The 442,708-nt window shown below is 61.0% G+C and carries 431 protein-coding genes, 8 tRNA genes, 1 other RNA gene, 13 pseudogenes and 1 riboswitch (2 of these 454 running past the window's edge); of the genes and pseudogenes, 232 read left to right on the forward strand and 221 right to left on the reverse strand.

The features are described 5' to 3' along the window. Positions 1-750, forward strand: partial view of a SpoIID/LytB domain-containing protein gene (locus SynBMKMC1_RS00300; RefSeq protein ID WP_186472284.1) — the 3' end only. Its footprint begins 828 nt before the window's first position; only the last 750 of its 1,578 coding nucleotides appear in the window; the start codon falls outside the window, past its left edge; its stop codon occupies positions 748-750. A 30-nt stretch (positions 751-780) separates the two neighbouring features. Further along, positions 781-2,115, forward strand: coding sequence for a glycosyltransferase family 2 protein (locus SynBMKMC1_RS00305; protein WP_186472285.1), 1,335 nt, complete (start codon positions 781-783; stop codon positions 2,113-2,115). Between the two features lie 15 nt (positions 2,116-2,130). Here the strand turns inward: SynBMKMC1_RS00305 and SynBMKMC1_RS00310 are convergent, their stop codons facing one another. The 5 genes from SynBMKMC1_RS00310 to tig all read right to left on the reverse strand — a co-directional run bounded on the left by SynBMKMC1_RS00310 (position 2,131) and on the right by tig (position 8,286). Continuing rightward, positions 2,131-3,978, reverse strand: coding sequence for a DNA polymerase III subunit gamma/tau (locus SynBMKMC1_RS00310; protein ID WP_186472286.1), 1,848 nt, complete (start codon positions 3,976-3,978; stop codon positions 2,131-2,133). 27 nt (positions 3,979-4,005) lie between these two features. After that, the gene (locus SynBMKMC1_RS00315; RefSeq protein WP_186472287.1) at positions 4,006-4,680 is read right to left on the reverse strand and encodes a lecithin retinol acyltransferase family protein; all 675 of its coding nucleotides are present in this window, start codon (positions 4,678-4,680) and stop codon (positions 4,006-4,008) included. 4 nt (positions 4,681-4,684) lie between these two features. Continuing rightward, positions 4,685-6,040, reverse strand: a complete 1,356-nt coding sequence (clpX, locus tag SynBMKMC1_RS00320; protein ID WP_186472288.1) for an ATP-dependent protease ATP-binding subunit ClpX — start codon at positions 6,038-6,040, stop codon at positions 4,685-4,687. An 88-nt stretch (positions 6,041-6,128) separates the two neighbouring features. After that, on the reverse strand, positions 6,129-6,818 hold the full coding sequence (gene clpP / locus SynBMKMC1_RS00325) for an ATP-dependent Clp endopeptidase proteolytic subunit ClpP (protein ID WP_186472289.1): 690 nt from the start codon (positions 6,816-6,818) through the stop codon (positions 6,129-6,131). Positions 6,819-6,864: 46 nt separating this feature from the next. Then, complete coding sequence (gene tig, locus SynBMKMC1_RS00330; RefSeq protein WP_186472290.1) at positions 6,865-8,286, reverse strand: trigger factor; 1,422 nt, start codon at positions 8,284-8,286, stop codon at positions 6,865-6,867. Positions 8,287-8,451: 165 nt separating this feature from the next. Here tig and SynBMKMC1_RS00335 point away from each other — a divergent pair, with 165 nt between their 5' ends. From SynBMKMC1_RS00335 to SynBMKMC1_RS00345, 3 genes are all read left to right on the forward strand, one after another. Continuing rightward, positions 8,452-9,480 carry an aspartate-semialdehyde dehydrogenase gene (locus SynBMKMC1_RS00335; protein WP_186472291.1) on the forward strand — a complete coding sequence of 343 codons (1,029 nt, stop codon included), beginning with the start codon at positions 8,452-8,454 and terminating at the stop codon, positions 9,478-9,480. A 6-nt stretch (positions 9,481-9,486) separates the two neighbouring features. Beyond that, on the forward strand, positions 9,487-10,395 hold the full coding sequence (dapA, locus tag SynBMKMC1_RS00340) for a 4-hydroxy-tetrahydrodipicolinate synthase (protein ID WP_186472292.1): 909 nt from the start codon (positions 9,487-9,489) through the stop codon (positions 10,393-10,395). Between the two features lie 66 nt (positions 10,396-10,461). Beyond that, complete coding sequence (locus SynBMKMC1_RS00345; protein ID WP_186472293.1) at positions 10,462-12,486, forward strand: ribonuclease J; 2,025 nt, start codon at positions 10,462-10,464, stop codon at positions 12,484-12,486. A 2-nt stretch (positions 12,487-12,488) separates the two neighbouring features. Here the strand turns inward: SynBMKMC1_RS00345 and SynBMKMC1_RS00350 are convergent, their stop codons facing one another. After that, positions 12,489-13,154, reverse strand: coding sequence for a hypothetical protein (locus tag SynBMKMC1_RS00350; RefSeq protein WP_186472294.1), 666 nt, complete (start codon positions 13,152-13,154; stop codon positions 12,489-12,491). Positions 13,155-13,159: 5 nt separating this feature from the next. After that, the gene (gene tilS, locus SynBMKMC1_RS00355) at positions 13,160-14,176 is read right to left on the reverse strand and encodes a tRNA lysidine(34) synthetase TilS (RefSeq protein WP_186472295.1); all 1,017 of its coding nucleotides are present in this window, start codon (positions 14,174-14,176) and stop codon (positions 13,160-13,162) included. Positions 14,177-14,251: 75 nt separating this feature from the next. Here tilS and SynBMKMC1_RS00360 point away from each other — a divergent pair. Further along, positions 14,252-14,537, forward strand: a pseudogene (locus SynBMKMC1_RS00360) (DUF561 domain-containing protein); the annotation flags it as partial. Here the strand turns inward: SynBMKMC1_RS00360 and SynBMKMC1_RS14795 are convergent. The 4 genes and pseudogenes from SynBMKMC1_RS14795 to SynBMKMC1_RS00380 form a co-directional block, all read right to left on the reverse strand. Further along, positions 14,529-14,630, reverse strand: a pseudogene (locus SynBMKMC1_RS14795) (hypothetical protein); the annotation flags it as partial. The pseudogenes SynBMKMC1_RS00360 and SynBMKMC1_RS14795 overlap by 9 nt on opposite strands. Further along, positions 14,594-14,761, reverse strand: a complete 168-nt coding sequence (locus SynBMKMC1_RS00370; RefSeq protein ID WP_186472296.1) for a hypothetical protein — start codon at positions 14,759-14,761, stop codon at positions 14,594-14,596. The gene SynBMKMC1_RS00370 and the pseudogene SynBMKMC1_RS14795, both read right to left, overlap by 37 nt. A gap of 234 nt (positions 14,762-14,995) precedes the next feature. Next, positions 14,996-15,433 (reverse strand): TA system VapC family ribonuclease toxin, encoded by a 438-nt coding sequence (locus SynBMKMC1_RS00375; protein ID WP_186472297.1) that lies wholly within the window; start codon positions 15,431-15,433, stop codon positions 14,996-14,998. Continuing rightward, on the reverse strand, positions 15,433-15,675 hold the full coding sequence (locus SynBMKMC1_RS00380) for a CopG family transcriptional regulator (protein WP_186472298.1): 243 nt from the start codon (positions 15,673-15,675) through the stop codon (positions 15,433-15,435). The genes SynBMKMC1_RS00375 and SynBMKMC1_RS00380 overlap by 1 nt, the downstream gene beginning before the upstream one ends. 94 nt (positions 15,676-15,769) lie before the next feature. On the opposite strand from SynBMKMC1_RS00380, the gene SynBMKMC1_RS00385 reads away from it, so the two are divergent. The 4 genes and pseudogenes from SynBMKMC1_RS00385 to SynBMKMC1_RS00400 all read left to right on the forward strand — a co-directional run. Continuing rightward, positions 15,770-16,168, forward strand: a complete 399-nt coding sequence (locus SynBMKMC1_RS00385) for a Uma2 family endonuclease (protein ID WP_255486236.1) — start codon at positions 15,770-15,772, stop codon at positions 16,166-16,168. Further along, on the forward strand, positions 16,159-16,485 hold the full coding sequence (locus SynBMKMC1_RS00390; RefSeq protein WP_186472299.1) for a hypothetical protein: 327 nt from the start codon (positions 16,159-16,161) through the stop codon (positions 16,483-16,485). Before SynBMKMC1_RS00385 ends, SynBMKMC1_RS00390 begins: the two co-directional genes overlap by 10 nt. Further along, positions 16,469-16,915 carry a hypothetical protein gene (locus tag SynBMKMC1_RS00395; RefSeq protein WP_186472300.1) on the forward strand — a complete coding sequence of 149 codons (447 nt, stop codon included), beginning with the start codon at positions 16,469-16,471 and terminating at the stop codon, positions 16,913-16,915. The genes SynBMKMC1_RS00390 and SynBMKMC1_RS00395 overlap by 17 nt, the downstream gene beginning before the upstream one ends. Before the next feature lie 55 nt (positions 16,916-16,970). Then, a pseudogene (locus tag SynBMKMC1_RS00400) lies at positions 16,971-17,243 on the forward strand (integrase core domain-containing protein); the annotation flags it as partial. A gap of 666 nt (positions 17,244-17,909) precedes the next feature. On the opposite strand, the gene SynBMKMC1_RS00405 reads toward SynBMKMC1_RS00400, so the two are convergent. The 3 genes and pseudogenes from SynBMKMC1_RS00405 to SynBMKMC1_RS14565 form a co-directional block, all read right to left on the reverse strand. Then, positions 17,910-18,653, reverse strand: coding sequence for a SapC family protein (locus tag SynBMKMC1_RS00405; RefSeq protein ID WP_186472302.1), 744 nt, complete (start codon positions 18,651-18,653; stop codon positions 17,910-17,912). A gap of 82 nt (positions 18,654-18,735) precedes the next feature. Beyond that, a complete protein-coding gene (locus SynBMKMC1_RS00410) occupies positions 18,736-21,627 on the reverse strand; it encodes a hypothetical protein (protein ID WP_186472303.1) in 2,892 nt (963 codons plus the stop codon). A gap of 377 nt (positions 21,628-22,004) precedes the next feature. Continuing rightward, positions 22,005-22,133, reverse strand: a pseudogene (locus SynBMKMC1_RS14565) (tRNA(Ile)-lysidine synthetase); the annotation flags it as partial. 50 nt (positions 22,134-22,183) lie between these two features. On the opposite strand from SynBMKMC1_RS14565, the gene SynBMKMC1_RS00420 reads away from it, so the two are divergent. After that, positions 22,184-22,957: a DUF561 domain-containing protein gene (locus SynBMKMC1_RS00420; protein ID WP_186472304.1), complete on the forward strand. Its 774-nt coding sequence runs from the start codon at positions 22,184-22,186 to the stop codon at positions 22,955-22,957. 59 nt (positions 22,958-23,016) lie between these two features. After that, positions 23,017-23,442, forward strand: a complete 426-nt coding sequence (locus SynBMKMC1_RS00425; protein WP_186472305.1) for a phage holin family protein — start codon at positions 23,017-23,019, stop codon at positions 23,440-23,442. Here SynBMKMC1_RS00425 and SynBMKMC1_RS00430 read toward each other — a convergent pair. The 3 genes and pseudogenes from SynBMKMC1_RS00430 to SynBMKMC1_RS00440 all read right to left on the reverse strand — a co-directional run bounded on the left by SynBMKMC1_RS00430 (position 23,427) and on the right by SynBMKMC1_RS00440 (position 26,691). Beyond that, positions 23,427-25,953: pseudogene (locus SynBMKMC1_RS00430) on the reverse strand (DNA mismatch repair protein MutS). The gene SynBMKMC1_RS00425 and the pseudogene SynBMKMC1_RS00430 sit on opposite strands and share 16 nt — an antisense overlap. Before the next feature lie 52 nt (positions 25,954-26,005). Then, positions 26,006-26,422 (reverse strand): PIN domain-containing protein, encoded by a 417-nt coding sequence (locus SynBMKMC1_RS00435; protein WP_186472306.1) that lies wholly within the window; start codon positions 26,420-26,422, stop codon positions 26,006-26,008. Continuing rightward, on the reverse strand, positions 26,422-26,691 hold the full coding sequence (locus SynBMKMC1_RS00440; RefSeq protein WP_186472307.1) for a hypothetical protein: 270 nt from the start codon (positions 26,689-26,691) through the stop codon (positions 26,422-26,424). The genes SynBMKMC1_RS00435 and SynBMKMC1_RS00440 overlap by 1 nt, the downstream gene beginning before the upstream one ends. Positions 26,692-26,759: 68 nt before the next feature. Here SynBMKMC1_RS00440 and uvrB point away from each other — a divergent pair, with 68 nt between their 5' ends. Continuing rightward, a complete protein-coding gene (gene uvrB / locus SynBMKMC1_RS00445; RefSeq protein WP_186472308.1) occupies positions 26,760-28,796 on the forward strand; it encodes an excinuclease ABC subunit UvrB in 2,037 nt (678 codons plus the stop codon). 17 nt (positions 28,797-28,813) lie between these two features. On the opposite strand, the gene SynBMKMC1_RS00450 is transcribed toward uvrB, so the two are convergent. Together SynBMKMC1_RS00450 and holA are read right to left on the reverse strand one after the other, a co-directional pair. After that, positions 28,814-30,616 (reverse strand): aspartate kinase, encoded by a 1,803-nt coding sequence (locus SynBMKMC1_RS00450; protein WP_186472309.1) that lies wholly within the window; start codon positions 30,614-30,616, stop codon positions 28,814-28,816. 55 nt (positions 30,617-30,671) lie between these two features. After that, positions 30,672-31,652 carry a DNA polymerase III subunit delta gene (gene holA / locus SynBMKMC1_RS00455; RefSeq protein WP_186472310.1) on the reverse strand — a complete coding sequence of 327 codons (981 nt, stop codon included), beginning with the start codon at positions 31,650-31,652 and terminating at the stop codon, positions 30,672-30,674. Positions 31,653-31,720: 68 nt separating this feature from the next. On the opposite strand from holA, the gene SynBMKMC1_RS00460 reads away from it, so the two are divergent. Further along, a complete protein-coding gene (locus SynBMKMC1_RS00460) occupies positions 31,721-32,356 on the forward strand; it encodes a precorrin-8X methylmutase (protein ID WP_186472311.1) in 636 nt (211 codons plus the stop codon). Here the strand turns inward: SynBMKMC1_RS00460 and mutS are convergent. Continuing rightward, positions 32,341-35,070: a DNA mismatch repair protein MutS gene (gene mutS / locus SynBMKMC1_RS00465; RefSeq protein WP_186472312.1), complete on the reverse strand. Its 2,730-nt coding sequence runs from the start codon at positions 35,068-35,070 to the stop codon at positions 32,341-32,343. The genes SynBMKMC1_RS00460 and mutS overlap by 16 nt on opposite strands. 157 nt (positions 35,071-35,227) lie before the next feature. Here mutS and psbZ point away from each other — a divergent pair, with 157 nt between their 5' ends. The 3 genes from psbZ (at position 35,228) to SynBMKMC1_RS00480 (ending at position 36,098) form a co-directional block, all read left to right on the forward strand. Beyond that, on the forward strand, positions 35,228-35,416 hold the full coding sequence (gene psbZ, locus SynBMKMC1_RS00470; RefSeq protein ID WP_011932021.1) for a photosystem II reaction center protein PsbZ: 189 nt from the start codon (positions 35,228-35,230) through the stop codon (positions 35,414-35,416). A gap of 51 nt (positions 35,417-35,467) precedes the next feature. Further along, complete coding sequence (gene ribH, locus SynBMKMC1_RS00475; RefSeq protein WP_186472313.1) at positions 35,468-35,962, forward strand: 6,7-dimethyl-8-ribityllumazine synthase; 495 nt, start codon at positions 35,468-35,470, stop codon at positions 35,960-35,962. A 64-nt stretch (positions 35,963-36,026) separates the two neighbouring features. After that, positions 36,027-36,098: transfer RNA gene (locus SynBMKMC1_RS00480), tRNA-Gly, on the forward strand. Positions 36,099-36,107: 9 nt separating this feature from the next. On the opposite strand, the gene SynBMKMC1_RS00485 is transcribed toward SynBMKMC1_RS00480, so the two are convergent. Beyond that, entirely contained in the window at positions 36,108-36,563 is a 456-nt protein-coding gene (locus tag SynBMKMC1_RS00485; RefSeq protein WP_186472314.1) for a GNAT family N-acetyltransferase, read from the reverse strand. Positions 36,564-36,706: 143 nt separating this feature from the next. Here SynBMKMC1_RS00485 and rfbA point away from each other — a divergent pair, with 143 nt between their 5' ends. The 9 genes from rfbA (at position 36,707) to secA (ending at position 47,460) form a co-directional block, all read left to right on the forward strand. Continuing rightward, a complete protein-coding gene (gene rfbA, locus SynBMKMC1_RS00490; RefSeq protein WP_186472315.1) occupies positions 36,707-37,648 on the forward strand; it encodes a glucose-1-phosphate thymidylyltransferase RfbA in 942 nt (313 codons plus the stop codon). Further along, positions 37,638-38,255, forward strand: a complete 618-nt coding sequence (gene rfbC, locus SynBMKMC1_RS00495) for a dTDP-4-dehydrorhamnose 3,5-epimerase (RefSeq protein WP_186472316.1) — start codon at positions 37,638-37,640, stop codon at positions 38,253-38,255. Before rfbA ends, rfbC begins: the two co-directional genes overlap by 11 nt. Continuing rightward, positions 38,252-39,184, forward strand: coding sequence for a dTDP-4-dehydrorhamnose reductase (rfbD, locus tag SynBMKMC1_RS00500; RefSeq protein ID WP_186472317.1), 933 nt, complete (start codon positions 38,252-38,254; stop codon positions 39,182-39,184). Before rfbC ends, rfbD begins: the two co-directional genes overlap by 4 nt. Beyond that, positions 39,171-40,526 (forward strand): sugar transferase, encoded by a 1,356-nt coding sequence (locus SynBMKMC1_RS00505; protein ID WP_186472318.1) that lies wholly within the window; start codon positions 39,171-39,173, stop codon positions 40,524-40,526. Before rfbD ends, SynBMKMC1_RS00505 begins: the two co-directional genes overlap by 14 nt. A 10-nt stretch (positions 40,527-40,536) precedes the next feature. Further along, positions 40,537-41,610, forward strand: coding sequence for a dTDP-glucose 4,6-dehydratase (gene rfbB, locus SynBMKMC1_RS00510; protein ID WP_186472319.1), 1,074 nt, complete (start codon positions 40,537-40,539; stop codon positions 41,608-41,610). Between the two features lie 58 nt (positions 41,611-41,668). Then, positions 41,669-42,784 carry a glycosyltransferase family 4 protein gene (locus SynBMKMC1_RS00515; protein WP_186472320.1) on the forward strand — a complete coding sequence of 372 codons (1,116 nt, stop codon included), beginning with the start codon at positions 41,669-41,671 and terminating at the stop codon, positions 42,782-42,784. Positions 42,785-42,872: 88 nt separating this feature from the next. Further along, positions 42,873-43,598, forward strand: coding sequence for an ABC transporter ATP-binding protein (locus SynBMKMC1_RS00520; RefSeq protein ID WP_370593964.1), 726 nt, complete (start codon positions 42,873-42,875; stop codon positions 43,596-43,598). Beyond that, positions 43,595-44,419, forward strand: a complete 825-nt coding sequence (locus SynBMKMC1_RS00525; protein ID WP_186472322.1) for an ABC transporter permease — start codon at positions 43,595-43,597, stop codon at positions 44,417-44,419. Before SynBMKMC1_RS00520 ends, SynBMKMC1_RS00525 begins: the two co-directional genes overlap by 4 nt. 185 nt (positions 44,420-44,604) lie before the next feature. Further along, positions 44,605-47,460 carry a preprotein translocase subunit SecA gene (gene secA, locus SynBMKMC1_RS00530; protein ID WP_186472323.1) on the forward strand — a complete coding sequence of 952 codons (2,856 nt, stop codon included), beginning with the start codon at positions 44,605-44,607 and terminating at the stop codon, positions 47,458-47,460. 9 nt (positions 47,461-47,469) lie between these two features. On the opposite strand, the gene SynBMKMC1_RS00535 is transcribed toward secA, so the two are convergent. Genes SynBMKMC1_RS00535 through SynBMKMC1_RS00545 form a run of 3 tightly spaced genes read right to left on the reverse strand, consistent with a single transcriptional unit; the run spans position 47,470 to position 50,526 of the window. Next, positions 47,470-48,327, reverse strand: coding sequence for a class I SAM-dependent methyltransferase (locus SynBMKMC1_RS00535; RefSeq protein ID WP_186472324.1), 858 nt, complete (start codon positions 48,325-48,327; stop codon positions 47,470-47,472). Beyond that, positions 48,324-49,712: an ABC transporter ATP-binding protein gene (locus SynBMKMC1_RS00540; protein WP_255486238.1), complete on the reverse strand. Its 1,389-nt coding sequence runs from the start codon at positions 49,710-49,712 to the stop codon at positions 48,324-48,326. Before SynBMKMC1_RS00540 ends, SynBMKMC1_RS00535 begins: the two co-directional genes overlap by 4 nt. Before the next feature lie 10 nt (positions 49,713-49,722). Then, positions 49,723-50,526 (reverse strand): ABC transporter permease, encoded by an 804-nt coding sequence (locus SynBMKMC1_RS00545; RefSeq protein ID WP_186472325.1) that lies wholly within the window; start codon positions 50,524-50,526, stop codon positions 49,723-49,725. 316 nt (positions 50,527-50,842) lie between these two features. Here SynBMKMC1_RS00545 and SynBMKMC1_RS14570 point away from each other — a divergent pair, with 316 nt between their 5' ends. Further along, positions 50,843-52,114, forward strand: coding sequence for a glycosyltransferase family 2 protein (locus SynBMKMC1_RS14570; protein ID WP_255486239.1), 1,272 nt, complete (start codon positions 50,843-50,845; stop codon positions 52,112-52,114). Here the strand turns inward: SynBMKMC1_RS14570 and SynBMKMC1_RS00555 are convergent. Together SynBMKMC1_RS00555 and SynBMKMC1_RS00560 are read right to left on the reverse strand one after the other, a co-directional pair. Further along, positions 52,111-54,342, reverse strand: coding sequence for a glycosyltransferase (locus SynBMKMC1_RS00555; protein ID WP_186472326.1), 2,232 nt, complete (start codon positions 54,340-54,342; stop codon positions 52,111-52,113). The genes SynBMKMC1_RS14570 and SynBMKMC1_RS00555 overlap by 4 nt on opposite strands. Before the next feature lie 73 nt (positions 54,343-54,415). Further along, on the reverse strand, positions 54,416-57,613 hold the full coding sequence (locus SynBMKMC1_RS00560; protein WP_186472327.1) for a rhamnan synthesis F family protein: 3,198 nt from the start codon (positions 57,611-57,613) through the stop codon (positions 54,416-54,418). Positions 57,614-57,637: 24 nt separating this feature from the next. Between SynBMKMC1_RS00560 and SynBMKMC1_RS00565 the strand changes: the two genes are divergently transcribed. Continuing rightward, complete coding sequence (locus SynBMKMC1_RS00565) at positions 57,638-58,822, forward strand: acyltransferase (protein ID WP_186472328.1); 1,185 nt, start codon at positions 57,638-57,640, stop codon at positions 58,820-58,822. A gap of 9 nt (positions 58,823-58,831) precedes the next feature. Here the strand turns inward: SynBMKMC1_RS00565 and SynBMKMC1_RS00570 are convergent, their stop codons facing one another. Genes SynBMKMC1_RS00570 through SynBMKMC1_RS00580 form a run of 3 tightly spaced genes read right to left on the reverse strand, consistent with a single transcriptional unit; the run spans position 58,832 to position 63,672 of the window. After that, complete coding sequence (locus tag SynBMKMC1_RS00570) at positions 58,832-59,998, reverse strand: HlyD family secretion protein (protein ID WP_186472329.1); 1,167 nt, start codon at positions 59,996-59,998, stop codon at positions 58,832-58,834. After that, positions 59,998-62,943, reverse strand: a complete 2,946-nt coding sequence (locus SynBMKMC1_RS00575) for an ABC transporter transmembrane domain-containing protein (RefSeq protein WP_186472330.1) — start codon at positions 62,941-62,943, stop codon at positions 59,998-60,000. The genes SynBMKMC1_RS00570 and SynBMKMC1_RS00575 overlap by 1 nt, the downstream gene beginning before the upstream one ends. Before the next feature lie 33 nt (positions 62,944-62,976). Then, on the reverse strand, positions 62,977-63,672 hold the full coding sequence (locus tag SynBMKMC1_RS00580) for a peptidylprolyl isomerase (protein ID WP_186472331.1): 696 nt from the start codon (positions 63,670-63,672) through the stop codon (positions 62,977-62,979). A gap of 76 nt (positions 63,673-63,748) precedes the next feature. On the opposite strand from SynBMKMC1_RS00580, the gene SynBMKMC1_RS00585 reads away from it, so the two are divergent. Further along, positions 63,749-64,702, forward strand: a complete 954-nt coding sequence (locus SynBMKMC1_RS00585; RefSeq protein ID WP_186472332.1) for an NAD-dependent epimerase/dehydratase family protein — start codon at positions 63,749-63,751, stop codon at positions 64,700-64,702. A gap of 293 nt (positions 64,703-64,995) precedes the next feature. Here SynBMKMC1_RS00585 and SynBMKMC1_RS00590 read toward each other — a convergent pair. The 3 genes and pseudogenes from SynBMKMC1_RS00590 to SynBMKMC1_RS00600 all read right to left on the reverse strand — a co-directional run bounded on the left by SynBMKMC1_RS00590 (position 64,996) and on the right by SynBMKMC1_RS00600 (position 68,682). Beyond that, positions 64,996-66,603: pseudogene (locus SynBMKMC1_RS00590) on the reverse strand (IS5 family transposase). A 269-nt stretch (positions 66,604-66,872) separates the two neighbouring features. Next, positions 66,873-67,637 (reverse strand): serine O-acetyltransferase, encoded by a 765-nt coding sequence (cysE, locus tag SynBMKMC1_RS00595; RefSeq protein ID WP_186472333.1) that lies wholly within the window; start codon positions 67,635-67,637, stop codon positions 66,873-66,875. A gap of 55 nt (positions 67,638-67,692) precedes the next feature. After that, positions 67,693-68,682 (reverse strand): GntR family transcriptional regulator, encoded by a 990-nt coding sequence (locus tag SynBMKMC1_RS00600; RefSeq protein ID WP_186472334.1) that lies wholly within the window; start codon positions 68,680-68,682, stop codon positions 67,693-67,695. A gap of 79 nt (positions 68,683-68,761) precedes the next feature. On the opposite strand from SynBMKMC1_RS00600, the gene SynBMKMC1_RS00605 reads away from it, so the two are divergent. Then, positions 68,762-69,568, forward strand: coding sequence for a dienelactone hydrolase family protein (locus SynBMKMC1_RS00605; RefSeq protein ID WP_186472335.1), 807 nt, complete (start codon positions 68,762-68,764; stop codon positions 69,566-69,568). Here the strand turns inward: SynBMKMC1_RS00605 and infC are convergent. Then, positions 69,565-70,227: a translation initiation factor IF-3 gene (infC, locus tag SynBMKMC1_RS00610; RefSeq protein WP_011932079.1), complete on the reverse strand. Its 663-nt coding sequence runs from the start codon at positions 70,225-70,227 to the stop codon at positions 69,565-69,567. The genes SynBMKMC1_RS00605 and infC overlap by 4 nt on opposite strands. A 57-nt stretch (positions 70,228-70,284) precedes the next feature. Further along, the gene (gene miaA, locus SynBMKMC1_RS00615; protein ID WP_186472336.1) at positions 70,285-71,217 is read right to left on the reverse strand and encodes a tRNA (adenosine(37)-N6)-dimethylallyltransferase MiaA; all 933 of its coding nucleotides are present in this window, start codon (positions 71,215-71,217) and stop codon (positions 70,285-70,287) included. A gap of 118 nt (positions 71,218-71,335) precedes the next feature. Here miaA and gyrB point away from each other — a divergent pair, with 118 nt between their 5' ends. The 4 genes from gyrB to SynBMKMC1_RS00635 are packed head-to-tail and all read left to right on the forward strand — an operon-like array spanning position 71,336 to position 74,444. Then, a complete protein-coding gene (gene gyrB / locus SynBMKMC1_RS00620; protein WP_186472337.1) occupies positions 71,336-73,303 on the forward strand; it encodes a DNA topoisomerase (ATP-hydrolyzing) subunit B in 1,968 nt (655 codons plus the stop codon). Beyond that, positions 73,303-73,641 (forward strand): hypothetical protein, encoded by a 339-nt coding sequence (locus tag SynBMKMC1_RS00625; RefSeq protein WP_011932082.1) that lies wholly within the window; start codon positions 73,303-73,305, stop codon positions 73,639-73,641. The genes gyrB and SynBMKMC1_RS00625 overlap by 1 nt, the downstream gene beginning before the upstream one ends. Next, positions 73,634-74,035 carry a CrcB family protein gene (locus tag SynBMKMC1_RS00630; RefSeq protein ID WP_186472338.1) on the forward strand — a complete coding sequence of 134 codons (402 nt, stop codon included), beginning with the start codon at positions 73,634-73,636 and terminating at the stop codon, positions 74,033-74,035. The genes SynBMKMC1_RS00625 and SynBMKMC1_RS00630 overlap by 8 nt, the downstream gene beginning before the upstream one ends. Next, the gene (locus SynBMKMC1_RS00635; protein WP_186472339.1) at positions 74,028-74,444 is read left to right on the forward strand and encodes a CrcB family protein; all 417 of its coding nucleotides are present in this window, start codon (positions 74,028-74,030) and stop codon (positions 74,442-74,444) included. The genes SynBMKMC1_RS00630 and SynBMKMC1_RS00635 overlap by 8 nt, the downstream gene beginning before the upstream one ends. Here SynBMKMC1_RS00635 and SynBMKMC1_RS00640 read toward each other — a convergent pair. Next, positions 74,410-74,889: a glutathione peroxidase gene (locus SynBMKMC1_RS00640; protein WP_186472340.1), complete on the reverse strand. Its 480-nt coding sequence runs from the start codon at positions 74,887-74,889 to the stop codon at positions 74,410-74,412. The genes SynBMKMC1_RS00635 and SynBMKMC1_RS00640 overlap by 35 nt on opposite strands. Positions 74,890-74,963: 74 nt before the next feature. Between SynBMKMC1_RS00640 and mgtE the strand changes: the two genes are divergently transcribed. Beyond that, a complete protein-coding gene (gene mgtE / locus SynBMKMC1_RS00645; RefSeq protein ID WP_186472341.1) occupies positions 74,964-76,388 on the forward strand; it encodes a magnesium transporter in 1,425 nt (474 codons plus the stop codon). A 154-nt stretch (positions 76,389-76,542) separates the two neighbouring features. Continuing rightward, positions 76,543-77,508 (forward strand): RpoD/SigA family RNA polymerase sigma factor, encoded by a 966-nt coding sequence (locus SynBMKMC1_RS00650; RefSeq protein WP_186473261.1) that lies wholly within the window; start codon positions 76,543-76,545, stop codon positions 77,506-77,508. 15 nt (positions 77,509-77,523) lie between these two features. On the opposite strand, the gene SynBMKMC1_RS00655 is transcribed toward SynBMKMC1_RS00650, so the two are convergent. Genes SynBMKMC1_RS00655 through SynBMKMC1_RS00670 form a run of 4 tightly spaced genes read right to left on the reverse strand, consistent with a single transcriptional unit; the run spans position 77,524 to position 83,860 of the window. Beyond that, the gene (locus SynBMKMC1_RS00655; protein ID WP_186472342.1) at positions 77,524-78,507 is read right to left on the reverse strand and encodes a hypothetical protein; all 984 of its coding nucleotides are present in this window, start codon (positions 78,505-78,507) and stop codon (positions 77,524-77,526) included. After that, positions 78,504-79,454, reverse strand: a complete 951-nt coding sequence (locus SynBMKMC1_RS00660) for an alpha/beta fold hydrolase (protein WP_186472343.1) — start codon at positions 79,452-79,454, stop codon at positions 78,504-78,506. Before SynBMKMC1_RS00660 ends, SynBMKMC1_RS00655 begins: the two co-directional genes overlap by 4 nt. Then, the gene (locus tag SynBMKMC1_RS00665) at positions 79,444-82,734 is read right to left on the reverse strand and encodes an efflux RND transporter permease subunit (protein ID WP_186472344.1); all 3,291 of its coding nucleotides are present in this window, start codon (positions 82,732-82,734) and stop codon (positions 79,444-79,446) included. Before SynBMKMC1_RS00665 ends, SynBMKMC1_RS00660 begins: the two co-directional genes overlap by 11 nt. Positions 82,735-82,741: 7 nt before the next feature. Beyond that, positions 82,742-83,860 (reverse strand): efflux RND transporter periplasmic adaptor subunit, encoded by a 1,119-nt coding sequence (locus tag SynBMKMC1_RS00670; protein ID WP_186472345.1) that lies wholly within the window; start codon positions 83,858-83,860, stop codon positions 82,742-82,744. A 447-nt stretch (positions 83,861-84,307) separates the two neighbouring features. Between SynBMKMC1_RS00670 and SynBMKMC1_RS00675 the strand changes: the two genes are divergently transcribed. Beyond that, positions 84,308-84,535, forward strand: a complete 228-nt coding sequence (locus tag SynBMKMC1_RS00675; RefSeq protein ID WP_011932093.1) for a DUF2811 domain-containing protein — start codon at positions 84,308-84,310, stop codon at positions 84,533-84,535. A gap of 6 nt (positions 84,536-84,541) precedes the next feature. Here the strand turns inward: SynBMKMC1_RS00675 and SynBMKMC1_RS00680 are convergent, their stop codons facing one another. Next, a complete protein-coding gene (locus SynBMKMC1_RS00680) occupies positions 84,542-85,834 on the reverse strand; it encodes an MFS transporter (RefSeq protein WP_186472346.1) in 1,293 nt (430 codons plus the stop codon). Positions 85,835-85,876: 42 nt separating this feature from the next. Here SynBMKMC1_RS00680 and SynBMKMC1_RS00685 point away from each other — a divergent pair, with 42 nt between their 5' ends. After that, complete coding sequence (locus SynBMKMC1_RS00685) at positions 85,877-86,995, forward strand: DUF819 family protein (protein WP_186472347.1); 1,119 nt, start codon at positions 85,877-85,879, stop codon at positions 86,993-86,995. 29 nt (positions 86,996-87,024) lie between these two features. On the opposite strand, the gene SynBMKMC1_RS00690 is transcribed toward SynBMKMC1_RS00685, so the two are convergent. After that, a complete protein-coding gene (locus tag SynBMKMC1_RS00690) occupies positions 87,025-88,293 on the reverse strand; it encodes a Coq4 family protein (protein WP_255486240.1) in 1,269 nt (422 codons plus the stop codon). Between SynBMKMC1_RS00690 and SynBMKMC1_RS00695 the strand changes: the two are divergent. The 5 genes and pseudogenes from SynBMKMC1_RS00695 to xylB all read left to right on the forward strand — a co-directional run. Beyond that, positions 88,280-88,435: pseudogene (locus SynBMKMC1_RS00695) on the forward strand (A/G-specific adenine glycosylase); the annotation flags it as partial. The gene SynBMKMC1_RS00690 and the pseudogene SynBMKMC1_RS00695 overlap by 14 nt on opposite strands. Positions 88,436-88,577: 142 nt before the next feature. Further along, positions 88,578-89,855 carry a glycosyltransferase gene (locus SynBMKMC1_RS00700; RefSeq protein ID WP_186472349.1) on the forward strand — a complete coding sequence of 426 codons (1,278 nt, stop codon included), beginning with the start codon at positions 88,578-88,580 and terminating at the stop codon, positions 89,853-89,855. Between the two features lie 20 nt (positions 89,856-89,875). Next, positions 89,876-91,057, forward strand: a complete 1,182-nt coding sequence (mutT, locus tag SynBMKMC1_RS00705) for an 8-oxo-dGTP diphosphatase MutT (RefSeq protein WP_186473262.1) — start codon at positions 89,876-89,878, stop codon at positions 91,055-91,057. A gap of 36 nt (positions 91,058-91,093) precedes the next feature. Then, positions 91,094-92,122 (forward strand): carbohydrate kinase, encoded by a 1,029-nt coding sequence (locus SynBMKMC1_RS00710; RefSeq protein ID WP_186472350.1) that lies wholly within the window; start codon positions 91,094-91,096, stop codon positions 92,120-92,122. Positions 92,123-92,124: 2 nt separating this feature from the next. After that, on the forward strand, positions 92,125-93,630 hold the full coding sequence (gene xylB, locus SynBMKMC1_RS00715; protein WP_186472351.1) for a xylulokinase: 1,506 nt from the start codon (positions 92,125-92,127) through the stop codon (positions 93,628-93,630). Here xylB and SynBMKMC1_RS00720 read toward each other — a convergent pair. Both SynBMKMC1_RS00720 and tsaE read right to left on the reverse strand, forming a co-directional pair. Continuing rightward, on the reverse strand, positions 93,611-94,558 hold the full coding sequence (locus SynBMKMC1_RS00720; protein WP_186472352.1) for a carbohydrate kinase family protein: 948 nt from the start codon (positions 94,556-94,558) through the stop codon (positions 93,611-93,613). The two genes, xylB and SynBMKMC1_RS00720, sit on opposite strands and share 20 nt — an antisense overlap. A gap of 12 nt (positions 94,559-94,570) precedes the next feature. Next, positions 94,571-95,062: a tRNA (adenosine(37)-N6)-threonylcarbamoyltransferase complex ATPase subunit type 1 TsaE gene (gene tsaE, locus SynBMKMC1_RS00725; RefSeq protein ID WP_255486241.1), complete on the reverse strand. Its 492-nt coding sequence runs from the start codon at positions 95,060-95,062 to the stop codon at positions 94,571-94,573. 69 nt (positions 95,063-95,131) lie between these two features. On the opposite strand from tsaE, the gene ahcY reads away from it, so the two are divergent. Both ahcY and SynBMKMC1_RS00735 read left to right on the forward strand, forming a co-directional pair. Next, positions 95,132-96,562: an adenosylhomocysteinase gene (gene ahcY, locus SynBMKMC1_RS00730; RefSeq protein ID WP_186472354.1), complete on the forward strand. Its 1,431-nt coding sequence runs from the start codon at positions 95,132-95,134 to the stop codon at positions 96,560-96,562. 60 nt (positions 96,563-96,622) lie between these two features. After that, a complete protein-coding gene (locus SynBMKMC1_RS00735; protein ID WP_186472355.1) occupies positions 96,623-97,282 on the forward strand; it encodes a DedA family protein in 660 nt (219 codons plus the stop codon). A gap of 8 nt (positions 97,283-97,290) precedes the next feature. On the opposite strand, the gene SynBMKMC1_RS00740 is transcribed toward SynBMKMC1_RS00735, so the two are convergent. Beyond that, positions 97,291-97,689: a single-stranded DNA-binding protein gene (locus tag SynBMKMC1_RS00740; protein WP_186472356.1), complete on the reverse strand. Its 399-nt coding sequence runs from the start codon at positions 97,687-97,689 to the stop codon at positions 97,291-97,293. A 152-nt stretch (positions 97,690-97,841) separates the two neighbouring features. Between SynBMKMC1_RS00740 and SynBMKMC1_RS00745 the strand changes: the two genes are divergently transcribed. The 7 genes from SynBMKMC1_RS00745 to SynBMKMC1_RS00775 all read left to right on the forward strand — a co-directional run bounded on the left by SynBMKMC1_RS00745 (position 97,842) and on the right by SynBMKMC1_RS00775 (position 104,248). Then, positions 97,842-98,894, forward strand: coding sequence for a rod shape-determining protein (locus SynBMKMC1_RS00745; RefSeq protein WP_011932106.1), 1,053 nt, complete (start codon positions 97,842-97,844; stop codon positions 98,892-98,894). Between the two features lie 5 nt (positions 98,895-98,899). Further along, positions 98,900-99,643 carry a rod shape-determining protein MreC gene (gene mreC / locus SynBMKMC1_RS00750; RefSeq protein WP_186472357.1) on the forward strand — a complete coding sequence of 248 codons (744 nt, stop codon included), beginning with the start codon at positions 98,900-98,902 and terminating at the stop codon, positions 99,641-99,643. A 3-nt stretch (positions 99,644-99,646) separates the two neighbouring features. Further along, positions 99,647-100,150 (forward strand): hypothetical protein, encoded by a 504-nt coding sequence (locus SynBMKMC1_RS00755; RefSeq protein WP_041428327.1) that lies wholly within the window; start codon positions 99,647-99,649, stop codon positions 100,148-100,150. Next, positions 100,147-101,460 (forward strand): sugar ABC transporter substrate-binding protein, encoded by a 1,314-nt coding sequence (locus SynBMKMC1_RS00760; RefSeq protein WP_186472358.1) that lies wholly within the window; start codon positions 100,147-100,149, stop codon positions 101,458-101,460. Before SynBMKMC1_RS00755 ends, SynBMKMC1_RS00760 begins: the two co-directional genes overlap by 4 nt. 111 nt (positions 101,461-101,571) lie before the next feature. Next, on the forward strand, positions 101,572-102,381 hold the full coding sequence (gene rpaB, locus SynBMKMC1_RS00765; RefSeq protein WP_011932110.1) for a response regulator transcription factor RpaB: 810 nt from the start codon (positions 101,572-101,574) through the stop codon (positions 102,379-102,381). 54 nt (positions 102,382-102,435) lie between these two features. Continuing rightward, entirely contained in the window at positions 102,436-103,905 is a 1,470-nt protein-coding gene (gene lysS, locus SynBMKMC1_RS00770) for a lysine--tRNA ligase (RefSeq protein ID WP_370593925.1), read from the forward strand. A 79-nt stretch (positions 103,906-103,984) separates the two neighbouring features. Next, entirely contained in the window at positions 103,985-104,248 is a 264-nt protein-coding gene (locus SynBMKMC1_RS00775) for a hypothetical protein (protein ID WP_006042532.1), read from the forward strand. 32 nt (positions 104,249-104,280) lie between these two features. Here the strand turns inward: SynBMKMC1_RS00775 and SynBMKMC1_RS00780 are convergent, their stop codons facing one another. The 4 genes from SynBMKMC1_RS00780 to egtB are packed head-to-tail and all read right to left on the reverse strand — an operon-like array spanning position 104,281 to position 107,205. Further along, positions 104,281-104,766, reverse strand: coding sequence for a hercynine metabolism protein (locus SynBMKMC1_RS00780; protein WP_186472360.1), 486 nt, complete (start codon positions 104,764-104,766; stop codon positions 104,281-104,283). Beyond that, positions 104,766-105,014, reverse strand: a complete 249-nt coding sequence (locus SynBMKMC1_RS00785; RefSeq protein ID WP_011932113.1) for a hercynine metabolism small protein — start codon at positions 105,012-105,014, stop codon at positions 104,766-104,768. The genes SynBMKMC1_RS00780 and SynBMKMC1_RS00785 overlap by 1 nt, the downstream gene beginning before the upstream one ends. A gap of 26 nt (positions 105,015-105,040) precedes the next feature. Further along, positions 105,041-106,012, reverse strand: coding sequence for an L-histidine N(alpha)-methyltransferase (egtD, locus tag SynBMKMC1_RS00790; RefSeq protein WP_186472361.1), 972 nt, complete (start codon positions 106,010-106,012; stop codon positions 105,041-105,043). Continuing rightward, a complete protein-coding gene (egtB, locus tag SynBMKMC1_RS00795) occupies positions 106,009-107,205 on the reverse strand; it encodes an ergothioneine biosynthesis protein EgtB (protein ID WP_186472362.1) in 1,197 nt (398 codons plus the stop codon). Before egtB ends, egtD begins: the two co-directional genes overlap by 4 nt. Positions 107,206-107,301: 96 nt before the next feature. Between egtB and SynBMKMC1_RS00800 the strand changes: the two genes are divergently transcribed. Beyond that, on the forward strand, positions 107,302-109,299 hold the full coding sequence (locus SynBMKMC1_RS00800; RefSeq protein WP_186472363.1) for a protein kinase: 1,998 nt from the start codon (positions 107,302-107,304) through the stop codon (positions 109,297-109,299). Between the two features lie 18 nt (positions 109,300-109,317). Here SynBMKMC1_RS00800 and smpB read toward each other — a convergent pair whose 3' ends face one another. Further along, positions 109,318-109,815, reverse strand: coding sequence for an SsrA-binding protein SmpB (smpB, locus tag SynBMKMC1_RS00805; RefSeq protein ID WP_006042526.1), 498 nt, complete (start codon positions 109,813-109,815; stop codon positions 109,318-109,320). Between the two features lie 64 nt (positions 109,816-109,879). Between smpB and ruvB the strand changes: the two genes are divergently transcribed. The 6 genes from ruvB (at position 109,880) to thiC (ending at position 115,394) form a co-directional block, all read left to right on the forward strand. Continuing rightward, positions 109,880-110,977: a Holliday junction branch migration DNA helicase RuvB gene (gene ruvB, locus SynBMKMC1_RS00810; protein ID WP_186472364.1), complete on the forward strand. Its 1,098-nt coding sequence runs from the start codon at positions 109,880-109,882 to the stop codon at positions 110,975-110,977. Then, positions 110,974-111,774 (forward strand): tetratricopeptide repeat protein, encoded by an 801-nt coding sequence (locus tag SynBMKMC1_RS00815; RefSeq protein WP_186472365.1) that lies wholly within the window; start codon positions 110,974-110,976, stop codon positions 111,772-111,774. The genes ruvB and SynBMKMC1_RS00815 overlap by 4 nt, the downstream gene beginning before the upstream one ends. After that, entirely contained in the window at positions 111,771-112,943 is a 1,173-nt protein-coding gene (locus SynBMKMC1_RS00820; protein ID WP_186472366.1) for an amidohydrolase, read from the forward strand. Before SynBMKMC1_RS00815 ends, SynBMKMC1_RS00820 begins: the two co-directional genes overlap by 4 nt. Beyond that, complete coding sequence (locus tag SynBMKMC1_RS00825; RefSeq protein WP_186472367.1) at positions 112,940-113,170, forward strand: DUF3188 domain-containing protein; 231 nt, start codon at positions 112,940-112,942, stop codon at positions 113,168-113,170. Before SynBMKMC1_RS00820 ends, SynBMKMC1_RS00825 begins: the two co-directional genes overlap by 4 nt. Positions 113,171-113,174: 4 nt before the next feature. Beyond that, positions 113,175-113,801, forward strand: coding sequence for a HEAT repeat domain-containing protein (locus tag SynBMKMC1_RS00830; protein WP_186472368.1), 627 nt, complete (start codon positions 113,175-113,177; stop codon positions 113,799-113,801). A 31-nt stretch (positions 113,802-113,832) separates the two neighbouring features. Beyond that, a riboswitch (TPP riboswitch) is annotated at positions 113,833-113,944 on the forward strand. 46 nt (positions 113,945-113,990) lie between these two features. Next, a complete protein-coding gene (thiC, locus tag SynBMKMC1_RS00835) occupies positions 113,991-115,394 on the forward strand; it encodes a phosphomethylpyrimidine synthase ThiC (protein WP_186472369.1) in 1,404 nt (467 codons plus the stop codon). 36 nt (positions 115,395-115,430) lie between these two features. On the opposite strand, the gene SynBMKMC1_RS00840 is transcribed toward thiC, so the two are convergent. The 4 genes from SynBMKMC1_RS00840 to acpP form a co-directional block, all read right to left on the reverse strand. Further along, a complete protein-coding gene (locus SynBMKMC1_RS00840; RefSeq protein ID WP_186472370.1) occupies positions 115,431-116,366 on the reverse strand; it encodes a UDP-glucuronic acid decarboxylase family protein in 936 nt (311 codons plus the stop codon). A 96-nt stretch (positions 116,367-116,462) separates the two neighbouring features. Next, a complete protein-coding gene (gene tkt / locus SynBMKMC1_RS00845) occupies positions 116,463-118,472 on the reverse strand; it encodes a transketolase (protein WP_186472371.1) in 2,010 nt (669 codons plus the stop codon). 50 nt (positions 118,473-118,522) lie between these two features. Continuing rightward, positions 118,523-119,770 (reverse strand): beta-ketoacyl-ACP synthase II, encoded by a 1,248-nt coding sequence (gene fabF, locus SynBMKMC1_RS00850; RefSeq protein WP_011932128.1) that lies wholly within the window; start codon positions 119,768-119,770, stop codon positions 118,523-118,525. A gap of 11 nt (positions 119,771-119,781) precedes the next feature. Next, positions 119,782-120,024 carry an acyl carrier protein gene (gene acpP, locus SynBMKMC1_RS00855; protein ID WP_007099572.1) on the reverse strand — a complete coding sequence of 81 codons (243 nt, stop codon included), beginning with the start codon at positions 120,022-120,024 and terminating at the stop codon, positions 119,782-119,784. A 151-nt stretch (positions 120,025-120,175) separates the two neighbouring features. Between acpP and psaC the strand changes: the two genes are divergently transcribed. Together psaC and glmS are read left to right on the forward strand one after the other, a co-directional pair. After that, positions 120,176-120,421 carry a photosystem I iron-sulfur center protein PsaC gene (gene psaC, locus SynBMKMC1_RS00860; protein ID WP_006042515.1) on the forward strand — a complete coding sequence of 82 codons (246 nt, stop codon included), beginning with the start codon at positions 120,176-120,178 and terminating at the stop codon, positions 120,419-120,421. An 80-nt stretch (positions 120,422-120,501) separates the two neighbouring features. After that, on the forward strand, positions 120,502-122,388 hold the full coding sequence (gene glmS, locus SynBMKMC1_RS00865; RefSeq protein ID WP_186472372.1) for a glutamine--fructose-6-phosphate transaminase (isomerizing): 1,887 nt from the start codon (positions 120,502-120,504) through the stop codon (positions 122,386-122,388). Here the strand turns inward: glmS and SynBMKMC1_RS00870 are convergent. Next, positions 122,375-123,841 (reverse strand): mannose-1-phosphate guanylyltransferase/mannose-6-phosphate isomerase, encoded by a 1,467-nt coding sequence (locus tag SynBMKMC1_RS00870; protein ID WP_186472373.1) that lies wholly within the window; start codon positions 123,839-123,841, stop codon positions 122,375-122,377. The genes glmS and SynBMKMC1_RS00870 overlap by 14 nt on opposite strands. 90 nt (positions 123,842-123,931) lie before the next feature. Further along, complete coding sequence (gene rimM, locus SynBMKMC1_RS00875) at positions 123,932-124,459, reverse strand: ribosome maturation factor RimM (protein ID WP_186472374.1); 528 nt, start codon at positions 124,457-124,459, stop codon at positions 123,932-123,934. A gap of 68 nt (positions 124,460-124,527) precedes the next feature. On the opposite strand from rimM, the gene SynBMKMC1_RS00880 reads away from it, so the two are divergent. After that, positions 124,528-124,710, forward strand: coding sequence for an NAD(P)H dehydrogenase subunit NdhS (locus SynBMKMC1_RS00880; protein ID WP_011932132.1), 183 nt, complete (start codon positions 124,528-124,530; stop codon positions 124,708-124,710). A gap of 5 nt (positions 124,711-124,715) precedes the next feature. Beyond that, positions 124,716-125,519: an ion transporter gene (locus tag SynBMKMC1_RS00885; protein ID WP_186472375.1), complete on the forward strand. Its 804-nt coding sequence runs from the start codon at positions 124,716-124,718 to the stop codon at positions 125,517-125,519. A gap of 22 nt (positions 125,520-125,541) precedes the next feature. Here SynBMKMC1_RS00885 and SynBMKMC1_RS00890 read toward each other — a convergent pair whose 3' ends face one another. The 4 genes from SynBMKMC1_RS00890 to rnpB form a co-directional block, all read right to left on the reverse strand. Beyond that, positions 125,542-125,937 carry a HEPN domain-containing protein gene (locus SynBMKMC1_RS00890; protein WP_186472376.1) on the reverse strand — a complete coding sequence of 132 codons (396 nt, stop codon included), beginning with the start codon at positions 125,935-125,937 and terminating at the stop codon, positions 125,542-125,544. After that, a complete protein-coding gene (locus SynBMKMC1_RS00895; protein WP_186472377.1) occupies positions 125,934-126,305 on the reverse strand; it encodes a nucleotidyltransferase domain-containing protein in 372 nt (123 codons plus the stop codon). The genes SynBMKMC1_RS00890 and SynBMKMC1_RS00895 overlap by 4 nt, the downstream gene beginning before the upstream one ends. 36 nt (positions 126,306-126,341) lie before the next feature. Next, complete coding sequence (locus SynBMKMC1_RS00900) at positions 126,342-127,073, reverse strand: ribonuclease III family protein (RefSeq protein WP_186472378.1); 732 nt, start codon at positions 127,071-127,073, stop codon at positions 126,342-126,344. 27 nt (positions 127,074-127,100) lie between these two features. Next, an RNA gene (rnpB, locus tag SynBMKMC1_RS00905) (RNase P RNA component class A) lies at positions 127,101-127,498 on the reverse strand. 22 nt (positions 127,499-127,520) lie between these two features. On the opposite strand from rnpB, the gene SynBMKMC1_RS00910 reads away from it, so the two are divergent. From SynBMKMC1_RS00910 to SynBMKMC1_RS00920, 3 genes are all read left to right on the forward strand, one after another. Next, a tRNA-Arg gene (locus SynBMKMC1_RS00910) sits at positions 127,521-127,594 on the forward strand. A gap of 95 nt (positions 127,595-127,689) precedes the next feature. Further along, positions 127,690-128,013 carry a hypothetical protein gene (locus tag SynBMKMC1_RS00915; protein ID WP_186472379.1) on the forward strand — a complete coding sequence of 108 codons (324 nt, stop codon included), beginning with the start codon at positions 127,690-127,692 and terminating at the stop codon, positions 128,011-128,013. 37 nt (positions 128,014-128,050) lie between these two features. After that, positions 128,051-128,506: a hypothetical protein gene (locus SynBMKMC1_RS00920; RefSeq protein ID WP_011932136.1), complete on the forward strand. Its 456-nt coding sequence runs from the start codon at positions 128,051-128,053 to the stop codon at positions 128,504-128,506. Here the strand turns inward: SynBMKMC1_RS00920 and SynBMKMC1_RS00925 are convergent. Genes SynBMKMC1_RS00925 through SynBMKMC1_RS00935 form a run of 3 tightly spaced genes read right to left on the reverse strand, consistent with a single transcriptional unit; the run spans position 128,489 to position 134,574 of the window. Continuing rightward, on the reverse strand, positions 128,489-129,547 hold the full coding sequence (locus SynBMKMC1_RS00925; protein ID WP_186472380.1) for an acetate/propionate family kinase: 1,059 nt from the start codon (positions 129,545-129,547) through the stop codon (positions 128,489-128,491). The two genes, SynBMKMC1_RS00920 and SynBMKMC1_RS00925, sit on opposite strands and share 18 nt — an antisense overlap. A gap of 10 nt (positions 129,548-129,557) precedes the next feature. Then, complete coding sequence (locus SynBMKMC1_RS00930; RefSeq protein ID WP_186472381.1) at positions 129,558-132,080, reverse strand: glycogen/starch/alpha-glucan phosphorylase; 2,523 nt, start codon at positions 132,078-132,080, stop codon at positions 129,558-129,560. Between the two features lie 58 nt (positions 132,081-132,138). After that, positions 132,139-134,574 carry a phosphoketolase gene (locus SynBMKMC1_RS00935; protein WP_186472382.1) on the reverse strand — a complete coding sequence of 812 codons (2,436 nt, stop codon included), beginning with the start codon at positions 134,572-134,574 and terminating at the stop codon, positions 132,139-132,141. Positions 134,575-134,746: 172 nt separating this feature from the next. On the opposite strand from SynBMKMC1_RS00935, the gene SynBMKMC1_RS00940 reads away from it, so the two are divergent. Further along, a complete protein-coding gene (locus tag SynBMKMC1_RS00940; RefSeq protein WP_186472383.1) occupies positions 134,747-136,141 on the forward strand; it encodes a cation:proton antiporter in 1,395 nt (464 codons plus the stop codon). Here SynBMKMC1_RS00940 and SynBMKMC1_RS00945 read toward each other — a convergent pair. Then, positions 136,138-136,443 carry a hypothetical protein gene (locus SynBMKMC1_RS00945; protein WP_011932141.1) on the reverse strand — a complete coding sequence of 102 codons (306 nt, stop codon included), beginning with the start codon at positions 136,441-136,443 and terminating at the stop codon, positions 136,138-136,140. The genes SynBMKMC1_RS00940 and SynBMKMC1_RS00945 overlap by 4 nt on opposite strands. 70 nt (positions 136,444-136,513) lie before the next feature. Here SynBMKMC1_RS00945 and SynBMKMC1_RS00950 point away from each other — a divergent pair, with 70 nt between their 5' ends. After that, the gene (locus SynBMKMC1_RS00950; protein WP_186472384.1) at positions 136,514-137,446 is read left to right on the forward strand and encodes an alpha/beta fold hydrolase; all 933 of its coding nucleotides are present in this window, start codon (positions 136,514-136,516) and stop codon (positions 137,444-137,446) included. A 36-nt stretch (positions 137,447-137,482) separates the two neighbouring features. Beyond that, positions 137,483-138,340: a galactose mutarotase gene (locus tag SynBMKMC1_RS00955; RefSeq protein WP_186472385.1), complete on the forward strand. Its 858-nt coding sequence runs from the start codon at positions 137,483-137,485 to the stop codon at positions 138,338-138,340. A gap of 7 nt (positions 138,341-138,347) precedes the next feature. On the opposite strand, the gene SynBMKMC1_RS00960 is transcribed toward SynBMKMC1_RS00955, so the two are convergent. After that, complete coding sequence (locus SynBMKMC1_RS00960; RefSeq protein WP_186472386.1) at positions 138,348-139,553, reverse strand: FAD-binding oxidoreductase; 1,206 nt, start codon at positions 139,551-139,553, stop codon at positions 138,348-138,350. 49 nt (positions 139,554-139,602) lie between these two features. Between SynBMKMC1_RS00960 and SynBMKMC1_RS00965 the strand changes: the two genes are divergently transcribed. Further along, complete coding sequence (locus tag SynBMKMC1_RS00965; RefSeq protein ID WP_186473264.1) at positions 139,603-141,021, forward strand: four-carbon acid sugar kinase family protein; 1,419 nt, start codon at positions 139,603-139,605, stop codon at positions 141,019-141,021. On the opposite strand, the gene SynBMKMC1_RS00970 is transcribed toward SynBMKMC1_RS00965, so the two are convergent. The 4 genes from SynBMKMC1_RS00970 to SynBMKMC1_RS00980 all read right to left on the reverse strand — a co-directional run bounded on the left by SynBMKMC1_RS00970 (position 141,004) and on the right by SynBMKMC1_RS00980 (position 145,683). Then, on the reverse strand, positions 141,004-142,311 hold the full coding sequence (locus SynBMKMC1_RS00970; protein ID WP_186472387.1) for a (Fe-S)-binding protein: 1,308 nt from the start codon (positions 142,309-142,311) through the stop codon (positions 141,004-141,006). The two genes, SynBMKMC1_RS00965 and SynBMKMC1_RS00970, sit on opposite strands and share 18 nt — an antisense overlap. A 64-nt stretch (positions 142,312-142,375) precedes the next feature. After that, positions 142,376-143,656, reverse strand: a complete 1,281-nt coding sequence (locus SynBMKMC1_RS00975) for a hypothetical protein (protein WP_255486243.1) — start codon at positions 143,654-143,656, stop codon at positions 142,376-142,378. Positions 143,657-143,685: 29 nt separating this feature from the next. After that, on the reverse strand, positions 143,686-144,231 hold the full coding sequence (locus tag SynBMKMC1_RS14575; RefSeq protein ID WP_255486244.1) for a hypothetical protein: 546 nt from the start codon (positions 144,229-144,231) through the stop codon (positions 143,686-143,688). A gap of 27 nt (positions 144,232-144,258) precedes the next feature. After that, positions 144,259-145,683: an NADP-dependent isocitrate dehydrogenase gene (locus SynBMKMC1_RS00980; RefSeq protein ID WP_186473265.1), complete on the reverse strand. Its 1,425-nt coding sequence runs from the start codon at positions 145,681-145,683 to the stop codon at positions 144,259-144,261. Between the two features lie 93 nt (positions 145,684-145,776). Here SynBMKMC1_RS00980 and SynBMKMC1_RS00985 point away from each other — a divergent pair, with 93 nt between their 5' ends. After that, entirely contained in the window at positions 145,777-146,733 is a 957-nt protein-coding gene (locus tag SynBMKMC1_RS00985) for a glycosyltransferase family 2 protein (RefSeq protein ID WP_186472388.1), read from the forward strand. Here SynBMKMC1_RS00985 and SynBMKMC1_RS00990 read toward each other — a convergent pair. Continuing rightward, positions 146,702-148,006: a ChbG/HpnK family deacetylase gene (locus SynBMKMC1_RS00990; RefSeq protein ID WP_186472389.1), complete on the reverse strand. Its 1,305-nt coding sequence runs from the start codon at positions 148,004-148,006 to the stop codon at positions 146,702-146,704. The genes SynBMKMC1_RS00985 and SynBMKMC1_RS00990 overlap by 32 nt on opposite strands. 71 nt (positions 148,007-148,077) lie before the next feature. Here SynBMKMC1_RS00990 and SynBMKMC1_RS00995 point away from each other — a divergent pair, with 71 nt between their 5' ends. From SynBMKMC1_RS00995 to SynBMKMC1_RS01035, 9 genes are all read left to right on the forward strand, one after another. After that, entirely contained in the window at positions 148,078-148,530 is a 453-nt protein-coding gene (locus tag SynBMKMC1_RS00995; protein ID WP_186472390.1) for a hypothetical protein, read from the forward strand. 75 nt (positions 148,531-148,605) lie between these two features. Next, a complete protein-coding gene (locus tag SynBMKMC1_RS01000; RefSeq protein ID WP_186472391.1) occupies positions 148,606-149,319 on the forward strand; it encodes a heme oxygenase (biliverdin-producing) in 714 nt (237 codons plus the stop codon). Then, positions 149,316-150,383, forward strand: a complete 1,068-nt coding sequence (locus SynBMKMC1_RS01005; protein ID WP_186472392.1) for a glycosyltransferase — start codon at positions 149,316-149,318, stop codon at positions 150,381-150,383. The genes SynBMKMC1_RS01000 and SynBMKMC1_RS01005 overlap by 4 nt, the downstream gene beginning before the upstream one ends. 79 nt (positions 150,384-150,462) lie before the next feature. Further along, positions 150,463-152,286: an ABC transporter ATP-binding protein gene (locus SynBMKMC1_RS01010; protein WP_186472393.1), complete on the forward strand. Its 1,824-nt coding sequence runs from the start codon at positions 150,463-150,465 to the stop codon at positions 152,284-152,286. Between the two features lie 4 nt (positions 152,287-152,290). Further along, positions 152,291-154,504: a glycosyltransferase gene (locus SynBMKMC1_RS01015; RefSeq protein ID WP_255486245.1), complete on the forward strand. Its 2,214-nt coding sequence runs from the start codon at positions 152,291-152,293 to the stop codon at positions 154,502-154,504. Then, a complete protein-coding gene (locus SynBMKMC1_RS01020) occupies positions 154,504-155,652 on the forward strand; it encodes a glycosyltransferase (protein WP_186472395.1) in 1,149 nt (382 codons plus the stop codon). Before SynBMKMC1_RS01015 ends, SynBMKMC1_RS01020 begins: the two co-directional genes overlap by 1 nt. Continuing rightward, the gene (locus tag SynBMKMC1_RS01025) at positions 155,645-156,928 is read left to right on the forward strand and encodes a glycosyltransferase (protein WP_186472396.1); all 1,284 of its coding nucleotides are present in this window, start codon (positions 155,645-155,647) and stop codon (positions 156,926-156,928) included. The genes SynBMKMC1_RS01020 and SynBMKMC1_RS01025 overlap by 8 nt, the downstream gene beginning before the upstream one ends. Then, positions 156,925-158,073 carry a glycosyltransferase gene (locus SynBMKMC1_RS01030; RefSeq protein ID WP_186472397.1) on the forward strand — a complete coding sequence of 383 codons (1,149 nt, stop codon included), beginning with the start codon at positions 156,925-156,927 and terminating at the stop codon, positions 158,071-158,073. The genes SynBMKMC1_RS01025 and SynBMKMC1_RS01030 overlap by 4 nt, the downstream gene beginning before the upstream one ends. Continuing rightward, a complete protein-coding gene (locus SynBMKMC1_RS01035) occupies positions 158,070-158,936 on the forward strand; it encodes a sulfotransferase (protein ID WP_186472398.1) in 867 nt (288 codons plus the stop codon). Before SynBMKMC1_RS01030 ends, SynBMKMC1_RS01035 begins: the two co-directional genes overlap by 4 nt. On the opposite strand, the gene SynBMKMC1_RS01040 is transcribed toward SynBMKMC1_RS01035, so the two are convergent. From SynBMKMC1_RS01040 to kdsA, 3 genes are read right to left on the reverse strand one after another with little or no spacing between them, the layout of a single operon-like run. Beyond that, on the reverse strand, positions 158,903-160,744 hold the full coding sequence (locus SynBMKMC1_RS01040; protein ID WP_186472399.1) for a hypothetical protein: 1,842 nt from the start codon (positions 160,742-160,744) through the stop codon (positions 158,903-158,905). The two genes, SynBMKMC1_RS01035 and SynBMKMC1_RS01040, sit on opposite strands and share 34 nt — an antisense overlap. Before the next feature lie 12 nt (positions 160,745-160,756). Then, positions 160,757-162,367 (reverse strand): hypothetical protein, encoded by a 1,611-nt coding sequence (locus SynBMKMC1_RS01045; RefSeq protein WP_186472400.1) that lies wholly within the window; start codon positions 162,365-162,367, stop codon positions 160,757-160,759. Further along, positions 162,367-163,218, reverse strand: a complete 852-nt coding sequence (gene kdsA, locus SynBMKMC1_RS01050; protein ID WP_186472401.1) for a 3-deoxy-8-phosphooctulonate synthase — start codon at positions 163,216-163,218, stop codon at positions 162,367-162,369. Before kdsA ends, SynBMKMC1_RS01045 begins: the two co-directional genes overlap by 1 nt. 76 nt (positions 163,219-163,294) lie before the next feature. On the opposite strand from kdsA, the gene SynBMKMC1_RS01055 reads away from it, so the two are divergent. The 4 genes from SynBMKMC1_RS01055 to SynBMKMC1_RS01070 are packed head-to-tail and all read left to right on the forward strand — an operon-like array spanning position 163,295 to position 167,563. After that, entirely contained in the window at positions 163,295-164,011 is a 717-nt protein-coding gene (locus SynBMKMC1_RS01055; RefSeq protein WP_186472402.1) for a hypothetical protein, read from the forward strand. Then, the gene (gene kdsB, locus SynBMKMC1_RS01060; protein ID WP_186472403.1) at positions 164,011-164,823 is read left to right on the forward strand and encodes a 3-deoxy-manno-octulosonate cytidylyltransferase; all 813 of its coding nucleotides are present in this window, start codon (positions 164,011-164,013) and stop codon (positions 164,821-164,823) included. The genes SynBMKMC1_RS01055 and kdsB overlap by 1 nt, the downstream gene beginning before the upstream one ends. A gap of 2 nt (positions 164,824-164,825) precedes the next feature. Beyond that, positions 164,826-166,073, forward strand: a complete 1,248-nt coding sequence (locus SynBMKMC1_RS01065; RefSeq protein ID WP_186472404.1) for a CCA tRNA nucleotidyltransferase — start codon at positions 164,826-164,828, stop codon at positions 166,071-166,073. Next, complete coding sequence (locus SynBMKMC1_RS01070) at positions 166,070-167,563, forward strand: hypothetical protein (protein WP_186472405.1); 1,494 nt, start codon at positions 166,070-166,072, stop codon at positions 167,561-167,563. Before SynBMKMC1_RS01065 ends, SynBMKMC1_RS01070 begins: the two co-directional genes overlap by 4 nt. On the opposite strand, the gene SynBMKMC1_RS01075 is transcribed toward SynBMKMC1_RS01070, so the two are convergent. From SynBMKMC1_RS01075 to SynBMKMC1_RS01085, 3 genes are read right to left on the reverse strand one after another with little or no spacing between them, the layout of a single operon-like run. Further along, on the reverse strand, positions 167,487-168,350 hold the full coding sequence (locus SynBMKMC1_RS01075) for a sulfotransferase family protein (RefSeq protein ID WP_186472406.1): 864 nt from the start codon (positions 168,348-168,350) through the stop codon (positions 167,487-167,489). The two genes, SynBMKMC1_RS01070 and SynBMKMC1_RS01075, sit on opposite strands and share 77 nt — an antisense overlap. Continuing rightward, entirely contained in the window at positions 168,343-168,906 is a 564-nt protein-coding gene (locus SynBMKMC1_RS01080; protein WP_186472407.1) for an HAD family hydrolase, read from the reverse strand. The genes SynBMKMC1_RS01075 and SynBMKMC1_RS01080 overlap by 8 nt, the downstream gene beginning before the upstream one ends. After that, on the reverse strand, positions 168,906-169,892 hold the full coding sequence (locus SynBMKMC1_RS01085; RefSeq protein ID WP_186472408.1) for an SIS domain-containing protein: 987 nt from the start codon (positions 169,890-169,892) through the stop codon (positions 168,906-168,908). The genes SynBMKMC1_RS01080 and SynBMKMC1_RS01085 overlap by 1 nt, the downstream gene beginning before the upstream one ends. A 15-nt stretch (positions 169,893-169,907) precedes the next feature. Between SynBMKMC1_RS01085 and SynBMKMC1_RS01090 the strand changes: the two genes are divergently transcribed. Both SynBMKMC1_RS01090 and SynBMKMC1_RS01095 read left to right on the forward strand, forming a co-directional pair. Continuing rightward, positions 169,908-171,200: an O-antigen ligase gene (locus SynBMKMC1_RS01090; RefSeq protein WP_255486246.1), complete on the forward strand. Its 1,293-nt coding sequence runs from the start codon at positions 169,908-169,910 to the stop codon at positions 171,198-171,200. Beyond that, positions 171,197-173,602 (forward strand): UvrD-helicase domain-containing protein, encoded by a 2,406-nt coding sequence (locus SynBMKMC1_RS01095; RefSeq protein WP_186472409.1) that lies wholly within the window; start codon positions 171,197-171,199, stop codon positions 173,600-173,602. Before SynBMKMC1_RS01090 ends, SynBMKMC1_RS01095 begins: the two co-directional genes overlap by 4 nt. Positions 173,603-173,610: 8 nt before the next feature. On the opposite strand, the gene selD is transcribed toward SynBMKMC1_RS01095, so the two are convergent. Genes selD through SynBMKMC1_RS01115 form a run of 4 tightly spaced genes read right to left on the reverse strand, consistent with a single transcriptional unit; the run spans position 173,611 to position 178,068 of the window. Then, on the reverse strand, positions 173,611-175,833 hold the full coding sequence (gene selD, locus SynBMKMC1_RS01100; RefSeq protein ID WP_186472410.1) for a selenide, water dikinase SelD: 2,223 nt from the start codon (positions 175,831-175,833) through the stop codon (positions 173,611-173,613). Then, on the reverse strand, positions 175,817-176,923 hold the full coding sequence (gene galE / locus SynBMKMC1_RS01105) for a UDP-glucose 4-epimerase GalE (RefSeq protein WP_186472411.1): 1,107 nt from the start codon (positions 176,921-176,923) through the stop codon (positions 175,817-175,819). The genes selD and galE overlap by 17 nt, the downstream gene beginning before the upstream one ends. A 33-nt stretch (positions 176,924-176,956) precedes the next feature. After that, positions 176,957-177,571 (reverse strand): hypothetical protein, encoded by a 615-nt coding sequence (locus tag SynBMKMC1_RS01110; protein ID WP_186472412.1) that lies wholly within the window; start codon positions 177,569-177,571, stop codon positions 176,957-176,959. Then, on the reverse strand, positions 177,562-178,068 hold the full coding sequence (locus SynBMKMC1_RS01115; protein WP_186472413.1) for a peptidylprolyl isomerase: 507 nt from the start codon (positions 178,066-178,068) through the stop codon (positions 177,562-177,564). Before SynBMKMC1_RS01115 ends, SynBMKMC1_RS01110 begins: the two co-directional genes overlap by 10 nt. A gap of 109 nt (positions 178,069-178,177) precedes the next feature. Here SynBMKMC1_RS01115 and SynBMKMC1_RS01120 point away from each other — a divergent pair, with 109 nt between their 5' ends. Beyond that, positions 178,178-178,393 (forward strand): hypothetical protein, encoded by a 216-nt coding sequence (locus SynBMKMC1_RS01120; protein ID WP_186472414.1) that lies wholly within the window; start codon positions 178,178-178,180, stop codon positions 178,391-178,393. On the opposite strand, the gene SynBMKMC1_RS01125 is transcribed toward SynBMKMC1_RS01120, so the two are convergent. Genes SynBMKMC1_RS01125 through SynBMKMC1_RS01140 form a run of 4 tightly spaced genes read right to left on the reverse strand, consistent with a single transcriptional unit; the run spans position 178,375 to position 181,593 of the window. After that, complete coding sequence (locus SynBMKMC1_RS01125; protein WP_186472415.1) at positions 178,375-179,247, reverse strand: glycosyltransferase; 873 nt, start codon at positions 179,245-179,247, stop codon at positions 178,375-178,377. The two genes, SynBMKMC1_RS01120 and SynBMKMC1_RS01125, sit on opposite strands and share 19 nt — an antisense overlap. Beyond that, entirely contained in the window at positions 179,226-179,876 is a 651-nt protein-coding gene (locus SynBMKMC1_RS01130) for a glycosyltransferase (protein WP_186472416.1), read from the reverse strand. The genes SynBMKMC1_RS01125 and SynBMKMC1_RS01130 overlap by 22 nt, the downstream gene beginning before the upstream one ends. After that, positions 179,846-180,967, reverse strand: a complete 1,122-nt coding sequence (locus SynBMKMC1_RS01135) for a cyclic nucleotide-binding domain-containing protein (RefSeq protein ID WP_186472417.1) — start codon at positions 180,965-180,967, stop codon at positions 179,846-179,848. Before SynBMKMC1_RS01135 ends, SynBMKMC1_RS01130 begins: the two co-directional genes overlap by 31 nt. Then, a complete protein-coding gene (locus SynBMKMC1_RS01140; protein ID WP_186472418.1) occupies positions 180,964-181,593 on the reverse strand; it encodes a peptidylprolyl isomerase in 630 nt (209 codons plus the stop codon). Before SynBMKMC1_RS01140 ends, SynBMKMC1_RS01135 begins: the two co-directional genes overlap by 4 nt. Between SynBMKMC1_RS01140 and SynBMKMC1_RS01145 the strand changes: the two genes are divergently transcribed. Continuing rightward, positions 181,592-182,362, forward strand: a complete 771-nt coding sequence (locus SynBMKMC1_RS01145; protein WP_186472419.1) for a hypothetical protein — start codon at positions 181,592-181,594, stop codon at positions 182,360-182,362. The genes SynBMKMC1_RS01140 and SynBMKMC1_RS01145 overlap by 2 nt on opposite strands. Here the strand turns inward: SynBMKMC1_RS01145 and SynBMKMC1_RS01150 are convergent. Next, positions 182,283-183,422, reverse strand: coding sequence for a glycosyltransferase family 4 protein (locus SynBMKMC1_RS01150; protein ID WP_186472420.1), 1,140 nt, complete (start codon positions 183,420-183,422; stop codon positions 182,283-182,285). The two genes, SynBMKMC1_RS01145 and SynBMKMC1_RS01150, sit on opposite strands and share 80 nt — an antisense overlap. A gap of 38 nt (positions 183,423-183,460) precedes the next feature. Here SynBMKMC1_RS01150 and SynBMKMC1_RS01155 point away from each other — a divergent pair, with 38 nt between their 5' ends. Next, positions 183,461-184,150 carry a hypothetical protein gene (locus SynBMKMC1_RS01155; RefSeq protein ID WP_186472421.1) on the forward strand — a complete coding sequence of 230 codons (690 nt, stop codon included), beginning with the start codon at positions 183,461-183,463 and terminating at the stop codon, positions 184,148-184,150. Further along, the gene (locus SynBMKMC1_RS01160; RefSeq protein WP_186472422.1) at positions 184,150-185,208 is read left to right on the forward strand and encodes a hypothetical protein; all 1,059 of its coding nucleotides are present in this window, start codon (positions 184,150-184,152) and stop codon (positions 185,206-185,208) included. The genes SynBMKMC1_RS01155 and SynBMKMC1_RS01160 overlap by 1 nt, the downstream gene beginning before the upstream one ends. Here SynBMKMC1_RS01160 and SynBMKMC1_RS01165 read toward each other — a convergent pair. The 6 genes from SynBMKMC1_RS01165 to SynBMKMC1_RS01190 all read right to left on the reverse strand — a co-directional run bounded on the left by SynBMKMC1_RS01165 (position 185,205) and on the right by SynBMKMC1_RS01190 (position 191,743). Next, positions 185,205-185,975, reverse strand: coding sequence for an ABC transporter permease (locus tag SynBMKMC1_RS01165; protein ID WP_186472423.1), 771 nt, complete (start codon positions 185,973-185,975; stop codon positions 185,205-185,207). The two genes, SynBMKMC1_RS01160 and SynBMKMC1_RS01165, sit on opposite strands and share 4 nt — an antisense overlap. Beyond that, a complete protein-coding gene (locus SynBMKMC1_RS01170) occupies positions 185,975-187,618 on the reverse strand; it encodes an ATP-binding cassette domain-containing protein (RefSeq protein WP_222930371.1) in 1,644 nt (547 codons plus the stop codon). The genes SynBMKMC1_RS01165 and SynBMKMC1_RS01170 overlap by 1 nt, the downstream gene beginning before the upstream one ends. 98 nt (positions 187,619-187,716) lie before the next feature. Continuing rightward, positions 187,717-188,667: a calcium-binding protein gene (locus SynBMKMC1_RS01175; protein WP_186472425.1), complete on the reverse strand. Its 951-nt coding sequence runs from the start codon at positions 188,665-188,667 to the stop codon at positions 187,717-187,719. A gap of 45 nt (positions 188,668-188,712) precedes the next feature. Beyond that, positions 188,713-189,249 carry a hypothetical protein gene (locus SynBMKMC1_RS01180; protein ID WP_186472426.1) on the reverse strand — a complete coding sequence of 179 codons (537 nt, stop codon included), beginning with the start codon at positions 189,247-189,249 and terminating at the stop codon, positions 188,713-188,715. Positions 189,250-189,254: 5 nt separating this feature from the next. Then, positions 189,255-190,763, reverse strand: a complete 1,509-nt coding sequence (locus SynBMKMC1_RS01185; RefSeq protein WP_186472427.1) for a DUF563 domain-containing protein — start codon at positions 190,761-190,763, stop codon at positions 189,255-189,257. Beyond that, entirely contained in the window at positions 190,760-191,743 is a 984-nt protein-coding gene (locus SynBMKMC1_RS01190; protein WP_186472428.1) for a glycosyltransferase family 2 protein, read from the reverse strand. Before SynBMKMC1_RS01190 ends, SynBMKMC1_RS01185 begins: the two co-directional genes overlap by 4 nt. 73 nt (positions 191,744-191,816) lie before the next feature. On the opposite strand from SynBMKMC1_RS01190, the gene SynBMKMC1_RS01195 reads away from it, so the two are divergent. Both SynBMKMC1_RS01195 and SynBMKMC1_RS01200 read left to right on the forward strand, forming a co-directional pair. Continuing rightward, the gene (locus SynBMKMC1_RS01195; protein ID WP_186472429.1) at positions 191,817-192,863 is read left to right on the forward strand and encodes a hypothetical protein; all 1,047 of its coding nucleotides are present in this window, start codon (positions 191,817-191,819) and stop codon (positions 192,861-192,863) included. Next, positions 192,860-194,845, forward strand: a complete 1,986-nt coding sequence (locus SynBMKMC1_RS01200) for a glycosyltransferase (RefSeq protein ID WP_186472430.1) — start codon at positions 192,860-192,862, stop codon at positions 194,843-194,845. The genes SynBMKMC1_RS01195 and SynBMKMC1_RS01200 overlap by 4 nt, the downstream gene beginning before the upstream one ends. Here SynBMKMC1_RS01200 and SynBMKMC1_RS01205 read toward each other — a convergent pair. The 5 genes from SynBMKMC1_RS01205 to SynBMKMC1_RS01225 all read right to left on the reverse strand — a co-directional run bounded on the left by SynBMKMC1_RS01205 (position 194,800) and on the right by SynBMKMC1_RS01225 (position 200,658). Then, positions 194,800-196,212: a glycosyltransferase gene (locus SynBMKMC1_RS01205; protein WP_186472431.1), complete on the reverse strand. Its 1,413-nt coding sequence runs from the start codon at positions 196,210-196,212 to the stop codon at positions 194,800-194,802. The genes SynBMKMC1_RS01200 and SynBMKMC1_RS01205 overlap by 46 nt on opposite strands. 38 nt (positions 196,213-196,250) lie before the next feature. Beyond that, the gene (locus SynBMKMC1_RS01210; RefSeq protein WP_186472432.1) at positions 196,251-197,348 is read right to left on the reverse strand and encodes a hypothetical protein; all 1,098 of its coding nucleotides are present in this window, start codon (positions 197,346-197,348) and stop codon (positions 196,251-196,253) included. Then, positions 197,284-197,616: a hypothetical protein gene (locus SynBMKMC1_RS01215; protein ID WP_186472433.1), complete on the reverse strand. Its 333-nt coding sequence runs from the start codon at positions 197,614-197,616 to the stop codon at positions 197,284-197,286. The genes SynBMKMC1_RS01210 and SynBMKMC1_RS01215 overlap by 65 nt, the downstream gene beginning before the upstream one ends. Positions 197,617-197,686: 70 nt before the next feature. Further along, positions 197,687-198,193 carry a dual specificity protein phosphatase gene (locus SynBMKMC1_RS01220; protein WP_255486247.1) on the reverse strand — a complete coding sequence of 169 codons (507 nt, stop codon included), beginning with the start codon at positions 198,191-198,193 and terminating at the stop codon, positions 197,687-197,689. Then, on the reverse strand, positions 198,178-200,658 hold the full coding sequence (locus tag SynBMKMC1_RS01225) for a polysaccharide biosynthesis tyrosine autokinase (RefSeq protein ID WP_186472434.1): 2,481 nt from the start codon (positions 200,656-200,658) through the stop codon (positions 198,178-198,180). Before SynBMKMC1_RS01225 ends, SynBMKMC1_RS01220 begins: the two co-directional genes overlap by 16 nt. Before the next feature lie 105 nt (positions 200,659-200,763). Between SynBMKMC1_RS01225 and SynBMKMC1_RS01230 the strand changes: the two genes are divergently transcribed. From SynBMKMC1_RS01230 to SynBMKMC1_RS01325, 20 genes and pseudogenes are all read left to right on the forward strand, one after another. Further along, positions 200,764-201,891, forward strand: a complete 1,128-nt coding sequence (locus SynBMKMC1_RS01230; protein ID WP_186472435.1) for a polysaccharide biosynthesis/export family protein — start codon at positions 200,764-200,766, stop codon at positions 201,889-201,891. Between the two features lie 83 nt (positions 201,892-201,974). After that, positions 201,975-202,202, forward strand: a complete 228-nt coding sequence (locus tag SynBMKMC1_RS01235; RefSeq protein ID WP_186472436.1) for a Nif11-like leader peptide family natural product precursor — start codon at positions 201,975-201,977, stop codon at positions 202,200-202,202. A 238-nt stretch (positions 202,203-202,440) separates the two neighbouring features. Next, entirely contained in the window at positions 202,441-203,058 is a 618-nt protein-coding gene (locus SynBMKMC1_RS01240; protein WP_186472437.1) for a Uma2 family endonuclease, read from the forward strand. A gap of 89 nt (positions 203,059-203,147) precedes the next feature. Beyond that, a pseudogene (gene gmd, locus SynBMKMC1_RS01245) lies at positions 203,148-204,332 on the forward strand (GDP-mannose 4,6-dehydratase). Positions 204,333-204,352: 20 nt separating this feature from the next. Then, the gene (locus SynBMKMC1_RS01250) at positions 204,353-204,607 is read left to right on the forward strand and encodes a type II toxin-antitoxin system Phd/YefM family antitoxin (protein ID WP_255486248.1); all 255 of its coding nucleotides are present in this window, start codon (positions 204,353-204,355) and stop codon (positions 204,605-204,607) included. 94 nt (positions 204,608-204,701) lie between these two features. After that, a complete protein-coding gene (locus tag SynBMKMC1_RS01255) occupies positions 204,702-204,941 on the forward strand; it encodes a hypothetical protein (protein ID WP_255486249.1) in 240 nt (79 codons plus the stop codon). A 37-nt stretch (positions 204,942-204,978) separates the two neighbouring features. After that, a pseudogene (locus tag SynBMKMC1_RS01260) lies at positions 204,979-205,920 on the forward strand (GDP-L-fucose synthase family protein). 56 nt (positions 205,921-205,976) lie between these two features. Continuing rightward, entirely contained in the window at positions 205,977-206,204 is a 228-nt protein-coding gene (locus SynBMKMC1_RS01265) for a type II toxin-antitoxin system Phd/YefM family antitoxin (protein ID WP_186472438.1), read from the forward strand. Further along, positions 206,194-206,634 (forward strand): type II toxin-antitoxin system VapC family toxin, encoded by a 441-nt coding sequence (locus SynBMKMC1_RS01270; protein WP_186472439.1) that lies wholly within the window; start codon positions 206,194-206,196, stop codon positions 206,632-206,634. Before SynBMKMC1_RS01265 ends, SynBMKMC1_RS01270 begins: the two co-directional genes overlap by 11 nt. Before the next feature lie 200 nt (positions 206,635-206,834). Beyond that, positions 206,835-207,248: a hypothetical protein gene (locus tag SynBMKMC1_RS01275; RefSeq protein WP_186472440.1), complete on the forward strand. Its 414-nt coding sequence runs from the start codon at positions 206,835-206,837 to the stop codon at positions 207,246-207,248. 36 nt (positions 207,249-207,284) lie between these two features. Further along, a complete protein-coding gene (locus SynBMKMC1_RS01280) occupies positions 207,285-207,506 on the forward strand; it encodes a ribbon-helix-helix protein, CopG family (protein ID WP_186472441.1) in 222 nt (73 codons plus the stop codon). Positions 207,507-207,568: 62 nt separating this feature from the next. Beyond that, positions 207,569-207,676: a type II toxin-antitoxin system RelE/ParE family toxin gene (locus tag SynBMKMC1_RS01285; RefSeq protein WP_186472442.1), complete on the forward strand. Its 108-nt coding sequence runs from the start codon at positions 207,569-207,571 to the stop codon at positions 207,674-207,676. A 292-nt stretch (positions 207,677-207,968) separates the two neighbouring features. Further along, positions 207,969-208,199 (forward strand): hypothetical protein, encoded by a 231-nt coding sequence (locus SynBMKMC1_RS01290; protein ID WP_185190568.1) that lies wholly within the window; start codon positions 207,969-207,971, stop codon positions 208,197-208,199. Positions 208,200-208,203: 4 nt separating this feature from the next. After that, positions 208,204-208,662, forward strand: a complete 459-nt coding sequence (locus SynBMKMC1_RS01295; RefSeq protein ID WP_186472443.1) for a type II toxin-antitoxin system VapC family toxin — start codon at positions 208,204-208,206, stop codon at positions 208,660-208,662. Beyond that, a complete protein-coding gene (locus SynBMKMC1_RS01300; protein WP_222930372.1) occupies positions 208,637-208,834 on the forward strand; it encodes a hypothetical protein in 198 nt (65 codons plus the stop codon). Before SynBMKMC1_RS01295 ends, SynBMKMC1_RS01300 begins: the two co-directional genes overlap by 26 nt. 229 nt (positions 208,835-209,063) lie before the next feature. Further along, positions 209,064-210,224: a GDP-mannose 4,6-dehydratase gene (gene gmd, locus SynBMKMC1_RS01305; protein WP_186472445.1), complete on the forward strand. Its 1,161-nt coding sequence runs from the start codon at positions 209,064-209,066 to the stop codon at positions 210,222-210,224. After that, positions 210,221-211,192, forward strand: a complete 972-nt coding sequence (locus tag SynBMKMC1_RS01310; protein WP_186472446.1) for a GDP-L-fucose synthase — start codon at positions 210,221-210,223, stop codon at positions 211,190-211,192. Before gmd (SynBMKMC1_RS01305) ends, SynBMKMC1_RS01310 begins: the two co-directional genes overlap by 4 nt. A 36-nt stretch (positions 211,193-211,228) precedes the next feature. After that, positions 211,229-211,477, forward strand: coding sequence for a type II toxin-antitoxin system HicB family antitoxin (locus SynBMKMC1_RS01315; RefSeq protein WP_255486250.1), 249 nt, complete (start codon positions 211,229-211,231; stop codon positions 211,475-211,477). Beyond that, entirely contained in the window at positions 211,474-211,650 is a 177-nt protein-coding gene (locus SynBMKMC1_RS01320; protein ID WP_186472447.1) for a type II toxin-antitoxin system HicA family toxin, read from the forward strand. Before SynBMKMC1_RS01315 ends, SynBMKMC1_RS01320 begins: the two co-directional genes overlap by 4 nt. Before the next feature lie 7 nt (positions 211,651-211,657). Next, a pseudogene (locus SynBMKMC1_RS01325) lies at positions 211,658-211,777 on the forward strand (SDR family NAD-dependent epimerase/dehydratase); the annotation flags it as partial. Between the two features lie 471 nt (positions 211,778-212,248). Here the strand turns inward: SynBMKMC1_RS01325 and SynBMKMC1_RS01335 are convergent. After that, positions 212,249-212,584, reverse strand: coding sequence for a nucleotidyltransferase domain-containing protein (locus tag SynBMKMC1_RS01335; RefSeq protein WP_186472448.1), 336 nt, complete (start codon positions 212,582-212,584; stop codon positions 212,249-212,251). Next, a complete protein-coding gene (locus SynBMKMC1_RS01340) occupies positions 212,581-213,009 on the reverse strand; it encodes a nucleotidyltransferase substrate binding protein (protein ID WP_186472449.1) in 429 nt (142 codons plus the stop codon). Before SynBMKMC1_RS01340 ends, SynBMKMC1_RS01335 begins: the two co-directional genes overlap by 4 nt. A 566-nt stretch (positions 213,010-213,575) precedes the next feature. Here SynBMKMC1_RS01340 and gmd (SynBMKMC1_RS01345) point away from each other — a divergent pair. Genes gmd (SynBMKMC1_RS01345) through SynBMKMC1_RS01355 form a run of 3 tightly spaced genes read left to right on the forward strand, consistent with a single transcriptional unit; the run spans position 213,576 to position 216,550 of the window. Next, the gene (gene gmd, locus SynBMKMC1_RS01345; RefSeq protein WP_186472450.1) at positions 213,576-214,733 is read left to right on the forward strand and encodes a GDP-mannose 4,6-dehydratase; all 1,158 of its coding nucleotides are present in this window, start codon (positions 213,576-213,578) and stop codon (positions 214,731-214,733) included. After that, positions 214,730-215,746 (forward strand): GDP-L-fucose synthase, encoded by a 1,017-nt coding sequence (locus SynBMKMC1_RS01350; protein ID WP_186472451.1) that lies wholly within the window; start codon positions 214,730-214,732, stop codon positions 215,744-215,746. Before gmd (SynBMKMC1_RS01345) ends, SynBMKMC1_RS01350 begins: the two co-directional genes overlap by 4 nt. 54 nt (positions 215,747-215,800) lie before the next feature. Then, a complete protein-coding gene (locus tag SynBMKMC1_RS01355; protein ID WP_186472452.1) occupies positions 215,801-216,550 on the forward strand; it encodes a sulfotransferase family 2 domain-containing protein in 750 nt (249 codons plus the stop codon). 180 nt (positions 216,551-216,730) lie between these two features. On the opposite strand, the gene SynBMKMC1_RS01360 is transcribed toward SynBMKMC1_RS01355, so the two are convergent. After that, entirely contained in the window at positions 216,731-217,711 is a 981-nt protein-coding gene (locus SynBMKMC1_RS01360; protein ID WP_186472453.1) for an IS5 family transposase, read from the reverse strand. A 763-nt stretch (positions 217,712-218,474) separates the two neighbouring features. Here SynBMKMC1_RS01360 and SynBMKMC1_RS01365 point away from each other — a divergent pair. The 15 genes from SynBMKMC1_RS01365 to SynBMKMC1_RS01435 all read left to right on the forward strand — a co-directional run bounded on the left by SynBMKMC1_RS01365 (position 218,475) and on the right by SynBMKMC1_RS01435 (position 235,566). Then, complete coding sequence (locus tag SynBMKMC1_RS01365) at positions 218,475-220,310, forward strand: ABC transporter ATP-binding protein (RefSeq protein WP_186472454.1); 1,836 nt, start codon at positions 218,475-218,477, stop codon at positions 220,308-220,310. A gap of 25 nt (positions 220,311-220,335) precedes the next feature. Beyond that, the gene (gene rfbF / locus SynBMKMC1_RS01370; RefSeq protein ID WP_186472455.1) at positions 220,336-221,106 is read left to right on the forward strand and encodes a glucose-1-phosphate cytidylyltransferase; all 771 of its coding nucleotides are present in this window, start codon (positions 220,336-220,338) and stop codon (positions 221,104-221,106) included. Next, a complete protein-coding gene (rfbG, locus tag SynBMKMC1_RS01375) occupies positions 221,106-222,191 on the forward strand; it encodes a CDP-glucose 4,6-dehydratase (protein ID WP_186472456.1) in 1,086 nt (361 codons plus the stop codon). The genes rfbF and rfbG overlap by 1 nt, the downstream gene beginning before the upstream one ends. Continuing rightward, a complete protein-coding gene (rfbH, locus tag SynBMKMC1_RS01380) occupies positions 222,191-223,711 on the forward strand; it encodes a lipopolysaccharide biosynthesis protein RfbH (protein ID WP_255486251.1) in 1,521 nt (506 codons plus the stop codon). The genes rfbG and rfbH overlap by 1 nt, the downstream gene beginning before the upstream one ends. Further along, positions 223,704-224,240: a dTDP-4-dehydrorhamnose 3,5-epimerase family protein gene (locus SynBMKMC1_RS01385; RefSeq protein WP_186472458.1), complete on the forward strand. Its 537-nt coding sequence runs from the start codon at positions 223,704-223,706 to the stop codon at positions 224,238-224,240. The genes rfbH and SynBMKMC1_RS01385 overlap by 8 nt, the downstream gene beginning before the upstream one ends. Beyond that, a complete protein-coding gene (locus tag SynBMKMC1_RS01390) occupies positions 224,237-225,109 on the forward strand; it encodes an NAD(P)-dependent oxidoreductase (protein ID WP_186472459.1) in 873 nt (290 codons plus the stop codon). Before SynBMKMC1_RS01385 ends, SynBMKMC1_RS01390 begins: the two co-directional genes overlap by 4 nt. Before the next feature lie 348 nt (positions 225,110-225,457). Continuing rightward, positions 225,458-226,183, forward strand: a complete 726-nt coding sequence (locus SynBMKMC1_RS01395; RefSeq protein ID WP_186472460.1) for an NAD(P)-binding protein — start codon at positions 225,458-225,460, stop codon at positions 226,181-226,183. A gap of 255 nt (positions 226,184-226,438) precedes the next feature. Next, positions 226,439-227,272, forward strand: a complete 834-nt coding sequence (locus SynBMKMC1_RS01400) for a hypothetical protein (protein ID WP_186472461.1) — start codon at positions 226,439-226,441, stop codon at positions 227,270-227,272. Between the two features lie 264 nt (positions 227,273-227,536). Next, the gene (locus SynBMKMC1_RS01405; RefSeq protein WP_186472462.1) at positions 227,537-228,442 is read left to right on the forward strand and encodes a hypothetical protein; all 906 of its coding nucleotides are present in this window, start codon (positions 227,537-227,539) and stop codon (positions 228,440-228,442) included. A 204-nt stretch (positions 228,443-228,646) separates the two neighbouring features. Further along, positions 228,647-229,807 carry a glycosyltransferase family 4 protein gene (locus SynBMKMC1_RS01410; protein ID WP_186472463.1) on the forward strand — a complete coding sequence of 387 codons (1,161 nt, stop codon included), beginning with the start codon at positions 228,647-228,649 and terminating at the stop codon, positions 229,805-229,807. Between the two features lie 69 nt (positions 229,808-229,876). Beyond that, positions 229,877-231,436, forward strand: a complete 1,560-nt coding sequence (locus SynBMKMC1_RS01415; protein WP_186472464.1) for a hypothetical protein — start codon at positions 229,877-229,879, stop codon at positions 231,434-231,436. A 78-nt stretch (positions 231,437-231,514) separates the two neighbouring features. After that, on the forward strand, positions 231,515-232,477 hold the full coding sequence (locus tag SynBMKMC1_RS01420) for a glycosyltransferase (protein WP_222930373.1): 963 nt from the start codon (positions 231,515-231,517) through the stop codon (positions 232,475-232,477). A gap of 67 nt (positions 232,478-232,544) precedes the next feature. Next, positions 232,545-234,194 (forward strand): aldolase catalytic domain-containing protein, encoded by a 1,650-nt coding sequence (locus SynBMKMC1_RS01425; protein ID WP_186472466.1) that lies wholly within the window; start codon positions 232,545-232,547, stop codon positions 234,192-234,194. A 5-nt stretch (positions 234,195-234,199) separates the two neighbouring features. Next, positions 234,200-234,892 carry a cytidylyltransferase domain-containing protein gene (locus SynBMKMC1_RS01430; protein WP_186472467.1) on the forward strand — a complete coding sequence of 231 codons (693 nt, stop codon included), beginning with the start codon at positions 234,200-234,202 and terminating at the stop codon, positions 234,890-234,892. Next, entirely contained in the window at positions 234,889-235,566 is a 678-nt protein-coding gene (locus SynBMKMC1_RS01435) for an HAD family hydrolase (protein WP_186472468.1), read from the forward strand. Before SynBMKMC1_RS01430 ends, SynBMKMC1_RS01435 begins: the two co-directional genes overlap by 4 nt. Before the next feature lie 217 nt (positions 235,567-235,783). Here SynBMKMC1_RS01435 and SynBMKMC1_RS01440 read toward each other — a convergent pair. Beyond that, positions 235,784-237,242 (reverse strand): annotated as a pseudogene (locus SynBMKMC1_RS01440) (IS5 family transposase). A 690-nt stretch (positions 237,243-237,932) separates the two neighbouring features. Here SynBMKMC1_RS01440 and SynBMKMC1_RS01445 point away from each other — a divergent pair. From SynBMKMC1_RS01445 to SynBMKMC1_RS01485, 9 genes are all read left to right on the forward strand, one after another. Beyond that, the gene (locus SynBMKMC1_RS01445; RefSeq protein ID WP_186472469.1) at positions 237,933-238,787 is read left to right on the forward strand and encodes a hypothetical protein; all 855 of its coding nucleotides are present in this window, start codon (positions 237,933-237,935) and stop codon (positions 238,785-238,787) included. Positions 238,788-239,180: 393 nt separating this feature from the next. Continuing rightward, positions 239,181-240,341 carry a glycosyltransferase family 1 protein gene (locus SynBMKMC1_RS01450; protein WP_186472470.1) on the forward strand — a complete coding sequence of 387 codons (1,161 nt, stop codon included), beginning with the start codon at positions 239,181-239,183 and terminating at the stop codon, positions 240,339-240,341. Then, on the forward strand, positions 240,338-241,402 hold the full coding sequence (locus SynBMKMC1_RS01455; RefSeq protein ID WP_186472471.1) for a GDP-mannose 4,6-dehydratase: 1,065 nt from the start codon (positions 240,338-240,340) through the stop codon (positions 241,400-241,402). Before SynBMKMC1_RS01450 ends, SynBMKMC1_RS01455 begins: the two co-directional genes overlap by 4 nt. 90 nt (positions 241,403-241,492) lie before the next feature. Then, entirely contained in the window at positions 241,493-243,289 is a 1,797-nt protein-coding gene (asnB, locus tag SynBMKMC1_RS01460) for an asparagine synthase (glutamine-hydrolyzing) (protein ID WP_186472472.1), read from the forward strand. Positions 243,290-243,424: 135 nt separating this feature from the next. Further along, positions 243,425-243,871 carry a methyltransferase domain-containing protein gene (locus tag SynBMKMC1_RS01465; RefSeq protein WP_186472473.1) on the forward strand — a complete coding sequence of 149 codons (447 nt, stop codon included), beginning with the start codon at positions 243,425-243,427 and terminating at the stop codon, positions 243,869-243,871. 21 nt (positions 243,872-243,892) lie between these two features. Further along, positions 243,893-244,873 (forward strand): IS5 family transposase, encoded by a 981-nt coding sequence (locus tag SynBMKMC1_RS01470; RefSeq protein ID WP_186472474.1) that lies wholly within the window; start codon positions 243,893-243,895, stop codon positions 244,871-244,873. 1,018 nt (positions 244,874-245,891) lie between these two features. Next, positions 245,892-246,620, forward strand: coding sequence for a class I SAM-dependent methyltransferase (locus tag SynBMKMC1_RS14800; protein ID WP_186472475.1), 729 nt, complete (start codon positions 245,892-245,894; stop codon positions 246,618-246,620). Further along, entirely contained in the window at positions 246,617-247,777 is a 1,161-nt protein-coding gene (locus SynBMKMC1_RS01480) for a glycosyltransferase (RefSeq protein ID WP_186472476.1), read from the forward strand. Before SynBMKMC1_RS14800 ends, SynBMKMC1_RS01480 begins: the two co-directional genes overlap by 4 nt. Continuing rightward, positions 247,770-248,333, forward strand: a complete 564-nt coding sequence (locus SynBMKMC1_RS01485; RefSeq protein WP_186472477.1) for a WcaF family extracellular polysaccharide biosynthesis acetyltransferase — start codon at positions 247,770-247,772, stop codon at positions 248,331-248,333. The genes SynBMKMC1_RS01480 and SynBMKMC1_RS01485 overlap by 8 nt, the downstream gene beginning before the upstream one ends. 206 nt (positions 248,334-248,539) lie before the next feature. Here the strand turns inward: SynBMKMC1_RS01485 and SynBMKMC1_RS01490 are convergent, their stop codons facing one another. Next, on the reverse strand, positions 248,540-248,677 hold the full coding sequence (locus tag SynBMKMC1_RS01490; protein WP_186472478.1) for a hypothetical protein: 138 nt from the start codon (positions 248,675-248,677) through the stop codon (positions 248,540-248,542). Between the two features lie 148 nt (positions 248,678-248,825). Here SynBMKMC1_RS01490 and SynBMKMC1_RS01495 point away from each other — a divergent pair, with 148 nt between their 5' ends. From SynBMKMC1_RS01495 to SynBMKMC1_RS14780, 3 genes are all read left to right on the forward strand, one after another. After that, positions 248,826-250,238: an undecaprenyl-phosphate glucose phosphotransferase gene (locus SynBMKMC1_RS01495; protein WP_255486252.1), complete on the forward strand. Its 1,413-nt coding sequence runs from the start codon at positions 248,826-248,828 to the stop codon at positions 250,236-250,238. Continuing rightward, entirely contained in the window at positions 250,228-250,950 is a 723-nt protein-coding gene (locus tag SynBMKMC1_RS01500) for a YdcF family protein (protein WP_255486253.1), read from the forward strand. The genes SynBMKMC1_RS01495 and SynBMKMC1_RS01500 overlap by 11 nt, the downstream gene beginning before the upstream one ends. A gap of 86 nt (positions 250,951-251,036) precedes the next feature. Further along, on the forward strand, positions 251,037-251,243 hold the full coding sequence (locus SynBMKMC1_RS14780) for a type II toxin-antitoxin system VapB family antitoxin (RefSeq protein ID WP_304623076.1): 207 nt from the start codon (positions 251,037-251,039) through the stop codon (positions 251,241-251,243). 181 nt (positions 251,244-251,424) lie between these two features. On the opposite strand, the gene SynBMKMC1_RS01515 is transcribed toward SynBMKMC1_RS14780, so the two are convergent. After that, positions 251,425-251,799, reverse strand: coding sequence for a transposase (locus SynBMKMC1_RS01515; protein ID WP_186472479.1), 375 nt, complete (start codon positions 251,797-251,799; stop codon positions 251,425-251,427). A gap of 194 nt (positions 251,800-251,993) precedes the next feature. Between SynBMKMC1_RS01515 and SynBMKMC1_RS01520 the strand changes: the two genes are divergently transcribed. Together SynBMKMC1_RS01520 and SynBMKMC1_RS01525 are read left to right on the forward strand one after the other, a co-directional pair. Then, on the forward strand, positions 251,994-252,926 hold the full coding sequence (locus SynBMKMC1_RS01520; protein WP_186472480.1) for an IS481 family transposase: 933 nt from the start codon (positions 251,994-251,996) through the stop codon (positions 252,924-252,926). Between the two features lie 59 nt (positions 252,927-252,985). Then, positions 252,986-254,242, forward strand: coding sequence for a glycosyltransferase WbuB (locus tag SynBMKMC1_RS01525; RefSeq protein ID WP_186472481.1), 1,257 nt, complete (start codon positions 252,986-252,988; stop codon positions 254,240-254,242). Between the two features lie 59 nt (positions 254,243-254,301). Here the strand turns inward: SynBMKMC1_RS01525 and SynBMKMC1_RS01530 are convergent, their stop codons facing one another. After that, complete coding sequence (locus SynBMKMC1_RS01530; RefSeq protein WP_186472482.1) at positions 254,302-254,685, reverse strand: HipA domain-containing protein; 384 nt, start codon at positions 254,683-254,685, stop codon at positions 254,302-254,304. Positions 254,686-254,903: 218 nt separating this feature from the next. After that, positions 254,904-255,398, reverse strand: coding sequence for an NUDIX hydrolase (locus tag SynBMKMC1_RS01535; protein ID WP_186472483.1), 495 nt, complete (start codon positions 255,396-255,398; stop codon positions 254,904-254,906). A 111-nt stretch (positions 255,399-255,509) separates the two neighbouring features. Between SynBMKMC1_RS01535 and SynBMKMC1_RS01540 the strand changes: the two genes are divergently transcribed. From SynBMKMC1_RS01540 to SynBMKMC1_RS01585, 11 genes and pseudogenes are all read left to right on the forward strand, one after another. Next, complete coding sequence (locus SynBMKMC1_RS01540; RefSeq protein ID WP_186472484.1) at positions 255,510-256,259, forward strand: hypothetical protein; 750 nt, start codon at positions 255,510-255,512, stop codon at positions 256,257-256,259. Positions 256,260-256,274: 15 nt separating this feature from the next. Next, entirely contained in the window at positions 256,275-256,529 is a 255-nt protein-coding gene (locus SynBMKMC1_RS14580) for a hypothetical protein (RefSeq protein WP_255486254.1), read from the forward strand. Continuing rightward, positions 256,510-256,911: a nucleoside-diphosphate sugar epimerase/dehydratase gene (locus SynBMKMC1_RS14585; protein WP_255486255.1), complete on the forward strand. Its 402-nt coding sequence runs from the start codon at positions 256,510-256,512 to the stop codon at positions 256,909-256,911. Before SynBMKMC1_RS14580 ends, SynBMKMC1_RS14585 begins: the two co-directional genes overlap by 20 nt. A 285-nt stretch (positions 256,912-257,196) precedes the next feature. Continuing rightward, the gene (locus SynBMKMC1_RS01550; RefSeq protein ID WP_186472485.1) at positions 257,197-257,568 is read left to right on the forward strand and encodes a hypothetical protein; all 372 of its coding nucleotides are present in this window, start codon (positions 257,197-257,199) and stop codon (positions 257,566-257,568) included. Between the two features lie 627 nt (positions 257,569-258,195). Next, positions 258,196-258,612 (forward strand): nucleotidyltransferase substrate binding protein, encoded by a 417-nt coding sequence (locus SynBMKMC1_RS01555; protein ID WP_186472486.1) that lies wholly within the window; start codon positions 258,196-258,198, stop codon positions 258,610-258,612. Beyond that, entirely contained in the window at positions 258,612-258,935 is a 324-nt protein-coding gene (locus SynBMKMC1_RS01560) for a nucleotidyltransferase domain-containing protein (RefSeq protein ID WP_186472487.1), read from the forward strand. The genes SynBMKMC1_RS01555 and SynBMKMC1_RS01560 overlap by 1 nt, the downstream gene beginning before the upstream one ends. 78 nt (positions 258,936-259,013) lie before the next feature. Next, positions 259,014-259,371: pseudogene (locus SynBMKMC1_RS01565) on the forward strand (NADPH-dependent 7-cyano-7-deazaguanine reductase QueF). Between the two features lie 461 nt (positions 259,372-259,832). Beyond that, positions 259,833-260,732 (forward strand): N-acetylmuramoyl-L-alanine amidase, encoded by a 900-nt coding sequence (locus SynBMKMC1_RS01570; protein ID WP_186472488.1) that lies wholly within the window; start codon positions 259,833-259,835, stop codon positions 260,730-260,732. A gap of 20 nt (positions 260,733-260,752) precedes the next feature. After that, the gene (locus SynBMKMC1_RS01575; protein WP_186472489.1) at positions 260,753-261,160 is read left to right on the forward strand and encodes a HEPN domain-containing protein; all 408 of its coding nucleotides are present in this window, start codon (positions 260,753-260,755) and stop codon (positions 261,158-261,160) included. Beyond that, positions 261,117-261,467 carry a nucleotidyltransferase domain-containing protein gene (locus tag SynBMKMC1_RS01580; protein ID WP_255442470.1) on the forward strand — a complete coding sequence of 117 codons (351 nt, stop codon included), beginning with the start codon at positions 261,117-261,119 and terminating at the stop codon, positions 261,465-261,467. Before SynBMKMC1_RS01575 ends, SynBMKMC1_RS01580 begins: the two co-directional genes overlap by 44 nt. Before the next feature lie 13 nt (positions 261,468-261,480). Beyond that, positions 261,481-262,230 (forward strand): YdcF family protein, encoded by a 750-nt coding sequence (locus SynBMKMC1_RS01585; RefSeq protein WP_186472491.1) that lies wholly within the window; start codon positions 261,481-261,483, stop codon positions 262,228-262,230. On the opposite strand, the gene SynBMKMC1_RS01590 is transcribed toward SynBMKMC1_RS01585, so the two are convergent. Further along, entirely contained in the window at positions 262,215-262,541 is a 327-nt protein-coding gene (locus SynBMKMC1_RS01590; RefSeq protein WP_186472492.1) for a nucleotidyltransferase domain-containing protein, read from the reverse strand. The genes SynBMKMC1_RS01585 and SynBMKMC1_RS01590 overlap by 16 nt on opposite strands. After that, complete coding sequence (locus SynBMKMC1_RS01595; protein WP_186472493.1) at positions 262,535-262,963, reverse strand: nucleotidyltransferase substrate binding protein; 429 nt, start codon at positions 262,961-262,963, stop codon at positions 262,535-262,537. The genes SynBMKMC1_RS01590 and SynBMKMC1_RS01595 overlap by 7 nt, the downstream gene beginning before the upstream one ends. A 92-nt stretch (positions 262,964-263,055) precedes the next feature. Here SynBMKMC1_RS01595 and hisS point away from each other — a divergent pair, with 92 nt between their 5' ends. From hisS to SynBMKMC1_RS01610, 3 genes are read left to right on the forward strand one after another with little or no spacing between them, the layout of a single operon-like run. Continuing rightward, complete coding sequence (hisS, locus tag SynBMKMC1_RS01600; protein ID WP_186472494.1) at positions 263,056-264,360, forward strand: histidine--tRNA ligase; 1,305 nt, start codon at positions 263,056-263,058, stop codon at positions 264,358-264,360. Between the two features lie 54 nt (positions 264,361-264,414). Continuing rightward, positions 264,415-265,848: a nucleotide sugar dehydrogenase gene (locus SynBMKMC1_RS01605; RefSeq protein ID WP_186472495.1), complete on the forward strand. Its 1,434-nt coding sequence runs from the start codon at positions 264,415-264,417 to the stop codon at positions 265,846-265,848. After that, positions 265,845-266,885, forward strand: coding sequence for an NAD-dependent epimerase (locus SynBMKMC1_RS01610; protein ID WP_186472496.1), 1,041 nt, complete (start codon positions 265,845-265,847; stop codon positions 266,883-266,885). The genes SynBMKMC1_RS01605 and SynBMKMC1_RS01610 overlap by 4 nt, the downstream gene beginning before the upstream one ends. Here the strand turns inward: SynBMKMC1_RS01610 and SynBMKMC1_RS01615 are convergent. The 7 genes from SynBMKMC1_RS01615 to SynBMKMC1_RS01645 form a co-directional block, all read right to left on the reverse strand. Further along, positions 266,876-267,307 carry a hypothetical protein gene (locus SynBMKMC1_RS01615; RefSeq protein ID WP_186472497.1) on the reverse strand — a complete coding sequence of 144 codons (432 nt, stop codon included), beginning with the start codon at positions 267,305-267,307 and terminating at the stop codon, positions 266,876-266,878. The two genes, SynBMKMC1_RS01610 and SynBMKMC1_RS01615, sit on opposite strands and share 10 nt — an antisense overlap. 142 nt (positions 267,308-267,449) lie before the next feature. Next, entirely contained in the window at positions 267,450-267,650 is a 201-nt protein-coding gene (locus SynBMKMC1_RS01620) for a photosystem II reaction center protein J (protein WP_011932176.1), read from the reverse strand. Positions 267,651-267,661: 11 nt separating this feature from the next. Then, on the reverse strand, positions 267,662-267,781 hold the full coding sequence (locus SynBMKMC1_RS01625; protein WP_186472498.1) for a photosystem II reaction center protein L: 120 nt from the start codon (positions 267,779-267,781) through the stop codon (positions 267,662-267,664). 18 nt (positions 267,782-267,799) lie between these two features. Then, positions 267,800-267,937, reverse strand: coding sequence for a cytochrome b559 subunit beta (psbF, locus tag SynBMKMC1_RS01630; RefSeq protein ID WP_011932177.1), 138 nt, complete (start codon positions 267,935-267,937; stop codon positions 267,800-267,802). 9 nt (positions 267,938-267,946) lie between these two features. Beyond that, positions 267,947-268,195 carry a cytochrome b559 subunit alpha gene (gene psbE / locus SynBMKMC1_RS01635; RefSeq protein ID WP_011932178.1) on the reverse strand — a complete coding sequence of 83 codons (249 nt, stop codon included), beginning with the start codon at positions 268,193-268,195 and terminating at the stop codon, positions 267,947-267,949. A gap of 108 nt (positions 268,196-268,303) precedes the next feature. Beyond that, on the reverse strand, positions 268,304-269,314 hold the full coding sequence (locus SynBMKMC1_RS01640; RefSeq protein ID WP_186472499.1) for a photosynthesis system II assembly factor Ycf48: 1,011 nt from the start codon (positions 269,312-269,314) through the stop codon (positions 268,304-268,306). A gap of 31 nt (positions 269,315-269,345) precedes the next feature. Beyond that, complete coding sequence (locus SynBMKMC1_RS01645) at positions 269,346-269,774, reverse strand: rubredoxin (protein ID WP_186472500.1); 429 nt, start codon at positions 269,772-269,774, stop codon at positions 269,346-269,348. Between the two features lie 100 nt (positions 269,775-269,874). On the opposite strand from SynBMKMC1_RS01645, the gene ndhC reads away from it, so the two are divergent. From ndhC to SynBMKMC1_RS01660, 3 genes are read left to right on the forward strand one after another with little or no spacing between them, the layout of a single operon-like run. Further along, positions 269,875-270,237: a photosynthetic/respiratory NAD(P)H-quinone oxidoreductase subunit C gene (gene ndhC, locus SynBMKMC1_RS01650; RefSeq protein ID WP_011932181.1), complete on the forward strand. Its 363-nt coding sequence runs from the start codon at positions 269,875-269,877 to the stop codon at positions 270,235-270,237. A gap of 31 nt (positions 270,238-270,268) precedes the next feature. Further along, entirely contained in the window at positions 270,269-271,015 is a 747-nt protein-coding gene (gene nuoB, locus SynBMKMC1_RS01655) for an NADH-quinone oxidoreductase subunit NuoB (protein ID WP_255486362.1), read from the forward strand. Beyond that, positions 271,012-271,560, forward strand: a complete 549-nt coding sequence (locus SynBMKMC1_RS01660; protein ID WP_011932183.1) for an NAD(P)H-quinone oxidoreductase subunit J — start codon at positions 271,012-271,014, stop codon at positions 271,558-271,560. Before nuoB ends, SynBMKMC1_RS01660 begins: the two co-directional genes overlap by 4 nt. Here the strand turns inward: SynBMKMC1_RS01660 and yvcK are convergent. After that, entirely contained in the window at positions 271,554-272,933 is a 1,380-nt protein-coding gene (yvcK, locus tag SynBMKMC1_RS01665; protein WP_186473274.1) for a gluconeogenesis factor YvcK family protein, read from the reverse strand. The genes SynBMKMC1_RS01660 and yvcK overlap by 7 nt on opposite strands. Before the next feature lie 167 nt (positions 272,934-273,100). Between yvcK and SynBMKMC1_RS01670 the strand changes: the two genes are divergently transcribed. Continuing rightward, entirely contained in the window at positions 273,101-273,910 is an 810-nt protein-coding gene (locus SynBMKMC1_RS01670; RefSeq protein WP_186472501.1) for an ABC transporter ATP-binding protein, read from the forward strand. A gap of 3 nt (positions 273,911-273,913) precedes the next feature. Further along, entirely contained in the window at positions 273,914-274,843 is a 930-nt protein-coding gene (locus SynBMKMC1_RS01675) for an MlaD family protein (RefSeq protein WP_186472502.1), read from the forward strand. A 27-nt stretch (positions 274,844-274,870) separates the two neighbouring features. Here SynBMKMC1_RS01675 and SynBMKMC1_RS01680 read toward each other — a convergent pair whose 3' ends face one another. Continuing rightward, entirely contained in the window at positions 274,871-277,057 is a 2,187-nt protein-coding gene (locus SynBMKMC1_RS01680; RefSeq protein ID WP_255486256.1) for a magnesium chelatase subunit D family protein, read from the reverse strand. Between the two features lie 3 nt (positions 277,058-277,060). Here SynBMKMC1_RS01680 and folK point away from each other — a divergent pair, with 3 nt between their 5' ends. Then, the gene (folK, locus tag SynBMKMC1_RS01685) at positions 277,061-277,570 is read left to right on the forward strand and encodes a 2-amino-4-hydroxy-6-hydroxymethyldihydropteridine diphosphokinase (RefSeq protein ID WP_186472503.1); all 510 of its coding nucleotides are present in this window, start codon (positions 277,061-277,063) and stop codon (positions 277,568-277,570) included. A gap of 1 nt (position 277,571) precedes the next feature. Here folK and SynBMKMC1_RS01690 read toward each other — a convergent pair whose 3' ends face one another. Next, a complete protein-coding gene (locus SynBMKMC1_RS01690) occupies positions 277,572-279,320 on the reverse strand; it encodes an ABC transporter ATP-binding protein (protein ID WP_186472504.1) in 1,749 nt (582 codons plus the stop codon). A 66-nt stretch (positions 279,321-279,386) separates the two neighbouring features. Between SynBMKMC1_RS01690 and SynBMKMC1_RS01695 the strand changes: the two genes are divergently transcribed. Continuing rightward, positions 279,387-279,947 carry an NUDIX hydrolase gene (locus SynBMKMC1_RS01695; protein ID WP_186472505.1) on the forward strand — a complete coding sequence of 187 codons (561 nt, stop codon included), beginning with the start codon at positions 279,387-279,389 and terminating at the stop codon, positions 279,945-279,947. 14 nt (positions 279,948-279,961) lie between these two features. Then, positions 279,962-281,440, forward strand: a complete 1,479-nt coding sequence (locus SynBMKMC1_RS01700; RefSeq protein ID WP_186472506.1) for an FAD-binding domain-containing protein — start codon at positions 279,962-279,964, stop codon at positions 281,438-281,440. 15 nt (positions 281,441-281,455) lie between these two features. Here SynBMKMC1_RS01700 and SynBMKMC1_RS01705 read toward each other — a convergent pair whose 3' ends face one another. Both SynBMKMC1_RS01705 and SynBMKMC1_RS01710 read right to left on the reverse strand, forming a co-directional pair. Beyond that, on the reverse strand, positions 281,456-282,679 hold the full coding sequence (locus SynBMKMC1_RS01705; protein ID WP_186472507.1) for a DegT/DnrJ/EryC1/StrS aminotransferase family protein: 1,224 nt from the start codon (positions 282,677-282,679) through the stop codon (positions 281,456-281,458). Positions 282,680-282,689: 10 nt separating this feature from the next. Next, positions 282,690-283,322 carry a thioredoxin family protein gene (locus SynBMKMC1_RS01710; protein ID WP_186472508.1) on the reverse strand — a complete coding sequence of 211 codons (633 nt, stop codon included), beginning with the start codon at positions 283,320-283,322 and terminating at the stop codon, positions 282,690-282,692. A 66-nt stretch (positions 283,323-283,388) separates the two neighbouring features. On the opposite strand from SynBMKMC1_RS01710, the gene SynBMKMC1_RS01715 reads away from it, so the two are divergent. Next, entirely contained in the window at positions 283,389-283,919 is a 531-nt protein-coding gene (locus SynBMKMC1_RS01715; protein ID WP_186472509.1) for a hypothetical protein, read from the forward strand. Here the strand turns inward: SynBMKMC1_RS01715 and SynBMKMC1_RS01720 are convergent. Together SynBMKMC1_RS01720 and SynBMKMC1_RS01725 are read right to left on the reverse strand one after the other, a co-directional pair. Then, positions 283,916-284,344: a hypothetical protein gene (locus SynBMKMC1_RS01720; RefSeq protein ID WP_186472510.1), complete on the reverse strand. Its 429-nt coding sequence runs from the start codon at positions 284,342-284,344 to the stop codon at positions 283,916-283,918. The genes SynBMKMC1_RS01715 and SynBMKMC1_RS01720 overlap by 4 nt on opposite strands. Positions 284,345-284,373: 29 nt before the next feature. Then, on the reverse strand, positions 284,374-285,300 hold the full coding sequence (locus SynBMKMC1_RS01725) for an FAD-binding domain-containing protein (protein WP_370593947.1): 927 nt from the start codon (positions 285,298-285,300) through the stop codon (positions 284,374-284,376). A gap of 119 nt (positions 285,301-285,419) precedes the next feature. Between SynBMKMC1_RS01725 and fabI the strand changes: the two genes are divergently transcribed. The 5 genes from fabI to SynBMKMC1_RS01750 all read left to right on the forward strand — a co-directional run bounded on the left by fabI (position 285,420) and on the right by SynBMKMC1_RS01750 (position 290,495). Then, positions 285,420-286,202 (forward strand): enoyl-ACP reductase FabI, encoded by a 783-nt coding sequence (gene fabI, locus SynBMKMC1_RS01730; RefSeq protein WP_011932197.1) that lies wholly within the window; start codon positions 285,420-285,422, stop codon positions 286,200-286,202. 40 nt (positions 286,203-286,242) lie between these two features. After that, complete coding sequence (hisB, locus tag SynBMKMC1_RS01735; RefSeq protein ID WP_186472511.1) at positions 286,243-286,851, forward strand: imidazoleglycerol-phosphate dehydratase HisB; 609 nt, start codon at positions 286,243-286,245, stop codon at positions 286,849-286,851. A gap of 55 nt (positions 286,852-286,906) precedes the next feature. Continuing rightward, positions 286,907-288,409 (forward strand): carotenoid oxygenase family protein, encoded by a 1,503-nt coding sequence (locus tag SynBMKMC1_RS01740; RefSeq protein ID WP_186472512.1) that lies wholly within the window; start codon positions 286,907-286,909, stop codon positions 288,407-288,409. A 91-nt stretch (positions 288,410-288,500) separates the two neighbouring features. Continuing rightward, positions 288,501-289,205, forward strand: coding sequence for an SIMPL domain-containing protein (locus SynBMKMC1_RS01745; protein WP_186472513.1), 705 nt, complete (start codon positions 288,501-288,503; stop codon positions 289,203-289,205). A 57-nt stretch (positions 289,206-289,262) separates the two neighbouring features. Beyond that, positions 289,263-290,495 carry an MFS transporter gene (locus tag SynBMKMC1_RS01750; protein WP_186472514.1) on the forward strand — a complete coding sequence of 411 codons (1,233 nt, stop codon included), beginning with the start codon at positions 289,263-289,265 and terminating at the stop codon, positions 290,493-290,495. Here SynBMKMC1_RS01750 and SynBMKMC1_RS01755 read toward each other — a convergent pair. The 6 genes from SynBMKMC1_RS01755 to SynBMKMC1_RS01780 form a co-directional block, all read right to left on the reverse strand. Further along, positions 290,422-292,002 (reverse strand): BCCT family transporter, encoded by a 1,581-nt coding sequence (locus SynBMKMC1_RS01755; RefSeq protein ID WP_186472515.1) that lies wholly within the window; start codon positions 292,000-292,002, stop codon positions 290,422-290,424. The genes SynBMKMC1_RS01750 and SynBMKMC1_RS01755 overlap by 74 nt on opposite strands. 35 nt (positions 292,003-292,037) lie before the next feature. After that, positions 292,038-293,225, reverse strand: a complete 1,188-nt coding sequence (locus tag SynBMKMC1_RS01760; protein WP_186472516.1) for an FAD-dependent oxidoreductase — start codon at positions 293,223-293,225, stop codon at positions 292,038-292,040. Further along, complete coding sequence (locus SynBMKMC1_RS01765) at positions 293,222-294,277, reverse strand: Glu/Leu/Phe/Val dehydrogenase dimerization domain-containing protein (RefSeq protein ID WP_186472517.1); 1,056 nt, start codon at positions 294,275-294,277, stop codon at positions 293,222-293,224. The genes SynBMKMC1_RS01760 and SynBMKMC1_RS01765 overlap by 4 nt, the downstream gene beginning before the upstream one ends. Further along, complete coding sequence (locus SynBMKMC1_RS01770; protein WP_011932205.1) at positions 294,277-295,314, reverse strand: SAM dependent carboxyl methyltransferase; 1,038 nt, start codon at positions 295,312-295,314, stop codon at positions 294,277-294,279. The genes SynBMKMC1_RS01765 and SynBMKMC1_RS01770 overlap by 1 nt, the downstream gene beginning before the upstream one ends. Positions 295,315-295,390: 76 nt before the next feature. After that, positions 295,391-295,984 (reverse strand): RdgB/HAM1 family non-canonical purine NTP pyrophosphatase, encoded by a 594-nt coding sequence (gene rdgB, locus SynBMKMC1_RS01775; RefSeq protein WP_011932206.1) that lies wholly within the window; start codon positions 295,982-295,984, stop codon positions 295,391-295,393. Continuing rightward, complete coding sequence (locus SynBMKMC1_RS01780; protein ID WP_186472518.1) at positions 295,981-297,444, reverse strand: phosphoglucomutase/phosphomannomutase family protein; 1,464 nt, start codon at positions 297,442-297,444, stop codon at positions 295,981-295,983. The genes rdgB and SynBMKMC1_RS01780 overlap by 4 nt, the downstream gene beginning before the upstream one ends. A gap of 52 nt (positions 297,445-297,496) precedes the next feature. Here SynBMKMC1_RS01780 and SynBMKMC1_RS01785 point away from each other — a divergent pair, with 52 nt between their 5' ends. Beyond that, positions 297,497-298,975 carry a TM0106 family RecB-like putative nuclease gene (locus tag SynBMKMC1_RS01785; protein ID WP_186472519.1) on the forward strand — a complete coding sequence of 493 codons (1,479 nt, stop codon included), beginning with the start codon at positions 297,497-297,499 and terminating at the stop codon, positions 298,973-298,975. Here the strand turns inward: SynBMKMC1_RS01785 and SynBMKMC1_RS01790 are convergent. Both SynBMKMC1_RS01790 and pyrE read right to left on the reverse strand, forming a co-directional pair. Further along, on the reverse strand, positions 298,972-299,844 hold the full coding sequence (locus SynBMKMC1_RS01790; protein ID WP_186472520.1) for a folate-binding protein YgfZ: 873 nt from the start codon (positions 299,842-299,844) through the stop codon (positions 298,972-298,974). The genes SynBMKMC1_RS01785 and SynBMKMC1_RS01790 overlap by 4 nt on opposite strands. Next, positions 299,841-300,422: an orotate phosphoribosyltransferase gene (gene pyrE, locus SynBMKMC1_RS01795; protein ID WP_186472521.1), complete on the reverse strand. Its 582-nt coding sequence runs from the start codon at positions 300,420-300,422 to the stop codon at positions 299,841-299,843. The genes SynBMKMC1_RS01790 and pyrE overlap by 4 nt, the downstream gene beginning before the upstream one ends. A gap of 58 nt (positions 300,423-300,480) precedes the next feature. Between pyrE and SynBMKMC1_RS01800 the strand changes: the two genes are divergently transcribed. From SynBMKMC1_RS01800 to SynBMKMC1_RS01815, 4 genes are all read left to right on the forward strand, one after another. Then, entirely contained in the window at positions 300,481-301,002 is a 522-nt protein-coding gene (locus SynBMKMC1_RS01800) for a hypothetical protein (RefSeq protein WP_370593926.1), read from the forward strand. A 12-nt stretch (positions 301,003-301,014) separates the two neighbouring features. After that, positions 301,015-301,087, forward strand: a tRNA-Ile gene (locus SynBMKMC1_RS01805). 13 nt (positions 301,088-301,100) lie between these two features. Further along, positions 301,101-302,408: a hemolysin family protein gene (locus SynBMKMC1_RS01810; protein ID WP_186472523.1), complete on the forward strand. Its 1,308-nt coding sequence runs from the start codon at positions 301,101-301,103 to the stop codon at positions 302,406-302,408. Positions 302,409-302,468: 60 nt separating this feature from the next. Beyond that, positions 302,469-303,473 (forward strand): Gfo/Idh/MocA family protein, encoded by a 1,005-nt coding sequence (locus SynBMKMC1_RS01815; protein ID WP_011932213.1) that lies wholly within the window; start codon positions 302,469-302,471, stop codon positions 303,471-303,473. Positions 303,474-303,498: 25 nt separating this feature from the next. Here the strand turns inward: SynBMKMC1_RS01815 and SynBMKMC1_RS01820 are convergent, their stop codons facing one another. Beyond that, the gene (locus SynBMKMC1_RS01820; protein ID WP_186472524.1) at positions 303,499-306,687 is read right to left on the reverse strand and encodes a glycoside hydrolase family 15 protein; all 3,189 of its coding nucleotides are present in this window, start codon (positions 306,685-306,687) and stop codon (positions 303,499-303,501) included. Positions 306,688-306,736: 49 nt separating this feature from the next. Here SynBMKMC1_RS01820 and SynBMKMC1_RS01825 point away from each other — a divergent pair, with 49 nt between their 5' ends. Then, positions 306,737-307,483 (forward strand): WecB/TagA/CpsF family glycosyltransferase, encoded by a 747-nt coding sequence (locus tag SynBMKMC1_RS01825; protein WP_186472525.1) that lies wholly within the window; start codon positions 306,737-306,739, stop codon positions 307,481-307,483. A 5-nt stretch (positions 307,484-307,488) separates the two neighbouring features. Here the strand turns inward: SynBMKMC1_RS01825 and SynBMKMC1_RS01830 are convergent, their stop codons facing one another. Then, positions 307,489-307,632 (reverse strand): photosystem II reaction center protein K, encoded by a 144-nt coding sequence (locus SynBMKMC1_RS01830; RefSeq protein WP_006042358.1) that lies wholly within the window; start codon positions 307,630-307,632, stop codon positions 307,489-307,491. Positions 307,633-307,663: 31 nt separating this feature from the next. Continuing rightward, entirely contained in the window at positions 307,664-308,782 is a 1,119-nt protein-coding gene (tgt, locus tag SynBMKMC1_RS01835; protein ID WP_186472526.1) for a tRNA guanosine(34) transglycosylase Tgt, read from the reverse strand. 63 nt (positions 308,783-308,845) lie between these two features. Here tgt and SynBMKMC1_RS01840 point away from each other — a divergent pair, with 63 nt between their 5' ends. Further along, positions 308,846-309,625, forward strand: coding sequence for an adenosylcobinamide-GDP ribazoletransferase (locus SynBMKMC1_RS01840; protein WP_186473277.1), 780 nt, complete (start codon positions 308,846-308,848; stop codon positions 309,623-309,625). Here the strand turns inward: SynBMKMC1_RS01840 and SynBMKMC1_RS01845 are convergent. Continuing rightward, entirely contained in the window at positions 309,573-310,718 is a 1,146-nt protein-coding gene (locus tag SynBMKMC1_RS01845; protein WP_186472527.1) for a sensor histidine kinase KdpD, read from the reverse strand. The genes SynBMKMC1_RS01840 and SynBMKMC1_RS01845 overlap by 53 nt on opposite strands. Before the next feature lie 383 nt (positions 310,719-311,101). Here SynBMKMC1_RS01845 and SynBMKMC1_RS01850 point away from each other — a divergent pair, with 383 nt between their 5' ends. Next, positions 311,102-311,470, forward strand: a complete 369-nt coding sequence (locus SynBMKMC1_RS01850) for a DUF3155 domain-containing protein (protein ID WP_011932219.1) — start codon at positions 311,102-311,104, stop codon at positions 311,468-311,470. Between the two features lie 9 nt (positions 311,471-311,479). Here SynBMKMC1_RS01850 and SynBMKMC1_RS01855 read toward each other — a convergent pair whose 3' ends face one another. Next, complete coding sequence (locus tag SynBMKMC1_RS01855) at positions 311,480-312,103, reverse strand: alpha/beta hydrolase (RefSeq protein ID WP_186472528.1); 624 nt, start codon at positions 312,101-312,103, stop codon at positions 311,480-311,482. A gap of 59 nt (positions 312,104-312,162) precedes the next feature. Between SynBMKMC1_RS01855 and purH the strand changes: the two genes are divergently transcribed. Next, positions 312,163-313,749: a bifunctional phosphoribosylaminoimidazolecarboxamide formyltransferase/IMP cyclohydrolase gene (gene purH, locus SynBMKMC1_RS01860; protein WP_186472529.1), complete on the forward strand. Its 1,587-nt coding sequence runs from the start codon at positions 312,163-312,165 to the stop codon at positions 313,747-313,749. A 73-nt stretch (positions 313,750-313,822) separates the two neighbouring features. Next, positions 313,823-314,284, forward strand: coding sequence for a DUF4079 domain-containing protein (locus SynBMKMC1_RS01865; RefSeq protein WP_011932222.1), 462 nt, complete (start codon positions 313,823-313,825; stop codon positions 314,282-314,284). Between the two features lie 15 nt (positions 314,285-314,299). Here the strand turns inward: SynBMKMC1_RS01865 and SynBMKMC1_RS01870 are convergent, their stop codons facing one another. From SynBMKMC1_RS01870 to sfsA, 4 genes are all read right to left on the reverse strand, one after another. Beyond that, on the reverse strand, positions 314,300-314,926 hold the full coding sequence (locus SynBMKMC1_RS01870) for a DUF1997 domain-containing protein (protein ID WP_011932223.1): 627 nt from the start codon (positions 314,924-314,926) through the stop codon (positions 314,300-314,302). A gap of 60 nt (positions 314,927-314,986) precedes the next feature. Beyond that, on the reverse strand, positions 314,987-316,186 hold the full coding sequence (locus SynBMKMC1_RS01875) for a 4-hydroxy-3-methylbut-2-enyl diphosphate reductase (RefSeq protein WP_186472530.1): 1,200 nt from the start codon (positions 316,184-316,186) through the stop codon (positions 314,987-314,989). Positions 316,187-316,314: 128 nt separating this feature from the next. Next, positions 316,315-317,784 carry an ammonium transporter gene (locus SynBMKMC1_RS01880; protein ID WP_186472531.1) on the reverse strand — a complete coding sequence of 490 codons (1,470 nt, stop codon included), beginning with the start codon at positions 317,782-317,784 and terminating at the stop codon, positions 316,315-316,317. A gap of 92 nt (positions 317,785-317,876) precedes the next feature. After that, positions 317,877-318,641 carry a DNA/RNA nuclease SfsA gene (gene sfsA / locus SynBMKMC1_RS01885; RefSeq protein ID WP_186473278.1) on the reverse strand — a complete coding sequence of 255 codons (765 nt, stop codon included), beginning with the start codon at positions 318,639-318,641 and terminating at the stop codon, positions 317,877-317,879. Between the two features lie 78 nt (positions 318,642-318,719). On the opposite strand from sfsA, the gene murJ reads away from it, so the two are divergent. Next, complete coding sequence (gene murJ, locus SynBMKMC1_RS01890; protein WP_186472532.1) at positions 318,720-320,327, forward strand: murein biosynthesis integral membrane protein MurJ; 1,608 nt, start codon at positions 318,720-318,722, stop codon at positions 320,325-320,327. Here murJ and SynBMKMC1_RS01895 read toward each other — a convergent pair. The 3 genes from SynBMKMC1_RS01895 to SynBMKMC1_RS01905 are packed head-to-tail and all read right to left on the reverse strand — an operon-like array spanning position 320,314 to position 321,189. Next, positions 320,314-320,577, reverse strand: a complete 264-nt coding sequence (locus SynBMKMC1_RS01895; RefSeq protein WP_011932228.1) for a hypothetical protein — start codon at positions 320,575-320,577, stop codon at positions 320,314-320,316. The genes murJ and SynBMKMC1_RS01895 overlap by 14 nt on opposite strands. A gap of 24 nt (positions 320,578-320,601) precedes the next feature. Beyond that, complete coding sequence (locus SynBMKMC1_RS01900; protein WP_186472533.1) at positions 320,602-320,892, reverse strand: DUF3181 family protein; 291 nt, start codon at positions 320,890-320,892, stop codon at positions 320,602-320,604. A gap of 42 nt (positions 320,893-320,934) precedes the next feature. Further along, positions 320,935-321,189: a hypothetical protein gene (locus SynBMKMC1_RS01905; RefSeq protein ID WP_011932230.1), complete on the reverse strand. Its 255-nt coding sequence runs from the start codon at positions 321,187-321,189 to the stop codon at positions 320,935-320,937. 93 nt (positions 321,190-321,282) lie between these two features. Between SynBMKMC1_RS01905 and SynBMKMC1_RS01910 the strand changes: the two genes are divergently transcribed. The 7 genes from SynBMKMC1_RS01910 (at position 321,283) to SynBMKMC1_RS01940 (ending at position 327,857) form a co-directional block, all read left to right on the forward strand. Then, positions 321,283-321,356: transfer RNA gene (locus tag SynBMKMC1_RS01910), tRNA-Arg, on the forward strand. 90 nt (positions 321,357-321,446) lie between these two features. Continuing rightward, positions 321,447-322,736 (forward strand): serine hydroxymethyltransferase, encoded by a 1,290-nt coding sequence (glyA, locus tag SynBMKMC1_RS01915; RefSeq protein ID WP_011932231.1) that lies wholly within the window; start codon positions 321,447-321,449, stop codon positions 322,734-322,736. A gap of 89 nt (positions 322,737-322,825) precedes the next feature. Beyond that, positions 322,826-323,971: an MraY family glycosyltransferase gene (locus SynBMKMC1_RS01920; protein ID WP_186472534.1), complete on the forward strand. Its 1,146-nt coding sequence runs from the start codon at positions 322,826-322,828 to the stop codon at positions 323,969-323,971. Further along, on the forward strand, positions 323,964-325,268 hold the full coding sequence (locus SynBMKMC1_RS01925; protein ID WP_186472535.1) for a competence/damage-inducible protein A: 1,305 nt from the start codon (positions 323,964-323,966) through the stop codon (positions 325,266-325,268). Before SynBMKMC1_RS01920 ends, SynBMKMC1_RS01925 begins: the two co-directional genes overlap by 8 nt. Positions 325,269-325,301: 33 nt before the next feature. Continuing rightward, the gene (gene leuC, locus SynBMKMC1_RS01930; RefSeq protein ID WP_186472536.1) at positions 325,302-326,720 is read left to right on the forward strand and encodes a 3-isopropylmalate dehydratase large subunit; all 1,419 of its coding nucleotides are present in this window, start codon (positions 325,302-325,304) and stop codon (positions 326,718-326,720) included. Continuing rightward, positions 326,720-327,334, forward strand: coding sequence for a 3-isopropylmalate dehydratase small subunit 2 (locus SynBMKMC1_RS01935; protein WP_186472537.1), 615 nt, complete (start codon positions 326,720-326,722; stop codon positions 327,332-327,334). Before leuC ends, SynBMKMC1_RS01935 begins: the two co-directional genes overlap by 1 nt. Positions 327,335-327,386: 52 nt before the next feature. Continuing rightward, the gene (locus SynBMKMC1_RS01940) at positions 327,387-327,857 is read left to right on the forward strand and encodes a pentapeptide repeat-containing protein (protein ID WP_186472538.1); all 471 of its coding nucleotides are present in this window, start codon (positions 327,387-327,389) and stop codon (positions 327,855-327,857) included. A gap of 11 nt (positions 327,858-327,868) precedes the next feature. Here SynBMKMC1_RS01940 and SynBMKMC1_RS01945 read toward each other — a convergent pair whose 3' ends face one another. After that, complete coding sequence (locus SynBMKMC1_RS01945) at positions 327,869-331,093, reverse strand: DUF3769 domain-containing protein (protein ID WP_186472539.1); 3,225 nt, start codon at positions 331,091-331,093, stop codon at positions 327,869-327,871. Positions 331,094-331,201: 108 nt separating this feature from the next. Then, the gene (locus SynBMKMC1_RS01950; RefSeq protein ID WP_006042333.1) at positions 331,202-331,321 is read right to left on the reverse strand and encodes a photosystem II reaction center protein I; all 120 of its coding nucleotides are present in this window, start codon (positions 331,319-331,321) and stop codon (positions 331,202-331,204) included. Positions 331,322-331,382: 61 nt separating this feature from the next. On the opposite strand from SynBMKMC1_RS01950, the gene SynBMKMC1_RS01955 reads away from it, so the two are divergent. Continuing rightward, positions 331,383-334,346: a glycoside hydrolase family 38 C-terminal domain-containing protein gene (locus tag SynBMKMC1_RS01955; RefSeq protein WP_255486257.1), complete on the forward strand. Its 2,964-nt coding sequence runs from the start codon at positions 331,383-331,385 to the stop codon at positions 334,344-334,346. Here the strand turns inward: SynBMKMC1_RS01955 and psbN are convergent. Beyond that, on the reverse strand, positions 334,334-334,474 hold the full coding sequence (gene psbN / locus SynBMKMC1_RS01960) for a photosystem II reaction center protein PsbN (protein WP_011932239.1): 141 nt from the start codon (positions 334,472-334,474) through the stop codon (positions 334,334-334,336). The two genes, SynBMKMC1_RS01955 and psbN, sit on opposite strands and share 13 nt — an antisense overlap. A gap of 85 nt (positions 334,475-334,559) precedes the next feature. Here psbN and psbH point away from each other — a divergent pair, with 85 nt between their 5' ends. Genes psbH through SynBMKMC1_RS01980 form a run of 4 tightly spaced genes read left to right on the forward strand, consistent with a single transcriptional unit; the run spans position 334,560 to position 335,933 of the window. Beyond that, entirely contained in the window at positions 334,560-334,760 is a 201-nt protein-coding gene (psbH, locus tag SynBMKMC1_RS01965) for a photosystem II reaction center phosphoprotein PsbH (RefSeq protein WP_006042330.1), read from the forward strand. Positions 334,761-334,795: 35 nt separating this feature from the next. Further along, positions 334,796-335,044 carry a TatA/E family twin arginine-targeting protein translocase gene (locus SynBMKMC1_RS01970; protein WP_186472540.1) on the forward strand — a complete coding sequence of 83 codons (249 nt, stop codon included), beginning with the start codon at positions 334,796-334,798 and terminating at the stop codon, positions 335,042-335,044. A 5-nt stretch (positions 335,045-335,049) separates the two neighbouring features. After that, entirely contained in the window at positions 335,050-335,676 is a 627-nt protein-coding gene (pth, locus tag SynBMKMC1_RS01975; protein WP_041428745.1) for an aminoacyl-tRNA hydrolase, read from the forward strand. Next, positions 335,676-335,933, forward strand: coding sequence for a DUF3146 family protein (locus tag SynBMKMC1_RS01980; protein ID WP_011932242.1), 258 nt, complete (start codon positions 335,676-335,678; stop codon positions 335,931-335,933). Before pth ends, SynBMKMC1_RS01980 begins: the two co-directional genes overlap by 1 nt. Here the strand turns inward: SynBMKMC1_RS01980 and SynBMKMC1_RS01985 are convergent. From SynBMKMC1_RS01985 to rph, 4 genes are all read right to left on the reverse strand, one after another. Further along, positions 335,911-336,348: a resolvase gene (locus SynBMKMC1_RS01985; protein ID WP_186472541.1), complete on the reverse strand. Its 438-nt coding sequence runs from the start codon at positions 336,346-336,348 to the stop codon at positions 335,911-335,913. The genes SynBMKMC1_RS01980 and SynBMKMC1_RS01985 overlap by 23 nt on opposite strands. Beyond that, positions 336,345-337,550, reverse strand: a complete 1,206-nt coding sequence (locus SynBMKMC1_RS01990) for a DUF3084 domain-containing protein (RefSeq protein WP_011932244.1) — start codon at positions 337,548-337,550, stop codon at positions 336,345-336,347. Before SynBMKMC1_RS01990 ends, SynBMKMC1_RS01985 begins: the two co-directional genes overlap by 4 nt. A gap of 57 nt (positions 337,551-337,607) precedes the next feature. After that, complete coding sequence (gene ntcA / locus SynBMKMC1_RS01995) at positions 337,608-338,342, reverse strand: global nitrogen regulator NtcA (RefSeq protein WP_370593927.1); 735 nt, start codon at positions 338,340-338,342, stop codon at positions 337,608-337,610. Between the two features lie 75 nt (positions 338,343-338,417). Then, complete coding sequence (gene rph, locus SynBMKMC1_RS02000; protein ID WP_011932246.1) at positions 338,418-339,143, reverse strand: ribonuclease PH; 726 nt, start codon at positions 339,141-339,143, stop codon at positions 338,418-338,420. Positions 339,144-339,302: 159 nt separating this feature from the next. On the opposite strand from rph, the gene SynBMKMC1_RS02005 reads away from it, so the two are divergent. Then, entirely contained in the window at positions 339,303-339,911 is a 609-nt protein-coding gene (locus SynBMKMC1_RS02005; RefSeq protein ID WP_186473282.1) for a cob(I)yrinic acid a,c-diamide adenosyltransferase, read from the forward strand. Beyond that, the gene (gene dcd / locus SynBMKMC1_RS02010) at positions 339,911-340,504 is read left to right on the forward strand and encodes a dCTP deaminase (protein ID WP_011932248.1); all 594 of its coding nucleotides are present in this window, start codon (positions 339,911-339,913) and stop codon (positions 340,502-340,504) included. Before SynBMKMC1_RS02005 ends, dcd begins: the two co-directional genes overlap by 1 nt. Positions 340,505-340,525: 21 nt before the next feature. Here dcd and thyX read toward each other — a convergent pair whose 3' ends face one another. Beyond that, on the reverse strand, positions 340,526-341,251 hold the full coding sequence (gene thyX / locus SynBMKMC1_RS02015) for an FAD-dependent thymidylate synthase (RefSeq protein ID WP_186473283.1): 726 nt from the start codon (positions 341,249-341,251) through the stop codon (positions 340,526-340,528). A gap of 69 nt (positions 341,252-341,320) precedes the next feature. Beyond that, the gene (locus SynBMKMC1_RS02020) at positions 341,321-341,869 is read right to left on the reverse strand and encodes a thioredoxin domain-containing protein (RefSeq protein WP_186472542.1); all 549 of its coding nucleotides are present in this window, start codon (positions 341,867-341,869) and stop codon (positions 341,321-341,323) included. Between the two features lie 115 nt (positions 341,870-341,984). On the opposite strand from SynBMKMC1_RS02020, the gene SynBMKMC1_RS02025 reads away from it, so the two are divergent. Beyond that, positions 341,985-342,455: a hypothetical protein gene (locus SynBMKMC1_RS02025; RefSeq protein WP_186472543.1), complete on the forward strand. Its 471-nt coding sequence runs from the start codon at positions 341,985-341,987 to the stop codon at positions 342,453-342,455. Here the strand turns inward: SynBMKMC1_RS02025 and SynBMKMC1_RS02030 are convergent. Both SynBMKMC1_RS02030 and SynBMKMC1_RS14805 read right to left on the reverse strand, forming a co-directional pair. Continuing rightward, entirely contained in the window at positions 342,412-344,496 is a 2,085-nt protein-coding gene (locus tag SynBMKMC1_RS02030) for a lytic transglycosylase domain-containing protein (protein ID WP_186472544.1), read from the reverse strand. The genes SynBMKMC1_RS02025 and SynBMKMC1_RS02030 overlap by 44 nt on opposite strands. Next, a complete protein-coding gene (locus SynBMKMC1_RS14805) occupies positions 344,469-344,696 on the reverse strand; it encodes a hypothetical protein (RefSeq protein WP_222930374.1) in 228 nt (75 codons plus the stop codon). The genes SynBMKMC1_RS02030 and SynBMKMC1_RS14805 overlap by 28 nt, the downstream gene beginning before the upstream one ends. A 116-nt stretch (positions 344,697-344,812) precedes the next feature. On the opposite strand from SynBMKMC1_RS14805, the gene glmM reads away from it, so the two are divergent. Then, a complete protein-coding gene (gene glmM, locus SynBMKMC1_RS02040) occupies positions 344,813-346,201 on the forward strand; it encodes a phosphoglucosamine mutase (protein ID WP_186472545.1) in 1,389 nt (462 codons plus the stop codon). Here the strand turns inward: glmM and SynBMKMC1_RS02045 are convergent. The 4 genes from SynBMKMC1_RS02045 to SynBMKMC1_RS02060 are packed head-to-tail and all read right to left on the reverse strand — an operon-like array spanning position 346,188 to position 350,482. Beyond that, positions 346,188-347,156 (reverse strand): BadF/BadG/BcrA/BcrD ATPase family protein, encoded by a 969-nt coding sequence (locus SynBMKMC1_RS02045; RefSeq protein ID WP_186472546.1) that lies wholly within the window; start codon positions 347,154-347,156, stop codon positions 346,188-346,190. The genes glmM and SynBMKMC1_RS02045 overlap by 14 nt on opposite strands. Continuing rightward, the gene (locus tag SynBMKMC1_RS02050) at positions 347,153-348,451 is read right to left on the reverse strand and encodes an IctB family putative bicarbonate transporter (RefSeq protein ID WP_186472547.1); all 1,299 of its coding nucleotides are present in this window, start codon (positions 348,449-348,451) and stop codon (positions 347,153-347,155) included. Before SynBMKMC1_RS02050 ends, SynBMKMC1_RS02045 begins: the two co-directional genes overlap by 4 nt. Beyond that, positions 348,444-349,157 carry a tRNA (guanosine(46)-N7)-methyltransferase TrmB gene (gene trmB / locus SynBMKMC1_RS02055; RefSeq protein WP_186472548.1) on the reverse strand — a complete coding sequence of 238 codons (714 nt, stop codon included), beginning with the start codon at positions 349,155-349,157 and terminating at the stop codon, positions 348,444-348,446. Before trmB ends, SynBMKMC1_RS02050 begins: the two co-directional genes overlap by 8 nt. Further along, on the reverse strand, positions 349,157-350,482 hold the full coding sequence (locus tag SynBMKMC1_RS02060; protein ID WP_186472549.1) for an FIST N-terminal domain-containing protein: 1,326 nt from the start codon (positions 350,480-350,482) through the stop codon (positions 349,157-349,159). Before SynBMKMC1_RS02060 ends, trmB begins: the two co-directional genes overlap by 1 nt. A gap of 70 nt (positions 350,483-350,552) precedes the next feature. Between SynBMKMC1_RS02060 and SynBMKMC1_RS02065 the strand changes: the two genes are divergently transcribed. After that, entirely contained in the window at positions 350,553-351,164 is a 612-nt protein-coding gene (locus SynBMKMC1_RS02065; RefSeq protein WP_011932259.1) for a DUF3177 family protein, read from the forward strand. Continuing rightward, positions 351,164-351,481 (forward strand): hypothetical protein, encoded by a 318-nt coding sequence (locus tag SynBMKMC1_RS02070; protein ID WP_186472550.1) that lies wholly within the window; start codon positions 351,164-351,166, stop codon positions 351,479-351,481. The genes SynBMKMC1_RS02065 and SynBMKMC1_RS02070 overlap by 1 nt, the downstream gene beginning before the upstream one ends. Here the strand turns inward: SynBMKMC1_RS02070 and ileS are convergent. Next, positions 351,459-354,365 carry an isoleucine--tRNA ligase gene (gene ileS / locus SynBMKMC1_RS02075; RefSeq protein WP_186472551.1) on the reverse strand — a complete coding sequence of 969 codons (2,907 nt, stop codon included), beginning with the start codon at positions 354,363-354,365 and terminating at the stop codon, positions 351,459-351,461. The genes SynBMKMC1_RS02070 and ileS overlap by 23 nt on opposite strands. A 22-nt stretch (positions 354,366-354,387) precedes the next feature. Then, the gene (locus SynBMKMC1_RS02080) at positions 354,388-354,990 is read right to left on the reverse strand and encodes a Ycf66 family protein (RefSeq protein ID WP_186472552.1); all 603 of its coding nucleotides are present in this window, start codon (positions 354,988-354,990) and stop codon (positions 354,388-354,390) included. A 53-nt stretch (positions 354,991-355,043) separates the two neighbouring features. On the opposite strand from SynBMKMC1_RS02080, the gene SynBMKMC1_RS02085 reads away from it, so the two are divergent. Together SynBMKMC1_RS02085 and crtR are read left to right on the forward strand one after the other, a co-directional pair. Next, a tRNA-Leu gene (locus SynBMKMC1_RS02085) sits at positions 355,044-355,125 on the forward strand. Between the two features lie 53 nt (positions 355,126-355,178). Beyond that, on the forward strand, positions 355,179-356,207 hold the full coding sequence (gene crtR / locus SynBMKMC1_RS02090; protein WP_186472553.1) for a beta-carotene hydroxylase: 1,029 nt from the start codon (positions 355,179-355,181) through the stop codon (positions 356,205-356,207). A gap of 1 nt (position 356,208) precedes the next feature. Here crtR and gatC read toward each other — a convergent pair whose 3' ends face one another. From gatC to SynBMKMC1_RS02110, 4 genes are read right to left on the reverse strand one after another with little or no spacing between them, the layout of a single operon-like run. Then, the gene (gene gatC, locus SynBMKMC1_RS02095) at positions 356,209-356,502 is read right to left on the reverse strand and encodes an Asp-tRNA(Asn)/Glu-tRNA(Gln) amidotransferase subunit GatC (RefSeq protein WP_011932264.1); all 294 of its coding nucleotides are present in this window, start codon (positions 356,500-356,502) and stop codon (positions 356,209-356,211) included. Beyond that, the gene (locus SynBMKMC1_RS02100; RefSeq protein ID WP_186472554.1) at positions 356,499-357,287 is read right to left on the reverse strand and encodes a creatininase family protein; all 789 of its coding nucleotides are present in this window, start codon (positions 357,285-357,287) and stop codon (positions 356,499-356,501) included. Before SynBMKMC1_RS02100 ends, gatC begins: the two co-directional genes overlap by 4 nt. Before the next feature lie 32 nt (positions 357,288-357,319). Then, a complete protein-coding gene (locus SynBMKMC1_RS02105; protein ID WP_222930397.1) occupies positions 357,320-357,478 on the reverse strand; it encodes a hypothetical protein in 159 nt (52 codons plus the stop codon). Beyond that, on the reverse strand, positions 357,469-358,245 hold the full coding sequence (locus SynBMKMC1_RS02110; protein ID WP_255486258.1) for a queuosine precursor transporter: 777 nt from the start codon (positions 358,243-358,245) through the stop codon (positions 357,469-357,471). Before SynBMKMC1_RS02110 ends, SynBMKMC1_RS02105 begins: the two co-directional genes overlap by 10 nt. A gap of 89 nt (positions 358,246-358,334) precedes the next feature. On the opposite strand from SynBMKMC1_RS02110, the gene SynBMKMC1_RS02115 reads away from it, so the two are divergent. Both SynBMKMC1_RS02115 and SynBMKMC1_RS02120 read left to right on the forward strand, forming a co-directional pair. Next, positions 358,335-359,012 carry a DNA-3-methyladenine glycosylase gene (locus SynBMKMC1_RS02115; RefSeq protein ID WP_186472557.1) on the forward strand — a complete coding sequence of 226 codons (678 nt, stop codon included), beginning with the start codon at positions 358,335-358,337 and terminating at the stop codon, positions 359,010-359,012. Next, positions 359,009-360,037: an aspartate carbamoyltransferase catalytic subunit gene (locus SynBMKMC1_RS02120; protein ID WP_186472558.1), complete on the forward strand. Its 1,029-nt coding sequence runs from the start codon at positions 359,009-359,011 to the stop codon at positions 360,035-360,037. Before SynBMKMC1_RS02115 ends, SynBMKMC1_RS02120 begins: the two co-directional genes overlap by 4 nt. Here SynBMKMC1_RS02120 and SynBMKMC1_RS02125 read toward each other — a convergent pair. The 6 genes from SynBMKMC1_RS02125 to SynBMKMC1_RS02150 form a co-directional block, all read right to left on the reverse strand. Next, positions 359,998-361,491, reverse strand: coding sequence for an NAD(P)/FAD-dependent oxidoreductase (locus SynBMKMC1_RS02125; protein WP_186472559.1), 1,494 nt, complete (start codon positions 361,489-361,491; stop codon positions 359,998-360,000). The two genes, SynBMKMC1_RS02120 and SynBMKMC1_RS02125, sit on opposite strands and share 40 nt — an antisense overlap. Before the next feature lie 95 nt (positions 361,492-361,586). Next, positions 361,587-361,928: a DUF565 domain-containing protein gene (locus SynBMKMC1_RS02130; protein ID WP_011932272.1), complete on the reverse strand. Its 342-nt coding sequence runs from the start codon at positions 361,926-361,928 to the stop codon at positions 361,587-361,589. A gap of 222 nt (positions 361,929-362,150) precedes the next feature. Further along, a complete protein-coding gene (locus SynBMKMC1_RS02135) occupies positions 362,151-362,351 on the reverse strand; it encodes a hypothetical protein (protein WP_006042295.1) in 201 nt (66 codons plus the stop codon). A gap of 65 nt (positions 362,352-362,416) precedes the next feature. After that, a complete protein-coding gene (locus SynBMKMC1_RS02140; protein ID WP_186472560.1) occupies positions 362,417-362,566 on the reverse strand; it encodes a hypothetical protein in 150 nt (49 codons plus the stop codon). Beyond that, positions 362,563-362,730 (reverse strand): PCP reductase family protein, encoded by a 168-nt coding sequence (locus SynBMKMC1_RS02145; protein WP_186472561.1) that lies wholly within the window; start codon positions 362,728-362,730, stop codon positions 362,563-362,565. Before SynBMKMC1_RS02145 ends, SynBMKMC1_RS02140 begins: the two co-directional genes overlap by 4 nt. Positions 362,731-362,751: 21 nt before the next feature. Beyond that, positions 362,752-362,824 (reverse strand) — tRNA-Ala (locus tag SynBMKMC1_RS02150). 70 nt (positions 362,825-362,894) lie between these two features. On the opposite strand from SynBMKMC1_RS02150, the gene SynBMKMC1_RS02155 reads away from it, so the two are divergent. Further along, a complete protein-coding gene (locus SynBMKMC1_RS02155; RefSeq protein WP_011932275.1) occupies positions 362,895-363,098 on the forward strand; it encodes a DUF2555 domain-containing protein in 204 nt (67 codons plus the stop codon). Between the two features lie 3 nt (positions 363,099-363,101). Further along, entirely contained in the window at positions 363,102-364,358 is a 1,257-nt protein-coding gene (gene coaBC, locus SynBMKMC1_RS02160) for a bifunctional phosphopantothenoylcysteine decarboxylase/phosphopantothenate--cysteine ligase CoaBC (RefSeq protein WP_186472563.1), read from the forward strand. On the opposite strand, the gene SynBMKMC1_RS02165 is transcribed toward coaBC, so the two are convergent. Beyond that, positions 364,355-364,660, reverse strand: a complete 306-nt coding sequence (locus SynBMKMC1_RS02165) for a hypothetical protein (protein ID WP_186472564.1) — start codon at positions 364,658-364,660, stop codon at positions 364,355-364,357. The two genes, coaBC and SynBMKMC1_RS02165, sit on opposite strands and share 4 nt — an antisense overlap. A 117-nt stretch (positions 364,661-364,777) precedes the next feature. Between SynBMKMC1_RS02165 and psbO the strand changes: the two genes are divergently transcribed. From psbO to SynBMKMC1_RS02190, 5 genes are all read left to right on the forward strand, one after another. Next, positions 364,778-365,599, forward strand: a complete 822-nt coding sequence (gene psbO, locus SynBMKMC1_RS02170; protein ID WP_186472565.1) for a photosystem II manganese-stabilizing polypeptide — start codon at positions 364,778-364,780, stop codon at positions 365,597-365,599. A 107-nt stretch (positions 365,600-365,706) separates the two neighbouring features. Continuing rightward, positions 365,707-366,876, forward strand: a complete 1,170-nt coding sequence (gene sat, locus SynBMKMC1_RS02175) for a sulfate adenylyltransferase (RefSeq protein WP_011932279.1) — start codon at positions 365,707-365,709, stop codon at positions 366,874-366,876. 45 nt (positions 366,877-366,921) lie between these two features. Further along, positions 366,922-368,775, forward strand: coding sequence for an ATP-dependent zinc metalloprotease FtsH3 (gene ftsH3 / locus SynBMKMC1_RS02180; protein ID WP_186472566.1), 1,854 nt, complete (start codon positions 366,922-366,924; stop codon positions 368,773-368,775). Between the two features lie 25 nt (positions 368,776-368,800). Then, positions 368,801-369,403, forward strand: a complete 603-nt coding sequence (locus SynBMKMC1_RS02185; RefSeq protein WP_186472567.1) for a bifunctional 4-hydroxy-2-oxoglutarate aldolase/2-dehydro-3-deoxy-phosphogluconate aldolase — start codon at positions 368,801-368,803, stop codon at positions 369,401-369,403. Between the two features lie 43 nt (positions 369,404-369,446). Then, the gene (locus SynBMKMC1_RS02190; protein ID WP_186472568.1) at positions 369,447-370,076 is read left to right on the forward strand and encodes a hypothetical protein; all 630 of its coding nucleotides are present in this window, start codon (positions 369,447-369,449) and stop codon (positions 370,074-370,076) included. A 16-nt stretch (positions 370,077-370,092) separates the two neighbouring features. Here the strand turns inward: SynBMKMC1_RS02190 and aroC are convergent, their stop codons facing one another. The 5 genes from aroC to SynBMKMC1_RS02215 form a co-directional block, all read right to left on the reverse strand. Beyond that, on the reverse strand, positions 370,093-371,181 hold the full coding sequence (gene aroC, locus SynBMKMC1_RS02195) for a chorismate synthase (protein ID WP_186472569.1): 1,089 nt from the start codon (positions 371,179-371,181) through the stop codon (positions 370,093-370,095). Positions 371,182-371,537: 356 nt separating this feature from the next. Continuing rightward, positions 371,538-373,949: a 5'-nucleotidase C-terminal domain-containing protein gene (locus SynBMKMC1_RS02200; protein ID WP_186472570.1), complete on the reverse strand. Its 2,412-nt coding sequence runs from the start codon at positions 373,947-373,949 to the stop codon at positions 371,538-371,540. 123 nt (positions 373,950-374,072) lie between these two features. Continuing rightward, positions 374,073-374,576, reverse strand: coding sequence for a cupin domain-containing protein (locus SynBMKMC1_RS02205; protein ID WP_186472571.1), 504 nt, complete (start codon positions 374,574-374,576; stop codon positions 374,073-374,075). Next, positions 374,576-375,436 carry a cyclopropane-fatty-acyl-phospholipid synthase family protein gene (locus SynBMKMC1_RS02210; protein WP_186472572.1) on the reverse strand — a complete coding sequence of 287 codons (861 nt, stop codon included), beginning with the start codon at positions 375,434-375,436 and terminating at the stop codon, positions 374,576-374,578. Before SynBMKMC1_RS02210 ends, SynBMKMC1_RS02205 begins: the two co-directional genes overlap by 1 nt. Before the next feature lie 5 nt (positions 375,437-375,441). Then, positions 375,442-376,284, reverse strand: a complete 843-nt coding sequence (locus SynBMKMC1_RS02215) for a class I SAM-dependent methyltransferase (protein ID WP_186472573.1) — start codon at positions 376,282-376,284, stop codon at positions 375,442-375,444. A 313-nt stretch (positions 376,285-376,597) separates the two neighbouring features. Here SynBMKMC1_RS02215 and SynBMKMC1_RS02220 point away from each other — a divergent pair, with 313 nt between their 5' ends. Genes SynBMKMC1_RS02220 through SynBMKMC1_RS02230 form a run of 3 tightly spaced genes read left to right on the forward strand, consistent with a single transcriptional unit; the run spans position 376,598 to position 379,589 of the window. After that, positions 376,598-377,728: a glycine betaine/L-proline ABC transporter ATP-binding protein gene (locus SynBMKMC1_RS02220; RefSeq protein WP_186473284.1), complete on the forward strand. Its 1,131-nt coding sequence runs from the start codon at positions 376,598-376,600 to the stop codon at positions 377,726-377,728. Beyond that, positions 377,728-378,624: a proline/glycine betaine ABC transporter permease gene (locus SynBMKMC1_RS02225; protein WP_186472574.1), complete on the forward strand. Its 897-nt coding sequence runs from the start codon at positions 377,728-377,730 to the stop codon at positions 378,622-378,624. Before SynBMKMC1_RS02220 ends, SynBMKMC1_RS02225 begins: the two co-directional genes overlap by 1 nt. Beyond that, the gene (locus SynBMKMC1_RS02230; protein WP_186472575.1) at positions 378,621-379,589 is read left to right on the forward strand and encodes a glycine betaine ABC transporter substrate-binding protein; all 969 of its coding nucleotides are present in this window, start codon (positions 378,621-378,623) and stop codon (positions 379,587-379,589) included. The genes SynBMKMC1_RS02225 and SynBMKMC1_RS02230 overlap by 4 nt, the downstream gene beginning before the upstream one ends. A gap of 9 nt (positions 379,590-379,598) precedes the next feature. On the opposite strand, the gene SynBMKMC1_RS02235 is transcribed toward SynBMKMC1_RS02230, so the two are convergent. Both SynBMKMC1_RS02235 and psbA read right to left on the reverse strand, forming a co-directional pair. Further along, positions 379,599-380,474, reverse strand: coding sequence for a bile acid:sodium symporter family protein (locus SynBMKMC1_RS02235; protein WP_186472576.1), 876 nt, complete (start codon positions 380,472-380,474; stop codon positions 379,599-379,601). A gap of 127 nt (positions 380,475-380,601) precedes the next feature. Further along, on the reverse strand, positions 380,602-381,681 hold the full coding sequence (gene psbA / locus SynBMKMC1_RS02240; protein ID WP_006040880.1) for a photosystem II q(b) protein: 1,080 nt from the start codon (positions 381,679-381,681) through the stop codon (positions 380,602-380,604). A gap of 172 nt (positions 381,682-381,853) precedes the next feature. On the opposite strand from psbA, the gene SynBMKMC1_RS02245 reads away from it, so the two are divergent. Beyond that, positions 381,854-383,470: a photosystem II high light acclimation radical SAM protein gene (locus tag SynBMKMC1_RS02245; protein WP_011932291.1), complete on the forward strand. Its 1,617-nt coding sequence runs from the start codon at positions 381,854-381,856 to the stop codon at positions 383,468-383,470. Here SynBMKMC1_RS02245 and SynBMKMC1_RS02250 read toward each other — a convergent pair. The 3 genes from SynBMKMC1_RS02250 to SynBMKMC1_RS02260 form a co-directional block, all read right to left on the reverse strand. Next, positions 383,434-384,192: a CPBP family intramembrane glutamic endopeptidase gene (locus SynBMKMC1_RS02250; RefSeq protein ID WP_255486364.1), complete on the reverse strand. Its 759-nt coding sequence runs from the start codon at positions 384,190-384,192 to the stop codon at positions 383,434-383,436. The genes SynBMKMC1_RS02245 and SynBMKMC1_RS02250 overlap by 37 nt on opposite strands. A 101-nt stretch (positions 384,193-384,293) precedes the next feature. Further along, positions 384,294-384,614 carry an ATP-dependent Clp protease adapter ClpS gene (clpS, locus tag SynBMKMC1_RS02255; protein WP_011932293.1) on the reverse strand — a complete coding sequence of 107 codons (321 nt, stop codon included), beginning with the start codon at positions 384,612-384,614 and terminating at the stop codon, positions 384,294-384,296. A gap of 45 nt (positions 384,615-384,659) precedes the next feature. Beyond that, positions 384,660-385,886, reverse strand: coding sequence for an LL-diaminopimelate aminotransferase (locus SynBMKMC1_RS02260; protein ID WP_186473286.1), 1,227 nt, complete (start codon positions 385,884-385,886; stop codon positions 384,660-384,662). A gap of 62 nt (positions 385,887-385,948) precedes the next feature. On the opposite strand from SynBMKMC1_RS02260, the gene SynBMKMC1_RS02265 reads away from it, so the two are divergent. The 3 genes from SynBMKMC1_RS02265 (at position 385,949) to SynBMKMC1_RS02275 (ending at position 391,355) form a co-directional block, all read left to right on the forward strand. Beyond that, positions 385,949-388,585: a TIGR03960 family B12-binding radical SAM protein gene (locus SynBMKMC1_RS02265; RefSeq protein ID WP_186472577.1), complete on the forward strand. Its 2,637-nt coding sequence runs from the start codon at positions 385,949-385,951 to the stop codon at positions 388,583-388,585. A gap of 248 nt (positions 388,586-388,833) precedes the next feature. Next, positions 388,834-390,774, forward strand: a complete 1,941-nt coding sequence (locus SynBMKMC1_RS02270; protein ID WP_186472578.1) for an Rne/Rng family ribonuclease — start codon at positions 388,834-388,836, stop codon at positions 390,772-390,774. Then, the gene (locus tag SynBMKMC1_RS02275; RefSeq protein ID WP_186472579.1) at positions 390,771-391,355 is read left to right on the forward strand and encodes a ribonuclease HII; all 585 of its coding nucleotides are present in this window, start codon (positions 390,771-390,773) and stop codon (positions 391,353-391,355) included. Before SynBMKMC1_RS02270 ends, SynBMKMC1_RS02275 begins: the two co-directional genes overlap by 4 nt. On the opposite strand, the gene SynBMKMC1_RS02280 is transcribed toward SynBMKMC1_RS02275, so the two are convergent. Next, positions 391,317-391,886, reverse strand: a complete 570-nt coding sequence (locus SynBMKMC1_RS02280; protein ID WP_186472580.1) for a DUF1997 domain-containing protein — start codon at positions 391,884-391,886, stop codon at positions 391,317-391,319. The genes SynBMKMC1_RS02275 and SynBMKMC1_RS02280 overlap by 39 nt on opposite strands. Before the next feature lie 51 nt (positions 391,887-391,937). On the opposite strand from SynBMKMC1_RS02280, the gene pheA reads away from it, so the two are divergent. Continuing rightward, positions 391,938-392,777: a prephenate dehydratase gene (pheA, locus tag SynBMKMC1_RS02285; RefSeq protein ID WP_186472581.1), complete on the forward strand. Its 840-nt coding sequence runs from the start codon at positions 391,938-391,940 to the stop codon at positions 392,775-392,777. Here the strand turns inward: pheA and SynBMKMC1_RS02290 are convergent. The 9 genes from SynBMKMC1_RS02290 to SynBMKMC1_RS02330 form a co-directional block, all read right to left on the reverse strand. Beyond that, positions 392,753-393,718, reverse strand: coding sequence for a methyltransferase domain-containing protein (locus tag SynBMKMC1_RS02290; protein WP_186472582.1), 966 nt, complete (start codon positions 393,716-393,718; stop codon positions 392,753-392,755). The genes pheA and SynBMKMC1_RS02290 overlap by 25 nt on opposite strands. Further along, a complete protein-coding gene (locus SynBMKMC1_RS02295; protein WP_011932301.1) occupies positions 393,718-394,380 on the reverse strand; it encodes an LON peptidase substrate-binding domain-containing protein in 663 nt (220 codons plus the stop codon). Before SynBMKMC1_RS02295 ends, SynBMKMC1_RS02290 begins: the two co-directional genes overlap by 1 nt. Before the next feature lie 56 nt (positions 394,381-394,436). Next, positions 394,437-394,757, reverse strand: coding sequence for a 30S ribosomal protein S10 (rpsJ, locus tag SynBMKMC1_RS02300; protein WP_006042265.1), 321 nt, complete (start codon positions 394,755-394,757; stop codon positions 394,437-394,439). 148 nt (positions 394,758-394,905) lie between these two features. Further along, entirely contained in the window at positions 394,906-396,105 is a 1,200-nt protein-coding gene (gene tuf, locus SynBMKMC1_RS02305) for an elongation factor Tu (RefSeq protein WP_186472583.1), read from the reverse strand. A 42-nt stretch (positions 396,106-396,147) separates the two neighbouring features. Beyond that, entirely contained in the window at positions 396,148-398,223 is a 2,076-nt protein-coding gene (fusA, locus tag SynBMKMC1_RS02310; RefSeq protein ID WP_011932304.1) for an elongation factor G, read from the reverse strand. 86 nt (positions 398,224-398,309) lie between these two features. Next, positions 398,310-398,780 (reverse strand): 30S ribosomal protein S7, encoded by a 471-nt coding sequence (gene rpsG / locus SynBMKMC1_RS02315; protein WP_011932305.1) that lies wholly within the window; start codon positions 398,778-398,780, stop codon positions 398,310-398,312. An 81-nt stretch (positions 398,781-398,861) separates the two neighbouring features. Beyond that, complete coding sequence (rpsL, locus tag SynBMKMC1_RS02320) at positions 398,862-399,236, reverse strand: 30S ribosomal protein S12 (protein WP_006042261.1); 375 nt, start codon at positions 399,234-399,236, stop codon at positions 398,862-398,864. 77 nt (positions 399,237-399,313) lie between these two features. Beyond that, positions 399,314-399,640, reverse strand: a complete 327-nt coding sequence (locus SynBMKMC1_RS02325; protein ID WP_186472584.1) for an AIR synthase — start codon at positions 399,638-399,640, stop codon at positions 399,314-399,316. A 43-nt stretch (positions 399,641-399,683) separates the two neighbouring features. After that, positions 399,684-401,381, reverse strand: coding sequence for a phosphodiester glycosidase family protein (locus SynBMKMC1_RS02330; RefSeq protein ID WP_186472585.1), 1,698 nt, complete (start codon positions 401,379-401,381; stop codon positions 399,684-399,686). A gap of 101 nt (positions 401,382-401,482) precedes the next feature. Here SynBMKMC1_RS02330 and gltB point away from each other — a divergent pair, with 101 nt between their 5' ends. Together gltB and SynBMKMC1_RS02340 are read left to right on the forward strand one after the other, a co-directional pair. Further along, positions 401,483-406,081 (forward strand): glutamate synthase large subunit, encoded by a 4,599-nt coding sequence (gltB, locus tag SynBMKMC1_RS02335; RefSeq protein WP_186472586.1) that lies wholly within the window; start codon positions 401,483-401,485, stop codon positions 406,079-406,081. A gap of 14 nt (positions 406,082-406,095) precedes the next feature. After that, a complete protein-coding gene (locus SynBMKMC1_RS02340) occupies positions 406,096-406,437 on the forward strand; it encodes a YciI family protein (RefSeq protein ID WP_186472587.1) in 342 nt (113 codons plus the stop codon). A 28-nt stretch (positions 406,438-406,465) separates the two neighbouring features. Here SynBMKMC1_RS02340 and SynBMKMC1_RS02345 read toward each other — a convergent pair. Further along, positions 406,466-407,833 (reverse strand): annotated as a pseudogene (locus tag SynBMKMC1_RS02345) (TolC family protein); the annotation flags it as partial. 62 nt (positions 407,834-407,895) lie between these two features. Between SynBMKMC1_RS02345 and SynBMKMC1_RS02350 the strand changes: the two are divergent. From SynBMKMC1_RS02350 to SynBMKMC1_RS02360, 3 genes are read left to right on the forward strand one after another with little or no spacing between them, the layout of a single operon-like run. Continuing rightward, positions 407,896-409,131 (forward strand): hypothetical protein, encoded by a 1,236-nt coding sequence (locus tag SynBMKMC1_RS02350; RefSeq protein ID WP_186472588.1) that lies wholly within the window; start codon positions 407,896-407,898, stop codon positions 409,129-409,131. A 23-nt stretch (positions 409,132-409,154) separates the two neighbouring features. Further along, on the forward strand, positions 409,155-409,358 hold the full coding sequence (locus SynBMKMC1_RS02355) for a hypothetical protein (RefSeq protein WP_186472589.1): 204 nt from the start codon (positions 409,155-409,157) through the stop codon (positions 409,356-409,358). After that, entirely contained in the window at positions 409,348-410,469 is a 1,122-nt protein-coding gene (locus SynBMKMC1_RS02360; RefSeq protein WP_186472590.1) for an FUSC family protein, read from the forward strand. The genes SynBMKMC1_RS02355 and SynBMKMC1_RS02360 overlap by 11 nt, the downstream gene beginning before the upstream one ends. Here SynBMKMC1_RS02360 and lipA read toward each other — a convergent pair. Next, entirely contained in the window at positions 410,457-411,335 is an 879-nt protein-coding gene (gene lipA / locus SynBMKMC1_RS02365) for a lipoyl synthase (protein ID WP_186472591.1), read from the reverse strand. The two genes, SynBMKMC1_RS02360 and lipA, sit on opposite strands and share 13 nt — an antisense overlap. Positions 411,336-411,353: 18 nt before the next feature. Here lipA and SynBMKMC1_RS02370 point away from each other — a divergent pair. Beyond that, a tRNA-Pro gene (locus SynBMKMC1_RS02370) sits at positions 411,354-411,427 on the forward strand. A 15-nt stretch (positions 411,428-411,442) separates the two neighbouring features. Here the strand turns inward: SynBMKMC1_RS02370 and cobJ are convergent. Together cobJ and SynBMKMC1_RS02380 are read right to left on the reverse strand one after the other, a co-directional pair. Beyond that, positions 411,443-413,191, reverse strand: coding sequence for a precorrin-3B C(17)-methyltransferase (gene cobJ / locus SynBMKMC1_RS02375; protein ID WP_186472592.1), 1,749 nt, complete (start codon positions 413,189-413,191; stop codon positions 411,443-411,445). A gap of 120 nt (positions 413,192-413,311) precedes the next feature. Beyond that, on the reverse strand, positions 413,312-414,670 hold the full coding sequence (locus SynBMKMC1_RS02380) for a hypothetical protein (protein ID WP_186472593.1): 1,359 nt from the start codon (positions 414,668-414,670) through the stop codon (positions 413,312-413,314). 414 nt (positions 414,671-415,084) lie between these two features. Between SynBMKMC1_RS02380 and psaA the strand changes: the two genes are divergently transcribed. Continuing rightward, a complete protein-coding gene (gene psaA / locus SynBMKMC1_RS02385; protein ID WP_011932314.1) occupies positions 415,085-417,388 on the forward strand; it encodes a photosystem I core protein PsaA in 2,304 nt (767 codons plus the stop codon). Positions 417,389-417,410: 22 nt separating this feature from the next. Then, a complete protein-coding gene (psaB, locus tag SynBMKMC1_RS02390; protein WP_011932315.1) occupies positions 417,411-419,627 on the forward strand; it encodes a photosystem I core protein PsaB in 2,217 nt (738 codons plus the stop codon). 89 nt (positions 419,628-419,716) lie between these two features. Here the strand turns inward: psaB and SynBMKMC1_RS02395 are convergent, their stop codons facing one another. Then, positions 419,717-420,643, reverse strand: coding sequence for a cupin (locus SynBMKMC1_RS02395; protein ID WP_186472594.1), 927 nt, complete (start codon positions 420,641-420,643; stop codon positions 419,717-419,719). A 155-nt stretch (positions 420,644-420,798) separates the two neighbouring features. Here SynBMKMC1_RS02395 and SynBMKMC1_RS02400 point away from each other — a divergent pair, with 155 nt between their 5' ends. Further along, positions 420,799-421,104 carry a hypothetical protein gene (locus tag SynBMKMC1_RS02400; protein WP_186472595.1) on the forward strand — a complete coding sequence of 102 codons (306 nt, stop codon included), beginning with the start codon at positions 420,799-420,801 and terminating at the stop codon, positions 421,102-421,104. Here the strand turns inward: SynBMKMC1_RS02400 and SynBMKMC1_RS02405 are convergent. The 3 genes from SynBMKMC1_RS02405 to SynBMKMC1_RS02415 all read right to left on the reverse strand — a co-directional run bounded on the left by SynBMKMC1_RS02405 (position 421,101) and on the right by SynBMKMC1_RS02415 (position 425,015). Beyond that, positions 421,101-424,238 carry an efflux RND transporter permease subunit gene (locus tag SynBMKMC1_RS02405; protein WP_186472596.1) on the reverse strand — a complete coding sequence of 1,046 codons (3,138 nt, stop codon included), beginning with the start codon at positions 424,236-424,238 and terminating at the stop codon, positions 421,101-421,103. The two genes, SynBMKMC1_RS02400 and SynBMKMC1_RS02405, sit on opposite strands and share 4 nt — an antisense overlap. Before the next feature lie 110 nt (positions 424,239-424,348). Further along, on the reverse strand, positions 424,349-424,840 hold the full coding sequence (locus SynBMKMC1_RS02410; protein ID WP_186472597.1) for a photosystem I reaction center subunit XI: 492 nt from the start codon (positions 424,838-424,840) through the stop codon (positions 424,349-424,351). 58 nt (positions 424,841-424,898) lie between these two features. Further along, positions 424,899-425,015 (reverse strand): photosystem I reaction center subunit VIII, encoded by a 117-nt coding sequence (locus SynBMKMC1_RS02415; RefSeq protein ID WP_186472598.1) that lies wholly within the window; start codon positions 425,013-425,015, stop codon positions 424,899-424,901. 114 nt (positions 425,016-425,129) lie between these two features. On the opposite strand from SynBMKMC1_RS02415, the gene SynBMKMC1_RS02420 reads away from it, so the two are divergent. Next, the gene (locus tag SynBMKMC1_RS02420) at positions 425,130-425,630 is read left to right on the forward strand and encodes a hypothetical protein (protein ID WP_186472599.1); all 501 of its coding nucleotides are present in this window, start codon (positions 425,130-425,132) and stop codon (positions 425,628-425,630) included. On the opposite strand, the gene SynBMKMC1_RS02425 is transcribed toward SynBMKMC1_RS02420, so the two are convergent. The 3 genes from SynBMKMC1_RS02425 to SynBMKMC1_RS02435 all read right to left on the reverse strand — a co-directional run bounded on the left by SynBMKMC1_RS02425 (position 425,588) and on the right by SynBMKMC1_RS02435 (position 428,065). After that, on the reverse strand, positions 425,588-426,547 hold the full coding sequence (locus SynBMKMC1_RS02425) for a glycosyltransferase family 2 protein (protein WP_186472600.1): 960 nt from the start codon (positions 426,545-426,547) through the stop codon (positions 425,588-425,590). The two genes, SynBMKMC1_RS02420 and SynBMKMC1_RS02425, sit on opposite strands and share 43 nt — an antisense overlap. 72 nt (positions 426,548-426,619) lie before the next feature. Beyond that, positions 426,620-427,273: a hypothetical protein gene (locus SynBMKMC1_RS02430; RefSeq protein WP_186472601.1), complete on the reverse strand. Its 654-nt coding sequence runs from the start codon at positions 427,271-427,273 to the stop codon at positions 426,620-426,622. Between the two features lie 51 nt (positions 427,274-427,324). Further along, positions 427,325-428,065 (reverse strand): C40 family peptidase, encoded by a 741-nt coding sequence (locus tag SynBMKMC1_RS02435; RefSeq protein ID WP_186472602.1) that lies wholly within the window; start codon positions 428,063-428,065, stop codon positions 427,325-427,327. A gap of 17 nt (positions 428,066-428,082) precedes the next feature. Here SynBMKMC1_RS02435 and SynBMKMC1_RS02440 point away from each other — a divergent pair, with 17 nt between their 5' ends. Beyond that, positions 428,083-428,982 (forward strand): serine hydrolase, encoded by a 900-nt coding sequence (locus tag SynBMKMC1_RS02440; RefSeq protein WP_186472603.1) that lies wholly within the window; start codon positions 428,083-428,085, stop codon positions 428,980-428,982. A gap of 15 nt (positions 428,983-428,997) precedes the next feature. Here SynBMKMC1_RS02440 and SynBMKMC1_RS02445 read toward each other — a convergent pair. Together SynBMKMC1_RS02445 and alr are read right to left on the reverse strand one after the other, a co-directional pair. Then, positions 428,998-429,086, reverse strand: a tRNA-Ser gene (locus tag SynBMKMC1_RS02445). Positions 429,087-429,120: 34 nt separating this feature from the next. Then, positions 429,121-430,302, reverse strand: coding sequence for an alanine racemase (alr, locus tag SynBMKMC1_RS02450; protein WP_011932325.1), 1,182 nt, complete (start codon positions 430,300-430,302; stop codon positions 429,121-429,123). A gap of 72 nt (positions 430,303-430,374) precedes the next feature. Here alr and SynBMKMC1_RS02455 point away from each other — a divergent pair, with 72 nt between their 5' ends. Further along, positions 430,375-430,872: an HNH endonuclease gene (locus SynBMKMC1_RS02455; RefSeq protein ID WP_186472604.1), complete on the forward strand. Its 498-nt coding sequence runs from the start codon at positions 430,375-430,377 to the stop codon at positions 430,870-430,872. A gap of 1 nt (position 430,873) precedes the next feature. On the opposite strand, the gene prfA is transcribed toward SynBMKMC1_RS02455, so the two are convergent. The 21 genes from prfA to rpsQ form a co-directional block, all read right to left on the reverse strand. Further along, complete coding sequence (gene prfA, locus SynBMKMC1_RS02460; protein WP_011932327.1) at positions 430,874-431,971, reverse strand: peptide chain release factor 1; 1,098 nt, start codon at positions 431,969-431,971, stop codon at positions 430,874-430,876. A gap of 113 nt (positions 431,972-432,084) precedes the next feature. Then, a complete protein-coding gene (gene rpmE / locus SynBMKMC1_RS02465) occupies positions 432,085-432,342 on the reverse strand; it encodes a 50S ribosomal protein L31 (RefSeq protein ID WP_186472605.1) in 258 nt (85 codons plus the stop codon). An 8-nt stretch (positions 432,343-432,350) separates the two neighbouring features. Then, on the reverse strand, positions 432,351-432,755 hold the full coding sequence (rpsI, locus tag SynBMKMC1_RS02470; protein WP_186472606.1) for a 30S ribosomal protein S9: 405 nt from the start codon (positions 432,753-432,755) through the stop codon (positions 432,351-432,353). After that, positions 432,752-433,204: a 50S ribosomal protein L13 gene (gene rplM, locus SynBMKMC1_RS02475; RefSeq protein WP_186472607.1), complete on the reverse strand. Its 453-nt coding sequence runs from the start codon at positions 433,202-433,204 to the stop codon at positions 432,752-432,754. The genes rpsI and rplM overlap by 4 nt, the downstream gene beginning before the upstream one ends. Positions 433,205-433,371: 167 nt before the next feature. Further along, positions 433,372-434,241: a tRNA pseudouridine(38-40) synthase TruA gene (gene truA / locus SynBMKMC1_RS02480; RefSeq protein ID WP_186473287.1), complete on the reverse strand. Its 870-nt coding sequence runs from the start codon at positions 434,239-434,241 to the stop codon at positions 433,372-433,374. A 20-nt stretch (positions 434,242-434,261) separates the two neighbouring features. Next, positions 434,262-434,612, reverse strand: coding sequence for a 50S ribosomal protein L17 (gene rplQ, locus SynBMKMC1_RS02485; RefSeq protein ID WP_006042229.1), 351 nt, complete (start codon positions 434,610-434,612; stop codon positions 434,262-434,264). A 36-nt stretch (positions 434,613-434,648) separates the two neighbouring features. After that, the gene (locus SynBMKMC1_RS02490) at positions 434,649-435,587 is read right to left on the reverse strand and encodes a DNA-directed RNA polymerase subunit alpha (RefSeq protein WP_011932332.1); all 939 of its coding nucleotides are present in this window, start codon (positions 435,585-435,587) and stop codon (positions 434,649-434,651) included. Between the two features lie 45 nt (positions 435,588-435,632). Continuing rightward, on the reverse strand, positions 435,633-436,025 hold the full coding sequence (rpsK, locus tag SynBMKMC1_RS02495) for a 30S ribosomal protein S11 (RefSeq protein ID WP_006042227.1): 393 nt from the start codon (positions 436,023-436,025) through the stop codon (positions 435,633-435,635). A 57-nt stretch (positions 436,026-436,082) separates the two neighbouring features. After that, the gene (gene rpsM, locus SynBMKMC1_RS02500; RefSeq protein WP_186472608.1) at positions 436,083-436,448 is read right to left on the reverse strand and encodes a 30S ribosomal protein S13; all 366 of its coding nucleotides are present in this window, start codon (positions 436,446-436,448) and stop codon (positions 436,083-436,085) included. Positions 436,449-436,523: 75 nt separating this feature from the next. Next, complete coding sequence (rpmJ, locus tag SynBMKMC1_RS02505) at positions 436,524-436,637, reverse strand: 50S ribosomal protein L36 (protein WP_006042225.1); 114 nt, start codon at positions 436,635-436,637, stop codon at positions 436,524-436,526. Between the two features lie 47 nt (positions 436,638-436,684). Continuing rightward, a complete protein-coding gene (locus SynBMKMC1_RS02510; protein ID WP_186472609.1) occupies positions 436,685-437,236 on the reverse strand; it encodes an adenylate kinase in 552 nt (183 codons plus the stop codon). A gap of 84 nt (positions 437,237-437,320) precedes the next feature. Continuing rightward, entirely contained in the window at positions 437,321-438,640 is a 1,320-nt protein-coding gene (secY, locus tag SynBMKMC1_RS02515) for a preprotein translocase subunit SecY (RefSeq protein WP_011932335.1), read from the reverse strand. A gap of 106 nt (positions 438,641-438,746) precedes the next feature. Next, complete coding sequence (gene rplO, locus SynBMKMC1_RS02520) at positions 438,747-439,199, reverse strand: 50S ribosomal protein L15 (RefSeq protein ID WP_011932336.1); 453 nt, start codon at positions 439,197-439,199, stop codon at positions 438,747-438,749. Positions 439,200-439,204: 5 nt separating this feature from the next. After that, positions 439,205-439,852, reverse strand: coding sequence for a 30S ribosomal protein S5 (gene rpsE, locus SynBMKMC1_RS02525; protein ID WP_006042220.1), 648 nt, complete (start codon positions 439,850-439,852; stop codon positions 439,205-439,207). Positions 439,853-439,865: 13 nt separating this feature from the next. Then, positions 439,866-440,234: a 50S ribosomal protein L18 gene (gene rplR / locus SynBMKMC1_RS02530; protein WP_011932337.1), complete on the reverse strand. Its 369-nt coding sequence runs from the start codon at positions 440,232-440,234 to the stop codon at positions 439,866-439,868. 33 nt (positions 440,235-440,267) lie between these two features. Further along, positions 440,268-440,807, reverse strand: coding sequence for a 50S ribosomal protein L6 (gene rplF, locus SynBMKMC1_RS02535; protein ID WP_011932338.1), 540 nt, complete (start codon positions 440,805-440,807; stop codon positions 440,268-440,270). A 15-nt stretch (positions 440,808-440,822) separates the two neighbouring features. After that, the gene (rpsH, locus tag SynBMKMC1_RS02540) at positions 440,823-441,224 is read right to left on the reverse strand and encodes a 30S ribosomal protein S8 (protein WP_006042217.1); all 402 of its coding nucleotides are present in this window, start codon (positions 441,222-441,224) and stop codon (positions 440,823-440,825) included. 19 nt (positions 441,225-441,243) lie between these two features. Next, a complete protein-coding gene (rplE, locus tag SynBMKMC1_RS02545) occupies positions 441,244-441,783 on the reverse strand; it encodes a 50S ribosomal protein L5 (protein ID WP_011932339.1) in 540 nt (179 codons plus the stop codon). 49 nt (positions 441,784-441,832) lie between these two features. Beyond that, positions 441,833-442,189: a 50S ribosomal protein L24 gene (gene rplX / locus SynBMKMC1_RS02550; RefSeq protein WP_011932340.1), complete on the reverse strand. Its 357-nt coding sequence runs from the start codon at positions 442,187-442,189 to the stop codon at positions 441,833-441,835. Between the two features lie 2 nt (positions 442,190-442,191). Beyond that, positions 442,192-442,557, reverse strand: a complete 366-nt coding sequence (gene rplN / locus SynBMKMC1_RS02555) for a 50S ribosomal protein L14 (RefSeq protein WP_006042214.1) — start codon at positions 442,555-442,557, stop codon at positions 442,192-442,194. Beyond that, a protein-coding gene (gene rpsQ, locus SynBMKMC1_RS02560) for a 30S ribosomal protein S17 (protein WP_011932341.1) crosses the window boundary here: on the reverse strand, positions 442,554-442,708 show its 3' portion. Its footprint extends 112 nt past the window's final position; the window shows 155 of its 267 coding nt (coding positions 113-267); its start codon lies beyond the right edge, outside the window; the stop codon is at positions 442,554-442,556. The genes rplN and rpsQ overlap by 4 nt, the downstream gene beginning before the upstream one ends.

Raw genomic sequence — 442,708 nt, forward strand, 5'->3', positions numbered from 1 at the left:
GGCTATCACCTCTGCAGCGACACCCAGTGCCAGGTTTACAGCGATCCGCGCCAGGCTTCGGCTTCGGTCCGTGAGGCCATCCGCGCGACCTCCGGTGAGGTGCTCCGCTGGGAGGGCCAACCCATTCACGCGGTCTATCACGCCACCAATGGCGGGATCAGTGCCAGCGCTGAAGAAGCCTGGGCGATGGACCCACTGCCCTATGTGCGTGTGCAGCCCGATGGATCCCAGGCCTGGCGAGACGCCACGGGGCTGCCCCTGCAGTCGGCGGAGAGTTTGAGATCACTCCTGCAGCGCCGGGATGGTGCCTACGGCGCTGGTCATCCGCGCTTTCGCTGGACCCGCAGTTATTCCGCCGGCCAACTGGCCCAGGCGTTGGCGGCAGCCGGCAAGGGCAATGCCCTTCCCACCAAAGTCAGCGTGCAGGACCGGGGACCGAGCGGACGCGTGCTGGCATTAGCGATCGAGCGCGACGGGGGCGCACCCGCGGTGGTGCTGCGCCTTGATGCGATCCGCCGGACGCTTCGCCGTCTGCCCAGCACCTTGTTTGTGCTCCGGCCTGAGGGTGCGGGGGCCTGGCAATTCCAGGGCGGTGGATTCGGTCATGGCGTGGGCCTGTCGCAGGCCGGGGCCATTGATCTGGCCGGCCGCGGCTGGAGTGCTCAGCGCATCCTTGCGCATTACTACCCCGGGACCCAATTGGAGCCGCTTCGGCAGGCCCCACCGGTTCCACCGGTTCAGGCCCCTTAAAGTTCAAGCACTTTGCGATTGGGGAGGGGCGTGGCCGCAGGTACAGGTGATCACCGACGCGGCAAGACGGCTCTCTTTCTTGCGGCCTGCGGCTGGGCCGGGGCTGCACCCCATTGGTTGGATCCGAGCCGAAGCCTTCTGCCTGCTCTCACCCTCGCCGTGCTCCTCGGTGGCTATGGCTTGCGCACTGTTTTGCGCAGGGAGTCGTTGGGTGATGGCTCTGAGCCCGGCTTGACCAGCGCTGATCCAGAGGAAGGGGCCAACACAGCGCGGCCAACCGTGGATGTGGTGGTGGCGGCCAGGGATGAGGAGGCCGTCGTCACCCGCTTGGTGGAGCGTCTGGCTGCGTTGCGTTATCCCGCTGATCGCCTCAGCCTCTGTGTCGTGGATGACGGCAGCGAAGACCGCACGCCCGAGCGCTTGGCGGTGCTGCAGGATCGTTTTCCAGCGCTGCAGGTGATCCGCCGCCCCCGCAACGCCGGCGGCGGGAAATCCGGCGCGCTCAATGAAGCCCTGGCCCAAACCCAGGGAGAGTGGTTGCTCATCCTTGATGCCGATGCCCAGCTTGCAGTCGATCAGCTCGAGCGGCTGATTCCTTTTGCCTGTGGCGGTGGCTGGTCGGCCGTGCAGATGCGCAAGGCTGTGACCAATGCCCAGGACAACTGGCTGACCCGGGTGCAGGCGATGGAAATGGCCTTCGATGCCCAGATCCAGCAGGGTCGCCTGGCCGGTGGGGGCGTGGCGGAACTGCGCGGAAATGGCCAGTTGCTGCGCCGGGATCTTCTCGAGGCCTGCGGCGGCTTCAACGAGGAAACGGTCACCGACGATCTCGATCTGAGTTTCCGCTTGCTGTTGCAGGAGGCTCGGATCGGCATTCTCTGGAATCCTCCGGTGCAGGAGGAGGCGGTGGAGACTCTCCAGGCCCTCTGGAAGCAGCGTCAGCGCTGGGCGGAGGGCGGTTTGCAGCGGTTTCTCGATTACTGGCCCGGTTTGCTCTCATCCCGGCTCACCTTGTCCCAGCGCCGCGATCTCGCCAGCTTCTTCCTGCTCCAATACGCATTGCCGGTGGTGTCGTGGTCGGATCTGATCACCAGCCTGCTGAGCCGCACCACACCGGCGTACTGGCCTCTCTCGATCGTGGCGTTCAGTGTGTCGGGGGTCGCCTACTGGCGAGGTTGTCGCCGCTCCAGCGATGGTCCTGATCTCCCCCAGCCGGATGTTCTCAATTTGCTGCTTGGCATCGCCTACCTCAGCCACTGGTTTGTGGTGATTCCCTGGGTGACCCTGCGCATGGCGTTGCGTCCCAAGCGGCTGGTGTGGGCGAAGACGAGCCACCGCGGTCAGGAAGAAACGGTTCAAGCCTGACCTTGGCGGGATGGATCAAGGGTCGAGATCCACATTCAGCACCTGACCGTTGAAGAAATCAGCCAGGCGCTTGGCCTTGTCATCCAGCACGGATGGCTCCTGCCGCTGAACAGCTGCGGCATCGGGTTCTGGAGCTGGGGCAGGCGCAGCACTCGGGGTCGGGGTTGGAGGAAGTGAAGCCGGTGTTGGGGTTGCGGCCAGCGGTCGCGGTGGCAGTTGCGCTTCGCTGCTCGTGACGGCCTGGGCTGGAACGGGAGCCGGTGGTGGCGGTGTCGATGGCGCTGGCATGGCGGCCATCGGTGCAGCCCCCCCATGGCTTTCCAGCACGAGTTGGCGGCTGCCGCCGACAGCCCGGGCGATCGCCTGCTCCAGTAAGGCCACGCGGCTTTGCACCATGCCCATCCAGTTGCCGGCCACTTGCACCACGGCGCGGTGGTTGTCGAGGCGCACCAGTTCGGCCTGCTGCGACAGCAACATGCGCGTGGATGGCAGTTCCAGGCCAGCCAGGATCTGCTGCCAGAGCTCTCCGAGATCCTGGGGAGGCGACGGGTTCGCTGCTGCTGCAGGTTCAGCGGTCGGGGGACTGGTGTCGGGGAGGCTGACGGGAGCTGGCGGGGGGGCCTGGGCTGGTGGGGCCTGTGGGGGTTGAGCAGCGGTTGCCACAGCCGGAACCGGTGGTGCCTGGATTGGCGCCGCGGTGGCGGGGGCTGACTGGCTGACTGGACGGGGGGGCTGACTGGCTGCTTGGACGGGAGTCTGGGGGGCTGTGGGCTCTGCGAGCAATCCCAGCAGCAGCACCTCCAGCCACAGCCGCGGTTGCACGCTCTGGCGCAGTTGTTGCTCGCTGCCACGCAGCTGGGATTGCCACTGCAACAGGCGGCTGCGGCCAATCGCTTTGGCCAGCTCGGGCAGCTGGTCGCGGAATTGGGGCGACACGCTGGTGAGTTCCGGCCGGTCTGGAGCCGCAGCCATCAGCACGAGATCACGCAGGATTCCCGCCAGGCCCTGCAGCACAGAGCCAGCATCGCGACCACGGTCCAGCAGGGTGCGGGTGGCTTCCAGCAGGGCCACCGGTTCACCACTGCGCATCGCTGCTACCAGCGCCAGCAGCTCCTGTTCGGGCACGGCACCGAGCAGATCCCACACCGCTTCGGCCTGAATCGGTCCGGGCAGCAGGCTGAGCTGGTCCAGCAGGCTTTCCGCATCACGCAGGCCCCCCTGGGCCCGTTGCGCCACCACATGCAGGGCTTCGGGTTGGATCGGGATGGTTTCCTGCTCTGCAATCCAGGTGAGATGCCGCTCCAGCGCCTCCAGGGGGATGCGCCGGAAGTCGAAGCGCTGGCAGCGGCTGAGGATCGTGGGCAGCACCCGTTGCGGGTCGGTGGTGGCGAGCACAAACACCACCTGCGGTGGCGGCTCCTCGAGGGTTTTGAGAAGGGCGTTGAAGGCAGCGGTGGAGAGCATGTGGCATTCATCCACCACGTACACCTTCCAGCGCGCCTGCACCGGGGCAAAGCGGGAGCGTTCGATCAGATCGCGGATGTTGTCCACGCCGGTGTTGGAGGCCGCATCGATCTCGATCACATCGAGGGCCGTGCCGGCGGCAATCGTTGTGCAGAGCTCGCAGTGGCCGCAGGGTTCCGGGGTGGGCCCCTCACTGTTGAGGCAATTGAGGGAGCGGGCCAGGATGCGGGCGCTCGAGGTTTTGCCGGTGCCCCTGGGGCCACTGAACAAGTAGGCCGGGGCGATGCGGCCCGAGCGCAGGGCGTGGCCAAGGGTCGCGGCAATCGCCTCCTGCCCCACCAGTTGATCGAGACGCTGGGGCCTGTATTTGTGATGCAGTGGCTGGTAAGCCTGACTCATGCACAGCCGGCGAGACGCTGAGGCTACCTAGCTTTCAGGGTCGCTCTCCAGGAGTGTTCTGATCCTGGTTTCCAGGTCTTCCACAGCGGCCAGTTCGTCGGCGATGGTGCGGCCGGTGAGGAGCAGCTGGCGTCCGCGGCGATCCATGCGCTCATCCGCACCCTGGCCTGGCATGCCCTTCAGCCAGATCTCCGCCTGCCCAAGGGTGGACTCCAGCTTCTCCAGCAGGGTCTGACGCAGGCGTTGCAGTTGCACCAGTCCCTGCCGGGCCCGTTCCTTCGAGGCCTCGTCAATCAGCCCTTTGCGCAGCAGCAGGCCCAGGCCGGTGAGCACAGCGGCGGGCATCAGCTGGCCGAGGGCAAGAGCGCCGAGGCTGCCGGTGTGCAGCCAGTCCTCCACCTGTCCGCTGCGGTGTCGGCCGGTTTTGCACCAGTTGGCGAAATGCTCGCAGTTGTTGAACAGCAGGTTGTAGTTCTGCTCGCCGATGCGGCTCATGGCCCGGCGCAACGTGACGCCAGCCGGCGAGGCCTGGTCGTGACTGACCACGCTCACCTCCTGGCCGCGGCTGAATTCGGCCAGAGGACTGCGCAGAATCTCGCGCCCTTCCAGGTAGTGGGCGACGCTGCCGTCGCCCAGATCGATGCCGTGATGCAGAAACAGTCCGTGCTGGCGGGGCACCCGCAGGTGGTCGGCAGCGGCCATGGCCTCAGGCCGATTCCTGCTGCCGCTCGCTTCCCGGGAGGGGCAGCACCTTGCCGCCGGTGTGCTCCTCCACCATCGCGCGGGTGATGGTGAACGACGACGCGTCTTTGCGGGAGGGCAGCTCGTACATGAGATCGAGCATCAGCTCTTCCACGATCCCGCGCAGGGCCCGGGCGCCCGTCTTGCGGCGGTGGGCCTCCTGGGCAATGGCTTCGATCGCGCTCGGTTCGAACTCCAGCTGCACGTTGTCCATGCTCAACAGGGTGCGGAACTGTTTAACCAGGGCGTCCCGCGGTTCGGTGAGGATGGATTCGAGGGCGTGCTCATCGAGGGGTTCGAGCACGGCACTCACGGGCATGCGTCCGATGAACTCGGGGATCAGGCCGTAGCGCACGAGATCATCCGGCTCGAGATGGCGCAGCACCTGGGCAGCTTGAAGGTCGCGGGTGGCCTTGCCGCGACCGCGACCGTCGGTGGGCATGAAGCCGATGGCGTTGCGGCCCATGCGCTTCTGCACCACATCATCGAGGCCAACAAAGGCGCCGCCGCAGATGAACAGGATCTGGCTGGTGTCGATCTGGATGCAGTCCTGATAGGGATGTTTGCGTCCTCCCTGGGGAGGCACGTTGGCCACGGTGCCTTCCAGCATCTTGAGCAGGGCCTGCTGCACCCCTTCTCCCGACACATCCCGGGTGATCGATGGGTTTTCGCTCTTGCGGGCGATCTTGTCGATCTCATCGATGTAAATGATGCCTCGCTGGGCCAGATCCACATCCATGTCGGCCTTCTGCAGCAGGCGCAGCAGGATGTTTTCCACGTCTTCGCCCACGTAGCCCGCTTCGGTGAGCGTGGTGGCGTCTGCCACAGCGAAGGGCACATCCAGCATCTCTGCCAGCGTCTGAGCCAGGAGTGTTTTGCCGCAGCCGGTGGGCCCGATCAGCAGGATGTTCGACTTGTGCAGTCGGGTAGCTGTTTCTTCGGTTTCACCCTTGCCATCACCCTGCCAGGCCAGGCGTTTGTAGTGGTTGTAAACGGCAACCGACATCACTTTTTTGGCGGCTTCCTGACCCACCACCTGCTGGTCAAGGAACGCCTTGATGTCTTGTGGCTTGGGAATCGAGGCCAGGGTGGGTGCGGGCTTCGTGCTCTTGCGTGCCTGCGCTGTACCCGCTTTGCGGGAGGGCTCAGCGCCCTGCCGGCTTCCGCCTTGGGACTCAATCAGTTCTTCATCCAGGATCTCGTTGCAGAGATCGATGCACTCATCGCAGATGTAAACGCCGGGGCCGGCGATCAGTTTGCGCACCTGCTCCTGGGACTTTCCGCAGAACGAGCACTTCAGATGGGCGTCGAATTTGGCCATCGGGCGCTTGGCAGATCAGTCAGGACAGGGAACCCGTTCGATGGGTCATCGCTCGGAAGACTCAGCATCGCGGTGGAACGGGGCAATGTCAGCCCCCCGTAACGATTTCTCCGTTTCCGAAACTGTCCACCACGCGATCGATCAGTCCGTAGTCGACGGCTTCAGCCGGCGACATGAAGTTGTCGCGATCCGTGTCTTCAGCGATTTTGTCGAGCGGTTGCCCCGTGTGCTCAGCCATCAGGCCGTTGAGGGTTTCCTTGAGGAACAGGATTTCCTTGGCCTGGATTTCGATATCCACGGCCTGACCCTGGGCTCCCCCCATGGGTTGGTGAATCATGATCCGGGCGTTGGGCAACGCTAAGCGTTTGCCCTTGGTGCCGCCGGAGAGCAGGAATGCGCCCATGGAGGCGGCCAGTCCATAGCAGATGGTCACCACATCGGGAGCCACCTGCTGCATGGTGTCGTAGATCGCCAGGCCAGCTGTCACCGACCCGCCCGGGGAGTTGATGTACACCTGAATGTCTTTTTCAGGATCCTCGGCCTCGAGGAAGAGCATCTGTGCCACTAGGGCATCCGCCACGGCATCATCGACGCCGGTGCCGAGGAAGATGATGCGCTCGCGCAACAGGCGTGAGTAAATGTCGAAGGCGCGGTCTCCGCGGCCGGACTGCTCCACCACGGTGGGCAGCACACCGGGTGCCGCCTGGGGATGAACCGACAGGGGCTGAATGCCCCGCCAGCGGTTCTGAATCGGATGGGGGGTACGGGCGTCGATCACGCGGCGACTGGCGGGCTGTTCTTGGATTGCAATCTATGGGCGCCGATCAGGATTCGGCGCTTTCAGTGTCGGCCTTGGCCGTTTTGGCTTTGCTGGCGCCCTTCTTGGCTGCTGCTGGCTTGCTGGCCTTGGCGGCGTCTGATTCGGCCTCCGGAGCCTTTTCGGTCACCGTGCTGTTCTCCTCCAGCCAGCCCAGCAGTTTCTCCTGCAGCAGATCGTCGAGTACGGCCTGACGCAGGCGTTCGGGGTCGATGTCCCGTTCGCCGGAGAGCTGGCCCTTCACCTCCTTGAGCTTGGCGTTCAGATCGGCGTCATCCACGCTGAGCTTCTCGCTTTCAGCCAGGGCGGTGAGAGCGAGGCTGCGGCGCAGGCGTTCCTCGGCTTCAGGCCGGGATGACTCCATCAGATTGCGCACCAGTTCGGGGGTGAACAGGGACTGCACATCCATGCCCTGCTGGGCGAACTGGCCAGCGGTCTGCTCCACCAGGTTGCGCACTTCCTGCTGAATCAGGCTTTCGGGCAGTTCCACCTCCAGCTGCTCCACCAGGGCCGCGAGCAGGGCGTCGTGCCGGTTGCTGCGGGAGCGGCGTTCGGCGTCATCTTTCAGGCGCTGCTCCAGGTCGCTGCGCAGCTCTGCCAGGGTCTCCTGTTCGCTGGCCTGCTTGGCAAAGGCGTCGTCCAGTTCCGGCAGTTCGCGGGTCTTGAGGTCCTTGAGCTCGATGGCGAAGCTGGCCTTGCGGCCGCGGGCATCTTCTTTGGGGTAGTCGTCGGGGAAGGTGCAGTCCACGGTTTTGCTGTCGCCTACGGCCATGCCCACCACGCCTTCCACGAAGCCAGGGATCATGCGGCCGTGCTCGAGATCCACATCCATGGAGTCGGCACTGCCGCCTTCGATGTCGCTGCCGTCATCGCTGTAGGTGCCCTTGAAGCCCACCACGGCGATGTCACCTTGTTCAGCCTTGCGCCCTTCCACAGGCACCACCGTGGCCAGCTGCCGGCGGGACTGCTCCAGCATCTCGTCCACCTTGGCGGCGTCGAAGGCCACGGTTTCCGCTTCCGCCTTCAGCCCCTTGGTGCTCTTGAGCGTCGGGGATGGCGCCACATCGGTTTCCATTGTCACGGTGAGGGCCTCACCGGGTTTGAAGGTGTCGAGGAGCTCTTCGAAACTTCCGCTCAGTTCCGGTTGCCCCAGGGCTTCAATCGTTTCCTGGGCCAGAGCATCACGCCAGACGCTTTCCACCAGCGATTCCAGCGCGGTGGCCCGGATGCGCAGGGCGCCGAGCTGCTGCACCAGCACCGTGCGGGGCACTTTCCCCTTGCGGAAGCCGGGCAGGTTCACGCTGCGGCTGAGGCGAGTGATCGCCTCCTCGTAGCTGGCCTGACTCCGCTCCGCTGGAACGGCCACCTCCACGGCCAGGCGGCTGCCGGGGCGGGAGGTGGTGGTGACCTTCAGGCTGGCGGCACTCATTGGCGGGTCGCAGGTACAAGCAGCCCAATACCTTAATTAAGTGCCCGACCGTGCTCTGCCGCGTAAGCTGACGAAACGATCAGCAACAGCTGCAGGCCCGCGTCTCGCGGTGCTGAATCCTCCAGCGCAGAACTGCTGGCATTCATTGTTTCGAGTCGCGTCCGCTTGTCCACTGCCGCCTCACTGCCGAATCGACCACTCACGGTGGCCATCCTTGGTGCGAGCGGTGCTGTGGGGCAGGAACTGCTGCAGTTGCTGCAGGAGCGTCATTTCCCTGTGAAGGAGCTGCGCCTGCTGGCGTCAGCCCGTTCTGCTGGAACCCGTTGTTCCTGGAATGGTCTGGACCTGACGGTGCAGGAGGTGAGCGAGTCGGCGTTCGCGGGTGTGGATCTGGTGCTGGCTTCCGCCGGGGGCTCGGTCTCGCGGCAATGGCGCGAAGCGATCGTGGCCGCTGGAGCGGTGATGGTGGACAACTCCAGCGCCTTCCGCATGGATGACGACGTCCCCCTGGTGGTGCCGGAAGTGAACCCGGAAGCGGCGATCCAGCATCGCGGTGTGATCGCCAATCCCAACTGCACCACGATCCTGCTCACGTTGGCCCTGGCGCCCTTGGCGACACGACGGGCGCTGCGCCGGGTGGTGGTGAGCACGTATCAGTCGGCCAGTGGTGCGGGGGCTCAGGCCATGGAAGAACTGAAAACCCATTCTCACGAAGTGCTCGCCGGGACCACACCGACCCCTGCGGTGCTTCCTCATTCCCTGGCTTTCAACCTGTTTCTTCACAATTCGCCGCTGCAGGCGAACCGCTATTGCGAGGAGGAGATGAAGATGGTGAACGAAACCCGCAAGATCATGGGACTGCCGGATCTGCGCTTCACGGCCACCTGCGTACGTGTGCCGGTGCTGCGAGCCCATTCGGAAGCCGTGAATGTGGAGTTCGATGCCCCTCTCCCCGTTGCGGAAGCGCGCGAGCTGCTGGCTGCAGCGCCGGGGGTGCAGCTGATGGACGACCCCGCCTCCAGCCGTTTTCCGATGCCGACGGATGTGGCCGGCCGCGACCCTGTGATGGTGGGCCGGGTGCGCGAAGACATCAGTGAGCCCAAAGCTCTCGAGTTTTGGCTTTGTGGTGATCAGATCCGCAAGGGGGCTGCTCTCAACGCCATCCAGATCGCCGAACTGCTGCTCCCTGCCTGAATCGTTATGAGCCCTGCTGCAGAACTGTCCCCCACCCCCTTTGGCCGTTTGCTCACGGCCATGGTCACCCCCTTCGATGCGGAGGGTGCTGTGGATCTCGCCCTGGCCGGTCGGCTGGCCCGCCATCTGGTGGATGAGGGATCCGATGGTTTGGTGGTGTGCGGCACCACCGGTGAGTCTCCCACCCTCAGCTGGGATGAACAGTCCCAGCTGCTGGAAGCCGTGCGTCAAGCCGTTGGCCCCGGGGTGCCGGTGCTCGCCGGTACGGGCAGCAACTGCACCCAGGAAGCGGTGAAGGCCACCCGTGAAGCTGCAGCAGCGGGTGCCGATGGTGCTCTGGTCGTGATTCCTTATTACAACAAGCCTCCCCAGGAGGGTTTGGAGGCGCATTTCCGCGCCATCGCCGAAGCGGCACCAGAGCTACCGCTGATGCTTTACAACATTCCTGGCCGAACGGGGTGCTCCATGGAGCCCGCCACCGTGGCGCGCCTGATGGACTGCAGCAACATCGTCAGTTTCAAGGCCGCCAGCGGCACCACCGAGGAAGTCACGGCTCTGCGTTTGGCCTGTGGAGCCAAGCTGGCGATCTACAGCGGTGACGATGGCCTGGTGTTGCCCATGTTGTCGGTGGGCGCCGTGGGTGTGGTGAGTGTGGCCAGTCATCTGGTGGGCCGCCGGATGCGCGCCATGGTGGAGGCCTATCTCAGCGGGCAGCCTGCTGTGGCGCTCGGCCATCACGAACAACTGATCCCTTTGTTCAAGGCCCTGTTCGCCACCACCAATCCCATTCCAGTGAAAGCAGCGCTCGAGCTGAGCGGCTGGCCGGTGGGCTCTCCCCGTTCTCCCCTTCTTCCCTTGGATCCCGCGATGCGCGCTGCCCTTTCCGACACCCTCGATGCCCTGCGTCCAACCTGACGCCACGGCTGCTGACAGCGCTGCATGCGCCATCTCCATTGATTTTCTTACCTCTGAACTGACGTGATGACCGCCTCCACGACTGCCAATACGAAGCAACCCTGCCTTCGCGTGATTCCGCTTGGGGGTCTGCATGAGATCGGCAAGAACACCTGCGTGTTCGAGTACGGCGATGACCTGATGCTGGTGGATGCCGGCCTCGCTTTCCCCAGCGACGGCATGCACGGCGTGAACGTGGTGCTGCCGGACACAAGCTTTCTGCGCGAGAACCAGAAGCGCATCCGCGGCATGATCGTGACCCACGGTCACGAAGACCACATCGGTGGCATCGCGCACCACCTCAAGCACTTCAACATCCCGGTGATCTACGGCCCGCGCCTGGCGCTGTCGATGCTCACCGGAAAAATGGACGAGGCGGGGGTCACCGACCGCACCACTCTGCAGACCGTGGGCCCGCGCGATGTGGTGAAAGTGGGCCAGCACTTCTCCGTGGAGTTCATCCGCAACACCCACTCCATGGCCGACAGCTTCTCGCTGGCGATCAGCACCCCGGTGGGCACGATCATCTTCACGGGTGACTTCAAGTTCGATCACACCCCGGTGGATGGCGAGCACTTCGACCTGGCACGCCTGGCTCACCACGGTGATCAGGGGGTGCTCTGTTTGTTCAGCGATTCCACCAATGCGGAAGTTCCCGGCTTCTGCCCTCCGGAACGCTCCGTGTTCGCCAACCTCGATCGCCACATGGCCGATGCCGAGGGCCGGGTGATCGTGACCACCTTCGCCAGTTCGATTCACCGGGTTTCGATGATTCTTGAGCTCGCGCTCAAGAACGGCCGCAAGGTGGGTCTGCTCGGCCGCTCGATGCTGAATGTGATCGCCAAGGCCCGCGAGCTGGGCTACATGCGGGCCCCCGATGAGCTGTTTGTGCCGATCAAACAGATCAACGATGTGCCCGACCGGGAAACCCTGCTGCTGATGACCGGCAGCCAGGGCGAGCCTCTCGCTGCTCTCAGCCGGATTTCCCGCGGTGATCACCCCCAGGTGAAGGTGAAGAGCTCCGACACGATCATTTTCTCGGCCAGCCCTATTCCCGGAAACACGATCTCGGTGGTGAACACCATCGACCGCTTGATGATGCTGGGCGCCAAGGTGGTGTACGGCAAAGGCGAGGGCATTCACGTGTCCGGCCACGGCTTCCAGGAAGACCAGAAGCTGATGCTGGCGCTCACCCGTCCCAAGTTCTTCGTGCCCGTGCACGGGGAGCACCGCATGCTGGTGCGCCATGCCCGCACCGGGCACTCCATGGGTGTGCCGGAAGACAACACCCTGATCATCGACAACGGCGATGTGGTGGAACTCACCGCCGACTCCCTGCGCAAGGGCGATCCAGTGAAGGCTGGCATCGAGCTTCTCGACCAGTCGCGCAATGGCATCGTCGACGCCCGGGTGCTGAAGGAGCGTCAGCAGCTCGCTGAAGACGGCATCGTCACGATCCTGGCGGCGATCAGCACCGATGGGGCGATGGTGGCGCCCCCCCGGGTGAATCTGCGCGGTGTGGTGACCACCGCCGATGCCCGCAAGATGTCGCTTTGGACCGAGCGTGAAATCAACTGGGTGCTGGAGAACCGCTGGAAGCAGCTCACCCGCAACACCGGCGGCAAGGCGCCTGAGGTGGATTGGATGGGCGTGCAGCGTGAAGTGGAGGTGGGTCTCAGCCGCCGCATGCGCCGCGAACTGCAGGTGGAGCCCCTGATTCTTTGCCTGGTGCAGCCGGCACCGGCTGGCACTCCGGTGTACAAGGGTCGGGCCGATGCTGAGCCCGACAACCGTCCGGCTCCCCGCGGCCGCGGCGGTCGCCATGGTGGTGGCCGCAATGGCGGTGGTGGCCGCTACCGCGATGCCGCCCCCAACCGGGTGGCCAAGCCCGCTGCTGCATCTCCGGCACCTGCATCCGCACCTGCTGCTGCTGTTCCCGCGCCCGCTCCTGCTCCAACGCCAGCAGCTGCAGCAGCGGCCCCTTCGGCTCCTGCCGTTGATCAGGAGATGCCCGCTGGCCGCACCCGCCGCCGCCGTTCAGCTGCGGCCTGATCTCAGAGATCCACGCGCAGGCGTCCGGCTTTCAGCTTCTGCAGCAGCCCCTCCGCTACGGGGGGGCTGCTGTTGGCTTCTGGAACGTTGGGCTCTGGAGCTTCAGCAAATGGCTCTTCAGCGATTGCCTCGTCCTGGATGGTTGCCGGGTCTGGCAGTGGGTCTTTTTCAACCACAGGCTCTGGTTTGTTGACTGGCTCCGGAGTCCGGTCGAGCCAGGGTGTGGCCGTGGTCTGTGCCTGCGGGATCCCTGCCTGCGTTGCCTCCGATGAAGAAGCGGCCAGGAACGGGTCGCTGATCAACGAGGCCTGAGTTGGTGCTGGCTCCGGCTGCGCTGTTGAAACGGTGGGTGTGGAGTTCTGTTCAGCCAGGCGCTCCAGTCCCTGTTCCGCCAGCTGACGCAGCGTGTCGGGCGGATGGCTGCTGAGCACCAGGCTGTAGAGGCCGTGGGCCTGATCCGGTTGCTGCAGGCCATAGAGATGGATGTGGCCTGCAAGCAGGGCCACGAAGGCCTGCCAGGCCAGCGCTGCATGGCGTTCCTCTGTGGCGTCCGGCAGCGGATCCAGCTCGGCCAGCAGGGCACTGGTGATGGCCTGGGCCGTTTGAAAATCACCGGCTCCGTAGGCCTGCTCGGCCGCCACATAACGCGTCTGAAAGTCGCCGTCCACGCTGTTCAGCCCCTGTGGTCTAGTTGTACCCAGTTCCGGCACCAGTGGAAGCGCTGGCCTCCGGCCAGGTGGCGTTCCCCAGGCGGTTGCTGGGGGCCGATGGCACGGCTGAGCTCCACCAGCTGGCGGGCGTTCAGGGGCTGGACACCCTGCTGCTGCAGCCAGCGTTGCAGCAGGATGCGTCTGGGATCAGCAGCCAGAGCCTGCAAGGGAGGCCGTTGCAGCCCGTTGCCGGCGCTCTGGAGGCTCCGCAGGCTCAGATCCACCAGCGCGTTTTGGCTGTCGTGCGCCTGGGAGATGCGTTCGCTGAGCCAGGCCATGCGCCGGCTGCAACCGGCATGAAGAGACTCGAGCACGGGCAGCACCTCCTGGCGGATGCGGTTGCGTTCGATGCGTAGATCGCTGTTGCTGGGGTCGTGCCAGACCGGCAGCTGCAGGTCTTGGCAGATCGCCGCTGTTTCATCGCGGGTGAAATCGAGCAGGGGCCGAACCAGCCGGGGGCCATGGCTGCTTTTCGCCTGCAACGGCCGGCTTTGCCGCAGGCTGCCCAGGCCTGCCAGATCCGTGCCGCGGCTCAGTTGCATCAGCAGGGTTTCGGCCCGGTCGCTGGCGGTGTGGGCGGTGAGCACCGTGCAGGCGCCCGCTGCGCCGGCTTCGTTCAGTTGCTGGGCGGTTTGGCTGAGTTCGCTGTAACGCCAGGCGCGTGCTGCGGCTTCACTGCCGGTGATTGCAGCCGTGCTGCGGCTCACCCGCAGCGGCAAAGCTTGCTGGTCACACCACTGGGCCAGTGCATCAGCAACGGCGGCTGAGCCGGGATGCCAGCCGTGGTCGCCATGCCAGAGCTGCAGGGTCCAGTGGTGGTGCTTTTGCAGATCGCGCAGCAGCCCCAGCAGGGCCATGGAGTCCTGCCCGCCCGACAGCGCCAGCAGCAGGGTGGTGCACTGGGGCAACAGGGTGGGGGTCTGCAGCAGCTGGCGATGCAGCCGGTCGTGCCAGTGCAGCCAGGGCTCGCTGGCGGTCATCGGGCGGGTGGAGTGGCCCCCTGATCCTGCCCGCACACGCGGTGGGAGAGTGCTTGGATCTGATCATTCAGCTGGATGACCCGCCTCTCACTGCTGCCTGCCGCTCTTCGCCGCAGCCTGGACCAGCGCTCGGCTCTGAAGGTGATCGCCGGCCTGATGAACTTCGATGCCGCCTCCGTGGCCCGGGTGGCCCGTGCCGCGGGGCAGGGCGGCGCCGATCTGATTGATGTGGCCTGTGATCCGGAGCTGGTGGCCCTGGCGATGCGCGACTCCGGTGGAGTGCCCGTGTGTGTCGTCGGTGGAGCCCGAGCAGTTCCCGGCTGCGGTGACGGCTGGTGCGGTGATGGTGGAGATCGGTGATGCCCACCGTCGCTGAATCGGCCGGCACCCAGCTGCCGATCTGGGCGAGCAGTTGGATCAGGCCGATCTGGCGCAGGTAACAGCTCTTGCCGCTCTGGGCTGAAGGTTCAGCTGTCCTGCCATCTGGGCCAGTTTCTGGTCAAAACTCAGCATGGCTCCGCAGCCCTCGCTGCGGGCGAGATGGAGGTGACGGATGGCGAGGAGCCCCTCAAAGGCCGTGATCACCCCCTCACGCGGCAATTTATAGGCCCCACGCAGCACCCACTACCAACACTTTGGTGTCGAGGGCCACAGGCAGGGTCATGGCTGCGCAAACAGGGCCGGATCCATCTGCTCCAAGCTCTGACGAGGCCCCTGGTACCCAGCACAACCGATCAAGGCACGGGCGGATCGGGTTTTGTGTGGATCCTGAGGAATCAAGCGGAGACCATCAGCCTCCAGGCTCAACGCCAGCCGAGGCTATTCAGACTTGATTACCACAAGCTGCTCAGGCCGGGCTTGTGGCACCAGATCCACTGAGATGCGCTGATCAAAGCTGACAAAGCGCCCTCCCTCCGCCACAGCAACGGCGAGCAGATAGGCATCCGTGACCTGGCGATGCCCGAGCAGCTGACGCCAATTCGCACTGGCAGGGCTGATCAAGCTGACCCCACCGCTCCAGAAGCGATGACTGGGATGGCTGCAGGCTTCGGCCAACCGTTCAGCCACCTCAGCCACGGGCCTTTGATTCGGGTAGGCGGGCTGGGACAGGATCCGCAACACGCCGTTCTGTGTGACCGGACAGCTCGCCCAGCCGGCGTCGAGTTCTCGGGCCAACCAGCGTTGCGCGGCGGCATGCATCAGATGGTCGGCATCCAACAGCGCAATAAGAACGTTGATATCCAACAGAGCGCGCATCAAAGCCCTTCCCGATCACGAATGGCATTCACCTGCTCATTCGTCACAACCTGCGGGTTTGAACTGCTGAAGGGCCGGAATCCCGCCACGCCCTCAGGTGCAACAGACGCTGGCGATCCCGATGCGGTCATCGCCTGCCTGAGCAAACGCGACACCACCTGCCCAGCGGACACCCGCTCCCGTTGGGCAAGCTCTTTGGCAGCCCTGAGCACGTCATCGTCGATATCGAGCGTTGTCCGCATGATGCCGTGATGCACCAACATCAACGCATCCTACGTCGAGCGTCCTCGTGACGCCGCTCTTGACCTGAATACACGGTGAGCCTGAGGTCCTCTGGTGGTTGCAACAGCACCCGATGCCCCATGCCTGGACCCCCTGCAGTGGCCTGAGCAGCTAGCTCAGCAGCTGCGGTTGAGCCCAGAGCAGTTTGAGCTGGTGTGTGAGGCCAATCCAGATGCCGTTCTGGAACTCTCCACCGATGGCCACCTGATCACCATGACGCTCGCCGGCAGCGAGACCAGCGCACGCAACAGCACGCTGGTCGTGCTTCTGGGCCTGGCCCTGCGAGCCAGCTCTCTGCCGTTCAAGCTCTTCGACAGTTCCGGTGGCTTCCGCCTGCCGGACGGATCCGTTCTCAGCCCGAATGCATCGCTGGTGCATCTCGAGCGCTGGCAGGCACTGACCCCGGCACAACAGCGAAGCTTCGCGCCGCTCTGCCCTGTCAAGTGTTTATGAACAGCCTGATGGAGGCCTGGTGTGATCGCCCAGGCCATCAGATCGTGCTGACCCGTTCGCGCGCCTACCAGAGCAACGACCAGGCCTGGGTGGAGCAAAAGAACGGGATGCTCGTCCGCCGTGTCGTGGGGTACCAGCGGCTGGAGGGTCTTGAGGCGGCGCAAGTGATGAGCGAGCTCTATGGCGCCTTGCGGCTGTTCACCAACCTGTTTCAGCCCTCGTTCAAGCTCAAAACCAGCGAACGCCAAGGCGCCCGGATCAAGCGGCAACACCATCCGCCGTTGCCAGGGACAGCTGGCCGTGATAGCCAGCGGTGAACAGGCCTCTGGTGAACCATCGGCCCAGGTAGAACGTGATCTGGCAGCCGAGAACAGATCCCTGGAGGTCTTCCTGGGCGGCCTGCAGACCCTGTGGCACAGCAGTCAACCGAAACGCCGTAAGTCCAAGCCCCGCAGCGGCAAGCGCACCAGACCTGATCCCTTTGAACCGGATGTGGCCTTGATCGAACAGTGGCTACAAGCCGAGCCTTTGATCAGGGCCAAAACCTTGATGGAGCGGTTGATCGCCCACAACCCAGAGCGCTATGGCGAATGCCACCTGCGCACCCTGCCACGGCGTCTGCGTGGTTACCGACTGCAGGAGATCCAGAAGGAGATGGAGCAAGCCCTGGAAGCTCCCTACCCGGTGGAAGCAAGCAAAGGACAAGACGAGAAACCAGTGTTACCAGGCATCAATCACAATGGGTAACATATGATTGATGCAAAGCGGCCGCCTACGTAGTTGACACCGGGCAGCCAAGGATGTTGTGGCGGTGCTGGAGGAGCTCACCAGCCTCTATCCGGCACCGAAGTACATCCGCAGCGACAATGGCCCTGAGTTCATCGCCCACGCTCTCAGGAAATGGTGCGAGAGCAGCGGCACCAGCACCGCCTACATCAAACCAGGATCACCGTGGCAGAACGGCTTTTCCGAGTCGTTCAACAGCCGGTTCAGGGATGAATTCCTGAATACCGAGTTGTTCGCCACGGTGACGGAAGCCCAGGGCTTGGCCAACCGCTGGCCAAGGGATGACTAAGTACCCTCAGGCCTCATTCGGCCCTCCAGGGGCGTACGCCCCTGGAGGCAGCTCAACAAAGAGCTGCAGCATGATCACGACCACCCACTCTCATAAGCACTGGACTGATGAAGGGGGTCACGTCAGTGTCATCGAGAGCTGGGCAAATCGCAGTCTGCGCGTCAGCGGCCTGCGGCTTTCACGCAACAACGGACACCAGTCAGCACTAATCGCCGGATTGACAGCTGCAGTTGAGTCATGCAGGGTTTCAGCTTATGTCTCGTCGTGCTCTGCATGAATTGCTTCGCTATGAAGAGCACTCGCTCTGTCTTCGCGGCATCATGCCGCTTCTAGGTTCAAGGCTGCGTCTGTTCACCGAGGGCATCTGCTGATCTTCGAGCACAATCCACTCAACCCTGTCACGCAGCATCTGGTGAGTACGTCCCGTGGATGAGGACGCCGTTCTGCTGCGTCGCTCAGAACTGATCAGGATTCCACGGGAGATCACAGGTATTCGGGTAACCAACAGTGGGTACACACTGCTTTTCCCGGGAGCCTTGAGGTGGCTGCGTCGCTTTGAACGCTCCATGCGGTGGCTTCCAGCCGGAGGACAGTATTTTGTACTCGTGCAGAAGACAACCGGCACAGCGTGACCTCTGGGGCCGGAATTCCCCCTCCCGGCTCAGTTCAGGCCTTCGACGTTGATAGAGGCGCAGGCTCGGGTTGCCCTGCGCGGGCGGAGGCGAGCTGGCCCAGGCGCTCCAGGTGCTGGGCGGAGAGCAGCTGGCAGTAGGCAAGAGGCAGAGCACCGGCCTGGCGCAGGCTTTCGAAGGCTTCGGGGGAGAGGCCGTTGAGGAGGTTTTCATCGATGCGGAACAGACCCTGCATCGCCCCCTGCTTCTCGCCGCTGCGCAGGTTGATCGGCCAGGGCACGATCACTCCTGCCGCATCGAGGGCCTGCACGGCGCGCTGGGTGGCGCGCCGGCTGCGCTCGCAGGCTTCCAGGAATTTCAGGATGTCGGCCACGGCGGGAGCCAGCTGGCCTTCGGCGTCGAAGAACGGTTCGCCGCCGTCATCGCCGTGGATCAGCGGGCTCCCCTCATCCACGCTGAGCAGCGCCTGGTCCGCTTCAGGCAGCTGGCTGAGGGCAAAGGGATAGGCGCGGAAAGCGGCGGGGATGTGGGCGCCCGCAAGCCAGCTGCCATCGGCCACCACGAAGAGATTCTCACTCTCACGCAGGGCCAGGACCGCCACCAGCTGAAAGCCGCTCTCGACGGGCACGAAGGCCAGGGGCAAGTGCAGCACCGCCTGGGGGAGTTCCAGGCTGAGGATCGGGGCCAGCATCTCCCTGGCGACAAAGCCATAGCCCGAGGAGCGGGACCAGCTGCACTCGGCGTGGTGGGAACGGCGGAGGGGAACGAACTGCGGCATGGAAGAAGTCAATAAAAAAGGGGAGGGAATTAACCCCTCCCCAGTGATCAGCTGACCCGAGGATCAGCGGGACGCCAAAAGATCAGATGGTGGTTAAGTAACTGTCCACAAAGGCAATGTCCTCGAAGGCGAGGAAGTCGTCGTAGGACATTTTGATGGTGGAAATGCCTTCGGCATCATCAGAAGAAGTAATTGTGGTATTTCCATTATCGATACGGAAGAGAACCATGGCTTGGTCACCCGTGTCATAGGCAGCACCGAGAAGATCGGCGCCACGGACAACGTCCAGAGACCCTGCCCCGATAGCCGCGTCGAAGAGTCCATTGACTGTAGTGGAATCGGCTGCCGTGGTGAACTTCAGGAAGTTGAACGTACTACCTGAGAGATCGTCAGTGTCGCCGGAGACAACGTCGCGGATGTTGGTGGCTTCTCCGTTGCTAACAGCCGCATTGTTGGTCTGCTCCAGGTTGATGTGAGTAAAACCATTACCCACTTTCAGGGCTGCCGTATCTTCGTTGATCACGAAGCCGGTGATGAGGTCCTGATTGGCGATCTGGCCCGAGGCATTGGTACCGTCAAAGCCGACGACATCGTCACCCTCGGAGAGGTTAATGGTGTCGTTGTCGCCAGAGCCGTCTCTAATCGACCAGATTTGGTCAGCGCCAAGTGAATCATTCACTGTCTGCTCGCCAGTGCCGAGGAACGTCCTCAGCCGTGCATTCAGACCACGGGCGTCGATCAGGCCTCCATCGAGGTTGTATTCGTCTTGGACGATGATACCGGAAGTAGAGCCGATGTTGATGTTGGCATCACCCCTGACCTCGATTCGGGCATCGATGTCGTTGGCTTCGTCAATAATGTTGCTCTGCAATCCGGTGGAGAGAATGCGCACCACATCAGCGGTACCCGTGCCCACGTCCAGATCATCACCAATCGTGACGCCGTTCATCTCGAGCCGGAAACCACCCACCGAGAGGGGAGCATTGGAGAGATCGAGATCATCGTCGATGTCGGAGAACAGCCGCACCACATCGCCGGACTCGAAGTCGAGTCCCGTGACATCGACATCATCGCTGTAGGTGCCTCTGAGCTCGAGAATGAAGGCGGAGCCAGAACGGCTCATGTCAACGTTCAGATCACTGTTGCCAGTGACATCGCCAAAGTGCTCGATGATCTCCACGCCGACGATGTTGGGACCCACATTAGGTACCAACAGGTCGCGATTCGTGTTGCCGCCCGTCTCGATGCGGAGGCGATCCTCATCACCGTCGCCACCATCAACGCTGTCATCCTCGCCAAAGGCGACCTCGCCATTGGGGACGTTAGAGAAGAAGGTGAAGGTGTCGAGCCCATCGCCACCAGAGGCCGTGACATTTCCGCCGATGAGGCGGAACGTAGAGGTATTGGTGCCGTTGCTGGCGACAACGGTGACGTTGCCCTCAACGTCCGTGAAGGCAAAGGTGTCGTTATCATCTCCGGTCGTGAGAGATACGTCTCCAGCGAGACTGCCGGTTGCTACGTTGGCAATGTCGACATTATTGGTACCCTCGCCGAGATCAGCGGTGATGTTGCCGCTGAAGTCGTTGACGTCAAGGTCGTCATCGCCGCCGAAGGTGGTGATCATCAGATCGGCGTCGGCGCTGGTAGCGTCGATAAAGAAGCTGGTGTTGCCCTGGGCGCCCAAGAAATTCACCATCGCGCCGTTGGCATCTCCGCCGGTGAAGTCGGCATCGAGATTGGCGTTCAGCGCCTGGGCGTCGAAAAGGCGCAGTCTGTCAAAGTCGAGGGCATCACCTGCGCCGTCGATATCAAGATCGGTGTTGCCGGTGACGAAGATGCTGTCCGGACCTTCGTTGGTCTCAAGAGTGAACGTATTCGGATTGAAGCCGCCGCTGTTGACATTGACGGTTTCGTAGAACCCAGCCGTCGTGTCGAGGTCGAGAATGCTCTCCTGGGCATTCGTGAGGTTGACATCGAGGATGTCATCCTCACCATCCAGGGCCGCTCCAACGAACTGAATCCCAAGGTTTGTACCCAGGAAGTCGTCGGCGATGTTGACCGTGGTGAGAGCTGTCGTCAGGTTGATGACCTGAAGGCCACCGAACAGGTTGGTGGGGGAGCGGAAGCCGATCGTGTCGATGGCATTCGCATTGATGACATTGAGGGTCGCCGGAATTAGCAGAGGAACCAGGCTACCGGCGCCGCTCAGGTTCACCTCCTGAATGTTGGCCAGGGAGGTCGGAGTGGTGAACACATCCACCAACTGAGCATTCAAGGTGTTGCGCCCGCCGCCGCCGTTGAGTTGGTCACCGTTGTTGAGTGTCTGGATCGGCAGGAAGGCGGTCGCCTCGGCAGGGGCCTCGAAGGTGGTGTTGCCGGAGTCACCGGACAGCGTGTCGATGCCAGGAGTGAGAGTAAGAGTTTCCGCCGTCAGCTGGGCAATGAATGATGCCGCGTCGGCCGGGGTGGCGGCGGGTGGAGACGTGACAGTGTTGAGGAAGGACACGCCAATCTCAGCAGCTTCAGCACCGCTGTAGGCGGCATTGGCATCCGGATCTGCGGCGAGTTCAAGCGAGAAGATATTGGCTGAATTCAGCTTGGCCTGCAGTGTGTCCTTGATGTCGGTGCCATCGGGCAGGTTCAATACTGCGTTGGCGATAGTGATGCCGAGGTAGTCGAAATTGACGTCACCGGAGAGAATGGCCTCGGTCCAGCCGCTAATCTCAGAGATGGTAGCGTTGCGGCCGACTAGGCGGGTGTAGTAGAGATCAATAAGTCCCGTAAAGTCGACCGCGTCTTCGAGAATAAACGGTGCGACTGCGTCTTGGTACTCGGAGGTTTTGACAAATTCGAGGACGATCTGTTCTGGACTAAAGCCAGCATCCCCCCAGGCGGTGAGGGAGTTGGGGTCCGCGGGCCGACCGAAATAGGCGATGTTCAGCCCTTGGACATCAAAAGGAGTGGCAGGTGCCATTAACGGTCTCCAGATCTTGGAAAGAAAGGTCAGGTGAGTTTGGTCGGCGTGTGCAGCAGCCCACACACATTCCGTGGTCGAATACTAGTCACAGTGGCGAACCGGTCAAGTCATGGGTGTGACTTGCTCAGCTGTCTACCATCGTGGCGCTGGCGCGGGTATTGAAACGGAGCACCGGCGTCAAGGTCACGGCGGCAGGGCCGATGCCAGGGTCACCGTTTGCACACGCCGTCATCGGCAACCGGCGTGTCCGGGAGGGTCTCTGGCCTCAGCGAACGGAGGACGAGGCGCCTGGGGCCCGTTCCCTGACCCAGGCGATTGCGGAGCAGGTGCCGCGCGGGGCACTCCAGCCAGCGCCACTGGGCGTAGGCCAGCCCCAGCGCCAGCAGGGCCATGGAGTCCTGTCCGCCCGAGAGGGCCAGCAGCAGCCGACCGCCCTGCGGCAACCAGTGCGGTTGGCGCAGCAGGCGCCGATGCAGGCGGTCGTGCCAGGCGGTCCAGCCCATGGGACGCGGCGAGGGTGCGGTGGGAGAATCGACTGATCCGAACTCGAATCATGACGCGCCTCAGCTCCCTGCCCGCTGCCCTGCGTGAGCGCCTCGCGCAGCGCTCGGCTCTGAAGGTGATCGCCGGCCTGATGAATTTCGATGCGGCCTCCGTGGCCCGGGTGGCCCGCGCCGCCGGACGCGGTGGCGCCGATCTGATTGATGTGGCCTGTGATCCGGAGCTGGTGGCCCTGGCGATGCGCGACTCCGGTGGAGTGCCCGTGTGTGTGTCGTCGGTGGAGCCCGAGCAATTTGTGGCAGCCGTGGCGGCTGGTGCGGCGATGGTGGAGATCGGCAATTTCGATGCCTTCTACCCCCAGGGCCGGATCTTTGGAGCGGCTGAGGTGCTGGAGCTCACCCGCCGCACCCGCGCCCTGCTGCCCGAGGTGGTGCTGAGCGTGACGGTGCCCCACACCCTGCCGATGGATCAGCAGGAGCAGCTGGCGGTGGATCTGGTGGCGGCTGGCGCTGATCTGATCCAAACCGAAGGCGGCACCAGTGCCAAGCCCTTCAGCGCCGGCAGCCTCGGCCTGATCGAAAAGGCGGCACCCACCCTGGCGGCCGCCCACAGCATCAGCACCGCGTTGCACCAGGCCGGTCTTTCGACCCCTGTGCTGTGTGCATCCGGCCTCTCGGCCGTGACGGTGCCGATGGCGATCGCCGCCGGGGCTGCCGGTGTGGGTGTGGGGTCGGCCGTGAATCGCCTCAACGATGAGCTGGCGATGGTGGCGGTGGTGCGCGGTCTGCGCGAGGCGCTCGGCAGCGCCCTCACCCTGCGGGTCTGATCGAGCTGGTCAGTTCGGCGCGGTGTCTCTAGCGTTCTGGGAGCATCGCGCTGCACGCCATGAACACCCTCGGCTGGTTGCTGCAGTGGCCGATCCGTGCGTTGGTGTTGCTGCTCGTGGCGGCGTTGCCCCTGGGGGTGGAGATGGCCAACTTCGGCACGGCCCTCTGGGCGGCGGTCCTGATCGGCCTGCTCGGCACGCTGTTGATCTGGCCCCTCAAGCTTGTGCTCGGACCGGCCTGGGCGATCACGTCTCTGGGAGGGCTGATTTCGCCGGTGTCGTTCCTGTTCAACTGGTTGATCACGATCGTGTTGTTCGCGATCGCGGCCTGGTTGATCAACGGCTTTCGTCTCAAGCACGGCCTGTTCAGCGCCATCCTCGGGGCGGTGGTCTACAGCGTGATCAGTGCTTTCGTGCTCCGTGCCCTGGGGCTTGTGGATGTGGACGCCACCAGGGCGGCGTTGATGGATTACGCCGCCAGCTGATCGAGCACCTGGCGGGCCCGCTGCACCACCGGGGCGGGAACGCCGGCCTGCACGCGATGCAGAAACAGCAGGTCATCGCCGGTTTCCTCCACCAGCACCTGGAAGTTGGCCACATTCGGGCGCTCTGCCGCCAGGTTGTTGAGCTCGTGATAGTGCGTCGCGAACACGGTGCGGGCCTGCAGGTCGCCGGCCAGGTGTTCGCTCACGGCCCAGGCGATGGAGAGGCCATCAAAGGTGGCAGTGCCACGGCCGATCTCATCGAGCAGCACCAGGGAGCGATCGGTGGCGTGATGGAGGATGTTGGCGGTTTCCGCCATTTCCACCATGAAGGTGGATTGGCCGGCACCCAGCTGCCGATCTGGGCGAGCAGTTGGATCAGGCCGATCTGGCGCAGGTAACAGCTCTTGCCGCTGGCATTCGGACCGGTGAGCACCACCAGATCGGTGCCCTGGCCCAGGTGCACATCGTTGGCGGTGAAGCTGCGTTCCACCAGCAGTTGCTCCACCACCGGGTGCCGTCCGGCTGTGATCTGCAGTTCGCGGCCGTCGCTGATCGTGGGCGCGCACCAGGCGCTGGTGGCGGCCACCTCCGCCAGACCACACACTGCATCCAAGGCGGCCACAGCGCGGGCGGCCTGACGGATCGGAGCGGCCATGGCGCCCACCTGTTCGCGCAGCTGGCAGAACAGTTCGTATTCCCGCTGGCAGGCGCGGGCCCGCAGCTGAAAGATCGTGCCTTCCCGTTGTTTCAGCTCAGGGGTGATGAAGCGCTCTTCATTGGCGAGGGTCTGGCGTCGGATCCAGTGGTCCGGCACTGAGGCCGCCTTCGCTTTGCTCACCGCCAGGAAATAGCCGAAGGTGCGGTGATACTGCAGGCGCAGGTTGGCGTTGCCGCTGGTCTGCCGTTCCAGTCGTTCCTGCTCGGCCAGCCAGGCATCCTGATCGTCGAGCTGGTTGCGCAGGCCATCCAGCAGCGGATCAACGCCATCGTGGATGAGGCCGCCTTCACTCAGCGATAAGGGCGGCGTGTCGATCAGGGCATGGCGCACCGCTTGCGCCAGCTCCGCCAAGGCCGGATCCGGTGTGCAGAGAGCCTGCAGCCAGTCGGGGTGACGATCGTCGAGGCCAGCGTTGAGGCGCCCGGCCAGCTGGGGCAGCCGCTCGAGTCCATCGGCGATCGCCACCAGATCACGGGCTCCGGCATGGCCGGCACCGGCGCCTGCCGCTGCTCGATCTGACGGCGATCCATCAGTGGCGCCTCAAGCCAGCGCCGCAGACAGCGACCACCCATCGCGGTGAGGGTGCGATCGATCGCCCAGAGCAAGGATCCCTGCAACTGTCCATCCCGCTGGGTGCTGGTGAGTTCCAGGTTGCGGCGCGTCTGGGCGTCGATAATGAGGGTATCGCCGCTATGGACAATCTGCGGCACCTCCAAGGGCACGTTCAGGTCGTCCTCCAGGGGCTGGGTGTCGCGCAGGTAGCGCAACAGGCCTCCGATGGCGCGCAGGGCCAGGGGCTGATCGGCCAGCCCGAGGCCGTCGAGGTTCGCCAGGCCGTAATGCTGCTGGAGGGTGGCTTCCGCTTCCGGACGGCTGAACGGCGTGGTCGCCATCGGCGTCAACCGCAGCCCCTGCGGGCACCAGGCTGGCACTGCCGATTCCTCGGGTGGCGCCGCCCAGACCAGTTCTGCCGCCTCTAGCTGGCTCAGCTGCTGATGCAGGCCGGCACTGCCTGTCTGCTCGATCACCTGCACATCGCCGGTGCTCACATCGGCATGGGCCAGGCCCCAGCGGAACGGTTGCGTTCCCTTGGCGGCCTCCACCACTACCGCGGCCAGCCAGTTGTTGCGCCGGGCGCGGAGCATGCCCTCCTCCAGCACCGTGCCCGGGGTGAGCACACGGGTGATGTCGCGTTTGAGCAGGGCTCCTTTGGTGGGGGTGGTTTCGAGCTGATCGCAGAGGGCGACGGAGTAGCCGCGACGGATCAGATCGGCGCAGTAGCGCTCTGCGGCGTGATGGGGAATGCCGGCCATCGGCACCCGGCCGATCGCCTTGCCGCCTTCTTTGCCCGTGAGGGTGAGTTCCAGCACGCGCGAGAGCTCGATCGCATCCTCGAAGAAACACTCGAAGAAATCCCCCAGCCGGTAAAGCAGCACCCGCTCGGGATGGGCTGCCTTCAGCTCCACGTAGTGGCGCAGCATCGGCGTCAGCTGCAGCGGATCCACCTGGCTGTGATGGGCCCAGGCCGGCGCGTCGCTGCCATCGTCATGCGTGTCGTCACCGGCTTCATGGCTGTGGTCGCTCGCCGGTGTCGCCTACGCCTCCTGCTCGCGGCGTTGGCGTGGCCGTTGGCGGGCATCAGCGCTCAGGCTGGCGTCGCTGAGGTCTGCCGTTGCAGCGGCATCCTGGTCGGAGCGGCTGCGTTGCGGCTGTGGGTCCGCGGCGGGTTCAGGAGCGCCGAACAGATTGCCCTGCAGGGCCTGTTCCGGGGGCTGGGCAGCGGACCTTGGCATGGGGGCGCGTCCGGTGCGGGCACTAGCGGGATCGTACCGATCCCGGGTGGGGTCAAAGGCGCCAAGGGTTCAGCACCTTCACCCCATCCAGCATCCGCTCATGACCGAAATCTTCGGAAAAGAGCACGGAGCAGTGGCTGCGAATGGCGGCTTCGGCGATCAGGGCATCAAACCAACTGAGTTGTTCCCGTGCGGCCAGCTCGTGGGCATCCAGAATCATGGCCGTGTCGGTCGTCACCACGTCAAACCCAGTCATCGCTTCCAGCAGGGCGCGGATCTGAGCAGCGCTAAGGGCGGGCCGTAACTTGCGCGTCGCAACTGATCGCAGTTCGATCAACACCTGTGTGCTGATCACCACGTCATCCCGGCCGACCACATCAGGCAGCCACCGTTGCATGCGCGCCTGTTTTTCGGGTTCGCGTCCGTCCAGTCGATAAGCCCAGAGGTTGGTATCGATGAAAACGCGCATCAGGACTGTTCATGCAGCGATTCCCTGCTCCAGGATTCACTGCTGGCGCAATCGAGGCCGGAGGCCAGGGCTTCCAAGCGGTTCAGGGCCTCCAGACGACGGCCCCGGCGGTCGACGTAGCGGTGGAGAAACTCGCGCACAACAGCGTTGACGGATGTCTTGTCGCGCAACGCCACTTCGCGTGCTTGCTGAAGCAGGTCGTCGTCGATCGCCAGGGTGAGGTTGGCCATGGCGTCATTGTGGCGCAACTGCCGTGGAGCACGGGCCATGCGTGTTGTCGTGCTTTCCCAGGGGTCATCCCCCGTAACCTGAACCACCGGCTGCCGGCCTTCGACCCATGCCCGCCTTCGATCTCACCGCTCCCTACAGCCCCAAGGGTGATCAGCCGACGGCGATCAAGCAGCTGGTGGCAGGGGTGAATGACGGGGAGCGTTATCAAACCCTGCTGGGCGCCACGGGCACGGGCAAAACTTTCACGATGGCCAACGTGATCGCCCAGACAGGGCGGCCGGCGTTGGTGTTGGCGCATAACAAAACCCTGGCGGCCCAGCTCTGCAATGAGTTGCGGGAGTTTTTCCCGAACAACGCCGTTGAATATTTCATCTCCTATTACGACTACTACCAGCCGGAGGCTTACGTTCCGGTTAGCGACACCTACATCGCCAAAACGGCGTCGATCAACGAAGAGATCGACATGCTGCGCCACTCGGCGACGCGGTCGTTGTTTGAGCGGCGCGATGTGATCGTGGTGGCCTCAATCAGCTGCATCTACGGCCTGGGTATTCCCAGTGAATACCTCAAGGCGGCGGTGAAATTCGAGGTGGGGGAGACGCTGAACATCCGCGGCCAGCTGCGCGAGTTGGTGAACAACCAGTACAGCCGCAACGACACCGAGATTGCCCGCGGACGCTTCCGCATGAAGGGGGATGTGCTGGAGATCGGCCCCGCCTATGAAGACCGGCTGGTGCGTGTGGAGCTGTTCGGCGATGAGGTGGAAGCGATCCGCTATGTGGACCCCACCACTGGCGAGATCCTGCAGAGCCTTGAGACGATCAACATTTATCCGGCCAAACACTTCGTGACCCCCAAAGACCGCCTGGACACGGCGGTGCAGGCGATCCGCTCGGAGCTCACTGAACGGCTGGATTGTTTGAACACCGAAGGCAAGTTGCTGGAGGCCCAGCGGCTGGAGCAGCGCACCAAGTACGACCTGGAGATGCTGGGCCAGGTGGGTTACTGCAACGGCGTGGAGAACTACGCCCGTCATCTGGCCGGGCGCGAGCCAGGCTCAGCGCCGGAATGCCTGATCGATTACTTCCCCAAGGATTGGCTGCTGATCGTGGATGAAAGCCACGTCACCTGCTCCCAGCTGCAGGCGATGTACAACGGCGACCAGGCGCGCAAGAAGGTGCTGATCGACCATGGCTTCCGCTTGCCCAGTGCGGCCGACAACCGGCCCTTGAAGGGGGAGGAGTTCTGGGAGAAGGCCCATCAGACCGTGTTTGTGAGCGCCACACCGGGGAACTGGGAGCTGGAGGTAAGTGGCGACGAGGTGGCCCAGCAGGTGATCCGCCCCACGGGGGTGCTCGATCCGATCGTGGAGGTGCGGCCGACGACGGGACAGGTGGATGATCTGCTGGGGGAGATCCGCGATCGGGCCAGCAAGCAGCAGCGGGTGCTGGTGACCACCCTCACCAAGCGGATGGCGGAAGACCTCACCGATTATCTGGCGGAGAACGAGGTGCGGGTGCGCTATCTGCACTCAGAGATTCATTCGATCGAGCGCATCGAGATCATTCAGGACCTGCGCCTTGGTGAATACGACGTGCTGGTGGGGGTGAACCTGCTGCGAGAGGGTCTGGACCTACCGGAAGTGAGCCTGGTGGCGATTCTCGATGCCGATAAGGAAGGTTTCCTGCGCGCTGAGCGTTCCCTGATTCAAACCATCGGTCGGGCGGCTCGCCATGTGGAGGGGGTGGCGCTGCTCTATGCCGACAACATGACCGATTCAATGGCCAAGGCGATCAGCGAAACCGAGCGCCGACGCACGATCCAGCAGGCCTACAACGAGAAGCACGGCATTGTGCCGACGGCGGCGGGCAAGAAAGCCAGCAACTCGATCCTGAGTTTCCTGGAACTGAGCCGCAAACTCAAAACGGAGGGCCCCGATGCCGATCTGGTGCAGGTGGCCAGCAAAGCGGTGGAGGCCCTCGACGATGATGCCGATGGCATGGCTCTGGATGCCTTGCCGGAGCTGATCGATCAGCTGGAGCTGAAGATGAAGGAGGCAGCCAAGAAGCTCGATTTCGAGGAAGCGGCCAACCTGCGCGACCGCATCAAGCAGCTGCGCCAAAAGCTGGTGGGCAAGGTTTAACCCAACCAGCTGGGGGATCAGCCCTCCAAAGGCGATTCCGTTCCCTGGGCCTGATGGCGGGTGCTGCCGCCCAGCTCGAACCCGGTGTGCACGGCTTGAAGCGCAGCAATGCCATCGCTTTCGGCCACCACACAGCTGGTGCGGATTTCGCTGGTGGCAATCATCTCGATGTTCACGCCGGCGTCCGCCAGGTAGCGGAACATGCGCCCAGCGGTGCCGGCCGTTGCTGGCATGCCCGCCCCCACGGCGCTGACGCGGGCAATGGCGGGTCCATCCTCGAGAAGGGCGCCGGGCCATTGGGCCAGCAGGTGGGAGAGGGCGCGATCGGCGGCGGCACGGTCGTCGCGCTTGAGTGTGAAGCTGATGTCGCGGCTGCCGTCGCCATGCTGCCGCTCCGACTGCACGATGCCATCGAGGCTGATGCCCGCATCGGCCAGGGCGTTGCAGAGGGCACCGGCGGTGCCGGGTTTGTCGGGCACGTGGCGCACGCTCACCTGGGCCTGATCCCTGTCGAGGGCAATCCCGCGCACTTCCGGATCGCCTTCGCCGCTGGGCAGGGGGTTGAGGCTGATCAAATCGCTCTCGAGCTCAAAAGCGTCCTGGGTGGCCTGCAGGGCCTTGGCACCGGCGGACGCCTCCACCACGCAGCTCACCTTCACTTCGCTGGTGGCGATCAGGCGCAGGTTGATGCCCACCCGCGAGAGGGTCTGGAACAGGCCGGCGGCGATGCCGGGACGGCCCATGATCCCGGCGCCGCTGATGCTGAGCTTGCTCATGCCGGCTTCCGCCACCAGCTCACCGCCCAGGGTCTGCAGTTGGTCGGCGCAGATGCCGCGGGCCTTCTCCAGCTCGGATTCGGCCACGGTGAAGGTGATGTCGTTGCTGTTGCCCTCGTGGGTGGACTGGATGATCAGATCCACATTCACCCCACCGGCGGAGAGGCTTTCAAACAGCTGGGCTGCTACCCCCGGTTGATCCGACACGTGCGAGAGCGCCAGCACCGCCTGCCCTTCCACCAGTTCGGCGCCATCGACGGGCCGGCCCAGCTCCAGACCATCGCGGCCGATGGGCCGGGCACTGCGGCTGGTGAGCGTGGTGCCGGCGTCTTCGCTCCAGCTGGAGCGCACCACCATGGTGACGCCGTAGTTGCGGGCGATCTCCACAGCGCGGGGATGGAGCACGGCGGCGCCGAGGCTGGCGAGCTCGAGCATTTCATCGCAGCTCACCTCCGGCATCAGCTGGGCATCGGCCACCTTGCGCGGGTCGGTGGTGAGCACGCCGGGCACATCGGTGTAGATCTCGCAGGCATCGGCGCCGAGGGCTGCGGCCAGGGCCACCGCTGAGGTGTCCGAGCCCCCACGGCCCAGGGTGGTGATCTCAGCGGTGCCACCGCTGCTCTGGCTGGTGCCCTGGAAGCCGGCTACCACCACCACCTGCCCTTCCGCCAGGAGGCTGCGCAAACGGTCGGTGCGCACATCGAGGATGCGGGCGCGGCCGTGGGCTGATTCGGTGACGATGCCCACCTGGGCCCCGGTCATCGAGATCGCTGGCACGCCCAGGGCATGCAGGGCCATCGAGAGCAGGGCGATGGACACCTGCTCGCCGGTGGCCAGCAGCATGTCCATTTCCCGCTGGGGCGGGTTGCTGCTGATGGCGCGGGCCTTGGCGGTGAGTTCATCGGTGGTGTGGCCCATGGCCGACACCACGATCACCAGGTCGTTGCCGTCCTCCTTGCAGGCGGCGATGCGCCGGGCCACCGCCTGAATGCGCTCCACGCTGCCAACGGAGGTGCCGCCGAACTTCTGCACCAGCAGGGCCATCCACGCCGCCTCATGTCGCAGGCGATTGTCTCACCGTGGCGGTTGGCTGGCCGGTTTATCCCAGCAGGCCGTCACGGAAGGCATCGCCGGGCTGGGCACCGCGTTTGAGCGCTGCTTCCACATCCAGCAGCCGGCCGAGCAGGTTGAGGCAGCGCTCCGGGCTGCGGCCCTGCAGTTGTTTGCGCATCACGTAGATGCGTTTGGGGTTGCCGATGCCGGCAGCCTTGGCGATCACGGCCACATCCCGTTCCCCCTGCTGCTCGAGCAGCAGCACCCAGAGCCAGCCGCGGATCTGTCCGGTGAGGGTGGCCACGATGCGTAGGGCCGGTTCGCCGCCATCGAGCAGGGCATCGAGCAGGGCGATCGCTTCTCCGGGGTCGCCGGCGAGCAGGGCATCGCCCACCTGCAGGGCATTGCTGCTGAGCCCATCGATCAGGCTCTGCACCGCCGTGGCACTGATGTGGGGGCTGCCCGTGCTTTCGGCATGCAGGGCCAGTTTCTGCAGTTCCATGCTCAACCGGGCGCTGTCGCTGCCGATGGCATCGATCAGGGCGTCCACCGCCTTGGGCTCCAGGCTCAGTTTGAGCTCGCGGGCGGTGCGCTCCACCAACTGGCGCTGTCCGGCGCCGTCCCACACCGCCGGCAGCTTGAAGCTCAGCTCTTTGGCCTGGCCTGCCTTCACCCGTTTCTGCAGGGCCTTGGTGGTGCGCAGCCGGCCATCGGGTTTGTTGGGGTTGCAGAGCAGCAGCTCGGTGCTGTCGGGAATGGTGTCGATGGAGGCTTCAAAGCGATCGGCCAGCTCACTGGGGCAGCCGTTGCAGAAGGGTGAGCGCTGCAGCAGCACCACCCGCGCTCCGCTGCCGAATGGGGGCGTGCGCGCTTCTTCCAGGGCTTGCCGGGCCTGCCCGCTGTCGCTGCCATCCAGTCGGCTCAGATTCACGCTCGCCCAGGCCGGATCGAGCGCGCTGTCGATCACGGCCTGAATGGCCCGCTCCAGCGCCGCGGAATCATCGCCCCACAGCAACTGGATCGGCATGGCGGCAGCGCATCAGAGGATGCTGAAGTCTGCCCTGTGTGGCAAAGGCCTGTTCGAGGAGCGCCCCCATGGCTGATCACCCGATCTTCACGGAAAGCATCCGGCGCATTCGGGCTCTGCTCGGGGAGACGGGTTTAGGCCCTTTGGAGCAGCAGGTGCTGGAGCGCCTGGTGCACAGCAGCGGTGATCCCGGCCTCAGGCCCCTGCTGCAGTTCAGCGAGGGCGCCTGCGCCCGCGCTGTGCAAGCGCTCACCGGTGGAGCCGTGATTCTCACGGACACGGCCATGGCCGCGGCGGCGGTGGCACCGATGGCGGCCCGCACCCTGGGTAGCGAGGTGCGCTGCCTGCTCGACTGGGCTCCGGCGCTCTCGCCCCAGGGCTCCACCCGCTCGGCAGCGGCGATGCAGAGGGCCTGGCCGGAGCTCAGCGCAGCGGCCCGCTCGAGCGGGAGCGCCTTGCCGCTGGTGCTGGTGGGCAGTGCCCCCACCGCGTTGGAGCAGCTGCTTGATCAGGTGCAGGCCGGAGCCGATGCCCCATCTGTGCTGATCGGCATGCCGGTGGGGTTTGTGGGGGTGCCGGAGAGCAAGCGACGCCTGGCCGCCAGTGGCCTGGCCCAGATCCGCCTGGAGGGCACCCGCGGCGGTGCCGGCTTGGTGGCTGCCGCCGTGAATGCCCTGCTGCGGGCGGCTCAGGCTGCCAGCTGATCGAGCACCTGCCGGGCCCGTTGCACCACGGGTGTGGGCACGCCAGCGAGGCGGGCGGCTTCGATGCCGTAGCTGCGGCTGGCGCCTCCGCATTGCACCTGATGCAGGAACACCAGATCGGCGCCGGTTTCCTCCACCATCACCTGGAAGTTGGCCACGTTGGCGCGTTCGCTGGCCAGGTTGTTGAGCTCGTGGTAGTGGGTGGCGAACACGGTGCGGGCCTTGAGATCGCCGGCCAGATGTTCACTCACCGCCCAGGCGATCGAGAGGCCATCGAAGGTGGCGGTGCCCCGGCCGATTTCATCAAGCAGCACCAGGGAGCGCGCGCTGGCGTGGTGCAGGATGTTGGCGGTTTCCGCCATCTCCACCATGAAGGTGGATTGGCCGGCGGCGAGATCATCCACAGCTCCCACCCGGGTGAAGATGCGATCGGCGAGGCCGACGCGGGCTGAGGTGGCCGGCACCCAGCTGCCGATCTGGGCCAGCAGCTGGATCAGGCCGATCTGGCGCAGGTAGCAGCTTTTGCCGCTGGCATTGGGGCCGGTGAGCACGATCAGATCGGTGCCATTGCCCAGGTTGAGGTCGTTGGGGGTGAAGGACGTTTCCACCAGCAGCTGCTCCACCACCGGATGGCGCCCGGCTACGATCTCCAGCTGGCGGCTGTCGCTGAGCAGCGGAGCGCACCAACCGCCGGTGGCGGCGGTGTCTGCCAAGGCACTGAGGGCATCGAGGCAGGCGATGCCTCGGGCTGCCGCGCGGATCGGCGCTGCCATCGCCCCCACCTGCTCGCGCAGGCTGCAATAGAGCTCGTATTCGCGCTGGCAGGCCCGGGCCCGCAACTGGAAGATGCGCCCTTCCCGCTCCTTGAGTTCAGGGGTGATGAAGCGCTCTTCATTGGCCAGGGTCTGGCGGCGGATCCAGTGTTCCGGCACCGAGCTGGCCTTGGCTTTGCTCACTGCCAGGAAGTAGCCAAAGGTGCGGTGGTACTGCAGGCGCAGGTTGTTGTTGCCGCTGCGTTCGCGCTCCAGCCGTTCCTGCTCCGCTAGCCAGGCGTCCTGATCATCGAGCTGGTTGCGCAGGCCATCGAGCAGGGGGTCGACGCCGTCGTGGATCAGTCCGCCTTCGCTGAGGGAGAGCGGCGGGGCATCGATCAGGGTCTGGCGGATGCTGGCGGCCAGCTCGGCCAGGGCGGGCTCGGGCTGCTGCAGGGCCGTGAGCTCGCTCGGCCACTGTTCCAGGCTGCTTTGCAGGCGGGAGGCCAGTTGGGGCAGGCGCTCGAGGCCATCGGCGATCGCCACCAGATCGCGGGCACCGGCATGGCCGGCACCGGCTCGGCCTGCCAGGCGTTCGAGATCGCCCATGGGCCGCAGCAGCCGGCGCAGGGCCTGGCGCAGGGGGCGACCGCTCACCAGCAGGCTCACCACGGCCTGGCGTTGCTGGATGGCGCTGAGGTCCATCAGCGGGGCTTCCAGCCAGCGGCGCAGACAGCGGCCGCCCATGGCCGTGAGGGTTTGATCGATGGCCCAGAGCAACGACCCCTGCAGCTGGCCGTCCCGCTGGGTGGCGGTGAGCTCCAGGTTGCGGCGGGTCTGGGCGTCGAGCACCAGGGCCTCGCCGCTGTGCACGATTGCCGGCACATCTAGGGGAACCCGGGCGTCCTCCTCCAGGGGCTGGGTGTCGTTCACGTATTGCAGCAAGCCACCAAAGGCGCGCAGGGCCAGGGGCAGTTCCGGCAGGCCGAGGCCATCGAGGCTGGCCAGCTGGTAGTGGGTTTTGAGGGTCTGCTCGGCCTGGGGCGCACTGAAGGGCGTGCGGGCCATGGGGCTGAGGCGCAGACGCTCGGGGCACCAGGCGGGTCGCGCGGCTTCGCCGCTGTCGCCATCGCCAGCCCAGAGCAGTTCGGAAGCGTCGAGTTGGGCCAGCTGTTGGTGTAGGCCATCGCTGCCCGTGCGTTCCATCACGCGCACATCACCGGTGCTCACATCGGCGCTGGCCAGGCCCCAGCGCAGGGGTGTTTTGCTGGTGGCGGGCTCCACCACCACGGCGGCCAGCCAATTGTTGCGGCGGGCGCTGAGCATGCCTTCCTCCAGCACGGTGCCGGGGGTGAGCACGCGGGTGATGCCGCGTTTGAGCAGAGCGCCCTTGGCGGGGGTGGTTTCCAGCTGGTCGCAGAGCGCCACCGAATAGCCGCGGCGGATCAGCTCGGCGCAGTAGCGCTCGGCGGCGTGATGGGGAATGCCGGCCATGGGCACGCGGCCGATCGCCTTACCCCCTTCCTTGCCGGTGAGGGTGAGCTCCAGCACCCGGGAAAGCTCCACGGCGTCTTCAAAGAAGCACTCGAAGAAATCGCCAAGGCGATACAGCAGCACCCGCTCGGGATGCTCGGCCTTGAGCTCCACGTAATGGCGAAGCATCGGCGTGAGCTGGGCCGGATCCAACTGGCTGTGGTGGGCCCAGGCAGGTTCGTCGCTGCTGGTGTCGTTGTCGCAAGCTTCTGCGGTTGAGTCAGCGCTTGGGTTGGTGCTCTGCTCGCTTGGCTGGCGTTGGCGGGGCCGGGCCGCGGCATCGGCGCTGAGGCTGGCGTCGCTGAGGTCCTCCAGCTCAGGGTTGGCGGGCTGGCTGGTGCGGCCTTTGGCTGGTTCAGCAGGTTCTGGAGCCCCGAACAGACTGCCCTGGAGGGTTTGCTCCTCGGATTGGGCAGCGGAGCGCGGCATTGAAGGTCCAAGCTTGCTCGGGATCGTACCGATGGTCGGTGGCTCCCGTTGCCGTGCCCATCACCACAGGCTGTGAAGGTTGGTGCATTGATGGCCAACGGCAGCGGCATCGTCGTGGGAGAATCTCCACGACCGACCAGGCGTCGACTGAATTCCCATGCAGATCCTCAACACACTCACCGTTCTGGCGCTGGTGGTGATGTCGTTCGCCCTGATCGTGGCCGTTCCCGTGCTGTACGCCTCCAATGAGGACAGCGGCCGCTCCAACCGCCTGATCCTTCTCGGCGGCATCGCCTGGGTAGCCCTGGTGCTGGTGAACTGGGGCATGAGCTTCTTCGTGGTGTGATCACGTTGCGGCCCGTTCAGTGGGAGCATTGAACGAGCCGTCAGCCTCTCCATGGCCACTTTTGAAGGGCGTTTCACCGATGTGCAGGGCCTGCGCATCGCCGTTGTGATCGCCCGTTTCAACGATCTGGTGACCGGCAAGCTCCTCAGCGGCTGCTTGGATTGCCTTGGCAGGCATGGTGTGAATACGGCCGCAGACAGCGAGCAATTGGATGTGGCCTGGGTGCCGGGATCGTTTGAATTGCCTGTGGTGGCCCAGCAGCTGGCCCGCAGTGGGCGTTATCAGGTGGTGATCACCCTGGGCGCGGTGATCCGTGGTGATACGCCCCACTTCGATGTGGTTGTGGCTGAAGCCAGCAAAGGGATTGCCTCTGTGGCACGGGACACCGGCGTGCCGGTGATTTTTGGCGTGCTCACCACCGACACGATGCAGCAGGCCCTGGAGCGGGCTGGGATCAAGAGCAACCTGGGCTGGAGTTACGGCCTGCAGGCTCTGGAGATGGGGTCATTGATGAAAGCGCTGCCCAGCTCGCAACGAGTGGATTGACCCAGGGCACCGTCGTAGTGCATGCTTGCCAGGTCGCAAGGGACACATCCCAAGCGTCCGACCTGCGGATGTAGCTCAGTGGTAGAGCATCTCCTTGCCAAGGAGAGGGTCGAGAGTTCGAATCTCTTCATCCGCTTGATCTGATTCACTGCCGTCGTACCAGCAATTGTTGGGGTGTGGCTTCTTGAAATCCCAGTTGCTGGTAGAACCCGGCGCTGTTGGTGGTCATCAGATACACGCGCTCCGCCGGGCGGATCGTTTTGGCGCTGAGCAGGGCCTCCACCACCCGCCTGCCCAGGCCTCGTCCCTGAAGATCGCCGGCCACCACCACATCCCAGAGCACGGCTCGGTGGATGCCGTCGCTTGTGGCCCGCCCGAAACCCACCAGGCGTTTGCCGCGCCAGAGGCTCACCACCACGGTGCTGCCTGCGAGCATGCGCTTGAGCTGGCGTTGGTTGCGGCTCTCCGCCCAGAAGGCGTGTTTGCGAAACAGGCGCTGCAGCTTGAGCAGGCCGCGGGTGGGCCTTAGGTCTGGTCCCAGGCCGAACCAGCGCAGCCCCGGAGCTCCGGGGGCATGTTCCACCAGGCGGTAGCGGGTCATGCAGCGATCTTCGTACGTCCCATGATCTGGCCGGTGCTCTGGTTGATGCACTGTGAAGGGTGGATCAACCAAATGGGAGGGGGTGGGTGTTCGAGTCCTAATCGTCCGTGCTGGAATGGTCCTGGCAGGGCTTCAGCTCATTGATGACGACGAAAGGAATCATTTTGGCTGGAGGGAGTGGTACGCGGTTGGCACCACTGACCTCGGCTGTCAGCAAGCAGCTGATGCCGGTTTACGACAAGCCCATGATTCACTACCCCCTCAGCACGCTCATGCTGGCGGGGATTCGCGAGGTGCTGATCATTACCACCCCCCACGACCAGGCTGCGTTTCAACGCCTGCTTGGTGACGGCAGTGCCTGGGGGATGACGATTGACTATGCCGTGCAGCCCAGCCCCGATGGGCTGGCTCAGGCCTTTCTGATCGGTGCTGATTTTCTCAATGGTGCGCCAGCGGCTCTGGTCCTGGGGGACAACCTGTTCCATGGCCATGAACTGATCCCCCAGTTGCAGGCGGCTGCCAGCCGGGATCAGGGGGGCACCGTCTTTGCCTATCCCGTGCGCGATCCGGAGCGTTACGGCGTGGTGGAGTTCGATGCTTCGGGCAGGGCCTTGAGCATTGAAGAGAAGCCGACCCAACCCCGTAGTCGCTACGCCGTGACGGGGCTTTATTTCTATGACTCCTCGGTGGTGGATCGAGCGCGCCAAGTGCGGCCTTCGGCTCGTGGAGAACTGGAGATCACCAGCCTCAATCAGATGTATTTGGCGCAGCAGCAGCTCACCGTGGAACTGATGGGCCGCGGCATGGCCTGGCTCGATACCGGCACGTTTGATTCCCTGCATGAGGCCGGTGCTTACATCCGCACCCTTGAGCACCGCCAAGGGCTCAAGGTTGGATGCCCTGAGGAGGTGGCCTGGCGCCAAGGCTGGATTGATGATGGCCAACTCGAGTGCTTAGCCCAGCCCCTGCTGAAAAGCGGCTACGGCAGTTATCTGTTGCAGCTGCTGGCAGAGCCCACTGGCGAGCATGCGCTCTTACAGCGCAACTTGGCTGGGAAACCCCTGGAGCAGGTCCATGTCGGCTGAATCCCTCCAGACCCTTTCCGGCGTGTTTCTGGAAGGTCCGTTGCTGATCACCCCAAGGGTGTTCAGCGACGACCGAGGGTTTTTTTATGAAAGCTGGAATGAGCGTCGTTTTCACACGGAGCTGATCGAAGCCGGTGTGTCAGCGCAAGATGCTCAGGCGTTGTCCTTTCGGCAAGACAACCATTCCCGCTCCAGCCGTGGAGTGTTGCGGGGTCTTCACTATCAGTTGCCTCCAGAACCTCAGGGCAAGCTGGTGCGCTGCAGCGTCGGCGCCATTTTCGATGTGGCCGTGGATCTGCGCCGATCGTCGTCCACCTTTGGGCAATGGGTTGGTGTGGAGCTCAGCGCTGAGAACCATCAGCAGCTCTGGGTGCCGGTGGGCTTTGCCCATGGCTTTCTCACGCTGACCGCTGTCGCTGAAGTGCAGTACAAGGCCAGTGGGTTCTGGAACCGCGACTGTGAACGTTCACTGCGTTGGGATGACCCAGCGCTCGCCATTGCCTGGCCCCTTGACCAGGCCTCTGTCAAACAGCCCTTGCTCGCTGACAAGGATGCTGCTGCACCTGATTTGGAGCATCTCCAAGCAGCCGGTGAGGTGTGGGAATGAAAGTGTTGCTCACCGGGTCTCAGGGTCAGCTTGGCCAGGCTCTGCGCACGTCGCTGCCGGCTCAGATCAATGGCGAGTCATTGGAGTGCATCGCAACAGCGCGTTGTGCAAACCCCAGCCAAGGGCTTCATCCGTTGGACCTTGCTGATCCGCAAGCGTGCCGCGCTGCGATCGCAACCCATCGGCCCGACTGGGTGATCAACGCTGGTGCCTACACCGCAGTCGATCGAGCGCAATCGGAGCCCGAACTGGCGCATGCGGTGAATGCCGGAGCCCCCCAAGCTCTGGCTGAAGCCATCGCTGAGCATTGCCCGTCCTCACGTCTGCTTCAGCTCAGCACTGATTTTGTCTTCAACGGCGCGCAAGGCTGTCCTTACCAGCCAGAGCAGAAGCCAGCCCCCGTCGGCGTCTATGGAGAAACCAAGGCTGCTGGAGAGCAAGCGGTGACGCAAATTCTCGGCTCCATCACCCAGAGCCGCGCCACAGTGCTTCGGACCAGCTGGGTGTATGGCCCCGTAGGGAGCAATTTTCTTCTCACAATGCTGCGCCTCCACGCCCAGCGAGCTGCGCGTGGAGAGCCTCTGCGCGTTGTGGCCGACCAGGTTGGCTGTCCCACCAGTACCACCAGCCTGGCGACGGCTTGCTGGGCGGTGCTGGAGCAAGGGGTGAGCGGCGTTCTTCACTGGAGCGATGCGGGCGTCGCCAGTTGGTATGACTTTGCCGTTGCCATCGGCGATCTGGCGGTGGAGGCCGGATTGCTGGATCACGCTGCGTCCGTGGAACCGATCACCACGGCTGAGTACCCAACACCAGCCCGTAGGCCGACCTACTCCCTGCTGGATTGCAGTGCAACCCGAAGGGTGCTCGGTGTGCCAGTCCGTCATTGGCGTGCAGCTTTAAGGATGGTGATTGCTGATGTGGGGGCGTGATCCGCGCACACTCATCCTTCGTGCAGTCCTGCTCGACTGGCTCGGGCAGCTGCTCATCCTTTTGTTGATTGTGGCGAGCCCTGATGCGTGGTTGGTGCCAATGGGCGGCCTGAACGTCAACGGCCAGGGTGCCTGGCTGGTGTTCTGTTTTTTGCTCTATCCGCTTCTTGGTTGGTTGTTTGGCAGCTACACAGTGCTGCGCTGGCGACAGTTGGCGTTGCCGGTGCTCCTGCAAAGACTGCTACTCACCAGCGTTGTCACATTGATGGTGATCGCCATGGCCCGTTGGTTGATCAATCCTGGAGAGGAGGTTTGGCTCTTGCATCGGAGGGTGCAGAGTCTGTGGTTGGGTCTGCTCTTTGTTTGGTCGCTCCTGGTGCGCGTGGGCCTGCGCCGCGGCGTGCTTATGGCCGATCAGCCTCGCCTTTTGTTGCTGGCGGGCGGGGATGTTCAAAACGCGTTGCTGATCAGTTGGCAACGCATGCCGCAGCGCGAGCGGCTGGAGCCGGTGAGTGTTGACCAGCTTCTGTTGGCGTTGCGCAACAACACCCATCCCATGCTGGTGGCACTGCCAACACCACTGGAAAACGACCCGCACTTGGCGTCCTTATTGGAAACCTTGGAGAGCCAGGACCCACGCCAGGTGCAGCTGGTGTCACCTGTGAGTTTGTTTGAGCAGCAGCAGGAACGATTGCCGCCGGCATTCCTGCCGGAGACGAGTTTGAGTTACGACGAGTTGCCTTGGGCGTCATCGTTCAGTGTGCAGGCCCAGCTCAAGCGAGTCGCAGACCTCTTGGTGGCCGGTGGTTTGTTGCTGCTGACGGCTCCACTCATCGGGATCGCAGCGTTGTTGATTTGGCTGGAGGATCGTGGTCCAGTGCTGTACGTACAGAAGCGCAGCGGTTGGCTGGGTCGGCCCTTCCGTTTGTTCAAGCTGCGCACGATGCATGTGCAACCCATTGACTCACCGGCGACCTGGACCCAGCGCGGCGACCAGCGCATCACCAGGGTGGGTCAGCTGTTGCGACGTCTACGCCTCGACGAACTGCCTCAGTTACTCAATGTGTTGTCCGGTGAGATGAGCCTGATCGGTCCGCGTCCTGAGCGTCCTGAGCTGGAACTGGAGCTGGAGCATCACATCCCCCATTACCGCAAGCGTCACTGGATGCGCCCTGGATTAAGTGGATGGGCCCAGGTCTGTGCCCCTTACGCCAGCAGCATTGAAGATTCCGACCTGAAGTTGTCGTACGACCTCTACTACCTCAAGCACTTCAGTACCTGGCTGGACCTCGTGATCCTGTTCCGTACGATCAAAACCGTTCTCAAGGCCGGTGGCCGCTGAGGGATTGGTCATGAGCATTCAGTCCACACCGTCCTTACCCCCGTCCATTCAGCGTGTGCTGGTGACAGGAGGGGCTGGCTTCATCGGTGGTGCGATGGTGCGCCATCTCCTACGCCATAGCCATGTTCAGGTGTTCAACCTCGACAAGCTTGGCTATGCCAGTGACTGCACCAGCATTGAACGCCTGCAAGCTGAGCTTGGCTCCTCCGGAGACGATCGCCACACGTTGCTGGAGGTGGACTTGGCAGATGGGGAGGCCACTGCGGCGGCTGTGCGACAGGCCGATCCTGATCTCGTTTTGCACTTGGCTGCGGAAAGCCATGTTGACCGTTCGATTTCAGGACCGGAGGCCTTCATCAGTAGCAATGTGAATGGCACCTTCCAGCTGCTGCAAGCGGTGCGGATGCATTGGGAGGGCTTGCCGATGGAACGACGTGATGGCTTTCGCTTCCATCACATCAGCACCGATGAGGTGTTCGGTTCCTTAGGGCCGGTGGGTCAGTTTTCCGAAACCACGGCCTACGACCCACGAAGCCCCTATTCCGCAAGCAAAGCGGCCAGTGATCATCTGGTGCGGGCCTGGCATCACACCTATGGATTGCCTGTGGTGCTCACCAACTGCAGCAACAACTACGGACCCTGGCAGTTCCCCGAAAAGTTGATCCCTGTCGTGATCCTCAAGGCAGCAGCAGGGGAACCGATCCCGCTCTACGGCGATGGCCTCAACGTTCGCGACTGGCTCTTCGTGGATGACCATGTTGAAGCCATCCTGTTGGCGGCAACCAAGGGTCGTGTGGGGGCGAGCTACTGCGTGGGAGGTGATGGTGAACGCAACAACCGTCAGGTGGTGGAAGCAATCTGCACCCTGATGGATCAATGGCATCCTCAGGGGGCTCCCCATCATCGTTTGATCAGCTTTGTCAAGGACCGACCTGGACACGATCGCCGCTACGCGATTGATGCCAGTCGCATTCGCAGCGAGTTGGGCTGGCAGCCTCGCCACAGTTTTGCCCAAGGGTTGGAAGCCACTGTGCGCTGGTATTTGGAGAATCGGTCCTGGTGCGAGGCCATGGGTTCTCGTTAAGGAAGGGATGCATCCGTGAATGATTCACGCGCTGACGCCACGCTCGTTCGATCGTTCGATGACTGAGCAGTTGCTTCGAGAATGGCCTCCTGGCTACGGCGGTGTGGAGCGGGTGGCGCACGAACTCGCTGCCGTTTGGGGTGGGACGGTGTGGAGCTTTGATGCTCAGGGCTTCAGTACTGGCGAGGTCGATGCCATGCCTGTGACCTATCCAAGGAGGCGTCTACCTTGCACTCCGCCGCTGGCACGGGTTCGATTCCCCTTGCCTTCGCCAGCGCTTTGGCAGCTTCTGTGCTCAAGGGAGCCCCTCCATGGTCACCTTCCGTCTCCAGGGGTGCTGTTGGTTTTGGCCCTGTGCAGGCTGCTCCGGCCCCGGCGCCGGGTGACGGCGCACTGGCACTTCTTTCTGGAAACAAACGTCGGCCTTAGTGGCTTGATCAATGCCCTTTATCAGCAGCTGGCATTGCTCATCGTGTCGAGGCTTTCTGCAGTGGTGACCACATCGCCGCTGTTACGGGAGGAGTTGCTGCGCTGCGGTTGCAGGGCTGATCGTGTGGCCGTGCTCTCGTGCTGCCTCAGTGAGGAGCAGGAGTCTTGTGCTCTTGCCCTGCCAGCGCGTCTTGAGATGTCCGAGCGAACCCTGAAGGTGCTGTTCATCGGACGCCTCGACAGCTACAAGCGGCTGGACTGGTTAATGAAGGCTCTCTCCACCCTGTCTCGTCCATGGCGGCTGGTGGTGGTGGGTGATGGACCGCGCCGAGGGGCGTTTGAAACCCTCAGTCGGGATCTCTTCGCCAGTGAGGCCGATCACTTGGTGCTGTTCTGCGGTCGCCTTGATGAGAAGGCCAAGCTTGCGCAGTTGGCTGAAGCCGATGTGCTGGTGCTCCCGTCCGATCGCAGCCATGAAGCCTTCGGCATCGTGCAGTTGGAAGCCATGGCAGCTGGCATTCCTGCACTGGCGTTTCAACGCCGCCGTTCTGGAATGGGTTGGGTGGGTCAGTTGCCCGGGTTGACCTGGCCCCAAACCCCCGATGCCCTGCCCGCCGTGTTGCAACGGCTTGCTGCAGATTCAGCGTTGCTGCGGCGCTTGGGGTGTCAGGCCCGTCAGCGCTATGAAGAGCTGTTTGCCCGCCGTGTCTGGCTGAACAATCTCAGGGCTTTGCACCGGCGGTAATCTGCTCGCCATGGATCCGTGCGCCCACAGCCTTAAGCCCCAAGTTCAGGCTCCTCCAGACCCCCCTGTAGCCCTGCACCTTGAGAATGTGCGCCTTGATATTCCAGTTGTCACGACCGAAACACGAAGCCTGAAGGCAACCTTGATCCGCTCCGTCACCGGTGGACGGCTGAACCGCAGTCGCGGTGGAGCAGTGATCACGGCTTTGGAGAATGTGAGCTGCACCATCCGTGAAGGGGAGCGTGTGGCTTTGATCGGCCATAACGGTGCTGGCAAATCCACGTTTTTGCGCCTTGTTTCGGGGATTTACAGACACTCAGCAGGAGTGTTTCAGGCGTTTGTGAACGTGCATCCGATGATCAACAAGAGCTTTATTACCGATCCTGAGCTCAGTGGTCATCAGGCGATCAAGGCTCATTATTTGATGATGAACGGCAACCTGCGCGGCTTCGAGGCGTTCTCTCGCGAAGTGGTGGCCTTCTCAGGACTTGGAGATTTTGTGCATCTACCCCTGAAGACCTATAGCCAAGGGATGGCAGCTCGATTGATCTTTGCGGTGCTGACCGGCACTCGGCATGAGTGCTTGGCCATGGATGAAGTGTTAGGTGCTGGTGACAGCAGTTTTTACGAGAAGGCTGAGTCTCGCCTGGAAACCTTTCTGGCCTCAGCTGGCACATTGTTATTAGCCTCCCATTCCGATGAACTCCTGAAGCGGTTTTGCCAGCGCGGTCTGGTGTTCAGTCAGGGAAGCATTATGTTTGATGCTCCGCTTGAGCAGGCTCTCCGTTACTACCACGCGCGCCAGGGCTCATGACCGTGTCTTTTTCGGCTGGCAGTGGTCGTCCAGGTCGTGAGACTGTGCGCTGCACGTTATTGAATGCCTGGCGTAGTCGTCGTGTGTGGTGGTTTACGGCTACATCGAGAACCCGTGCTCGTTTCGCCCGCACAACGTTGGGAAGTTTTTGGTTGGGTTTATCCAATCTTTTTTCAATTGCTGTTTTGGCAGGGGTCTACGGCACCGTGTTTAAGGTGCAAGACTTCACTGTGTATGTGGTGTATCTAGGCTTGGGACTGGTTGTTTGGAATAGCATTAGTGCTGCAGTTGGCGGAGCTCCGAGTCTGTTTGAAAATAATAGAGAGCACCTCCACAATATAAATTTGCATCCGATTTTTTATACTCTTGAAGAGTGGGCATTTCAGTTGCAAACTTTTCTTCAATCATTTTTGATGGTGCTGATAGCCCTCAGCATTTTTCAGCACAATCTTGCATTGAATCTACTTCTATGGGGCTGGCTTCCACTGCTAAATTTGTTTCTTTTTATTTATTGGTTTCCACTACTGATTTGCCTGCTGGGAGCATATTTCCGGGATCTCTATCAACTGGTGCCGGTGGTGTTGCAGTTGATGTTTTTGTTATCTCCAATTCTCTATGAAAAAAAGAATCTTGGAGCAGTGGCCTGGACGGCCAGCATCAACCCTCTCTATAGGGTTCTGGCTCCAGTTCGGCACACGTTGATTGCTGGTGAGGTCCAGTGGGATGTGGGCTTTGTCCTCCTGGCTGCCAATGCGCTGGGCCTCTGGATGGCCATCCGGTTGTTAAACAGTCAGAGACGCAACATCCCTTTTCTGATCTGATCGTGCCGCTTTAAGCCTGGGTGATGGGTTGAGCACTGGTGCGGCTCCAGCGTTGGGAGCATCAGCGGGGCCAAGCGAGGGAGGGAGTCTGCAGCGTTCTCTCGCCGGCCAAAGAGTTCGGTTGGCCGCAGTATCAAGACCTGGTGACCTCAGTAGGCTGGCGCGCAGACGATTTAGCGCCTTCCATGCTCAAGCTGCTGCTGGGTGATCCCAATGCCCGCAAGCTGAAGCGCTATCAGCCGATCGTGTCCGACATCAACCTCCTCGAAGAGGAGGTGGCTCCTCTAAGCGACGAGGACCTGCGCCGGCGTACCGCCGAGTTCCGTCAGCGCCTTGATAACGCCGGAAGCCTCGAAAATCAGCGACCCGTGCTTGATGAGTTGCTGCCGGAGGCCTTCGCTGTGGTGCGAGAAGCTGGCAAGCGCGTGCTGGGCATGCGCCACTTTGATGTGCAGTTGATCGGCGGCATGGTGCTGCATGAGGGGCAAATCGCTGAGATGAAAACCGGCGAAGGCAAGACGCTGGTTGCCACCCTGCCCAGCTTCCTCAACGCTCTCACCGGCCGCGGCGTGCACGTGGTCACCGTGAACGACTACCTGGCCCGTCGTGACGCCGAGTGGATGGGGCAGGTGCACCGTTTCCTGGGCCTGTCGGTGGGATTGATCCAGCAGGACATGACCCCTGCTGAGCGCCGCCGCAACTACGGCTGCGACATCACCTACGCCACCAACTCCGAGCTCGGGTTCGACTACCTGCGCGACAACATGGCCGCCGACATCAACGAGGTGGTGCAGCGGGAGTTCCAGTACTGCGTGATCGATGAAGTCGACTCGATCCTGATTGATGAGGCGCGCACTCCCCTGATCATTTCCGGCCAGGTGGAGCGGCCCCAGGAGAAATATCAGAAGGCAGCGGAAGTGGCCGCAGCCCTCACCCGGGCCGCCGAGATGGGCAAGGACGGGATCGATCCAGAGGGCGATTACGAAGTGGATGAGAAGCAGCGCAGCTGCACCCTCACCGATGAGGGCTTTGCCAAGGCGGAGCAGATGATCGGCGTGGCCGACCTCTACGACCCCCAGGATCCCTGGGCCCACTACATCACCAATGCCCTCAAGGCCAAGGATCTGTTCACCCGCGATGTGAATTACATCGTGCGCGACGGCGAAGCGGTGATCGTGGATGAGTTCACCGGCCGGGTGATGCCGGGGCGTCGCTGGAGCGACGGCCAGCACCAGGCAATCGAAGCCAAGGAGGCCCTGGCGATTCAGCCGGAAACCCAGACCCTGGCCTCGATCACCTACCAGAACTTCTTCCTGCTCTACCCCCGCCTCGCTGGGATGACCGGTACGGCCAAAACCGAGGAAACCGAGTTCGAGAAGACCTACAAGCTCGAAACCACCATCGTGCCCACCAACCGGGTGCGGGCCCGCCAGGACTGGGTGGACCAGGTGTACAAAACCGAGGAGGCCAAGTGGCGGGCCGTGGCCAAGGAAACCGCCGAGGTGCACCAACAGGGCCGGCCGGTGCTGGTGGGCACCACCAGTGTGGAAAAGAGCGAGCTGCTCAGTGCCCTGCTGGCGGAGGAGGACATTCCCCACAACCTGCTCAATGCCAAACCCGAGAACGTGGAGCGGGAAGCCGAGATCGTGGCCCAGGCCGGCCGCTCCGGGGCAGTGACGATCGCCACCAACATGGCCGGCCGCGGCACCGACATCATCCTCGGCGGCAACAGCGATTACATGGCCCGACTCAAGCTGCGCGAGGTGCTGCTGTCCAGGTTGGTGCGTCCTGAGGAAGGCCACCGTCCGCCCGTGCCCCTGCAGCGCAGCGGCGCTGAGGGTGGCGGCGGATTCGCCGCCAAGGCAGCCCCCGCCAGCGGCCCCCACGGCCATGCCCCCAGTGAGGCCCGGGCGATCGGCAGCCTCTACCCCTGCCAGCTCACGGAAGACACCGATCAGGCCCTGGCCGATCTGGCCAAGGATCTGGTGAAGGCCTGGGGCGACCGGGCACTCACGGTGATCGAACTGGAAGACCACATCGCCACGGCGGCAGAGAAAGCCCCCACCGACGACCCCGCCATTGCCGCCCTGCGTGCGGCCATCGCCCGGGTGAAGGGGGAATACGACGACGTGGTGAAACAGGAGGAGCAACGGGTGCGCGACGCAGGCGGTTTGCACGTGATCGGCACCGAGCGCCATGAATCCCGCCGTGTGGACAACCAGTTGCGCGGCCGGGCTGGCCGTCAGGGTGACCCGGGCTCCACCCGTTTCTTCCTCTCCCTGGGCGACAACCTGCTGCGCATCTTCGGGGGCGACCGGGTGGCCGGATTGATGAATGCCTTCCGGGTGGAGGAAGACATGCCGATCGAATCGGGCATGCTCACCCGCTCCTTGGAAGGGGCCCAGAAAAAGGTGGAGACGTACTACTACGACATCCGCAAGCAGGTGTTCGAGTACGACGAGGTGATGAACAACCAGCGCAAGGCGGTGTATTCCGAGCGTCGTCGGGTGTTGGAGGGCCGTGAGCTCAAAAAGCAGGTGGTGGGTTATGGCGAGCGCACCATGAACGAGATCGTGGAGGCCTACGTGAATCCGGATCTGCCGCCGGAGGAATGGGATGTGACCCAGTTGGTGAGCAAGGTGAAGGAGTTTGTGTATCTGCTCGACGACCTCCAGCCCGATCAGCTCCAGGGCCTGTCCATGGAGGAGCTCAAGGCCTTCCTCCAGGAGCAACTGCGCAATGCCTACGACCTCAAGGAGGGCCAGATCGAAGACCAGCGTCCGGGGCTGATGCGCGAGGCCGAGCGCTTCTTCATCCTTCAGCAGATCGACACCCTCTGGCGCGAACATCTGCAGTCGATGGATGCCCTGCGCGAGTCGGTGGGTCTACGCGGTTACGGCCAGAAGGACCCTCTGATCGAATACAAGAACGAGGGTTACGACATGTTCCTGGACATGATGACCAACATGCGCCGCAACGTGATCTATTCCATGTTCATGTTTCAGCCTGCGCCTCCAGCGAAACCCTCAACAACAGCTTGAACGAGGGCTTTAGGGAGACTGTCGTTGTTGGCGACGGGGCAGGAAAGACAACAAGCGCCGCGAGTACCTCCAGGTTCTGGAAGTCAAGACTGCGTTGAGTTGTGCTTGAGTGTCAAAGAGCGTCTGTTGTAGATGTTTATTTGTTGCGATGAGATGATTGATTTCTTGCTGGCTTAGACGGGATTCAAAACTTCCTTCGTCGCTACGTTCAGCCATCATTTCGAGGAGTACGCCTTTGCTTGTCAGAATTGGGAGAGCTTCTGGAAATGGTGCCATCGTTTCTTTTAGTCGATCACCACGGAGCAGGATGCCAAGGCCATGGCCATTCGCAGTTTCATAAGTGGTGTGGGTTTCTTTAAGCTCATCCCAAAGTTTCCAAACCCCAAATTCACGCTCACGCACATTGATATCGTGAAAAAGGATTATGGAGTTCTCTTTTAACTTTGGTAGCCAGGTCTCGTAATCATGCTTGACAGCAGCATAGGTGTGTAATCCATCGATATGGAGAAGGTCAATGGATTGATCGTCGAAGTATTGAGCTGCGTCATCAAATGTGGAGCGGATCAGGCGTGAACGCAGTCTGTGTTTGCGGTCAGCATGGGATTTTACTTTCTCAAAAACCTCATGTCCATAATGACCTGCCTGATGATCGCCTTCCCAGGTGTCAACCGCATAGAGGAAACTCGTTTTGGAGAAGGCCTCAGCTGCCTCGCAGAAAGCAAAGAAAGACACTCCATAGTGTGTGCCGAGCTCAACGACTGATTGAGGTTTCACCTCACACATCAGCCAGTGAGCGATTGGAACATGCTGCCACCAAGTGGACGGTCCGATGTAATCGGGAAGGAGAGTCAATGATGGAGATGTCATGCTTGTTGATCGCTATTTTTTTCAATTCTAAGGTCAATGCGATGCATGGGAACTCCTGCGAGACCAGCAGCAATTGAGCTGTTAATCGATTCCAAAATAAGAGCGTCGTTCATCCACTGTAATTGATCGTGCTCTTCTTGATTGCCCTCCGCCAGAGAAAGAGTTAACGAATAGTGCCCTTTTTGCAGCATTGGCAGCGTGAATTCAAATTCTGTGTGGTAAAGATCACCGGCGTCGATTGCAGGTGGCATGTCGCCGAGAAGACTCTTTTGGCTATTGAGAGTGTTGTCACCAAGCATGGTCATTCCTTTTGCATTTTTGAGAATAAACCCAACGATTGGTTTCTCAATCGCTTGTGCGGCCTTTGCCTCAATTTGTAGAATGACTCGCTCTCCGCCACGTGCACAAAGCAAAGGTTGTTTTGAATGCGCTTCCATTAATTTTGCATCGATGATGGAGGCTTTGCCATTGCCAAAACTTTCTCGCGACAACAGGTCATCACTGAATTGTGTGATTTTTAAGAGATTGGCCTGTTTTGATGAGTTGATCAGTGTCGATCGATAGTCAATCCAGGTTGACTCGCCATAGCTTTCTTGACCATCAGCTTCTGCCTGTTTTGTATCAATCGTGGCAAGCGTTTGGCTGCTGGCATAAAGCTGTCGTGTGTATTCATCAAGAATTTCTTTGGGCGTGCCCAGTGAAATTTGCTGACCGCGATCAAGCAACAGTGCTCGATCACACAGTGATGTGACGGCTGATGCATCGTGACTGACAAACAATAGGCTTCCATTTTCCCTGAAGCGATTAATAAACCGCATGCATTTTTGATTAAAGAAGACATCGCCAACAGATAGTGCTTCGTCGACGATCAAAATGTCTGCATTAACATGGGCAATAACAGCAAAAGCCAAGCGCACGGCCATACCACTGGAGTAAGCCTTCACCGGTTGATCGACAAAGTCTCCAATATCAGCAAAAGCCAGGATGTCATCCAGGCGGCTGCTTGTTTCCTCTTTGCTTAATCCCAGCATTGAAGCATTGAGAAATACATTCTCAATGCCAGTAAATTCAGGGTTAAATCCACTGCCTAATTCGAGTAAAGCTGCAATGCGCCCATGGGTGTCGACGTCGCCGGTTGTTGGGGTTAAAGTACCGCATATCAATTGAAGAAGTGTGCTTTTGCCACTTCCATTTCGTCCTATAACACCAAGGCTTTCACCCTTGGATAGCTCAAAATTGACGTCTTGCAGGGCCCAAAATTCTTTGTAGTATTGCCGACGGCCACGCCAGATTGCCTGCTTCAATCGCGCTTTTGGATTGTCGTAGATTTGAAAGCACTTACCTAGATTGTTGACACTGATAGGAGGCACTGATGAGGACTTCATTGGATTCGCTCTAGAGGACATCGGCAAACGCTCTTTTTGATTTTTGGAATATACGAAAACTGATTTCGCAGATTGCAAATCCTGCCATTGTTCCAGCAACAATGTACAGAGGTTGTGGATTGAGACCTTGAATGGTCACCCGCCTTGTTTGCTCGATAATCACCGCGAGTGGGTTGAGGCTTAGGATTGGTTGCCATCGTTCAGGCAGTGCTGAAACTGGAAAAAAGATTGGACTTAAAAACATCAGCATATTAAGAGCTACGTTGATTAATTGTCCGATATCACGGAGAAAGACTCCTGCCGCTGAAAGGATCCAAGTTCCAGCCAAAGACAGCAAAATTAAAGGCAGCCAGACGAGTGGCAGCCAACAGACTGTGAGCGGAATGCGTTGCATGGCGATGAGTTCAAAAACCAGCAATATCGATAAACTTGTTAATGCATGAAATCCTGCGTTGCCAACGGCAACACTACCGAGGGTTTCGAGAGGGAAGATCACTTTTTTGACATAATTTGGATTCGAGCAAATCAGGTTTGGCGCTCTGCTGTTACATTCGCTGAACACATTAAAAACAATTAATCCAGCAAAAAGATTAATTGCAAATCCCAGGGGGCCAGCATTTTCGAGGGTGCCCCAGCGTGCTTTGAACACTTGCGAAAACACAAATGTGTAAACGGCAAGCATGGCCAGAGGTGTTATAAAACTCCACAAAATTCCAAGAGCCGATCCTCTGTAACGCCCTAAAATTTCCCGTTCTGTAAGCCGCCACCACAGTTCGCGATTTGACCAAAGGCTGGCGATAAATTTGACTTTCATTCCTGTGTGTTTCGTGCTTGGTCCTCGAGCTGCATCATCTCAGAAACGCGACGGTCGTTGGCCTCCTCAGCGTTGCCTCTGAGCGTGTCTGAATGGTTGCAGAACGACCTTAGGCGACCTCTAGATGCACCCCCTGCAGCTGGCGGCTGCTTGGTGGGGGAGCATGGTTTGGGCCAGTCGGACGCTCCAGACAGTCTTGTCATAGTTTTGGAGCTTGAAGCAAGCACACCTTGATGCGGTATCGCCCTTTCTGTGATCGGTGTCAACTGCACGGCCCTTGCCTCGATTTCTCCGGTCGCGGTCTTGGTCAGCAGCCATGAGTCGCTTTCATCCACTGCTATGGCTCAGTGTTGGTCTTGACCTTGTTGGGCTGCTCGCTGGGGTTTGGCTCGCAGCGGTTTTGCGTGAGCAGAACCCTGCCTTGCTTGTGCAGCCTGAGGGTTTCATCGTTGCCTTGAGCTTCTTGCTACCGGCCTGGTTTTTTGGTGGTTACTCGTATCTGCGTTGGCCTTGGATGTCCTATCGCAGGCTGGTGCAACGTTGGTTGTGGGTGATCACGACGGCCTTGCTGTTTACGGTCACGTTCGCTTGGTTGCTCAATGCTCCTGACTCACAGATTTGGTTTCACCGCAGCACGTTGTTGATCGTGGTCACGGTGATGGCGTTTTGGGGATGTCTGCAGCGACGTTGCCTCCAGGTGTTGGCCAGACGCCATGCAACGCGGCGCTCGTCTTTGTCAGTGCTTGCGACATCACCGTCTTCGCTCGCGCACCAACAGACCCAAAATGTTGCGGCGCCATCAAGACAACAGCGACAATTACTGATCCTTTTGGTGGCTTATCACCCCTCAATGCAGGAGGTGGAAACACTGCAAGCTTGCCTCGCAGAGCTAACGCCTGACATTGGCTACGCGGTGGTGGTGAACGATTACCAGCCTGGTGAACCGGTTGATCAGTTGAAGACGGGTGCAGATTGCTTCCTGACCAATCTTGATAATCCAGGCTATGGACGCGCGGTGAACCGTTTGGTCTTACGTCTAGGGCTGCTGCCTCCCTTTATAGGCGTATTGAATACTGATTTGGCCTGGAGCAGCGGAACATTTGAGACACTTTTGCATTGGATGCATCAACATCCAGAGGTCAGTTTGTCAGTGCCACAAATCCTCGATGAAAGAGGAGAGGTGCAAAAGCTATGCAAGCAGAATCCAACACTGCTTGGATTGTTTAGTCGACGATTTGTGCCTGATTCAGTTAAGCCACGATCTCTAAGGCAGTATGATCGCTGGTATGTGATGGCTGATTGTGATTATCATTCTGTTTTTGAGGCTCCCTATCTCAGTGGATGTTGCATGCTGATGAAGAGCAGTGCATTTTGTCGAGCGGGTGGATTTGATGAGCGCTTTTTTCTTTATCTCGAAGATGCTGACCTGACACGACGCCTTGCCTTGGAGGGACGATGCGTGCATCTCCCGGTGGCCAGTGTGATCCACAACTGGGGGAGAGGTAATTACAAAAGTTTTAGCCTTATGATCGTGAATTTTATTAGTGCATGGAGTTATTTCCGTAAATGGGGTTGGTCTTTCTTTTAAGTTGAGGATGAATTGTCATTGAAGGGATAGAGTTTGAGGCTGTCTAAAGGCCTTTGATGACTCACTGTTAGCCCGAGATCAGCAAGAATTGTTTCGAAGCGTTCAACGGCTGCTTGTTTGCCCCAAAGCTTTTCACAGGCAGCTTTGCCTTTGTCACTCAGAGAGTTCCACAACGTTTCGGATGTTAATGCTTGGATCACTGACTCGCTAAACGCTTGTGAACTGTCCGCAATGATCGTTCCATCTCCTGCTTCTAAAGACATGCCTTCGCAGCCAATACTTGTACTAATCACTGGTAGACCACAGCGCAATGCTGACCCGACTTTTCCTTTCATTCCCGCACCGAACCGCAAGGGAACAACAGATACAGTCATTGAACTCAGAAGAGAGTCAAGGTCTTCAACGAAACCATGAATGATCACTGACTCACTGGCCATTCTTGCAATATCTTGTGGAGGATTAGCGCCGACAACGTGAAAACGTGCATCCGGTAGTTGCTTGAGGATGAGCGGCAGCACTTCATTGGCGAACCAACGAACAGCATCTCCATTTGGGGTATGGTTGAAGTTGCCGATAAAGACCATGTCGAGATTTCCGAATCGAGGTCTGTTCTGTGCAGCACTTTGCTCACTAAAGACCAACGGCAGAAAGTTAACCCGTGCGTTTGGAAGGAGTTCTTGTAGCTGATCTCGTTCGCTTGTACTTACGACAATGGTGCAATCTGATTGTTCGCTATTCGCTAATTCTGTGATGCGACTTTTCTCTGCGAAGCTGATTAATTGCTTTTTGTTTAAAAGCTTGCCTTCGCGTTCCAATCGAATGAAATGGAGATCATGAGGATAATAAATGACTTTTGCATCCGGGCAGTGTTTGCGAATTGTGATGAGATGGGTTGATGTAAGATCAGGTCTAAAAAGAATGACTAAATCGTAGCGATTGCCTTGTTTTGCGAGATGTTGAGGAACATTGGTCACGTGTGGAGCATACAAACATTCAATTCCTAAGCTTTGGCAAAGAGGAGTATAGGGCTCTAAATTGGCATAATTGTCGTCTGGTATGAACGTTGGTTGATAGCCCAAATGCCTGAGCATAAGCATCAAATTTAATAAAACAACCGAGCCTGCATCCCGATCTGGCGATGGAGTGCATTTGTCGATCAGCAAGACCCGATGGTTGAAGCCACGATCTTTTTCTAATTCTGGATGATTACCATTCTCGCGGTGATCGCTGAGTTCTTGTAGCCACCTTGATTTGAAAGTCTTGTGATTGATTAATTGATGCTTTTTAAGACCTTGACCGGTGTCAGTTCCATGGCTTATGCCTTCGTAATGAACGATTTCTGATCTCGGTTGGTATAAAACATCCCGTCCTAATTGTCGAATTTTCATCGCTAAGTCGGTATCTTCATAGTAGGCAGGTTTGTAGATCAAATCAAATCCACCCAGAGTGTTAAAGAGATGGGTGGGAATCATCACCGACGCTGCTGAGCAATAGTCGACTGAACGCAGATAATTGTATTTTGGTTCAAGCCCGTTTTCGAAACGTCCGTAGTTCCAAGCCGATCCATCTTTCCATACGATTCCTCCTGCCTCCTGCAGAATCCCATTGGGGTACATTAACTTTGAACCAACAAGACCACAATTGGGGTTTCTTAAAAAAGTTTGATGAAGTGCATCGATGCTTCCATCTGTGACAAAAGTATCGTTGTTAAGCAGATAGAGAAAGCGACCTTTAGCGAGTGCAGCCGCCTTGTTGCAGCTCTCAAGGTATCCGAGATTGACATCATTGTGGATTACGATTAGGCCAGGGATTGAATCGAGTAATCTGTAATCGTCTTGCGGCGAATCATCATTGATGAGTATGACTTCTGTCGAAAGCTTGCTCGGATTTTCAACCAGAGATTGTAGGCAATGAATCGTGTATGAAATCTGATCATAACAAGGGATGATAATGCTGATTTCAACATTCTCTCGACTTGTGTTGAGATGCAGTTTACTAATCGTATCTTTTAGTTCATCATCAAGGATTTTGTCTGTTATTTGAGGCACATAGGGTTTGCTTTTAAGGCCTAATTTGAGATTGACTCGTAATTTTAAGATTTGGATCCTTCGCCAGAGTCCTCTTTTCACGCTGGTAGGTAATGGCAAGTGGCGATATCCCCATCGCAGCAATTCTCTTGCGCCGCTTAATGGTCGTTGTGATGATAATGAATCGTTGTTTGTGTCCATTCGTGAGGGTTAAAAGGGGTGGCTGGAGTCTTGGGGGACTTGCTCTTCTTTCTTTACCAATGTTAATGCAGTGTTAGCGTCTTGATCCATGTACATGGGTCACTGCGGTTTGAAAGCCAGTGTTTCGGCATAGACCAGGTAGCAAGCGTTCAAGGGCATGCAAAACGGTGCCATCACTGGGCAATGGTTCTTGCGGCATGGCATCGATTGGCCATGGATTCGACCATACCTTACTCAAGCTTCCAGAGCGTATCCAAAACATACTTCCAATTGGAAAATCCACGGTTGAGATCCCCGGCGGCATCACTGAGTCTTGCTCTTCTTTGCTTAGGTTGAGTTGGTTCATGAGCAACCGTGCACTTGCTTGATTGCTTGTCCAGTCGATGCAGTGGGGATCATCGGCATAAACCAACCCAAGATTTGGATCGCGGTTGAATGCTTCTAGTATTGTGTCCATCATAGGGCATCCATCACGACCTAAGAGATGGTCTAAAAGAAATTCACGCCAACGAGCGGTGGTTGCTGCATCCAGATGTTGACTGCGTTTCGTGTGCAGGTGTGCATAGATTGTGCATTGTTGATCAAGCTCATGGCCCAATCCTTGTAAGAGAGGTCCGAAATTACGACCACGGTTTGGGTAGCAGCGAATGTCGACAAGGCTTAAGGATCGGTTGCTTATCATTTCCTCGATGGGGCTTTGCAGTGAGGGATCAGTGATCGTGATCCACAATCTCGGTGTGCTTTGATTGTGAGCGAATCGCTCAATAATTTCCTCTAAGAGATCGAGATGATGAACATGAATGTGAATACCGATCTGCTCATCGCTTTTTGGCTGTTTGTTTGAGTTGGACATTGGCGACAGCACTGTTTGTTGCCAGGGGCCTGGTGGACGATTGCTTTGTAACCAGGCATAGAATGGGTCACCGTTTGTATTTTGAGTGTGGTCGGCAAACAGACCTGGGTGAAAACCTGCGCAGGGTTTGCGCATCTGGATCTGTCGCTCCCAGCTTTGAAGATAGTTGGCAACCGCAAACGGCAGGTTTGTCGTTGGCGCACTGCCAGGAGCGATTGCTAGATCAGGATCAAAAACCTTGGCTTGAATGATTTCTTCTATTACTGCTCTTTGATGCTGGGCTGATGTGATGCACAGCTCCCCGAGGCTGCGTATTTTGCGTTTGTAGCTGTGCATTGAAAAAGTTTCCTTCGCCAGGGTTTTGACGCGATCGCTCACTTCTTGTCGTTCTTCGCTGTTCTCTAAAAGCTGGTGTGCCTGGGCAGCCATGGTCTCAGTATCGAGATAGGGGGCAACACAGCGCTCCCTGAGCCATGGATCACGTTCAAGCCAGCTCGCTGTTCCAGATGCCTGTGAAAATGTTAATGTTGGCACGCCGCTGTGCAGCGAATCCAGGCTCACATTGGGTAATGGATCCAACCGTGATGTCAACATAAAGAGATCAGCCCTTTGGATCAGATTGTCATAGTTGTCGTGAGCATGGATGATGAGAACCCTGTCTTCAATACCGCTTCTGCGAATTTGGTCGTCGCTCCACATCCTTGTGGGTTTGTAGTCGGAGGTTCGATCAGGACCAGCGAGCCAAAGGCAGAGCACTGGTTGTGATGACTGTTGAAGCAAACGGTTGCAGACGCTGATAAAGATGTCGACTCCTTTGCGAGGTGCAAGTGTGCCACTTCCGATCACGAGTAAGCATTGATCGAGCCATTCGCCATCAAGTCGTTGATTGAGTTCAGGGATGGAACTCAACTGAAATGGTTTGGGGGCTGAAGCCGTCTGTTTTTCTTCTTTTTGACCCGGTATTTTGCAGCGCCCCTGGGGAATCAATTCGACGGGTGTGTTGGCTAGTTCAGGATGAACGCGCGTCATGTCGGCATGGGTTGCCGGAGAGGAGAAGACCACGCGCGTTGACCACAGACAGGCATCTCTAAACGCATTTTGCTCGGTGCTATAGGTGGCATATTCATGGATGAGCATCACTGTGGGTATGCCGAGTTGATGCATGATCTTTGGCCATCGCCATGTTTCGATGGAATTGGTGAGTGCCCAATGCACCGTTGTATTCGCAATTAGTTCGCGCAGAATGGGACTTGCGAGGTCGTAGTCAAATCCTTGATGATGCTCAGTGGGTGAAATCAGCCACGTGCAGATAGATAGTAGTTCTTGTTCAAGTGAACCGCGTCTCAAGCTTATGATTATTATGTTGTGGTCATCTTTTAGGTCGTTGATTACGTTCCAGGCCAGAATCGGAGCGCCCGTAAATGATGCCTCATGAAGAACAACAACGACAGTTTTCTGATCCTCACGGTGCCGGCGTTGACCCTGCTGTTTAAGCAATGCCGCTGGTTTTGACTGCTCAGACGTTTCCATTACTGCGTCCACCGGAGATCGCGCTTCTGGCAAGTTATCGGCGATGTACAAGGGTGGAATTGTTGGCAGGTCTTCGATGTACAAGGGTGGAACTGTTGGCAGGTCCCCAGCTGGTTTTTGCTTGCGAAGCTGATCAGCCAGTTGTCTTAACGGTTTGGATAGTTGCCACGAGCGTGAGCCTTTCATTTCACTGACACGCGTAGAATAACTTAGTAAGAGTTGTTGTTGTTTCTGCAGGAGTTGTTGTTGTTGCTTTAGAAGTTGATTTTGTTGACGCGCTTGATTGCCATAGTGCTCTGAAATGTGTTGTATGCAGTTGCGCAAGTTCATTCCATTGTTATCGGCAAGTCTTTGAAAATAAATCCCTCTTTCGATCAGTGTTGGTAAGTTCTCAAGGATATTATCAAGCCACTCTGTCTTATCTTGTTGGTAGATAGCGATGTCTTGTCGTAGTGAAAAAAGTTCCTGATTCGTTGCCGTGGGGGTTGATAGATGCACTTCAAAAAGTTCCTGATTCGTTGCTTTTAGGGCTGATAGATATTTGGGCAGAGACAAAATAATCGATCCTTTTTTTAAGTGAACGATTTCGCTGGCTTGATTCGGTGTTGATGCGTCGATTTCACCATTGTCTTGTTTCCATGAATTCACGATCAGCAGGTCACAATCGACTGTATTTGTGCTTTCAGCAACCCCCAGCACTTCGAAGAGTAGATTTCTGCTTTGTCGGTCGTGTTGATTGCTCAGCTTCCATCGCCAACCCTCTGGGTTTTGTGCCTGGAGTGCCAGCAGCAGTGGTATCCAACGCCAGAGAGGTGAATCAGGTAATGCTTTGGGCCACCAATGCAGGGCGTTGTCGATCTTGGATCGATCGCAGGGGTTGATCGCCATGACCTTTAGCAGCTCTCAGAACGTATGACATTCCAACATCTCGTGGTGCGACCGCGTCTTGAGGCGCTCACCGGTGCCCGTGGACCGGCTGCCTTGATGGTGTTTGCGCAGCACGCTGGAGAGTCGGGATTTCTTCCCATTGTAGCTCCGGCATCCTTAGCGGTTTCCTTCTTCTTCGTTTTGTCAGGCTTTGTCCTTGCTTATGCCTACTTTGATGAGCGATTCCTAGGTTTGCAATTTATTCGGGCTCGTTTTGCGCGTATTTGGCCAGCAACGATGCTTTCAATTCTTCTGGTGTTAGTGATCTTGCCACGGCATGCTTACTTACCTCAGCAGTTGGACGTGTTGTCGAGCGGTTTGGTGTTTCTGACCAATGGTTTGCTACTCCAATCACTCATCCCAATTCCGGATTTTTATTTTGCATTGAATGCAGTGGCTTGGAGCATCTCTGTTGAATGGTGTTTTTACCTTGTTTTTCCTGCTCTCAATCGCCTGTTGCGGCGTTTCGCTGTCAAGCCCCTGGTGGTTTTAGCCATGATTGGAGCTTTCTTAACCTTGCTCGCGATTCAGTTGGGTTGGTCTGCGTTTGATGCTACAGCGTTGGCACAACCAACCTGGCATGGGATTGTTTATATCAATCCTGCGGTTCGCTTGTTTGAATTTGGCTCGGGAATCCTGGCTGGCCAACTCTGGTGCAAGGCTAAGATCTCATTGCGTCGAGAACAACTAGTGGCTTTGCTTCGTCGATCATCATTGCTGTGGCAGGTCTCAATTGCGGAAGTGCTTTTACTTGGTTGTCTCTTCTACCTCCTCTTTATAAGTTACCAATGGGATCCCGGTATTGCAGTTGCTTTTGGTGACTCTGTTCGCCTTCTGTTGCTTCAATGGTGGTCCGCCATTGTTCTGGTTGCCTTAACATGCCTATTGGCTTTTAGGTTGGGTTTTTTTACACGATCAATACTTTGCCATCCGTCGATGCTGCGACTTGGAGAATTAAGTTTTGGTATTTATTTATTTCATCAACCATTGCTGAAATGGCTCACTTTAAGATTTGCCAATCCGCAATACAATATGACGATCTTTAAAACGATGCCAACTTGGAGTTACTCGATTATTTTGCTCACGCTGACATTGATTTTGTCAGCGTTAAGTCATGACTTGTTGGAGCCGAGAGCTCGTCGTTGGCTTGTTAATAAGCCTCGTCGATAATGGTTGGAATCATAGCCTTTGCAGGGACTCAGTTTTGTCTTTAAACTGTTGCAATAACAGCTGCAGATAGCTAACCTTCCTTAGTTTTATATTGGCCGTGAGTGACATACCAACTTGGAGTGGCAAGTCACTGCCATCTTTAATTTTCAGCTGTTGTGAGTTCAGTTGAATATCTGCTGGATATCGGTAGCTGTTGTTGTTTTGATCGGGAGGTAATGCATCAGAACCAATGGAACGTACGCTTCCCTCAAGCACACCGAAATCACTTGCTGGAAATGAATCGATACTAATGTCGACTGGTTTACCAACGGCGACAAAACCGATGTCTTTGCTTGGAACTTCAACGCGTGCTTCTAATTTGTCAAAAGGAACGATCTTCATGACAGGCTCACTTGTTTGTGCAACAAACCCTGTGGCTTTTGGTTGTAAGTCGAAAACAACTCCGTCAACTGGTGATTTGATGGCTTGATAGCGAATATTCACATTCAACTCTGTCAGTTGGCTTTGCAGATCTGCTAATTGGCTCTGCAATCCGCGGATGTCTTGCTGAAGAATTGCTTCCTGCCGTAATCTCTCCACCATTGTTTCGTCAAGTTGACCTTGAACTTCTTGCACTTTGTTTTTTTGCGTCAAATATTGAAGCTCTGCACTTGCCCCTTCGTCGGCAAGCTTTTTGTAGCGCACTAAGATTTCCTTTTCAAGAACAATTCTCTTTTTCAGGACGTCCTGCGTTGTTTGGTTGACATCTAAAAATCGCGCCAATTCGACTCTTTTTAAATCAAGCTGCTGGCCTGTATACTGAATGGTTTTCTCGATATTGTTTTTTCTTTCCATCGTTGCTTCGGTGTCGAGGCGTAATACAATCTGACCCTTTTTCACCTTTTCTCCATCTTCGACGAGGATTTGTTCAACCACACCACCAATTGGGACTTGTACTTCTTTGACAACTCCTAAGGGTTCTAATTTTCCTGTTACGGTAACTATTTCCTCTGTTTTGGCGATCGCAAGCCATCCCACCCCAAACAGAGTGATTCCCATCAGGCTCCATGTTATCGCTCTTGCCCAATAGCGAGGTTGTTTCAAAACCAGCGATTTATCGCCATCCCCCAAAATATCATCGGGCATTGACTCTTGTTGATTATTGAGTTGTGAAGGTGTGTTCTGTTGATTGTTCATTAGTTTGCCTCCTGTTGGCGATAGAGAGCGAAGTAACGACCACGCGCGGCCATTAATTCTTCATGGCTTCCAATTTCAGCAATAGCACCTTCGTGCATCATCACGATTGAATCTGCTCTGCGAATTGAAGACAGTCGGTGAGTGATAAAGAAGACCGTATGTTCTTTTAAACCATCGAGCAGGTTTTCGCAGACCCTTCTTTCAGTGTCGTAATCCAATGCGCTGGTCGCTTCATCCATCACCAGCAATTGCGGTCTTGTTAATAGCGTTCTGGCAATTGCGATTCGTTGCCTTTGTCCACCAGACAAGGCAGCTCCACGTTCACCAACATTCGTGCTGTATCCAGCAGAAAGACCCATCACAAAGTCGTGCGCTTCAGCAAGCTTTGCAGCGGCCACAATTTCATCGTTACTGGCATCGGGATTTGCGAGTGCAATATTGTCACTCACCGTTCCTGAGAAGAGCAGTGGTTCTTGGGGAACAATGCCAACCTGGCGTCTTAGAGAATAGAGTTCAACTTTGTCAATATCGTATCCATCGATGGTGACTCGACCTTGATTCGGCGAATACAATCTCGGCAGAAGCTTCATTAATGTACTCTTACCACTACCACTTTGACCAACAATTCCAACAAACTTTCCTTGTTCAATTTCGAGGTTGATATTTTTGAGTACGTCTGGTGAGTTCGGTGAGAACTTAAAACTTAATTCTTCAAAAGTAACTTTTCCGTGAATTGGAGGTAAAGGAATTTTGGATCGATCAGTTTCATCAGATTCTTCGGGAGTATCAACAATATCTGCCAATCTTTCGAATGATACCCTAAGCTCTTGAATATTCTGCCAAATTGAAGACAGCCTCAATAACGGCTGTGTTACGTAACCGGAAATAATTCTGAAGGCAATCAACTGACCAAGGGTGAGCTGACCATCGAGAACGAGAGTTGCACCAATCCAGAGCACAAGTAATTGAGAAAGCTTTTGCAAAACCTGACTGGACTGTGTCAGTGCTGTGCCTGTGAGCGTTCTATCGAATGTTCTTGAGATGTAGCGTGAATAAAAGTTCTGCCATTTCCAGCGGCTAACCATTTCAACGTTCTGAGCCTTCACTGTTTGAATGCCTGTAAGCACTTCAACAAGATGGCTTTGTGTTTTGGCGTTATCAGTCGCCGCATCTCGTATTTGTCGTCTAATAATTGGTGATCCTGCCAGTGTCAAACCGATCTGAATCGGAAGCACGATTAGGGCAATAATGGTCAGTAGCCAGCTGTAAAGAAGCATCACGCCGATATAGATCACTGAGAAGACTGCATCCAGAACGGTCATCAACCCTTGACCGGTTAAGAAGTTTCTGATTTTCTCGAGTTCGGCGATCCGAGTTCCTAGTTCACCGACTGGTCTCTTATCAAAATAACCCAGTGGCAATCTCAGTAGCCGGTCAATCACTTCTGCACCCAAACGCATATCGATGCGATTGGTTGTATCAGTGAATAGATAGGTTTTTAAACTGCCAAGTAATCCCTCGGTGATCGTTACGACAACAAGGGCGATGCCTAGAACTTGGAGGGTGTCTAAACTTCTCTGGTTGATGACCTTATCGATGATGACCTGAATCAGAAGAGGGTTTGCAAGCGTAAAGAGTTGAACAACGAATGAAGCCCCGAGAACTTGTAGGAGCATGCCTCGATAGCGCTTGAGTGCTGGCCAGAACCACGACACACCAAAACGATTTTCAGGCGAGGCAATGGTTCTCTCCATGAGCAGTACCTCGAGACCTTGCGGAAACTTGCCTTCAATTTCATCGGCACTGATCTTCAGCCAACCCTCAGCTGGTGAAGCGAGAACAACACCATCAGCGTGGCTGCGCACAACGATCGCGAATCCACCATTCCAAGGAATGATGCATGGAGTGATCATTCGTGTAATCGCCTTGGCTGGGATCTTTGCAGCAGTGACCAGCAACCCGAGCATGGCGCCGATCTGACCTACGAGCTGCAAATCCGGTTTCATTCCACGTTTTGTTTTGTCGCGTAGAACTTTTTCAATCGCATCTTTTCTGTAGGGAAGCTCCATTATTTTTGACACCATTGAGAACAGTGCCAGTGTTTCTGGAATCTCCCCTTTTGCTCTAATTAATTTTAGATTTTGTTCTGTATTAACTTGGCCAAAATCCAGGCCTGAGCGTTCCGCGCTCGAGGTGATCTCTGGCCTGTCACTGGAAATTGCATCACTGACGATTTCAACATCTGTGGTTTGGAGGGTCTTAATGGACTCCTTGTCCAACGCAACCAATCTTGCGAACAGGGGTGGTCTAATTGATGGCAAAGGTTGATTTTGATCAATGAAATCACCTAAGGATTTCCCTTCGATATTGGCACTTGCAGTAATGAGTTGATCGTTGCTATCAATTTGGGATGGTAGTGGTTTGGCTGGATCAACAACTCGAACTCTTTGATGAATGGATTCCGCGCGCTCTTTTAATTCTTGAGGTCCTAGGGGAGTCGCTACATTAATTGTGAGCAGATCGATTAATTCGCAGGTTTCGGCCAACCAAAAGTGATTCTGACACCATGATCGGAATTCCTCATCACTCTCGATTAATTTCAAGACATCCTTGTCTTTTAAGCTTGCTACAAGTAGTTCAGAAGCTGCTGAGACTTGTTCGCACGGCTGAGCTCTCAGCAGTGATGCAAGTCCAACAATTGATCCTGGGCCCATTCTGCCGAGGGTGAACGGTTGTCCGTGGTGAGCACCCAAAAGCCTCACATGCCCCTGCAAAACGATGAAGATTCGATTGGGCAGCGTTTCTCGCTGGATTAGTTGGTGACCAATTTTGCAGCGGTAGATTTCAACCGAAGACTCCAGGAACTTGTTTGTAGCAGGCGATACAGCCTTGAAGGGCATGTAGGCCTTGAGAGCTTGGAGGTCTTGAGGTGATGTTGAAGTCATGATGAGTTAAGTTTGCTTGGTTAGTTTTTATATTTACTGCCCAATTAATTTTCTTTGAAGTTCTTCGTTGACCCACAAATCAAAGAGCTCTTTTGTCATCATCGTTTTCATTCGATCATTAAACACAGCGGGTTGGAGGCTTTCTCTGCGAACAATGAGTGACCATGGATCAATACGCAGTGGCGCAAACAGCTGTCCGTCGGTGCCTGACCGCAGTAACTCGCTGATTTTTGGATGCGCCTGGGTGAGAGGAGTTGGTCCGACGATTCCCCTCGTGCTTTTCTCAGGACCTTGACTATGCTCTGATGCTAAATCTGCGAATGTGCTCTCACCGCCAGAAATTTGCAGGTAAAGCTCTTGTGCCAATCCTGGATCTTGCACTCGAATAAGGCTATAAATTACTTGATCAAGTTGCGTTTTCCTTTGTAAGAATCGTTGTTCAGCACGATGGCTGAAATGTTCTTGACCGTAAAGAACGATTCTGACTGGTAATTCTGCTTGCCAACGGAGGTCTTCCTGTTCAATTCCATGGGCCTTGCAGTGCCGTTCAAGCAACTCCTGCTGCACCGCCATTCCTCGCCGCTTACACCACGCCACCATTGCTTGCTCGCTCTGCTCAGGGGTCAGTTGGGTAGAACCGACAGCCTCCGCAACGATCTGCTTGCTTAGCAAAGGGATGAGCAGCTCATGCTTTGCCAGCATTTTGCGCTGCTGTGCGTCGAGTTCCATTACGCCGTTAGAACTGGCTTACCATTTAAGCTCACTGGTTCCGTTCGGCCTGAATTCTCACACGTTAGTCGCATCCTTGCCTGAATTCACTGCTTCAATGCGTGTCCTGATCTTGGGTGGCTCAGGCTATATCGGGAGCCATGCGGCTGAGGAGTTGCTGCGGTTGGGCTACAAGGTACGCGTTTTTTCCAGAAGCTTCCCTGGCTTGTTGCCACCGCTGGTGTGCTCACATCCGAATTTTGAGGCGGTGGTCGGCGATTTGGCTTGTCCAACCGCCTGCCAAGAGGCGTTGAAGGATTGCTCGTGCGTGATTCACTGCATCGGGACGTGTTCTCCAGCTATGTCGCTGGAGGATCCAATGTCTGATTGGCAGCAGCAGGTTCAGCCCACAGTGGCACTGCTTCGCATGCTGAGGGACATTCAGCCCCTGCGTTTGATCTTCATCTCTTCAGGCGGAACTGTTTACGGACCCGACGCACCTACGCCCACAAGCGAGACATCATTATGCAGGCCGGTTTGCCCCTACGGCATCCACAAGCTCGTGATCGAAAACTATCTTTATCAAGAGCATTTTTTGCATGGTTTGAATTACCTCATTCTTCGGCTATCCAATCCCTATGGAGGTCGACAACGCCCTGAGGGACTGCAGGGTGCCCCAAGCGTTTTCCTCAACAAGGTACTTCGTGGTGAGCCGATTCATCTCTGGGGTGATGGATCGGTCAAGAGGGATTTTCTGCACATTTCTGATTTTGTTCGTGCTCTAGCGATTGCCGTTTCCTATGAGGGTTCCGAGAGGATATTGAATGTGGGGTCTTCCCTCTCGCTTTCGTTGTCTGATTTGATTCAACGCATCGAGCTGTTAACGCGTCGTCAGGCAGATGTTCGACTTTTTCCAGCACGCCCTTTTGATGTTGCCGTGAGTGAACTCGATATTTCTCTCATTGCGTCCGAATTCAAATGGAAACCCATGATTGATTTGGATGCTGGTTTAACTCTTTCCCTTACACGTCAAGGCCTGAATGGAGTTTAGCCAGTTTAATCTCTGTCCACTTGTTCTTTGTCGTCTCGGTTACTTGCCCTAGTCGGCCGACGTTTTTCCGTGTGGCTCGCTGCCCCTGAAAGCTCGACAGCCCTTCTGGCAGCTTCTTTGTGAGCGTTGCCTGATAAGTCGGTGAAAGGTTGTTATCAATATCTATTGGTGGCAGCATACGCTCGTTCCGTCGGCGTGCCTGTGTGGGGCATGTTCCTTGGGGCTTCCTGAGAAAGTCAGCCCGAGCCCAATCGGTGAAAGACCTTAGCTCGGATGGCTTGGAGCCTTGTAGTTCATGCCGGGGCTAACTTATTACTCAATTGCGCAAAACGTGAACCCTTCCCTGGTTCATTGCCGAGGAGAAGCTGGAGCCAGTACGCAAAAAAGACAAAAAGAAGCTCCAGTAGCTTCTCCAGGTTCATCACCAGAACATTCAGCGCAATGGTTGAACCCTGTGTTGCAGGGAGCTTCTCACGAATCAGGCCCAGTCCAAAGCGCCGCTTGCCTTGTCCGATCTTGCCTACTGCTTCGCAGAAGCCTTCGGCAACAACGGCATTTCTTTGGCGCTGGTCATCGATGAACTGCCGCTTCTCGGCGGCCACCAAATCAGGATCGTTCTTCGGTCGACCAAGTCGTGGGCCGCTCAAGCGGATTCCATGACGCCGGCAGAATGCACGGTTTGATCTTGTCCGGTAGATCTGGTCAGCACAAATTACTTCCGGGTAGTGACCATATCGGCGGCGATAGGCGATCGCTTGAGCCTTGAGGTCTTCTCCTTCGTTATAGGGGTCGTAACTCAGGCGATCGAGGAAGGTGAATCCCTCGCCGGTGACAGAAATTGAGATCTACCGCAAGCGGAAGCCCTTCGGGCTAGGGCTCCAAACTCAACATTGCAACGAGCTTTCCCGCGGACAATCGGTCTGATATGTGCTTGATAGAGACTGACGATGCGATCAGGGATGCTTCTTCTGTCTGAGTGATCGAGAATGGCCTGCTGGCGGACCAGCTCACTGACCACCAGCAACTTTTGGTAGATGTGCCGTCCAGCGGCCAGAAGGCAGCCGCCACAAGCGATCAGGGCGTCGATGCTCGAGAGATTTCGCTTCAAGTGGCCAGGCTGCTGCTTGATCGCCTTGCGGATCTTGTTGATCCGAGGTCTCTTCTTCTACTGCTTCGCAGAAGCCTTCGGCTAGGGCCACTGCAAGAAACTGCTGCCTCGCCTGCTTCCGGTGCGTACGCGGCTTATGGCCAAAGCTTTCTCTGACCTGAGGATGCATCGCATCAATCAGGATCTCAGTCACCTCTCTGGCTTCATTGAGCAGTGATAGATCAGTTGGATGACGGATATCCACCGGCGCACAAGTGGCATCGATCAAGAGTGAACCTTGATTCGACTGCTTCTGGGGCGAAAGCTTTGACTTGTCTGCAGGATTGGTCGATCCGCTACCACTGTCATTGTCATCGCCTGGCCTCTGGGTATCGGATGAGCGAATGGCATTCAGGCCGTGGCGCACAATCCGTTCGTTGCAGTCATTCACGACGGCTTCCGGCAAACGCTTGCGGAAATAAACCATCATCGATGGATCAAACGGTGCCGAATACTGGAATGCTTCCAGGCCGATGAAGAACTGGAGATATGGATTCTCCTTGATCTGCTCAATCAGCTCCTCATCCGTGAGCCCGAGGCGGGCCTTGATGATCAAGGCACCCAATGCCATGCGAAAGGGCTTTGCTGGCGCTCCGAATCCCTTGCAGAACTGGGCCTCGTAATCATCCTCCAGCTCATCCCACGGAATGAGCTCAGCCAGCTTGATCCAGCGATTGTCACCAGAGAGTTTGCCGCCGAACGGCAGGAAGAAGTCTTCGAACGAGAGCTGGTGACGATGCTCACGTCGGTACATGTGGAAAACTCCGGGTCGCTTTGGGGCTCAAATCGGCCCGTTTGCATACATTTTACCGTCAAAAACTGCTGGAATCCATTGCGCTGCAGTGGGTCTGGACTTGTTCAGGAGGCCCCAATTTAACGACGTTTTTTGTTTATACGTTTCGTGAGCAGGATGTTGCCGTTTCTGTTTTGCTTTGTTCCTGAGTGTTGTGATCTCTATTCCTTTGGTGGGTTCTCTTGATCTTGCTAATCGTTGTTTTTGTTCTCTAGTTTGATCTTTACTGTTTAATCCCTGTATTCCGCTTTTTCGCTTGCTTCTCCGAGGAATTCGAGGATTTCACGATCTTTGAGATTTTGTGATTTCCCGCGGTACAGGTCTCTCTGTGGCTGGCCGTTGCTCATGGATCGCAGGCTGTTTTGCAGGTTGCTCACCTGACTCTCCAGCTGATCAATTCGCTCCATCAGGTTGCGGATCACATTCGCCTCCGCATCCGGCAGGGCGGAGTGGGCCAGAGGGTTGATGCGCACGCCGCTCTGATGAATCACCCGTCCAGGGATTCCCACCACGGTGCAATCGGCTTCTACATCGCGCACCACCACCGAGCCTGCGCCGATGCGCGTGTTGGTGCCCACCTGGATGGCTCCCAGCACTTTGGCCCCGGCGCCGATCACCACGTTGTTGGCCAGGGTGGGATGGCGTTTGCCGTGATCCTTGCCCGTGCCTCCCAGGGTCACCCCTTGATACAACAGGCAACGATCGCCTACCTCGGCGGTTTCGCCGATCACAACCCCCATGCCGTGGTCGATGAACACGCCATGGCCGATCCGGGCGCCGGGATGGATCTCTACGCCGGTGAGATTGCGTCCGAGTTGGCTGAGCAGCCGTGCTGCCAGTTTCAAGGGCAAGCGGGAGTGCCACAGTCGGTGGCTGAGCCGGTGCAGGCTCAGGGCCTGAAAGCCCGGATAACAGAGCAGTATTTCCAGCGGGCCTCGCGCCGCTGGATCCCGTTCGCGGATGATCGCCAGGTCGGCGCGGATGTTCTTGAACATGCCTGTTCTCCGCGCCCTCAGCGCTCGAGGGCGCCATTGTGGCAGTTCATCACCATCAGGCGGCTAGCAGGCCGATTTCCTTGCGCAGCAGTTCGATCGTGTCGGCGCTCAGGTAGCTCTCGGCGCAGTGCACCTGGGGCATGCGCATCAGTTGGGAGCGGTTCTGGCGAAGGCTCTGCTCCACCAGCGGCAGGCTGGGGCGGTCGCAGAGCACATGGCTGGAGGCGCGCAGGAGAGCGAGCAGGCGGCTGTTCACATCCGGTGTGGCGGTCATCAGCAGCAGCTCGTTGCCGCGCATGCTGTGCAGGATCACCTCGGCCGCCCGCAGGATGCCAGGGCTGATGCTCACCAGGCCCACCACGCTGCCGCCGCGCAGTTCCTTGAGCATGGCCAGTTCGGCGCGGAAGTCGTTGAGGTCTACAGCCACGGCGCGCACGCCGTGCTGTTTGGCGAGTTCCTCCACGGGCTGCAGGAAATAGCGGCTGGTCACCACCGTGCCGTTGCTGGCGCTCTCCAGCACGCTTTCCAGCTCCTCCATCGGCACCACTTCCACCGGCACATCCAGGCAGGGCTCGAGTTCCTCAGCGATCAGCATCGAGGCGCCGATGTCTTCCCGGGGGGTGCTCACGAGCACCCGGGCACCGCAGCGCAGGCGCCAGTCGATTTCCCGGGTGAGTAGGTCGCGGGTCTGCTGCAGGGTGCAGCCGGCGTTCAGCAGCCCGTCCACGCATTGGCGCACTTCCCGGTCGAGATCGGTCACTCCGCGGTTGCGCGGGCTCGCGGGCGTACGGATCTCGCGGGGCTTCTGCTGGTCGCGCACGTAGATGCCCGAGCCGGCCATGGCTTCCACCACGCCATCGGTTTCCAGCTGGCGGTACACCTTGCTGATGGTGTTGCGGTGCAGGCCGGTTTGCATGGCCAGCTGCCGGGTGCTGGGCAGGCGATGCCCCGGTGGGTAGTGCCGGGCCGCGATCGCGAAGCAGATCTGGTTGTAGAGCTGGGTCGACGCCGGGATGTCGCTTTCCTGCTGAATGTGGAATCGCACGCCGGTGGGCCAGGTCGGAATGCGGCCACCCTAAGGACAGGATCGCTCGGTGACAATTGCCTGGGTGGTCTGTGTCCCTATGACAGTTTCCGAAGGTGTGCCGTTGCCCTCCGGTTGGCGCTGCATCAACGACGGGCCCGTGCCCCTGCGCTGCTGGTGGTCGCCGGTCGAGACAGGCCTTGCCAGTGCACCGCCGCTGACGCATTTGCGTAACGAAAACGATCCATTAGCGTCACGTAAACGTGCCGTGTTGGTGTTGCCCGAGGTGTTCGGCATCAACGCCTGGGTGCGTTCGGTGGCGGATCGCATCGCCGCGGCGGGGGTGCCGGCACTGGCCATGCCCCTGTTCGCGCGCACCGCCCCCGAGCTCGATCTGAGCTATGGCGAGTTGCAACTGGCGGAGGGCCGCCGCCACAAGAGTGCCACCACAGCGGCCGAGCTTCTCGCCGATGCAACGGCCGCAATCCGTTGGTTGCGCAGGGAGCTCAACGATCCCCAGGCGGAGATCACCGTGGTGGGCTTTTGCTTTGGCGGGCATGCGTCCTTGCTGCTGGCCTCTCTGCCCGAGGTGGCCCGCACCTTCAATTTCTATGGCGCCGGTGTGGTGCAGGGCCGCCCGGGCGGGGGTGCGCCCACCCTGGACGTTGTGCCCCAGATAACAGGCGAGCTCACCTGCCTGTTCGGCTTGGCCGATCCCTTGATCCCTCCCCACGACCGCACGGCCATCGAAACGGCCCTACACGCCGCTGACCCCTGCGGGCAGCGGCTGCGTTGCGTTGGTTTTGCCGACGCCGATCACGGCTTCATGTGCGAAGCCCGCGCCGCCCATCAGCCCCAGGCTGCGGCCCAGGGGTGGCGGTTGCTGCTGGACGCCCTCGGGCGTTAGCCGTTGCCCGCGGGCTTGCTGGCGAGCCGGGCGGACGTGGGCCGGGGCGGCGCGGTGATCGTGCGCACGGCCCGGGTGGCGGGCTCCTCCTTGTCGTCTTTTTTCACCAGCGGGGTCTTCCGCGGCGTGAGGAACATGATCATGTTGCGGCCTTCCCGCTTTGGGGGCTGCTGGATTTCTGCCGGCTCTTCCAGATCCTTGGCCATCCGGCGCAGCAGGGTTTCCGCCAGTGCGGTGTGCTGAATCTCCCGGCCGCGGAAGATCACCGTGCACTTCACCTTGTCACCGGCTTTGAGGAAGCGCTGAGCTTGACCGATGCGCACGTCGTAATCGTGCTGATCGATCTTGTAGCGCATCTTCACCTCTTTGACTTCGGTTTGGTGCGACTTCTTCTTGGCCTCCTTGGCCTTTTTCTCCTGCTCGAATTTGTACTTGCCGTAGTCCATGATCCGGCACACCGGCGGATCGGCTTTCTCGCTCACCAGCACCAGATCGAGCTCCCGCTCCTGCGCCACCTCCAGCGCCTTCTCCCGGTCGATCACGCCCAACTGGGTGCCGTCGGCATCCACCACCCGCAGCTGGGGGTAGTTGATGCGTTCATTGATGTTGGGGAGCTCCCGGACAGGAGCACGGCGGTCAAAACGGGGACGTGGTGGCATTCAGTGAGAGAAGAGGCTGCGGGCCGTTGAGAGCAGAACCCGCCGCGGTTGCATCCTTCAGCCTAGACCCGCTTCGATCAGGCGTCCGGCTTCATTCAGAGCATTGTCATCGGGCAGCCAGTGCGGCTGGTGCTGCCGTCGGAACCAGGTGCGCTGCCGTTTGGCGAATTGCTGGGTGCGCCGGGTGGTGTGGGCGATCGCAACGGGACGGCTGAGATCGCCTGCGAGCACTTGCAACGCTTCGCCGTAGCCAATGGTTTGCAGGAGCGGCAGCTCGGGGCCGTAGCGCTCGCGCAGCTGGTGGGTTTCCTCCACCAGCCCTTGGCTGTACAGCGCCTGGGTGCGTGCACTGATGCGCTGGCGCAGGTCGAGCGGATTGAGGCCCAGCTCCAGCACACGCCAGGGCGGCGGACTGGCACTGGTCTGGCGGCTCATCGGTGCGCCTGTGGCATACAGCACCTCCAGGGCGCGTTGGGTGCGCAGCGCATCCGCGCTGGCGATGCGCACGGCTGCCTCGGGATCGGCAGTGTTGAGCAGCTGGTGGCACAGCGGTTGGCCCAGCTGCGCCAGTTGCCGGCGCAGCGCCGGTTGGGGCGCCACAGCGGGGGGGCGCAGACCAGCGGTGAGGGCCTTGAGATAGAGCCCGCTGCCGCCCACGAGAAAGGCGGCGCCGCGTTTGGCCAGGCTCTGATTCACCGCCTGGAGGGCTTCCTCCTGGAATTCCTGCAAGGTGATCGGTTGGTCGGGGGGGCGCAGGTCGAGCAGATGGTGGCGGATGCGGGCCTGTTGCTCCGGGCTGGGCTTGGCCGTGCCCACGCTCATCTCCCGGTACAGCTGCCGGGAATCCACATTGATGATCTCCAGGTCGAAGCGCTCGGCCAGCTCCAGCGCGAGGGCGGTTTTGCCGCTGGCGGTGGGTCCGAGCAGCACCACCACGAGGGGGGCGTTGCTGTCGCGTTGGGCCTCCGTTTCGGGGCTGGTGTGAGGCATCGCACATCAAAGGGGGGTGCACCCCCAGAAAAAATGACGTCTCAGAGGCCTCTGTGAGCGCCTCTGGCACGCCGGTGGTAAATTCAGCCTGACAGGAAGCCTGGCCCACCGAAATCGCATGAGCGAAGCCGCGAAAGTTCAAGCGGCCTACGGCGCCGAACAGATTCAGGTGCTGGAGGGTCTTGAGCCCGTCCGCAAGCGCCCGGGGATGTACATCGGCTCCACGGGGCCGCGGGGGCTTCACCACCTGGTGTATGAGGTGGTGGACAACTCGGTGGACGAGGCCCTCGCGGGGCATTGCTCGGAGATCCAGGTGGTGCTCGGAGAGGACGGCTCCGCCTCCGTCACCGACAACGGCCGCGGCATTCCCACCGACGTTCACCCCCGCACCGGCAAGAGCGCTCTGGAAACGGTGCTCACCGTGCTCCACGCCGGTGGCAAGTTCGGTGCCGGTGGTTACAAGGTGTCCGGCGGCCTCCACGGGGTGGGCGTGTCGGTGGTCAACGCCCTCAGCGAATGGGTGGAAGTCACCGTGCGCCGTCAGGGCCAGGTGCACCGCCAGCGTTTTGAGCGCGGTGCTCCGATCGGCAGCCTGGCCTCCGAGCCCCAGCCGGCTGAGGAAGACGGCCGCACGGGCACCAGCGTGTGTTTCAAGCCCGACATTGAGATCTTCAGCGTCGGCATCGTTTTTGATTACGCCACCCTTTCGGCCCGTCTGCGCGAACTGGCCTATCTCAACGGCGGTGTGCGCATCGTCTTCCGCGATGAGCGCGAGAGCGCCCGCGATGCTGAGGGCAACCCCCACGAGGAGACCTACTTCTATGAGGGCGGCATCAAGGAATACGTCGCCTACATGAATGCGGAGAAGGATGCCCTTCACCCCGAGATCATTTATGTGAATGCCGAGAAAGACGGGGTGTCCGTTGAAGCGGCCTTGCAGTGGTGTGTGGATGCCTACTCCGACAGCATCCTCGGCTTTGCCAACAACATCCGCACCGTCGATGGCGGCACGCACATCGAAGGTTTGAAAACCGTGCTCACCCGCACGCTCAACACCTTTGCCCGCAAACGCGGCAAGCGCAAGGAAGCGGATTCCAACCTCGCCGGTGAAAACATCCGTGAGGGTCTGACGGCCGTGCTCTCGGTGAAAGTGCCCGAGCCGGAGTTTGAGGGGCAAACCAAAACCAAACTCGGCAACACTGAGGTGCGCGGCATCGTTGACAGCCTGGTGGGGGAGGCTCTCGGTCAGTACCTGGAGTTCAACCCTGGGGTGATCGACATGATCCTGGAGAAGGCGATCCAGGCCTTCAATGCCGCCGAGGCCGCCCGCCGGGCCCGCGAGCTGGTGCGGCGCAAGAGCGTGCTCGAGAGTTCAACCCTGCCCGGCAAGCTGGCCGATTGCAGCTCCCGCGACCCCAGCGAATCCGAGATCTACATCGTGGAGGGTGATTCCGCTGGAGGCTCGGCCAAGCAGGGCCGCGATCGACGCTTCCAGGCGATTCTTCCTCTGCGCGGCAAGATTCTCAATATCGAGAAAACCGACGACGCCAAGATTTACAAGAACACGGAGATTCAGGCCCTGATTACGGCTCTTGGTCTGGGAATCAAGGGTGAGGACTTCGATGTGAAAAATCTCCGTTATCACCGCGTCGTGATCATGACCGACGCCGATGTGGACGGGGCGCACATCCGCACCCTTCTGCTCACCTTCTTCTATCGCTACCAGAAAGAATTGGTGGATGGTGGATTCATCTACATCGCCTGCCCGCCCCTCTACAAAGTGGAGCGCGGCAAGAACCACACCTATTGCTACAACGAGCCGGAGCTGCAGAAAACCCTGGAAGGATTTGGCGAGAAAGCCAACTACAACATCCAGCGTTTTAAGGGTCTTGGTGAAATGATGCCCCAGCAGCTCTGGGAAACCACCATGGATCCCACCACCCGCACCATGAAACGGGTGGAGATTGAAGATGCCCTAGAGGCCGACCGCATCTTCACGATCCTGATGGGCGACAAGGTGGCGCCGCGCCGTGAATTCATCGAAACCCACAGCGCCGAGCTCGACATGACAGCTCTCGACATCTGATGCCCCCTTCCGCTTCCTCCCTGCTCCGCTGGGGCTGGCTGTTGGGCGTGGCCCTGCTCGGCCCGGCCGCGTTGCCCGCCGGTGGCGCTGAGCGGCGTCTTCCCCAGATCCGCCGTCAGGATGGCGAAGGCCCACTGCTCAGCGGCAGCGATTGTCTGTTGCAAGCCGGTCCCGGCCTGGCGGCTCCAGCCCTGCGTCGTCTGGAGATCGGCACGCCCCTGCAGCTGTTGCGTCACTGGCGCAGCGCCGATGGTCGCACTTGGATTCAGGTGCAGGTGGCTTCTCATCCGGCCTTCCCCGGGGGAAGCGATCGCCAGCGCGGTTGGATCCATGGCTGACATCGTTCCCTCCCAGGCGCTGCTGGTGGGATTGGGTGCTGTTCCCGGGGCCTGGTTGCGCCTGCGGGTGGTGAATCATTTCGAGCCGATGGTGCCACGCAAGCACTGGGGCACCTTTCTGGTGAATCTGGTGGCGGCCTTCGCCCTGGGGCTGGTGCTCGGTTTGCAGACGTCGGGCCGCTGCGATCCCCCGGCGGCGACGTCGTCGCTGCTTCTGCTCATTGGCGTTGGCTTCTTCGGCAGCCTCAGCACCTTCTCCACCTTTGCTGTGGAGGTGCTGGTCACCCTGCGCGATCGCCAGTGGGGTGAAGCGCTGTTGCTCACGGCCGGGTCGGTGCTGGCCGGTTTGCTGGTGGCGGCTGGCGGCTACACCCTGGGCTTGGCGGATGGCTGAACAAGTCCGCCCCACGGCCCGGCAGGAACTTCAGGAATTGCTGCTGGTGGCCGTTGGAGCCGTTCCCGGTGCTCTGTTGCGCTGGCAGCTGTCGGTGCTCGCACCGGATCGCAACCTGCTAGCCAATGTGCTCGGATCGTTGCTGCTGGGATTGCTGCTTGGTCTTCCCTACCGGCCGCGGCTGCAGCTGCTGATCGGGATCGGCTTCTGTGGATCGCTCACCACATTCAGCAGCTGGATGGTGGATGCCGTCAGTTTGATCGCAGCGGGGCAGCAGGCCGCCGCGATCGGTCTGATCGGCGCCACCCTCGGGCTGGGCCTGGGCGGCGCAGCCCTCGGGCTTGTGCTGGGCCGGGGCGTGAGCGCCCGTTGGCTCAGGCCTGCAGAGCGGCCTCAATCGCCGCGTTGAGTCCGGCGTCTTCAGGAGCCACACCACTCTTGAAGCGGGCCAGCACGGTGCCGTCCTTGCCCACCAGGAACTTCTCGAAATTCCACTCCACGGCACCGGCCGGCTCGGTTTGGTTGAGGGTGGTGTAGGGCTCGGTGGTGCTGCCGGTGGCGTGCACCTTGTCGAACAGCTCGAAGCTGGCGCCGTAGGTGGTGGAGCAGAAGCTCTTGATTTCATCCAGAGTGCCGGGCTCCTGGGCGCCGAAGTCGTTGCAGGGGAAACCCAGCACCTGCAGGCCGCGGGGGCCGAAGGTGTCCTGCAGAGTCTGCAGACCGGCGTACTGCTTGGTGAATCCGCAGCGGCTGGCCACATTCACGATCAGCAGCACCTGGCCTGCATAGCTGCCGAGGGTTTTTTCACTGCCGTCGGGGGTGCGGACGGACACGTTGCTGACGCTGGGAGCCATGGCGAAACGAAGCATTCGGCGCAGACGATAACCCTCTGGAACCGACATACACTTGGGATTGCTGAGCACGGGGCATGGATCAGGCACCGGTGCTGGCGGAAGTGGTGACGCGCCAGCTGGAATCCATGCTCAGCGTGGGCAATTACGACGGCGTCAAGATGCTGCTCGCGCCCGTGCAGCCCGTGGACGTGGCCGAAGCGATCGGCAATCTGCCGCGCACCTTGCAGGCCCTGGCCTTTCGCTTGCTCAGAAAGGATGAAGCGATCGAGGTGTACGAGTATCTCGATCCAGCGGTGCAGCAGAGCCTGTTGGAGCGGCTGCGCTCCGGCGAGGTGTTGGAGCTGGTGGAGGAGATGTCACCCGATGATCGGGTGCGTCTGTTCGATGAACTTCCCGCCAAGGTGGTGCGCCGTCTGCTGGCGGAGCTCAGCCCGGCGGAGCGCAAGGTCACCGCCCAGCTGCTCGGTTATGCCCCGGAGACCGCTGGCCGTCTGATGACGACGGAATACATCGATCTCAAAGATTTTCACAGTGCGGCCCAGGCCCTCACGATCGTGCGCCGGCGGGCCCGTCAAACCGAAACGATCTACAGCTTGTATGTGACCGATGGAGAGCGTCACCTCACCGGCATCCTCTCGTTGCGTGATCTGGTCACCGCCGACCCGGAAGACCGGCTCGGCGATGTGATGACCCGGGAGGTGGTGAGCGTGGGCACCGACACCGATCAGGAAGACGTGGCCCGGGCGATTCAGCGTTACGACTTTCTGGCGGTGCCAGTGGTGGATCGGGAGCGTCGCCTGGTGGGGATCGTCACCGTGGACGACGTGATCGATGTGATCGAGCAGGAGGCCACCCGCGACCTCTACGCGGCTGGTGCTGTGGAAGCCGGTGACGAAGACGATTACTTCCAGAGCAATCTGTTCACCGTGGCCCGCCGCCGGGTGGTGTGGCTGTCGGTGCTGGTGGTGGCCAGCTTCTTCACCTCAGAAGTGATTGCCCTGAATGAGCAGGTGCTCAAGGAGGTGGTGCTGCTGGCGGCGTTCATTCCCCTGCTGGCGGGCACCGGCGGCAATGTGGGCGCCCAGAGTTCCACCGTGGTGATCCGCGGTCTGAGCACTCAGAGCATTGCCTCCCTCGGCCGCATCAAGGCTGTGGTGCGGGAGGCCACGGCGGGCTTGCTGCTGGGCTTGCTGATGATGGTTTTGGTGGTGCCTTTCGCCTGGTGGCGAGGCGAGAGTCCGCTGGTGGGGCTGTCGGTGGGCACCAGCCTGCTGGCGATTACCACCCTGGCGGCCACGGCTGGGGCTGGCTTCCCGTTGCTGTTCGATCGCATGGGTCTGGATCCGGCCCTGATGTCCACGCCTTTCATCACCACCTGCACGGATGTGGTAGGCACCTTGATCTATCTGAAAACGGCGCAATGGTTGCTCGTCCACATGCCCCAGCTGCTCCAGTCCACAGGTATTTCTGCTCATTTTTGGCTCGCGGCCTTTTCCTGAGAGGTCGTTTACGTTTCTTAGGAGTACGCTTCACACAACTCAAAGAAGCGATATGGCTCCCACCCTCGCCGCAGCTTCAGTCAGCGTTCCCACCGTCGCCGTCAAGTCGGCCGCCGGAGCAAGCCAACCCGCCAAGAGTGGCCCCACCAAGGCCATGGCATCCAGGCCTTCCGGTACAGACGTGGATCTGGTGCGGTCCTACTTGCGTGACATCGGCCGGGTGCCGCTGCTGAGCCATCAGCAGGAGATCACCCTGGGTCGTCAGGTGCAGGAGCTGATGGATCTGGAGGCCACAGAGGCGGAGCTGCAGGAGAAGCGTGGTGGTGAGGCGGTGCCAGCAGCGGAGCTGGCCAAAGCAACTGGATTAAGTGCGGTGCAGCTCAAGCGCAAGCTGCAGGCGGGCCGTCGCGCCAAAGAGCGGATGGTGGCGGCGAATCTGCGCCTGGTGGTGAGCGTGGCCAAGAAATACACCAAGCGGAACATGGAGCTTCTGGACCTGATCCAGGAGGGAACGATCGGCCTGGTGCGTGGTGTGGAGAAGTTCGACCCCACACGGGGCTACAAATTCAGCACCTATGCGTACTGGTGGATTCGCCAGGGAATCACGCGGGCAATCGCGGAGAAGAGCCGGACGATCCGGCTGCCGATCCACATCACCGAGATGCTGAACAAGCTCAAGAAAGGGCAGCGTGAACTGAGCCAGGATCTGGGGCGGACGCCTTCGGTGACGGAGCTGGCCGCATTTGTGGAGCTGCCGGAAGATGAGGTGAAGGAGCTGATGTGCCGTGCGCGTCAGCCGGTGAGCCTGGAGATGAAGGTGGGCGACGGCGATGACACGGAGCTGCTGGATTTATTGGCTGGTGATGGCGAGCTGCCCAGTGAGCAGGTGGAAGGGGAGTGCCTGAAGGGTGATCTGCGCGATCTGCTGGGCCAGCTGCCGGAATTGCAGGAGCGTGTGCTGCGGATGCGTTACGGGATGGACGGTGAGGACCCGATGAGCCTCACCGGGATCGGCCGCGTGATCGGCATCAGCCGGGACCGGGTTCGCAACCTGGAGCGCGACGGTCTCGCTGGTTTGCGACGTCTCAGCGATCAGGTGGAGGCCTACGTCGCCTGCTGATCGCGGTTCAGACGGTCATTTTCGATACGAGATGGGGTGTCGGTTGGTGATGTCGTAATCAATGATCTGTGCGGGCAACCCGACAAGGGTGGTTCCTTGGTAGGTGGTGAAATCCTCCACCCGTTTGAACAGGGGGAGCAGCACCCGGGCCAGGGCATTGGGGGCCCCATAGAAAAACGAGTGATGGCCCAACAGAAATTCGGTGGTGCCCGATCCTTCCTTCTGTTGCTGTTTTCTCAGAAAGTGCTGCAGAGCCAGTCGTTCTTCGGGGCTGAGGCCCGGATGGGCCGTCACGGGAAAGTCTTTTTGGGCGGCCAGCAAGCCGCAGTCGCTCCAGTTGAGCTGGCTTAGGGCGGCAATCAGACGCTCCCGTTCTCCGGAGAAATCGATGCAGACCAGCTCTTGCTCCTCAAGTGCCATCACATCGCGGAAGCAGCGGTGTTGCAGCAATTTCCACTTTTGCCGGGCATCGTCGTGCACCACGATCGCCCCCAACCGCACCTTGGCGTAGCGCTGCAGCAGCTGGAGATGGGCCGGTTGCCGGGCCAGGAAATGAAACAGAAACTGCGATCCGGTGCCGATGTAGTCATCCAGCACCACCAGGGCCCGACGGTCCTGGTTTGCCGGCGGATTGGCTAGCAGGGCGTCCATGCTGCGAAAGCAGGTCACCGGCAAGCGGTTGGCCTTGCGGTAGGCGTAGGCAATCAGATCACCGCTTTTGCACACGAAGGCGCGCGTGATGTCGATGTCTCGGAAGCTGGCCACATCAAAGCCATCGCCGGCCAGGTCTCGGCAGAGCCGTTGGTGCAGCAGCCGGCATTCCCGCAGCAGCCTGGCCCAGCTGTGCATCTCGATGCATTCCAGCAGCCGCAGGGCGATGCTCTGGTCGTCGGCTTCAAACTGGGCGAGCCAACGGTCGAGCGAGGGCCGGGGAATCTCCGCTTCGTTCCATTGGCTGGCCAGTTGATCCAGGCGGGCCTGTGTGCTGGTGTTGGTCATGCTGCCTGCGCTTTGAGAATCTCCAGCAAGCGGGCGTTCACCGCTTCCGGTGCTTCGTCGTGGGGGCAGTGCCCCACCCGGGGCAGCACTGTGAGCGACTGGATGCAAGCGAAGCGCTCAGCCCAATCCTGGGCTTCCGCCACCGGCTCCCAGGGATCCCGTTCGCCCCAGATCAGGTGCACCGGCTGCTCCAGGGTTGCCAGCAGCTCCGGAGCCAGATGGTCATCAAAGAGGTTGATGAAGCCCCGAAAGGCTTCGGCGGCCCCGGGTCGCTGGGTTGGCTGGTACAGCAGGTCAACCAGTGCGTCGTCCACATTGGCGCCGCTGGGGTAGGCCTGGCCGAGCACGCTACGGATCACCCTGGGTCTGGCGGCATTGCGGAACAGGGCTGTGCTCAGCCAGCGCTGGCTCACCAGGGTTTTTAGCAATGGCCTGATCCAGGCCATCCACGCCGGTTGGCTGGCCAGCTGCTTGTCGTCCATCAGCCGTTGCGCGCAGTCGATCAGCACCACGCCCTGGCAGTGCGCCCCCAGCCGTTGGGCTGCGCGCAGCACCACCACCCCGCCGATGGAATTGCCCACCAGCAGCACCGGCCGCTGCACGATCTGCCGGCAGAAGGCTTCCACCTGCGCAGCCCAGAGATCAAAGCCGTACACCAGCGCATCATCGCTCGGTGTCTGGCGCTGGGCATCGGGATCGCTGGGAAGCACGGCCTTGGGCTGGCTGCTGCCGCCGAAGCCGATCAGATCCAGGGCGAAGGTGGGGGTTTGTGTGGCCAGCGACGGCATGGTGTAGCGCCAGTGGCCGCTGCTGGCACCGAAGCCATGCACCAGCACCACCGCCGGCGCGTCGCTGCTCTCTGGGCCCTGGCCCTGCTGGCGCCAGACCACGTCGAGACCGCGTCCATCGGGCTGCTCCCAGGTCCAGTGTTCGGGTTCAGCTGGCATTGGCAAGGGATCCATCCTCGTCGCCGCCCGTTGGCTTTCTGCCGAAGAGGCGTTCTTCCAGTCCTTTGATCACCACGTAGAAGGGCGGCACCACGCCGAGGGAGAGCACGGTGGCGACCACCAGTCCGCCGAAGATCACCGTGCCCAGCGATTGCTGGCTTTGGGCACCGGCGCCGTTGGCCACCACCAGCGGTAGGAAGCCCGCCAGGGCTGCGATCGCCGTCATCAGAATCGGCCGCAGTCTGGATTCGGCGGAGGCGATCACCGCATCGCTGGCACTCATGCCTTCGGCGAGGTGTTGCTCCGCCACTTCCACAATCAGGATGCCGTTTTTGGCTGCCAGGCCAATCAGGGTCACCAGACCCACCTGGGCGTAGATGTTGAGGTCGATCGAGCGGATCGCCAGGAAGGCGAGGGCCCCAAGCATCGCCAGGGGCACGGTCATCAAAATGATCACCGGGGTGACGTAGCTCTCGTACTGGGCCGACAGCACCAGATACACAATCAGAATGGCGAAGCCGAACACGAGCACGCTGGCGCTGCCGGCGGAGAGTTGCAGGGCGGCAAGGCCGGTGAAGGCATAGCCGATGTTGTTGAAGTTCTCCTTCTTGAACAGCGCCTGGATTGAACTCAGGGCCTGCCCGGAGCTCTTGCCCACCGCCTGGGCGCCCTGGATCAGCACCGTGCGGTAGAGGTTGTAATGGCTGATGATCGGCGGCGCGCTCGACAGTTCCGATGACGCGAACTGCGACACCTGGATCAGGTCGCCATCGCGGTTTTTCACGTAGTAGCTGAGGATGGTTTCAACGTCTTCGCGCTGTTCGGCATTGGCCTGCACGTACACATTGCGCACCTGGCCGTCCTCATAGGTGAGGCCCGTGTAGGAGCCACCCGCCAGCACGGCAATGGTGCTCATCGCATCCTCGTAATCCACATTCAGCGCTCCCATCACGGCGCGATCCACCGTGAGTCCGAAGGCCGGAGCACTGGGGATGAACTGGGTGTAGAGGTTCGAGAAGTCACCACTCGCCTTTCCAGCCTTGATCAGTGTCTGCGCCTGCTCATCGAGCTGGTTGAAGCTGTAGTTGCCGCTGAGATCGTTGAACTGGAAGTAGAAGCCACCCTGGGCGGAGAACCCCGGAACGGCCGGCGGCTGGCCCACAACGGCCAAAGCGCTGCTCAAGGCTGAGAGCTTGGCGTTGAGCCGATCGGCGATGGCAAAGGAACTGTTCGCCGCGCCTGGCCGTTCACGCAGCGGTTTCAGGCCAATCAGGATCGTGCCCTGGTCGGGACTGGAGCCGTTGAAGCCGTAACCACTGATCACACTGGTGTTGAGAACATCGCCCTCCTCGTTCACGATCGCTGCGATCTGCTTGGACACCCGTTGGGTTTCGCTCAGCGACGCACCGTTCTGCAACTGGAAAAAGCCCGCCAGGTATCCCTGGTCTTCATCGGGGATGAAGGCGGAGGGCAGGGCCGTGAAGGCCAGCAGCGTGAGCACGATGCCGCCGGCCAGGGTCACCATCACCCAACGTCTGGCCTGGATCAGCGTGCGAATCAGCCGGGAATAGCCGTTCTGCAGCCGGGCGAAGTTGGTGTTGAACACCCGGAAGATCAAAGCGAGATTCGCCCCTGCCAATCCGCCCACCACCACACCGAGCACGTAGGTCCAGTTGCCGAAGGCTGCTGAGCTGAAACGCCCGAAGGCCAAACCCACAATCACGCCGGCCACTGGCCAGATCCAGCCTTTCGGTGGTGCGGTCTGTCCCGGTTTGAGAATCAGGCCCGACAACATGGGCGAGAACGTGAGCGCGTTGAACGCGGAGATCGCGATCGAGAAGGCGATCGTGAGCGCGAACTGCTGATAAATGATGCCGATGCTTCCGGGATAGAACGCCACCGGAACAAACACCGCCATCAGCACCAAGGCCGTGGCCACAAGGGCGCCGAACAGCTCTCCCATGCAAGCCAGCGCAGCCTGCCGCGGCTTCATGCCCGATTCGATGTTCTTCGACACCGCTTCAATCACCACGATGGCGTCGTCCACCACCAAACCGGTGGCCAGCACCAGACCCAGCAGGGTGAGCTGGTTAATGGAAAAACCGAACACCTTGATGAAGGCGAAGGTGCCCACCAGGGAAATGGGGATCGCCAGGCTGGGCACCACCGTGGCGCGCCAGTTCTGCAGAAAGAGGAAGAGGATCAGCAGCACCAGCACGATCGCCAGGCCGAGGGCATCCACCACGCCTTCCACGGACGATTCGATGAATTGGCCGATGTTGTACACCTGCGACACGGTCACCCCAGGTGGAGCCGTGGCTGCAAAGGCGTCCATCTGTTTCACCACCGCATCCGCCACATCGAGGGCATTGCTTTCCGGGGTCTGAAACACCGCCACAGACACCGCATCGTGGCTGTTGCGATCCACGGACGCGGATGAGTAGTTGTTGAAGCCGTATTGCACCTCGCCCACATCTTTGAGCAGCAGAAGATTGCCTGTCTCGGTGCGGCTGATGATCAGATTCTCAAAGTCTTCCAGGCTGAGAAGATTGCCGTTGTCCTGCACCAGCAATGGGTAGGTGTAGGCCTGATCACCGGCTGCAGGCGGGCCCCCCACAAGGCCGCCGATCGCCGTTGTGTTCTGAGCCTTCACCGCATCCACCACCTGGTTGGCGGTGAGATTGTTGGCGGCCAGTTTGTCGGGGTCGATGAACAGCCAGTAGGCGGGAGTGGTGCCCCCGAGGATGTTCACGTTGGCGACGCCCGGTACCCGTTCCAGGGGGTAATAGAGCTGTTGGTACACCAGGCCGTTGAGATAGGCCGAGTCGAATTGTCCTTCGGTTGAGGACACCTCATAGGCCAGCAGGATGGAGGGGGTCGACTGCTGCACGGAGACTCCCGTGTCAGCCACCTGGCTGGGAAGCTGGGGCATCGCCAGGGACACGCGGTTCTGCACGTTCACCTGGTCGATGTCGATGTCGGTGGTCTCGTCGAAGTAGACCGAGATGATGCTCTGCCCCTCCATGTTGCTGGTGGAGGAGATGTAAGAAGCACCCGGTGCACCGTTGATCTGCTGCTCGAGCGGATTGGTCACGGCCTGCTCGGTGACCAGGGAGTTGGCGCCGCTGTAATTGGCGGTGACCTGGATCAGGGGCGGGGCGATGTTGGGAAGATTGGCGATCGGCAGCGTCGGGATCGCGATCAGTCCCATCAGCACGATCAAGATGCTGCAAACCGTGGTGAGAACCGGCCGCTTGATGAAGTTGTCGGAGAAGGCCATGGGACGGTCAGTTCGCGCTCTTCACAGGAATGCCATTGCTGAGCAAGGCTGTTTTGCTCACAACCACGGTGTCGCCCTTGTTCAGACCTGATTTCAAGGGATAGAAATTGTTCTGCAATTCACCCAGTTCCACTGCTTGTTGCACCACGATTTGGGTGCTGGGAGGAAGGCTCTCCAGCTTTTTCTTCTGCTTCTCCGGCACGGATGTGGAAGCTTTGATCTTGGGCAGCGCTTTGCTCACCGGAACCGTGACGTACACGAAGGGTTGCTGCGCCTGCATGAACACGGCCTGCACCGGCACAGCCAGAGATTGTTTGTTTCCAACAATGATCTGGCTCTTCACAAACTGACCGGTCTTCAGTTCGTTGGTGAGATTGGGGAAGGTGGCTTTCACCATCAAGGCATTGGGAGAGCTGGTGCCACCGCTGATGCCGAAATAGGGGGAGATGAAGCTCACCGTGCCTTCGCCGGTGATCGGCGGATCGGTCTGTGAGGCCACCTTCACCGTTTGGCCGATCTTCACCGCACCCGACTGGGTGGCCGGGATCTGCATCAGCGTCCAGAGGGTGGAGTTGTTCACGATGCCCGTGATCGCCTGGCCGGTTTGCACGTAATCCCCGAGCTTCACGCTGTCGAGGTCGCCGACCACGCCGTCGATCGGTGAACGCACGTATTTGTAGCCGAGGGTGGCGGCATCGGCGCGGGCCTGATCGCGGGAAGCGATCGCCTGGGTGACGTATTGATCGCGTTGCTTGGCGGAAGCAGCGCCGTTTTGGTAAAGAAACTCGTAGCGCTCGGCGTTGAGCTTGTCGGTGCGGGCCTGCGCTTTGGCTGAATCGAGCGCCGCACTTTGCTGCACGTTGTCGAGCACGAGGATCGCTTGCCCGGCCTTCACACGCTCACCGTCGCTGGCCAGCACCTTCACCACGCGACCATCGGTTTCAGGTCGCAGCGACACCGTGGTAGTGGACTCCAGCACGCTGATCGCTTCGATGCTGGGCTGGAAGTTGGCTTCGGCGATGCGTGCGGTTTTCACGCTGAGCAGCTTTGGCGCCTGAGGCTTGGGCTTGCCACACCCAGCGAGCAACGTTGCAGCCGTGAGGGTCAGCGCCAGAGTTCGCTGCACAGTGAGGAGATCGCTCTGAGCGGAACTTAGTGGTTTTTGGCCGGGCCGTCGGTGGTTGTGTGGAAGCTTCAGCAGGCCCTGGGTGATGGGACTTGCTCGTCGGTTGCGCTGGATTGATCAGCAGCAGTGAACAAACGCCGACTCCACGCCAAACACCACGTTTTTCACAGCTTTTCCACAGGCTTGTTGGCACGGATCCTCGGCCCAATGCGGCCTTGCTCGGCTGGACGGGGAAAAGCCTCTTTCCTCTTGACGGTGGGACGGGGGATGGCTAGGTGCTGTGATCCTTGACACAGTCTGGGTTTCTCGAGTCAGTGTTTGCAGGGGTTCTCGAAGGACGGGAAAGCCAATGCGGAATCGTTCCGGCTTTTTGACATCACTGCTGGCGCTGTGGCGTGATGGATGGGTTGACAGCCAAAACCTGAGTTGCACGAGACGCCTGATGCGATGCCGGTCCACGTGAGTGTGGAAAACCAGATGCCCGAGGATTTACATCGCGCCATGGGGGTGTTCATCGAGGAGCACCCGCAGTGGGACCAGTACCGGCTGGTGCAGTCCGCCATTGCTGGCTTCCTGTTTCAGCAGGGTTGTAAGGACCGTGCCGTGGTGCGCCACTACCTCGGTGGCTTGTTCCGCCGCGACACCAGTTCCCATCGCGTTGAGCCGTCCTGCTGAGGGGGCTCAGAAGGCTCGTGATGTCTTCCCCTTCGCTTGCCAGAGCGCCCAGCAGGTCGCTGCAGCGAAAGGAAGGGGATACAGCGCAATCACTCCATCGGGAATGTTTTGGTCCACCATCCAGGTTGCGATCAAGGGTGCTGTTCCTCCGCAGAGCGCCACGGATGTGGAGTAGGCGATTGAAAACACTCCGCAGCGTTGCTCCGGCGGCGCGATGGTCACGCCCAGCAACCCCTGGCTGCCCAGGATCACCATCAGTGCCGGAGTGGCCAGGCTCAGTGCGATCAGCAGCGTGACCGGCGACCCCTGCAAGCCGATGGCAAGCGCCGGCAGGGATGTGGCCACCATGGCCGCGGTGCCCACGCCATTGATCCGGATGAGCCCGTAGCGATCCACCAGCCACCCAGAGAGCGTCGTGATTCCAAGACCGATCAGCTGGACTGCGCTTGTGATCGTTCGCGCTGCCACGCCCTCCGCTGGCGACTGACTGCTGTGGGTCACCAGAAATACGTACAGCAGGTAGAACACCACGTTGCTGGCGCAGACCAGTGCCATCACCTGCACCAGAAGGCGGCGATGCTCAACGAGGGTCTGAAGCTGGGTGCCCAATGCCTGCAACCAGTGGCGCGGTTGGATTGTCGTTTCCGTGTGAGCCTCGATCTCCAGGGTTTCTGGGAGCCGATGCTGCATCCAGACAGTCAGTGCCAGCAAGGAGCTGCCCATCAGGAACGGCAGCCTCCAGCCCCAGTCCATCAGCGCCTGTTCTCCCAGCAGTGCGCTGCAGCCAGCCACAACCAGCGAGGCCAGAGCAATCCCGATTTGGGCGCCGCTGCTCGTGAAGCTGCACATCAGGCCGCGGCGATCAGCAGATGTCAGTTCGGCCGTGAAGGCAATGCTGCCTGTGTATTCCCCTCCTACCGAAAAGCCTTGCACCATGCGCAGCAGCACCAGCAAGACCGTCGCTGTTTCCCCCCACTGCAATCGCGTTGGTAGGAGGCCGATCAGCAGACTGCTCCCCCCCATCAGCGTCAAACTGAGAAGCAACATCCGTCGGCGTCCGTAGAGATCCGCCAGCGGACCCAGCACCAAGCTCCCGATGGGTCGCATCAGAAATCCCACCGCGAAGACGGCCAAGGAGCTCAGCAGTGCTGCAGAGCTGGACTCAGCAGGGAAGAAGGCATCGCCGAGCGCTTGCGCGAGGTAGCCGTAAATGGCGAAGTCGTACCACTCGAGAAGGTTCCCCAGCAGGGGGAGAGTGGGTCGGGCCTTCGTTGCTGGCACGAGGATGGCGTCGATCATGATGCGCTGCCACGTTGACACCGGCAAGGAGCAGCGTGAGCCATGACCCAGGTCGATCCATTGCTTCAGTCTTTCTGTGGAATCGCTGGGCTCACGGCCCTGGGTTGGTGGTTGTCGCGCCGTTGGGTTTGGGGCCAAAAGCTGGGCGTCACCATGCTGGTGCTCCTGCTCGGTGTGGCGGTCCGCAATGGGCTCGGCTGGCAACCGGACGCGCGGATTTCAAGCTGGGTCAGCGGCCCACTGACGTCGCTGGCCATCGCTGAGTTGTTGCTCGCCATCAGGCTGAAAACCTTGTTGCAGCGGGCCCGGCCTTTGCTGCTCCTCTTTGGCGTTGCTGTGCTGGCCACCGTGGTGGGTGTTCTGGTGGGTGCAGTCGCGCTAGCGCAACCCCTTGGAGATCAGCGTTCCGAGCTCATGGGCCTGTACGCCGCAACGTTTTCCGGTGGAAGCCTCAATCTTGTCTCGGTGGGGCGCATTTTGTCTCCGCCGGATGCGTTGCTGGCCTTGGCGACAGCCGCTGATCAGATTGTGTTCACGCTCTGGTTCGCGTTGAGCGTTGGGTTGGGCCGCCGTGATCGTCTGAGGCGATCGGTCTGTCGGCCGCCGCCGTTGGTCTTCTCTCCGTCAGGCTCCCAGGACCAGCCAGCAGGGTGGGGCTGGCCAGCGGCACTGCTTTGGGGTTTGGCCGCCGTTGGGCTGAGTGATCAGCTCAGCAAGGGTTTGGCTGGCATTGGGTTCGCGGTCCCATCCATCCTTGTGCTCACCACGGTTGCGGTCGTGCTGGCCCAGGCCCCCGGTCTGGAGTCGCGGCAGTTCTGCAGTGGATGCGGTCAATGGTTGATCCAACCGTTTTTCGTTGTGGTGGGATTGGGGACGCCACTCGCTGGGGTGCTCACGGAAGGCGTCTGGATTCTTGTTTATGCCGCACTCGTGGTTGGCATGCATGGGGTGGTTGTGCTGCTGCTGCGTTGGCGCTGTCGCCTGCCTCTGGCGGAGCTGTTGGTGGCCTCCCAGGCCGCGATCGGGGGCCCCAGCACCGCTCTCGCCCTGGCCACGGCCATCCAGCGGGATGATCTTGCTGTGGCAGGCGTGGCCCTTGGCCTCTTGGGGTACGCCTTAGGGACTTACATGGGTGTGGCGATGGCGGCGTTGTCGGGGTGAACGGCAAGGGAAGCGATCAAGCAGCTGGACTAGGGAAGTTTTCTCCAGATCGCCTCGTAAGACACCGGGTCAGGAGAGACAACGCTGGCAATGGCTGTTGTGGTGATGGTCAGGCAATCGTCGGCCCGATGGGTGATGCGGTGCTGGTCCGTGCCGATCCAGCTCGGATCAGCCGCAACCTCCACGTGATGGATGACACCCTCAGTCGTCAGGGTGTAGCGCCCCGCGTAGCCGTAGGAGTGACGAAAGAGAGCTGCTTGTTCGGCAACGTCAGCGGACCCGGCCCCGGCGGCATGGGTGGATTGACCGGCCTTGCACAGCACCGCACTCATGCGCCCATCAGCGGTGTAAGTGAGTTGGCCCAGTGGGTGCTCACCCCAGACGGGGATAGCCTCCGCGCTGTCCGCATGACGGATGGTGAGGCTCTGCAGCGACCAGCTGCCCACGATGGACGCCGAAGCCAGCGGTGATCGGTCGCCGGTGAGAGGGGGAAAGGGGCTCCTGGCGATGAGCTCGCTGATGCCAAGGGCCTCTCGCCACTCACTCAGAGGGCGTTCCCAACCCTCTTCCCAGCGCTGCGCCAGCAACGGTTGTGCCTTGGCTCCGAGGCTGAGGCCATAGGCGACAGCGACGCCGAGGTCGATTCTCTGATCGTCCTCCTTGGTTGGGCTGGCCTGCGATTCGCTGACGCGGTGAATCAGGTCGGCACTGATCAGCAGAGCGCTCCCCGGCCAGCGCAGTTGCTCGGTGGTCAGGCCGTTGGCAGCCGCTTCGCCGGCCAACGTGATCGGCAGCCCGGCAATCACATGCCAGACGTCGTGGGTGTGGCGAATGCGCTGTTGCAGATAGGTGTCCTCACTCGGCACGGAGTCACCCAGTTGGGGGTTGGGCAACTGGTTCAGCCCTTGTGATGCCATGAAGGTTCCATACACATGCCCAAGAGAGCCGGCCGGCATTGCCTGCAGATCGGCCAGTGATGGCCAGTCACCCCAGTACTGCTCGGCGATCAGCGCTTCGATCGAGGGATCTTGTTTGAGGCGATTGCGAGCGGCCTGGGCCACCTCGGTCCCGTAGCTGGCATTCAGCAGGTCAAAGGTGTGCTCGAGATCTTCGGGGTTGCTGCACAACGTCGCCAGGTCCACAGCCAGGCGTTTCAGCAGATGCTTGCTGGTGGCGGGCAAGGTGGGGAATGGATCGAGGCTGGCGAACACGATTATGAAGTGACTGATGGATGGCTCGGATCGATCCGCGTGTGGGGCAGGGACAGCGGCTCTCCGTGCGCTGATGCCTGAACTCATGCGCGCCTTGCTGGCCTGGTGGGAGGTTCATGGCCGCAAGGACCCTGCCCTGAAGCCCTGGATGTTCACCAAGGACGGCCGGTGGCCAGATCCTGATGATCTGCTCGACCCCTATGGCATCTGGATTGCTGAGGTGATGCTGCACTTTGCGACACAAGAGGCTTGATCAATGCTTCGAACGTCGCACCCTCTCCTTGGGTATCGCTGATGAGGAGGGAGCTCTGTTCAGTCGGCCGCTGACTGGATCTCTGAGCCATGATCCACAGCGCTGATCTCAGGCGGCCGTGGCTGAAATTCTGTTGTTGTCGGTTCCGGTCTTCGGCCATGTCAAGCCCATGCTGGCGATTTCCCGAGAGCTAGTTCGCCGCGGTCATCGGGTGCGCTGGCTGGCGGGTGCAGCCTTCCGGGAGCGTGTTGAGGCCACAGGTGCGTCGTTCTGTGCCTTCGTTGAGGGGTTTGATTACTCCTGCCAGGAGCTCGTACCTGATCACCTGCAGGCTGATCGCGACCGCCTGCGTGGCTTGGCCAAGTTGCGCTTCGATCTCGCCACGTTTTTTGTCGGACCGTGCGAGGGGTTTTGCAGGGACTTGCTCCGGCTCCACGAGGAGACCCCTGCAGACCTTTTGGTCTGCGACAGTTTTTTGATGGCCGGTGCTTGGTGGGCGGAACGTACCGGCCGGCCCTGGGCTCAGTTGTGCTGCACTGTGCTCACGTTGCCCAGCCGGGCGTTGGCACCCTTTGGTCTGGCGCTTCAACCCGATGATTCTTGGCGGGGCAGGATCCGGAATCGAATGCTGCGGAGCCTGACGCGCTCCGTGTTGTTCCGGTCGCTCCGGCGTCGTGCCGATCAAGCACGGCAGGCTCTGGAGTTGCCGTCTCTTCGTCCTTGGTTATTCGACGTTGTCTCACCGCATTTGGTGCTGAGCGGCACGGTGAGGAGCTTCGAGTACTCCAGACCCGACTGTCCGCCTCAGGTGGTCTTCACAGGTCCTCTGCTGGAGAACAGCGACGAAGCGTTTATTCCCCCAACTTGGTGGGGTGATCTCGACAATGCCACGGTTGTGCACGTCACGCAGGGCACCATCAGCAATGACCCCGCCCAACTGCTGCGCCCCACACTTGACGCATTGGCTGATGAGCCTGTTCTGGTGGTGGCTTGCACCGGTCGTAGCGATGAGGGGCTGGAGGCACTAGACCCTTTGCCTGCAAATGCAAGGGTGGCGAGCTACATCCCTTATGGCGCCTTGCTTCCGAAAACATCGCTGGTGGTGACCAATGGAGGATTTCAGGGTGTGCAGGCAGTGCTGTCCCATGGGATCCCGATGGTCACCGCAGGTGAGAGTGAAGACAAACCTGAGGTCTGTGCACGCTTGCAGCGGACCGGCGCTTCAATCGATCTGGCAACAGCCACTCCTGAACCGGCAGCTATCCGTGCTGCTGTCCGCCGGGTTTTAGACGAACCTTCGTTCAGCTCTGCGGCTACTGCGCTCGCTCGGGAGGCTGCAGAAGCCGGAGGGGCTGTGGGTGCAGTTGATGCGATCGAGTCGGTTCTGGGCCGGTGATCATGCCAAGACCGAGCTCCATGTTCGATCTGGCTCTTGAACCTGGAAAGGATCATGCGCTCGTCCTGCGCCGTCAGCTTCTGACCTGGTGGCAGGCCCATGGCCGAAAGGATCCAGCTCAGAAGCCCTGGATGGTTACGGCAGATGGGTGTTGGCCTTTGCTTGATCAGCTGCTCGACCCCTATGGCATCTGGATTGCTGAGGTCATGCTGCAACAGACCCAGCTTCAGGTCGTGCTTCCCTACTGGACGCGCTGGATGGAACGCTTTCCCCAGCTCGACACTTTGGCCCAGGCGGATGAGCAGGATGTGCTCCTGAGCTGGCAGGGTCTGGGGTACTACTCGCGGGCCCGCCGCCTGCATGGGACGGCTCGGTTGCTGCTCGCACACATCGGCGGTGACCCGACGGATCCCGCGTGCTGGCCCCAGGATCTCGAGAGCTGGCTGGCCTTGCCGGGGATTGGCCGCAGCACCGCTGGAGGCATCCTCTCGTCGGCCTTCAACAGTCCTTTGGCGATTCTGGATGGAAATGTGCGGCGCGTGCTGGCTCGGCTCCAGGCCCATCCCACGCCGCCGATGCGCGCTCAGACGCAGTTCTGGCTGTGGAGCGAGGCGTTGATCGCGGCTGCACCTGGCCGCGCGCGCGATTGCAACCAGGCTCTGATGGATCTGGGGGCCACGCTGTGCACGCCCCGCAATCCCAGTTGCCCAAGGTGCCCCTGGCGTGACCACTGCGCTGCTTACGCTGCCGGCCCCCCCGAGGCCTTTCCCGTGACCGATGCACCCCGCAGCCTTCCGTTCTCCGTGATCGGTGTGGGTGTGGTGCTCAATCAGGCGGGCGAGGTGCTGATTGATCAGCGCCTCAACGAGGGCCTGCTCGGTGGGCTCTGGGAATTCCCGGGGGGAAAGCAGGAGCCTGGCGAAGCCATCACCGACACCATTGCCCGGGAGCTCAAGGAGGAGCTGGCGATTGACGTGGCCGTGGATCAGGAGCTGATCACCGTCGACCACGCTTACAGCCACAAGAAGTTGCGCTTCATCGTGCACCTCTGCCGCTGGCTGTCGGGTGAACCCCAGCCCCTGGCCAGTCAGCAGGTGCGCTGGGTGAAGCCCGAGGAGCTCGGCAACTTTCCCTTCCCGGCGGCCAATGCCCGCATCATCGAGGCCCTGCATGGGCATCTCAGCGGATTGGCAGCCAGCTGATCCCTGGCCACGCTGCAAACATCTGCAGCACAGTTGATGGTGAATTCGTCTCCGCAAGTGCTTTGCGTGGGAGAAGCCTTGGTGGATCGCCTCGGCCCCCTGGGTGGGGATCCGGCCACGGCGTCGCCCGGTGATTGCGACGACCGCCTTGGCGGTGCACCGGCCAACGTGGCCTGTGCGCTGGCCCGGTTGGGAACCCCAGTGGCCTTCATCGGCCGCTTGGGCCGCGATGCGATCGGCGACAGCTTTCTGGAGCTGCTGAACGATCGCGGCGTGGATCTGCGCGGGTTGCAGCACGACGATCAGCGGCCGTCACGGGTGGTGCTGGTGCGCCGCGATGCCAGTGGTGAACGGGTGTTTCAAGGTTTTGCCGGCGATCGTGGTGCCGGTTTCGCCGACCAGGCCCTGGATCAGGCGGCCCTGGATCCGCATTGGCCAGCGTTGGCGGAACGGGCGCGCTGGCTGCAGATCGGCACCATCCCGCTGGCCAGTGCCCCATCGGCGGCGGCCCTGCGATCGCTGGTGGCGCAGGCCGAGCGCGATGGCGTGCGGGTGGCGTTGGACGTGAACTGGCGCCCCACCTTTTGGGATCCTGGCGCCGATCCTGCCGCTGGACCCGATGCCCAGGCGCTTGCGCTGATGCAGCCCCTGGTGCAGCAGGCCGATCTGCTCAAGCTCGCCCGGGAAGAAGCGGAGTGGCTGTTTCACACCAGCACGCCTGATCAGATCAGTGCGGCCCTGCCTCGGCGTCCGGATGTGGTGGTCACCGATGGCGGGGACCCCGTGCGCTGGTGCATCGCTGGTCACTGCGGCGCGATGCCGGTGCTGGCCCCGCCTCAGGTGGTGGATACCACCGGCGCTGGTGATGCCTTCACCGCCGGCCTGTTGCATCAATTGGTGTCCCTGGCGCCGCTGGAAGGTCAGCCCCAGACGCTGGATGCAGCTGGGGTGCAGGCGGTGGTGCGCTATGCCGCCGCCTGCGGTGCCCTGGTCTGCGCCGGTGCCGGTGGCATTGACCCCCAGCCGCTGCCGTCCCGGGTGCTGGGATTCCTGGAGCAGGTGTAGCCATGGCCGTTCTGGGCATTGATCTAGGTACCAGTGCCACAAAGGCGCTGGTGGTGGATGCCGCTGGGACGGTGTGCGCTGTGGGGCATGGCGACCATCGCCCGCTGGTGCCGCGGGCGGGATGGAGCGAGCAGGACCCGGAGGATTGGTGGCGCAGCACCCTCCAGGCCGTGGCTGCGGCTCTTGCCGAGGCCCGTTGCGATCCCGGCGCGATCGACGCGGTTGGTCTCACCGGACAGATGCACGGACTGGTGGCTCTCGATGCCCAGGGCGAATGCATCCGACCGGCCCAGCTCTGGAACGACGGGCGCTGTGAACCCCAGTGCCGCGCTGTGGAAGAGCACCTCGGACTGGCGCATCTGCTCGCCTGCACCGGCAATCGCATGCTGCCCGGGTTCACGGCCCCCAAGTTGCTGTGGATGCGCGAGCACGAACCCGAGGCCTTTGCACGCATCGCCACAGTGCTGCTCCCCAAGGACTGGATCCGGTTTCGGCTCACTGGAACGATGGGCACCGATGTGTCTGATGCCAGTGGCACAGCTGTGTTTGATTGCGCCCAACGGCGCTGGTCGGATGCGCTGCTCGCCGACCTCCAACTGCCGAGATCCTGGTGGCCTGAGGCCGTGGAGAGTGCGACGGTGGTGGGCCAGGTGTCAGCGCAGGCCTCAGCGTTGATCGGCCTTCGGCCGGGCACCCCCGTGGTGGCGGGTGCGGGCGATCAGGCGGCGGCGGCTCTCGGCTGTGGGTTGGTGCAGGAGGGCTCAGCTGGTGCTGTGCTTGGAACCAGTGGTGTGGTGGCTGCACCGATGCAACGCTGGCGCAGTGCAGAGGAGGGGCGGCTCCATGCCTTCTGCCATGCCGCCCCCGGCACCTGGTTCCTGATGGGGGTGATGCTCAGCGGTGCTGGCAGCCTCGATTGGTTCCGGCGTGCAATCACGCCGGACCTCCGAGATGACGATGCGTTTGAGCACATTGAGGCCATGGCGGCCGGCATTGCAGCCGGTGCCGAGGATCTGTTTTTCCTGCCCTATCTCTCCGGTGAGCGCACCCCCCATGCCGATGCCAGTGCCAGGGGGTGCTTCATCGGCCTGGATCAGCGCCATGACCGTCGTCATCTCGCCCGGGCTGTACTGGAGGGGGTGACCCACGGGTTGAGCGATTGCTTTGGTCTGCTGCGGGAGGCCGGTCTGGATCCCCGTTGCGTGCATCTCTCTGGAGGCGGCGTGCGCAGCGCGCTCTGGCGCCAGCTCTGCGCCGATCTCTTGGGCTGCCCGGTGGCGCTCACCGCCACGGTGGATGCCACGGCCTACGGCGCGGCCCTATTGGCCGCGGTGGGTGCTGGCGCGTTCGCCAGCGTGGGCGATGCCTGTGAAGCCTGGGTGACCGTTGCTCCGCCGTTGGTCCCGGGACCCGAGGCACCGCGCCTGCAGGAACGTCATGCTGTTTATAAGCAGCTCTATCCCGCACTCCAGCCCGTGTTCGCGCAGCTCAGCAGTGCTCAACCGTGATCGCGTGGCGTTCCATGAACTGCAGGGCCTCGTCGCGGTTGAACACGCTGCCGGTGGCTGATGTGCTGCGCACGCAGCTGGCGCCGAGGGCGCTGCCCCAGCGCAGACAGGTGGGGAGATCATGGCCCTGGAGCAGTGCGGCGATGAAGCCGGCATCAAAGGCATCGCCGGCGCCGGTGCCGCCCTGGTAGTCGGTGTCGTAAGCGCCGACGCGCAGTTTCATCTGTTCGTTCACCAGATGGGCTCCCCGATCTCCTTCGGTGATCACCACGGTCCGGGCGCCGGCGGCGCGGAAGGCTGCGGCCTGCTCCCATGGATCCTCGACCCCCGTGAGCAGGGCGGCTTCATCGTTGTTGGGGAGAAAGACATCGGTGTAGGGGAGAAACCGTTGCAGGCGCTCCATGGCATCGGCATCGTCCACCTGCACCACATCCAGAAGGATGCGGGTGCCAGCCTCCCTGGCCCGGGCCAGACGCTGGAGCATGGCGTCGCTCTCGAGGCCGTCCAGCATCAGAAATCCGCCGATGTAAAGCACGCTGGCCGACTCCAGCAGCCCCTCCGGAATCGCCGCCGCGCTCATGGCCGTGTTGGCGCCGGCATAGGAAATGAAGCGCCGGTCCTGATCGCGCACGTTGATCACCGCGGTGGAGGCCGTGGCAACGGCCGCCGAGCGCACCACCCCGCGGGTGTCCACCCCCGCAGCATCCAGGGTTGCAACGATGAAGTCGGCCAGCACGTCGTCGCCAACGCAACCGCTGATCCCGGTGCTCACGCCCAGCCTGGCCAGATCGAAGGCGGTGTTGGCGGCGCAGCCCCCCAGGCTGAGCTCCATGCGTTCGGTTTCCATCAGCTGCCCTTGCTCGGGCAGCGAAGGCACCGGGTGGCACACCAGATCAGCGCACAGCAAGCCGAGGCAGAGGCAGTCCACGGGCGGGGTTGATCACGGCAGCTCGGATCTTGACATCTCCACGCCTGCTGGCGCTGAAGGCAGGTTTGGCCCTCTCAGCACGGCCAGACGCCCCCCCTCTGGCCGGTGCGTCAGCTGCAGGGACCAAGCCTCCGGCAACGCCAGGCTGAGGCGTTCCGGCCACTCCACCACCAGCAGCGCACCCAGGCTCCGGGCTTCCTCCTCTTCCTGGAGAAAGAGGTCGTCGGCCGCGGCCGCCAGCTCCAGCCGGTAGAGATCGAGATGCACCAGGGGTGGCTGCCCCTGGGGGTAGTGCTGCGAGAGGGCAAAGGTGGGACTGGTGATCGGTTCTTCAATGCCGAGGGCCAAGGCCATGCCCTGCACCAGCGACGTTTTGCCGGCTCCGAGCTCTCCGTTCAACAGCAGCAGAGCGGGTCGCGCCGTCTCAGTGACCAGCCACTGCCCGAGGGCGCGTGTCGCCTCGAGATCCTTCAAGGTCCAGGTCCGATCGGTAGATTGCGTCACACGCGAGCCCGAAGCCTCGGAGACTCCGCAGAGATTCCCGTTCACATTCTCCCCTGGGAGCGTTTCAACATGGTGGCTACACCCTCGGCTACGACCGGCCTTCAGGTCGCACAGGACTACGTCATCGCGGACATCAATCAGGCGGAGTTCGGCCGCAAGGAGCTCGACATCGCCGAGACCGAGATGCCTGGCCTGATGGCCCTGCGTGAGAAGTACGGCACGGAGAAACCCCTGAAGGGAGCCCGCATCGCCGGCTCCCTGCACATGACCATTCAAACCGCCTGTCTGATCGAGACCCTGGTGGAGCTGGGCGCTGAAGTGCGCTGGGCGTCCTGCAACATCTTCTCCACCCAGGATCATGCGGCTGCCGCCATGGCTGCCCGTGACATCCCCGTGTTTGCGGTGAAGGGCGAAACCCTGGAGGAGTACTGGGAGTACACCCACCGCATCCTCGAGTGGGGCGATGGTGGCTCACCCAACATGATCCTGGATGACGGCGGCGATGCCACCGGCCTGGTGATGCTGGGCAGCAAGGCCGAGCAGGACATCACCGTGCTCGACAACCCCGGCAATGAGGAAGAGACCTTCCTGTTCGCTTCGATCAAGAAGAAGCTGGCCCAGGACCCCACCTTCTATTCCCGCACCAAGGCCCAGATCCAGGGCGTGACCGAGGAGACCACCACGGGTGTGGCCCGTCTCTACAAGATGCAGAAGAGCGGCGAGCTGCCCTTCCCCGCCATCAACGTGAACGACTCGGTCACCAAGAGCAAGTTCGACAACCTCTACGGCTGCCGCGAGTCGCTGGTGGACAGCATCAAGCGCGCCACCGATGTGATGGTGGCCGGCAAGCAGGCTCTGGTGATGGGCTACGGCGATGTGGGCAAGGGTTCAGCCCAGTCCCTGCGTGGTCTCGGCGCCACCGTGTGCATCGCTGAAGTGGATCCGATCTGCGCCCTGCAGGCGGCCATGGAGGGCTACCGCGTGGTCCGTCTGGAAGACGTGGTGGAGGAGATGGACATCTTCGTGACCGCGACCGGCAACTACCAGGTGATCCGCAACGAGCACCTTCTGAAGATGAAGGACGAGGCCATTGTCTGCAACATCGGCCACTTCGACAACGAAATCGATGTCGCCTCCCTCAAGGACTACGAGTGGGAGAACATCAAGCCCCAGGTGGACCACATCACCCTGCCCAGCGGCAACCGGATCATCCTGTTGGCCGAAGGCCGTCTGGTGAACCTCGGCTGCGCCACCGGTCACCCCAGCTTCGTGATGAGCAACTCCTTCACCAACCAGGTGCTGGCTCAGATCGAACTGTTCACCAAGGGCAACGAGTACGGCAAAGAGGTGTATGTGCTGCCCAAGCACCTCGATGAGATGGTGGCCCGTCTGCACCTCGATCGCATCGGCGCCAAGCTCACCGAGCTGAGCAAGGATCAGGCCGATTACATCAACGTGCCGGTGGAGGGTCCCTTCAAGCCCGACCACTACCGCTACTGATCCTTCTGATCAGCAGCCAGCGCTCCCCATGGAAGACTTGCGCGATCGTGTGCAAGCTCCATGGGGCTCTCTGAATTCGTCACCCAGTTGCCGGAATGGATCGGTCAGGCCGTTGCCGCCAATCCCTGGGCTGGGTATGGAGCGATCTTTGCGGCCATGTTCCTTGAGAACCTGTTTCCGCCCATTCCCTCCGAATTGATCATGCCCCTCGGGGGCTTTTACGTGCAGCAGGGCCAGCTGCAATTCATTCCGGTGGTGCTCGCCGGCCTTCTGGGCACCGTGATCGGTGCGCTGCCCTGGTATGGCATCGGCAGGCTGATCAACGAGGAGCGCATCGAGCAGTGGCTCGGGCGCCACGGCCGCTGGATCGGCATCAGCCCGGAGGAACTGGCCCGCAGCCGGCGCTGGTTCAGCCGTTACGGCACGGCTTTGGTGTTCTGGGGACGCCTGGTTCCCGGCATCCGCACCTTGATTTCCGTGCCGGCAGGGATTGAGCTGATGCCGCTCACGCCCTTCCTGATCTGGACCACGGCCGGCAGTTTGATCTGGACCCTGTTGCTCACCATCGCCGGCATGGTGCTGGGCGAGGGCTACAGCAACGTGGAGCTCTGGATCGATCCGGTCAGCAAGTTGATCAAGGTGCTGCTGGTGATTGCGGTGATCGCCGGCGGCATCTGGCTTGGCCTCAGGGTCTGGCGGCGCCGCAACGCCGCCGATTGAACCGAGCCTCAGAACGGAACGTCTTCATCGCTGGCGCCGCCGCCGCCGAAGTTGCCGCCGCCTGCAAAGGCTCCAGCGGCGGCTTCGCTGTCTCGCTTGGAGCCGAGCAGCTCGAGTCGGTCCACCCGCACCACGGGTTTGCTGCGCTCCTCGCCGCTGTTGCGATCGGTCCAGCGATCGAGCTTGAAGCTGCCGATGATCCCCAGAAGGGATCCTTTCTTCACGTAGTCGGCGGCCACCTGGGCCTGCTTGCCCCAGATCTCCAGATTGAACCAGTCGGGCTCATCGTCGCGGCTGCGGCGATTCACAGCGATGGTGAGGTTGGCGACCATGCTGCCCGATTCGAAATAACGGACTTCGGGGTCGCGGCCGGCACGGCCGACCAGGGTCACGGAATTGACTCCCATTGAATCTCTCCTGTTAGTGGGTCAATGATGCGCCACGGATGTCAGAACTGACGGTTGTCGTGGCTGCTTTCAAGGAGTTCCACCTTCATCGGCGGATGTAACAGATGGGCTTGAAAACTGCCTCTATGATTCGCCGAACCAAGTCTCAGCCAGTGCTCTTCCGTCGCTTCCAACTCTCCCGCGACATCGGCATCGACCTCGGCACCGCCAACACCCTGATTTACGTGTCAGGCAAGGGCATCGTGCTGCAGGAACCCTCCGTAGTGGCCCTCGATCTCGAGCGCGGTGCCACCCTTGCCGTGGGCGATGAAGCCAAGCTGATGCTTGGGCGTACCCCGGGCAATATTCGGGCCGTGCGTCCGCTGCGCGACGGCGTGATCGCCGACTTCGACGCCGCCGAGCAGATGCTCAAAACCTTCATCCAAAAGGGCAATGAGGGCCGCGGCATCGTGGCCCCTCGGCTGGTGGTCGGCATCCCCAGCGGAGTGACCGGGGTGGAGCGCCGCGCCGTTCGTGAGGCGGGTCTGGCTGGTGCTCGCGAAGTGCATCTGATCGACGAGCCGGTGGCGGCGGCGATCGGCGCCGGGCTGCCGGTGACTGAGCCCGTTGGCACCATGATCGTGGACATCGGCGGTGGCACCACCGAAGTGGCTGTGCTCAGCCTGGGCGGCACCGTGCTGAGCGAGTCGGTGCGCGTGGCAGGCGATGAGATCAGTGATTCCATCGGCGTCTACCTCAAGAAGGTGCACAACCTGGTGGTGGGTGAACGCACCGCTGAAGAGATCAAGATCCGGATCGGTTCGGCTTTCCCCGACAACGAGTTCGATCAAACCGTGATGGATGTGCGCGGCCTGCATCTGCTGTCCGGACTGCCCCGCACCATTCAGTTGCAGGCCGGTGATCTGCGCGAGGCCATCGCCGAACCGCTGAATGTGATCGTGGAAGCGGTGAAGCGCACCCTGGAGCGCACCCCTCCCGAGCTTGCCGCTGACATCGTGGATCGCGGCATCATGCTGGCCGGCGGTGGTGCACTGGTGCGCGGCATCAGCGACCTGATCAGCCATGAAACCGGCATCTTCACCCACATCGCCGAAGAGCCCCTGCTCTGCGTGGTGAAGGGTTGCGGGCAGGTGCTGGAGGATTACAAGCGTCTGCAGCGCGTGCTGGATACCCCTGAATTCGTGCGCGCCGCCGCTGCCGTCTGATCGTCATGGGGTTGTCCCAGTGGCCCCAGGGCTCCCGACTGCGCTCCTTTCAGCGCCTGTGGCCCTGGGTCATCCTCTTGGCCGTCCTCGGGCTGGTGCGCCTGAGCAAAGGCGCCGGGTTCGCGGATGCGTTTGCTCTGCTCAGCCGGCCCTTCTGGCCGGGGTCGGCGCAGCGGGAGTGGGTGCAATCCGCCGTTCGCCAGAACGACGTCTCCCGGTTGGAGTTGCTCGAGCAGGACAATGCGCGGCTGCGCGGCCTGCTTGAGCTCGATCAGCTCTCCGCAGGTGATCGGGTGCAGGCGGCGGTGATTTCGCGCACGCCATCGGGCTGGTGGCAGCAACTGGAGCTTGGGAAAGGCTCCTTCGCTGGCATTGCCAAGGATGATGCGGTGATTGGCCCCGGAGGGTTGATCGGTCGCGTTCAGAGTGTGACGCCGTCCACCAGTCGGGTGCGTTTGTTGACGGCACCGGGCAGTCGCATCGGCGTCTGGTTGCCGCGAACCCGTCAGCACGGCCTGCTGGCAGGTCTGGGCACAGCCCGTCCCCAGCTGCAGTTTCTCGACAAAGACGTGCAGGTGCAGCCCGGTGATCTGGTCAGCACATCCCCGGCCAGCACGTTGCTTCCCCCCAATCTGCCGGTGGCCGTGGTGCAGACCGTCAATCTCCGCGGCGTTCCCGCGCCGACGGCCCTGGTGCAGTTGATTGCGCCGCCCGATGCCATCGACTGGGTGCAGGTGCAGGTGCGCTGACCCATGGCTCGCTTGCACCGTCAACCGATCTGCGTGGCCTCAGCCCTCCTAGTGCCTCTGCTCCAACTGGTTGCTCCGTCCTGGCTTGCGCTGGATGGGGTCGGCCCCAGCTGGGCGATGCTCTGGTTGCTGCCCTGGGCCCTTGTGGATGGTCCGGTGTCCGGAGGGATTGCCGGGGCGGCGCTCGGTTTAGTGCTCGACGGCCTCAGCCTCGGTGATGTCAGCCAGGTGCCTGCGCTGGTGCTGATGGGATGGTGGTGGGGCCGCATCGGCCGACGCGGCGCACCGATCCAGCGCAGTCTCAGCCTTGGCTTGCTCGCTTGGATCGGCACCTTGGTGCTGGGTTTGAGCCTCTGGGTGCAGCTGCTGGTGTTGGCTTCGTCTGCGCCGATGCTTCAGGCCTGGGCCCTGCACACCACCCTGGCGCAAGCCTTGATCACTGGACTGTTGGCGCCAATGGTCGGATCCTGGCAACTGCTCCTCTGGCGACGCCGCGCACCTGCATGACTTTCCAGCAACGACGGCGAACGCGGCGATGGCTGGTGGGCCTCGCTCTCGCAGGGGTGGCGACCCTCGGCTGGGGATGCGGCCGTCCGGCGCCGCCGGAGGGAACTCTGCAGCTCTGGACGTTGGCGCTGGCTCCCAAATTCAACACGTATATGAATTCGGTGATCAAGGCCTGGGAGGGCGATCACCCTGATGTGCCGGTGCGTTGGACCGATGTGCTCTGGGGACAGGTGGAACGCAAGCTGCTGGCGTCGGTGTTCGCGCGCACGGCCCCGGATGTGGTGAATCTCAATCCCCTCTTTGCCGCCAGCCTGGCCAGCAAGGGAGGGCTCGCGGATCTCACGCCGCTGTTGCCCGATGGTGCGGCAGAGCGCTATCTGCCGTCGGTTTGGACGGCAGCCCGGGATCCAGAAGCCGGGCAGATCGCGATTCCCTGGTATCTCACGGTGCGTCTGAGCCTGGTGAACCGCGACCTGCTGCGCGAGGCCGGTCTGGAGCAGGCGCCTGAGCGTTGGGAAGACGTTCCCGCCTATGCCCGCGCCATCCGCGAGCGCACCGGGCGCTATGGATTGTTCGTCACCGTGGTGCCGGATGACTCCGCTGAGTTGTTGGAGTCGATGGTGCAGATGGGTGTGACCCTGCTGGATGACCGTCAGCGGGCGGCCTTCAACACCCCGGCTGGCCGCAAGGCCTTCGCGTTCTGGACGGATCTCTACCGGGAGGGGCTGCTGCCGAGGGAAGTGGTGAGCCAGGGGCAGGGGCGGGCGATCGAGCTTTACCAGAGCGGGGAGCTGGCGCTGCTGGCCACTGGCGCGAAATCCCTTGGCAACATCCAAACCAATGCCCCCGGGGTGGCGGCGGTCACCCTGCTGCAACCGCCGCTGACCGGTGCCGACGGAACAGCCAATGTGGCGCTGATGACCCTGGCGGTGCCGCGCCAGAGCGATCACGCCCAGGAGGCCGTTGAGCTGGCCCTGTTTCTCACCAATGGGTCCAACCAGGCGCGCTTCGCTCGGGAGGGACTGGTGCTGCCCTCTTCACGCCAGGCTCTGGCGCAAATACGGGCTGAGCTGGAAGCCGAACAACCCTCCAGCGCTGACGCGGTGCAGACCCGGGATGCTCTGCTGATGTCGGCCAAGATCCTCAATCGCGCCCGGGTGTTGGTGCCGTCGACCCCGGGGGTGAAACGGCTGCAGAGCATTGTTTACACCCAGCTCCAGCGCGCGATGCTCGGTCAGATCAGCAGCGATCAGGCCCTGCTGGAAGCCGAGCAGCAATGGAATCGTTATGCCAGCTCCCGTTGGCCCTGAGGGGTTGTTGCGAGATCCTTAAAACAAACCAAAGGCTCCCCCTAGCGCGCTTGTTTGGCCTCAATCCGTTCAGGTTGAACGGTAGGGTTACACCTCTTCATTAACTGTTTGATGACCGGCGGGCCATCCCAGCTTGAAACTGGCCAGGGGCCCGAGGACGCTGGAACGGCTTCCACGAAGGCAACCTTGTTGGTGGTTGATGACGAGCCGGCGGTGCGTCGTGTGTTGGTGATGCGTCTCCAGCTCGCCGGTTATCGGGTGGTGTGCGCTGAAGATGGGGAACAGGCCCTTGAAGTGTTCAGCCGCGAGTCCCCCGATCTGGTGGTGCTCGATGTGATGCTGCCCAAGCTGGACGGCTTTGCGGTGTGCCGCCGTCTGCGGGCTGAATCCTGCGTGCCGATCATTTTCCTGTCAGCCCTCGAAGCGATTTCTGAGCGGGTCGCTGGCTTGGATCTCGGCGCCGATGATTATTTGCCGAAGCCCTTCAGCCCCAAGGAGCTGGAGGCGCGCATCGCCACCATCCTGCGTCGGGTGGGACGCGGTTCGGCCAATGCCGAGCCGAGGGAGTTGCCCACCGGACAAGGTGTGGTGCGGGTCGGTGAACTCGTGGTGGACACCAACCGCCGGCAGGTGACGCGCGGCAGCGAGCGCATCGCCCTCACCTACACCGAATTCAGCCTTCTGGAATTGCTCTTCCGTGAACCTGGACGGGTGGTTCCCCGCGCCGAGATCCTTGAGCAGCTTTGGGGGTATCCACCCCGCCGTGCTGCCGATCTGCGCGTGGTGGATGTGTACGTGGCTCGCCTGCGCGGCAAGCTCGAGCCCGACCCTCGCAACCCTGAATTGATCCTCACGGTGCGTGGAATCGGCTACTCCTCGCAGCGCATGGGTGACAACGCCCCGGTGGCCGCAGCGGGCTGATCCGCCCCATCGGTCCCATCGACCGGCAGGATGGCGCCGACTGCTATCCGTCCCGTGTCCGATCTGCGTGAGACCCGCCTCGAGAAGGTGTCAGCCCTGCGCGACCAGGGCCGGGAGCCCTACGCCCTCACCTTTGACCCCAGCGACCGGATGGCTCGGTTGCAGAGCGACCATGCCGATCTGCCCAAGGGTGAGGAGCGGGATTGTGCGGTGGCTGTGGCCGGGCGGGTGATGACCCGGCGGGTGATGGGCAAACTTGCGTTCTTCACCCTGGCCGATGAAACCGGCACGATCCAGCTGTTTCTGGAGAAGGCGGCACTCGGCGAGGCCTTCGCTCAGATCACGTCTCTGGTCGATGCCGGTGATCTGATCGGCGTGCGTGGCACGTTGCGCCGCACCGACCGGGGGGAGTTGTCGGTGAAAGTGGCGGAGTGGACCATGCTCACCAAGTCTCTGCAGCCCCTGCCGGGCAAGTGGCACGGGCTGGCGGACGTGGAGAAGCGCTATCGCCAGCGCTATCTCGATCTGATCGTGACCCCGCAGTCGCGCGAGACCTTCCGACGCCGGGCGCTGACCGTGAGTGCGATCCGTCGCTGGCTCGACGAGCGCGAGTTCCTGGAGATTGAAACGCCCGTGCTGCAGTCGGAGGCAGGTGGAGCCGATGCGCGTCCGTTCATCACCCACCACAACACGTTGGATCTGCCGCTCTACCTGCGCATCGCCACCGAATTGCACCTCAAACGCTTGGTGGTGGGCGGTTTTGAGCGGGTCTACGAGCTGGGTCGCATCTTCCGCAACGAGGGGGTGAGCACCCGCCACAACCCTGAGTTCACCTCGGTGGAGGTGTATCAGGCCTATGCCGATTACCTGGGGATGATCGAGCTCACCGAGTCGATGATCGCCTCGGTGTGCGAGCAGGTGTGTGGCGGCACGCGGCTCACCTACCAAGGCACGGAGATCGATCTCACCCCGCCCTGGCGCCGGGCGACGATGCACGAGCTGGTGGAGGAAGCCACCGGCCTCGACTTCACGGCTTTCGCGGATCGGGCGGCGGCCGCTGAAGCGATGACGGCCAAGGGGTTGCCGGTGCCAGACAAAGCCGATTCGGTGGGCCGTCTGCTCAATGAGGCTTTTGAGCATGCCGTGGAAGCCAATCTGATCCAGCCCACCTTCGTGCTCGACTATCCCGAGGAGATCTCTCCGCTCGCCCGCAAGCACCGCAGCAAGCCTGGCCTGGTGGAGCGCTTCGAGTTGTTCATCGTTGGTCGGGAGACGGCCAATGCCTTCAGCGAGTTGATCGATCCAGTGGACCAGCGCGGGCGCCTGGAGGCTCAGCAGGCACGCCGGGCCGCCGGTGATGAGGAAGCCCAGGGGGTGGATGAGGACTTTCTGCAGGCCCTGGAAGTGGGCATGCCCCCCACCGGAGGCCTGGGCATCGGCATCGACCGCTTGGTGATGCTGCTCACGGACAGTCCCTCCATCCGCGATGTGATCGCCTTCCCGCTGCTGCGTCCTGAGGGCTGAGCGACAAGCTGGACCATGGGCTCAGCGCTTGGGCACCCTCGGGGTGGATAATGGTGCACAGTGGCATGGTCCCTTTCCCATGAGTGGTGAGCGCGTAGGTTTCCGCTTCAAGCACGCCGATGCGGTGGTCAAGCGCAATCCCCAAGGCCGTTCCCGCCGCGGCTGGGTGATGGAGCCGGTGGAGCAGACCACCAGCCGGGGCACCAAGATGCCCGCCTATCGGATTCGCTGGCGCGACAGTGAGCGCCCTGAGATCGTGTTGCAGCACATGCTGATCGCCGATCCCGACCCCACGCCTCCCCCCGAGAACGTGAGCCTGGAGCCCCCGGCACCCAAGGCCTGATCGAGACGGCCTGATCAGGGCAAGGGCTGCGCTCAGTCGAGCCCTTGCCGGCGCCGCAGCTCCTCCAGTTCCTGTCTGGCTTCGAACAGGGCCCAGTCTTCATCCAGGCTGCGTCCTTGGTTTTGTTGGGTTGCCTGTTGGCGGAGATCGCTGATCTGCTGGTCGAGGCCTTGAAAAGCGCAGCCCAGCGTCTCCAGTTCACTCCAGAGATCCCGGCCTTGCTCCATCAGCGTTTGCACGTGATGGTCAGCCCGTTCGGCGAGATCCTGGGCTCGTGCCGCGCGGGCCTTGCGGCTGCGCTCACTCCAGGCCTGCACCTGTTCCGCCAGGGATAACAGCTGCCGGCGCAGGTCCTTGGCCTGACTCTGCATCTGGTCGCGGCGACGGTTCAGGTCGCGTTGGCGGTCTTGCAGATGCTGTTCGCGCAGCAAGCGATCCTGATCCGGATTGGCCCGAAGAAAGGCATTGAGCCGATCCTCCAGGTTGCGTTCCAGCTGATCCAGCCAGGTCGGAGCCATCAGTCCGCAGCCTCACTGACGGCTGCATCCGGAGCCCGTGTGATCAGCGGCGCTTCGATCTCCTCCTGCAGCGGGGTGATGGCCCCATCCCGCGAGCGCAGCAGCAGCTGGGTGAGTCGGGCCACCGACCCCTCCCCGAGCTCCAGACCACCGAGCCGTTCGAAGGCCTGCTGGTACACCGCCTCAAGCTCCTCCATCAGCGATTCCCGCTGCAACCGCACCGTGCGCCGTTGCTCTTCTCGACCCATGGCGGTGCCCCGCTTTACTGCTGGTCTCAGTCTGCCGCGTCCAGCCAGTGCAGGGAGAGATCGTCGGCCGGGTCGTGCCAGCGCTGCCGCCAACACCAGCCCGCTTCCGCGGCCAGATCGCGGGCCATGGCCGGGGTGTATTTCACGCTGTACTCGGTGACCAGCGGTTGGCCTGCTGCGAACTGCCAGCACTCACCGGCGATCGACACCGACTGAGGCTCCTGGCTCACCAGGGCCATGCGCACCCGGTGCTCGGCGGCCTGCCAAAGCGCGTCGTAGTGGAACCGCTCGGGGTCGAACGTGGCCCCCAGTTCGCTGTTCAGCCGATGGAGCAGGTTGCGGGCAAAGGCGGCGGACACGCCGGCGGCATCGTTGTAGGCGGCCTCGAGCCGTTCGGGTGTCTTGGGTTGATCCAGGCCCAGGAGCAGGGGCCCGCCATTGAGCAGCTGGCGGAAGCGCCGCAGCAGCGCAACCGCCTCCGGGCGGGTGAAATTGCCCAGGGAGCTTCCGGGAAAAAAGCCGATGCGGCGCTGGCCCTGCAGCAGAGGATGCTCCGGCAGGGCACTCAGGGCGCTGTGATCGCAGCAGATGCCGAGCATGGGCACGCTGGGGTGGCGCGTCTGTAGGTCGGCTGTGGCCTGGCGCAGATGGTCGGCGCTGATGTCGAGGGCAACATAGGCCGAGGGCTGGAGGGCGTTGAGCAGGGGGCCGACCTTGCGGGCACTGCCAGCGCCGAACTCCACGATCACCCCCGCGCCGAGGGCGGCGGCGATCTCGGCAGCCGAATGCTCCAGCAGCCCAATTTCCGTGCGCGTGAGGCTGTATTCGGGCTGCTCGCAAATCTGATCAAACAGGCGTGAGCCTTCCGCGTTGTACAGGAACCAAGCCGGGAGCTGGCGAGGCTCCTGCTGCAGGCCCTGGCGCACGAGCCGCAGCATGTCCGCCGCTGGCGGACGCAGGTCGATCAGTTCCGGTTTCGATGGCGTGAGCGTGGTCATCGGGCCAAGCGCAGGCCGGCCGCCATCCAGCGACTGGCCGGTGGAAAGAAGTTGCGATAAGTGTCGCGGGAATGGCCCCTGGGCGTGAGCTGACTGCTGCCCCGCAGCACGAACTGGGAGGTCATGAACTTGCCGTTGTATTCGCCCACCGCACCGCTGGCTGCCTGGAAGCCGGGGTACGGGCGGTAAGGGCTCGACGTCCACTGCCAGAGCTCACCATGGCTTTGCAGCAACTGCTCGCCGAAGGTGCGGCTGGCCAGTTCCCATTCCGCCTCGCTGGGAAGGCGAGCCCCGGCCCAGCGGGCGTAGGCATCCGCTTCAAACCAGCTGAGGTGGCGCACCGGTCTGTGCTCCGCCAGGGGGCAGCGTCCTCCCAGAGTGAACTCCCAACGCCAGGGTCCTTCGCCGGCGCGATCCCCGCGCCAGTAGCGGGGGGCCTGCCAGCCCCGTTGGCAGCATTCCGCCCAGCCCTCACTCATCCAGAACTCGGGGCGTTGGTAGCCGCCTGCGTGGATGAACTGCAGATAGTCGCCGTTGGTCACGAGGCGATCGGCGATCTGGAACGGGTCGAGCCACACCCGGTGCCGAGGGGTTTCGTTGTCGAAGTGGAAGCTGGATCCGGCATGCCCCACCTCCACCAGGCCGCCCGGGCAGGCCAGCCAGCTGGGGTGGTCGCCATCGCTGCCGTTTGATGCGGGCTCCCGCCAGTCCGCGCGGTAGGCCGGTTCGAGCGGTTGGCGGCTGAAGCCGTCGAGCAGATCCATCAGCATCAGCTCCTGATGCTGCTGCTCATGCTGCAGCCCCAGCTCCACCAGCTCGAGCCAGGGGGCGTCGCCGCTGCTCTCCAGCAGGCGTTCGAGGGCCGCGTTCACCCTGCTGCGCCAGGCGCTCACCTCGCGCATCGGTGGCCGGCTCAGCAGGCCGCGCTGGGGACGGGGTTGGCGGGGACCGACGGCGTCGTAATAAGAGTTGAACAGGTAACTCCAGCGGGCGTCGGCCGGCTCGTAGTCCGGCTGGTGGGGCCGGAGCACAAACGTTTCAAAGAACCAGGTGGTGTGGGCCAGATGCCATTTGGGCGGGCTGGCATCGGCCATGCCCTGAAGATTGAGGTCTTCGGTGTCCAGCGGCTCGATCAGGGCTTCGCTGGCATGCCGCACGGCCATCAGCCGGTTCAGAAGCGTGCCGGAAGCCATGGCGTGTGGGCGCATCGGCGGTGACCCTAGGGGCTCCCCATCCCGGTGTCTGCAGGACACTGCCCCTACCATTCAGCCCACCACCGCCTCCAAGTTGTGATCGGCACCCTGCTGGCTGACCGGTACCGCCTGGATCGCTGCCTGTCTGCGGATCCAGATCATCCCCAGGGAACGCTCTGGTGTGCGGCGGACCAGTTGGCCGCCGGTGCGCCAGTGGCGGTGCGTCAGCTTCGGGATCCCCAGGCTTGCGAGCGCATCCGTGGGTTGTGGCCGGCGATGCAGTCGGTGCTGCACCCCCAGATCCCCCGCTTCGGCGGCTTGCTTGAGGAGCAGGGCTGCCTGTGGCTGGTGCGCGAATGGCAGGAGGGCTCCAGCCTGCTGCAGATCCAGGCGCAGCGTCTGGATCGGCAGCTGGTGTTCGGGCCGGGCGAAGTGCTGCTGCTGCTGCGCCAACTGCTGCCGCCCCTCGCTGTGCTGCACGGCCAGCAGCTGGTGCATGGTGATCTCAACCCTCGCAATCTGCTCCGGCGCGACCAGGACGGTCTGCCGGTGTTGATCGACTTCGGCTTGCTGCAGCGCAGCGGTGAGCAGCCGATCCCAGGGGCGTCGGCGGCCTATGCCCCCCGCGCCCAGGGGCGGCAGGAGCCCGCTGCGCCCTGGATGGATCTGCACGCCCTGGGGGTCACCGCCCTCACCCTGCTCAGCGGCCGTCCCCCCGAACAACTGCTGGCGTCGGCGGCCGACGACTGGATGCTGCCTGCGGATCTGGATCTGGAGTCGCCCTACCGCACCGTGCTGGAACGCCTGTTGTCGGAGCAGGGGGATCGGCGCTTTACCTCCGCCAGCGAGGCGCTCAAAGCGTTGCAGCAGGTCACCATGCCCGAGTCCACAGGCCCCCAGCCGCGGGCGGATCGCACCTTGGTGCTGGCACCGGTGGTGGACGACGAACCCCAGGCGGCGCCTCCGTCGCCAGACCTGCCGCCTCTTGGTGCGGCTTCGCAAGCGTCCGAGCGGCCCCGTCTCCGCGCGGAACAGCGTCAGCAGGCCGCCGAGGGCCGGCTCTGGCCGGTGGTGGGCGCCCTGTTGGTGTCTGCGCTGGTGGGCACGGCGATCGGATGGTTCCTGCTCAGTCGCGGCAAGCCCCCCGCCGGTGCGCCATCCACGGAGCGGGATGTGATCGGTCGCTCCCCTGCAGCCAGCCTTCCCCCCGCGGAGGTGGACCAACGCCAGCAACTGTTGAGCCGCTTGAGGGCGTTGCAGGTGGATCGCAGCTGGTTCCTTCAGCTGGTGGATGCCAGCCTGCTGGCCCGCTTCCCGGAACGCAATGGCCGCTTGCCCAGCGATTCCCTGGAGGATGCCCCGCTCCGGCGGGTCTGGAACGAGCTGGCGGAGGAATGGCTGGCCCGGGTGGAGCAGCTACCGCCGATGCTGCGCGCCCGACTGGGCCGGCTGAAGGATGCCGACTGGCAGAAGCAGCGCCAGGCGCTGGTGCAGCAGGGGGTGAATGTGCGGGTGGTGGAGCAGTTGGTGAGTGCGTCGGCGCAGACGCTCCTGCCCGGTGTGGCCACCGGGGTGAAGCCGCCGGAACCGTTCCGGCAGCTGTGGTTCGCGGCCGCATTGCGCAGTCTGGAGGATGTGCGCATCGAAGCGGTGAAAGCCCGGGCAGGGGTGCCCACCGTGCTCTCGAGCCGGGTGTCTGCGGGCGGAGCGCGTTTGATTTCGATCAGCGTTCCCGCCGGCCGGCGCTTGGTACTGGGCATCAACGGCACACCGCTGATGCAGATGACGGTGTACGGCGCCGACGGGGAGGTGGCAGCGGATCGCGGGCCGTTGCGGGTGGTGACCCTCACGGAAGACGCCGGATCGCCGGTGCAGGTGCTGGTCACCAATGACGGCGTGTCCTCCGGGTTGCTCACCTTGTCCTGCCGGGCGGATCTCCCGGAGCCCAAGCCCCTGCCTGCAGTGGATCCCGATCCCATCCCTGATCCCGCCACCGGGGCCGAGGGGCCCGTGGAAACCTTGCCGGAGCCGCCAGGGCCGAAGCCGGCCGGGGTGGATGAAGAGGCGCAGCCGCCCGCCCCTGACACGAACTAGTTTCGTTCTCGTGACGAATCAGTAACGCGACAGTGCTGCACGGGTTTCTTTCTTGATCTGTTTGTCTTTTTCTGCGGCGCGCTTGTCGTGGAGTTTGCGCCCCTTGCCCAGCCCCAGGGTGAGTTTGATCCAGGAGCCCTGCAGATGCAGGTTCAGGGGGATCAGCGTCAGTCCTTTCTGGTCGAGTTGGCCGCGCAGTTTGTCGATCTCGCGCCGGTGCGCCAGCAGGCGCCGCACCCGCAGCGGGTCGTGGTTGAAGTAGCCGCTGGCATGGGTGTGGGGGGAGATGTGCACGTTGTGCAGCTGCAGCTCTCCGTTGCGGATCAGGCAAAACCCGTCGCGCAGGTTGGCCTGTCCGGCCCGGATCGATTTCACCTCGGTGCCCACCAGCTCGATGCCGGTTTCCAGGGTTTCGAGGATGTCGTACTGATGCCGGGCCAGGCGGTTATCCGCCAGCAGCCGGTTGGCTGCGGCGCGCGCCGCAGCGGCACTCTTCTTGCCTCCTCCTTTGGCCATCCCCCTTCAGGCCTCTCAGCCGCTTGATTCCCCGACCCTATCCAGGGGTCGGTACCCTTCCATCATGGCGATCGTTTCCTCCAACGCCGCATCCCAGCGTCCTCGGCCAGATCGCGGTCCGGATCGCGTCCCCAATCGCGTGGTGGATGGGGCCCGGCAGGCCGAAGATGATCTCGATTCCGGCCGGGTTGGGGCCAAGGAGGACAGCCTGCGGCCCAAGCGGCTGGCGGATTACATCGGTCAGCGCGAGCTGAAGCAGGTGCTGGGCATTGCCGTGCAGGCGGCCGTCGGCCGCGGCGAGGCCCTCGATCACGTGCTGCTCTACGGCCCGCCCGGCCTGGGCAAAACCACCATGGCCATGGTGCTCGCCGAAGAGCTGGGGGTGACCTGCCGGATCACCAGTGCACCGGCCCTGGAGCGCCCCCGCGACATCGTGGGGTTGCTGGTGACCCTGCAGCCCAAGGATCTGTTGTTCATCGATGAGATCCACAGGCTCAGCCGGGTGGCCGAAGAGCTGCTCTACCCGGCCATGGAAGACCGCCGCCTGGATCTCACCGTGGGCAAGGGCAGCACGGCGCGCACCCGCGCCCTCGACCTGCCGCCCTTCACGCTGGTGGGAGCCACCACCCGGGCCGGTGCCTTGAGCTCGCCGTTGCGCGATCGCTTCGGGCTGATTCAACGGCTCGAGTTTTACGGCCTGGAGGATCTGCAGGCCATCGTGGAACGGGCCGCCGGTCTCCTTGATCTCGACCTCAGTGCGGCGGCCTGCACGGAGATTGCCCGCCGCTGCCGGGGCACCCCCCGCATCGCCAACCGCCTGCTGCGCCGGGTGCGCGACGTGGCCTGCGTGCGGGCCTGCGCGGGTCGCATTGATCAGGCCCTCGTGGATGAAGCCCTCACGCTGCATCGCGTCGATGGCCGGGGCCTGGATGCCAGTGATCGTCGCCTGATGGAGCTGTTGCTGCAGTCCCATGGCGGTGGTCCTGCCGGCCTCGACACCCTGGCGGCTGCCCTGGGTGAGGATCCGGCCACCCTGGAGTCGGTGGTGGAGCCCTACCTGCTGCAGCTCGGGTTTCTGCAGCGCACCCCCCGAGGCCGGGTGGTGACCGCCGCGGGGCGGGGTCATCTCGGTTGGCCGGACCCACAGGAGCAGGCGGCATGACGGGATTACGCCACTTCATGACTTTGCTGGTGCTGCTCACCCTGCTGGTTCTGCCCGGGCCGGTGATGGCAGCAGGCGACCCGCAGGCGAACGACCTGCCGCGCCTGTTTGAGCGGGCCTTGAGCCTGAGCCGCCAGGGCGACCCGCAGGCAGCGCTGCCCCTCTGGGATCAGGTGCTGGAGCTGGCACCTCGCGATGCCGCCGCCTGGAGCAACCGCGGCAACATCCGCTTGATGTTGGGGGACCCCGAGGGGGCGATCGCCGATCAGACCCGTTCGATCGACCTGGCACCGGACGATGCCGATCCCCATCTCAATCGGGGCACCGCTGAGGAAGCCTTGCAGCGTTGGCCTGAGGCCGCGGCGGATTACGACTGGATCCTTCAGCGCGATCCCGTCGACGCTTCGGCGCTCTACAACCTGGGCAATGTGCGGGGGTCTGAGGGCGACTGGGCCGAAGCCCAGCGTTTGTATCGCCAGGCTGCCGATGCCCGCCCGGGGTTTGCCATGGCCCGCTCCAGTGATGCCTTGGCCTTGTATCAGCTCGAGGAGCTTGCCGAAGCTGAGCGTCAGCTGCGCAATCTGATCCGCCGCTACCCCCTGTTTGCTGATGCCCGCGCCGCCCTCAGCGCTTTGCTTTGGCGGCAGGGCTCCCGCGGTGAAGCCGAAAGCCATTGGGCGGCAGCGGCCGGATTGGATCCCAGTTACCGCGATTCGGCCTGGCTGGCCCAGGTGCGGCGCTGGCCGCCCACACCGATTGCTGATCTCGAGCGTTTTCTTGCCCTGGAGGTGTCATGACCACTGCCCAGCCCTGGACTGAGCGCCTCGAGGCGATGCTGCCGGAGTTGATCGCGTTCCGCCGCCATCTGCATGCCCACCCTGAGCTCAGCGGCGAGGAACATCACACCGCCGCTTTGTTGGCCGGTGCCTTGCGGGAGGCTGGCTGGCGGGTTCGTGAGGGTGTGGGTCGCACCGGTGTGGTGGCGGATCTCGGGCCGGAGCAGGGGCCCAAGCTGGGGTTGCGGGTGGACATGGACGCCCTGCCGGTGGAGGAGCGCACGGGCCTGCCGTACGCCTCCTTGCGCCAGGGGGTGATGCACGCCTGTGGCCACGACCTGCACAGCACCATCGGTCTGGGCGTCGCTCGGCTGCTGGCCGCTGAGCCCGAGCGGCCCGTGGGCCTGCGCCTGCTGTTCCAGCCCGCCGAAGAGCTGGCCCAAGGTGCACGCTGGATGCGTGATGCCGGTGCCACCGACGGACTCAACGGCTTGTTCGGTGTGCACGTGTTTCCGTCTTTGCCGGCGGGGAGCATTGGTGTGCGCAGCGGCAGCCTGACGGCCGCGGCGGGTGAATTGGAGATCGAAGTCATCGGGGAGGGGGGGCATGGCGCCCGTCCACATCAATCGGTGGATGCGATCTGGATCGCGTCGCGGGTGGTGACCGGCTTGCAGGAAGCGATCAGCCGCCGGCTCGATGCCCTGCATCCGGTGGTGGTGAGTTTCGGGCGTATCGAAGGGGGGAAGGCCTTCAATGTGATCGCTGATCGGGTGCGTCTGCTCGGCACGGTGCGCTGTCTCTGCACGGATGTACACGACCGTTTGCCCGCCTGGATCGAAGACACCGTGCAGGCCCTGTGCGCGGGCTTCGGTGCCACAGCCCGGGTGCACTACCGCTGCATCTCCCCTCCGGTGCACAACGATGCGGCGCTCACGGCTCTGCTGGAGCGCTGCGCCATTGAGCAGCTGGGGGCGACCCAGGTGATGCGGCTGGAGCAGCCCTCCCTGGGGGCTGAGGATTTTGCTGAGCTGCTCAAGGGTGTGCCCGGCACGATGTTCCGTTTGGGGGTGGCTGGGCCTGAGGGCTGCGCACCGCTGCACAACGGCCACTTTCTTCCGGATGAGGCCTGTTTGGCCGTGGGCATTCGGGTGCTGACGGCGGCGCTTCTGGCCTGGGAGCCTCCGGCATGAACCGGCCACCCCGCACCCGCCTGCATGTGCTGCTGTCCCTGGCCGCTCCTCTGCTGGTGCTGCTGGGTGTGGTGGCCCTGTTGCAACGGGAGGGTGCCGACAGGTTGCAGTCTCTCCCTGCCATCCTTGTGGGTGCAGGCCTGATGGTCCATGCCGTTGTGGGCCGGCGACGGCGGCGTCATCGGCTGTTGCTGGCCTTGCGTCGCAATCGTTTCGAGGAGTCCTGACCCGATGGCATCCAGCCCCCAGACCCCTCCAGGGGACGCGCCTGATCTCGATGTGCTCAGGGAGGCGATTGGCTCCGGGGATCCCACCCGGGCGATGCCCGCCCTCACCCAGCTGCGCTTCTGCAGCGATGAGGAGGCGGTGCCCCTGCTGGTGCTGGGAACCCAGCAGCAGGCGTTTCTGGTGCGCTCCCTCAGTTGCAGTGGTTTGGGCTACAAACGCACTGAGCAGGGCTGGGCGGTGCTGGAGACGCTGCTCGGCAGCGATGAGGACGCCAACGTGAGAGCCGAGGCCGCCAATGCCCTGGTGAGCTACGGCGTGGAGCGGTCCTGGCCGTTGCTGCGTACAGCGTTTGCAGCCGACGACGCCTGGCTGGTGCGCTGCAGCATCCTCTCCGGCCTGGCGGAGCAAGCGCAGATCAACCTGGCCTGGCTGTTGGAACTGGCTGAGATCGCCATTGCCGATGGCGATGGCACGGTGCGGGTGAGCGGGGCAGAAATTCTCGGGCGGATCGTGCGCGAGTCGCAGGGTGGTCCCATCGGTGAGCGGGCCCGCGCCTTGCTCCAGCCCTTGCAACAAGACCAGGACCACCGGGTGGTGGCAGCGGCATTGAATGGTCTGCAGGGGGGGTGACCCCCGCTCTGCCAAGCGCTTGCTACCTTTTGAGCACCACTAGGGGTGCCCTCGGTCGTTTTCTTAAGCGGCCTGGGCTGAGATCACACCCTCCGAACCTGATCCGGATCATGCCGGCGCCAGGGAAGTGAATGCGCGTGATCTGCGGTTTATTGGCCGGCTCCTGGCAGTTCTCTCGCTGAACGAATCATGCGCGCTTCCTGGGTTGAGTCCCGCCGCGGACAGGCCAACGTGTCTCAGATGCACTTCGCCCGCCAGGGTGTGGTGACGGAAGAGATGGCCTACGTGGCCAAGCGTGAGAATCTGCCCGAATCGCTGGTGATGGAGGAGGTGGCCCGGGGCCGCATGATCATCCCGGCCAACATCAACCACACCGGTTTGGAGCCGATGGCGATTGGGATCGCCAGCAAATGCAAGGTGAACGCCAATATCGGGGCCTCCCCCAACGCCTCCGATGCGGCCGAAGAGGTGAACAAGCTGAAGCTGGCGGTGAAGTACGGCGCCGACACGGTGATGGACCTCTCCACCGGTGGTGTGAACCTCGATGAGGTGCGCACGGCGATCATCGACGCCTCACCGGTGCCGATCGGCACGGTGCCCGTGTATCAGGCCCTCGAGAGCGTGCACGGCTCGATCGAGAAGCTCGATGAGGACGATTTCCTGCACATCATCGAGAAGCATTGTCAGCAGGGCGTTGATTACCAGACCATCCACGCCGGTTTGCTGATTGAGCACCTGCCCAAGGTGAAGGGGCGTCTCACCGGCATCGTGAGCCGAGGCGGCGGCATCCTGGCCCAGTGGATGCTGTATCACCACCGCCAGAACCCCCTGTTCACGCGCTTTGACGACATCTGCGAAATTTTCAAGCGCTACGACTGCACCTTCTCCCTCGGTGATTCTCTGCGCCCTGGCTGCCAGCACGATGCCTCGGATGCGGCCCAGCTGGCTGAGCTCAAGACCTTGGGTGAACTGACCCGCCGGGCCTGGGCCCACGACGTGCAGGTGATGGTGGAGGGTCCGGGCCACGTGCCCTTGGATCAGATCGAATTCAACGTGAAAAAGCAGATGGAGGAGTGCAGCGAGGCGCCCTTCTACGTGCTGGGTCCCCTGGTCACCGATATCGCCCCCGGTTACGACCACATCACCTCAGCCATCGGTGCGGCGATGGCCGGTTGGCACGGCACGGCGATGCTCTGCTACGTGACTCCCAAGGAGCACCTCGGTCTGCCCAATGCAGAAGACGTGCGCGAAGGCCTGATCGCCTACAAGATCGCGGCCCATGCGGCCGATATCGCCCGCCATCGTCCCGGTGCCCGTGACCGCGACGATGAACTCAGCCGTGCCCGTTACAACTTCGATTGGAACAAGCAATTCGAGCTGTCACTCGATCCCGAGCGCGCCAAGGAGTATCACGACGAAACCCTGCCAGCAGATATCTACAAGCAGGCTGAGTTTTGCTCGATGTGTGGACCGAAGCACTGCCCGATGCAGACCAAGATCACCGATGAAGACATTGAGGGGCTTGAGAAGGCCCTGGAGGCCAAAAGCGGAGCCGCTGATCTGGCTGGGGTGAAGATGGACAAAGCAGATTGATTGGTCTGCTTAATGGTTCAAAGGAGACACATCGTTTTAGATGTCTCCTTTGATTCGCGCTTGGAAGTCGGCGATGGTCTGCTCCAGCCCTTCGGAAAGAGAAACCGTTGGTTCCCACTGAAGCGTCTTCCTGGCCAGATCGATTACAGGTTGACGCTGCAGAGGGTCGTCTTCCGGTAGAGGCTTTCTCACAATTGCGAGTTCTGGATTGATGCGATCGCGAACGATCCTGGCGAGCTCTTCAATGGTGAATTCGTCTGGATTGCCGATGTTCATCGGCCCGGTGTGGCTGCTGTTCATCAGGCGGATCATTCCTTCGATGAGATCATCGACATAGCAGAAGGAACGGGTCTGCGATCCGTCACCAAAGAGTGTGAGTGGTTCGCCTTTGAGAGCTTGAACGATGAAGTTGCTCACGACGCGACCATCATCGGGAAGCATGCGTGGGCCATAGGTATTGAAGATGCGCATCACCCGCACTTCGGTGTTGTGTATGCGTTTGTAGTCAAAACAGAGCGTCTCGGCAATGCGCTTGCCTTCGTCGTAACAGCTGCGAATTCCAATGGGATTGACGGAGCCCCGGTAGCTTTCGCGTTGAGGATGCACCTCGGGATCGCCATACACTTCGCTGGTGCTGGCGAGCAAGAGCCTCGCTCCGACGCGTCTGGCCAGGCCCAGCATGTTGTAAGTGCCGAGAAAACTGGTCTTGGCGGTTTTAATCGGATTGAACTGATAGTGAATCGGTGATGCTGGGCAGGCCAGGTGCCAGATCCGGTCTACCTCAAGCTTGATCGGTTCGGTGACGTCGTGACGGATCAGCTCAAAATCAGGGTGCCCGATCCATTGGGCAATATTGCTTTTTCTTCCGGTGAAATAATTGTCAAGACAGATCACCTCCTCGCCGGCCTGCATGAGGCGGTCGACCAGGTGTGAACCAAGGAAGCCGGCACCGCCGGTGATCAGATTGCGCATGGGGTCATGATCGCGCAGGTGAGCGATGGGTGCTCAATAAAAAAGGCGGGAGATCCGTTCTCCCGCCCCTTCTGCTGATTTCAGCGGTTTGCTGAATCAGCCAAGCAACGCCTTGGCCTTGGCCACAACGTTCTCAACGGTGAAACCGAACTCCTTGAGGCAGGTTCCACCGGGGGCGGATGCACCGAAGCGGTTCATGGTCACGCTGTCTCCGTCGAGGCCGATGAAACGGTGCCAGCCGAAAGATTCAGCAGCTTCCACCACCATGCGCTTGCGCACAGCGTTGGGGAGCACCTCTTCCTTGTAGGCGTCGCTTTGCTCATCGAACAGTTCCACGCAGGGCATGGAGACCACGCGAACCTTCTTGCCTTCGGCGCTGAGCTGCTTGGCGGCCTGCACGCAGAGGTCGAGCTCGGTGCCGGTGCCGATCAGGATCAGATCGGGGGTGCCTTCGCAGTCTTCGAGCACGTAGCCGCCCAGAGCCACCTTGTCGATCGAGGAATTGGCCTGGTTGGCCATGCCCTGACGGCTGAGGCAAAGGGCGCTGGGGCGCTTGCGGTTTTGAATCGCCAGCTTGTAGGCACCACTGGTTTCGTTGGCATCGCCAGGACGGAACACCAGCATCCCGGGCATGGCGCGCAGGGAGGGAATGGTCTCGATCGGCTGGTGGGTGGGACCGTCTTCGCCGACGCCGATGGAGTCGTGGGTGAGCACGTAGATCACACCCAGTTCACTCAGGGCCGACAGGCGCATGGAGCCGCGCATGTAGTCGGCGAACACTAGGAAGGTGCCGCCGTAGGGGATCAGGCCGCTGTCGTGATAGGCGATGCCGTTGAGGATGGCTGCCATGGCGTGCTCGCGCACACCGAAGTGCAGATAGCGCTTCTCAGGGGTTTCCGGCTGGTAGGAACCGGTTTCGCCCTTGATGTCGGTGTAGTTGGAGTGGGTGAGGTCGGCAGAACCACCGATCAGCTCGGGCAGGTTGGGGCCGAGGGCGCCCAGGCAGATCTGGGAGTGCTTGCGGGTGGCCAGTCCCTTCTCTTCAGGGCCAGCGGTGGGTAGATCCTTGTCCCAACCTTCGGGCAGTTCACCGCGCAGCATGCGCTCGAATTCAGCGGCTTCGCTGGGGTACTTGGTGCGGTAGGTGGCCAGGGATTGGTTCCACTCGGCTTCGAGGCTGGCGCCACGCTCGATCGCCTGGCGGTATTGGTCGTAGGCCTCCTGGGGCACCTCGAAGGGGCCGTACTCCCAGCCCAGCTGCTTGCGGGTGAGCTCAGCCTCTTCCTCGCCCAGGGGTGCTCCGTGCACACCGGCGGTGTCGCCCTTGTTGGGGGAGCCGTAGCCGATGGTGGTGGTCACCTTGATGATCGAGGGCTTGTCGGTCACGGCCTTGGCGGCCTCGATCGCCTTGGCGATGGCGTCCACGTCGGTGTTGCCGTCGGCCACGTGCTGCACGTGCCAGCCGTAGGCCTCGTAACGCTTGAGCACGTCCTCGGTGAAGGACACATCCGTGCGGCCGTCGATGGTGATGTGGTTGTCGTCGTAGAGGGCGATCAGCTTGCCCAGCTTCAGGTGGCCCGCCAGGGAGCAAGCTTCCGAAGCGATGCCCTCCTGGTTGCAGCCATCACCCATCACCACGTAGGTGTAGTGATCCACGATCTCGGCGTCAGCCTTGTTGAACTTGGCGGCCAGGTGGGATTCAGCGATCGCCAGACCCACGGCGTTGGAGATGCCGGCGCCCAGGGGGCCGGTGGTCACTTCAACACCAGGGGTTTCAAAGGTTTCGGGGTGGCCGGGCGTCTTGGATCCCCACTGGCGGAACTGCTTGATGTCGTCGATCGTCACTGAGTCGTAGCCGGTGAGATGCAGCAGCGCGTACAGCAGCATGCAGCCGTGCCCGGCGGAGAGCACAAAGCGGTCGCGGTTGAACCACTTCGGGTTCTTGGGGTTGTGACGCAGGAACTTGTCCCAGAGGGTGTAACCCATCGGGGCGCAACCCATGGGCAGGCCAGGGTGGCCGCTCTTGGATTTGTTGACGGCGTCAACAGCGAGGAAGCGAATGCTGTTGATGCAGAGCGTGTCGAGAGAGGCGGGCGCTGCGACCATGGTGAAAAGTGCGTTGCGAATAGTTTGAAGCAGGGGTGCGGTGTCGCCGCTCACCCCATCGAGCGGAAAGCCAGGCAGACGTTATGACCGCCGAAGCCAAAGGAGTTGGAAAGCACCGTCTCCAGTTTGTGGTCTCGAGCTGTGTTGGGAACGACATCCAGATCACAGTCGGGATCGGGATTGGCGTGGTTGATCGTGGGAGGAACCACGTTGTGCTGCAGTGCCAGCACGCAGGCCACGGCTTCAATCCCGCCGGAGCCACCCAGCAGATGGCCGGTCATCGACTTGGTGGAGCTCACCGGGATCTGCAGGGCACGATCACCGAGAGCGCTCTTAATAGCAGCGGTTTCGTTGCTGTCGTTGGCGGGGGTGCTGGTGCCGTGGGCATTCACGTAATCCACACTCGCCGCTGACACACCACCGTCGTCCAGGGCGAGGCGCATGGCGGCTGCGCCACCCACACCCCCCGGTGTGGGCGAGGTGATGTGATGGGCATCGCAGGTGGTGCCGTAGCCGACTACCTCGGCAAGGATGGTGGCGCCGCGAGCTTCGGCGTGGCTGAGGGTTTCGAGCACCAGCATGCCGGCCCCTTCGCCGATCACGAAGCCGTCCCGATCGCGGTCGAAGGGGCGGCTGGCCGTGGCCGGGTCATCGTTGCGGAACGACAGCGCTTTGGCACTGGCGAATCCAGCCACCCCCAGGGGGGTGATCGCCGATTCCGCCCCGCCGCAGAGCATGGCGTCGGCCTTGCCCAGCTGGAGCAGGCGGAACGCATCACCGATGGCATTGGATCCCGCGGCACAGGCGGTGGCCACCGCCGAGCTTGGACCCTTGGCACCCACGGCGATCGCCGCCAGACCCGTGGCCATGTTCGGAATCATCATCGGCACGGTGAAGGGGCTCACGCGGCCGGGCCCTTTGCCGTCGAGCACGTGGGCCTGGGTTTCCATCGTGAGCAAACCTCCCACGCCCGACCCGATGATGATGCCGATGCGCTCAGCGTTATCTGGAGTGATCTCCAGGCCGGAATCAGCCAGGGCCTGTTGGGCTGCCACCACACCGAATTTGCTGAAGCGATCCCAGCGCTTGGCGTCTTTGGGCTCAATGAACCCCGTGGGATCGAATGCCTTCACTTCCGCGGCAAAGCGGCAAGCGTGTGCAGACGCGTCGAACAGGGTGATGCCTGCGACGCCGTTGCGGCCGGACGTGAGCCCGTCCCAGTAGTCGGCAACGCTGTTGCCGATCGGTGTCACCGCGCCAAGGCCGGTGACCACGACGCGTTGGAGACCCTCCACCATGCTGCGGAACCTCAGGCCTGCTTGTCTTCGATGTACTTAACGGCGTCACCGACGGTGGTGATGCCTTCGGCGGCTTCGTCGGGAATTTCGATGTCGAATGCTTCTTCGAGGGCCATCACCAGCTCGACGGTGTCGAGAGAGTCGGCGCCCAGATCGTTCTGAAAATTGGACTCCGGCTTGACTTCACCGGCGTCGACGCTGAGCTGCTCCGCCACGATCGAACGGACTTTTTCGAGGATTGCTTCCTGAGACATGGCCGTGAAGACGGGACGCCGCATCTTACGGGCTGACGCCGGCCGCACCAGTCACGGGCGTTAACAACAGTGACGGCGAAGCGCGAGCACGATCTCAGAGGCGGTTGTGGCGGGTACGTTGACGCCAAGTCAATCGCACCGAGACGGGCTCATGTCCCACGCCGTCAAGATCTACGACACCTGCATCGGCTGCACCCAGTGCGTGCGTGCCTGCCCTCTCGATGTGCTCGAGATGGTGCCCTGGGATGGCTGCAAGGCCGGTCAGATCGCGTCCTCTCCCCGCACCGAGGATTGTGTGGGCTGCAAGCGCTGCGAAACCGCCTGCCCTACCGATTTCCTCAGCATCCGCGTGTACCTCGGTGATGAAACCAGCCGCAGCATGGGCCTGTCGTACTGATCGTTTCAACGCTTGGTGCGCGTCACAGTTTTTTGCTCCACAACCCATAAGCTCAGCCCGGCAGTGCCGGGCTTTTTTGTATGTGCGGAATCGTTGCGGTGATCGGGTTCCGGGATGCGGCACCCCTGCTGCTCGAGGGTCTTCGCCAACTGGAATATCGCGGCTATGACTCCGCCGGCGTGGCCACGGTGGAGTCGGGGCAGCTGCATTGCATCCGCGCCAAGGGCAAACTGGTGAACCTGTCGGCCCGGGTGGAGCGCGACGGTGCCCCGGGCTTGGTGGGCATCGGCCACACCCGCTGGGCCACCCATGGCAAGCCTGAGGAGCACAACGCCCATCCCCACCGCGATGGCAGCGGTGCCGTGGCCGTGGTGCAGAACGGCATCATCGAAAACCACCGGGCGCTGCGCGAAGAGCTCAGCGCCAACGGTGTGACCTTCCTCTCGGACACCGACACCGAGGTGATCCCCCACCTGGTGGCTGCTGAATTGGCACGCTTGCAGGCCTCTGGCCGCGCTGCCGATGGCGCGCTGCTGCTGGAAGCCGTGCAAGCGGTGCTGCCCCGCCTGCAGGGGGCCTATGCCCTGGCGGTGCTCTGGGCGGAGGTGCCCGGAGCGCTGGTGGTGGCCCGCAAGGCGGCTCCCCTGCTGATCGGTTTGGGCGAGGGGGAGTTTCTCTGCGCCAGCGATACGCCCGCTCTGGCCGGTTTCACGCGCACGATTCTGCCCATGGAGGATGGGGAGGTGGCCCTGCTCGGTCCCTTGGGGATCGAGCTCTACGACGCCAGCGGGGCGCGGCAACAGCGCAGCCCCTCCCTGCTCAGCGGCCAGGAGCATGTGGCCGACAAGCGGCATTACCGCCACTTCATGCTCAAGGAGATCCACGAGCAGCCCGAGACAGCCCGGCTCTGGGTGGAGCGCCATCTGCCGAAGGGGTTACCGGCGCAGCAACCGGTGGCTTTGCCCTTCGACGACGCCTTTTACAGCGGCATCGAACGCATTCAGATCCTGGCCTGCGGCACCAGTCGCCATGCCGCTCTGGTGGGGGCCTACCTGCTGGAGCAGTTCGCTGGTGTGCCCACCAGCGTGGATTACGCCAGTGAATTCCGTTATGCACCGCCGCCGCTGGCGCCCAACACCCTCACCATCGGTGTCACCCAGTCGGGTGAAACGGCCGACACGCTCGCCGCTCTGGCCATGGATGTGGAGCGCCGCCAGGGCCATGGTGATCCCGCCTTTGCCCCCCGGCAGCTGGGGGTGACCAACCGTCCGGAGAGTTCCCTGGCCCGGCAGGTGCCCCACATCCTCGACATCGGTGCCGGCATCGAGGTGGGCGTGGCGGCCACCAAGACCTTCCTGGGCCAGTTGCTCGCCTTTTATGCCTTGGCCCTGGCCTTTGCCTCCCGCCGCAACAGCCGCAGTGAGGCAGAGATTGCCGGCTTGATCAGCGAACTCCGCGGCCTGCCCGAGCAGCTCAGTGCCTTGGTGGAGCAGCACGATCAGCGCTCAGAAGCGATGGCGCACCGGTTTGCCGACACCCAGGATGTGATTTTCCTGGGGCGCGGCATCAACTACCCGATCGCCCTGGAAGGGGCGCTCAAGCTCAAGGAGATCAGCTACATCCACGCCGAGGGCTATCCGGCCGGCGAGATGAAGCATGGGCCGATCGCGTTGCTCGACGCCCGGGTGCCGGTGGTGTCGATCGCTGTGCCCGGGGTGGTGTTCGAGAAAGTGCTCAGCAATGCCCAGGAAGCCAAGGCTCGCGATGCCCAGCTGATCGGGGTGGCCCCCGAAGGACCGGACACGGATCTGTTTGATGAGCTGCTGCCCGTGCCGGCGGTGAGCGAGTGGATCAGCCCCTTGCTCACCGTGGTGCCGATGCAGCTGCTGAGCTACCACATCGCGGCCCATCGGGGCCTGGATGTTGATCAGCCCCGCAACCTGGCCAAGAGCGTCACTGTGGAGTGAGGGCGTCCCGGGCGGCCGCATCGCTGCGGCCGTACACATCGTCGAAGCGCACGATGTCGTCTTCGCCGAGGTAGGCGCCGCTCTGCACTTCGATCAGTTCCACTGGGATGCGGCCAGGGTTGGTGAGCCGGTGCCGGCAGCCGAGGGGGATGTAGGTGCTCTGGTTTTCGCCGATCAGCTGCTCGGTGCCATCGCGTTCCACCAGGGCTGTGCCCTTCACCACGATCCAATGTTCGGCGCGGTGGTGGTGCATCTGCAGCGAGAGGCTGGCCCCGGGTTTCACGGAGATGCGCTTCACCTGCCAGCGGCTGTCTTCCACCACACCGGTGTAGTGGCCCCAGGGCCGGTAGATCTTGCGATGGGCCTTGCCTTCCGGGCTGCCGTCGGCCTCCAGTTGCTTCACGATCGTCTTCACGTTCTGGGCCTGGCTGCGATCGGCAATCAGCACGGCATCGTCGGTTTCCACCACCACCAGGTTCTCCACGCCCAGGCCCACCACCAGGCGGTGTTCGCTGCGCAGGTAGCAGTTGCGGCTGCCCTCGCTGATCACGCGGCCGCGCAGCACGTTGCCGTCGTCATCGCGATCGGCGGTGTCCCAGAGGGCACTCCAGCTGCCCACATCACTCCAGCCGGCGGCCAAGGGAAGCACGCTGCCCAGCTCGGTTTGTTCCATCACAGCCACGTCGATGGCCACACTCGGGCACTTGGCGAAGGCTTCCCGCTCCAAACGCAGGAAATCCAGATCGGCCACGTCCTGTTCGAGGGCGGCACGGCAGCAGCTCACCACCTCCGGTGCCAGACGCTCCAGTTCGGCCAGCATGGCGCTGGCTTTGAACAGGAACATGCCGCTGTTCCAGGTGAAGCGGCCACTGGCAAGGAACTGCTCAGCCGTGGCGCGGTCGGGCTTCTCCACAAAGCGGGCGATCGGCACGGGGGTGAGGGCCCCAGGCTGCAGCGGTTCGGCGGCTTCGATGTAGCCGTAGCCCGTTTCCGCTGCGGTGGGCACGATGCCGAAGGTCACCAGGCGCCCCGCCTCGGCGGCGCTGCGTCCGGCAGCGATGGCCGCGCGGAAGTGCTCGCCATCGCGGATCACATGGTCGGCGGCCAGCACCAGCAGCAGCGGATCCTCACCGCGGGCGGTGGCCTGCAGAGCGGCCACCGCCACAGCCGGGGCGGTGTTGCGGCCCATGGGCTCCAGCAGGATGGCGCCGGGCTCCACACCGATCTGGCGCATCTGCTCGGCCACGATGAAGCGGTGGTTGTCGTTGCAGATCAACAGAGGGGGCGCCAGGCCTTCAAGCCCATCCAGGCGCTGCTGGGTCTGCTGCAGCAGGGTTTCATCGCCGCTGCCCCCCAGCGGCCAGTACTGCTTGGGATAGCTGGCGCGGGAGAGGGGCCACAGGCGCGTGCCGGTGCCGCCGCAGAGGATCACCGGAATCAGGGGGGTGGTCACTGGTGGCGCGTGACGAAGTGGCGCCGATTGTCGCGCAGGTGCTCTGTTGCTGTCACCTGTGCGGTCACCGGGGTGGTCACCGGCGCGGACTCAGAGATTGAGCAGGCCCGGCGGGGGGGTGAGACGCAACCAGCCCTGCTCCAGGTGCACGTCGGGCACGATCGCCTCCACGAAGGGGATCATCAGGGTGCGGCCGTCGGGGCGTTCGAGCACCAGCAGGTCGTTGCCGCCGCTGATCAGATCTTTCACGGTGCCGATGGCGTCCCCATCGGCGCTCAACCGGGCTTCCAGACCCACCAGATCCAGCAGGTGGAATTCTCCCTCCGCCAGCTCGGGGCGGTCGTCGGCGGGCACCATCAAGGTTTGGCCCACCAAGGCTTCGGCCGTGTCGCGGCTCTCCACTCCGGCAAAGCGCACCACAAACACGCTCTTGCCGGGCAGCTGTCGGCCGCTGGTTAATTCAATTTCTCGCGGTGCCTGGCCGCGCGCTTTGAGCCAGCGGCTGCCGGGCTCGGTGAACCGCTCCGGGAAGTCGCTCGCCGGGTTCACGCGCAGCTCGCCTTTCAGCCCCTGAACGGCCACCACCTTGCCCACCGGCAGCCAGTCGTCAGCAGTCATGGGAGCAGAAGCAGTCGACACGTCATCATCCTTGCGCGCAATACTGAGTGCCTGATCGTTCCCTTGCTATGGCATCCGCTGCTCCGATCCTTCCCGGCGCCACGGTGACGGTGGTGGATCAGCGTTCGATTTACAACGGCTACACCGGCTTTGTGCAGCGCATCAGTGGCGACCGGGCGGCTGTGCTGTTTGAAGGCGGCAACTGGGACAAGCTCGTCACCCTGCGCCTGCGCGACCTCAGCGCCGACTAATCGCCATGGAGCTCGCCCTGCGCCGGCGGCTACGCCGGGTTGTGCTCGACTCCGACACCCGTGCGGGCCGGATCTACAACCTGGTGATCTTCGGGACGATCCTGCTCAGCGTCGCCGGCTTGCTGGTGGAACCCCATCCAATGCGGGTGGCAGCACCGGGTGAAATCCCTGGCTGGGTGGATGAGCTTGAGCGGTGCTGCCTGCTGGTGTTTATGGCCGATTACCTGCTGCACCTGTGGGTGTCGCCGAAGCCGCTGGTGTATGCCCGCAGTTTCTTTGGGCTGATCGACCTTTCGGCGGTGCTGTTTTTCTTTGTGCCCCAGATCAACAGCGGCCTGATCCTCTGGATTTTTAAGTTCGGCCGGGTGCTGCGGGTGTTCAAGCTGCTGCGGTTCATGGATGAGGCCCAGCTGCTGGGCCGGGCGCTCAAGGCCAGTGCCCGTCGCATCGGCGTGTTTCTGTTTTTTGTGGTGCTCACCCAGGTGGTGCTCGGCTACCTGATGGTGGTGATCGAAAGCGGCCATCCCAACACCCAGTTCCAGACGGTGGGCCAGGGGGTGTACTGGGCGATCGTGACCATGACCACCGTGGGCTACGGCGACTTTGTGCCTCAAACCGTGCTCGGACAGGTGTTGGCGGCGGTGGTGATGCTGCTGGGTTTCGGGATCATCGCTATCCCCACCGGCATCGTCACCGTGGAAACAATGCAGCAGGTGCGCCACGACCAGCGCGTCTGCACCAACTGCAGCCATGCCGATCACCGCCGCCAGGCCTCCCATTGCGATCGCTGCGGAGCGCCGTTGCCTTAGCGATTGCGTTGAACTGCCCTTGTCACGCCGGTTGATCTAGCTCTTCCACGATTGCGACCACTTGTTCAGCGGTGCTGAGGGCTTGATCGGCATCACTGGGGTCAAATAGATCGAATGGCGGAGTGGAATCCAGCGGATAACGCGATTGAATCGCCATACGGCTGAGTCTTCGTAGTGGCAGAGCCTCAAGCGCTTGGGTACCCAGACCAACCTGCTTGAGCCGGTTGACGAGATCATTCAGCACGTGGGTGTGAGGAGGCTCGATCCCCAGCTCAAGCAGAGCCCCTTTCAGGCATTTCTCTGCGGCTTGTGAGGCGAAGTAACAAGCCTGCGCCAGAAAGTTGTTGTCGCGGGCGAGCTGGGCCAGGGCGAGATCATTCCTGGCTTGATGAATCCAAGCTTCAGGTCGGGCGTTCATGGCCGTTCCTCCAGCAGGGGCAATGCATCTCGGACAGCATTCCGCCAGATCACGGAGGGGTGGTTGGGGAGTTCTTTCCAGGCCTTGCGGTCCAGAGCAATCGCGTCTTGGGCAAGCCCCTTGTCGAGAAGCTGATCGACCCATTGCTCTGCATCTGCTTGGTTCTCTGCGACAACCAGCAGATCGGTGTCGGAATGGCCATCCCAGTCACCGCGAGCTCTCGAGCCAAACAAATAAATCTGATCAGGGGTGACGCATTCCGCTTGCGTGGGCCTGGCGAGTAGAAAATTGATGCGTTCTTTGAGGTCGCCGAGCCACCGCGCATGGCGCTGCTGTCGAAGCATCTGAAAGCTCGTGATGCCAGGCATGCCTGCGCCGTTGCAACCAACTCATTCTGAAGTAGTTCACTTGTCTCCGGCACCCACCTCGCTCGGCTTATTGAGCTGCGCCATCAAGGCACTAGCAGCCTTCTGCTCGGCTTCGCGGCGGGATCCACCCCAGCCATGAGCAATGAAATTGGGGGGCAGGGTCACGGACGCCTGAAAGCGCTTTGGGTCGCCATGGCGCTGGCTCACTTCGCTGCAGCTGTACTGGGGCAGACCCAGCCCCTGGCCCTGGCTCCATTCCTGCAGGGCTGATTTGCTGTTGCCGCGATAGGGATCGGCGAGCACCGCTTCGGCGCTGGTCTGCCAATGGGGCGTCAGCCAGGCCTGCACCGTGTGCAGCCCGGCAATCCGGTACACCGCGCCGATCAGCGCTTCACTGAGCTCGGCGCGGATCGTGGCGGCTGCACTGGGATCACCGCTGGCCTTGGGGCCGATGCGCCACCACTGGGCGATGGCGATCGCTTCCCCCAGCTGGGCAAGCCAGCGATCACTCACCAGCTGGGCCCGCAGGCTGGAGCGCTCCCCCACCGGCATCTGGGGATAGGCCATTGCGATGAATTCACTGGCTGCCAGGCGCAACACCGCATCACCGAGAAACTCCAGCTGCTCGTGGTGGGGATGCAGACCGCTGGAGGTGTGGGTGAGGGCTTCATTCAGGCAGTCGAACTCTGCGCGTTGCAGCCGCTCAGGATTGTTCCCAAGTTCGATCCAGAGCAAACGCAGTTGTTGATCGCGGTTGGCTTCCTGCATCACAGTGCTGTTCCTGCGCCTTGAAAGGGGTGAAAGCAGGACATAAGCCGGGTTCTGTTCTCCCTTCCGCGGAAGGGGGGTGATCATCTATCTGGGATCGCCGTTGCCGACGACCTCGAGCGGCTCACAAAGGCGGAACGGGGCAGATGGCCAACCGTCGTTCCTGGGCCTTGCTCCCGGCCGGGGTTTACCGAGCCAGCACCTCTCGATGCTGCTGGTGCGCTCTTACCGCACCTTTGCACCCTTGCCTGTGCCAAAGGGATTGCTCCCATGGGGCCATCGGCGGTGTGTTTCTGTGGCACTCTCCTCACGGTCACCCGCACTGGGCGTTACCCAGCAAGCCTGGCCATCGGGGAGCCCGGACTTTCCTCAACCTCGCCTGCGCACGAAGCCCAGGGTTGGTCGCGATCACCTCGCCTGCTTTCAAACCCCATAATGAGGGTTGATGGGGCTGTAGCTCAGCCGGATAGAGCGACGGTTTCCTAAACCGTAGGTCGTGGGTTCGAGTCCCGCCAGCCCCGTGAGATTGAACAGCGGCGCCGGTAGTCACTACTACATTTAGTGGGGTGGTCAGACGGCACGCTCCCGCTAGCGTTGCTGCAACGAAACCGGATCCATGACCCAGCTTCACGATCTGCGGTTGAGGCTTCTTGTTCAGCAGGAAAGCGAGCGCATTGCCGACTCCCAGCCTGCTGACCTCGATTTGTCGGTGGTTCAAGCCCGTTGCCTCTGCTGGCTGGCTCTGTTGGCTGAAGCCCATGAGGATCAGGCCAGCGACGCCGAGCGCCGCGGTGATACGGAACAGGCCATGGGTTGGTTTGCCGACTCCATGCGCTTGCGCGATGTGATCCAGGTGGTCACCTCCATTGAGATTCCCCTGCCAGGCGTTGTCGATGGCGACGACGGTGGATTTTCCTCGGAACCACCGCTGGCGGCCTGATCAGGTGTCATGATGAAGATTGAGCTGTGGGTCGTCGGTGCCAGAAGAGCCCTGTCAATGCCCGGACTGTCAACGCTTCTACCGGGAGCATGATCGACTGATCCGGGAAAATCCAACCCTGCGTCAGCAGCAGGAGTTGAGCTGGGCGGCCCTCCAGTCGTTCCGCACCCTCTCAGGTCGGGTGCTCGAAGATCTCCAGAAGCAGCACGGCCCTCGCCCCAGCGACGGCCAGGTGCACGCCACCCCCGTTGGTGGCGGTGATGAACCCACCGACGCCCTTCAGCAGGCCATGGCCGATCTGGAGAACATCAACGCTCACTTGTTCTCGATTGAGGCCTTGATGGAGCGCATCTTTGATGTGCGCGTGCCTGAGGACATCGAGCAAAAATTCCGTGAACTGGCCGGCGAGCTGGCCCCCGATCCTCTCAATGCCGATCGGCTGCGTCTCAATCGCCTGCTGCACCAAACCCCGGATCTACCCGACCGCGGCTGAGCGCCGGCAGAGCCGAGCGATCATCCCTTCCTCATCGGCTGGCACGATCACCATCTCCAGGTTGGGCATCCAGCTCAGGGCCTCTGTAAGTTCCGCTCGCAGGGCTTGATCGTGTTCGCCGATTCCTCCGGTGAGTGCCAGCACATCCACGCCCCGCAGGCTGGCGGCCATGGCGCCGATCAGCTGCAGCAAACGCTGCCGGAACACATCCAGCGCCAGCTGCGCTCCCTGGTGGCCTGCTGCCGCCTGCTCGCGGATCTCACGCATGTCGCCGCTCAGGCCGGAGAGCCCCTTCAGGCCTGCCTGCTTCTGCAGCAGATCCGCCAGCTCGGCTTCGCCCATGCCGTCGCGCAGGAGTTCCAGCAGCAGCCCCGGATCCACGTTGCCGCTGCGGCTGGCCATCACCAGCCCCTCCAATGGTGTGTAGCCCATGGTGGTGTCGATGCAGCGTCCGCCCTGGATCGCGGCCAACGAAGCTCCGGCCCCCAGGTGGGCGCTGATCATGCGCAGCTTGTTGGCATTCCGGCCCTGTTGCTGCCACTGGGCTGCCACGGTGTCAGCCACATGCTGGTGGTTGATGCCATGGAAGCCGAAGCGCCGGAAGCCCCGCTGGCGCAGCTCGGCTGGCAAGGCATAGGTGCTGGCCGCCGCCGGCAGGGTGCTGTGGAAGGCGGTGTCGAAACAGGCCCATTGGGGCAGATCTGGCGCCCAGCCGCGCGCCCAGGCCAGACCCTTCAGGGCCGGGGGATTGTGCAGCGGAGCCAGGGGCACCAGCTCCTGCAGGGTGGCTTCCAGCGCCGCATCGATGCGGGTGGGAGCGGTGAAGCGCTCGCCGCCATGCACCATCCGGTGGCCCACCAGGGTGATGCCCTCGCGATAGGGCGCCAGTTCGGGCGCCAGCCAGCTGCTCAGCACTCCATCCAGGCTCTCCTCTGGCTGAAGGCTGCGCCCGCTGTGCCAAGGAAAGGCCCCGGTGGAGTCCACCAGGGCCGCCTTCAGGCTGGAGCTGCCGAGATTGATGACCAGCGCCAGGTCTTGCATCCGTGGGGCCTCAGCGCACGTCGCAGGTGATCTCCACCGGCATCGCCTCCACCTTCCAGATGTCGCGGCAGTAGTCGCGGATCGAGCGGTCGGAGGAGAAGAAGCCGCTGCGGGCCGTGTTCAGCAGGCTCATGCGGTTCCAGTGCATGCGGTCCGTCCAGGCACGGCTCACCGCGTCCTGCGCCCGCAGGTAGTCGGCGAAGTCGGCCATCACGAAGAAGGGGTCATTGCCGGTGAGGTTGTCGAGCAGCGGGCGGAACAGCTCGCCGTCGCCGTTGCTGAAGTGACCGATCTCCACCAGGCGGATGGCTTCCGCCAGCTCGGGGAGCGATTGGATCACCTCCCAGGGGCAATAGCCGCCCTGCTTGAGGGCCGCGATCTCCTCCACCGTTTTGCCGAACAGGAAGAAGTTCTCACCACCCACAAGCTCCCGGATCTCCACATTGGCGCCATCGAGGGTGCCGATGGTGAGGGCGCCGTTCATGGCGAACTTCATGTTGCCGGTGCCCGAGGCTTCCTTGCCCGCCGTGGAGATCTGCTCGGACAGATCCGAGGCGGGATACACCTGTTCGCCGAGTTTCACGTTGTAATCCGGCAGGAACACCACCCGCAGGCGGCCGTCCATGTCGGGGTCGGCATTGATCGTTTCGGCGATGCCGTTGATGAAGCGGATGATCAGCTTGGCCATGTAGTAGCCGGGAGCCGCCTTGCCGCCGAAGATCACCGTGCGCGGGGCCATGCCATCGGCCTGGCCGTTCTTGATGCGCAGGTACTGGGTGATCACCTGCAGGGCATTGAGGTGCTGGCGCTTGTACTCGTGGATGCGCTTCACCTGCACGTCGAACAGGCTGGAGGGATCCACCAGCACGCCGGTGTTGCGGTGGATGTAGCCCGAAAGCTTGCGCTTCACCGAGAGCTTGGTGTTGCCCCAGTGCTCCAGGAAGCCATGGTCATGCTGACGCTCCTCGAGGCGGCGCAGCTGCTCCATGTCGGTGATCCAACCTTGGCCCACATGCTCATCGAGCAGGGTTGAGAGCTCGGGGTTGGAGAGAGCCACCCAGCGGCGCGGGGTCACGCCATTGGTCACGTTGGTGAACTTCTCCGGCCAGAGTTCGGCGAACTCCGGCATCAGCTGTTCACGCACCAGATCGGAGTGCAGCGCGGCCACGCCATTCACATGGTGGGCGCCGATGGTGGCCAGGTGGGCCATGCGCACGGCCTTGCAGCCGTCTTCATCGATGATCGAGAGCTTGCGCTGGATGGCGTCATTGCCTGGGTAGCGCAAGCGCACTTGTTGCAGGAAGCGGCGGTTGATCTCGTAGATCAGCTCCAGGTGGCGGGGCAGCAGGCTGCTGAACAGGTTCAGGTCCCACTTCTCAAGGGCTTCCGGCAGCAGGGTGTGGTTGGTGTAGGCCACCGAGCGGGTGGTGATGTCCCAGGCCTTCTCCCACTCCAGGTGACGGTCGTCGATCAGCAGGCGCATCAGCTCCGCCACGGCGATGGCGGGGTGGGTGTCGTTGAGCTGAACGGTCCAGTACTCGGGGAAGTTCTCCACCGACAGGCCGCGGCTGTCGAGGCTGCGCAGCATGTCCTGCAGGGAGCAGCTCACGAAGAAGTGCTGCTGCTTGAGGCGCAGGCGGCGACCTTCATCGGTGCCGTCGTTGGGATACAGCACCTTGGAGAGGGTTTCACTGCCCACCTTCTCTTCCACGGCGCCGTAGTAATCGCCGATGTTGAAGGCGTAGAAATCGAAGCTTTCGGTGGCATCGGCCCGCCACAGGCGCAGGCGGTCGCAGGTGTTCACGCGGTAGCCCAGCACGGGCACGTCGTGGGGAACGCCGATGGCGTGCTCCGACGGAATCCAGCGGGAGCGGTAGCTGCCCTTGTCGTCGATGTAGCTCTCCGTGCGGCCGCCGAAGCCCACGAAGCAGGCCTGGTCGGGCTGGGGCAGTTCCCAGGGCCAGCCGCCCTTGAGCCACTTGTCGGTGACTTCCACCTGCCAGCCATCGCGGATCAGCTGGTCGAAGATGCCGAACTCGTAGCGGATGCCGTAGCCGGTGGCTGGGATCTCCAGGCTGGCCAGCGACTCCATGTAGCAGGCGGCCAGGCGGCCCAGGCCGCCATTGCCCAGCCCGGGCTCTTCTTCCACCTCCAGGATCTGCTGCAGGGATTCGATGCCGAAGCGCTTGAGCGCTTCTTCCGCTTCCTTCTGGATGCCCAGGTTCAGCAGGTTGTTGGCCAGCTGGGGGCCAATCAGGAATTCGGCGGAGAGGTAGGCCACCGTGCGTTGCGGTCTGGCGCGGATCGCCTCCTTGCTGGCGAGGAAGCGGGTCATCAGACGGTCGCGCACCGCGTAGCTCAGGGCCATGTAGAGGTCATGGCGGCTGGCGGAGGGCGCGAGCTTGCCGAGGGTGAAGAACAGGTGCTCGGTCATGCCGTCGAAGACGGACTCGGCATCCAGGCCGGCCCGTTCGGGATCGGCATAACAGCCGGGGGTGGGCAGACGCAGGTCGACGGGCTGGGAACTACTCATTGGAAGGGGGCAAAGGGGCTGAGAACGTGAACATTGAGGTCTGGATCAGCGCTGCGGTTCAGACGCTGCAGGAGCTGCGGCCCAGGCTCCAACGCCAGTTGTTGATCTCGGGCGCATCGGTGCCGTGCTCATGGGCGTAGGCGCGGTGCTTGTGGATCTCGTCTTTCATCTGCTCCTTCACGTGGGCGGCCCGGGATCCGAGCGACTCCACCCGGTCGATGACATCGATCACCAGGTTGAAGCGGTCGATCTGGTTGCAGATCGCCAGTTCGAGCGGGGTGTTGATGTTGCCCTGCTCCTTGTAACCGCGCACGTGGAAGTTGTTGTGGTTCGGGCGGTTGTAGGTGAGGCGGTGGATCAGCCAGGGATAGCCGTGGAAGTTGAAGATCACCGGTTTGTCGGGTGTGAACAGGCTTTCGAAGTCCCGGTCACTGAGGCCGTGGGGGTGGTCCTTCGGGTTGGCCATGGCGAACAGCTTCACCACGTTCACGTAGCGAACCTTGAGATGGGGGATTTCTGAACGCAGAATCTCGATCGCCGCCAGGCATTCCTTGGTGGGGATGTCGCCGGCGGAGGCGAGCACCACGTCGGGCTCGTCCGGATCGATGCCGCAGTTGTCGTTGCAGGCCCACTCCCAGATGCCGGCGCCTTTGGCCACATGGCGGCGCGCCTCATCGAGCGTGAGGTACTGCAGGTGCTTCTGCTTGTCCGACACGATGATGTTGGCCACATCGGTTTCGGTGAGCGCCTTTTCGGCCACGGCCAGCAGGCTGTTGGCATCGGCCGGCAGATACACGCGGGTGATGCTGCCCTTCTTGTTGCCGGCCAGATCCATGAAGCCGGGATCCTGGTGGGTGAAGCCGTTGTGGTCCTGACGCCACACGGTGGAAGAGATCAGGCAATTCCAGGGAGCGATCGGCGCTCTCCAGGGAATCTCCTCGCAGTGCTCCAGCCATTTGCAGTGCTGGTTGTACATCGAGGCCACCACGTGGGCGAAGGCCTCGTAGGTGTGGAAGAAGCCGTAGCGGCCGGTGAGCAGGTAGCCATCCATCATTCCCACCAGGGTGTGCTCGGAGAGCATCTCCACCACGGCGCCGTCGCGGGACAGCTCGCTGCCGTTGAGGTCTTCAGGCAGGAAGTTCGCCATCCACGCTTTCTTGGTGGTTTCGTACACGGCCTGAAGGCGGTTGGAGGCCGTTTCGTCCGGGCCGAAGAGGCGATAACCGCCGGGGTTGTTGCTGATCAGATCGCGGATCAGTTCACCCAGGGGGTAGGTGTTCTCCTTCTCCGTCGTGCCGGGGATCTCCACGGGCACTTCGTAGTTGCGCAGCTCCGGGAAGCGCAGATCTTTGCGCAACACCCCACCGTTGGTGTGGGGATTGGAGCCCATGCGCCGGTCTCCTTTGGGGGATAACGCCCGGATCTCTTCGCGCACGGCACCGTTGTCATCAAAGAGCTCCCAGGGGCGGTAGCTCTTCATCCAGTCCTCCAGCAGCTGCAGGTGATCGGGATTGGTTTTCACATCGCCGATCGGCACCTGGTGGGAGCGCCAGAAGTTCTCGATCTTCTTGCCGTCGAGTTCCTGCGGGCCGGTCCAGCCCTTGGGAGAGCGGAGCACGATCATCGGCCAACGGGGGCGGAAAGCCTCACCGCTGTTACGGGCCTGCTCCTGGATGGCCCGGATCTCGAGCACGGCCTGCTCCATGGCCACCGCCATCTTGCGGTGCATCTCCATGGGATCGGAGCCTTCCACGAAGATCGGCGTCCAGCCCAGCCCGCGGAAGAGGCTTTCCAGCTCCTCGTGGTCGATGCGGCTGAGGATGGTGGGGTTGGCGATCTTGTAGCCGTTGAGGTGCAGCACCGGCAGCACGGCGCCGTCTTTGATCGGGTTGAGGAATTTGTTGATGTGCCAGCTGGTGGCCAGAGGGCCGGTCTCCGCCTCGCCGTCACCCACGCAGGCGATCGTGATCAGCTCCGGGTTGTCGAAGACGGATCCGGCGGCATGGGAGAGCACATAGCCGAGTTCACCACCCTCGTGAATCGAGCCGGGCATCTCCGCGGTGCAGTGGCTGCCGATGTGCCCCGGGAAGGAGAACATCTTGAAGAACTTCTTCAGGCCGGCTTCGTCCAGCGACTTGTCGGGATAGCGCTCGCTGTAGCTGCCGTCGATGTACACCGGACCGCGGGCGCCGGGGGCTCCATGGCCTGGACCAGACATGTAGATCATGTCCAGGTCGTAGGCGTTGATCAGGCGGTTGGCGTGGGTCCAGATGAAGGCCTGGCCTGGGCTGGAGCCCCAGTGGCCCAGGAGCCGATTCTTGATGTGCTCGGGCTGCAGAGGCTCCCGCAGCAGCGGATTGTCTTGCAGATAAATCATTCCCACCGCCAGATAGTTGGCGGCCCTCCAGTAGGCATCGAGGCGCCGCAGTTCGTCATCCGCTGGCGCCTGAAGGTGTTCAGAGCCTGAGAGATGCAGGAAGGGAGTGACCGTCATGCGATGCCCGAAGCAAAACTGGGTACGCGGAAGGTAGCCAGCTCAAACGGGTGCGTTCGTTAAGAACCGCACATCCGCACCGTGGCCCATCGCACGTCGGTTCGGCAGGGGGGCATGCGGTGCAAAACCCCGTTTACGGATAAGGTCCGCGGGAGAGGCCCCAACGATTCCGATGCTCGCTACTGCGATGCCGCCCCTGCTGATGCCCTTGCTTGGGGAAATTTCTGCCCACGATCTTGAAATGGCCGAAACCCTGATCGGGGTGGCCCGTTTCGCCCTGATCTTCGTGGCCGCGCGCGTGCTGGCGGAGGTGCTGGTGCGCCTTCAGCTGCCCACGATCCTTGGGGAACTGCTCGCCGGGGTGCTGATCGGTGCCTCTGGTTTGCACCTGTTGGTGCCGCCGGAAACGCAAGTGGAGCTCAGCAATGGGGTGATCAGCCTGGTGAGCGGCCTGGTGAATGTCCCCCCGGATGCTGTGCCGGAGATCTACAACGAGAGCTTCCCCTCGCTGGAAGCGGTGGCCGAGCTCGGGCTTTACGCCCTGCTCTTTCTCACCGGCCTGGAGAGTGAACTGGAGGAGCTGATCGCCGTTGGCGCCCAGGCGTTCACCGTGGCTGTGGCGGGTGTGGTGCTCCCCTTTGCCTTTGGCACCTGGGGACTGATGGCCATCTTCCATGTGGATGCCATTCCGGCGATCTTTGCCGGCGCCTCGATGACGGCCACGAGCATCGGCATCACCGCCAGCGTGTTCGGTGAACTCGGCTTCCTCAAAACCCGGGAGGGGCAGATTGTGATCGGCGCCGCCGTACTCGACGACATCCTCGGCATCGTGATCCTGGCCGTGGTGGTGGCTCTGGCCTCCGGCGGCAACCTGGAAATCGGCCCGATCGTGAAGCTCGTGGCTGCTGCTGCAGTGTTCGTGGTGGCTGCCATTGGCCTCAGCCGCACCGCTGCTCCGGCCTTCGACTGGATGATCGACAAGCTCAAGGCACCCGGTGAAGTGTTGGTGGCGTCGTTTGTGATCCTGGCCCTGAGCTGCTTCACCGCCACGGCCATCGGCCTTGAAGCTGCTCTCGGCGCGTTCGCGGCAGGTCTGATTCTCAGCAGCTCCAAACACAATCACGCCATTCAGCAGGCGGTGCTGCCGATCGTGACCCTGTTCGCCACCATCTTCTTCGTGCTGGTGGGCGCCGGTATGGATCTCTCAGTGATCAATCCGTCTGACCCCTCCAGCCGCACGGCGCTGGTGGTCGCTGGCTTCCTGTTTGTGGTTGCCGTGATCGGCAAAATTGCCGCTGGCTGGGCCTTCCTCAGCAAGCAGCCCACCCGCCGCTTGGTGGTGGGTCTGGGGATGATGCCCCGCGGCGAAGTGGGCCTGATCTTCCTGGGTCTGGGCACCAGCGCCAAGCTGCTGTCCCCCTCGCTGGAGGCAGCCATCCTCTTGATGGTGATCGGCACCACCTTCCTGGCACCCGTGCTGCTGCGCCTCGTAATTGGCGGCAACAAGCCTGACGACGGCGACAGCGTCAGCGATGATGTGGCTGCCGAGCCGGTGGGCCTGCTTTAACGCCGGGCCAGGCTGATGAACAGCCCCCAGCCGATGCTGATCAACGCCAGGCTGGAGGCCCAGCCTGGTCCGAGGGCCCAGGCCAGGATCAGCTGCGTTACCACTCCCACGGCCAAGGCCAGGAGCAGGCTGCTGATCACCAGGGCGGCCTGACGCCACGATTCATTCAGCGGGCCCCCTTCCAGGCTCGCTTCAAACCGGCTCAAGGGTCCGCTGAGCGGAAGGTAGAGGGCCAACGCCCAGAACAATCCACCGCTGAGGGTGGCTCCCTGAAGCAATGGGCTGACGCTGTCGTCGTACATCGCAGGTCTGGCGGCCCGGTGGACCACCGCAAGAACGGGATGCCTAGCATCGCGGTCCGAAGCGGTAGGTGTGGTGAGCAACGACCAGGCAGCGTGGTGGCAGTTCCGGGGCCATGCCGTGCACGGTCTGTGCGCGGGCGATGACCCGGCCCAGAACCCCCAGGTGAAGGAGCGCCCTGCCCTGCTCTTGGTGCATGGTTTCGGTGCCTCCACGGATCACTGGCGGCACAACATTCCTGTGCTGGCTCAGACCCATGAGGTGCATGCCGTGGATCTGCTCGGGTTCGGACGCAGCGCCAAACCCGCAGCACTCAGCTACGGCGGTGCGCTCTGGCGCGATCAGCTGGTGGCGTATGTGCAGGAGCGCATTGGCCGCCCCACGGTGATCGCCGGCAATTCCCTGGGGGGCTTTGCCGCCTTGGCGGCCGGTGCCGCGCTTGGAGACCAGGCCGCTGGGGTGGTGCTGCTCAATGCCGCAGGTCCCTTCAGCGACGAACAGACCGCCAGCCCGGGGGGGTGGGGGGCGATCGCCCGGCGCACCATCGGTTCTGCCTTGCTGAAGAGTCCGGTGCTGCAGCGGTTGTTGTTTGAAAATCTGCGTCGGCCCGCCACCATCCGCCGCACCCTGCGGCAGGTGTACATCGACAAGACCAATGTGGATGATTGGCTCGTGGAGTCGATCCGCCGCCCGTCGCTGGATCCGGGAGCCTTCGGGGTGTTCCGCACCGTGTTCGACATCCCCCGCGGCCAGCCCCTCGATGAGCTGTTTGCCCACCTGCAGGCGCCGTTGCTGCTGCTGTGGGGGATCCGCGATCCCTGGATCAATGCCGCCGGACGGCGTTCGAGCTTCCAGCGCCATGCTCCGGAGAACACCACCGAAGTGGTGCTCGACGCCGGCCATTGCCCCCACGATGAGGTTCCCGATCAGGTGAACCGGGCCTTGCTGGACTGGCTGGCAGCCCGTGTTGGCGAGAACACCTTGGATCTGCAGCCAGCCCGGTAATTTCCGGCCAATCTTGGGTGTGCAAGTCCTGTGGCCATGACCTTCCGCCAGCAGTCCGCTCCCTACGCCCACTGGGAGTATGTGCATCCCAGCAGTGGCGATCGTTTGCGCATCGTGCCGGAGCGCGGCGGTTTGGTGAGTGAGTGGCTCTGCAACGGCCGCGAAGTGCTCTATTTCGATCAGGAGCGCTACGCCGACCCTGCCAAGAGCATCCGCGGCGGCATTCCCGTGTTGTTCCCCATCTGCGGCAACCTGCCCGACGACAGCCTTCCTCGGGCCAGCGGCACTTACACCCTCAAACAGCACGGCTTTGCCCGCAACCTTCCCTGGACGATCGAGCTGCTCGACGATCAAAGTGGTGTGCGGCTCAGCCTGGTGGACACCCCCGAAACCCGGACGGCCTATCCCTTCGCCTTCCGGGTGCAGATGGACGTGCGCCCCGTCGCCTCAGCGCTGGAGATCGTGACCACGGTCACCAACACCTCGGCGGAAGGCGGCGAGGCCATGCCCTTCAGCTTCGGTCTGCATCCCTATTTCAACGTGACCGACCTGGCCCAGACCCAGCTCGAGGGGCTCGCAACCCGCTGCCTCAACCACCTGGAGATGGCCGATGCCGAGACGGCATCCCAGCTCAGCCGTCTGCCCGACGGCGTGGACTTCCTCACCCGTCCCTCCGGGCCGGTGACCCTGGTGGACACCGCGGCTGGCACCCGACTGCAGCTCCAGCACCACGAACCGATGGACCTCACCGTGGTGTGGACCGAGCCTCCCCGTCCGATGGTGTGCCTTGAACCCTGGACGGGGCCGCGCCAATCCCTGATCAGTGGTGACCGCAAGCTCGAACTGGCAGCCGGCCAGAGCAGCACCCTCACCTGCCGCTACGCGCTGAGCTGAGAACGTCTCAGCTAAGGGGTGTGGCCACCCCTGGCAGGCGGCCTCGCGCCAGTTGCAGTCTGGGGTCGAACTGTCTTTTCACGGCCTCGATCAGGGGGCGGGAGGGAGCATCCAACCAGGCCTCGAGCTCTGGTTGGTGCTCCGCCCCTGACGGTTGAATCAGCACCGTGAGCTCGCCTCCAAGGTCGCTCACGTGCCGGCGCAAGGCTGCGATCGCGTAGGCGGGGGTGGCTGGACCCTGCACCTGCCAGGCATCACCGCTGCCCCGTCCGGCACTGAGGCGCCAACACCAGCCTGGGAGTTGATGGCAGCTGGCACTGGCCAGCAGTTCGGCGCAACGGGCCGGCGGCAGGTTGAGGCGCAGCAACCAGGCTGGATCGCATCCGGGAGCGATCGGATCGGGCAGCGGATCGCTCCAGCTCTGGCGCTCGCTGCCGAGGTTCTGCGCACCAGCCAAGGCCTCGATCTGATGGAGCTGGTCGTGCACAGCGGCATCACTGATGCTGGCCACTCCCAAGCGCAGGCAGCAGCCCTCAGCCTCGTTCTGGTCCCAGTCGATCCAGTCGGGCGTGAAGCCTCCCGCCACTACCGCCTGCCGCAGTGGCTCGAGGGCGGAGGGCTCTCCTCGCACCAGCAACTGGCCTCGCGCCATGCGGATGGGCTGTACCCGCAGCGTCACCCCCGTGATCAGGGCCAGGCTGCCCCAGCTGCCGCAGAGCAGCCGCATCAGGTCGTAGCCGGCCACGTTTTTCACGACCCGCCCGCCGGCCTTGGCGGCAACGCCATCGCTGCGCATCAGGCGGATGCCGATCAGTTGATCGCGCACTCCCAGATGGCGCTGGTGCAAGCTGCCGGAGAGTCCTCGGGCCACCAACCCGCCCACCGTTCCGGCGCTGCTCCCCAGGTCCGCTGCCGTGCCCCAGGGCCAGTCCACCGGCAGCCACTGCCCGCGCTCGGCCAGGGCGTGCTGCAGATCGGCCAGGGGCAACCCGGCCTCCACGGTGATCGTGAGGTCATCCACGGCGTGGTCGATGATTCCGTTCAACCGACGGGTGCTCACGGCCGGTCCGGCCTGCTGCAGTGGCGCTCCCCAGTGCAGGCGGGTTGCTAGGCCCGCCGGCGTCCAGGGACGGCCACTGGCATGCAGGTCGCGCACCAGGGCGCTCAGCTCGGCTTCGCTCTGCGGCTGCAGCAGCGTTTCGGAGTGGACCATTGGTGCTGAATCAGTGATGGTCGGATCCGTTGCGCGCCATGATCGTGCCATGACCATCGTTGTGATCGACGACGATCCCACTGGGTCGCAGACGGTGCACAGCTGCCCGCTGTTGTTGCGCTGGGATGTGGACAGCCTGCGCCGGGGCCTGCGCCATCGCTCGCCGCTGCTGTTTGTTCTCGCCAATACCCGTGCGCTCTCGGCTGATGCGGCGGCTGAGCGCAACCGGGAGATCGTGGATGCCCTCCAACAGGCTTTGGAGGCTGAGGCCATCCCCGAGTCCGATCTCCTGCTGGTGAGTCGGGGCGATTCCACGTTGCGCGGCCACGGCGTGCTCGAACCGGCCGTTCTCGCCGAGGAGCTGGAAGCTCGTTTTGGACCTGTGGATGCCACCTTGCATGTGCCGGCCTTTCTGCCAGGGGGGCGCACCACCGTGGATGGGGTGCACCTGCTGCATGGCGAACCGGTGCACACCACGGCCTTCGCCCAAGACCGAAGCTTCGGCTTCAGCACCAGTGCTCTCGATGCCTGGCTGGAAGAAAAGAGCGGAGGAACGATTCCGGCGCAAGCGGTGCTGCGGCTGGGGGGAGACCTGCTCGATCGGGCCGCTGATGCACCCTCCGCGGGGGCTGAGGAGTTGCTGGCTTGGTTGCAGGCGCTGCAGGGCAACGTGTCGGTGGTGGTGGATGCGGAGCGCCCCGAGCAGCTGGATGCCCTCGGCGCTGCGGTGCGCCGGTTGCAGGGGCGCAAGCGTTTGTTGTTCCGCGCCGCTGCCAGCCTGATCAATGGGCTGGTGAATGCTGGCGAGGAGCCCCTGGGGCCCCAGCCCTTGTCTGCGCCTGCGCTGGCCAATCTGCGTTGCCTGGATTCAAGGGGCGTGGCCTTGCCCGGTCTGGTGCTGGTGGGGTCCCATGTGCCCCTGGCCGATGCGCAGCTGGCCGAGCTGCTCAAGGATGGCCGATGCGCCGGCCTGGAGCTTCCCGTCGCTCGGATTGCTCGGGTGCTGGAGGGGGGCACGCCGGATCTGCTGCTGGCTGATCTTGAGCAGGAGTGGGGGGAGCACCTCCAGGGCTGTCTGGCCCAGGGACGCACACCGGTGCTTTACACCAGCCGCGGTGAACTCACGTTCGGCGGGGGCGCTTCGGCTCAGCGCCGGCGCCGGCAGTTTGGTCTGGCCCTGGCCCAGCTCACCGCCCGCCTTGTGGCGGCATGCGCACCGCAGTTGGGTTATGTGATCAGCAAGGGCGGCATCACCACCGGCACCCTGCTGGCGGAGGGTCTGCAGCTGGAGGCCGTTCAGCTCGAAGGGCAGTTGCTGCCTGGGTTGTCACTGGTGAGGCCTTGGGTGCCTGCAGGGTTGCCCTGGCATGACCTGCCGATCGTGACCTTCCCGGGAAATCTGGGGGACCGCAACACCCTGGCGCAGGCTTGGCGCTTGATGGAGGCGGGTTCAGGCGGCGTCGGCTGAGGTCGTTGACTCCAGGCTCAGCCCAGCGGCGCGGGCCAGTAACTCCATCGGATGCCGCACCTCCGGCCCGTCCTGTTGCAGGTGGCGACGCAGTTGCAGGCTGCAGCCGATGTTGGCGCTGGCGATCACGCTGGCGCCGGTGCGGCTGAGATCCTCCACCTTGAGCTGCCCCAGTTCAGCTGCTTCCTGGGGTTGCACCAGGTTGTAGATCCCGGCACTGCCGCAGCACACCCCGGCTTCCGTGGCCTCCCGCAGCTGCAGGTCGGGGATGCTGCGCAGCAACGACCGCGGCTCGCTGCTGATGCCCTGCCCATGGATCATGTGGCAGGCGTCGTGATAAGCCACGGTGATCGGCAGAGGCTGCAAAGCAGCGCGGAACGACGCCGACAGGCCCCGTGCTGCAAGAAATTCATGCACGTCGAGCACGGGGCAGGAGAAGCTGTTTTGCTCGTCACCGAGGAGTTCGCCATAGGCCTTCAGCGTGTGGCCGCAGCCCGATGCGGCCACCAGCACGGCATCGAGCCCCTCGGGTCCTGCGGCCGCCGCGAAGCTGCGCACCAGATCACTAGCGAGGGAGCGGGTCTGCTCCATCTGTCCCTGGTGATGGCTGACCGCACCGCAGCAGCCCTGGTCGGCAGGGACCACCACCTCGAAGCCATTGGCTTGCAAAACAGCCAGGGTGGCTGCATTCACCTGAGGGTCAAAGCAGCGCTGCACGCAGCCCAACACCAGGCCCACGCGGCCGCGGCGTTCGCCTTGGGCCGCTGTCACCAGCGGGAAGCGATCGGCGAAGCCTCCCGCTGCCAGGGGCGGCAGCAGCGCTTCCATGGCTTCGAGTTGGGGCCCGAGCAGGCGGGTGAGGCCGCTGCGCCGGACCAGGGTCTGCAGCGGCCCTCCCGCATAGGCCCGCAAGGGGGTGAGCAGAGCGCGCAGGCGGCTGGGATAGGGCAGCACCGCCAGCAGCAGCTGCCGGAAGGTCTGTTGCCAGGGGCTGCGCAGCTCCGCGCTGTTCAGTTTCGGCCGGGTGGCTTCGATCAGCTGGTCGTAGCGCACGCCGGAGGGGCAGGCGCTCACACAGGCGAAGCACCCCAGGCAACTGTCGAAGTGGGACGCCACGGTGGCATCGAGCGCGAGCTCACCCGCTTCAATCGCTTTAAGGGTGTGGATACGGCCGCGGGGGGAATCCATCTCCGTGCCGAGCACCCGGTAGCTCGCGCAGGTGGGCAGGCAGAAGCCGCAGTGCACGCAGGGGTCGGTGACACCGTCTGGGAGGCCAGGTAGAGTCTGCATCTCGGTTGGAAAGCTCGGCTGCAAGCTCATCACGCCATTTTGAAGGCTGTTCTTCGCTGGCGACTCAAGGGATTGGCATTTCGTCGCCAACTGGCGGGTTGACGGTCCCAGAAGGCTTGATGCCTGTCACTCTGAAAATCACACCGCTGCGATCGCTGGGGTTGTGCCGGTAGATCAATTCTGTTTGCAGGGTCTTCAGAATTGGACTCAATGAATCGATGTTTTTATCGATATTGGCGATAATATCTCCTTCCTGAGGCGTGTGGATGGAGCCTTTGTTGGCTCCGTCTTTGATGATGTATTGCTTGCGCTCAGGTTCGTATTCGATCAAAGATCGGTAGGGTATGCGGTTGAGGTGGCGTTTTGCTGAAAGAGACGAATCCTGGCTGATAATGAGATTGATGTTGGTCTTCGATTCGCGGAGTTTTCTGCTGACGCGATCCAGTTTTTCGTAAGTTGCTTGTGTGGAGGCTTGGTGTGCTTTTTGTGTGTTAATCGTTTCGGTGAAGTTCGGGCTTGTCATCCTGTGATCCACAGCGATGATCATTGCGGATGCTGACGCTGCTGCTGTGATCTTGAGGCTCTGTTGCTTTGGAATGCGGGGGTTGGTTTCGATCAGTTGCATCCAGGCCCATCCCAGATTGATCGTTGCAATCAACTGAAAGGGCAGGGATAAATAGCTGTTTGCGTCGAATGCATAGGTGACGCCAAGGGCGATGGCATAAGCGACAGCCGTGAGGTTGATTGAATCCAGAATCGAGAAGGTGAGCCGCCCTTTGGCGATGCCCCATGCTCTGATCATGGCGATGGCTGCGAACAGGTAGCAGCGAACGTCGAGAACCAGAGTTTGTGGGGCATTGTCGTTGTAAGCGTCGCCCCCCGCGAAGCTGCTGGGGATCAGCGCTAAAACGATGTAGCTCGCCGCGAAGACCAGGCTCAGGCTAATGATCCAGTGCTCAAGTGTGTGAGTGCAGCTTGTGGCTTTCCTGTTTTGGATCCAGTCCGCCAGCCAGAGACTCGCGGCGGGAGTGACAAAGAGAACGATGGCGATGTCTTTGATAAAGATGCCAATCAGTGCCCACAGAAGGGTGAGATAAAAGAATGATGCTTGATTGGTAATGCGATAGGAGCAATTCGCGGTGATATAGAGCATGAACACGAGGCAGAGCAGTCGCTCGCAGTAGATCACATGGAAAAATGCTGTTCCTGTTGACGGGTGGATCAGAAAGAGGGAGGTCAGCAGAAGAATGGTGGATTGTTTGGCTGCTTTCCCTGCATCCAGGCTGTTGAGGAATTGGATGCTCAATAGCAGGATGCCAATCAGTTCGGCCGCGCTGACAAGCATTCAGGTTTTGATGTGAATCGTGAACCAGCTCAGAATGTGGAGGTCCTGGTGGGCAAGCGGGAAAAGCGATAATCCGTGCGCCGCATGGTCTCATCGATGAAGCTCTCCCGCACGGCAAAATTGTCGAGAAAATATCCCTTTGTGAGATCGGGGTACCAACCAACCAGATCCTTGTAGAGGTATGTCGTGCCGGAAATCATGGCCACGGTGTAGGCAATGATCAGAACCGTGGTGATTGGATTGTTGCGAATCAACCGAAGGCAGGCTTCAACCGGACTGGTGCTTGTGTGATTCCCTGTGCGTGCCTCGCGCTGTCTGTTGCTCTGAACCCGGCAGCTCAGAAACCCCACAGCGAGCAGCAGCGCGATCAGCCAGAGGTGATGCGTCAGCTCTTGATACTTGCTCAGCAGATCATGTCCAGCGTCGCTGTCTGGTAAGGGAAGCAAACGCCGGTTGCGTTGCATCCAGGCCCAGCAACCCAAGCCCAGGCTGCTGATGCTGGCCAGGGTGATCAGAAGTGTTCTGCGAGCAGCACGTCCGAGCAAGCCATGGGGATTGTTGTCTTGATCGTCCATGGCTTGTGTCGATCGATCAGGCTTGATTCAGAACCGCTGAATGATTGCGTCGGCAAAGCCACTGCAGCTCACCGGATCCACCTGGGGCTCCATCAGTCGGGCCAGGTCGTAGGTGACCTGTTTGTCGGCGATGGCGGCGCTCAGGCCCTTGGTCACCAGGTCGGCAGCCTCCTGCCAACCCAGGAATTCCAGCATCATCACGCCGCTGAGGATCACGGAACCGGGGTTGATGCGATCGAGGCCGGCGTGCTTCGGGGCGGTGCCATGGGTGGCTTCAAAGATGGCGGCGGTTTCGCCGATGTTGGCCCCGGGGGCCATGCCTAGGCCGCCCACCATGGCCGCGGCGGCATCGGAGATGTAGTCGCCGTTGAGGTTGAGGGTGGCCAGGATCGAATACTCCTGAGGCCGGGTCTGGATCTGCTGGAAAATGCTGTCGGCGATGCGGTCATCCACCAGCACCATCTGCTTCCACTTGCCGCCCCCATGGCTGCTGCCGATGGCGTCGATCACGGCCTGCACCTCGGCGTCGATGTCGGCCTTCTTCTCGGGGGTGAGGCTGTCGTAGCCCGGCTCGATCATGCGGGCATTGGCCTGCACGCTCAGGCCTGGATCCTTCTCGAGGTTGCCGAGAATCCAGCTCTCCCGCTCGGTGATGCACACGTCGCGGAATTCGGTGGTGGCTAGCTCGTAGCCCCAATCGCGGAAGGCCCCTTCCGTGAACTTCATGATGTTGCCCTTGTGCACCAGGGTGACGTGGCGCTTGTCGCCTTCCAGGCGCAGGGCGTGCTGAATCGCTTTGCGGATGTGGCGCTGGCTGCCGTGCTTGCTCACCGGCTTGATGCCGATGCCGGAGCCTTCGGGGATCTGGCGTTTGCCCAGCTTGCCGTTGGCGGGGATCACCACCTCGTTGAGGTGCTTGCGCAGCTCCTGACCAACGGCGTCATCGGCCTCCCACTCCACACCCATGTAGATGTCTTCGGTGTTCTCCCGGTACACGATCACGTCGAGATCCTGAGGACGCTTGTGGGGGCTGGGGGTGCCCTCGTAATACCGGCAAGGACGCACGCAGGAATACAGATCGAAGATCTGGCGCAGGGCCACGTTCAGCGAGCGGATGCCGCCACCCACGGGGGTGGTGAGGGGGCCCTTGATGGCCACGCCGTAGGTGCGGATCGCTTCGAGGGTGTCTTCGGGCAGGTACTGATAGGTGCCGTAGAGGTCGCAGGCCTCATCGCCGGCATACACCTTGAACCACTCAATCGTTTTGGCTCCGCCGTAGGCCTTGGCCACGGCCGCATCCAGCACTTTCTGGGTGGCAGGCCAGATGTCAACGCCGGTGCCATCACCGCGGATGAAGGGGATGATCGGGTTGTCGGCTACCACGGGTTGACCGTTCTCGAAGCGGATCGGTGTGCCCTGGCTGGGGGCGGTGAGCTTCTCGAACTGGGCCATGGCTGAATCGCCGCCTCGCGGCATCACGTGGTGGCGAGCCTATGACTTGAGGTGCAATCCTTACAGTTCTTCCGAAATATGGCCGCTCGTCCGATGACGAACCGTAATGGTGTGTGGGTGGTTGCAGCCTGTTTCAACGAAGAGGCTGTGATCGTCCGCTTCATCGAGCGGGTGCTGGCTGTTCCCGGTGTGGACCATCTGGTGCTGATCGACGATGGCTCCAGGGATGCCACCCGCGATCAGATCCGCGCTTTCTTAAGGCAGCGCCGCAGCCTGGGCGTGCCGGTTCCGGTCACCCTGCTCGAACTCACCCGCAATTTCGGCAAGGAAGCCGCCATGCTCGCGGGCTTGGACCATGTGCGCGAGCGCTGCGAGGCGGCGGTGCTGATCGACTCCGACCTTCAGCACCCGCCCGAGTTGATCGAGGCCATGGTGTCGGAATGGCGCGCTGGGGCCGAGGTGGTGACGGCGGTGCGCGATGACCGCGATCAGGAGTCGCGTTTGAAGGTGTTGAGCGCCTCCTGGTTCTACTGGGTGTTCAACAAGGTGGTGGATTCCATTCAGTTGCAGGAGGGGGCTGGTGATTACCGGCTGCTTGATGTTGCTGTCGTGGACGCGTTCACCCGCTTGCGCGAGTCGAGTCGCTTCTCCAAAGGCCTGCTGCCCTGGACGGGCTATCGCAGTGTGGAATTGTCTTATCAGCGGGTCAGCCGGGTTGGAGGCACGACCTCCTGGAGCCCCCTCAAGCTGATCGGCTATGCCTTCGATGGGATTTTTTCCTTTTCAGTGCTGCCTCTCAAGGTGTGGACAGGCCTCGGGGTTCTGGTCTCGGGAATCAGCCTGTTGTATGCGTTGGTGATCGCTCTGCGTACGGCTCTTGTGGGCCGCGATGTCCCCGGTTACGCCTCCTTGATGGTTGCCGTGCTGTTTTTGGGCGGCATTCAGTTGATCGGTATCGGGGTGCTCGGTGACTACATCGGCCGCATTTACGTGGAGTCGAAGGCTCGGCCGCACTACTTCATCCGCTCGATTGATCAGGGAGGGGCGTGAGCGTTGCAAGGGCGCGCCACTCTCTTTGCCGCCAAGGGGAAGCGGCGAAAGCTTGGGAGACCGTAAATCCAGCATCAGCAAGGTTTTGATCCAGGGGAGCACCGGGATGGGCCAGCAACAGTGGCGCTGTGTGCTGGGCCTTGGCGCCCAGGCTGCTGAGTTCCCTCCAGGCAGCCAGAAGCGGTGCACCCGCCATGTGCCCGGTGAACAGCACGCCAGCGAACCCCGCGTTGGTGCTCAGTCCGCAGCGCTGAAGGTGGGCTCGCGCACGCCAGCTGAGCAGCTGCAAAATCAACCACTTGAGCAGCCCTGCATCGCGGCAGGCTTGCCACCAGCAGCGCAAGGGAAGCCCGGTGGGCAAGGGTTCATCGGTGCTGCGCACCCAGGTGATGCCTGCTGAATGAGCACGGTCCAGAACAGCCTCGAGCACCACAGGCACAAGGTGGATGTGTTGGTGGCCATCCAGGGCGATGGACCCGTGCCCGCCCAAGGCTTGAAACTGTCTAATTTGCGCGTCGATTTCGCGTCTCAGCTGGGCAACAACCCTCACGCGCTCGGGATGGCGGCGCGGCAGCAGTGAGAGGAGCAGCCAGGATCCAAAAGACCGGTGCAGATGGCCTTGGCGATTCACCAGATCGGGAATCAATTCGGGGACAGCACTCGATGGTCCTTCGGTGAGGCAGAGATGGAGACAGAGCTGCAGGGTTGGTCGGTGTTCCGTCAGGGAACGCCAGGCTTCGGCGCCCTCTGAGGCGGCCGGACCGTTCACCAGAAGACTGGTTCCATCCAGCTGCCCGGCCTGCGCCAGAGCCAAAATTGCCGTGTTCGCAGCCTGGCTGAGGCCGAGATCATCGGCATGGCGGAGCGGAATCACGCGTTCCCCCTGGCGGCGCTGCAAGCTGAAGCGGGCAGCTTTCGACCAGATCAGCGCATTCAGCACCGTTGGCGTGAACACCAGCACAGCCACTTCAGCGCCAGAGGGAAGCCATCCAGGCAGAGCCAGGGGAAGCACACCGCTGACGGTGAGGTTGACGACGTACTGAAGGATCAACCAACGGCGGGCGAAACGCTGGCCGCCGGTTTCGGGTTGGAACGTAAAGCGGGAGTGGCCGAGATAGCTCGCCAGGGATGCGGCAAGGAAGGCCAGAGGGTTGGCCAGCCATAACGGCATCAGGCCTCCGAGAACCAGCAGTGCCAGCGCATGCACGGCCGCGGCACCGACCCCAACCAGTCCGTACAGGCTGAGTCGGGTGCTGAGAGACCTTGGGATCATGGTTGCAACCGTAACGGCTGCTGGCGCGGGAGGTCATCAGCATTCAACCTGAGAACACTGATCTGAGGCGGGTGAACGCAGCCGATGCCGTGAACAGCGTGGGACTGGTGCAGGCTCTGGCCTCGGCGGTGACGCTTGTTAAGCAGCGTTTTCCTGCCGCCCGCGCCAATCTCAGCCCCTGGAGGGATGATCCCCAGACCCGTCACTGGCTGGAGGAGGAAACCCTTGATCTCTCCTTTCATTTTCCTGGCTGGAGCCCACGCCTGGAGTGCCGCAGTCTGCTCCTGCAACTGCGGCTGAAGGGTGTTGCCAAGGGCGATTCCCAGTCGCCTCCTGAGCTCCTCGGCGTGTTGATGCGAGGCATGACTTTTGATGGTGAGCGCTGGCGTCTGGCGACCATGGGCGATTGGCAGCCAGAGGGCTCCCATCTCCCTCGGCAGGAGCAGGTTCACCAGTTGCGTGAGATCTGCCGCGAGCTCTTCATTCTTTTTGAGGATCCTGCAGCGTCGGATACGGCGGCGTAACCCTTCGCAACCCTTTGCACCGTCATCACTGAAATCGCTTTTAAGGTTGCTCTCAATGACCACGAGATCTGTCCGATGTCCGTCGCTCTCGCTTCCCAGCTCCGTGAAGGAACGAAGAAGTCGCACACCATGGCTGAAAACACCGGATTCGTGAGCTGCTTCCTGAAAGGTGTGGTGGACAAGGGCAGCTACCGCACGCTGGTGGCTGATCTCTACTTCGTGTACGCCGCGATGGAAGAAGAGATGGCACGGTTGGTCGATCACCCCGTGATCGCCCCCATCGCCTTCAGCGAACTGAACCGCCGTGAGGCCCTCGAGCAGGATCTGGCCTATTACTACGGGGCTGATTGGCTTCAGCAGATCAAGGCAACCCCTGCGGCCGAGGTGTATGTGGACCGTATCCGCCAGGTGGCCAAAGAGTCTCCGGAGCTGCTGGTGGGCCATCACTACACCCGCTACCTGGGCGACCTGTCCGGTGGGCAAATCCTCAAGAACATTGCCCAAAAAGCGATGAACCTCGGCGGGAACGACGGGCTGCACTTCTATTCCTTTCCTGAGATCGCCGACGAGAAAGCCTTTAAGACCACCTATCGCGCTGCGATGGATCAGCTGCCGATTGATCAGGCGATGGCCGATCGCATGGTGGAAGAGGCCAACCATGCCTTCCACCTGAACATGAAGATGTTCCAGGAACTGGAGGGCAACCTGGTGGCCGCGATCGGCAAGGTGCTCTTCGGCTTCCTCACCCGCCGTCAGCGTGCTGGTAGCACCGAGGCTGTGGCTGCTTGATTCCATCGGGAGCCGACGCCCAACGCATTCGGGTTCTGGTGCCAGGCACCGGGACCCGTTTTCGTTGTGGCGGATTGAGCGTTGCCTTGCAGACCGCTCGCTTGCTGTCTGATCTCAGGCCAACGCAGGTGGTGACCTACCGAGAGCGCAGTGGCTCCGAGCCGTTCCTTGCGGACGTGCTGCGGGCAGAGCCAGCTCCTGGTCAGGGTCTATGGATTGTGAGCTGGGGCTTTGATGTGCCGGCTCTGCTGCGGCGTCTGCGAGGCCGTGCTGTGCTTTACCAAGCGCACAGCGCGGGGTATGGCTTTGACCTTCCCCCTGGTGTCCCCGTGGCGGCTGTGAGCCGAAACACCCTTGGGTATTGGGGAGATCGTGCTCCACGCAATCCCCTGTTTCTGCTTCCCAATGCCCTGGAACCGCAATGGTTTGAACGCGGGGCGCGTGCGTCGCTCCAGCAAAGGGCGCGGCCCATCGATGTATTGGTGCAGCGGCGCAAAAGCAGCGCCTACGTGCTCCATCAGCTCGTGCCGGCTCTGCGGGCACAGGGCCTGAAGGTTGAGGTTCAGGATGGCTGGGTCGATGATCTTGTGGCGTTGTTCAACAACGCCAGCGTGTATCTCTACGATTCCGCCGACCACTGGCGTTGTGCAGGTGTCAGTGAGGGGTTCGGCTTGCCACCGCTTGAGGCCAGCGCTTGCGGATGTGTGGTGTTCAGCAGTTTGAACCACGCACTCGCCGACATCCTCACGCCTGGGGTGATGGGACATCAATTGGGCTGTGGTTCCCTGCAGCATGATGTGGCCCGAATCAGTGCTGCTGTCGCCCGACCTGCGGACTGGCGACCCACCCCTTCGGAGATGGAGCGATTGTTGTTTCCTTACAGCGAGGACGCACTGGTGAACGGTTGGCGGCGGGTGCTCAACGAACTGGATGCTCTGATGCCCCGCCTTCAGGCTGAGCCCCCCCTGCGATCGGTGCCTCTGGCTGCTTTGCGTCGCCGTCGCTGGCTTGCTGCGGCCCGAAGGGTGGTCAATCGGTTGCCCGGCTGGCTGCCAGGGCGATGAAGGGCATCGGCTACACCCTTTAATAAAGGGGTGTTCAGGGCCAAGTCACTCCACAGATCGTGGTCGTAGCCATTTGTCGATGCCCCTGAAGAGCAAGACCTGGAACGAACTCAAGCTTCTGCTTGAAGAGCTGTCACCACAGCGCCTTCGCTTTCTCTGTTTCGTGCTGGCAGCATCCCTGTTCCAGGGCATCATCGACATCCTGTTGATCGGTTTGCTGGCCCGACTCGTTGGCTTGTTGGCCGGGGCCAGGCTCGGCGATCAGATTCCAGGGATTCGATTTTTCGGTGGCGGTCTGTTTGACCAGGCCGGTTGGATTGTTGTGTTGCTGATCGCGGCTTACTGGTTGGCATCGGGCATCCGTTTCGGGGTGGCGTTGTTGGAATCGTTGTTAACAGCTGATATCTGGGCCGAACTGGTGAATAAGGTTTATCGCAATCTGATGCTGCAGCGTTATGAGTTTTTCATGCGCAAACGCACATCAGTGCTTTCAGAGAAGTTCAACCGCATTCTCAGCCGTGTCACTGGTGCAGTGATTACGCCGTTGATCGCCATTGCCAGCAGCCTTATCTCCGTGATGGCCTTGCTGCTTGGAGTTGCATTTGTGCTGGGTGCCAAGGCGCTCTTGATCTTCTCATTGCTGGTGTTGGCTTATGCCCTGTCTTCGAAGCTGATCACCCCCTACCTGCGTCTGGCGCTGAGGCAGAAAACGCGCTACTCGCGTCGCCTGCATGTGATTTTCTCGGAGTCGTTGCGCTCCATGCGTGATATCCAGCTGTATTCCTCTCATTCTTATTTTGTTGAGAGATTTTCGAAGGAAGGCGCGATTGCGAAGCGTAATGACCGCCTGGCCAGTTTGTTGCCGAACGTCCCACGCTTTGTGATTGAACCTGCGGGAATCACAATCTTGTTTGCTGTTGGTCTTGCCCCTGCACTGTTTTCTGGATCCAGCGAAGGGTTGCGTGAATCACTACCGGAGATCGCCACGGTTCTTGTGGCGTTGTTGAGGATTTCAGGCCCAATGCAATCCGTCTTCAAATCGATCAACAAGCTTCGCGGCGGTTTGCCCGAGGTCACCGACGCCATTCAGCTGCTCAAAATGCGTCCGGATCGTTTTGTGTTGGGGGATTCTGGTGTGCCCTCGCCAGATGGCCTCTTGCCGCGCCGCTCGATTGATCTGTGTGATGTGTCGTTCGCTTACACCGACGCCAAATCGTCTGTGCTCGACAACATCAACCTGTCCATTCCCGTGGGATCGAGAATTGCGCTGGTTGGGCGCACGGGCAGTGGCAAGACCACCCTGGCCCATCTCCTGCTGGGTTTGTATTCCCCCACCTGCGGGGATCTTCTTCTCGACGGTCTTCCTGTCTCTCAGGAGGAAATACCTGCCTGGCAGGCAAGCTGTGCTTTTGTTCCTCAGAACATCAAACTCCTCGATGCCAGTATCCGCGAGAACGTTGCCTTCTGCGAATATCCGGATGAGGTTGATGACAACCAAGTGTGGGCTGCGCTGGAGGCTGCGCAGTTCTCCGATTTTGTTGCGCAGATGCCCTACGGCCTCTACACCCTTTGCGGAGAGGATGGCGTCAAGTTGTCGGGGGGGCAGCGTCAGCGCTTGGCTCTGGCCCGTGCGTTTTACAGGCAGGCTCAGTTCCTTGTTCTCGATGAGGCCACCAGTGCACTCGATAACAAAACAGAACACGATGTGATGCAAGCGCTAGACCTCATCGGTCGTCGCTGCACGATCGTGGTGATTGCCCATCGCTTGTCGACAGTGCGGAAATGCGATCGGATTTATGAAATCGACCAGGGCCGTATTTTGGCGTCCGGTGATTTTGAAACACTGAAGCAGGTGTCGCCCAGCTTTAGGGATATGACCATGCTTGATATCGCCGATGACTGATGTGGTGCTGTTATCCACTGCGGACTGGGATCATCCGCTTTGGACCAACAAACAGCACCAGGCGCTGTCCCTTGCAGCCCTTGGGCATCGGGTGCTCTACGTCGATTCACTGGGTGTGCGTGCCCCCCGGGCCGACCGCTCAGACTCTCGCCGAATCTGGCGTCGTCTGCGCCGGGGGCTGAGAGGTCCCAGGCAGGTCAGACCCAACCTCTGGGTGATTTCACCACTGGTTCTGCCTGGACGCAGTGCTGGCGTTTGGGGTGCGCTGAACCGTTGGAGTTTGGCCGTCTCCCTGTTTGTGGCCGACTGGGTTCTCGATTTCCGCAGTCCCTTGCTCTGGACCTTCAACCCCCAGACGCGCTGCTATCTGCGTCTGCGCAAATTCCACGCCACGGTGTATCACTGCGTTGATCGCATTCAGGCTCAGCCAGGGATGCCGGTGGCTGCCCTGGACGAAGCCGAAGTGGATCTCAGTGGCGCAGCCAATGCGGTGTTCACCACCGCACCGGAGCTTCAGGCCTCCATCGCCCCTCGCAATGCCGGCACGCATTACTTCGGCAACGTGGCCGATGCCGATCATTTCGGGCGGGCTCTCGATCCTTCTCTGGCGTCGCCTCCGGATTGGCGGGACGGCTTTGGCGACGGCCCTGTGCTGATGTTCGTGGGAGCCATTGATGCCTACAAACTCGATCTGGCGTTGCTGGAAACCCTGGCCTGCGAGCATCCGCAGTGGTCGTTTGTGTTCATCGGGCCCGTTGGAGAAACCGACCCCAGCACGGATGTGCGTGGCTTAAAACGACTCCCCAATGTGCATCTGCTGGGGCCGAAGCCTTACGCCTCCCTCCCTGCCTATCTGGCCCAAGCGCATGTGGCGCTGTTGCCGCTTCAGATCAATGCCTACACACGCCACATGTATCCGATGAAATTCTTCGAATACCTGGCGGCTGGTTGTCCGGTGGTGGCCACGGCGATTCCCTCGCTGCTGGATCAGGGGGATGTGGCGCTGCTGTGTCCTCCTGATTCGCAGGCGTTTGCTGCGGCGATCAACACTGTTCTGGCAGGGAATGGCCCTGCGAAGGCCCTGCGTTTGGAGCGGGCGCAACACAACACCTACCGCACGCGCACGCAGGCGATGCTCGCAGTGCTGGATCGCCACGGCCTGCTGCCCAAGCAGCCGTTGCCACCCCAGGCTCCGCCTTATCACCACGTGCGATCGCAATGGCGTTGGTCTTGGCTTGGCGCCCAGCTCACTCTGCTGGGTGTGCACGTCCTTGAGCGGTTGGGGGGACGAGGCTGGGCTGATGCCTGGTTGCGCGGCTCGCTCCAGCGAAGGCCGTACAACATAGGTTTGCTCGCCGGTTTGACGGAACGTTGCCTTCAGGGCGGGAACTACGACGAAGCCTGTCGCCTGATCGAACGCATCTGGGATGAGGATGGTGAAGCTGAGATCCTCCGCCAGCTTCTGTTCCGGCGCGGTTCGCGACCTGGAACCCGCTTGGACCAGCTGGCTCTGTTTGAGGCGCTGGCCTCCAGCACACGCCTGCCGCTTCACTATTCCGGGTACTGCAGGGTGGTGCGCACTTACCGGGCGATCGATGCCAAGGACGACCTCGCTCTCCGCCATGGGGTTGAGGGTCTCTCGGAGATCGTGGCTTGGCTTGAGCAGGATCCCAACACCTATTGCTGCTTGAAACCCAATCGTGAGAACAGAGCCAAGCTGTTGATTTCCGCTCAGCTCACGCGCTTGCGGGCCTTGATGGCCCTCAAGGACACCCCTGGTCTGGAGCAGGCCTCTTTGGAGCTGATGGAGAGTGTGCGTCGCTACGACCCATTTGCGATTGATCGCAAGACGGCGGTGCGGATGACCCGCAACATCCTGCGCAGCCTCACGGTGGCGGCGGTGATGGCTTGGCATGCAGCCGATGCCGATCGCTACGACCAGGTTGTGAATGAGGTGTCCCGCCTGCGGGATGCCTGCTTCCATGCCCGTTTCGAGCCGATCATTCACAGCACGCAGGAAGATCACCGTGCCGTTGCGGATGCTCTGCTGACGATGCTGAATGCTGGGCGCTGGCCACGGGAGTGTCCCGACCAGCGCCCTGATCTCGAGCAGTTGGTTGATCCTGTGTTGCTGGTGTACTTCCCAGATCTCCGCCGTGAACGAGCCGAAAAGGCCCGTCAGTTTCTGCAGTCGCTCCGCCCCCGGGTGATGGGGTGATGGCAGCCCCGAGAATCGCCTTCTGCATTGATTCCCTCAAGCTCGGTGGTGCTGAGCGGGTGTTGCTGCGTTGGGCTGGTTGGTGTCAACAAGCGGGTTGGTCTGTGCTGGTGATCACCCGGCAGCCAGCTCAGCGGGATGTGTACCCCGTGCCCGCTGGGGTGCAACGCCTTCAAGAACCTCCCTTGCCACGCCCTCTCGACCGTTTGGGCTGGTTGGCCTTCCCTTGGCGGGTGCTGGGTTTGCGGGCGCTGCTGCGGCAGCAGCACTGCCACTTGGCTGTTGGGATCACAACGCTGCCGGCGGTGAAGCTCTTGCTCGCCTGTGTCGGTTCACCGGTGCGCTGCGTGGTGTCGGAACGCAACTATCCCCCGGCCAAACCACCGCTTCTGCCCTGGCGCTGTCTGCGTCGCCTCACCTACCCATGGGCCGATCTGCATCTGGTGCAGACCCGGCGCACCGGTGCCTGGCTGCAGCGTCACTGCGGGGTGCGTCGCCAACTGCTGATGCCCAATCCCGTGCAGTGGCCGCTCCCCGATCGTGCGCCCCAAGTGCTGCCGGAGGCTTGGCTGCCGCCCGATGCAGCGCTGTTGCTCGGAGCAGGCACCAAAGCGCACCAGAAGGGTTTTGATCGTTTGATGCCGGTGTTCGCAGCCCTGTCCGCCACCCATCCCCAGCTGCATCTCGCCCTGCCGGGTGTGCCCGAAGCGCCCTACCAGGGGCTCGATCAGCAGAGCTGGCTGCGCACCATCCTCGGGCCTGATCCAACCTTGCAGCAGCGCCTGCTTCTGCCGGGAATGGTGGGGTCGATGGCCTCCTGGTATGTGCGGGCCACGGTGTTCGTGCTCCCCTCGCGCTTCGAGGGGTTCCCCAATGTGTTGTTGGAAGCGATGGCGGCCGGATGTGCCTGCGTGGCCAGCGACTGTTTCACCGGCCCTGCGGAGTTGATCGAGCAGGGCGTGAACGGCGTGCTCATGCCCCGCGAAGCATCCACCTCCGACTGGGTTTCGGCGATCGATCAGTTGCTCGGTGACGCCGCGCGCCGCAGACGCCTGGCCGCTGCCGCGATGCGCGTGCGTGAGCGATTCGCGCCCGAACGCCTCCGCCATGATTTTCTGGAAGCTCTGCGGCCACTGAGCGATGGATGATCTCTGGGTCGTATTGCCCCACCTCGGGGCCGGCGGCGCTCAGAAGGTCGGTCTGCTGGCGGCCGAACACTTCGCCTCCCAGGGCCTGCGGGTGCGGGTGTTGTCCCTGCGTCATGGACACCCGATCAAGCACGCCCTCCCCGCGGGGGTTGAGGTGTTCGATCTTGGGCCGGATGAAGCGGTCCTGCATCCCTGGCTGCGCGATGTCGCCGATCGTTCTCTGCCGGCTCGGATGCGGCGCTTCAGCCTGGCGCAGGTGCTCAAAGTGCAGCGTGCCGCCTTGCGCCTGGCGATCATGCTGTGCTGGCCGCTGATCGAACGCCAGATGCATCCCCAGCGCAGCACCTGGGCGACGCGTCTGCTGATGCGGGGGATGCCCCGCCTGGCCGGGTATCGCTATGCCCGCCTGCGCCAGCTGGTTCAGCAGCGCCAGCCCAGGCGCATCCTGTCCTTGCTGACCAAAACCAACGTTCTCTGCTGCGCGGCTGCCTGGGATCTTCCCCTGCATCTGGTGGTGTCAGAGCGCAATGACCCGCGCCGTCAACAGCTGGAGCCGCTTTGGCGTCGGCTGCGCTCGGTGTTTTACCGCCGGGCCGATGTGGTCACAGCCAACACCCAAGGGGTGATTGATGCGTTGCAGGAGATGGGGGACTGGCAACGGCTCGAATTGCTGCCCAACCCCCTCCCCGCTGGGCTGGCCAGGCGGGATGTTGATCGCTCATTGGTGCGCGAGCCCATGGTGCTGGCTGTGGCCCGCTTGGTCCCGCAGAAGGGACTGGATCTGCTGTTGCAGGCCTTTGCCGCGCTGCCTGAGGCCTGCCGTTCGGGCTGGGGCGTGGTGTTGGTGGGGGATGGCCCAGAGCGGCAAGCGCTCACAGATCAGGCGCGGCAGCTGGGGATCGCCGAGGCGGTCACCTTTGCGGGCTTCCGGTCCGACCCGGTGAGCTTCATGCAACGAGCTGCGATTTTTGCCCTGCCCTCCCGCTTTGAGGGCATGCCCAACGCGTTGCTCGAGGCCATGGCCGCGGGGCTGCCCTCCGTGGTGAGTGATGCCTCACCCGGCCCATTGGAAATGGTGAGCGATGGGGTGCATGGATGCGTCGTGCCCAATGAGGATTGGCGTGCCTTCGCGCAGGCGCTGGAGCGGTTGATGTCCGATGCGGCACTGCGGGACCGCCTGGGTGCAGCGGCTCGGGAGACCTTGTGCTCCCTCGATTGGGCTGTCGTGGAGCCCCACTGGCGCTCGGTGCTGGCCTTGCCCGATCAGGACCCATGACGGCGCCATCCAGGCCTGATCGACTGTTGGTGCTGGCCCCGACACGCCGGGCTGCCAGTGAAACCTTCATTCGCGCCAATCTGGAAGGGCTTCCTTTTGCCACCACGGCGTTCTTTGGTGATGAGCGCCCTCTGCGCAGCCCCTGGCGGCTGGTGTATGGCAGCGCCATTCTGCTGAGCAAGCTGCTCACGCGCCTGCGCTGTCCGTGGCTGGCGACCTGGCCAGCCTCCTGGGTCACCTGGGCCCTCATTCACCGCTGTCGGCCCGACGCCGTGCTGGTGGAGTTCGGCTTTGAAGCGGTGCGGGTGATGGAGGCCTGTGCCTGGACCGGGGTGCCCTTGGTGGTGCACTTCCGCGGTTCCGATGCGTCCGCAAGCAATCGGCTGGGGATGTTGGAGGAGCGTTACCGGCGGCTGATGCGCATCGCCTCGGCTGTGATCGTGAAGTCCAGGCCCATGGCTGACACCTTGCTGGACCTTGGTGCTTCAGCCGATTGGCTGCTGATCAGTCCGTCCGGCGCGAACACTGCGCTGTTTGAGGGAAGCCGGCCAGCCGCTGCCGATCCGGTGTTGCTGGCTGTGGGGCGGTTCGTGGAAAAGAAAGGACCGCTGCACACGATCCGTTCCTTTGCGCAGCTGTGCCATCAGTCCACAGCTTCCACACCGAGGCTGCAGTTGTGGATGGTGGGTGAGGGGCCTCTGTTGGCAGAAGCCCAGGCGCTGGTGCAGTCTCTGGCGCTCACCCAGCAGGTGCGGCTGTTGGGCGTGCGCTCACAGGTTGAAGTTGCCGCGCTGATGCGTGAGGTGCGAGCGTTTGTGCAGCACTCCCTTGTGGCTGCAGATGGCGACAGCGAGGGCAGCCCGGTGGCCGTGATGGAAGCCCAGCTCAGTGGTCTGCCCGTGGTGGCTACCCGCCATGCCGGTATTCCCGATGTGGTGCTCGATGGGGAGAGCGGGTTTCTTGTTGATGAAGGCGATGAGACGGCGATGGCTGCGGCCATGGCCCGGGTTTTGAACGACCCGGAGTTAGCGGCCCGTCTGGGAGACTGCGGGCGACGGCGTGTGCTGGCGGGTTTCACCGTGGACCATCACCTCCGCCAGGTGTCGGAGCTGTTGCGCAAGGTGATTGAGGCCTCCCGGCGATGACAAAGCTTCTGCTGATCCGTGGCCTTGGCCACAGCGGCACCACCATCCTCGATCTGGCCCTTGGCGCTCACCCGCAGATGGTTGGCCTGGGTGAAGCGGCGCGCATCCTGGAGCGGCCTGCCCCGGCCGATGGTGATCGCGGCCCGGCTCGCTTGCGCGGGGAGCTGCGCTTCGAGCGTCGCTGCACCTGTGGGGCGGTGGCCGCCCAGTGTCCCGTCTGGGAGCCGCTCCTGGAGTGGCTGCCTGGGCATGACCACTGGTCTTTGGCGGCCAAGATGCACCGTCTTCTCGAGGGGCTCGAGCGGGTGCGCGACCCGCAGCAGGCGCCTCCGGCCTGGGTGGTGGATTCCTACCAGGACGATTTCGTCCTCCCATTCGTGCAGGATCCCAAGCTTGAAATCCGCATCGTGCACCTCACCCGCGACGTGCGCTCCTGGGTGCATTCCCGGGCGCGCCGCGGCCGAGAGCAGGGCCGTTGGCTGCCGGGTCTGCGCCCGGCACTGCGCTGGTGCCGCACGAATGCCCGCCACGATCGTCTGTTGCAGCGCGGTCCCCATCCAGTGCTGCGGGTGGGATACGAAGAGCTGGCGCTCGAGCCTGAAGCCACCCTCAAGCGCTTGTGCCGTTGGCTGGATCTCGACTTCTCGGAGCAGATGCTGCAGCCAGGCTCTTTCAGCCAAAGCCATGTGCTTTCAGGCAATCGCATGCGCTTTGACCCTGAGCGCAGCGCTGCCATTCGTTACGACAACGCCTGGATGGCAAGGCCCTCAGGGGCTGCTGAGCTGGCGCTCGCTGTGCCCTGGGTGGCTGAGCTCAATCGCCGGCTTGTTTATTCCGCAGCTGGCAACGCCCGAAAGCGATAAATCCGTCCGTTGCGGACGCGGTCGCTGTAGCGATACACCTCCTCGTAGTCGTCGAGAGTGTCGCCGAGGAATCCCAGCCCGCCCTTGTCGATGTTGATCAACAGATCGCCGGGTTGGGGCTGGTAATCCGAGCCTTTGTTGATTCCATCCACAACGCTGTAGCGGTTGGTGTCGGGATCCAGGTACACCAGGCGGTCGTAATGGAAGCGGTCGAGATGGCGCTTGGGGCGAAACCACGATTTGGTGAAGATCACGTTCACATCGCGGCCGCTGCGTCTGGTGTCTCGGGTGATGGTTTCAATGCGCTCCACCGTTTGCAGCCAGGACGCCTGTCTGGTTTTCAGGCCGACGACGCGCTCGAGAAAGTTGTCGTCAACTTGGTGTTCCACGGCGATCCATCCCACGCAACCAACGACCCCTACCAGGGCCGTGGCGCCAGCGCTTCCCAGGCGGCGCGAGAGCCTGGGCGCGATCCAGGCGGTCCAGGCAAAGGCCAGGTCCAGCACGGCCACCAGCTGCACCGGAAGCGCCATGTAACTGCTGCCCTCGTATCCCACCAGAACGTAAAGCGCGCCTGCATACAGCACAGCGCCGCTGCTGAGTCCATCCAGGAGCTGGATGGATCCTCCTTGCCGCAGCAGGGTGCTGATGCGGATTCCTAGGTAGGCGAGGGGAATCCACAGGCGAGGATCCGCGGACAGCTGGTAGATGTCGTTGGAGCTGTAAGCCGTTTTGCCGTGGTAAAGGCTTGGCAGGTAACTGAGGTAGACGTACGCCAGAACGACCACGACCAGCAAACTGCTGATCCAGAGCTCCAGCTGGTAAGAGCGCAACCAGCGACCGATCCAGGCCATCCGCGTCGGCCGCTGCAGCGCGGCCAGCGTTAGGGCTGGTCGTCCCTCAATCCGTCCAGCAGCTCCAGCGATCAGCGTGACCAGCGCTGGTGTGACAAACAGCAGCACGGCGATTTCCTTGAAAAAGAGCCCGATCAGGGCCCAGATCAGGGTGAGTGCCTGGCTGCGCCGATCGCCGCTTTGCAGCGCATCGAAGTAACAAACGCTGAACGCCATCAGGCACAGGGTGAGCATGCGCTCGGCGTAGATCAGCTGAAAGAAGGCAAAGCCAGTGGATGGTGCCGAGAGCAGCAGCAGGCTGATCAGCAGCAGCAGGGCCTTGGCTGGAGGTCCCGGGCTCAGGCGCCGGATCAGGCGATGGGCCAAGACGACGATGGCGAGCAGCTCAGCGGCACTCACCAGCATCCAGACCTTCACGTAGGCCGTGAACCAGCTCAGTACATGCAGATCCTGGTGGGCCAGGGGGAAGAAGCGGTAGTCGTTGCGCAGCATCGTTTCCTTGATGAACGCGTAGCGGCCGCTGAAGTTGTCGAGCAGTTTGTGGTCGATGATGCCGTCGTACCAGCCCACCAGCTCGGGATACAACCAGTGGGTGCCATTGACCATCGCCACGGTGTAGGCGATGAACAGCAGCAGCACGATCGGGTGCTCGCGACCGAAGCTCAGCAGTTGGCGATGCCACGGTTTGCCTGTGGGTTGCTGCTGGGGGTCACGGCGGCTGAACCAGAGCAACCCCACAACCGCCAACCCCAGCAGGATGAGCCACAGATCGTGGGAGGTGCGGTTGTAGTGATAGAGGAGGTCTCGGCCTTCGCTGCTGCGCGGGGAAGGCAGGGAGTTCAACGACCGCAGCAGCCACAACCAGGCCACCAGGGCTGCGGCGCCCAGGGCACTGCAGAGGCCGAACATCCAGGCCCACCGCTGACGACGCCGTTGAACGAGGCTCTGAAACATGGTGTGCGCTCTTCAGCGATGGCGAAAGATCCGTCCGCCGCGCCTGCTCTCGCCATGGCGGGCGATTTCTTCAAAAGCCTCACCATCCTGCCCGAGGTCGCTGCGTTGGCGTTTGTCGATGATCAGCAAGTAGTCCCCGCGGCGGGGTTGGTAGGTCTGCCCCCGGTCGCGGCCGTCCACCACGGTGTAGGTCTTGCGCTTGCGGTGGTATTCGATCAGGCGGTCTGCCTTGATGCCTTGCAACGTGTGCTGGTTGAAATAGGAGCGCATGAAAATCACGTTCACCGCATCCCCCTGCTCCCGGGTGGCACGGCTGAGCGCCTTCATGGCGCTGTAGGTCTTGTGCCAGCGCCACTGGGTGGTCTTGATTCGCGACACGCGCTTGATAAAGGAGTCGGAGGCGCGATGCTCCAGTCCCAGGATCAGCAGGCTTGCGCTCAGGCCGACGGCGCTGACCGCGGTCGCTCCCAGATGTTGGCGCAGGCGCGCTGTCACCCAGCACCAGATCATGCCCAGATCCATCACCGTGATTAGCTGCACGGGCAGGGTCCAGAAGCTGGCGTAGGGGTAGCCCACACTCGCCCAGAGCGCCGAGGCGTAAATGAGGGCTGCGAGATTGAGTCCATCGAGAAGATTGGCCTGCAGGCGCCCCCGCACCACCGCCTGCAGCCGCAGCCCACTGAAGCCTGCAAGCGTGAGCAGGCGCCAGTCCGCATCGAGGCTCCAGCGCCCGTCACTGCTGAACGCACCGGCCTGTGCCATCAGGCTGGGCAACAGGCTTAAAACGCTGTAGGACACAGCGACGACGGGCAGCAGGGCGATCAGCCCCATCTCCAACGAGCGCCACTGCCGTGCCTGGGGTTTGGTGATCCATCGCACCAGGGCGGGTGTCACGATCAACAGCACGGCGATGTCTTTCACGAACACGGCCACCAGGGCCAAGGCCAGGGTGAGAGCGCCATCACGTCGCTGGCCATGGCGTTGAAAGCGCAGATAAAAGAAGGCGAACCAGGCCAGCAGACACGTGAGCAGGCGTTCGCAGTAGATCAGCTGGAAAAAACCCCATCCCGTTGCTGGGGCGAACAGAAACAGCAGGGCCATCACGAGCAGCAGTTCCTGCCGCCGTGGTGGGCCTGCCAACTCCTGCACGATCGTTGCACTCACCACCACGATGGAGATCAGCTCAGCGGCACTCGCCAGCATCCACACCGTCACGTAGGGCGTGAACCAGCTGAGGGCGTGCAGATCCTGATGGGCGAGGGGGAAAAACCGGAAGCTGTTGCGCTGCATCGTTTCGGCGATGAAACGCTCTTGCAGTTGGAAGTTGTCGATCAAGGGGCTGTGCACGATCCCTTGCATCAGATCGGGCAGTTCTGGATAGAACCAGGTGGTGCCATGCACCATCGCTGCGGTGTAAGCCGCAAACAGCACACTCACCAGCGGGTGCTGGCGCATCCACTGCACGAGCCTCCGCTGAAGAGGAGGCTCGCTGCGCGTTGGGGGGTGCGTGTCGCGGATCGCGATCACCAGCAGGGCCAACACGGTGATGCCCACCAGCGACAGCACCACCCCGTGGCTGATCCGGTTGTAGGCCAGCAGCCATGGCTGACTGGCGGTCAGCATCATTGGATGGTGAGGGCTGGCAGGGATTTCACCAGGTCGTCCACAGCCTTGAGCTGGCTGAGGAAGGGCTCGAGCTGATGGAGCGGCAGGGCGCTCGGTCCATCGCAGCGCGCCTGGCTCGGATCGGGATGGGCCTCGAGGAACAGGCCTGCCAGGCCTACGGCCATCCCTGCGCGGGCGAGATCCAGCACCTGACTGCGGCGACCTCCCGAGGCGGCGCCACCGGGATCACGGCACTGCAACGCGTGGGTGACATCAAAGATCAAGGGCAGGTCATCGCAGCAGCGCTTCATCACGCCGAAACCGAGCATGTCCACCACCAGGTTGTCGTAGCCGAAGTTGCTGCCGCGCTCGCAGATCAGCAGCTGCTCATTGCCGCATTCGCGGAACTTCTCCACCACATTCGCCATCTGAGATGGGCTCAGAAACTGCGGTTTTTTGATGTTGATCACGGCGCCGGTTCCTGCCATCGCCTCCACCAGATCCGTCTGGCGGGCCAGAAAGGCGGGCAGTTGGATGATGTCGCACACCTCCGCGGCCGGGGCGGCCTGCTCCGGGGTGTGCACGTCGGTGATTACGGGGATGCCGTGGGTGTCCTTGACGGCCTGCAGCATCGCCAGACCATCGCTCAGCCCGGGGCCACGGAAGGAATGAATGGAAGACCGATTGGCCTTGTCGAAGGACGCTTTGAAGACGAGGGGGATGGAGAGCCGGCGGCAGACATCGGCGTACACCGCCGCTGCATCGAGGGCGAACTGCTGCGACTCCAGCACGTTCACGCCGCCGATCAGCACGAAGGGCGCGTCGTTGGCGAAGGTGATCGATCCAAGACTGACCTGCCGCGCTGCCATGGTTGTGCTTCCAGGGCCGAAAGCCTAGGCCTCATGCTGGTGCGGGCCGTAATCTGCGCCCAGATCTGGCCAGCCGGTGACCACCCTCGCTCCGATTCCGATTTTCATCGGTTACGACCCGCGCGAGCGGGCTGCCACCAATGTGCTGATCGACAGCCTCTACCAGCACAGCTCAGCGCCGCTGGCGATCACGCCTCTGGTGACCCCCCAGCTGGAGGCGCAGGGGCTGTACCGGCGCCAGCGGGACCCGAAACAGAGCACAGCCTTTTCCTTCACCCGCTTTTTGGTGCCCTATCTGATGGGATACGAGGGCTGGGCGCTGTTCATGGACTGCGACATGCTCTGCCGTGGTGATATCAAGCAGCTCTGGGATCAGCGGGATGACCGCTACGGGGCGATGTGTGTGCAGCACGAGCACGTGCCCGGTGAAACGGTGAAATTTCTGGGTGAAGTGCAAAGCGCTTACCCCAAGAAAAACTGGAGTTCGTTGATGCTGCTCAACTGCAGCCGTTGCACCAAGCTCAGCGTGGATTATGTGAACACGGCCAGCGGCTTGGAGCTGCACCGCTTCCACTGGCTGGAGGGCGATCACGCGATCGGCGCCCTCGATACCGGTTGGAACCATCTGGTGGATGTGCAGGACGCACCGACGGCGGCTGCGGAGCAGGGTGGTCCGCGCCTGCTGCACTGGACCCTCGGCGGTCCCTGGTTCCGGGAGCAGCGCACGATGGGTGGGCCGCTTGCGGCGGAATGGTTTGCGGCCCGCGATGACGCCATGAAGCTCTGGGACTGATGGCGATTCAGCGTTCTGTGGTGGCGGTGCCGGCGCGGCTGGCCTCCTCCCGCCTGCCCGACAAGGTGTTGGCCGACATCGGTGGTCAGCCGATGATTCAGCGGGTGCTGAAGCGCTGCGCTGAGGCTGAGGGGCCTGTTGCGGTCGTGCTCTGCACGGACAGCCCCCGGCTGCAGCAGTTGGCGCAGGGTTGGGGGTGCCCGGTGCTGATGACGGCGGAGTCCTGCAGCTCCGGCAGTGAGCGCATCGCCTCCGTGGCCGACGAGCTGGTGGCGCTGGCCTGGGGTGACAAGGCCGCTGCCTGGGATGACGGGCAACGGCGGCAACGGCTGCTGAGCACCGCCGTGATCAATGTGCAGGGAGACCAGCCCTTTCTCGATCCCGCCGTGGTCACGGCGATGGTTGAGGAATTCGGGCGGCGTGAGCCGGTGCCGGCCGTGGTCACACCGATCTACCGCTTAAGCGCGGACACGATCCACAACCCGGCTGTGGTGAAGACCCTGGTGGCCCACGACGGCCGGGCGTTGTATTTCTCCCGTTCCGCGATCCCCCACGTTCGCGATGTCGATCCCGCTGACTGGCATCGCCATGCGCCGTACTGGGGCCATGTGGGCATGTACGGCTTCCGCGCCGATGTGCTGGCTCAATGGGATCAGCTGCCGGCCTCTCCCCTTGAGGATCTTGAGCGCCTGGAGCAGCTGCGCCTGATCGAAGCCGGTCACACGATCGCCACCTTCAGCGTGGAGGGAACGTCGTTGTCGGTGGATACACCGGAGCAGCTGGAGGAGGCGCGCCGCATGGCTCGGACCTAGCCATGGGCGCGATCCCTCGCCTTGCGCTTCCAGGCATTCCCCCGGACCTGACGCCGGCCCTTGCCGAGCAGGTGCGGCTTCAGGGTCACGGTCGCTTGGCGTTGGTGGGAGGTGCCGTTCGCGATGCCCTCCGGCATCAACTCCACGATGCGTCCTGGCAGGGGCTGCCGGACCTCGATCTGGTGCTGGAGGGATCCTGCTCCGCCGTGGCCTTTGGTTTGCAGCAACGGCTCGGCACTGAACGGGTGTCGTGGTTGCAGCTGCATGAGCGCTACGGCACGGCGGAGCTGAGGCTGGATGGCGTGCTGATCGATCTGGCTGGTGCCCGTCAGGAGCGCTATCCCGCTCCTGGTGAGAACCCTGTGGTGCAGCCAGGACCCCTCGAAGACGATCTCTGGCGCCGGGACTTCACGGTGAATGCCATGGCGTTGGTGTTGCAGGCTGATGGCAGCCAGCAGCTGCTCGATCCCCATGGCGGCCTCGCCCACCTGGCTGCACGCCAGTTGGTGCTTCTGCATGCAGCCAGCGTTGCCGATGATCCAACCCGTGTGATCCGGGCTGCCCGTTACGGCGCCCGGCTTGGATTCGATTTGGACTTGGGATCCCTGCAGCAGCTGCAGGCCACGCTGGAGCGCTGGCCCTGGGCCTGGCGGCACGGCGATGCTCTCGATGGGGTGCCACCAGCGTTGGGCACGCGCCTGCGCATGGAGTTGGATTTGCTGCTGGAGCGAGAACCCTGGCCGCAGGCTCTGGCCTTGCTCCAGCACTGGTCGGCGCTGCCCCTGCTGGATCCGCTGTTGCAGCGCCAGGTCCACCTCACCCGCAGACTGCGGCGGGCGGCCCGTCTGCAACTGCCCCTGCTCAGCGCCCTGATCGCGGCCGCCGGGGACCCCGTCGCTCTGGCCCAGCGCTTGCAGATTCCCATCCAGCAACTGCGCTGGCTGGAGCAGCTGCAAGGGCTGCGGCAGTGGTTGGAGCAGGAGGTGTTGCCCCAGCCGTGGCGGCAGTGGGGTGCGCGGGAGTGGACGGCGCGCCTTGAACAGGCCAACTGGCCGGCGCCGGTGGTGGCGCTGGCTGCCGTGGAAGCCCCACCCTGCTGGCGTCCGTTGCTGCGTTGGTGGGGGCGCTGGCGGCATGCCACCGCCGCGGTCAGCGCCAGAGACCTGATTGCCCAGGGTCTCCAACCCGGACCGCTGCTGGGGGAGGCCCTGCGCCGTTCCCGGGACCAGGTGCTGGAGGGACTGCGATGAAGCGCTGGCTGCCGCTTCTGGTGCCGCTGGTGTGTGCTGCCTTTGCGTTCAGAGCGCTCGGGCTGATCGACGCCACCGGCCTCTGGACCGATGAGCTCTACACCACCGGCAAAAGCTTTCAGCCCAGCTACCCCGCCCTGCTCCAGATGCTCAGTCGGGACACCCACCCGCCTTTGTATTACTCGTTGCTTTGGCTTTGGGGGCAGTGGCTGACGCCATCGGCGCTCACGCTGCGCCTGTTCTCCTGGCTGATGTACGTGGCTGGTGGCGTGGTGATCACCGCCCAGGCCGGCCGTTTGTCCCCAGGGCGCCCGCGGTTGGCGATGGGGGTGGCCGCGTTGCTGGCGTTCTGCTCGCCTTACCCGGTGCGCTTTGCGATCGAGGGCAAGGGCTATGCCCTGTTGGTGTTGCTGGTGGCGTTGGCCTGGTGGTGGCGCCAGCGGCAGCAAGCGCTGCTTTACGGCCTGGCCGTGGCCCTGGCGGCCTGCACCCATTTCTATGGACTGTTTCTGTTTGCGGTGACGAGCCTCTGGGACGCCAGCAGGCGGCGCTGGCCTCTGGCCGGGGTTGGGGCTGGGGCGCTTGTGCCCTCGCTGCTCTGGATCGTGGTGGCCTCGGCCTACCTGTTGCGCAGTGGTACCGGGGCCTGGATCGGTACTCCGGATTTCGCCCTGCTGGAAGACACCCTGGCGAGGGGGTTGGGATTGTGGCCGCTGCCCAAGTTGGGCGTATTGCTGCTCGTTTTGGCGGCGATTCAGCGCTGGGGATGTTGGCCCACCCGTCGAGCCGCAGCGGGCGAGTGGTCTGCGGCCGATCGCAGTGGCTTGATTCCCTCGCTGTTGATGGTGCTGGCCGTGGTGGCGGTGTCGTTCTTCAAGCCCTTGGCCTTCAGCCGTTATTTCGTGGTGCTGCTGCCGGCGTTGATCCCCTGGTTGGCGCTGCGGGCCGCGGCTCTTCCCCTCAATCGGATCGGCCAATGGCTTGGAGGCTCGGCCCTGGTTTTGCTGCTGCTGAGCTGGTGGTGGCACAGCTTTGCCGATCTGGATCCTGCCCTGAGCGGGCAGGTGGCACGGGAATCCAACCAATTCCAGTTGCTCAGTCGCCAGCTGCAGGCTGAACCGCATCGCTACTCGCGACGGGCCCGTTTGTTCAATCTCAGTGATCGCATGGAGACGGCGGCCGGGCGGATGGACCCGCCGCCCGTTCCCTGGGGCGATGGCGATGCGCTGCAACGGGCGTTGATCAGCCGTCCAGCACCTTCCCAGCTCTGGCTGGCCGATAGCGGCAGTGCCCGTGCTTCCCGTCCCCGTCTCAACCGCCTGCAGCAACAGGCAGAAGCCGCCGGTTACCGCTGTGAAGCCGTGGATCTGGAAGCGCCCTATGCCCAGCTTCGGCGCTGTGCGCCGGTTGGGGTCAGCGGCACCAGCGGCTTGCCGTCGGCCAGTGCCGCTCCAGATCCACGTTTGGAAACAGCTGCTCCACGGCCCTGAGGTCGTCAGCCAGCAGGCTGCCCATCGCAGCCAGAAGGTCGTCAGGTATCACGTTGCTGGTGGCACTCACGTTCACCCGCTGGTGCCAGGCCGGTTCGGCGTAGGGAAGGTTCAGGAATCCACAGAGTTCGGCGTAGGACTCGCGTTGGAAGAGGGTTTCGTAGAGGCCGAGATAGCAGTGCTCGAGCCCGAAACTCTCGTTGAGATTGTGCAGCGTGCGGCCGTATCCACTGCGCAGTCCGGGAGCCTTACGCACCCGCCGGCGCAGGGCGGCGATTTCGCTTGCAGCATCCCGCTGGCCGAGTTTGCGCTGCTTCATGCGTTGGCTGGAGATCAGCCGTTCGATCGGATCCCGCATCAGGAACACGGGCTTCACCGCAATGCCCAGATGTTGGAAGCTGGCCTGAATGCACTGGAGGGTGTCGGCCGAGAGGGCGGCGTACGACGGCGTGATGTCGCCGGTGAGCCTGGTCTTGCCGCCGTTGCGGCGTGGCCGGCGCAGCAACCAGGCGAAATAGTCGTAGTAAAGGCCTGGTCGGCGGATGAACAGCTGACGCATCCAGCTGCGCGGCTGGATCCAGCTGCGGGGCCGGCTCAGGGACATCTCAATGCGCCGGAATCGGGCCAGAGCCGGCAGGGTGCGGGCATCGTGCACGTGGTATTCCTTCAACACGCCGAAGTCGGTATCGCCCCTGGCCTGCAGCTGCTGATGCAGCCAGGAGGTGCCGGCTTTCTGGGCGCCGACGCCCAGCAGGAAGTGGCCGAGGGCTGGGGATGATTCAGTCATTGCGGTCTCTCCAGCCCTGGCGGCGCAGGGTGTCCCAGTCACCTCGCGACTGCAGGATGCGCTCGGCCAGCTCCCTCACCGCGCCGTGCCCGCCGCGGTTCTGCAGCACGGCATCGGCCTGATGCCGCAAAGGGCGGCAGGCGTCGCTTGGGGCCAGCAGCAGCCCCACCTGGCCTCTCACGGCCAGATCGTTGAGGTCATCGCCGAGAAAGGCCGTTTGCCGGGGCGCGATGCCCAGCTCCTGCTGGAGTGCGGCCAGGGCGGGTGGCTTGTCCTTGATCCCCACCAGGCAGTGCCTGATGCCCAGTTGGCGGGCCCGCACTTCCGTGGCACCTCCCTGGCCGCCGCTGAGAAAGGCCAGATGCAGGCCGGCCTGTTGCAGCAAACGGATGCCAAGGCCATCACGCACATCGAAGCGTTTCTGCAGCTGCCCGTCGGCACTGAACCAGAGGCCGCCATCGGTGAGCACTCCATCCACATCCAGCACCAACAGCTGGATGTCGGCTAGTTGTTGGCGCCGTTGGCGCCACCGCCATTCGCGCTGCAGGTGTCGCATCAGGCCAGCCCGGCCTGGACGAGATCGTGCAGACGCAGCAAGCCGAGGAGTACACCCTGCGCCTCCACCACGGGCAGTACGGAGATCGGCTTGCGTCGGTTGTGCTCCATGCGTTGGATCGCTTCCACCGCCAGAAGGTCGGCCGACACAGTGATCGGGTCCGCTGTCATCAGGTCACCAGCGGTGAGCGTCGACCAGCGTTCCGGACCGTGATCACGCAGGGCTCGGCGCAGATCGCCGTCGGTGATCAGCCCCTGCAGACGGCCGGGCTGGCTGGAGTCCTCCACCCAGCCACTGCCGATGGCGCCCTGGGTCAGTCCGCTGATCACGTCGGCGAGCGGTGTGGTGGGGGCGATGGATGGCAGTTGGGCGACCGGAATCATCAGGTCAGCCACGGTCATGGTGAGCTGCTTGCCGAGGGCGCCGGCCGGGTGATTTAGGGCGAAGTCGGCCTGGGAGATGCCACGCCGTTCCATCCACACCGCAGCCAGGGCATCGCCGATGGCCATGGCAACAGCCGTGCTGGCCGTGGGGGCGAGGTTGAGGGGGCAGACCTCCCGATCCACCGAGGCGTCGAGCGCTACGTCACTGCCGCGGGCGAGGGAGGAGTCGGCACGTCCCACCAGGGCGATCCTTGCTGTGCCGCGGCGTTTGAGGTGGGGCAGCAGATCGAGCAGCTCGGCGGTTTCGCCGCTGTTGGAGAGCAGCAGACAGACATCGTCGCCAGCCACCACCCCGAGATCGCCGTGCAGGGCATCGAGGGGATTGAGATACAGGGCCATCAGGCCGATGGAGGAAAACGTGGCCGCGATCTTGCGGGCGACGATGCCGCTCTTGCCCACGCCGGTGATCACCAGTTTGGCCTTGCGGTCCGCACAGCGTTCCAGCAGAGTCAGGGCGCCTTCCACCTGGTCCGCTTGCAGCCGTGCGGCCGCTGCCGCGATGGCGGCAGCCTCCTCTTGCAGGCAGCGGGTGAGTGCGGACACGATCGCAGGGTCAGGTTGGTCGGCATTCTCGACCACGACAGGAATGCTGTGGTTCCTCTCTGGCAGGCTTGGAACCCCAAGAGCAACAATCCAGTGACAGGATTGCTTCAACGCCTGGCCTCCCCTTGGCTGGATCTCTTGCTGCCGCTTTCCCTCCTCGGGCTGGCGTGGCAGCGCAGCGGTGATCCAGCGGGGATGATCTGGATCCTGGCGCTCTGGTGCGGCTTCAAGCTGCTGGGGAACGTGCCGGGGCAACCGGCCTATGCCGTACTGCTCGGTGTTCTGGCGGTGAGCGTGGGCGCTGTGATTCATCCGCTGAGCGTGGCGGCGCCCACCGATCTCATCCTCGTGTTGCTGGCGTTCGCCGCAGGCCTGCGCCAGTCACCGGCGCAATGGCCCCTGGCTCTCTGGATGGTGCTGGGCACCGTTGTGGTGTCGCTTCCGTTTGTGGAATTCGATCGACTGAACGGCAATCTTGACGTCATTCCCTGGTCTGTTCTGCGTGATCGTCTGCCGCAGGAAGCCCTTCGCATCCAGAAAATAACCATCAACCGCAGCGGATACCTGTATGGCCTGCTGGCGCTCGTGGGTTACGGGCTGTCCCGCTGGGAGATGCGGGTCTGGTGGTCCCGTGGGGCGGCGCTGATCGCTGCGCTCAGCTTTGTGTTGGCCATTGGCACGGGCTCGCGGGCTGCGCTGTGGTTTCCGATTCTCGCTGTGGTCGGGGCTGAACTGTGTTGGCAGCGTCGCCAGTGGGTGGCTCGCCATGGCCGGGCCTTGGCGGCTGGCGTGCTCGCCCTGAGCCTGGTGTTCAACGTGGCGACCTATGCCCCCGCCAGCCCGTTGGCGAACCTGAATCCCAGCGATGCCGGGCGTGCCCGCGTGGCTCAGTGCTTCGTGCTGCGCTCCCTGCGCTCGGGCCCTGATCTGTTCACTGGCCAGGGGTATGACCGGGTGTCGGACCATTGCGCCAGCAAGGTGTTCCTCCCCGAGCGCACGACGGGCATTCCCCACGCGCACAATCTGTTTTTGCAGGTGCTCGCTGATCACGGGCTTGTGAGCCTGGTGCTGCTGCTGATCGCCTTGGGGCTCACGTTTCAGCGCCTGTTTCAGGGACTGGCCGGGGATCAGGGGCCGCTGTGCAGGCTTGCACTGGCCTGTGCTCTGTTCATCCTGATGTCGTCTCTGGTGGAATCCACCCTGTTGAAAACCTCCTTGCAGCAGGTGATCAGCGGTTACCTCCTGGCTGTGGCCTGGATGCCGGGTGTGGCACGTCCCCATGCCGATGCCCGTACCATCGCCCCATGAGCTTTCTTGCCGGCCTCAACGACGCCCAGCGCCGGGCGGTGGATCACCATGAGGGGCCTCTGCTGGTGGTGGCCGGTGCCGGCAGTGGCAAGACCCGGGCACTCACGCACAGAATTGCCCATCTGATTGGTGAGCACGGTGCCGATCCCGCCCAGATCCTGGCGGTGACCTTCACCAACAAGGCCGCCCGGGAGATGAAGGAGCGTTTGGAGCTCCTCCTGGCCCAGCGTCTGGCGCAGAGCCAGTACGGCCAACCCTGGAGCACCCTGCCGCCGGTGGAGCAACGCCAGCTGCGTTCACGGATTTACCGGGAGGTCACCAAGGAGTTGTGGATCGGCACGTTCCACGCCCTGTTTGCGCGAATGCTGCGTTACGACATCGACAAGTTCAAAGACAGCGAGGGGCTGACCTGGACCAAGCAGTTCTCGATTTACGACGAGGCCGATGCCCAGAGCCTGGTGAAGGAGATCGTGACCCAGGAGCTTCAGCTGGATCCCAAGCGCTTCGAGCCGAAGAAAACCCGTTGGGCGATCAGCAACGCCAAGAATCAGGGATGGCTGCCCGATCAACTCGAGGCCAATGCCGAGGGCCAGCGGGGCAAGCTCACCGCCGATGTGTACCGGCGCTACCGCAAGGCCCTGGCGGCGAACAATGCCCTTGATTTCGACGATCTGCTGTTGCTGCCGGTGCAGCTGCTGCAGCAGAACGAGCAGGTGCGCGGCTACTGGCACCGACGCTTCGCCCACGTGTTGGTGGATGAATATCAAGACACCAACCGCACCCAGTACGAGCTGATCAAGCTGCTGGTGACCGATGGCAAGGATCCCCAGGTTTACAACAACTGGGCTGGGCGTTCGGTGTTTGTGGTGGGCGATGCCGATCAGAGCATTTACAGCTTCCGGGCGGCGGACTTCACGATCCTGATGGGCTTCCAGGACGACTTCGGTGATCAGCAGTCCGACGAGGCCACCCGCACCATGGTGAAGCTGGAGGAGAACTACCGCTCCACGGCCACCATCCTCGAGGCCGCCAATGCCTTGATCGCCAACAACAGCGAGCGCATCGACAAGGTGCTGCGCCCCACCCGCGGCGAAGGGGAGCTGATTTTGCTCACCCGCTGTGACGATGAGATCGCCGAGGCCGAAGCCGTAGTGCATCGGCTGCGGATGATGGAGGCGGCCAACCCCGAACTCACCTGGGGGGACATGGCCTGCCTCTATCGCACCAATGCCCAGTCGCGGGCGCTGGAGGAATCCCTGGTGCGCTGGCGGATTCCTTACGTGGTGGTAGGCGGTCTGCGCTTCTACGACCGGCGCGAAATCAAGGACGTGCTCGGCTACCTGCGCCTGCTGATCAACCCGGCCGACACCGTGAGTTTGCTGCGGGTGATCAATGTGCCCAAACGGGGGATCGGCAAAACCACGATTCAGCGGCTCACCGATGCGGCCAATCAGCTGGGCATTCCCCTCTGGGATGTGGTGAGTGATCCCGAAGCGGTGCGCTCCCTCGGTGGTCGCTCCGCCAAGGGACTGCTGCAGTTTTGTGAACTGATCAACGGCTTGCGTGAACAGCTTCACAACACGCCTCCCTCCGAGCTGATTCAGCAGGTGATGGAGCGCAGCGGCTACGTGAGCGAACTGATCACCGAAGGCAGCGATGAGGCGGAGGAACGCCGGCGCAACCTGCAGGAGTTGGTGAACGCAGGACTGCAGTACCAGGAAGAGAACGATGAGGGGGATCTCGAGGGTTTTCTGGCCTCCGCAGCTCTGGCCAGCGATGCGGACAGCAAGGACACCGCCGCTGATCGCGTCACCCTGATGACCTTGCACAGCAGCAAGGGGCTGGAATTTCCTGTGGTGTGCCTGGTGGGCCTGGAGCAGGGGCTGTTCCCCAGTTATCGCTCCCTCGACGATCCCGCGTCCCTGGAGGAGGAACGACGGCTTTGTTATGTGGGCATCACCCGGGCCAAGGAGCGTCTCTTCCTCTCCCATGCCAGCGAGCGACGCCTCTGGGGGGGCATGCGCGAACCGGCGGTGCCGAGCGTGTTTCTCTCTGAATTGCCGGAAGCGCTGGTGAAAGGGGAGATTCCCCGTTCAGGCGGAGCGGCGCTGCGGCGCGAGCAACGCCTGGATCGTCTGACCCGGGTCGATCGCGACGACACCCGTCGGGTGGCCTCCGGTGGTGCAGCGGCCGCACCCGCCAATGCGGTGCGACGCCGTCAGGCTGGGCCGGCCCCAGGCAGGAGTTGGACCGTGGGCGACCGGGTGGTCCACGCCAGCTTCGGTGAGGGGGAGATTACCCACACCTTCGGCAGCGGCGAGAAGGTGTCGATTGCGGTGAAGTTCGCCGGCATGGGCCCGAAGATCCTCGATCCGCGCCTGGCGCCGATCGAACCCGCCTGAGTCTGAATTCAGCTCGCCATCGCCCGGCCGATCACCGCCCAGGGTTCCGACCACGCTTCGGCAAGGATCTGCTCCGCCAGCACCGGAGTGACGGCAATCAGCAGGGGACCGCAGGTCTGGGGATCCACCAGCAGCTCCAGCAGGGCTCGGTGCCTCGGACTGCCATCGACAATCGAGCCCAGGGCAAGCTGGAGCGTCGCTGGCTGGTGGCCGGAGCGATCGAGCAGGGCCCAGGCGCGGCGGTTGGCGGGGGCGAGGCTGCTGGCATGGCCTGCCTCCAGCAGCGGCAGGGCGCCGGTCAGGGCCGGGATCGCCTCGGCATCGAGATGCACCTGCAGGGGGTGATGCGATTCCTGGGGGTCTCCCAGCATCTCGCCGAGATGGCCGATCAAGCCGAACCCCGTGATGTCGGTGGCGGCATGGAGCTGGCCGGGGTACTGCTGCTCCAGGGCCTGCAACTGCTCCAGGAGCGGATGCTGGCTGCGGCTCATTTGGGCCAGGGCCGCATCGAGATCCTGGGGTTGGCCGGCGCCGGCCATGGCGGCGGCGAACAGCACGCCGGTGCCGAGGGGGCGGCTCAGTAGTAGCTGGTCCCCCGCTTGCAGTCCCCGCTTGGGCCAGGCGTGACCACAGGGGGAACCGGTCACGCTCAGCAGCACTTGCAGCCGTTGGCTCAAGGGGTCGTCATCGCCTTTGGTGCTGGATGGATCCCGCTCTTCCAGGGTGTGGCCTCCGATCAGCTGGGCGCTCTGGGGCTCCAGGGCGGAGCGGATTCCCGCCAGGGTCTGGCTGAGCAGGGCCTGCTGCAGGCTGCTGGTGGCGATCGGCAGGGTCACCACCGCCTGGGCGGCCGTGACCCGGGCTCCGCAAGCCCAGAGGTCGGAGCAGGCGTGGAGGGTGGTGAGTCGACCATTGAGCCAGGGGTCACTCACCAGGGCGGGGAAGCCATCCACGCTTTGCAGAACGGGTCCACCGTCGGGCCCTGTGGATGCGGGAAGGGGATTGGCATCCTCGGGTTCAGCACCGAGAGCGTTCAAACCAGCCCCTCGCAGGGCATTCTCCAGGGTGGCGGCCGGTACTTTGGCAGCGCAGCCCCGGCAGCGCATGGTGCCCTGGTGAGCATCAGCGCTGGTTTTCATCAGCGGACGTGCACGGAAGCGCTCCATGAAGCGGCGGTCGATCGATTCCTTCCAGCGCCAGAGCCAGGGATGGGGACCGAGTCGCAGCGGACCCCAGAGCATCCAGGCCACGGGCTGGCCGCTGCGGCTGCCGCCGACCAGTTGCAGGGCACGGCGCTGGGGCCGCCAGGGGCGCGGCTGCCGATCCCTGGCCAGGCGTTCAAGGCTGCGCGCCAGCGGTCGGGCGGCGCGCACGGCCCAGACCCCGGAGGGGGGGCGTGGATCGGCTTCGATCAGGCCGCAGTCGCCGCTGGCCCAGAGCCCGGGATGGCCCAGAACCTGCAGATCGGCGCCGGTGAGCACGCGCCCCGTGCTGGGGCAGCAGGGCAGGCCGCTGGCCGCAAGCCAGCTCGGGGCCCGGCTGCCGGTGCAGAGCAGCCCTGGCCCGCCGCTGTGTTCTGGCTCCGCTTCGATGCACGCGATGCCAGCGGTGTTGAGGGCTTGCCGCCAGGCTGGATGCGGTTGGTTGGGGCGCCCGTATAACGCCAGTGGTCGTGTTGGCCAGCGTTGGCGCAGGGCCAGCGCCACTTCCACTCCCGCCAGGCCAGCGCCAATCACGCAGAACGGCGTCATCGCGGCAGCGGCCTCCTGCATCTGCTGGTCTTCCCGTTCCAGAAGGGCGAGGGCCGGCTCCAGCGGTTTGATCGGGATCAGGGAACGTGCGTCCGGGCGGACTGGGGCCGGGGCTGAGGCACTCACCGCCCCTACATCCAGGCTGAGTTGGTCGAATGTCAGCGCTGGACGGTCGCGGAGATGCAGGCACCGCTCTTGGAGGTCAAGGCCGCTGATCTCGGCGATCACTAGGGCCACGCCGGCCTGATCTGCCAGTCGGCGCAGGTCGATGGCCACCTCCCGGCGGCTGTAACGGCGAGCGATCAGACCCGGCACCATTCCCGAGTAGAGGGCTGTGCTGCTTCTGTTCACAAGGGTGATCAGCCCCGATGGTCGCCGTTCTGGCTGCATGGCCCAGCGGCGCAGCAGCAGGGCATGGCTGTGCCCGCCGCCGGCCAAGATGAGAGCTCCACCTCTTGGGTGCTCAGGTGCTGAAGCCATGGGGATTGGCCTTTTGCCAGGCCCAGCCATCGCGACAGATGTCGTTGAGTGTGCGTTGGGTGCGCCAGCCGAGCACGCGTTCAGCCAGGCTTGGGTCTGCCACGGTGATCGCTGCATCCCCCGGGCGACGGGGTGCGATCCGATAGGGAATCGATCGGCCGCTGGCCGCTTCAGTGGCTTGGATCACCTCCAGCACGCTGGCCCCCTGGCCGCTGCCGAGGTTGAGCGTGAGCAGCTGAGGCGGGCCTGCTAGGAGCGTCTTGAGCGCGGCGCGATGGCCTTCGGCCAGATCCATCACATGGATGTAGTCGCGGACGCCAGTGCCGTCCCTGGTGGGCCAGTCATCACCGAAAACCTGCAACGCCTCCCGACGTCCGACAGCGACCTGGGTGACGAAGGGAAACAGGTTGTTCGGCAGCCCGTTGGGGTCTTCGCCGATGCGGCCACTGGGATGCGCCCCCACCGGATTGAAGTAGCGGAGGCGGGCGATCCGCCAGCCCTTGGGGCTCGATTGCACGGGATCGCTGCAGCCGCTGCAGCCGGCCACATCCGCCAGCAGGGTTTCCACCGCGGCCTTGCTGGCGCCGTAGGGGTTGATCGGCTGGATCGGTGCGGATTCGGCAATCGGCACCTGCTCGGGGGTACCGTAGAGGGTGGCGCTGCTGCTGAACACCAGCGTGCGGCAGCCATGGGTCTCCATGGCCTCCAGGAGTCGCTGGCTGCCCACCAGATTCACGTCCCAGTACCGCAGGGGTTGCTGCACCGATTCACCCACGGCCTTGAGGCCAGCGAAGTGGATCACCGCCTCGATTGACCGCCCTAACGCCTTGGCGCGGGTGAACAGTTGATCCAGGGTTTGGCGCTCACGCACATCCCCTTCGATCAAGCTGATGGAAGACCCGGATCCGTGGTGTTCGGCCCACTGCCGCTGCAGGGAGAGGCCATGCAGATCGGCGACCCGTTCCAGTGCGATCGCCGAACTGTTGCTGAAGTCATCCAATACCACAAGCTGATGACCGGCCTCCAGCAGCACATCACAGCAGTGGCTCCCGATGAAGCCGGCCCCGCCGGTGATCAACAGCTGCGCCACGGTGACCTCTCGATGTAGCTCAGTCAGGCCAATTTATGGCAGAAACACGTCATTGACTGTGGCGGGCTGGGCGTAGAACGCCACATCTTCGTTTTTCCAAAGCTCCGGTTGCTGGCTGAGGATGTCTTGTTCGATGGTGCTCGACGACCAGAGGTGGGCACCGGTCTCGCGATTGAGGTACCGCACCACCGGCAGCGCATCGCTGGGGGCATCGTTCGTGCTGTAAACCCTGTAGGCCGGTCCGTTGTACTGCCAATCGGCGAAGGCTGGGTTGTTGGGAATGAGCTCGTTCAGGATGAAATCCCGCTCGGAATCGAGTGCTGTGTAGAAATGGCGGTTATCGCTGGGAACGAAAAAGCGATAAAGCTCTTGGTTGCCATCACCAGGAGCGATGTAGGCCGGTCCCTCCAGCCGCCATCCGAAGTCGTCGATGATTGAAATCTCCTCAATGTTGGTGGTGAGCAGGTTGCGACCACCGTCGATATCGGGATTCACCAAGCGGTAGACCGCCTGGCCGGTCAGCGGGTCAGGCTCCTGCCAATCCACATTGAAAGTTTGGTTGCTCCGGGTGCCGTCGATCGTGTTGGTGGCCCTCACGAGCACGTCCACTGGCGTGGCTGGGGGATCGGCGAGGGGCTTCAACCCCAAAACCACATCCCCCCATGGGGCCACAAGACCGATCCGATCAGATCGGGGTTGGACGTGGTGACCTCGTAAGTGATCAACCCAGCAGCCGGGCCCAGGGTGCTGGCTGATTCAATCCTCAAAAAATTGTCGACAGCCGGCGGCAGGGTGCTGTCATAAAGCGGCAATTCGTTGAACGGGGGAGTGGCATTGATGATGTCGGCCTGGGCCCAGCTCTCCACCAGCTCCATGCCATTGCCGAGCACCTCGGCAAACACAGTGAATCCCCCGTTTTGGAGGTCGAGCTTGGCACTGTTGTCGCCGAGGTTGAAGAAAAACTGACTGGTGGCGCTGTTGGGATCGCGTTTGGCCATGGCAACCGTTCCGTAGAGGTTGGAATTGCCGGGCTCGTTGGGAATCGTGCCTTTGCTCTCGATGGGGCGCGCTCCCCCCTGGCCGTTGAACCCAGCGGGCCCCGGGCGTCGCCCCCCAGCCCCAGCCCGACGCGGCGTTGCCGGCATTGGAGCCGGCCGACGGTCGTGCCGATCCCCTGCCCCTGCCCCATCCGGCGATCGGTGGCGGCCAGGCGCAGCACCGCATCGCCGAGAAATTCCAGTGCTCGTGATGGGGATGCAGGCCGCTGGAGGTGTGGGTGAGCGCTTCGTTGAGCTGGGCGAGTTCGCGGCCCTGGAGCGGTTGTGGCGAGGGGAGGCCGAGATGGTGCCAGAGCTGCTCCAGCTGCTCGCGACGGGCGGCATCGATGGCAATGGGAGTGTTGGGCACCATGGCAACCGTGCAGCACGCCTCATGATCGCTGTTGCGGCATTTCAGCAGCGTCGGGCGTAGCGGGCGAAGGTGATGAGCATTTGCGGCCACCAGGCCAGGTGTTGGCGCCAGGGCAGCTGGTAACGCGAGCAGAAGCAGTGCCACTGGCGTTGTTTGGCCTGCCAGCGTTGCCAGGCCAGTCGGATCGATGCTCCGCGACGCCCGCGGCCATCGCTGCTGTTGTTGCCATGGCGGCGATGGGCCAGCAGCTGGTCTGGGCAGGCAAGCAGTTCACCGCTGTGCCGCGCCACCAGGGCCAGCCAGCTGTCGTGGAACACTGCCGCCGCCGGAATCGGCAGCGCCCGTTGTAGCAGTGCTCGATTCACCAACACCGTGCAGCCGGTGATCTGGTTGTGCTGAGCCAGGCTCACCAGCCCGGGCGGCCTCCCCTGGCAGCGGTGCGATCGCCACAAGCTGCCGGCCAGGCGATGACCGCTGGCATCGATGAGCTGGGCATCGGAGTGCAGCAGCAAGGGCGTGCCTGAGCCGTGGCGTGTCTCGGCGTCTTGCAGCTGGCGCAGGCCGGTGGCGAGTCGCTCGGGGAACCAGAGGTCGTCTTGATCGCAGAGGGCCACATAGGGGGCACGGCTGGCCAGGAGCAGCTGATTGAAGGCGGCGGTGGGGCCGAGCCGCTGGGGCTGATCGCACGCTGGGCTGATCCGTTCCAGCCAACCAGAACACTGGCGTTGCCAGCGCTGCAGGATCGCTGGCGTGTCATCGCTTGAGCTGTCGTCGCACACCAACACCCGGTCAGGGCGTCGCTGCTGCCTCCAGAGACTCTCCAGCTGTGCATCGAGAAACGCGGCGCCGTTGCAGGTGGCCAGCACCACCTCCAGCGTCAGCGTCTCCGGGATCACCACCACTGCAGGCCCCATTTGCGGAAATAGAGCCAGGCGCTGTGCAGATTCACGAGGGTGAGCCGCCAGTTGGTGTAGCTGCCTCGGCCCCAGTGATGCCAGACGGTGGCGATGGGCAGATTCACAGTGGGGCCGTGTGCAGCCAGTCGGCGGGTGATGTCGGCATCTTCGAAGTAGAGAAAAAAGCGCGGATCGAAGCCGCCAATTCGTTCCACGGCCGAGCCGCGCATCAGCAGACAACAGCCGCTCAGGTAGGTGGAGCGGAACACCTGGTCGTAGGAGTGATCCCGCATGGTGAACCAGCGGTCGTAGCGCCGCAGGCGCCGCGGTTTGAGGCGACGGGGGATGAAGCGACGGCTGATCAGGGCCAGCAGGGTGGGGTTGCGCTTGCAGAGAAACTGGCGCTGGCCATCGGGTAAGCGCAGCTGGGGTGTGGCGGCGGTGACGTCGGGATGGTGCTCAAGCCACGCCAGGAGCGATTCCAGGCTGCCCGGGGCCCAGGAGAGATCGGTGTTGAGCACGGCCACCAGTGGTGGCACGCCGTGGCGAGCGCACCACTGCTGCCAGAGCTGGTTGAAGGCGCGGCCGTAGCCCGGGTTGGCCTGCTGCACCAGGGTCATGCCGGCCCCTGGCAGCAGCTGCTCCACCGCTTCGCCGGGGCGATATTAACCACCACGGCATAGGCCACATCGGCGGCCAGGGCGTTGAGGCAGCTGCTCAACCGCTGCACATGCTCGGCCGGCGGGTGATGCGCCACCAGCACCAACAGAGCGCGCACAGAAATGCCTGGTGCAGGAGGCACGTCCAGCACCTGCTCCACTGAATCGCGAGGAAAGGGGAAGCGATAGCGCTGCGCCAGACGGCGCAGGCAGATCATGGCGGTGTCCAGTGGCGTGTCGCCCCTTTCGCGCAGGGGAGGCAACACCCGGTGGGCCTGGTTCAGGCCAAGGTCTCCAGGATTGATCGGATCAGGGAGATCGCCGGCGTCTTCGGCCTGCTGCCAGAGCTCGTCCGGTGCGCGGCCAGCGTGGTGATCCGGTGCGTCCGCCCGCCCGCTGCGGGCCTGCAGGGCTTCGTTGAGGGCGGCGCGTTGGATGCCAAGCAGACGAGGGCCCAGGGGAAGATCCCGGTCGGCGCCGCTGGGACGCCATCGTTTGATTGAATCGCTCAGGCGTGCCTCAGGGCCGAGCGGTGCACTGGGCAGCCAAAGCCAGGAATCATCGAGATCACCGGCTTGGCGAAGGGCATCGCCGCTGAGCAATTGCAGGGCACCAGGACGCCAGAGTTCAGCCAGAAGTCCGGGTAGATCGTCGTAGCGCTGGGGCTGGCGGGCAATCCAGGCCAGCAGCAGCTGGGCCAGCTCACTGCGGTCTGGTTCCAGACAGCCCTGCTGCAACACCGCTTCATCGGGAAGCAAGCGCAGGAATTGCTTTGCGGGCAGTGCCGCCACCAGGGTGGGTTCCATGGCGATCGCCGCTTCACAGGGAAGGCCGCGCACCAGGCCACACCAGCCGAGGGCATAGCCGCTGCCGAGGCGTGCCAGGGTGAAGGGTCCGCTGCTGGGATCATCGCCGATCAGGCGCACCGCTCCTTCGGCAATGAACATCACCTGGTGGGGGAGGCGATCGGCCTGCAGCAAGGGTTGGCCTGTGCGGTAGCGCAACCACTGCAGATGGGAGCGCTGGGAGGCGAGAACGCTCTGCAACGGAACCGGAAGGGAGCTGGCGTTCTCACTCATGGCAAGGGAATCAAGCAGCGGGATCCCGGCTCGGGGTTGGTTGCGCGGAGTGTGGCGATCGCCTCCGTGAGCCATTGACGGTGCAGGCGAAGCATGAGCTCCTTGCGGGTGGTGTCATCGAACTGTGCCGGCTGACGACTGTTCAGCCGCAGCACAATGAAGCGTCCGCCTGGTAAGCGCAAGGGTGGTTGGACAACGCCTGGTTGTGCTTTCAGAGCGAGCCGGTCGAGGGGTGGTTGCAGATCCTCGACACGCAAGGGTCCAAGGTGGCCGCCACTGTCGCGGCTGTTGCCGAGAGATTGCGCGGCCAGCTGGGCGAAGGAGGCGTCACCTTCCTGCAACTTGAAGAACCATTCCTGGGCGAGGTGGGCATCATCAACCTGGAGCACCGACAGACAGACACGATCCAGTTGGGGGCCCAGCTCAAGAAAGAGTTCTTTGGCCTTCGGTTCGAACTGCTGGTGTTGCCAGGTGGCTAAGGGGTTGCCCTCCGCCACGATGGTTTCGATGCGGCGTCCGAGCCAGACGGACAGTAGATCAGTGCTCTCGAGAGCCTCAATCACTGCCTCACAGGGCCACTCGAGCCAGTGATGCGATGCTTCGGAGGTGGCAGGGAGTGAAGTCATGACGCACGAGCCACCAGATCAAGCTCAACTCAACGCACTCTGGCGTGAAGTGAACAAGGCCATCACGGATAGGGCCTGGCCGGAAGCAGAAGGTCTGCTGTTGCGATACCTGCAGATTCTTCCAGAAGGACCTTTTGAGGTTTGGGACGTTTTGGCTTACGTCTATTTGATGCAGGGCAATTACAGGCGTTGCCTGGAGGTGTTGCAGCCCTGGGCGGACCATCCCAGCCGTCACTTCTGGCTGCAGCACAAGCTCGGCGATGCCCAACGCGGGCTCAATCAGCTGGCTGCAGCAGAGCAGCATTACCGCCAGAGCTTGATGGAGGGCTCCGATAGCCCGCTCACGATTCGCAACCTCTTGCAGGTCCTGGATGGTTTAAACCCCGGGCGGGCCGTGCACGAAGTGCAGCAATGGCAGGCGGATGCAGCAGCATCCCCATCGCCCGCGGCCTGGGAGGGAGCCCGCCAGGCGGCGGTGCTGGTGCCGGGGCTGGCTTTGGCGGAGCAGTTGCGGCGTTGCGGCCAGGCGGATGCCGCTTGCCGGCGGCGACTGTTGGACGATGCCGCCTACCGCCTCGATCTCTCTCGGCTTGCTGCTCTGTTGCAGGAGGCTTCGGCCAGCGCAGCGGGTTTGAGTGCTTGGGAAGGGGCGTTGCAACAGCGGCTTCGCCGTCTGCAGCTCTGGCCGCTCACGTTGTCGGCGACGGCAGGTCGAGCAACCAGCGGCCCAGGCGTTGACGCACGATTCCGCTCAGCCGCTCCTGGCTGAGCCGTTCCCGCACCCTCTGCTGGCCGCGACGCCCGAGCGTTGCGGCGGCGCCGGGATCGTCGGCCAGCTGCCGCATCGCCGCCGCCGCCGCCTGGAGATCCGGTTCCGCCCAGAACGCCCCGGCCTGGTAATCGCCAGCGCTGCGCGTCAGGATCTGACGCTCCCAGGGGATCAGCAGGGCGCTGCCCGGTGACATGAACTCCAGGTTGCCGGAATAGCCGGTGGCGATGGTGGGAATGCCCAGGGCCATCGCTTCAGCGAGGGTGAGCCCGAAGCCTTCAGCGCGGTGCAGGCTCACCAGGGCGTCGGCGTGGTGATACAGGGCATCGAGGTCGTTCTGGGGCAACAACTGCTCGAGCCAGCGGATGCGGGGGTCACCGGCACTGAGAGCCTTCAGGGCCGCGGCTTGCTCGGGGAACTGCTCGGCACTGCTGGTTTTGATCAGCAACTGCACCGAGGGGTCACCTCGTTCCGCTCGGGGAAAAGCCTGCTGGAAGGCCTGGATCACGCCGGCGGGATTTTTGCGCTCGGTTGTGCTCCAGTAATCGAACAGGCTGAGGAAGGTGAAGGGGCGGGCTGTGGCCTGCTTTCGCCAGCGTCGCCTCGCGTCCGCTCGGGCCTGCAGATGGGGCCAGTTGGGCAGGTGGGGCACGGCGATCACCGGCACCGGGCTGCGTTGGGCCAGGGCCTGGGCCGTGAAGGCGCTCGGACACCAGATTTCCTGGTAGCCGGCAAAGAAACGTTCCCAGCCGGAGGGGAAGCACTCCAGCTCCCAGGCCCAGTAGCCGATGCGCAGGGGCGCTTCCAGGGGGTGCGCCTCAAGCAGCTCCGGCGTGCTGGCGAGGATGTTGGGGTTGGTGTGCACCAGATCCACATGCACCGGTTGGTCGTGCATCGCCGCTGGGGGTGGCTCCAGGTCCCGAATGGCGGCATGGCTGGCCAAGGGCAGATCCACCAGCTCCAAGTCGCAACCACAGGCCTGGAGGATCCGGGCGGAGGCACTGGCCCCACCGGCCAGGCCGAAACCGGCCCGCAGATGGCCATAGAACCGGATCCGCATCGCTCGAGCCGAAGGAGTGAAAAGGCAATAATGCCGCCATGATCACGCAGTCAGCTCTCTCTGCAGCGCAGCAACGCCGGCGCGACCTGCATCTGCATCGCCTGCAGGATTGCGTTGAGGCTCGTGCGTTTGCTGACGCGGTGGCTGAAGCGATTGGGCTGCCCCTCACCCAGCTGCATGCGCATGTGGGCCCCTATCCCCTGTTCCAGCCCGGCGCCGACAACTCCACCGACACGCATCAGCGGTTCTACGCCCAGCATCCACAGCAACGCCCGTTGTATGAGGCTCTCTGCCGGCGGCTGATCGAGGATGTGATCGGGGAACCCTGCCATGTGCAGGTGATCCCCACTTATCGCTTCGGACTGCCGGGGAACCGCTGGGTGGGCAGCTTTCATCGTGATTCCGATTTCGGCCACAGCGGTTACGAACTGAACGCGATCTGCGCGCTGACCCCCATGCCCGCCAGTGCGGCCTTGCATGTGGAACAGACCGCCGGCGCCCACGATTTCGCACCGATGGACCTGCAGGCCGGTGAGGTGATTCTGTTCGACCATATCGATCGCCTCCATGGCTGCCCGCTCAACCGGGAGGGAGTGTCGGTGGCGAGCATTGATTTCCGCTTTGTGCCGGTGCGCTTCGCCGCGGCGGCCTTTCGTGACGCTGCCAGCAGCATCAACACCGGCACCGCCTTTCTGCCTGGTCATTACTTCACGGCGGAGCCGCTCTGATGGGCGTGCGGGTGCGGCTGAAACAAGAAGTGCGCCGCGGCTTGCAGCAGGGCCAGGGCCAGTGGCAGCGCTGGACCGCACCGCTGCATCGGGGCCGGGAGCAACGCCAGCTGGCAGCGATTCAGAGCCTCAGCCGGGTGCAGGAGTTGCAGTTGCCGGAGAGTTGGCAACGGGGGGAGCGCCGCTGGGTGCTGTTTTCGCATTACCACCCCAAGGGGTGGTTGCAGCGCTGCATCCGCCGCGAGCTTCAGGATCTGCGCGCCCATGGCTGGGCGGTGTTGCTGCTCAGCGACCGGCTGGATGCGGCAGCCCTGGATTGGTGCCGGCGAGAGGATGTGGGTTGGTTGCGGCGCCTGAACCAGGGCCGGGATTTCGGCGCCTTTCAGGATGGCTGGCTTGCGCTGCAGTCCCAGAGGCTCTGGACTCAGTGTGAGCGCTTGTTGCTGTTGAACGACAGCGTGTATCCGGTGGCGGACCTGGCGGCGAGCAGCTGGCCACGCTTCCTGGAGGGTGCGGCGGAGGCGGTGCTGGGCTTCAGCGACTCGTTTCAGAACGGCTATCACCTGCAGAGCTATGGCCTGCACCTGCCCGGTTCGGTGCTGCAACACCCCTGGTGGGATGCCTATTGGCGCCAGTATCCCGGTTGGGGCGGCATGACGGTGGCGATCCGGGAGGGGGAGATCGGGCTGTCGCAGCTGTTGATGGACCAGGGCGTGGCGCTGCAGGCCCTGCATCCGGTGAGCCGTCTCAGAGCCCAGATCGCCAGCGCCGAGCTGTTGGAGCAACTGCAGCGCCACTGCTCGCGGGAGGCGGCGGTGTGGATCCAGCAGCAATTGTTGGCCACCGGACTCAGTTCTCTCAATTTCCATTCCCCGGCCCACTACTGGGCGATCCCTCTGCTGCTGGATGGCTGTCCGTTCCTGAAGCGCTGGTTGCTGGAGAGCAACGAAGAGCAGATGCTCGATCCTTTGCTGGTGGCAGGCGGTGCGGCGTCTCTGGTGGATCCGGAGGAGCTGGCCGATTATCTGCGCCCGCCGATCATCGGCTTTGCCGGTTAAAGCCAGCGGATCACGGCCATGCGGCGACGGTCGAGGCGGGCCAGCAGTAGCAGCACGAGCAGCACCTGGCCGAGCAGCACGAGACACTCCAGGACCCAGTGGGGTTGCCCGAGGAAGGGATCGCGGGCGAGGCGCACCCAGGCATAGAGCGGGTTGAGGTCGCTGACCCAGCCGAGGGCACCGAGGCTGCGGCGATAGAACAGGATCGGTGAGGCCAGAAAGCCGATCTGCAGCAGCACGGGCATGAGCTGGTGGATGTCGGCAAAACTCACGGCGATCGGAGCGATCAGGAGGGTGAGCCAGAGGCAAGCGAGGAGCAGGTTGAGGAGGCCGAGCCAGCCGCCCTGGAGTAGATGAAGCCAGAGCTGGGGTTCGAGGAATCCCATCACCAGCAGCACCGCCGTGAGGGCGATCAGCAGGGCCAGGCTGGTGGTGAGCCATTCCTCCAGCACCACCACCCCCACCGGCAGGGGTTGGTTGAGCAGGCGCTCCCGTGCCCGCTCGAGCACGGTGCAGCTGCTGTTGATCGCGGTGGAGAGGGTGTTCCAGCTCACCAAGCCCAGGGCCACATACACCCAGTAGGCACTCCAGTCGTCGATGCCCGTGAGCGTGCCGTAGATCGTGCCGAGCACCGCCATGCTGATCAGGGTGGAAAGGCCGATCCAGCTGCTGCCGAGCAGGGTGCGGGCGAACTGCATGCGGATGCGCAGCCAGGCCCCGTAGGCGAGGGCGGGGAGCAGGGGCCGGTAGCTGGCGAGCAGTCGCATCAGTTCAGTTGTCCTTTGTAGAGCTGCAGGGCGCGGAAGAGGCTGCCGTCATACACGAGCCGGCCCCGCTCCAGGATCAGGCCGCGCGTGCAGTAGCGACGCAACAGATCCTCGGAGTGGGACGCGAGCACCAGCGTGCCGGCCGCCTCGATGAAGCGATCCAGATGGCTGCGGGCCTTGCGTTGAAACCACTGGTCGCCGGCGGCGAGGCCCTCATCGAGGGCGAGCCCTTGCACATCGCGAAAGGTGATCAGGGCAAACGACAAGCGGGTGCGCATCCCCAGCGACCAGGTTTTGATCGGTGTGGCCAGAGCGTCACCGAGTTCGGTGAAGGCTTCGATCGCAGCGCGGTAGTCACTCCAGCTCTGGCTGGCGGCGCGATAGAGGCGGTGGCTGAAGCGGGCCAATTGCAGGCCGGTGAGTTCCTGCGAGAAGCCCAGCGATTGCTCGATCACCGGCGCCAGTGGCGGCCCATCCCGCTGGATTGTCCCGGCGGTGGGGCTGTAGATGCCCCCGAGCAAACGCAGCAGGGTGGTTTTGCCGCTGCCGTTGTGGCCGAGCAGCCCGATGCGCTCGCCATGGCCGATCAGCAGATCGAGCTGGTCGAGGGCGAGGGGGCGCAGACCGCTGGGCCCCTGGGGCCGCAGCAACTGTTTGAGCGAGCGGCGGTCATTGCGGCCGCGCAGGTCGATGCACACCTGATTGAGGCGCACATAGGCCGGCTCTGTGCTGCGTGCGTCTGTGCGGCGTTGCTCGAGAGCTTTCAGATCAGCGGAACCAAGCAGGCCAGCCTCGGCCAGTCCTCGGCGTTCCTGCGCCAGCATGCGCCCCAGATGGTCGCGGCGCCGCGCCTCCAGGGCGAGCAGCTGTTGGCTCAGCGCTGGGGTGTGATCGAGGAGATCGCTCACCTCCGCCAGCACAGCATCGGGCACGGCGGCCAGGCAGGCGGCGGCACCGAGGGCGGCATGGAAGCGACGGGCCAGGTCAAGCCAGGCCTGGGGCACCCCTTCCAGGTTGGAGGGTGGCTGGGGCAAGCGACGGCATGCCGGCGGCCGATTCGGTGTGGACGCAAGCTGCAGGCCGGAAGCCTGCAACACCGCCAGGGCCGGTTGCAATTCGGCGTCTGGATCAGCGATCAGGCGCTCAAAGTTGAGCAGGGGCCAATGCCCCACGCGGGGATGACGTTGACGGCACTGCACCAGATCGAGGTTGTATCGCAGCCAGAGGGCAAGGGCCTTCAGGGGCGGCATGTCGTCGCGGTAGCCGATCGAAGCGACCACGGCGGCGGGATCACGCACGATGGCAATCCCGTGGTGGAGCCAGTGGGGCCCCAGCGCGGCCGACACCAGGGGCAAGGTGCGGCAGAGGCGCGGATCCTTGAGGGCAAGGGCTGGTCGGGCCGTGACGCCGGGAGACGGGGTCGCGGCTGCGCACCAGTTCTCCAGCAGGCGGCGCGTTTCCCGCGCTAAGCCGGTCTGCAGGCCAGCGTCGTTGGCTTCGGTGATCGCGAGGGGCCAGCTGCCATCCCACTGGCAGCCCATCGCCGCCAGCCAGGCGTCGTTGAGGGCCACCAGATCGGCGGATTCCTGAAAGCCGTCGGGATTGTCGGCGGCGGGCGGTAGCAGATTGGGGGGCAACTGCACGCCGTGACGTTCGAGCGCCCGCACACAAAAAGATGTCCCACTGCGGTGCATGCCGAGCACCCACAGCGGGACAGAGATGAAGTCAGGCGAAGTACAACTCAAACAAACTGAACTTCGTTGATCACTTCCCCATTTTGGCTGACCAGTAACAGAGTGCTCACCGGGTCGCTAGTGTTGTAAGTGATGGTTACCTCACTGCTGCCCAAGCCCGTGATGGTTGTTTCCACATCAAGGCTGGCCGCAAGTTGAATGCTGTCTTCAGCTGGATTGAAGTCTGTAATAATATCTGTTGTGTTGGTAGCCGCACCGTCTGGAGTCAGGAACTGGTCAAACGTCAGATAGTAGGAGTCAGCTCCGGGGCCAAGTGTCACCTCGTCGCTGCCTGCTCCTGCACGAATGATGTCATTCCCTTCGCCGCCATTCACGATGTCGTCGCCTGCGCCTGCACGAATGAAGTCGTTGGCGGCGGAACCTTTGATTTCGTCGTTGGCGGCTCCGGTTTTGATGTAAAAATCAGGAGCGTTTGGGGCGTCAGGAGTCAAGTTGCCGGGAGCATTCTGCGCGATCGTTCCTTGAGAAGTATCTCGAAAATCAGCGGTTGAATTGCCAACCGTCTGTGTGTTGAGGTCAACTTTGACTCCAGGTACCGGGATGGCGTTGTCGTAGTTGACGATGAATTCGCCTTTATAGTAATCGGCTACCTGGACGGTAGAGCCGGCATTGGATTGGATAGCGCCGTTTTCATCCGTGCCAAGGCCGATTTCGACTCGAGCTGCGTTGTCTGCCGCTTGGTTTCCGACGATATAGACATTTGCACGCTCAGTCGCCGCGGCAACTTCAACGGACCCATCGGATACATTATCGGTGATGTTGAGCGCAACGGGATTATCCGATGAGGAATCGGGCGTTGTGATAATGGCTTTCTGGCCTGTGCCAATGGGTGCCGCAGGTGTTTCGCCCACAGCGTTGCGCTGTACAATGGGTTCGATGATCACCGCGCCGGGACTGTCGGGTGCGACAGGGGGAACGGGAGGGATAAAGGCGGACACGTGTTAGGGATCCAATTTCCAGCGAAAATAGCCCAGCCGTCCTCGTCAGTCAGTTGCGGTGGACTCTTTTTTGATTGATCCTTGCACAACTCTTTCGGCAGTGCCGATCCAGCGTGTCCCGGATCCGTTGCAGCAGATCGCCTGGGAGCGTCTGATGGAGGTTGTGCATCCCCTGCAGGCGCGCCAGTGGGGCAGCAGATCCCTGTTGTCTGTCGGTCGTTGCAGGAAGGCCAGAATCCTGTTCAGCTCGTCCTCGGGATGGGCAAACAAGTGCTCGCTGGACACCAGCAGCAGTTGCTCCTGAGGCAACATGGCGAGTTGGTGCCAACTCGGAGCCTGTGCGTTCAACAAGCGGGCCGCTTGATCGAACCGTCCCAGTCGCCGCCAGCACTCGGCCAGGGCGGTGCGGAGGTCAGCCTGCTCGGGCGGCAGCAGGCTCCAGGTTTGCCATTCGGCTGCTGATTCAGCGTCGCCGCAGGCTCGTCGCCAGCGGGCCACCCGTTCGAAGGCGCTGGGTGTGGGCGCGTCAGCTTCCAGATCGATCAGGGCCTGATCCAGATCGGCTGGCAGGGTCTCACGCATACCGCTCATGATGACGTGTCCAGTGCGGCCAAGGTGTCTGCCGCTTCACTGGCGCCAGGTCGCAGATCAATGGGATACAAGCCTGGCCCCTCATAGAGCCATTCCTGCAGCGGTAGCGGTGTTGCGGCGGCTTCAAGGCGACGGTGGTGCAGCTGGCGTCGCTGGATCAACGGATCGAAATAAGTGGGTGCATAGGCGGGGTTGACCAGCTCGATCACGTCCGTGTCGGGCCGGGCAGCGAGCAGATTGGCCATGGCGGCACCGTGGGGTGCGATCAGGGTTCCGGCCGCCGCCACCTGGTGCAACTGCTGCTGCACGCTGCGAAGCGAGAGGGCGGGGATGCCGAGCTGGCTTTGCCACAGGCGTTCCGCCAGGGCCGGGCGGCGCTGGCTGGTGCCGCGCCCCAGCCACAGCCTTGTTTCAGCGTCAGCGTTCCCCTGCTCGATCCCCCAGAACTGCTCCAGCCAGGTGAGATTGCCGTTGGCGGGTCGACCGAAATGGCTGGTGAAGCTGGGCACGAGCAGCAGCTCTGCCTGGAGGTGATCGCTGGCCGGCAGCAGCCGTTCCGGTCCGATGCCGAGGCGTTGCAGCGCTTGGCGCACGTAGGCAGGTGAACCGCCGTTGTGCCAGAGGCGCAGATCGGGCCACTGCTGCAGCGCGGCCTGCCAGCAGCGGCCGAGGCGCGGCAGCAGTTCCAACTGCCAGTGGAAGAACAGTTCCGCCGAGAGCTCCGCCACCGCCAGCACAGGGCCTGCGGCATGTTGGGCCGGTGGTCGATCCCTTTCGGCCTGACGCAAATGCTCGATCGTCAAATGTTCCAGCGCCTGACGATGCGGGCAGGCGGGCCAGGGCCAGGGATAATGGCGGCAGAGTTGGGTGAGCCATTGGCCTGAGGCGTCCTGCACCGCCACGCCATGGCTGAGTCGCCAGGGATTGCGCTGGCGGGGCACCCAGATGCGCCCCCGTGGCAGTTGGGTCAGCTGCAACGGCGGATCCGCCGGGTTCGCCTGCTTCTGGCAGGGGAGGCAGGCCTGGGCGGCGCAGGGGGGCTGCAGCCATGGTTCCGGTGGTGCCGTCGGTTTGGCCAGTAGTTGGGCGCCGGTGTGGTACCCCAGCCGGTCGTATAAGTCGGCCAGCTGGGCATCGAGGCGCTGCTGGCGACCGCAGCCCCAGGCTCGCTCCAGATGTTGCAGGGCTCGGCTGGGCACCTCGGGCAGGCAGATCTCCCCCCAGCCCTGCAGCAGGGCGCCAAGACGACTGACGCCCGCCTCGCCGGGATCGCCAGCCAGCAGCATCCTGGCCAGTTCGAGCGCCTGGCGCCTCAGGGGCGCGATCGGATCGCGACACAGCCCGGCAGCGGCGGCCTCCAGGTGGGCCTCCACGGCAGGGCGCTCCTGCAGCAGCAGGCTGTGCCAGGCGCTGAGGGCCCGGCGCGGTCGCCCCCGATCCAGCGCTTCCAGCGCTTCGGCGTGAAGGGTTGGAGCGTTGGTGGTGGAGCTGCTGCTTGCGGTCATCGCGCCAAGAGCAGCTCCTGGGCTTGCCGCCAGAAGCGGCTGGCCTGCAGTGCTTCGGCATCGAAGCGCTGGCCAACGCGGGCGCAGCTGCGCGCGAATACTTCCAGGTAGTGCACCGGTCGCCTCGGGAGGGGATACGGGCAATCCTCCAACGCCTGCTGCAGCAACTGCAGAGCCAGATCTGGGGCGCCATCGCTCCAGGCTTGCCAGCTGGCCCAGGTGGTGGTGTCGTAGCGCTGGCTGCGGGCCCAGCCTGGCTCGCTGGCCCCCACTGCTTCCAGGTGGCGCTCCATCACCGCCAGCAACCCCTGCAACTGGGCCTTGGTGCGGCCGCTGGCATTGGCGCCATGCAGGCGGTAGCGCACCAGCTCCTGCTCGATCCAGGCTCCCTCGTGACCGGCTGCCGCCAGACGCAAGAGCAGATCCACGTCTTCCGAGTGGCGTAGCTGGGGATCAAACCCGCCCACGGCGAGCAAAGCGTCGCGACGCACGGTCCAGGCGCTGGGCAGCACAGCCTTGTGCTGCATGAAGCTGCGCCAGCTGAAACCGGCCCCCTCCTGCCAGGGCCTCACGGTGTGTTGATGACGCCCGGCGTCATCACAGCGCCACCACCCTCCATGCACATGGCTCAGGTGGGGATATCGAGCGAAGGCCTGCAGCGGCAAGGACAGGCGCCCTGGCAGTGGACGATCATCGGCATCGAGAAAGGCGATCAAGGGGGCCCGGCTGGCGGCGACGCCCGCATTGCGGGCCGCGGAGACACCGCACCCACCAGCGCGGATCAACTGCCAGCGCTCCTGGGGCCAGTGGGCGCAGAGCCGCTGCAGCAGAGCGTCGCTGCCATCGCTGCTGGCGTCATCGATGGCAATCAGGTCGAACCCGGTGTGCCATTCGCGCACCAGGGCCGCCAGTAGGGGGGGCAGCCAGGGGGCGGCATTGCGCATCGGCATCACCACACTGATGGGGGGAGCGAAGGCCACGGCGGCAACCGAAGACTCAGGGGCTTGATGCTGTCATCCGATGACAGACTTGTGCTGCGATCTGCACAGGGTCATGCCGCGCGCCAGCAAAGGCTCCACGTCGGGCAACGCAAGCGGCGGGGGCAGCAAACGCAGCTCCAAGCGCAACGCCAAGTCAAGCCAAGCCAAGCCAAGCCAAGCCAAGCCCAGCCAAGCCAAGCCCAGCCAAGCCAGGCCCAGTGAGGAGGCGTTGCCGAACGAGCTGCCCATGGCCGATCGCTACTACGAGCTGGCGGAATCGATGAATGCCCGCGGGGCAATCGAACTGGCAGTGCCGTTTTATCGCCAGGCCCTGGCGATGCTGATGGAGGAACGGGACCAGTTGCGACAGCTGTTGCCTGAGCAGCAGCAACAGCAGCGTCTGTTGGACAGCCGCGAGGAGCAGATCGAAGGCCTGATCACCGAAGCGGCCCTGTTGCGCGTGGGCAGTGGCAGCGGCCTTGACGAGCGCATCGCCGAACTGGCGGAGGAGCTGACGCCGCAGAGCGCCCAGCAGGTGTTGGCGGGCTTGCGCGAGCTGGTGCCAGAGCCGGAACTCCTGCCCGCCAGAGGTCGCAGCCTCGAGGGCAAGGCGCTGATGCTCTGTGGTCGCGTCGCTGAGGCGATCGCCAGTTTTGAAGCGGCCTACGCCGCCGCTGGCCAGGCGCCCGAGCATGGGATCAACCTGGCGGCGGCCCTGTTGGCGGCAGGCCAGGCCAGCCAGGCAGCCGCTCTGTTGCAACCCCTGCATCAACGAGGTTTGGCGGTGTTGGAGCCCGATCAACGGGCCGCGCTGCTGCGCAATTTCGCCACGGCGGCGAGTCAGCTGGAGCAACCGCTTCTGGCCCTGCAGTTGCGCCGGCAGTGGTTGCAGCTGGAGCCGGAGGCGGTGCCCAGCGACCGCTGGTTGGGTTGGTGCCGGGTCGGCTTGGCGCAACCCCCGGGCGATCACGCTCGCCAGGAAGCTCTGGCTTTTCTGCAGGATCTGCGCCGCTTGCATCCCGCCAACCGCGCGATTGCTGAGGTTCTGGCGGAAACCCTGGAGGCTGAGGGCGACTACCGCCAGGCCGCGCTGCTGTATCGCGAGTTGTTGCGGCCGTGAGCGCCAATCTCAATGGCCAGGAGCTCTACGCCCAGGCGGCCACCGCGGTGGAGCAGGCCTCGTGGGGGCGGGCAGAGGCTTTGCTGCGTCGGTTGTTGGCGTTGCAGCCCGACCATGCCAGTGGCCATCACCTGCTGGGCAAGAGCCTGCGCGCTGTCGGTGAACCCCACCAGGCTCTGGCGGCTCAGCAGCGCAGTTGTGCGCTCGATCCCTGGCTGGGTTGGAACTGGTTTGCTGCTGGTGAACTGTTGATGGAGCAGCAGCGCTGGCCGGAGGCGGCCGAGGCGTTTGCCTGGGCGTTGCATGCGCTGCCGGCGGAGGGCTGGATCGCTCACCAACTGCAGCAGGCGCGCAGCGCTGGAGTTGTGGCGGGCGACAGCTACCAGCATTGGATTCGGCACCACGAACCCCGCCTGCCCGATCCGTTCACGCCCCTCACGCAACAGTTTTGGACGTTGGATGGCCAGGGCCAGTGGCGGGCTTTGCATGGTTCGGCGTCCTTGCAGCCGCGCCGAGCACCGCTGGGAGCCTCGCCTTGGCCTGTGGAGGGCTGGTTGGTGTTGCTCGGCCCGCAGACCCAGTTGCGGCCGGGGGCGCTCCAGGCGTTGGAGGGGTGGTTGGCGCAGGCCTTGCCCTGGCAACAGGCCGGCCAGGCAGTGGCGGATTTGAGCCCACGCCAGCGGGGCTGCTGGGCGTTGCCGGATGTGATGTATGCCGATGAAGATCGGTTTGAGCCTGACGGCCGGCGCTGCGATCCCTGGTTCAAGCCGGGTTGGGTGCCGGAGAGCTTCTGGAGCAGTCCCTGGCTTGGTGGCTTGAGCGTGTGGCGCCTGAGTTGGCTGCGTCATCAGACGCTGCCCTTGCCGCCAACGGATCCGGCGGGCCGCTTCCGCTGGCAGCTGGCGGCGTTGGAGCGCAGCCCGCGGATCGAGCCCTGCCCGTTGCTGCTCAGCCATCAGGGGATGGCGAGCGGCGGCCCTCAGGGCAGAGCCGATCAAGACTCTCAGTTGGAAGCTGAGGCTGCGGCCCTGTTCGCCCATCTGCAGGCGCAGGGCGAAGCGGTGCAGGCGGTGACGCCTTTGCCCCAGCGCCCCGGCTGTTTTCAGCTGCACTGGGCCCTGCCGAAGCGCGTTGGCTGCTCGCTGCTCATTCCCACCCGCGATCGCGCCGATCTGTTGCAGGTGTGTTTGCAGAGCGTCTGGGACAGCACGGAGGCGGCGCGGGCCCAGGGGATCGATCTCGCGTTGGTGCTGATCGACAACGGCTCGGTGGAGCAGGCCACCACGGAGCTGCTTTGTCGCTGGCAGCAACGGTTGGGTGACGCGATGACCACGGTGCGGCTGGAGCAGCCGTTCAATTGGAGCCAGCTCAACAATCAAGCGGCAGCGCGGGCTCGTGGTGAGGTGTTGCTCTGCCTCAACAACGACATTGAGGCGCGGCAATCCGGTTGGCTGGAGGCGATGGTGGCCCAGGCGCTGCGTCCGGTGGTGGGTTGCGTCGGCGCCAATCTGTTGTATCCCGATGGCACCTTGCAGCACGGTGGCGTGGTTCTGGGCGTCCATGGTGGTGCCGACCATGCCTATCGCCATCTTCCCCTCAGCCATGGCGTGCATCGCGGCCGCAGCGGCCTGCTCACGGGTTGGGGTGCGGTCACCGGGGCGTGCCTGATGCTGCGCCGGGAGCTTTTGATACAGCTCGGTGGTTTCGATGAAGGACTCCCGGTGGAATTCAACGATGTGGATCTGTGTCTGCGGCTGGGCTCCTTGGGCTACCGCCATGTGATCCCCCCTGAGGCGGTATTGATCCACCACGAAAGCCAGAGCCGCGATGCCCAGGCCAGCCGTACGGCTCACCAGGCCCTCCAACGGCTCCAAGGTCGCTGGCCCGGCCGCTTACGCAGCGGTAGCCCCTGGTGGCCGCAACAGATGGAACCGAATCACGTTGATGGCCGACCGTTGGGGATGGCGGTTTGCGTTGACTGATGGCTTGAGGTCTCGATCACCGAGTGATAAATCCTGGAAAGATCACTCGCGCAGGCCTCCACATCACGCAGGTGATCGGATGGAACAGGACGATGTTGACGTCTCCGATAGACCCAGCGATACAGCGGACCTTCACTGAATCCCAGGCTGAGGATGTCGCTCCATCGATTGGGCTCCATCATCGGTAAGGTGAAAACACCTTCTTGGCCCTCTAGAGCTGACAATCCACCTGCATTGGTTGTGATGATCGGAAGACCATAGGCCAGGGCTTCTCTGGCGACAAATCCGTACACTTCATGCCACAACGATGGCATCGCCACGAGATCTGTCTGTGAAAAGATGAAGGGCAGATCGGCTCTGTCGTAAGGCCCTTGCAGTGTGACGACGTCGGGGTGATCTTGGCTGATGTGTTTGATCGCTAGCTGGCTCGATTGATTGCCGTGGTAGCTGGTTGGACAGGGGCCATGCAGCTGAATTGAAACGATAGTGTGCAGGTCTGACTGAAGACAAGCTTGGCAGAAGAGAAGCTGGCCTTTGTGCGGTGCAATCGTTCCGAGGATGGCGATGCGTATTTTGTTATGGGTTGCGGGTGCTGAGCTTTGCTTCTCTCTGCTGAGGCTTTCTCGTGCAAAGACGAGGTTGAGCCCATTTTCAATGGTTTGAATTGGGCCGGTGATTCCGTGTTGCTGGTGAATGTCAGCGGCTTGTCGAGATGGCGAAATCACTGCTGCTGCATGCTTTAGGCAGTGATCGCTGTACTGCGTCCAGGCTGTTTTGAGAGATAGCGGTCGTGATGACCTAAGATTTGAATGGTTATGGTGAGACTGATAGTATTCTGATGACTCGAGGCTTTTGGCTGTTTGATAAGGCCAGGTCTGTAAAGCGTTTTGTTCCCAGGCTTCGTGATCGTCTGGGGCGATGATGGTATTTTGATTGCTGAAGAGTTGCCCGCGAGGGTCGAGCGTCCAGTAGTCGTGCAAGGTTGCTACGCAGGGAAGTGATTTGCTGAGAGTGGCAATGGATCGGATGCCAAAAAATAAATTGTGGTGGAAGTCAAGAAGGTCGAGTTGATAGTGATTGACCCAGTGTTCGAGGATGACTTCAGCTTGTGGCACGCGCTGAAAGTCCATGAGGCATTTGGTGTCTTCATAGCAGTAATTCATTTCCTGTATCTGAATGCCATTGTCCATCCAGCCACGCGTGGCAAAGCGTTCGCCCGATCCCGTGGTATTCACGCAATGCACAAAAACCTGATGGCCAATGGCGCGTAAGTCATGGGCGATTCCGTGAACATGGGTTTCCAGGCCACCGCGATGCTCATCGCCCCAGGCAAAAGAGACAAGGCCGATCTTGAGTGAGCGCCTCATAGTCGATTGAAAACTATTGCTGGAAAGCTTGTGTGCAATCAGAATTTGATTTGCAGCGACGCCTGCAGACTCAGCCGTACCCGTTCTGTCAAAACGGCATCGGGGAGTGGTACGCGCTCTGGATAGCCATCAATTGGCGTAACGCGGCAGCCAGGATATTCGCAATTGCTCACAATGCTCTCAATCATGGGGGTGATGACCAGACCGATTTCGTTGAATGGCCTCCAACTGATACCTGCGTTGAGATTGCGGCCGCTCCATTCACCGATGATGTGTAGGCCATCCAAGGCTTCGATGGCAATGGAGGCTATGGGATTAATTTGTCCATAGTCGCTGCCTGTTCTTAGTGCTCGCTTGAAGCGTTCGTTACTGCAGGGATTGGTTGGAGTGAATCCATAGGTTGCACAACCTGCATCTCTCAGGGCCTGAGTTTGGTCTTGGAAGGTTTGTTCGATTGGTTTGAATTCGCCGTTGCCGACCCCTGCCGTGAGGTAGAGATTGCGAAACCATGGGCTTGCGTTTTCAGGAGGCTTAAGTCTGAGGCGTTGACTGCCCACAAAGTAAAAATTGCGGGTCATGTCTGAAAAGGTGAAATCCTGGCTGTCCCAGGTGATCAGATTCTCGACCCCTGTTCGGAAGGACGTGTCTGGACCAATGGCTTTGGAATAATGTAGACCTGTCTGGACACCTTGAAGGATGCGGTTGCTGTCGACGAGAGGCCCATCACCACTTCCAATGGCGCCCGAAATGGTTTCAGCACTGGTTGTTATGAACAATCCACCCCAGGTTTGGGTGTCGCCAAATCCTAGATTGAAATAGGTGCTTCCGTTGGCCTGAGTATCGAGTGATTTTTGCCAGTCATCAAAGGTGGTAAACGCTTCACAAGGTCCTTTCCCCAGGTTGCAATCGGTTCCGGTCACGCTGACGTCAAACATGACGCCATAGGGGCCATATCCGTTTGGGACGAGATAACTGATTTGTGGTAGCCATCGCTCATTGCGCCACAACGCTCTCGAGCTGGAGTAAGTGGGAGAGGCTTCAGCGAAAGCGCGCCGTGCGATCTGAATGGCTTCAGTCGCGTTTTGGATCACCATTTGAGGGTTCTCCTCCGCCACGATCACGCTGTCGCTGTCCACCGGTTCCCAAACCAGCCACCCCCTGGCGCTGATGGTTGGGTTCGCTTCCGGCATCACCGCAATCGAGGTGCTGCTGGGTGTGCTGTCGCTCGGGGTTACCGGCTCCCACACGAGCGTGGTCGGAGGCGGCAGTGGTGTGGTCGACGTCAACGTCGACGTAGGCGGTTCGGTTGCCGCGGGCACGGGTTCCCACAGGAGCGGCTTCGCAACAACGGTGTTGGCCGCGTTGTTCTCCGGCAACGCCGGCAGGGGGGGGATCGGTTGCCACTGCAGCTCCTGCGCCGAAGCGGCGGTGCCGCTGGCGGTGAGCAACAGCAGGGCTGCAAGCCAGCTGCGGGTCATGCTGCCACTCCCACGTGGTTGAGTTGCCGCAACAACGCCAGCTGGCGCGGCAGTGGGTTGGTGCCGGGGTGCACCTGCATCAGATAGTCGAGCGCCTCGGTGGGGGAGAGTGCCTGGGTTTGCACCAACCAGGCCATGCACACCAGCGGCGAACGCTCCATGGCTGCCACGCAATGCACAAACACTGGTCCCACCTGGCGCAGCGCCGCCAGCTGCTGAAGCGCGTCCTCCAGCTGCCCCAGTTCGAGCACGTCTGCACTGCGGTGATCCGGCAGCACCAGGCGCTTGCAGCAAAAGCGCTCCTCCAGACCGGCTGGGGCTGGGGCTTCCTCGTTGCTGCAGAGACTGAACACAGCGCGGATGCCGGCGTCGTGCAGGCGTTGCAGATGCTGCTCAGCCCGCGGTGCCGGACCCACCGCCAGTGCATTGACGAGCACCCAGTCGATCCGGAAGCGACGGGGCGATAGGGCTGTGATCGGCGCCACCATCAGCTGTCGAGCCAACGCATCAGCTGGCGCCGGCGCTGAGCAACCCGCTCGCGCAGGCTGCTGGGGGCTTTCGGGGCCGCTGTCACCCGTCGTTGCTGACGGGATGATGCTCCCGCAGCGTCGCCGCCCTCAGGCTCCGCTTCGGCGTAATGGGCGTAGGCCGCTGCAGGGTCGTAGGCGGCATAGCCGTAGCTGCCATAGCCATAGCCATAGCCATAGCCATATTTTCCGTAGCCGTATTGGCCGTAGCCGTAGGCCGAGGCACCCTGCCGCTCCGGTTTGATCGCATTGGTGACGATGCCCAGCAGGGGGGCACCGCTGCTGCGGATGCGGTTCACCGCTTCCCGGGGCAGGCCGCGATCGACGCGATCCAGGCTCACCAGCAACATCAGACCATCGCAGTGTTCGGCCACCAGGGAGGCATCGGCGAGGCCGAGCACCGGTGGCGTATCGAACAGGATCAGATCAAAGTCGCCACTCGCTTCGAGGTCCTGCACCAGTTGGTGCATGCGCCCGGAACTGAGCAGCCGGGCGGGATCCGGGGGACGGCGCCCGGCGGTGATCACCGACCATCCCTCATAGCCCTCCACCTGTTGCAGAGCGTTGCGCCAGGCGGGCGCTTCATCGCTGAGCAGATTGGACAGTCCGCGCAGGTTGTTGAGCCCCAAGCGGGTGTGCAACTGCGGTTTGCGCATGTCGGCATCAATCAGCAGCACCCGTTGGTCCATTTCCGAAAGGGTTTTCGCCAGCAGGCTGATCACCAGTGATTTGCCTTCCGACGGCAGGGAGCTGGTGAGGGCGATCGAGAGCAGCGGCCGGTCGCTGTTGAGGAAGCGCAGCGACGTGAATAGGTTGCGGAAGGCCTCTTGATAGAAGAAGCGTTGGTAACGGGCCTCCTGTTTCTGCTGGGGATCGCTCACCGGCAGGGTCTGAGTGTCGAGCTCCTTGAGCATGAAGCGCTTGTTTTCTCGCACCCCCTGGAAAAAACTCACATAAGGAACGTGGCCCAGTAGGGGCAAGCCCAGCTCATCCTTCACTTCACCGGCATGGTGGAACACATGATCCATGCGATCGCGCAGCAAGCCGGCGCCAGCGCCGGCCACCAGCCCCAACACGGCGCCCAGGGCGAGGTTGCGCGGCACCGAGGGTTTGATCGGATTGGGATTGATTTCCGGTGGATCAATCACCCGCCAGGGCACGCTGCGCTGGGCGATTTCCAGTTGGAAATTCTCACGAGCGCTCACGAGGCCGGCCAGGTTCTCCTGCGCAATCGTGAGCCGCGTCTGCAGGGCTTCGTATTGCTTGATCAACGCCGGTTGTTTGAGGAACTGGGCATTGAGTTCCTGCTCCTGGGCCTTCGCTGTGGCGAGGCGGCCGGCATTGAGGCTGAGCGCGGCATCCACCGCTTCCAATTGGTTCTTGCGGAGCAGCGGTTTCAGCTGATTGAGCCGTGCCTCCAGGCCTTGCACCATGGAGGAGTCAGGGTTGTATTTGGAGCGAGCTTCCGCCAGCTCTGTTTCCACCTTGAGCAGTTGTTGCAACAGGCTCTGGTCCACATCGCTGATGGTGAGGCCTTGAACGCTGCCGCTGGCGGTTGTGCCGTTACCAAGGCCACCGATCGCTTCCTGGAAGCCGCGGGCGGTGAGGGTGCCGTTGGCGATTTCCTGGCGCACCTTGAGCAGGCGGTTGCGTCCGGCCTGCAGATCGAGCACCTGAGCGGCCATGCCCGCTTCGCGTTCCTTCAGCGCTCCCCCTTCAGTGGAGGGCTCGAGCAGGGAATGCTGGCGCCGGAAGGCGGCCACTTCAGACTGGATCTGATCGGTTTTGGCCTGCAGCGCCGGCGCTTGTTTGTTCAGGAAAGCGAGGCCATCGGCCAGGCGTTGCTGCCGTTGCTGCAGGGCGGCCTGGAGATAGGTTTCACTGAGGGCCGATAAAAGCCGTTGATCTTCAACGGGATCCTTTCCCGTGAGCCTCACTTTGAGGATTCCCTCAGCTTCGCGGGGATTGTTTCCTCCGATGATCGTGATCTTTCCGGCGAGCCCGTTGGTGCTGAGGCCGAAGCGTTTGGCGATCGGGCTTAACAGCAGAGGACTCCTCAACACCTCAATCAAGGTGGCAATGTCATTGCTGGTCGTGTTGCGAGCCAACTGCTCGAACATGTCATTGTTAGCGGGAAGACGGCCTCTCCCCTCTTCGCTGATCGGATCGGTAATCAGCAGAGCGAAGGAACCCACATAGGTAGGGTTGATGACTCGTTCACGAATTGTGATAAGTGCGGAAATCGAAAAAACCACCAGTGCGGTAACACCCACCAGTTTTTTGCGGCGCCTCAGGGCACGCAAGAGCTCGCGCAGGTTGATCTCGTCATCACCGCTGCTCACCCCAGGTGGCACCTGCCCGAGGTCGCGCACCTGAACGGTCTGGATGCCCTGGGGATTGAAATCCGGGCTCTGGCCAGGGCTGGCAACGAGATTCGACATTGCCGCAACTGAGGAGATGCACTATTTAAGCCCCGGGTGCAACCCGTTTCGATCTGTCATGGGACACTGCATCCGCTATCACGACCCTTCAGCACGCTTCTCCCCATGACCCGGTTGCGCACACTTGCCTTGGCGTCATGGCTGGCCAGTCAGCCCGTTTTGGTCAGCGGTGTGGCTGCAGCGCCGTCGTTGGAGGCGCCGATCGTGGCGCCAGCGACCCAGGACCAGAGCGGCATGAACCGCAGCGATCTGGTGTTGCAGGGCGACGCTTACATCATCGGCCCCGGCGATGTGCTCGACCTCAAGCTGTTTGATGCGCCGGAGTTGTCGGGGCAACTGGAGGTGCTCAATGATGGGTCAGTGCCCTTGCCCCTGATCGGCAGCGTGCGCCTCAGCGGGCTGACCCTGCAGCAGGCCACGGCGTGGGTGCAAACCTTGATGGGGCAGCAATTGTTGCGCCCGGATCTGCAGCTGCGGGTGGTGCGACCGCGGCCGATTCGGGTAGCGCTGGTGGGTCAGGTGGAGCTGCCCGGGATTTATTCCCTCACTGTGAGTGAGACGGTGCAAACCGAGGGCGGCCCCACCACCAGCATCAGCGGCTTGCCCACGGTGGTGGATGCGATTCAGAAGGCGGGGGGGATCACCCAGAAGGCGAATCTGCGCGATGTGGTGCTGCAGCGGCGACTGCCGGGCAGCGATCAACCGGTGCGCTACAAGCAGGCCAAACTCAACCTGCTTGATCTGATCCTGGAGGGCAACCAGACCCAGAACCCCTTTCTGTTTGATGGCGACACCATTCGCCTGGCACGGGTCGAAGAGACGCCGGAGGAAGCGATTGAACTGGCGACGGTGAACCTCTCGCCGCAGGTGATCAACGTGAATGTGATCGGCGAAGTGGAAACCCCGGGACGGTTGCAGTTACAGGCGAACACGCCGTTGGTGCAGGCGGTGTTGGCGGCTGGTGGCCCCAGGGCCTGGCGGGCGAACAAGGGCAACGTGGAGCTGGTGCGGATCAATCGCAACGGTTCAGCCACCCTGGAGCGTTTTGCGATTGATTTGAGTCAAGGAGCTTCGAATGACAAAAACCCACCCTTGCGTGATGGCGACACGGTGAAGGTGAATCGCAGCGGCCTCGCCCAGGCGAGCGATGCGATCAATGCCGTGAGCCAACCGGTGAGCGGCTTGGTCACGATCTGGACCCTGCTGCGCCTGGTGAACGACACCACGAACTGAGCCGGCGGGATTTGTGGTAGCAACACCTCCTTTTCTGAAAGGGGAGTGAGAATATACTGAGAACGCTTGAGTGGATTTTTTTTATGACCTCAGCTCTCGAAACGTTCGTCGACGCACTGGAACGTTCGCCTGAACATCAGCAGCGTGTGTCGGAAGCCACAACGCCGGAGCAGATCACGGCCCTGGCGGCTGATTTGGATTATTCGGTGTCAGCCCGAGACTTGCGTGCGGTGTCGCGGGATCTGTGCGCCACCTGGTGGCCCTGGTCGGAGAAGGGGCATGCCTGGCGTCGCGGCTTTTTTGGTGGTTGAACGAGTCGGTTGAGCGAGGAGTCGCTTGATCGATCGGCCCTATGCGCTGCATGGCGTCGTCGTGAGAGAATCCTTCTACTGGTTATCCGTGAGACGGTTGAGCCATGCTCCCGTTCGCTGAACCCATCGCAGACTTGGTGTGTCCAATCGGCTTGCCACAGCCCTGGCCGTTGCCACCGATCGCCTGCCTCCGCACCCTGATTTCCAGCTAGCGTCAATGTGGTGCAGGCCATCAACGATGACGTTCACCCCCAGTCCGACTCCGGATGTACTGCCGCTGAGGTTTCCTTCAGGGCTGCGTCTCACGCCTGAGCAATTCGAGCTGGTGTGCGCCGAGAACCGTGAGGCCGTGCTTGAGTTGGCCGCGGATGGCCGTGTCGTTGCGATGACGCCCACGGGCAGTGAAACCAGCGGACGCAACAGTGAGGTCCTGTTTCAGCTCCTGCAGTACGCCAAAACAAGTGGCCGCTGGAAGGTGTTTGAGAGTTCAGGCGGATTCAAGCTCCCCGACAGGTCGGTGGTCAGCCCCGACGCCTCGTTGGTATGCCTGGATCGCTGGCAGGCCCTCAGCGCCGATGAGCGTCGACGCTTCGCCCCCCTCTGCCCAGACCTGGTGGTGGAGCTGGCCAGTCCCAGCGACGAGGGGCCACGCGGCGTGCGCGCCTTACGCGAGAAGATGGCGGCTTACCAGCGCAACGGTGCCTGCCTGGGCTGGTTGTTCCTGCCTGAAGAGCGCGCGGTTGAGGTGTGGTCTGCGGCCGGCGATCCGCAGCGGCTTGAGAATCCAACGGTGCTCACCGCGTCTGCCGATTTCCCCGGCTTGAGGTTGCAACTGGCTGAAATCTGGGCTGTGTGAACGTTCCATCGGCAGCTGGTTCATGGCCTCCCGTTCTGAGCTGGCTGCAGGCAGGGCTGGCATGTCTGCTTGTCTTTTCTGTTTCCCCAATGAGCGCTGATACCACCTCCGCCACTACGAACTCTTCCGCCAAAACCGCCCTGATCACCGGCATCACCGGCCAGGACGGCAGTTACCTGGCGGAGCTTCTGCTCGAGAAGGGCTACGTGGTGCACGGCATCAAGCGCCGGGCGAGCAGCTAGAGCCTCCGGCCCGCTTCGCAAACAACACCACCCGGATCGATCACCTCTACCAAGACCCGCACGATGTTGGTCATGAGGGACAGCCACCGCGCCTCGTGCTCCACTACGGCGACCTCACCGACAGCACCAACCTGATCCGGTTCCTCCAGAACGTGCAAGCCTGATGTGATTGACAACCTCGGCGCCCAGAGCCACGTGGCGTTGAGCTACTGCTTCGCAGAAGCCTGGCGGCTACGAGGCGCCGGAATACAGCGCCAATTCTGACGCCCTCGGAACTCTCCGCATTCTCGAAGCGGTGCGGATGCTTGGGCTCACAGCAAAAACCCGTATCTACCAGGCCAGCACCAGTGAGCTCTACGGCTTGGTGCAGGAGGTGCCCCAGAAGGAGTCCACCCCCTTCTACCCGCGCAGTCCCTACGGCGTGGTTGCCTGCAACGGCATCCTCTTCAACCACGAGAGCCCACGCCGCGGCGAAACCTTCGTGACCCGCAAGATCCCCGTGGCCTGGCGCGGATCGATGCAGGGCTGGAGCAGTGCCTGTTCATGGGCAACCTTGATTCACTGCGCGACTGGGGCCATGCCCGCGACTACGTGGAGATGCAGTGGCGCATGCTCCAGCAAGAGCAGCCAGAAGACTTCGTGATCGCCACCGGCCGCCAGGAATCGGTGCGGAGATTCATCGAACTGGCGGCCTCCGAGCTCGGCTGGGGCGGCATCGATTGGCAGGGCGAGGGCCTCCAGGAAACCGGCACCCGCGCCGACACCGGCGCCGTGGTGGTGCGCATCGACCCGCGCTATTTCCGCCCGGCGGAAGTGGACACCCTGCTGGACGATCCCTCCAGGGCCAAAGAGAAGCTGGGCTGGACGCCCACCACCACCCTGGAAGAACTCGTGGCCGAGATGGTGGCCGTAGACCGAGACGACGCGAAGAAAGAGGCCTACCTCAAACGCAAGGGCTTCCAGGTGGTGGGCTCGATGGAGAACCCGCCGACGAACCCAGCTGTCGTCGCCGCAGGGCACAAGCCTGGCTAAGCTGGCCAAGCTTGCGGTTGATGCTCGTGCAGGTCAACATGCTCAATGCCAAGAGCCAGTTGTCGCGCCTCGTCAAGGCGGCCCTGGCCGGTGAGGAGGTGATCATTTCCAGCCATGGAAACCCCCAAGTGAGGTTGGTTCCGTGTGCTGCTGCGGAGGGTTTGCAGCGGCCTGGAGCTCTGGCAGCGGCCTTGCCCGATGGGCTTGCGACGCGTGTGGATGCGGCTTTTAGCGAAGCTGTGGATGAGCAGGTGGCTCAGCTGTTCAACACCTGATGCGCCTGTTGCTCGACACCCAGGTAATGCTCTGGTGGCTCCTCGATGATCCAAGGCTGCGCATCGATACCCGAGGGCTGTTGTGTGTAAGCCCATGCGTGGTGTCCGTTGCCAGCATCTGGGAGGTGGCCATCAAGCACCGTCTGGGCAAGTTGGAGGTGCCACCCTTCTGTCTGTGCTTGACGGGCATGTGGTTGAAACAGCGCAGCTCCCGTTGCTGCATCAGGATCCGTTCGACCGCCTGTTGATTGCGCAGGCTCGTGTGGAGGGTCTGATGGCCGTGTCGTCGGATCGGCACTGGCCGGGTTACGACGTCTCGTTGCATCGCGCCTGATCGGCTTCTCCATGAATGAGATCTGTGCCATGCCCCCCTGATCTCCCCCGCCGACCGCATTGTCGTGGCCGGCCACCGCGGCATGGCCGGCAGCGCGATCTGCCGCGCCCTCGAGCGCACCGGCTACCACCAACTGCTCACCGCCAGCCGATCTGAACTCGATTTGCTTGACGGCTCCGCCGTGGAAGCCTGGTTCGCGAAGCACAAACCTTCGGTGGTGGTGCTCGCCGCCGCCAAGGTGGGCGGTATCCAGGCCAACAGCAGCGACCCGGCGGACTTTCTGCTGGAGAACCTCAAGATCCAGTCCCATGTGATCGAAACGACCTGGCGCTCTGGGGTGCGGCGGTTGTTATTTCTGGGCAGCAGCTGCATTGACCCGAAGTTCGCTGAGCAGCCGATTAAGGAAGAAGCGCTGCTCACCGGAGCTCTGGAGCCCACGAATGAGTGGTACGCGATCGCCAAAATCGCCGGAATCAAGCTGTGCGAAGCGCTGCGCATCCAGCACGGCTTTGATGCAATCAGCCTGTAGGCGCAGCCTTCTGCGTAGCAGTTGCCCACCAACCTCTATGGACCTGGCGATAACTACCACCCCACCCACAGCCACGTGCTGCCGGCGCTAATCCGCCGCTTCCATGAGGCCGCGGAAGCCAAGGCTCCGAGAGTGACCTGCTGGGGCACGGGTTCACCCCTGCGCGAGTTTTTGCATGTGGACGACCTCGGTGAGGCCTGCGTGTTTGTTCTCGAGCATTGGAGTCCAGCTCCTGGTGAGCTCACCTATTGGAATGTGGCCAGCGCCACGGGCTACCAAGGCACGATCGAGTGGGCTACAAACAAGCCCGATGGCACCCCGAAGAAACAGCTGGATGTGAGCCGCCTGGCGGCGTTGGGCTGGCATGCCCGGATCCCGCTGGCAGAAGGCCTGGCGAGCACGGTGGCGCTGTTTCGCGAGGAGCTGGCCCAGCAGCTGGTGCGGTTGTAACGACAGGTGATGCATGTGCTCCAGTCGCTAAAATTGCAGCACATAGAGGCCCAGTCGTGAAGGAGCTCAACATCCGAGAGATGCGAGCCAGCCTCGGTCAGCTAGCGGAGCTGGTTGCTGCAGAGGGTGAGTTGCTGATCAGCCGGCGAGGAGAGCCGATCGCCCGGGTGCTGCCGATGGTTCCGCAACGCCGGCGTCCCGACCATGCCGAGCTGCGCCAGCGGATGCCGCTGCTTGGATCCAGCTCGGCTGATCTGATCCGCGACGAGCGCGATGGGCGTTGAGCAACGCGCCTATCTCGATACCAGCGCGCTGGCGAAGTGGTACATGAACGAAGTTGGGTCTGAGTCGTTTGTTGATTTTCTGCAGAGACTCGGGTCGGCTGTGATCAGCAGCCTCACCGTGATGGAGATGCGCTCGTTGCTGAGCCGCCGGCGCCGCATGGGCGATCTTTCGGTTGAGCTGGAGTCGTTGCTATTCGCGGCCCTCCTCAGCGACATCGATCGTGGCTGGTTGCTGCAGGTCCCGGTGGGTGATGCACGATTTGCCGAAGCAACAAACTTGATCGCGCGTTATCCAGATCATCCACTGCGCACCCTCGATGCGCTTCATCTCACAGTGGCTGCCGATCTGGGTGTGTCTGTTCTGGCCACGGCCGATAGGGTGATGGCCAACGCTGCCGCCAGCATGGGCTTTCAAGTGGCGCGCTTTTAATCCACCCGCAGAAACTCACCTTGCCGAAGGCGGTGTCGATGCGGCTGTCTGAGCTGGCTGCGCGCCTCCAACGACTAACTGTTTCTTGATCTGGCCCGGGTGGACTTCCACTCCTGGCTGCTCACCAACACCTGAAGCTCCCTGCAACGCCACCCGCTCGCAACTGGGTGTGCTGCTTTGGGGTTGATCAGCTCCAGAGGATGACGGGCTTGGCCTCCTGCCGAGCCCAAGTAATCCAGCCCCCAGCTGCAGGGCATTTGCTCGAATATCTCTTAAATCTGAGCATCTGCTTCGATGCTGCTGTGGCTGTGCTTTCTGCGAGCTCGCTTGAGGCGCCCCCATCCGATGCCCGGCTCGTGGCCGATGCCTGCCTGAAGGCCGCTGCAGAGCTGGGGTTTTCGAAAGACGCGCTGGGCGACATTGTGGGGAGGCATCGCACCAGCCTTGAGCGCAGCGGGCTGGAGCCGAGCAGTAAGGAGGGCCAGCTGGGTCTGCTGTTTCTGCGTGTGGTACGCAGCTTGGATGCCCTAATGGGAGCTGATGTTGAGCTGATGCGTCACTGGATGGAGCAATCCAGCTGTCGTCGCTGCAGCGCACAAGCCTGGTTAGGCTGATGTTATTGACTTCTTGCTGACTTCGTCAGGAGCTCCATGGTTCAGGTCACCGCACGACTGCCTGACGAGCTTGGGGCTGAGCTCGATGCAGCAGCGGCTCAGCTCAGCCGTTGCCGGGCTGACATCATCCGCCAGGCGATCGAGTTTTACCTCGACGACATCGAAGACCTTCGGTTTGGCGTCGCAGCTCTGAAAGATCCCGCGGATCCGGTGCTCGATTGGTCTGAGGTGCGAGATGCGTTTCTCGCTACGGATTAAGCGCTCAGCAGCGAAAGCTCTAGCTGTTCAGTCTCAGCAGGTTGGTCAGCTGACAAGAAGGTGTGAGGCCGCTACGGGTTGGCAGCTATCGCGTTGTGTACGAGTGGCAGCGCAGCGAGCTGGTGATCCTGGTGGTGCGGATTGGCCACCGCCGCGAGGTCTATCGCTGATTTCTGAGGTCCTGGCGGCGTACTGGGGGCAACCTGCTCACTATGACGGAGCTCAAGGAGATCGCTTTTCTGCCGGCTCCGTGTTCCTTTCTGCCGGGTTGGATCGTTGTGGAGAGTTGATCAGGCCAGAGTGGAGTGTTTCGATGCCCTCGTCAGGGCAGAGCTCCCTTGGCGCCATGGTTTCCCGCACGACCCGCACCCTGGCCCCCGACCCTTCTGCTGCCAGGCCCGATTGGGGCAGGGCATGCAGGTGGAGGAGATAGCATAATGAGATCATTTTTGGCGAAGCAAGATGCCATCACTCAGCTTACGTGGGTTGTCGGATCAGACCTATGAGGCCCTGCGGCAACTCGCCACCAACAACCACCGCAGCATGCAGGAGCAGGTGAGGCTCCTGATTGAACGGGAAGTGCGCTACGCCCAGGTGGGTGGGGTGGAGAGAGCCCGGCAATGGCGTTCAAGACTGGCAGGGCGCCATTTTCCTGACCTAGCGGCGGACATTCAGGCCGACCGCAGCCGCTGAAGCGATGACGACCTCAACGCAGAAGGCATCAGCGCAGACCCAACCCGACGCTTTTGTGCTCGATACCTCTGCTCTGCTGAGGTTTTATCTGGCCGATGGGCCATGTCCTCCCTCCTTGGAGCTCGCCATGCAGCGGGGGTGCAGTGGCGATGCATTGTTGTTGATTCCTGATCTCTGCCTGCTTGAGTGCGCTTCGGTGCTGTTGAAACAGGTGCAGCGCCAGTTGCTCAGCATGGATGAGTGCCGTGATCTGATGACGGATCTGCTGCAACTGCCACTTCGGCCGACCAGCGCTAGCGAACTCGCTGTTGCAGCGCTTGAGCAGGCAATGGCTCTTTCTGTGAGTGTGTACGACGCCAGTTTCCTTGCTTTGGCCCTCAAGCATGCCGCTCTTCTAATCACAGCGGATCAACGATTGGCCAAGGCAGCTGCCTCCCTTGGTTGTGCTGCTCCCGTTGAGTGAGCAATCGTACCGCCATGCCCCCCTGATCACCCCCGCCGACCGCCTTGTCGTGGCCCCGGGTGAGCTCACTGATCTGAATGTGGCCACCGCCACGGGCTACCAAGGCGCGATCGAATGGGACAGCAGCAAAGTCGACGGCTGCCGTTGCTTGGATCCAGCTCGGCTGATCTGATCCGCCACGAGCGCGATGAGCGTTGAGCAACGCGCCGATCTCGACACCAGCGCATGAATGTCTCCATGGGTATGACAAGACGGACGACCTTTGGAGACCTTTGCCACTATCCAAGGGCCTCTAGTTCATGGCACACTCCCATCAGTTCTGAGACGGTTGAGCCGCTGCTCCCGTCCTGAGCTGGCTGCAGGCAGGACTGGTATGTCTGCCTGTTTTTGCTTCTGTATCGATGACCGCAAGCTCCAACACCACCACCAAAACCGCCCTGATCACCGGCATCACCGGCCAGGACGGCAGCTACCTTGCGGAACTCCTGCTGGAGAAGGGTTACGTGGTGCACGGCATCAAACGCCGAGCCAGCAGCTTCAACACCACCCGGATCGATCACCTCTACCAAGATCCCCACGAGAGTGATCCCCGTCTGGTGCTGCACTACGGCGACCTCACCGACAGCACCAACCTGATCCGGATCATCCAGCAGGTGCAGCCGGATGAGATCTATAACCTTGGCGCCCAGAGCCATGTTGCCGTGAGCTTCGAAGCGCCGGAATACACCGCGAATTCCGACGCCCTCGGAACTCTCCGCATTCTCGAAGCCGTGCGGATGCTTGGGCTCACAGCAAAAACCCGTATCTACCAGGCCAGCACCAGTGAGCTCTACGGCTTGGTGCAGGAGGTGCCCCAGAAGGAGTCCACCCCCTTCTACCCGCGCAGTCCCTACGGCGTGGCGAAGCTCTACGCCTACTGGATCACGGTGAACTACCGCGAGGCCTATGGCATGTATGCCTGCAACGGGGTGCTGTTCAACCATGAGAGCCCCAGACGCGGCGAAACGTTTGTGACGCGCAAGATCACGCGTGGATTGGCGCGGATCGATGCGGGGCTGGAGCAGTGCCTGTTCATGGGCAACCTCGATTCGCTGCGGGATTGGGGTCACGCCCGCGACTATGTGGAGATGCAGTGGCGCATGCTCCAGCAGGAGCAACCGGAAGACTTCGTGATCGCCACCGGCCGCCAGGAATCGGTTCGCCGCTTCATTGAGTTGTCTGCCTCTGAGCTGGGCTGGGGCGGCATTCATTGGCAAGGCGAGGGCCTGCAGGAAACCGGCCTCCGCGCCGACACCGGCGCCGTGGTGGTGCGCATCGACCCGCGCTACTTCCGTCCAGCTGAAGTGGAAACGCTGCTGGGTGATCCCACCAGAGCTAAAGAAAAGCTGGGCTGGACGCCCACCACCACCCTGGAAGAACTGGTGGCTGAAATGGTTGCCGCAGATCGAGAGGAGGCAAAGAAAGAGGCCTACCTCAAACGCAAGGGTTTCCAGGTGGTGGGCTCAATGGAGAATCCGCCGACAAATCCTGACGCGATCAAGGCTGCTGGAGGCGCGGCGTGAGCTCACTGATCACCCCCGCCGACCGCATCTTCGTGGCCGGCCATCGCGGTATGGCTGGCAGCGCCATCTGCCGCGCCCTCGAGCGCGCCGGCTACCACCAGCTGCTCACCGCCAGCCGCTCTGAGCTCGACCTGCTCGATGGCCCCGCCGTTGAAGCCTGGTTTGCCAAACATCAACCCACGGTGGTGGTGCTCGCCGCCGCAAAAGTTGGCGGTATCCAGGCCAACAGCAGCTACCCGGCGGACTTTCTGCTGGAGAACCTCAAGATCCAGACCCATGTGATCGAAACGGCCTGGCGCTCGGGTGTGCGGCGGCTGTTGTTCCTGGGCAGCAGCTGCATCTACCCGAAATTCGCCGAGCAACCGATCCGCGAGGAATCGCTGCTCACTGGAGCGCTTGAGCCCACGAACGAGTGGTATGCGATCGCCAAGATCGCCGGCATCAAGCTGTGCGAGGCGCTGCGCATCCAGCACGGCTTTGATGCGATCAGCCTCATGCCCACCAATCTCTATGGGCCTGGCGATAATTACCACCCCACCAATAGCCATGTGCTGCCGGCACTGATCCGCCGCTTCCACGAGGCGGCAGAAGCCAAGGCTCCCAGCGTGACCTGCTGGGGCACCGGTTCACCGCTGCGCGAATTCCTGCATGTGGACGACCTCGGCGAGGCCTGCGTGTTTGCCCTGGAGCACTGGAGCCCAGCCCCGGGCGAGCTCACCTATCTGAATGTGGGTACGGGTGTGGATCTGAGCATCCGCGAGCTGGCGGAGGCGGTGGCCATCGCCACGGGCTACCAAGGCGCGATCGACTGGGATAGCAGCAAACCCGATGGCACCCCGAAGAAACAGCTGGACGTCACCCGCCTGGCCGCCCTCGGTTGGCGGGCTCGGATTTCCCTTGCAGAAGGTCTGGCGAGCACTGTGGCGCTGTTCCGCGAGGACCTGGCCCAGCAGCTGGTGCGGCTTTGATCTGGGCTGGCTACGGTGACTCAATGATCGAACGCGTTGATCGACGCAAGAAAAACGATGAACCCTGTCGAGAGTCACGGCACGCATCAGCCCGTTGGTGCAACCTTCACTTACTGGCGTGAATCAGATGGTCGCTTTTTGGGATATCTGAACGCATACCCCGATCATTGGACGCAGGGTGATGATCTTGAAGATCTCAAGGCGCAGCTTCTGGACCTCTATCATGAATTTGCCAAAGATGATATTCCCGGCATTCGTAAAATCGGCGAGCTTGTTGTGGCTTGAAACGAACTGATCTGATTAAGCAGCTGGAGAAAGCCGGTTGCGTTCTCCTCCGTCACGGGGGGCGTCATGACATCTTTCATCAGCCTCAAACTGGGCGCACCCAACCGGTGCCGCGGCACCGTGAGATCAACGAAATTCTGGCCAAGAAAATTCTTCGCGATCTCACAGCTTGAGCTCCGCACGAGTGGTCCGAGCATGCTTCCTGATGACGGCCGGGTGGTGAGAAATTTCATCGTTCAGGCCCTTAGAGGGGAAGCACTAACGCTCTACAGCGATGAAAGTCAGATCCTTAGCTTCTGTTTGTGGATGACCAATCGAGGGGATGATGCCCACACTGGCGAGAAGATTCTGCTTGCCAAAGCGGGACGGCCCTGGGCGCGTTTGATGCCCTTAGAGCCGGCTCCGGCGCAGCGCATCCCAGGCCGGTTGAGTGCTCTTGGCCCCTTGTCGCATCCCGAAGCCCTCCTCGAGCCGCTTTCTCCCGGGGAACTGGCGAGCTGGGTCGGTAGCTCCTTGCCCCAATCTCCTTCTCAGCCATGACGACTAGCGGGGTTGCCTGCTCGACAGTCACGTGCTGCTGTGGTGGTGGTTCGATCCGCAGCGACTACCTGAGGGGGTGCTGGCCCTTCTCTCCGATGCAGAAATGCCGATCGTTGTCAGTTCAGCGTCTGTCTGGGAGCTCAGCATCAAGCACCATCAGGGCAAGTTGTCGGCGTTGCAGCCTTTTCACAACTTGCGGCCTTCCCTTGCCGCCGGCTCTGGGAGGGTTGATCAAAGGGTTGGCTGAGGGTTCCTTTCGTTCGAAGACCGTTCCCAGAGCAATTGGCCGGCTCGCTCGATGTGGGCCACTAGCCCCTCATGGGCAATGAGGTGCCTTAGCTGGAGATCGATTTGCCATGGCAAGAGCAAGTCGTCGAGGGCCGCTCCGAGTTCGAGCAATTCCCCGAGTTCCATGGACGGGGCCTCGAGGCAGAGATCGATGTCTGATCCCGCTCGCTGACGCCCCAACGCCCGCGAGCCATAGAGGACAATTTTCTGCACATGAGAACGGCTGCGGATCAGCTCCAGTAACCGTTGGCTATCTGCTTGTGGAATGCCTGGGATCATCGGCTTTGTTCGGCCCGGCGGCGTAATTCTTGCTGCAGGCTTTTCAGTTCCTTGCCGTATTGATTGGCAATGAGTTGCGCGATCTCTTCTCCAAGCGCGGGGTTGTAGGTGTGGCTGGTGAGGTTGCGGCTGCGGATCATCGCCATCCAGGTGCTTTCCGTGCCGGCTGGCAGAAGCTCTCTGACCACGGCTTGCCGCACTGCATCCCTGGAGCCACTGATGCCACTCACGCCTTGATCCACTAAAAAATCTTTGAGTAGAAGCCAGCTGAGCTCGTGGGTTAATTCAAACGCTTGAATTAACCCTTGTTGTTCAAGCTCGCTCAGTGGGCGATTGACAGCAAGAGTGAGCGCTCGTTGGAGCGTGGCCAAGGCCCGTTCGTAGTTCTCTAGACGCTGTAGCCAGCGCACATCTACGTCTGCCATGGAAGCCAATGCAGATGCTCCACATGACGAAGCAACTGTTTGTTAGGCCTTAATCGAAAGCCGGTTCCGTTTTCCCTTGCAGCAGCTGCGGGCCACCGGCAAGGGTTAAGAAGTGATGGAGCACGAAGCCGTGAGGTGGTTTTGCTCCGCCTTCAGCAACTGCTCCCGAAGCCAGGAGCTCCTGCGACCCACGGTTCAACTCTCCTCCTCCATCAACTGCGAACGGCCGATACAACACTGGCCGCTATTGCACCTGGGAGTTTCGAACACCCGCATTGAATTGCTAGCTGGAGAAGTAATTGACCCCTGGAAGATGGAGGCACGTTAGCGTATCGATTTCGTAACGCTGGCGTGCCAATGCTGATGGTGTTCGCCCCCCCCCTTTTTTTTGACTGCATAGGCGGCTGCGGGGATGATTCGAAACGCGCATGCAGTCAAAGTTGATACAGAGTTGCAGCAATTCAGTGGCATGATTCATCGGTCACACCTGAGACTGTTGAGCTCCGCTCCCGTCCGCTGTGACCGCAGGCAGACCTGTTGTGCCTGCACGACGTTCTGAAATCACAATGCCCTCCTCTATTCCCCCATCCAAAACTGCCCTGATCACCGGGATCACCGGCCAGGACGGCAGTTACCTGGCGGAGCTGCTGCTGGAGAAGGGCTATGAAGTGCATGGGATCAAGCGCCGGGCCAGCAGCTTCAATACGACCAGAATTGACCATCTGTATCAGGATCCCCACGAAGATAATCCGCGGCTGGTGCTGCACTACGGGGATTTAACAGATAGCAGCAATTTGATCCGGATTATTCAGCAGGTGCAGCCGGATGAGATTTATAACCTTGGAGCCCAAAGCCATGTGGCGGTGAGCTTTGAAGCACCTGAATACACCGCGAACAGTGATGCCTTAGGAACGCTGCGAATTTTGGAAGCAGTGCGGATATTGGGTTTAACGGAAACAACTCGGATCTATCAGGCCAGCACCAGTGAGCTCTATGGACTTGTGCAGGAGGTGCCGCAGAAGGAAAGCACTCCGTTCTATCCACGCAGCCCCTATGGGGTGGCCAAGATGTATGCGTACTGGATCACGGTGAATTACCGCGAGGCCTACGGGATGTATGCCTGCAATGGGGTGCTGTTTAACCACGAGAGCCCGAGGCGCGGTGAAACGTTTGTGACCCGCAAGATCACGCGAGGGTTGGCGCGGATTGATGCGGGTTTAGAGGATTGCCTGTACATGGGCAATCTGGATTCGCTGCGGGATTGGGGCCACGCCAGGGATTATGTGGAGATGCAGTGGCGGATGCTGCAGCAGGATGGTCCACCGGAGGATTTTGTAATCGCCACGGGGCGGCAGGAAAGCGTGCGGCGCTTTATTGAATTAACGGCATTGGAGCTGGGCTGGGGCGCGATCGAATGGGAAGGCAAGGGGTTGGAGGAAACCGGCAAACGCAGCACGGGGGAAGTGGTGGTGAGAATTGATCCGCGCTATTTCCGCCCGGCAGAAGTGGAGACGTTGCTGGGTGATCCCGCGAAGGCCAAGGAGAAGTTGGGCTGGACGCCAACGACAACGCTGGAGGAGTTAGTCGCGGAGATGGTGGCGACTGACAAAGAGGAGGCCAAGAAGGAGGCTTATTTGAAGCTGAAAGGTTTCAATGTGGTGGGATCGATAGAGAATCCACCAACGAATCCTGATGCGGTCAAGGCCGCTGGAGGCAAGGCGTGAGGGGGTTGATCAAAGCTGATGATCGCTTTTTTGTGGCCGGCGCGCGGGGGATGGCGGGCAGCGCCATTTGCAGGGCATTGCAGGCGAAGGGCTACGGCGATGAAGCGAAAGGCGGAGCCTTGCTGATTCCAAATCGGCAGGAGCTGGATCTGCTCAATCCCGAAGCGGTGGAGCGTTGGTATAGAGAAAACAAGCCTGATGTGGTGGTTCTGGCGGCAGCCAAGGTGGGCGGAATTGTTGCCAACGACACCTATCCAGCAGATTTTTTGCTGGAGAATTTGAAAATTCAAACGAATGTGATTGAAGGCGCTTGGAAGGCGGGGGTGCGGCGATTGCTCTTTCTTGGGAGCAGTTGCATCTACCCGAAGTTTGCCGAGCAACCGATCAAAGAGGAGTCGTTATTGACGGGAGCCTTAGAACCTACCAATGAGTGGTATGCGATCGCCAAGATCACCGGGATCAAGCTGTGCGAATCGCTGAGAAAGCAATATGGCTTTGATGCAATCAGCTTGATGCCAACGAATTTGTATGGCCCTGGAGATAACTACCACCCTGAAAATAGCCATGTGCTGCCGGCCTTGATCCGCCGCTTCCATGAAGCCAAGGAAGCAGGATTAGAGACGGTCACGTGTTGGGGAACGGGATCACCGTTGAGGGAGTTTATGCATGTGGATGATCTGGGCAAGGCCTGCTTGTTTGTGCTGGAAAACTGGAGCGCCCTTGATCAAGAGGCACCCAGAGATGATCAAGGGAAACCGCTGGCGTTTTTGAATGTGGGAACGGGAGTGGATCTAACGATTAAGGACTTAGCGGAACAGATCGCAGCGGTCGTTGGTTTTGAAGGAACGATCGAATGGGATAGCAGCAAGCCGGATGGCACACCAAAGAAACAGCTGGAGGTGAGCCGGATGCAGGCGTTGGGATGGAGCTCCAAAATCCCATTGGCGGAAGGAGTGCCTGCTGCCTACAGCGATCTACTGAGAGGGGAGGAAGCCCAAACTTTGCGGATATGATTATTTAGCCTTAGTCTTCCTCAATATATTATTACACAATCAACTATTTTTGTTATGCCTAGAAGCATTCAAAAAAAATTAATCTTCATTCATATCCCCAAAAATGCCGGTAAGTTTATTGAGGACCGTTATGGGCTTTCTGCTTTTCCCGGCCAAGAAGCTAATCAAAGAAACAGAACTTTTCTAGGTAAACTTTCCCGCTTAATTCTCAGACTGGATAGGGAGAATGTTACTAAATGCATTTCTAATCTCTCTGGAATGATAGATGTCGCACTGGTTGGTCAGCACATGACCTTAGCCGAAATTCAATGCCTCGGTGCTTATTCAAGCAAAAATAATAATACAAGTTTATTAGCGTCTGGTGTTAATACAAGTTTATTGACCTCTGTGCGAAATCCGTATTCAAGAATGTTAAGTATATATTGCCATATGGTCCCTGCTAGACGTTGGTCACAGACTCACTTTGAAGAATTTGCTGAATTTTGGCCTGTCGAAATCAACCCTGAAATGAGGCACAATGTACGATCATTTAAGCGGTGTCAGTCTGATTTTGTAATGGCTTTAGAGGGTGTCATTCCTTCAAATCTTTTTGTAGCAAAAATGGAGTCTCTTTATGATGATCTTGCAGTTTTTGAAGCTAAAACAGGCATAAAGCCTGTGTTTCATCCTTCAGATATAGTGAGCAGTAACCATCTAAGAAAAAAAATTCCCTCTTCTTCAAAGCCTCAAATTTCCTCGGAGGTTAAAAAAAGCGTTTTAAAACATTATTTGAGAGATTTTGATGTTTTTAGCTATGATACTTAGTCTCTAAGATAGTTCCTTCGTTTTTCATAGTACTGCTTAATTATTTCCAGGTTAAGCGCAATTAGTTATTGCATTGTAAATTTACCCATGGTAAATCATTGATATTCTCTCATCTTCTGCTTTTGCTTCCAGTATTTGAATTTATAGAGTTATGAGCCATTATAAAGTTTGTCGCGATGGTCAGGCTGCTGCGAGCAATTGCCGTCGGGCCTGAAACAGATTTGACAGTGCTGCCAGCACGTTGATCTTGCAGCGGTTCTTGGCCAGGCCGCGCAGCCGGGTCTTTTGAAAGCCGAACTGCTGCTTGATCACACGGAAGGGGTGCTCACCTTTCGAGCGGATGTGCGCCTTGGCCGTCTCGACCAGATCGTCCAGTCTTCCCTCTGGTGTGTCCGGTAAGGCCCTGCGCTTGCCGGGTCGCATCGCCACCCTGAACTCCGCTGTCTTGCCAGCCATCTCTGGTCTCTTGGCGATGCCCTGGTAGCCAGCATCGCCGTACACCACCTCCTCATCTCCATGCAGTAGCTGAGCTGCTGGGGTCAAGTCGTGCACATTGGCTGGCGTGACCACGACTGAGTGAATGAGGCCGGAGTTCTTGTCCACGCCGGCATGGACTTTCATGCCGAAGTACCACTGGTTGCCCTTTTTGGTTTGGTGCATCTCCGGATCACGCTTCCCCTCTTTGTTCTTGGTGGAGCTGGGCGCTGCGATCAAGGTGGCATCGACGATCGTGCCCTGACGCATGGTCACGCCCCGATCGGCCAGGAGCGCTTTGACGGTGTCAAAAATCTGCTCGCCCAGCCCATGCTTCTCGAGCAGATGGCGGAAGCTGAGGATCGTGGTCTCATCCGGGATCCGATCACTGATCAGCTCGATGCCGGCAAAGCGGCGCATGGTGGGCACCTCGATCAGGGCCTCCTCCATGGCTGGGTCACTGAGCGAATACCACTGCTGCAGCAGGTGGATCCGCAGCATCGTCGCCAGCGGATAGGGAGGCCGGCCGCCTTTCTTGCTCGCCTTGGGGTCGTAGGGCTCGATCAACGCAATCAGCGCCTGCCATGGCACGACCGACTCCATCTCAGATAGAAACTTCTCCCGCTTGGTCTGCTTCTTGGCTGTGGTCAGCTTGTAGTCCGAGAAGCCGAGCTGCTTGCCACCCATCAACCCTGTCCCGGCCTGCGATTACAGGCCCATTGTCGCGTGGATCGCCTGGGTTTCCCAGAGTCTCCCTAGATAAATGTTTTTAATTTTCTAGGAGTCCAAAGCCAACCAACAAACGAAAAAATTTTGCCAAGATTACCTTGATCAATATGTGTGAATCACTCAGATAACGGTATGAATTTGATGCAATTAGCTTAATGTCAGCAAATTTATTTGTACCCAAAAATAAATGCATCCAGAAAATACTTTTGCATTCAGCCTTTATTCTCTTCCTAAGTTTCGTCTTGGACCGTGGTCATTAACTGGTAACTTGTCGGGGAACGGGATTAGCAATAAGCGAGTCCTATATTTGAATAATTTGTAAAATTTCTGTATTTTTGCGTTGGAGAACTCCAGCTTCATGCCATTGATCTACCCAAGGATGATCAAAGGAAACCACTTTAGATTTTGATTCTGGGGAAGGGAGCAGATCCAAATATTACTAACTAGTGGAACAGATTGCTGGACTAGTTGGTATGGTAATAACTAAGTAACGTTTGAGTGGTAAACAGTAAATTGGATGACAAATAAAAGATGCGTTTGGAGGTGAGGTGGATGCTGTCGTTGGGATGGACTCCTGCTGTGGCGCTAAGACAACATCTTGAACCAACGATTGCTTATTTCAGCGAGCTCCTTGAGGGGTGAAATGTTTAAGCTCTAAGCCAAAAGAGGTTTGATTTTTGAGATCTGAGTTGTTGATGAGTAAAAATCACATAATCCCTCGATGAGTTCTTTTCAGGCAAAACTTCAAAAACTGAAGCCCCTGTTGGTTGCCTTAAGCCCTCGCCGCCGCCGGCAGCTCTTGGGGTTGCAGATCCTCAGCTTGGCCGCGGCGGCGGGTGAGGTGGCCAACATTGGTGCGCTGCTCCCCTTCCTGCGCTTGCTGGCCAATCCCAAGGAGGGGTTGCAAGCCCTCGGTCCGTTGGCGGCGTCGCTGCATGCGCTGCCAGAGCAGCATCTGTTGCTCAGCCTGGGGCTGGGTTTTGCGATCGTGGTGATATTGAGCACCACGCTGCGGGTGCTCACAATTCGCGCGCAACTACGGCTGGCGTCATTCATCGCTGCAGATCTGGGCGAGCAGGTGTTTTCGGTGGTGCTGTGCCGGCCCTTCTCCTGGCATCAGAAGCAAAACAGCAGCAAGGTGCTCGGCAACCTCACTAAGGATGTGGATCAGGTGAGTGGCAGTATCCAGGCATTGCTTGTCATAGTGGTGAACCTGGCCATCGTGCTCTTGCTCGGAGGCTCACTGTTAGCTCTGGCTCCGGGTGTGATGTTGGTGCTCAGTGCACTGTTGGCGGGGTTCTACCTTGTGGTGTTCCGTTTCACCCGCGGAGCACTGCGGGCCGATGGCCAACGGCTCACCAGCAACTATCAGAGCAGCCTTCAGGTGGCGCAGGAAGGGCTGGGCGGCATCCGCGATGTGCTGCTGGATCGTAGCCAGCCGTTTTTCATCAGCACCTACCAATCACGCAACCTCAGTTACAGGCTTGCAGCCGCTGCGATCAACATCAAAGGCCAAGTGCCCCGCTACTTGATTGAAGGGTTTGTGGTGGTGTTGATTGTGGGGCTGTCCCTCAGCTTGGCCCTCAGCGGCCAAGGGATCGAGAAACAGTTGCCATTGTTGGGAACGGTGTCACTGGGTGCGTATCGGCTGCTTCAGCCGTTGCAACAATGTTTTTCATCGTTTAGCAGACTTCTGGCGAACCAAGCATCCCTGCAGAGGCTTCGCCCCTTTCTGCAGGCAACAAAGGTTGAGATGCCGCCGATGTTGATTCAATCAACTCCCTTGCCTAAAATCAATGCAGGTGAATCACTCATTGAGCTGCGGCAGTTGAGCTTCCGCTATGGATCAGAAAGTCCCTGGGTGTTGCGCCATCTCGATCTCGCCATTCAAAGAGGTGAACGGATCGCCTTTGTGGGAAGCACAGGCAGCGGCAAAAGCACCACCAGTGATCTAATTCTTGGCTTGTTGAAGCCAACTGAAGGGCAACTGTTGGTACATGGATTAGATCTGCATGCTAGCCCGGGGCTAGAGCAGGCTTGGCAACAGCGGGTGGCCCATGTGCCTCAGTCCATCTATCTGAGTGATTCAAGTTTTGACGCCAACATCGCATTTGGTGTGCCGGAAGCGCAGATCGACCAGCAACGGGTGCGACGGGCTGCTGTGCAGGCACGTATTGCCGAATTGATTGAAAGCAGCCCCGAGGGCTATTCCACGGTGGTGGGTGAACGGGGTGTGCGGCTGAGTGGTGGCCAACGGCAAAGGATTGGTTTGGCCCGGGCGTTGTATAAGCAGGCCGAGCTACTAGTTCTCGATGAAGCCACCAGTGCCCTTGATAACCGCACAGAAGCGGAGGTCATGGAAGCGATTGAAGGCTTGGATCAGCAGATCACAGTGCTTTTGATCGCCCACCGGCTGAGCACGGTGCAATGTTGTGACCGCATTTTTATGTTGGAGCAAGGGCGTATTGCAGGGATCGGCTCCTATCAAGAGCTGTTGTCTAGCAACACCGCTTTCCAAAAGTTGGCCCGCGATCGAGCTCCGCTCACGTCTCCATGATTCTTTGTCCTAAAGCAATCCAAGAATGAAAGCTGTAATTCTGGCGGGTGGCCTTGGCACCCGTATCAGTGAGGAAACGCACCTCAAGCCCAAGCCGATGGTGGAGATCGTTGGCAAGCCAATTCTCTGGCATATTCTCAAGATCTATAGCGCTCATGGCATCAATGAGTTTGTGATCTGCTGCGGCTACAAGGGCTATGTGATCAAGGAGTATTTCGCCAATTACTTCCTGCACATGAGCGATGTGACCTTTCACATGAAACTCAACTCGATGGAGGTACATCAAAAAAAAGCGGAGCCTTGGGAAATCACATTGGTTGATACGGGCGAAGTCACAATGACGGGCGGTCGGCTTAAGCGTGTGCGCGATTACGTGGGGGATGAAACCTTTTGCTTCACCTATGGCGATGGCTTGGCCGACGTGGACATCACCTCCCTTATCGCCCACCACAAGGACCATGGCAGGTTGGCCACGGTGACGGCTGTGCAGCCGCCAGGTCGTTACGGGGCCTTGCAATTCGCTGAAGCCAATGTGGTGAGCGGGTTTCAGGAGAAGCCCCAGGGTGATGGCGGCTGGGTGAACGGGGGCTTTTTTGTGCTTGAGCCGGAAGCGATTGATCGTATCGAAGGTGACGCCACGATATGGGAGCAGGAGCCGCTCAAGCGCCTAGCTCAGGAGGGCCAGCTCACGGCTTTTCATCACAATGGCTTCTGGCAGCCGATGGATACGCTGCGTGATCGGCAGTTGCTGGAGGAGCTCTGGGCGAAGGGCGAGGCTCCCTGGAAGCTGTGGTGATGCTGAATTCAACCTTTTGGTGCGGCCGGCGTGTGTTGCTCACCGGCCACACCGGCTTCAAGGGCAGTTGGCTCCTGCTGTGGCTGCAGCAGCTGGGTGCGGAGGTGTGGGGCTATGCCCTGGCACCGGAGGCTGAGCTTAATCTGTTTGAGCAGCTCACTAGGGAGCAGCCCCCAGATAGCAGTTGGCAGCATCGCCAGGCGGATCTGGCACATCTCGAATCCTTGAAAGATTGGGTGCAGCAGGCTCAGCCTGAGGTGGTGCTCCATCTGGCGGCCCAGCCCCTGGTACGCCGCAGCTATGCCGATCCCCTGGGCACCTGGGCCACGAATTTGCAGGGTTCGCTCCATCTGCTGGAAGCTCTAAAACCTCTGCAGCATCCATGTGCGGTGGTGATGATCACCACCGACAAGGTGTATGAAAACCGAGAGTGGGCCTACGGATACCGCGAATCCGATCGCCTAGGCGGCCATGATCCCTACAGCGCCAGCAAGGCCGCTGCCGAGCTAGCTATCGCCAGCTGGCGCGCCAGCTTCTGCGGCACGGCCCCCCACCAGACGCCCCATCTGCGCATTGCCACAGCCCGCGCCGGCAATGTGATCGGCGGCGGCGACTGGGCAACGGATCGCATCGTGCCCGATGCCATGCGCGCCCTGGCCAAGGATGAGGCGATCGCCGTGCGCAACCCCGCTGCTACCCGCCCCTGGCAGCATGTGCTTGAGCCTCTCGTCGGTTACCTGCGCCTGGCCGAGGTCCTGGCTACAGAAACTTATCCCCCTTGCGAAGCCTTTAACTTCGGCCCGCAGCTGGAGAGCAACCGGCCGGTGCGCGAGCTCATCGATACAGTCCTGAGCCACTGGCCAGGGGAGTGGGGCGATCAGAGCGATCCTGATGCGCCCCATGAAGCGGGCCTATTGCACTTACAGATCGATAAAGCTCACCACCGCCTCGGCTGGCAGCCCCGCTGGGACTACGCCACAACGATCGAGCGAACTGTGGGTTGGTATCGCGCCGTGCATCAGGGCGCCAGCCCCCTGGATTGTTGCCTTGCTGATCTCTCCGCTTATCAAGCTGCTACTAACTGATGACCACCTCTCCAGCCTCCATGTCTGACCCGGCAGCGCTGCGCCAGGAAATTCTGCGCCTCACCCGCGAGTATTCCCGCCAGGTGCATGCCCCCTTCCGCCCGGCGGCGGATCATGATCGCCAGCCCTGGCAGGAAGGAAGCACTATTCCTTATGCAGGAAGGGTATTTACGGAAGATGAAGTGGAGGCTGCGGTAGCGAGCACCCTTGATTTTTGGCTCACCCTGGGCAAGGAGGGAGAGGCCTTTCAGCAGGAGCTTGCGGCCTTTCTGGGCGTGCGCCACAGCCTGCTGGTGAACTCTGGCTCAAGCGCCAACCTGATCGCCATCTCGGCCCTCACATCCCCAAAGCTTCCGGACGATCGCCGGATCAAGCTCGGCGATGAGGTGATCACGGTGGCGGCGGGCTTCCCTACCACTGTGGCGCCGATCGTGCAGGTGGGGGCGGTGCCGGTGTTCATCGACGCTGATCCGATCACCGGCAATGTCCGTTGCGAACAGCTTGAAGAGGCTTATCGCTCTGGCAAAACCAAGGCCGTGATGATGGCCCATGCTCTGGGCAATCCCTTTGATCTGGCGGCCACCCTGGCCTTCTGCCAGAAGCACAACCTCTGGTTGGTGGAAGACAACTGCGATGCGCTGGGCTGCAGCTACTCGATGCCCAAGCAGTTAGCTGAGAGTTTGGGTTTCTCTGAAAATAGTCCCGGCCTCGACGATGGACCTGATCGGGTGGTGCGTTGGACCGGAACCTGGGGTGATATCAGCACCCAGAGTTTCTATCCGCCCCATCACCTCACCATGGGTGAGGGCGGTGCTGTGAATATTGTTCGTGACCAGAAGCTGAAAGTCATAGCTGAGAGTTTTCGTGATTGGGGACGCGACTGCTGGTGCCCGAGTGGCATCGATAACACCTGCAATAAGCGCTTTGATTGGCAATTAGGCGAACTTCCTAAAGGGTATGACCACAAATACACCTATAGCCATCTTGGATTCAACCTCAAACCCCTTGATCCACAGGCTGCGATTGGACGGGTACAACTCAAACGGCTGCCAGAGTTCATCGAGGCTCGCAAGCAGAACTGGGAAATTCTGAGAGAGGGCCTTTCTGCACAGGAGAATTCACTTGAATTTGCGCTCCCAACTCACGCCAAAGCCTGGGATTCCGAGCAGGGTTTCAGTTGGGATGAAACAGGTTGCCGCACGGATTGCAGCTGGTTCGGTTTCAAGATCGCCGTGAAGCCTGGGGCTTCCTTCACGCGCACTGAGCTTGCTCAGGAGTTGGACCGCAACATGATTGGTAATCGGATGCTTTTTGGCGGGAACCTTGTCCGTCAGCCGGCGTTTGTTCAACTGAAGCAGGATCGCCCTGAAGCGATGCGAGTTGTTGGGAAACTGGTGGATTCCGATCAGATCATGAACAACACTTTGTTTTTGGGGACGTACCCAGGTTTGACCCAGGAGATGTTGCAGGCAGAAATCGATGTGATTAATGCTTTTGTGTCTGGTCAAGAGGATGGCTGATCTCCGCGTTTGCAGCGAGCCGCTGCCCAATGTGTTTGTGCTGGATTGCCCCCATTTCCCCGATCATCGTGGTGATTTCACCAAGCTGTTCCATGCCAGCGCGCTTTTGGCCCATGGAATGGACTTTACTCCAGCAGAATCATTTCTTACGCGCTCCAAGGCCGATGTGCTTCGAGGTATGCACTTTCAAGTTGGAGAAGCTTCCCATGACAAGTTAGTGACCTGTGTTAAAGGAAAAGTGCTCGATGTGGTGGTCGACGTTCGCCCTGAAAGTGCACATTTCAATCATCCGATAGCCGTAGAACTCTCTGAAGCCAGTCATACGGCGCTGATGATCGGCAAGGGCTATGCCCATGGCTTTTTAACGCTTGAAGATGACAGTTGGATGCTTTATTCAACAACAACAGTGCATTGTCCTTCTCTGGATCGAGGCGTCCGTTGGGACTCGATTGCTTTTGATTGGCCCATCGAGCACCCTGTGATTTCTGATCGGGATGGGCGCCATCCAAAAATTCAGGAGCTGAGATGAAGATTGCTCTCACGGGTGGGACTGGATTTATTGGATCGCACTTTCTTAATCATGCTCTTTCCGCTGGCCACAGCGTTACAGCTTTGAGACGAAGCCCACAAAGCAAATCACGCATTCCTCTGCTGTCACCTCCTGATTGGCTTGAACGCCAACTCGATGAGGTTACATTTCAGGATTTACATGGTTGCAAAGTACTGGTGCATTTGGCGACACATACAGGAAATGTTCCTTACGACAACCTCGCGAATTGTTTGCATTGGAATCTCACTGCTGTTTTGTCTCTGTTTGAGCAAGCACGTTTGGCTGGCATCAGACGATTTGTGGTAGCGGGTAGTTGTTTTGAATACGGAAGTAGTGGTGAACGCTTTGATGCCATTCCTACGGATGCTCCCTTAGAGCCCACCAATAGCTATGCCGCTTCAAAAGCAGCAGCTTCCATTGCTTTGTTGCAATGGGCTAAAGAGAATAAATTGAGTCTTGAGTTATTGAGAGTTTTCCATGTTTATGGGGAAGGCGAAGCGGAATCAAGGTTTTGGCCCTCATTAAGGCGAGCTGCCTTGGCTGGCGAAGACTTTCCAATGACTGAGGGTGAACAAATTCGCGACTTCGTAGCTGTGGAGGATGTTGCGCGTACTTTCCTAAATCGTGCTACCTTGAGTAATTGGCCATCTGCTGCAGTTCAAGTGTTTAACCTCAGCAGTGGTGAACCGATCAGTATTCGTAGTTTTGCGCAACGATGTTGGGAGCATTGGGATGCGAACGGAAAACTCCTTTTCGGACAAATCCCTTATCGCGCAGGTGAAGTGATGCGTTATGTTCCCGGGGAAAATATTATCTTAACTAATTCATTTACCTCTGATCTTTGCTGATTTGTTTCATTCTTAATTTTTAAATACGCTTGCGAATTTAATTTGTTTACGCGCATTAATTTTAATATTTTGTAGTTAATGCTGTATTAAAGCTTATCAAGTCCTATGTAAGCAATGTCGCTAGTGGCAATCCACAAAGAATCTAAGTATTCTGTCTATGCGAGTGAAGTAAATACTCTAAAGGCGGCTCTTTAAATGTTGGCGCATTGCCTTATAGACCTTCGGAAGTTATGAGTTTTGTTCCTTCCATGGAATCGCAATATCTCTAGCTAAACACATATCTATTGTCCAAGGCATTGCTTTTGCCTCTTTTGCAATTCACAACTTCTTATTATTCTTTTTAAATTTATGAAAACATTGATTCTTGGAGGTGGTCTTGCTGGACTAAGTTGTAGTTATCATCTTGGCCATCAGAATTGTCAAATAATTGAAAAAAAACCTTATCTCGGTGGCCATGCCACGTCATATTCACGTGACAATGCATTTTGGGATGAAGGTCCCCACGTTTCTTTCACAAAAAATCCCTATGTAAAAGATTTATTGAGTGATTCCTCATCCTCTGAAATTCTAGAGTATCCAACAGATGTAGGAAATTATTATCAAGCTCATTGGATACCACATCCTGCGCAATCAAATTTATATGCACTACCTCATCCATTAGCTAGTAAGTGTTATGAGGATTTTCTTTCTCAACAGAATCACAATAAACATTCTAAAGAACCTTGTGATTACCAAGAGTGGTTAGACCAAGCGTTTGGTAGAACTTTTTCACGTACTTTCCCGCATGCTTATACAAAAAAATATTGGACCTGTGACCCAGTTAATCTTTCAACTGACTGGGTTGGCGGAAGAGTATTTCGGCCTGATTTCAAAACAATTAACGATGGATATCAAGGTAAACCAAAAGAAGGAACACATTATATAAATTCTGTTCTATTCACTAATTGGAACAATACTCATGTTTTTAATGATTTGGAGCGGCTTTCGTTGGCGGGTCGATTTGGACAGTGGAAATATTTTTGGAGTGATGATTGTTTATTGGGAGGTCAACAGTTATCCGGTGCGCTGAACTGAACAGTATTTCTTCTTTAATTTTATGAAAAGCCTTATTGATCTAAGACATCGATCCTTTTGCTTTCTTTATTTCGTTGTCGGTCAATCAACTTGAGTGAAATGATTAATTATGGGTTAGTTTTAATTTCAAAAGAAAGTTTTTAAAATATATTTCTTGATTTAATATTTGCCCCATAAGTCTGCACTGTATCATTCAAGTAAGCCATATTCTAATAATATATAGTATAGACATCGCTAAGTTACTTTCTGATTTCCATGTCTGCAGTTTTTCGTTCTTTTGATAAAAAGAATAAAATGTCACTCAAACAAAGAAGATCGCAATTCTTCCATTCTATCGCTGATAGATTTCAGAGCTATTATAGGGATAGTATAAGGTTTCATGATTTTAATGAACTTAGCTCTAGGAATAGGTTAAAGAATCTTCTTATCCTGCCAACAGAAGCATTTGGAACTCTATTATTTGATTATTGCGAGCCAAATTTTGATATATTGACTTATTCTTACAATGATTCAACGCATGAAGCAGCAAAGAGTTTCGCTTACAAAGATTCAACGATTGGTCATTTAGCATTTAAAACTGAGTTCTATGGTGAAAGCTTGAAGTGTATAGTAGCAGATATACACAAAAGGCCCTACGATCAATTTTTAGTTCTTAATGGTGATGTTATGGTTTCATGGCGTGATTTAAATACATGTTTTTCGATGGCAGCTATGCATTCCTTAGATGTATTTCAACCATCAATGTCTAGAGATTCATTCTATACGTATAATCATCTGCTTAACAAACCAGGCTATTTCTTAGAGAAAGTAGATTTTACGGAAGTAATGATGCTGGGCTTAAGCAAGAGATTGCTAAAAGAGTTTGCAGCATTAGATGTTTTTAGTATAAGTGGTTGGGGTATTGATAGACTATTGTTACCAAAACTCATTGCTGATCATGGCTTTAATCCGCCATCTGTGATTCATGCTTGCATAGCGAAGCATTGTAAGCCCGTAGAAAGTGGTAAAATAGTGTTTAGTAATTCAAAGACAGCAAAAGAGGAGTATGATGACCTTGATAAATTGATTAAATCAAATACCATCGAATAGTTTAATGAGCTGTTATAAATTTGTTTATACCAACAAATCAGTTTATAAATTCTATCCATCTCTCCTCGTTAGTTGTTAATAAATTAGTATTAGTTTCCCTCTTTTTGAGTAATAGCATTCTTGCTTGTTGGCTACATGGTAAAATTATCCAGCAATCTTTTGTTATCCTTGGCTTAATTGTTCGCTTGCATTACTAGCTTCTTTTTTAATGTATACATCTAGAATCTTGACTTTGGGTCTACATAACAAAATTAGGAAGTCATTATGAAAATAGCTGTTCATATTCTATGCTACAACGTAAACACTTTTCTTCCTCATGTGGTGGCTAACTGCCACCCTTATGTTGAAAAAGTCTATCTTGCCTGGTCTCCCCACTCATGGGGTTACGGTCAAAGTGTTATTGAGAACCCTACAAATATTTATTCTTACAATCTCCCGGTCCATTTTCCCAAGTGTGAACTTGTTATCGGTTCTTGGTCTAATGAACAAGACATGAGAAATGCATGCTTAAACAAGGCACGTGAGGATGGATTTGATTGGCTTATTATTCAAGATGCTGATGAGTTTTATACAGAGTCTTCATGGAAGACTATTGTTCGCGTCTTATCTCAATTGCCTCAGGAAGTAAATCTTGTTAAATCAACTTGGCTTAACTTTTGGAAGCACCCATCAATTATATTGGTTAATCACGATGGTCAGACAAAGACACCAAACGCGGGCTTTGCACTCAGATTGACCCCCCAAGCTCGTTTTATCGATCGACGTCTGACTAACTATTCGGGATCTGATAGTGAAGCAGTCCTCGATGTTCCATGCTTTCATTACGGGTGGGTATTGAACGATGAAGAAATTAATTTAAAGATTAGAACTTGGGGGCATGCTAACGACTTCAATCATTCCCTTTGGTACGAGCTTAAATGGAAGAGATGGTCTCTTGCTACGCGGAATTTAAGACCAGCAAACCCATGCTCTTGGCCCAAAGCGGTATTTTATCTGGGAGAGCTGCCCACTTTTGTGCATGATATATTTGGTCCAGAGTTGGCGATTCCTTCCCGTTCACTAACTCCAAAGATTAGTTCATTCCGTCTTATAATCAAGGAGTTTTTCTACGATCTAGAAGCTAAGTTTAAATGGCTTAAATACTTTATTAGGAATACATATTTGAGATAATGTTTGCCTTGTTGTCTTAAGTTATTACTGCCTCATTTGTGTTATTTTTTGATGATTACCATTCTAGCAAATCCATTATTCTTTCTTGTGAATCTTCTGCCATGCCTCTCCTTAATTAGTGCCGGCTTACGCTCTCTGCATCGCTTGTGCTGAGACTTCTGTAAGTGTAAGTTTTTTGCATTACTGATAGGTATTAACAGCATAATGAATGTTACTCAGGTATCGATTGGACGCTTCCACCATTTTCATCTTGCACGGCAGCTTGAAAAGCGTGGGTTGCTAAACGCTATCTATACGGGCTATCCACGCTTTAAATTGGCTGACGAGCCAGGCATTGCCACGCACAAAATCCGCACTTTCCCTTGGCTTCAAGCCACCTATATGGCTCGTGGCCGGATTGGGCTTAACCGCTCCGCCTGGCTCAATCGTGAATGGGCTTGGTGGGCCCATGAAACGCTTGATCTCTACGTTGCCAGCCAACTGAGGGAGGCATCGATCCTGATCGCCCTTTCTGGTTCTGGCCTTCATGCCGGACGCAAGAATCAGCAGCTGGGCGGTATCCACATCTGCGATCGTGGCTCTTCCCATATCCGAGTGCAGGAGCAGCTGCTCAAGGAGGAATACGATCGCTACGGCACCTGCTGGCGTGGCATCGATCCCCGCTCCATTGCCAAGGAGGAAGCCGAGTATGAGCAGGCCGACTTGATCTCAATACCCAGCCAGTTCTGCTACGACAGCTTTATGGATCAGGGAGTTCCAACGGAGAAGCTGCACAAGATCAACTACGGTTCTCGATTAGAGCGTTTCTATCCGGAAGCTTCTTCTCGTAAGGATAGAGGAGAGTTTCGTGTTTTGTTTGTGGGTGCAGCAGGGCCTCGGAAGGGATTTATCGACCTAATTGCTGCATTTGAACAACTCAGCCATCCAAATAAGCAGCTGATGCTGATTGGTAGTTTATCCCCAGAAGCGGAGCAGATTCTTTCTCGAACTGATTTGACGCATATCAAGGTTTTGGGGTCAGTCCCTAACACACAGCTTCGCCAGTATTACAGCGAGGCTTCAATTTTCGTACTTCCCAGTATCGAAGAGGGTTTGGCCATGGTCATCGGTGAAGCAATGGCTTGTGGTTGTCCTGTGATCGCTAGCACCAATACCGGTTCAACGGAGCTGATCACAGATGGGGTTGAGGGATTTATTGTGCCGATTCGGTCGCCTGATGTGATCTCTGATCGTTTGCAACAATTAGCTGATCAGCCTGAATTACTTAAAAGGATGGGTGATTCTGCTTTGGTTCGCGTTCAACAGCTCGGTGGTTGGGATGCTTATGGAGAGTCATGGCAATCAGTTATAAACCAATTCTCATGAAGGTTTTTTTTTGATTTCCATCAACTTCTAATTTTACTCGATCACTTTCAAATCATCATCCAGTCTGATTTGGCTTCTAGCTTTAGGCGAATTTCACAAATTCGGCAATTTTTACTCATCCTGCCATGGATAGGTTTTGCGTTTCAATGCCTGCTGAGTCAATCTGGCGAAAACGTGATCTCTGCCTTTCTGGCAGCTAGCGGTTCATTTCTGGTTTTCTTTGACGCTGTTCGCTCCCAGCGTTTCTATTGCTATCCCTTATCCACAATTGTTGTTATCGGCTTTGGCATAACTCTGCAGTTGGGGCCATTGCTGTTCACTGCGCTTGAGGGGCATCCCATCATCTACAACCTCTCTGTTCCTGTCGCCACGTTTGGCCATTCAGTATTGAGTAGCCTCATCTGCCTATTGGCCCATGCCATTTATAGGCGGTCCAAATGGCTCCTTTATGTACGTAAACGTGCTCAGGGCATCTTTCATCAGCTGCAGGTGTTTAGACCCTTGAGCACAAATGAAGTGCTTATCATGGGATTGTTGGGTCTTTTTTCGCTTGGTTTTAGACAATGGTTGCCAGCTATTGCGGGAGCGAGCATTGTACTCACTAAATTCATTCAAGGCTTTCAATTTTTTTCCATCATCCCCATAGCTTTTTTCTTGAAGTATTTGTGGAGTCAAGAGCCGGTCACTTCCTCGATATCTTTCCGGAAGAGCCTGCTGATTCTTCTTGTATTCATGGCGCTTATTGTTTTGGTGGGCTTGGGCCGAAATTCCAGGTCAGCCTTTGTTGTTCCATTGGCTTGTTTATTTCTTGGATTGGGATTGGAATGGATCTACGGTCTAATCAAACTTCGCCTAGCTTCTGTTCTGGCTATTGGCTTGGCTTTTGTTCTTATCTTGCCCATTGTAACTGATTTGGCTACGGCAATGATTCTTGTGCGAGATCAACGGAGGAATATTTCTGCTGCTGAGCTTTTGACTTACACCTTAGATTCCTTTCAAAATAAGGATGCTTTAGCAGAGAAGCGTTTTATAGATCGTAGTACAGGAGCGGATTGGGATGAAACTTACATATCAAATATCTTTTTAGCTCGTTTTGCAAATGCTAAGTATCCTGATAATTCGCTCGAAAATGCAGCAAGACTTTCATCCGCTGCACGTGATGAAATGGCCTCCTATCAAGGACTGATGCTGTTGTCTACTTTGCCTACTCCTCTTCTTTCGTTGGTAGGTGTATCCGCGTCTGAAAAACTCGAAATTAATTCCTATAGCGTTGGGGATAAGCTTTACCATTTGGCGTCTGGATCCCCATATGCATTAGGTGGTTTTCGTGTTGGACACTTCTCTGGTACCGGCATGGCTGGTTATGGATTTGCTTATCTAGGTCTTCTCCTTGTTGCCATGGTGTTAATCTTTCCATTAGTAGATTCTCATGCGCTCACGACTGTGCATGGATCTGTACTTTCGCCTCAGATTTCTGTAGTGGCGATAACTCAGCTTTTCGCGTGGCTCACCATATCAAATACAGGATCAGTGGTTTTACTATTGGCCTTCATATTGCGTGGATTCATTCAGCCAGTGTTACTATTTGCTTTAGTTCATTGGCTATTATTCCGGATTAGAGTTTCCTGAATGGACCCACTACCTCGAAGAATTCTATTTATTGGTTCCAACTCTACATACTCAACTTCACGACATCGTGCTGATGCGTTGCGGCGTTTGGGATGCGAGGTTGTGGTTTTGGATCCCGCTTTTCTTTTAGGTCCATTAACCCGTTTCGAGGCTTTTCTGCATTATAGAACGGCTTACTTTTTCTTACAGAAAAGGTTGCTTAGATGCATAAAGCTGTCCTCTGAATTTCATGCGCTATCGGTTGATTTGGTTTGGGTTGATAGCGGCGAGTTGATTGGTCCTAGAATACTTAATTATTTTCGCCAATATATTTCTTGTCCTTATGTCTTGTACAACTCAGATGATCCTTCTGGTGCTCGTGACGGAGTAAGATTTTCCAGCTTGAGGTCAGCTCTGTCTTTATATTCGTTATGTGTTTTCCTTCGGCCGGAAACTTCTTTAGATGCATTGGCGTTAGGAGCCCGCCGCGTTTTGACAGTTCATTTTAGCTATGGAGAAAATCTGCACTTTCCTTTTCAATCCGAGAAAAATCAGGACCTCATTCCTGTGGTTTCTTTCGTTGGCGCAAATATTCCTGGTGAATTTCGTGATTTTTTTTTACAGCAGCTAATTCATGCTGGAATTCCTATACGATTGATAGGTAATCATTGGTCGAAAAGTCGATACTGGAACGAATTGAAGCGTGTATATAAAGGGCCTAGCCTTAGTGGTGAGGCCTATTCCGAGGCCCTTGGCAATGCTGCAGTTACTCTTGGGTTTCTTTCTCATGGAAATAGGGATCTTGTCACGCGTCGCTCGTTCGAGACAACAGCGTGTGGTGGTCTTTTCTGTGCGGAGCGAACGTCTGTGCATCAATTGCTTTATGAGGATGGTTACGAAGCAGTCTTTTGGGATTCTGTAGATGAATGTATACTGAAGTGCAAAACTCTCTTGAATAAACTTGAAAAACGTAATAGCATCTGCAGGAATGGATCAATACGCGTGAAAGAGCTTGGAGCGGGAAATGAAGACGTTTGCCGTCAGATTCTAGCTAGCATTTAAGCTTTAATTCAAAGTAAATCAATAACATTAAAGTTACTTTTTTGAGCCTTCTTGTTGGGTAATTCTTATGAATTCAAATTTAACATCATCTGATCAGTTCACTGTTTTGGACTGTACTCTCCGAGATGGAGGCTATTACAACTCTTGGGATTTTCCAGTTGATCTAATCGAAGCTTACCTCGTAGCGATGAAAGCAGCTCAAGTTGATGTGGTTGAGTTGGGTTTTCGTTTTCTAAGGAACGAAGGATTTAAGGGAGGTTGCGCTTACACAACGGATGATTATCTTAATGGTCTTTGCATTCCATCTGGCTTAAGAGTAGCTGTAATGGTGAATGGTGGAGACCTCTGTACTGAAATTGGTTGCACCGATGTTCTAGAGCGTTTGTTTACACAGTCTGCAACTGACTCTCCAGTAAATATGGTGCGCTTTGCCTGCCATTTTCACGAATTTCCAAAGGCATTACCAGCGGCCGCTTGGCTTAATGAGCGCGGATATGAAGTTGGTTTTAATCTGATGCAAATCGCTGATTGCAGCCACAAAAAGATTAATGAAATTACAGCTATGGCCAGCGATTTTCCACTGGATGTACTTTATTTTGCAGATTCCATGGGATCGATGATTCCAGATGATATATCGCGCGTGGTTGGTTGGCTTCGAGAGGGATGGCAAGGCGAACTAGGTATACATACGCACGACAATATGGGCATGGCTCTGGCAAATACTTTGCGAGCCCAGGCAGAAGGAGTGAGCTGGCTGGATGCGACGGTCACAGGGATGGGAAGGGGCCCAGGCAACGCCCGTACCGAGGAGCTAGTCATCGAAGCAGAGATGATGCGCCATCGGAGTGCCAATTTTGTCCCATTGATGAATCTTGTTGCTCATATATTTGAGCCGATGAAAGCTAAGTACGGCTGGGGAACAAATCCCTTTTATTACTTAGCTGGAAAATATGGAATTCATCCAACCTATATCCAGGAAATGATTAGTGATACACGTTATGATGTTGAAGACATCTTGGCCGTGATTGACCATTTGTCCATTCAGGGTGCAAAGAAATACAGTGTTGATTCTCTCAATGGTGCTCGACAGTTTTATTCCGGCGAGCCGCGCGGCACATGGAGTCCTGCAGAGATGATTGCCCAACGTGATGTACTTATCTTAGGAACAGGTCCTGGTGTGGAGGCTCATCGCTCGGCTTTGGAGGCATATGTGCGCAGAGCTCAGCCCATTGTCTTGGCACTCAACACCCAATCAGCCATTGATTCGTCGCTGATCAACTTGCGCATTGCTTGTCATCCTGTGCGCCTTTTGGCCGATGCTGAAGCCTATAGCGACCTGCCACAACCGTTAATTACGCCAGTTTCGATGCTGCAGAAGCAACTCTTAGCTGAGTTGGATGGTAATGATTTGCTCGATTTTGGGCTTGGAATCGAAACGGGTGAGTTTAAATTTTATGACACATATTGCATAGTTCCGACTTCATTAGTTTTAGCATATGCTCTTGCCGTAGTTACTAGTGGGAAAGCGGCAAATATACTGATGGCGGGATTTGATGGTTATCCTTCTGGTGATCCAAGAAATGCAGAAACTGCAACTATTTTAAATCACTTTAGGAATTCAACTGGCCTTGATAGGCTTTTATCGGTCACTCCCACACGCCACAAGATGCGTTCGTGCAGTATATACTCTACTGAGATTTCCAAATTTTCCAATTAGAATCAATGAGTAATTTTATCACAGCTTTTCTCCCTTGCCGGGCCGGCAGCGAGCGTGTTTCAAAAAAAAATATTCGCCCATTCGCGTCTTGCGAACACGGATTAATTGAAATAAAGCTTTCTCAATTGATATCCTGTGAGGCCATTGACAAAATCATACTCTCTACTAATGATAATGAAATCATCAGCTACGCTGAGGCCCTTAAAGAGCCGAAGTTAAATATTCATAAAAGGTCGGAACTTCTTTCTGCTAATGGAACAAGTACAGATGATCTGATCAAACATGCTAGAGAGCTTGTTCCTTCTGGTCACATCTTTTGGACTCATGTTACTTCCCCCTTTGTAAACGCTTCTATTTGTGTAAAAATTATTGAATCCTACTTTCTTTCCCTTTCAAAGGGATACGATTCGTTGATGACGACTACTCCTTTTCGTGGTTTCTTGTGGAATGAACAGGGTCCTCTAAACTATAATCGTAATATTGAGAAATGGCCACGAACACAAACACTTGTGCCCTTACATGAAGTAAATAGTGCAGTTTTTATTGCGTCGAGCAATGTGTATGCTCAAGATCTAGATAGAATAGGCAAATCACCGTATCTCTATCAACTAGATCGGTTCACCGGTCATGATATTGATTGGGAGGAGGACTTTTTGATCGCCGAACAGCTTCTTAATGTAAATCTTGTTTCACTATGAATAAATATATTGGTACCTACTCTTCATTGGTTTTTGATTGTGATGGTGTCATTTTGAATTCCAATCACATTAAGACAGAAGCCTTTCGAGTTACTTCTCTTCCTTGGGGTGATGTCGCAGCAGCTGACTTAGTTGCCTATCACATAGCAAATGGAGGTGTTTCTCGTCATAGAAAATTTACTTATTTCCTAGAGACCATTCTTCCTAAGCGGGTTTCAACTGCTGTTCCTGGGTTTGATAGGCCAAGTCTGGATGAACTTCTTTTTAATTACGCGCAACTTGTTCATGGAGGTCTAATGAGTTGCTGTGTTGCTGAGGGGCTTGAGGAGTTGCGATTAAAAACTCCAGATTCAAATTGGTGTATTGTGTCTGGTGGCGATCAGGCTGAGCTTCGTGAAATTTTTTCTGCGCGCAACCTAGATCATTTCTTTGATGGGGGGATTTATGGAAGTCCTGATAACAAGGACACGATTTTGGCGCGTGAGATGGCTCTAGGCAATATCCGTTCACCAGCGCTTTTCATAGGAGATAGTCGCTACGACCACGAAGCTTCCAAGAGAGCTGGCCTTGATTTCGTATTTGTATCTGGATGGTCAGATGTCGAAGATTGGAAAAGCTATACATCATCTAATCGATTAGATTCCGTTAACAAAATAGCCGATTTGTTGTTGTAATAGTGAACCAATTAGCCGAAGGTCCTTAAGACTCTAGATGATTTTTAGCTGTGATGCTCTCTCTGACTAGGGCTTCCTGAGAAAGTGAGTTACAGGAGAGATGAAGCAGAACGAACTGGCCTGAGCAGCAATTGAGCGATCCTCAAGCCCCGTTCACCCGATAACTCAGCCCTCTGTTGTTAGAGCTCAAAGCCCGTACAGCAGAGACCATGAGTTGTCAGCAGAGTGCAAAGAAGAGATAAAGAAGCTCCAGCAGCTTCTCGAGGTTCATCACCAGCACATTCAGTGAAATCATTGAACCCTGGTTGATGGTGAGCTTCTCACGGACCAGACCCAATCCAAAGCGCCGCTTGCCTTGTCCAATCTTGCCTACTGCTTCGCAGAAGCCTTCGGCAACAACGGCATTTCTTTGGCGCTGGTCATCGATGAACTGCCGCTTCTCGGCGGCCACCAAATCAGGATCGTTCTTCGGCCGTCCCAGAGGCGGGCCGCTTCAACGGATTCGATGACGCTGACAGAAAGCTCGATTGGCGCGGGTTCGGTAGATCTGGTCAGCACAGATCACTTCCGGGTAATGACCGTGACGGCGGCGATAGGCCATTGCTTGAGCCTTGAGGTCTTCTCCTTCGTTATAGGGGTCGTAACTCAGGCGATCGAGGAAGGTGAATCCCTCGCCGGTGACAGAGATTGAAATCTACCGTAACCGGAAGCCCTTTGGGCTAGGGCTCCAAACTCAACATTGCAACGAGCTTTCCCACGAACAATCGGCCTGATATGGGCCTGGCCGAGACTGACGATGCGATCAGGGATGCTTCTGCTCTCTGAGTGATCGAGAATGGCCTGCTGGCGGACCAGCTCACTGACCACCAGCAACTTTTGGTAGATGTGCCGTCCAGCGGCCAGAAGGCAGCCGCCACAAGCGATCAGGGCGTCGATGCTCGAGAGATTTCGCTTCAAGTGGCCAAGCTGCTGCTTGATCGCCTTGCGTATCTTGTTGATACGGGGTCTCTTTTTCTTCTCAACAGCAAGAATCTGCCTCCTAGCCTGTTTGCGGTGCGTACGCGGCTTATGGCCAAAGCTTTCTCTGACCTGAGGATGCATCGCATCAATCAGAATCTCAGTCGCCTCCCTCGCTTCATTGAGCAGTGATAGATCTGTTGGATGACGGATATGTACAGGCGCGCAGGTGGCATCGATCAAAAGTGATCCCTGATTAGGCTGCTTCTGCGAGGATGATTTTGGCCGGCCTGCAGAACTGGTCGATCCACCACCACTGCCATTGATATCGCCTAGGCCCTGGGAATCGGATGAGCGAATCACTTTCAGGCCATGGAGCACAATTCGTTCATTGAAGTCATTCACAACGGCTTCCGGTAGGCGCTTGCGGAAATAGACCATCATAGATGAATCGAACGGCGACGAATACTGGAATGCTTCCAGGCCGATGAAGAACTGGAAGTATGGGTTTTCCTTGATCTGCTCGACCAGTTCTTCATCCGTGAGCCCAAGACGAGCCTTGATGATCAATGCACCCAGTGCCATTCGAAAGGGTTTTGCCGGTGCTCAAAGCCCTTGCAAAATTGCGCCGCATAGTCGTCCTCCAGCGCGTCCCACAGGATCAGCTCAGCCAGCTTGATCCAGCGATTGTCACCTGAGAGTTGTCCACCAAATGGCAGGAAGAAATCCTAGAACGAGAGCTGATGACGATGCTCGCGCCGATACACATCGAAAACTCCGGGCGGCTTTTGGGCGCAAATGGACCCGTTTGCGTACATTTTACCGCCAGAAATTGCTCAGATCCATTGGGGCGCAAATGATCTGGCTTTATTCAGCATACCCTAAGTATGTTCTTGATCGAAGAGCTTTTTGATCGCTAAAGTATGAATATCTGCGATTTGCTTATCTACAATGTATTAACCTCGTAGATGCGCCTTGATTCAGGTTTATTTTTTATTTATCGCAATAGTTTTAGCCATCTTCAGGTCCTAGACGATTAATCTTTTTAGAATTTAAGGATTTGCCTGCGATTACGCTTGGTTTGTTTTAGGTTGAACCGCTTGCAATAAATAACTACGCTGCAAATGTTTATTTGGTTTAACTATTTTTAGATCAGCCTATTTTGTTGTTCAGCCTAATATTGTTTGCATGAATCTTTAATCCCTTTCATTCAGTATTAGGATCCTGTCTATTTAGTTAATTGGATTCATCGCTTCATTAGCCTTGATGCTCAGATTCTTCCCACCTATTCATACAGCTCAATATTAGCTCTGAGCGGCAACAAAGCTTTTGAGGCTTTCTCAAAGGTGAAATCGTAATTTAGACTGGCTTTTTTAACTTATTTAAGCATTCCTTTTGGCTTCATTTTCATGGGCAAACTTCTTTCCTTAAAAATTAAATCTGAACAGCACTTTTCTCGTTGTATTAATTTATGGCGTAGAGCTTTAAACTTGCCTTTCTTTCTGTCTATTGCCCATGAACTTCATAACTCATCGGATCTGATTACTGATGTCGCTGCTTCTAATAAAGTTATTATTGCTGGAAATGGTCCTTCCTTTAACTTACTCGGCTCATGTATTGGGGACTTGCATTCTGTAGATATTATTACTTCTAATTATGCTTATAAGTCTCCTTTCTTTCGCAGTCTATCGCCAAAGCTCCACTTCATAATCGATTCTAAAATTGTTTCGGGTATTTGGTCTCTAGACATGATTGATGAGGTACTGGCGATTTCACCATCGACGGTTATTGTGCTCGATGCTAGGTGGAAGCATTTGTCCGAGTTTCATAGGTTCAGGGACAACCCTCATATCGCTTGGATAATGCCAATATATTATCCATCTTATTACTCAAATCCTAAAAGGCTTAGTTTTGTCTCTGGCTTTCATGGGCTTAATGTAACTGCATGTGCGTTTTCTGTGGCATCTATTCTTGGTTATAAATCTTTAGCTTTTATAGGTGTTGAAGCCGATGGCCTATTTCGAGAAATCATTGATACACCCTCACATTTTTATAGTGAGTTAAAAAAAGATCAGTCCATGTCAAGTTACGAATCAATGATTGATTCACTTTATCTTTCTTCTTATGCACTCTACGCGTGGAGTGGTTTTGTAAGGTCTGTTGAGGCTCAAGGGATTGATGTTTCTAATCTCTCTGATCAAGGTATCTTTGATGTTTGTAAGCGCCAAAAGCTCGATAATTTTATTGTTTCTGACTATTCATGATAGGCTTTATTTCCTTATGATTAATTTTATTATCTAATATAAACTGCTCTTGTTGATTGCCTTTGCCTGTCTGTATTTGCTGGACCTTGAATGTTAATTTTTAATCCTATTTTTCGGTTTCTAGTCCCTAATCAAATTCATAAATATCCTTGACTTTGTTCTAATTCACGCATCCTATAGTCGTAAATTTGGAAAATAGTCTTAACAATTGAAGATTATGGTAAAAATTTTTGATTAATGTTTTAATGGCTGCTTTTCTTTAGTTAAAGTGGAACGTTGCTTCTCCCTGAATTCTCTTAAGAATTGATCACCTGTGGAAATTAAGCATGATGTATTCTAGTCTTAATTTCGCAAGTCGTAACAAGTATGAAGTGCTTCTCGAATCAATATTCTGTGGTGATTGTTGCCAATTATCTGCCTGATTGCCAATATAGTATGTTGAGCCATTCTTTATTGGTGAAATTCTTATTGGATAAAGCTGATATACCCTCAATTATTATAAGGCCTCGAAATTGCGTAGGCAAATTGAGCAGGTATTTCCCAAAATTTGAAAAGTTGTTTGGTTACATTGATAAATTTCTTCTATTTCCGCTAGAGCTTCTCTTTGTTAGATTTACCTCCGGTAGGTTTGGTGTTTTTCATATTATTGATCACTCAAACTCATTGTACTCATTTGTTCTATCTGGGCATCCGCACGTTCTTACTTGTAATGATCTTTTAGCCATTAAATCAGCGCGTGGTTGTTTTCCTGACAATCCTGTCAAGTTTTCAGGGAAATTATTGCAGAAAATTATTGTTTTAGGCCTTAATCACTGCAAAAATATCCTTTGCATATCAAACAAAACACTGGTAGATTTGTCCTTTGTCTTAAATAAACCTACTTCGAGCTTCGATGTGACTTTGCTTCCTTTAACCTATCCGTTTGAACCTCTCTCTAAAAGTGATTGTATCCGGATCCTTTCTCAACAAAAGCTTGTTGCCCAGTTGTTACCAGAATCTGGCTTTATTCTTCACGTTGGTGGTCAAATTTGGTATAAGAACAGGTTGGGACTGTGTCAAATTTATAAAAGGTATGTTGAACGATTAGCAGGTATGTCTTGCCAGCCATTAGTTCTTGCCGGTAAATCGCCTTCTGGTGATCTTCAGAAATTTGTCCAGGCTAATCGTCATTTGGATATTCGTTTTATTGCAAATCCTTCTAACGAAGAGCTTAATGCCTTGTATTCACTCGCTACTGTTTTGTTTTTCCCTTCTATTGAGGAGGGTTTTGGGTGGCCTATTCTTGAAGCCATGTCTTGTGGCTGCCCTGTTATCACTAATTCAAAGCCTCCCATGACGGAAGTTGGCGGTGATGCAGCTGTTTATGTTGATATAACATCCGTAGATGCAGCAGCTAATACACTTCACGATGTTATTCAATGGAGTGATCATTTTCGCGCTTCTCAAATCGCTAAATGTTTACTTAATGCTAAGCGATTCGACTCAGATATCTATTTTGAACAATTGCTTTCTGCTTATACTAGAGCCTCAAATCAGAGTCATTTAACTGAATGAATTTATCTTCTAAAAAATACCGAGTTCTTGTTTCGGGGATTACAGGTCAAACTGGTTCTTATCTTGCAGACCTGCTCATCAACCAGGGTCACGAAGTTCATGGATTGGTAAGGCGAGCAAGTTCTTTTAGTCGTTCAAGAATTGAGCATCTTCGCTGTGATTCCAACATATATGGTACTTCTTTGTTTTTGCATTATGCTGATCTTTCAGATTCAACTACCATTCGGCGTCTTATTAGTGATATTTCCCCCCATGAAGTTTATCATTTGGCAGGTCAAAGTCATGTTGGATTGAGCTTTGAAATACCAGAATCTACTTTGAGAGAAGTGGCTATGGCCACTCTCTCAATGATAGAAATTGTGCGAGATCTTTCTAATCCACCTCGTTTCTTTCATGCATCTTCTGCTGAAGTTTTTGGTGAAGCTTTATCTTTCCCTCAGAATGAAAATTCCCCTTTCCGTCCAGTGAATCCTTACGGTTGTTCTAAAGTATTTGCTACCAATATGTTACAGGTTTATCGTAGAACATACGATATGTTTATATGCAATGGAATTTTGTACAATCACGAATCTCCGCGCCGATCAGAAAGTTTCGTAACTAGAAAAATAACTCTAGCTGCAGCAAAGTTGGCTTTAGGGGGTTCTCAAATACTCAGATTAGGCAATATAGATGCATGCCGAGATTGGGGATATGCACCTGAATATGCAGATTTCATGGTTCGCTCACTCAGACATGACGAGCCAGGGGATTATGTTGTTTCTACGGGAACTCTTACTTCTGTTAGGGATTTTGTTAAAGAGGCGTTTAAAACTCTTGGTATTAATATTTGTTTTGAGGGTTCCGGATTGAATGAAGTTGGCATTGACACAGGTTCAGGAAAAACGGTTCTAAAGATTGATCCGCAATATTACCGTCCTGTTGATTCCTTTAATCTTGTTGGCGATTCGTCTAAGGCTCATAATGTAATCGGATGGCGTCCATCGGTTGTTGGTGGTGACCTTGCAAAAATAATGGCCAATGCAGATTTTGAAATAGAGGCCAAGAGGTGTTCTCATGACTGAATTGTTTTTGTCTATTGATTTGTTTGCAATCCTTTGCTCCTTCTTTAGACATATTTTTTGCTTTATATTTTTCTTGATCGGATCGTTATAATGTCTGGCCTGATTGGTGCTGTTAATTATCAAGGGAAAGTCCAAACTCTTTCGCTAGCACCCCTTCGCCACCGGGGCCCTGACGCGGAGGGTCATTGGTTCAGTAGTGATTGTTGCTGCTGGTTGGGCTATACACATTTGGCTACTCAGTGCTGTCCATCGGAAGGCGTTCAACCGGTCACAAGTCACTGTGGACGTTTTACACTGGTGTTTGATGGAAAAATTTTTAATCATCTTCAGATTCGGCAGGGGTTGCGTTTCCAGGCCTGGCGTGGTCAATGTGATAGTGAAACTTTGGTAGAAGGTCTGGCTCAGCGGGGTCCATCTATTCTTCTCGAGCTACGCGGTATGTTTTCATTCGCCGCATATGATTGTCAAAAAGAGCAGTTGTTGCTTGCCCGCGACCGATTAGGAATTAAACCCCTCTATCTCAGTTGGCAGTCTCAGGGTCTGTTTTTTGCCTCTGAACGGCGTGCATTTCTCTGTGAAGAAAATTTATCCGCACAGACTTTTACACAGGTCTTGGCCTTCGGTCATGACTTCACTCCAGTTGATTTTCCCGATCCTGAATTTCAGGGCATCATCAGTCTGCCGGCAGGGGTGGTTGTGCGCATCAACCGCAACCGGCCCCATGATCCGGTGCGTTTTTGGCCGCCACAGCCTCGCCCTAATTGGTCGCCTTTGCCCGTTCATAGTCTCAACTCGGCACGTACTTTTCTGCGTGAGCAATTGCAAGAGGTTGTGGACCAGCACCTCCCGGGTGATGTGCCATTGGCCTGTTTTCTTACCTCTGGCCTCAAGAGCGGCGTCTTGGCGGCACTTGCGTGCCGCCAGAAGCAAGTGCAGATCTCTACCTTCACTGTCTTATTTCCAGGTAGCCCACCGGACGAGAGCTCGCATACTCGTTGGATGGCACGGCATTGTGGTAGTGACCATCACGAGTTGGTTGTTAATGAAGAGGATGCCCTGGATTGGGTCCAACAGGCCCTTTTGGCACTTGATGTGCCCACCTCTGATGGCATCAACACCTTTCTGATTAGTCGCGCGGTGGCCAATCAGGGAATCAAGGTGGCCCTTAGCGGTCTCGGAGCGGATGAATTGTTTGGTGGCTATCCATCCCATCGGCTTTTGCCCCGGCTGCAGCTGTTGAGCCACCTGCCGGAAGCGTTCCGGCAGCGTCTTCTCCGAAGGTTTAGCCCTCTCCTAGCAGTCAAGCTGTCTGGTTTACCTCACTGGGATCACTGGCATCTGGGCCTGGCTCTGCGCCGCTGTGCAAGCGATGATGCTATTTATGCCGCTGGCGCTGAACCGTTGCAGTGGCCGAAATCACCCTCTCACCGCATTACCCAGACTTGGGGGCAGATCAGCTGGGCCGAACTCTCTGGCTATACAGAGCCGATGCTTTTACGTGATGCCGACGTGATGAGTATGGCCTGCGGTCTTGAGCTGCGCGTTCCTTTTCTCGATCATTTGCTCGTTGAAATCGCCCTGCGTATGCCCCAGCGTTTTCAGAAACCTGGCAAAAGCCTGTTACGCCAGGCCTGCGCTGATTTGTTTCCATCCGGTTATCTGAACCGCCCTAGTCAGGGTTTCGCCATACCAATGGCGGTTTGGATGCGTGGTCCTTTGAAGGAGCTTTCTCTTGCGCGTCTTGAAGCCCTCCAGCAATCTGGATGGCTGGATTCAGCCTGGATCGTCCAGCAGTGGCAGGCCTTTGAGGCTGGTCAACTCCATTGGTCGAGGGCTTGGCGCTTGGTGGTTCTAGGTGAATTTGCCCTTCGTCGACAAGCCTCATAAGTGCCTTTATCTCGACTCTTCTCGATAAAATAATATCTTGATTGGCGATCATGTTTCCCTTTTAGGATAAATCTTTCTGAAATGCATGACTGATGTGTTGCACTTGTCTTTTTCGTTGGTTTCTAAGAGGTTTATATGCATGTTTTCCTGAATGGTCCCAAAAGATCAAGTCTTTATTATGCGAAGGCCCTTTTAAGCTTGAGTACTTCAATTAACTCTATTATTGATTTTGGTGCTGCTGATGGTGTGGTTTCTTCGGTAATTGGGGAATCGTCTGGAGCTACATATTTCGGGATTGATGTTGGGGCGCCTATCTACTCCAGATCTGGCAATGTGGAATATGTTGAGAATCCGGCTCTTTTAATGGAATTGCTTTCCAGCAAGACTGCCGATGCTGTGGTTGCTTTTAATGTGCTTGAACATGCCGACGACTTTGCGGGGGTTGCTAGAACTCTTTTCTTGCAATCGCGAAGGTATGTGATGATATCGCTCCCAAATGAAATGAGCCTACATAGGAGGCTTTCTTTTTTGCTAGGGAGACTCTGGGAAACCCAGGCGATCCACGCGACAATGGGCCTGTAATCGCAGGCCGGGACAGGGTTGATGGGTGGCAAGCAGCTCGGCTTCTCGGACTACGAGCTGACCACAGCCAAGAAGCAGACCAAGCGGGAGAAGTTTCTATCTGAGATGGAGTCGGTCGTGCCATGGCAGGCGCTGATTGCGTTGATCGAGCCCTACGACCCCAAGGCGAGCAAGAAAGGCGGCCGGCCTCCCTATCCGCTGGCGACGATGCTGCGGATCCACCTGCTGCAGCAGTGGTATTCGCTTAGTGACCCAGCCATGGAGGAGGCCCTGATCGAGGTGCCCACCATGCGCCGCTTTGCCGGCATCGAGCTGATCAGTGATCGGATCCCGGATGAGACCACGATCCTCAGCTTCCGCCATCTGCTCGAGAAGCATGGGCTGGGCGAGCAGATTTTTGACACCGTCAAAGCGCTCCTGGCCGATCGGGGCGTGACCATGCGTCAGGGCACGATCGTCGATGCCACCTTGATCGCAGCGCCCAGCTCCACCAAGAACAAAGAGGGGAAGCGTGATCCGGAGATGCACCAAACCAAAAAGGGCAACCAGTGGTACTTCGGCATGAAAGTCCATGCCGGCGTGGACAAGAACTCCGGCCTCATTCACTCAGTCGTGGTCACGCCAGCCAATGTGCACGACTTGACCCCAGCAGCTCAGCTACTGCATGGAGATGAGGAGGTGGTGTACGGCGATGCTGGCTACCAGGGCATCGCCAAGAGACCAGAGATGGCTGGCAAGACAGCGGAGTTCAGGGTGGCGATGCGACCCGGCAAGCGCAGGGCCTTACCGGACACACCAGAGGGAAGACTGGACGATCTGGTCGAGACGGCCAAGGCGCACATCCGCTCGAAAGGTGAGCACCCCTTCCGTGTGATCAAGCAGCAGTTCGGCTTTCAAAAGACCCGGCTGCGCGGCCTGGCCAAGAACCGCTGCAAGATCAACGTGCTGGCAGCACTGTCAAATCTGTTTCAGGCCCGACGGCAATTGCTCGCAGCAGCCTGACCAAGGGCTTGGTGTGTCTGAACACCTCGATTCAGCCTCTAAAACCAACCCAAAATGATTGAACAGGAGGCCAAAAGGTCACAGCCAATGGTCTCAGAGGTCATTGACGGTCAAAGGCTCCCTTTTCTGGTCGCTGCCGCCGCCCAAGCCCCGTTTGTCCAGTGATTCCCTAGGCAAAGGAATACCTTGCCACGGGCTTTCGATGTGCCACTCAAGCGAAGAGCATCGGCACAGTTGGCTTATTGGCTTCAAAGATGCAAAAGAGAATTTGAATCAGATCGCCATGCAGCTGGGCTTTGACTGCGTTGGTGAGGTTTTTGTAACTATTTTGCCTCGAACCAGTTGGAAACGTTTTTTAATTAAGCCGTTTCTTTCACTCCTTCCCTTTAGTCTACGATCACATGGTTTTGCGTTCGTCTTCAAAAGGGAGTGAAAAGAATCTATGAATCCCATATCAAATCAATTAAGTTTTTCACTCTTTCCTTTAAGCTTCTCATCTATTAAAATTTTTGACCAATTTATTTTATTGCTTTAAGCTTTAAGTTTGCTAAATTTTAGAGCTCACGATTGTTTGCAGTGTTATAATGGTAACTCTTCATATATATCCTAGCTGTAGCGCTTTGTTTGGGTGATGGATTGTTTTTTGTTTGTCAAAGCGCGCGTTTTGCCAGGCTTGGGTATTTGCAAAAGACTCGCACCAATTTGCAGTTGATTTGTTGTTTTTGGTGAAAATGCGTTGCTGCTAGCCAATCTATAAAATTTATTTCAAGAACAGGCTAGAAGTGCAATTTTAAGCACTTCACTTTTTGACATGTCTTATAGTTCTCTGTTGTTTAAGCCGGTTTTGGCAATGCTCATGTTCTCGATTAGACTTCACGGCCTGCCTTTGTGTTTTAGATGGAAAATAGCATTGTCTGGGAGGATTGGGAGTGGTCGGTATTGGTTTTCAAATTGAGTAAAAATTATTCTTTTCTTGCTATAAATATGATCTTATTGTTGACTTTCGATCTTCTTGGTAATGATTAGTTTTAGTGACCAGTTAAAGGATTCCTATGCTGAGCTGCAAGGCAAGCAGAAATCGGCTGCTAAGCGGCGGAGCTCGATTAAGCGCCTACAGCGCTTGCTATGTCCTCATTTGCCTTCTTCAAGGCAGCGTGCACTCGATCTTGGTGCCGGCCAAGGCGAATTAGTTGAAGCGCTCTACTGTCTCGGTTGTAAAAATGTTGAAGGAGTGGAGTTGAGCCCGTCGCAGGTACGACTAGCAAAAGCTCATGGGTGCAATTCTGTGAGTGAGGGTGATGCTTGTCAGGCTCTAATTCAGAAGTCAGATTCTTCGCTAGATCTGATCTGTTGTTTTGATGTTTTCGAACATCTTACCTATGATACTTGTGCTCTCTGGTTCGCTCAGATTCACCGTGTTCTTAGGCCTGGAGGGAGGTTAATAGCTCATGTGCCCAACGGGCTCTCACCGTTTGTTGGCTCTGTGTATCGGGGCGATCTCACCCATCTATGGTGTCCTGTACCCGAGAGCATCCAGGTGTTTTGCCGCAGTAGCGGACTGCGCTGGCTGGGCGCTTACGAAAATATTGGTGCTTCGTCCGGGTTCCAGGGCAAGTTGCGGTGGCTGGCTTGGCGCGGAGTAAGTTTTTTCATGGCGATAGTGAACACGTTGGAAACCGGCCTTCCTTCTTTCGAATTCCCCTGGAGCCGCACGTTTTTATTTGTTTGTGAGCGTCCGGATAATTGAAAATTCTACGCATCATTCGCTCGCTTGACCCCTTAAGTGGTGGCCCAGCGGAGGGTATTCGTCAAATTACACCTCACCTGAAGAATCTGGGTGTTGCTACCACCGTGGTCAGTCTCGATTCACCAGATGAACTTTGGTTGCAGGATCAGCCTTTTGAAGCCATTGGCTTGGGTCCGGTGGCTGGGAGTTATGGCTACCGACGTGGGTTGCCTTATCGCATACTTACCCTGGCAAAAGACCATGATGCCGTGATTATCGAAGGGATCTGGCAGTACCACGCCTATGCAACGTGGCGAGCTTTGCGCGGCGGCAGCATCCCCTACTTCGTTTATACACATGGGATGCTCGATCCCTGGTTCAAGCGTACATATCCCCTGAAGCACCTCAAGAAATGGGCCTATTGGCCCTGGGCCGATTACCGCGTTTTACGAGATGCTACCGCTACGTTGTTTACTACTGAACAGGAACGTTTACTGGCAAAGCAATCATTCTGGTTGTTTAAATCCAAGGATAAAGTGGTGGGTTTCGGCACCTCCTCTCCACCCTCAGATGTTGAGGGCCAGCGTTGCGCCTTTTTGCAGCGCTTCCCTCACCTGCGTGACCAGCGCATACTGTTGTTCCTTAGCCGTATCCACCCAAAAAAGGGTGTGGATCTGTTGATTGATGCCTTCGCTGCAGTAGCCGCTAGCGATCCTCGGCTATGTCTAGTTATCGCTGGCCCTGATCAGGTGGGCTGGCAGGCCTCCCTGCATCAGCGGGCTGTGGCTCTGGGAATTGCTGATCGCATTACCTGGCCTGGCATGCTTAACGGAGAACTCAAGTGGGGTGCCTTTCGTTGCGCGGAATTGTTCTGTTTACCTTCACATCAGGAAAATTTCGGCATCGTGGTAGCTGAAGCCCTCGCTTGCGGCCTTCCTGTTGCCATTGCTGAACCTGTCAACATCGCTACCGATATCGTTCGGGCTGCCGCAGGGATCGTTTATGCCGATACCGCTTCATCCACAGAAGAAGCTTTGCGAAGGTGGTTGTCTATGACACCTCAGTCGCGGGGCGAGATGGGAAGGCGAGGTTTGCAGCTTTTTATTGAACGCTTTGATTTTGCTTCAGTTGCTAAAAACTTAATTCCAGTTCTTTCTGAGCAAATATCCTATGAATGATCAGCTTTTTTCTAGACTTGATGGATTTAAATCTTCCCTCAATTTTGACAGGGGCAAGTCTGGCTTCGTTTTCGTCATATGGTACTTAATAAAACGTATATTTTTTCTAACTAGTTTTCCATGGCCATCATTAGTTAAGTCTTTCATTCTAAAATGTTTTGGTGCGACTGTAGGACATAAAATTATTATCAAGCCAAGAGTTAATATTCATTTCCCTTGGAAGCTCTCGTTGGGTGATTGTGTTTGGATTGGAGAAAGAGTCGAGATTTACAATTTCGAGAGTGTTCGTATTGGCTCTCACTGTTGTGTTTCGCAGGATGTTTTTTTGTGTGCAGCTGACCATGATTTCCGTGATCCCTTTTTTTCTTATAGAAATGCACCCATCTGTATTGGGAATGGCGTTTGGTTGCAGGCAAGAGTTTTCGTTTGCCCTGGCGCGTTAATAGGAAATGAATCTGTTATTACTGCATGCTCGTTGGTTAAAGGTACTCTTCCTGGGAACCAAGTTTGCTCAGGTTCTCCTGCGCTTCCGGTGTCTCGTCGCTGGAAAAGTTGATTTACGTTAGATCAGATTATTGGCGACATGTCATAATAATTATGACATGAGCTTTTGTTTAGTGCTAACAGTATACTCTTCTTTTCGCAAATCTCTTCGTTTTTTGTGTTCCTTGATGAGCAAAACCAGTAGTCTTCGGTATTTTCCAAGGTCTTTGTTTTGAATCCTTTGGATATTGCGACTTTGATCTGGTTTGAGCAAGAATTTCACGATTTTGCAATTTTATTGGCTGCGGCTTGATGATGTTTAGCGGTGAGGACCGACTTGGCCTGATTTATTTCTTTTTTGACAGCTTTTTGCATCTTTTCATGTTTTGTATTCTCAGCGCAATAATTGCCGGGCATGTTTTCTGCAAAAATTCTTCTCTATTCTCTAAATTTTGCGCCGGAAGCGGAGGAGCACTTCGGCCAGGATTCCGTGCTCCAGCGCTTTGAGCAGCAGCGATTGGCTTTGCACTGTTGAATAGCCTTGCCCCAACAAAACTCCCAACCCTTGAAGCGCTCACCCTGGGGCGGTTTGCTTCGCCTGCATGGCCAGGACATTGCACGCCTGCAACGTCTGCTCGATCCCCTCGTGCTCACCCTGCTGTTCCTGGGTTTCGACTCTGGCAGTCGTGGGCTGGGCCGTGAAGCCTGGTTGCCTTTCTGGATCCTCGTGCCGCTGACGGCGATCCTGATTCTTCCCCGTGCCGGGCTCTATTCCAGCTATCGGCACCGCAGTCTGCGAGTGCTGATCCGCCGGATCACAACCTCCTGGTTGTTTGTGCTGAGTCTTCTGCTAACGGCAGCTTTTCTCAGCAAAAGTTCAGCATCGTTTTCGCGTCTCGACAGCAGCCTTTGGGCCTTCAGTGGTTGGTTGTGGTTGTTGTCCACTCATGTGTTGCTGCGAAAGTGGTTGCGATGGCACCGAAGTCAGGGAGGCAACAGCCGCACCATTGTCTATTGGGGTCTTCCTGATGCGGCTGAGGCTTTTGCTGAGCAGATCGCCAGCAACACATGGATGGGGTATCAGATCATTGCCTGGTTTTCGCCGGCACCAACACGGCCGGATCAACATTCGCAGAATTTGCCCAGCTGTTCCGGTGGCTTGCGAGAGCTGCGTGATTGGTTGAATAGTCATGATGTCGACCGCTTGTTGTTCAGTCACGTCACCCGTGATGGCCTGGGGATGGATCAGATGGTTCAATTATTTGGAGATTGCTCCATCCCGATTGTCTATGCACCGCACTGGGCGCATCCCACGATGCGCTTCACGGTCGACAGCATCGGCACACAGCCCTGTATTGATCTCTGGGGAAGTGAGCAAAGTCTGCTTGATCGCCAACTGAAACGTAGTTTTGATCTCGTTCTCACTGGCATCGGCGTGGTGTTGATTGCACCGTTGCTGCTGGTGATTGCGATTGCCGTGAAGCTTTCAAGTCCAGGCCCTGTCTTTTATATGCAGGATCGTTACGGCTTGGATGGAAAGCGGTTCAAATGTTTCAAGTTTCGCAGCATGCGTGTGCTCGATTCTGCTGATCAAGCAGTGGTGAAGCAGGCCACGGCTGATGATCCGCGCATCACACCTGTAGGAGCTTTCCTGCGCCGTTGGAGCCTGGACGAGCTGCCGCAGCTGTTCAATGTGCTCCGTGGTGACATGAGCCTGGTAGGGCCTCGCCCCCATGCGGTGCAGCACAATGAGCTCTACCGCAGAGTGATCCCCGGTTACATGCAGCGCCATGCCTGTAAACCTGGGATCACGGGTCTTGCCCAGGTGTCTGGTTGGCGCGGTGAAACGCGTGTGTTGTCAGACATGGAAAATCGCATTTATGCCGATCTCACCTATCAACGTGAATGGAGTCTGAAGCTTGACATCAAGATCCTGATCAAAACCTTCCTGCGGCTTCGCTCCGGAAATGCCTATTGAATGGCAGACCTGTCCGCCGGATCCTTTGCTGTGGATCCAATGGCGTGAGCCTCTGCTCCAGCTGCTGTTCACCCCCTGGCTGTTGCTGCCCTTGCTGGCGATCGGTTTTGGCCTTGTGCTGTGCTTGTTGCCATGGTTACTGCCGTGGCCATGGCGTGCGCCGCTGCTTACGACTGTTGTCTTGCTCAGCAGTGGGATCTATTCCCCAGTTGCCACCGATCTGATGAGCCGCTGGCTGACTGCTCAGCAGCCAGATGCCGCCGTGACGGCTTCTCACCGTTCTATACCCTTGGCTGTGTTGCTGGGGCGTGGTCCCCAGATCGCCCAGGCCACCACCGCTGAAGCTGCGCGTCAACTGAACAGCAATGCCGTGGCGGTTGTGTATGTGTCGGGTGATCAGCCCAGCACGGCCCAACGCTTGCTGAGGCTCGGGGTGCCGCCAGAGCGGGTCGCCGGTGATTCCTGCGCCCGCACCACCTGGGAGAACGCCACCCACACTTCGCTGTGGTTACAGCGTCACCATCCAGGAGCAGCGTTGCTGTTGATCACCGACCCCTGGCAGCTGCCGAGGGCAGCGCGAGCCTTTGCCCATCACGGTCTCACCGTGTGGCCCCTCGCAGTGGAGCCTCGTCTCAGTGCCCGTGAACGCAACCGGCTGGCGTTGCGCGAAACCGCAGGCACCTTGCTTTATCGCCTGCAAGGTCGGATGTAGGCAGGGACGGCCCTGAATACCTCCTACTCGTCTGCGTGCTCGCCTTCCGCAGCATTAAATCAAGCCTGTCTACACACGTTGCCGCCGTGGCTCTCAACATCCGAAACCCGGAGGCGGATCGCCTGGCCGCACAGGTGGCCTGCCTCGCTGGAGAAACCAAAACGGATGCTGTGATCCTGGCCCTCAAGGAACGCCTCCAGCGTTTGAGCGCCAGCGCGATATGGCAAGGGTCGTCATCGCGCCAGCCTCAATCTCGGCGATTGCTTCTCTTATGCCCTGGCCCAGTGGCTTGAACAACTCCTGCTGTTCAACTGATATTCGCCTAGGAGCTTGTTGCCCATAAGGCTCCCGCGCAGCCATCACAGAGAGATGCGGGTGCGCTGAACCATGGCAATGCTCCAGCGGCTGTACTGAGAGCGATAGAAGTTGGGCCCCAACTGCCCAAGTGAGCCAACCAGGGCGAATGCCTGACCCTTATCCCGTCGCTGCCACCCAGGCCTGCTGCTGGGTTCGCTGGAAGCTGATCCGGCTGTGGTCCGGCTGCTGGTTGCCGGTCAACACCCGGAAGGCCAGGTCCTCGTAGCAGGCGCGCTCGATCTTCCTGGAGGACACGACGCCCACGCAGCAGGCGTAAAGCAACAGCATCGTCATCATCCGCGGGTCGAATCCCTTCTCTCCGCGGGGATCCTTGGCCTGGGCGGGAATCAGGATCTCGGAGAGATCCAGCTCATCCACCAGATCCAGCAGGAAATACACCTGGTGGTCTTCTGAGAGCCACTCGCGGGGTGATGGCGGCAGCAGGGTGGTCTGCTCCGGCTGCCAGGGGCGAAAGGTCTTGCGCTTCTGCATGCCCCATTCTCTCGCCCAGACCCGTTGCAGTCACTGGGATCTGGGCAGATTCAAGGGCGTCTGTGGAGAGGCTTGGTGCGATCTATGTGCGACAGGCTCCTAGATGTTCAGTCTCAGCAGGTTGGTCAGCTGACAAGAAGGTGTGAGGCCGCTACGGGTTGAGGTGCGACCCACCAACCCAGACCTCACGCCCCATGCATAGCCATCCCAATGCCCGGCTGACACAGAAGAGCCGGCTCAGGCTCGTCAATCAACACCTCCAAGACCGTCGTCCCCTGGCTGAACTGGCTGCAGAAGCAGGGATCAGCCTCCGCTGTGCCTACAAGTGGCTGGCCCGCTACCGCTCAGGCGGTGCACCTTCTCTGGCGGATCGACGGAGTGTTCGCCGCACCCAGCGGCGGACGTTCGATCCGCAGCAACTGCAGCACGCCGTGGAGCTCCGTCATCAACGGCTGCACCTGCGCCACATCGCGAGGCTTCTAGCAGCACCTTTCTCCACCGTGGCCAGGGTGCTCAACCGCCTGGGACTGGGGCGGCTGCGGAATCTCGAGCCCAAACCATCAGTCCAGCGCTACGAGCGGGAGCATCCCGGAGACCTGATCCATATCGACGTCAAAAAGCTCGCCCGCTTTCGAAAGGTCGGCCACCGCATCACCGGCAACCGCCAGCAGTGCCGCTCTACTGGCGTCGGCTACGACCGTGTCCACGTCGCCATTGATGACGCCACACGGCTTGCTTACGTCGAGGTGCTCGCAGACGAGCAGCAGGCAACGGCCATTGGCTTTATGAGCCGAGTTTTGGCTTGGTTCGACAGTCAGGGCGTCGAGTGCAGGCAGGTCATGTCTGACAACGGCCCCGCCTATGTCTCACGCAGCTTTGCCAAGGCGTGCAAGGTCCTGGGCCTCAGGCACATCCGCACCAGGCCCTACACCCCGAGGACCAACGGCAAAGCCGAACGGTTCATCCAGACCTTTTGCCGGGAATGGGCCTACGGGATGCCGTTCCAGAACTCAGAGGAACGCAATCAGTGGCTGCCTCGCTACCTGTCGATCTATAACCGTCTCAGGAAGCACACAGCACTCGGCGACCGATCACCTCAGCAGCGGCTCAACGAGCTGCTCCGCTGATCAACGTGGTGAGACACAACACCTAGAGACCCCTTACATTGTTTTAACGGAACTGTTTTGTGAAGATCCTCATCTACGGGCTCAACTTCCAGCCAGAGCCCGTGGGAATTGGCAAATACACAGGTGAATGGGCGCGTTGGCTCACTTCGCGCGGTCATCAAGTTCGTGTGATCACGGCACCTCCCTATTTCCCGCAATGGCGGGTGCAGCCCAGCCATCGCAATGCCTATGCCACTGAACAGCACGATGGCCTGTTCGTGCAGCGCTGCCCCCTCTGGGTGCCGCGCCGGCCCAGTGGCCTCACCAGACTCCTGCATCTCGCCAGCTTTGCCCTCTCCAGCCTTGTGCCCCTGCTCGCGCAGCGGGCTTGGCGGCCGGATGTGGTGATCACCGTGGCCCCGGCGTTTTTTTGCGCACCCGGAGCCCTGTTGTTGCGCCGCGTGGTGGGCCGGCCATGCATCAGCTGGTTGCATATCCAGGATTTTGAACTGGATGCTGCCTTCGAGCTTGGCTTGCTCAAGGGGCGTTGGTTGCGTGCACTCGCCGAGGGTTGGGAGCGGCGCACCCTGCAGGGCTTCTCGGTGGTGAGCAGCATCAGCACCGCCATGGTGCAAAAACTGGGTACCAAAGGTGTGCCCGCCAGCCGCAGCCAACTGCTCCCCAACTGGGTGGATCTCAAGGCCATTCAGCCCCAACGCGGTGCCGCCCGTAGCGCCAACAGCTACCGCCAGGAGCTCGGCATCAGCCCTGATCAGATCGTGCTCCTCTACTCGGGCTCGATGAACAAGAAGCAGGGCCTGGAGATGCTTGCTGAGGTGATCCAACGCCTCAGCGCTCAGCCCAACCTGGTGTGGCTCCTCGCCGGTGAAGGCCCCACAAAGGCGGAACTCATCCAAGCCACCGCCGGCCTACCTCAAGTGCGCCACCTGCCCCTGCAGCCAGCTGAACGGATGAGCGATTGGCTCAATGCCGCTGATATTCACCTCCTCCCTCAGAAAGCCGGCGCCGCTGATCTTGTGCTCCCCTCCAAACTTCTGGGTATTCTCGCCAGCGGCCGCCCTCTTGTAGCCAGTTCACCGGAGGGCAGTGAATTGGCCTTGCTGGCCGGCCAGGCCGGGCGCTGTGTACCACCAGGTGATGCCGCAGCCTTTGCGGATGCGCTTCAGGAGTTGATCGAAAACGCCGAGCTGCGCGCCCAATGCGGCCGTTTGGCTCGTCAGCTGGCGGAGGAGCACTTCGGCCAAGACGCCGTGTTGCAGCGCTTTGAGCAGCAGCTGCTTGATGAACATCTCAGGCGTCAGCTGAGAACCCGTTGATCACTGCTGGATCAAACAGATCCTCGCGCAGTTGGCCGCCTCGCCCGCCGATTGTGCTCTCAGGTGTTCAAACGCTTCAGAGCGAGTGCGCAACGCTGTTCGATCAGTGCGATGATGCACTGCACTAGCGGTTGACCCGAATACAGCGCTTGCGTTTGTAAACCGCGAGCACAGCTTGGCAGTTGTTTGGCGATCCCCGCAAGGTGCTTTTTCGTCTGTGGTCCAGACAACCCTGCTGCTTTGGCCAATTGCTCCCAGTGGCGCGCCTGCACCTCGGAGAAGCGGACGTTGCTGCCCACCTGCATGGCCATTTTGTCGGTGAGCGTGGGATACACCGCTGTGCAAAGCAGGACGTAAAGCAGAGCCAGGATTCCTCGCTGCTGTTGACAGAGAATTGAGAAATTCTTGGCGTGGGCGTCGTGATTACCATGGTTGCTCAGCACAACAGTGAGAAGCAGGCCTGCAAATCAGGTCCACCCTCATTACCGCTGTGCTCCAGCCCGTGCGCAGATCCGCTTCATCACCGAGCCGAAACGCATGCACGATCTGCTGCTCAGCGCTCTCGTCCTGCTGTGCTCAGCCTCCTGCTGCATCTGCGCTCGCCCAATGCGTATTGATTGGGCGAGCTCTCCACCGAAGATCTTCGGTGGCTGGGTGTTGATCAGCGCTGTTCCTCCAGGTAGCGCCGCAGGTGCGCAGGAAGCACGTGCTGCAGCGCCTGTTCACGGGGCATCCAGGCCGTCGCCACGATTTCCAGCTGATCAGGATTGAGCGATGGCGGTTGATCAGTGGGCTCGCCTGCAGCCGGCCATGGCAAGGAAAAGATCGTCACCGTGTTGCGTCCTCCCGCTTGGTGCTCGGTGAGCATCCAGGGCTTCTGCAGCCAGCTGCTTGGCACGGTGAGTCCCAGCTCCTCCTGCAGTTCGCGTACGGCTGCCTGGGCTGCCGTTTCACCACGCTGCAGCCCGCCGCCCGGTAGGCCATAGCCGTTCCGGTAGCTCGTCTGCACGAGCAGCAGTTGCTCATGCCACCAGATCGCCACCAGCGCCCCTTGCGTGTGCGGGCGTCGCACCAGGCGGTAGTGCTCATAAGCCCAGGCGGCCACACGCATCAGCCTCAGGCGCCGCACCCAGCGTTTGAGCGAGCTGCTACACATCGCGATGGCTCCACTCCGATCGGATTGCCTCATCCTCACCGGCGCTGCCTCGATCGTATCACGGCCGTTGCTGCATGCCCTGGTGCGTCGCCGCTTTGCTGCCGTGCAGCTGTGCGCCGAGCTGCCGGAGCTCGCCGATCTCCAGACCCATCTCTCGGCCTGGTGCGCAGCCCAGGGCTTGCCAACCGCGCTTCGGTGGCTTGCCGAAGAGCCCGAGAGCAGCTTCGTAGCGCCGATGTTGCCCGCCTGGTGGCTGCTGAGCAACACCTTGTGTTGCTCAGCAGCCACCAGGCGGCGCACCGATCCGGCATCGCCGGCTCCACCCTCGCTGCGTGCGTGCAGGTGTGGCGGCTCCCGGCTGCCTTCGATGCCGAGCAGGTGTTGGCCCCCGAACCCCCCGAGCTCAACGCAGCCTGGCAGCGAGAAGCCCTGGCCGAAGCGTTTGTGGATGCCCTGATCGCTGCCCAGCCGAGCGTCTGGTGCGGCGAAAGCTGGAGGGGTTGTGGGGGTGATGAGAAGGAATTTGCAGCTGGAGAGACAGCCGAAAGCTCTTTACTTGTGTTCGAAGTATGCGTCTATACCCATATGCCGCTACCGCGTGATGCTGGCCATGGCTTCGGTTTGGGGGTTGTTGTCGGCGTTTGCCCCTGCTCCATGGATGGGTGCACTGTCTTGTTGGTTCGCCCGACTTGCCGTTCCGTGCGGTCTGTTCAGAATTCACGCGGGCCCAAGGCTCCGCTTCTGTGCCGCGCCACCGCTCGGGAGTTGTTCCGGCGGGGTGAGCTGGCGGCTGCGAGTGCAAGCTCCGTCGTTGTCTGTCCACTGGCTCTCGGTGACACTGTCGACGCAGCCGAGCGATAAGAATCAGTACGGCTTGTGCTGCGACTGGCCCATCCGCTCCATCCCAGCTTTCAGGCTGCCAGCCTGTGGTTGCTGCCAGCGGTGTTGCTGGTTGGCCTGCCGCTGCTTGCCCTCACCGGGCAAGACAAAGCCCTCACGCGCTACGTCGGAAGCCGCGCTCTCTACCGGCTCGCTGGTCGCCATGGACTGTTGGTGCTGCTGTTGGCGGGCCTTGGCGTGATGTTGCGTCTGCCGATGCCGCCCCGCAGCTTTGGTCACTGCGGCCGGTGAGGCCGGTGCCCAGCTCGCCTCGGCTCTGCGCCTGGCTGGCAACCACCAGATCCTGTCCTTTCTCGATGATGCGCCGAGTCTCTGGCGGCGCACGATCAACGGCATCCCGATCCAGCCGCCCCAGGGGCTGAGCGAGATCCAGGAGCAGCTCGATCAGGTTTTGCTGGCGATCCCCTCGCTGCCCCGCAGTGAACGCCGCCGCATCGTGTCTGCGTTGCAACGCCAGGCGATCCCGGTGTTGCAGATCCCCTCGGTGGATGACCTCACCTCCGGCCGGGCCCGCATCAGGGTTTCCAAGCTGCCACCTCATCCCCATGGGGCATGGGGCGATCTGCTGCCAACGCGGCTTTCAGGCCGCGGACGTGGTGGCTGTGGCGGTTGAGGCCGCCGGCCTTGTGAAAGCCACTCGGGAGTTGTTCCGGCTGCAGGTCGTGAGGGTGCTGATGGCGTGTGGCGCTCTCAGCTGCAGGAGGCCCTGAGCTTGGTTCTGGCGGGCTGCGCTTGCGGCCTCGAGGGCAAGCACCGCCACCCGGCAGTACAGGTGTATTATTAAATGAGCGGCGATGGCTCGGCGTGGGTAGGGTTTTGCTATTCGATATCCAGGGCTGAATCACCCTGATCCTGGGCGGCCTGCTCGCGCTGATCACGCTTTTCACGTCGTACAGCCATGTCCACCTCCCCTTCCTCGGCTCAATCGCCCTCAATCAGCAAGTCGGAGTACTATTCCTCCTTGCCTTGGTTCCGCCGCTTTTTGGCGATGCTGAATTGGCGACCCGTTGTCGACTACGAGCTAAGAGAGATCGAGTACGAGCGGAGGAAGATCGAGTTCGAGCAGAGGAAGATCGCGCACGAGCAGCGGATGAAGCAGCTGAGGGAAGAAGACGAGCGGAAGAGGATCGTGCACGAGCAGCGGATGAAGCAGCTCAGGAGCGAGAACGCGCGGCTCGCCGAGCTCAACGCCAAGCTGAGTGCAATCTCGTCCAGCTCCGGCATCAGCTCGACCCCTCCGCCCTCAATGCCAGGCGAGTCCGAGACCTGATTGCGCTGCTGGAGGAGTACGGCGGAATGGCCTGAGGCTCTGTTATCTGTCGCGGCTCTCAGGCCGCCGTCTCGCGAGCGACAAGCGACACCCCAATGGCGTCTGCGCCAACTTCATGGATGGCTTCGCTGGCCTGGTGCTCCAGGCCCCCAGCTGGCCATGCCCCTGTTGGAGGCGCTTGCCTGTGTGTGCCCCGCCGCTTGCATCTGTTTCAGCGGCTGCACCATGCCCGCTGGCCCTCGCTGTGCATCATCAAGGCATGCTGGTGAGCTTCGATGCCCGCATCAACACAAGGGTCGTCCTAGGTGGACAGGACGCTCTGCATTGGATCCGAACCTCGCCGTGATCATCCATCCGGATCAGTCGAAATAGCGCTTGCCGTCCACCCGTTTGATCGCATTGCGGTGCCCAGCGCACGGTGTGAAGCACCTCGGGCAGAACAGCTGCTCCAGCCATTCGTTGCTCAGAGTTGCGTCGCGCTCATCGAGGCGCTGAGTTGTTTTGATGGGCGTATCTGAATGACCTGCTCACCGAACGCTGCCAATCAGCACTTTGGTCTGATCGATGTGCTTGAAAGTCGACACGCTGTTGCCCGTTCACGGGCTGCGATCTCGATAGCCTGACGGTATGACAGCAGATGTGCGCTGGCAGCAGCGTTTTTCCAATTTTTGCCGGGCCTTGGAGCAGCTGGAAGGGTTCTTTGCCCCTCCTTCGCTGAACGAACGGGAACAACAGGGGTTGATCAAGGCATTTGAGTACTGCTTTGAGTTGGGCTGGAACACGCTGCGAGACCTGCTTCGCAGCCAAGGCAACGCCACCTTGCTGGGGTCACGAGACACCCTGAGAGAGGCTTTTCGTTTGGGACTCGTCAGCGATGGTGAGGGGTGGATGTTGATGATCCAGGACCGCAACCTCACAGCACACACCTACAACCGCTCAACCGCTGAGGCGATTGCCGGCAACATCCGCAACCGTTACCGCCTGTGCTTTCAAGACCTGCGCGAGCAACTAACGCAGCGCCAGCAGCAGGAGCAAGCTGACTGATGACTTTCACATCAACAATCCCTGGGCTTCCCCAGGGGGCCTGTCAGCGTCTGCTGGGGGTGATCGAAAAGAGCACCGCAGTGAAAGAGGTGTGGTTGTTCGGATCGCGGGCCATGGGGCGGCATCACGATGGCTCCGATCTGGATCTTTGCCTGGTGGGGGAAGGGATCACCCACACCGATCGGTTGCAACTCATGCACGCCATTGATGAGTTGTTGCTCCCCTGGCAGGTGGATCTTGCGCTCCACCACGAGATGCCCATGGAGCTATTGGATCACCTCAACCGCGCGGGCTATCCGATCTGGAAGCGCGCTTCCGATTGATCCGCTGTTTGATCCTCTCGGCTGCTCAACGCACAGGGCGAAGCGATCGCGATCGCCTGTCCACATCCACACACTCTCATCAGCACTGGACCGACCAAGGGTGGGCAGGTCACCCTTGCTGAAGCTGAACTGATCACCTCCGAGAACCTTAGGCAGGACAGGCTCCATACGGTCTCGAATGAGCTGCTCGAGTTCACCTGCAAGGATCCGCTCTCGGGTTACCCGGTGACGCTTTGTTGCGCCTAATGTTTCAGCCCCCCCCCCCCCTCGATTGTAGGAGCTCGAGGCGATCAAGCTCTACGTCAATCGTGACCGCGACCGCTCAATCTCCCATGAGGAGGTGACCGACCGCATTCTCGATGATTTGGTGGCCGCCACCCGCGGCAATGTTCACAACGTGGACCGTGTCAGCCATGGCACGCGTCAGGCTTGTTGAGAGCCTCGCCTGGCTCGATTGGCTTGCTCAGGAGTGATGTCACCAGCAGCACTTCCTAATTTAATTGATGCTGAAGCTCTGGCCATCTCAGTGACACTCCTTAGGCACTATTAGCGAATGACGTTTAGGGGGATTTGGAATTCAGGAGTTGGGGGTTGAGAAGCGCGATGACCTCGCGCGGACAGACCGTCATCCCGGCTGCCATCCGAGAGCGCTTTGCCTTGGGGCCGTTTGATTGCCTTGACTGGCTGGTTGATGGAGATGGAACCATTCGCGTTGTTTCGGCTATGGAATCTCCCGTGCAGGCGTTTCGCGGGCAAGGACCTGACAGCGGCGCGGCATCGGCTGCGAAGCGCTTGGCCCAGTCCTGCTGCCCATGCACGGCCATGGCGTCATTTTGATGCCTTGTCGACGGGTCGCCGACGCCTGGCCATCCTTGGCCTAAGCACTTGGTTGGCATGATGGCTGCCGTCATCTATTTGCACTGGACGGCCACCGGCTACGACTGGATCCGGCCCGGGCACTACCACTCGATCATCGGCGGCGACGGCCGGGTGCATCGGCTCCATGCCTACAGCGTGGATCTGCCCGCCCACACCTACGGCCGCAACCGCAACAGCGTCGCTCTCTCCTGCGCCTGCATGGGCGGCATCCCCGACCCCTGGACCCTGCCGCCCACTCCCGCTCAGCTCACCAGCCTCTGCACCGAAGCCGCCGCGATCGCCCGCAGCTGGGGCTGGCAGGAGGGAGACATCAGCCTGCAATCGGTGATGACCCACGCGGAAGCCGCCTCCAATCGCGATGGCCGCGTGATGCACGACAACTACGGGCCCATGATCTGGGGCGGCAGCGGCGAGCGCTGGGATCTGCTGCAGCTCGAGAAGAATGGCCCCAGCGACGGTGGCGAGCAGCTGCGCCAGCGCATCCGCGCCCTGCTGCGCGGTGATCCCTCACCCACGCCTGCCGCGCCCTTGGTCTTCAAGGGCGAGACCGTGATCCAGGCCCGTGGCGCCGATCTGGCGGTGCAGATCGACGCGCTGGGCCGCTCCTGGGCACTCGCCGCGGATTTGCTCAACCGCTACGAGATTCCCTACGTCTGGGATGCCAGCCTGCGCCGCATCCTGATCGGGGCCCTCGATGTGGCTCTCACCTACCGTGACGATGCCGTGCAGGCGTCGGTGGGATGGCCGTTGGTGGAACTCACCCTGCAGACCGGCAACGCCCCGGTGATCCTCACCGGCATCCTCCGCCCAGGCCCCAGCGGTGACCGCGCCTGGTGCCGGGTGGTGGAGTTCGCTGAGGAGTTTGGGATCTCCGTGAGCTACGAGCCTTTGGTGCTGGCTGAGCGCCGGGGAGGCTAGTGCCGATTCAGAATGGCCTTATGAATCGTTCGGCGGATTGGTTGCATCAGGCCCAGGCGGATCTAGCCCAGGCCAGCCTCAGCGCAGGGGCGGGCCACCACGAATGGGCCTGCTTTGCCTCCCATCAGGCTGTTGAAAAGGCCTTGAAAGCTTTGCATCTTCAGCAGGGGCAGCAGAGCTGGGGCCACGGCTTGGGGCGGTCTTACCGGGAGCTGCCTGAGGCGGTTGTTGAGCAACTGGCCGCAGCGGTGACGGATCTGGAAGACCGCTTGCGGGTGCTGGATGCTCTGTACATCCCCACGCGTTACCCCGATAGCCTGCCGGAAGGTGCCCCCACCGACCACTTCGGCCGCCTGCAAAGTTCAGACGCCATTAGCCATGCCCGTGCGCTCGTTGAAGCAATCCGTCTGGCGCTGGCCAGCTCCTGAGCAGGTCCTCGACGACGTGCAGGTCTGGGCACAGCAGCAGCAACGGCGGGTTCCAAGCCTGCAGCGCCTGGGTGTGTTCGGCAGTTACGGGCGTGGCACGGCCGCCTTTGGCAGCGACCTTGATCTGATCCTGGTGGATGCCCAGGCCAAAGGCGGTCAGATTGAGCGCCTGCAGCAGTGGCCGCTCGCCGACCTTCCCCTCAGTTGTGATGCCCTGGTGCTCACCCCTTCTGAACTGGAGCAACGCTTGAACGATGGTTCCCGCATGGCCATAGAGCTCAAGCGCGACCTGCGTTGGCTGCTCTGACGCTGCGCCGGCCATGGCCTACATCCTCAGCAAGCTTCTCCCCCTAGCACTGCTCCCCCTCGGCCTCAGTCTGATCCTGCTGCTGCTGGGTCTGCTCGGCCGTTGGCGCTGGCCCGTGATCACCGCCCTGCTGTTGCTGTGGGTGTTTTCTCTGGGGTTGGTGAGCCAGGGCCTCTGGCGTTGGCTGGAAGCCCCCTGGACCCGTCAGCCTGCTGCTGCGGCCTCCGCTGCCGCTGCGATCGTGGTGCTCAGCGGCGGCCGCCATCCCGCCCCCGGTTCGGCGCGGGTGAGCGAGTGGCACGATCCCGATCGCTTCCTGGCCGGCCTCGATCTCTACCGTGCCGGCAAGGCGCCGCGGCTGCTGTTCACCGGTGGCGCCAGCCCCTTCCGCCCCGGTCAGCCCCCGGAAGGTGAGCGCTACCTCCGCGAAGCCCAGCAGTTGGGCATTCCCGCAGCTGCCATGGCCAGCACGCCGCCGGTGGTCAACACCGACGAGGAGGCGGCCGCCATCGCCCAGCTGCTGCCCGCGCGCGCGCCGATCCTCCTGGTCACCAGTGCCTTTCACATGCGCCGCGCCCAGCGCCTGTTCGAGCGCCAGGGCCTCGTGGTGCAGCCCTTCCCGGTGGATTTTCAGGCCCGCGGCGCTTGGGCGGGCCCCCTTTGGCGCGATCCCACTCAGTGGTTCCCAAGCGCCCGTTCCCTCGATGACAGCTCCCGGGTCTTGCGTGAACTGTTGGGACGGATCGTCTACCGGGTGTGGTGAACGCAATCGCGGGCCCACAGCACCTGGCCCGCGCGTTCGATGTGGTCGAGAAGGTCTTGGTGATCGATCAAATGGCGCAGCTGCAGATCAATTCGCCATGGCAACAGCAAATCATCGAGGGCTCCGCCCAGCTCCAGCAGGTCCGCAAGCCCCATGGCGGGTGCGTCGAGGCAAAGATCAATATCGGAGCCCGAGCGCTGACGCCCGAGCGCCCTGGACCCATACAGCACCACACGGTTCACGCTTGGATGCGCTCCGATCAGCTTGAGAAGCTGTTGGCCTTCAGCGTCTGGAATGCCTGGGATCAACATGGCGGTGCGGCGCGGCGTTGAAGTTCCTGTTGCAGGGCCTGCAGCGCATCGATGGACTGGCTCACAATCAGGTCGGCAATCTCTCTGGCGATCGCTGGGTTGTAGCTGTGGCTGGTGAGATTGCGGCTGCGGATCATGGCCATCCAGGTGGTTTCCGTTCCCGCTGGCAGCAGCTCACGCACAACCGCTTCACGCACGGCGTCCCTGGAGCCGCTGATGCCACTCACGCCCTGATTCACCAAAAAGTCTTTGAGCAACAACCAGCTCAATTCATGGGTGAATTCAAACGCCTGAATCAACCCTTGTTGCTCGAGCTCGCTCAAGGCTCGAGTCTGAGCAAGCTGAATGGCGCGTTCGAGTGTGCCGAGCGCTCGTCCGTAATTCTCGAGGCGCTGCAGCCAACGCACATCCGACTCGGCCATTCAGCAAGCGTGTTCAGCTTCAAGCTAGGCGTCTTGCCATTCAGAGGCACGGCAAGACGGCAGACTTCCAGGCAGCGAACGATGGGATGGGCGTGAGTCAGCTGCAGAGCCTGCGCGGCATGGTCGACCTGCTGCCGGAGCAGACCCGCCGCTGGCAGGCGGTGGAGGCCGTGGCCCGTGATCACTTCCGCCGGGCAGGGGTTGAAGAGATCCGCACACCCTTGCTGGAGGTCACCGACTTGTTCGCCCGCGGTATCGGTGAGGGCACCGATGTTGTGGGCAAGGAGATGTATTCCTTCCTCGATCGCGGTGAGCGCTCCTGCACCCTGCGCCCGGAAGGCACGGCTTCGGTGGTGCGGGCAGCCGTGCAGCACGGTCTGCTCAGCCAGGGTGCCCAGAAGCTCTGGTACACCGGGCCGATGTTCCGCTACGAGCGCCCCCAGGCCGGCCGCCAGCGCCAGTTCCATCAGATCGGTGTGGAGTGCATTGGGGTGAGCAGTGCCCGCAGCGACGTGGAAGCGATTGCTCTCGCCTGGGATCTGCTTGCTGCCCTGGGCGTGCAAGGCCTGGAGCTGGAGATCAACAGTCTCGGCACCCCTGAGGATCGTCAGCATTACCGCGCCCAACTGGTGGCCTGGTTGCAGGAGCGCCAGGACCAGCTCGATGCTGATTCGCAGGAGCGCCTCAGCACCAACCCCCTGCGCATCCTCGACAGCAAAAACAAGGCCACCCAGGCCCTGTTGGCGGACGCCCCCACCTTGTTGGAGGCGTTGAGCCCCGAAAGTGCCCAGCGCTTCGAGCAGGTGCAGGCCCTGCTGGGTCAGCTGGCGATTCCCTTTCGCGTGAACACCCGGCTGGTGCGGGGCCTTGATTACTACGGCCACACCGCCTTTGAAATCACCAGCGATCAGCTCGGCGCCCAGTCCACCGTCTGCGGCGGGGGCCGCTACGACGGTCTGGTGGAACAACTTGGTGGTGCTGCCACGCCGGCGATCGGCTGGGCCCTGGGCATGGAGCGCTTGCTGCTGGTGCTCGAAGCTGCCGCTAAAGCCAACCCTGAGGGCCCCGCCGCGCAGCTCACCGCCCCCACACCACCCACGGTTTATTTGGTGAATCGCGGTGAGGCGGCCGAAGCGGCGGCCCTTGGTTTAGCTCGTAACTTGCGCCAGGCCGGTCTCGCCGTGGAACTGGATGGCTCCGGGGCTGCTTTTGGCAAGCAGTTCAAACGCGCCGATCGTTGCGGAGCTCCTTGGGCCCTGGTGCTCGGTGATGGCGAAGTCGAGCAGGGACAGGTGCGCTTGAAGGCTCTTCGCGGTGACGCCGACGAGCAGACCCTGGCCTGGGCCGACCCCACCACCGATCTGCCGCTGCTGCTCAACGCTCTTCAGCAGCGGTAACCTTCCCCAACACGATTGAAGAGAAGATCCTAGATGGCAATGTCTGTGCCAGCCATGCCAGTGCAACGGATCTGCTGCATTGGTGCCGGCTATGTGGGCGGGCCCACCATGGCGGTGATCGCGGATCGCTGCCCCGACATTCAAGTCACCGTGGTGGATATTAACCAGGCGCGCATCGACGCCTGGAATGACGCCGACCTCAGCAAGCTGCCGGTGTACGAACCTGGCTTGGACGCCGTGGTGGGCCGCGCCCGCGGCCGCAATCTGCACTTCTCCACGGCGGTGGATGAGGCCATCGCCGCTGCCGACATGGTGTTCATCTCCGTGAACACCCCCACCAAAACCAAAGGCCTGGGTGCCGGCCAGGCCAGTGATCTGCGCTGGGTTGAGGCCTGCGCTCGCCAGGTGGCCAAGTCCGCCCAGGGGCACACGATCGTGGTGGAGAAAAGCACCTTGCCGGTGCGCACCGCCGAGGCTGTGAAGTCGATCCTCGCGGCCACTCAGCAATCGGATCCCAGTGGATCGCGCAGCTTTGCTGTGCTCTCCAATCCTGAATTTCTGGCGGAGGGCACCGCCGTGCGTGATCTGGAAGCTCCCGATCGCGTCTTGATCGGCGGAGAGCACCCCGAGGCAATCGATGCTTTGGCCTGCGTGTATGGCCACTGGGTTCCCCAGGAGCGCATCCTGCGCACCAACCTCTGGAGCAGTGAGCTCTCCAAGCTCACCGCCAATGCCTTTCTGGCCCAGCGCATCAGTTCAATCAATTCCGTGGCGGCCCTCTGCGAAGCCACCGGCGCCGATGTGCGCGAGGTGGCCCGGGCGATCGGCACCGACAGTCGCATCGGTCCCAAATTCCTCAATGCCGGCCCGGGCTTCGGGGGCAGCTGCTTCCAGAAGGACATTCTCAATCTGGTGTATCTCTGCCGTCATTTCGGTTTGCCCGAGGTGGCCGACTACTGGGAGTCGGTGGTGCAGCTCAACACCTGGCAGCAGCACCGGATTGCCCGCCTGGTGGTGCAGAAACTTTTCGGCACCGTGACTGGCAAGCGTCTGGCGATCCTTGGTTTTGCCTTCAAGGCCGACACCAACGACACCCGCGAAGCGCCGGCGATCCGCATCGCCAAGGATCTTCTCGAGGAAGGGGCGCAGCTCGCCATCCACGATCCCAAGGTGGAGTCCGAGCAGATCGCCCGCGATCTAGGCCTGCCCGCCAGCGAAGCCCCGGATGCCGAGTCCGGCCCCACCCGGGCCTCTCTCAGCGGCGAAGGCACCTGGTGGCCGAGCGCGTCTGTGGCGGCTGCCCTGGAAGGGGCTGATGCCGTGTTGATTCTCACGGAGTGGAGCCAGTACCGGCAGCTCGATTGGTCTGATCTGGCCCAGCGCATGCGTCAGCCCGCCTGGGTGTTTGATGCGCGCTCGGTGGTGTCGCGGGACGCCATCCGTGCGGCAGGCTTGCAGCTCTGGCGCGTGGGCGAGGGTGAGGCATGACCACAACTGCGTCCCGTCCCGTTCTGATCACCGGGGCTGCAGGCTTCATTGGCGCCGCCCTGGCCCAACGCCTGCTCCAGCGCGGCGAGAGGGTGATCGGACTCGACAACCTCAACAGCTACTACGACCCTGCGCTCAAGCAGGCCCGCCTGCAGCAGATCGAAGCCGTGGCACCTCCTGGGGCCTGGCGCTTCTGCCATCAAGCGCTGGAAGCCGCGGATGCCCTCAACGCTTTGTTCGCGCAGGAGAAGCCGCGGGTGGTGGTGAATCTGGCCGCCCAGGCGGGGGTGCGCTACTCCCTTGAGAATCCTGCGGCCTACATCCAGAGCAATCTGGTGGGCTTCGGCAACATCCTCGAAGGCTGCCGGCATCACGGGGTGGAGAACCTGGTGTACGCCTCCAGCAGTTCGGTCTACGGCGGCAACCGCAACCTGCCCTTCCATGAGCAGCAGCCGGTGAACCATCCGGTGAGCCTGTATGCGGCCAGCAAGAAGGCCAACGAGTTGATGGCCCACACCTACAGCCATCTCTATGGGCTGCCGGCCACAGGTCTGCGCTTCTTCACTGTCTATGGCCCCTGGGGCCGTCCGGACATGGCGCCGATGCTGTTCGCCAAGGCGATCCTGGCGGGTGAGCCGATCAAGGTGTTCAACCACGGCAAGATGCAGCGCGATTTCACCTACATCGACGACATCGTGGAGGGGGTGCTGCGCTGCTGCGACAAGCCCGCTACCGCCAACCCCAGCTTTGATCCCCTGGATCCCGATCCGGCCACGGCGGCGGCGCCCCATCGGGTGTTCAACATCGGCAACAGCCAACCAACAGAACTGCTGCGCTTCATCGAGGTGATGGAGCAGGCCCTGGGGCGTGAGGCGATCAAAAACTTTCAGCCGATGCAGCCGGGGGATGTTGTTGCCACCGCCGCCGACACCACGGCCCTGGAGGCCTGGGTGGGCTTCAAGCCGTCCACGCCGATCGAAGTCGGTGTGGAGCACTTTGCCCGCTGGTACCGCAACGTTTACAGCGTTCAGTCGTAAAAGCGTTTGCCATCTACCCGCTTCTGGCGGTGGCGTCGTGCGGCGTTGCGGGTGAATTCACTCACCGTTGGGTTGGCGGCAATCGGATCCACATGGGCCACTTGCTCCCAGAGCTCCCGTGGGGCCCAGCGCACTGTGTGCAGCACACGGTCGTGTTTGGTGATGTGGCACCAGTGCAGGCTGCCGCACAACGGGCAATACAACTCCTCCAGCCATTCGTTACTGAGAACGAGCACGGGGTGGGCGTTGATGATCAGCTGGGCACGTTTGGCCGACACGCCCCGTTGTTGCAACTGCTGGGGGCTGAGCAGGTGCAGAAAGTACTTTTTGCCGTTGCCCTCGATGCGTTGCTCCGGGTGCGCTGGGCAGAACAGCTCGCGTTTTTTGGGACGTCGTTGACGACGGGGTTCTGTGCTGACCATTGGGGCCCTTTGCTACCAAAAAAATTAAGTGAGTAGGCTGCTGGAGCACAAGCACAAAGGCCTGAGCTTTGCCTTGACGGGACCCACAAAAAAGCCCCCAGCAGCGTCGCCGGAGGCTGTTCAGAGTCCGATTGAAAGGCGATCAGGCGGAACCAACGCCGGTGTAGGAGCCGTAGAAGAACAGTCCCACCACGAACAGCACGGCCATACCGCCAGCGGTGGCTACCAGCCAGAGGGGCAGGGTGCCTTCGGTCCAACGGGAACGCCAAGCGACAGCGGGGCGGCCGTCGGGAAGACGATCGGGGATACGTCCGTCAGGAAGACCTGATTTCTTACCACTCATGATTGGAGTCCTCAGTTGAAGAAGTAGCTGGAGAAGAGGATGCCCGTGGTGAACACCAGCAACAAGCCGAGGTAGAGGCTTGTGCGGTTCAGCTCAACCGGCAGGTTGTTGGGGTTGGGATTGCGCTCCATGGGATGTCAGGAAGGGGATCAGCGTCGGATGAACTGCATGGCGGCCAGCGCGCCCAGGAAAAACACGGTGGGAACGCCGAGGGTGTGAACGGCAAGCCAGCGCACCGTGAAGATTGGATAGTTGCGCGGCGTGGAGGTGGCGGGGGATTGGGTCATGGTTCAGCCTTATTGCAGACGGTCGTCGAGTTGGGACTTGCCCTCGTAGCGCTGGCTCACGACCGGAGCTTTGCTTTCGGTGGCCTGGAAGTAGGCGTCAGGACGGGGAGTTCCGAAAGCGTCGTAGGCCAGGCCGGTGGACACAAACAGGAATCCCGCCAGGAAGATGGAGGGCAGTGTGATGGCGTGGATCACCCAATAGCGGATGCTGGTGATGATCTCAAAAAACGGGCGTTCCCCGGTGGAGCCGGCGGCCATGACTTCGGGCGTATCAGCTCGGTGATCCTAGGGGTAGGGCTCCGGCCATTGCGGCCGGGACCGTCCCATGGTTACGAAGCGTTGTTCGGCTGCGCTTGATCCCCGTCCTCAGCTCACCGCCGTCCAGTGCAGCAGCAAGCCACGCTCCCCAAGGAGGAAGGCGTGCTCCTGCCCCTGGCTGTCATTGAACACAAAGCGGTTGAAATTGGTCGGTGCTTGCCGACTTTCGGGATCGCGCTCCCAGCTGTCACCTCCATCACGGCTCACCAGCAGGGTGCCGTTGCCGCCCCCGGCCCAGATGGCACCGTCCTTCGACCAGGCCATGTCCATATACCCATAACCGTTGGTGATGGGGATGATCGGCTTGCTCCAGCTCTCGAAGTCCTCAGCATTGTCATTGAGACGGATCTGTGCGCCCCGAGCCACCATCCAGAGGTGTCCATCGGGCTGGTAGCCAATGCTCTGCAGCCTCTGGCTGCTCACACGCTGGTGCACTTGCCACACGTCTTGGCCAGGCGTCCAGGTGGCATAGAAATTGCCCAGACTGCTCACACTCACGTAGCTGCCATCGGCACCACGGCGCAGGTCGCGGACTGCTCCAGCGGCGTCGCTCACCTTCGCTTCCCAGCTGCCGCCGCCGTCGCGGGTGCGGTAGACCGCGCCCACGTTGGTGGCCAACTCGGCACTGTCAGGGCCCAGAGCGGTAATCAGGTAAGGCTCGCCTGGAAGTTTGGTATCCAGGAACAAGCGAGTCCAGTTCTGGCCGCCGTCGGTGGTGTGCATCAGCAGGCCAGGCTGCCCGGCAATCCAGCCGTCGTCTCCCTCAAAAGCGATGCTGAGCAGGCGGAAGTTTTCCTCGTCGGGGAGATCAAGGCTGCGTTCGTTCCAGCTCGATCCACCATCGTTGGTTTCCAGGATCAAGCGGTTGCTGCCCACCAGAAAGCCATGATCAGCGCTGGTGAACGCCACATCCAAGGGATTGGCGTCGGTGTTGAGGTCCACCACCTGCCAGGGACTGCTCGTGGCCACGGGAACCCGGGTGGTGACACAGCCTCCGAGACCGAAGCCGATGCAGGCCACCAGCACGAGCTGGATCAGGGGTTTGAGCAAGGAAGACATACCGGGCACGGAAAACAACGGGGCAACGCGATCAGCGCAGGGAATAGAGCGAAAGGAAAAAGGCAAAGCCGAGGAGCAGGCCGCCGAAGATCAGAACATTCTTCTGCCCGGGGGTCAGGCGATTGACCCCCAGGCCGTAATTGAGGTTCTCCTCGAAGCCGCTGGCCTTGGAACGGGGGCCGATGTCGCGGAAAGCACCAACCCTGCTGCGGCAAACCGGGCAGCGGAAACTGGCGGCATCCAGATCTTCAAAGGCAGTGCCAGTGGGGATCGCCAGCTTCTTCACGCCTTCGTCGGGGTCGTACACATAGCCGCAACTGCGGCATTCAAAACGGTGCGTGCGTGGATCACTTGCCTCGGCGAGCGTCTGCTCAGCGGGCGTCTCAGGAGCTTTCTGAGGGGCTTCGGATTCAGCGTCTGCAGCCACAACGTTCTCTGGGGCCTGTGGTTCGTCGCTCACCGTCGCTCATCCGGGCTGCATCACTCTATCGGCGTGATCAGGGCAAACGTCAGATGGTGGCTGCAAATGCCAGACTGGCCCGCAGATCGGAGCCCCTTTGATGTTTGTGCTTCCGGGATACGACGCCTTTCTCGGCTTTCTGCTGATCGCAGCAGCCGTGCCGGTGCTGGCGTTGGTCACCAACAAACTGCTGGCTCCACGAAGCCAGGATGGAGAGCGACAGCTCACCTACGAATCGGGCATGGAGCCGATCGGTGGTGCCTGGATTCAGTTCAACATCCGCTACTACATGTTTGCGTTGGTCTTCGTGATCTTCGATGTGGAGACCGTGTTCCTCTATCCCTGGGCTGTGGCCTTCCACCGCCTGGGCTTGCTGGCCTTCATCGAAGCGCTGATTTTCATCGCCATTCTCGTGGTGGCTCTTGCTTACGCCTGGCGCAAGGGCGCCCTGGAGTGGAGCTGACCCCATGACCCCATCCACTGATCGTTCTGCAATGGCCGGAGAGTCCCCTTCCATTCAGGCCCTGCGCGATCTGCGCGAGGCCAGCTGCGGTCCTGTGGCCGGTGCCGCCGACGGCGCCCCCACGGTGACCCAAGACCTGAGTGAGAACGTGATTCTCACCAGCCTTGATGACCTGCACAACTGGGCCCGTTTGAGCAGCCTCTGGCCGCTTCTTTATGGCACGGCCTGCTGTTTCATCGAATTTGCAGCGCTGCTCGGGTCGCGATTTGATTTCGACCGTTTCGGTCTTGTGCCCCGCAGCTCACCGCGCCAGGCCGACCTGCTGATCGTGGCCGGCACGGTGACGATGAAAATGGCCCCGGCTCTGGTGCGGCTCTACGAACAGATGCCCGAGCCCAAATACGTGATTGCCATGGGAGCGTGCACCATCACCGGCGGCATGTTCAGCGCTGATTCCACAACGGCGGTGCGCGGCGTCGACAAGCTCATCCCCGTGGATCTCTACATGCCGGGTTGCCCCCCGCGCCCTGAGGCCATTTTTGATGCAGTGATCAAGCTCAGGAAGAAAGTGGCCAATGAATCCGTTGCCGATCGTCGTCAGCTGCAGCAGACCCATCGCTATTGCACCGTTGCCCATGCGATGACTGCAGTCGAACCCATCGTCACCGGGGCCTATCTCCGCGCCGAAACCCAAGTAGCTGCGCTTCAATCAGGCGCCGGCCTGCCCATGCCCGCCCTGGAAACCGCAGACGCTGTTCAACCTTCTGAGCCCTCATGAGCCCCACTCCTGATAAGCAAGCGAACGCTGATGCTCCCGTGGCTGTGGCCCCTGCGCCCGGCCCGGTGAGTCAATGGCTGAGCCAGCAGGGCTTCGAGCATGAGCTGCTCGAGCCCGATCACGTGGGTGTGGAGCAGATCGCTGTGGAAGCGTTGTTTTTGCCCGTGATTGCCGCTGCCCTTAAAAGCCACGGCTTCGACTACCTGCAGTGCCAGGGCGGCTACGACGAAGGCCCCGGAGAGCGGCTGGTGTGCTTCTACCACCTGCTGGCGATGGCGGAGGTTGCCGAAGGCAGTGCTGACCAGGTGCGTGAGGTTCGCCTGAAGGTGTTCCTGTCCCGTGAAGGGCAGCCCAGTGTTCCCAGCCTTTATGGCCTGTTCCGCGGTGCCGACTGGCAGGAGCGCGAGACCTTCGACATGTTCGGCATTCAGTTCGAAGGGCATCCCCATCCCAAACGCCTGCTCATGCCGGAAGACTGGACGGGCTGGCCCCTGCGCAAGGACTACGTGCAACCTGATTTCTACGAAATGCAGGACGCCTATTGATGCGCACTTTGCTGGCCAGCTGAACCCTGAGGGTCCTTCTTGTGTTTGCGATAAAAACGCATCACGGCCAGGGCCAGGGAGCGGGGATCATGACGCAGGGTGGCGGTGGGCCTGCTGCCCTGGAGCGGCGCTTCCATCACGTCGTACCCCTCAGACAGCAGTTGCCGCCTGTTGCAGACCACGGGATCGGCCCCTCTGGATCGGTAATGGGCGATCAAAGGTGAATCGGTCAGCGTCTCCTGGGCCAGAACGGCATCGAACAGTCGTTGATTGATGCCCAGCGAGGCGAGCTGCGCCTCGATCGCGCGCAGGTGGCCACTCACATCGAGACCGTCGGTTTCACCGGGCTGGGTCATCAGATTGCAGATGTAGAGCCGTGGCGCCCGGCTGCGTTGAATCGCACTCACCAGTTCGGGCACCAGCAGATTCGGAAGCAGTGAGGTGTACAGGCTTCCAGGGCCCAGCAGAATCAGGTCTGCCTGGGCGATGGCCTCGAGGGCCCGCGGCAGCGCTGGTGGTCGCTCCGGCAGACAGCCCAGACGCACGATCGGGCTCGGTGCCTTGCCGATGGCGGACTCCCCCTCGATGCGCTGCCCGTTCTCCAGTTCTGCCCACAGCCTCACGTCAGCAGTGGTGGCCGGCACCACCTGACCCTGCACGGCCAGGACGCGGCTCGAGGCGGTGATGGCCGTTTCGAGATTGCCGGTAATCGCTGTTAAGGCAGAGAGAAAGAGGTTGCCGAAGCTGTGGCCTTCCAGCCCTGTCCCCGAGGAGAAGCGGTATTGAAACAGGCGCGTCAACAGGGGCTCCTCGGTGGAGAGGGCGGCCAGACAATTGCGGATGTCGCCCGGCGGTTGCACCCCGAGCTCGCGGCGCAGCACACCGCTGCTGCCGCCGTCGTCGGCCACTGTGACGATGGCGGTGATGTGGCTGCTGTAGCGCTTCAAGCCACTCAGCAGGGTGGACAACCCGGTGCCACCGCCGATGGCCACGATGTTGGGCCCGCGGTTCAGCCGGCTCTTCGCACGCAGAGCGTCCACCAGCACCGTGTCTTTTTCAGGAGCAAGAGCCTGTTGGATCGAGCCGAAACTGCGGCTCTGGCCCCAGAGAAGCAGGCCGATCCCCACCAGCAACACAAGAGGACCGGTGATTCCGCGGGGCATCACGCGCGTGATCCAGCTCAGGGCTTCCTGGATGGCCCAGAGCGTCCAGTAAATCGGTTGAAGGTCGGCCCAGACGGCTGCACCGAGCAGGGCCAGCACCAGTCCGATGCCCGAGGTGAGCAGCCAGCGCTTCACCACCAACCCTGGCTGCAGCCAGCGCATCGCTCGCCGGGAGCGCAGCATCAGATCGCGCTGCCGCTCCGCCTGCATCGCGCGGATGCGTTCACGGTGTCCGCGGCGTGGAAGTCTGGTCAACTGCGATCCGAAGCGAGGGGTTCGCATCCCTTGCAATCACCAAACTGTACGGAAGCTGGCCCCAATGGCCATCCCCCCGAGCCAAACCCGGCAGGATGGCTTGAGATGCAATGCGGCCTCCAATGAGCCGGCCGAGCGCCACCCCAGCAACAACCCAGACGCCCGTGGTGGAGATGCGCAATCTCACCATGCAATGGGGCCCCAGGCCTGTGCTCGATCGGGTGTCGCTCACCATGAACCCAGGTGAGCGCATCGCCGTTGTCGGTCCTTCTGGTGCCGGAAAATCCACGGTGTTGCGCCTGCTCGCTGGCCTGCAGCTGCCAACGCATGGTGAACTGCGCCTCTTCGGTGAAGCGCAGACCTACTTGCGGCTCGACCAGCGCCACCCCCCGGATGTGCGCCTGGTGTTCCAGAACCCAGCGCTTTTGGCTTCCCTCACGGTGGAGGAAAACGTCGGTTTTCTGCTCACACGCCTGGGACGCCTCAAGCCTGCCCAGATTCGCGAGCGGGTGCAGCAGTGCCTGGAAGCCGTTGGCCTCCATGAGGTGGCCGAAAAATATCCGGGGCAGTTGAGCGGTGGCATGCAGAAACGGGTGAGCTTCGCCCGGGCCCTGATCGATGATCCCGATCGGCAGGAGGGGGCCATGCCCCTTCTGCTCTACGACGAGCCCACCGCTGGCTTGGATCCGGTGGCGTCCACACGCATTGAAGATCTGATCGTGAAAACCACCACGGTGGCGCGCGGCTGCTCCGTTGTGGTGAGTCATGTTCACAGCACGATCGAGCGCTCCGCTGAACGGATTGTGATGTTGTACGGCGGGCGATTCCAGTGGGATGGAACCGTTGAGGAGTACCGCAATTCAGACAATCCTTATGTGGTTCAGTTCAGGACGGGTAATCTGCGCGGACCGATGCAACCCTCCGACCATTAATTCATGCGCCGAAGTGTCCGCGAAGCTCTGGTCGGTTTTTCGCTTGTTGGAGCGATCGCCGGATTTGCCGGCACCATGCTTTGGCTGAGAGGTGTGCGTCTGGGCTCGGAGACCTGGACGGTGCAGGCGGATTTTCAGAATGCTGGTGGTTTGGCTGATCGCTCCCCTGTCACCTTTCGGGGCATCACCGTGGGAACGGTGCGCGCGATTCAAGTCACTCCTCAGGCGGTGAGGGCCACGCTTGAGATCAACCAGGACACCCTCAAACTTCCTCTGCCGGTGACCGCCATCGTGTCGGAGGCGTCCTTGCTGGGTGGTGACGCCCAGGTTGAACTGAAAACCACGGGCACTACGCTCCTCAAGGATGCGCCATCCCCGAAATCCCGTGGCTGCAAAAACAGCGGGGTTCTGTGCGACGGGGCCACGATTCGCGGCCAGGCTGGAGCCAGCCTCACCTCGGTGACCGCCAGTTTGGAGAAGCTGCTCGATCAGGCCGAGACTTCCAATCTGATCCCTGAACTGGTCAAGTCCACCAAGGAGTTCGGAACCACCAGCCAGGAGGCCTCCAAATTTCTCGACACTGCCGACGTGGCGGCTCAGAACGTGGATGCCCTTGTTCAGCAACTGCGCGCTGAGGTGTCCCGAGCCCAGCCCACGATCGACAACCTCAACCGGGCCACGGCGGAAGCGGCTGCGGCTGCGGCCAGCATCAACAATCTCGCCAAGGCCTTCGATAATCCCGAAACGGTGAGTGATCTCAAGCAGACCGTCACCAACGCCAAGCAGCTCACGGCCCGCATCGACGCCGTGGGTGGCGACATCGAACAGCTCACCGACGACCGTCAGTTCATGCAAGGGCTGCGCAGCGTGATGATCGGTCTGGGCGCCTTTTTTGATGAGGTGTATCCAGCCAAGACCGGCACCTCGAACTGACCGTTCAGAGTTAGGTCCCCGCATCCGTTAGGTCACCGCATTGATGGCCTCCATGGCGACGGCGGCAATGGCCTGATCGCTGGCCTTGGGCAGCTGCACATATTTGCCACCCGCTGCTTCGGCAAGGTCTTTGCCCATGCCGCTGCCAATGAACTTGCGCTCGGTGTCGATCACCAGCAGCTTGATCCCCAGCATCCGGTAGCGACCCGCCACATCGAGAACCTCCTGCTTGAGATCGGGCTTCTCCTCTCCTTCAAGCTCCGGCTGGCCCAGGGACGTGCTGAGGGGGACGTTGCCGCGTCCATCCGTGATCGCCACCACCACCACTTGCCCAAGATCGCCCGTGGCCAAAGCATTGGCACCAACGCGCGCCGCCTGGGTGAGCCCATGGGCGAGGGGGGAGCCGCCGCCGCAGGGCATCGATTCCAGCCGCCGGCGGGCGGCCGTGATCGAACGGGTGGGCGGCAGCAATACTTCGGCCTGATCGCCGCGGAAGGGAATCAGAGCCACTTCATCGCGGTTTTCATAGGCCTCAGTGAGCAGCCTGATCACTGCTCCCTTGGCGCTCTGCATCCGGTTCAGAGCCATCGATCCGCTGGCATCCACCAGGAAGATCACCAACGCTCCAGCTTGTCGCTGCAGCAGTTTGGCGCGCAGGTCTGATTCCTCCACGATCACCGTGCGCTCCGGTTGGCGCGCTCGGCGCGCTTTTTGGTAGGGCGCAGCCGCTCGCAGCGTGGCATCAACGGCGATGCGCCTCACCGGCCCGCGGGGGAGCATCGGTTTCACGTAACGGCCCCGGCTGTCACTGAGCACCACCGAACGGCTGCCACTGTTGCCGCTTTTGCTCTTGGCGGCATTGAACAGCAGCAGGTCGGGATCGATCGCCACCGCCTCAGGATCCAGCATGAACTCTTCGGGCACCGAGGGTGGTGCCTCATCTTGCTCCGAGTCCTCGTCATCGTTGCTGTCGTCGTCTTCGCTGTTGTTGTCGTCGTTGCTGTCCTCTGGGGGGTCGTTGTCGTCCTCACCGGATCCCTCCGGTGGGGGAGGGGTGTCGTCGCTGTTCTGCTCACCGGGGTCCGGTGGTGGTGGCGGGGTCTGATCGTCGGGCTGCTCGGGCGGCGGCGGTGGCTCCATCTGCTGATCCGGTGGCGGCAGCTGGGAGGCCCTTGGCGCGATCACCAGGGCCACGGCCACCTGTAGGTCGTCGGCCTCCACCTGATCGCGGCCACTGAGGGCCGCATGGGCTTTGGCCACGCGCACGGCATACAACTCGGAGCGATGCCCTTCCACGCCGCCGCGGATGGCTTCGGTGACCAGATATTCGATCTGCTCGCGGCTGATCTGCACATCCGGGAGCCATTGCCGGGCCAGCAGCAGCTGGGTGGCCAGGGCATCGGTGTCTTCCTTCCATCGCTCCGCGAAGCTGCGGCTGCACTGTCCGTGGCTGAGCACCGCATTGGTGATCTCCACCCGCTGTTCGGTGCTCACCAGCTGATCAGCTGAGAGCGCGATGGCAAAACGGTCGAGCAGGTGATCGCGAACGTTCCCTTCCTCGGGGTTGTACGTGGCGATCAACAGCGGCCTGCAGGGGTGGCTGAGGCTCAACCCCTCCCGTTCCACCTGATTCTCGCCCGCTCCCACGGCGGCCAGAAGGAGATTGACGATGCCGTCATCCAACAGGTTGAGCTCGTCCACATACAGCACCCCACGGTGGGCTTCCGCCAGCAGGCCGGGCTGAAACACGGGGCTGCCACTGCTCAGGGAGGCGGTCACGTCCACAGCCCCCACGAGGCGGTCTTCCGTGATGCCCAGAGGGACCTGAACGAAAGGAGCGGGAATCACCGTGGACGCTGGTTCAGCACCGAGGGTGTCGCGGAGGCTGCTGCCCCATTCCTCCGGTCGTTGCGGATCCAGATTGCGGCCCGGCCCAATCGGCACCGGTGCGTTGGCTGGGTCGAGGATTTCAATCGGTGGGAGCAAGGCATGCAGACCCCTTGCCAGCACTGACTTGCCGGTGCCTCGGCCGCCGGCGATGATCACGCCGCCCAGCCCTGGGTCCACAGCAGCCAGCATCAGGGCGAGCTTCAGGGTTCCATGGCCGGTGATCGCCGCCAACGGAAAGGCGCGGTTGGCTTGATCCATCGCTGCTGTCTTGGCCACGCCGCTGGCGACCCCTCCACCTGAAACCATGAACGTTTGCCGGCCCATCGCGTGAGCGCCAGTCTCGCTGATCAGGCTTGTTCTCTGGCCGTGGCGTTGGGGGCCAATCGTCCCAGTGCTGCGGGCAGCCCCCAACAAACCCTGATCGCTGTGCGCCCCCAGCTCGAACAATTGTTGTGCGACTGGGCTCAGATCAGCCTGTCCCGCATCAGCTGCTCATGGTCGCCCTTGCTGGAGACGGCTCCGGTGGGAGGGCCGCCCGGTCAGCCGATGTACTGCAATGCCGTGCTCCTGATCCGCGGTGTGCCTGGTGCTCCAGATGCGGAGGCGGCGCTGGCGTTGCTGGATCGTCTCCGAGCGCTGGAGGCGCAGTACGGCCGAGATCGCGATCGCGAAGTGCGTTGGGGGCCCAGGTCGCTGGATCTGGATCTGCTCTTCTGGGGTGACTGGCGGCTGGAGCATCCCCGGCTGGTGTTGCCGCATCCACGCCTGCATCTCCGCTCTTTCGTGATGGAACCTTTGCTCGCGGCCATGCAGCGTTCCACGCACTGGCGCTCCTGAGTCAGGTCGCAACCGCAACGGTTGCAAGGTCGATCACGACATCGGCCAGGTTCAACAACGCCGGGTCGTGGCTGCTCACCAGCACCAGTCGCTGCCTGGATCGTTCCTGAATCACCGTGCGCACCTGGGCTGCCGCAACGGCATCCAGGAATGCTGTGGGTTCATCCAGCACGTCCACCGGCCGGTCCCGGAGCCAGGCGCGCAACAGGCCGAGTCGGTGAATCTCACCGCCGGAAAAGGGGTTCTGGGCCAGCGCCATCGGGGCCTCCAGGCCGTCTGGTCGATCGAGCAGATGCGCCAGTCCCAGGCGCTGCAGCCAGGTTGCGATCGTGGCGTCCGGGATCTCGCGGCCAAGCACCAGGTTGTCGCGCAGGCTGGCCTCAAACAGTGCCGCATGCTGGGGCGCGCAGGCCATCAATGCATGCAGTTGCCTGGCGCCTGCCGGTCCCGAGAGCTGCCAGCATTTACCCCCGCAGCTGATGGTCCAGGCACTGTGTTCCTCCCCCTGTAAACCGCTGATCTGATCGAGCAGGGTGGTCTTGCCCCAGCCCGAGGGCCCCGTCACCGCGACCAGCTGGTTGGGGAGCAGGCGCAGGCTGTGGATTCGGCCGTTCTGCCGTGATGCGCTGCACCAGTCCAGCTGCGTCCAGCGATTGCGCTCCAGCGTCGTCAGTGCAAGAGCGTTCAGCACAGTTCCGGTGGCCTGCTCCGGGCCTGGGCGCAGTTGCTCGCGGCGCAGACAGAGGGCTTCATAGCCCGGAAGGTTGCCCAGGCACAGGCGCCGGGCCTGGACCACACCACTGAGGGAGGATCCGGCCCGGTAAGCCAGCACCAGCGTGGTGGTGAGCACGTCGGTGGTCTGGGCGTCACCTTGCAGGAGCAGCCAGAGGCTGGCGATCGCCACCACCAGCGTGTCGCGCCAGGCGTTGTAGCCCGCGCGGCGGCGCACCCGCTCCCGCAGCAGCCAGCGCCCTTTGGCGGTTTCCTGGGCGAATCGATCGAGGAGCCAGCGTTCGGCGGCTGCCGCGCGAACGGCCTTGAGGCCATGCAGGCCATCGCCCACTGTGCGCTGCAGTGCCGCATTCAGGCGGCTCTGGATCCGACCCAGACCCCAACTTCCTGAACGCTGCAAGAGGGCGGCGATGGCGGTGGCCATCAGGGCCAGCAGTAGCGGCCAGGCAGCCGAGCGTCCCACCAGCAGCACGCTGGCCAGGTAGATCAGCATCGCCAGCAGGGCCTGCAGCATGCGCACCGCCTGGTCCAGCCCCAGGGCGGTGCGATTGATGTCGGCCATGAGCAACGCCAGCAAATCTCCGCGGCCGAGTTGCTCCAGTTGGGTCGATGACGCTGAAAACACCTGTTGCAGGAGTTGCTGGCGCAAACGATCCGTGAAACCGGAGCGCAGTTGCTCCCGGCTCACCGCCACGCGTCCCTGGATCAATCCACGCAGAAGGATCAAACCCACCAGCAGGGCAAGACTTGTGGTCAGCGGCAGGTTGACGCTCAGCCCAGGCATCGCGTTTTGGGCTGATCCTTTGCTGAGCAGCAACGTGATCGCCAGGCCCAGTCCTGCGATGTCCAGCACACTGCTGACGGCGCTCAAGGCAGCCAGTTGGCCGAGGTGCCCCCAACCAGCTTCTTGAGCCAGTGCCTTGAAGAGCTGAAGCTGTCTCCAGCGGGGCAGCACGGTTGCAGCAGCTGTGGGGTCAGCGGTGGTCAGCGTGTGATCGTGCAAAAACGGGAAGCCCAACCAGTGACGTGCCGCTGACGATCCTGCCGTGCAACCGCCATGCTGGTGCCCGCTTTGCTCTCCTTCATGGCACCTCTGCCAGCCTCCGAGCCTTACGAGCTGCTTGACACCATCGAGGCGATGGACGCGCGCAAGATTCGCTTCGAGCGCAATCGCATCAAGTTGCCCATGGGTGTGGAGGGCACGTTCGGACTCATTCGCCATCCCGGCGCATCCCTCGCCGTGCCGATCACCAACGACGGACAGGTGGTGGTGCTGCGTCAGTACCGCTTCGCCGTTCAAGCCCGTTTGTTGGAATTTCCAGCCGGAACGCTGGAGGACGGGGAAGATCCACTGGAGTCGATGCAGCGGGAGCTCGGGGAAGAGGCGGGGTACAGCGCGGCCTGCTGGGACGCACTCGGTCCGATGCTGCCCTGCCCCGGGTATTCCGATGAGGTGATCCACTGCTTTCTTGCCAGGGATCTCACGGCGCTGGAGAACCCGCCTGCAGGCGATGACGATGAAGACCTGGAGGTGGTGCTGATGGATCCAGCGGAGCTGGATGCCCGACTGGCCTCGGGAGAGGAGTGGCTGGATGGCAAGAGCGTCACCGCCTGGTATCGCGCCAAACAACTGCTCAATCTCTGATCAAGACCGTTCCGATGACCGCTTCCCGCACGCTGTTCTGGCACCGCCGCGATCTTCGCCTGGCGGACAACACTGGTCTTCACGCGGCTGCGGCGCTCGGGCCTGCGGTCACCGGGGTGTACGTGCTCGACCCAGCCATCATCGCGCCACCTCCCGAGTTGCCGCCCATGGCTCCGGCGCGGTTGTGGTTCCTGGTGGAAAGCCTGGTGGAACTGCAGCAGCGTTGGCGGGACGCTGGCAGTCGTCTGCTGGTGGTAGCCGGGGATCCGGTGCAGCGACTGCCGCAGCTGGCATCGCTTCTGGAGGCCGCGGCGGTGGTTTGGAGCCGTGATGTGGAGCCCTATGCCCGCGAGCGCGACCGTCAGGTGGCGCGGGCTTTGCAGGCCTCTGGCCGCAAGGTGCTCGTCGATTGGGATCAGTTGCTGGTGGCTCCAGAGCTGCTCAAAACCGGCGGCGGTGACCCCTATCGCGTGTATGGCCCCTTTCTGCGCAACTGGCGCGGTCAGGTGGAACGCAGCGAACCCGGCACGGTTGAGGCTCCGACGGGGCTGATCGATCTGGATGCTGCCTGCTTGGATGCGTTGCAGACGGCGGCAGGTGAGCTCGGTCGCCTCTGTGCCGAGGGGCAGCGCGACCTGGAGCAGCTCCGCTCCGGCCATGGCTTCAAAGGCATGGATCTCTGCCCTTGCCGTCCCGGCGAAGCGGCGGCTGCCGGTCAGTTGGCGGTCTTCGCGGATGGTCCGCTGCTGGGTTACGAGCCGGATCGCAATTTCCCAGGCACCGCTGGCACCTCCGGCCTCAGTGCTGCACTCAGTGTGGGCACCGTTAGTCCGAGGCAGGCCTGGTGCGCGGCTCAGGCCGCGAAGGATCTGGCCCGCAGTGATGAACAGCGTCAGGCCATTGCTGTGTGGGAACAAGAGTTGTGCTGGCGCGAGTTCTACCAGCAGGCCCTGTTCCACTTTCCGGAGCTGGCGGATGGTCCTTACCGGGAACAGTGGCGTCGTTTCCCTTGGGAGAACAACGAAGACTGGTTCGACTTCTGGAAAGACGGCCAGACCGGCATGCCGATCATTGATGCGGCGATGCGGCAGCTCAATGAAACCGGTTGGATGCACAACCGCTGCCGCATGATCGTGGCTTCATTCCTGGTGAAAGACCTGATCTGCGACTGGCGCTGGGGTGAGCGGGCCTTCATGGAGCTGGAGGTGGATGGCGACCTGGCCGCCAACAACGGCGGCTGGCAGTGGAGTGCCAGCAGCGGCATGGATCCCAAGCCTCTGCGCATCTTTAATCCCGCCACCCAGGCGTCCAAATTCGATGCCGATGGGGACTACATCCGCCGCTGGGTGCCGGAGCTGCGCCATGTGTGCACCAAGGATCTGCTCAGCGGCGACATCGGTGCTCTCGAACGCAGGGGGTATCCGGAACCCCTGGTGAATCACAAGATTCAGCAGGCACGCTTCAAAGCGCTCTACGCCACCATCAAAGGCTGAGACAACGGTCGGCGATCAGGCGGCAACGTCGCAGGATTGGTCGGCCTTGACGGGGCGCTCGAGCAGCAGGGATTTGATCACCGTGATCACGCGGTCTTGTTGGTCCACGCTGAGTTCAGGGAAAATCGGCAAGCTGAGCACCTCACTGCAAAGTTGTTCGGTGATCGGCAGAGACCCAGGGCCCAGGTTCAGATCGCTGTAAGCCGGTTGGCGATGAATGGGGATCGGGTAATAGATGATCGTGTTCACGCCCTGTTGCTGGAGGCTCTGTTTGAGCCAGTCGCGGCAACGGCTATCGGGAAGTCCATGGTCATTGCAGGCCGCCGGACAGCTGCCGCCGCAGAGTTCTTGCCCGTTTGCGCAGCGCTGAATGCGGATCACGAACTGATTCCAGCCATGACCCCCTTGGGCATCTGATTCGGGAAGCTGCAATCCGGGAAGATCCTGAAGGGCTGCGCTGTAGCGGGCGGCAATGGCCGCACGCCGCTCCACCCAGCGACTGAGATGGGGCAGTTTCACATTGAGTACGGCTGCCTGCAGGGCATCGAGTCGGCTGTTGTAACCGAGATCGGTGTGCAGGTAGCGGCGTGGCATGCCATGCACGGCCAATTCGCGCATGCGCTGCGCCAATTCCGGGTTGTGGCAGCACACGGCGCCACCGTCGCCGGCGGCGCCGAGGTTTTTGGTGGGGAAGAAACTGAAGCAACCCACATCCCCCCAACTGCCCACACTCCGTCCGTTCCACTGGGCACCGGTGGCCTGGGCGCAGTCTTCCACCACCCGCAAGCCGTGACGTTCAGCGATGGTCATCAGTCGGGTCATGTCCACCGGCCTGCCGAACAGGTGCACCGGCATGAGCGCACGGGTTCTGGGGGTGATCGCCGCTTCGATGCGGTTCAGGTCGATCAGGTAGGTCGACGGGTCCACGTCCACGAACACCGGCGTGGCGCCCACGGCACTGATCGCTTCCGCCGTGGCAAAAAAACTGAAGGAGGCGGTGATCACTTCATCGCCGCGGCCAATCCCCAGGCCACGCAAGGCCAAGATCAGGGCATCCGTCCCGCTGTTGCAGCCCACGGCGTGGGGTGTGCCAACAGCCTCTGCGAAAGAGCACTCGAAGGCCTGGATCTCGGAACCGCCGATGTATTGGCCGCTGTGCAGCACCCGCAGCACTGCGGCATCGAGGTCCGCCCCGAGATCCGCGAGCTGTTGGCTGAGACTGAAGGGTGGCACCTGCATGGCAGGCACCTTAAGCCGGGCTCCCGAACCACGGCGGTTCTTGTCCGGGATGCCATTTGATGTTGCAACCGATCGAGGGGGTCTGCTGGTCGCGAACCGGCTGACCAGCCAGCACGGCATCCATGGCCTGCCTCAGATCATGGCCATCAAGGGCGGCTGCGCTTCCAGGCCGGCTGCCATCCAGCTGCCCTCGATAACGCAGGGTTTGTTGCGCGCTGGAGTCTGGTGCAAACAGATAAAACTCCGGTGTGCAAGCGCCGCGAAGATCCTTCGCCAAGCTCTGCTGCTCGTCGAAGAGGTACGGAAACGTCCAGCCCAGGTGTTCGGCCTGCTGGCGCAGGCCTTGCGGTCCGTCCTGGGGATGGCTGATCACGCTGTTGCTCGAGACGGCGAGCAGCGAGACGCGCTGGCCGTAGTCGCTCTCCAGGCGGCTGAGTTCCGGTTCCACGTGCTTCACAAATGGGCAGTGGGCGCAGATCAGCATCACCAGCACCGGTTGGTTGGGCAGATCGTCGTGCCCCAGGTCGCTCATTGGCGTGGGGGTGCCAGGGACTGGCTGCGCCAGCTGGCCGCTCACGATGGGCAGACGGAAGGCGGGGAGTGGGTGCCCGAGGGGCAGCATCGTGGATGGAGTGAGCACCATGCGTCCGGCCCGACGTCTGCAATTGCCTTGATCTTGGATCAGAATCCGGCCTCTTGAGGTGAGGCGTTGGTGCGCTGGGTGCAAAAGGCTCCTGCAGGTCTTGCGGCCCTGACAGTCCTGCTGACGGGTTGTGGAGGATCTCCGCAGGCCACCTGGGCTGTGTTCCCCCTGCAGCGCAGGGTTCCCCATGACGGGCTGGCGGTGGTCAGTCAGCCCGATGGATTTGGTCTGCACCTCTTCCTCGAGACGGACACCCGTGATCCGGCAGTCTGCAAACCCCGCTGGTTTGCGGACGCTGCGCGACTCTTCAATGGCAATGGCACCGCTCCGTTCAGCGCTGGCCTGGCTCCCCGTTCGGAGTTTTTTGCCGTTGTCCAGCGTGATTCCGTTCTGAAAGCGCTGCAACGCGAGTTGCAGGCCCTGTGTGCAGATCGGGCCCCGAAGGCGCGCTGGCAGTGGGTTCAACCACCGACCACGGCTTCGGAGGTGGTCCCCGTCGCGCTTCCGGCTCTGGAGGAGCAGGATTTGCTCATCGATCCCGCTGAGGAGCTCAAGCGGGAAGAGGCGTTGCTCAAAGATGAGCAATCAAACCCCTAAAAGCCCTCCCAAACCACCGGCTCGGCCTCACGCCAGTAACGGCTGAAGCGTCCAAGCCGCGGTGGCCGCGGCAGCCTCACGAAGGGCTCGGGTTCCAGTTGTTCCAGGGGGCATTGGCTTTCAATCTGGGCTGCGACTCTCTGCAGACGAGGGTCGACGGGACGGCTGGTCACGATTCCATCGGCCTGATGACGCTCGGCAAAGCGGATCACCTCGGCCGCCACATCGCCTTTGCGCAGGGTCACCGAACAGTCGAGGGCGCACTCATAGAGAAAGCCCAGGCGTTTGCGGCTGATGCCGGCGTCTTCGATCCACTGCGTGTCGAACACAAACAGAGCTGGGGCGTTCGACCAGGAGAGCCGGGCAGGGTTGCGGGAGCCGAGGGCTTCCTCGTGGATCCAGAGGATCGGGTTTTGGAATGGCATGGGGTGATCGGATGGAGCGAATCGAAGGCTCAGCGCTTCGGTCGGGCGAAGGCGGCGCTGGCACTGCCTCGGGAGTTGTTGTTGCGACGCCGGCTGGGGACATCCCGGATTGCAGGCTGGGGCGCGAACAGCTGCGATTCCAGCTGGTCGTAACTTCCCTCGAACAGGCAGGTGTCCGCGCTCGGGCAGCTCTTGCAATACTTGCCGTCGCTGTAGCGCTCCAGGTTGCCGCGGTTGAAGAAGTAAGGCTTGTGACTGAAGCTGCTGGCAACCCATTGCCAGCTGAGGTGGTTGCTGGCGGGATCGCCGTCGAGCAGGTGCTCCAGGAACCAGTCGGCGCCAGCTTTCCAATGCACCCGGCGCCAGTGCACCAGATAGGCCGCCATCCACATCCGCGCGTGGTTGTGGAGCCAGCCGCTGCTCACCAGATCGTCTCTGAATCCATCCATGCAGGCCAGTCCCGTGCGGCCTTCGCGTACGTCGTCGGGAAGCTCCCGGCTGTAACTGGCTGGATCGTGGCCGGTCTTCAGCTCTTCTTGGCTCTCATGGATGGAATCGCCGAGATCGCTCCACATCCGCTGCCAGAAGTCGCGCCAACCCAGTTCATTGATCAGCTTGCCGCCGTCGTCCCTGCCTTGGCCGCGATCCCGCAGTTGGGCAAACACCACCTCTCGGATCTCCGCCAGGGTGAGAACGCCATGGCGAATCCAGGGGGACAAGCGGGTGACAGCACCGGTGAGATGGTTGCGGCTGCGTCCATAGCGCTTCGCATCCATCCGTTGCAACTGGCTTTCGGCCGCCTGTCGGCCGCCTTGGATTCGGCTGAGTGGCCCCTGGGCGCTGGGGAATTCGCTGGCCAGGAGTTGATCGAGTGCGTCGCGATCCGCAAGGTCTCTCGGTAGATCCCCTGGCTGTTCAGGCCATGGCAGGGGGGTGACAGGGGGTAAGGGCAGCACCACGGGATCACGGGAACGCCGCCATCCTGTCGATCGCTGGAGACAACTGCGACAGCCATCGCAGGGCAGGGGTGCGGGATGGGAGAGAATCCCCACACTGTTCAACGTCAGCCGGTCCGATGCTTCTCGATCTCACGGGCAAGAAGATTCTCGTTACCGGCATTGCCAACAACCGATCGATCGCCTGGGGGATCGCCCAGCAGCTCAAAGCTGCAGGCGCTGAGCTGGGCATCACCTACCTCCCCGATGATAAGGGCCGTTTCGAGGCAAAGGTTCGTGAACTCACTGCACCCCTGGAGCCGTCCCTGTTCCTCCCCTTGAACGTGCAGGACGCAGCCCAAATGGAGGCTGTGTTCAGTGAGATAAAGAGCCAGTGGGGGGTGCTCGACGGCCTGGTGCACTGTCTGGCCTTCGCTGGGAAGGAGGAGCTCGTGGGCGATTACAGCGCCACGACAGCCGAAGGCTTCGCCCGGGCGCTTGAGATCAGCGCTTACTCCTTGGCCCCGCTCTGCCGCCATGCCAAGCCCCTGTTCAGCGAGAAGGCTGGAGTCGTCACCCTCACCTATCTCGGCGCTGAGCGGGCGATTCCCAACTACAACGTGATGGGTGTGGCCAAGGCGGCCCTCGAAGCCTCCGTGCGCTACCTCTCCGCCGAACTCGGCCCTGAGAAGCAAGTGCGCGTGAATGCGATCAGTGCCGGTCCGATCCGCACCCTGGCCAGCTCGGCCATCGGCGGCATTCTCGACATGATCCACAACGTGGAGGAGAAGGCTCCCCTGCGCCGCACGGTCACGCAAACCGAGGTGGGCAACACCGCGGCGTTCCTCCTCAGCGAGCTCTCCAGCGGCATCTCCGGGCAAACGCTTTATGTGGACGCCGGTTACTGCATCAACGGCATGTGAGCCGGCATGATCAACGCAGGCGTCTTCGTTCCTGAGGCTGATGATGCGGACAGGTGAAATCCACCGGGTCACCGGAGAAACCGATGTGCAGGTTCGCCTGAACCTCGATGGCAGCGGCCAGTGTCAGGCCAGCACCGGTGTGGCCTTTCTGGATCACATGCTGCATCAGATCAGCAGCCATGGCCTGATCGATCTGGAGATCAGCGCGCGCGGGGACACGCACATTGATGATCACCACACCAATGAAGATGTGGGCATCGCCGTGGGTCAGGCCCTGGCTCAGGCCCTCGGGGACCGTCGCGGCATTCATCGCTTTGGCCACTTCCTCGCACCGCTTGATGAAGCGCTGGTGCAGGTGGCCCTGGATTGTTCCGGCCGGCCGCATCTGAGTTACAGCCTCAGCATTCCCAGCCAGAAAATCGGCACTTACGACACCGAGCTGGTGAAGGAGTTCTTCGTGGCGGTGGTGAACAACAGCGGGCTCACCCTGCACATTCGCCAGCTCGACGGTGCCAATTCCCACCACATCGTGGAGGCTTGTTTCAAGGCCTTTGCTCGGGCATTGCGCCAAGCCACGGAAATCGACCCACGCCGGGCCGATGCGGTGCCAAGCAGCAAGGGGGTGCTTGAGCAGGCGGGCATGAACTAAGGCGCGCGCTTCACAGTCCGTTACGAGAGGATGGAGGGGCATTGCTCCGTCGTCTGTGACTGTTGCTCCCGCTGTTGACCGCTTTGCGCGCTCGGAATGGGCCAGTGCCTTTCGCAATGTGGAGCAGGAGCTCACCGATGTGCCCCTGACCCCGGCGCGCGGCACCATCCCTTCCGACCTGCTGGGAACCCTGTACCGCAACGGTCCCGGTCGGCTCGAGCGCAATGGCCAGCGCGTGCATCACCCCTTTGATGGCGATGGGATGATCACGGCCCTGCGTTTCGAAGAGGGTGGGCTGGCCCTCAGCAATCGCTTTGTGCGAACCGCCGGTTGGCAGGAAGAGGAAGCGGCGGGAAAGGTGCTGTATCGCGGTGTGTTCGGCAGCCAGAAGCCCGGTGGGCGCTTGGCGAATGCCTTTGATCTGCGCCTGAAGAACATCGCCAACACCGGGGTGGTGCAGTTGGGTGATCAGTTGCTGGCGCTCTGGGAAGCGGCGGAACCGCATGCGCTGGATCCCCGCACATTGGAAACCCATGGCATCAGCCTTCTAGGCGGCGTGCTCAAGAAAGGTGAGGCCTTCAGTGCGCACCCGCGCTTCGATCCCGGCCATCACGATCGTCCGCGCATGGTCACCTTCGGAGTCAAAACCGGCCCGCGCAGCACCATTCGCTTGATGGAGTTCGCCACTGAAACCGATGCTGCTGCAGGCATCAAGGCCGGCGATCTTCTCTGTGAGCGCAAAGACAGTTTCAACGGTTTTGCTTTTCTCCACGATTTTGCGATCACACCCAATTGGGCGGTGTTTCTTCAGAACGCCATCGCCTTTAATCCTCTGCCGTTTGTCCTCGGCCAGAAAGGGGCTGCGCAGTGCCTGCAGTCGAAGCCCGATGGTCAGGCCAAGTTCTGGTTGATTCCCCGAGACAGTGGTGCCTTCGCCGGGCAGCCGCCACGCATCGTTGATGCCCCGGATGGTTTTGTGTTCCATCACCTCAACGCTTGGGAAGAGGAGGGTGATGTGGTGGTGGAAAGCATCTATTACAGCGACTTCCCCTCAGTCGGTCCGGAGATGGATTTCACCGCGGTGGACTTCGATCTGATTCCAGAAGGCTTGCTGGAGCAATGCCGCATCAAACTGGAGAGTGGTGAGGTGAAGACCACGCGCCTGAGCGAACGTTGCTGCGAATTCGCCATGGTGAATCCTGACAAGGAAGGCCTCTCGTGCCGCTATGCCTGGATGGCCGCCGCGGCTCGGGAGCAGGGCAATGACCCCCTGCAGGTGATCAAGAAGCTGGATCTCAGCACTGGGGATCGCCAGATCTGGAGTGCCGCACCCCATGGTTTCGTCAGCGAACCGCTGATGGTTCCCCGCCCCGGTGCCAGCGCTGAGGATGATGGCTGGATCCTGGAACTGGTCTGGAATGGGGCTCGGGAAGGCTCCGACCTGGTGATTCTTGATGCAGCTGATCTCAAGGAGGTGGCCGTGATTGAGCTGCCTCTGGCGATTCCCCACGGGCTGCATGGCAGCTGGGTTGAGGCCCGCGGATCGGATGGATTCTGAGAGAACTGGCGGCTGACGCGTCACCGTTCAGTCACCCGCGCATCGCCTGTGGGATTGAGACTGCCTCCAGGTTGTGTCGTCGCCGTCCGCCATGCGCATTTGGACATCCGCGGTTCGTCTCTTCGCCGTTCCGATGGCGGTCGTGGGGTTTCCTGCACTTTCAGCGCCGCTGCGGGCGCAGGTTCAGGGACCTCGCTGCAGCGGTACCGTGCTGCAGCTCACAGTGCAGGAGCAAGGCCACACGCGCACCGACCGTTTTCGTTTCACGCTGCGTCTAGAAGCTGAAGCGTCCAATGCCGCTGCTGCCCTTGAGCAGCTCAATGGTCGTCTCGCCCGTGTGCGCACGGAGCTCAGGCCCTTGGTGCAAGGAAAGCTGGAAGTGCCGGCGCCGAGCACATTCCCCATCAGTCGATCCGAGTCTCGAGATCGCTACCGGGCGTCCACAACCATCCAAGGCACGCTTAGTCGCAGCACGTACGACACGCTGATTCAGCGGGCCGGCCGCTTGCCCGGGGTTCGCCTCCAAGGCATGACCTCCCTGGCCTCAGCGCAGAGTCAGATGGAGCTGGAGGAGCGCTTGCTCAGGCGGGCCTTGGCGCGTGGTCAGTCGCAGGCGACGAGCACGGCTTCAGCCTTGGGCCTGTCCCAGGTGAAGCTGCTGCGCATTGATCAGCGCAGCCAGCCTGTAACCCGGGAACGGGCGATGGCGGCAACGGCCGCTCCCCGCTTCAGACCCGGGGAGGCTCCGCTTCCCACCGGGAGTCTGAGCCTCACCCTGGATTACTGCCTGTCTTAAGCCGCCAAGCACAACCCGATGATCCCTTCACACTGAGCTCGTTGTTGCACGCTTGCTGTGCGTGATCGCCTGCTTTGGCTGTTCAGCCTTCTCTTTGTTCTCTGGCTGGTCTGGGTGGAGACCGGCTTTCAGTACTACGAAAGGGCGCTCGGTACGGATTTGCTTGTTCGGCCAGCGGGTCTGGCCCTGATTGCAGGCAGCTTCCTGGTGCCCTACGGGCTTGTGCAGGTTCCCGTGGGGCGACTGATCGATCGCGGCCGGGTTGAGCTCTGGCTGCTTCTGGCTGCGTTGGTCGCTGCGAGTTGCAGCGTGGTGTTTGCCCGCAGTGAAACCCTCATGGGGTTGTTGCTCTCCCGGATCGGCACGGGGATGGCGTGTGCCGTTGCATTCCCGGCTTCGGCGGTTCTGGCGCGGCGCACCCTGCCGACCCATCGCTTTGCGTTGGCGATGGGATGCACCGATGCTCTGGTGGGTTTGGGGGCTGCGCTCGCTGCGCTGGTTCCCCTGCTTCTGGGTCGCTCAGCCTGGCGGGGTTTGGTGCTGCTCCAGGGCCTTTCGCTGCTGCTGGTGGTGGCCTTGCCGGTGTTGCTCCTGGGTGTGTGCAGCAACGGGCGGGCCCGGGTGGAATCGCTGCCGATCAGCGCGTCTGTGGTGAACGTGCCGCGCTGGAGCCGGGGGGGCGTGCTGCGACTGATTCAGTGCTGCCTGCTGTATGCCTGGGGGCTGGGATTTGTGTTCGGGATGGCCCAGTACGGCCTTCTCTCCACCCTGAAGGGATGGTCCAGCCCCTTGATGGAAGGACTCACCCTCACCATGTCCATCGGTTTGATGGTGGGCATGGTCGGCAGTGGGGCGCTGGGTGGTCGGCCCCAGCGACGGGGCCGTGTGCTGCTGCTGGGAACCCTCCTCACGCTGTTGTCCCTGCTTCTTCTGCTGGCATCCTGGATTCCCCAACCGCTGTTGCAGCTGCCGGCGCTCACCTTCGGCATCGGCATGGGTTCGGCCGTTTTGGCCTTCCCGATTGCGGAGGCCTCGGCTCCTGCCGGACAGACGGCGATGACCGTTTCGATCGTCAATACCTGCGGAACCCTGATGGGCGGAGTGATGACCGTGGTGTCAGGCTTGATCCTGCAGGCTTCGCCAAGCGGTGATCTCTCGCTGGTGCTGGTGATCTATGGCGCACTCGCCCTGTTCGGGGTCGCGATGGCGGGCTGGATCAGCTTGAACCCGGAGCCTGTTGACGCTGCTGCCATTCCTTCCAGGCCAGACGCGGTGCCGTCCAGAGAGTGATCAGCACCAGGGGGGTGACCGGAACGGCTGAAATCACAATGAAGGCCTGCAGAGCATTGATCGATGTGCTGTCTCCCAGGCTGGTTCCGATGCGCAGCAACACCAGGGTGAGGCTGCCAATCATCAGGGCCCAGAACAGACGCAGAAGGGCGGGTGGCTTGCGCTGGGCACTCACCACCATGGCAGCCGCGTAGCTCATCGAGTCGGCGCTGGTGGCCATGAACAGCACCACCAGAATCAGACCAACAGGAATCAGCAGCCAGGGGAGTGGGAGCTGGCCAAGGATGGCGAGCAGAGCGCCTGCTTCGCCACTGGCAGCCAGAGGGCCACTGATGGCTCCTGGATTGCTCAGCTCCAGTTGCATGCCAGTGCCCCCCAGCAGGGTGAACCAAAGATTGGTGACGATTGGGCAGAGGATCGCCACGGCGAGCACCAGTTCGCGCAGGGTTCGGCCCCGGCTCACCCCTGCGGTGAACAGCCCCATCAAGGGGGCGTATCCAAGAAACCAGCCCCAGTAGAACACCGTCCAGGCATTGACCCAGTGATCGGGCCCACGGTTGGGAGCCAGGGCCATCGGCACCAAGTTGCTCACGTAGAGCGTGAAGGAACTGGCGAAGTGTTGAATCAGCCAAACACCGGGCCCCAGCAGAAGCAAGGCCGCGGCGAGGCCAAGCGTCAGCCAAACGTTCACTTCCGACAGCCATTTGATGCCCCGTTGAATGCCGCTCACCGTGGACGTGGCGAACACGGCGGTGAGCAGGACCACCACCAACGACTGCAGGCCTGCGCTGTCGCTGAGGCCAGGCAGCATGCCGGCGGCGTTGCTCAGCTGCAGTGACAGGAAGCCGAGGGGGCCCACCGTGCCAGCAATGGCTGCCACCACAGACAGTCCGTCGGCCAAGTCCCCAAGCGGGCCTTCGACCCATCGATGGGGAAGCAGTCCCACCAGAAGAGTGCGAGGCCGCAGGGGTTCTCCGCGCTGCTCCTGGATCGACAGGGTGATTGTGACCGTGGTGGCCACCAGTGCCCAAGCCAGGAATCCCCAGTGCAGGAAGCTCACGGCCAACGAGGGATCGACAGCTGCCGCTGTGGAGCCTTTGACAACGCTGAAATAGGGCGCGGGCGTGCGGAAGTGGAACAGGGGTTCGGCCGCTGACCAGAACACACCGCCACCCGCCAGCAGCGTGCAGATCAGCACGGCGCACCAGTCAAAGAATTTCAGGCTTGGCTTGGCATCGACGCCTCCCAAGCGCAGGCGTCCCACGGGACTGATCGCCATCACCACGGCAATTACGAACAGCAACAGCACCATCCACTGCCACAAGCCGCCCAGGGATCCACTGACGATGGCTTTGCCGGAGCTGGTGAATTGCTGGGCGAGTGTGAGGTCAACGGCCGCCAGCACCAGGAAGGCCAGCAGAGGACCTGCGCCGATCCAGAGGGGAGGACGACGCCACCAGGGCCCTGCCGAAACAGGACCGTCGCCGAGGTTGGTTGGATCGCTCACGAAAACGCCTTAACGAAGAACTGACGGGTCGCGCTTCAGGCGCGCACGGCCTCACGTTGATGACTCCAGCAGGAGAGATCCACGGCCGGTGACTCTCCGCAGGCCAGTCGGGCGAGGGAATCGCCAACGAGAGGAGCGAATTTGAACGCCTGGCCCGAGCCTCCTGCAAACAGGCTGAGCTTTGGCGTGAGGCGATCGAGAACGAAGTTCACATCGCTCGTCATGGAGTAGGGGCTCATCACCGTCTCCACCCGCTCCTGCACTCCGTTGAGTTCGTTGAACAGGAAGGTGTCGAGAAGTTCGAGCAGTCGCGCCGGGGCTTCACTGCACATGGCATTCGGTTCAGCAACCCGCAGCTCCTTGGGAGCCCAGTCGATACCGGCCTTGATGCGCGGCCGTCCATCCGCCGTGTGGCTGAGGACAGGGAATCCGTAGTACAGGCCGCCATCGTCGCCGCGTTCCCGTTGGAAGCAGAACCATTGCGGATAGCGATCTGCCAAGGCGGGGTCAACGGTGTAATGCGCCCACAACATCGGCCAGATCTCGAGCTTTGGAGACAGACCCAGCGGGGCCAGCAACAGATCGCTCCAGATGCCGCAAGCCACCACCACCTGATCGGCAGCGATGTGATGACCGTCAGCCAGGGTCACGCCGCCGCCGTCGGCATCAATTCCTTTCACTGGAGTGCCCTCCAGAAGGCGATGACCCGCCAGTTCCGCCGTGCGCCGCCAGTGGGCGATCACCTTGTCACTGCGGACTGCTCCTGCGGTGGGTTCGAATAAACCTGTGAAGTCGGCCTTGGGTTTGAGGGGAAAACGTTCGGCGATCTCCTTTGCGCTCAGAGCCTCGTAGGGAATGTTCTGTTCATCCATCACCCGCCGGGCACCGGGAATGGACCCTTCGATGGTTTCTTCGTCCCAACTTTCGCCGTAGAACAACAACCCGTGGGTTTCCCTCAGGGGCTCTCCGGCGTGCTGCTCTTCCTGCCGCCAGAGGCGATTGGCCTCCTGGGCCAGTCGGCAGAGCACCGGGTCGGAATACATCTCCCGGAACATCCGGGTTTCACCGAAGCTGCTGGCCCGTGCATGGGCCAGCGTCTTCGCTTCCAACAGCACGACATCACGCACTCCCCGTCGGCCGAGAGCTGCTGCACAGCTCAGGCCAGCCATGCCGCCACCGACGATCACGACCTCGGCCTTGACAGGCATTGGTGATTGGCTCATGCAGCGTCTCCGAAACTGAGGCCGATGGGATCATGCTCCCGTTCTGCGGCCACTTCCACCAGAGCATCACCCACCGACAGCCCCTGGTCACGCTGATTGAGATAGTTGGTTGCGCGTTGACGCACTTCCTGGCGAACGAAGGCGTATACATCGTTGGCACCAGCACCTTCCCAGGCATCCGGTGAAAAGCGTTCGATCGAATCGGCAATCACGGCACCGGCATTCACCAGTGGGTCGGGCAGCACGCGGATGTTGCGGCGGCGTAGATCGTCAGCAAGTTGGGGCTGCTGGAAGGGGGCATTGGCCGCTGGTACCACCGCAGCAATCTTCAATGCGGAGGCCATCTCCGCATTGATCAGCCCGGAAATGGAGCAGGGGATCAGGAGATCCACCTTGATCTCCCACCAAGGACAGTCGCTGGGCAGGGGGGTGGCTCCAGGAAAACTCGCGCGTGATCGGTCGAGATCGGCCGTGAATACGGTCCAACCGTGCTCGACCAGCACGCGAGCCACAGTGCCTCCCACGGCGCCGCAGCCATGCACAAGAGCACGGCCAGGTGTGGCCTGACTGAGTTCGGCTTCGAGGACAGCTTCAACGGCGCCCAACGTGCCGTGGGCCGTAGCGGCACTGGCATCCACTGGGCTTCCGACAGCAGCCAGCACATGGGGGGTAAGCGCCGTCAGGCGCTCCATGTCTTCCAGGCTGGTGTTCAGATCACAGCCGGTGATCATGGTGCCATCGAGGGATTCGAGCAGGCCAGCCGTGACCTGGATCAGCTCGTCCTTCACCGCCGCTGGTTCAGCAGCGCGCGCCACGATCTTGCCTCCGGCGAACCCCGTTCCATAGAGGTCATGCTTGTGCGTCATCAGCCCTGCCAGGCGTTCTCCGTCGGCGATGCACGCTGCGTCGCTTGGATAGTTGAGCAATCGCAGACCGCCATTGGCGGGGCGGGCGGAGTCGGTGTTCTCCGCGACGACAAACACCGAGAGATGATCTGAGACGTGCTCAGCCAGCACCGACACGGTCGGCTTGGGACGGGTGATCGTTGTCATCAGGCCACTTTCTCCATCATTTGGTGGTGTTCGACGTAATCGAGGCTCCACTCGCTCGGTGCATCGGCAATGCGTTGCTGGAGGCGCTCATAAACGAGGTCAGCGGCCTTGTCACCGGCGGCACTGGCGAAGCTATGGCGACTCCAGCTGCGGATTGTGGCCATCAGGCCTGCCGCAAAGGTGGCCGTATCGCCATCCTCGTTCCAGCGCCTGCGGTATGGGCACTTCACGTACACCGTGCGTTCATCCACCAGACGCAGGCCGTTGCGGTAAGGCGCTGATGATTCGTCCTTCAGCGGCGCCATGAATTCATCGGGGGACTTGTAGAAGTTCAGCACCGTGCCGTTGCGGTACTGCTCCTCACTGATCACCCCTTCGTCGGCCAATTCACGCCAGATCTGATGCAACTGGTCGTGCACATTGCGTGTCTCGCCGCCGTTGTGTCCGAGATAGCGGCCTTCATGGTCCCGTGACAGGTTCACGGTCAGCAGCCGGCCACCCACGATCAGCTCGCGGCTGCGCAGTTCCAGCACATAGGTCCAGTCCTTGAGGGCCTGGGCCGTGAAGCGCTGCAGCGCATCGGCGTCTCCCGAGGCCAACACGTGGGTATGGGTATTGAGCGGTCCGGGTGACTCGCTCAGCCAGTGCATGGCTGTTGCGGAGAAGCCGAAACTAATGGTGTTGGGGCCGACGGAGGGCTCGTAAAAACTCCGGGCACTCACCAGAACGGTGGGCTTGGGGTCCCTGGGAATCTGCAGCGCCAGATTTTCGGCCAGGGCCACGTTGTCGTTGCTTGGCAGATCGTTGCCGATCAACGTGAGGTGAGCCTGCGGCTGCTTGGCATGCAGGCGATCGAGGATCTGGCTCCAGAGCCCTACGGCTGTCCCTCCATCGGCTGCTCCGTAATCGATCAGCACGTGGCTGTCAGATACAGGAAGTTGATCCACACAAGTCAGGGCCCAGTCCGAGGCGGCTTCAATGCAGAGGAGAGCGCCTTCGGTCTGCGCGCTGTAACCCGTGGTCATGGCAATGGCCATAGACCTCGTCAGCGACAGCGTTCACGGTACAGGAGTCGTCTGTCAGGACTTCGTGACATAGGTCACCACGGTGGTCTCAGGCCTCCATGAGCAGTTGCCGGAGCTTGGGTTCCAGCAGGGCAAAGGCCCGCCCCCGATGACCCTGCGCTTTCTTTTCTGGCGTGGTCATCTCGGCGAAGGTGCGTGCGGTGCCATCCACTTCGAAGATCGGGTCGTAGCCGAAACCACCCTCGCCTCGGGGGCTGCGCGTGATCTGGCCAGCGCAGCGACCCTCCACTTCCAGCAACACGCGACCACCAGGAGCGGCCAGACACAAGGCCGCGCTGAAATGGGCACTGCGGTCGTCGCGATCCTTCAGGGCCTCGAGCAGTCGGCTGATCCGTTCCGGGTCGGTTGGGGCATAGCGGGCGGACTGCACCCCCGGGGCTCCGTTGAGAGCATCAACGCTCAGGCCTGAGTCGTCGGCAAGAGCCCAGGACGCGGTGGCGTCAGCGACGGCCACGGCTTTCAAACGGGCATTGGCAGCGAAGGTCTGCCCCGTTTCCTCCACGTCCAGACCGTCCGGCTGGGCTGTGATCTGCAGAGGAAGACCGGTCAGTAGGTGTTCGAACTCACGAATCTTGCCGAGATTGCCACTGGCGATCACCAGGGTGCGCAGGGACGGGCTCATGCGGCCTCCGCGAAGCTGCGGGCCCAGGCGAGCACCTCAGCCACCCGCTCAGCATCCGGCGCCTCGCAGTAGAGGCGCAACAGCGGTTCGGTTCCTGAGAACCGCAGCATCAGCCAATGGCTTGGACCGAGTCGCAGCTTCACCCCATCGGTGGTGATCACCTCTTGAACGGCCACACCGGCCACGGTCTGCGGTGGCTGCTCCCCGAGCAGGGCCTCGAGGCGGCGGCGCGCATCCATGTCGGGCAGGCGCAGGTCGAGGCGGTCGTAATGGCAGGCCCCCCCGCAGCGATTGCGCAAGGCTTCGAGCCGTTTGCCCAGAGGCTTGCCGCCATCCACAAGAGCCTCGAGCACCAACATCGCAGCGAACAGGGCGTCCCGCTCTGGCAGGTGCATGCCGAAGCCCACGCCGCCGGATTCCTCGCCGCCGATCAAGACCTCTCCGCTCAGCATCTCAGCGGCGATGTACTTGAAGCCCACGGGCAGTTCAAGCACGGTTCGACCAAGATCCTCGGCAACGAGGCGCATCAGATCAGAGCCACTCACGGTCTTCACGACCGTGCCCGGCAGCGCTCTCGACCCTGCTAGATGGTCGATCAGCAGAGGCATTAACTGCTGAGTACTGCAGAAACAACCGGTCTCATCAACCGCTGCGATCCTGTCGCCATCGCCATCGAACACCAGCCCGACGGCCGGCTGTCCCGCTTGCGTGGAGGTCTGTACCGCGGCGATCAGTTGCTCGAGATGGGGGGCCAGGGGTTCCGGCGGGCATCCCCCGAAGAGGGGATCACGGCTGCTGCGGATTTCGGTGACGATCCCTTCCGCCTCAGGACCCAGGAGGTCTTGCACACAGCCGGCGGCGGAACCGTGCATCGGATCCACGATCACCTTCAGGCCCATGGATCTCAGCCCCTGGGTGATGGCGCTCAGATTGAGCTTGTTGCGCAGGCCCTGGAGATGCTCGCCCCGCGCATCAAACCGGGGAAGGTCGCCAGCGACAGGAATGGAGAGTCCGCCGGCAGCCAGTCGTTGTTCCACCGCAGCCGTGAAGTCACCCTCCACGGAGCCGCCAAAGGGCCCTTTGATCTTCAAACCCAACCACTCCGGTGGGTTGTGACTGGCGGTGATCACGAGGGCGCCGAGGGCCTGGCGCTGCACCACAGCCCAGCTGCAGGCGGGCGTGGGCACCGGCGTGCTGGTGAGCCATGGATCCAACCCAGCCCCGCGCACCGCCGCGGCGATCGCTTCGGCTAGCTCAGGGGCCAGAAAGCGTCGGTCGTAACCGATCACCACCGTGCGGCTCTTGAGACCTTCAGGCGCTTGGTAAGCCAGTTCCTGAGCTGCTGCAGCCGCCACCGGAAGCAGTCGTTCTACGGTGATGTCCACCCCAAGAATTCCGCGCCACCCATCGGTTCCAAAACGGATGGGTGCTGCCGATAGGGGAAGAGGAGCCGACGCCATAGGAAGCCTGCAATGCACTGGATCTAGCAGCTGGCCGCCGTAACGTCGGCCCATGGGTGACACCCGCTCTGCTGACAAGCCGCTCACGGATCGTCTGCTGCGCAGCTGGACGCGCTGCCGCCGACGGGCCTGGCTGGATCGCCATGGAAACGACCAGCTGAGGCTTTACACGGCCCATCGGACGCTTCAGCTTGATGATCAGCAGCGCAGTTTTGTGGCGCTCCTGGCCAGGAAGCCTGGCCATGGACTGCAGGCCTGCGAACAGGGAGAGGAGGGTGTGGTGGGCTTGCGGCTGCGCTCCACCACCCGCGAGGGGCTGGCGGTGGAGGCTCACCCTGCGCTTCTCCAGCGTCGCGCGGGCTCCAGTCGTTGGGGTGACTTTGTTTACCGGCCTGTGCTGGCCCGGCAGGGGCGACGGCTGACGCGTGAACACAGGCTGCAGCTGGCCCTGGCCGGGCGCCTGCTCGAACAGCTCCAGCAAGCCCCTGTTCGCGACGGCCTGGCTTTGGCTGGATCCGGTCGGCGCCTCGAGCGCGAAACAGTGCCGCTCGGCGGTGCACTTCAGCGTCAACTCGATGAGTCGCTCACCAAGCTGGCGGCGGATCTGAAGCGCCCCAACCCGCCGGCTCTGGCGGCGGACCGACGCAAGTGCACGTTGTGCTCATGGCGTGGTGTATGCAACGCCGACGCCGCCCGTGAAGGCCATCTCAGCGAAGTGAGCGGCATTGGTGCCAAGCGCAGAGACATGCTGATCGAGATCGGCATCGATGGCTTGGCCGCTCTGGCTGATGCCGATCCAGAGCGGCTGGCGCAGCAGCTCGAGCGCTTCGGTGAACAGCACGGTGCTGTGGCGGCACCTCTGGTGGCGCAGGCACGGGCCCAGCGCGATGGATGTGCGGAGCTCCTGGCTGCACCACCGGCCCTGCCGGAACTGGCTGAAGCACCTGGGGTGTTGTTGTACGACATCGAATCCGATCCCGATGCCCGCGACGATTTCCTGCATGGATTCGTGCGTTTGCCCAGAGGATTGGAGGGCCGCTGGGATCTCTCCCGCGCCACCTATCACCCTCTTCTGGCCCTGCAGGAGCATGGAGAGGGGGCTTGTTGGACCCGTCTCCAACGGATGTTGCGGCAGTACCCCGATTGGCCCGTGCTCCATTACGGAGAAACGGAATCCCTGGCCCTGCGCCGCATGGCCCAGCGTCAGGGGGTGGGGGATGCGGATCTGGCGGCGTTGCGACGTCGGCTGGTGGACGTGCATGAGCGACTCCGTCGTCATTGGCGTCTGCCGCTGAACAGCTATGGGCTCAAAACCGTGGCGGACTGGCTCGGCTTCCGCTGGGGACAGACGGGGGTGGATGGTGCCCGGGCACTGCTGTGGTGGCGGCAGTGGCGGGGCACCGGGCCGGGAGGCCGGGGCCACGTGCAGGCGTTGCGCTGGATTTTTGCTTACAACCGGGATGACGGCCTGGCGACCTGGGCGGTGGCCGCCTGGTTATTGGCGCAAGACGAAACGCTCGGAAAGGGTTAACGCCCGCTGGGTGGATCTTGAAAGGCTCCTGGGCGCTTCACAGTCACCGTTAGTGGATGGGGCCTGGAGTCCGTGGGTTCGCTCTGCAGGGTTGTGGCCTCGAGCGCTTGGCGGCGGATCAGCGCTAAGCCAAGCCGAGGTTCAGTCCCGTTGGGATCCGCAACGCTGGTGATGCGTCCGGCCCGTTCCCCGTTCAGAGCCAGCGCATCGCCAGGTTGGAGGTCTGCGGCCCCTGGATCTGCGCATTGCCAGCATCGCAACTGCTGCTTCACCGCACCGCGCGAGCCCAGTTTGGCCAGGGTCTCCTGGCCCAGGTAACAGCCCTTGTCGAGGTTCACCCACCCCGCCAGGCCCAGTTCAAAGGGATTGGTGTCGCCCGTGATCTCTTCGGCCCCGAGGGGCCAGCCCTGCTGAAGCCGCCAGCGCTCCAGATCGGCGGCTGTGCACGCTTGCGTTTGATTCCATGGCGCAGGAACGATGGCGTCGTCATCGAGCCACAGCACGGTCTCCACGCCTGGTGCCTGGTCGCTGCTCAAGTGCTGCAGGCGCCTTTGTTGTCGCGGTGCACCAAGCCGGACGCGGTCTGCTGGGAAGATCACCCGATCCAGGCCTTGGGCCAGCTGGTCAGCGTCACCGTTGAGCACCAGCACATCGGCGCCCTGGTCGTCGAGGCGTAGTTCCAGCAGGGCCTGCAACCGGCCCGTGGCATTGAGCCAGCACGCTTGAATGATTGGCCCTGAGGGTGCGCCTTCCACCTTGGCGCTCGTCTGGCCGTTCAAGAATCCTGCGCAGCCCGAGCCTTCCAGTCGGACGACAGCAAAGTGCTCGTCCCAGAGAAGGGCTTGGGGTTTCGATCCGTCCACCGTCACGCCGACAGCTCCTGCGCGCGGGTTGCCACGTCACTCAGTTTGAACAGGCTGACCAGCTCGAGATCGGCCGCGGCCATGGCGGCGCTGCCCCCTTCCTCGCGGTCCACAATCGTGACCACCCGCTTCACGGTGTACCCCGCTTCACGGAGCTGCTGCACCGCTTTGATCGATGAGCCACCGGTGGTCACGACGTCTTCCAGCACTGTGACCCGGGCTCCTGGCTGGGGGAGGGGCCCCTCGAGCCAGGCGCCAGTGCCATGGCCCTTGGCCTGTTTGCGCACGATCAGGGCATCGAGTGCCCGGCCCTGGTGCGCGGCTGCCATGGCCACACCGCTCACGAGAGGGTCAGCACCAAGGGTGAGACCACCCACCGCCACCGCCTCGGCCTCCACGAGCGCGAGCATCGCCGGACTCAGCAGGGCCAGGCCGGTTCCGCTGAGGGCGACCGGCTTGCAATTCACGTAATGGTCGCTGCTGCGGCCCGAGGCCAGGGTGAAGCGTCCAAGCCGATAGGCCTCCCGCGCCAGGCGGTCGAGAAGAACATCGCGATCCATGGATGGGTCGGAACGATCGGTCATGGGGGCTGGTGCGTGGCGAATCCTCTGCCTAGTTTGCGCGCAGTGGTGGTTTCGTTCCGTGGCCTGGCATCGCCTCAGCCCGTTGCTTCTGTTCTTGCCCTTGGCTCTGTGCCCCCAAGGACTGGCCAAGCCGATGGTCTGCACCACCACCCTGGAGGCACCTGCACAGGTGTCGGCTTTGGCTGAGGGTGTCGCCCAGCCGGTGGAGGTGACCCGATGTGCCCCGGTGGAAACCACCGAGGCTTTGGTGGAGCGTCGCTTCTACACCTGGACGTCGTCCTATGCCCGAGGGGTCGACCTTCTGCACCAGGTGACTGATCTGTTTGGTATCGCGCTGGCTGGGCCCGATGGTCAGCGCTTGATGGGTCTGGGATTCCCCGACCAAACCATCATCTGGGACGGATCCGCTCTTCAGAACACCACCCGGGTTCTGCTCGAAGAGCAGAGCGCACCCATTCCCTGGCGCACGGTTGATTTATCCAATGGATTCGGCAGCAGCCTGGCGGAGGAGATGCCGCAGCCCGAGCCCGTGGTGCAGCCATCGCCCGACCCCTTTCCCGCTGTTCGTGCTTTGTGGTAAGACCTCGGTTGCGGGGGTCTAGCAATCTGGTGAATGCAGCGAACTCATAATTCGCCTAAGGCGAGTTCGATCCTCGCGACCCCCATCCCCTCTCCCGAATGCGCCCACTCCTGCTGATCGCGCTGCTGGTTCTGCCGGCTCTGTTTTCAGCCGCCGAGGTGGCCCTGCTGAGGCTCAGACCCAGTCAGGTGCAGGAGTTCAACGAGCAAGGCCGGCCTGGCGCCCAGGCGTTGCTGAGGTTGCAGCGGCGTTTCCCGACAGCGCTGCTCATGACCCAGTTCGGGACGTCGCTCTCGCTCGTGGCGCTCGGCTGGACGGGCCGCGGCTTTGGTCAGCGCTGGTGGCCGTTGGACATGGCCTCCGGTCGTTGGTGGGATCTGGCCTGGTTCCTGGTGCTGGTGGTGCTGGCCACCCTGATTGCCGGGCTGTTGCCGCGGGCCTGGGTGTTGAGTGGCCCCGAGCGCGCGGCGCTGCAGCTGGGGCCGGTGCTGGAGGGTGCCATCCGGGCACTCCAGCCCCTGCTCGCGGTCCTCAATGCTCTGGCTGCTGTTCTTCTGCGCGTCGCCGGCCTCAGCCAACGCTGGGGTGCCACCGTCTCGGTTCTGTCGGCCAGTGAGCTGGAGACCCTGATCGAAAGCGGTGGCGTGACCGGTCTGAAGCCCGATGAACGCAACATCCTCGAGGGTGTGTTCGCGTTGCGCGACACCCAGGTGCGCGAGGTGATGGTGCCCCGCTCCGGGATGGTGACCCTGCCGGTTGAGGTGCGCTTCGCTGGGTTGATGGAGGCGGTGCATCGCACCCGCCATGCCCGTTTTCCGGTGATCGGGCAATCGCTTGACGACGTGCGTGGTGTGCTCGATCTCAGGCGCCTGGCCGAACCGATCGCCCGGGGGGAACTGAAGGAAGACTCGTCGCTCGAGCCTTACCTGATGCCTGCTGAGACCGTTCTGGAAACCAGCAACCTTGCGGATCTCCTGGCGATCATCCGTTCAGGACATCCCCTGCTTCTGGTGGTGGATGAACACGGCGGGACTGAGGGGCTGGTCACCGCTGCCGATCTCAACGGCGAAATCGTCGGTGATGAGCCTGCCGAGGAGAGTGATGAGCCTGATCTTCAGGCGGTGGAAGGCCAGCCGGGAGCCTGGCTCGTTGCGGGTGATCTGGAGATCTTCGAGCTGAACCGCCAGCTCGGGTTGGATCTGCCAGAGGCCAGCGACCATCACACCCTGGCCGGTTTCCTGCTGGAAAAACTGCAGCACATCCCCTCCCCAGGAGAAGCGCTTCGCCATGACGGTGTTCAGTTCGAGATCTTCGCCATGGCGGGACCTCGCATCGTGAGGGTGCGTCTGGTGCTGCCCGATCAGGAGGTCTCAACCCAGGACTCGTCCAAGCCAGAAGAGCCTTAGTCCGTTTCGCTAACCGCCGCGTCGATCACCGATAATCAGCGCGTTCGCGCAGGCCCGCTGATGACCGACACCATGGTTCCGGTGAAGGTCGGCGTGATTGGCATCGGCAACATGGGCTGGCACCATGCCCGCGTTCTCAGCCTGCTGAAAGACGCTGATCTGATTGGTGTGGCCGATCCGGATTCCGCCCGAGGCGCTCTGGCCAAAGAGCAGTTCGGATGTCGCTGGTTCGCTGATTACCGCGACATGCTCGCGGAGGTTGAGGCCGTTTGTATTGCTGTTCCGACCCTGCTCCACCACCCCGTTGGTCTGGCTTGCCTGGAAGCCGGTGTGCACGTCTTGATTGAAAAGCCCATCGCGGCAAGCCAGGAGGAGGCCGCTGCCCTGATTGATGCCGCCAGCAGAGGCGGCCGCTTGCTTCAGGTCGGCCACATCGAGCGCTTCAACCCCGCCTTCAGGGAGCTCACCAAAGTGGTGGCCAACGAGGAGGTTGTGGTGCTCGAAGCCCGTCGTCACAGCCCCCATGCCGACCGCGCCAACGATGTGTCGGTGGTTCTGGATCTGATGATTCATGATCTCGATCTTGTGCTTGAGCTCGCCGGCTCATCGGTGGTGCATCTGGCTGCGGCCGGTGGCCGCAGTTCGTCGGGCCCGATCGATTACGTGAATGCCACGCTCGGGTTTGAGAATGGTGTGGTGGCCAGTCTCACGGCCAGCAAGATGAGTCATCGCAAGATCAGAAGTCTCAGCGCTCACTGCCGCTCGAGCCTGGTGGAGACAGACTTTCTCAATCACAACCTGCACATCCACCGCCGCGCCCATGAGTGGTATTCGGCTGATCACGGAGAACTGCTCTACAGAAACGACGGATTCATTGAGGAGGTGAGCACCACGTCGATTGAGCCCCTCTACGCCGAGCTCGAGCACTTCCTGCAGTGTGTGCGAGGCCAGGAGACCCCAGCGGTGGATGGGCAGCAGGCCTCTAGGGCGTTGCGGTTGGCGGATCTGATTGAGCAGGCGGTGGAACAACCTGGTGTTGGCATTCCGCTCGAGGCGCCGATCTGAGTCGGCGCTCCCGTCCTTCTGTGATTCAGTTCAGAGTGTCTCGATCGGCGAGCTGACGCAGAGCCGCGATCTGCCAGTGACGGCAGAGGGCAGGGGATGACCGGTAGAACTGATCCCACGCACTGGCTTTGTGCTGGGCGTAATCGGCCTCCTTCAGGTCAGGATGCGTGGCATGCCAGCCCACGCGAACGGCATGGCCGATCACCACATCCAGAGCGATGTCGTCCTCAATCTGGATCTGGGGGTTGGCGGTGGCAAAAGCCATCAGTGAGAGCAGGCTTTCCGTGCACAGTTGCCGGTATTCGGGTGCGGTGATGCGGCTGAGGAGATGTTCAACCTGGATCGCAAAGTTGCGCTCACCGGGGGTTTTCTCCAGCAGGAGGGCGCTGGTCAGGCGATTGCGGCGTTCGAGTTTGTCGCCAATCACCAGTCCCCGACAGTGGTGCAGAAGCGACCAGATGCCTGCGTAGAACTCCTTGGGCACCTGCTGGAGTGAGCCAAGACGGATGCGATGTTGGAGCCAGTCGCTGCCACCGGGACCGGTTTCAAGCGGTTCGGGCACCGTCCATTGCACCTGCCCGCGCACGTGCAGCAACTCCCTTCGCTGCAAGGCGTCGCGGGCATGATCGACATCCGCCAGCACCGTGCGCAGCCGTTGGCCAAGGCGGTGCGGCGGCTCGTCACACACGGCCTCAAAGGCTTCGTCCTGGCTTAGTTGTCGTTCAGCAGCAAGCTCAGACGTGAGCAAAAGCATCAACTGTCCGAGCTGGAAGGTCAGAGAACCGCGGATCATGTCGGGTTCGCGCCTGGCGATCCCGTCGAGGGCCAGCAGGAGTTCCTGCTGCAGCATCCACTCGCGACCATCACTGCCGCAGGTTTGCTCGATCAGAGCTGCAATCGCCTGGCTGGACACGGGGGTGCTCAGTCGTGAGGCCTTGGTGTAATTGCGTCCAACCACCACCTGCTTCTGCCGGCTGAGCAGGTCGATCAGGGCGTCGTCCAGCTGCGGGTGAATGAGTCCCATGGCGCCGGCGCAGCGACGGGCCACGTTCCAGTCCTCCTGCTGCAACCCGCGTCGGTAGATCTCCTCCAGCAGCGTTTTGATTTCTACCGGAGCCCCGTTAGGGCCGCTCAGGATCGCCGAGCTTCCCAGCTTGCGCGTGAGCAGTTCCAGCACTTCGGCCTGCTCGCGCAGGGAGTTGCTCGACCAGAGACGCCGTCGCAGCTCCTCCAACGATGTGTCGTCCAGCTCCTGTTCCTGAGCAGCGGTGAGATCACTCAGATCGGTCGAAGCCTTGAGCAGTTGCCTGGCATTGGCCGTGGGGGGCAGTTCAGAGGTCGCCGGTGCGTGATGAGGCAGTTCATGCCACTGGGCTCGGGCTGCCAGCGTTTCCAGGGTTGCGAACTCCACATGCACGTCTTCCACGCAACCACTGCAAAGACGCTCTGTGAGGGCGAGCAGATGGGTGTCTCCTCGCTCCAGCAAGGAGGCCTGCACTGGAATCAAGAGCAGGGGTGAACCAGGTCCTTGCCAGTGCCTCTGCAGCAGATGCAGCTCGTTCACCACGCTGTCCACCAGATGTCTGGGGTCGTGGCTGAGATAAAACGTTCCCTCTTCAAGAACGGCGGGAAGAAAGGCCAACTGCCGTTCACCCAACCGATAGAGCCTGGCACTGGCGGCAGTCTCAGGCCTTAAAGGTGGACAACCGCTCAGGCCAAGCGCCTCGTCAACGCCGACGGCGCTCAGGTGTTGACGCAGGGCATCGGAGCTCAGGATTTCGATCCCTGCAGTGTCTAAATCGCTAACGGGAAGCCCGAGCTCCCTCAGGCGCGAGGCCACGCTGGGGTCGTCGGGCGCCAAGCAGACCAGGACTGACTGCGCGCCTAGAACAGACGGCAGACGCCGGCCACAGGGATCGAGGTCTGCGGCCTCGATCAGCCCGTCCATCAGCATCTCCCCGAGCCAGGCCAGGCTCTGGGTCCAGAGCAGGGGGACATTGTCATTGGCGACGCGTTTCTGGCTCCCGGGGCGCTGGCGTTCGCGCTCCACGGCGTCTGCAGGAACGAGGTAGAGCTCTGGGTAGAGCATCTGGCCGTTGCGTTCCACCCGAACGGCTTCCAGGCGATGGCGCCACTGTCTGGCGTCGTCCCAGCGCTCTTCAAAACAGGCGGTGATCAATTCATAAGCCAGGAACAGGGGCCATTCCGATTCCACTCCCTCAAATGTGGCGAGCTCATCGCATTCGTAGTGCAGGCGCGTGATGTCTTCCACCACGGTTTGGTGGCCATCGCGCCTGAAGCGCTTGTATCCGTAGAGGCCGCCCAGTTCCCGGCGGATGCGTCTGGCGGTGCGTTCAACAAGCTCAGGATCCTCGATCGCCCAGGCGGGATAGCCGATCACCGACAAACAGGCGCTGTCCACCTCTTTGCTGGCGGATTCACGTGGGAGAAGCCCCTGCAGTGCTCGCCTTAAACGCACCACGGCTCCGGGAGGGATCAGCACGGTCACGCTGCCATCGCCATGGGCGGCGAAGAGATCCACACCGTCGAGAGCCTCCAGGGCAGCCTTGGCCATGCCGATCGAGCTGGCATTGCGTTCCGGCAGTCCATGGTTGCCTTTGTCTCCCCTCTCCCAGATGCCGTAGTCCGGGGTCTGGTAAGCCCGGGCGACGTAGTACACCAGGTTCTGAATGAAGGCCGCCTCATGGCGGTTGTGGATCACAGCCAGACCGCTGCGACTGAGCTGGGCCAGTTGAAGCAGAAACAGTGATGTGGCATCGAGCTGGAGGTGCCCCCATCCGTCGTCAGGCACCACCGGTTCCCCAGTCCGGCTGTTGTACTTGGCATGGAGCGCGTCCAGTGGATCCAGGCTGTGCTTGAAGCGTTCGACCTTCTCCGACTGACGCAGCATGGCGCTGAGCAGTCCGCGCATGAGGTCGACCACCCGCTGCTCCAGTTCCCAGCTGCGTTGGCATGGGCCGAGGAGTTTGCGGTGGGCAATGGCCAAGCCCCAAACGCACTGAATCGAGTACACGCAGTCGCGAACCCAGGCATCGCCGTAGTTGCCGTGAACGGTATGGGCCGTGCTCGCCGGAAGCAGTCCGCTTAGCGGATTTTGCCGCTGCAAGACCACGGCTTCGATGGCGATGTTGAGTTGCTGCAACTGGTCCAGCTTCTCCTGGTCATTGCTGGCAACCGGATGGGACAGAACCATGGCCTCGCGTTCGACCGGACCTAGATTCTCCCTCGCAGCGGTTTCGGAGATGGAAACAATCAGTACTGGCCCGCGCGATCGTCGTCGCTGCCACGTTCTTGGGGTTCCTGTTGACGCTTGCCGCGATGTGGTGGCTTCTGCAATCGGCTTGCATGGTGACGGCGGAGGTCAGATCGTGACGCTCAATGCCGAAATGACGATGCGGGCGCGTCAGGACGTGGATCTTGGTGCCGTGATTGCCCACGCAGATCTCGTGGTTCCGGATGGAGCAGGTGTGGTGTGGGCTCTCGGTCGCCAGGGGGTCAGGGTGAGGCGCAGTCCTGGTATCGAGCTGGCCTGGTCTCTGCTGCGTTACGCCGAGGCCCACAACTGGTCTGTCGCCCTGGTGGGTGGTTCACCCGAGGTGATGGCGCGCCTGAAAACCAAACTGGCCCACAGCCATCCCAAGCTGCGGTTGCAGATGGCAGAGCACGGGTTTCAAGCGCCGGAGGCTTGGCCGGCTTTGGAGGCCCGATTACGCAGTCTTCGGGCTGATCTTGTGCTGGTCGCTCTGGGTGTGCCCCGTCAAGAACTCTGGGCGCAGAGCATGCGCCACTCCCTCCCCGGCGTGTGGATGGGCGTCGGCGGCAGTTTCGATGTCTGGTCCGGTGTCAAGCAGCGAGCACCGGAATGGACCAGTCGACTGAAACTGGAGTGGCTTTTCAGGCTGCTCCAGGACCCGTCACGCTGGCGGCGTTATCTGGTGCTGCCTCAATTCGCTTGGGCGGTGCTCCGAGCGGGCGCAAGGCGGCGTTAAGGCGTTCAGCGGAAGCCGACGGAGGCTTGCCAGACGAAGGCCAGAAGCAGGAAAAACACTGGGATGATCGGCAGGATGTCGATCAGTGGGCCGAATGCCTGATAGGCCTCGGGAAGTTGGGCCAGCAGGTCAAGGGAGAAGGCAGCCATCCCGGCGAACAGTTCGGTCAGTGAGCGGACGCTACCACGTGTGATGGGCGGGTGAGTCGTCGTCCCAGGGACGGAAATCCTCTGCAAAACAGCCTTCGCGAATGGCGCGTTCCATCGCACTGGTGAAGCGGATCAGATGGGTGAGGTTGTGCAGGCTCAGCAGAGTCAATCCGAGCAACTCTTCACTGCGGATCAGATGGTGCAGATAGGCCCGGGTGTGCTGCTTGCAGGCGATGCACGGGCATGTGGGGTCAAGCGGTGTGTGGTCATGCCGGAAGCGGGCGTTGCGCAGGTTCCAGCGCTCCCCGGCCACCATCGCCGTGCCGTGCCGCCCCAGACGGGTGGGGAGCACGCAGTCGAACAGATCGATTCCGTTGGCGACAGCAACAGCCATTTCCCGGAGTGTGCCGATGCCCATGAGGTAGCGGGGACGATCCTCCGGCAGGAGAGGCGTGACCTGCCGAACGATGCGGTGCATCTCCTCCACCGGCTCTCCCACGCTGACGCCGCCAATGGCGATGCCCGGGAGGTTGAAGCCGGCGACGGCTTTCGCGCTGGCTTCGCGTAGGTGAGGGAAGCACCCCCCTTGCACGATCCCGAACAGGGCCTGGTCGGTGCGGGTGTGGGCGGTGACGCAGCGCTCGAGCCAGGCATGGGTGCGCCGACTGGCTTCCTCCACATCATTCTCAGTGGCGGGGTAAGGGGGGCATTGGTCAAAGGCCATGGCCACATCCGCACCCAGCGCCATCTGAATCTCCATCGACCGTTCCGGCGTCAGCAGGATGCGGCTGCCGTCCCTCGGATTGCGGAAATCAACGCCGTGGTCATCGATGCGATTGAGGTCCCCCAGGCTGAACACCTGAAATCCCCCTGAATCGGTGAGCATCGGGCCCTGCCAGCCCATGAACCGATGGAGCCCACCGGCGGCCTCCACGACGGCTTCACCGGGTTGGAGGTGCAGGTGGTAAGTGTTCGAGAGCACCATCTGTGCTCCGGTGGTCGCGAGTTGATCGGCCGTGACCCCCTTCACGGTGGCCAGCGTTCCCACGGGCATGAAGCGCGGTGTGGTCACCGGCCCATGGGGAGTCTGAAAACAACCGCAGCGGGCAGCGGTGTGCCGGCATGTTGCGTTGATCTGGAAGTCGAACACCCGCATCTCCGCCCAGGTCTTGACCCTACGGTGAGGTGAGGTCGCCGATGCTGCCCTCTGAGGATCGCTGCTCTGCCCTGGCTTCGGGATCTTGCCGGTGCCTGGATTTTCTACTCCGTCCTGCCTGCCTGGCCCTGGCCTTCACCACGGTTCGAGCGCATTGCCCGCTTTGCTCCTTGGATCGGTCTGGTGATCGGTGGCCTTCAGGCGTTGCTTTGGCTTCTGCTCAGTGCCATGAACTGGTCGGTTGAGAGTTGTTCTCTCTTGGCGATGGCTCTGGGGGCCTGGCTCTCAGGTGGATTGCATCTCGACGGCTTGATGGACACGGCTGATGGTCTGGCTGCTGGGCAAGAACGATGTCTTGAAGCCATGGACGACAGTCGGGTCGGAGCCAGTGGAGTGCAGGCTTTGCTGCTGGTGCTGCTGCTGCAGGCAGGGGCGTTGATCAGGCTTGGCCCATGGGCGCCGCTGGCGCTGGTGATGGCTGCGGTGATCGGCAGGGTTGCTCCTCTGAGCGCGATGGCACGGTTTCCTTATCTCCGCCAAGGGGGGACGGCGGGGTTTCATCGCCGGCATTGGCATGGCGCGCAGGAGTGGGTTCCATCTGTTGCTCTGCTCCTACTGCTCCTGATCGGCGCGGCCTTGATGGGGGGCGGTTTGGCTCCATCCGTGTCCCTTGTGCTGGTGGTGGGCCTGGGAGCGGCTTGGCTGATCGTGGGGTGTCTGGGGAGGCGCCTCGGTGGTCATACCGGCGACACCTACGGGGCCTGTTTGGTGTGGGGGGAAACCGTCACGCTGGTGGGTTCAGCGCTGGTGTTTCCGGCGGTGTTGGGGGCAGGCTGAGCAGAAAGGCATTGCCCTGATTCGGCAGGCTGTGATCAAGGTCTGCAGGTGTCCGCAAGAGTTCGAGCTGCCCTCCCCGTTGCCGGGCCAACGTTTGAGCCAGGGCGAGACCGAGGCCTGAACCTGCGCGCTCGCTGCTGCTGCTGCCGCGAACCCCTTTCAAAAAAATCTGTTCTCGTTCGCTGTCGGGAATGGGAGGCCCTGCATCCCACACGCACACTCCGTGATCGTGCAGGTACAGGCCTAGGTCACAGCCATTGGGGCTGTAGCGGAAGGCATTCTCCAGCAGGTTGGCCACGATCTCCGCCGTCACCGCGTCGGCGGCAGGACGCGGTGTCTGTGTCCAGCGCGGCCATTGCTGCGGTGCTCGCCACAGCCGTCCCTGCAGGGTGGCCGTCGCAGCGGCGCGATCAATCAGAGGGCGCAACAGATCGGCGATCGTGAGATCGGGGGCATCGGCAGGCACCGGTGGCAGCAGCAGTGGGGTGGCGTTCTCCGGCTCAAGCCGCAGCTCCTCCCTGCCGATCCTGTCGAGAGAGGTCACATAACGATCGAGCTCAACCTGTTCCCGGATCAGGTTCTCCACCAGTGGCCGCTGCTGGTCATCGGGACCGAGGCGCCGGAGCAGCAGCTGGGCGTAGGTTCTCAGGGCTGTCAGCGGATTACGGAGTTGGTGCACCATCACCGACAACTGCTGACGCTGGGCATCCAGTTGACCGTTCAGGCGGTTTTGCTCAAGTTCCAGTCCGCGAATGCAGGCGAGGGTTTCGGCGCAGGTTTGCAGGCGGCGGTTGTGGGCAGCGGCTTGCCCTCCGTCCTCACTCTGTTCAGCTCGCAGCACCCCAAGGAGCAGGGAGCGATAGCGCAGGGGGTACCAACGTCGTTCCGGCGCTGAACTGCGCAGGCTTGGGTCCTGGGCGATTGAATCGGGAAGGGCCACTCCCTCGGGCGACTGGGCGACGAGGGTGAGGCTGGGTGTGCTCCCTTCCTGGCGCTCTGTGAGGTACAGAGCAAGACGATCGGCGGCTCCGTCGGCGCTGAGGGCGTTTAGATGTTGCTGTGCCAGCGCCAGAAACTGATCAGAGAGATGCATCAGCTGGGCGGTCTTCGAAAACTGTCAAAGAGGCGACAGACGCCCGAGGCTTGCCAATTCAGCAAAAAGTCTTAAGATCAGATGAACGACCAAAACCCGACCTCGTGGAGGTCAGGGAGTGTCGATTGCTGGATCAAGGTTGCGCTTTGCGCGCTACCAAGGTTACAGCAGAGGTTGATGAATCTCCTGTTGTCGTCAGCAGCCCTGTTGGCGAATTCAACGGTGCGTGTCCAATCACGAAGGCGGTTTTGCCGGTTACTGCGTGGTTCGGGGCGCTGATTTCTGGATGCTTGCGATAAGCGTCCTGCGGTACGCGCTGAATTACGGCTCTTCCCGCCTGTCCACTGTTCTCTCTTCTATCCCTCTTCGGGGAATTCAACATCATGTCCAAGAAGCGCAAGCGGATCAGCCGTCGCCGTCTCGCCGGCCAACGGGTTCTTGCCCATGTGCCCACGTTTCATCTGGAAACCGGCGAGCACAAGCCCGTCACCGCTGCCCGGCGCTTCATTGCCGAGGGTGGTCTGGTGCCTCCTGCCCTCCTGAATGTGCGGCGCAACGAGCACACCACGGATCGCTTCTTCTGGGGAGAAAAGGGTCTGTTCAGCGCTCAGTACGCCGAAGAAAACCACTTCCTGTTCCCATCCCTGCGTCTGATTGTCGACAAGATCGGCGAAGAGGTGATCTTCGAGGGTCTCGAGCTTGCCTCCGACGATTGGGAGGAAATGGAGGAATACGAATACGCCTTCGTTTGAGTCTCCTGCCTAGAAGTCTTGGCTGATTGGGCTCAGCCAGGACCGCAAGGCCTCAAGCATCAGCGGAACAGTGTCGTTGGGAATGGTGTGCCCGCCATCGAACGTGTGCAGGCGACAGGATTCGCTGTCTCCACCCAGCTGTTCAGCGAGTCTTCGCTGCGCTTCGACGGGGACAATGTCATCATCACGGCCGTGCAGGAGCATGACTGGCGGCCGTGATTCTTGTGGTCGCCAATGGGGATGGGGATAGGCACTGCAGGCGATGATTCCCGCCAACGGCAGCTGGCATCCCACGTTCAAGGCCATGGCGCCACCCTGGGAAAACCCCAGAAGGACTGTTTTTGAAAGCGGAATCTGACGTTGATCAAGCGCTTCGATGCGCTGTTTGAGTTCATGGACTGCTTGGGCAGCGTCGGCCCATTGCTCCGGGAACAATCCGTACCACTGGCGCCCAGAGCCTGCGGGGTGAAGCTCCGGCGCGTTCAAGGCCATGCACTCGATGGCCAAACCCGATGCTTGGCTCAGACACTCGCCTAACGGCATCAGATCACGGGCATCGGCCCCCCAGCCATGCAGAAGCACCAGGCGCGTCCGAGCTGGTTCCTGGCCGCGCTGAATCAGGAGGTCGTCCATGGGGATCGAGACCGACTGCTGCGTAGGTTGGCGGATGGTATTCCCTGCGTCCTGTTGCCATGGCCCCCACAGCGCTGCTGAGTGTGTCTGACAAGAGTGGTCTGTTGCCCTTAGCCAAGACCCTGCACGAGCGTTACGGGTATCAACTTCTTTCCAGCGGCGGCACAGCCAAGGTGCTGCAAGAGGCCGGTCTGCCGGTCACCCCTGTGGCTGATCACACCGGTGCCCCGGAGATTTTGGGTGGTCGTGTGAAGACGCTCCATCCCCGGATCCATGGCGGAATCCTGGCCCGTCGCGGAGATCCTGCGCATGAAGCGGATCTGCAGGCCCATCAGATCACGCCCATTGATGTGGTGGTGGTCAATCTCTATCCCTTTCGCGAGACCGTCTCCGATCCCGCTGTGAGCTGGGAGCGGGCGATTGAGAACATCGATATCGGAGGCCCCACCATGGTGCGCTCCGCTGCCAAAAACCATGACCACGTGGCTGTGCTGACCGATCCGGATCAGTACGACCGCTTTCTCCAAGACCTGGCTGCATCGGGGGGGGCCGTAAGTGCCGCGGTTCGGCGGCGGCTTGCCTTGGACGCCTTCGCGCACACAGCGGCGTACGACGCCGCAATCACGCGCTGGATGCAGAACCGGCCTGAGTTGCAGCCAGCGGATGACGGATCGGCATCCTCACTGCCCTGGCTGGAGGCCTTGCCTTTGCGTCAGCGACTGCGCTACGGCGAGAACCCCCATCAAGGGGCGGCTTGGTACAGCGCACCCAAGGTTGGCTGGGGAGGCGCCATTCAGTTGCAGGGGAAGGAACTGAGCACCAACAATCTCCTCGATCTCGAAGCAGCCCTGGCCACCGTGCGGGAGTTCGGCTACGGCGAGGGTGGGAGCCATCCCGCTCAGCGGCCGGCAGCTGTTGTGGTGAAGCACACCAATCCCTGCGGTGTGGCGGTCGCCGATGGCCACGCGGCCGCTCTCACCCGGGCGCTGGATGGTGATCGGGTCAGTGCGTTCGGGGGGATCGTGGCGGTGAATGGTCGTGTGGATGCGCCCGCAGCCCGTGAACTCACCAGTTTGTTCCTGGAGTGCGTGGTGGCGCCTGAATATGCCCCCGAAGCCAGGGAGATTCTGGCGTCCAAAGGCAATCTCAGGCTTTTGGAACTCCCACCCTCGGCCATCGATGCTGCCGGCCATGACCACGTGCGCAGCATTCTGGGTGGCCTGCTGGTGCAGGACCTTGATGACCAACCGGTCGCGGCGGACGGGTGGACCGTGGCCAGCGAGCGGGCCCCCAGTCAGGCAGAGCGTGATGACCTGTGCTTCGCCTGGCAGTTGGTCCGTCATGTCCGTTCCAATGCCATTGTCGTGGCCAGAAACGGTCAGAGCCTCGGCATTGGTGCGGGGCAGATGAACCGGGTTGGCTCGGCCAGGATCGCTCTTGAGGCGTCAGGGGATGGCGCCCGTGGTGCCGTCCTCGCCAGTGATGGCTTCTTCCCCTTTGATGACACGGTGCGTTTGGCGGCGCAGCACGGCATCACGGCTGTGATTCATCCAGGCGGTAGCAAGCGCGATCAGGACTCCATCAAGGCCTGCAATGAACTGGGGCTCGCCATGCTGCTCACAGGGCAGCGTCATTTCCTGCACTAAGGAAGCGCGTCTGTATCGCTGCTGAAGACCACGGAGTCCTAGCCTCGCGCCAACTTCAATGCGATCACTTCTGATGACGCTTGCCGCGCTGCCCTTCGCCCTGAGTTTCGTTCACCCACTGATGATGTGGGTGTTGCTTCTGGCGTCTGCCTATGCGATGTATCTGGGGATCAAGGCCAAGAAAACGCGCACTGGAACGCCCGAGGAGCGCAAGACCCTGATCCCTGGGAAGTTCGCTCAGCGTCATTTCCGTTGGGGCGGACTGCTGCTTGGTCTGATCGTTCTGGGCAGCATCGGTGGCATGGCCGTGACCTATCTGAACAACGGCAAGTTGTTCGTTGGTCCTCACCTGCTGGCCGGACTCGCCATGACGGCCATGATCGCGGTCGCCGCATCCCTGTCACCCTTCATGCAGCAAGGCAATGTGATCGCCCGCAAAGCCCATGTCGGCCTCAACATGGGGATGATGACCCTCTTCCTGTGGCAGGCGGTCAGCGGCATGGAAATCGTCAACAAGATCTGGTCGAGCCGCTGAAGCCGCGCCGGGCGATCAGAAGGTCGCCCGGCGCCTTGGCGGGCAAACAAGTCCATGGCTTCCATGGAAATCTTCCTGCACCTTCCAGGTGAGTCGTCTTGAGATTTGCCTCACGATCTGACGCAGCAGTCGATCGCCGCTGGATTGCACCAGGCCCTCGGGAAGCATGGTGATCACCTTGGGAAGGGAGATCCAGATGCTGAGATCCAGCTCCCAACGCACACAGGTCGTCGGCAAGCCCTGGTGCGTGTCGTCATTCAGTGTGAGACCTGCCTGGAAATCAACGTCGTAGAGCGCGGCCAACGCTGGATCCCTGTCTGGCTGCGTCACCGTTTCGATGGCATACGTGCCTTCATGGCCTGGTAGAAGGCGCAAGGCGATGGTCGGTTCCACTTCGAAGCCAAAATTCCCGAACCGACCCAGGGTCAGCGCATAGGTCTGGGCATCGAGGGCCTCCACCTGCATCGGTGCGGCGCAGCGGCGGAACCAATCGTCGTGTCGATCGAGATGGCGAGCCACCACCGCATGGCTGGCGCGCATCTCCATGCAGTCACTGAAGTGACTGCGGTAACAGCGCACCTGTGGGTCCTGGCCATGGCACGAACGGAGGGAATCGGCTGATGGTCTCGACAAGAGCAGCACGGATGAGAGTCCCTGGCAGGGGTTGACCCCAAGGTCAACCAATGTAAAGCGAGCAGGTCTTCAGTTTTCTTCGCTGAGACTGATCAAGCGCTGGATCACGTGCTCCACGACGCGATCCGGGGTGGAGGCTCCGGATGTGATGCCCACGGTGACCGTTCCGCTCGGCAGGAACTCCAGTTCGCGGATCAGCTCCTGGCCGAGAGGCTTGTGTTCGATGCTGTTGTCGGCACTGATGCGCTCCGGGGTGTCGATGTGGAAGGAGCGGATGCCGCGGTTGATGGCGATTTCCTGCAGATGGGTGGTGTTGGAGGAGTTGTAGCCGCCGATGACCACCATCAAGTCGAGCGGTTCATCCACAAGGGAAAACATCGCGTCTTGGCGTTCCTGGGTGGCATCGCAGATGGTGTTGAACGCCAGGAAATGCTCATTGAGTTGCGTTGGGCCGAATTTGCTGAGCATGGTGCGTTCAAACAAACGACCGATCTCTTCGGTTTCCCGTTTGAGCATGGTGGTTTGGTTGGCAACGCCGAGTTTTTCGAGATCCTGATCAGGATCGAATCCTGGGGAGCAGGCTTTGGAAAAGCGAGCCATGAAGCTGTCGCGGTCTCCGTTTCCGAGGATGTAATCGGCAACGATCTGGGCTTCTTCCAGGTCAAGCACCACGAGATAAGTCCCAGCGAATGAGCTGGTGGCCAAGGTCTCCTCGTGCTTTACCTTGCCGTGAATGATTGAAGTGAATGTCTGCTTCTTGTGCTTCTCCACGGTGTTCCAAACCTTGGAAACCCAGGGGCAGGTGGTGTCAACGATGTGGCATCCCCGTTCGTTGAGAAGCTGCATCTCTTGAACCGTTGCGCCAAAGGCGGGAAGAATCACCACATCACCCGAGGTAACACCAGAGAAGTCCTTCACCCCTTGCTCGACGGGGATGAATTGAACGTTCATCTCGCGGAGGTGGTCATTCACGGAAGGGTTGTGAATGATCTCGTTGGTGATCCACAAGCGCTCACTGGGGTAGTGCTTTCGGGTTTCATAGGCCATGGCAACAGCGCGCTCCACGCCCCAGCAGAAGCCGAAATCCTTGGCGAGGCGCACTTGAAGCCGACCATGGTTCAAGCGATACCCGTTGTCGCGGATCGATCCAATCAGGCTGCTCTGGTAAGCCTGCTCGAGACTTCCGGCCACCTCTTCGGAACGTCCGAACCCTCGGCGGTTGTAACGGTCGGAGTGGTGCAGGGAGCGCTTGAAGGCGTGGGTATCCATGGTCGCGACGACGATGCGATGACTCTATGGGCTGCGGGTCAGGCTTGACCCATCGGCATGCGATGGAGCAATCCTGCAAAAAAAAGCCCCGGCCCTGGGGCCGGGGTTTCAGACATCACAACCGGATCTCAATTTCCGGACGATGCGAAATCGGGATAGGCCTCCATGCCGTGCTCACCGATGTCAAGCCCCATCGTCTCTTCCTCTTCGGTGACGCGGATGCCACCGAACAATCCGCCGATGATGCTCCAGGCGATCCAACAGGTCACCAGTGCCCAGATGGCATAAGCAGCACATCCGAGAGCCTGGATGCCGAGCTGTTCGATACCACCGCCCACGAGAAGCCCGAGAGGTGAGCCATCGCCCTGGATATCAAAACCCCAGAGTCCGACGACCAGAGTTCCCCAGACACCACAGACACCGTGGACAGAGAAAGCGCCGACGGGATCATCAATTCCTGCTGAATCGAGAGCAGATACTGAGAAGACAACGATCACACCGCCGATCAATCCTGCAACCCACGACCCCACCAGGGTGAGGTTTCCGCAGCCTGCCGTAATGCTCACAAGGCCAGCCAGGATTCCATTAATGATCATGGTCAAATCAGGCTTGCCTGACGTCATCGTCGAAATCACGGTGGCTCCAATCGCTCCACCCGCGGCAGCCAGAGTTGTTGTCACAGCGACATAAGGCACCCATTGGTCCATGGCCAGCTGGGAACCAGGATTGAACCCATACCAGCCAATCCATAGGATGAGCGCTCCGAGCGTTGCAATCGCCATGTTGTGACCGGGGATTGCTTGCGTACGACCATCGACATATTTGCCGATGCGTGGCCCGAGCAACATCGCGCCCACAAGACCGGCCCAAGCACCAACGGAGTGAACAATTGATGAGCCAGCGAAATCAATGAATTCTTTATCGCCAACGCTGTTCAGCCAGCCGCCATTCCATTCCCAGCTTCCAGCAATCGGGTAAATGACTGCGGTCAGCACAAGCGCGAACACGACGAATTCCCCGAACTTCACCCGTTCAGCCACCAGGCCGGAAACGATGGTTGCGGCGGTGCCGGCGAATGCAGCTTGAAAGAGGAAATCAACAGTGGGAACAAGGCCCGCTTCACTAATGGTTTCTGCTGAGACAGCTGGATCAAAGAACAAACCCTTGAAGTAAAGCCAGCCATCAACAACAGAACCGCCATACATCAACGAGTAGCCGATGAACCAATAAGCAGTTACCGCCAGGGCGAACACGAAAAGGTTCTTGGCTAGAATGTTGACGGCGTTCTTCTGGCGACACATCCCGGCTTCCACCATGGCGAAGCCAGCGTTCATGAAGATCACCAAAATGGTTGCTACTAGCAACCAGAGGTTGTTGGCGAGGAACGCTGCGTTGAGTTCAGGCAGCTCTTCGGCAAATGCGGCAAGGTTGAAAATGCCTAGTCCGAACAGAGCGACTGGCACACAGGCAAGCCATAGGAGTGATCGGTTCGTTCTGAAGCCTCTGATGCTTTGCAGAAGGAGCATTGGCCCCTCAAGCAGGCTGGCCTCCTGAAGAGGCTTTCGTCTCCCCGATAGAGAGTTCAAAGCAGTTGTCATGAAAGGAAAGCGGAACTGCAGGTCGGACTGTCGAAAAGACTGTCTCACCGCACCAAGATGTACTCGTGTGTACACCTCATACGTCGCCGTTGTTACCGAACTGGCGATTGCCTCGCCTCCAATGCGCGCTTCCCCTGCCAGAGAATTTTGTCCTGCTCAAAGCGAAAGGCGCAGGGGAAAACCTCTACCCCTTTCGAAATTGCTTGTCGGAAGAGCTCCCCGTAGTGAGGATCTGCGCTGTCTCCCGGTGCGAATGCGTTGAGGTCGTCACGGCTGATACAAGGCACCAGAAGCGCTCTGGCGTTGGGTAGCACGCTCATGAGTTCACGGAGATGCTTTTGGCCACGTTCGGTCACGGTGTCGGGGAAGAGTGCGAGTGATCCCTCGCACCAGGTTGTGTTTTTGATCTCGACATAAATTTTTCTTGGATCTGCACTGTCGCTCTGGGGAGTCAGCAGCAGATCAATGCGGCTGCGCTTGTTCTCGCCGTAGGCCACCTCGGGTCTGATCTCAACAGTTGGACCAACAACTTCGTTGATACAGCCGGCTTCGATGGCTGCCCGGATCAGACGGTTGGGTAATGCGGTGTTGATCCCCACCCAACAGGGTTGTCCATCAGCACCGGGTACTTCGGCCTGTTCCCAGGTCCAGGCCAGCTTGCGGGTTGGAGAGGGGGCATGGCGCAGGCGCACCCGTTGGCCTGGAATCAAAACGCCCGTCATCGGTCCTGTGTTCGCGCAGTGGGCGGTCACGCACGATCCGTCCTCCAGTTCGATGTCTGCCAGAAAACGCTTGTAGCGCTTGAGCAAAATCCCCTCTGTGAGCGGTTCAAAGGAGAGGAGAGGGGTGCCGGTCATGGGGGCGGGCAGGTCGAACGCCATGGTGCCTGGGAATCAACCGAGAATTGGGCGCGTAAAGGTGGTTTGGCTGCGCTGATGGCGGGTTCTCTCAAGCGCATTGCCCTGGTGGTCACCGTGGGGACCCTCTTCAGCAAATTCGGAGGCCTTGTTCGCCAATTGGTGATCGCAGCGGCGTTCGGCGTTGGTGCTGCCTACGACGCTTACAACTACGCCTACGTGCTGCCTGGTTTTCTCCTCATCCTTCTGGGGGGCATCAATGGACCCTTCCACAGCGCCATGGTGAGTGTGCTCAGTCGCAGGCCCAGAAACGAGGGCGCTCACATCCTGGCCATTCTGAACACCACGGTGAGTGCGCTGCTGCTGGCGGTCACCGTGGTGCTGGTCCTGGCTGCTGGTCCGTTGATCACCCTGGTTGGGCCAGGCCTGCCGCCAGAGCTGCACCGCATCGCTGTCGTCCAGCTGCAGGTCATGGCCCCCATGGCCTTGCTGGCTGGTTTGATCGGTCTGGGATTTGGATCCCTCAATGCCGCCGATGAGTTCTGGATTCCAGCGATTTCGCCCCTGATGTCGAGCCTGGCGCTCATCGTTGGTGTCGGTTTGCTCTGGTGGCAGCTCGGGTCGGCCATCGCCTTGCCGGAGCATGCCCTCTGGGGAGGGGTTGTGCTGGCCCTGGCCACGCTCGTTGGCGCCGGCTTGCAGTGGTTGTTGCAGTTGCCTGCGTTGATTCGGCAGCGTCTCGCCCGATTCAAGTTGTCCTGGGATTGGCGTCACCCCGGTGTGCAAGAGGTCTGGCAGGTGATGGGCCCCGCCACCTTGTCGTCCGGAATGCTGCAGATCAATGTCTTCACCGATCTGTTCTTCGCCTCGGGGATCCTCGGTGCAGCGGCAGGGCTTGGCTACGCGAATCTTCTGGTGCAGACACCGCTCGGGTTGATTTCCAATGCCCTCTTGGTGCCACTGCTCCCCACGTTCTCCAGGCTCACGGCTCAGGAGGATCGGCCTCAGCTCATCGCCAGGATCCGCCAGGGCCTGATGCTCTCCACCGCCTCGATGCTGCCGTTGGGCGCCTTGTTTCTGGCCTTGGCCGCTCCGATTGTCGCTCTTGTGTACGAGCGCGGTGCCTTCGATGCGCAAGCGGCGCAGTTGGTCACCGGGCTGTTGATGGCTTACGGAATCGGCATGCCGGCTTATCTCGGCCGCGATGTGCTCGTGCGTGTGTTCTACGCCCTCGGGGACGGCACGACGCCCTTCCGATTGTCGATGGCCGGTATTGGCCTGAATGTGCTGTTCGACTGGGCTTTGGTTGGGGGGCCTTCCCCCTGGGGGCCTCAGCTGCCCTTCAATTTCGGGGCACCCGGGTTGGTGCTGGCCACGGTGCTGATCAATGCCCTCACCTGCCTTGCGCTGCTGCTGCTTCTGCAGCAACGCTTGGGTGGTCTGCCACTGCGCAGCTGGGGGTACGACGCCCTACGCCTCACAGCAGCGGCAGCCCTGGCCGGTGTGGTCGCCTGGGGGCTCAGCGCAACGGTTCACTGGCCTTCCAGCTTGATCGGCCGTGGGCTGCAGGTGGCCCTTTCCGCTGGGGTCGGCGGCGTTCTGTTTGCGTTGTGCGGGCAGGCGCTGGGGATCGCTGAAGTTGTTGAGATCAACCAGGTTGTTGCACGCAGGATTACTCGTCGCTGAGTGTCACCGTTCGGTCGTCGCGCACCTGAATGGGCAATTCGAGCTGCTGCCGCCCCACGAGCTGTGGCCCCTGAACCGACACGATCCTGGCTTCAATGCCGAACTCGCGGAAGGCTGTATCAAGCTCCTGAATCAGGGCTTTTTCCACCTGGGCTTCAGGATCCACCACCTTGCCGATCAGGCGCTCACCCAGTCGGCCGATGCGCTGCCGCACCACGTCACGTGCGTTGGTGACCTCAATAATCAGCACGCAGGTTCCCCAATCGGGGCAACCTTATCGGCAGTGGTCCTCAAGGATCTGTTCGAGGTCGGACAGTTGCGAGGACGGCAACAGCCTGGCGAGGGGCAGCCGACTGCTCCCGCCGCCGATCGAGACCTGGACACGTTCGAGAGCCTGGCGAGCGGCGATCTCAGCTCCCTGATCGAGGAGTGCGCTGCATTCGATCGCGAGGGCTTCGGCCAGGCCTGCATCTTTCAGATACAGGTGCCAACCGGAGACCTGCAGGTACAGACGATCGCCGAGGGCCGAGGTCAGATCGTGCAGATCAGCAGCGTCCATGGTCATGGCAAGAAACGGTCATGGCGAACGGTCAGTCGCATGTTGGCTTCACGACGCCGGGTTGTCTGGTTCCGGTTCGGGGCGCAGTCTCAGCACCACCGTGAGATGGATCACCAGTCCCACCAGCCATAGACCTGTCACAACGTTGAGGTGGCTCCAGGGATGGCGCATCTCCTGGAAAAACCAGAGCCCGCTGTTCACGGCTGCAAACGCCATGCCGTGGAGTGTGAGATTCACCACCCGGTTGAAGTGCCGGTAAGTGGGATCAGTGGGGTCAGCAGGCCCGTACCAGCGGATTGGCATGGAGAGAGACCGAGGGAAGCGCAACAATTCTGGCGTGGGGATGTGCCCCAGTTGACGAAGGGCCCCTCCGTGGGGTCAGATAGGGGCACGCCAGCGCTTGTAGCTCAGCGGATTAGAGCATCTGACTACGGATCAGAGGGTCGGGAGTTCGAATCTCTCCAGGCGCGTGACTCAACTGCCTTCGGGCAGTTTTTTTTTGTTCAGAACTGCTGCTGTTGACCGTTGCCTACCATCCAATCAACGCATCGAGGCAACCCATGGTGGATTTCGAAACCGCTCCGATCAATGCACCATTGGCAGAGTCTGATCCAGCAATTGCCCGTTTGATCGATCAGGAGCGCGATCGCCAGGAAACCCATCTCGAGCTGATTGCTTCGGAAAACTTCGCATCGAGCGCCGTGATGGCTGCTCAGGGCTCGGTGTTGACCAATAAATACGCGGAAGGCCTGCCGAACAAGCGCTACTACGGCGGCTGTGAGCACGTGGATGCCATCGAAGACCTGGCGATTGAGCGGGCCAAGGAACTCTTCGGTGCTGCCTGGGCCAACGTTCAGCCGCACAGTGGTGCCCAGGCCAATTTCGCTGTCTTCCTGGCCCTGCTGCAGCCCGGCGACACGATCATGGGTCTGGACCTGTCCCATGGGGGCCACCTGACCCATGGCTCACCGGTGAATGTGAGCGGCAAATGGTTCAACGTTGTCCAGTACGGGGTCGACAAAGAGACCCAGCGCTTGGATATGGAGGCGATCCGTCAGCTCGCCCTCGAGCACAAGCCCAAGCTGATCGTTTGCGGTTTTTCGGCTTACCCCCGCACCATCGATTTTGCGGCGTTCCGTGCGATTGCTGATGAGGTTGGGGCTTACCTCCTGGCTGATATGGCCCATATCGCAGGCCTGGTGGCAGCCGGCGTCCATCCCAGCCCGGTCCCCCATTGCGATGTGGTCACCACCACCACGCACAAAACCCTGCGCGGTCCCCGCGGTGGTCTGATCCTTTGCCGGGATGCCGAGTTCGCCAAAAAGTTCGACAAGGCCGTTTTCCCCGGTTCGCAAGGCGGACCCCTTGAGCATGTGATCGCAGCCAAAGCCGTGGCCTTTGGCGAGGCACTCCGGCCTGCGTTCAAGGCTTACAGCCAACAGGTGGTGGCCAATGCCCAGGCCCTGGCCGACCGCCTGATGGCCCGTGGCATCGATGTGGTGAGCGGAGGGACCGACAACCATGTGGTGCTGCTTGATCTGCGCAGCATCGGCATGACCGGGAAGGTGGCCGACCTGCTGGTCAGCGATGTGCACATCACCGCGAACAAGAACACGGTTCCGTTTGATCCAGAATCACCCTTCGTCACCAGCGGGCTGCGCTTAGGAACCGCTGCGCTCACGACCCGTGGCTTCGATGCTGACGCGTTCGCTGAAGTGGCCGAGGTGATTGCTGATCGTTTGCTCAATCCAGAAGACGATGCCATTCAGGCCCGTTGCCTGGAGCGGGTGGCCAGTCTCTGTCGGCGTTTTCCCCTCTACGCGATGGCAACGGAACCGGCGCTTGTCTGACTGGACCAAGCTGACCTGGATTCCCAATCCAGGTCTGCCTACATTGGGAGCCATCCGCCCGTTTCGGGCCGTCCTCACCGGGGTTTTGCGTGACCATCGCGAGCACTCCTCTCGCTGTCGCTGTGGTGATTTTCCTGGCGGCAGCTCTGGTCACCACGGTGACCGTGCCGCTCGTGCGCAGGCTCGCCCTTCGCCATGGCTTCACCGATACCCCCGATTCGCGCAAGCAGCACAGCGTGCCGATGGTCCGCCTCGGTGGTGTGGCCATGGTGCTTGGTTTCAGTGTTGCGCTAGGCCTCACCTGGCTAGCCGGTGGCTTCGGCTTGCTCACCCCTGCGCGGGATCAGCTGATCTGGACCACGCTGGCGGGGTCTCTCTGTTTCTTCATCATCGGCTTGGCCGATGACCTCTTTTCGCTGTCCCCTTGGCCCCGCCTGGCGGGCCAGGTTGCCGTTGCCATGGTGGTTTGGTCTCAGGGCGTGAGAATTGGCGCCATCGATTTGCCCTGGGCGTCCAGCACCGCCGACGCTGTTGTGCTTCCCGGCATGCTCAGCCTGATCGCCACGGTGATCTGGCTTGTGGGCATCACCAATGCGATCAACTGGCTTGACGGACTCGATGGCCTGGCGGCGGGCGTTGCAGGGATTGCAGCCATCGGACTGGTGTCCGTGAGTTTCTCGTTGCATCAGGTCGCTGCTGCATTCCTGGCGGCTGCGCTGGCGGGAAGTTGCCTTGGTTTCCTTCGCCACAACTTCAATCCCGCTCGCATTTTCATGGGTGATGGCGGGTCTTATTTTCTCGGCTTCAGCCTTGCGGCGATCAGCATCGTTGGCCCAGCCAAGGGCCTCACCACGGTGAGTTTGCTGCTGCCCTTGCTCATTCTTTCGCTGCCACTGGCCGACATGTCAGCCGTGATCATGGGGCGCTTGCGTTCGGGGCATTCGCCTTTTTATCCAGATCGCCGCCATCTGCATCACCGTTTGCTCAGGGCCGGATTCAGTCACCGCCGCACCGTGCTGCTGATTTACGTGTTCACCCAGTGGCTTGCTGCCATGGCCATGGTGGTGGCCAACGTGGAACTGCGCTTTCTCTGGTTGGGTCTGGCGACCGCCATCCTCGTGGGCACCGTGGTGGTGATGCAGAGGCAGAAACAGGCCGAGCTCGCTCGGTGCAAGGCGGAGGCGGAGTCCCTTTCCGACACGGCGCAATCCTGCTCCTGCGAACACCATGGCTGACGCTGCTGGCCGTTCCGGTGTGGAGGTTCTCTGCATCGGCACGGAGCTTTTGCTCGGAAACATTGTGAATGGCAATGCACGCTGGCTGGCTGAGGAGCTGGCGGCTCTGGGCTTGCCCCATTTCCGGCAGACCGTGCTTGGAGACAATCGGGATCGATTGATCGCTGAGGTGCGAGAGATTGCGAGTCGCTCTCGGGTGTTGATCACCACGGGGGGGTTGGGCCCGACTCCCGATGACCTCACCACTGAAGCGATCGCGGCGGCCTTTCAAACGCCCCTCGAGGAACGTGCCGACGTCTGGGCTGATATCACAGCCAAGTCGCGCAGTCGTGGCCGGGAGCCTGGCCCGGAAACCAGGCGTCAGGCCCTCCTGCCAGTGGGCGCGACGGTGCTTCCCAATCCCACTGGAACGGCGCCGGGGATGGTCTGGTCCCCCACCGACCACTTCACGGTGCTCACTTTTCCTGGCGTACCCAGTGAGATGCGTGCCATGTGGCAAGCCACCGCGGCTCCTTGGTTCCGCCAGTCCGGACTCTCCAGCGGCGTGTTTGTCAGTCGGACGCTGCGTTTCTGGGGGATTGGTGAATCCACCCTCGCTGAGCAGGTCAGGGATCTGCTCAATCAGACCAATCCCACTGTGGCTCCCTACGCCGGCCGCGGCGAAGTGAAGCTGCGCATCACCGCCTGCGCCTCGGATCAGCCTGAAGCCCGTGCGCTCGTGGATGAGACCGAACGCGATCTCCGCTCCCGTACAGGTGATCTCTGTTTCGGGGCCGATGAGGCTTCACTCGCGTCCGTGGTGCTCGCGCATCTGCGCGCGCGGGGGGAGACCCTGGCTGTGGCGGAATCCTGTACGGGCGGAGGACTTGGCGCCGAGCTCACCGCAGTGCCTGGTTCCTCGCAGGTGCTCCTCGGTGGTGTGATCGCTTACGCCAATGCGGTGAAGTGTGAATTGCTGGGTGTGCCCTCCTCCCTGCTGGAGGAGGTTGGCGCTGTGAGTGATCCGGTCGCCCAGGCGATGGCGGAGGGGGTGCGACGGCTGACAGGCAGCGACTGGGCGCTCGCCCTCACGGGAATCGCCGGTCCGGGAGGTGGGAGCGATGACAAACCGGTCGGGCTCGTGCATATCGCTGTGGCGGGACCGGACGGTTGTGAGAGTCATCCCATCCGGCTGGCCGCGTCCCAAGGACGGGACTGGATCCGGCTGGTGAGCGCCGGGGAGGCTCTCAACCGCCTGAGGCTGCGGTTGATGGCAGCCGAATCGGGGCAGACCCACACTGAAGCTGAAGGCCATTAGCCGTTAAGTTGATTGTTTACGGCTGACCCTGGAATGAGCAGCGGGACCCTTTACGACAAGGTTTGGGATCTGCATCGCGTCGCTGATCTTCCCGGTGGATCCACCCAGCTGTTCATCGGCCTGCACCTGATCCATGAGGTAACCAGTCCCCAGGCTTTTGCGGCTCTCGAAGACAAGGGACTCACGGTGCGCTGTCCGCAGCGCACCGTGGCCACGGTGGACCACATCGTGCCCACCACCAGTCAGGCCAGACCCTTTGCGGATCCTCTCGCCGAGGAGATGCTGAGCACCCTGGAACGCAACTGTTCCCATCACGGCATCACCCTGCATGGTCTTGGCAGTGGTCGCCAGGGCATCGTGCATGTGATCGCGCCGGAGCTTGGCCTGACCCAGCCGGGAATGACGGTGGCCTGCGGTGACTCGCACACCTCCACGCACGGCGCCTTCGGAGCCATCGCCTTCGGGATCGGCACCAGTCAGGTGCGCGACGTCCTCGCCAGCCAGAGCCTGGCGATGAACAAACTCAAGGTGCGTCGGATTTGGGTGGAGAACCAGCTCAGCCCAGGGGTGTTCGCCAAAGATTTGATCCTGCACGTGATTCGCTCCCTGGGCGTGAAGGCAGGGGTCGGATACGCCTATGAGTTCGCAGGTCCAGCCATCGAGGCCCTGTCGATGGAGGAGCGCATGACCCTCTGCAACATGGCGATTGAAGGGGGGGCGCGCTGCGGGTACGTGAACCCTGATCAAACCACCTTCGACTATCTCCATGGGCGTGCGCAGGCGCCTTCGGCAGAGGCCTGGGACCGGGCGGTGAGCTGGTGGCGCTCCCTGGCTTCCGGTGCTGATGCCTGCTTCGACGATGAGGTGCGTTTTGATGCTGCCACCATTGCCCCCACGGTGACCTGGGGCATCACACCCGGTCAGGGAATCGGTGTGGATGAAACTGTGCCCAGGCCTGAGCAGCTGGACCCAGCCGATCGCCCCATTGCCGAGGAGGCCTATCGCTACATGGATCTGGCGCCCGGTCAGGCCATCGCAGGGGTGCCTGTGGATGTGTGCTTCATCGGCAGCTGCACCAATGGACGGCTCAGTGACCTGCAGGCCGCGGCCGCAGTGGCCAAGGGCCGTCATGTGGCCTCAGGCATCCGTGCGTTTGTGGTTCCTGGTTCTGAACAGGTCGCCCGGGCTGCGGAAGCCGAAGGGCTTGATGCTGTGTTCCGTGAAGCCGGTTTTGAATGGCGGGAACCGGGCTGTTCCATGTGTCTGGCCATGAATCCTGATCGGCTGGAGGGGCGTCAGATCAGCGCCAGCTCGAGCAATCGCAATTTCAAAGGTCGGCAGGGTTCGGCGACTGGCCGAACCCTGCTGATGAGTCCCGCGATGGTTGCCGCCGCCGCGATCACCGGGCAGGTTCGTGATGTGCGGCAGTTGAACTGCATGACGACTGACTGATGACTGAGACCACTCCGTTCCCGCAAGGTTCGATCGCGATGGTGAGGGGGCGCGCCCTGGTGCTGCGCGGTGACGACATCGACACCGATCGGATTATTCCCGCGCGCTTTCTGAAGTGCGTCAGTTTCGAGGCCCTCGGTGCACAGGCCTTTGCGGATGATCGCCAGGAGCTGGCCGGTCGCCATCCCTTTGATCAGTCGGTGCACGCCGGGGCTTCGATCTTGGTGGTCAACGACAATTTCGGCTGCGGGTCCAGCCGCGAGCACGCTCCCCAGGCGCTGATGCGCTGGGGAATCAGGGCGCTGGTGGGTGTGAGCTTTGCTGAGATCTTTTACGGCAACTGCCTTGCGCTTGGGATTCCCTGCGCCACGGCTTCGTCGCAGCAGATCAGCGTTCTCCAGGATGCTGTGGCCGCGGATCCTGCGCTGAACTGGCAACTCGATCTCAACGGTCTTACGTTTTCCTCCGGTGCTGTTTCCGAGCCGATTCAGGTGGGTCCGGGTGCCCTCGACATGCTGCGTAGTGGCCAGTGGGATGCCACAGGCCAGTTGGTGGCTCGCGATGCGGAACTCACACGCACCATGGAAAACCTTCCTTACCTTCGAGGGTTCTGACGCGGCAGCCGCATCCAGGATTGTCTATGAATGAGACAGAGGGGCTCAGGTCATGGCGAATCCCAAGGCGGCTTCATGGGTTGCTGCATTGCTGACAGCACTGCTGACACCCTCGGCTCTCCAGGCGGGAACGCCACAAACCATTGAGGTTGTTCCCTACGGGACGCCGCAGGAGCGACTGCTTCAGCTTGGAGCCTGCGCTGGATGCGATCTGCGTGGGCTCAACCTTCAGGGTGAGCATCTGATCGGTGTGGATCTGCGCGACGCTGACCTCCGCGGAGTGGATCTGCGCGAGGCCAATCTCGAAGGGGCCGACCTCAGTGGTGCTCGGCTCGATGGCGCGGATCTGCGCGGCGCACGGCTCAGCAATGCCGACCTCACGGACACGGACCTGCGACGGGCAGACCTGCGCGATGCGGTGGTGATCAATGCCTATGCACCGAATGTACGAACGGATGGCATGCGTTTTGCCGGAGCGGATCTCACCGGCAGTCATCTGATCTATGGCGGCGGTCCCGACTGATTGCAAGCGCTCTAGAACGGGCGACTGTCGAGGGCGTTGGGGAGAGGGTCTGATGAATAGGGAATGAACGGTCGACCGGTTCCCGTGAAGTTGAAATCGTTGAGGCGGAAGCGGAATCCACCGATGCCTTCATAGGGGTTGTAGTAGAAGCCGAGGTCATAACTGCGTCGCTGCCAACGCAGTTCGATGTTCGAATTGATCACGTTCCCGTAGAACTCAGAGGCTGGATCGATGTTCACGCCCACGCCCGCATTGAGCAGCAGAGGGCCTGCAATCTGCTGTGTCAGGCCGATCCCCAGGGTGCCCAGGTCGATGGCTTGGTCGAATTCGAAGGGACTGGATCCCTGCTTCAACGTGCCTCCGCCTGCGATCGAGAGTTGGGTGTAATCCAGGAAGGGTTTGCTGAAGGTGCCGAGGGTGAGGGTGGGTCCCCCCGTGAGGCTGATGGTGTTCTGGCGGTTGCCATCACCGAACGCTGCCAGCGAGGTGTTCACGTTGGTGCGCAGCTCCAGCCCAGGAACAATGGCGACGGGGCTGTAGCGGTAGGCCGCTTCAGGCGTTAGCTCCGCTGGCTGACCTCGCCACAGTTGGTAGCGGCTGTTGAGCGATCCATAGAAGTTGGCGCGCAGGGTGTCGATCAGGTTGGTGCTGGTGAAGCTTTCAGCCTGGTAATTGCCTACGCCGAAACGCCAGATGTAGTCATTCTTCAGTTGTCCCCAGCTCCAGTTGCCCTTCTGTTCAGCAAAGCCGCCGTAGGCGCTGTACACATCGGTTTCACCCAACGATCCGTTCCAGGTGCGGTAGCGATAAGCGCCGAACACGCGTGCGCTCACATCTCCGATCCACGGAAGGGTGACGGTTCGTCGTGTGGTGCCCCAGAAGCGGCTGCCGTCGCTGAAGTTGCTGGGATTGAAGGTGCTGATGTCAGCTTCAATCTTGGTTGATAAGCCGAGGAATTCGCTGTTGAGTTCCGCCTCCAACCCGAACAGGTCACCGACGGTGTTGTCCTGGGTGACCTTGTTGCTGTCGATGGACGATCCGGGCGCCACGTAGCTGTTGTTGTCACCATTGATGGCACGTTGCAACAAGAACTGGGGCTGAAGCTCGAGCACGAGGTCTTCTGAGAACTCGATGGGGCGAAGGTTGCGGCCGATGAAGAAGCCACTGCGGTCGTCGTTGTCGATGCCCAACACCCAACGGTTCTCCACCTCTTCCTGCTTCTGGATGCGTTGTGTTCGCGAGACAGGAATCGGCAGACGCTCCTCAACGATCAGGCGATTGCGTTCACTCTTGATCAAGATGTCGCCATTATCTTCTTCCGTTGCCACAACGTTTTCAGCATCGATGCGGGTCTGCGCCGGGGTGAACGGATCGTTGGTGAACCCCATCCGATCGGCACTCCACCCATCTGGAGTGAGCCGGACCCTGGCGGCCTGAATGCGCCAGCGGCTGATTTCACCGGTGATGAACTGCGTGCGCCCTTTTTGATTGAGCTGGGATGGCCGCACCCCGCCGTAGCGATTGGCTGCCAGCACCTCGTTGTTGCGGAGATTGTCGGATCCACGGCTGCGTTCGAACACAAGGCGCTGCTGCAGCTGAATGCTGCTGATGCGCTGATCGATGGCGGCGATGGCTTCGGCTCGCAGCCGCTCCTGCTCCCTGAGCGACAAGGTGGAGTGTTGTGTTTGAGAGAAGGCTGGCGACGATGGTGCCTCGGCTGCGCTCGGCTGGTCGCGACGCGTGGGGTTGCCGAGCGTGATGTCTTCGAGTTGCTCATTCAGGGTTTGGGGGGCAACCCGGGCGCTGCGTCCTGGGTCAGGGCAACCCAGGGGAGGCGGTGCCTGCGCTGACAAGGCTTCGGGCTTGTCCTGCCCCCAGCGGTAGCGGATGCCGATCAGATAGGCGTTACTGCCTTCTTTCACACCGCTGTAGGTGCCGAATGCACCGGATCGGTGGTGGATGCGTCCCACCAGAGAGAGTTCTGGAGACACAGCTGCCTCCAGTTCAAACGCGAGGTAGTTGAGGAGCTGGGCGAAGTTCTCGCGGTAGGTGCGTTCGTAGTTGCTAACGGCGGAGTAATAACTGATCCCTTCCACAAACCCGAAGCTCAGCCACGGCTGAAGCCAGAGGCGTGCACCGATGCCGATGATGCCCTCCGCGAAAGCTTGATCCGGGGTGTCGGCATTGGGAACGCTCTGGTTGAAGGGGCCGCCTTGCTGTTTGTAAGCCTGGTGGCCGAACAGATCGGCTTCCAGTTCGATCGCAAGCGGGCCTGCCCTCCAGATGCGCTTTTGCATGCTGACGCCCAGCAGATATTCCGGACGCAAGCGCCCATTGAATAGAAAGGTGTCACCGAAATTGGAATCGATCATCTGGCCGCCCCAGGCGGTGATCGCCCAGGGATGGGGATGCCAGTCGGGAATCGGAGGGAGCTCCGGAGGACAGGCCATGCCGTCCTGGTCCTCAGAGGCCTGATCTTCAGGAGCCTCAGGCGTTGACGCTTCAGGAACGAGCCATTCCGGAGAGGGGGGGCGTTCTAAATCCCAGAATGTGCCGTTGTCCCCCTGCGGACTCAGCCGCTCTGCGGTGCTGGCCTCAAGGTCGATGTCGATGGCGGTGGGAAAGCCCAGACCACTGCTTTCCAGCACGGGGAGCCTGCGTTGGGGAGCTCCCGCGGGCGGACGCGGTCGCCCAGGGTCGGCAGCGCTTGCCGATGGGAAGGGGTTGAAGTCAACGGCCGCTGTGTCGAGGTCCAACACGCCGTAAACATCCTCCATCTCCCCACTGCCCTGGATCAGGCTTAAGCGCAGGGTGCTGGCCTGGAAGTACTGAGCCCCCCTGCGGAAGCGCACACTCCCGCGCGCCAGGAGCGTGTTGAACCCAGCGTCGAATTCGATTCGGTCGGCCTGAAGCACACCACCGTTGAGGGTGGCTTGCACATCACCTGTGGCGATGAACAGATTGCGGCGAGCGTCATAAAACTGGCGATTCGCGCGCAACAGCAATTCAGCAGGAGGCTGAACCTCGGCTGGCTGACGATCCCGCACTTCAGGGCTTTGGGGCCCCGGGTCAGGATCATCTCCAGGCGGCTCCTGTGCGCGCACCTCTGCGTTGGCTTCAGGAACGATCCCGAACTCAACCAGGTCTTCACCCTCGGCCGCTCTGACAGGAACGACCAGAGCAGAGGCGATGGCGAGCAGCCCCGTGATGGTGATTGGCGCCCGGAAGGCTGGCAAACCCGCTCAGCAGTGGCCGGCGATCCTCCCATGGGCAGGAGCGTCAGGACGCGTTGGATGACCAGTGATCGGCGTGGACCCGACGAATGTCAGGGCAGGAGAAAGGCATCAATCTTCGAGATCCTTGCGGCTCGGTGTGCGGCTGGGGTCGCTCGCGAGGAAGCCGAACACGAAGATCCCGAGGAAAAAGAAGACGACCGAGTAAACGGAGATCTTGAGGGCGAGCATGGAGACCGACCGGCGTCTGGGACAGCGTCATCATCTTATGGGTCAAGGATGGGAGTTCATGATGCAGGACCCTCTGCAGCCCCGGCGATTGGCGTGGATTGAAACGTTTCGGCGCCGCAGCAGCCTCGATCTCCTGTCTGGGTGGCACCGCCGCGGTGACCATCAGCAACGGTCTGCACTGGCGGACCCCTGGGGGGGCATCCACCGTCCTGACTGGGCTGAGCGGGGGCTGCTGATCTGGCCGAGGGGTGGTGTGTGGCTGACGATTGAGCAGCTGATCCGCTGGCCATCGCACTGGAATCAGAGTCCCCATCAGCAGGAGCGTCTTGTTCTCAGTTGGTGGGCGGATGAGGTCCGGGTCTGGGTTGATGATGTGCTCGTGCACAGCGGCGATCTCTTCGATACCCGTTGCCGTTGGGTTCTGCCGGAGCGTTGGCGCAGCGGTTCCGGACTGCGGGTTCGGCTTGAGCTGCGCAGTCCATGCCATGACGATGGTGCGCTGATCAGCAGCCGGCTGGTGCGGGAGCCGCGCAATCCACAGGTGGACCCAGACGGTTGCCTGCTGCCGGAAGCGCTGGATCTTCAGCAGCTCAGGCAGTCTTCAATCCCCGAGTCCTGGCTCGACTGTGCGCCCGACTCGAGCCGGGCTGCTGCGTTGGTGCAGGCTCACCTCGCCGAGCAGGCCTCCGCCAGCGGTGTTGTGCATTGGGTTGGCCATGCCCACCTGGATCTGGCCTGGCTCTGGCCCGTGGCCGATACCTGGCAGGCGGCCGAACGGACGTTCCAATCGGCCCTGGCGTTGATGGAGCGTTGGCCGGATCTGCATTTCGCCCACTCCACACCGGCTCTCTACGCCTGGATGGCCCAGCATCGGCCTGCCCTGTTTGCCCGGATCCAGGACGCCAGTCGCAAGGGGCGTTGGGAGCCCATTAATGGCCCCTGGGTCGAAACTGACTGCGTTTTGATCAGCACGGCCTCCCTCTGGAGACAGTTCGACCGCGGTCAGCACTTCAGTCGGCAGCAGTTTCCCGAATGGCGGCATGACCTGGCCTGGCTGCCCGACAGCTTCGGCTTTGCTGCCGGGCTGCCTGCCGTTGCCAACGCCACTGGCGTGCAGTGGTTCTGTACCCACAAACTGGCCTGGAACGCCACGAATGCATTCCCCCACAGGTTGTTTCGCTGGCGGGGCCGTGGCTCCGCTGAGGTGATGGCCCTGATGCTCCCTGGAATCGGCACCGATGCCGATCCCGTGGCCATGGACTCTGAGCAGCTCAAATTTCAACAGAGCACGGGCATCGACCGGGCGTTGTGGCTTCCCGGTGTGGGAGACCACGGTGGTGGCCCCACGGCCGAGATGCTGGAGCAGCTCCAGCTCTGGCAGCACCATCCCCAGGCGGCGGCTCGGGATGGTGGAACCGTGCGCGGTTTTTTGCAGCACCTTGAGCCTCTGCGCGAGGGATTGCCGGTTTGGCGTGATGAGCTTTATCTCGAGCTGCATCGCGGTTGTGCCACCTCACGCCCCGATCAGAAACGCCACAACCGAACTCTGGAGCGTCTGCTGCGGGAAGCCGATCTGGTGGCGGCACTGCTGGGCCGGGAGGGGCAGGACTGGGCCTGGTCGGTTCTGCTCTTTCATCAGTTCCACGACATTCTTCCCGGCACCGCCATCCCTGAGGTGTTCGATCAGGCCGAACCGCAGTGGCGCGCGGCCCGTCGCGCAGCGGCTGCGGCCCGTGATGCAGGCCTGAGGCATCTCCTCGGTGCTGAAACGGCAGGCCATGGCGGTGGCAGCTCCTGTCCCAGGCGTTGGGCCTGGTGTGCGCTGCAGCCCTTGCCGCTCTGGTCGCCGCTTGTGCGCCTGCCGCGAGGGCATTGGTGCAGTGCTGGTCGGCAGCTGCCGGTGCAGGTTGCTGCCGCCGGTGGCGTGTGGGTGCAGCTGCCCGTGGTTGATGGCGTGAGTGCAGTGCCGCTCGAGCGCAGCGACCATGGGGCTGATCCTGGCCAGATCGCCACGGCTGTTCGCGACCCCGTTGGCGTGACAGCCCGCGAAGACGGAGGTTGGAGGCTGGGCAATGCTCGCCTCACAATCGAAGTTGGACCTGAGGGTTTGATCGCTTTGGGCGATGCGGAGGGACGCTCCCATCTGGCGGCCCCACTGCGCCTGAGCCGCTACCGCGATCACGGTGAATTCTGGGATGCCTGGGATCTTGCCGCTGATTACCGCACGCATCCATTGCCCATGCCAGAGCGATGGCAGGTGGAGCTGCAAGACAGCGGCCCATTGGTGGGCCGCGTCACCCTTCGCGGTCAGTTCGGCAACAGCAGGCTTCGCCTTGATGTGCTGCTCGCTGCTGACGCTCCGTTTGTGGAGCTGCGCCTCAGCGTTCAGTGGCGCCAGTCCCATGAGGTGTTGCGGCTTGAATGCCCCTTGCAGAACCCTGCGGTGCGCTGGGCCTCAGACACCAGTGGTGGTGTGATCGAGCGGCCCGCCAAGCTGCACACGCCCATGGAAAAAGCCCGTTGGGAGGTGCCCGTGATTTCCTGGCTGGCCAGCGTGCCTGCCGCTCCGGGAGGTGGCCTGGCGGTGTTGCTCGACGGACCCCAGGGCGCTGACGCAAGCCCTGATCACCTCGGGGTGTCTCTGCTCAGAGGCCCCACCTGGCCGGACCCCTCAGCTGATGCGGGCTGGCATCGGCAGCGCATCGCTCTGATGCCATTGGCGGAGGGATGGATGCGCAATGGTGTGCCGCAAGCCGCCATTCGCTTCCGCGAACCGGGGTGGCATGGTCCTGTGGATCTGAAGCACGTCCGGCAGGGGCTTCCCGCAGTTCCGGGTGGGCTGATTCCCTTGGCCATCAAGCCCTCAACAGACGCTTTATCACTCGTGATCCAGCTGCTGAATCCCGGAGCTCAGCGCTTGCATTGGCAGTTGACGGAGGACTGGGCGGTCCCTGATGGAACCAACCGGATCGAGCTCAGGCCCGGTGAACTCCGGGAGGTTCGCTTGGTCCGTCAGTCCTCGTGATCGTCAAAGGGATCGTCGAGCCGTTTCGACGGCGGACCGAAGGCTGTGTACACCCCGAAACCGGTGAGGCCAAGCAAAGCAGCCAAAACAGCGATCGCGACGGACAGAGCCGGCGAAGAACTTTCCATCACATCTCTCGACAGGATCGGCCTCATCCGGGCCGGGACCCCTAGAGTATCCGGACTGAACTTCACCCGAGACCCAAGCGCCGTTATGGCTCAACGCACTCGTCTGGGCGATCTGCTCCGTCCCCTGAACTCTGAGTACGGCAAGGTCGTGCCTGGCTGGGGTACCACGCCCGTGATGGGAATTTTCATGGTGCTGTTCCTGGTCTTCCTGCTCGTCATCCTGCAGCTGTACAACCAGTCGTTGATCCTTGAGGGCATCAACGTCAACTGGAATGGGGCTGGCTGATTGCCGTCGGCTCATCCCTTTCGCGGGTCAGGCTCATGAATGTGTTTGGAATCGGCCTTCCTGAGATGGCCGTTATTGGTGCTGTGGCATTGCTTGTCTTCGGTCCGAAACGTCTGCCGGAGCTCGGTCGCACCCTGGGAAAAACCTTGAAGGGATTTCAATCCGCTTCCAAGGAATTTGAACGGGAAATCAACAAAGCCATGGCCGAGCCCGAAAGGCTTCCTGAAGCGTCTGAGTCCTCGACGGACAGCACGCCAACAGCAAAAGACGTCAGCACCGACTGATCGTGATCAAGTCCGGCGACCTCCGGTTGGTGGTGGGGCTTGGTAACCCCGGTGATCGTTACGCCTCCACGCGTCACAACGTGGGGTTCATGGCTCTCGAGCAGCTCGCTGCCCGGGATCATGCTCGCTTCCGCGCCATGGCCAAGCTTCAAGGTGATTTGGCCGATGTGGGTGCTGGCTCGGATCGGCTGCGCCTGCTGATGCCGAACACCTACATGAATGAGAGCGGTCGATCGATCCGCGCCACCCTCGACTGGTTTGGTTTGAATCTGGGGCAAGTCATCGTTCTCGTCGATGACATGGACCTTCCCCTGGGGCGGCTGCGCTTGCGGGCCCGGGGCAGTGCCGGTGGCCACAACGGATTGAAAAGCACCATTCAGCATCTCGGTACTCAGGAGTTCGCCCGTCTTCGCATTGGGATCGGCGCTCCAGGGCGTTCTCCCGAGGAGCGCCGGGCGCGCACGGTGTCCCACGTGCTGGGGGCATTCAGCCGTGAGGAAGAGCCTTTGCTCAAGGAGGTCTTAAACGAGGTTCTTGCCGGGTTGGAACGCATCCAGCGTCAGGGACTGGAGCGGGCGGGCAATCACATCAATGCCCTGAATCTTGCCCCTGCTCAGAGTGAGTCGGTTTGATGGCACCGTTGCCAGTCACCACAGCCCATCTGAGGGTGCACCGCCAGAGTTTCAGCGAGCAGTGTCTGGAAGGTGAAGTTCAGGCTGGTGGTTTTCTCTGGCAGTTTCAGTGGTTCTTCAACCGCGGTGAACTGAACGTTGAGCCGTCGCTCGGACGCGCCTTGATCCAGGATGCGCTGCAGCGATTTTTGGTGAAATCCGACTACCGGCTCGAAGCCGGAGGGGATTACAGCTTCACGGTTCGAGCCAAGTTCTGAGGGGAGCCGGTGCCGGCCATTGCAATCGGCAGTTGAGCGCAGACTCGAGAATCACCAGAGCTGCGACAGCATCGAGATCGCAGGGGGGGATGCGCAGACCCTCAGGGAGCAGTCGCCGCCAACCTTGAGGAGGCCAGAGCTCCCAGTAGCGACGTCTGGCCGCAAGGGTGGTGCCGCGTTCGTCGACAACGGTGAGTGGCAGGTCCGCTGGCAGTTGGTCACGCCAGTGGGCACTGGCAGTGCCGTTGCCGATCACCATACGCTCAAGTGGACCCACACCGCGCCACTGCTCCAGGGTTGCCAAGACGGACTCTGCCGGTGCGACCTGGCCTTCAAGAACGCGTCCCAAGTCCAGGTCAACGAGCACAAGCCCGCATTTGCTTCGGCCTGGATCCAGGGCGGCGATGCGGCTCACAGTGAATCCCCCGCAGGGGCGGATTGGAAGCTGCGTTGCACCCGAAGCTCAATCGCCACGGGATCGGCTGTTTCAGTGTCGCCAAGGGCCACCGCCTCCAGCTCAACCCGCCCGGTGCTGCGCTCGATCAAGGTCTGTCCAAGCGCATTCAGCGCCTGGGAGTCGAATTGCAGTCCCTTGCTGATCGATCCCCGCCGTTGAATCTCCGCCAGTGTTGAGGCCAGAAGCAGGTTCAACCTGTTGCGCACCTCCTCGGCAGATGTTTCTGTGCTGGCCAGTGCGGTTGCGGCAAGCACCTCGCCATCGCGGGTGATGGTGAGGTTCGGCCTGACCTCAGGAAAGGCATACACAACCGTTTCCCCCTGGAGCACGTTGGCGGCCGAGCGCAGCAGCACAACCCAGGTGCCTGGTTTGCGGATGGCGTCTTCCAGGCGTTTGATGTCCTGACGGGGCACCAAGAGGATCTGCTTGTCGGGTGTTTGCCCCGGCAAAACCTGCTGATAGGCCTGAAGATTGGCTTCCCGCAACACCTGGTCGATGACCTGGCGCGCCTGGTCAGGGCGTTCAAGCCTGAGCGTGACTGTTGCCAAGGGCTGACCACTGCTGATGGCCACGTTGCCGCGGCGCAGGGCCAGAAGATTGTCTTCCAGCTGTTTCAATTCGGCTTCGCCGGAGCGAATGCGATCCCGCACCGCGGCGAGCTCTCGGTCGGTTCTGCGGATTTCGTCATCGCGTTGGCGAACGTCCTGGCTAAGGCGTTGTCGCTCGGCTTCCAGCCGGCGGGTTTGCTCCTGCAGGGGTTTGAGGGTGTCTCTCAGCTCCGTGGCTTGTTTGCGCGCTTCCTCAAGGCGACGACGCACTTCAATCTCATCCTTGCGCGCTGTCTCCAGTTGTCGTCTGGATTGTCGCTGTGCCGACCGACTGGACTTGAGATCGGCACGGCTGCTGCGCAGGCGCGCCTGAAGGTCGTTCAACTCAAACAGGCCGACGCGCAACTGCCTGCTGACGAGCAGCATCAGCCCCAGGGAGAGGACGCTGATCAAGCTGCCGGTGAGCACGGTGATCACCACCGCAGTCTGGCGGGGACGCAGGCCGAAAAGGCTCAGGCGTGCCTTACCCACCTTGGAGCCGAGGCGATCCCCCAAGGTCGAGAGCACACCCCCAAGCACCAGCAATGACAGCAGCAGTAACCAGCCGGTCACAGAGAATTCATCGCAGGGCGTGCAGCTGGAACGCCGCTATCTTCACCTGTCCAACGTTCAACTGAAGCGTTTGGCCAGGGCAATTGGATCGAGAACCGTGATTTTTTTGCGGTCAATCTCCACAAGCCCTGAATTGCGAAGGTCTCCGAGCAGACGAGTGATCGTGACTCGGGTGGATCCGATGGCCTCGGCGATGGCTTGATGCGACAGTCGCAGATCGATGGTGATCCCCTGGCTTCCAGGAATGCCGAAGTCGCGGCAAAGCACCAGCAGAAAACTCACCAGGCGGGACGACATATCGCGGTGGGTGAGCGTCTCGATCATGGTCTCCGTTTGGAGGATTCGGCTTGAGAGTCCCTGCAGCAAGAGCAGTCCAACCGAGGTATCGGCTTCGATGGCTTGGCGGACCGAGGTGGCGGGAGCCGTGACCATTTCCACTCTCGTGAAGGCCACGGAGTGGTAGAAGCGATCAGAGCGATGGCCGGTGAGCAGGGAGAGCACACCGAACAGGCTGTTCTCTCGAAGCAGCGCCACGGTGATCTCTTCCCCTGACTCATAAACGCGAGAGAGGCGCACTGCACCTCGGCGGATCAGATACACCTTTTCCGCCGGATCGCCGGGGAAGAAAATGGTCTTGTTGCGTTCGATCAGCTCCGTGTTGGCACCGTCGAGGTCGCGGATCACCTCCAACAGGGTTCTGCTGGTGGGAGCGGGTGCGTTGGCGAGGCTCACGTTGCCCATGCGGCCCTGCTGGGGCACTGTGCGGCTGAAGCCGCGGATTACTTCGGGCATGGCCAGCACCTCGCTTCAAGGAAATTAAGGAGCGATCGATTCCCACCCTGTAGCAACGCACACGGTTCCAGGGGCTCAGCGCAGTCGTAGCGCTTCCTTCTGGGCGTCCATTAGTTGCTTCAGTCCAGGCTCCGCGCGGTCGAGGAGCAGGTTCAGTTGCTGTCTGCTGAAGGCTTTGCCTTCCGCTGTGCCCTGAAGTTCCAGCAGCTCGCCACTGTCATTCATCACCACGTTGAGGTCCACGTCAGCCTGGGAATCCTCGCTGTAATCCAGATCAAGCAGGGCCTCGCCTCCGAGCAGTCCCACCGAAACGGCTGCCACCTGGGAGCAGACCGGATTGCTCTGCAGCACTCCCTGCTTCACGAGAGATTCACAGGCGTTCTGCAGGGCAAGCCAGGCTCCAGTGACCGAGGCCGTGCGTGTGCCCGCATCAGCCTGAATCACGTCGCAGTCGATCAGCAGGGTGTTCTCCCCAAGTGCCTCCATGGAGAGTGCTGCGCGCAAGCTGCGACCGATCAGGCGTTGAATCTCCTGGGTGCGGCCGGAGAGCTTGAGCCATTCCCGTCGCTGGCGTTCGGGGGTGGACCCCGGAAGCAGCCGGTATTCCGCGCTGAGCCAGCCGAGGCCCTGGTCACGGCGCCAACGGGGCACGCCTTCTTCATGGCAAACGCTGCAGAGCACAGCGGTTCGGCCGGTGCGCACGATCACGGAGCTGAGGGCGAAGCCCATGGGATCCCATTCAACGGCGAAGGGCCTGAGTGCGGATGCTTGGCGTCCGTCCTTGCGGGAGGTGGTGTTCATGCCTGGCGACGATGGCTTGCTTGAGCCTGCCAGTTGGACCGGTACACCATGGGCCAAGACACCATGGATGGTGTCAAAGGGCTTGTGGATCGGATCCGCACCGCTAGATTCGAACTCTGCTGGGCCGTCTGGACACCAGCCCTGACGCCAGCGAACGAGATGACCACCAGCCTGAGCCCCAGCCACCGAGCCCGAGACGTCCGCAGTGCGGACCACCGGACGCTGGAGCAAGCCGGTCTGCGCGGCCTGCCTGCCTTGGAGCCGCGGTCACCGCTACACCTGGTGGCGCCGGAAGGACAGCTGCAGGTTCACACGGCCCCGTACCGCGGTAGTTACGGGACCGTGTTAAGCCAGTCTCTGCGCAGCGCAGGGCTGGGGAGCCGGGTGATGGTGGCCCAGTTCCTCAAAGGCGGTGTGGTGCAGGGGCCTGATGCGGCGGTCACGCTGTGTGACCGTCTGATCTGGATGCGTCCGGCCGTGCTCGAGTGTTTGTCCCAGCCTGCTGCCCAAGCGGAATCAGCGGTTGTGGATGCGGTGCAATCAATCTGGAGCGCCTGCTCCACCCATCTCAGTCGGGGAGATCTTGATCAGCTGGTGCTGGATGAGCTCGGTTTGGCGATTGCCTTCGGCTACCTCGATGAACAGGAGGTGCTGTGTCGTCTGGAGCAGCGTCCGGCATCGATGGATGTGATCATCACGGGGCCATCCATCCCCGACTCGCTGATGGCTCTGGCTGATCAGGTCACGGAATTGCGCACAGGGTTCTGATGCTGAAAAACGATCGCTGGATCACCGAGCAAGCGGCTCAGGGGATGCTGGAGCCGTTTCAATCGGGACTGGTCCGGCATCTAGAGCCGGACCAAAAGCTCCGCCCGGTGCTCAGTTTTGGTTGCTCGTCGTATGGCTACGACCTGCGCCTTTCGCCGCAGGAGTTTCTGATCTTCAAGCACGTGCCCGGCACGGTGATGAATCCCAAGCGGTTCAACCCTGCCAATTTGGAACCCACCGAGCTTCACCACGACGAGGATGGTGATTACTTCATCCTCCCGGCCCACTCCTATGGGCTTGGTGTGGCGCTGGAAAAGATGAAGGTGCCGCCCAACATCACGGTGATCTGCCTTGGCAAGAGCACCTATGCCCGCTTGGGCATCATTGTGAACACCACGCCGGCGGAAGCGAGCTGGGAAGGACATCTCACCCTGGAGTTCAGCAATAGCTCAGGGGCTGATTGCCGCATTTACGCCAATGAAGGCATCTGCCAGTTGCTGTTCTTTGAAGGTGATCCCTGCGACACCACCTACAGCGACCGCCAAGGCAAGTATCAGCATCAGCCCGAGCGGGTCACCCTGGCCAAGGTTTAAAAGCCTGCGGGAGCCTTGCCTTCAGGGCGCCAGCCTCGCTTTATGGAGTCGACTTTTTTCGTACCAGGCTGCGAACTCAGGGGCCCAGGTTTGCAGGTGCGGCCAGAGCAAATCACAGAGTTCACGGATTTCCTGCTGGGCATCGAGCTTGGCGCGCAGATCCATGAAGTGCAGAAAAGCGCGCAAGCTGAAGCTCACCACGAAGTGCTGGCGGTAATCAAACGGGAGAATCCCCCGGGCGTGCTCTTCTGCGAATCCAGCTTGAAGCAGATCCCGATAGCGGACCGCCGCCTGCCTGCACAGCTCCAGATCTTGTTGTCTTAACTCTGAGCTGTAGTGATATTTCTTGCCCTGGCGATCGCTGTAATCCCCCACTGGCCTGAGATAGAAAACATCCTCCAGGTCCAGGTCGCCATCGGCAGCCCTGGCAATGCGATCGCCGGTGTAGCGCATCGATTGCACATCGAAGCTCACCCCCACCCGGTGGGTGCGGGCCTGCTGCATCACCGAGTGCGGAAACCAGCCCACATTCAGCACGATCTGGGCGTGCTCGAGCGGACCGTAGTGACCGCGCTCTCCGGCCAGAAGACGCTTCACGCAGATCTCGCCGGCTTTGGTTTCGTCAGGCCAGTCGGCGCGGTCGGCAGCCACAAACCCCTCGCTGTAGTCCTGATGCATGCCGGCGTAAACGCACTGCTGGGGGTTTGGCGTTGCAGCGATCAGGTCGACGCGGAAGCGGGGATCCATGGTCACGTCGGATTGGGTAACAGGCGTGCGTCGATCATGGCCGGTCTGCCTGGGAATGGCTGCGCAGGTCTAGGAATGGCTGCGGGGTCCGGCTGCGGAGGCCATCGAGGCCGGCTCTGGCAGAGGGCTGCTGCCGCCAACGCCTGTCAGTTTTGGCAATGGGGCGTTCGTCACCAGCGCGGCGGCCAGGGTGTTCAGCTCGCCTTCCGTGCGGCCACCGAGGGAGCGGCCCCGCAGGTCTCCGTCAGCAGCGAAAAGGTTGAGCTGAGGAATCCCCGTCACGTCGTAGCGGTCGGTGAGGTCGAGCCAGCGAGGGTTGTCGATGTTCACTAGTACCACGTCGAGTTCGCCTGCGTGGGCGTTTTCCATCGCCAGCATGGCGGGAGCCATCTCCCGGCAGACCTCGCACCAATCGGCGTAGAACTCCAGAATCGTGGGCTTGCCATTGCTGAGGGCCACCTCTGGTGCCAGCGAGCGGCGCGCCAGCTGGTCGAGAGGTGATTCCGTGATCCCTCCATTGCGCACCAGAAACAAACTCACGGCTAACGCAATGGCCGACACGAGCAGAAGACCTTTCTGCAGGGATGTGAGGCTTGTGCTCTCGGGAGTGCCAGTCATCCAGGAGAGGGATCGACCCTCATCTTGACAGGACAAACCAGCTGGTGTTGCTAGCGTTTAGTCGCGAATTCTGCATCGCTATCCGGTCTATCCATCAGGGAATCCCGCCACGCTGATGCCTCTTCTGCGCTTTCTGCTGCTGCCCCTCAGAGCTCCCTTGCTCCTTGTGCTTTTCGGTGTGTCGTTGTTCCTCGGTCACCACTGGGCCATACAGGAAGCCTGGCTTTCGAAGGCCCATCAGATGAGTGTCAACGTGTTCTGGACGATCGAGCTGATTCAGGCGTTCGCGGTGGTGGTGATCTGCACAATGCCGGATCTGCTGCTGCGTCAACTCTCCTTGCTGATGGCCTCCAGTCGGGTGCTCAGCCTGGTGGTCACGCTCACCTTGGTGATCACCGTTGGTTTGTACGTGCTCAGTCTCAGCCTGCTCTCTGATGTGTTGATTCTGGCGTCTGCCACCCTTCTGGCTCGGCTGGATCTCACCAGGATCAAGGTGGTGCCGGCTCCCCAGATCACAGCCTTCTGGCTGGCCTTGATTGTGATCAGCGGGATCTGGATCGGTCACGACCTTCCCAGTCCGGTTTGAGATAAGCCCAGAGATTTCCAAGCACCTTCTTGGTGTAAAGCCTCGTCTCCGGGTAAGGAATCCGTTCAACCCAAAGTTCTGGATCTTGGGCGAGTTCCTCAGTCCGCCACGAACCAGCGGCTCCTGGTCCGGCGTTGTAGCTGGCGGCGGTGAGCCAGATGTTGCCCTGCCACTCCTCGAGTAACCAGGCCAGGTAGCGCGCGCCCAGGATTGTGTTGCGACCGGGTTCTTGAAGGTCGTCGTCGCTGATGGGAGCGGCCGCCATCTCCGCAGCCGTGGCCGGCATCAGCTGCAACAGGCCCACGGCGCCCACCGGTGAGCGCACGCCCGGGGAAAAGCGCGATTCCTGACGGGCGATCGCCAGAAGCAATTCCAGGCGCACCGCTTCCTGCTGCGCTGCGGCGCTGAACTCAGGAAGAAGAGGTCGCGGATGCTGGCTCTGGTGCAGCTGCAGCTGCGTTTCGTCATCGGGCGCAACCAGCCGCAGATTGGCCCTCCACAACCGATTCAGGCCTGTCCAGTAGTCCTGCACGCCCAGGCGCAGCCGCCCTTCGATCAGCTGGCTCTGGGGAGAGGGTTTGACGTCGGCTTGGCTGCTGCGCCAGGTGTCCCAGGCCTCCTGGCGCAATCCCAGTCTCCAGAGTTGATCCACCAATGGAATGCCGCTGTTCAGAGGGCTCCAGCCCTGGCCCATCCCCGTGTTGTTGGCCTTGATGGTTCGGGTTGCAGCGGCAGCCGTCTCCCCCCTCAGGGCTGGCAGATCGCCGCCGCCGAGTCGGGCTTCGGCTCGCCAGGTGTAGTACCCAGGGGGATAGTCCTTCACCAAGGAGTCCCAGACGCGCTCTGCCTGCTCCTGTCTCCCCAGCTTGGCCAGACTGAAGCCGATCCAGAACTGCTGCCGTGCGGCCAGGGGATCGGGCAGCTTGTTCCCGGGGATGGTGTTGAGAACGCTGAGGGCCTGGTTCCACTGGCCTTCCAATAACGCGCTGCGGGCCAGATCCCATTGCAGCTGCCAGATCGCTGGGTGATCCGGCCATCGTTTCAAGACCTCCAGCCCGTTTCGGTTGCCGTTCAGGCGGACGCGGGCTGCGGCCACATCGGCTGAACGCTCTTGCAGCGACAGCGGCAGCCCATCCAGCAGCGCTTGCTTGGGCCTCAGTGGCTCACTGAGGAGAGCCGCGGCCTTAAGGGCTTCCTCGGATTGAGGATGGGCATTGGCCAAGTCGAGAAGCAGCGCCTCCCCGCGACGTTTCTGGGCTGGGGTTCCGCGCAGCAGAGTGCGGCCGATGATCAGTGCCTGGGGCGGTTGCAGCGGAGTGCCCTGAAGGCAGAGCTCCGCGGCCTGGCCATCGCCGAGTTCGGCCAGGGCTGAGGCCAGGCTGAGCCGTTGCTCTTGCAAGAGTCCGATGCCACTGATCGTCCCGCAGCTGCGGCGCATGAGGCTGGCCGCACCTGGCCAGCGGGGCCCCCAGCGTGCCAGGTGCAAGGCGTTGGCCTGAAGGGTGTCCTGGTTGGCGTCATCGGGGAGTTCTGCAGCCGCCGCGAGGGTGGCGGGATGGGCAGGCTGCTGGGACAGCAGTTGTTGCTTCAGCTGCGCGTCCTTGCCCTTGAGGTAGTAACGGGCATCGGCGCTGGCAGCGCTGGTGGGGAAGCGCTCGAGCAGGCTGCGCCAGCGCTGTTTTGCTTCTGAAGGCCGGCCCAGCCGTTGAGCGGCCAGGGCTTGCTGCTTGAGCGCCACGGCGGCCAGGGGCGCCGGTCCCCACCCCTGGCCGGCGAGCAACCGCCGCTGGCGTTGTGGCGAGTCTTTGCTGCGGCTGGCCAGGAGCAGGGCCGCTTCCCTGCGCTGCACCGGGTCAAGCGACCAGCGATAGCGCGCCCACACCTGGGCGCTGTCCATCCGAGGGGTCACAGCGATGGCTCGCTGACGCAGCAACCGCTGCCCGCCCACGATCGCCATCAGCGTGAGAATCGACGTGCCTCCGAGGAGCAGAAGTCCGCGCGTCGGTCCAGCACTCACACAGGCTCTCTGAGCTGCTGCCATTCTGTGCCCAGTGGCAGGCAATGGATGGGTGCGGATCCGCGCACGCCCCGCCCCGGGCGGCGGCAGCGACTGCGTTGCTTGAGCGTCTGCTGTGTAGCCCTTGTGGTGTGGGGGATGCGTTGGCTCTGGCCGTTGCAGTGGCTGCCTGGATGGGTGGTGCTGTTGGTTGGCGCCTGGGCATTGCTGGAACTGGTTGCCATTCTTTTGCTCCCCCAGCGCTGGCGTTGAACCTCTGGCGTGCAGCTATGGGCCTGTCCTTGCGTTGAAGGACTAACGCTGTCGGGCCTTTTAAGGTTCATTCCATCAATGAGACTCCATGGCCTCACCTGCATTCCATCCCCTGGATTGTCCTGATCCGGCCCAGGTGAGTTTTGGCACCGATGGCCTGCGGGGCCATGTCGGTTCGGCCATCACCTCCACGCTGGCTTTGCAGGTGGGTTTCTGGTGCGGGCGGGTTCTCCCCGCGGATGGCCCCGTGCTGATCGGGATGGATTCCCGCACGAGTGGATCCATGCTCGTCTCTGCACTCGCGGCCGGTCTGACCGCAGCCGGGCGCGAGGTCTGGACCCTTGGGCTCTGTCCCACCCCGGCAGTCCCCGGCCTGATTCGCCGGTTTGGAGCAGCCGGTGGCTTGATGGTGTCCGCCAGCCACAACCCACCGGAGGACAACGGCATCAAGGTGTTCGGTGCCGATGGCAGCAAGCTTGGCTCTGCTCTGCAGTCGCGCATCGAAGCCGGTTTGCGCGGTGAGGAGCCAGCGTCAGCGCAAGCCCATGCGTTCGGTGCATCCCACCAGCGCTCTGATCTCCTCGATCTCTACAAACAGGACCTTCTCAGCAGCGTGCGCCATCAGCGGCTGGATGGTGTGCCGATTGTGCTGGATCTGTGCTGGGGCTCGGCCACAGCCTGCGGCGCCGCGGTGTTCTCCGAGCTCGGCGCTGATGTCACGGTGCTCCATGGCGAGGCCGACGGGGAGCGGATCAATGTTGATTGCGGGTCCACCCATCTCGAGCCCTTGCGGCGGGCCGTGCTGGAGCGTGGGGCGGCCATGGGCTTCGCCTTTGATGGCGATGCCGATCGGATGTTGGCGGTGGATGGCCGGGGCCGCATCGTTGATGGCGACCATGTGCTTTTCCTCTGGGGTTCGGCCCTGCAGGACAGCGGCGTGCTCCCCGACCAGAGACTGGTGGCCACGGTGATGTCCAATCTGGGATTTGAGCGGGCCTGGCAGGCGCGAGGTGGGCAGCTTGATCGCACTCCAGTGGGTGATCAGCATGTGCACGCCGCCATGGTCCGCAGTGGTGCGGCACTTGGTGGGGAGCAATCCGGGCACATTCTTTCCTCCGCCCACGGGCTTTCCGGTGATGGGGTGCTGACGGCCCTGCAATTGGCCAGCCTTTGCCATGGCCAGGGGATCACCCTGGCCGATTGGTTGGATCGCAGCTTTGAGGCCTATCCCCAGAAGCTGGTGAATGTGCGGGTGCCTGAGCGTTCACGGCGCAAGGCCTGGGCAGACTGCCAATCCCTCACCGCACTCGTGCAGGAGGCTGAGCGCAGCATGGCGGGCGATGGGCGTGTGCTGGTGCGGGCCAGTGGCACCGAGCCACTCCTGCGGGTGATGGTGGAGGCGGCCGATCCCAAGGCCGTTGAGCACTGGACCCAGCGCCTGGCTGAAGCGGCGGACCAGCACCTCAATGCGGCTTGAGCTGACAGCAATCGCGGGCCAAGGCCAGGGCGCCATCACAGGCGTCGCCCAGGGGCTGGGTCCAGCGAGCACCGGGTAGGTGCTCCTGCACCGCCCGGCGCACGGCGCCCTTGAATTCCGTGAGATTCAAGAGTGCGCCTCCGTGGGCGCAAAGGTTGGGGGTCTTCAGGTGCAGCGTCCTGGCCACAGCGCCGGCGGCTTCGGCCAGAGCGAATGCCGATCGATCAAGGATGCGCTGGGCTTCGCGATCTCCCTGGGCGGCGGCCGCGTCCACCAGCGGTGCCAGGCGTGCCAGATCGGCAGGCTGATGATCTGGCTGCACCACCAGGGTTTTGAGGTCGTTGGCCGACCGGCAGCCGAGCTTTTCCCACAGCGATTGGCGTAACGGTCCATCCGCCAGTCGTCCATCGGCCATGCGCAGGCTCACCTGCAGGCCCTGGTGCCCGAGGTCGAAGGCTGAGCCTGCACCATCAAGGCGCCAGCCCCAGCCGCCGCAGCGTTGTTCTTCGCCAAGGGTGTTGCGTCCCACCACGATCATTCCCGTGCCACTGATCAGCACGATTCCCGCTTGCTCGGCGAAGGCGCCGCGCAGGGCGGTGCGTTCATCGCCTGTGGCGACGCAGCGATCCTCGGGGAGATGGACCACCTCGCGGAGCAGGGATGCGGCACGGGCCTGCAAACCTGTGCCGGCCTCCACGCCACTGGCGCCAACCGCTGCAGCGGCGAGGGGCTCGTCGTGGTGATCGGGCCATGCGGCATGCAGGCTTGAGCGGATGGCTTCCCGGAAGCGTTCCTCGCCGCCCGAGGCATCCAGATGGCTGACGCCCGTGCCCGTGCCTTCGCCCAAGACATGCCAGCCCTCATGGGTCCAGCGACTGAGCCGGCAGCGGCAATGGGTCTGGCCTGCATCGAATCCGGCCAGAACCAGGGAGGTGCTTGTCGGAACGTCAGTCATGCCTTCTGCCGGCATTGGCTGAGGGTGGCCAAACAGAACCATCCAGTGATCTGCACTTCGGGGCGGAAGAAGATCGTGTCGGCAGCGCCATGCACCAGAAGCCCAATGATCGCGGCAAGGCAGCCGATGCAGGGCAAGGCCAGATCCGCATCGGACGCCAGCGCTCTCAAGCCTCTGCGCAGGCTGGCAAGGGCGAGGCCGATGCAGGCGATCAGGCCGGGAATGCCTGTTTCCACCAGAAGTTCCAGTGGCACGGAGTAGGCGCTCAGGGCATTGAACTTCGGTTGTTGATAGAGGGGGTAGACGCTGTTGAAGGCGGCGTTCCCCGGACCGATCCCCAACCAGGGGCGGTCTTGGATCATGTCGATCGCAGCCAGCCACACATTGATCCGGAAGTTGTTGGAGCTGTCGCCGCGTCCGGCAAGCAGGCTCATCACCCGGGTGCGGATCGGGTCCACCTGGGTGACGGCTAGGGCCAGCAGAAGCCCCCCGGCTCCCAGCAGGGCCAGGGGCACCAGTCGTTTCCAGAGTGGGGGCCAGTGGCGAATGGCGCGAAGCACCAGCAGCAGCACCAGGCTGCCGATCGCTGCCACAAGGGCGAGCCATCCCCCCCGGCTGTAGCTGAAGAGCACCGACGCACAGCCGAGGATGAAGGCGGTCGCGGCAAAAGCCCGGCTGCCCCATCCGCGCCAGCGGATGCAGGCCACCAGCGCCAGCGGCAGGATCGGCACCAGGTAGCCCGCCAGCAGATTGGGGTTGCCCAGCGGGCCATAGATCCGGATTGTTCCTGCGGCGACTGAATTCGGATCGGCCCAGCGGGCCAACTCTTCGGTGGGGGCATAGAGCTGACGCAGGGCCAGCACATCGGTCAGCAGCGATCCCCCGAGCAGAGCCGCCATCAGCCGATCCCACCATTCAGGGCGTAAGTCGAGAAGCTGGCGCATCAGTGCATAAACCCCCAGGTAGCTGAGCAGTTTCACCAGCCCCTTGAGGGCCGCGGCGGGAACTGGCGAGAAGCCTGTGGCCAGCACGGCGACACCTAGAAACAGCAGCAGCCAACCGCTGATTCCACCCAGCCGCTCGGGAGGCTTGCTGAGCGACCACAGCAGCCAGAGCGCACCGCATGCCAGCACGATCAGTCCCAGCCCCGTGCGCGTCACCAGGGGCAGTCCTGCAAGCAGGAGGATTAAAACGATGCCGGCCAGATTGGCGAGGCGCTTCTGTTGGGCTGCCGAGCTGGGGAGACATCCCTGCCAGCGCAGCAACCATGGAGACGGTTCTGAAGCCTCAGCCATCCGGGGGGACTGCGTCGTTGGCGGGATTATCGACCCGTTGCCAAGCAATCTCCAGCTCTTCAGGATCCGGCAGTGGCTGCCGATTGCGCCGGTAGAGCACCCGATAGGCCGGAAGCCCCAGCTCCTGCACGTAGCGTTCCCGTTCCGTGGGTACCGGCAGGGGGTTGTCGGCTCGCCACGGTCGGGCGTCCTCGGCTGGGCGATCGAAACAACCGCTCAGCTCAACCAACGCCACCATCGGTTCGATCACGGCCAGCACGTCACTCTGCACAAACAGTTCCCGCCCCGGTTGCAGGGTTGCGGCAATCGCCAGCAACAGGGAGGGCTGCAGCACGCGCCGTTTGCGGTGGCGCCGCTTGAACCAGGGATCCGGAAACTGAATGCTCACCAGCTGCAGGCGATCCTGCGGCAGCGCGGCCATCCACCCTTCCAGGCTCACATTGGCGTTGCAGAACAAGTAGTGCAGGTTGAGGCGTTCCAGCCGGTCCCGATCGCGCTGGGCGGACCGCACCAGGGGCCGTCTGATTTCCACACCCAGGTGATTGCGATCCGGTCTTAGGGCGGCCAGCTCCTGCAGGCAGATCCCTCGGGCGCAGCCGATGTCGAGATGGATGGGACGGCCGGGATCATCGAACAGTTGCTCCGGAGCAGGCAGCTCCAGCGGCAGCTGAAAGAACCTGCTGAGGGGATTGACGTGCTGACGCATCAGGACGGTGAGGACGCGAGCGGTGCATGGCGGAGAAGGCCCCAGCAGGCGGTGTAACCATGCAGATGGGTCGCGCCGCCGAGGGGACCGATCTCCCCGTTGCAGAAGCTTCCGGCAATGGGGAGATCGGGGATGACCTCTCGGGCGATGGTCACATCACCGTCAGCGCCACCGAACAGGCCGCTGCCTCGTCCGAGGCAGGCGAACAACAGCCCGCAAAGAGGAGCTTTTGTGGATGCGGTTGCCCTGCTGGCTTGCAGCAGTTGGCGTGCTTCCTGGCGGGAGGCCTGCGCTTCCCGCAGTTGAAATTGCACGTTCTGTCCTGCGCGCACGCGCTCGGCGACAGCAACGGCTCCGTTGCGGGGATCCACTCCGATCAAGTTGCGCACAAGAAAGGTGCGCTCCTGCTCGTCGTCGGCTTGTGGTTCCGGCTGTTCGCTCTCGGATTGGATCCGTTGCAGCTTGGCCAGTGCAGCCCCTGCGGAGAGTTCCTGCCGCTCCACACCCAGAAACAGGGAGTGCTGCACCAGTTCACGATCCTCGGCGCTCAATCCTGCAAGCACCCGCTGCAGGCAAGCCACGGGGCTGTCGCGCCGCTCGCCATCACTGAGTTCCAGCAGCACGTTGCGCTGGGCCTGTTCGATGGCAAACACCGGCCCAATCGGTCGGCACCCCTGCGCCACCACAGGGTCGAGAGACCAATCGCCGCCAATGCTCAGAGCAACGGCCCCGGCTGCAACGCCATCAGCGCAGAGCAGGGAGCCATGGGCCGCGTTGTGGGGGATGGCGATTCCACCGATCTTGTCCACCTCGGGGTAGGCGTAATCCAGACCGCTGATCAGATCATTGATGCCGCTGCATGTGGGATCGATCAACAGCAGAAGGGATCGACTGGATCCCGGCTTCAGTCCCACCCACTCGTGCCAGTGCTGCGCAGCACCGTCGAGATCTGGAAGGTCGCTGCCGCTGAGTTGCACGCTCTGAAGCTCGGCTCCGGGAAGGTTGAGCAGCATCACGCTCAACGCCGGGTTCTGCTCCACTTCATGGGCTTCGTTGGCTGCGGTGGTGCCCACCACGCCACCGCCGAGACATCCAAGCCAGTGGCTGGCGTGCAAGCGCTGCTGAAGCAGGGGCAGCAAACGAGGCAGATCACTGGCGAAGTGACTGGACACAAACACCAGGGCAACATCGGCGGCGTTGCCCCCAAGGGTGCTGGACACATCCCGAACGGCCTCCTCCATGGATGGCTGATGGGAGAGGGCATGGCGGCAACGCGCTTGGGAACCCGAACTCCGGAACCAATCGAGAGGATTAAACGGAACCATGAATTGGACCTTACCAATCCTGTGGTCTTGATGGATGGCACTGATAATGACGTGCTGATGTGCCTGGCTGGTGCCTGATCTCACGACCCGAACCCTGGTGTGGCTGACCTATCGCCTGGGCGCCACGATTGCTCTCGGTCTTCCCTTGATCCTGCTGATCTGGGCTGGAGTGCGCCGTGATCCGGCCCTCGTGCGTCTGCTGAGCATTTACTGGAAGGTGGCCAGCCTGCTGGCGATCAGCGTGCTGTTGCTCACCGATCAGAGGCCGATTGGTTACGTCACGGCCTTGCTGGCCCCCCTGCTGATGGCTGGATCGGTGTGGTTCTGGGTGGATCTCAACGAAGAACTGGCCGATAGTCCCCCAGGCCGGGCTCTGCCGATGACCGTGCGCATCTGGCGCTGGTCCCTCACGGTGTTTGCGGTGTTTGCCGTGGGGATGTCGGGATCGGCGCTGGGCTGTGCCCGCGCGCTGGAGGCTGCCGAGTGCAAGATCTGGCTGGAAGCGCCCCAGGGACTGCACCGGGTTGCCGAACGTCTGTTTGATTTTGTGTTCGGGGGCCAGTGGACGGAAGCTGTTGCCGCCTTCATCGGCTACGTGGCTCTTGTGGCCTATGCGGTGGGTCTGTTGCAGTGGCTGCTGGTGCGCCTCCCGCGCCAAGGGCGCGTGGCCGGTGAATTCTGATGCCGGTTGACGATGATTTGGTTCACGCGCTCGAGGAGCGCACCCGCCAACATCCCGACCGTGTGGTGCGCTTGCGGGGACGGGTTGATGCGGAGCCTTTCGAACTCTTGATTTTTCGAGGCTTCAGCAGCAGCACAACCCACCCCACCGCGTTTGATCCAGACGCCTCCGTTCTGCCCGAGGGCACGCTGCTGGATCAGGTTGAAGTGCTGCAAGGTCCGTTATCACCAGCCAACGAGATTGTTTTGGCAGGTCCGATGCAGCCTGGCGCTCTGCTGAGCGACGAGCACTGGGTCAAAGCCTCCCCAGAACGCTGACGCAGCGGCAGCAGAGATGGGGGTGGTCGGCATGCTGGCCCACATCACTCTCGTAATGCCAGCAGCGCTCGCATTTGCTGCCGCGAGCCCGGGCCACTTCAATGAGCGCGACGTCGTCGTCGTGGTTGGCGAGCAGTTCCGCCCAGGGCTCACCGCCAATCTGCAACTGGGACACCAGCAGCCAGTCACGCAGCCCATCCACCTCGTCATGGCCCTGGTCGTTGAGCCACTGCAGAGCCGATTGCAGGCTTGGATTGTGGGCCTCAAGGCGAACCGCTGCCTCCAGCGATGCGCCCAGCTCTCCACGGCTGCGGCAGTCTTCCAGCACTTTGTTCACTGATGTCCGCAGCTCGCGCAGTTGCTGCATCGGTTCGTTAAGAGACGCGTCGCGCCAACAGTCCGGCGCGGTCGGCCACCCCCGTTGGAAGACCGAGGCCTCGCTCACGGCGTAGGGGAGGTTTTGCCAGATGTCCTCAGCCATATGACAGAGCACAGGCGCAATCAAGCCCGCCAGCCGCTCGATGATTAAAGCCATCACGGTCTGACAGCTGCGTCGGCGCTGGTCAGTGGGGGCACTCACATACAAGCGGTCTTTGGCGATGTCGAGGTAGAAGTTGGAGAGGTCGGTGACGCAGAAGTTCTGCAGCAGCTGGAAGAAGCGGAAAAACTCGTAGCTCTCGAAGGCTTTTGTGATCTCATCCATCACTTCGGCAGTGCGTTGCAGCATCCAGCGGTCCAGCAGGGGCAGGTCTGCCACCGCGATGGCATCGGTGGCGGGATTGAAGTCGTGCAGATTGCCGAGCAGGTATCGGCTGGTGTTGCGCACTTTCCGGTAAACGTCCGCGAGCTGACGCAGGATTCCGGCGCCGATGGGCACATCGGTGGAGTAGTCCACCGAGCTCACCCAGAGCCGCAGCACATCAGCGCCGTAGGCCGGCTCCTGCTTCTGGTTTTTGCCTCCCTCGATGATCACCATCGGGTCGACCACATTGCCGAGGGATTTGCTCATCTTTCGCCCCTTCTCGTCGAGGGCGAACCCATGGGTGAGCACGCGTTTGTAGGGGGCATGGCCGTTGACGGCCACGGAGGTGAGCAACGAGCTCTGGAACCAGCCGCGGTGCTGATCGGATCCCTCGAGGTAGAGGTCGGCGGGGTAGCTGAGCGACTCTCGCTGGCTTGACACGGCAGCCCAGCTGGATCCGGAGTCGAACCACACGTCCATGGTGTCGGTGCCCTTGCGCCATTGATCGGCCTGGTCGGCATAGGCGGGTGGCAGCAGATCCGCTTCGTCTTTCTCCCACCACACGTCGCCGCCGTGGGCGGCGATCAGCGTCTCGATATGGCTCAGGGTGTCGGCGTTGAGCAGCACCTCGCCGTTGCTGCGGTGATAAAACACGGGGATCGGCACTCCCCAGGTGCGTTGGCGGGAGATGCACCAGTCCCCCCGCTCCTTCACCATCGCTTCGATGCGGTTGCGACCTGAGGCTGGGGTCCACTGCACCTGGTCGATGGCGTCGAGGGCGTCCTGGCGGAAGCCCTCCACCGACGCGAACCACTGTTCCGTGGCGCGGAAGATGGTGGGTTTCTTGGTGCGCCAGTCGTAGGGGTAGCGGTGGCTGTAGGCCTCCTGCTTGAGCAGTGCTCCGGCTTGCTCGAGGGCCTCGATGATCCCTGGATTGGCGTCCTTGAGCACGTTCAGGCCTGCGAAAGGACCTGCCTCTGCGGTGAGGGTGCCGGCTTCGTCCACGGGGCACAGCACGGGCAGGCCGTGCTTCTGGCCGGTGTGGAAGTCGTCGACGCCATGCCCTGGGGCGGTGTGCACAAGGCCTGTGCCGGATTCGGTGGTGATGTACTCGCCGCCGATCACCACGGGGCTGGTGCGATCCAGCAGCGGGTGCCGATAGACGAGCCCAGCAAGCAGGGCGCCTTTCACCGTGGCGCGCTGCTGGAGGGGACGCTCGAGGGTTTTGCTGAGCGACTCGATCAGATCGGCAGCCACCACCAGCAACCGGCCGTTGCCATCGTCGACCAGGGCGTAGTCGAGCCGTTCGTTGACGGACACCGCCAGGTTGGCGGGAAGCGTCCAGGGGGTGGTGGTCCAGATCGCCACTTGCAGGGCCTGCCCAAGGGCATCCGTCTCGGTGGGCAGTTCCAGGCCCTCCGCCTTGAGTGCATCCCGCAGGGGGACGGGAACCTCCACCGCCGGAAAGGCCACATACACGCTGGGGCTGGTGTGGCCGTCGGGGTATTCCAGCTCGGCTTCGGCCAGGGCGGTGCGGGAACTGGGGCTCCAGTGCACGGGCTTCAGGCCCCTGTAGATGTGGCCCTTGAGCACCATCTCGCCGAACACCTTGATCTGGGCGGCTTCGTACTCCTTCTGCAGGGTGAGATAGGGCTCGTCCCAGTCGGCCCAGATGCCCCAGCGCTGGAAGCCCTTCATCTGGCCATCCACCTGCTTGCGGGCGTAAGCAGCGGCTTTCTTGCGCAGCTTGATCGGTGTCAGCGCTTGGCGCTGTTCCTGATCCATCGACTGCAGCACCTTGAGTTCGATCGGCAGACCGTGGCAGTCCCAGCCAGGCACGTAGCGCACCCTGCGGCCCTGCAGCACTTGATATTTGTTGATCACATCCTTGAGCACCTTGTTCAGGGCATGGCCCATGTGCAGGGCACCGTTGGCGTAGGGAGGCCCGTCGTGAAGCGTGAAGGTGGGCCCGCTGTTGTTGAGCCCCAGTGGCCCATCGATGCGGTTGTCGCGCCAGAAGGCCTGCAGCTCCGGCTCCCGCTTCACCGCGTTGGCGCGCATGCCAAAGCCTGTTTGCAGCAGGTTGAGCGTGTCCTTGTAGGAGGGACGTCCCTCGGCGGCGTCGCGGGTCTCCTTGCTCACGTTGGGGCAGCTGCAACCGGAATTATCCGTCTTCGCTGGGTGGGGTTGCGGCTTCTTGGTCAGGCGCTGTCGGTTCCTGGGCTTCTTGTTCTGGTGCTTCAGCGTTCACGGCTTCGCTCACGGCCTCGCTCACTGCTTCGCTTTTCGCCGCTTCGGCTTTGGCGTCTTGGGCGTCAGCGGCTTGCGGTTCGGGCCTGACCCAGCGCTTGCCCGTGCGGCTGCTGCCTTCAGGGCGGTCAGCCGCTGGCGCTTTGGGTTTCAGGCTGCCCAGGGCCTGGCCGGTGTTGCTCAGCAGCGCATTGAGGGTGGCAGAGAGTTGCTGGAGGCTGGTGGACCAGCGCTCAGTGGATTTCAATCGCTGTTGTTCCTCGGGGCTCAGCTGCTGCCAGCGGGACTGAGCCACTTCGCTGCCGAGGCGGCTGATCAGCAGCCCTGCGCAAACCACCGCCAACATCGGTGCACCCCGGAGGCGGTCGCTGCTGGTGACCAGCACCAGCCCAAGCAGCAACACCACCGCACCCCAAACTCCATCGCGGGGTCGGCTCAGTTCCGTGACCAGAAGCGGAAGCAGCAGCACCGCCAGGCCCAACACCAGACAGAGATCTCCAGCAAGGGTGGCCAGCATCGCGGGCTCCATGGATCAACCCATTCTGGGCTGCTGCCTAAAATTGCCACCTTGCCCATCTGGCGGAATTGGTAGACGCGCTGGTTTTAGGTACCAGTGGCTTCGGTCGTGGGGGTTCAAGTCCCCCGGTGGGCATCCGTTTCTCTAATTTGGTGTCTCTTAGCAGTCGGCTGACGCGCTTTCGCTGAATGACCCAGGCTTTCGCACAACCTGAAATGCCGGCTGCGGAGGTGCGTTGGCGATCTGTCCCCAAACAGTTCGTTGACCCTCCTGCTGCCTGGAACCCCACGGTGGGCCTGTTTCTGGGTGGCTATGCCCTCGCGGCGCTCACCATCTGGGGCTGGTTTGCTGCCGGTTGGCCGTTGCCGGTGATGTTGATCACTGGGTTTCTGGCGCTGCATCTGGAGGGAACCGTTGTTCACGATGCCTGCCACAAATCGGCCCATCCCGTGCCCTGGGTGAATCAATTGATGGGGCACGGGTCGGCGTTGTTGCTGGGTTTCAGTTTTCCGGTTTTCACTCGGGTACACCTTGAGCACCACGCCCATGTCAACGATCCAAAGAATGATCCCGACCACATCGTGAGCACCTTCGGCCCGCTGTGGCTGATCGCTCCGCGATTTTTCTATCACGAGGTTTTTTTCTTTCAGCGCAAGCTCTGGAAGCGCTGGGAGTTAATGCAGTGGGGATTGGAGCGGGCCGTGTTCTTCACGATCATTGCCGCTGCAGTCACCTTCGATTTCCTTCCTTTCATCTTCAATTGCTGGTTCGCGCCGGCTCTGATGGTGGGAGTCACCCTCGGGCTCTTCTTCGACTACCTGCCCCATCGTCCCTTCACCTCCAGAAATCGCTGGACCAATGCCCGGATCTATCCAGGCAGGCTGATGAACTGGCTGATCATGGGCCAGAACTATCACCTGGTGCACCATCTCTGGCCATCGGTGCCCTGGTTTGAGTACAAGCCCGCTTATGAGGCCACCAAACCCCTTCTGGATGCCAAAGGTTCACCGCAACGGCTTGGCATTTTTGAAACCCGGGCGGATGGGGCCAATTTTCTTTACGACATCCTTGTGGGCGTGCGCAGTCATAAGCGCCGCAAGGGCAAGATGCGTCGCGCGGCCCGCTTCATTCCCGGCCGCGCCCTGCAGCGCAGTTGGCTGGGTTTCGTGGACCGCAGTGCCATCAAAACCCAGCCACGGCGGCCTCACTCACCCTGACTCATTCGGCCAGGATCTTCGGCACTCGGAAGAAATCTCCCTCCCGCAGGGGGGCCTGCTCCAGCAGATCCTCCCTCACTTCGGTTGCTTCCACCTTGTCCTCACGGGTGACATTGACAACCTCAACGGCGCGGGTGGTTGCCGGCACGCCTTCGGTGTCAACGGCCTGAAGCTGGTCGACGTAATCCAGGATCCGCTCCAGTTGACCGGTGTAGGTGGCGATGGTGTCCTCAGGGAGATCGAGCCGGGCCAAGTGGGCCACCTTGCGCACGTCGTCGGCCGTGATGTTGCTCATGCGGCAGTGAGGAAAGTGCTGAGATCCTCGCGCAACGCCTCCGCGGCCGTGTTCAACAGCTCCAGGCCATGGTCCGGTTTGGCCAGATAGGGATCGGAGCCCATGCGCCCGTCGGGATAGCGGCGGCGGAAATCGGCTGGCCCATGAATGGATCCGCAGGGGGCCGCCTCCGGCAGCGCCCGCTGTTTGGCGATGAGGCTGTTGTGCAGATGCAGGGTGACGGCGATTTCGCTGGGGGTGGCGTGCTGGCCTTCACGGTCGCCGTAAAGCTCGCGGGCCCGCCGCATCACTGGGCCGGCCATGAACCAGTTGGACAGCTTGCAGCGCAGACGGGGGGCCACCTCGAGGCCGCGGCTGGCAGCAGTGCCATAGGCCTGGGCGAAGGCGGCCCTGGTCGTGGCCATGTTGCCCCCATGACCGTTCACCACAAAGATGCGCTCGAATCCATGGGTGGCCAGGGACAGCACCAGGTCATGCAACACGGCCAGCAGGGTGGCGGGCTGAAGGCTCATGGTGCCGGCAAAGCCGAGGTGGTGCTCGGCCATGCCGAAAGCCTGCACCGGCGTGACCAGCACACCGCTGCGTCGTCCCAGTTCCAGGGCCACGGCTTCAGCGGTGAGAGCATCGGTGCCGATGGCACCGGTCGGTCCGTGCTGCTCGGTGGAACCCAGAGGAATGATCACCCCTTTGCAGCTCTGCAGGTACCGGTCCACGTCCGGCCAGCTCTGCAGGGCTAAACGAATGGCATCGGTGTGGTCCACCGGGCCCGGGAGCGAAGAGGTCATGGTCGTTTCACGACTGATAGTGATCCTGGCGCTCAGTGGGCGGTGCCGTTGCCGTCGTACTGATCGGTGTTGTAGTACCCACCCCTGGTGCCGAAGAAGAGGGTGGTCAGCACGAACAGTCCACTGCCGAAGAGCAGAACTGTGCCCAGGTTGAATCCGGAGAGGGCGGCGTCCATTGGAATTACGTCCACTTGTTCAAGCCTGGCAAGGATGCGCTCGATGTCACGCCTTGCATGATCGGATCGTCACTTCCGCCGATTTCGCTGCCTGTGCGAGGCACGGCCAACCACTGGCGCAGCCAGCCGGTGAGCCAGATGAAAGGCATGGTGTCGATCACTGCGGCCATGGCCTTGAAGAGATAGCCGCTGGCGATGAACGACACCAGCTGGGGAGCCACGGGTTCTCCGGGGCGAACGGGGAGTACGCCGGAGGCGTAGTGGCTGATCAGCACCACAGCGCTGGTATCCACCAGCTGACTCACCAGGGTTGAGCCGTTGTTGCGCAACCAGAGAGCCCGTCCGCCGCTGAACTGCTTCCAGAAGTGGAAGAGGCGGACGTCCACGAACTGGGCGGTGAGATAAGCCGCCATGGAGGCCAAGACGGAGCCGAAGGCCAGTCTCTGGATTTCGAAAAATGTGGAGTCTGGAGCTCCTTCCAAGCCGGGGAGCAAGCCGCCTAGCCAGAGGATCAGCACGACCCAGCCGTTGAGAAGGAGGCCGACCCACACCACCTGGCTGGCTCGCTTCTCACCCCACAACTCACTGATCAGATCCGTGCACAGAAACGTGATCGGATAGGGAAGGGCGCCAACGGCCACCACGATCGGCCACGACCCGATGTGCCCCAGTTCAAGGAAGCGGGTGAGGCCAAGGATGTTGAGCATCCCCAGGGTGCCGAGGAACAGCCCTGCAAGAGCCAGAAAGACAAAGTCGCGGCGTGCCTGGATTGAGGCGTTCATCGCTGCGAGCATGGAGATCGAAATGCAGCCTGGCGGCAGTCTGCTTCCCTGTCACCACTCCAGAAGACTGGAAACGATGCGTTGGAGGGATGGTCATCGCCTTGATTGAATTCTATCCTCTGGCCCAATCCTTCTTCGCCCGCCCTGCCGAGCTGGTCGGTCCTGAGCTCATCGGTTGCCTGCTTGTGAAACGCCAAACAGACGGCAGCTTGCTCTGGGGCGTGGTGGTGGAAACCGAGGCGTATTCGCAGGAGGAGCCTGCCTGCCACGGCTATCGGCGCAGGAGCCCTCAAAACGAAACGCTCTTTGGTGAGCCAGGGCGTTTCTATGTGTATGTCAGCTATGGCATCCACCACTGCGTGAATGTGGTGACTGATCGCGCCGAGTGGGCGAATGGTGTGTTGCTCAGGGCCGTGGCGCTGCCGGGTGAGCCTGAGCGCGTGGCAGCGGGACCTGGGCTGCTGGCCCGTCGCTTCGGGATCGACCGGCAGATGGATGGTTGTTCCGCCTGCTCCGGGCAGGATCTCTGGATCGCTCCGCGCCCTTCGGAGCTGCAGAATCTGGCGTTGGTCACCACCACTCGCATCGGGATTGCCCGAGCGCAGGAGTGGCCGTGGCGCTGGTATCTCCAAGCCAGCCGCAGTGTGAGCAAACGGGCCAAGGGAGACCGCAAGCCGCTGCTGCAAGCCGCTTACCACCCCAATGCTGCCTGGGCGAATGGATCTCCTCCCACTAAGCTTCAGCAGAGTGAGAGGACGCCCAGTTGAGCGCGTGGACCCACCGCCACATCCTCGATCTCTCCACCTTCTCCAGGGAGGACTACGCGGCTGTTCTGGAGCTGGCCCATCGCTTCAGTGCGATGCCCGTCACCGGCGCTCGGCGGCTGCCGGCGCTCCAGGGGCGGCTTGTGGCCACACTCTTCTTCGAACCAAGCACCCGCACCCGCAGCAGCTTTGAGCTGGCAACCAAGCGCTTGTCTGCCGACGTCTCCAGCTTCTCGCCTTCCAGCAGTTCGCTCAGTAAGGGAGAGTCCCTGCTCGATACAGCACGCACCTATGTGGCCATGGGCGCCGATGTGCTGGTGGTGCGTCACCGCTGCACGGGCGTGCCCAGGCAGTTGGCCGAAGCCCTTGAACGCACGGGTGAGCGCACCGTGGTGCTCAATGGCGGCGATGGCCTGCACAGCCATCCAAGCCAAGGGCTGCTCGATCTCTACACCCTGGCGCAGCATTTCAACCCCCTTCACCCGTTGCCGGAAGCCCTGCGCGGACGCCGCATTGTGATCGTGGGCGATGTTCTCCACTCCCGGGTGGCGCGCTCCAATCTCTGGGCCCTCACCGCCTGTGGCGCGGATGTGGTTCTCTGCGGTCCGCCAAGCCTGGTGCCTGAGGCCTTTGCGCAGTTCGTGGCCCAGCCACCGCCTGGACAAGCCTCAGACCCCGTTGCTGATCGGGGCACGTTGACCGTGGTGCGCAATCTTGATGATGCGCTCGCCGGAGCTGATGCGGTGATGACCCTGCGTTTGCAGAAGGAGCGTATGCGTCAGCACATGCTTACCAGCTTGGATCGCTATCACCGCGACTTTGGGCTCAGCCATGAGCGACTGCAGGTCTGCCAGGGTTTCATCCCTGTGCTCCACCCCGGTCCGGTGAACCGGGGTGTGGAGATGAGCGGTGCCCTTCTCGATGATCTGAGCGCCAATCGTGTGGAGGATCAGGTGCGCAATGGCATCCCGATCCGGATGGCACTGCTTTATTTAATGGCGGCTGCGGAGTCTCCGCTTTCGCTCTGAGTGGGGAGCCCGGACACCTGGTTGGAGTAGTAATCCATCGCGGCCCGTAGGGCAGCTCCGGGTTCGGCGATCGAGGGGCCAGAGCCAGGCTGCATTGGGAATGCAGCATCTGGGGCATCCAGTCCCATGTGCTGACTGGGCATCCCCGTGAGCAGCATCGATGCTCTCGATTGCGACACCACCGCAAAGATCCATTTGATCAGCAGGGTGTAGCGGTTTTCCCGATCGGGCATGAAGGCGAGGTGGGCGGCAGCCCAGAGCAGCCAACCGATGCCACCTTTGAACTTGAAACCACGCAGATCGGCTACTGCGTCAACCCGGTCGAGCACGGCCATGCTGCCGAAGTCAAACCAGCTGAATGTTGGACGCGATTGTCCGCCCACCATGGCGGCAATGTCTTTGCCAACGAAACCGCCGGCCTGGGTGGCGGGACCCGCCATCCCCGGCAGGGGGTTGCCGTCTTTGGTGTGCTTATACGAGCAGAGATCGCCCACCACACGGATTTCCGGGTGGCCTTGCACCGAGAAGTCCGGTTCCACGATCACCCGTCCGCTCCGGTCGGTTTCGCAGCCGATGGCGTCGGCCAGCTTTTTGCCAAGATGGGAGGGGCGCACACCGGCTGTCCAGATCACGGTGGCGGCCTGAAGGCGTTGGTCTCCATCGGGGGTGCCCACGGTCACTTCGCCGGGCTGCATCGTCTGCACCCGACCCTTGAAAAGCATTTCTACGCCAAGGGCCTCAAGGGTTTCCTGGGCCGCTTGAGACAGCGCTTCCGGCATTGCCCTCAGCACACGGTCCCCCGGATCAACCAGGATGATGCGAGTGTCAGCCGGATTGAGCTGGCGGAACTCACGGCGCATGGCATTGCGCATCAGTTCTGAGGTGGCTCCTGCCATTTCGCAGCCTGTCGGGCCGCCGCCCACGATCACAACGGTTTGCAGGAAGCGACGCGCTTCCGGGTCAGGGGTCTGCTCCGCCTGCTCCATCGCCATCAACAGGCGCCGGCGGATCTCTTCAGCGTGTTCGAGGATCTTCATCGGTGGCGCAAAGGTGCGCCAGTGTTCATGGCCGAAGAACGTGCTGCCTGAACCGGTGGCCAGAACGAGATAGTCGTAGCCGTAGCCCTTGCCGTTGAAAACGATCTGCTTGCCTTCAGGGTTGATCTGGGTCACTTCACCCAGCAGCACCTGCACGTTGCGCTGCCGTCCCACCAGCTGCCGCAGGGGTGTGGCCACATCCCCTCGGGACACCAAGCCGGTGGCCACCTGGTACAGGAGCGGCTGAAACAGATTGAAGTTGCGTTTGTCGATCAGGCTGATTCGAACGTCGGCATTGGCCAGGGCTTTGCAGGCTCTGACGCCGGCGAAGCCGCCGCCAACGATCACCACGTGAGGAGCGTGGCGTAGGCGTTCTTCAGGGGGCTCCAGCTCGAGATAGAAACGCTCACCAGCCATGGCCAGAACTTCAGCAGATCTATCCGTAGGGTATGGATTGAACGTGGTTTTGTCCGTGCGCTGCGGCGCCAATCAGGTCGGTGCCAATCAGGGCGTCAGAGCAGCTTGAATCCCTCGAGCAGAAGGCCATAAAGAAGGCCGATCCGAACCATATCGAGAAGTTGTCTGCCTAGATGCGTCTGATGATCCCGAGCCCAGTGACGCCTCACGCGCACCATCACTTCCAGCACGCCCACACTCAGCATCGCTGCCAGGGGATCCATCAAATTCAGGGATCCGGAGATCGCGGCAATTCCATTCCCCAACATGAAGCTTCCCGTGAGCGCGATCAGGAGAAGAGAGATGCGGCGCCATGGATTGGTCGCCCAATGATCGAGGCGGGTTGAAGCTTCACCAAGACTGCGTTGAAGCCTGGTCGACTGAAGACGGGCGGTCATGAGGGCAGCCGCTCAGGGAAGAGGCAGGGAGGTGCACCGGTGATCCCCATCACCCGACCCAGACCCCGCCGACCTTTGTATACACCATTTGTGGTGTTTTGCCTTTATCAGGCGCTACATGTTGGACTTCTAAGGAAAAAGCCCAGGCTCAGCCCGGGCCGGATGATGGGGACTGGCGAAGGAAAGCTTGAACTTCACCACTTGGCAAGTGGCTGTTTGAAATCAGTCGGATTCAGCCTTGGCCTTGCGAGAGCTCTTGCCCTCGAGAAGTTCGAGCAGGGCTTCCATCTGTGCCATCACGCCACGAACCTCGCCTGCCTCCGGGAGAAGGCCGTCTTCCATGACACCTTGGTGCATCTCCCGCAGTTCTTGGCGGATGTAGCGCAGGTGACTCACAACCTGTTCGCGTTTTGACTGAGACATCTACCAAGGGCCTTTCAGCTTCTCTTTTACCTCATGGCCCGCAGCGGCCGATCAATGGGCCTGGGTCAGCGGCGTGCCAGACCGCCGGCCATGAGGATCAAGACGTAGGTGAGTAAGGCCGATGGCCGCACAGGAATCGACGCCAGCACAGCGCATCCCAGCAGCGTCAGCAGAAGCGGTCGCCAGCTTCTGCGGGTGATGCCAAACGTGGTCATGACGAGCGGCGCGAGAATTTGGCGCGTGCCTCTTTGTAGAAGGCCTCGTCGATCAGATTTCTGCTGAGTTCTGTTGCTAGCGCCTCAATTTTGCGACGCACAGCTGGACGCACAAAGAAAGGAACTTCGCGAAGCGCTTGTTCGGCTTCGGCCGTCCAATCCATGTCCCCAGCGATGACTACGAATGGAGGATAGGGGATTCGAACCCCTGACCTCTGCGGTGCGATCGCAGCGCTCTACCAACTGAGCTAACCCCCCGTGCCTGAAACCTAGCGTCTGTGTTTTGTGCAAGAGGCCAGGCACAATGAAGCGAACGTCCACGCTCTGCATGCCGATCACGCCGGAGCGTCTGGCCTCCTTCGATGAAGCGTCGGTGGCTTCCCTGGCCCGACGCCTGGAAGACGACGACTACCCCACCCCGTTTGCGGGTCTGAGCGACTGGCACTTGTTGCGTGCTCTCGCGATCCATCGCCCCGAGCTCACGCGCCCGTACGTCCACCTGATCGATCAGGAACCCTTCGACGAGGACTGATCCATGGCCGGGCTGCTGCAAGGACAGCGGGTGATTGTTGCGGCCTGCGGAAGCATTGCGGCTGTGAAGACTCCACTGTTGGTCAGCGCGCTGATCAAGGAGGGGGCGCAGGTCCGCTGTGTGGTCACCAGCAGCGGTTCTCAACTGGTGAGTCCTGTCGCACTGGCGTGTCTCAGTCGCAATCCCTGCCTTCAGGACGCTGACCAATGGGATCCCTCTCGCCCACGGCCTCTGCACATCGAGCTCGCGGAATGGGCAGACCTGGTGATTGTGGCGCCCCTCAGCGCAAGCTCTCTGGCGCGATGGGTGCACGGCGATGGCCAGGGACTGCTGGCCAGCCTCCTGTTGGCCTGCGAGTGCCCGGTTCTGGCCGCAAGCGCCATGAACACGGCCATGTGGCAACACCCGGCCGTTCAGCGCAATTGGAGCAGGCTCCACGACGATCCCCGGGTGCTGCCTCTGGCTCCGCAGGCTGGACTGCTGGCCTGTGACCGCGTCGGCACCGGCCGGATGGCGGATCCGGAGTGCATCGTGCTGGCTGCAGCCAGCATGATGCTGCAGGCTGACAACGAGGGGAAGCTGCGTTCCGATTGGCACGGCAAGCGCGTGCTGGTCAGCGCTGGGCCCACCCGGGAACCGTTGGATTCAGTGCGTCTGATCAGCAACCGCAGCAGCGGGCGCATGGGCGTTCTGCTCGCCCAGGCGGCACGCTTCCGCGGTGCGGACGTGGATCTGGTGCATGGTCCGCTGACTGTTCCAGACGCCTGGTTGGAGGGCTTGCACTGTCTGCCGGCGTTCAGTAGCGCCGCCATGGAGGTCTGCCTGTTGGAGCGTCAATCCCGCGCTGATGCTGTGTTGATGTGCGCAGCCGTTGCGGATGTGCGGCGCGAGCGCTCAGACAACTCCTCCAAGCTTCCCAAGGGCGAACTCATGGAGACGATGGCCCAGGGCTGGGAGCCGGTGCCGGATCTGCTGCAGTCGCTGGGGGCGCGACGTTCTTCCCAGCAGCATTTGCTTGGTTTCGCTGCCTTGGCGGGAGACGATGAAACGCTGCTCCGGCGCGGCCGTGAGAAGCTCCAGGCCAAAGGCTGTGACCTGTTGATGGTCAATCCGGTAGATCGCCCCGATCAGGGCCTTGACAGCGACCTGAACGGTGGATGGCTTCTCGGTCCAGGTGAACGCGAGGAGGCCATTCCCGCTGTGCACAAGCTCGCTCTGGCGCACGATCTGTTGGATCGGCTCAGCCAGCTTGGCGATTAAGCCGCCATGTCTGCAGGTCCTTGATCGAGTAGGGCGATGAAGGTTTTCAGTTGCAAACGGGGGATATAAGGCCAGCCGCCACTGCGCTCGAGGGTTTGAAGAAAGCCAAACAACTGCTGACGGTCTTCCGGGAGGCTGTTGCGAAATGCTCCTTCTTGAACGTCGCGATGGAGCGCCTCAAGTTCCCTGAGAAAGAGGAGAAGGGCTTCAGGCTCATCGCGATGGTCGTCGGCGAGCACACGCAGCTGCTCCAGCAGGGGCTGTAGTTGAGCCTGGATCGTGGAATCTTCGTTGCTCTGCACGCCGAACGCTTCACGTTGTTGAGAGGTTGCGAACCTAACTGGAGTGGCTGATCAACTTCTGTAAGATTCGCCTCATCGGTGGACATTGTCACCACCCGGCCATTCGGCAACTCTCCCATGCGCTTCCGTCCCCTACTGGCCCTTGTGCTGGCTTTCTGTTTCACGGTTGTGACCGCCTGCAGTGGCGGTGCTCAAGCCGTTGATCGCTCCAATGTCACTTACGACGACATCCGCAATACCGGTAAGGCCAACGATTGCCCAACCCTTTCGGATTCGGCTCGAGGCTCCATCGATCTGACCGCGGGTGATGCCTATGAGCTCAGGGGGATCTGCATGCATCCCACCCAGGTCTTCATTAAAGGAGAGCCAGCCAACAAGCGCCAGGAAGCTCAGTTCGTTGAAGGCAAGATTCTCACTCGCTACACCTCAAGTCTTGATGAGGTTTACGGCACCCTCACCGTGGGCGAGGACAGCATCAGGTTCAAAGAAGAAGGCGGAATTGATTTCCAGCCGATCACCGTGCTGATCCCCGGTGGTGAAGAGTTTCCCTTCACGTTCTCCAGCAAGAACCTTGATGCCGTGGCCAACGGAGCGGCCATCACAACCAGCACCGACTTCGAAGGCACCTACCGCACACCCAGCTACCGCACGAGCAACTTCATCGATCCCAAGGGTCGCGCGCTCACCACGGGTGTCGACTACCCCCAAGGTCTGATCGGTCTCGGCGGCGACTACAAAGAGCTCGAGTCTGAGAACGTCAAGCGTTACATCGACGGTCAGGGCGTGATGAGTCTGTCCATCACCAAGGTGGATCCTGAAACCGGTGAATTTGCTGGTGTGTTCTCAGCCATTCAGCCTTCGGACTCCGATATGGGTGGCCGTGAGATCGTTGACGTGAAGATCAACGGTGAGCTCTACGGACGGCTTGAAGAGGCTTGATTGCCGTAGCTTTCGGGCTCATTGATGCGTCAGAGGGGGCCTGGAGCCCCCTTTTTTTGTGCGATCTGGGAGAATCTCGTCGATTCCAGATCATGTGAGCCTCCGCCATGACCGCCAGCACCACCTCCACACAGCCCTCAGGCGTGATTGCTCCCTATGGAGGCACCCTTGTGAATCTGATGGTGGCTGAGGCTGATCGGGGCGCTGTGAAGGCCACGGCAACGACAAGTCTTGAATGCTCTGATCGCAACGCCTGTGATGTTGAGCTGCTGTGTGTCGGTGGCTTTTCACCCCTGCGCGGCTTCATGCATCAGGAGGACTACGACGCTGTTGTGGGTGGTCATCGCCTGGCTGCAGGCCAGCTCTTTGGTCTCCCGATCGTGATGGACACCGATCGGGATGACATCGAAGTCGGTAGCTCGGTTCTGCTCACTTACAAGGGGCAGGATCTCGCTGTCCTCCAGGTGGAAGCGAAGTGGGAGCCCGACAAGGTGGCCGAAGCGAAAGGTTGCTACGGCACCACCTCGATTGAGCACCCTGCCGTGCGCATGATCACCATGGAGCGCAAGCGTTTTTATCTGGGCGGCAGTCTTAAGGGTCTGGAACTGCCCCAGCGTGTGTTCCCCTGCAAAACTCCAGCCGAGGTTCGTGCCGGACTCCCCGAGGGTGAGGACGTGGTCGCCTTCCAGTGCCGCAATCCCATCCACCGAGCTCACTACGAACTGTTCACCCGTGCCCTTCACGCTCAGAATGTGAGCGAGAACGCCGTGGTGTTGGTGCATCCCACCTGCGGGCCCACCCAACAGGACGACATCCCCGGCGCCGTTCGTTTCCAGACGTATGAGCGCCTGGCCGCTGAAGTGAACAACGACCGCATCCGTTGGGCCTACCTCCCCTACGCCATGCACATGGCTGGTCCCCGCGAGGCGCTGCAGCACATGATCATCCGCCGTAATTACGGCTGCACTCACTTCATCATCGGCCGCGACATGGCCGGCTGTAAGTCGTCCCTCACGGGAGACGATTTTTACGGCCCTTACGACGCTCAGAATTTCGCCAAAGAATGTGCGCCTGAGCTCACGATGGAGACCGTGCCTTCGCTCAACCTCGTCTACACCGAAGAAGAGGGCTACGTCACCGCTGAACACGCCGAAGCGCGTGGCCTTCACGTGAAGAAGCTCAGCGGTACGCAGTTCCGCAAAATGCTGCGCGGTGGCGAGGAAATCCCGGAATGGTTCGCATTCCGTAGCGTGGTTGAAGTGCTTCGAGCCTCCTGAGCTCTCAGGATCCCATTAACATTCCTTCATCCCAGGCAAAAAACCTTGAACAAGCGCTGGCGCAACGTAGGGCTGTATGTCCTTTTAGTGGTCGTGGTGATCGTGGTCGGAACGGCCTTCCTCGATCGTCCCGATCCCGCATCGACCGCTCAGAATCTCCGTTACAGCGATTTCGTTGAGCAGGTTCAGGAAGACCAGGTCAGTCGCGTTCTGCTGTCTCCCGATCGCGGAACCGCTTCGGTTGTGGCAACCGATGGCCGTCGTTCCGAAGTGAATCTGGCTCCGGATAAGGATCTGCTCAAGATGCTCACGGATCACAACGTGGACATTGCGGTGCAGCCGTCCAGGCAACCCGGGGCTTGGCAGCAAGCCGCTTCGAGCTTGATCTTCCCTCTGCTGCTGCTGGGAGGCCTGTTCTTCCTCTTCCGTCGGGCCCAGTCCGGTGGCGGTGGCGGCGGAAACCCGGCCATGAATTTCGGGAAGAGCAAGGCTCGCGTTCAGATGGAGCCTTCCACCCAGATCACCTTTGGGGATGTGGCCGGAATTGAGGGCGCCAAGCTTGAACTCACTGAGGTGGTGGATTTCCTCAAGAACCCTGATCGCTTCACTGCTGTTGGCGCCAAGATCCCGAAGGGTGTCTTGCTCGTTGGCCCTCCTGGAACCGGCAAGACCCTGCTTGCCAAGGCCGTGGCTGGTGAGGCCGGTGTTCCTTTCTTCTCCATCTCCGGCTCGGAGTTTGTGGAAATGTTCGTGGGTGTCGGAGCCAGCCGCGTCCGTGATCTGTTTGAGCAGGCCAAGAAAAATGCTCCTTGCATCGTCTTCATCGACGAGATCGATGCTGTTGGACGTCAGCGGGGTGCTGGTCTCGGTGGTGGCAACGATGAGCGTGAGCAGACGCTGAACCAGCTGCTCACTGAAATGGATGGTTTCGAGGGCAATACCGGAATCATCATCGTGGCTGCCACCAACCGTCCTGATGTGCTGGATGCTGCGTTGATGCGTCCTGGTCGTTTCGACCGTCAGGTTGTCGTGGACCGCCCTGACTACGCCGGGCGTCTGCAGATCCTCAACGTTCATGCCCGAGGCAAGACGCTGTCGAAGGATGTCGATCTCGACAAAGTGGCTCGCCGCACGCCCGGCTACACCGGTGCTGATCTTTCCAATCTCTTGAATGAGGCCGCCATTCTTGCGGCCCGCCGAGATCTCAGTGAGGTGAGCAACGATGAAATCAGCGATGCCATCGAACGGGTGATGGCCGGCCCTGAGAAAAAAGATCGTGTGATGAGCGAGCGTCGCAAACGCCTGGTGGCTTATCACGAAGCCGGTCACGCCCTGGTGGGGGCGCTGATGCCTGATTACGATCCGGTTCAGAAGATTTCGATCATTCCCCGCGGCAATGCTGGTGGACTGACGTTCTTCACCCCCAGCGAAGAGCGGATGGAGTCGGGGCTGTATTCACGCACCTACCTTCAAAATCAGATGGCTGTGGCCCTTGGTGGTCGTGTGGCCGAGGAAATTGTCTACGGCGAAGACGAGGTCACAACCGGAGCCTCCAACGATCTTCAGCAGGTCGCCCAGGTGGCGCGTCAGATGGTGACGCGTTTCGGCATGAGCGACAAGCTTGGTCCGGTGGCCTTGGGCCGATCCCAAGGTGGAATGTTCCTGGGTCGGGATATCGCTGCTGAACGCGATTTCTCTGAAGACACGGCGGCCACCATCGACGAGGAGGTTTCTGAACTCGTGGATGTTGCCTACAAGCGCGCAACCAAGGTGCTCGTTGGCAACCGCAGTGTTCTCGATGAGCTCGCTGAGATGCTTGTTGAACAGGAGACGGTCGACGCCGAACAGCTTCAGGAACTGCTGATTCATAGTGACGTTCGAGTTGCTGAATACGTCTGATCCCTCGGAGCGGCTGATCAGGTCGTTGACCGATCAGCCCCTTCTGGTCGTCATGCGACCGGACTCCAGTGATTACCAAACCCCATTCGACAACACCCGCTTGTGCCATCAGCTGGATCAGCTGGTCACGGCGGGTGTTTTGCATGTTGAGCTCGCCTGGGCGGCCCATCCCCGCTGGCCCGCACTGGTGGAAGCGATCAGGGAGCGTTACCCCAAGCTCAGGCTGGGTGCTGCGTCGGTGTCTACATTGCCTGCGCTGCAGGAGGTCGCCGATCTAGGTCTTGGCTATGCCATGTCTCCCCTTCTGGATCCGGCGTTGCAATCCAAGGCGCGCACGTTGGACTGTGTTCTGGTGCCAGGGGTGATGACCCCTTCTGAAATTCGATCAGCGCAAGCACTGGGCTGCAGCCTGGTGAAGCTTTTTCCTGCATCCGTCTTGGGCGTCGACTATCGGCGTCAGATCGCAGTCCCGATGGGTGAACTGCCGTTCATGATTGCTGCCGGGGGATTGCGATGCACCGATCTGGTTCCTTGGTTGGAGGCCGGTTACAACGCCATTGCCCTCGGCCGCACCGTGTTTGTTGACGATGCCCTCGATCCGGGCATGACGCCATGGCTTACTGGATGATCTGAGACTCATCTGCTACAGATGAGAGAGATGTTTTGCCCTGATGTCTCAGTTATCCATCAAGCTGAGCGACAAAGCTGATGCTCTCGTCGCTCAGCTTCAGAAAGAGATCTTCAACCGACGTCGCAAAAAGGTCACGGCCGCAGGGGTTGTGGAAACGCTGGTTGAAAGCGGTGCTCGTTCGCAATCCGACAAGCGGTTCGCAACCTCCTGGGTGAATCTGATCAAAGACATTGAAAAAGCAGCCAAGCTTGCCAACGCCCATGGCAGCAAGCCCTCGTCTTTAACCGATGAGGAGTGGGTCATGGTGCTGAGCCATCGCAACCGAGCCGCGTCGGTCAAACCGGCTCGCAAGAAGCCGGCCACTGCATCCAAGAAGGCTCCATCCTCCAGGTCTGCCAAGGCTGCAACGAAATCGACCGCTAAGTCAGCAGCTGCCAAGCCAGCAACCGTTAAACCAGCAGCCGTCAAACCAGCAGCAGCCAAGAAGCAGGCTTCAGCGAAAACGGCTGCAAAAGCGTCGCCAGCGACCGCTCCCAAGCCCCGGCCGGCCAAAAGGGCACGCAAACGCACGCAGGCATCGGTGGCATCAGGCACCGTGGCCGGACGGATGGCCAAGGCCGCAGCCCAGCTGGTCAGCACCGATGGCATCCATTCGCCGGCCCGGAGCTAAGCGCTCCTGCGATCCTTCACCACAAACTGCACTGGCCCTGCTGTCTCAGCAGATGATCGGCCAGAACAAGATTCACCATCGCTTCCACCATGGGGACGGCCCTGGGCAGAACGCAGGGGTCATGTCTCCCTTTGGCGGCCAGGGTGGTGGCTTCGCCACGGTCATTGATCGTCTGCTGCTCCTTGCGGATCGTTGCGGTTGGCTTGAAGGCCACGCGGATCACGATGGGCTCACCGTTGCTGATTCCCCCTTGGATTCCACCGGAATTGTTGGAGGCTGTGCGCAACCGTCCGTCGTCACTGGGGAGAAACGCATCATTGTGTTCACTCCCTTTGAGCAAGGTGCCCGCAAAGCCTGAGCCGATTTCGAAGCCCTTGGTGGCAGGCAGAGACATCACCGCTTTGGCCAGATCCGCTTCCAACTTGTCGAACACCGGCATCCCCAGCCCCATAGGTGGCTGGCGGACGATGCATTCGATCACGCCACCGCAGGAGTCGCCGTCCTGTCCGATCGCTTCGATCCGCTCGATCATGCGATCAGCCATCTCCGCGTCTGGGCAACGCACGATGTTGGCGTCCACAGCGTCACGCGTCACGCTGCTGGCATCCACCTGGGCTTCGAGATCGTGGATCCGCTTCACCCAGGCGACAACGTCAGTGCCATGGGATCGCTGCAGCATCTGCCGGGCAATGGCTCCAGCCGCCACCCGTCCGATGGTTTCCCGGGCTGAGGCTCTCCCCCCACCACTGCGGGCCTGAATCCCATATTTCGCTTGATAAGTGGCATCCGCATGGGAGGGGCGGAAGGCCACCTCCACCTCTTTGTAATCCTGCGGGCGTTGATCTTTGTTGCGCACCACCATGGCGATCGGTGTGCCAAGGGTGAGCCCATCCATCACACCGCTGAGGATCTCCACTTGGTCGGCTTCTTTGCGGGGTGTGGTGATCTTGCTTTGCCCAGGGCGTCTCCGATCCAGTTCTGCCTGAATCGCCAGTGGGTCAAGCTTCAGTCTTGGCGGGCAGCCTTCCAGAATCACCCCCACGCCGCCGCCGTGGGACTCGCCGAAGGTGCTGATGCGAAACAGGGTGCCGAAACTGCTGCCCATGGAACCAACTCGTTGATGAAGAGCGTAATCAGTACGTTGCCCATTCCACAAACCAATGGCTTGTGGCACGGTCGGTCGCAACCATCGATGGCTCAAGGCGTCAAATTTGGCAATGTTGCGATTTTGGTGTGATGTGGATATTATTATTTGGCGTCTGATTGCATACGAAGCAAGATTTATTTTGATGCAAAGATGTTAAAAATTGCGTTTGTAGGGTTAATTTAGCAAGGCGTTTATTTGTTTTGATATTGGAGATAAGCGGGGCTTGATTTGCACTGCTGGGGCAGAGCCTTGTTTTATACCGCATAAAAAAGCCCAGGCAAAAAGCCCGGGCTTGGTTCTCATTTGAACTTTGATCAGGAGAAGAGGGCAATCCCTTCATTGGTCCAGCCTTCGCCGAAACTGCTTGGGCTTTCGCCGAAAGCGTGGGTGCCGATCCCTTGGTTGTAGAAGCGATAAATCGCATCCGCTCCCTCTGTTGGCGTGCTGTAAGCACGTCCAACAACACCTTCAAGCACATAGCCAAGTTCGTTTAAGGCAAGTGTTGTCTCGGTGGGGTTAATGGTGTACAGGTGATCTCCGCTTTCGGGGTTGTAAAGGCGATTGATATTTGACAATGTGGAACTTTCGTCTCCGCTTGAAAGCCAATTAATGCTCTCCTGAGATTGCTCCCAGTTCGGGTTGCCAAGGAGGCTTGATCCCTCTTGGCGAGTCGTGACATAAAGATGCTGGCCTGTCACTTGATCAACCCAAAGATCCGCTCTCAATTCGATTGGCGCATCGTTCAGGATCGTGTTGCGGTTGCCGCGACCATTGTTGATGATCCTCAGATCATTCTCGACGCTGGTTTCAGCAATGTTGAAGGCCGTTTCTGGAGTGCCGTAGAAAGCTTGGAGATACTCAGCGAGTGCAACTTGCTCGCTAACATCATTTCCGTTGATTTGCAGATTGGTGATCGAACTGGCGACTTCGCTGAATGGATAGCTGTCGCCATCATTATTGGCCAGGAAATCAAGGGTGACCATCTTGATTGGACGATCCGGACTTCCTTGCAGTTCGCCATCCTGGATGATGACGTCGATGATGGAATCGTTTTCTCCGGTGATGACGAGTGAACGAATGCGTTGCCTGCCTGGTGCGTCGGAATAATCCTGCTCGTAGTCAAACTGCAGACGCATGCCGCCGATCTGAGCGAACTGTCCTGGGGTGTTTCCCGTTGCACTTGCCGAGATGGCATGTTCCATCAATGCCTGTAGGCCCGCTGCAGTTGTTTCAACAACGACGAGATCATTGTTGAATCGCAGGGTGTTCTCGAGGTCGAGTTGGGAGATCGCGCCCTCCGGCTTGAAGTAGCCGTCCTCTGCGATGGTGCGTGCTCGTGGTGGCAGAAGCACTGGATTCTCTGCAGTGCCTCCGATGTCGCCGATGGCCGCGCGCAGACCGCCGCCATTCTTCAGCGAAACTGTGATCTCTGGATCAATTTGCTGGGCCTTCCAGAGTTGTGAATCGGCGGCAAGATTGCCGAAATTGGTCTCCTCGGTGCGGATGAATGCTCGATTGCCCTGGAGATACGTGTCGGTATAGCCATAGATGATTTGGTCTTTTTCGAACACCACATCTTGTACTGCTTCCACCAAGTCGCTGACGAGAGACGCAGCCTGGCCGTTGAGGTCACCACCCACAGCATTGACAGTGTCTTGGGTTGATTCGAGGCCTCTGGCCCTCACAATGCTGGGAATGCCATTGTTGTCGAACTGGAGATCAACAACGCCGACCTTTGAGTACAGACCTGGAACCGACACCACATAGGCAGGATCTCCATCAGCGTTTTGCGTTGCGAAGACATCATCCTCTGTGCTGGTGGTGGAGCCATCATCAAAAAATGATGCTCCCGAACCTCCAGCCACCATCACATCGACACCGCGCAGCCGTTGAATGAGCAGTTGCTCCATCTGGCTCTGCTGGAGGTGAGTCACCATCACCACCTTGTTCACACCTTCGGCGATCAGGGCGTCAACAACGGGTTGAAGAACACTGGCGAGGTCTGCGACGACGCGCTCGAGCTCTTCCGGGGTTTGCGGATAGGTCTCGAGACCTCCGGTACCCTCAGCGACGACCCCCCCGGGGGATGTGATGGTGCTGAGCACCGGCGTCGTTGCCCCGATCACTCCAACTTTGGATGTGCTCCCGTTGTCATCGGTCAGATCGAAGGTCACAGCAGGAGCAATTGTTCGTGCCCCTGCACCGGCCGTAGCATCAACGATCTGGTCTTCGAAGAGTCCGGCGAGCCCATCTCCTGAGAAGTCGAGATTGGCCGACAGGTAGGGAAAGAGTGTTCCCACATAGCGGTCTCCCGGGGGGCCTTCAGGATCTCTGGCACCCTGTGCAATGAGGTCTTCGAAGGCGGAAGAGCCTGCATCAAATTCATGGTTACCAACGGCACTGGCATCGAAGCCAATGGCATTCATGATTGCGATGTCAACGACGCCGGGAAGCTCGCGCAGGCTGTCATAACCGTTCGCGCTCAGCCCGAACAACTGGTTGTAGACATCGTTCAGAATTCCACTGTCGCGAATTGCCGAACGAATTCCCCCTGCGTTGTAGAACGGTCCCGGAATGTAATTGTCACCTGCTGACAAAAGCAAGTTGGCTCGCGCATCACCTTTTAGCGCTTCGGTGATCGCGGCAAAATAAATTGCGTTGTTGAGAGTTGTTGTTGATCCACCTTCAAGATCTGAGGCGTAGATCAAACGCAAATCGAATGCCATTTGTCGCAGCATGCAACACACCCACTCAACGTATGAATGTCTTTTAATGTTGAGTGTGTCAAGCGATTCGCTTGAATGTAATGGCTGATGCAGCCGTGTTGGCTGATTGCCCTTCGTCGTTCCCTAAAGCAGATCCGCTAGCGCCCCGGGTGGATGCTGCTGCGGTGGTCTTGATTTCAGCATTTCGAAATCCTCGAACTGAAATCCTGGCCCAACGCAGCAGCTCACCAGGCTGTACTGCCCTTCCGTGCGGGCTGCCTGCCAGTGACCCGCAGGAGCCACGTGTAAGGGGTGGTGGAGCGACAGAACGTGTTGGACGGCTTTGCTGCCCTCCGGCTCAAGCGTCCAGAGGCTCAGGGGTGAACCCTGCAAATGGATCCAGATCTCGTCGGCACCGTGCACGGCATGCCAGCAACTTTTGGATCCGGCGTCCAGGAGAAAGAGGATGGCGGTGATGCTGCTGCGCTGCGCGCCGTCGCTGCGGGTGACCTGTTCAGGACTGCGGTGCATTTCCCGATACCAGCCCCCCTCTGGATGGGGAAGGAGATTCCACGCGTTGATGAGCTGATCCACCACCTCGCGCGGGCTGTGGTCGGACGACTGCGTTTGGCTGTCAGGTGTGTCCATCAGTGCAGGGGTTTGCGGAAGCGCATCAGGCCCCAACACAGCCGGCCGGCCTGGCCCCCTTCCACCCAGTGGCCGAGGCCCGCATCCATGCGCTCGAGATAGTCGGCACTGATGGTGCGGCTCAGAAGCGCATGGCGTTGCTTGAGCTCTTCACGCACGCGGCTGTAGTGCCTGATCAGCATCGGGGTGCGGTCGATCCAGTGGGTCCGCTCCAGGCCAGCGGCGTCGGCCCAGCTTTTGTAGCGTTCAGGGGAGCCCAGGTCTTGCAGGTGGATTCGCTTCAGGATCGCCGAGAGCGACTTGGCCGCAACGCCATCGGCGGCCATGGGATCGGTCATCACCATCACTCCGCCAGGCTTGAGCAAGCGCGACGCCTCATGCAGCACGGTCTGACGATCGCCTGAGTGCAGGATGGCGTCCTGGCTCCAGATCACATCGGCACAGCCATCGGCCAGAGGGACTGCTTCGAAGGAGGCGTTGTGAACGGTGATGCTCTGGTCGACACCGGCTTCGCGGTTGAGAAGCCGATGACGATCATTCTCAACGGCGGAGATATTGATGGCTTCAACCTTCACGTTGGGACGTTGGCAGAGACGGCGAGCGGCGCCTCCGTAGCCAGAGCCAAAATCCACCACAAGACACTCAGCTTGTCCATCGCCGAGCCCTTCACTGCCAATCAAGTCGATCAGGGTGTCGACCGTGCGCCGGCTGGCCGCGGCGATGGCTTCATCGGCTTCGGCATACAAGCCGATGTGGATGTCCTCGCCTCCCCAGATGTCGGCATAGAAGTGGTCGGCATCGGTGCTGTCGTAGTAGCTGGCAGCGGTGGCCGCGGCATTGGAGTAGGTGCTTTGCGTCATGGGATTTAAATGGCGGTCACATCGGTGTCGAAGAGATATTCCTTCTCGGCCATATGCACGTAGAAATCAGGGTCGTCGTGGCCGCGTTGGTAGTCGCCGTAGGTGGTGATGCGCTGGAAGCCCACCTCGCGCATCAGCCTGCGCACGTAGCCATGACGCAAGGGGAACATGTTGAGGTGATACGTGCTCCCATCGCTGAAGGCGTAGCGGAAGCGGGCGAGTCCGTCATCCACGTGCTCAGGGCCAACCTCCACATCTTTGCCGCAATACACGTTGCTTTTGCCGCTGGTGGACGTTCCTTCCAGGAGCCTGTCGTAATTGCGATGGTCAAGAATCAAGACGCCGTTGTGCTTGAGCACGGCGTAGTACTCCGCCAGGGCTTTGCGCCGATCCCGTTCCCGGAACAGATGGGTGAATGAATTGCCCAGGCAGATCACAGCGTCGTATTCGCCATGGATGTCGCGGTTCAGAAAACGCCAGTCGGCGTGAACCGTGCGCATCAACAGATCGCGACTGCGGGCATTTTTGAAGGCCCGGGCCAGCATGTTCGGGCTCCCATCCACGCTCACCACCTCAAAGCCTTCGCGCAGCAGGCGCACGGAATGAAACCCGGTGCCCGTGGCCACGTCCAGCACGGACTTGGCTCCATGCTCCCGCAGCAGCTTCACGAAGAAATCCCCTTCCGCTTCCTCCCGAGCTTGCCAATCGATCAGACGATCCCAGCGATCAGCAAATTGCTCGATGTACTCCTGCTGGTAATGGTCGGTTTCCCTCACGCTTTCTGGGGTCTCACCGAAGCGCTGAGCATCACCGGACTCCGCTGAAGGGTGGCTCTTGGTTGAGGTCATGCCGAATTCGCTCTTGACTGCACTGGAGATGGCAGCGGGGCCGCAGATCCTTCGACTGCAGAGCACGCAACACCATTGATGTGAACGATGAACAAGATTCTCGCTCCATCTGCAACCTAACCATGACGTGCATTGCTGTCAGTGTTCTTGTGAAATCGCTTGTTCGTGAATCATGCGCAGATTCGCGAAAACCAAAGGGGCGCAGTGGATTTTGCTGATGCACATGTGTGCGTTTTGATGGCTTTCGCGCTGGTGTCCCTTACGCCCCTTCCCGTTCTTGCTATAAGCCTATGAGGTGCTCGAGGCCTCTGAAGTGATATCAGAGATCTCCATTGATTCAGTTTGGAAGATATTTGGTGGATCTCCTGATGCGATCCATCAACTGCGCGAAGGAGCAGATCCTGAACAGCTCCACCGGCAACTGGGTGTTCGCGCCGCAGTGCAGGATGTCTCACTCGACATTCGCTGCGGCGAAATCTTTGTCGTGATGGGCTTGTCTGGCTCGGGGAAGTCCACCTTGCTGCGCTTGCTGAATGGATTGATTCGACCGTCTGCCGGCGATGTCTTGGTGCAGGGGCGGTCGCTGGCTGCGTTGACGCGTTCCGAGCTGGCTGCGTTGCGCCGGCATCAGATGGCCATGGTTTTTCAATCCTTTGCGCTGTTTCCCCATCGGAGCGTTCTGGACAACGCAGCGTTCGGTCTTGAGGTGGCAGGCGTGCCCCGCAAGGTTCGGCAAGCCCGAGCGATCGAGGCGCTGGAGCGAGTTGGACTGGCCCAGGAATTGCGCAAGCGACCCGCGCAACTCTCTGGAGGCATGCAACAGCGTGTTGGCCTGGCCCGAGCGCTGGCGCTCGACCCTCCGATCCTGCTGATGGACGAGGCCTTCTCAGCGCTCGACCCTTTGATTCGCGTGGACATGCAGGATCTGCTGCTCGATCTCCAGGCTGAGCAGCGCCGCACCGTTGTGTTCATCACCCATGATCTTGATGAAGCCATCCGGATCGGGGATCGGATCGCTTTGATGCAAGGAGGGCGTTTGCTTCAGTGCGATACGGCCGAGACGCTGCTGCATCAACCCGCTAGCGAGGAGGTCAGGCGCTTCTTCAGGGATGTGGATGTGGCAGCGGTGCTGACCGTCGACCGTGTGGCGATGCCCCCCAGCCGTGAGCTTGTGCTTCAAAGCAGTGACCCTCGGCCTGAGCGATCTCAGGAGAGCTTGTACGTGGTGGATGCGACGCGCCGGTTCTTGGGGATGGTCAGCGCGCAACGGGGTTGGCTTGAGGCCTCGGAAACGACCACTCTGCAGTCGGGGACTCTCGTCAAGGATGCGATTCAAGCGGTGGCACTTTGTTCCGATCCAGTGCCGGTGCTGGATTCGCAGCAGCGATTGATCGGTGTGATCAGCGCCCATCAACTGCTCAGATCGATGGAGGGATTGGGTTGATGACTCTTCTGGCAGCAGCCCATCAGGCCAGTTGGCTCGGACAAGGCGTCGATGTCATCGTCGCCTGGCTACTCGCCAATGCGCAGGGTGCTTTTGATGTGATCAAGGTCTCGGTCCTCGCCGTGGTCTCCTTCATCGAGATCCTTCTCGACGCTCTTCCGGCTTGGTTGCTCGCGTGGGCTGTGGCTGCGGTTGGTCTTTGGAGAGTGAGCGGAGGCTTCGCGCTCTTCGTGCTTCTCGGCCTCAACCTTGTGCTTTCTCTTCAGCTCTGGAACGCGATGATCGCCACCTTGGCTCTGGTGATCACGGCTTCGCTGCTGGCACTCGTGATCGGGTTGCCCCTGGGAATCCTCTCGGCTCGCTACCGCTCGGTTTGGCGCGTGGTGAGGCCCTGCCTCGACTTGATGCAGACCATGCCGGCCTTCGTTTATCTGATTCCTGCTGTGATGCTGTTCAGCACGGGTGCGGTGCCTTCGATCCTGGCCACACTGATTTTTTCCATGCCTCCGGTCGTTCGGTTAACGCAGCTGGGGCTGTCCCAGGTCCCTGCTGATCTGCTCGAAGCAGGACGCTCCTTTGGATGCAGTGAACGCCAGCTTCTCTGGAAAGTTCAGATGCCGACTGCGCTGCCAACGGTGATGACCGGGGTCAACCAGACGATCATGCTGGCCCTGTCCATGGTGGTGATCGCTTCGATGATTGGCGGAGGCGGTTTGGGCGATGTGGTGTTGCGTGGAATTCAGCAGCTCGACGTGGGTCTCGGTTTTGAGGGTGGAATCGCTGTCGTGATCCTTGCTGTGATCCTCGACCGTCTCAGTCAGAGCTTCACAGCCCGTGAAGGACAACCCCTTCGTCAGCGCTGGCGCGCCTGGATGTCTCCCTGGAGGTCGTCATGAGTGATCACAACCGTTTGCGGCGACGCGCGGTGTTGCTTGGAGGTTTGGGGCTTGCCGGTGCTTCGATGGCCAGCTTGGTCAACCTCAGCCAACCGCCAACGCCGAAATCCCAAGGCAGAAACTCGGAGACGGATCGATCACCGCAACCCACCTCGGCCTCGATTGGATCCCCCTTGCGACTGGGGTGGTCTCCATGGGCTGATGCTGAGGTCATCAGCCTGATCGCACAGAAGGTGATTCAGCAGGCTTACAACATCGAGGTCGAGCGCGTGCTTGCCGACATCGGCATTCAGTACGCCTCACTCGCCCGCGGTGATCTCGACATGATGCTGATGGCTTGGTTGCCGTTGACGCACCGTGACTACTGGCGACGGGTGCGTGAGCGTGTGATTGATTTCGGGTCGATGTATGCCGGCCGTCTGGGCTGGGTGGTTCCTGACTACGTCCCTGAAGCCGAGCTTTCATCGATCCAGCAACTGCAGAACCCTGCGCTGGCCGCTCGTTTCAACAACCGTGTTCAGGGGATTGATCCTGGGTCAGGTTTGAATCAAGCGTCTGCAGAAGCACTCAAGAGTTACCAACTCAATGATCTGAACTTGGTGGCGTCGAGCAGTGCAGCGATGACGGCGGTGCTCGACCAGGCCATCCGCAGAGAGCAGTGGGTGATCGTGACCAGCTGGATGCCGCATTGGATGTTCGCTCGCTACAAATTGCGTTTTCTTGACGACCCGAAGCGTGTGTTTGGGGGCATCGAGTGGATTCATGCGCTGGGGCGGCCAAGTCTTGACGTCGAGGCGCCTGACGTCGCTGCCTTCCTCACCCGTTTTCATCTCCCCGACCAGGAGATGTCGGACCTGCTGCTCAAGGCCAATGAGCGATCAGCTGAACGTGCTGTAGACGACTACCTCGAGACCCATCCCGCACGTGTTCGTTACTGGACAACGGGGCAGATCGCTTCTGGGTGATCGGCAGCCTCAGGATTGAGTTGTCAGCGGTTGGATGCTGCGTCTCCAGGCAATGAAGGGAATGATCGTGACGGTCATCAGAACGCCGTAAACGGCAGACGGCAGGCTGAAGCTGTTGAGCTGACTCTGCATCAGCTCTGGCCCGAGCAACGATCCCACCACGATGCCCACAGTGCCGTTTTGAAATCCAGCTTCGATCGACAAGCTGGTGGTCTGCTCCGTCGACAACTTCAAACGATGGCCGAGGCCCAGTCCGATGGCCAGCATCACCAGATTCAACGTCAGAAGGGTTGGACCAATCGTTGTCAGGTTGCCTGTAAACACGGTCCATTGGCTGATCAACGTGCCGGCCACGATCAGCAGGAACAACAGATTGGCGAGCCGCTCCGCTTTTTGCCTGTTGCGTTTGCAGAAGCCAGGGGCCTGCTGCGCGATCCAAACTCCAATCACCACTGGCATGGTGGAAATGGCAAATACCTTGAGACTGAGAGGGAGAATGGAGAGCTCGAGGTTTGGGCTCGGAAGCAATAACGGTGCTGTGAGGCTGAGAACCACAGGCAAGGTGACCGCTGTTACCAGGCTGGCCAGTGCGGTGTAGGAGATCGACAGGGCCACATCACCCCGTGACAGGCGTGTCATCACATTGGAGGTAATGCCACCTGGGCAGCAGCTCAGAATCATGACCCCCAAAGCAAGGTCGCCAGTCAGTCCGAACAAGCGCAGAAGACTGAAGGCCACAAGCGGCAGCAGTACAAGCTGTGCCAATGCGCCGCCAAATAACGCACGGGGCTGACCAAGAGCCCTGCTGAAATCAGCCGGTTGGAGCGACAGCCCCAGGCTCAGCATGATGAAAGCCAGGCCGATGGAGAGAACGAGCTCGATCAAGGTCGACGGACGCGAAGCGTGAAAGGTGCAGCAGGCTAAACGCCGTTGTTGAGTCGCAACAAAAAGCCCCCTCGTGAGAGGGGGCTTTCCGATTCAACTGACGCTGAATCTTTTGGAGACTTCAGCCTCAGCCGATGGCGGGTGCTTGCAGAGCCACAGGAGTGGACTCAGCAGCAGCCAGGTCGAGGGGGAAGTTGTGAGCGTTGCGCTCGTGCATCACTTCCATGCCGAGGTTGGCGCGGTTCAGCACATCAGCCCAGGTGTTCAGGACGCGGCCCTGACCATCAAGGATGGACTGGTTGAAGTTGAAACCGTTCAGGTTGAAAGCCATGGTGCTGACGCCCAGGGCAGTGAACCAAATGCCGACCACAGGCCAGGCAGCCAGGAAGAAGTGAAGGCTGCGGCTGTTGTTGAAGGAGGCGTATTGGAAGATCAGGCGACCGAAGTAACCGTGGGCAGCCACGATGTTGTAGGTCTCTTCCTCTTGGCCGAACTTGTAGCCGTAGTTCTGGGACTCGCTCTCGGTGGTTTCACGCACCAGGGAGGAGGTCACCAGGGAGCCGTGCATGGCGGAGAACAGGGAGCCACCGAACACACCTGCGACGCCCATCATGTGGAAGGGGTGCATCAGGATGTTGTGCTCTGCCTGGAACACCAGCATGAAGTTGAAGGTGCCGGAGATGCCGAGGGGCATGCCGTCAGAGAAGGAACCCTGACCGAAGGGGTACACCAGGAACACGGCGGAAGCAGCAGCCACGGGTGCGCTGTAAGCAACGCAGATCCAGGGGCGCATGCCGAGGCGGTAGGAGAGTTCCCACTCGCGACCCATGTAGCAGAAGATGCCGATCAGGAAGTGGAAGACAACCAGCTGGTAAGGACCGCCGTTGTACAGCCACTCGTCGAGAGAAGCAGCTTCCCAGATGGGATAGAAGTGAAGGCCGATGGCGTTCGAGGAGGGCACAACAGCACCGGAGATGATGTTGTTGCCGTAGATCAGGGAGCCAGCGACGGGCTCACGGATGCCGTCGATGTCGACGGGGGGCGCTGCGATGAAAGCAACGATGAAGCAGGTGGTGGCAGCCAGCAGGGTGGGGATCATCAGCACACCGAACCAGCCCACATACAGGCGGTTGTTGGTAGAGGTGACCCACTCACAGAAGGACTGCCAGCCATTGGCGCCGGAGCGCTGCTGAATGGTGGTGGTCATGAGAACGGAAAAGAATGCTCCGAAGAGCGGTTACGGAAGGGCAGGATGCCCTGCCAACCATGAGTGTAAAGCAACATTGCGGAAGTTGTCGAGAGCTTTATGAAGTCGTTGTGAAGAAGCGTTGAGCTCCGCCCCGTCTCGACCCTTGGGGAGTGCTTGTTAGCGTCCGGCCATGGACGATTTCCCTCAGCAGTCAGCGCTTGCAGCCTCGGGCTCCGCCGCAGGAGAGCGCGTGTTGCTGGTGAGGCTTCCATGCAATCCCATTTTTCCGATCGGGCCGATTTACCTGGCGGACCATCTGCACAAGTGCTTCCCAGGGTTGCCCCAACGCATTCTCGATCTGGCTGCTCTGCCGGTTCTGGACGTGCACCGCGTTCTGCGGATCACGATCGATCAGTTTCAGCCCACGCTGCTGGTGTTTTCTTGGCGGGATATTCAGATCTATGCCCCGGTGGATGGACGCGGCGGTAACCCTCTCCAAAATTCATTTGAGGTGTTTTATTCGCGCAATCCCCTGAAACGCCTGCACGGTGCCTTCGGTGGACTGCGTTTGATGACCAGTCACTACGGAGAGCTGCGTCGCAATCAAGCGCTTGTGAAGCAAGGCCTGCATCGCGCGCGTCGCTATCAGCCTCAAGCCAGAGCCGTTCTTGGCGGTGGAGCTGTGAGTGTGTTTTACGAGCAGCTTGGCCGCTCCCTGCCGAAAGGAACCATCGTCTCCATCGGGGAAGGGGAACCTCTGCTGGAGAAGCTCCTCAACGGCCAGAGCCTGGATGGCGAACGTTGCTTCGTCGTCGGAGCGCCTCCACGTCCAGGCCTGATCCATGAACAGCCGGAGAGCCGTCCGAAGACGGCCTGCGATTACGACTACATCGCCTCGATCTGGCCCCAATTGGATTGGTATCTCGAGGGCGGCGATTTCTACGTTGGCGTCCAGACCAAGCGGGGCTGCCCTCACAACTGCTGCTACTGCGTGTACACGGTGGTGGAGGGCAAACAAGTCCGCCTCAATCCCGTGGACGAGGTGGTGAAGGAGATGCGCCAGCTCTATGACCGCGGCGTTCGCGGTTTCTGGTTCACCGACGCCCAGTTCATCCCGGCACGGCGCTACATCGAAGATGCCAAAGAGTTGCTGCGCGCGATCAAAGCCGAGGGACTCACGGATATTCGCTGGGCTGCTTACATCCGTGCCGACAACCTCGACCCCGAGTTGGCCCAACTCATGGTGGACACCGGCATGAGTTACTTCGAAATCGGCATCACATCAGGGTCTCAGGAGCTCGTGCGCAAAATGCGCATGGGCTACAACCTGCGCACGGTTCTCGACAGCTGCAGGATGCTGGCGGAGGCCGGTTTCAACGATCACGTGTCTGTGAATTACTCATTCAATGTGATTGATGAGCGCCCCGAAACCATTCGTCAAACCGTGGCTTACCACCGCGAGCTCGAGGCGATTTTTGGCGCCGATCGTGTGGAGCCAGCGATTTTCTTCATCGGTTTGCAACCGCATACCCATCTCGAGCAATACGGATTCGACCAGGGATTGATCAAGCCCGGTTACAACCCGATGAGCATGATGCCTTGGACGGCCAGAAAGCTTCTCTGGAATCCAGAGCCCATGGGCAGCACGTTCGGTCGGGTGTGTTTGGAAGCCTTTGATGCGAACCCATCGGATTTCGGTCGAACGGTGATGGATCTGCTGGAACGGGATTACGGCACTTCAACCCTCAATGAAGCCCTGCGGGCTCCGGTTCAGGGGCGTGGTGCTTTAGCTAACGCCGTCAGCTGAAGAGCCAGCACAACGGTGAGAGCGGCGATTCCCACCAGGCCTCCCAGGGGATTGGGGTGGGCCCCTCCGGGGCCGATGAGCCACTGCGGTGCGCTTGGCGAAATCTGAAGCAAGCCTCCTTGAAGAGCGAACCATCCGCCGACAAGCCCGCCGTGCAAGCCGACGCATCCCCAGAGGGAACCGTCATTCAGTCGTCTCTGTACAGCTAAAACCAGGCCGAGCAGGGTGAGTCCCACGAGCAGGCCCAGCATGGGGAGAACACCGAGATTGAATCGGGTGTGCACCAAGCTGAAAATCACGGCCTGGGTCACAATGGCGGTGCGAGGCCCGGTGAACTGCGCGAGTTCTCCCCAGAGCCATCCTCGGAATAACAGCTCTTCGGCGAGTCCTACGCCGAAGCACAACGCCAGGGCATTGAGAGCATCCGCAGCGCTGAGTTCGCCGAGCCAACGTCCCCAGGACCCGACGATGAGCGGCAGGCTGACCAAGGTGAGCAGTCCAACCGACTGAACGAGACCTGTTATCAGGCATCGCCCTGAGGACGGCCCCTGTCTGCGGCTGCGCAACCCCAGGATTCGCCAAGGCTGGCGACTGCTCCAGCGTTGCCTGACCCAGCTCGGAAGGATCACGACAAAAAGCACCAGGCTCAAGGCGGTGCCGATCAGGCTCAGCCTCGATGCTGTGGTCTCTGGGAGAACGAGCAGCAACGGCTGCGTCAGCATCCAACCCAGCCCATAAAGCGCAGGGATCAGCACAATGGTGGCGATCCAGCGCGGACGGGCTTGAAGCAGGCTTTTCCAGGTCTGGACGATGGACTTGACGATCAGTTCTCCGGTTCGATGGTGCTGGTGAGTCCCTTGCCCTTCAGGGTCTCGCAATAGAACTCCGCGGGCTCGAGGTCGCAAACGATCACCAGGCCCACGCCGGTGTTGTGCGCTTCGAGCATGACCGCCATGGCGTCTTGCTCGCTGAGCTGCGGGACCACTTGCCTGAGCGTGGAGACCACGTACTCCATGGAGTTCACAGGGTCGTTGTGGAGCAGCACCTTGTAGCGCGGCGATTGCTTGCGCACGCGCTCAGGGGCTTTCTCCAGCACAGCTGCTCCACCAGGGGTGCGGCTGGGGGTCTCCACGGCCATGACCATCGCGCTCAGCTCCTGCAAATCTAAAGGGAATCCGAACACGTCTCCTCAGAGTGCCTTGATCCTGGCCATCGCTTCGTCCACGTTGGCCCGGCTGTTGAAGGCTGAAAGGCGGAAGTAGCCCTCACCTGCGGCACCAAACCCGCTGCCGGGGGTTCCCACCACATTGGCTTTGTTGAGCAAGTGGTCGAAGAAGCCCCAAGAGTCCATGCCATCAGGGGTCTTGATCCACACGTAGGGCGCGTGCTCGCCTCCGTAAATCGTGAGGCCTGCTGCACTGAGCTCGCGGCGGATGATGGCGGCGTTCTCCATGTAGAAGCTCACCAGACCCTTCACCTCAGCCTGGCCGGCTTCGGAATACACCGCTTCGGCACCGCGCTGGATGATGTAACTCACGCCGTTGAACTTGGTGCTTTGACGGCGGTTCCACAGACTCCAAAGCTCCACGGCCTCACCGTTGGCGGCCTTGCCCTTCAGCCCCTTTGGCACAACCGTGAAAGCGCAGCGCGTGCCCGTGAAACCAGCATTCTTGGAGAAAGAGCGGAATTCGATGGCGCAATCACGCGCTCCTTCAATCTCAAAAATCGAATGGGGCAGGCTGGGATCCTGAATAAAGGCTTCGTACGCCGCATCGAACAGGATCAGCGCATCGTTGGCACGGGCGTAATCCACCCAGGCCTTCAACTGTTCCTTGGTGGCAACGGCCCCGGTGGGATTGTTGGGAAAACAGAGGTAAATCAGATCCACAGGATCCGAGGGGATCTGGGCCGCAAAGCCGTTGTCGGCGCTGATCGGCAGGTAAGTCAGCCCTGAATAACGGCCTTCATCGCCCGCATCACCGGTTCGGCCGGCCATCACATTGCTGTCCACATACACCGGATACACGGGATCGGTGACAGCCACACGATTGCCTTCCCCCAGGATGTCGAGGATGTTGCTGCTATCGCATTTGGATCCGTCAGAGACGAAAATCTCTTCAGCACTGATGTCGCAGCCGCGGGCCTTGAAATCGTGGGTTGCGATCGCCTCACGCAGCCAGCCATAGCCCTGTTCAGGTCCATAGCCATGGAAGCCCTCAGCTGTTCCCATCGCATCGATGGCGGTTTTCATGGCGTCGCGGCAGGCCTGGGGCAGCGGCTCCGTCACATCGCCGATCCCAAGGCGGATCAGGGCGGCATCGGGATGGGCGGCACTGAAGGCTTTCACACGACGGCCAATCTCAGGAAAGAGATAGCCAGCCTTGAGCTTGAGGTAGTTGCCGTTGACCTGAACCACGGTGAAATCGATTTCTGCGGGCATCCTGCTACATACGATGCAGGAAGCCGGGTCGGGACGTCTTGACCGTCTCCCTGAATACAGAGCTCCAGGCAGTGCCGTTCGATGCGCTCGTGGATGCGGGCATCAACCGGCCCGCTCGCTACATCGGCCATGAGCTTGGGGTTGTTCCCCGGGACTGGACCGGAGCACAGGTCCGTTGGGCACTCACCTACCCCGAGGTTTACGAGGTCGGAGCCAGCAACCTCGGCCACATCATTCTCTATTCGATCCTCAATGCCGTTCCTGGCCAGGTTTGTGATCGGGCTTATTTGCCAGCATCCGACCTCGCGCAGCGCTTAAAAGAGAAGGATCAGGCGTTGTTCGGGGTGGAGAGCCGCTGGCCTCTGAACAGCTTCGACATCCTTGGATTCAGCCTGAGTTACGAGCTTGGTGCCACCAACATCCTCGAGATGCTGGCCTTATGTCATGTGCCGATCCGCGCGCACGACCGTGGAGACCTTCCCCTGAATGCTCCTGGCGCTCCGCCGCTGATTTTCGCCGGAGGGCCAACAGCCACGAGCAATCCGGAGCCCTATGCCCCGTTCTTCGATTTCATCGCCCTCGGCGATGGTGAGGAGCTCCTCCCCGAAATCGGATTGGTGGTGGCTCAGGCCAAGGCCGATGGACTGACCCGTTCCCAGCTGCTGCGGGATCTGGCCCAGGTGCCCGGGGTCTACGTGCCATCTCTTTATGAAACGGGTGAGGACGGCATCACCCTGCAGCCGATTGATGCGGACCTGCCCCAGCGCGTCCTGCGCCGGGTGGCCACACCGATGCCCCACTACGCCATGGGCCTGGTCCCACACGTGGAGACGGTGCATGACCGACTCACGGTGGAAATTCGCCGCGGCTGCACCCGTGGCTGCCGTTTCTGTCAGCCGGGGATGCTCACACGCCCTGCACGGGATGTGGAGCCGGAAGCGGTGATTGAGGCAGTGGAAGCCGGAATGGAGCGAACCGGATACAGCGATTTTTCGCTGCTGTCTCTCAGCTGCAGCGACTACCTCGCCTTGCCGGCTGTGGGGGTCGAGCTGCGCAACCGCTTGGCCGACCGCAACGTCACCCTTCAGCTACCCAGCCAGCGGGTGGACCGCTTCGATGAGGACATCGCCCACATCCTTGGGGGCGCCAGGCAGGCCGGGCTCACCTTCGCCCCTGAGGCCGGGACCCAGCGGCTGCGCGACATCGTGAACAAGGGTCTGACCGATGAGGACCTGCTGCAGGGCATCCGCACAGCGATGCAGAACGGTTACCGCAAGGTGAAGCTCTATTTCATGATCGGGCTGCCGGGTGAGACCGATGCGGATGTGCTCGGCATCGCCGAAACCTGTCGGATGCTTCAGGACTGTTGCCGGGATCTCGGTCGCCTCAGTCTCAACATCACAATCAGCAACTTCACGCCCAAGCCGCACACGCCGTTCCAATGGCACAGCGTTTCCACGGAGGAGTTCCTGCGCCGTCAGCAGCTGCTGCGGGACGCCGGGCGCAGGTTGCGCGGGGTGCGATTCAATTTCACGGATGTTCGCCTCTCGGCCATGGAGGATTTCGTGGGCCGCGGAGACCGTCGCTTGGCACCGGTGATCGAAGCAGCATGGCGTGCGGGGGCAGGAATGGATGCCTGGTTCGAAGCGCTTGATCGCACGTATGAGGCCTGGACCGGAGCCATCGCTGCAGCCGGGCTTGCGGGGCGCTACCGAGACATGGAGCTCGGGAGCTGGAGTGCGGTGGCTGCGCTTGAGCGGCACGATCTGCAGGCGTTCTGCCGTCAGCCACTTCCCTGGGATCACATCGACAGCGGAATCGAGAAGCAGTGGCTTGCCGATGATCTCCAGCAAGCGCTAGCCGCCACAGTTGTTCCTGACTGTTCCTTCGAGGGCTGCAGCAGCTGCGGGGTCTGTGGTCCTGATCTGGGGCACAACGTTGTGGTGCCGCCTCCATCGGTTCCCGAAGTACGGCCTCAACGTGCTCCGGCCAGTGAGCGCATCTGCAGGATCCGTTTCCGCTTCAGCAAAACCGGTGCCATGGCTTTGTTGAGTCACCTCGACCTGGTGCGTCTGTTTGAGAGAGCACTGCGCCGATCAGGGCTGCCGGTGAGCTTCACGGGAGGATTCCATCCCCTGCCCCGCTTGCAGTTGGCACTGGCGCTTCCTCTTGGTGTCGAGGCCGAGGGTGAGTGGATGGATCTGGAATTCACTGAATCGGTGGACCCTCAAGTCGCTCAGGAGTCCTGGCAGGCCCGGTTGCCGCCTGGGCTGCGGCTCCTGTCTGCGCAAGAGGTTCCTGTCTCGTCTCCGAGCCTTTCCCAAAGGATTGTGTTCAGCCGCTGGTGCTTCACGTTGCGTGCGCAGTCCAGCGCCGATTGGGAGGGCGCGATCGCCCAGATGCTCGGCGCCGAAGAGCTGATCTGGGAAGACACCGATAAGAAAGGACGACCTCGGCGTCGTGACGTCAGATCTTTGCTGAAGACCCTGCGTCAGATCTCTGGGGATGGTGCCGATGCAACCCTGTCAGCCAGGCTGGAGCTGATCGCTGCTGTGGATGAACAGGGGCGCAGTCTCAAACCCGCCCAGCTCTGCCATTGGCTGTCTGAGCGACTGGGGCAAGAGCTGGTGCTCTCGCAAGTGCGGCGCATGGAGTTGGGGCTCCGGCGGTGCTAAATTCGATTCAGAACGGCACATCAAGGGTTTACGCCACAGATCCGTTCCGGTCTTCTTGTCCAGATTCGTTGGTACGAGAGGTCCATCGCCTCTTATTCAATCGCGTCTTCACGTCGATTGTTCTGAAAGGAGTGATTCACTCCGCATCATTTCAGCCTTCGGGCTTCTCTCTCCAATTCCCTTCCGTGCGGTGCGCTGTTCAGTCCACCGATCGGCTTCTGTCCTGACGGGCGTCGTCAGTTCTGTTTATGCCCCAGCAAATTGTCATCGCTGAACAGCTGCGCATCGCAGCGGTTCTGACTGATGACCGCGTCGATGAGCTGATCGTGGCCCAGGGCCGTTATCAGATTGGTGATGTTTACCTCGGCACGGTTGAAAATGTGCTGCCGGGTATTGATGCTGCGTTCGTCAATATCGGTGAAAGTGAAAAAAATGGTTTCATCCACGTCACCGATCTAGGTCCTCTGCGCCTCAAGAAAGGTGCTGCCGGTATCACGGAATTGCTCGAGCCTCGCCAAAAGGTGCTCGTGCAGGTGATGAAGGAGCCGACCGGCACCAAAGGTCCCAGGCTCACAGGAAATTTGGCCCTGCCGGGGCGGTACCTCGTGCTGCAGCCCAGTGGCCAGGGGGTGAACATCTCTCGGCGCATCAGTTCGGAAGGCGAGCGCAATCGCCTGCGTGCCCTTGGGGTGCTCGTCAAACCACCCGGCGCGGGTTTGCTGATTCGCACCGAAGCCGAAGAGGTGAGCGAAGAACTCCTGATCGATGATCTGGAGTCTCTGCTGCGTCAGTGGGAAGCCATCCAGAAGGCTGCAGAAACGGCCTCACCCCCGGTGCTTCTCAATCGCGATGAGGATTTCATCCACCGAATCCTGCGTGATCACACCGACCCAGAGCTCAGCCGCGTGGTTGTCGATGATCCAACGGCCGTCGAGAGAGTCAGTGGATTTCTCGGCGGGGATGGGGCGCACGTCAGTGTCGAAGCCCACAGCGAGCCCGATGAGCTCCTTGAGCATTTCAAGGTCAATGCAGCCATCCGCGATGCCCTGAAGCCCAGGGTTGATCTTCCGTCTGGCGGCTACGTGATCATCGAACCCACCGAGGCGCTCACGGTCATCGACGTGAACTCGGGTTCCTTCACCCGCTCGGCGAATGCCAGGGAAACGGTGCTTTGGACCAATTGTGAAGCAGCTGTTGAAATTGCACGGCAGCTCAAGCTGCGCAATATCGGCGGCGTGATCATCGTCGATTTCATCGACATGGATTCCCGTCGTGACCAGCTTCAGCTTCTGGAGCACTTCACCACGGCGATCCGTGACGATTCGGCCCGTCCCCAGATTGCCCAGCTCACCGAGTTAGGCCTGGTGGAGTTGACCCGCAAGCGCCAGGGCCAAAACATCTACGAATTGTTTGGCCGTGCCTGTCCCAGCTGTGGCGGTCTTGGCCACGTCGCTGTTCTGCCCGGTAAAGATCTGCTCCAGCCTCTTGCCACGGCGACGGGGCTGGTCCGGTCGGCTGCATCAGCGCGCGCTGATGCCTCGGGGGCCACGGAGTCAGCCAATGGCCGTCGTCGGCGAGGTGGCCGCGGACGGCCTCAGGTCAGTGCGGAGAGTCCGGTCCTCGAGGAAGGCTTGGAGCTCGGTGTGTCCGGGGAATCGTCCAGTGACGCCATCGAGCCAGCACCGGCGACTCGGCGCCAGGATCCTGAATTGGTGGCTGTTCCCATGGATGAGGAACAGGAAAAGGTGTATGGCTGGCTTGGTTTGAACCCTGTGCTGCTTCTCGACCCGCCGCCAGCCCAGGACAATCTTCTGGTTCGCGTGGTTCGCCCTGGGGAAGACGCGGACGCCGTTCTCGAAGAAGCCCGGCAGCAGATGGCAGCTTCATCAGGCCGGCGTCGGCGCCGCGGTGCTCGCGGTGGCCGGGGTGCTGGCAGCAAGAGCGGACAGGGTCCTGCTGGGGGCACGCCAGCCGCCGATGCCGAGGTGCAGGCTCCGCCTCCCATGGAGTCGCCGCTGTTGGTTGAGATCACGCCCCTTGAGGTGGTTCCAGTCCCAGAGCCGTCCGCCCCTCCTCCTCCAGTGGAGGCCGAGCCCTCGCCCAGTGAGGCGCTGCAGGAGTCCAGCAGCGAAGGAGCTGAGGAGCGGCCCGGCCGTCGTCGTCGGCGCTCATCGGCCACGGCAGGGTGACCGTCGGTGTCGATGAGGTGGGCCGGGGCTGTCTGTTCGGGCCAGTGTTTGCAGCAGCGGTCAGCCTCACGGGCGCGGCAGATGCTGAGCTCACAGCGCTGGGGCTGACCGACAGCAAGGCCCTTTCCGCCAAACGGCGGGCTGATCTCGTGCCCCACATCCAAGCCAAGGCTTCGGCCTGGGCTCTGGGCCAGGGATCAGCAAGGGAAATCGATGCCCATGGCATCCGGGTGGCCACGGAACTGGCCATGCTCAGGGCCCTGCAGAAGTTGCCGATCCAGCCCGAACTTGTGCTTGTGGATGGCGTTCTGCCGTTGCGCCTCTGGCCAGGGCCTCAGCGCACGATTGTGCGCGGTGACAGCCAGGAGGCCTCGATCGCTGCTGCCAGCGTTTTGGCGAAAGTGGCCCGCGACGGGCTGATGTGCCGCTTGGCCGAACGCTTTCCTGAGTACGGCTTTGAACGTCACGCTGGCTATGGCACTGCACTGCACCGCCAGGCTCTGATCACGTCCGGCCCCACGGCATTGCACCGGAAGTCTTTTTTAACTCGGCTGTTCCCCAGGGATGATGGTCTGCGTTGATGGTGTGTTTTGGCCTTCTCGGGCATGTCGGCACCAGTCTTGAAAGTCGTTGACCAGTTGGCGGCCGACTCTGCCTTTGATCGTGATCAGGATGCCGTTGAGGATCGATTCACCCGTACTTTCTAAAACCCGCTTGGGAATCAGTCGCAGCAGCGGGGGTTGGCTGACATTCACAGCAAGCGTTGCCTCTCCCTGGAGCCCGCGATCCGTCGCTTCCAGAGATGCTTCGAGGGTGAGTTGGAAGTCATCCACCAGACCCACACCCTCAATCGTTGCATCTGTGGCCTTGATGCTGAGGACGCCTTCACTGAGTCCGACGGCTAAGGAAACGACCGGTTGCACCTGCAGTTGAAACACCTGGAGTGTGGTGACTGTGTAGGTGTAAGTCCCGTCTCCTGTTTTCGAAAGCTGCTGAGGATCGAGCAGAGCTTTGATCACGCGGTCCTGTTCCTGGAGGTAAGCCCTGAGGAGCGCGCTCTGGGCCACGACCGGAAGATCGAGCTTTTGACTGGCTTTGAAGGCCAGAGCCATGGACCTTCTGCTGACGCGGCATGATCCTATCGATGCAAGGGACGGTCATTCATGCCGATGCGCTTGGCCTTTCTGGGGCCCGAGGGAACCTACGGAGCACGGGCGGCAAGGGAGATGCTCACCCTTGAAGGCATCCCCGATGGAGAGCTGGTGGCCTGCACCGGATTGCGCGCGGTTGTGGAGCATGTGGCCGACGGCCGTTGCGATGCTGCTGTGGTTCCAGTTGAGAATTCAGTGGAGGGCGGGGTGACCGCCAGCCTCGATGCCCTCTGGTCGCATCGGGACCTCTCCATTCGCAGAGCCGTGGTGCTGCCGATTCGCCATGCCCTGCTCAGCAGCGGATCGCTGCAGGACATCAAGGAAGTGCTGTCCCATCCTCAGGCCTTGGCGCAATGCAGCGGCTGGCTTGCCACCCATCTACCAGGAGCCTTGCAGCTCCCTACCAGCTCAACGGCTGAAGCCGCGCGCATGGTGCGAGGGAGCCGCTTCCGTGCAGCGATTGCTGATCGCGCCGTTGGCGAACGCCTGGAGTTGCAGCAGCTTGCCTTTCCTGTGAATGATGTGGCTGCGAACTGCACCCGCTTTCTCCTTCTCCAACGGGGCAAACGCTTGCGCGAGGGAGATGTGGCCAGCCTGGCCTTTTCGTTGCATCGCAATGCGCCTGGAGCGCTGATCGAGGCGCTCCAGGCCATTGCCGGGCTCGGACTGAACATGAGTCGGATCGAATCACGCCCCTCGAAGCGGGAGCTCGGTGAATACGTGTTCTTCGTGGATGTGGAGCTGCCCAAGGGAAAGGCTTCCGAGATTCTTGATGCACTTGAGGCCCACCTCCAACCGCTTTGTGAGCATCTGTCCCAGTTCGGTGCCTATCCGAGTTCTGATCTGTCCTGATCGTTGGCGAGGCGAAACACACCGAATTGCATCATTCCCCGGGCAAAGGCCCAGCGCATCAACAACAGGGTCGGTGTTTCGCGCAACCCCTGAACGATGGCTGATGGACCGAGTCGCAGCACTGCTGCGGGGCGTCGCAGGCCTTCCAGAATCGAATCGTTCCAGGAGGGCAGCGTGGCTTGATTCCAATTGGCCACTGCGATCGGACCTTTGGAATAAGCACTGGTTTCCAGGTTGTGCTGCAGGCCACGGATGCTGGCGAACTCAGGGTGCGCCCATTGCGTGAGCAGCTGATGCATCACCCAACGTTCTCGACCGTTCAATGGGCCATCCAGAGGATCCCGACGATTCCAATCCGCGACGGCCAGCAGTCCGCCAGGGCGGAGCATGCGTAGCAGTTCATCGGCGTAGCGCTGTTTGTCCGGCATGTGCGGACCGGCTTCCACACTCCAAACCGCATCAAACCCCCCATCGTCCAGTGCCAGATCAAGGGCATCCATCACGGCGAATCGGCAGGTCATTCCCTCCGGTGTGAGTTCGGTGGCCCGACGGATCTGTGCTGGGCTGATGCTCACTCCGAGAACGTTAAAGCCGTAATCCCTGGCAAGAATTCTGGCGCTGCCGCCGATGCCACAGCCCACATCCAGCACCTTCGCGCCAGGTGGTAGTTGATCCAAACCACTCCAGCGCACCAATTCATGAACGAAATCAGCCTTGGCACGCCGGAAATCCTTGCTGCGGGGGGGAGCCCCGTAGTGACCGAGGTGCACATGCTCACCCCAGAGGGTTTCAAGAAGCCTGTCCTCCGTCCATGCGTCGTACGCCGAAGCCACACTCTCGCTTGAGAGGTAAGCGCGATTGCGGCGTGTCCACAGCGCGTAGGCACCAACGGCAGCGGCAGCGCCAATCGCCGCTGGTCCGAGAAAAGCAGGCAGGGGCATCAGTCGTTATCCGAATTGGAAGACGACAGGGTGTCGCGTAAGACAGTGCGAGCTGCGAGTTGACGGCGCGTCTCGTCCAGCATGCTGAACTCCTGTTCAAGCCGGCTGCGCGTGCTGGTGAGCTCTAGCAGTTCTTGTTGTTGATCGGCAACAGGTCCGCCCAGGTGGGCGCCAATCCAGAAGGACAGTTCTCTGGGAAGGTCGGGCAGATCCTCAGGCAGTGCAGTCGGAGAATCTGTGAGCTTGCCCGTGAGCTCGACGACATCTTTCAAGGCTGACGCCACCGACTCCTTCAAAGTGTGGAGCGACGCCATATCTTCAACCGGATCGTCCTCGATCCAACTGACCATGGCGGAACGGAACGGTGTGTCGCGGGTCACGTTCAGAACCCGAAAGCGCTGCTGGCCCAGCGTGACGATATTGCTGCGTCCATCGTCACCGGTTTGATGCTGGATCACTTCGGCACAGCAGCCGATGGAAGCCATGCTCTGGCTCCGGGGATCCCAGCGGACGATGCCGAAGCGTCTGTCAGTCTCCAGAACGCTTTGAAGCATCATCCGATAACGGGATTCAAAGATGTGCAACGGCAGCACATCACTCGGAAAGAGCACGACATCCGGCAGAGGGAAAAGAGGAAGTTCTCTGACGGACAGGTCAGCCACGCATGCATCAATAGGGCCATTGATCTTAGGAAGCTGACCGGTTGATCGAGCTGTCTTCAGAGCTTCACTTCGATATCAACGCCACTGGGCAGATCCAGTTTCATCAGGGCGTCGATGGTTTTTGCCGAAGGGCTGTAGATGTCGATGATGCGCCGATGGGTACGGGTCTCGAAGTGCTCGCGGGAATCCTTGTCCACGTGAGGAGAGCGCAGCACGCAGTAGATCTTGCGCTTGGTGGGCAGGGGGATGGGGCCGATGGCAGTCGCTGCCGTGTTGTCGGCCGTTTCAATAATCTTGTCGCAAGAGAGATCCAGCATGCGGCGGTCAAACGCCTTGAGACGGATGCGAATCTTCTGCTGAGCGATGGCAGTTGACATGAAGCGCTTTGGTATCTCCTGAGGAGATCACGAGAGGTGGATTGTCGAGGTGCAGTTCAGCTGGTGTGAAAACAAGCTGATGCCATTCAAAAAGATTAGGGGATGACCCGACCGCGGTCGGGTCATCCCCAAGGAGACGAGCTCTAGATCACTCGATGATCTTGGAAACCACGCCTGCACCGATGGTGCGGCCGCCTTCGCGGATGGCGAAACGCATTCCCTGTTCGATGGCCACCGGGCAGATCAGCTCGCCGGTCATCTTGATGCGGTCACCAGGCATCACCATTTCCACATCGCTGCCGTCGTCAGCAGTGAAGGCGGTGATCTGGCCGGTCACATCCGTTGTACGGATGTAGAACTGCGGGCGATAGCCAGCGAAGAACGGGGTGTGGCGACCACCCTCTTCCTTCTTCAGCACATACACCTCACCCTCAAACTTGGTGTGGGGGGTGATGGAGCCTGGCTTCACCAGCACCATGCCGCGCTCGATGTCTTCCTTCTGGATGCCGCGAAGCAGAAGGCCGACGTTGTCTCCGGCCATGCCCTCGTCGAGCAGTTTGCGGAACATCTCAACACCGGTGACGGTGGTCTTGCGGGTGTCTTTGATGCCGACGATTTCGATCTCTTCGCCAACTTTGACGATGCCGCGCTCGATACGACCCGTGGCCACGGTGCCACGACCGGTGATCGAGAAGACATCCTCGATCGCCATCAGGAAAGGCTTGTCAACCTCGCGCTCAGGCTCGGGGATGTTGGCATCGACAGCTTCCATGAGCTCATCGATCTTGGCTTCCCACTCGGCTTCTCCTTCGATGGCCTTCAGGCCAGAGACCTGAACCACGGGGATGTCGTCGCCGGGGAAGTCATAGCTGGAGAGCAGTTCACGGATCTCCATCTCCACCAGTTCGATGATCTCCTCGTCATCGACCATGTCGCACTTGTTCAGTGCCACCACCAGCGCGGGAACGCCCACCTGCTTGGCCAGGAGGATGTGCTCCTTGGTCTGGGCCATGGGGCCATCGGTTGCGGCACACACCAGGATTGCGCCGTCCATCTGGGCGGCACCGGTGATCATGTTCTTCACATAGTCCGCGTGACCGGGGCAGTCCACGTGGGCGTAGTGACGGGTGTCGGTTTCGTATTCGACGTGAGCGGTATTGATGGTGATGCCGCGCTCGCGCTCCTCTGGGGCGCCATCGATGTCGGCGTAATCCTGAACCTTGGCCTGACCTTTCTTGGCCAGCACGTTGGTGATCGCGGCGGTGAGGGTGGTTTTGCCGTGGTCAACGTGGCCGATGGTGCCGATGTTGACGTGAGGCTTGTTCCTTTCAAACTTCTCGCGTGCCATTTTTGTAAAGAATCGAGGGTGTGGATTAGGGGAGTTTAGAGATCAGGAATTGCCCTGATTCTTGGAGATGATGGCCTCGGCCACGTTGCGAGGAACATCCTCATAGTGGCTGAATTCCATCGAGAAAATACCCCGACCCTGGGTCATGGATCGGAGCTCGGTGGCGTAGCCGAACATCTCGGCCAGGGGCACCTTGGCCGAGACTTTTGACGTGCCATCGTCAATTGCCTGACCTTCAACCTGTCCTCGACGGGAGGACAGGTCGCCGATGATCGAGCCGAGGAAATCCTCGGGGACCTCGACCTCGACCTTCATCATCGGTTCAAGAAGTACAGGGTTGCACTTCTTGACGGCATCTTTGAAGGCCATGGATCCGGCGATCTTGAAGGCCATTTCCGACGAGTCCACATCGTGGTAGGAACCGTCGATCATGGTGACTTTCACGTCGATCAGCGGATAACCGGCGATCACGCCTGATTCGCAGGTCTCTTTCATGCCCATTTCGGAGGGCTTGATGTATTCCTTGGGCACGACACCACCAACGATCTTGTTGATGAATTCGAATCCGGACTCCGGCTCACCGGGTTCCATTTCGATCACGACGTGACCGTACTGACCCTTACCTCCGGTTTGCCTGGAGAATTTGCCTTCGCCGCGGGAGGAGGCGCGAATGGTTTCCCGGTAGGAGACCTGAGGAGCACCGATGTTGGCTTCGACTTTGAATTCCCGCAGCATGCGGTCCACAAGAATCTCCAAGTGGAGTTCTCCCATGCCGGCAATCACGGTCTGACCCGTTTCCTGATCCGTGTTCACACGGAAGGTGGGGTCTTCTTCGGCCAGAGCAACCAGGGCCTTGGAGAGTTTCTCCATATCACCTTTGGTTTTGGGCTCCACGGCCACGGAGATCACTGGCTCGGGAACGAAAAGGGTCTCAAGCACGATGGGATCCTCGGCAGAGCAGAGGGTGTCTCCGGTTGTGGTGGCCTTCAGGCCCAGCACGGCTCCGAGATCGCCGGCGCGCAGTTCGTCAACCTCCTCCCGATCGTCGGCTTTGAGCACGACGAGGCGGGAGATGCGTTCCTTGGAGTCTTTCGTGGAATTCAACACGTAGCTTCCCTTCGCAAGAACGCCGGAATACATCCGAACGAAGGTGAGCTTCCCGTAGGGATCAGCCATCACCTTGAAGGCGAGTGCGCTGAAGGGAGCCTTGTCATCAGAAGGACGAACCGCTTCTTCGCCGTTCGGCAGCACACCCTGTATGGGGGGCACATCGATCGGAGCCGGGAGGTAGTCGACAACGGCGTCAAGAACGAGCTGCACACCCTTGTTCTTGAAGGCGGAGCCGCACAGAACGGGGACCAAGCCGTGCTTGAGAACACCTTTACGGATGCCGGCTTTGAGCTCTTCAACGCTGAGTTCGCCTGTTTCGAGGAACTTTTCGATCAGCGCTTCGTCAGTTTCTGCAACGGCTTCCATGAGATAGGTGCGCCATTCGGCGACCTGATCCTTCATGTCGTCCGGAACATCCGTGACTTCGATGTTCTGGCCCAGATCATCCTTGTAGATGTGAGCCTTGTTCTCCACCAGATCGATAATGCCGCTCAGATCACCTTCGGCACCGATGGGCAGTTGGATCGGCGCTGCATTGGCTTTGAGGCGATCCTTGATCTGACCGTGAACTTTGAGGAAGTCCGCACCGGTGCGGTCCATCTTGTTCACGAACACCATCCGGGGAACGGAATAGCGATCGGCCTGACGCCAAACAGTTTCCGACTGTGGTTGAACGCCGCCAACAGCACAGAACACAGCGATCACACCATCGAGCACTCGCATGGAGCGCTCCACCTCAATGGTGAAATCGACGTGCCCAGGGGTGTCGATGATGTTGATGCGGTGATCGTTCCAGCTTGTGGAGATAGCGGCCGCGGTGATGGTGATGCCACGTTCCCGTTCTTGGGCCATCCAGTCGGTCACGGCGGCGCCATCGTGCACCTCACCGATTTTGTGAACCACACCTGAATAAAACAGGATGCGTTCGGTGGTAGTGGTTTTGCCGGCATCAATGTGAGCGGCAATACCGATATTTCTGACGCGTTCCAGGGGAAAGGCGCGAGCCACAGGAAACTCCGGGGTGGGGCGTTAAAAGGCGGGTGAGACTCTACAGGTCAGCCTCCGGCCAATGAGGCCGTCAGGGCAACCTCAAATCAGTAGCGGTAGTGAGCGAAGGCTTTATTGGCTTCGGCCATCTTGTGCGTTTCTTCGCGCTTGCGAACAGCGCTGCCAGCCTCGTTGGCGGCATCCATCAGCTCACCGGCAAGCTTCTGGGCCATGCTGCGGCCGTTGCGCGCACGCGAGAAGCTCACCAGCCAGCGCAAGGCCATGGCGGTGCCCCGTTCTTGACGAACTTCCATCGGCACCTGGTAGGTGGCACCACCCACGCGACGGGCGCGCACCTCCACGAGGGGTGTGGCGTTTTTGACAGCGGTTTCGAACAGTTCGATTGGGTCACCACCAGTGCGCTCGCCGATCAAGCTGAAGGCATCAGACAGGATGCGTTGCGCCGTGGACTTTTTGCCGTGCTTCATGAGCCTGGCGACAAGCATCGTGGCCAGGCGGTTGTTGAACTGAGGATCCGGGAGAACCGGACGCTTGACGGCGGCATTACGGCGTGACATGGACTGTCAGTGGGGGAGAACGATGAATGGTGGTGGGATTGAACGGGTGAGCAGGCGATCCAATCAATGGATCGCTTCACATCACTCCTTGGGCGTTTTGGCGCCGTACTTCGACCTGGACTGGCGGCGATCCTTCACGCCAGCTGTGTCGAGCGTTCCACGAATGATGTGGTAACGGACCCCTGGCAGGTCTTTGACACGGCCTCCGCGGATCAGCACAACCGAGTGCTCCTGAAGGTTGTGACCAATGCCACCGATGTAGGCCGTCACCTCGAAACCAGACGTGAGGCGTACACGCGCCACTTTGCGAAGAGCGGAATTCGGCTTCTTCGGGGTGGAGGTGTAGACACGCGTGCAGACACCACGGCGCTCAGGGCAGGACTTGAGCGCGGGTGATTTGGTCTTCGCTTTAGAGCTCTGGCGCTCGGTGCGGATCAGTTGCTGAATGGTTGGCATCGACGGTCGGTATGCGGCCGGGGACCCGACCTGGTTCGACAATCCACCACATTACCGGGTCGACCTCCCTGATCTGTTCATTGCCTGCTGAAAGCGCTGCCACAGGCGCAGCAGCGCACTTGATCACTGCTGAGAATCAGGAATCCACCGCCGCTGATGTCGCTTCGGTAGTCGAGGGTGAGCCCCTGAAGCAGTTCGATCTGGGGTTCAGGTGCATGGAGGGTGACACCGTCGGCCCTGGCCACCGGTCTCCCAGAAAGATGTCCAGGCTGAAGGCGGATCACGTGTTTTTCGCAGTGTCCGTGCTGAAGATCAAGGTGCATCAGCCCTGGCGTCCCTGCCACTGAAGCCTGGCGGCCGAGTTCGGCAGCAGCTGCTGCAGTGATCTGAAGGATTGCGCCCACCGTCTTGCTTCAACAGATGAATTCAGTGTCGCAGCTTTCCCCTTCAGGGTTGGATGAACCCCAACCCGTTCTGAACTCTCGGCGGCACCCCCCGACCTGTCATCACGGTTCGATTCGCGATGAGCATGGTGGTGGAGCTTCCACCATCGAGATTGAGAGCGTCGCTCAGGCCCAGTTGCTGTAGGGCCAGCGTGGTTTCCAGCAGCGTTGGATCGCCGCCGCTTTGCCCTTCAAGCGTCAGCATCCAGCGGTGCTTGGTGTCTTGTCCCACAACAGTTCGAGGGGCGGCCTGGCCCAGAAATCCTGGGCTGAATCCCTCCTGACGGCCGCTTAACACCACTCTCCCTTCCTTCAACAGCAAGGGGCCGCCCGCCATGACCTGACGGCGTTCTCCCACCGGGCTCGACACCTTCAAGCGAATCTCGGCTTCGTCGCCGGGCTTGGCGGGGAGGGGCGCTCTGGCACGAGCGACGATGAGGGATGCCCCTCGGGGAATCGGCACGCCTCGAGCCAGTTCAGCCTGCGAAAACTGATCGGAGACGCGCCCTTCGCGGACCAGGATCGCCTGTTCCTCACCGCTGAGAGAGCGGTACGTGGGGCCCCAGGCCCGGGTGTACCGGCTCAATCCCCGCTGCACGTAGCCGCTGTTCAGAAATCCAAGTCCCCAGCGACGTCCACCGTTCACGCGCAGTTCCTGATCGAGGCGAAGACGGTCGAACAGAAGCGGGCCCGGACCATCCCAGCCCACCGCTCCACGGTTGAGGATCGGACCTGAAAGCCAGACTCCGTCGAGGCGCACGGCTCCAAGGGGGAGTTGACGCACGCGATTGAAAAATCCGCCGTTGATGGCGACCAGGGCCTTCGCAGGTTGGGCGAGTTGGTTGAGAAACCGCAGCCCGGTCTGCGCTCTGATCGGAGCCAGTGGACGCAGCAGCAAGCTCTCGTTGCCCAAAGGCCAACCAGCGCGGTAAATCCTCAGAGGCTTGACCCCAACCTGCACCGTCCGACTGTCGAGGATCAGCCCTTGGCGAATGGCGTTCTGGATCTCGGGGGAAAAGCGCGCTGCCTGAAACGGCGAGGTGCGAGCCCTCGTCTTGGAGACCGATCGGCGCTGGGTCCCGTCCATGACGATGCGCCAGGGGGATTTGAGCGTGAAAAAGTCGAGGTCACCGCCTTGGCTCGTCAGTCGCAGGATGCTTTGGCGCGCCTGTGGGGAGAGGCCCAACCGGCGCAGCCGATTGTTTTGGGATCGGTTGCTCGTAACACCCAACACCAACCCCTGCTGATCGCGTTGGACCAGAGCCGGCGCTGAAAGGTCGAGCACCACGCGACCCGCCGTGCTACCCCGGCCCTGACGGATCGACACGATCCGCGCTGATGGCAGCGACAGTTCGAGGGTTGTCTCACGCCGCTGCACCGAAACGTCGATGGCGCGCATCCAGGGCAAGGCATTCACCGCCACCTCGTCCTTCAAGGTGCGTGTCTCGAGATCAGTCAAACGTCGATTACGCCCGAACCATTCCAGCTGCTCACCCGCGGCCGTTGTTGTTCTGCGGAATCCAAGGCGACCCGTCAGGACGTCTAGGGGCAGCCAGAGTTGATCGGAGGATCCTCCCTTGCCTGTGATCCAAAGCCAGGCGCTTTTTTGCGAGATCTCTCCAATCCTGATTGTGCTGCCGATGCTCTGACCGGCTTGTCGCACGTCAGCGACGGGAGCAGGGGGGGGAGGCGGTAACGGCATGAACTCGACGCTAGCCGGGCTGATCAATCCTTAGGATTCGAGATTGTCCCGCCATGGATCGCTGATTCCAGGGGCGGTGTATGTCTGATTCCTTGAAGGTCATGTCTCATCCCACCGGATCCCTCTGGCCCTACAGCGACAGCGCTGCGCCTGAGGCGGTGGCCGGTGAGAAAGATGCCTGCGGGGTGGGTTTCCTGGCGCAATTGTCTGGGGAAACCAGCCACTGGGTGCTGCAGCAGGCCCTGCGCGGCCTTGGTTGCATGGAGCACCGCGGCGGCTGTGGTGGTGATGGTGATTCCGGTGATGGTGCCGGCGTGCTCTGCCAAATCCCCTGGACTTATCTGAAGGCGGTCTGGCCTGAGGCGGCCTCCGCCCGTGGTCTCGGGATGATGTTCATGCCCCAGGACCCCGAGAGGCGGGAGCTGGCGCGCCGGTTCTGCAAGGAGGAAGCTGAGGCGCTCGGCCTCACGTCCATCGGCTGGCGAGAGGTTCCAGTGGATTCTTCCGTGCTGGGCCCCATGGCGCGGGAGACCGCCCCAGTGATCGAGCAGTGGAGCCTTGCCGGCGGCCCCGATGGTGACGCCTTCGAGGCTTTGCTGCTGCGCCTGCGTCGCCGGATCGGTGCCCGTGCCCGCCAGGCCTGGGGGTTTGAGAGATCCCGTGATCTTTACGTGGCCTCATTGAGCAGCCGCACCGTTGTGTACAAGGGCATGGTGCGCTCCGAGGTGCTGGCGCAGTACTACGCCGATCTGCGCGATCCGCGCTTTGAAGTGAGCTTTGCGGTGTACCACCGCCGTTTCAGCACGAACACCCTGCCCCGCTGGCCCCTGGCTCAGCCGATGCGGTTGCTGGGTCACAACGGAGAAATCAACACGCTTCTGGGCAACCTCAACTGGGCCAAGGCCTCTGAAGCCAGCCTCGCGGACGTTTGGGGTGAAGCTGCGAATGATCTCAATCCCGTGGTGAACCCGGCGTTCAGTGATTCGGCCAACCTCGACGCCACCCTGGAGCTGATGGTGCGCAGCGGTCGCTCGATCACCGACAGCTTGATCACCCTGGTGCCCGAGGCCTTCCGCAACCAGCCGGATCTGGAGGATCGCCCTGCAGTGACGGCGATGTACGAATTCAATGCCGGCATCCAGGAGCCCTGGGATGGTCCGGCCCTGCTGGTGTTCGCCGATGGCAAACGGGTGGGTGCCACGCTTGATCGCAACGGGTTGCGCCCCGCGCGCTGGTGCACCACCGCCGACGGTTTCGTGATCATGGGATCGGAAACCGGTGTGGTGGATCTCAGCGGCAAAACCGTGGTTCAGAAGGGCCGTCTCGGCCCCGGCCAGATGGTGGCTGTGGATCTGGAGAACGGCCAGCTGCTCGACAACTGGACCGTGAAGGAGGACGCGGCTGGACGCTTCCCCTACGGCGACTGGCTGCAGCACCATCGCCGCAGTGTGGAAGCCCAACCCTGGACCCAGGACCGTCAGATCGGTGAGTTGGAACTGTTGCGGCTGCAGACCGCCATGGGCTTCACCGCCGAAGACTTCGATCTTGTGATCGAAGATATGGCCGGACTGGGTAAGGAACCCACCTACTGCATGGGAGACGACATCCCCCTGGCGGTGTTGTCGGACAAACCCCACCTGCTGTACGACTACTTCAAACAACGCTTCGCCCAGGTCACCAACCCGCCGATTGATCCCCTGCGGGAAAAGCTGGTGATGAGCCTGGAAATGCATCTGGGTGAGCGCCGGCCGGCGCTGAAGCCCCAGGCCGAGGCGGCCGCCGTGATCCACCTGGATACGCCGGTTCTCAATGAAGCCGAGCTTGCGGCGATCAGCGAGCAGGGACTTCCCGTTGCCACCCTCTCCACCCAGGTGGCCGTTGAGGCCTGCGCTGGTGGTTTGTCATCGGCCCTGCAAAGGCTGTGTGAATCGGCCGAGGAGGCTGTGCGCGGCGGTGCCCAGGTGTTGGTGCTCTCCGATCGTGTTGATGGCTCCGGTGCTGCTGCCCAGCTCACCGCCACCAGCGTGGCGATGCCGGCCCTCCTGGCCGTGGGGGCGGTGCATCATCACCTTCTGCGTCAGAAGCTGCGTCTGCGCTGCTCCTTGGTGATCGACACCGCCCAGTGCTGGAGCACCCACCACATGGCCTGCCTGATCGGTTACGGCGCCAGTGCGGTCTGCCCGTGGCTCACCTGGGAGACCACCCGCCATTGGCTTGCCCACCCCAAAACCCAGAAGCGGATCGAGCAGGGCAAGCTGCCCGCCCTCGATGCCGACAAGGTGCAGGCCAACGTGCGCGTTTCCCTGGAAAACGGCCTGCGCAAGATCCTCTCCAAGATCGGCATTTCGCTCCTGGCCAGCTATCACGGCGCTCAGATCTTTGAAGCGATCGGCCTCGGTGCCGATGTGATCGACACCGCGTTCAGCGGCACCACCAGCCGTGTGGCGGGCATGACCCTGGCGGAGCTGGCCAATGAAACCCTGTCACTCCATGCCAAGGCCTTCCCGGAGCTCAACCGCAGCAAGCTCGAGTTCATGGGCTTTGTGCAGTACCGCACCGGCGGCGAGTACCACCTCAACAGTCCCGAGATGGCCAAGGCCCTGCATGCGGCGGTCAAGACCGGGCCTGGTTACGACCATTTCTCCACTTACAAAACCCTGCTGGAGAACCGGCCGGTCACGGCGCTGCGGGATCTGCTGGAGTTCAAGCTGGCCCCAACGCCGCTGCCCCTGGATCAGGTGGAGAGCGCGGAAAGCCTCTGCAAACGTTTCTGCACGGGGGGTATGAGCCTCGGGGCGTTGTCGCGAGAAGCCCATGAGGTGCTGGCGGTGGCGATGAACCGCATCGGCGGCAAGAGCAACAGCGGCGAGGGTGGTGAGGACCCGGCCCGTTTCCAGGTTCTTCACGATGTGGATGCCGAGGGCCGCTCGCAGGCTTTCCCCAGCATCGGCGGCCTCCGGAATGGCGACACCGCCTGTTCGGCGATCAAGCAGATCGCTTCCGGGCGCTTTGGCGTGACAGCCGAATACCTGCGCAGCGGCAAGCAACTGGAGATCAAGGTGGCCCAGGGGGCCAAGCCCGGTGAGGGCGGCCAGCTGCCCGGCCCCAAGGTGGATGACTACATCGCCTGGTTGCGCAACAGCAAACCCGGTGTGGCCCTGATCTCACCGCCACCCCATCACGACATCTATTCCATCGAGGATCTGGCTCAGCTGATCCACGATCTGCACCAGGTGCACCCCAAAGCGCCGGTGAGCGTGAAGCTGGTGGCCGAGATCGGCATCGGCACGATTGCCGCCGGCGTGGCCAAGGCCAATGCCGATGTGATTCAGATCTCCGGCCACGATGGGGGTACCGGAGCCTCGCCGCTGAGTTCGATCAAGCATGCCGGCAGCCCCTGGGAGCTGGGTCTCACCGAGGTGCACCGCAGCCTTCTCGAAAATGGCCTGCGGGATCGGGTGCTGCTGCGGGCCGATGGCGGCCTCAAGACCGGCTGGGATGTGGTGATCGCAGCCCTGCTGGGCGCTGAGGAGTATGGCTTCGGCTCGGTGGCGATGATCGCTGAGGGCTGCATCATGGCCCGCGTCTGCCACACCAACAATTGCCCGGTGGGCGTGGCCACTCAGAAGGAGGCCCTGCGCAAGCGCTTCACCGGCGTGCCCGAGCACGTGGTGAATTTCTTCTGGTACGTGGCGGAAGAAGTGCGTCAGCTGCTGAGCCTGCTCGGCGTGGCCAAACTCGAAGATCTGATCGGTCGCAGCGATCTGCTTCAACCCCGTGCGGTGCAGCTGGCCAAAACCCAGGGTGTGGATCTCTCCAGTCTGCTGGCACCGATTCAGGGTTCAGAAGAGCGCTCCTGGCTGCGTCACAGCGCTGAGGCCCATGGCAATGGCCCGATTCTTGAGGATCAGCTTCTCGCCGATGCCGAGCTGATGGCGGCGGTGGAGAGCCACGGTTCCCTGAACCGCACGATCGCGATCATCAACACCGACCGCAGTGTCGGGGCCCGTCTGGCCGGTGAGCTGGCCCAACGCCACGGCAACCGCGGCTTCAAGGGCCAGCTCAACCTCACTTTCCAGGGCGCCGCCGGCCAGAGCTTCGGCGCCTTCCTGGTGCAGGGCATGAACGTGCGCCTGGAAGGGGAAGCCAACGACTACGTGGGCAAGGGCATGAACAGCGGATGCATCAGCCTGGTGCCAGCCGACGGCTGCGCCAATCCCGGTGATCAGGTGATCCTCGGCAACACCTGCCTCTACGGCGCCACGGGCGGTGAGCTGTTTGCCCACGGCCGTGCTGGTGAGCGTTTCGGGGTGCGCAACAGCGGCGCTCGCACCGTGGTGGAGGGAGCTGGCGACCACTGCTGTGAGTACATGACTGGTGGTGTGGTGGTGGTGCTGGGCAGCACCGGCCGCAATGTGGGTGCCGGCATGACCGGTGGCGTCACCTTCCTGCTCGATGAGGGTGATCGCGTCACCGCCAGGGTCAATCCTGAGATCGTTGCGGTCTGCAGCCTCACCACTTCGCAGCAGGAGGAAACGCTCAAAGAGCTGTTGGAAGCCCACGTGGCCGCCACCGGCAGCAGCAAGGCCTCAGCGCTGTTGGCCGACTGGGCCGCGGCCAAGGGACGCTTCAAGGTGCTGATTCCGCCGAGTGAGCGGGCAGCCATGGGTCTGGTGGATCAGCAGGCGGTGGCGGCCTGAACAGGCCGCTTTCCATGCCCTGGTTTGTCAAACACGAAACCTTCACGGCGGAAACGGCCGCTCTCCCGCTCGAGCAGCGTCGGTCTCACCTGGAAGCCCACCGTGCCTGGGTTGAGCAGCAGCTCGAAGCTGGGGTAGTCATCACGACGGGCTTCCTGGTTGATCACGAGGGCCTGCCGGGAGGAGGGGGTCTGCTTCTGGTTGAGGCTGAAAGCTACGCGCAGGCACTTGCGTTAGTGCGGGGCGATCCGATGATTGCGCGTGGCCTCGTGGACTGGACCCTGCAGCAGTGGATTCCTGTGATGGGAGTGCCGTTGATGGCGACCCTGTCTCCAGCTCCAGACCGGCCCGACTGAAATTCCACTGCTGGATCGCCGTTGCTTCAGCGCTCCTGGCTGCTTGCAGATCGCGTTGGGCCAGAAGCACTTCTGTGACTGGAGCAATCCCAGCGCGATAGCGCAGCTGGGCATCCCGCACGGCCTCTTCGTTGGCCACCACAGCTTCTCGGCTGGAAGCCATGGCGGCCTTGGCGCTGCGGTGGGTGTGCCAGAAGGTTTCCACCGCCTGGATGATCACCTGTTTCCGCTGTTCCAGCAGCAAGCGTTGCTGGGACACCTTGCTGCGCGCTAGGGCCGCACTCTGGGCTGATACCCCCCCGTCGAACAGGGGTTGGCGCAGGGTGAGCAGCACGCCGTAGTCGTAGAAGCTGCCGCTGGCACTGCCGCTGCTGTTCACAGTCGGCAAGTTCACCCCTCCTCCAACAGGCAGGTTGCCGATGCGATTGCCGCCGTTGACGACCGGCACATTGAGGCTGTCGCCGTTGATGCCGCCGCTGAGCAGGAGCCCCACCCGGGGAAGCATGGTGCCTCGGGCTGCTTGCACTTTGGCTTCAGCTGCGGCTTGAGCCTTAAGGATCACGTCCAGGGCAGGACGATTTTGAGTTGCCGATGCAATCGAGGCCTGCAGACCTAGAGGCCAGGGCGACTCGGCCAAGAGGGGATCGCTGGCTTCCACCTTCTGATCGGCCGGAAGGTTGAGCAATCGGGCCAGGGCGCTGGCGGCGATCGCCTGGGCCGAGCGGGCGGCGCTGAGTCCGCGCTGGTCGGTGGCGAGCAGGGCACGAGCGCGGAACACATCGATGCGAGCGCCTAGCCCGCCGTTGCGTAGCGCTTCCGCATCCTTGAGCAGCGCGCTGGAGAGCGCGATTGAGCGCTGCCACACTGGGATCAGCGCGTCGCTGAGCTGCAGGTTTAGGTAGGCGGTCGTAATTGCGAAGCGACTCTGCCGCCGTTGTTCTTGAATCTGTGCGGCGGCTGCCTGATCCATGGCCTTGGCAGCTGTGAGCAGTGGTCCTCGCTCGAAGTCGAGGAGGGGATAGGTGAGCGCGAGGCTGAGGTTGCCGAAGGTGTTCTGGATGAGGGCATAACCATCACCGCCAAGATCAAGATTGAGATCGCCGATGGTGGGGAGATTGGAAATGAAGCCGATCGAGCTCCCGACCTGGGCCCAACTGCCGAGCCCCACCACATCCATTTTCGGTAGAAAAAGGCTTCGCCCGAGACCAACTTCTGCTGTTGTGGCTGACTTCTGGGCTTCGTTTAGCTGGAGTGCAAGGGAGGCGTCGATACCCTGCTCGAGGGCCTGATCGAGGCTGAGGGCTAGCGGTTCGGGTTCGCCCCTGGCAGGCAGGCAGGTCGAGGTCGCTACCAGCAAAGAGATCAGGAGCTGGCGAGGGAGCATGCCGGTTGACATGTCAAGAAGGGAGTTGAGCCACCCGAAAACGGCGTTACCCTAAGCGCGATTTTCAATTGCAGATGGCTGCTCTTCTGCAACGGTGCTGGCCGATGGCCCTCGTCACCGGCGCGACTGCGGTCTGGGCTGTGCTCCCCGCAATCGATGTGAAGGTGTTTGGTGCAGCCGTGTTGCTGGCCCCCGGTGATCGACGAGGCCTCTACAGCCGCTCTCCTGGTCAGGTCCTCGATCTGACGGCCCCTGTCGGCGCGCGTGTTGTACGAAATCAAGTGCTCGCAAGGCTCGATCGCATCGATCAAGCTGCCCGTGGTGGCCCTGATCCCGTAGGGCAACCTCAGGCTCTCGACCGTCAGCTTGAGGCCAATGCGGAACAGCAGCAGGGATTGGTCGAACAACTGCGCGCCAATCGCCAAGAGGTGGCGGCCGTGCGCCAACAAATCAACACTCTGCAGATGAGTAATCAGCCTGTGAAAAAGCAACTCACGGCGCTGGAAAGCTTGCGACAGCAGCAGGTGATCCCCACCTACAGCCCCCTCTGGGTTTCAGCCCAGGATCTCTACCTCGGCAACAAGGCAGCGATCCGTTCACTGGAGGCGAAAATCGCTCAGCTGCAGGCGAATCGGGGTCGTGTTCAGGCCCAGCAGTCTCAGCTGCGGGCCGCACGGTCGGAGCTGGAGGCCCAGAACCAGGCACTGGAGCTGCGCGCTCCCGAGAATGGCCGGGTGGTGAGTTGGGCGGTGGAGAAAGGGCAACCCGTCCTGCCGGGTGAGCGCTTAGGCACGCTGGCCTTAGACCGACCTAGCTCCTCTTCTCGACAGGCGATGGCCCTGTTCACAGAGGCCGACGCCACACGGCTCAAGGTTGGTGCACCGATCGAAATCGAACCGATTTTGCAAAGCCGTAATCAATACGGCGGCACGGCTCAGCGTTACGGCGGGGTGAAGGGCAGGATTCAGGGAATCTCTCCCACATCGCTTGATGGCACTGCTCTGGCCAGTGTGGTGGGCGAGGCGGATCTGGCTGCTTCCCTGGTGGCGCGGGCCAGGCAGCAAGCCTATGGAGAAGGAGGGGACCCGTTAGCGATCTTGCCTGGGAAAGCGACAGCGCCTCTGATGCTTGTGAGGGTGACGCTGGAGTCAGCCCAGACTCCCACCGGATTGCGTTGGAGCAGTGGACGAGGGCCTGATCTGCGTTTCGAGGATGGTCAGCCCGCAGAGGCGAAGGCAGCCGTTGAACGGCGTTCGCTGCTGAGCTATGCGATGCCGTTCCTGCGCTGGCTTTCCGGTATCAATCGCTGAACCTTCGATCTCTCCGCCTCCCCATGTCGCGTCACCTCCAGCCCCCATCCAGTTGGTTGAACGCCCTGCGTCAGCCGGTCCCGTGGATCGCCCTCGTGTTGCTCTTGATCACGGTGTTCAGCACGGCACCACGGCTCTGGTTTTGGTTCGCGCTTCTGCTGATCGTGCTGCTGGTGGGCTGGGTGCAGGCGCTCAAGGGTGACCTCCCCAGGCCCCATGACGACTGAAGCCCAGTGGCTCGGCTTGCGGGCAGCTCTGGTGATCGGCCTGGCTGCGAGCATCACGCGGCTGATCTGCCTCACGCTTGGTCTGGGCGACATCCCCGCCGCCTTCGGCGTGGTGGTGGGCGTGTTGGTGGTGCGTCCCGATTTCTGTCGCTGGCCTGCGCTCATCTACCCGGTGTTGATGGTGATTGCCGCTGTGGCGATGGGCGTGGGGCTCAGTGTGCGCATGATGTTTCCTGATGCCCCCCAGGTGTGGTGGTTCGGCATTGTCGGTGTGGTGATGCAGCTCATGGCGGTGGCACTGCCGGCCAAGCTGGCGTTGCTCACCAACGTGGTGGCCGTCGCCGGGGTGTTGCCCCTGCTGGATTCGTCGGCCACCTGGGCTGACTGGGGACATCAGCTGGAGGCCATCGCCATCGGGTTGGCCATTGGCACCGCCGTGCAGTGGTTGTTGACGCCATCGGGTTATGGCGCCCCGGCCCCGCCCACTGGGCCGGGGGGGAAGGATTGGCCTCTGCCGGAGCGGTATCGCTTGGCCTTCGCCAGCTGGAGCTTCTGGCGCAAAGTCGTGCTGGCGGCGTTCGCCCTGGCGATCGGCGTCGGCCTGGGAACGCAGACCCCTAAATACCTTTATTTCGGTGTGGTACTGCTGCTGAATGACAGCATTGGCGCCACCATGGCCCGGGTTCGTGACCGGATGGTGGGGGTGAGCCTGGGGGTGTTGATGCCCCTGCTGGTGTTCAACACCATCGGTCTCAACAGCGTGGGAGTGGGGTTGGCCATGGGTGGCACGGCGGCCCTGCTGGTTGCCCTGAATCTCGGCCCCTACCTGCGCACGGCCCTGATCTCCAGCGGTGTGGCGTTTGCTGGCTATGGGCCGCTCGTGGCCTGGTACATCCCGAATCGCTGGATCGACTACTTGCTGGGAAGCGGCTTGGCGCTGTTGTCCGGGGTTCTCCTCTTCCCCCAGTCCTCTTTAGTCCGCTACCGCCGTCTGCTCGATCGGGGTGATCCGGACAGTCTGGAGCAACTGCGCCGGCTCTACCCGGCGGCCCGTGAAGAAGCCGCCTGGTTGGGGCAGGGGCTTGTCAGTCCAGATGCTCAGCGGGGGTGAGTGGCCATGAGCCTCTGCACCTCGCCGGCGTGATAACTGCTGCGGGTGAGGGGGGTGCTCACCACCTGCAGAAAGCCCTGCTCCTCCTCGCCGATGCGGCGGTAGGTGTCGAATTGCTCAGGGGTCACAAAACGATCCACGGCCAGATGCTTGGGGCCTGGGGAGAGATATTGGCCGATGGTGACGATGTCCACCCGGTGGGTGCGCAGGTCGCGCAACACGTCGATCACCTCGTCGTCGGTTTCACCGAGGCCCACCATCAGGCCAGACTTGCTGTAAGCCCGTGGCCAGTCGTCCCGAACCCGCTGCAGAAGTTCCAGGGACCGTTCGTAAATGCCCTGAGGACGAGCCAGGCGGTACATCCGCGGCACCGTTTCGATGTTGTGGTTGAGCACATGGGGTGCTGCCGCCATCACTGTGGCCAGGGCGTCCCAGTTGCCGCAGAAGTCGGGAATCAGCAGCTCGATCGTGGTGAGTGGTGAGCGTTGCTTCACCTGCTCGATGCAGGCCACGAACTGGGAGGCTCCACCGTCTTGCAGGTCGTCCCGGTTCACCGAGGTGATCACCACGTGCTTCAGACCCAGACGCGCCACCGCCTCCCCGAGCCGTTCCGGTTCGGTGGGGTCGAGCTCACGGACGCTCTTGTCGAAGTCGATGTCGCAGTAAGGGCAGGCGCGGGTGCAGCCCGGGCCCATGATCAGAAAGGTGGCCGTTCCGCCGGCGAAGCACTCACCGATGTTGGGGCAACTGGCCTCCTGGCAGACCGTGTTCAACTTCAGGTCGAGCAGAAGATCGGCAACGGCACCGATGCGCTCCCGCTGCGGCGCTTTCACGCGCAACCACTCGGGTTTCAAGGCAGATGTCATCTTCTACAGTCTGTCAATCGGGATGTAGCGCAGCTTGGTAGCGCACTTCGTTCGGGACGAAGGGGCCGCAGGTTCGAATCCTGTCATCCCGACTGCACGCGATTCCATTAGCTGAGTTCGGCGCCCGGATATCCCCTCGGGGTCACCATGCGCCCGCCTTCCATGGTGCTGCTGCTGTTGCCGATCACCAGCACTGTGAGCATGTCCACCTGGGTCACAGGCAGAGCCTTGAGGCCATGCAGGGTCACCTGTTCTTCTGTGCGGCCCAGCTGACGGGCCATCACCACGGGTGTGTGCTCGGGACGATGGCCGAGAAGAATCTCCTGGGCCCGTTGTAGCTGCCAGTCGCGGCCTTTGGATCGCGGGTTATAAAGAGCGACGACGAAGTCGCCGGCTGCTGCGGCGTGCAGCCGTTGTTCAATCACAGGCCAGGGCGTGAGGCGATCGCTGAGGCTGATGGTGCAGAAGTCATGCATCAGCGGCGCTCCGGCCCGGGCCGCCGCCAGTTGAAGAGCGGAGAGGCCTGGATGCACCTCGAACAACGGACGTGAGCATTCAGCCAGCGCCATCCACAGCTCGAGGGCCAGCCCGGCCATGCCGTAGATGCCGCTGTCGCCAGACGACACCAGCGCCACTCTGGCTCCCTGCTGAGCAAGGGACAGGGCCTGCTGGCAACGGTCCCGTTCGCGGGTGAGTTGACCGTCCAGCCGCACCTGGTCCTGGCGGCGCAGCGGTTCGAGCAGATCCAGGTACAACCCGTAGCCCACCCAGACCCCGCAGCGACTCAACGCGCGGCGGGCATCGGGGGTGAGCAGGCTGAGATCCCCTGGACCGCTGCCGATGAGGTGCAGTTCTCCCCGTTGCGGTGCAAAGGGCTGCGCCGCTTCGGCGATCGCCACGGTGACTGCACCCTGCTCCTCAGGCCCGGCATGGAGGATGCGTTTGCTCTGCAAGAGCTGGGCACCTTCCCCAGCGGCCAGCAGAGCCGCGGCTTCCGCAACCGATGCTGTGCCTATCTCCGCTTCGACGACGGCCGACGGTGTTGGCACCGGTACTGCCGCGAGGGCTGAGGCGCTGAAGAACCTGACTGTCCAGTCGCAGTCCTGCGCCAAGGCGAGCAAAGCGGGCTCATCGCTCTTGATCTCAATGCTGCCGAAGCCAGCAACGGCCTCGGCGGCCAGCCCTGCGCTCTCCAGTGCTTGATGAATGGCGCGTTCAATCAGGCACTGGCTCGTGTTGCGTTCGCAGCCGAGGCCCAGCCACAAGGTGGCTGGATGCCAGCGACAGGGTGCGGCGTGACTCCCAGGACCAATCGCCAGCTCGGACCTGTCATCAGGGTTTGAGGTGAATGCCAAGGTGCTGGCTGAGGCACAAGCGCGCCAGTGTTCGCTGCCGCTTTGCTGCCTCACCGCAATCGGGCTTCCCTGGGCCTGTTGGATCATCAGCCGGCGCCAGGCATCGGTCGTGCCACTGCGCCGAAACCCCCAGAGTTCTCCGAAGGAATCCAGCGCAAGCCGCCCCTGCGTGGCTGCATCACCGGTGATCACTGCGGTACCCCCAAGCGTTGCTGCGAGCTCCCTGGCCAACTGTTCCCCTCCGGCGCGATGCCCGCCCAGAAGAGGGACCACCTGCAGACCCTGGGCATCAAGCACCAGAACAGCCGGATCGCTCTCTTTGTCGTTGATCAGCGGGGCGATCAGTCGGGTGACGGCTCCCAGAGCTCCAACCACAATCAGGCGACCGCCCTCGCTCCAGTGTGTCTGCAAGAGCTCACTGGCGCTCGCCACCAGCACTGAATCTGGGCAGGGATCGAGGGATGCAGCGGCACTGGGGGAGAGCGCGATGCGTTCGCTCAAGCCCTGGTTTGCCAGGCGCTGAAGCAGCGGCCAGGCGCTCCGTGAGAGTCCGATGGCCAGCGTTGCAGCACCAGAGCGTGATGGGGAAGACGTGTCGTTCAGAACTGCAGCCTCGGATGGTCAGCGCTGGGTGCCATCAGCGTTCAATAGCTCCCTCGCCGATCCTCCCAGGCTGCTGGATGGTGCTGCCTGCGGAGCTTCCTGTTGCGGTGCTGGCGCAGGGGCGCTTTCGGCGCTGGGAGGTGTGTCCTCTTGGGGTGTGTCCTCTTGGGGGACTTCCTCGGGACGCGCGTCTGCGGAGGTTGGTGTCTCCGCAGCGGTGGCTTCTGGGGGGAGGACCTCCTCAGCTGGCCCTTCAATGGCCTCCTCCATGGCCTCCTCCATGGGCTCATTCATGGGTTCGTCCAAGGGCTTCTCGAGCGCGACTGGCTCCTGCACAACCTGCGGTTCAGTGGCTGGTTCTGTGGCTGGTTCTGTGGCTGGTTCTGTGGCTGGTTCCGCGCCTGATTCCAGTTCTGGGTCTGGGGATTCGTCCGACTTGACCACGTCCCCCAGCAGTCGGGCGATCTGCGCGTCACTGAGCCGGGATTGCATCCAGATGGGGCGCGATCCCGGCTGATGGGCGATTGGCCGAAGTTGGTTATTGAACACAGGGCTCATCGGTTCACCCACGCCATCCAGGAGCTCCATCTGCACGCGCCCAGGACCACTGCCGCCCCCCTTGATCCAGAGAGACTCCTGTCGGTCCACCAGAAAACTGTCTCCATTCACGGAGATTCGCAGCCTCCAGCGAGCGTCTCCTTCGCGCAGGTTCTGCAGCGGTGCGTTCCAAATCAGCCAATCGAGAAAAAGGGGCTCACCGCCGCCCAGGTCCGACGGGCTGACCATGGCAAGCCAGGGGGCGTCAGGTGCTGGCTGCGTTCCTTCAAGACCTTGAAGCTGATCAAAACGCCATTGCAAACTGGCTCCAGGGGTTTTCACCGCTTCGCCCCAGGGCATGGCCGCATAAGCGGTGAAACGGTGGCTTCCCGCTGTGAGCGCTGGGAGTTGGATGCGCAAGCGTCCGCCCTCGGCTTCGCTGAATCGCAGAGGAGGCTGGTCATCGATCTGCAGCGCCACATGGGCTCCCAGGCCGAACTCGGGATCCTGGGCCAGGGGCCAGTCGCTCACCTGCAGCACCAGGGTTTGCTGGTTCGGCTGGAGCACCTTGCCATCGGCGGGGCTGGTGAGCTGCAACTGAGGATGATGAGCAGCCAGGGCTGTCTGAAGTTGTTGAACCGCCCCTGGAGGCGCCACTTCCTGCAGGCGTCCGCTTGGGGCAGTGGGAGCCAAGGGATCCACGGCTGACCCGGTCTCCATCGATCCCATCCGCCCCCATCCCCAGGCCGAGGCCGGCTCTGCGCTGGTGACCAGCAACACAACGCTGAGGAGAGCAGTGATCCAGCGGAGCCAGGATTGAAATCGGCCCGAAGCCGTCATGGGGACCAACTCAAGATCAGTTCATTCTGAATGCTCATGCCGGAGTCAGGAGATTCGGCACAATTTGCATTACTTAGTGAGGCATTTTTTCGTTTGCGTGGATAATTTCTTGGGCAATTTAAAACTTTTTGTTGATAGCGGGCGTCGTGAAAACATCAGGCCCAGACAGGCGCGCGGCCGGATTGAACCTTTGTAACTCCATGGGGTCTTCTGTGCATCTGCGCCCCTATGCTTCCGCCAGCGGTCCCCTCTTTGGGGCCCAGCGCTCCAGTGGTCGACAGGGGTTTCGCTCCTGTCGCCATTGGCGCCCGGTCGTGGTGACGCTTCGCGGAGCTGCGTCCGGGGCCCCGGTGAACATCTGTTTATCGGAGGGGTGGCCCACCACCTCGATCCCGTCCCTCGAGGAACGACTCGATGACCATCAGCCCACCAGAGCGTGGGAGCACCGCGAAGACTCAGGTCGAAAAGGTTGACAATCCAGCAACCTTCGAGCTGTTCGGCAAGCCCGGACACTTCGACCGAGCTCTCGCGAAAGGTCCCAAAACCACCACTTGGGTTTGGAACCTCCACGCCAATGCTCACGATTTCGACAGCCACACGAGTGACCTTGAGGAGGTCTCTCGGAAGATCTTCAGTGCTCACTTCGGCCATCTGGCCGTGATCTTCATCTGGCTAAGCGGTGCCTTCTTCCATGGAGCCCGCTTCTCCAATTTCTCCGGTTGGCTTGCTGACCCCACCCACGTGAAGCCCAGCGCTCAGGTGGTGTGGCCAGTGTTCGGCCAGGAGATCCTCAATGGCGATATGGGTGCCGGTTTCCAGGGCATTCAGATCACCTCAGGCCTCTTCCATGTCTGGCGTGCCTGGGGCATCACCAACGAAACGCAGCTGATGTCTTTGGCCATCGGCGCTCTGGTGATGGCCGGCCTGATGCTCAATGCAGGCGTTTTCCACTATCACAAAGCAGCTCCAAAGCTGGAGTGGTTCCAGAACGTTGAGTCGATGCTCAACCACCACCTCGCTGGACTGCTCGGCCTCGGGTCACTGTCCTGGACAGGTCACCTTCTGCACGTGTCCCTGCCCACCACCAAGTTGATGGATGCCATCGACGCCGGCCAGCCGCTGGTGCTCAACGGCAAGACCATCGCTTCTGTGGCGGACATCCCCCTGCCGCACGAATTCTTCAATCAGGATTTGCTGGCGCAGCTCTATCCCGGATTTGGTGCCGGTATTGGTGCTTTCTTCTCGGGTAACTGGGCCGCCTACAGCGATTTCCTCACCTTCAAGGGTGGTCTGAACCCAGTCACCGGCAGCATGTGGATGAGCGATATCGCTCATCACCATCTGGCCATCGCGGTGCTGTTCATCGTGGCCGGTCACATGTACCGCACGAACTGGGGCATCGGACACTCCATCAAGGAGATCCTTGAAGGCCAGAAGGGTGATCCCCTGCTGTTCCCTGCCACGAAGGGCCATGACGGCCTGTTCGAGTTCATGACCACGAGCTGGCACGCCCAGCTGGCTGTGAACCTCGCCATGCTCGGTTCCCTGAGCATCATCGTGGCCCAGCACATGTATGCGATGCCTCCATACGCCTACATGTCAATCGACTACCCGACGCAGATCGGTTTGTTCACCCATCACATGTGGATTGGTGGCTTCCTGATCGTCGGTGCGGCAGCGCACGCTGCCATCGCGATGATCCGCGATTACGACCCTGCCAAGCATGTGGACAACGTGCTCGACCGGGTGCTGAAGGCTCGTGACGCCCTGATCAGCCACCTCAACTGGGTGTGCATCTGGCTGGGCTTCCACAGCTTCGGCCTCTACATCCACAACGACACCATGCGTGCTCTGGGGCGTCCCCAGGACATGTTCAGCGACTCAGCGATTCAGCTGAAGCCTGTGTTCGCACAGTGGATTCAGGGACTGCACGCCGCTGCTGCTGGCAGCACTGCTCCCAACGCCCTTGCGGGTGTGAGCGAGGTGTTCAACGGTTCCGTCGTTGCCGTGGGTGGCAAGGTTGCAGCAGCGCCGATCCCCCTGGGCACCGCCGATTTCATGGTGCACCACATCCACGCCTTCACGATTCACGTGACGGTGTTGATCCTGCTCAAGGGTGTGCTCTACGCCCGTAATTCCCGCCTCATCCCTGACAAGGCCAATCTTGGCTTCCGTTTCCCCTGCGACGGCCCCGGCCGTGGAGGCACCTGCCAGGTGTCCGCATGGGACCACGTGTTCCTGGGTCTGTTCTGGATGTACAACTCCCTCTCCATCGTGATCTTCCACTTCTCCTGGAAGATGCAGAGCGATGTGTGGGGAACGGTGAATGCTGACGGTTCCGTTCAGCACATCACCAACGGCAATTTCGCCAACAGCGCCATCACCATCAACGGCTGGCTGCGTGACTTCCTGTGGGCTCAGGCCGCTCAGGTGATCAACAGCTACGGCTCCAACACCAGTGCCTATGGCCTGATGTTCCTTGGTGCTCACTTCGTCTGGGCCTTCAGCCTGATGTTCCTGTTCAGCGGCCGCGGCTACTGGCAAGAGCTGATCGAGTCCATTGTTTGGGCTCACAACAAGCTGAAGGTGGCCCCCGCCATCCAGCCCCGTGCGCTGTCCATCACCCAGGGCCGTGCCGTGGGTGTCGCTCATTACCTCTTGGGCGGCATTGCGACCACATGGGCCTTCTTCCACGCCCACATCCTTGTGGTCGGCTGACCTCTCCTGACCTTTCCCTCTAATGGCAACGAAATTTCCTTCGTTCAGCCAGGGTCTGGCACAGGACCCGACAACCCGCCGCATCTGGTACGGGATCGCCACGGCTCACGACTTCGAGAGCCATGACGGAATGACGGAGGAGAAGCTTTACCAAAAGCTCTTCTCCACCCATTTCGGACACCTCGCGATCATCGGCCTGTGGGTTTCGGGCAACCTGTTCCACATCGCCTGGCAGGGCAACTTCGAGCAGTGGGTCGCCGACCCTCTGCACGTGCGCCCCATCGCTCACGCAATTTGGGATCCCCACTTCGGTCAAGGCGCCATTGACGCCTTCACCCAGGCGGGTGCCTCCTCACCGGTGAACATCGCCTACTCGGGCCTGTATCACTGGTTCTACACAATCGGCATGACCACCAATGCCGAGCTGTATCAGGGTTCCATCTTCATGATGATCCTGTCGGCTTGGGCTCTGTTCGCCGGTTGGCTTCACCTCCAGCCCAAGTTCCGCCCTTCACTGGCTTGGTTCAAAAACGCGGAATCCCGCCTGAACCACCACCTGGCTGTCCTCTTCGGCTTCAGCTCCATCGCCTGGACCGGTCACCTGGTTCACGTGGCGATTCCTGAGTCCCGTGGTCAACACGTTGGTTGGGATAACTTCCTCAACGTGATGCCCCACCCCGCCGGTCTGGGACCCTTCTTCACCGGTAACTGGGGTGTGTATGCCCAGAATCCCGACACCATGGGCCAGGTGTTCGGATCTGCAGAGGGATCCGGCACCGCGATCCTGACGTTCCTGGGTGGCTTCCACCCTCAAACTGAGGCTCTCTGGCTCACCGACATCGCCCATCACCATCTGGCCATCGGCGTGATCTTCGTGATCGCCGGCCACATGTACCGGACGAATTTCGGGATCGGACATTCCATCCGCGAGATCCTCGAAGCCCATAACCCCCCTCAGGGCACACCTGGAGACCTGGGCGCAGGCCACAAGGGTCTTTACGACACCATCAACAACAGCCTGCACTTCCAGCTCGGTCTGGCCCTTGCATCCCTGGGCGTTGTCACCTCCCTGGTGGCTCAGCACATGTATGCGATGCCGTCCTACGCCTTCATCGCGAAGGACTACACAACCCAGGCTGCGCTCTACACCCACCACCAGTACATCGCCATCTTCCTGATGTGCGGTGCCTTCGCTCACGGTGCGATCTTCTTCATCCGTGACTACGACCCCGAAGCCAACAAGGACAATGTCCTGGCTCGGATGCTCGAGCACAAAGAAGCGATCATCAGTCACCTGAGCTGGGTCTCCCTCTTCCTCGGTTTCCATACCCTCGGCCTCTACGTTCACAACGACGTGGTCGTGGCTTTCGGGACCCCCGAGAAGCAGATCCTGGTTGAGCCCGTCTTCGCTCAGTTCGTTCAGGCTGCGTCGGGTAAGGCGATCTACGGCTTCGACGTTCTGCTTGCCAATACCGGTGGTGTGGCCGCCAATGCCAACGCTGCCTACATGGGCGGTTGGATGGATGCCATCAACGGTGTACGCGGCAGCAACGACCTGTTCCTGCCCATCGGCCCTGGTGACTTCCTTGTTCACCACGCCATCGCTCTGGGACTGCACACCACCACCCTGATCCTTGTGAAGGGTGCACTGGATGCTCGTGGTTCCAAGCTGATGCCCGACAAGAAGGACTTCGGCTACTCCTTCCCCTGCGACGGCCCCGGCCGTGGCGGCACCTGCGACATCTCCGCTTGGGACGCCTTCTATCTGGCCGTCTTCTGGGCTTTGAACACCGTGGGTTGGGTCACCTTCTACTGGCATTGGAAGCACCTCGCCATCTGGCAGGGCAACGTGGCTCAGTTCAACGAATCCAGCACCTATCTCATGGGCTGGTTCCGCGACTATCTGTGGCTTAATTCCTCCCAGCTGATCAACGGTTACAACCCGTTCGGCAGCAACAACCTCGCCGTCTGGGCCTGGATGTTCCTGTTCGGTCACCTGGTGTGGGCCACCGGTTTCATGTTCCTGATCTCCTGGCGTGGTTACTGGCAAGAGCTGATCGAGACCATCGTCTGGGCTCACCAGCGCACCCCTCTGGCCAACCTCGTCGGCTGGCGCGACAAGCCTGTGGCTCTGTCCATCGTTCAGGCCCGTGTTGTGGGACTCGCCCACTTCACGATCGGGTACATCCTCACGTACGCCGCATTCCTGATCGCTTCGACCTCTGGCAAGTTCGGTTGATCGCTTGATTCAACGAACCTGCATCTGACGTCAGCAGTCGTTCCTCCTCTGTCCCGTCCGGTTGTCCGGACGGGATTTTTTTATGGCAACTAGCCGCTGAAACGGATGTCGAGCGTGCGCAAGTAGGTGTGCAGGCCAGCATCTTGAATCGGCAGAACGTACGCGTCCGCGCCGGATTCGTTGTGATGGGAATGCCAGTAGCCAGGCGGGGTGACGAAAGCTGCACCCGGGGCCCAGTCTTCCCGGTGTGGGTTGATGATCCGCCCCTGATCATTGAGCTGCGTGCCAATCAGGGTGTAACAGCCTGGTTCGCAGGCCACAGCGAAGTCCAAGGCGATGGATTGATGGCGGTGGGGCATCTGCTCCTGGTGGGCCGGAAGAATGCCGAGCATGGCCCAGAGTGTGTGGCTCACGGTGCGTGACTGGGGAAAGGCGCTGTTGCCCAGAAGCACACTCACTCGGTTGGCCTTCGAACCCACGGCGCTGCTCGCGATCTCAGAGAGCTTCCGCTGACTGTCGCGATGGCTGTAGAAGGTGGGTCCAAAACGGGCTTGGCTTGGTGCGACTCCCAAATGCCTCAACAGGGGCGCGTCGTGCACCCAGTAAATGGCCGCCTTGTCTTCACTGGTGTGAATAGCGTCGCCGCCGGCCGGTAGGACGAGCATGTCGCCCTTGCTCCAGGTGAAGCGTTGACCGCAGGCAGCCGTTTCGCCATGACCCTCGGCCACGAAGAACAGCTGGCTGGTGGCCACTGCTGCTGTACGCAACTCCTCCTGATCCAGACGCACGAAGTTGGCGCAGAGTGAGGGGCCTGTGGCTGGCCCTGCGCAGCCCAGTTCCGCACTCAGATCCAGAGGCAGCACTGCGCTGCCAGGTTCCTCAAAGAAGCTGGGCGAAAAGCTCCGATAAGGCACGAGCTCGGTCAGGCCGCTGCGAATCGGATTGGCCGCTTCCCCGTAGGAGAAGTATTGGGCCTGCTCCGAGGACAGGCTTTGTGTGGTTGCACTGCTCACCATGCGCCCATCACCTCAGTCTAAAAAAGAGAACCACCTTACGAATCGACGCTTTGAGCTTCGGTATGCACCGCGTCATGTTTTTGCTGAGGCTCAGTCACCTTTCCGCGGCTCTTGGACGCTGAACTAAGTCATCTCCGCCGTACACCTGGCTCACCATGCCGACGTTGCCTCCCCGTCTCGAACTTGTGTTGCTTCTTTCCGCGGCAGCGACCGGTTACAACCTCACGATGCAGATCCTGCCCGGTCAGCGCATCGACCTGGCGCAGGTCGATGCTGAGGAGCGCGTTCAGGCTTCGGAGACTTTGTCTTCGTCCGGCGCTGTCTCGGTTTCAAGCTCCCCGCTGCCCATCAGTCCTGAACCAGTGGCGGTGATGGAGGTGGCTGTTGTGAACGCCGGGGGGACCTGTGCCATTCCGCCCATGGGTGGTCCCGCCCTGAATGAACGGTTTGAACCCTGTTAACCATCCAGCTCCGGCATCGATGGCCCCACGCCGCGCCAGCGTTTGAGCTGGAGATAGATCGCTGGAATCACAAACAAGGACAGCAGTGTGGACACCAACAATCCACTGAAGACGACCGTTCCGATGCTGATCCGGCTGGCTGATCCGCTGCCGCTGGCCAGAAGCAGGGGCAGGAAACCCGCCAGCGACGTGACCGCGGTGAGCAGGATCGGTCGCATTCGGTTGATGGCCGCTTCCTCGATGGCTTCGAAGAGAGGGATGCCTTGCTCGAGGCGCTGATTGGCGAATTCCACGATCAGGATCCCGTTCTTGGCGGCCAGGCTCACCAAAACGAGAAGGCCCATTTGGGCATAAACGTCCAGAGTGAGGCCTCGGAGTTTCAAGCCGATCAAGGCCCCGAGCAGGGCCATGGGCACGGTGAGCAGGATGATCAGAGGGTCGAGGAAACTTTCATAGAGCCCGGCCAACAGCAGGTAAACCACCGTGAGGCCGAGAGCAAACAGCACCCAGCTCACGGATTCAGCCCGGGTCTCTTCTTTGGCCAATCCGGTGAAGGTGAGGGCCAGATTGGATCCGCCGGTGCGATCGCTCAGGGTTTGAAGTAGATCGATGGCCTGTCCGCTGCTCACAGCATCGGTCGGCACAGCAATGATGCTGATCGAGCGGTTTTGGTTGTAGTGGGTAATGCTGTTGGCCCCCGAATCCCGTTTGAGGCGCGCAACATTGGCCACTGAGACCAGTTCACCGCTGCGATTGCGCACCATCAGACTTGTTAGGTCATCGGGAGTGCTGCGATCGGATCCCTCAAGCTGAACGTAGATGCTGCGGATCTGCCCGCCTTCGAAGGTGTCATCGATGTAGCGACCACCGATGGCCGTCCCGATGTCACGAAGGGTTGGTCCCACTGGCAGGTCAAGGGCTGCCATCTGGGTTCTGTCGATCTCCAGTCGCCATCGAGGTGAACTGGCATCAAAGCGGGTGCTCACCCGCTGAAAGCGGCCGGAGTCCTGTGCGGCTCGAATGAAACGCTGCGCCTGGGTTTCGAACTCCTGAAGACTCAGTTGGCCGCCACTGCGGTCCAACAGTTGCATCTGCAGACCCGATTCACTGCTGAATCCCCGCACTGTGGGAGGCGTGGTGACAATCACCCTGGCATCTGTAATTTGTCGCTGAAGAGCCTTGTTCAGCCGTTTCTTCACGGCTTCGCTGCTGTTCTCGCGCCCCGATCGCTCCTTCAGGGGAGCTAAACGCAAGTAAAAGGCGCCCCTGTCTTCTCCACTCTGGCCGAATGAACGGCCCGCATAGAAGTTGCCGCTGCGGATCAACGGTTCCTCCGCGATCACCTGACGGATCCGTTCCATCACCGCCTCGGTGCGCTCGAGGCTGGCTCCCTCCGGCAGGGTGAAATACCCCCGCACTTGTCCCTGATCTTCATCGGGGATGAAGGAGGTGGGAATCGTTGCCAGGCCGATCCCCGTCAGCATCAGACCCGTCAAAATCAGACCGAGAACGATGCGACCGCGAGGGAGCCAGAGCGCCAGGGCTTGGCCATACCAGCTCTGCAGACGCCGCATCCCCTGGCGCAGCCTCTGGCTGATGCGTTTCACAGGCCCGGGTAAGCGCCCGCTTCCTGAACTGAGAACCCGGGCACAGGCCATCGGGGTGAAGGTGAGGGCGTTGAAGGTGGAAAACAGGATGGCTCCACTGATGGCCAGTGCAATCGGTTGGTAAAGGCGTCCGATGGATCCTGGGATGAGCAGCACCGGCAGGAACACGGCAGCCAAGACGAGTGAGGTCGCCACCACCGCGCCAGCCAGCTCGGCCATGGCGTCTTCAGCAGCACCCTGAGGTTCAGCGCCGTCTTCGATTCGCCCGGCGATGTCTTCGCTCACCACGATGGCGTCGTCGACCACGATTCCGGTGGCGAGCACCAATCCGAACAGAATCAGACTGTTGAGATTCGAGCCGCTGAGCCGCACCACAACGAGGCTGCCGATCAAGGCGACAGGGACGGCGATGCCAGGAATCAGCGCCAGTCGCCAGCGCCCGAGGAACAGCACCAGCACCACCAGCACGAGCACCACCGCATCGCGCAATGTTCCTGTGGTGCGATCCAGGTTGGCCTGCACCGTTTCAGCGACATCCACAATCACCTGCATGCTCAGGCTGGGAGGAAAACTGCTTTCCAGGCGCTTGAGCGCTTCCATCACCGCGCCACTCACTTCGAGGGCGTTGGCACCGTCTCGCTGGAAAATGCCCACTGCGACAGAGCTGTTCCCCTCAAGGTTCAGGGTGCTGCTGCCGTAACTGCGCTGGCCGAGTTGGACTCGTCCAACATCCTTCAAGCGCACGAGACCACCTGCCTCCGTGCGCTTCACCACCATGGCTTCGAAGTCAGCTCGATTGCGCAGACGTCCTTCTGCATCGATGGGAAGGCTGAACAGTTGTCCGGCGGGTGCTGGGGCTTCTCCCAGGCTTCCCACTGCCGCGAGAACGTTCTGCTCGGCCAGCGCTGCGGTGACGTCGTTGGTGGAGAGGTTGAACTGCTCCAGGCGGTTGGGATCAAGCCAGAGTCGGAAGGCCAGCTCGCTGCTCCCGAACACGCGAATGTCTCCCACGCCCGGCACAGCCCTGAGCGCTTCCCGTAGGTTCTGATCCAGCCAGCCGCCGATGAAAATGGGTTCGTAAAGGCCTGGCGGAGCGCTGAACCCCAGGATCAACAGCAAGTCATCGGTGGATCGGTTCACGTTCAGGCCCTGGCGCGTCACGGCCTGGGGAAGCCGGCGGCTGGCCAGATTCACCTCGTTCTGAACTTTGATCGCGTTCAGTTCGGGATCCCCTGATTGGAAGCGGAGGCTGAGGCTGGCGCCGCCCTGACGGCTGCTGGACGTCATGCTCTCCAGTCCTTCCAGCCCATTGAGCTGTTTCTCAAGAACGGCTGTGACGCTTTGCTCCACCACCTCTGGGCTTGCAGCCGGGAAGGTGGCGCTCACGCTGACGCGTGTTGGGGCCAGTTGGGGAAGGTCTTCCAGTCCGAGTCCCACCAAGGCCACGGTCCCTGCCAGCAGCACGAGCAGGCTGCAGACGATGGTGAAAACAGGCCGCCGCAGAAACGGCTGGGAAATGGACCGCAAGGCCGCAGTGGCTCAGGAGCGCCAAGATCCTGACAGCAGAAAGCCCCGAATGCGCCATTCAGGAGCATTCGGGGCTTGATGGTGTTGAAAGAAGGTCCGGTGCAACCGGATCAGTTCACACTCCAAACACCGCCGGCGATATTCACGAGAGGGGCGACGAGCGCGGTGCCGGTGAGGAACCAGGCGAATGCAGCGCCTCCACAGCCTCCCAGCCAGAAGCCACTGGCAAACTCAGCCCAACCAGCTTTGGTGAACAGGTCGGCGGGAGGATTGTCAATTGTGGCGTCAGCAGGCTGCACATTGGGGCCATTGCCTGCGGTTCCGTAGATGGAGAGACACACCGTCAGGATGGAAACCAGGCCAATGGTGGCCAGCAATCCAGCGGTGGTGGAGTATTCGGTGAGTCGCAGGGGGCCGCAGATCGTGAACGGGCCGTACAGGAAAAAGCCATGAGCCATGCCCACTTCCAAGCCACGACGGTTGGGAGAGAGGGCTGGTCTGTAGGCAGGAAGTGCGTTGAGGAAGGCCTTGGTGAAATAACTGCTGTTCACCGGAGTGGCCAGGTTGCCGACGGTGGGGTCGGCCACGGGGGTCACGGTCATGGAATGGAAAGCGATTGAGGTGCGGAGCGCTGAAGCGGTCTGAAGGGCACGCGGCCGATCAATCAGTGGCTTCGATCACGTTGAACAGCAGAGCCATGGCCACAGCTGGGCCCATGATCCCCACGAGGGGAACGAACACTGAGGGCATCCAGGCAGCGACAAAATCTCCGGTCATGGCAGCGGCCAAAAGGTCCGCCAGTACTGTAGTGAGCGCCTTTCTTTCGGTCTCGTGCCGATGGCATCGGCGACATAAAAGTTCAATCCACACGGCGTCCGTCGCTCAAGCTCCATGACTCAGCTTCTCGCCGGTAGTGCAGCGTTCGTGCTGGTGGCTGTGCTCTGGCTGCTTGGACGTCGTCCGAGCAAAACGTTGCTGCGCAGCACCGACGCGGGCTCAGTGGCTGCGATCAACAGGGCCCAGCTCGGCCTTGTGCAAAGCGATGACTCAGCCTTGCCTGAGTCTTCCCTCGACGCCACGGCCGAAATCTCGGAGGCTGCTCCAGCCCCGCTGTTTTCACGGCCAGTGGGAACAGCTGCGCGCCTCGCTCTGACGAAGGAGCTGTGCCGGGCCATGGATCAGGGCGGGCCGGACGAGCGTTTGCTCGCCGTTGAACGTGCAGGGCTCTGGGGACATCGCTCCGTTTTGTCTGTGCTTCGCCGGGGCCTGCGTGATTCGGATCGGCGCGTTGTTTTAGCCGCCGCCGCCGGTCTCGAGCGCCAGCGTGGTGCAACCCGTCCGAGCCCGTCTCAGCAGGCCCGCCCTCCGCGCAATGTGGCCCGTATGCGGTAAATCGGTCTCCCCTGGCTTTCGTGATACGTGCGAATCAGCAGTTCTGCCAGTAGTCCGAAGCAGAACAGCTGGATGCCGGCCAACCCGAGCACCACCGCCAGGATCAGCAAGGGTCGTGTGCCGATGTCGTCACCCATCAGCTTGATCGCCAGCAGGTAGGAGCTGGCAATCAGGCTGAGGAGAATGGCGATCAGACCACCAAAGCCGAAGACATACATCGGGCGCGTCAGAAACCGCTTCATGAACCACACCGTGAGCAGGTCCATGAGCACTCGGAAGGTGCGGTCAATGCCGTATTTGCTTGTGCCGTACTGGCGGGCCCGGTGGTTCACCTTCACTTCGGTGATGCGTGCCCCTTCGATGAAGGCCAGTGCCGGCAGGAACCTGTGCAGCTCCCCGTACAGACGCATGTCGGCGAGCACATTGCGGTCGTAGGCCTTGAGTGAACAGCCGTAGTCATGCAGGCGCACACCCGTGACGCGCCCGATGATCCGGTTGGCAATACGGGACGGAAGCTTGCGTTGCAGTTCGGCATCCTGGCGGTCGTGACGCCAGCCACTCACCAGGTCGAAGCCCTCGCGTTGCTTGGCAAGCAGGAGGGGAATATCAGCGGGATCGTTCTGAAGATCGCCATCGAGGCTCACGATCACCTTGCCTTGCGCCACGTCGAAACCCGCGGCCATCGCTGCCGTCTGGCCGTAGTTCTTGCGCAGGAGCACGCCCACCAGCTCCGGCACGTCCGCGCTGATCCGTTCCAGAATAGCAGCCGTTGCATCGGTCGACCCATCGTTGACCAACACCAGTTCAAAGTGTTCACCGGTCGGACGCAGTGCGCTGAGGAGCTGCTCAACCAGTTCCGGCAGGCTCTCCTCCTCGTTGTAGAGCGGCACCACGACCGAGAGGTCAAGCCCTGCCATGGGGATCAAGCGCGTATCGCAGCAACTTAATCGGCGCTTGGATCGCCGTTGCCTGTGGCCCTAGGCCTGGGATTACCAGGACCGATAACGGCGGTAGATCGTTCGTGTCCCGAGTTGAACCGTTTTGCCGTTGGGACAGACCCCTTCCCGCGTCACCTTGTAGTACCCGGCCCGGCATTGACTGAGAGGAGTTCGGGAATAGGAATACTTCTCCCCAGGGCAGTAGGCGTCTTCATTGATCGAGCGGAAATCCCTGTAGCGCTCACGATCGTCTGTGCTCACCATCAGCACGGCCTGTCCTGCTGCAGGACTCCCTTCTTCACTGGCACCTGTCACCTTCCAGCGAAACCTGTTCTCTCCCGGACGTACGGACAGGAAACTGCCGTGTTGACGCGTGCCAAGACTGATGGAAAAGCTTTCAGAGCTTCTGCGTCCTTCACCATATTCCCTATTGGTGAAGCCACCCGTGCGTCGATTGCGGATCACGATTCGCTGCTTCGCCGCTGGCGGGGTCGATGCCAGAAAGCGGATGCCCTTGATCGGTGTCACGCTCTCCCCCGGGCAATCCCCCCTGTAAATCGTGCGCACGAGCGTGAGCTCCTCAACGGGCTGGCTGCCCTGGAGAAACTCCCCGCTGGAGCCATCCGTGCTGAAAGGGTTGCGTTCAGGCGTTCCTGGATCCCATTGCGCGATCAGGGTGCCGGCCAGCAGGGAAAGGGGGGCCATCGCTTGAGGTCAATGACTGCCATTTTGCTGTTTGGCAACCCCTGCCGCTGATCAGGGCAGGGTGGTGCCGTCATGACATCGCATGATCCGACCAGCCCCCCGTAGTTCGGCTCTGTAATGGCTGGCCACAGGGTGTCGGTCGCTGGGATGGAGGCTGTCGATGCCGATGCCATTGCGTCCATGCTCCCGCCCTGAACTGTGCATGTAGCGGCCGCGCTCGAGGTGAATCGCCACGTGCGTACAGCGTTGCGGTCGCCCGAAAAAGATCAGATCACCCGGTCGCAGCAGTTGGTCATTCCCTGGCCGAACAGCGACGGGTTCGCAGAAGCGTTCCTGTTGATAAGCGTCTCTGGGAAGCCAGATGCCGGCACTGGCGAAGGCACACTGCACCAGCCCCGAACAGTCGAGATCAGGGCCCAGCGTTCCGCCCCAGAGGTAGTCATTCGGGCGGGCGGCGGCAACCTTGAGCCATGCGAGCACTGCAGGAATCCGCGCCGCGATGGCGTCACTGCTCATCAGTCGAGGCCGGGGAGGTGTCGTTGTGCGCGCCTGTCCGGCGAGATCGGCCACGTTCAGCCAGCAGGGGTAGCCGTCCTCGAGCAATTGCACGCGGATGCGGGTGGTGCCGAGCTTGTCCACAGGGATGATCACGCGGAAGCGGCGGCCCGCCGCTGCCTGGGTTGCCAGACCTTCCCCGCGGCTACGGGCGTACCCGTTGAGGTCTTTGAGGAGTTGCCAGCAGCTCCCGGGAGTGATCAGATCCGGAGTCAACGGAGTGCCTAGGGTCGGCATTGACTGAAGCCAGTGCCATGGCGTTCTACCGCCCCGAGCCGACGATGCAGGAGCATTTAGCTGCTCTGATCGATCGGCTCGCCGCCGATGGACGACCTGGGCTGCATGAGCGAATGGCTGTGACCTGGGTGCGATACGACCAGGCATCGCCAGCGACGGGGAGCGGCTCTGGAGCGTCTTGGGCAGATCAGAAGCTCATGTATCCCGCCAGCGTGGTGAAGCTGATTTATGCGGTGGCCTCAGAACACTGGCTGGAAAGGGATGTGCTTCCAGACAGTGAGGAATTGCGTCGCGCTTTGCTCGACATGCTGGCCGACTCCAGCAACGATGCCACTGGGTTGATTGTGGACTTACTGACCGGCACCACCAGCGGGCCCGCCTTGCGTTCTCCAGCCTGGGAGCAGTGGCAGCATCAGCGCCTGGTTGTGAACCGGTGGCTCAGGGATTTCGGATGGCCCGAGCTGGAGCGGGTGAACTGTTGCCAGAAAACCTGGGGAGAGGGGCCCTATGGCCGCGAGAAGGCGTTTTATGGAGAGACCAATGCCAATCGCAACGCCCTGAGCACGGCAGCGGTGGCGCGCATGCTGGAAGCGGTGATGACGGATGGTGTGCTGTCGCCACCGGCTTGTCAGCGACTGCGCACCCGCCTGCTCCGCTCTCTGGATCAGGAGGTGAGGGCGGCAGACCCGGAAAATCAGGTGGACGGATTTCTCGGTGCCGGTTTGCCTGCAGGCAGCACGCTTTGGAGCAAGGCCGGTTGGATGAGCCAAGCGCGCCACGATGCTGCCTGGTGGGCGTTCGGTGATGAAGCCCCACACCTGCTGGTGGTGTTCACCGAAGGTGCTGAGTTGGCGAATGATGCGTCTTTGCTGCCCGCAATGGCCAGCGATCTGGCGCGTTTCGCGACCAGCGACTGATCCGATTCAATTCAACGGAGAGGGAGGGATTCGAACCCTCGACAGAAGTTGCCTCCTGTAACTCCTTAGCAGGGAGCCGCTTTCAACCACTCAGCCACCTCTCCAGCGGCCCGCCCACCCTATCAAGAGGTCGACCCCTCAGACCACCAGGCGGGGCAGCCGATGCTTGAAGCTGCAGAGCACTTCCCAGGGGATCGAATCGGACAGCTCGGCCCAGTCCTGGGGATGAATCACCGCGTCACCGTCCGAACCGAGCAGGGTGACCACATCACCCACATCCAAGGTTGGGTGGTCGGTGGCGTCCACCATCAGTTGGTCCATGGTGATTGCCCCCACCTGCGGAAGGCGTCGGCCGGCGTGGAGCACTGCAATCTGCCCTGAGAGACAGCGGCTCACACCATCGGCGTAGCCGATGCCCACCACGGCCAGTCGGCTGGGACGGCTGGTGACGAAACGGTGCCCGTAACTCACGCCCACTCCCGCAGGCACATCGCGGATCAGGCTCACGCGCGCCTTCACCCCCATGGCCGGTTCCAACGGCACGGTCTGGTTCAGGTGCTCGCTGGGTGCATGGCCGTAGAGCGCTAGCCCCACACGCACCTGGTCGTGGTGAAGGGAACGATCGCGAAGCGTCCCTGCTGAATTGGCGAGATGGAATTGGAGGTTGTCGCTGCGATGGGCGCGCGTGACGGCTTCAAAGCGCTCCTGTTGCAAGCGGGTGATGCGCTCTGCATCCCCCGAGGGTCCGCCATCGGCTAGGGCCAAGTGGCTATACACGCCACGGAGAATCAGCTGGTCAAGTTGCTGGATCGCCTGGGTGAGACGGCTGCCGTCCTGCCAATCGCATCCGAGGCGAGTCATGCCGGTGTCGAGCTTGAGCTGAACGGCGAAGCGTCGACCACTGCCACTGGCCAGGTTTTGGCAGAGCAGAGCTTCACGCATGCTGCTCAGCGTGGGCATCAGCTGCCAGTGCAGGCAAGCCCGCAGATCCTCCACCTGAATCAGATTGCCGAGGACCAGTACAGGAAGTTCGAGCCCTGCGCGGCGCAGCTCAATTCCTTCTTGAAGGGTGGCCACGCCAAGGCTGGTGGCGCCTCCGCAAATGGCGGCTCTGGCGACGGTCTCAGCACCGTGTCCGTAGCCGTCGGCTTTGACGACGGCCATCAGGGCACAGCCGGGGGCCAGAAGTTGTCTCAGCGCGCGGGCATTGCTTTCAACAGCCTGAGCGGAGACCTCCATCCAAGCCCGCTGACGGGGGTCGCTCCCGTTCTGGTGCTCGAGCCCTGCAGATTGTGGGTTGTCGACGAACAGGTCGGACATGGCTCGAGGTAGTGAGGGTCACAAAGCGTTGGTTGTGACCCCGATAGCATGGCGTTTAATCTGGGAGCTTGCATGAGCCAGGTTCTCGTTCTCAATGCGTCATACGAGCCCCTGAATATCACCACCTGGCGTCGGGCTCTGGTGATGATGCTGAAGGGAAAGGCCGAGAGCCTTGAACACGACTCAGAACGGCTTGTGCGCCGTGACCTGCATGTCCCGACCGTGATCCGGTTGCGCCAATTCGTGCGCGTTCCCTTCCGTCAGGTCCCTTTGACGCGTCGCAATGTGTTCCAGAGAGACAATCACACCTGTCAGTACTGCGGTGCCAAGGAAAATCTCTCGATCGACCATGTGATGCCGCGCAGTCGTGGCGGTGGCGACAGCTGGGACAACGTCACAACAGCTTGCATGCGCTGCAATGTGCGCAAGGGAAATCGCACGCCCCAGGAGGCGGCCATGCCATTACGGAGAGTGCCAAGACGACCACTCAGCAGTCTCAGCTTTGATGCCGTGCGTCAGATCGATTCTGGTCGGCACACTGAGTGGGCCAAATATGTGATCGGCGCCTAAGTCAGTCGTCGGATTGACGACTGAGCGCCTCCAGCTTGCTGCGTTGTTCCTCGGCGATACAAGCGCCGATCACATCCTCCATTTGCCCCTGGAGCACGGGGTCGAGGCTGAAATTGCGGCCGAGGCGGTGATCCGTGACCCTGTTGTCTTTGGCGTTGTAAGTGCGAATCTTTTCGCTTCGATCACCTGTGCCCACCTGAGCACGCCGGGCGGAGCTTTCCCGGGCGTTGGCTTCCGCGAGCTGGCGTTCGTAGAGTTTGGCCCGCAGAATCTCCATCGCCCGCTCCCGGTTCTGAAGCTGAGACCGTTCCTGGGTGCAGAACACCCGGATTCCGCTGGGGCGATGCATCAGATCGACGGCGGTTTCAACTTTGTTGACGTTCTGGCCTCCGGCTCCGCCGGAGCGTGCTGTGCTGATCTCTAAATCGGCGGGTTCGATTTGCACTTCGACGGGGTCGGCCTCGGGCATGACGGCCACGGTGGCTGTGGATGTGTGAACACGTCCTTGCGATTCCGTCGCGGGCACCCGTTGCACCCGGTGCACACCAGCTTCAAATTTCAGTTCGCTGAACACTGACTCTCCTTTGACCGAGAGGATCAGCTCTTTGAAGCCTCCAAGATCGGCCTCACTCGCACTGACTGGTTGAACCGTCCAGCCGCGCCGGCTGCTGAAGCGTTCATACATGCGTGCCAGATCACCAGCCCAGAGACAGGCTTCATCGCCACCGGCTCCGGCACGAATCTCCAGCATCACACTGCGTTCATCACGGGGATCTCTGGGCAGCAGGGCCAGGGTGAGCCGCTCAATCAACGCCTCATGGCGGATGTCCAGTTCGTCCAGCTCCAGTTGAGCAAGGTGGGCCATCTCCTCGTCACCACGGCTATCGCGCAGGAGCTCTCTGGCCTGTTCCCGCTCGGACTGCACCGCTTGCAGGCTGGCGTAATCGTTCACCAGGGGTTCGAGCCTGGAGCGCTCCCGGGCGATTGACTGCAGACGCGTGGGATCGGAGGCCACGTCTGGATCCGCCAATTGGCGTTCCAGGTTGTGGAAACTGCTGCGGGCCGCCTCGAGGCGACTGATCAAGGTTGATGGATCCATTCCCTCAGACACGGGGTTGATGCCTGTCTGCAAAGCACGACGCTGGATCAACAAAAACCCCCGAAAGCAGAGCTTCGTCTGCCTTCGGGGGGGTGTTCATGGCCAGGCCGTGATCAGGCGTCTGCTTTGTCACCAGCCTTCTTGTCTCCGGCGGCTTTGCCAGCTCCACCCATTCCGTATTTGCGCATGAAACGATCCACGCGTCCCTCGGTGTCGAGGATCTTCTGGGTGCCTGTGAAGAAGGGGTGGTTGCCACTCCACACATCAACGTGGATTTCGGGCTGCGTGGAACCAGTGGTCATCACCACTTCTCCGTTGCAGATCACCTTGGCATCGGGATACCAGGTGGGATGGATCTCGGGTTTGGGCATGACAGAAATCAGCGCTTGGAGAACTGGGGAGCTTTACGGGCTTTCTTGAGGCCGTACTTGCGACGTTCCTTGGCTCGAGGATCTCGGCTGAGATGGCCTTCGGTCTTCAGGGGTTTGCGATTGTCGGCGGAAAGCTCACACAAGGCGCGGGCTGCTCCTTGCTTGATGGCGTCGGCCTGACCGGTCAGCCCGCCTCCACGCACATTCACCAACACGTCGTACTCCGTGAGGAGTCCAAGGGTTTGCAGTGGAGCGCGAACCGCCGCCAGATAGGCAGGGTTGTAATTGAGGTAGTTATCGCCGGGGCGACCATTGATGGTGATAGTGCCGTTTCCTGGCACAAGGCGAACACGGGCCACAGAGGTTTTGCGGCGGCCGGTACCCCAGTAAACGACTGAATTCGTGGTGCTCATTGGGCAGTAGCGGCGGGATCGAGCTGCAGGGGCTTGGGCTGCTGGGCGGCGTGGGGATGCTCAGCACCCTTGTACACCTTCAATTTGCGGAACATCTGCCGGCCGAGGGCGTTGTGGGGAAGCATGCCTTTGATGGCTTTCTCCACGATTCGCTCAGGCAAGCGCTCCTGAAGGTGCGTGAAAGTTTCCACCTTCATGCCTCCGGGACGACCGGAGTGGCGGCGGTAAAGCTTTTGCTGGGGCTTGCTGCCGCTCACCCGGATCTTGTCAGCATTCACCACGACCACGAAATCGCCGGTGTCGAGGTGAGGGGTGAAACTGGCCTTGTTCTTGCCGCGGAGCACGGAAGCCACCTCGGTTGCCAGTCGGCCGAGGGTTTGATTCTCAGCGTCCACCAGGTACCACTGGCGGTCGATTGAATCGATGGAGGGGACAGAGGTCTTGTTCATCGCGCCGGCATGCCGGTTCTGATATGCCCCGTCGCGAGCGACGAAGCTGGGCAGGGAGCGTTGGTCACGCCGTGGCGTTCCAACCAGAGCTCAAAGATCGACTCTACCTTGTCGCAGTCACCCCCATCCTCTGAATTGGGTGGAGGCCGTGCGGCTTCGGTGCTGAATTACCAGCTTGGAGGATCCGGTGGTGGATCTTCCGAAGCCAGACAAAAAGTCGGTTGACAATCGTACCAGCCACCCTCACTGAAGATGCTGTCTTCGTAGCCAGCCCTGAGCAGGCAGAGGCCCTGAGGAGGCGCCCCATCCTTCACCTCGTCGCGCCGGCGTTCCCGCCAGCGGCGCTCGAACTGGTCTGGTGTGAGCCGATGTTCTCCGACGGCCACCAATTGCCCCATCATCAGGCGCACCATTCCATAGAGAAAGCCGCTGGCCTGAATTTCCAGGTCGATCAGATCGCCCCGCCGTTGAACGGAGACATCCTGAATGGTGGTTCGTGAGTGCGCTCTTCGGCTGCCAGCGCGCTGGAAGGCTGCAAAGTCATGACTGCCCAGCATGCCCTCGAGGGCCGCAGCCATGGCCTGCTCATCAAGCCGGGCTTGATAGCGATGCCATGTCCAGGGCGCGAGAAAGAGATTGGGGCGTCGGCCGTTGTACAGGGTGTAGCGATAGCGCCGGTAGGTGGCTGAGTAGCAGGCATGCCAGGAGAGCGGCCGTTCCACGGCTTCACGCACTCGGATGCTGGCGGGCAGCCGCCCATTCAAGGCCGGCGCCCAGCGACTGGCGGGAATCGGACCACTGCTGTCGAAATGCACAACCTGTCCGGCCGCATGCACACCGGCGTCAGTGCGACCAGCCGCGACGGCGTGGACCGGCCGGTGGGGATCGAGGTCAGCGATGGCCTGTTCCAGCACGCCTTGCACACTGGTGCCCTGCCGTTGCCGCTGCCAGCCACAAAAAAACGACCCCGCGTACTGGAGGCTGATGGCAATCCGCTGCGGCGAATCGGCTTCAGGTCCAGGTCGGGGGTCGTGAATCGTGCTGTGATCCGAAGGGGTCAGACCAACTCAATGATGGCCATCTCGGCATTGTCACCACGGCGGCGGACCGTGCGGGTGATTCGGGTGTACCCACCCTTGCGATCGCTGTAACGATCAGGTGCTTTTTCAAACAGTGCGTGCACAAGCTGTTTGTCATACACGTAGCCGAGGACGCGTCGTCGAGACGCCAGGCTGCCCTCTTTGGCCAAGGTGATCATCCGCTCGGCTTCATCCCTCAGGGCCTTGGCACGGGCCTTGGTCGTGGTAACCCGGCCTTCGCGGATCAGTTGCGTGGTGAGACCACGCAACATGGCCTTGCGTTGGTCAGCTGGGCGGCCCAGCTGAGGAACTCGACATTGGTGACGCATGGTTCGGGTGAGGTCTGGGAATGGAGTGAGAAACGATCAGGCGCTGGTGCGACTTTGGGGGATCTGGATGCCGATGCGTTCGAGGGCCTCGATCACTTCGTCAGCCGACTTGGATCCGAAGTTCTTGATCTCCAGCAGATCCTCGTAGCTGAAGCCCATGAGATCGGAAACCGAATTCACTTGAGCTCGCTTCAGGCAGTTGTAAGCACGCACCGATAGGTTGAGTTCCTCGAGAGGAATTTGAGCCTCAGCCGTGGGCTCGGGTTCGGCGCTGACTTCTTCGACCATGGTGACCGTGGCCAAAGGTTGGAACAGCTCGATCAGCTGATTGGCAGCCTGGGCAATGGCATCGTCTGGGGTGATGGATCCGTCGGTCACCACCTCCATACGCAGCCGCTCACGCGCGGATCCACCCTCGGCAACGGCCGTTTCATCGATGGTGAAGTTCACCCGATGCACTGGCATAAACACGGCATCGATCTGAAGAAGATCGATGGCGCTGGTGTCTTCGTTGTGGCGATCCACCGGCCGGTAGCCGATGCCCCGCTCCACGTGCACCTCAAGCTCGAGGCTGTAACCCTCACCAACGGTTGCGATCGCACGCTCTCCGTCCACCACCTGAACTTGGGAGGAGAACTGCAGATCGCGTGCTTTCACGGTTGCAGGTCCGGCGACCACCAAGCGACCGATTTCCAGCTCGCTTGTGCGGCTGTTCACCGTGATCTGCTTGCAGTTCAGGAGAATGTCGAGCACATCCTCGCGGACACCAGGGATGGTGGCGTACTCATGATTGACGCCAGCAATCCTCACGGCGGTGACGGCTGTGCCCTCGAGGTTGCCCATCAGCACACGACGCAGGGAGTTGCCGAGGGTCGTGGCCTGACCACGCTCTAAGGGGCCGATGAGGAACACACCGGTTTGAGAGCGATCGTCAGCGATCTGATGCTCGATACGGTCGATCTGGTATTGCAACACGGTCTGAGGCGGGGGGAGAGAGGGACCTGAACGGAAACGCGTGGATCAGACGCGGCGACGCTTGGGACGGCGGCAGCCGTTGTGAGGCAACGGTGTGACATCACGGATCAGGGTGATTTCCAGGCCAGCGACCTGAAGCGCGCGAATGGCGGTTTCCCGGCCTGAGCCAGGGCCACGGACCAACACTTCGATCTGACGCATTCCCTGATCAAGCGCGCGACGGGCCGCAGCTTCGGCCGCTGTCTGGGCTGCGAAGGGTGTGCCTTTGCGGGCACCTTTGAAACCGCTGGCACCAGCCGATGACCAGGAGATGACTTCTCCGGTGGTGTCGGTAATGGAAACGATCGTGTTGTTGAACGTGCTCTGAATATGAGCAACGCCGTTGGGGACGTTGCGCTTGGCCTTCTTCGGGCCTGATTTCTTGACGGTCTTGGCCATGGGCCTGGGGGTGATAGGAGCTGGAGGAACGGAGCGATCCGAACGACCGCGAGAGGCTTACTTCTTCTTGCCGGCCACGGTCTTGCGGGCGCCGCGTCGGGTACGGGCATTGGTGCGGGTTCGCTGGCCGCGAACCGGAAGGCTCATGCGGTGCCGGCGACCGCGCAAGCAGCCGATGTCTTGCAGACGCTTGAGAGCCATGCCCTCCTGCCGGCGCAAATCGCCTTCGATCGTGAAGGCTTCGGTGGCACCACGCAACTTCTGTACGTCACCATCTTCGAGGTCCTTGACGCGGGTGTCGGGGTTGACGCCGGTCTTGGAGAGAATGGTCTTGGCCCGGGTCAGGCCGATTCCGTAGATGTAGGTGAGGGCGACTTCGATCCGCTTGTCGCGGGGAATGTCGACACCAGCAATCCGTGCCACTGAGCTAATAATCGAGGGGGACAGTTGCCGCCTGGGGCGGCGAATGGGCGGTCAGAATGGTCAGACGACGGACGTTCAGCCCTGACGCTGCTTGTGCTTAGGGTTCTCGCAGATCACCATGACGCGGCCGTGGCGACGAATCACCCGGCACTTGTCACACATTTTCTTGACCGAGGCGCGCACCTTCATTGGGTGTGGCTCTCCAAAATTCCAAACAGCTAACCTACCACAGCGGGTCAAGCCAGACTTGCTTCAAGTCTTGTTGTGATGGCCTCCACGCTGCCCTGGGCATCCACGGAGATCAACAGACCCTTGGCCCGGTAGTAGTCGATCAGCGGTGCGGTCTGCTGGCGATACACCTCGAGGCGATTGCGGATCACCGACTCGTTGTCGTCGGCCCGTCCCCGACCCAGCAGTCGTTCGACCAGGACCTCGTCATCCAGTTCCAGGAGGACCACTGTTTCGATGCTTTGTTGCAATTCCCCGAGCAGGGGCTCCAGTGCCTCCGCCTGCGCCACGTTGCGGGGAAAGCCGTCGAGCAGCCAGCCTTGACCGTTGAGGGTGGTGAGCTGAGAGCGGACGATGGCGAGGACCAGGTCGTCGCTGACGAGTTCACCGCGATTCATGACCGCTTCGGCCTCCTGGCCAAGGGCGCTGCCCGCTGAGACCTCTGAGCGCAGCAGGTCGCCGGTGGAGAGATGGCGCAGGCCGTGGGTCTCGCAGAGGCGTGATGCTTGGGTTCCTTTGCCGGCTCCTGGGGGGCCGATGAAGAGCAGACGTTGTTTCATGGTGTGGATGGGACGTCAACAGGGGTGTGTGGATACGTGATCGCGTCGAATTCGTTGCGTTGGCGTAACGAATTCGTGCAGTTGTTACTGTCGAACCATGCCTTCGTAGCGCTGGGAGATCACGTAGGTCTGCACCTGCTTCGCGGTGTCGATGGCAACGCCGACCAGGATCAGCAGTGATGTCGCCCCCAGTCCTTGGAAGGTGGTGACGCTGGTGGCACGCTCAACGGCAGAGGGAATGATCGCCACGGCCCCAAGGAACAAGCCTCCCAGCAGAGTGAGCCGGTTCTTGACGCCCTCGAGATAGGTGGCTGTTGCACTCCCGGGGCGGACCCCCGGGATGGCGACGCCACCGCGTTTGAGATTGGTGGCGACTTCAGTGGGGTTGAAGGTGAGCGATGCGTAGAAGTAAGAGAAGCCCAGAATCAACGAGAAAAACAACAGTGCGTAGGGCCATGGGTTGGAAGCACTCGGATTCAACGCGCTTGCTGCGGTGATCAGCAGAGGGTTTTGGCTGAAATTGGCGATGGTGATCGGTAGGAAAATCAGTGCCGAGGCGAAAATGATCGGCATCACGCCACCGGCGTTCAGCTTCAGTGGCAGGTAACTCTGACGGTTGGGAAGCAGAGCCGATCCTCCAACCTGACGTTTGGCACTCACGATCGGAAGCCGTCGGGCTCCCTCCTGCACAAAGATGATTCCAACGATCGTGACCAGAAACACCAGCACAAGAACGATGATTCCAAAGACATCGTTCCGGTCTCCGGTTTGGGCTTTCTCGATCGTGGAGCCCAGGGCCTGAGGCAGGGTGGCCACGATGTTGAGGAAAATCACCAGGGAGGCTCCTTGGCCGATCCCTCGCTCGGTGATCACTTCGCTGATCCACATCACAATCATGGAGCCGGTTACCAGAGCCAGCGCCGTCTGGGTGATGAACACCGCGTCTGACAATCCTTCCAGGGCGTATGGACGAAGAATCACAGCGAAGATCACGCTCTGAATCAGGCCCCAACCCAGTGCCACATAGCGCGTGATTTGGGCGATTTTGCGTCGACCGGCTTCGCCTTCATTTTTCTGCAGATCTTCGAGCTGGGGCAGGGACGCTGTCAGCAGCTGCAGAATGATCGACGCATTAATGAATGGAAGAATCCCGAGCGCGAAGATGCCCAGGGTGGAGATGCCACCTCCGGTGAAGATGTCGAGAAATCCGATCAGCTGCCCCCCCTGCTGGATGAACTGCTGAAAGGCCACGCGATCGATGCCCGGCATGGGGATGTAAATGCCGAGGCGCACCAACATCAGCAAACCGAGCGTGGTGAGAACCCGGTTGCGCAGCTCCGGGTTCTGCACCAGTTGGGTGATGACTTCAGCGGCACTGGGGTTGCGTCCCCGACTGACGAGCATGAAACAGAGTGCGTGGGTTTGGGCTTGATGCAGGAAAGCCGTCCGCGGATCGAAATCCTGCGGACGGCTCAGACCTTAGAACTGGGCGGCATGACCTTGAAAGGTCTCACTCAGGAAGTTCGCAGGTTCCACCGGCGGCTTCGATCTTGGTGCGGGCTGAAGCCGTGAAGGCAGCGGCCTGAACCGTGAGTTTGGTCTTCAGTTCTCCATTCCCCAGAATTTTCAGGGGGTGCTTGGGACTTGTGACAATGCCGTCCTTCACCAGAGAGTCGAGACTGACGGTGCTCCCTGCCTTGAGGTCATTCAGAGCCGAAACATTCACCACAGTGAACTGCTTGGGGTTCACCAGCGGGAAGTGCTTCAGCTTCGGGACTCGGCGGTAGAGAGGCATCTGGCCGCCCTCGAAGCCTGGGCGCGTAGGCCGGCCCGAGCGGGACTTCTGACCGCGCATGCCGAAGCCGCAGCTTGCACCCTGGCCAGCGGCGATGCCGCGACCTTTGCGCAGTTTGCGGCGACGGGCGCCTTTGTTGGATTTGAGGGATTCGAGTCGGAGAGTCATGGGAATCAGGAGTAGATCTGCTCGAGGGAGATCCCCCGTTCCTTGGCGGTCTCCTTGTGGGTGCGGAGACTATCGAGAGCCACCATGGCGGCCCGTGCGTTGTTCAGAGGAGTCTTGCTGCCCAGGCGCTTGGCCAGCACGTTCTTGATGCCGGCGAGTTCCAGCACCGTGCGGATCGAGCCGCCGGCAATTACACCCGTACCGGGAGCAGCGGGCCGGATCAGCACGCTGGCAGCTCCGTCTCGCCCGTTGGAGAGGGTTGGGATCGAGTTGTGACGCGTAAGGGGAACCTTCACAAGGTGCTTTTTGCCATCGGCAACACCCTTGCGGACAGCCCCGATCACATCACCGGCTTTGCCGACGCCGACACCCACCTGGCCACGCTCGTTTCCGACGACGACAATCGCGCGGAAACTCATCTTCTTACCGCCTTTCACAGTCTTGGAGACCCGGCGGATCTGGACCACGCGCTCTTGCCATTCGGAGTCGCGCTCCTGGTTGCGGCGGTCACCGCGACGGCCACCGCGACGGTCTCCGCGGTCACCACGTCCGCCGCCACCGCGGCGTTGTTCCTGCTGTCCTTCGGCCGCTGCCGGGACATCAGCCGCTGATGGGATGTCGTTGGGGTTGGTCTGAGGGTTGGAATCGGTCATGTTGAGAGCAGGATCAGAACTGAAGGCCCGCTTCCCGGGCGGCGTCGGCAAGGGCTTTCACCCGGCCGTGGTACAGGTTGCCGCCACGATCGAAGACCACCTGTTGGATGCCCTTGGCAAGGGCGCGTTTGGCGACGAGCTCACCGACGGCGACGGACGCATCGCAGGTGCTCCCTGTCGCTGTGAGGCTCGTGCGCAGGTCTTTGTCAAGCGTCGATGCGGAGCAGAGCGTGCTCTGCGCTGCATCGTCGATGACCTGGGCGTAGATGTGGCTGTTGGAGCGAAACACAGCCAACCGGGGACGGTCGGCTGTGCCGCTGAGATGGCGACGCAGGCGCCGGTGGCGCTTCTGAGTCTGTTGTTTGCGAGAGAGGGTCGACATGCTGGGTTATGCGGAGGAGTGTCTGGCGGCGAATTACTTCTTGCCTGACTTGCCTGCCTTGCGCAGGATGCGCTCGCCCGCGTACTTGATGCCTTTGCCCTTGTAGGGCTCCGGCGGACGGATGGCGCGGATCTTGGCCGCCTCGTTGCCCACCAGCTCCTTGTCGGTGCCGGAGACAGTGACGTTGGTGTTGTTTTCGACGGCGAAGGTGATGCCTTCAGGGGCCAGCATTTCCACTGGGTGGCTGTAGCCGGCACTCACGACGAGGGTCTTGCCTTTCACTTGAGCCCTGGAGCCGACGCCCACGATTTCAAGTTTCTTGGAATAACCCTTGCTGACGCCTTCGATCATGTTGGCCACCAGGGTGCGGCACAGTCCGTGACGCTCTCTGGACTGGCGCTTCTCACTGGTCGGTGCCACAACGATGGTGTTGTCCACCTGGTTGACAGTGACACCGTCGGGGAGTGTGCGCTTCAGTTCGCCTTTCGGTCCCTTCACGGTGACCGCGAGTCCGTCAAGACTCACACTCACCTTGTCGGGAATGGGAATGGGAGATTTACCGATACGTGACATGGTTCTGGCTCCGGATCAATAGACGTAGCAGAGCACTTCACCGCCAACGCCCTGCTTGCGGGCGTCGCGATCGCTCATCACACCCTTGGACGTGGAGATGATGGCCACCCCCAATCCGCCGAGGACTTTGGGCAGTCCGCGGGTGTTCTTGTAGATGCGCAGGCCGGGCTTGCTCACCCGTTGCATGGAGCGGATGGTGGGCAGGCGGTGCTTGCCGCTGTACTTCAGTTCCAGCACCAGGTTGGTGTGGACTCCTTCGCCTTCTTCGCTGATTTCAGCGATGAATCCTTCCTGCTGCAGCACCTTGGCGATGCTGCGGGACATGCGGGATGCGGGGACTTTTGTGTTCTGGTGACGTTTCTCACTCGCATTACGAATGCGGGTGAGCATGTCGGAAATAGGGTCGTGGTTGGCCATGGTGGTTTCCGAGGAGGGCTCAGTTGCTGCGGAATGGCATTCCCATCTCGCGGAGGAGGGCCCGGCCCTCTTCATCCGTGCGGGCAGTGGTCACGATGGTGATGTCCATGCCCCTGATGGCATCGATTTTGTCGAAGGAGATTTCAGGGAAGATGATCTGCTCTCTCACCCCCAGGGTGTAATTGCCGCGGCCGTCAAAGCTCTTCGGGCTGACGCCTCTGAAGTCGCGGATGCGGGGAAGCGCCAGGTTGATCAGTCGCTCAAGGAACGCGTACATCCGTTCACCACGCAGGGTGACGGCGCAACCGATGGGCATGCCCTGGCGGATTTTGAAACCGGCGATGGCTTTCTTGGCGCGGGTCACCACCACTTTCTGGCCGGTGATTTGAGCCAGCTCATTCACGGAAGCCTCGAGAGACTTCGCGTTCTGAGCGGCTTCGCCAAGTCCTCGGTTGACGGTGACTTTCACCACCTTGGGGACTTCATGGACGTTGGAGAGACTCAGATCCTTCAGCAGTTTGGGCTGAATGGTCTCCCGATAGCGCTGTTTCAGTGACATGGCTGGGGGATGGGACTTCTGGGCTTGGTCAGAAGGAGGATCGGGGTGATCAGTCGATCACCTCGCCTGTTTTCTTGAGACGGCGCTTCTTGCTGCCATCTTTCTCGGTGATCAGCTCGACTCGGCTGGCCACCTTTTTGGCTGTGGAATAGAGCATCACGTTGGAGGCATGCAGCGATGCCTCTTCAGTGACGATCCGCCCGCTCTCACCCTCCTGGGTGGGCTTCACGTGGCGGGTGCGCATATTGACGCCCTCCACGATCACGCGGTTTTCGTTGGGCAGCGTGCGCAGCACTTCTCCGGTCTTGCCCTTGTCTTTGCCGGCGATCACCTGAACGGTGTCGCCTTTGCGCAGACGCATCTTGATGCGCTGGGTTGGAGCGGATTGGGATGTTGCAGTGGCCATGATCAGATCACCTCCGGAGCGAGGGACACGATTTTGGTGAAGTTGCGCTCGCGCAGCTCACGGGCCACGGGGCCGAAAACGCGGGTGCCCTTGGGGTTCTTGTCGTCGTTGATGATCACGGCGGCGTTGTCGTCGAACCGGATGGAATTGCCGGTGTCACGACGCAGGGTTGCTTTGGTGCGAACCACCACAGCCTTGACCACATCAGACTTCTTCACGCCCATGTTGGGCATGGCGTCTTTGACGGCGGCAACGATCACATCACCCACGTGGGCGTAGCGACGATTGGTGCCCAGCACACGGATGCACTGGATGCGCTTGGCGCCACTGTTGTCGGCGACGGTGAGGAAGGATTCCTGCTGGATCATTTTTTGGCCTCCTCAGCCTTGGGGCTGTGGCTCAGCACTTCGGCGACGGCCCAGCGCTTGTGACGGCTGAGCGGACGTGTTTCAGTGATGCGAACCCGGTCTCCGACGCGAACACTGTTGTTTTCGTCGTGAGCTTTGTAGCGGGTGGTGC

Origin of the sequence: Synechococcus sp. BMK-MC-1 (assembly GCF_014279955.1) — a bacterium.
Lineage (GTDB): Bacteria > Cyanobacteriota > Cyanobacteriia > PCC-6307 > Cyanobiaceae > Synechococcus_C.

Bases quoted from the DNA above. Each gene is read 5' to 3' on its own strand.
- SynBMKMC1_RS00310 (WP_186472286.1), bottom strand. From the start codon at position 3,978: ATGAGTCAGGCTTACCAGCCACTGCATCACAAATACAGGCCCCAGCGT.
- SynBMKMC1_RS00315 (WP_186472287.1), bottom strand. From the start codon at position 4,680: ATGGCCGCTGCCGACCACCTGCGGGTGCCCCGCCAGCACGGACTGTTT.
- clpX (WP_186472288.1), bottom strand. From the start codon at position 6,040: ATGGCCAAATTCGACGCCCATCTGAAGTGCTCGTTCTGCGGAAAGTCC.
- tig (WP_186472290.1), bottom strand. From the start codon at position 8,286: ATGAGTGCCGCCAGCCTGAAGGTCACCACCACCTCCCGCCCCGGCAGC.
- dapA (WP_186472292.1), top strand. From the start codon at position 9,487: ATGAGCCCTGCTGCAGAACTGTCCCCCACCCCCTTTGGCCGTTTGCTC.
- SynBMKMC1_RS00345 (WP_186472293.1), top strand. From the start codon at position 10,462: ATGACCGCCTCCACGACTGCCAATACGAAGCAACCCTGCCTTCGCGTG.
- tilS (WP_186472295.1), bottom strand. From the start codon at position 14,176: ATGACCGCCAGCGAGCCCTGGCTGCACTGGCACGACCGGCTGCATCGC.
- SynBMKMC1_RS00375 (WP_186472297.1), bottom strand. From the start codon at position 15,433: ATGCGCGCTCTGTTGGATATCAACGTTCTTATTGCGCTGTTGGATGCC.
- SynBMKMC1_RS00380 (WP_186472298.1), bottom strand. From the start codon at position 15,675: ATGCGGACAACGCTCGATATCGACGATGACGTGCTCAGGGCTGCCAAA.
- SynBMKMC1_RS00405 (WP_186472302.1), bottom strand. From the start codon at position 18,653: ATGCCGCAGTTCGTTCCCCTCCGCCGTTCCCACCACGCCGAGTGCAGC.
- SynBMKMC1_RS00410 (WP_186472303.1), bottom strand. From the start codon at position 21,627: ATGGCACCTGCCACTCCTTTTGATGTCCAAGGGCTGAACATCGCCTAT.
- SynBMKMC1_RS00420 (WP_186472304.1), top strand. From the start codon at position 22,184: ATGACGCGCCTCAGCTCCCTGCCCGCTGCCCTGCGTGAGCGCCTCGCG.
- SynBMKMC1_RS00425 (WP_186472305.1), top strand. From the start codon at position 23,017: ATGAACACCCTCGGCTGGTTGCTGCAGTGGCCGATCCGTGCGTTGGTG.
- SynBMKMC1_RS00435 (WP_186472306.1), bottom strand. From the start codon at position 26,422: ATGCGCGTTTTCATCGATACCAACCTCTGGGCTTATCGACTGGACGGA.
- SynBMKMC1_RS00440 (WP_186472307.1), bottom strand. From the start codon at position 26,691: ATGGCCCGTGCTCCACGGCAGTTGCGCCACAATGACGCCATGGCCAAC.
- uvrB (WP_186472308.1), top strand. From the start codon at position 26,760: ATGCCCGCCTTCGATCTCACCGCTCCCTACAGCCCCAAGGGTGATCAG.
- SynBMKMC1_RS00450 (WP_186472309.1), bottom strand. From the start codon at position 30,616: ATGGCCCTGCTGGTGCAGAAGTTCGGCGGCACCTCCGTTGGCAGCGTG.
- holA (WP_186472310.1), bottom strand. From the start codon at position 31,652: ATGCCGATCCAGTTGCTGTGGGGCGATGATTCCGCGGCGCTGGAGCGG.
- SynBMKMC1_RS00460 (WP_186472311.1), top strand. From the start codon at position 31,721: ATGGCTGATCACCCGATCTTCACGGAAAGCATCCGGCGCATTCGGGCT.
- mutS (WP_186472312.1), bottom strand. From the start codon at position 35,070: ATGCCGCGCTCCGCTGCCCAATCCGAGGAGCAAACCCTCCAGGGCAGT.
- psbZ (WP_011932021.1), top strand. From the start codon at position 35,228: ATGCAGATCCTCAACACACTCACCGTTCTGGCGCTGGTGGTGATGTCG.
- ribH (WP_186472313.1), top strand. From the start codon at position 35,468: ATGGCCACTTTTGAAGGGCGTTTCACCGATGTGCAGGGCCTGCGCATC.
- SynBMKMC1_RS00485 (WP_186472314.1), bottom strand. From the start codon at position 36,563: ATGACCCGCTACCGCCTGGTGGAACATGCCCCCGGAGCTCCGGGGCTG.
- rfbA (WP_186472315.1), top strand. From the start codon at position 36,707: ATGACGACGAAAGGAATCATTTTGGCTGGAGGGAGTGGTACGCGGTTG.
- rfbC (WP_186472316.1), top strand. From the start codon at position 37,638: ATGTCGGCTGAATCCCTCCAGACCCTTTCCGGCGTGTTTCTGGAAGGT.
- rfbD (WP_186472317.1), top strand. From the start codon at position 38,252: ATGAAAGTGTTGCTCACCGGGTCTCAGGGTCAGCTTGGCCAGGCTCTG.
- SynBMKMC1_RS00505 (WP_186472318.1), top strand. From the start codon at position 39,171: ATGTGGGGGCGTGATCCGCGCACACTCATCCTTCGTGCAGTCCTGCTC.
- rfbB (WP_186472319.1), top strand. From the start codon at position 40,537: ATGAGCATTCAGTCCACACCGTCCTTACCCCCGTCCATTCAGCGTGTG.
- SynBMKMC1_RS00515 (WP_186472320.1), top strand. From the start codon at position 41,669: ATGACTGAGCAGTTGCTTCGAGAATGGCCTCCTGGCTACGGCGGTGTG.
- SynBMKMC1_RS00525 (WP_186472322.1), top strand. From the start codon at position 43,595: ATGACCGTGTCTTTTTCGGCTGGCAGTGGTCGTCCAGGTCGTGAGACT.
- secA (WP_186472323.1), top strand. From the start codon at position 44,605: ATGCTCAAGCTGCTGCTGGGTGATCCCAATGCCCGCAAGCTGAAGCGC.
- SynBMKMC1_RS00535 (WP_186472324.1), bottom strand. From the start codon at position 48,327: ATGACATCTCCATCATTGACTCTCCTTCCCGATTACATCGGACCGTCC.
- SynBMKMC1_RS00540 (WP_255486238.1), bottom strand. From the start codon at position 49,712: ATGAAGTCCTCATCAGTGCCTCCTATCAGTGTCAACAATCTAGGTAAG.
- SynBMKMC1_RS00545 (WP_186472325.1), bottom strand. From the start codon at position 50,526: ATGAAAGTCAAATTTATCGCCAGCCTTTGGTCAAATCGCGAACTGTGG.
- SynBMKMC1_RS14570 (WP_255486239.1), top strand. From the start codon at position 50,843: ATGAGTCGCTTTCATCCACTGCTATGGCTCAGTGTTGGTCTTGACCTT.
- SynBMKMC1_RS00555 (WP_186472326.1), bottom strand. From the start codon at position 54,342: ATGGACACAAACAACGATTCATTATCATCACAACGACCATTAAGCGGC.
- SynBMKMC1_RS00560 (WP_186472327.1), bottom strand. From the start codon at position 57,613: ATGGCGATCAACCCCTGCGATCGATCCAAGATCGACAACGCCCTGCAT.
- SynBMKMC1_RS00565 (WP_186472328.1), top strand. From the start codon at position 57,638: ATGACATTCCAACATCTCGTGGTGCGACCGCGTCTTGAGGCGCTCACC.
- SynBMKMC1_RS00570 (WP_186472329.1), bottom strand. From the start codon at position 59,998: ATGAACAATCAACAGAACACACCTTCACAACTCAATAATCAACAAGAG.
- SynBMKMC1_RS00575 (WP_186472330.1), bottom strand. From the start codon at position 62,943: ATGACTTCAACATCACCTCAAGACCTCCAAGCTCTCAAGGCCTACATG.
- SynBMKMC1_RS00580 (WP_186472331.1), bottom strand. From the start codon at position 63,672: ATGGAACTCGACGCACAGCAGCGCAAAATGCTGGCAAAGCATGAGCTG.
- cysE (WP_186472333.1), bottom strand. From the start codon at position 67,637: ATGTTCAAGAACATCCGCGCCGACCTGGCGATCATCCGCGAACGGGAT.
- SynBMKMC1_RS00605 (WP_186472335.1), top strand. From the start codon at position 68,762: ATGACAGTTTCCGAAGGTGTGCCGTTGCCCTCCGGTTGGCGCTGCATC.
- infC (WP_011932079.1), bottom strand. From the start codon at position 70,227: ATGCCACCACGTCCCCGTTTTGACCGCCGTGCTCCTGTCCGGGAGCTC.
- miaA (WP_186472336.1), bottom strand. From the start codon at position 71,217: ATGCCTCACACCAGCCCCGAAACGGAGGCCCAACGCGACAGCAACGCC.
- gyrB (WP_186472337.1), top strand. From the start codon at position 71,336: ATGAGCGAAGCCGCGAAAGTTCAAGCGGCCTACGGCGCCGAACAGATT.
- SynBMKMC1_RS00625 (WP_011932082.1), top strand. From the start codon at position 73,303: ATGCCCCCTTCCGCTTCCTCCCTGCTCCGCTGGGGCTGGCTGTTGGGC.
- SynBMKMC1_RS00630 (WP_186472338.1), top strand. From the start codon at position 73,634: ATGGCTGACATCGTTCCCTCCCAGGCGCTGCTGGTGGGATTGGGTGCT.
- SynBMKMC1_RS00635 (WP_186472339.1), top strand. From the start codon at position 74,028: ATGGCTGAACAAGTCCGCCCCACGGCCCGGCAGGAACTTCAGGAATTG.
- SynBMKMC1_RS00640 (WP_186472340.1), bottom strand. From the start codon at position 74,889: ATGGCTCCCAGCGTCAGCAACGTGTCCGTCCGCACCCCCGACGGCAGT.
- mgtE (WP_186472341.1), top strand. From the start codon at position 74,964: ATGGATCAGGCACCGGTGCTGGCGGAAGTGGTGACGCGCCAGCTGGAA.
- SynBMKMC1_RS00650 (WP_186473261.1), top strand. From the start codon at position 76,543: ATGGCATCCAGGCCTTCCGGTACAGACGTGGATCTGGTGCGGTCCTAC.
- SynBMKMC1_RS00655 (WP_186472342.1), bottom strand. From the start codon at position 78,507: ATGACCAACACCAGCACACAGGCCCGCCTGGATCAACTGGCCAGCCAA.
- SynBMKMC1_RS00660 (WP_186472343.1), bottom strand. From the start codon at position 79,454: ATGCCAGCTGAACCCGAACACTGGACCTGGGAGCAGCCCGATGGACGC.
- SynBMKMC1_RS00665 (WP_186472344.1), bottom strand. From the start codon at position 82,734: ATGGCCTTCTCCGACAACTTCATCAAGCGGCCGGTTCTCACCACGGTT.
- SynBMKMC1_RS00675 (WP_011932093.1), top strand. From the start codon at position 84,308: ATGCCGGTCCACGTGAGTGTGGAAAACCAGATGCCCGAGGATTTACAT.
- SynBMKMC1_RS00680 (WP_186472346.1), bottom strand. From the start codon at position 85,834: ATGATCGACGCCATCCTCGTGCCAGCAACGAAGGCCCGACCCACTCTC.
- SynBMKMC1_RS00685 (WP_186472347.1), top strand. From the start codon at position 85,877: ATGACCCAGGTCGATCCATTGCTTCAGTCTTTCTGTGGAATCGCTGGG.
- SynBMKMC1_RS00690 (WP_255486240.1), bottom strand. From the start codon at position 88,293: ATGAGTTCAGGCATCAGCGCACGGAGAGCCGCTGTCCCTGCCCCACAC.
- mutT (WP_186473262.1), top strand. From the start codon at position 89,876: ATGTTCGATCTGGCTCTTGAACCTGGAAAGGATCATGCGCTCGTCCTG.
- SynBMKMC1_RS00710 (WP_186472350.1), top strand. From the start codon at position 91,094: ATGGTGAATTCGTCTCCGCAAGTGCTTTGCGTGGGAGAAGCCTTGGTG.
- xylB (WP_186472351.1), top strand. From the start codon at position 92,125: ATGGCCGTTCTGGGCATTGATCTAGGTACCAGTGCCACAAAGGCGCTG.
- ahcY (WP_186472354.1), top strand. From the start codon at position 95,132: ATGGTGGCTACACCCTCGGCTACGACCGGCCTTCAGGTCGCACAGGAC.
- SynBMKMC1_RS00735 (WP_186472355.1), top strand. From the start codon at position 96,623: ATGGGGCTCTCTGAATTCGTCACCCAGTTGCCGGAATGGATCGGTCAG.
- SynBMKMC1_RS00740 (WP_186472356.1), bottom strand. From the start codon at position 97,689: ATGGGAGTCAATTCCGTGACCCTGGTCGGCCGTGCCGGCCGCGACCCC.
- mreC (WP_186472357.1), top strand. From the start codon at position 98,900: ATGGGGTTGTCCCAGTGGCCCCAGGGCTCCCGACTGCGCTCCTTTCAG.
- SynBMKMC1_RS00755 (WP_041428327.1), top strand. From the start codon at position 99,647: ATGGCTCGCTTGCACCGTCAACCGATCTGCGTGGCCTCAGCCCTCCTA.
- SynBMKMC1_RS00760 (WP_186472358.1), top strand. From the start codon at position 100,147: ATGACTTTCCAGCAACGACGGCGAACGCGGCGATGGCTGGTGGGCCTC.
- rpaB (WP_011932110.1), top strand. From the start codon at position 101,572: ATGACCGGCGGGCCATCCCAGCTTGAAACTGGCCAGGGGCCCGAGGAC.
- SynBMKMC1_RS00775 (WP_006042532.1), top strand. From the start codon at position 103,985: ATGAGTGGTGAGCGCGTAGGTTTCCGCTTCAAGCACGCCGATGCGGTG.
- SynBMKMC1_RS00780 (WP_186472360.1), bottom strand. From the start codon at position 104,766: ATGGCTCCGACCTGGCTGGATCAGCTGGAACGCAACCTGGAGGATCGG.
- SynBMKMC1_RS00785 (WP_011932113.1), bottom strand. From the start codon at position 105,014: ATGGGTCGAGAAGAGCAACGGCGCACGGTGCGGTTGCAGCGGGAATCG.
- egtD (WP_186472361.1), bottom strand. From the start codon at position 106,012: ATGACCACGCTCACGCCATCGAAACCGGAACTGATCGACCTGCGTCCG.
- egtB (WP_186472362.1), bottom strand. From the start codon at position 107,205: ATGGCTTCCGGCACGCTTCTGAACCGGCTGATGGCCGTGCGGCATGCC.
- smpB (WP_006042526.1), bottom strand. From the start codon at position 109,815: ATGGCCAAAGGAGGAGGCAAGAAGAGTGCCGCTGCGGCGCGCGCCGCA.
- ruvB (WP_186472364.1), top strand. From the start codon at position 109,880: ATGGCGATCGTTTCCTCCAACGCCGCATCCCAGCGTCCTCGGCCAGAT.
- SynBMKMC1_RS00815 (WP_186472365.1), top strand. From the start codon at position 110,974: ATGACGGGATTACGCCACTTCATGACTTTGCTGGTGCTGCTCACCCTG.
- SynBMKMC1_RS00820 (WP_186472366.1), top strand. From the start codon at position 111,771: ATGACCACTGCCCAGCCCTGGACTGAGCGCCTCGAGGCGATGCTGCCG.
- SynBMKMC1_RS00825 (WP_186472367.1), top strand. From the start codon at position 112,940: ATGAACCGGCCACCCCGCACCCGCCTGCATGTGCTGCTGTCCCTGGCC.
- SynBMKMC1_RS00830 (WP_186472368.1), top strand. From the start codon at position 113,175: ATGGCATCCAGCCCCCAGACCCCTCCAGGGGACGCGCCTGATCTCGAT.
- thiC (WP_186472369.1), top strand. From the start codon at position 113,991: ATGCGCGCTTCCTGGGTTGAGTCCCGCCGCGGACAGGCCAACGTGTCT.
- SynBMKMC1_RS00840 (WP_186472370.1), bottom strand. From the start codon at position 116,366: ATGCGCAATCTGATCACCGGCGGTGCCGGCTTCCTTGGTTCACACCTG.
- tkt (WP_186472371.1), bottom strand. From the start codon at position 118,472: ATGGTCGCAGCGCCCGCCTCTCTCGACACGCTCTGCATCAACAGCATT.
- fabF (WP_011932128.1), bottom strand. From the start codon at position 119,770: ATGGTGGAGGGTCTCCAACGCGTCGTGGTCACCGGCCTTGGCGCGGTG.
- acpP (WP_007099572.1), bottom strand. From the start codon at position 120,024: ATGTCTCAGGAAGCAATCCTCGAAAAAGTCCGTTCGATCGTGGCGGAG.
- psaC (WP_006042515.1), top strand. From the start codon at position 120,176: ATGTCCCACGCCGTCAAGATCTACGACACCTGCATCGGCTGCACCCAG.
- glmS (WP_186472372.1), top strand. From the start codon at position 120,502: ATGTGCGGAATCGTTGCGGTGATCGGGTTCCGGGATGCGGCACCCCTG.
- rimM (WP_186472374.1), bottom strand. From the start codon at position 124,459: ATGACTGCTGACGACTGGCTGCCGGTGGGCAAGGTGGTGGCCGTTCAG.
- SynBMKMC1_RS00880 (WP_011932132.1), top strand. From the start codon at position 124,528: ATGGCATCCGCTGCTCCGATCCTTCCCGGCGCCACGGTGACGGTGGTG.
- SynBMKMC1_RS00885 (WP_186472375.1), top strand. From the start codon at position 124,716: ATGGAGCTCGCCCTGCGCCGGCGGCTACGCCGGGTTGTGCTCGACTCC.
- SynBMKMC1_RS00890 (WP_186472376.1), bottom strand. From the start codon at position 125,937: ATGAACGCCCGACCTGAAGCTTGGATTCATCAAGCCAGGAATGATCTC.
- SynBMKMC1_RS00895 (WP_186472377.1), bottom strand. From the start codon at position 126,305: ATGCCTGGCATCACGAGCTTTCAGATGCTTCGACAGCAGCGCCATGCG.
- SynBMKMC1_RS00900 (WP_186472378.1), bottom strand. From the start codon at position 127,073: ATGCAGGAAGCCAACCGCGATCAACAACTGCGTTTGCTCTGGATCGAA.
- SynBMKMC1_RS00915 (WP_186472379.1), top strand. From the start codon at position 127,690: ATGACCCAGCTTCACGATCTGCGGTTGAGGCTTCTTGTTCAGCAGGAA.
- SynBMKMC1_RS00925 (WP_186472380.1), bottom strand. From the start codon at position 129,547: ATGCAAGACCTGGCGCTGGTCATCAATCTCGGCAGCTCCAGCCTGAAG.
- SynBMKMC1_RS00930 (WP_186472381.1), bottom strand. From the start codon at position 132,080: ATGAGTAGTTCCCAGCCCGTCGACCTGCGTCTGCCCACCCCCGGCTGT.
- SynBMKMC1_RS00935 (WP_186472382.1), bottom strand. From the start codon at position 134,574: ATGACGGTCACTCCCTTCCTGCATCTCTCAGGCTCTGAACACCTTCAG.
- SynBMKMC1_RS00940 (WP_186472383.1), top strand. From the start codon at position 134,747: ATGCTCGCTACTGCGATGCCGCCCCTGCTGATGCCCTTGCTTGGGGAA.
- SynBMKMC1_RS00945 (WP_011932141.1), bottom strand. From the start codon at position 136,443: ATGTACGACGACAGCGTCAGCCCATTGCTTCAGGGAGCCACCCTCAGC.
- SynBMKMC1_RS00955 (WP_186472385.1), top strand. From the start codon at position 137,483: ATGACCTTCCGCCAGCAGTCCGCTCCCTACGCCCACTGGGAGTATGTG.
- SynBMKMC1_RS00960 (WP_186472386.1), bottom strand. From the start codon at position 139,553: ATGGTCCACTCCGAAACGCTGCTGCAGCCGCAGAGCGAAGCCGAGCTG.
- SynBMKMC1_RS00965 (WP_186473264.1), top strand. From the start codon at position 139,603: ATGACCATCGTTGTGATCGACGACGATCCCACTGGGTCGCAGACGGTG.
- SynBMKMC1_RS00970 (WP_186472387.1), bottom strand. From the start codon at position 142,311: ATGCAGACTCTACCTGGCCTCCCAGACGGTGTCACCGACCCCTGCGTG.
- SynBMKMC1_RS00975 (WP_255486243.1), bottom strand. From the start codon at position 143,656: ATGCTTGTCAGCGCGGCCGAACTGATTGGCATCCTGCTATTGAGCATC.
- SynBMKMC1_RS14575 (WP_255486244.1), bottom strand. From the start codon at position 144,231: ATGGACGATCAAGACAACAATCCCCATGGCTTGCTCGGACGTGCTGCT.
- SynBMKMC1_RS00980 (WP_186473265.1), bottom strand. From the start codon at position 145,683: ATGGCCCAGTTCGAGAAGCTCACCGCCCCCAGCCAGGGCACACCGATC.
- SynBMKMC1_RS00985 (WP_186472388.1), top strand. From the start codon at position 145,777: ATGACGAACCGTAATGGTGTGTGGGTGGTTGCAGCCTGTTTCAACGAA.
- SynBMKMC1_RS00990 (WP_186472389.1), bottom strand. From the start codon at position 148,006: ATGATCCCAAGGTCTCTCAGCACCCGACTCAGCCTGTACGGACTGGTT.
- SynBMKMC1_RS01000 (WP_186472391.1), top strand. From the start codon at position 148,606: ATGTCCGTCGCTCTCGCTTCCCAGCTCCGTGAAGGAACGAAGAAGTCG.
- SynBMKMC1_RS01010 (WP_186472393.1), top strand. From the start codon at position 150,463: ATGCCCCTGAAGAGCAAGACCTGGAACGAACTCAAGCTTCTGCTTGAA.
- SynBMKMC1_RS01020 (WP_186472395.1), top strand. From the start codon at position 154,504: ATGGCAGCCCCGAGAATCGCCTTCTGCATTGATTCCCTCAAGCTCGGT.
- SynBMKMC1_RS01025 (WP_186472396.1), top strand. From the start codon at position 155,645: ATGGATGATCTCTGGGTCGTATTGCCCCACCTCGGGGCCGGCGGCGCT.
- SynBMKMC1_RS01030 (WP_186472397.1), top strand. From the start codon at position 156,925: ATGACGGCGCCATCCAGGCCTGATCGACTGTTGGTGCTGGCCCCGACA.
- SynBMKMC1_RS01035 (WP_186472398.1), top strand. From the start codon at position 158,070: ATGACAAAGCTTCTGCTGATCCGTGGCCTTGGCCACAGCGGCACCACC.
- SynBMKMC1_RS01040 (WP_186472399.1), bottom strand. From the start codon at position 160,744: ATGTTTCAGAGCCTCGTTCAACGGCGTCGTCAGCGGTGGGCCTGGATG.
- SynBMKMC1_RS01045 (WP_186472400.1), bottom strand. From the start codon at position 162,367: ATGCTGACCGCCAGTCAGCCATGGCTGCTGGCCTACAACCGGATCAGC.
- kdsA (WP_186472401.1), bottom strand. From the start codon at position 163,218: ATGGCAGCGCGGCAGGTCAGTCTTGGATCGATCACCTTCGCCAACGAC.
- kdsB (WP_186472403.1), top strand. From the start codon at position 164,011: ATGGCGATTCAGCGTTCTGTGGTGGCGGTGCCGGCGCGGCTGGCCTCC.
- SynBMKMC1_RS01065 (WP_186472404.1), top strand. From the start codon at position 164,826: ATGGGCGCGATCCCTCGCCTTGCGCTTCCAGGCATTCCCCCGGACCTG.
- SynBMKMC1_RS01070 (WP_186472405.1), top strand. From the start codon at position 166,070: ATGAAGCGCTGGCTGCCGCTTCTGGTGCCGCTGGTGTGTGCTGCCTTT.
- SynBMKMC1_RS01075 (WP_186472406.1), bottom strand. From the start codon at position 168,350: ATGACTGAATCATCCCCAGCCCTCGGCCACTTCCTGCTGGGCGTCGGC.
- SynBMKMC1_RS01080 (WP_186472407.1), bottom strand. From the start codon at position 168,906: ATGCGACACCTGCAGCGCGAATGGCGGTGGCGCCAACGGCGCCAACAA.
- SynBMKMC1_RS01095 (WP_186472409.1), top strand. From the start codon at position 171,197: ATGAGCTTTCTTGCCGGCCTCAACGACGCCCAGCGCCGGGCGGTGGAT.
- selD (WP_186472410.1), bottom strand. From the start codon at position 175,833: ATGGCTTCAGCACCTGAGCACCCAAGAGGTGGAGCTCTCATCTTGGCC.
- SynBMKMC1_RS01115 (WP_186472413.1), bottom strand. From the start codon at position 178,068: ATGCCGGCAACGCCGCGTCGGGCTGGGGCTGGGGGGCGACGCCCGGGG.
- SynBMKMC1_RS01120 (WP_186472414.1), top strand. From the start codon at position 178,178: ATGCAGGCCGCTGGAGGTGTGGGTGAGCGCTTCGTTGAGCTGGGCGAG.
- SynBMKMC1_RS01125 (WP_186472415.1), bottom strand. From the start codon at position 179,247: ATGGGGCCTGCAGTGGTGGTGATCCCGGAGACGCTGACGCTGGAGGTG.
- SynBMKMC1_RS01135 (WP_186472417.1), bottom strand. From the start codon at position 180,967: ATGAGTGAGAACGCCAGCTCCCTTCCGGTTCCGTTGCAGAGCGTTCTC.
- SynBMKMC1_RS01145 (WP_186472419.1), top strand. From the start codon at position 181,592: ATGACGCACGAGCCACCAGATCAAGCTCAACTCAACGCACTCTGGCGT.
- SynBMKMC1_RS01140 (WP_186472418.1), bottom strand. From the start codon at position 181,593: ATGACTTCACTCCCTGCCACCTCCGAAGCATCGCATCACTGGCTCGAG.
- SynBMKMC1_RS01150 (WP_186472420.1), bottom strand. From the start codon at position 183,422: ATGCGGATCCGGTTCTATGGCCATCTGCGGGCCGGTTTCGGCCTGGCC.
- SynBMKMC1_RS01155 (WP_186472421.1), top strand. From the start codon at position 183,461: ATGATCACGCAGTCAGCTCTCTCTGCAGCGCAGCAACGCCGGCGCGAC.
- SynBMKMC1_RS01160 (WP_186472422.1), top strand. From the start codon at position 184,150: ATGGGCGTGCGGGTGCGGCTGAAACAAGAAGTGCGCCGCGGCTTGCAG.
- SynBMKMC1_RS01165 (WP_186472423.1), bottom strand. From the start codon at position 185,975: ATGCGACTGCTCGCCAGCTACCGGCCCCTGCTCCCCGCCCTCGCCTAC.
- SynBMKMC1_RS01180 (WP_186472426.1), bottom strand. From the start codon at position 189,249: ATGCGTGAGACCCTGCCAGCCGATCTGGATCAGGCCCTGATCGATCTG.
- SynBMKMC1_RS01185 (WP_186472427.1), bottom strand. From the start codon at position 190,763: ATGACCGCAAGCAGCAGCTCCACCACCAACGCTCCAACCCTTCACGCC.
- SynBMKMC1_RS01195 (WP_186472429.1), top strand. From the start codon at position 191,817: ATGCCGCGCGCCAGCAAAGGCTCCACGTCGGGCAACGCAAGCGGCGGG.
- SynBMKMC1_RS01205 (WP_186472431.1), bottom strand. From the start codon at position 196,212: ATGAGGCGCTCACTCAAGATCGGCCTTGTCTCTTTTGCCTGGGGCGAT.
- SynBMKMC1_RS01225 (WP_186472434.1), bottom strand. From the start codon at position 200,658: ATGTCGAATCTCGTTGCCAGCCCTGGCCAGAGCCCGGATTTCAATCCC.
- SynBMKMC1_RS01230 (WP_186472435.1), top strand. From the start codon at position 200,764: ATGACCCGGTTGCGCACACTTGCCTTGGCGTCATGGCTGGCCAGTCAG.
- SynBMKMC1_RS01235 (WP_186472436.1), top strand. From the start codon at position 201,975: ATGACCTCAGCTCTCGAAACGTTCGTCGACGCACTGGAACGTTCGCCT.
- SynBMKMC1_RS01240 (WP_186472437.1), top strand. From the start codon at position 202,441: ATGACGTTCACCCCCAGTCCGACTCCGGATGTACTGCCGCTGAGGTTT.
- SynBMKMC1_RS01250 (WP_255486248.1), top strand. From the start codon at position 204,353: ATGCTCGTGCAGGTCAACATGCTCAATGCCAAGAGCCAGTTGTCGCGC.
- SynBMKMC1_RS01255 (WP_255486249.1), top strand. From the start codon at position 204,702: ATGCGTGGTGTCCGTTGCCAGCATCTGGGAGGTGGCCATCAAGCACCG.
- SynBMKMC1_RS01270 (WP_186472439.1), top strand. From the start codon at position 206,194: ATGGGCGTTGAGCAACGCGCCTATCTCGATACCAGCGCGCTGGCGAAG.
- SynBMKMC1_RS01275 (WP_186472440.1), top strand. From the start codon at position 206,835: ATGACGGGCTTGGCCTCCTGCCGAGCCCAAGTAATCCAGCCCCCAGCT.
- SynBMKMC1_RS01280 (WP_186472441.1), top strand. From the start codon at position 207,285: ATGGTTCAGGTCACCGCACGACTGCCTGACGAGCTTGGGGCTGAGCTC.
- SynBMKMC1_RS01290 (WP_185190568.1), top strand. From the start codon at position 207,969: ATGCCATCACTCAGCTTACGTGGGTTGTCGGATCAGACCTATGAGGCC.
- SynBMKMC1_RS01295 (WP_186472443.1), top strand. From the start codon at position 208,204: ATGACGACCTCAACGCAGAAGGCATCAGCGCAGACCCAACCCGACGCT.
- gmd (WP_186472445.1), top strand. From the start codon at position 209,064: ATGACCGCAAGCTCCAACACCACCACCAAAACCGCCCTGATCACCGGC.
- SynBMKMC1_RS01335 (WP_186472448.1), bottom strand. From the start codon at position 212,584: ATGATCCCAGGCATTCCACAAGCAGATAGCCAACGGTTACTGGAGCTG.
- SynBMKMC1_RS01340 (WP_186472449.1), bottom strand. From the start codon at position 213,009: ATGGCAGACGTAGATGTGCGCTGGCTACAGCGTCTAGAGAACTACGAA.
- gmd (WP_186472450.1), top strand. From the start codon at position 213,576: ATGCCCTCCTCTATTCCCCCATCCAAAACTGCCCTGATCACCGGGATC.
- SynBMKMC1_RS01355 (WP_186472452.1), top strand. From the start codon at position 215,801: ATGCCTAGAAGCATTCAAAAAAAATTAATCTTCATTCATATCCCCAAA.
- SynBMKMC1_RS01360 (WP_186472453.1), bottom strand. From the start codon at position 217,711: ATGGGTGGCAAGCAGCTCGGCTTCTCGGACTACAAGCTGACCACAGCC.
- SynBMKMC1_RS01365 (WP_186472454.1), top strand. From the start codon at position 218,475: ATGAGTTCTTTTCAGGCAAAACTTCAAAAACTGAAGCCCCTGTTGGTT.
- rfbF (WP_186472455.1), top strand. From the start codon at position 220,336: ATGAAAGCTGTAATTCTGGCGGGTGGCCTTGGCACCCGTATCAGTGAG.
- rfbG (WP_186472456.1), top strand. From the start codon at position 221,106: ATGCTGAATTCAACCTTTTGGTGCGGCCGGCGTGTGTTGCTCACCGGC.
- rfbH (WP_255486251.1), top strand. From the start codon at position 222,191: ATGACCACCTCTCCAGCCTCCATGTCTGACCCGGCAGCGCTGCGCCAG.
- SynBMKMC1_RS01385 (WP_186472458.1), top strand. From the start codon at position 223,704: ATGGCTGATCTCCGCGTTTGCAGCGAGCCGCTGCCCAATGTGTTTGTG.
- SynBMKMC1_RS01390 (WP_186472459.1), top strand. From the start codon at position 224,237: ATGAAGATTGCTCTCACGGGTGGGACTGGATTTATTGGATCGCACTTT.
- SynBMKMC1_RS01395 (WP_186472460.1), top strand. From the start codon at position 225,458: ATGAAAACATTGATTCTTGGAGGTGGTCTTGCTGGACTAAGTTGTAGT.
- SynBMKMC1_RS01400 (WP_186472461.1), top strand. From the start codon at position 226,439: ATGTCTGCAGTTTTTCGTTCTTTTGATAAAAAGAATAAAATGTCACTC.
- SynBMKMC1_RS01405 (WP_186472462.1), top strand. From the start codon at position 227,537: ATGAAAATAGCTGTTCATATTCTATGCTACAACGTAAACACTTTTCTT.
- SynBMKMC1_RS01410 (WP_186472463.1), top strand. From the start codon at position 228,647: ATGAATGTTACTCAGGTATCGATTGGACGCTTCCACCATTTTCATCTT.
- SynBMKMC1_RS01425 (WP_186472466.1), top strand. From the start codon at position 232,545: ATGAATTCAAATTTAACATCATCTGATCAGTTCACTGTTTTGGACTGT.
- SynBMKMC1_RS01430 (WP_186472467.1), top strand. From the start codon at position 234,200: ATGAGTAATTTTATCACAGCTTTTCTCCCTTGCCGGGCCGGCAGCGAG.
- SynBMKMC1_RS01435 (WP_186472468.1), top strand. From the start codon at position 234,889: ATGAATAAATATATTGGTACCTACTCTTCATTGGTTTTTGATTGTGAT.
- SynBMKMC1_RS01445 (WP_186472469.1), top strand. From the start codon at position 237,933: ATGGGCAAACTTCTTTCCTTAAAAATTAAATCTGAACAGCACTTTTCT.
- SynBMKMC1_RS01455 (WP_186472471.1), top strand. From the start codon at position 240,338: ATGAATTTATCTTCTAAAAAATACCGAGTTCTTGTTTCGGGGATTACA.
- asnB (WP_186472472.1), top strand. From the start codon at position 241,493: ATGTCTGGCCTGATTGGTGCTGTTAATTATCAAGGGAAAGTCCAAACT.
- SynBMKMC1_RS01465 (WP_186472473.1), top strand. From the start codon at position 243,425: ATGCATGTTTTCCTGAATGGTCCCAAAAGATCAAGTCTTTATTATGCG.
- SynBMKMC1_RS01470 (WP_186472474.1), top strand. From the start codon at position 243,893: ATGGGTGGCAAGCAGCTCGGCTTCTCGGACTACGAGCTGACCACAGCC.
- SynBMKMC1_RS14800 (WP_186472475.1), top strand. From the start codon at position 245,892: ATGATTAGTTTTAGTGACCAGTTAAAGGATTCCTATGCTGAGCTGCAA.
- SynBMKMC1_RS01485 (WP_186472477.1), top strand. From the start codon at position 247,770: ATGAATGATCAGCTTTTTTCTAGACTTGATGGATTTAAATCTTCCCTC.
- SynBMKMC1_RS01490 (WP_186472478.1), bottom strand. From the start codon at position 248,677: ATGCCCGGCAATTATTGCGCTGAGAATACAAAACATGAAAAGATGCAA.
- SynBMKMC1_RS01500 (WP_255486253.1), top strand. From the start codon at position 250,228: ATGCCTATTGAATGGCAGACCTGTCCGCCGGATCCTTTGCTGTGGATC.
- SynBMKMC1_RS01515 (WP_186472479.1), bottom strand. From the start codon at position 251,799: ATGCAGAAGCGCAAGACCTTTCGCCCCTGGCAGCCGGAGCAGACCACC.
- SynBMKMC1_RS01520 (WP_186472480.1), top strand. From the start codon at position 251,994: ATGCATAGCCATCCCAATGCCCGGCTGACACAGAAGAGCCGGCTCAGG.
- SynBMKMC1_RS01535 (WP_186472483.1), bottom strand. From the start codon at position 255,398: ATGTGTAGCAGCTCGCTCAAACGCTGGGTGCGGCGCCTGAGGCTGATG.
- SynBMKMC1_RS01550 (WP_186472485.1), top strand. From the start codon at position 257,197: ATGTCCACCTCCCCTTCCTCGGCTCAATCGCCCTCAATCAGCAAGTCG.
- SynBMKMC1_RS01555 (WP_186472486.1), top strand. From the start codon at position 258,196: ATGACAGCAGATGTGCGCTGGCAGCAGCGTTTTTCCAATTTTTGCCGG.
- SynBMKMC1_RS01560 (WP_186472487.1), top strand. From the start codon at position 258,612: ATGACTTTCACATCAACAATCCCTGGGCTTCCCCAGGGGGCCTGTCAG.
- SynBMKMC1_RS01570 (WP_186472488.1), top strand. From the start codon at position 259,833: ATGGCTGCCGTCATCTATTTGCACTGGACGGCCACCGGCTACGACTGG.
- SynBMKMC1_RS01575 (WP_186472489.1), top strand. From the start codon at position 260,753: ATGAATCGTTCGGCGGATTGGTTGCATCAGGCCCAGGCGGATCTAGCC.
- SynBMKMC1_RS01585 (WP_186472491.1), top strand. From the start codon at position 261,481: ATGGCCTACATCCTCAGCAAGCTTCTCCCCCTAGCACTGCTCCCCCTC.
- SynBMKMC1_RS01590 (WP_186472492.1), bottom strand. From the start codon at position 262,541: ATGTTGATCCCAGGCATTCCAGACGCTGAAGGCCAACAGCTTCTCAAG.
- SynBMKMC1_RS01595 (WP_186472493.1), bottom strand. From the start codon at position 262,963: ATGGCCGAGTCGGATGTGCGTTGGCTGCAGCGCCTCGAGAATTACGGA.
- SynBMKMC1_RS01605 (WP_186472495.1), top strand. From the start codon at position 264,415: ATGCCAGTGCAACGGATCTGCTGCATTGGTGCCGGCTATGTGGGCGGG.
- SynBMKMC1_RS01610 (WP_186472496.1), top strand. From the start codon at position 265,845: ATGACCACAACTGCGTCCCGTCCCGTTCTGATCACCGGGGCTGCAGGC.
- SynBMKMC1_RS01615 (WP_186472497.1), bottom strand. From the start codon at position 267,307: ATGGTCAGCACAGAACCCCGTCGTCAACGACGTCCCAAAAAACGCGAG.
- SynBMKMC1_RS01620 (WP_011932176.1), bottom strand. From the start codon at position 267,650: ATGAGTGGTAAGAAATCAGGTCTTCCTGACGGACGTATCCCCGATCGT.
- SynBMKMC1_RS01625 (WP_186472498.1), bottom strand. From the start codon at position 267,781: ATGGAGCGCAATCCCAACCCCAACAACCTGCCGGTTGAGCTGAACCGC.
- psbF (WP_011932177.1), bottom strand. From the start codon at position 267,937: ATGACCCAATCCCCCGCCACCTCCACGCCGCGCAACTATCCAATCTTC.
- psbE (WP_011932178.1), bottom strand. From the start codon at position 268,195: ATGGCCGCCGGCTCCACCGGGGAACGCCCGTTTTTTGAGATCATCACC.
- SynBMKMC1_RS01640 (WP_186472499.1), bottom strand. From the start codon at position 269,314: ATGTCTTCCTTGCTCAAACCCCTGATCCAGCTCGTGCTGGTGGCCTGC.
- ndhC (WP_011932181.1), top strand. From the start codon at position 269,875: ATGTTTGTGCTTCCGGGATACGACGCCTTTCTCGGCTTTCTGCTGATC.
- nuoB (WP_255486362.1), top strand. From the start codon at position 270,269: ATGGCCGGAGAGTCCCCTTCCATTCAGGCCCTGCGCGATCTGCGCGAG.
- SynBMKMC1_RS01660 (WP_011932183.1), top strand. From the start codon at position 271,012: ATGAGCCCCACTCCTGATAAGCAAGCGAACGCTGATGCTCCCGTGGCT.
- yvcK (WP_186473274.1), bottom strand. From the start codon at position 272,933: ATGCAGGCGGAGCGGCAGCGCGATCTGATGCTGCGCTCCCGGCGAGCG.
- SynBMKMC1_RS01670 (WP_186472501.1), top strand. From the start codon at position 273,101: ATGAGCCGGCCGAGCGCCACCCCAGCAACAACCCAGACGCCCGTGGTG.
- SynBMKMC1_RS01675 (WP_186472502.1), top strand. From the start codon at position 273,914: ATGCGCCGAAGTGTCCGCGAAGCTCTGGTCGGTTTTTCGCTTGTTGGA.
- SynBMKMC1_RS01680 (WP_255486256.1), bottom strand. From the start codon at position 277,057: ATGGGCCGGCAAACGTTCATGGTTTCAGGTGGAGGGGTCGCCAGCGGC.
- SynBMKMC1_RS01695 (WP_186472505.1), top strand. From the start codon at position 279,387: ATGGCACCTCTGCCAGCCTCCGAGCCTTACGAGCTGCTTGACACCATC.
- SynBMKMC1_RS01700 (WP_186472506.1), top strand. From the start codon at position 279,962: ATGACCGCTTCCCGCACGCTGTTCTGGCACCGCCGCGATCTTCGCCTG.
- SynBMKMC1_RS01705 (WP_186472507.1), bottom strand. From the start codon at position 282,679: ATGCAGGTGCCACCCTTCAGTCTCAGCCAACAGCTCGCGGATCTCGGG.
- SynBMKMC1_RS01710 (WP_186472508.1), bottom strand. From the start codon at position 283,322: ATGGTGCTCACTCCATCCACGATGCTGCCCCTCGGGCACCCACTCCCC.
- SynBMKMC1_RS01720 (WP_186472510.1), bottom strand. From the start codon at position 284,344: ATGCCATTCCAAAACCCGATCCTCTGGATCCACGAGGAAGCCCTCGGC.
- fabI (WP_011932197.1), top strand. From the start codon at position 285,420: ATGCTTCTCGATCTCACGGGCAAGAAGATTCTCGTTACCGGCATTGCC.
- hisB (WP_186472511.1), top strand. From the start codon at position 286,243: ATGATGCGGACAGGTGAAATCCACCGGGTCACCGGAGAAACCGATGTG.
- SynBMKMC1_RS01745 (WP_186472513.1), top strand. From the start codon at position 288,501: ATGCGCATTTGGACATCCGCGGTTCGTCTCTTCGCCGTTCCGATGGCG.
- SynBMKMC1_RS01760 (WP_186472516.1), bottom strand. From the start codon at position 293,225: ATGAGCCAATCACCAATGCCTGTCAAGGCCGAGGTCGTGATCGTCGGT.
- SynBMKMC1_RS01765 (WP_186472517.1), bottom strand. From the start codon at position 294,277: ATGACAACGATCACCCGTCCCAAGCCGACCGTGTCGGTGCTGGCTGAG.
- SynBMKMC1_RS01770 (WP_011932205.1), bottom strand. From the start codon at position 295,314: ATGGCCATTGCCATGACCACGGGTTACAGCGCGCAGACCGAAGGCGCT.
- rdgB (WP_011932206.1), bottom strand. From the start codon at position 295,984: ATGAGCCCGTCCCTGCGCACCCTGGTGATCGCCAGTGGCAATCTCGGC.
- SynBMKMC1_RS01780 (WP_186472518.1), bottom strand. From the start codon at position 297,444: ATGGCGTCGGCTCCTCTTCCCCTATCGGCAGCACCCATCCGTTTTGGA.
- SynBMKMC1_RS01785 (WP_186472519.1), top strand. From the start codon at position 297,497: ATGGGTGACACCCGCTCTGCTGACAAGCCGCTCACGGATCGTCTGCTG.
- pyrE (WP_186472521.1), bottom strand. From the start codon at position 300,422: ATGACCGATCGTTCCGACCCATCCATGGATCGCGATGTTCTTCTCGAC.
- SynBMKMC1_RS01810 (WP_186472523.1), top strand. From the start codon at position 301,101: ATGCGCCCACTCCTGCTGATCGCGCTGCTGGTTCTGCCGGCTCTGTTT.
- SynBMKMC1_RS01815 (WP_011932213.1), top strand. From the start codon at position 302,469: ATGACCGACACCATGGTTCCGGTGAAGGTCGGCGTGATTGGCATCGGC.
- SynBMKMC1_RS01820 (WP_186472524.1), bottom strand. From the start codon at position 306,687: ATGGTTCTGTCCCATCCGGTTGCCAGCAATGACCAGGAGAAGCTGGAC.
- SynBMKMC1_RS01825 (WP_186472525.1), top strand. From the start codon at position 306,737: ATGGAAACAATCAGTACTGGCCCGCGCGATCGTCGTCGCTGCCACGTT.
- SynBMKMC1_RS01830 (WP_006042358.1), bottom strand. From the start codon at position 307,632: ATGGCTGCCTTCTCCCTTGACCTGCTGGCCCAACTTCCCGAGGCCTAT.
- SynBMKMC1_RS01845 (WP_186472527.1), bottom strand. From the start codon at position 310,718: ATGCATCTCTCTGATCAGTTTCTGGCGCTGGCACAGCAACATCTAAAC.
- SynBMKMC1_RS01850 (WP_011932219.1), top strand. From the start codon at position 311,102: ATGTCCAAGAAGCGCAAGCGGATCAGCCGTCGCCGTCTCGCCGGCCAA.
- SynBMKMC1_RS01855 (WP_186472528.1), bottom strand. From the start codon at position 312,103: ATGGACGACCTCCTGATTCAGCGCGGCCAGGAACCAGCTCGGACGCGC.
- purH (WP_186472529.1), top strand. From the start codon at position 312,163: ATGGCCCCCACAGCGCTGCTGAGTGTGTCTGACAAGAGTGGTCTGTTG.
- SynBMKMC1_RS01865 (WP_011932222.1), top strand. From the start codon at position 313,823: ATGACGCTTGCCGCGCTGCCCTTCGCCCTGAGTTTCGTTCACCCACTG.
- SynBMKMC1_RS01875 (WP_186472530.1), bottom strand. From the start codon at position 316,186: ATGGATACCCACGCCTTCAAGCGCTCCCTGCACCACTCCGACCGTTAC.
- SynBMKMC1_RS01880 (WP_186472531.1), bottom strand. From the start codon at position 317,784: ATGACAACTGCTTTGAACTCTCTATCGGGGAGACGAAAGCCTCTTCAG.
- sfsA (WP_186473278.1), bottom strand. From the start codon at position 318,641: ATGACCGGCACCCCTCTCCTCTCCTTTGAACCGCTCACAGAGGGGATT.
- murJ (WP_186472532.1), top strand. From the start codon at position 318,720: ATGGCGGGTTCTCTCAAGCGCATTGCCCTGGTGGTCACCGTGGGGACC.
- SynBMKMC1_RS01900 (WP_186472533.1), bottom strand. From the start codon at position 320,892: ATGACCATGGACGCTGCTGATCTGCACGATCTGACCTCGGCCCTCGGC.
- SynBMKMC1_RS01905 (WP_011932230.1), bottom strand. From the start codon at position 321,189: ATGCCAATCCGCTGGTACGGGCCTGCTGACCCCACTGATCCCACTTAC.
- glyA (WP_011932231.1), top strand. From the start codon at position 321,447: ATGGTGGATTTCGAAACCGCTCCGATCAATGCACCATTGGCAGAGTCT.
- SynBMKMC1_RS01925 (WP_186472535.1), top strand. From the start codon at position 323,964: ATGGCTGACGCTGCTGGCCGTTCCGGTGTGGAGGTTCTCTGCATCGGC.
- leuC (WP_186472536.1), top strand. From the start codon at position 325,302: ATGAGCAGCGGGACCCTTTACGACAAGGTTTGGGATCTGCATCGCGTC.
- SynBMKMC1_RS01935 (WP_186472537.1), top strand. From the start codon at position 326,720: ATGACTGAGACCACTCCGTTCCCGCAAGGTTCGATCGCGATGGTGAGG.
- SynBMKMC1_RS01940 (WP_186472538.1), top strand. From the start codon at position 327,387: ATGGCGAATCCCAAGGCGGCTTCATGGGTTGCTGCATTGCTGACAGCA.
- SynBMKMC1_RS01950 (WP_006042333.1), bottom strand. From the start codon at position 331,321: ATGCTCGCCCTCAAGATCTCCGTTTACTCGGTCGTCTTCTTTTTCCTC.
- SynBMKMC1_RS01955 (WP_255486257.1), top strand. From the start codon at position 331,383: ATGCAGGACCCTCTGCAGCCCCGGCGATTGGCGTGGATTGAAACGTTT.
- psbN (WP_011932239.1), bottom strand. From the start codon at position 334,474: ATGGAAAGTTCTTCGCCGGCTCTGTCCGTCGCGATCGCTGTTTTGGCT.
- psbH (WP_006042330.1), top strand. From the start codon at position 334,560: ATGGCTCAACGCACTCGTCTGGGCGATCTGCTCCGTCCCCTGAACTCT.
- SynBMKMC1_RS01970 (WP_186472540.1), top strand. From the start codon at position 334,796: ATGAATGTGTTTGGAATCGGCCTTCCTGAGATGGCCGTTATTGGTGCT.
- SynBMKMC1_RS01980 (WP_011932242.1), top strand. From the start codon at position 335,676: ATGGCACCGTTGCCAGTCACCACAGCCCATCTGAGGGTGCACCGCCAG.
- ntcA (WP_370593927.1), bottom strand. From the start codon at position 338,342: ATGCCCGAAGTAATCCGCGGCTTCAGCCGCACAGTGCCCCAGCAGGGC.
- rph (WP_011932246.1), bottom strand. From the start codon at position 339,143: ATGAACACCACCTCCCGCAAGGACGGACGCCAAGCATCCGCACTCAGG.
- SynBMKMC1_RS02005 (WP_186473282.1), top strand. From the start codon at position 339,303: ATGACCACCAGCCTGAGCCCCAGCCACCGAGCCCGAGACGTCCGCAGT.
- dcd (WP_011932248.1), top strand. From the start codon at position 339,911: ATGCTGAAAAACGATCGCTGGATCACCGAGCAAGCGGCTCAGGGGATG.
- thyX (WP_186473283.1), bottom strand. From the start codon at position 341,251: ATGGATCCCCGCTTCCGCGTCGACCTGATCGCTGCAACGCCAAACCCC.
- SynBMKMC1_RS02020 (WP_186472542.1), bottom strand. From the start codon at position 341,869: ATGACTGGCACTCCCGAGAGCACAAGCCTCACATCCCTGCAGAAAGGT.
- SynBMKMC1_RS02025 (WP_186472543.1), top strand. From the start codon at position 341,985: ATGCCTCTTCTGCGCTTTCTGCTGCTGCCCCTCAGAGCTCCCTTGCTC.
- SynBMKMC1_RS02030 (WP_186472544.1), bottom strand. From the start codon at position 344,496: ATGGCAGCAGCTCAGAGAGCCTGTGTGAGTGCTGGACCGACGCGCGGA.
- SynBMKMC1_RS14805 (WP_222930374.1), bottom strand. From the start codon at position 344,696: ATGGCAACCAGTTCCAGCAATGCCCAGGCGCCAACCAACAGCACCACC.
- glmM (WP_186472545.1), top strand. From the start codon at position 344,813: ATGGCCTCACCTGCATTCCATCCCCTGGATTGTCCTGATCCGGCCCAG.
- SynBMKMC1_RS02045 (WP_186472546.1), bottom strand. From the start codon at position 347,156: ATGACTGACGTTCCGACAAGCACCTCCCTGGTTCTGGCCGGATTCGAT.
- SynBMKMC1_RS02050 (WP_186472547.1), bottom strand. From the start codon at position 348,451: ATGGCTGAGGCTTCAGAACCGTCTCCATGGTTGCTGCGCTGGCAGGGA.
- trmB (WP_186472548.1), bottom strand. From the start codon at position 349,157: ATGCGTCAGCACGTCAATCCCCTCAGCAGGTTCTTTCAGCTGCCGCTG.
- SynBMKMC1_RS02060 (WP_186472549.1), bottom strand. From the start codon at position 350,482: ATGGTTCCGTTTAATCCTCTCGATTGGTTCCGGAGTTCGGGTTCCCAA.
- SynBMKMC1_RS02070 (WP_186472550.1), top strand. From the start codon at position 351,164: ATGCCGGTTGACGATGATTTGGTTCACGCGCTCGAGGAGCGCACCCGC.
- SynBMKMC1_RS02080 (WP_186472552.1), bottom strand. From the start codon at position 354,990: ATGCTGGCCACCCTTGCTGGAGATCTCTGTCTGGTGTTGGGCCTGGCG.
- crtR (WP_186472553.1), top strand. From the start codon at position 355,179: ATGACCCAGGCTTTCGCACAACCTGAAATGCCGGCTGCGGAGGTGCGT.
- gatC (WP_011932264.1), bottom strand. From the start codon at position 356,502: ATGAGCAACATCACGGCCGACGACGTGCGCAAGGTGGCCCACTTGGCC.
- SynBMKMC1_RS02100 (WP_186472554.1), bottom strand. From the start codon at position 357,287: ATGACCTCTTCGCTCCCGGGCCCGGTGGACCACACCGATGCCATTCGT.
- SynBMKMC1_RS02110 (WP_255486258.1), bottom strand. From the start codon at position 358,245: ATGAACGCCTCAATCCAGGCACGCCGCGACTTTGTCTTTCTGGCTCTT.
- SynBMKMC1_RS02115 (WP_186472557.1), top strand. From the start codon at position 358,335: ATGGTCATCGCCTTGATTGAATTCTATCCTCTGGCCCAATCCTTCTTC.
- SynBMKMC1_RS02125 (WP_186472559.1), bottom strand. From the start codon at position 361,491: ATGGCTGGTGAGCGTTTCTATCTCGAGCTGGAGCCCCCTGAAGAACGC.
- SynBMKMC1_RS02130 (WP_011932272.1), bottom strand. From the start codon at position 361,928: ATGACCGCCCGTCTTCAGTCGACCAGGCTTCAACGCAGTCTTGGTGAA.
- SynBMKMC1_RS02135 (WP_006042295.1), bottom strand. From the start codon at position 362,351: ATGTCTCAGTCAAAACGCGAACAGGTTGTGAGTCACCTGCGCTACATC.
- SynBMKMC1_RS02140 (WP_186472560.1), bottom strand. From the start codon at position 362,566: ATGACCACGTTTGGCATCACCCGCAGAAGCTGGCGACCGCTTCTGCTG.
- SynBMKMC1_RS02145 (WP_186472561.1), bottom strand. From the start codon at position 362,730: ATGGATTGGACGGCCGAAGCCGAACAAGCGCTTCGCGAAGTTCCTTTC.
- SynBMKMC1_RS02155 (WP_011932275.1), top strand. From the start codon at position 362,895: ATGCCGATCACGCCGGAGCGTCTGGCCTCCTTCGATGAAGCGTCGGTG.
- coaBC (WP_186472563.1), top strand. From the start codon at position 363,102: ATGGCCGGGCTGCTGCAAGGACAGCGGGTGATTGTTGCGGCCTGCGGA.
- psbO (WP_186472565.1), top strand. From the start codon at position 364,778: ATGCGCTTCCGTCCCCTACTGGCCCTTGTGCTGGCTTTCTGTTTCACG.
- sat (WP_011932279.1), top strand. From the start codon at position 365,707: ATGACCGCCAGCACCACCTCCACACAGCCCTCAGGCGTGATTGCTCCC.
- SynBMKMC1_RS02190 (WP_186472568.1), top strand. From the start codon at position 369,447: ATGTCTCAGTTATCCATCAAGCTGAGCGACAAAGCTGATGCTCTCGTC.
- aroC (WP_186472569.1), bottom strand. From the start codon at position 371,181: ATGGGCAGCAGTTTCGGCACCCTGTTTCGCATCAGCACCTTCGGCGAG.
- SynBMKMC1_RS02200 (WP_186472570.1), bottom strand. From the start codon at position 373,949: ATGGCATTCGATTTGCGTTTGATCTACGCCTCAGATCTTGAAGGTGGA.
- SynBMKMC1_RS02205 (WP_186472571.1), bottom strand. From the start codon at position 374,576: ATGGACACACCTGACAGCCAAACGCAGTCGTCCGACCACAGCCCGCGC.
- SynBMKMC1_RS02210 (WP_186472572.1), bottom strand. From the start codon at position 375,436: ATGACGCAAAGCACCTACTCCAATGCCGCGGCCACCGCTGCCAGCTAC.
- SynBMKMC1_RS02215 (WP_186472573.1), bottom strand. From the start codon at position 376,284: ATGACCTCAACCAAGAGCCACCCTTCAGCGGAGTCCGGTGATGCTCAG.
- SynBMKMC1_RS02225 (WP_186472574.1), top strand. From the start codon at position 377,728: ATGACTCTTCTGGCAGCAGCCCATCAGGCCAGTTGGCTCGGACAAGGC.
- SynBMKMC1_RS02230 (WP_186472575.1), top strand. From the start codon at position 378,621: ATGAGTGATCACAACCGTTTGCGGCGACGCGCGGTGTTGCTTGGAGGT.
- psbA (WP_006040880.1), bottom strand. From the start codon at position 381,681: ATGACCACCACCATTCAGCAGCGCTCCGGCGCCAATGGCTGGCAGTCC.
- SynBMKMC1_RS02245 (WP_011932291.1), top strand. From the start codon at position 381,854: ATGGACGATTTCCCTCAGCAGTCAGCGCTTGCAGCCTCGGGCTCCGCC.
- SynBMKMC1_RS02250 (WP_255486364.1), bottom strand. From the start codon at position 384,192: ATGCTGACGCAGCCGTTGCTGCTCGTTCTCCCAGAGACCACAGCATCG.
- clpS (WP_011932293.1), bottom strand. From the start codon at position 384,614: ATGGTCATGGCCGTGGAGACCCCCAGCCGCACCCCTGGTGGAGCAGCT.
- SynBMKMC1_RS02270 (WP_186472578.1), top strand. From the start codon at position 388,834: ATGCCCCAGCAAATTGTCATCGCTGAACAGCTGCGCATCGCAGCGGTT.
- SynBMKMC1_RS02280 (WP_186472580.1), bottom strand. From the start codon at position 391,886: ATGGCTCTGGCCTTCAAAGCCAGTCAAAAGCTCGATCTTCCGGTCGTG.
- pheA (WP_186472581.1), top strand. From the start codon at position 391,938: ATGCCGATGCGCTTGGCCTTTCTGGGGCCCGAGGGAACCTACGGAGCA.
- SynBMKMC1_RS02290 (WP_186472582.1), bottom strand. From the start codon at position 393,718: ATGCCCCTGCCTGCTTTTCTCGGACCAGCGGCGATTGGCGCTGCCGCT.
- rpsJ (WP_006042265.1), bottom strand. From the start codon at position 394,757: ATGTCAACTGCCATCGCTCAGCAGAAGATTCGCATCCGTCTCAAGGCG.
- tuf (WP_186472583.1), bottom strand. From the start codon at position 396,105: ATGGCACGCGAGAAGTTTGAAAGGAACAAGCCTCACGTCAACATCGGC.
- rpsG (WP_011932305.1), bottom strand. From the start codon at position 398,780: ATGTCACGCCGTAATGCCGCCGTCAAGCGTCCGGTTCTCCCGGATCCT.
- rpsL (WP_006042261.1), bottom strand. From the start codon at position 399,236: ATGCCAACCATTCAGCAACTGATCCGCACCGAGCGCCAGAGCTCTAAA.
- SynBMKMC1_RS02330 (WP_186472585.1), bottom strand. From the start codon at position 401,381: ATGCCGTTACCGCCTCCCCCCCCTGCTCCCGTCGCTGACGTGCGACAA.
- gltB (WP_186472586.1), top strand. From the start codon at position 401,483: ATGTCTCATCCCACCGGATCCCTCTGGCCCTACAGCGACAGCGCTGCG.
- SynBMKMC1_RS02340 (WP_186472587.1), top strand. From the start codon at position 406,096: ATGCCCTGGTTTGTCAAACACGAAACCTTCACGGCGGAAACGGCCGCT.
- SynBMKMC1_RS02350 (WP_186472588.1), top strand. From the start codon at position 407,896: ATGGCTGCTCTTCTGCAACGGTGCTGGCCGATGGCCCTCGTCACCGGC.
- SynBMKMC1_RS02355 (WP_186472589.1), top strand. From the start codon at position 409,155: ATGTCGCGTCACCTCCAGCCCCCATCCAGTTGGTTGAACGCCCTGCGT.
- SynBMKMC1_RS02360 (WP_186472590.1), top strand. From the start codon at position 409,348: ATGACGACTGAAGCCCAGTGGCTCGGCTTGCGGGCAGCTCTGGTGATC.
- lipA (WP_186472591.1), bottom strand. From the start codon at position 411,335: ATGACATCTGCCTTGAAACCCGAGTGGTTGCGCGTGAAAGCGCCGCAG.
- SynBMKMC1_RS02380 (WP_186472593.1), bottom strand. From the start codon at position 414,670: ATGACGGCTTCGGGCCGATTTCAATCCTGGCTCCGCTGGATCACTGCT.
- psaA (WP_011932314.1), top strand. From the start codon at position 415,085: ATGACCATCAGCCCACCAGAGCGTGGGAGCACCGCGAAGACTCAGGTC.
- psaB (WP_011932315.1), top strand. From the start codon at position 417,411: ATGGCAACGAAATTTCCTTCGTTCAGCCAGGGTCTGGCACAGGACCCG.
- SynBMKMC1_RS02395 (WP_186472594.1), bottom strand. From the start codon at position 420,643: ATGGTGAGCAGTGCAACCACACAAAGCCTGTCCTCGGAGCAGGCCCAA.
- SynBMKMC1_RS02400 (WP_186472595.1), top strand. From the start codon at position 420,799: ATGCCGACGTTGCCTCCCCGTCTCGAACTTGTGTTGCTTCTTTCCGCG.
- SynBMKMC1_RS02410 (WP_186472597.1), bottom strand. From the start codon at position 424,840: ATGACCGTGACCCCCGTGGCCGACCCCACCGTCGGCAACCTGGCCACT.
- SynBMKMC1_RS02415 (WP_186472598.1), bottom strand. From the start codon at position 425,015: ATGACCGGAGATTTTGTCGCTGCCTGGATGCCCTCAGTGTTCGTTCCC.
- SynBMKMC1_RS02420 (WP_186472599.1), top strand. From the start codon at position 425,130: ATGACTCAGCTTCTCGCCGGTAGTGCAGCGTTCGTGCTGGTGGCTGTG.
- SynBMKMC1_RS02425 (WP_186472600.1), bottom strand. From the start codon at position 426,547: ATGGCAGGGCTTGACCTCTCGGTCGTGGTGCCGCTCTACAACGAGGAG.
- SynBMKMC1_RS02430 (WP_186472601.1), bottom strand. From the start codon at position 427,273: ATGGCCCCCCTTTCCCTGCTGGCCGGCACCCTGATCGCGCAATGGGAT.
- SynBMKMC1_RS02435 (WP_186472602.1), bottom strand. From the start codon at position 428,065: ATGCCGACCCTAGGCACTCCGTTGACTCCGGATCTGATCACTCCCGGG.
- SynBMKMC1_RS02440 (WP_186472603.1), top strand. From the start codon at position 428,083: ATGGCGTTCTACCGCCCCGAGCCGACGATGCAGGAGCATTTAGCTGCT.
- alr (WP_011932325.1), bottom strand. From the start codon at position 430,302: ATGTCCGACCTGTTCGTCGACAACCCACAATCTGCAGGGCTCGAGCAC.
- SynBMKMC1_RS02455 (WP_186472604.1), top strand. From the start codon at position 430,375: ATGAGCCAGGTTCTCGTTCTCAATGCGTCATACGAGCCCCTGAATATC.
- prfA (WP_011932327.1), bottom strand. From the start codon at position 431,971: ATGGATCCATCAACCTTGATCAGTCGCCTCGAGGCGGCCCGCAGCAGT.
- rpmE (WP_186472605.1), bottom strand. From the start codon at position 432,342: ATGCCCAAACCCGAGATCCATCCCACCTGGTATCCCGATGCCAAGGTG.
- rpsI (WP_186472606.1), bottom strand. From the start codon at position 432,755: ATGAGCACCACGAATTCAGTCGTTTACTGGGGTACCGGCCGCCGCAAA.
- rplM (WP_186472607.1), bottom strand. From the start codon at position 433,204: ATGAACAAGACCTCTGTCCCCTCCATCGATTCAATCGACCGCCAGTGG.
- rplQ (WP_006042229.1), bottom strand. From the start codon at position 434,612: ATGCGTCACCAATGTCGAGTTCCTCAGCTGGGCCGCCCAGCTGACCAA.
- rpsK (WP_006042227.1), bottom strand. From the start codon at position 436,025: ATGGCCAAGACCGTCAAGAAATCAGGCCCGAAGAAGGCCAAGCGCAAC.
- rpmJ (WP_006042225.1), bottom strand. From the start codon at position 436,637: ATGAAGGTGCGCGCCTCGGTCAAGAAAATGTGTGACAAGTGCCGGGTG.
- SynBMKMC1_RS02510 (WP_186472609.1), bottom strand. From the start codon at position 437,236: ATGAAACAACGTCTGCTCTTCATCGGCCCCCCAGGAGCCGGCAAAGGA.
- secY (WP_011932335.1), bottom strand. From the start codon at position 438,640: ATGCTCGTCAGTCGGGGACGCAACCCCAGTGCCGCTGAAGTCATCACC.
- rplO (WP_011932336.1), bottom strand. From the start codon at position 439,199: ATGACTCTCCGACTCGAATCCCTCAAATCCAACAAAGGCGCCCGTCGC.
- rpsE (WP_006042220.1), bottom strand. From the start codon at position 439,852: ATGACCGATTCCAACCCTCAGACCAACCCCAACGACATCCCATCAGCG.
- rplR (WP_011932337.1), bottom strand. From the start codon at position 440,234: ATGTCGACCCTCTCTCGCAAACAACAGACTCAGAAGCGCCACCGGCGC.
- rplF (WP_011932338.1), bottom strand. From the start codon at position 440,807: ATGTCACGTATCGGTAAATCTCCCATTCCCATTCCCGACAAGGTGAGT.
- rpsH (WP_006042217.1), bottom strand. From the start codon at position 441,224: ATGGCCAACCACGACCCTATTTCCGACATGCTCACCCGCATTCGTAAT.
- rplE (WP_011932339.1), bottom strand. From the start codon at position 441,783: ATGTCACTGAAACAGCGCTATCGGGAGACCATTCAGCCCAAACTGCTG.
- rplX (WP_011932340.1), bottom strand. From the start codon at position 442,189: ATGGCCACTGCAACATCCCAATCCGCTCCAACCCAGCGCATCAAGATG.
- rplN (WP_006042214.1), bottom strand. From the start codon at position 442,557: ATGATCCAGCAGGAATCCTTCCTCACCGTCGCCGACAACAGTGGCGCC.